The organism is Rhodococcus sp. BP22 (assembly GCF_014281965.1).
GTDB lineage: Bacteria > Actinomycetota > Actinomycetes > Mycobacteriales > Mycobacteriaceae > Rhodococcoides.
On sequence record NZ_JACFTB010000006.1, the window covers coordinates 57672 to 438363 of the forward strand.

The 380692-nt window shown below is 62.1% G+C and carries 363 protein-coding genes, 8 tRNA genes, 5 pseudogenes and 2 riboswitches (1 of these 378 running past the window's edge); of the genes and pseudogenes, 172 read left to right on the forward strand and 204 right to left on the reverse strand.

Translation table 11 applies throughout. From position 1 onward, the window contains the following. Both H2510_RS14100 and mdo read right to left on the reverse strand, forming a co-directional pair. Positions 1–7 carry the start of a MadB family AAA-type ATPase gene (locus H2510_RS14100; RefSeq protein WP_186628949.1) on the reverse strand. 1064 nt of this gene lie to the left of the window's left edge, so the window shows 7 of its 1071 coding nt (coding positions 1–7); the start codon lies at positions 5–7; its stop codon lies off the left edge, out of view. A 108-nt stretch (positions 8–115) separates the two neighbouring features. After that, entirely contained in the window at positions 116–1387 is a 1272-nt protein-coding gene (gene mdo / locus H2510_RS14105) for an NDMA-dependent methanol dehydrogenase (RefSeq protein WP_084348011.1), read from the reverse strand. A gap of 251 nt (positions 1388–1638) precedes the next feature. Between mdo and H2510_RS14110 the strand changes: the two genes are divergently transcribed. Continuing rightward, positions 1639–2694 (forward strand): ferredoxin--NADP reductase, encoded by a 1056-nt coding sequence (locus H2510_RS14110; protein ID WP_186628950.1) that lies wholly within the window; start codon positions 1639–1641, stop codon positions 2692–2694. Here H2510_RS14110 and H2510_RS14115 read toward each other — a convergent pair. From H2510_RS14115 to H2510_RS14125, 3 genes are read right to left on the reverse strand one after another with little or no spacing between them, the layout of a single operon-like run. Beyond that, the gene (locus H2510_RS14115) at positions 2691–4028 is read right to left on the reverse strand and encodes an MFS transporter (protein WP_261392949.1); all 1338 of its coding nucleotides are present in this window, start codon (positions 4026–4028) and stop codon (positions 2691–2693) included. The two genes, H2510_RS14110 and H2510_RS14115, sit on opposite strands and share 4 nt — an antisense overlap. A 58-nt stretch (positions 4029–4086) precedes the next feature. Then, positions 4087–4857 carry a glutamate racemase gene (locus H2510_RS14120; RefSeq protein WP_186628951.1) on the reverse strand — a complete coding sequence of 257 codons (771 nt, stop codon included), beginning with the start codon at positions 4855–4857 and terminating at the stop codon, positions 4087–4089. A gap of 8 nt (positions 4858–4865) precedes the next feature. Then, positions 4866–6071 carry a cystathionine gamma-synthase gene (locus H2510_RS14125; RefSeq protein WP_088944909.1) on the reverse strand — a complete coding sequence of 402 codons (1206 nt, stop codon included), beginning with the start codon at positions 6069–6071 and terminating at the stop codon, positions 4866–4868. A gap of 122 nt (positions 6072–6193) precedes the next feature. Between H2510_RS14125 and H2510_RS14130 the strand changes: the two genes are divergently transcribed. Beyond that, positions 6194–7381 carry an acyl-CoA dehydrogenase family protein gene (locus tag H2510_RS14130; protein ID WP_315901376.1) on the forward strand — a complete coding sequence of 396 codons (1188 nt, stop codon included), beginning with the start codon at positions 6194–6196 and terminating at the stop codon, positions 7379–7381. Positions 7382–7440: 59 nt separating this feature from the next. Here the strand turns inward: H2510_RS14130 and H2510_RS14135 are convergent, their stop codons facing one another. After that, positions 7441–8826: a cystathionine beta-synthase gene (locus H2510_RS14135; protein ID WP_186628953.1), complete on the reverse strand. Its 1386-nt coding sequence runs from the start codon at positions 8824–8826 to the stop codon at positions 7441–7443. Between the two features lie 108 nt (positions 8827–8934). Here H2510_RS14135 and H2510_RS14140 point away from each other — a divergent pair, with 108 nt between their 5' ends. Both H2510_RS14140 and H2510_RS14145 read left to right on the forward strand, forming a co-directional pair. Next, entirely contained in the window at positions 8935–9897 is a 963-nt protein-coding gene (locus H2510_RS14140) for an SGNH/GDSL hydrolase family protein (protein ID WP_186628954.1), read from the forward strand. A gap of 69 nt (positions 9898–9966) precedes the next feature. Further along, entirely contained in the window at positions 9967–11187 is a 1221-nt protein-coding gene (locus tag H2510_RS14145; RefSeq protein WP_186628955.1) for an acetyl-CoA C-acetyltransferase, read from the forward strand. Positions 11188–11263: 76 nt separating this feature from the next. Here the strand turns inward: H2510_RS14145 and H2510_RS14150 are convergent, their stop codons facing one another. After that, positions 11264–12112, reverse strand: a complete 849-nt coding sequence (locus H2510_RS14150; protein ID WP_186628956.1) for a Bax inhibitor-1/YccA family protein — start codon at positions 12110–12112, stop codon at positions 11264–11266. Between the two features lie 188 nt (positions 12113–12300). Here H2510_RS14150 and H2510_RS14155 point away from each other — a divergent pair, with 188 nt between their 5' ends. Next, the gene (locus H2510_RS14155) at positions 12301–12723 is read left to right on the forward strand and encodes a hypothetical protein (RefSeq protein WP_186628957.1); all 423 of its coding nucleotides are present in this window, start codon (positions 12301–12303) and stop codon (positions 12721–12723) included. A gap of 4 nt (positions 12724–12727) precedes the next feature. On the opposite strand, the gene H2510_RS14160 is transcribed toward H2510_RS14155, so the two are convergent. Further along, positions 12728–13852, reverse strand: a complete 1125-nt coding sequence (locus H2510_RS14160) for a class I SAM-dependent methyltransferase (RefSeq protein WP_186628958.1) — start codon at positions 13850–13852, stop codon at positions 12728–12730. 116 nt (positions 13853–13968) lie between these two features. On the opposite strand from H2510_RS14160, the gene H2510_RS14165 reads away from it, so the two are divergent. Further along, a complete protein-coding gene (locus H2510_RS14165) occupies positions 13969–14106 on the forward strand; it encodes a hypothetical protein (protein ID WP_168708277.1) in 138 nt (45 codons plus the stop codon). Here the strand turns inward: H2510_RS14165 and H2510_RS14170 are convergent. Together H2510_RS14170 and H2510_RS14175 are read right to left on the reverse strand one after the other, a co-directional pair. Beyond that, complete coding sequence (locus H2510_RS14170; RefSeq protein WP_186628959.1) at positions 14089–14613, reverse strand: peroxiredoxin; 525 nt, start codon at positions 14611–14613, stop codon at positions 14089–14091. The two genes, H2510_RS14165 and H2510_RS14170, sit on opposite strands and share 18 nt — an antisense overlap. Before the next feature lie 81 nt (positions 14614–14694). Further along, positions 14695–15474: a tyrosine-protein phosphatase gene (locus tag H2510_RS14175; protein WP_186628960.1), complete on the reverse strand. Its 780-nt coding sequence runs from the start codon at positions 15472–15474 to the stop codon at positions 14695–14697. Positions 15475–15558: 84 nt separating this feature from the next. Between H2510_RS14175 and H2510_RS14180 the strand changes: the two genes are divergently transcribed. Further along, complete coding sequence (locus H2510_RS14180; RefSeq protein WP_186628961.1) at positions 15559–16719, forward strand: FAD-binding oxidoreductase; 1161 nt, start codon at positions 15559–15561, stop codon at positions 16717–16719. A gap of 48 nt (positions 16720–16767) precedes the next feature. Next, positions 16768–17247: an Lrp/AsnC family transcriptional regulator gene (locus H2510_RS14185; RefSeq protein WP_186628962.1), complete on the forward strand. Its 480-nt coding sequence runs from the start codon at positions 16768–16770 to the stop codon at positions 17245–17247. A 17-nt stretch (positions 17248–17264) separates the two neighbouring features. Here H2510_RS14185 and H2510_RS14190 read toward each other — a convergent pair whose 3' ends face one another. After that, a complete protein-coding gene (locus H2510_RS14190; protein WP_186628963.1) occupies positions 17265–18965 on the reverse strand; it encodes an NAD(P)/FAD-dependent oxidoreductase in 1701 nt (566 codons plus the stop codon). After that, complete coding sequence (locus tag H2510_RS14195; RefSeq protein WP_088944919.1) at positions 18962–19774, reverse strand: carbon-nitrogen hydrolase family protein; 813 nt, start codon at positions 19772–19774, stop codon at positions 18962–18964. The genes H2510_RS14190 and H2510_RS14195 overlap by 4 nt, the downstream gene beginning before the upstream one ends. A 156-nt stretch (positions 19775–19930) precedes the next feature. On the opposite strand from H2510_RS14195, the gene speB reads away from it, so the two are divergent. The 5 genes from speB (at position 19931) to H2510_RS14220 (ending at position 24419) form a co-directional block, all read left to right on the forward strand. Continuing rightward, positions 19931–20881: an agmatinase gene (gene speB, locus H2510_RS14200; protein ID WP_088944920.1), complete on the forward strand. Its 951-nt coding sequence runs from the start codon at positions 19931–19933 to the stop codon at positions 20879–20881. Positions 20882–20910: 29 nt separating this feature from the next. After that, complete coding sequence (locus H2510_RS14205; protein ID WP_186628964.1) at positions 20911–22107, forward strand: CdaR family transcriptional regulator; 1197 nt, start codon at positions 20911–20913, stop codon at positions 22105–22107. A gap of 193 nt (positions 22108–22300) precedes the next feature. Beyond that, a complete protein-coding gene (locus H2510_RS14210; RefSeq protein WP_088944922.1) occupies positions 22301–23266 on the forward strand; it encodes a TerC family protein in 966 nt (321 codons plus the stop codon). A 114-nt stretch (positions 23267–23380) separates the two neighbouring features. Continuing rightward, on the forward strand, positions 23381–23929 hold the full coding sequence (locus H2510_RS14215) for a Dps family protein (RefSeq protein ID WP_088944923.1): 549 nt from the start codon (positions 23381–23383) through the stop codon (positions 23927–23929). 334 nt (positions 23930–24263) lie between these two features. Beyond that, a complete protein-coding gene (locus tag H2510_RS14220) occupies positions 24264–24419 on the forward strand; it encodes a DUF6131 family protein (protein WP_168708278.1) in 156 nt (51 codons plus the stop codon). Between the two features lie 87 nt (positions 24420–24506). Here the strand turns inward: H2510_RS14220 and H2510_RS14225 are convergent, their stop codons facing one another. Genes H2510_RS14225 through H2510_RS14245 form a run of 5 tightly spaced genes read right to left on the reverse strand, consistent with a single transcriptional unit; the run spans position 24507 to position 30563 of the window. Then, positions 24507–25322, reverse strand: coding sequence for a CoA ester lyase (locus H2510_RS14225; protein ID WP_186628965.1), 816 nt, complete (start codon positions 25320–25322; stop codon positions 24507–24509). Further along, the gene (locus tag H2510_RS14230) at positions 25319–25807 is read right to left on the reverse strand and encodes a MaoC family dehydratase (protein ID WP_186628966.1); all 489 of its coding nucleotides are present in this window, start codon (positions 25805–25807) and stop codon (positions 25319–25321) included. The genes H2510_RS14225 and H2510_RS14230 overlap by 4 nt, the downstream gene beginning before the upstream one ends. Continuing rightward, positions 25804–26970: an acyl-CoA dehydrogenase family protein gene (locus H2510_RS14235; RefSeq protein ID WP_186628967.1), complete on the reverse strand. Its 1167-nt coding sequence runs from the start codon at positions 26968–26970 to the stop codon at positions 25804–25806. The genes H2510_RS14230 and H2510_RS14235 overlap by 4 nt, the downstream gene beginning before the upstream one ends. Continuing rightward, the gene (locus H2510_RS14240; protein ID WP_186628968.1) at positions 26967–28979 is read right to left on the reverse strand and encodes a biotin carboxylase N-terminal domain-containing protein; all 2013 of its coding nucleotides are present in this window, start codon (positions 28977–28979) and stop codon (positions 26967–26969) included. The genes H2510_RS14235 and H2510_RS14240 overlap by 4 nt, the downstream gene beginning before the upstream one ends. A 6-nt stretch (positions 28980–28985) precedes the next feature. After that, a complete protein-coding gene (locus tag H2510_RS14245) occupies positions 28986–30563 on the reverse strand; it encodes a carboxyl transferase domain-containing protein (protein ID WP_186628969.1) in 1578 nt (525 codons plus the stop codon). Between the two features lie 110 nt (positions 30564–30673). On the opposite strand from H2510_RS14245, the gene H2510_RS14250 reads away from it, so the two are divergent. Continuing rightward, a complete protein-coding gene (locus H2510_RS14250; RefSeq protein WP_186628970.1) occupies positions 30674–31279 on the forward strand; it encodes a TetR/AcrR family transcriptional regulator in 606 nt (201 codons plus the stop codon). A gap of 61 nt (positions 31280–31340) precedes the next feature. After that, positions 31341–32537 carry a 4-hydroxybenzoate 3-monooxygenase gene (locus H2510_RS14255; RefSeq protein ID WP_186628971.1) on the forward strand — a complete coding sequence of 399 codons (1197 nt, stop codon included), beginning with the start codon at positions 31341–31343 and terminating at the stop codon, positions 32535–32537. A 96-nt stretch (positions 32538–32633) separates the two neighbouring features. Here H2510_RS14255 and H2510_RS14260 read toward each other — a convergent pair whose 3' ends face one another. Then, positions 32634–33386, reverse strand: coding sequence for an NAD-dependent deacylase (locus H2510_RS14260; protein WP_186628972.1), 753 nt, complete (start codon positions 33384–33386; stop codon positions 32634–32636). Between the two features lie 299 nt (positions 33387–33685). Between H2510_RS14260 and H2510_RS14265 the strand changes: the two genes are divergently transcribed. Beyond that, a complete protein-coding gene (locus H2510_RS14265; RefSeq protein WP_168708279.1) occupies positions 33686–33883 on the forward strand; it encodes a hypothetical protein in 198 nt (65 codons plus the stop codon). A 28-nt stretch (positions 33884–33911) separates the two neighbouring features. Next, positions 33912–35021, forward strand: coding sequence for a DICT sensory domain-containing protein (locus tag H2510_RS14270; RefSeq protein WP_186628973.1), 1110 nt, complete (start codon positions 33912–33914; stop codon positions 35019–35021). Between the two features lie 3 nt (positions 35022–35024). Here H2510_RS14270 and H2510_RS14275 read toward each other — a convergent pair whose 3' ends face one another. The 3 genes from H2510_RS14275 to H2510_RS14285 are packed head-to-tail and all read right to left on the reverse strand — an operon-like array spanning position 35025 to position 38298. Beyond that, positions 35025–36443 (reverse strand): glycosyltransferase, encoded by a 1419-nt coding sequence (locus H2510_RS14275; protein WP_315901377.1) that lies wholly within the window; start codon positions 36441–36443, stop codon positions 35025–35027. Then, on the reverse strand, positions 36356–37372 hold the full coding sequence (locus tag H2510_RS14280; protein ID WP_186628974.1) for a hypothetical protein: 1017 nt from the start codon (positions 37370–37372) through the stop codon (positions 36356–36358). The genes H2510_RS14275 and H2510_RS14280 overlap by 88 nt, the downstream gene beginning before the upstream one ends. Then, positions 37369–38298 (reverse strand): WcbI family polysaccharide biosynthesis putative acetyltransferase, encoded by a 930-nt coding sequence (locus H2510_RS14285; protein ID WP_315901378.1) that lies wholly within the window; start codon positions 38296–38298, stop codon positions 37369–37371. The genes H2510_RS14280 and H2510_RS14285 overlap by 4 nt, the downstream gene beginning before the upstream one ends. Positions 38299–38422: 124 nt before the next feature. Between H2510_RS14285 and H2510_RS14290 the strand changes: the two genes are divergently transcribed. The 8 genes from H2510_RS14290 (at position 38423) to H2510_RS14320 (ending at position 44336) form a co-directional block, all read left to right on the forward strand. Next, positions 38423–39499: a hypothetical protein gene (locus H2510_RS14290; RefSeq protein WP_315901379.1), complete on the forward strand. Its 1077-nt coding sequence runs from the start codon at positions 38423–38425 to the stop codon at positions 39497–39499. Beyond that, positions 39499–40590, forward strand: a complete 1092-nt coding sequence (locus H2510_RS14295) for a glycosyltransferase (RefSeq protein WP_397517364.1) — start codon at positions 39499–39501, stop codon at positions 40588–40590. Before H2510_RS14290 ends, H2510_RS14295 begins: the two co-directional genes overlap by 1 nt. Beyond that, the gene (locus tag H2510_RS14300; RefSeq protein WP_186628977.1) at positions 40587–41591 is read left to right on the forward strand and encodes a glycosyltransferase; all 1005 of its coding nucleotides are present in this window, start codon (positions 40587–40589) and stop codon (positions 41589–41591) included. Before H2510_RS14295 ends, H2510_RS14300 begins: the two co-directional genes overlap by 4 nt. Then, on the forward strand, positions 41588–42412 hold the full coding sequence (locus H2510_RS14305; RefSeq protein WP_186628978.1) for a glycosyltransferase family 2 protein: 825 nt from the start codon (positions 41588–41590) through the stop codon (positions 42410–42412). Before H2510_RS14300 ends, H2510_RS14305 begins: the two co-directional genes overlap by 4 nt. A 78-nt stretch (positions 42413–42490) precedes the next feature. Beyond that, positions 42491–42982 carry a GNAT family N-acetyltransferase gene (locus H2510_RS14310; protein ID WP_186628979.1) on the forward strand — a complete coding sequence of 164 codons (492 nt, stop codon included), beginning with the start codon at positions 42491–42493 and terminating at the stop codon, positions 42980–42982. 177 nt (positions 42983–43159) lie between these two features. Then, positions 43160–43282: a hypothetical protein gene (locus H2510_RS20845; RefSeq protein WP_254900665.1), complete on the forward strand. Its 123-nt coding sequence runs from the start codon at positions 43160–43162 to the stop codon at positions 43280–43282. Continuing rightward, positions 43279–43893, forward strand: coding sequence for a PRC-barrel domain-containing protein (locus H2510_RS14315; protein WP_186628980.1), 615 nt, complete (start codon positions 43279–43281; stop codon positions 43891–43893). Before H2510_RS20845 ends, H2510_RS14315 begins: the two co-directional genes overlap by 4 nt. Beyond that, positions 43893–44336 (forward strand): PRC-barrel domain-containing protein, encoded by a 444-nt coding sequence (locus tag H2510_RS14320; protein WP_186628981.1) that lies wholly within the window; start codon positions 43893–43895, stop codon positions 44334–44336. The genes H2510_RS14315 and H2510_RS14320 overlap by 1 nt, the downstream gene beginning before the upstream one ends. 57 nt (positions 44337–44393) lie before the next feature. Here H2510_RS14320 and H2510_RS14325 read toward each other — a convergent pair whose 3' ends face one another. Further along, positions 44394–44576 (reverse strand): hypothetical protein, encoded by a 183-nt coding sequence (locus H2510_RS14325; RefSeq protein ID WP_088944941.1) that lies wholly within the window; start codon positions 44574–44576, stop codon positions 44394–44396. A gap of 72 nt (positions 44577–44648) precedes the next feature. Between H2510_RS14325 and glgX the strand changes: the two genes are divergently transcribed. Next, positions 44649–46697 (forward strand): glycogen debranching protein GlgX, encoded by a 2049-nt coding sequence (gene glgX / locus H2510_RS14330; RefSeq protein WP_186628982.1) that lies wholly within the window; start codon positions 44649–44651, stop codon positions 46695–46697. Between the two features lie 10 nt (positions 46698–46707). On the opposite strand, the gene H2510_RS14335 is transcribed toward glgX, so the two are convergent. Continuing rightward, the gene (locus tag H2510_RS14335; RefSeq protein ID WP_186628983.1) at positions 46708–48459 is read right to left on the reverse strand and encodes an acyl-CoA dehydrogenase; all 1752 of its coding nucleotides are present in this window, start codon (positions 48457–48459) and stop codon (positions 46708–46710) included. A 126-nt stretch (positions 48460–48585) separates the two neighbouring features. Between H2510_RS14335 and H2510_RS14340 the strand changes: the two genes are divergently transcribed. Further along, on the forward strand, positions 48586–49182 hold the full coding sequence (locus H2510_RS14340; protein ID WP_186628984.1) for a TetR/AcrR family transcriptional regulator: 597 nt from the start codon (positions 48586–48588) through the stop codon (positions 49180–49182). A gap of 38 nt (positions 49183–49220) precedes the next feature. Here H2510_RS14340 and idi read toward each other — a convergent pair whose 3' ends face one another. From idi to H2510_RS14355, 3 genes are all read right to left on the reverse strand, one after another. Continuing rightward, entirely contained in the window at positions 49221–49835 is a 615-nt protein-coding gene (gene idi / locus H2510_RS14345; RefSeq protein ID WP_186628985.1) for an isopentenyl-diphosphate Delta-isomerase, read from the reverse strand. 300 nt (positions 49836–50135) lie between these two features. Beyond that, the gene (locus H2510_RS14350) at positions 50136–51347 is read right to left on the reverse strand and encodes a PLP-dependent aspartate aminotransferase family protein (RefSeq protein ID WP_186628986.1); all 1212 of its coding nucleotides are present in this window, start codon (positions 51345–51347) and stop codon (positions 50136–50138) included. A gap of 36 nt (positions 51348–51383) precedes the next feature. After that, on the reverse strand, positions 51384–51809 hold the full coding sequence (locus H2510_RS14355) for a nitroreductase family deazaflavin-dependent oxidoreductase (RefSeq protein WP_186629260.1): 426 nt from the start codon (positions 51807–51809) through the stop codon (positions 51384–51386). A 187-nt stretch (positions 51810–51996) separates the two neighbouring features. Between H2510_RS14355 and H2510_RS14360 the strand changes: the two genes are divergently transcribed. The 3 genes from H2510_RS14360 to H2510_RS14370 are packed head-to-tail and all read left to right on the forward strand — an operon-like array spanning position 51997 to position 54802. Next, the gene (locus H2510_RS14360; RefSeq protein WP_186628987.1) at positions 51997–52902 is read left to right on the forward strand and encodes a diiron oxygenase; all 906 of its coding nucleotides are present in this window, start codon (positions 51997–51999) and stop codon (positions 52900–52902) included. A gap of 17 nt (positions 52903–52919) precedes the next feature. Beyond that, entirely contained in the window at positions 52920–54425 is a 1506-nt protein-coding gene (locus H2510_RS14365) for an FAD-dependent oxidoreductase (RefSeq protein WP_186628988.1), read from the forward strand. Then, positions 54422–54802, forward strand: a complete 381-nt coding sequence (locus tag H2510_RS14370) for a nuclear transport factor 2 family protein (protein ID WP_088942025.1) — start codon at positions 54422–54424, stop codon at positions 54800–54802. Before H2510_RS14365 ends, H2510_RS14370 begins: the two co-directional genes overlap by 4 nt. Before the next feature lie 97 nt (positions 54803–54899). Here H2510_RS14370 and H2510_RS14375 read toward each other — a convergent pair whose 3' ends face one another. Together H2510_RS14375 and H2510_RS14380 are read right to left on the reverse strand one after the other, a co-directional pair. Beyond that, positions 54900–56312, reverse strand: coding sequence for an acyl-CoA desaturase (locus H2510_RS14375; protein WP_186628989.1), 1413 nt, complete (start codon positions 56310–56312; stop codon positions 54900–54902). A 19-nt stretch (positions 56313–56331) separates the two neighbouring features. After that, a complete protein-coding gene (locus H2510_RS14380) occupies positions 56332–57429 on the reverse strand; it encodes a ferredoxin reductase (protein WP_315901380.1) in 1098 nt (365 codons plus the stop codon). Between the two features lie 370 nt (positions 57430–57799). On the opposite strand from H2510_RS14380, the gene H2510_RS14385 reads away from it, so the two are divergent. From H2510_RS14385 to H2510_RS14410, 6 genes are all read left to right on the forward strand, one after another. Then, the gene (locus H2510_RS14385; RefSeq protein ID WP_186628990.1) at positions 57800–58753 is read left to right on the forward strand and encodes a ferritin-like domain-containing protein; all 954 of its coding nucleotides are present in this window, start codon (positions 57800–57802) and stop codon (positions 58751–58753) included. A gap of 112 nt (positions 58754–58865) precedes the next feature. Continuing rightward, positions 58866–60398, forward strand: a complete 1533-nt coding sequence (locus H2510_RS14390) for a YhjD/YihY/BrkB family envelope integrity protein (protein WP_186628991.1) — start codon at positions 58866–58868, stop codon at positions 60396–60398. Next, positions 60395–60676 carry a DUF3618 domain-containing protein gene (locus H2510_RS14395; protein ID WP_186628992.1) on the forward strand — a complete coding sequence of 94 codons (282 nt, stop codon included), beginning with the start codon at positions 60395–60397 and terminating at the stop codon, positions 60674–60676. Before H2510_RS14390 ends, H2510_RS14395 begins: the two co-directional genes overlap by 4 nt. Then, on the forward strand, positions 60673–60945 hold the full coding sequence (locus tag H2510_RS14400) for a DUF4235 domain-containing protein (protein WP_186628993.1): 273 nt from the start codon (positions 60673–60675) through the stop codon (positions 60943–60945). The genes H2510_RS14395 and H2510_RS14400 overlap by 4 nt, the downstream gene beginning before the upstream one ends. Continuing rightward, positions 60942–62144: an NAD(P)/FAD-dependent oxidoreductase gene (locus H2510_RS14405; RefSeq protein WP_186628994.1), complete on the forward strand. Its 1203-nt coding sequence runs from the start codon at positions 60942–60944 to the stop codon at positions 62142–62144. Before H2510_RS14400 ends, H2510_RS14405 begins: the two co-directional genes overlap by 4 nt. Before the next feature lie 119 nt (positions 62145–62263). After that, the gene (locus H2510_RS14410; protein WP_186628995.1) at positions 62264–62635 is read left to right on the forward strand and encodes an STAS domain-containing protein; all 372 of its coding nucleotides are present in this window, start codon (positions 62264–62266) and stop codon (positions 62633–62635) included. Here the strand turns inward: H2510_RS14410 and H2510_RS14415 are convergent. From H2510_RS14415 to H2510_RS14425, 3 genes are all read right to left on the reverse strand, one after another. Further along, positions 62587–63831 carry a SpoIIE family protein phosphatase gene (locus H2510_RS14415; protein WP_186628996.1) on the reverse strand — a complete coding sequence of 415 codons (1245 nt, stop codon included), beginning with the start codon at positions 63829–63831 and terminating at the stop codon, positions 62587–62589. The two genes, H2510_RS14410 and H2510_RS14415, sit on opposite strands and share 49 nt — an antisense overlap. Further along, positions 63828–64628: an alpha/beta fold hydrolase gene (locus H2510_RS14420; protein WP_186628997.1), complete on the reverse strand. Its 801-nt coding sequence runs from the start codon at positions 64626–64628 to the stop codon at positions 63828–63830. Before H2510_RS14420 ends, H2510_RS14415 begins: the two co-directional genes overlap by 4 nt. Positions 64629–64729: 101 nt before the next feature. After that, entirely contained in the window at positions 64730–65431 is a 702-nt protein-coding gene (locus tag H2510_RS14425; protein ID WP_186628998.1) for a GAF and ANTAR domain-containing protein, read from the reverse strand. A gap of 207 nt (positions 65432–65638) precedes the next feature. Between H2510_RS14425 and H2510_RS14430 the strand changes: the two genes are divergently transcribed. Continuing rightward, positions 65639–65782 (forward strand): hypothetical protein, encoded by a 144-nt coding sequence (locus tag H2510_RS14430; RefSeq protein ID WP_186628999.1) that lies wholly within the window; start codon positions 65639–65641, stop codon positions 65780–65782. A gap of 43 nt (positions 65783–65825) precedes the next feature. Next, a complete protein-coding gene (locus H2510_RS14435) occupies positions 65826–68189 on the forward strand; it encodes a transketolase-like TK C-terminal-containing protein (protein ID WP_186629000.1) in 2364 nt (787 codons plus the stop codon). 5 nt (positions 68190–68194) lie between these two features. Here the strand turns inward: H2510_RS14435 and thiD are convergent, their stop codons facing one another. The 6 genes from thiD to H2510_RS14465 form a co-directional block, all read right to left on the reverse strand. Next, the gene (gene thiD / locus H2510_RS14440; protein ID WP_186629001.1) at positions 68195–68986 is read right to left on the reverse strand and encodes a bifunctional hydroxymethylpyrimidine kinase/phosphomethylpyrimidine kinase; all 792 of its coding nucleotides are present in this window, start codon (positions 68984–68986) and stop codon (positions 68195–68197) included. Positions 68987–69046: 60 nt separating this feature from the next. Then, complete coding sequence (locus H2510_RS14445) at positions 69047–70351, reverse strand: DUF2254 domain-containing protein (RefSeq protein WP_186629002.1); 1305 nt, start codon at positions 70349–70351, stop codon at positions 69047–69049. A 96-nt stretch (positions 70352–70447) separates the two neighbouring features. After that, the gene (locus H2510_RS14450) at positions 70448–71089 is read right to left on the reverse strand and encodes a TrkA family potassium uptake protein (protein ID WP_186629003.1); all 642 of its coding nucleotides are present in this window, start codon (positions 71087–71089) and stop codon (positions 70448–70450) included. A gap of 16 nt (positions 71090–71105) precedes the next feature. Continuing rightward, positions 71106–72446, reverse strand: a complete 1341-nt coding sequence (locus H2510_RS14455) for a potassium transporter TrkG (RefSeq protein WP_186629262.1) — start codon at positions 72444–72446, stop codon at positions 71106–71108. 101 nt (positions 72447–72547) lie between these two features. After that, the gene (locus H2510_RS14460) at positions 72548–73711 is read right to left on the reverse strand and encodes a hypothetical protein (RefSeq protein WP_186629004.1); all 1164 of its coding nucleotides are present in this window, start codon (positions 73709–73711) and stop codon (positions 72548–72550) included. Further along, positions 73708–74652 (reverse strand): metal-dependent hydrolase, encoded by a 945-nt coding sequence (locus H2510_RS14465; RefSeq protein WP_186629005.1) that lies wholly within the window; start codon positions 74650–74652, stop codon positions 73708–73710. Before H2510_RS14465 ends, H2510_RS14460 begins: the two co-directional genes overlap by 4 nt. Before the next feature lie 201 nt (positions 74653–74853). Here H2510_RS14465 and H2510_RS14470 point away from each other — a divergent pair, with 201 nt between their 5' ends. Then, on the forward strand, positions 74854–75456 hold the full coding sequence (locus H2510_RS14470) for a TetR/AcrR family transcriptional regulator (protein ID WP_186629006.1): 603 nt from the start codon (positions 74854–74856) through the stop codon (positions 75454–75456). On the opposite strand, the gene H2510_RS14475 is transcribed toward H2510_RS14470, so the two are convergent. Further along, positions 75409–76236, reverse strand: a complete 828-nt coding sequence (locus H2510_RS14475) for a helix-turn-helix domain-containing protein (RefSeq protein ID WP_186629007.1) — start codon at positions 76234–76236, stop codon at positions 75409–75411. The genes H2510_RS14470 and H2510_RS14475 overlap by 48 nt on opposite strands. Before the next feature lie 133 nt (positions 76237–76369). Between H2510_RS14475 and H2510_RS14480 the strand changes: the two genes are divergently transcribed. Next, positions 76370–76750 carry a hypothetical protein gene (locus H2510_RS14480; protein ID WP_186629008.1) on the forward strand — a complete coding sequence of 127 codons (381 nt, stop codon included), beginning with the start codon at positions 76370–76372 and terminating at the stop codon, positions 76748–76750. Positions 76751–76849: 99 nt separating this feature from the next. On the opposite strand, the pseudogene H2510_RS20850 reads toward H2510_RS14480, so the two are convergent. Together H2510_RS20850 and H2510_RS14490 are read right to left on the reverse strand one after the other, a co-directional pair. After that, positions 76850–77115 (reverse strand): annotated as a pseudogene (locus tag H2510_RS20850) (VOC family protein); the annotation flags it as partial. A 367-nt stretch (positions 77116–77482) separates the two neighbouring features. Further along, complete coding sequence (locus H2510_RS14490; protein ID WP_315901388.1) at positions 77483–78334, reverse strand: arabinofuranosidase; 852 nt, start codon at positions 78332–78334, stop codon at positions 77483–77485. Positions 78335–79413: 1079 nt separating this feature from the next. On the opposite strand from H2510_RS14490, the gene H2510_RS14495 reads away from it, so the two are divergent. Continuing rightward, positions 79414–80211, forward strand: a complete 798-nt coding sequence (locus tag H2510_RS14495; protein ID WP_222438753.1) for an SDR family NAD(P)-dependent oxidoreductase — start codon at positions 79414–79416, stop codon at positions 80209–80211. Further along, positions 80208–80978 (forward strand): SDR family NAD(P)-dependent oxidoreductase, encoded by a 771-nt coding sequence (locus H2510_RS14500; protein ID WP_261392950.1) that lies wholly within the window; start codon positions 80208–80210, stop codon positions 80976–80978. Before H2510_RS14495 ends, H2510_RS14500 begins: the two co-directional genes overlap by 4 nt. 303 nt (positions 80979–81281) lie before the next feature. Here the strand turns inward: H2510_RS14500 and H2510_RS14505 are convergent, their stop codons facing one another. Then, positions 81282–82178: a hydroxymethylglutaryl-CoA lyase gene (locus tag H2510_RS14505; RefSeq protein WP_186629009.1), complete on the reverse strand. Its 897-nt coding sequence runs from the start codon at positions 82176–82178 to the stop codon at positions 81282–81284. A 136-nt stretch (positions 82179–82314) separates the two neighbouring features. Here H2510_RS14505 and H2510_RS14510 point away from each other — a divergent pair, with 136 nt between their 5' ends. The 5 genes from H2510_RS14510 to H2510_RS14530 are packed head-to-tail and all read left to right on the forward strand — an operon-like array spanning position 82315 to position 88845. Further along, positions 82315–82980, forward strand: a complete 666-nt coding sequence (locus H2510_RS14510) for a GntR family transcriptional regulator (protein WP_186629010.1) — start codon at positions 82315–82317, stop codon at positions 82978–82980. Further along, complete coding sequence (locus tag H2510_RS14515) at positions 82977–84182, forward strand: CaiB/BaiF CoA-transferase family protein (protein WP_186629011.1); 1206 nt, start codon at positions 82977–82979, stop codon at positions 84180–84182. Before H2510_RS14510 ends, H2510_RS14515 begins: the two co-directional genes overlap by 4 nt. 49 nt (positions 84183–84231) lie before the next feature. After that, positions 84232–86286 (forward strand): hydantoinase/oxoprolinase family protein, encoded by a 2055-nt coding sequence (locus H2510_RS14520; protein ID WP_186629012.1) that lies wholly within the window; start codon positions 84232–84234, stop codon positions 86284–86286. Positions 86287–86338: 52 nt separating this feature from the next. Then, positions 86339–88228 carry a hydantoinase B/oxoprolinase family protein gene (locus H2510_RS14525; protein ID WP_186629013.1) on the forward strand — a complete coding sequence of 630 codons (1890 nt, stop codon included), beginning with the start codon at positions 86339–86341 and terminating at the stop codon, positions 88226–88228. Then, entirely contained in the window at positions 88225–88845 is a 621-nt protein-coding gene (locus tag H2510_RS14530) for an isochorismatase family protein (protein ID WP_186629014.1), read from the forward strand. Before H2510_RS14525 ends, H2510_RS14530 begins: the two co-directional genes overlap by 4 nt. 1165 nt (positions 88846–90010) lie before the next feature. Here H2510_RS14530 and H2510_RS14535 read toward each other — a convergent pair. The 5 genes and pseudogenes from H2510_RS14535 to H2510_RS14555 form a co-directional block, all read right to left on the reverse strand. Then, a complete protein-coding gene (locus H2510_RS14535) occupies positions 90011–90460 on the reverse strand; it encodes a hypothetical protein (RefSeq protein WP_186629015.1) in 450 nt (149 codons plus the stop codon). Between the two features lie 23 nt (positions 90461–90483). Next, positions 90484–90957: a DUF732 domain-containing protein gene (locus H2510_RS14540; protein ID WP_186629016.1), complete on the reverse strand. Its 474-nt coding sequence runs from the start codon at positions 90955–90957 to the stop codon at positions 90484–90486. 258 nt (positions 90958–91215) lie between these two features. Then, a complete protein-coding gene (locus H2510_RS14545; RefSeq protein ID WP_186629017.1) occupies positions 91216–91731 on the reverse strand; it encodes a hypothetical protein in 516 nt (171 codons plus the stop codon). An 89-nt stretch (positions 91732–91820) separates the two neighbouring features. After that, positions 91821–92426 carry a GIY-YIG nuclease family protein gene (locus tag H2510_RS14550; protein WP_186629018.1) on the reverse strand — a complete coding sequence of 202 codons (606 nt, stop codon included), beginning with the start codon at positions 92424–92426 and terminating at the stop codon, positions 91821–91823. 217 nt (positions 92427–92643) lie between these two features. Then, a pseudogene (locus tag H2510_RS14555) lies at positions 92644–93794 on the reverse strand (IS3 family transposase). A gap of 235 nt (positions 93795–94029) precedes the next feature. On the opposite strand from H2510_RS14555, the gene H2510_RS14560 reads away from it, so the two are divergent. From H2510_RS14560 to H2510_RS14605, 10 genes are all read left to right on the forward strand, one after another. Beyond that, complete coding sequence (locus H2510_RS14560) at positions 94030–95067, forward strand: site-specific integrase (RefSeq protein WP_186629019.1); 1038 nt, start codon at positions 94030–94032, stop codon at positions 95065–95067. A 232-nt stretch (positions 95068–95299) separates the two neighbouring features. Then, complete coding sequence (locus H2510_RS14565; RefSeq protein ID WP_186629020.1) at positions 95300–95515, forward strand: hypothetical protein; 216 nt, start codon at positions 95300–95302, stop codon at positions 95513–95515. A 612-nt stretch (positions 95516–96127) separates the two neighbouring features. Further along, positions 96128–96877, forward strand: a complete 750-nt coding sequence (locus H2510_RS14570) for a hypothetical protein (RefSeq protein ID WP_315901382.1) — start codon at positions 96128–96130, stop codon at positions 96875–96877. Positions 96878–98249: 1372 nt separating this feature from the next. Further along, the gene (locus H2510_RS14575) at positions 98250–98813 is read left to right on the forward strand and encodes a DUF6642 family protein (RefSeq protein ID WP_315901389.1); all 564 of its coding nucleotides are present in this window, start codon (positions 98250–98252) and stop codon (positions 98811–98813) included. Positions 98814–99218: 405 nt separating this feature from the next. Next, positions 99219–100343, forward strand: a complete 1125-nt coding sequence (locus tag H2510_RS14580; protein ID WP_186629022.1) for a hypothetical protein — start codon at positions 99219–99221, stop codon at positions 100341–100343. A gap of 359 nt (positions 100344–100702) precedes the next feature. Continuing rightward, positions 100703–101500, forward strand: a complete 798-nt coding sequence (locus tag H2510_RS14585) for a DUF732 domain-containing protein (protein ID WP_186629023.1) — start codon at positions 100703–100705, stop codon at positions 101498–101500. A gap of 95 nt (positions 101501–101595) precedes the next feature. After that, positions 101596–102672 carry a PD-(D/E)XK nuclease family protein gene (locus tag H2510_RS14590; RefSeq protein ID WP_186629024.1) on the forward strand — a complete coding sequence of 359 codons (1077 nt, stop codon included), beginning with the start codon at positions 101596–101598 and terminating at the stop codon, positions 102670–102672. A 1463-nt stretch (positions 102673–104135) separates the two neighbouring features. Continuing rightward, positions 104136–104471 carry a hypothetical protein gene (locus H2510_RS14595; RefSeq protein ID WP_186629025.1) on the forward strand — a complete coding sequence of 112 codons (336 nt, stop codon included), beginning with the start codon at positions 104136–104138 and terminating at the stop codon, positions 104469–104471. 409 nt (positions 104472–104880) lie between these two features. After that, positions 104881–106644 carry an McrB family protein gene (locus H2510_RS14600; RefSeq protein WP_186629026.1) on the forward strand — a complete coding sequence of 588 codons (1764 nt, stop codon included), beginning with the start codon at positions 104881–104883 and terminating at the stop codon, positions 106642–106644. Further along, the gene (locus H2510_RS14605; RefSeq protein ID WP_186629027.1) at positions 106641–107729 is read left to right on the forward strand and encodes a 5-methylcytosine restriction system specificity protein McrC; all 1089 of its coding nucleotides are present in this window, start codon (positions 106641–106643) and stop codon (positions 107727–107729) included. The genes H2510_RS14600 and H2510_RS14605 overlap by 4 nt, the downstream gene beginning before the upstream one ends. A 526-nt stretch (positions 107730–108255) precedes the next feature. On the opposite strand, the gene H2510_RS21225 is transcribed toward H2510_RS14605, so the two are convergent. Further along, positions 108256–109023 carry a hypothetical protein gene (locus tag H2510_RS21225; RefSeq protein ID WP_222438754.1) on the reverse strand — a complete coding sequence of 256 codons (768 nt, stop codon included), beginning with the start codon at positions 109021–109023 and terminating at the stop codon, positions 108256–108258. A 7-nt stretch (positions 109024–109030) separates the two neighbouring features. Between H2510_RS21225 and H2510_RS14610 the strand changes: the two genes are divergently transcribed. Beyond that, the gene (locus H2510_RS14610; RefSeq protein ID WP_397517365.1) at positions 109031–109336 is read left to right on the forward strand and encodes a tyrosine-type recombinase/integrase; all 306 of its coding nucleotides are present in this window, start codon (positions 109031–109033) and stop codon (positions 109334–109336) included. Here the strand turns inward: H2510_RS14610 and H2510_RS14615 are convergent. The 6 genes from H2510_RS14615 to H2510_RS14640 all read right to left on the reverse strand — a co-directional run bounded on the left by H2510_RS14615 (position 109306) and on the right by H2510_RS14640 (position 113897). Continuing rightward, positions 109306–109379 (reverse strand) — tRNA-Leu (locus tag H2510_RS14615). The genes H2510_RS14610 and H2510_RS14615 overlap by 31 nt on opposite strands. A gap of 176 nt (positions 109380–109555) precedes the next feature. After that, positions 109556–110500, reverse strand: a complete 945-nt coding sequence (locus tag H2510_RS14620) for a Ppx/GppA phosphatase family protein (RefSeq protein WP_186629028.1) — start codon at positions 110498–110500, stop codon at positions 109556–109558. Next, positions 110497–111036 (reverse strand): DUF501 domain-containing protein, encoded by a 540-nt coding sequence (locus H2510_RS14625; protein ID WP_088942048.1) that lies wholly within the window; start codon positions 111034–111036, stop codon positions 110497–110499. The genes H2510_RS14620 and H2510_RS14625 overlap by 4 nt, the downstream gene beginning before the upstream one ends. Beyond that, positions 111033–111713, reverse strand: a complete 681-nt coding sequence (locus tag H2510_RS14630) for a septum formation initiator family protein (RefSeq protein WP_186629029.1) — start codon at positions 111711–111713, stop codon at positions 111033–111035. Before H2510_RS14630 ends, H2510_RS14625 begins: the two co-directional genes overlap by 4 nt. 29 nt (positions 111714–111742) lie before the next feature. Further along, a complete protein-coding gene (gene eno / locus H2510_RS14635; protein WP_186629030.1) occupies positions 111743–113029 on the reverse strand; it encodes a phosphopyruvate hydratase in 1287 nt (428 codons plus the stop codon). A 121-nt stretch (positions 113030–113150) separates the two neighbouring features. Beyond that, entirely contained in the window at positions 113151–113897 is a 747-nt protein-coding gene (locus H2510_RS14640; RefSeq protein ID WP_397517366.1) for a lytic transglycosylase domain-containing protein, read from the reverse strand. Positions 113898–114068: 171 nt separating this feature from the next. Between H2510_RS14640 and efeU the strand changes: the two genes are divergently transcribed. The 3 genes from efeU to efeB are packed head-to-tail and all read left to right on the forward strand — an operon-like array spanning position 114069 to position 117350. Further along, a complete protein-coding gene (efeU, locus tag H2510_RS14645) occupies positions 114069–114959 on the forward strand; it encodes an iron uptake transporter permease EfeU (protein WP_186629032.1) in 891 nt (296 codons plus the stop codon). Positions 114960–114964: 5 nt separating this feature from the next. Then, the gene (efeO, locus tag H2510_RS14650) at positions 114965–116104 is read left to right on the forward strand and encodes an iron uptake system protein EfeO (protein ID WP_186629033.1); all 1140 of its coding nucleotides are present in this window, start codon (positions 114965–114967) and stop codon (positions 116102–116104) included. Next, positions 116085–117350, forward strand: a complete 1266-nt coding sequence (gene efeB, locus H2510_RS14655; protein ID WP_186629034.1) for an iron uptake transporter deferrochelatase/peroxidase subunit — start codon at positions 116085–116087, stop codon at positions 117348–117350. The genes efeO and efeB overlap by 20 nt, the downstream gene beginning before the upstream one ends. A 71-nt stretch (positions 117351–117421) precedes the next feature. Here efeB and H2510_RS14660 read toward each other — a convergent pair whose 3' ends face one another. From H2510_RS14660 to H2510_RS14675, 4 genes are all read right to left on the reverse strand, one after another. After that, positions 117422–118336: a MazG family protein gene (locus H2510_RS14660; protein WP_186629035.1), complete on the reverse strand. Its 915-nt coding sequence runs from the start codon at positions 118334–118336 to the stop codon at positions 117422–117424. Beyond that, a complete protein-coding gene (gene mfd / locus H2510_RS14665) occupies positions 118336–121908 on the reverse strand; it encodes a transcription-repair coupling factor (protein WP_261392964.1) in 3573 nt (1190 codons plus the stop codon). The genes H2510_RS14660 and mfd overlap by 1 nt, the downstream gene beginning before the upstream one ends. Before the next feature lie 219 nt (positions 121909–122127). Next, positions 122128–122766 (reverse strand): ScbR family autoregulator-binding transcription factor, encoded by a 639-nt coding sequence (locus tag H2510_RS14670; RefSeq protein WP_186629037.1) that lies wholly within the window; start codon positions 122764–122766, stop codon positions 122128–122130. A 188-nt stretch (positions 122767–122954) separates the two neighbouring features. Then, positions 122955–123551, reverse strand: a complete 597-nt coding sequence (locus H2510_RS14675; protein WP_186629038.1) for a TetR/AcrR family transcriptional regulator — start codon at positions 123549–123551, stop codon at positions 122955–122957. A 226-nt stretch (positions 123552–123777) separates the two neighbouring features. Here H2510_RS14675 and H2510_RS14680 point away from each other — a divergent pair. The 4 genes from H2510_RS14680 (at position 123778) to H2510_RS14695 (ending at position 127150) form a co-directional block, all read left to right on the forward strand. After that, positions 123778–123848, forward strand: a tRNA-Gln gene (locus H2510_RS14680). 50 nt (positions 123849–123898) lie between these two features. Beyond that, positions 123899–125383, forward strand: a complete 1485-nt coding sequence (gene glmU, locus H2510_RS14685) for a bifunctional UDP-N-acetylglucosamine diphosphorylase/glucosamine-1-phosphate N-acetyltransferase GlmU (protein ID WP_186629039.1) — start codon at positions 123899–123901, stop codon at positions 125381–125383. Next, positions 125380–126363: a ribose-phosphate diphosphokinase gene (locus H2510_RS14690; protein ID WP_084347897.1), complete on the forward strand. Its 984-nt coding sequence runs from the start codon at positions 125380–125382 to the stop codon at positions 126361–126363. Before glmU ends, H2510_RS14690 begins: the two co-directional genes overlap by 4 nt. Before the next feature lie 160 nt (positions 126364–126523). Beyond that, positions 126524–127150, forward strand: a complete 627-nt coding sequence (locus tag H2510_RS14695) for a hypothetical protein (protein WP_186629040.1) — start codon at positions 126524–126526, stop codon at positions 127148–127150. Between the two features lie 99 nt (positions 127151–127249). On the opposite strand, the gene H2510_RS14700 is transcribed toward H2510_RS14695, so the two are convergent. From H2510_RS14700 to egtA, 5 genes are all read right to left on the reverse strand, one after another. Then, the gene (locus H2510_RS14700; RefSeq protein WP_186629041.1) at positions 127250–127885 is read right to left on the reverse strand and encodes a heme-binding protein; all 636 of its coding nucleotides are present in this window, start codon (positions 127883–127885) and stop codon (positions 127250–127252) included. A 95-nt stretch (positions 127886–127980) separates the two neighbouring features. Next, positions 127981–128955: an L-histidine N(alpha)-methyltransferase gene (gene egtD / locus H2510_RS14705; RefSeq protein WP_186629042.1), complete on the reverse strand. Its 975-nt coding sequence runs from the start codon at positions 128953–128955 to the stop codon at positions 127981–127983. Positions 128956–128967: 12 nt separating this feature from the next. Beyond that, positions 128968–129702, reverse strand: a complete 735-nt coding sequence (gene egtC / locus H2510_RS14710; RefSeq protein WP_186629043.1) for an ergothioneine biosynthesis protein EgtC — start codon at positions 129700–129702, stop codon at positions 128968–128970. Next, positions 129703–131037 carry an ergothioneine biosynthesis protein EgtB gene (gene egtB / locus H2510_RS14715; protein WP_186629044.1) on the reverse strand — a complete coding sequence of 445 codons (1335 nt, stop codon included), beginning with the start codon at positions 131035–131037 and terminating at the stop codon, positions 129703–129705. Beyond that, positions 131004–132266, reverse strand: a complete 1263-nt coding sequence (egtA, locus tag H2510_RS14720) for an ergothioneine biosynthesis glutamate--cysteine ligase EgtA (RefSeq protein ID WP_186629045.1) — start codon at positions 132264–132266, stop codon at positions 131004–131006. The genes egtB and egtA overlap by 34 nt, the downstream gene beginning before the upstream one ends. 179 nt (positions 132267–132445) lie before the next feature. Between egtA and H2510_RS14725 the strand changes: the two genes are divergently transcribed. The 3 genes from H2510_RS14725 (at position 132446) to pth (ending at position 135094) form a co-directional block, all read left to right on the forward strand. Then, the gene (locus tag H2510_RS14725; RefSeq protein WP_186629046.1) at positions 132446–133615 is read left to right on the forward strand and encodes an aminotransferase class V-fold PLP-dependent enzyme; all 1170 of its coding nucleotides are present in this window, start codon (positions 132446–132448) and stop codon (positions 133613–133615) included. A gap of 183 nt (positions 133616–133798) precedes the next feature. Next, positions 133799–134428: a 50S ribosomal protein L25/general stress protein Ctc gene (locus H2510_RS14730; protein ID WP_186629047.1), complete on the forward strand. Its 630-nt coding sequence runs from the start codon at positions 133799–133801 to the stop codon at positions 134426–134428. 87 nt (positions 134429–134515) lie between these two features. Then, the gene (pth, locus tag H2510_RS14735) at positions 134516–135094 is read left to right on the forward strand and encodes an aminoacyl-tRNA hydrolase (protein ID WP_186629048.1); all 579 of its coding nucleotides are present in this window, start codon (positions 134516–134518) and stop codon (positions 135092–135094) included. A gap of 90 nt (positions 135095–135184) precedes the next feature. Here pth and H2510_RS14740 read toward each other — a convergent pair whose 3' ends face one another. Continuing rightward, entirely contained in the window at positions 135185–136819 is a 1635-nt protein-coding gene (locus tag H2510_RS14740; protein ID WP_186629268.1) for a fatty acyl-AMP ligase, read from the reverse strand. A 144-nt stretch (positions 136820–136963) separates the two neighbouring features. Here H2510_RS14740 and H2510_RS14745 point away from each other — a divergent pair, with 144 nt between their 5' ends. After that, the gene (locus H2510_RS14745; protein WP_186629049.1) at positions 136964–138646 is read left to right on the forward strand and encodes a peptide chain release factor 3; all 1683 of its coding nucleotides are present in this window, start codon (positions 136964–136966) and stop codon (positions 138644–138646) included. Between the two features lie 157 nt (positions 138647–138803). Beyond that, positions 138804–139460, forward strand: coding sequence for a hypothetical protein (locus tag H2510_RS14750; RefSeq protein WP_186629050.1), 657 nt, complete (start codon positions 138804–138806; stop codon positions 139458–139460). A gap of 33 nt (positions 139461–139493) precedes the next feature. Here the strand turns inward: H2510_RS14750 and H2510_RS14755 are convergent, their stop codons facing one another. The 3 genes from H2510_RS14755 to H2510_RS14765 form a co-directional block, all read right to left on the reverse strand. Continuing rightward, positions 139494–140171 carry a DUF4166 domain-containing protein gene (locus tag H2510_RS14755; RefSeq protein ID WP_186629051.1) on the reverse strand — a complete coding sequence of 226 codons (678 nt, stop codon included), beginning with the start codon at positions 140169–140171 and terminating at the stop codon, positions 139494–139496. Positions 140172–140328: 157 nt separating this feature from the next. Beyond that, positions 140329–142125: an ABC-F family ATP-binding cassette domain-containing protein gene (locus H2510_RS14760; RefSeq protein ID WP_186629052.1), complete on the reverse strand. Its 1797-nt coding sequence runs from the start codon at positions 142123–142125 to the stop codon at positions 140329–140331. Continuing rightward, positions 142125–143060 (reverse strand): 4-(cytidine 5'-diphospho)-2-C-methyl-D-erythritol kinase, encoded by a 936-nt coding sequence (locus H2510_RS14765; protein ID WP_186629053.1) that lies wholly within the window; start codon positions 143058–143060, stop codon positions 142125–142127. Before H2510_RS14765 ends, H2510_RS14760 begins: the two co-directional genes overlap by 1 nt. Positions 143061–143175: 115 nt before the next feature. Between H2510_RS14765 and H2510_RS14770 the strand changes: the two genes are divergently transcribed. Further along, positions 143176–144159 (forward strand): YafY family protein, encoded by a 984-nt coding sequence (locus H2510_RS14770; protein ID WP_186629054.1) that lies wholly within the window; start codon positions 143176–143178, stop codon positions 144157–144159. A gap of 102 nt (positions 144160–144261) precedes the next feature. Here H2510_RS14770 and rsmA read toward each other — a convergent pair whose 3' ends face one another. The 3 genes from rsmA to H2510_RS14785 all read right to left on the reverse strand — a co-directional run bounded on the left by rsmA (position 144262) and on the right by H2510_RS14785 (position 147264). Further along, positions 144262–145137, reverse strand: a complete 876-nt coding sequence (rsmA, locus tag H2510_RS14775; protein ID WP_084347885.1) for a 16S rRNA (adenine(1518)-N(6)/adenine(1519)-N(6))-dimethyltransferase RsmA — start codon at positions 145135–145137, stop codon at positions 144262–144264. A 21-nt stretch (positions 145138–145158) separates the two neighbouring features. Continuing rightward, positions 145159–146286 carry a resuscitation-promoting factor gene (locus H2510_RS14780; protein WP_186629055.1) on the reverse strand — a complete coding sequence of 376 codons (1128 nt, stop codon included), beginning with the start codon at positions 146284–146286 and terminating at the stop codon, positions 145159–145161. A 138-nt stretch (positions 146287–146424) separates the two neighbouring features. After that, complete coding sequence (locus H2510_RS14785) at positions 146425–147264, reverse strand: TatD family hydrolase (protein ID WP_186629056.1); 840 nt, start codon at positions 147262–147264, stop codon at positions 146425–146427. A gap of 20 nt (positions 147265–147284) precedes the next feature. Here H2510_RS14785 and metG point away from each other — a divergent pair, with 20 nt between their 5' ends. Then, positions 147285–148835, forward strand: a complete 1551-nt coding sequence (metG, locus tag H2510_RS14790; RefSeq protein WP_186629057.1) for a methionine--tRNA ligase — start codon at positions 147285–147287, stop codon at positions 148833–148835. 39 nt (positions 148836–148874) lie between these two features. On the opposite strand, the gene H2510_RS14795 is transcribed toward metG, so the two are convergent. Next, the gene (locus H2510_RS14795) at positions 148875–150245 is read right to left on the reverse strand and encodes a wax ester/triacylglycerol synthase family O-acyltransferase (RefSeq protein ID WP_186629058.1); all 1371 of its coding nucleotides are present in this window, start codon (positions 150243–150245) and stop codon (positions 148875–148877) included. Between the two features lie 131 nt (positions 150246–150376). Between H2510_RS14795 and H2510_RS14800 the strand changes: the two genes are divergently transcribed. The 3 genes from H2510_RS14800 to H2510_RS14810 are packed head-to-tail and all read left to right on the forward strand — an operon-like array spanning position 150377 to position 152509. Then, positions 150377–151399, forward strand: a complete 1023-nt coding sequence (locus tag H2510_RS14800; protein ID WP_222438758.1) for an alpha/beta hydrolase — start codon at positions 150377–150379, stop codon at positions 151397–151399. 14 nt (positions 151400–151413) lie between these two features. Further along, positions 151414–151842 (forward strand): SRPBCC family protein, encoded by a 429-nt coding sequence (locus tag H2510_RS14805; RefSeq protein WP_186629059.1) that lies wholly within the window; start codon positions 151414–151416, stop codon positions 151840–151842. A 46-nt stretch (positions 151843–151888) separates the two neighbouring features. After that, complete coding sequence (locus tag H2510_RS14810; RefSeq protein ID WP_186629060.1) at positions 151889–152509, forward strand: TetR/AcrR family transcriptional regulator; 621 nt, start codon at positions 151889–151891, stop codon at positions 152507–152509. Positions 152510–152524: 15 nt separating this feature from the next. Here H2510_RS14810 and rsmI read toward each other — a convergent pair whose 3' ends face one another. Continuing rightward, positions 152525–153364, reverse strand: a complete 840-nt coding sequence (gene rsmI / locus H2510_RS14815) for a 16S rRNA (cytidine(1402)-2'-O)-methyltransferase (RefSeq protein WP_186629270.1) — start codon at positions 153362–153364, stop codon at positions 152525–152527. Positions 153365–153424: 60 nt separating this feature from the next. On the opposite strand from rsmI, the gene H2510_RS14820 reads away from it, so the two are divergent. After that, a complete protein-coding gene (locus tag H2510_RS14820) occupies positions 153425–154963 on the forward strand; it encodes a phospholipid carrier-dependent glycosyltransferase (protein WP_186629061.1) in 1539 nt (512 codons plus the stop codon). Here the strand turns inward: H2510_RS14820 and H2510_RS14825 are convergent. Genes H2510_RS14825 through H2510_RS14835 form a run of 3 tightly spaced genes read right to left on the reverse strand, consistent with a single transcriptional unit; the run spans position 154960 to position 156513 of the window. Next, positions 154960–155397, reverse strand: coding sequence for a DoxX family protein (locus H2510_RS14825; RefSeq protein WP_186629062.1), 438 nt, complete (start codon positions 155395–155397; stop codon positions 154960–154962). The genes H2510_RS14820 and H2510_RS14825 overlap by 4 nt on opposite strands. Before the next feature lie 59 nt (positions 155398–155456). Further along, complete coding sequence (locus H2510_RS14830; protein ID WP_186629063.1) at positions 155457–155816, reverse strand: GntR family transcriptional regulator; 360 nt, start codon at positions 155814–155816, stop codon at positions 155457–155459. A gap of 40 nt (positions 155817–155856) precedes the next feature. Then, entirely contained in the window at positions 155857–156513 is a 657-nt protein-coding gene (locus H2510_RS14835) for an NAD(P)H-binding protein (RefSeq protein WP_186629064.1), read from the reverse strand. A gap of 36 nt (positions 156514–156549) precedes the next feature. Between H2510_RS14835 and arsC the strand changes: the two genes are divergently transcribed. Continuing rightward, positions 156550–156897 carry an arsenate reductase (glutaredoxin) gene (gene arsC / locus H2510_RS14840; protein WP_186629065.1) on the forward strand — a complete coding sequence of 116 codons (348 nt, stop codon included), beginning with the start codon at positions 156550–156552 and terminating at the stop codon, positions 156895–156897. Positions 156898–156936: 39 nt separating this feature from the next. Here the strand turns inward: arsC and H2510_RS14845 are convergent, their stop codons facing one another. Both H2510_RS14845 and H2510_RS14850 read right to left on the reverse strand, forming a co-directional pair. Continuing rightward, positions 156937–158172 (reverse strand): arginine deiminase, encoded by a 1236-nt coding sequence (locus tag H2510_RS14845; protein WP_186629066.1) that lies wholly within the window; start codon positions 158170–158172, stop codon positions 156937–156939. 54 nt (positions 158173–158226) lie between these two features. Next, entirely contained in the window at positions 158227–159072 is an 846-nt protein-coding gene (locus H2510_RS14850; RefSeq protein WP_186629067.1) for an SDR family oxidoreductase, read from the reverse strand. A 154-nt stretch (positions 159073–159226) separates the two neighbouring features. On the opposite strand from H2510_RS14850, the gene H2510_RS14855 reads away from it, so the two are divergent. Continuing rightward, positions 159227–159826, forward strand: coding sequence for a sulfite oxidase-like oxidoreductase (locus H2510_RS14855; RefSeq protein WP_186629068.1), 600 nt, complete (start codon positions 159227–159229; stop codon positions 159824–159826). Between the two features lie 7 nt (positions 159827–159833). After that, positions 159834–160544: a ferredoxin reductase gene (locus tag H2510_RS14860; RefSeq protein WP_186629069.1), complete on the forward strand. Its 711-nt coding sequence runs from the start codon at positions 159834–159836 to the stop codon at positions 160542–160544. Between the two features lie 9 nt (positions 160545–160553). Here H2510_RS14860 and H2510_RS14865 read toward each other — a convergent pair whose 3' ends face one another. From H2510_RS14865 to H2510_RS14905, 9 genes are all read right to left on the reverse strand, one after another. Then, positions 160554–160724 carry a hypothetical protein gene (locus H2510_RS14865; RefSeq protein WP_186629070.1) on the reverse strand — a complete coding sequence of 57 codons (171 nt, stop codon included), beginning with the start codon at positions 160722–160724 and terminating at the stop codon, positions 160554–160556. Positions 160725–160779: 55 nt separating this feature from the next. After that, positions 160780–161445, reverse strand: coding sequence for a ScbR family autoregulator-binding transcription factor (locus H2510_RS14870; RefSeq protein WP_186629071.1), 666 nt, complete (start codon positions 161443–161445; stop codon positions 160780–160782). A gap of 180 nt (positions 161446–161625) precedes the next feature. Next, positions 161626–162027, reverse strand: coding sequence for a GyrI-like domain-containing protein (locus tag H2510_RS14875; RefSeq protein WP_222438759.1), 402 nt, complete (start codon positions 162025–162027; stop codon positions 161626–161628). Between the two features lie 29 nt (positions 162028–162056). Further along, complete coding sequence (locus tag H2510_RS14880; RefSeq protein ID WP_186629072.1) at positions 162057–162512, reverse strand: GyrI-like domain-containing protein; 456 nt, start codon at positions 162510–162512, stop codon at positions 162057–162059. A 272-nt stretch (positions 162513–162784) separates the two neighbouring features. Next, a tRNA-Ala gene (locus H2510_RS14885) sits at positions 162785–162857 on the reverse strand. Between the two features lie 59 nt (positions 162858–162916). Next, a complete protein-coding gene (gene glpR / locus H2510_RS14890) occupies positions 162917–163708 on the reverse strand; it encodes a gephyrin-like molybdotransferase receptor GlpR (protein WP_186629073.1) in 792 nt (263 codons plus the stop codon). A 151-nt stretch (positions 163709–163859) separates the two neighbouring features. Continuing rightward, positions 163860–164507 carry a GNAT family N-acetyltransferase gene (locus H2510_RS14895; protein ID WP_186629074.1) on the reverse strand — a complete coding sequence of 216 codons (648 nt, stop codon included), beginning with the start codon at positions 164505–164507 and terminating at the stop codon, positions 163860–163862. Between the two features lie 52 nt (positions 164508–164559). Then, the gene (gene glp / locus H2510_RS14900; protein WP_186629075.1) at positions 164560–165819 is read right to left on the reverse strand and encodes a gephyrin-like molybdotransferase Glp; all 1260 of its coding nucleotides are present in this window, start codon (positions 165817–165819) and stop codon (positions 164560–164562) included. Between the two features lie 31 nt (positions 165820–165850). After that, positions 165851–166813: a UTP--glucose-1-phosphate uridylyltransferase gene (locus H2510_RS14905; protein WP_186629076.1), complete on the reverse strand. Its 963-nt coding sequence runs from the start codon at positions 166811–166813 to the stop codon at positions 165851–165853. A 119-nt stretch (positions 166814–166932) separates the two neighbouring features. Here H2510_RS14905 and H2510_RS14910 point away from each other — a divergent pair, with 119 nt between their 5' ends. From H2510_RS14910 to H2510_RS14920, 3 genes are all read left to right on the forward strand, one after another. Continuing rightward, entirely contained in the window at positions 166933–167502 is a 570-nt protein-coding gene (locus H2510_RS14910) for a 5-formyltetrahydrofolate cyclo-ligase (RefSeq protein WP_397517370.1), read from the forward strand. 171 nt (positions 167503–167673) lie between these two features. Continuing rightward, complete coding sequence (locus H2510_RS14915; protein WP_186629078.1) at positions 167674–168015, forward strand: FmdB family zinc ribbon protein; 342 nt, start codon at positions 167674–167676, stop codon at positions 168013–168015. A 91-nt stretch (positions 168016–168106) separates the two neighbouring features. Next, the gene (locus H2510_RS14920; protein ID WP_186629079.1) at positions 168107–168769 is read left to right on the forward strand and encodes an SAF domain-containing protein; all 663 of its coding nucleotides are present in this window, start codon (positions 168107–168109) and stop codon (positions 168767–168769) included. Here the strand turns inward: H2510_RS14920 and H2510_RS14925 are convergent. The 3 genes from H2510_RS14925 to H2510_RS14935 all read right to left on the reverse strand — a co-directional run bounded on the left by H2510_RS14925 (position 168741) and on the right by H2510_RS14935 (position 170813). Then, positions 168741–169295: a hypothetical protein gene (locus tag H2510_RS14925; RefSeq protein ID WP_186629080.1), complete on the reverse strand. Its 555-nt coding sequence runs from the start codon at positions 169293–169295 to the stop codon at positions 168741–168743. The two genes, H2510_RS14920 and H2510_RS14925, sit on opposite strands and share 29 nt — an antisense overlap. 82 nt (positions 169296–169377) lie before the next feature. Beyond that, on the reverse strand, positions 169378–170103 hold the full coding sequence (locus tag H2510_RS14930; RefSeq protein ID WP_186629081.1) for an MspA family porin: 726 nt from the start codon (positions 170101–170103) through the stop codon (positions 169378–169380). 41 nt (positions 170104–170144) lie between these two features. Next, positions 170145–170813 (reverse strand): MspA family porin, encoded by a 669-nt coding sequence (locus H2510_RS14935; protein WP_186629082.1) that lies wholly within the window; start codon positions 170811–170813, stop codon positions 170145–170147. A gap of 251 nt (positions 170814–171064) precedes the next feature. On the opposite strand from H2510_RS14935, the gene mscL reads away from it, so the two are divergent. Further along, positions 171065–171541 carry a large conductance mechanosensitive channel protein MscL gene (gene mscL / locus H2510_RS14940; protein ID WP_186629083.1) on the forward strand — a complete coding sequence of 159 codons (477 nt, stop codon included), beginning with the start codon at positions 171065–171067 and terminating at the stop codon, positions 171539–171541. Positions 171542–171684: 143 nt separating this feature from the next. On the opposite strand, the gene H2510_RS14945 is transcribed toward mscL, so the two are convergent. The 9 genes from H2510_RS14945 to H2510_RS14985 form a co-directional block, all read right to left on the reverse strand. Continuing rightward, positions 171685–171999, reverse strand: a complete 315-nt coding sequence (locus H2510_RS14945) for a hypothetical protein (RefSeq protein WP_186629084.1) — start codon at positions 171997–171999, stop codon at positions 171685–171687. 105 nt (positions 172000–172104) lie between these two features. Further along, positions 172105–172539, reverse strand: coding sequence for a hypothetical protein (locus H2510_RS14950; RefSeq protein WP_186629085.1), 435 nt, complete (start codon positions 172537–172539; stop codon positions 172105–172107). Positions 172540–172701: 162 nt separating this feature from the next. Next, on the reverse strand, positions 172702–173427 hold the full coding sequence (locus H2510_RS14955; RefSeq protein ID WP_186629086.1) for an MspA family porin: 726 nt from the start codon (positions 173425–173427) through the stop codon (positions 172702–172704). Between the two features lie 552 nt (positions 173428–173979). Further along, positions 173980–174156: a hypothetical protein gene (locus H2510_RS14960; RefSeq protein ID WP_186629087.1), complete on the reverse strand. Its 177-nt coding sequence runs from the start codon at positions 174154–174156 to the stop codon at positions 173980–173982. Between the two features lie 16 nt (positions 174157–174172). Beyond that, positions 174173–174670, reverse strand: a complete 498-nt coding sequence (locus H2510_RS14965) for a molybdenum cofactor biosynthesis protein B (protein WP_186629272.1) — start codon at positions 174668–174670, stop codon at positions 174173–174175. An 89-nt stretch (positions 174671–174759) separates the two neighbouring features. Continuing rightward, positions 174760–176193 carry a S1C family serine protease gene (locus tag H2510_RS14970; protein ID WP_186629088.1) on the reverse strand — a complete coding sequence of 478 codons (1434 nt, stop codon included), beginning with the start codon at positions 176191–176193 and terminating at the stop codon, positions 174760–174762. A 158-nt stretch (positions 176194–176351) separates the two neighbouring features. After that, the gene (locus H2510_RS14975; protein WP_186629089.1) at positions 176352–177806 is read right to left on the reverse strand and encodes a HAMP domain-containing sensor histidine kinase; all 1455 of its coding nucleotides are present in this window, start codon (positions 177804–177806) and stop codon (positions 176352–176354) included. After that, positions 177806–178492 (reverse strand): response regulator transcription factor, encoded by a 687-nt coding sequence (locus H2510_RS14980; RefSeq protein ID WP_084347830.1) that lies wholly within the window; start codon positions 178490–178492, stop codon positions 177806–177808. The genes H2510_RS14975 and H2510_RS14980 overlap by 1 nt, the downstream gene beginning before the upstream one ends. A 55-nt stretch (positions 178493–178547) precedes the next feature. Further along, positions 178548–179165, reverse strand: a complete 618-nt coding sequence (locus H2510_RS14985; RefSeq protein WP_186629273.1) for a trimeric intracellular cation channel family protein — start codon at positions 179163–179165, stop codon at positions 178548–178550. Between the two features lie 86 nt (positions 179166–179251). Between H2510_RS14985 and H2510_RS14990 the strand changes: the two genes are divergently transcribed. Beyond that, positions 179252–180268, forward strand: a complete 1017-nt coding sequence (locus H2510_RS14990; protein ID WP_186629090.1) for a magnesium and cobalt transport protein CorA — start codon at positions 179252–179254, stop codon at positions 180266–180268. Positions 180269–180353: 85 nt separating this feature from the next. Here the strand turns inward: H2510_RS14990 and H2510_RS14995 are convergent, their stop codons facing one another. The 4 genes from H2510_RS14995 to H2510_RS15010 form a co-directional block, all read right to left on the reverse strand. Continuing rightward, positions 180354–181226 (reverse strand): LLM class F420-dependent oxidoreductase, encoded by an 873-nt coding sequence (locus H2510_RS14995; RefSeq protein ID WP_186629091.1) that lies wholly within the window; start codon positions 181224–181226, stop codon positions 180354–180356. Then, the gene (locus H2510_RS15000) at positions 181223–181753 is read right to left on the reverse strand and encodes a nuclear transport factor 2 family protein (protein WP_186629092.1); all 531 of its coding nucleotides are present in this window, start codon (positions 181751–181753) and stop codon (positions 181223–181225) included. Before H2510_RS15000 ends, H2510_RS14995 begins: the two co-directional genes overlap by 4 nt. 276 nt (positions 181754–182029) lie before the next feature. Continuing rightward, positions 182030–182500 (reverse strand): nuclear transport factor 2 family protein, encoded by a 471-nt coding sequence (locus H2510_RS21230; RefSeq protein WP_186629093.1) that lies wholly within the window; start codon positions 182498–182500, stop codon positions 182030–182032. Between the two features lie 37 nt (positions 182501–182537). Further along, the gene (locus H2510_RS15010) at positions 182538–183446 is read right to left on the reverse strand and encodes an NAD(P)-dependent oxidoreductase (RefSeq protein WP_186629094.1); all 909 of its coding nucleotides are present in this window, start codon (positions 183444–183446) and stop codon (positions 182538–182540) included. A gap of 512 nt (positions 183447–183958) precedes the next feature. On the opposite strand from H2510_RS15010, the gene H2510_RS15015 reads away from it, so the two are divergent. The 4 genes from H2510_RS15015 to H2510_RS15030 all read left to right on the forward strand — a co-directional run bounded on the left by H2510_RS15015 (position 183959) and on the right by H2510_RS15030 (position 185977). Then, positions 183959–184495, forward strand: a complete 537-nt coding sequence (locus H2510_RS15015) for a DUF3558 domain-containing protein (protein ID WP_186629095.1) — start codon at positions 183959–183961, stop codon at positions 184493–184495. Positions 184496–184510: 15 nt separating this feature from the next. Beyond that, entirely contained in the window at positions 184511–184888 is a 378-nt protein-coding gene (locus H2510_RS15020; RefSeq protein ID WP_186629096.1) for a hypothetical protein, read from the forward strand. 159 nt (positions 184889–185047) lie between these two features. Further along, on the forward strand, positions 185048–185584 hold the full coding sequence (locus H2510_RS15025) for a DUF3558 domain-containing protein (RefSeq protein WP_186629097.1): 537 nt from the start codon (positions 185048–185050) through the stop codon (positions 185582–185584). Between the two features lie 15 nt (positions 185585–185599). Then, complete coding sequence (locus H2510_RS15030; RefSeq protein WP_186629098.1) at positions 185600–185977, forward strand: hypothetical protein; 378 nt, start codon at positions 185600–185602, stop codon at positions 185975–185977. 21 nt (positions 185978–185998) lie between these two features. Here the strand turns inward: H2510_RS15030 and H2510_RS15035 are convergent, their stop codons facing one another. From H2510_RS15035 to mrf, 6 genes are read right to left on the reverse strand one after another with little or no spacing between them, the layout of a single operon-like run. After that, entirely contained in the window at positions 185999–186436 is a 438-nt protein-coding gene (locus H2510_RS15035; RefSeq protein ID WP_186629099.1) for a VOC family protein, read from the reverse strand. 26 nt (positions 186437–186462) lie between these two features. After that, positions 186463–187608, reverse strand: a complete 1146-nt coding sequence (locus H2510_RS15040) for a lipase family protein (protein WP_186629100.1) — start codon at positions 187606–187608, stop codon at positions 186463–186465. 40 nt (positions 187609–187648) lie between these two features. Further along, complete coding sequence (locus H2510_RS15045) at positions 187649–188713, reverse strand: VIT1/CCC1 family protein (protein WP_186629101.1); 1065 nt, start codon at positions 188711–188713, stop codon at positions 187649–187651. A gap of 19 nt (positions 188714–188732) precedes the next feature. Next, positions 188733–188900: a 50S ribosomal protein L32 gene (gene rpmF / locus H2510_RS15050; protein WP_088941828.1), complete on the reverse strand. Its 168-nt coding sequence runs from the start codon at positions 188898–188900 to the stop codon at positions 188733–188735. A gap of 3 nt (positions 188901–188903) precedes the next feature. Further along, positions 188904–189164 (reverse strand): type B 50S ribosomal protein L31, encoded by a 261-nt coding sequence (locus H2510_RS15055; protein WP_088941827.1) that lies wholly within the window; start codon positions 189162–189164, stop codon positions 188904–188906. Then, positions 189161–190453 carry a ribosome hibernation factor-recruiting GTPase MRF gene (gene mrf, locus H2510_RS15060; protein WP_186629102.1) on the reverse strand — a complete coding sequence of 431 codons (1293 nt, stop codon included), beginning with the start codon at positions 190451–190453 and terminating at the stop codon, positions 189161–189163. The genes H2510_RS15055 and mrf overlap by 4 nt, the downstream gene beginning before the upstream one ends. Before the next feature lie 76 nt (positions 190454–190529). On the opposite strand from mrf, the gene rpmB reads away from it, so the two are divergent. The 5 genes and pseudogenes from rpmB to H2510_RS15085 all read left to right on the forward strand — a co-directional run bounded on the left by rpmB (position 190530) and on the right by H2510_RS15085 (position 192819). Next, a complete protein-coding gene (gene rpmB / locus H2510_RS15065; protein ID WP_186629103.1) occupies positions 190530–190766 on the forward strand; it encodes a 50S ribosomal protein L28 in 237 nt (78 codons plus the stop codon). Then, positions 190763–190990: pseudogene (gene rpsN, locus H2510_RS15070) on the forward strand (30S ribosomal protein S14); the annotation flags it as partial. The gene rpmB and the pseudogene rpsN, both read left to right, overlap by 4 nt. A gap of 14 nt (positions 190991–191004) precedes the next feature. Next, complete coding sequence (gene rpsR / locus H2510_RS15075; protein ID WP_084347795.1) at positions 191005–191259, forward strand: 30S ribosomal protein S18; 255 nt, start codon at positions 191005–191007, stop codon at positions 191257–191259. Between the two features lie 111 nt (positions 191260–191370). Continuing rightward, the gene (locus H2510_RS15080) at positions 191371–192294 is read left to right on the forward strand and encodes an AEC family transporter (RefSeq protein WP_186629105.1); all 924 of its coding nucleotides are present in this window, start codon (positions 191371–191373) and stop codon (positions 192292–192294) included. A 57-nt stretch (positions 192295–192351) separates the two neighbouring features. Next, entirely contained in the window at positions 192352–192819 is a 468-nt protein-coding gene (locus tag H2510_RS15085; RefSeq protein WP_088941823.1) for a hypothetical protein, read from the forward strand. A 24-nt stretch (positions 192820–192843) separates the two neighbouring features. Here H2510_RS15085 and H2510_RS15090 read toward each other — a convergent pair whose 3' ends face one another. The 9 genes from H2510_RS15090 to H2510_RS15130 form a co-directional block, all read right to left on the reverse strand. Beyond that, positions 192844–194793, reverse strand: a complete 1950-nt coding sequence (locus H2510_RS15090; protein ID WP_186629106.1) for a VWA domain-containing protein — start codon at positions 194791–194793, stop codon at positions 192844–192846. Next, on the reverse strand, positions 194793–196157 hold the full coding sequence (locus H2510_RS15095; RefSeq protein ID WP_186629274.1) for a sigma 54-interacting transcriptional regulator: 1365 nt from the start codon (positions 196155–196157) through the stop codon (positions 194793–194795). Before H2510_RS15095 ends, H2510_RS15090 begins: the two co-directional genes overlap by 1 nt. A 108-nt stretch (positions 196158–196265) precedes the next feature. Next, positions 196266–197819 (reverse strand): bifunctional phosphoribosylaminoimidazolecarboxamide formyltransferase/IMP cyclohydrolase, encoded by a 1554-nt coding sequence (gene purH / locus H2510_RS15100; RefSeq protein ID WP_186629107.1) that lies wholly within the window; start codon positions 197817–197819, stop codon positions 196266–196268. Then, the gene (gene purN / locus H2510_RS15105) at positions 197816–198457 is read right to left on the reverse strand and encodes a phosphoribosylglycinamide formyltransferase (RefSeq protein WP_186629275.1); all 642 of its coding nucleotides are present in this window, start codon (positions 198455–198457) and stop codon (positions 197816–197818) included. Before purN ends, purH begins: the two co-directional genes overlap by 4 nt. Positions 198458–198494: 37 nt before the next feature. After that, positions 198495–199994, reverse strand: a complete 1500-nt coding sequence (locus tag H2510_RS15110) for a DUF6350 family protein (RefSeq protein WP_186629108.1) — start codon at positions 199992–199994, stop codon at positions 198495–198497. A gap of 56 nt (positions 199995–200050) precedes the next feature. Next, positions 200051–201190 (reverse strand): DUF5336 domain-containing protein, encoded by a 1140-nt coding sequence (locus H2510_RS15115; RefSeq protein WP_186629109.1) that lies wholly within the window; start codon positions 201188–201190, stop codon positions 200051–200053. Positions 201191–201496: 306 nt separating this feature from the next. Beyond that, the gene (sucD, locus tag H2510_RS15120) at positions 201497–202408 is read right to left on the reverse strand and encodes a succinate--CoA ligase subunit alpha (protein ID WP_084347777.1); all 912 of its coding nucleotides are present in this window, start codon (positions 202406–202408) and stop codon (positions 201497–201499) included. An 8-nt stretch (positions 202409–202416) separates the two neighbouring features. Next, positions 202417–203580, reverse strand: a complete 1164-nt coding sequence (gene sucC, locus H2510_RS15125) for an ADP-forming succinate--CoA ligase subunit beta (RefSeq protein ID WP_084347775.1) — start codon at positions 203578–203580, stop codon at positions 202417–202419. Positions 203581–203725: 145 nt separating this feature from the next. Further along, complete coding sequence (locus H2510_RS15130) at positions 203726–205564, reverse strand: hypothetical protein (RefSeq protein WP_186629110.1); 1839 nt, start codon at positions 205562–205564, stop codon at positions 203726–203728. Positions 205565–205809: 245 nt separating this feature from the next. On the opposite strand from H2510_RS15130, the gene H2510_RS15135 reads away from it, so the two are divergent. Next, entirely contained in the window at positions 205810–206835 is a 1026-nt protein-coding gene (locus H2510_RS15135) for a M23 family metallopeptidase (RefSeq protein ID WP_186629111.1), read from the forward strand. A gap of 103 nt (positions 206836–206938) precedes the next feature. Here the strand turns inward: H2510_RS15135 and pcrA are convergent, their stop codons facing one another. After that, positions 206939–209410 (reverse strand): DNA helicase PcrA, encoded by a 2472-nt coding sequence (pcrA, locus tag H2510_RS15140; protein WP_186629112.1) that lies wholly within the window; start codon positions 209408–209410, stop codon positions 206939–206941. Between the two features lie 262 nt (positions 209411–209672). On the opposite strand from pcrA, the gene H2510_RS15145 reads away from it, so the two are divergent. Continuing rightward, positions 209673–210032, forward strand: coding sequence for a chorismate mutase (locus H2510_RS15145; protein ID WP_186629276.1), 360 nt, complete (start codon positions 209673–209675; stop codon positions 210030–210032). Positions 210033–210097: 65 nt separating this feature from the next. On the opposite strand, the gene H2510_RS15150 is transcribed toward H2510_RS15145, so the two are convergent. Continuing rightward, positions 210098–211549, reverse strand: a complete 1452-nt coding sequence (locus tag H2510_RS15150) for an NAD-dependent succinate-semialdehyde dehydrogenase (RefSeq protein WP_186629113.1) — start codon at positions 211547–211549, stop codon at positions 210098–210100. 80 nt (positions 211550–211629) lie between these two features. Between H2510_RS15150 and pgi the strand changes: the two genes are divergently transcribed. Together pgi and H2510_RS15160 are read left to right on the forward strand one after the other, a co-directional pair. Further along, complete coding sequence (gene pgi, locus H2510_RS15155; RefSeq protein WP_186629114.1) at positions 211630–213279, forward strand: glucose-6-phosphate isomerase; 1650 nt, start codon at positions 211630–211632, stop codon at positions 213277–213279. 148 nt (positions 213280–213427) lie between these two features. Continuing rightward, positions 213428–214375, forward strand: coding sequence for a hypothetical protein (locus H2510_RS15160; protein ID WP_186629115.1), 948 nt, complete (start codon positions 213428–213430; stop codon positions 214373–214375). 65 nt (positions 214376–214440) lie between these two features. On the opposite strand, the gene H2510_RS15165 is transcribed toward H2510_RS15160, so the two are convergent. Both H2510_RS15165 and H2510_RS15170 read right to left on the reverse strand, forming a co-directional pair. Then, on the reverse strand, positions 214441–216072 hold the full coding sequence (locus tag H2510_RS15165; RefSeq protein WP_186629116.1) for an acyl-CoA dehydrogenase family protein: 1632 nt from the start codon (positions 216070–216072) through the stop codon (positions 214441–214443). Further along, positions 216062–216673 carry a TetR/AcrR family transcriptional regulator gene (locus H2510_RS15170; RefSeq protein WP_186629117.1) on the reverse strand — a complete coding sequence of 204 codons (612 nt, stop codon included), beginning with the start codon at positions 216671–216673 and terminating at the stop codon, positions 216062–216064. Before H2510_RS15170 ends, H2510_RS15165 begins: the two co-directional genes overlap by 11 nt. 60 nt (positions 216674–216733) lie before the next feature. Here H2510_RS15170 and H2510_RS15175 point away from each other — a divergent pair, with 60 nt between their 5' ends. Beyond that, on the forward strand, positions 216734–217498 hold the full coding sequence (locus H2510_RS15175; protein ID WP_136169786.1) for a crotonase/enoyl-CoA hydratase family protein: 765 nt from the start codon (positions 216734–216736) through the stop codon (positions 217496–217498). After that, a complete protein-coding gene (locus H2510_RS15180; protein WP_186629118.1) occupies positions 217498–218718 on the forward strand; it encodes a hypothetical protein in 1221 nt (406 codons plus the stop codon). Before H2510_RS15175 ends, H2510_RS15180 begins: the two co-directional genes overlap by 1 nt. Before the next feature lie 56 nt (positions 218719–218774). Here H2510_RS15180 and H2510_RS15185 read toward each other — a convergent pair whose 3' ends face one another. After that, complete coding sequence (locus tag H2510_RS15185; protein ID WP_186629119.1) at positions 218775–219536, reverse strand: SDR family oxidoreductase; 762 nt, start codon at positions 219534–219536, stop codon at positions 218775–218777. A 29-nt stretch (positions 219537–219565) separates the two neighbouring features. On the opposite strand from H2510_RS15185, the gene H2510_RS15190 reads away from it, so the two are divergent. Beyond that, positions 219566–221002 (forward strand): NAD(P)/FAD-dependent oxidoreductase, encoded by a 1437-nt coding sequence (locus tag H2510_RS15190; RefSeq protein WP_186629120.1) that lies wholly within the window; start codon positions 219566–219568, stop codon positions 221000–221002. Positions 221003–221005: 3 nt separating this feature from the next. Here the strand turns inward: H2510_RS15190 and H2510_RS15195 are convergent, their stop codons facing one another. The 4 genes from H2510_RS15195 to H2510_RS15210 form a co-directional block, all read right to left on the reverse strand. Further along, a complete protein-coding gene (locus H2510_RS15195) occupies positions 221006–222409 on the reverse strand; it encodes an APC family permease (RefSeq protein WP_186629121.1) in 1404 nt (467 codons plus the stop codon). Between the two features lie 79 nt (positions 222410–222488). Continuing rightward, positions 222489–223469 carry a D-glycerate dehydrogenase gene (locus H2510_RS15200; RefSeq protein WP_186629122.1) on the reverse strand — a complete coding sequence of 327 codons (981 nt, stop codon included), beginning with the start codon at positions 223467–223469 and terminating at the stop codon, positions 222489–222491. 139 nt (positions 223470–223608) lie between these two features. Then, positions 223609–224802, reverse strand: coding sequence for a CaiB/BaiF CoA-transferase family protein (locus tag H2510_RS15205; RefSeq protein WP_186629123.1), 1194 nt, complete (start codon positions 224800–224802; stop codon positions 223609–223611). 391 nt (positions 224803–225193) lie between these two features. Beyond that, a complete protein-coding gene (locus tag H2510_RS15210) occupies positions 225194–225760 on the reverse strand; it encodes a molybdenum cofactor biosysynthesis protein (protein WP_186629124.1) in 567 nt (188 codons plus the stop codon). A gap of 54 nt (positions 225761–225814) precedes the next feature. Here H2510_RS15210 and H2510_RS15215 point away from each other — a divergent pair, with 54 nt between their 5' ends. Next, entirely contained in the window at positions 225815–227368 is a 1554-nt protein-coding gene (locus tag H2510_RS15215) for a carboxylesterase/lipase family protein (protein WP_186629125.1), read from the forward strand. Here H2510_RS15215 and H2510_RS15220 read toward each other — a convergent pair. Then, positions 227361–228227, reverse strand: a complete 867-nt coding sequence (locus H2510_RS15220) for an Fpg/Nei family DNA glycosylase (RefSeq protein ID WP_186629126.1) — start codon at positions 228225–228227, stop codon at positions 227361–227363. The genes H2510_RS15215 and H2510_RS15220 overlap by 8 nt on opposite strands. Positions 228228–228256: 29 nt before the next feature. Between H2510_RS15220 and H2510_RS15225 the strand changes: the two genes are divergently transcribed. The 3 genes from H2510_RS15225 (at position 228257) to H2510_RS15235 (ending at position 229951) form a co-directional block, all read left to right on the forward strand. Beyond that, complete coding sequence (locus H2510_RS15225) at positions 228257–229057, forward strand: thymidylate synthase (protein WP_186629127.1); 801 nt, start codon at positions 228257–228259, stop codon at positions 229055–229057. Beyond that, a complete protein-coding gene (locus tag H2510_RS15230) occupies positions 229057–229563 on the forward strand; it encodes a dihydrofolate reductase (RefSeq protein ID WP_186629128.1) in 507 nt (168 codons plus the stop codon). The genes H2510_RS15225 and H2510_RS15230 overlap by 1 nt, the downstream gene beginning before the upstream one ends. Before the next feature lie 61 nt (positions 229564–229624). Then, complete coding sequence (locus tag H2510_RS15235; protein ID WP_186629129.1) at positions 229625–229951, forward strand: cupin domain-containing protein; 327 nt, start codon at positions 229625–229627, stop codon at positions 229949–229951. Here the strand turns inward: H2510_RS15235 and H2510_RS15240 are convergent. Both H2510_RS15240 and H2510_RS15245 read right to left on the reverse strand, forming a co-directional pair. Continuing rightward, complete coding sequence (locus H2510_RS15240; protein WP_186629130.1) at positions 229948–230814, reverse strand: universal stress protein; 867 nt, start codon at positions 230812–230814, stop codon at positions 229948–229950. The two genes, H2510_RS15235 and H2510_RS15240, sit on opposite strands and share 4 nt — an antisense overlap. Positions 230815–230974: 160 nt before the next feature. Next, positions 230975–231862, reverse strand: coding sequence for an acyl-ACP desaturase (locus tag H2510_RS15245; protein WP_186629278.1), 888 nt, complete (start codon positions 231860–231862; stop codon positions 230975–230977). Positions 231863–232199: 337 nt separating this feature from the next. Between H2510_RS15245 and H2510_RS15250 the strand changes: the two genes are divergently transcribed. From H2510_RS15250 to H2510_RS15265, 4 genes are all read left to right on the forward strand, one after another. Then, positions 232200–233432: a CdaR family transcriptional regulator gene (locus H2510_RS15250; protein ID WP_136169803.1), complete on the forward strand. Its 1233-nt coding sequence runs from the start codon at positions 232200–232202 to the stop codon at positions 233430–233432. A 222-nt stretch (positions 233433–233654) separates the two neighbouring features. Then, positions 233655–234353: an ABC transporter ATP-binding protein gene (locus tag H2510_RS15255; protein ID WP_186629280.1), complete on the forward strand. Its 699-nt coding sequence runs from the start codon at positions 233655–233657 to the stop codon at positions 234351–234353. After that, positions 234350–236824 (forward strand): ABC transporter permease, encoded by a 2475-nt coding sequence (locus H2510_RS15260; RefSeq protein WP_186629131.1) that lies wholly within the window; start codon positions 234350–234352, stop codon positions 236822–236824. Before H2510_RS15255 ends, H2510_RS15260 begins: the two co-directional genes overlap by 4 nt. Positions 236825–236858: 34 nt before the next feature. Then, positions 236859–236934, forward strand: a tRNA-Arg gene (locus H2510_RS15265). Positions 236935–237323: 389 nt separating this feature from the next. Here the strand turns inward: H2510_RS15265 and H2510_RS15270 are convergent. After that, a pseudogene (locus H2510_RS15270) lies at positions 237324–237754 on the reverse strand (ClpP family protease); the annotation flags it as partial. Positions 237755–238077: 323 nt separating this feature from the next. On the opposite strand from H2510_RS15270, the gene H2510_RS15275 reads away from it, so the two are divergent. Then, entirely contained in the window at positions 238078–239391 is a 1314-nt protein-coding gene (locus H2510_RS15275) for an HNH endonuclease (RefSeq protein ID WP_186629132.1), read from the forward strand. A gap of 256 nt (positions 239392–239647) precedes the next feature. Further along, on the forward strand, positions 239648–241045 hold the full coding sequence (locus H2510_RS15280) for a DEAD/DEAH box helicase (RefSeq protein WP_186629133.1): 1398 nt from the start codon (positions 239648–239650) through the stop codon (positions 241043–241045). A 65-nt stretch (positions 241046–241110) separates the two neighbouring features. Here the strand turns inward: H2510_RS15280 and H2510_RS15285 are convergent, their stop codons facing one another. Then, the gene (locus H2510_RS15285; protein WP_315901384.1) at positions 241111–241563 is read right to left on the reverse strand and encodes a GNAT family N-acetyltransferase; all 453 of its coding nucleotides are present in this window, start codon (positions 241561–241563) and stop codon (positions 241111–241113) included. A gap of 63 nt (positions 241564–241626) precedes the next feature. Here H2510_RS15285 and H2510_RS15290 point away from each other — a divergent pair, with 63 nt between their 5' ends. After that, positions 241627–243654: an ATP-binding cassette domain-containing protein gene (locus tag H2510_RS15290; RefSeq protein ID WP_315901385.1), complete on the forward strand. Its 2028-nt coding sequence runs from the start codon at positions 241627–241629 to the stop codon at positions 243652–243654. Next, positions 243651–244385 (forward strand): energy-coupling factor transporter transmembrane protein EcfT, encoded by a 735-nt coding sequence (locus H2510_RS15295; RefSeq protein ID WP_186629134.1) that lies wholly within the window; start codon positions 243651–243653, stop codon positions 244383–244385. The genes H2510_RS15290 and H2510_RS15295 overlap by 4 nt, the downstream gene beginning before the upstream one ends. 14 nt (positions 244386–244399) lie before the next feature. Here the strand turns inward: H2510_RS15295 and H2510_RS15300 are convergent, their stop codons facing one another. From H2510_RS15300 to H2510_RS15370, 15 genes are all read right to left on the reverse strand, one after another. Then, positions 244400–246049, reverse strand: a complete 1650-nt coding sequence (locus H2510_RS15300; RefSeq protein WP_186629135.1) for a VWA domain-containing protein — start codon at positions 246047–246049, stop codon at positions 244400–244402. A 98-nt stretch (positions 246050–246147) separates the two neighbouring features. Next, a complete protein-coding gene (locus H2510_RS15305; protein WP_315901392.1) occupies positions 246148–247728 on the reverse strand; it encodes a VWA domain-containing protein in 1581 nt (526 codons plus the stop codon). Between the two features lie 157 nt (positions 247729–247885). Continuing rightward, a complete protein-coding gene (locus tag H2510_RS15310; RefSeq protein ID WP_186629137.1) occupies positions 247886–248320 on the reverse strand; it encodes an SRPBCC family protein in 435 nt (144 codons plus the stop codon). Positions 248321–248400: 80 nt separating this feature from the next. Beyond that, positions 248401–250032 (reverse strand): cation acetate symporter, encoded by a 1632-nt coding sequence (locus tag H2510_RS15315; protein ID WP_186629138.1) that lies wholly within the window; start codon positions 250030–250032, stop codon positions 248401–248403. Next, entirely contained in the window at positions 250029–250328 is a 300-nt protein-coding gene (locus H2510_RS15320) for a DUF485 domain-containing protein (protein WP_084347713.1), read from the reverse strand. Before H2510_RS15320 ends, H2510_RS15315 begins: the two co-directional genes overlap by 4 nt. A gap of 208 nt (positions 250329–250536) precedes the next feature. Beyond that, a complete protein-coding gene (locus H2510_RS15325; protein WP_397517367.1) occupies positions 250537–252270 on the reverse strand; it encodes a cation acetate symporter in 1734 nt (577 codons plus the stop codon). Positions 252271–252272: 2 nt separating this feature from the next. Then, on the reverse strand, positions 252273–252638 hold the full coding sequence (locus H2510_RS15330) for a hypothetical protein (protein ID WP_186629140.1): 366 nt from the start codon (positions 252636–252638) through the stop codon (positions 252273–252275). Beyond that, the gene (locus H2510_RS15335; protein WP_186629141.1) at positions 252635–253474 is read right to left on the reverse strand and encodes a LytTR family DNA-binding domain-containing protein; all 840 of its coding nucleotides are present in this window, start codon (positions 253472–253474) and stop codon (positions 252635–252637) included. Before H2510_RS15335 ends, H2510_RS15330 begins: the two co-directional genes overlap by 4 nt. Positions 253475–253502: 28 nt before the next feature. Beyond that, positions 253503–254672, reverse strand: coding sequence for a sensor histidine kinase (locus tag H2510_RS15340; RefSeq protein ID WP_186629286.1), 1170 nt, complete (start codon positions 254670–254672; stop codon positions 253503–253505). An 11-nt stretch (positions 254673–254683) separates the two neighbouring features. Beyond that, positions 254684–255079 (reverse strand): MmcQ/YjbR family DNA-binding protein, encoded by a 396-nt coding sequence (locus H2510_RS15345; protein WP_084347703.1) that lies wholly within the window; start codon positions 255077–255079, stop codon positions 254684–254686. Positions 255080–255082: 3 nt separating this feature from the next. Continuing rightward, the gene (locus H2510_RS15350; protein ID WP_186629142.1) at positions 255083–256276 is read right to left on the reverse strand and encodes a lipase family protein; all 1194 of its coding nucleotides are present in this window, start codon (positions 256274–256276) and stop codon (positions 255083–255085) included. Next, a complete protein-coding gene (locus H2510_RS15355; RefSeq protein WP_186629143.1) occupies positions 256277–257914 on the reverse strand; it encodes a Na+/H+ antiporter in 1638 nt (545 codons plus the stop codon). Positions 257915–257948: 34 nt separating this feature from the next. Beyond that, positions 257949–258137 carry an antitoxin gene (locus H2510_RS15360; protein ID WP_186629144.1) on the reverse strand — a complete coding sequence of 63 codons (189 nt, stop codon included), beginning with the start codon at positions 258135–258137 and terminating at the stop codon, positions 257949–257951. A 34-nt stretch (positions 258138–258171) separates the two neighbouring features. Next, the gene (locus H2510_RS15365; RefSeq protein ID WP_186629145.1) at positions 258172–260592 is read right to left on the reverse strand and encodes an HAD-IC family P-type ATPase; all 2421 of its coding nucleotides are present in this window, start codon (positions 260590–260592) and stop codon (positions 258172–258174) included. Between the two features lie 22 nt (positions 260593–260614). After that, positions 260615–261715 (reverse strand): MBL fold metallo-hydrolase, encoded by a 1101-nt coding sequence (locus H2510_RS15370; RefSeq protein ID WP_186629146.1) that lies wholly within the window; start codon positions 261713–261715, stop codon positions 260615–260617. A gap of 123 nt (positions 261716–261838) precedes the next feature. On the opposite strand from H2510_RS15370, the gene htpG reads away from it, so the two are divergent. Continuing rightward, positions 261839–263776 carry a molecular chaperone HtpG gene (gene htpG / locus H2510_RS15375; RefSeq protein WP_186629147.1) on the forward strand — a complete coding sequence of 646 codons (1938 nt, stop codon included), beginning with the start codon at positions 261839–261841 and terminating at the stop codon, positions 263774–263776. 123 nt (positions 263777–263899) lie between these two features. On the opposite strand, the gene shbA is transcribed toward htpG, so the two are convergent. Beyond that, positions 263900–264475, reverse strand: a complete 576-nt coding sequence (gene shbA / locus H2510_RS15380; protein WP_186629148.1) for an RNA polymerase sigma factor ShbA — start codon at positions 264473–264475, stop codon at positions 263900–263902. Between the two features lie 229 nt (positions 264476–264704). On the opposite strand from shbA, the gene H2510_RS15385 reads away from it, so the two are divergent. Then, a complete protein-coding gene (locus H2510_RS15385; protein WP_186629149.1) occupies positions 264705–265646 on the forward strand; it encodes an alpha/beta fold hydrolase in 942 nt (313 codons plus the stop codon). Here H2510_RS15385 and H2510_RS15390 read toward each other — a convergent pair. The 4 genes from H2510_RS15390 to H2510_RS15405 all read right to left on the reverse strand — a co-directional run bounded on the left by H2510_RS15390 (position 265629) and on the right by H2510_RS15405 (position 269269). Further along, positions 265629–266249, reverse strand: coding sequence for an FHA domain-containing protein (locus H2510_RS15390; protein WP_397517368.1), 621 nt, complete (start codon positions 266247–266249; stop codon positions 265629–265631). The genes H2510_RS15385 and H2510_RS15390 overlap by 18 nt on opposite strands. An 85-nt stretch (positions 266250–266334) precedes the next feature. Continuing rightward, positions 266335–267003 carry a hypothetical protein gene (locus tag H2510_RS15395; RefSeq protein WP_186629150.1) on the reverse strand — a complete coding sequence of 223 codons (669 nt, stop codon included), beginning with the start codon at positions 267001–267003 and terminating at the stop codon, positions 266335–266337. 200 nt (positions 267004–267203) lie between these two features. Then, a complete protein-coding gene (locus H2510_RS15400; protein ID WP_186629288.1) occupies positions 267204–268502 on the reverse strand; it encodes an ammonium transporter in 1299 nt (432 codons plus the stop codon). A 35-nt stretch (positions 268503–268537) separates the two neighbouring features. Further along, positions 268538–269269 carry an enoyl-CoA hydratase gene (locus H2510_RS15405; protein WP_186629151.1) on the reverse strand — a complete coding sequence of 244 codons (732 nt, stop codon included), beginning with the start codon at positions 269267–269269 and terminating at the stop codon, positions 268538–268540. 61 nt (positions 269270–269330) lie between these two features. Between H2510_RS15405 and H2510_RS15410 the strand changes: the two genes are divergently transcribed. The 4 genes from H2510_RS15410 (at position 269331) to H2510_RS15425 (ending at position 273344) form a co-directional block, all read left to right on the forward strand. Continuing rightward, complete coding sequence (locus tag H2510_RS15410) at positions 269331–270404, forward strand: NAD(P)-binding domain-containing protein (protein ID WP_186629152.1); 1074 nt, start codon at positions 269331–269333, stop codon at positions 270402–270404. 156 nt (positions 270405–270560) lie between these two features. Beyond that, positions 270561–271382 (forward strand): mycofactocin-coupled SDR family oxidoreductase, encoded by an 822-nt coding sequence (locus H2510_RS15415; RefSeq protein WP_186629289.1) that lies wholly within the window; start codon positions 270561–270563, stop codon positions 271380–271382. 9 nt (positions 271383–271391) lie between these two features. Continuing rightward, positions 271392–272351 carry an AAA family ATPase gene (locus tag H2510_RS15420; RefSeq protein WP_397517369.1) on the forward strand — a complete coding sequence of 320 codons (960 nt, stop codon included), beginning with the start codon at positions 271392–271394 and terminating at the stop codon, positions 272349–272351. A 69-nt stretch (positions 272352–272420) separates the two neighbouring features. Beyond that, positions 272421–273344, forward strand: a complete 924-nt coding sequence (locus tag H2510_RS15425) for a VWA domain-containing protein (RefSeq protein WP_186629291.1) — start codon at positions 272421–272423, stop codon at positions 273342–273344. Between the two features lie 68 nt (positions 273345–273412). Here H2510_RS15425 and H2510_RS15430 read toward each other — a convergent pair whose 3' ends face one another. Both H2510_RS15430 and H2510_RS15435 read right to left on the reverse strand, forming a co-directional pair. Beyond that, the gene (locus H2510_RS15430; RefSeq protein ID WP_186629153.1) at positions 273413–274624 is read right to left on the reverse strand and encodes an acetyl-CoA C-acetyltransferase; all 1212 of its coding nucleotides are present in this window, start codon (positions 274622–274624) and stop codon (positions 273413–273415) included. Between the two features lie 61 nt (positions 274625–274685). Beyond that, the gene (locus H2510_RS15435; protein ID WP_222438810.1) at positions 274686–275591 is read right to left on the reverse strand and encodes an SDR family oxidoreductase; all 906 of its coding nucleotides are present in this window, start codon (positions 275589–275591) and stop codon (positions 274686–274688) included. Positions 275592–275782: 191 nt separating this feature from the next. On the opposite strand from H2510_RS15435, the gene H2510_RS15440 reads away from it, so the two are divergent. Continuing rightward, complete coding sequence (locus H2510_RS15440; RefSeq protein ID WP_186629155.1) at positions 275783–277330, forward strand: FadD3 family acyl-CoA ligase; 1548 nt, start codon at positions 275783–275785, stop codon at positions 277328–277330. A gap of 82 nt (positions 277331–277412) precedes the next feature. Here H2510_RS15440 and H2510_RS15445 read toward each other — a convergent pair whose 3' ends face one another. After that, positions 277413–278474, reverse strand: a complete 1062-nt coding sequence (locus H2510_RS15445) for a ferredoxin--NADP reductase (RefSeq protein WP_186629156.1) — start codon at positions 278472–278474, stop codon at positions 277413–277415. A 105-nt stretch (positions 278475–278579) separates the two neighbouring features. Next, complete coding sequence (locus tag H2510_RS15450; protein WP_186629157.1) at positions 278580–279341, reverse strand: SDR family NAD(P)-dependent oxidoreductase; 762 nt, start codon at positions 279339–279341, stop codon at positions 278580–278582. 125 nt (positions 279342–279466) lie between these two features. Here H2510_RS15450 and H2510_RS15455 point away from each other — a divergent pair, with 125 nt between their 5' ends. Beyond that, positions 279467–280240 carry an SDR family oxidoreductase gene (locus H2510_RS15455; RefSeq protein WP_186629158.1) on the forward strand — a complete coding sequence of 258 codons (774 nt, stop codon included), beginning with the start codon at positions 279467–279469 and terminating at the stop codon, positions 280238–280240. A gap of 10 nt (positions 280241–280250) precedes the next feature. Here the strand turns inward: H2510_RS15455 and H2510_RS15460 are convergent, their stop codons facing one another. The 7 genes from H2510_RS15460 to H2510_RS15490 are packed head-to-tail and all read right to left on the reverse strand — an operon-like array spanning position 280251 to position 287630. Further along, the gene (locus H2510_RS15460) at positions 280251–281072 is read right to left on the reverse strand and encodes a MaoC/PaaZ C-terminal domain-containing protein (protein WP_186629292.1); all 822 of its coding nucleotides are present in this window, start codon (positions 281070–281072) and stop codon (positions 280251–280253) included. 2 nt (positions 281073–281074) lie between these two features. Further along, positions 281075–282253 carry a lipid-transfer protein gene (locus tag H2510_RS15465; protein WP_186629159.1) on the reverse strand — a complete coding sequence of 393 codons (1179 nt, stop codon included), beginning with the start codon at positions 282251–282253 and terminating at the stop codon, positions 281075–281077. Beyond that, positions 282250–282684, reverse strand: coding sequence for a MaoC family dehydratase (locus tag H2510_RS15470; RefSeq protein WP_186629160.1), 435 nt, complete (start codon positions 282682–282684; stop codon positions 282250–282252). Before H2510_RS15470 ends, H2510_RS15465 begins: the two co-directional genes overlap by 4 nt. Continuing rightward, on the reverse strand, positions 282681–283793 hold the full coding sequence (locus H2510_RS15475; RefSeq protein WP_186629161.1) for an acyl-CoA dehydrogenase family protein: 1113 nt from the start codon (positions 283791–283793) through the stop codon (positions 282681–282683). Before H2510_RS15475 ends, H2510_RS15470 begins: the two co-directional genes overlap by 4 nt. Next, on the reverse strand, positions 283793–284701 hold the full coding sequence (locus H2510_RS15480) for a Zn-ribbon domain-containing OB-fold protein (RefSeq protein WP_186629162.1): 909 nt from the start codon (positions 284699–284701) through the stop codon (positions 283793–283795). Before H2510_RS15480 ends, H2510_RS15475 begins: the two co-directional genes overlap by 1 nt. Continuing rightward, entirely contained in the window at positions 284698–285864 is a 1167-nt protein-coding gene (locus tag H2510_RS15485) for an acyl-CoA dehydrogenase family protein (protein WP_136169840.1), read from the reverse strand. The genes H2510_RS15480 and H2510_RS15485 overlap by 4 nt, the downstream gene beginning before the upstream one ends. Positions 285865–285917: 53 nt before the next feature. Then, the gene (locus H2510_RS15490; RefSeq protein WP_186629163.1) at positions 285918–287630 is read right to left on the reverse strand and encodes an AMP-binding protein; all 1713 of its coding nucleotides are present in this window, start codon (positions 287628–287630) and stop codon (positions 285918–285920) included. 269 nt (positions 287631–287899) lie between these two features. Between H2510_RS15490 and H2510_RS15495 the strand changes: the two genes are divergently transcribed. Further along, on the forward strand, positions 287900–289561 hold the full coding sequence (locus H2510_RS15495; RefSeq protein WP_186629164.1) for a class I adenylate-forming enzyme family protein: 1662 nt from the start codon (positions 287900–287902) through the stop codon (positions 289559–289561). A gap of 77 nt (positions 289562–289638) precedes the next feature. Here the strand turns inward: H2510_RS15495 and H2510_RS15500 are convergent, their stop codons facing one another. The 5 genes from H2510_RS15500 to H2510_RS15520 form a co-directional block, all read right to left on the reverse strand. Further along, positions 289639–290289 carry a PaaI family thioesterase gene (locus H2510_RS15500; protein WP_186629165.1) on the reverse strand — a complete coding sequence of 217 codons (651 nt, stop codon included), beginning with the start codon at positions 290287–290289 and terminating at the stop codon, positions 289639–289641. Continuing rightward, complete coding sequence (locus H2510_RS15505) at positions 290286–291158, reverse strand: MaoC/PaaZ C-terminal domain-containing protein (RefSeq protein WP_186629166.1); 873 nt, start codon at positions 291156–291158, stop codon at positions 290286–290288. Before H2510_RS15505 ends, H2510_RS15500 begins: the two co-directional genes overlap by 4 nt. A gap of 40 nt (positions 291159–291198) precedes the next feature. Next, positions 291199–293391 (reverse strand): acyl-CoA dehydrogenase, encoded by a 2193-nt coding sequence (locus H2510_RS15510; protein WP_186629167.1) that lies wholly within the window; start codon positions 293389–293391, stop codon positions 291199–291201. Between the two features lie 36 nt (positions 293392–293427). Next, positions 293428–294603 carry a steroid 3-ketoacyl-CoA thiolase gene (locus tag H2510_RS15515; protein WP_186629168.1) on the reverse strand — a complete coding sequence of 392 codons (1176 nt, stop codon included), beginning with the start codon at positions 294601–294603 and terminating at the stop codon, positions 293428–293430. A gap of 107 nt (positions 294604–294710) precedes the next feature. Beyond that, positions 294711–295322, reverse strand: coding sequence for a TetR family transcriptional regulator (locus tag H2510_RS15520; protein WP_186629169.1), 612 nt, complete (start codon positions 295320–295322; stop codon positions 294711–294713). Between the two features lie 232 nt (positions 295323–295554). On the opposite strand from H2510_RS15520, the gene H2510_RS15525 reads away from it, so the two are divergent. Next, positions 295555–297081: an FAD-dependent oxidoreductase gene (locus H2510_RS15525; protein WP_186629170.1), complete on the forward strand. Its 1527-nt coding sequence runs from the start codon at positions 295555–295557 to the stop codon at positions 297079–297081. Here H2510_RS15525 and hsaA read toward each other — a convergent pair whose 3' ends face one another. After that, positions 297082–298248: a 3-hydroxy-9,10-secoandrosta-1,3,5(10)-triene-9,17-dione monooxygenase oxygenase subunit gene (hsaA, locus tag H2510_RS15530; RefSeq protein WP_186629171.1), complete on the reverse strand. Its 1167-nt coding sequence runs from the start codon at positions 298246–298248 to the stop codon at positions 297082–297084. A gap of 192 nt (positions 298249–298440) precedes the next feature. Between hsaA and H2510_RS15535 the strand changes: the two genes are divergently transcribed. Genes H2510_RS15535 through H2510_RS15545 form a run of 3 tightly spaced genes read left to right on the forward strand, consistent with a single transcriptional unit; the run spans position 298441 to position 300656 of the window. Continuing rightward, the gene (locus H2510_RS15535; protein ID WP_315901386.1) at positions 298441–299604 is read left to right on the forward strand and encodes a Rieske 2Fe-2S domain-containing protein; all 1164 of its coding nucleotides are present in this window, start codon (positions 298441–298443) and stop codon (positions 299602–299604) included. Beyond that, positions 299582–299842 carry a hypothetical protein gene (locus H2510_RS15540; protein WP_186629172.1) on the forward strand — a complete coding sequence of 87 codons (261 nt, stop codon included), beginning with the start codon at positions 299582–299584 and terminating at the stop codon, positions 299840–299842. Before H2510_RS15535 ends, H2510_RS15540 begins: the two co-directional genes overlap by 23 nt. Positions 299843–299864: 22 nt before the next feature. Continuing rightward, positions 299865–300656 carry an SDR family oxidoreductase gene (locus H2510_RS15545; RefSeq protein ID WP_186629173.1) on the forward strand — a complete coding sequence of 264 codons (792 nt, stop codon included), beginning with the start codon at positions 299865–299867 and terminating at the stop codon, positions 300654–300656. Positions 300657–300737: 81 nt separating this feature from the next. On the opposite strand, the gene bphC is transcribed toward H2510_RS15545, so the two are convergent. From bphC to H2510_RS15565, 4 genes are all read right to left on the reverse strand, one after another. Then, positions 300738–301679 (reverse strand): biphenyl-2,3-diol 1,2-dioxygenase, encoded by a 942-nt coding sequence (gene bphC / locus H2510_RS15550; protein ID WP_186629174.1) that lies wholly within the window; start codon positions 301677–301679, stop codon positions 300738–300740. A gap of 28 nt (positions 301680–301707) precedes the next feature. Continuing rightward, the gene (locus tag H2510_RS15555; protein WP_186629175.1) at positions 301708–302886 is read right to left on the reverse strand and encodes an acyl-CoA dehydrogenase family protein; all 1179 of its coding nucleotides are present in this window, start codon (positions 302884–302886) and stop codon (positions 301708–301710) included. Between the two features lie 108 nt (positions 302887–302994). Further along, the gene (locus H2510_RS15560; protein WP_186629176.1) at positions 302995–304710 is read right to left on the reverse strand and encodes an FAD-binding protein; all 1716 of its coding nucleotides are present in this window, start codon (positions 304708–304710) and stop codon (positions 302995–302997) included. After that, positions 304707–305585 (reverse strand): alpha/beta fold hydrolase, encoded by an 879-nt coding sequence (locus H2510_RS15565; protein WP_186629177.1) that lies wholly within the window; start codon positions 305583–305585, stop codon positions 304707–304709. Before H2510_RS15565 ends, H2510_RS15560 begins: the two co-directional genes overlap by 4 nt. A gap of 195 nt (positions 305586–305780) precedes the next feature. Between H2510_RS15565 and H2510_RS15570 the strand changes: the two genes are divergently transcribed. Beyond that, positions 305781–306317 (forward strand): flavin reductase family protein, encoded by a 537-nt coding sequence (locus tag H2510_RS15570; RefSeq protein WP_186629178.1) that lies wholly within the window; start codon positions 305781–305783, stop codon positions 306315–306317. 102 nt (positions 306318–306419) lie between these two features. Here H2510_RS15570 and H2510_RS15575 read toward each other — a convergent pair whose 3' ends face one another. Continuing rightward, positions 306420–307313 (reverse strand): IclR family transcriptional regulator, encoded by an 894-nt coding sequence (locus H2510_RS15575; protein WP_261392954.1) that lies wholly within the window; start codon positions 307311–307313, stop codon positions 306420–306422. Between the two features lie 209 nt (positions 307314–307522). Between H2510_RS15575 and H2510_RS15580 the strand changes: the two genes are divergently transcribed. From H2510_RS15580 to H2510_RS15600, 5 genes are all read left to right on the forward strand, one after another. Next, positions 307523–308416: a TIGR03619 family F420-dependent LLM class oxidoreductase gene (locus H2510_RS15580; RefSeq protein WP_186629180.1), complete on the forward strand. Its 894-nt coding sequence runs from the start codon at positions 307523–307525 to the stop codon at positions 308414–308416. Then, positions 308413–308895: a nuclear transport factor 2 family protein gene (locus H2510_RS15585; RefSeq protein WP_186629181.1), complete on the forward strand. Its 483-nt coding sequence runs from the start codon at positions 308413–308415 to the stop codon at positions 308893–308895. The genes H2510_RS15580 and H2510_RS15585 overlap by 4 nt, the downstream gene beginning before the upstream one ends. A gap of 206 nt (positions 308896–309101) precedes the next feature. Beyond that, positions 309102–310043: a 3-oxoacyl-ACP reductase gene (locus H2510_RS15590; protein WP_186629182.1), complete on the forward strand. Its 942-nt coding sequence runs from the start codon at positions 309102–309104 to the stop codon at positions 310041–310043. Continuing rightward, positions 310040–310783 carry an SDR family NAD(P)-dependent oxidoreductase gene (locus H2510_RS15595; RefSeq protein ID WP_186629183.1) on the forward strand — a complete coding sequence of 248 codons (744 nt, stop codon included), beginning with the start codon at positions 310040–310042 and terminating at the stop codon, positions 310781–310783. Before H2510_RS15590 ends, H2510_RS15595 begins: the two co-directional genes overlap by 4 nt. A 45-nt stretch (positions 310784–310828) precedes the next feature. Beyond that, positions 310829–311665, forward strand: coding sequence for a mycofactocin-coupled SDR family oxidoreductase (locus tag H2510_RS15600; protein WP_088942254.1), 837 nt, complete (start codon positions 310829–310831; stop codon positions 311663–311665). Between the two features lie 21 nt (positions 311666–311686). Here H2510_RS15600 and H2510_RS15605 read toward each other — a convergent pair whose 3' ends face one another. The 3 genes from H2510_RS15605 to H2510_RS15615 are packed head-to-tail and all read right to left on the reverse strand — an operon-like array spanning position 311687 to position 314238. Next, positions 311687–312478 (reverse strand): 2-keto-4-pentenoate hydratase, encoded by a 792-nt coding sequence (locus H2510_RS15605; RefSeq protein ID WP_186629184.1) that lies wholly within the window; start codon positions 312476–312478, stop codon positions 311687–311689. Positions 312479–312526: 48 nt separating this feature from the next. Beyond that, positions 312527–313369: a uroporphyrinogen-III synthase gene (locus H2510_RS15610; RefSeq protein WP_186629185.1), complete on the reverse strand. Its 843-nt coding sequence runs from the start codon at positions 313367–313369 to the stop codon at positions 312527–312529. A gap of 20 nt (positions 313370–313389) precedes the next feature. Next, entirely contained in the window at positions 313390–314238 is an 849-nt protein-coding gene (locus H2510_RS15615) for an aldo/keto reductase (protein WP_186629186.1), read from the reverse strand. A gap of 107 nt (positions 314239–314345) precedes the next feature. Between H2510_RS15615 and H2510_RS15620 the strand changes: the two genes are divergently transcribed. The 6 genes from H2510_RS15620 to H2510_RS15645 are packed head-to-tail and all read left to right on the forward strand — an operon-like array spanning position 314346 to position 320436. Continuing rightward, positions 314346–315980 carry an ABC-F family ATP-binding cassette domain-containing protein gene (locus tag H2510_RS15620; protein ID WP_186629187.1) on the forward strand — a complete coding sequence of 545 codons (1635 nt, stop codon included), beginning with the start codon at positions 314346–314348 and terminating at the stop codon, positions 315978–315980. Positions 315981–316018: 38 nt separating this feature from the next. Further along, positions 316019–316291, forward strand: a complete 273-nt coding sequence (locus H2510_RS15625; RefSeq protein ID WP_088942259.1) for a helix-turn-helix transcriptional regulator — start codon at positions 316019–316021, stop codon at positions 316289–316291. Further along, positions 316288–316824, forward strand: a complete 537-nt coding sequence (locus H2510_RS15630; protein WP_186629188.1) for a hypothetical protein — start codon at positions 316288–316290, stop codon at positions 316822–316824. Before H2510_RS15625 ends, H2510_RS15630 begins: the two co-directional genes overlap by 4 nt. A 12-nt stretch (positions 316825–316836) precedes the next feature. After that, positions 316837–317730, forward strand: coding sequence for an ABC transporter ATP-binding protein (locus tag H2510_RS15635; RefSeq protein ID WP_186629189.1), 894 nt, complete (start codon positions 316837–316839; stop codon positions 317728–317730). Further along, entirely contained in the window at positions 317727–318920 is a 1194-nt protein-coding gene (locus H2510_RS15640; RefSeq protein ID WP_186629190.1) for an ABC transporter permease, read from the forward strand. Before H2510_RS15635 ends, H2510_RS15640 begins: the two co-directional genes overlap by 4 nt. Before the next feature lie 10 nt (positions 318921–318930). Continuing rightward, positions 318931–320436, forward strand: coding sequence for a carboxyl transferase domain-containing protein (locus tag H2510_RS15645; protein WP_186629191.1), 1506 nt, complete (start codon positions 318931–318933; stop codon positions 320434–320436). Here the strand turns inward: H2510_RS15645 and H2510_RS15650 are convergent. Continuing rightward, entirely contained in the window at positions 320413–320778 is a 366-nt protein-coding gene (locus tag H2510_RS15650) for a hypothetical protein (RefSeq protein WP_186629192.1), read from the reverse strand. The two genes, H2510_RS15645 and H2510_RS15650, sit on opposite strands and share 24 nt — an antisense overlap. A gap of 232 nt (positions 320779–321010) precedes the next feature. On the opposite strand from H2510_RS15650, the gene H2510_RS15655 reads away from it, so the two are divergent. Both H2510_RS15655 and H2510_RS15660 read left to right on the forward strand, forming a co-directional pair. Continuing rightward, positions 321011–322867: a propionyl-CoA synthetase gene (locus H2510_RS15655; RefSeq protein ID WP_186629193.1), complete on the forward strand. Its 1857-nt coding sequence runs from the start codon at positions 321011–321013 to the stop codon at positions 322865–322867. Positions 322868–322918: 51 nt separating this feature from the next. Next, complete coding sequence (locus tag H2510_RS15660; RefSeq protein WP_186629194.1) at positions 322919–323821, forward strand: DMT family transporter; 903 nt, start codon at positions 322919–322921, stop codon at positions 323819–323821. Positions 323822–323834: 13 nt separating this feature from the next. Here the strand turns inward: H2510_RS15660 and H2510_RS15665 are convergent, their stop codons facing one another. Continuing rightward, complete coding sequence (locus H2510_RS15665) at positions 323835–325163, reverse strand: deoxyribodipyrimidine photo-lyase (RefSeq protein ID WP_186629195.1); 1329 nt, start codon at positions 325161–325163, stop codon at positions 323835–323837. A gap of 105 nt (positions 325164–325268) precedes the next feature. Between H2510_RS15665 and H2510_RS15670 the strand changes: the two genes are divergently transcribed. From H2510_RS15670 to H2510_RS15685, 4 genes are all read left to right on the forward strand, one after another. Then, positions 325269–326426, forward strand: a complete 1158-nt coding sequence (locus H2510_RS15670) for a diguanylate cyclase (RefSeq protein WP_186629196.1) — start codon at positions 325269–325271, stop codon at positions 326424–326426. A 76-nt stretch (positions 326427–326502) separates the two neighbouring features. After that, positions 326503–326709: a hypothetical protein gene (locus tag H2510_RS15675; RefSeq protein WP_186629197.1), complete on the forward strand. Its 207-nt coding sequence runs from the start codon at positions 326503–326505 to the stop codon at positions 326707–326709. 13 nt (positions 326710–326722) lie between these two features. Then, complete coding sequence (locus H2510_RS15680) at positions 326723–327427, forward strand: response regulator transcription factor (RefSeq protein WP_186629198.1); 705 nt, start codon at positions 326723–326725, stop codon at positions 327425–327427. Beyond that, positions 327424–328728 carry a sensor histidine kinase KdpD gene (locus H2510_RS15685; protein WP_186629199.1) on the forward strand — a complete coding sequence of 435 codons (1305 nt, stop codon included), beginning with the start codon at positions 327424–327426 and terminating at the stop codon, positions 328726–328728. The genes H2510_RS15680 and H2510_RS15685 overlap by 4 nt, the downstream gene beginning before the upstream one ends. Before the next feature lie 21 nt (positions 328729–328749). On the opposite strand, the gene H2510_RS15690 is transcribed toward H2510_RS15685, so the two are convergent. Next, positions 328750–329109 (reverse strand): FKBP-type peptidyl-prolyl cis-trans isomerase, encoded by a 360-nt coding sequence (locus H2510_RS15690; RefSeq protein WP_084347584.1) that lies wholly within the window; start codon positions 329107–329109, stop codon positions 328750–328752. A gap of 160 nt (positions 329110–329269) precedes the next feature. Between H2510_RS15690 and H2510_RS15695 the strand changes: the two genes are divergently transcribed. Further along, complete coding sequence (locus tag H2510_RS15695) at positions 329270–330064, forward strand: carbon-nitrogen hydrolase family protein (RefSeq protein WP_186629200.1); 795 nt, start codon at positions 329270–329272, stop codon at positions 330062–330064. A gap of 81 nt (positions 330065–330145) precedes the next feature. Here the strand turns inward: H2510_RS15695 and H2510_RS15700 are convergent, their stop codons facing one another. The 4 genes from H2510_RS15700 to pdxH all read right to left on the reverse strand — a co-directional run bounded on the left by H2510_RS15700 (position 330146) and on the right by pdxH (position 334063). After that, positions 330146–331444, reverse strand: a complete 1299-nt coding sequence (locus tag H2510_RS15700) for a citrate synthase (RefSeq protein WP_186629201.1) — start codon at positions 331442–331444, stop codon at positions 330146–330148. 71 nt (positions 331445–331515) lie between these two features. After that, positions 331516–332454: a carbohydrate kinase gene (locus tag H2510_RS15705; protein ID WP_186629202.1), complete on the reverse strand. Its 939-nt coding sequence runs from the start codon at positions 332452–332454 to the stop codon at positions 331516–331518. Further along, on the reverse strand, positions 332451–333386 hold the full coding sequence (locus H2510_RS15710; protein ID WP_186629203.1) for an aldose 1-epimerase family protein: 936 nt from the start codon (positions 333384–333386) through the stop codon (positions 332451–332453). Before H2510_RS15710 ends, H2510_RS15705 begins: the two co-directional genes overlap by 4 nt. A gap of 59 nt (positions 333387–333445) precedes the next feature. Continuing rightward, complete coding sequence (gene pdxH, locus H2510_RS15715; RefSeq protein ID WP_261392973.1) at positions 333446–334063, reverse strand: pyridoxamine 5'-phosphate oxidase; 618 nt, start codon at positions 334061–334063, stop codon at positions 333446–333448. Positions 334064–334217: 154 nt separating this feature from the next. Here pdxH and H2510_RS15720 point away from each other — a divergent pair, with 154 nt between their 5' ends. The 4 genes from H2510_RS15720 (at position 334218) to H2510_RS15735 (ending at position 338494) form a co-directional block, all read left to right on the forward strand. Further along, positions 334218–335336: a citrate synthase 2 gene (locus tag H2510_RS15720; RefSeq protein ID WP_186629205.1), complete on the forward strand. Its 1119-nt coding sequence runs from the start codon at positions 334218–334220 to the stop codon at positions 335334–335336. Between the two features lie 60 nt (positions 335337–335396). Further along, entirely contained in the window at positions 335397–336518 is a 1122-nt protein-coding gene (gene serC / locus H2510_RS15725) for a phosphoserine transaminase (protein ID WP_186629206.1), read from the forward strand. A 296-nt stretch (positions 336519–336814) separates the two neighbouring features. Then, positions 336815–337705, forward strand: a complete 891-nt coding sequence (gene sepH / locus H2510_RS15730) for a septation protein SepH (protein ID WP_186629208.1) — start codon at positions 336815–336817, stop codon at positions 337703–337705. 39 nt (positions 337706–337744) lie between these two features. Continuing rightward, positions 337745–338494 carry a DUF6928 family protein gene (locus H2510_RS15735; RefSeq protein WP_186629209.1) on the forward strand — a complete coding sequence of 250 codons (750 nt, stop codon included), beginning with the start codon at positions 337745–337747 and terminating at the stop codon, positions 338492–338494. On the opposite strand, the gene H2510_RS15740 is transcribed toward H2510_RS15735, so the two are convergent. After that, the gene (locus H2510_RS15740; RefSeq protein WP_136169888.1) at positions 338451–338720 is read right to left on the reverse strand and encodes a DUF2537 domain-containing protein; all 270 of its coding nucleotides are present in this window, start codon (positions 338718–338720) and stop codon (positions 338451–338453) included. The two genes, H2510_RS15735 and H2510_RS15740, sit on opposite strands and share 44 nt — an antisense overlap. Then, positions 338717–339520, reverse strand: coding sequence for an RNA methyltransferase (locus H2510_RS15745; RefSeq protein ID WP_186629210.1), 804 nt, complete (start codon positions 339518–339520; stop codon positions 338717–338719). The genes H2510_RS15740 and H2510_RS15745 overlap by 4 nt, the downstream gene beginning before the upstream one ends. Before the next feature lie 38 nt (positions 339521–339558). On the opposite strand from H2510_RS15745, the gene H2510_RS15750 reads away from it, so the two are divergent. After that, complete coding sequence (locus tag H2510_RS15750; protein ID WP_186629212.1) at positions 339559–340761, forward strand: GNAT family N-acetyltransferase; 1203 nt, start codon at positions 339559–339561, stop codon at positions 340759–340761. A gap of 3 nt (positions 340762–340764) precedes the next feature. On the opposite strand, the gene H2510_RS15755 is transcribed toward H2510_RS15750, so the two are convergent. Genes H2510_RS15755 through H2510_RS15765 form a run of 3 tightly spaced genes read right to left on the reverse strand, consistent with a single transcriptional unit; the run spans position 340765 to position 343989 of the window. Then, positions 340765–342006 (reverse strand): MFS transporter, encoded by a 1242-nt coding sequence (locus H2510_RS15755; RefSeq protein WP_186629295.1) that lies wholly within the window; start codon positions 342004–342006, stop codon positions 340765–340767. A gap of 50 nt (positions 342007–342056) precedes the next feature. Beyond that, the gene (locus H2510_RS15760) at positions 342057–342503 is read right to left on the reverse strand and encodes a MarR family winged helix-turn-helix transcriptional regulator (protein ID WP_186629213.1); all 447 of its coding nucleotides are present in this window, start codon (positions 342501–342503) and stop codon (positions 342057–342059) included. Between the two features lie 34 nt (positions 342504–342537). Next, a complete protein-coding gene (locus tag H2510_RS15765) occupies positions 342538–343989 on the reverse strand; it encodes an NCS2 family permease (RefSeq protein ID WP_186629215.1) in 1452 nt (483 codons plus the stop codon). An 18-nt stretch (positions 343990–344007) separates the two neighbouring features. On the opposite strand from H2510_RS15765, the gene H2510_RS15770 reads away from it, so the two are divergent. After that, a complete protein-coding gene (locus H2510_RS15770) occupies positions 344008–344256 on the forward strand; it encodes a DUF2530 domain-containing protein (protein WP_186629216.1) in 249 nt (82 codons plus the stop codon). A gap of 238 nt (positions 344257–344494) precedes the next feature. On the opposite strand, the gene H2510_RS15775 is transcribed toward H2510_RS15770, so the two are convergent. The 3 genes from H2510_RS15775 to H2510_RS15785 are packed head-to-tail and all read right to left on the reverse strand — an operon-like array spanning position 344495 to position 348580. After that, positions 344495–345031, reverse strand: coding sequence for a phosphatase PAP2 family protein (locus H2510_RS15775; RefSeq protein ID WP_315901387.1), 537 nt, complete (start codon positions 345029–345031; stop codon positions 344495–344497). After that, the gene (locus H2510_RS15780) at positions 345021–347729 is read right to left on the reverse strand and encodes a sacsin N-terminal ATP-binding-like domain-containing protein (protein ID WP_186629218.1); all 2709 of its coding nucleotides are present in this window, start codon (positions 347727–347729) and stop codon (positions 345021–345023) included. The genes H2510_RS15775 and H2510_RS15780 overlap by 11 nt, the downstream gene beginning before the upstream one ends. Then, positions 347726–348580: a DUF3027 domain-containing protein gene (locus H2510_RS15785; protein WP_186629219.1), complete on the reverse strand. Its 855-nt coding sequence runs from the start codon at positions 348578–348580 to the stop codon at positions 347726–347728. The genes H2510_RS15780 and H2510_RS15785 overlap by 4 nt, the downstream gene beginning before the upstream one ends. A gap of 32 nt (positions 348581–348612) precedes the next feature. Here H2510_RS15785 and H2510_RS15790 point away from each other — a divergent pair, with 32 nt between their 5' ends. From H2510_RS15790 to H2510_RS15800, 3 genes are read left to right on the forward strand one after another with little or no spacing between them, the layout of a single operon-like run. Continuing rightward, positions 348613–349425: a glutaminyl-peptide cyclotransferase gene (locus H2510_RS15790; RefSeq protein WP_397517371.1), complete on the forward strand. Its 813-nt coding sequence runs from the start codon at positions 348613–348615 to the stop codon at positions 349423–349425. Positions 349426–349469: 44 nt separating this feature from the next. Beyond that, on the forward strand, positions 349470–351056 hold the full coding sequence (locus H2510_RS15795; protein ID WP_186629221.1) for an MFS transporter: 1587 nt from the start codon (positions 349470–349472) through the stop codon (positions 351054–351056). Continuing rightward, positions 351057–351578 (forward strand): DUF2771 domain-containing protein, encoded by a 522-nt coding sequence (locus H2510_RS15800; protein WP_186629222.1) that lies wholly within the window; start codon positions 351057–351059, stop codon positions 351576–351578. Here the strand turns inward: H2510_RS15800 and H2510_RS15805 are convergent. Further along, entirely contained in the window at positions 351575–351988 is a 414-nt protein-coding gene (locus H2510_RS15805; RefSeq protein WP_186629298.1) for a cold-shock protein, read from the reverse strand. The genes H2510_RS15800 and H2510_RS15805 overlap by 4 nt on opposite strands. Before the next feature lie 143 nt (positions 351989–352131). Between H2510_RS15805 and H2510_RS15810 the strand changes: the two genes are divergently transcribed. From H2510_RS15810 to H2510_RS15820, 3 genes are all read left to right on the forward strand, one after another. Next, complete coding sequence (locus H2510_RS15810) at positions 352132–352350, forward strand: hypothetical protein (protein ID WP_186629224.1); 219 nt, start codon at positions 352132–352134, stop codon at positions 352348–352350. Positions 352351–352364: 14 nt separating this feature from the next. Next, on the forward strand, positions 352365–352736 hold the full coding sequence (locus H2510_RS15815) for a YccF domain-containing protein (RefSeq protein WP_186629225.1): 372 nt from the start codon (positions 352365–352367) through the stop codon (positions 352734–352736). Positions 352737–352973: 237 nt separating this feature from the next. Then, positions 352974–353200, forward strand: a riboswitch (cyclic di-AMP (ydaO/yuaA leader). 8 nt (positions 353201–353208) lie between these two features. Further along, a complete protein-coding gene (locus H2510_RS15820; protein WP_186629227.1) occupies positions 353209–353823 on the forward strand; it encodes a transglycosylase family protein in 615 nt (204 codons plus the stop codon). Positions 353824–353883: 60 nt separating this feature from the next. Here H2510_RS15820 and H2510_RS15825 read toward each other — a convergent pair whose 3' ends face one another. Further along, positions 353884–354072, reverse strand: coding sequence for a hypothetical protein (locus tag H2510_RS15825; RefSeq protein ID WP_084347541.1), 189 nt, complete (start codon positions 354070–354072; stop codon positions 353884–353886). A gap of 61 nt (positions 354073–354133) precedes the next feature. On the opposite strand from H2510_RS15825, the gene H2510_RS15830 reads away from it, so the two are divergent. The 3 genes from H2510_RS15830 to H2510_RS15840 all read left to right on the forward strand — a co-directional run bounded on the left by H2510_RS15830 (position 354134) and on the right by H2510_RS15840 (position 358854). Further along, on the forward strand, positions 354134–356404 hold the full coding sequence (locus H2510_RS15830) for a helicase-associated domain-containing protein (protein WP_186629228.1): 2271 nt from the start codon (positions 354134–354136) through the stop codon (positions 356402–356404). 103 nt (positions 356405–356507) lie between these two features. After that, positions 356508–358163 (forward strand): DNA repair helicase XPB, encoded by a 1656-nt coding sequence (locus tag H2510_RS15835; RefSeq protein ID WP_084348044.1) that lies wholly within the window; start codon positions 356508–356510, stop codon positions 358161–358163. A gap of 22 nt (positions 358164–358185) precedes the next feature. Next, complete coding sequence (locus H2510_RS15840; RefSeq protein ID WP_186629230.1) at positions 358186–358854, forward strand: DUF3239 domain-containing protein; 669 nt, start codon at positions 358186–358188, stop codon at positions 358852–358854. Positions 358855–358861: 7 nt separating this feature from the next. Here H2510_RS15840 and H2510_RS15845 read toward each other — a convergent pair whose 3' ends face one another. Next, complete coding sequence (locus tag H2510_RS15845; protein ID WP_186629231.1) at positions 358862–359848, reverse strand: LLM class F420-dependent oxidoreductase; 987 nt, start codon at positions 359846–359848, stop codon at positions 358862–358864. Positions 359849–359922: 74 nt separating this feature from the next. On the opposite strand from H2510_RS15845, the gene H2510_RS15850 reads away from it, so the two are divergent. Continuing rightward, positions 359923–360870, forward strand: a complete 948-nt coding sequence (locus H2510_RS15850) for a sigma-70 family RNA polymerase sigma factor (RefSeq protein WP_186629232.1) — start codon at positions 359923–359925, stop codon at positions 360868–360870. On the opposite strand, the gene H2510_RS15855 is transcribed toward H2510_RS15850, so the two are convergent. Then, a complete protein-coding gene (locus H2510_RS15855; RefSeq protein ID WP_186629233.1) occupies positions 360821–361399 on the reverse strand; it encodes a carboxymuconolactone decarboxylase family protein in 579 nt (192 codons plus the stop codon). The two genes, H2510_RS15850 and H2510_RS15855, sit on opposite strands and share 50 nt — an antisense overlap. Before the next feature lie 83 nt (positions 361400–361482). Between H2510_RS15855 and H2510_RS15860 the strand changes: the two genes are divergently transcribed. Next, a complete protein-coding gene (locus tag H2510_RS15860; protein WP_186629235.1) occupies positions 361483–362655 on the forward strand; it encodes a pyridoxal phosphate-dependent aminotransferase in 1173 nt (390 codons plus the stop codon). Between the two features lie 8 nt (positions 362656–362663). Then, entirely contained in the window at positions 362664–363680 is a 1017-nt protein-coding gene (locus H2510_RS15865) for an AraC family transcriptional regulator (RefSeq protein WP_186629237.1), read from the forward strand. A gap of 7 nt (positions 363681–363687) precedes the next feature. On the opposite strand, the pseudogene H2510_RS15870 reads toward H2510_RS15865, so the two are convergent. Continuing rightward, positions 363688–363978: pseudogene (locus H2510_RS15870) on the reverse strand (VOC family protein); the annotation flags it as partial. 80 nt (positions 363979–364058) lie between these two features. Between H2510_RS15870 and H2510_RS15875 the strand changes: the two are divergent. Next, positions 364059–364682 (forward strand): alpha-ketoglutarate-dependent dioxygenase AlkB, encoded by a 624-nt coding sequence (locus tag H2510_RS15875; RefSeq protein ID WP_186629238.1) that lies wholly within the window; start codon positions 364059–364061, stop codon positions 364680–364682. Here the strand turns inward: H2510_RS15875 and H2510_RS15880 are convergent. After that, entirely contained in the window at positions 364648–365760 is a 1113-nt protein-coding gene (locus H2510_RS15880; protein ID WP_186629239.1) for a 3-deoxy-7-phosphoheptulonate synthase, read from the reverse strand. The genes H2510_RS15875 and H2510_RS15880 overlap by 35 nt on opposite strands. Positions 365761–365992: 232 nt before the next feature. Further along, a riboswitch (cobalamin riboswitch) is annotated at positions 365993–366207 on the forward strand. A 124-nt stretch (positions 366208–366331) separates the two neighbouring features. Between H2510_RS15880 and metE the strand changes: the two genes are divergently transcribed. The 5 genes from metE to H2510_RS15905 all read left to right on the forward strand — a co-directional run bounded on the left by metE (position 366332) and on the right by H2510_RS15905 (position 371563). Further along, a complete protein-coding gene (metE, locus tag H2510_RS15885; protein WP_186629240.1) occupies positions 366332–368587 on the forward strand; it encodes a 5-methyltetrahydropteroyltriglutamate--homocysteine S-methyltransferase in 2256 nt (751 codons plus the stop codon). A gap of 121 nt (positions 368588–368708) precedes the next feature. Beyond that, entirely contained in the window at positions 368709–369146 is a 438-nt protein-coding gene (locus H2510_RS15890) for a MarR family winged helix-turn-helix transcriptional regulator (protein WP_186629241.1), read from the forward strand. A 2-nt stretch (positions 369147–369148) separates the two neighbouring features. Further along, complete coding sequence (locus H2510_RS15895) at positions 369149–369571, forward strand: organic hydroperoxide resistance protein (RefSeq protein WP_186629242.1); 423 nt, start codon at positions 369149–369151, stop codon at positions 369569–369571. A gap of 6 nt (positions 369572–369577) precedes the next feature. Next, a complete protein-coding gene (locus tag H2510_RS15900) occupies positions 369578–370576 on the forward strand; it encodes an NADP-dependent oxidoreductase (protein WP_397517372.1) in 999 nt (332 codons plus the stop codon). An 81-nt stretch (positions 370577–370657) separates the two neighbouring features. Further along, a complete protein-coding gene (locus tag H2510_RS15905; protein WP_186629244.1) occupies positions 370658–371563 on the forward strand; it encodes a pseudouridine synthase in 906 nt (301 codons plus the stop codon). Here the strand turns inward: H2510_RS15905 and H2510_RS15910 are convergent. Further along, complete coding sequence (locus H2510_RS15910; protein ID WP_261392976.1) at positions 371550–372563, reverse strand: hypothetical protein; 1014 nt, start codon at positions 372561–372563, stop codon at positions 371550–371552. The genes H2510_RS15905 and H2510_RS15910 overlap by 14 nt on opposite strands. A 197-nt stretch (positions 372564–372760) precedes the next feature. On the opposite strand from H2510_RS15910, the gene H2510_RS15915 reads away from it, so the two are divergent. Then, positions 372761–373342 (forward strand): helix-turn-helix domain-containing protein, encoded by a 582-nt coding sequence (locus H2510_RS15915; RefSeq protein WP_186629248.1) that lies wholly within the window; start codon positions 372761–372763, stop codon positions 373340–373342. A 101-nt stretch (positions 373343–373443) separates the two neighbouring features. After that, positions 373444–373731 (forward strand): ANTAR domain-containing protein, encoded by a 288-nt coding sequence (locus H2510_RS15920; protein ID WP_186629249.1) that lies wholly within the window; start codon positions 373444–373446, stop codon positions 373729–373731. 28 nt (positions 373732–373759) lie between these two features. Here the strand turns inward: H2510_RS15920 and H2510_RS15925 are convergent, their stop codons facing one another. The 7 genes from H2510_RS15925 to H2510_RS15955 form a co-directional block, all read right to left on the reverse strand. After that, the gene (locus H2510_RS15925) at positions 373760–374320 is read right to left on the reverse strand and encodes a DUF6584 family protein (protein ID WP_186629251.1); all 561 of its coding nucleotides are present in this window, start codon (positions 374318–374320) and stop codon (positions 373760–373762) included. Positions 374321–374377: 57 nt separating this feature from the next. Then, positions 374378–375829 (reverse strand): MFS transporter, encoded by a 1452-nt coding sequence (locus H2510_RS15930; RefSeq protein WP_186629300.1) that lies wholly within the window; start codon positions 375827–375829, stop codon positions 374378–374380. A gap of 347 nt (positions 375830–376176) precedes the next feature. Then, positions 376177–376253: transfer RNA gene (locus H2510_RS15935), tRNA-Phe, on the reverse strand. Positions 376254–376333: 80 nt separating this feature from the next. Next, positions 376334–376407 (reverse strand) — tRNA-Asp (locus H2510_RS15940). Between the two features lie 116 nt (positions 376408–376523). Continuing rightward, positions 376524–376596: transfer RNA gene (locus H2510_RS15945), tRNA-Glu, on the reverse strand. Positions 376597–376723: 127 nt separating this feature from the next. Then, positions 376724–377392, reverse strand: a complete 669-nt coding sequence (locus tag H2510_RS15950) for a TetR/AcrR family transcriptional regulator (protein ID WP_186629252.1) — start codon at positions 377390–377392, stop codon at positions 376724–376726. Between the two features lie 315 nt (positions 377393–377707). Further along, entirely contained in the window at positions 377708–378724 is a 1017-nt protein-coding gene (locus tag H2510_RS15955) for a magnesium transporter CorA family protein (protein WP_186629253.1), read from the reverse strand. 271 nt (positions 378725–378995) lie between these two features. Here H2510_RS15955 and H2510_RS15960 point away from each other — a divergent pair, with 271 nt between their 5' ends. Then, positions 378996–380270, forward strand: coding sequence for a lipase family protein (locus tag H2510_RS15960; protein ID WP_261392956.1), 1275 nt, complete (start codon positions 378996–378998; stop codon positions 380268–380270). A gap of 65 nt (positions 380271–380335) precedes the next feature. Beyond that, a tRNA-Lys gene (locus H2510_RS15965) sits at positions 380336–380408 on the forward strand. Positions 380409–380692 lie beyond the last annotated feature (284 nt).

The following is a 380692-nucleotide window of genomic DNA, read 5'->3' on the forward strand; positions in this document are numbered from 1 at the left end:
TTGTCATTGGTGTCCTTCTCGTAGGTGTGTGGCCCGAACGACCGAGTTCCTGCAGGCGTGGTCGGGTGCACGTAGGTGCACCCGACCACGCCGACAGCACGTTGGTGACTGCCGACTAGTAGGACTCGTTGATGGCGTGTGAGATGACCGGGAGCATGGACTCGACGGTGACTTCCCGAGGATTGCCCGGTGTGCACCAATCGTCCTGGACGTGCTCGGAGATCTTGAGTACCGACTTCTCGTCGCCCTTGATCACGTCGCCCTTGCCTGCGTATTTTCCGGTGTTCATCCGGTTTTTGCCGTAGGTTGCCGATCGGATGGAGCCGAAGTTGTCGGGGATACCGACATCCTTGGCGAGTCGAATCGCGGCCTCGACAGCGGCATCGGCGGCCTGAACCGTGGTCATGTTCTTGGTGTCGACGCCCATGGCTACGGCAATTTCGGCGTAGCGCTTGTAGCGAGAGGGCAGGTTGTACTCCCACACCCGCGGCAGGGCGATGGCGTTGTTCAGTCCATGCGCGCTGTCGTAGAAGGCGCTGATGGCATGCGAGATGGAGTGGATGACGCCGAGGCCGCCGGAGTTGAACGCCTGAGTCGCAATGTACTGGGCGTTCATCATGCCCTCGCGAGCCTTCAAATTGCCCGGGTCGTAGACGGCCTCGCGAAGATGCTTGGACACCAGGCCGATCGAGTAGATGGCATTGCCCAGTGAGGGCGCAAAGTCCAAACGCGACACGTACGGCTCAGCCCCGTGGGCGAGGACGTCGAATCCACAGAATGCCGTCCACTGTTGCGGGCAGGTGTAGTACAGGAGCGGATCATCGAGTGCCAGAGTCGGAGTCGACGCCTCGTCGAAGGCAAGCCACTTGTGCGGCTTGTCCATGTTGGAAGTATCGGTGATCACGTAGGCCCAGGAAGTCTCCGAACCGGTTCCGGCCGTGGTGGATACGGCGATATGCGGCGGATTCTGCTTGTTGGTGGACTTGGAGAATCCCTCGAACTCGTTGATGTTTCGGCCGTCATGAGCGACGACGACGCGGATACCCTTGGCTGCGTCGTGGCTGGAGCCGCCACCTACCGAGATGACGCTGTCGCACTTTTCCTTTTGGTACAGAGCGGCACCGTCCATGACGTTGTAGTCCTTCGGGTTGCTCTCGATCTTGTCGTAGAGAACAACCTCGACGCCCTGGTATTCGATCTTGCCGATCAGTTCCTCGATGATGCCGGATCCGCGGAGTCCGGTGGTAACGAGCAAGGCGCGCTTGAATCCGAGTTCTTTGGCCTCGACACCGAGCATGTCGTGGGCACCGACTCCCAGCTTGGCGCGGGGCAGCGGGTGGAACTCCTTGATCGGAAACTCCCAGATCTGATTGAGCTCGATTGCCATCGGTATCTCCTCGGTGTGAATTGATTGCGTGGACACCGGCTGTGATCGGCGTCTCACTGACGACAACTCTGTCCGCCCGAACGCGCTGTGTGAACAGATACCGACGCGAACCCTGCCTTCGCCGACCGTGAACTACCCGATCGGGCAGGGCGGGGTGCTGCTCGGCCGAACAGGACATGTGAAGATCGACAGAAGGGAGACGAGATTGCTAAACTAGAACACGTTACAATTGATCGAGAGGACACCACCGAATGACGACAGTCGATGTGCCCCACGGCTCCAGATCCGTACTGCTCACGGTGGCGGATGTAATCGTAGAATCGGCCGATGCCCGGTCGATCGTCTTCGATATCCCCGAAGACGCCAAGGACAAATTCGCATACAAGCCCGGGCAGTTCCTCACCCTGCGTATTCCGAGCGACCGGACCGGCTCGGTCGCCCGGTGCTATTCCTTGGCGAGCTCACCGCACCGCGACGCTCTCCCCAAGGTGACGATCAAGCGCACGGCCGACGGTTACGGATCCAACTGGGTATGCGACAACGTGAAGGCCGGCGACACCATCGAGGTGCTCCCCCCGTCGGGAAGGTTCACCCCTGCCGATCTGGACGATGACTTCCTGCTGTTCGGCGCAGGATCGGGAATCACGCCGGTGATTTCGATTCTGAAGTCCGCATTGGGAGAGGGCACCGGGAAGGTCTTCCTCTTCTACGCCAATCGCGATGGGGACTCGGTCATCTTTGCCGAAGAACTTCGGGCTCTCGCAACCGAATATCCCAGCCGGCTCGTCGTCTTGCACTGGCTCGAATCACTGCAGGGCATTCCGACGGTCGATCAACTCGCAACATTCGCAGCACCGTTCCGCGAGTACCGCGCGTTCATGTGTGGGCCCGCGCCCTTCATGGACGCGGTGCACAAGGCCCTCTCCTCGGGCGGGTTCCCCCGCGAGAACGTGCACAGCGAGGTGTTCCTCTCCCTGGCCGGGGACCCGTTCACCGACGCCCCCGAGATCGAACTGACCGACGATGACACTGCGTCCGCTGCAACCGTCGAGGTCGAACTCGACGGCGAAACTCATACCCTCTCGTGGCCACGGAAACAGACACTCGTGGACGTGATGCTGGCTGGCGGACTCGACGTCCCGTACTCCTGCAGAGAGGGCGAATGCGGATCCTGCGCATGCACCCTCTCCGCCGGCGAAGTGACGATGGACAACTGCGAAGTCCTCGACGACGATGACATAGCCGAGGGCTTGATCCTCGGCTGCCAAGCTCACCCGGTCAGCGACCACCTGAAAATCGAGTTCTAGACACCCGTCGACACTTCAGCGTCGGGAAAGTTACCGGCCCCTTCGATCGGACTGCTTCGACTCCTTTCGCGCCGTGATGTGATGCCGAATCCGACGGCCGAGATCATGGCCAGCAGGATCACGAATCCGCCGTACGCGAGGGCCGTCTGCTCCAAACCGAAGAGGTGTACCGCAAATCCTCCTACGACGGCGGGCAGGCTGAAGGCCAGGTAGCTGATGGCGAAGGTCGTGGCGAACATGCTTCCACGATCGGCTGCGGGGACGATTGCGCCGAGCGTGCGCATGGCTCCGAGAAATGCGCTGCCCCACCCTGCACCTGCGACGGCGGTGCCGATGAAGTAGAGCGCGACTATCGAGGTGCTCACTGCGACAAGGGAAATTGCCACGCCGGTTGCCAGGACGAGGGCACCGGCGATCATGACGGTGCGCGGTGTGCGATGTCGCACGAACGCGGCGGCCAGGGATCCGGAAAAGAAGAGCGCGAAGCTTTCGAGTCCGCCGATGATGTGATTGTCGATTCCGAAGACCGACCGGATGATCGACGAACCTAGGGAAAGATGAAATCCGCCCAAGGACCACGTTGCGACGAGGGCGGGAACGATCAAAAGGAATGGTGTCCTGATGTCTGCTGGTACCGCCATCCGCGGGAGCACCAAACGTGCAAGATGCCGCTTCGACTCCACTCCTCGGAGCGCGGATGTTTCGGGTAGGAACGCAAGGGCGACAGCGAGAACTACCAGCGCTCCGATGAGCATGGCGTACACGAGGACCGTCGGGGCCGGGGCGAGTTGCACCAGCAATCCGGCGCCGAGCGCGCCCGAGGCCAAACCCAGCGAGGGTGCGACGCTGTTCACGAGCGGACCAGCAGTGTTCGACGGCTGGAGATCGACCACTGCTGCATTCATCGCGCCGATTGCGGCACCCGCGGCAAGTCCTTGCACGATGCGCGCGGCGATCAGACCTGCAACGCCGTCGGCCACGATGAAGAGCAGCAGGCTGACCACGAGAAGAGCGACCGAACCCACCAGAATCGGCTTCCGCCCTACGTGATCGGACAGACCCCCGACGGTGAGCAGAGCTGCAAGCAGCGCCAACGCGTAGACCGCGAAAACCACGGTCAATGTCGTCGAGGAGAAGCCCCAGTTGCTCTGATAGATCGGGTAGAGCGGGGACGGTGCTGCCGAGGTCGCCATGGTTACGAGGTAGGTCAGACCTACGACCCAGAACGCGACACCGTGGGGCAGTCGACGCGGCATCCTGGTGCGAGGGGAAATGGCGATGTCCGACTCGACGTTGACCACGTAGGTCCCTACTTCCGCTAAAGCTACGATCATTGCTTTAACTAACGGTATACCTGCCTGGTCTCCGGTGCCGAAAGCGCGGCCCGCACGCTCACTGGTGGATCGACTGTTCGCTCAACAACCGGCCTTCGCGGTGCGCGAGCGCACTGGCTGGAAGCTCCCCTGCACGGCCGCTGAGGAATACTGTCAGCTCACTCGACCCGGCAGCGAAGTCGCCCACCGAGTCGATCCGCCGAAGTGTCTGCCGGGCAACGGCTTCTGCGCTGTCGAACAGGCGCACGTTGTCCGGCAACAGAGAAGTGATTTCGTTCGATACCAACGGATAGTGAGTACAACCGAGAACTACGGCATCGACATCTGTCGGCGTAGCAGCGACCGCAGTGCGGATCGCCGCCGAGATCGCCTCCGTCTCGCCCCGGTCGATGGAGTCCGCGAGACCGTGACACGCGACCGAGGTTACGGACCGGCCCGTCGCGAACTCCTCTATCAAGCGCGCTTGATACGCACTGGCCGTCGTTGCGGCCGTTGCCCAGATCGCGATCCGATCGCTTGCTGCCGCAGCAGGTTTGATAGCTGGGACGGTGCCGATCACCGGAATCGCGTCACCGAGGTGGCGTCGTACATGCGCCAAGGCAGTCACACTCGCGGTGTTGCATGGCAACACGATCACCTCGGCTCCCGATGACACGGCGCGATCGGCAGCATTCACCACGCGATCGATCACCCATGCATCAGGCTTCGGGCCCCATGGGGCCTCGTCGGGATCCATCAGCAGAATCAGATCGAGCTCGGGACGCAGCTCCCTCAAGCGTGCAGCCGTCGGCAGCAAACCGAGCCCCGAGTCGATCAGTCCGACTATCACTGCGTGTGTCAGCCGAGTGCCTGCTCGAGATCGCCGATGAGATCAGCAGCGTCTTCGATACCTACCGACAAGCGAACGAGATTATCGGGAACCTCGAGCAGCGACCCTGCCGTCGATGCATGAGTCATGGCTCCGGGGTGTTCGATAAGTGATTCCACACCACCGAGGGACTCCGCGAGGGTGAAGATCTCGGTGCGAGCGCAGAAGTCGAGCGCTGCCTGCTGACCGCCGCCGAGCAGCACCGAAATCATGCCGCCGAAGCGTCGCATCTGCTTTGCCGCGACGTGATGCGAAGGGTGTTCCGGCAATCCGGGATAGATGACCTGTGAGATCGCCGGGTGACTGTTCAGCATCTCGACGAGCTTCTCGGCATTGTCGCTGTGACGCTCCATTCGCAACGCGAGCGTCTTGATGCCGCGCAGGGTCAAAAATGCGTCGAACGGTCCTGGCACTCCACCGGCCCCGTTCTGCAGAAACGCGAAGGCCGCGTCGAGCTCTTCGTCATCGGTGATCAGTGCCCCGCCGACGACGTCCGAGTGTCCGCCGATGTATTTCGTCGTCGAATGCAACACGACGTCTGCACCGAGCGCAAGTGGCTGCTGCAAGTAGGGCGAGGCGAAAGTATTGTCCACGACCAGCTTCGCGTTCGAGCCGTGAGCAACTTCTGCGAGTGCCTCGATGTCGCCGATGTTGAGCAGCGGGTTGGTCGGTGTCTCCACCCACACCAGCTTGGTATTCGGACGGATCGCCTGACGAACGGCATCGACATCGGACACTGCAGCGACGGAGTACTCGATACCCCACTGGGTGAAGACCTTGTCGATCAGGCGGAAGGTGCCGCCGTAAGCATCGTTCGGGATGACGAGGTGGTCACCGGGTCGCAGGGTCGCACGAAGGAGGCAGTCCGTGGCCGCCATGCCCGACGAGAACGCTCGGCCGTAGGTGCCGGATTCGATCGCGGCAAGGTTGGCTTCGAGCGGCCGACGCGTCGGGTTTCCAGTACGGGCGTACTCGAACCCACTACGCATGCCGCCGACGCCGTCCTGAGCGAACGTCGAGCTTGCATAGATAGGCACGTTGACCGCACCGGTCAACGGGTCGGGCTCGTACCCCGCGTGCACCGCCTTGGTGGAAAACCCCTGCTTATCACCCTGGGTCGTTCCGCTAGCTCCGCTCCCGGACGTGCTGTCTGCCTTGCTGCGCTGCTCACTCATGGCTTCCAGACTAATAGGTGCAGGAAATGGGTAGCCTGCGGGAGACTCAGCCGCACGAGATTTTCGGCGGCAACACTCATTCAAGCCAGCGGAGAACACCGCCGGAAGAAACGAGGCACACCGTGGCCGACTCGACACCCCGCAGCTCGCAGAGCGTCGAAGAATTGTTCGCTCTCGACTCGCTCCTGGACTCCGAAGAACGTCAGATTCGCGAGACGGTCCGCAAGTTGGGCAACGAGCGCATCCGCCCGCACTTGGCGGAATGGTACGAGGCGGGCACTGTCCCCGCTCGTGAGCTTGCGAAGGAACTGGGCTCACTCGGCCTGCTCGGGATGCACCTGGAGGGCTACGGCTGCGCTGGTACCTCAGCGACTGCATATGGATTGGCCTGTATGGAACTCGAAGCGATGGACTCCGGGATTCGCAGCCTCGTCTCTGTGCAAGGTTCGCTGGCGATGTTCGCGATCTGGAAGTTCGGCTCCGAAGAGCAGAAGCAGCATTGGCTCCCGTCGATGGCCGAGGGGTCGAGCATCGGATGCTTCGGGTTGACCGAGGCGGACTTCGGCTCGAACCCCAGCGGCATGAGGACCAGAGCGAAAAAGGACGGTAGCGACTGGATCCTCAACGGCAGCAAGATGTGGATCACCAACGGCCCGATCGCCGATGTCGCAGTCGTCTGGGCACAGACCGATGACAAAATTCGCGGCTTCGTCGTACCGACGGACACTCCGGGCTTCACCGCGAACACCGTAAAGAACAAGTTGTCGCTTCGCGCGTCCATCACCGGTGAACTCGTACTCGAGGACGTCAGGCTTCCCCACGACGCGATGCTCCCCGAGGCCCGCGGGCTCAGCGGCCCGCTCGGGTGCCTCAACGAGGCCCGCTTCGGCATCATTTTCGGTGCCATGGGAGCGGCCCGCGATTGCATGGAATCGGCGATCGAGTATGCCCAGACACGAGAGGTGTTCGACAAGCCCCTGGCCGCCTACCAGCTGACCCAGGCAAAGCTTGCGAACATGGCCCTGGAGCTCGGCAAGGGTCAACTCCTCGCACTCCACCTCGGGCGCCTGAAGGACAAGGGCGAACTGCGCGGTGAGCAAGTATCGGTCGGCAAACTCAACAATGTGCGGGAGGCGATCAAGATCGCCCGTGAATGTCGAACAATTTTGGGCGCCAACGGAATCACGCTGGAGTACCCGGTGCTACGGCACGCCAACAACCTCGAGTCCGTCCTCACCTACGAGGGCACGTCCGAGGTACATCAATTGGTGGTGGGCCAGGCACTGACCGGGTCGAGCGCGGTCCGATAGGTGCTCGGCGCACGTGAGTGGAATTTGCGCCCGAGGCGGGAAATTCCACTCACGTGGGGCTATGCGCCCTTGCTGAGGAATCCGAGAAGATCGTGGCGGGTGATGACGCCAACCGGCTTGCCTTCTTCGACGACCATGAGGGCATCGGTCTCCCCCAGCGCCTTCGTCGCGTCGGATACGTGCTCGCCTGCTCCGATGAGCGGGAACGGCTCGCTCATATGCTTGGCTACCGGATCGGCGAGTGCCGCGCGTCCTTCGAAGACTGCGCTGAGCAGATCGCGCTCGGTGACGCTTCCTGCAACCTCTCCTGCCATGACGGGCGGCTCGGCGCCGACGACCGGCATCTGCGAGACCCCGTATTCACGGAGAATCTCGATGGCGTCTCGGACCGTCTCCGACGGATGCGTGTGCACCAGCGCCGGTAATGCACCGGACTTGCCGCGCAGGACATCGCCGACCGACGGCTCATCGGTATTACCGTCGAGACGTGAACGCAGGAATCCGTACGAGGACATCCAGTCGTCGTTGAAGATCTTTGCCAGGTAACCGCGGCCACCGTCGGGCAAGAGCACGACGACGAGCGCATCGGGGCCTTCACGCTCGGCAACCTTGATCGCAGCTACCACTGCCATGCCGCAGGATCCGCCGACCAGCAGGCCTTCTTCCCGAGCCAACCGTCGTGTCATGTCGAACGAGTCCGCATCGGATACTGCGATGATTTCGTCGGGGATCGACGGGTCGTACGCGGTCGGCCAGAAGTCCTCGCCGACGCCCTCTACGAGGTACGGACGGCCGGTACCGCCGGAGTAGACCGAACCTTCAGGGTCGACGCCGACGACCTTGACCTTGCCGCCGGACATCTCCTTGAGGTACTTGCCTGTGCCGGAGATGGTGCCGCCGGTACCGACTCCCGCAACGAAGTGGGTGATCTTGCCGTCTGTATCGGCCCAGATCTCGGGGCCGGTGGTCTCGTAGTGGCTCTGGGGGCCTGCCGGGTTGGCGTACTGATTCGGCTTCCAGGCTCCGTCGATTTCCCGCACGAGACGATCGGAGACGCTGTAGTAGCTGTTCGGATCCTCCGGCGCGACGGCAGTCGGGCAGACCACGACCTCGGCGCCGTACGCACGGAGGACGTTGCGCTTGTCCTCCCCGACCTTGTCGGGGCAGACGAAGACGCACTTGTAACCCCGCTGCTGAGCTACCAGAGCCAACCCGACACCGGTGTTACCGGAGGTGGGCTCGACGATCGTCCCACCTGGCTTCAGTTCACCTGCAGCTTCGGCGGCATCGATCATCTTGACCGCGATGCGGTCCTTGGACGAGCCACCCGGGTTGAGGTATTCGATCTTGGCTGCGACCGTCCCTGCGTTGTCGCCGACAACGGAGGACAGCTTGACCAACGGAGTGTTGCCGATGAGTTCGGTGACGTGCTGAGCAATGCGCATTCCTACATCTTCCCAGACGCCACTGCGGGCGGCTTCTCGGTACCGCCGAGGCACGTCTAGTTCGTTGCATACGATGGACGGCATGGCGCAGAAAGAAAAGGACCTCGAGTGCCTGTGAATCGATGGCAAACGGCCGCCAAAGCAGGTGCCGCAACCGTATTGGCAGGCTCCTCCGCCGGCACTGCGTCCTGGGCTGCGTACAAGGCTCTGATGTCCCAGGCAAGTTCCGCGCGAGGTGTCATCGGACGGAACGTGACCAAACCTCCCGAAGCCGACGGCATCTATACCGCGGGATCACCGACCCCGCAGCGCTGGCGGCCCGGAGTCTCGGCCGATATTCACCTGATGGTCTTCGGTGACTCCACCGCTGCAGGCGTTGGCTGCGCCGTCGCGGAGGAGGTGCCAGGAGTCCTCGTGGCCCGCGGGTTGGCCGAGGAGACGGACAAGCGAATAAGACTGAGCACCAAAGCAATTGCTGGTGCAACATCGAAAGGTCTCGAAGGTCAGGTCGACGCGATGTTCGTCGCCGGTCCTGCGCCCGACGCCGTTGTCATTCTCATCGGCGCCAACGATGTCACCAAAAAATTCTCGATCAGCGCCTCGGCGACGCGACTCGGTGACGCGGTGGGTCGCCTGACTGCGCAGGGAACTGTGGTGGTGGTCGGAACGTGCCCCGACCTCGGAGTGGTCACAGCCATTCCGCAACCGCTGCGCACCGTCGTGCGGAACTGGGGCCTCCGACTCGCTCGCGCACAGTCAGCGGCCACCTTGTCCGCCGGCGGTCACCCGGTTGCCTTGGCGGATTTACTCGCACCAGAGTTCCTTGCGGCGCCGGAGACCATGTTCTCTGCCGATCGGTTCCACCCGTCGGCGGCGGGCTACGAATTAGCGGCACGTCAGTTGCTTCCTGTCCTGGCGGCCGCGCTCGGCGAATGGCGCGGCGGACCACTACCCCAGCTGCCCGAGGTATCCGCGGCAGTAGAGTCTCGCAGGTTCGGGCCTCGGGCAACCGCGTCGATCGAAAGGTTTCTGCGCCGTCGAGGTGCCGAAATAGAGGCACAGAACGGCTAGCGATATGTTCGATGCATCCAATGCCTGCTTGCGCAATTCCCGCAGTCAGCAGCCAACAAAGGAGATTTCATGCCAGAGGCAGTAATCGTCAGTACCGCTCGTTCACCTATCGGCCGCGCGATGAAGGGATCGCTCAAGGACATTCGTTCCGATGACTTGACCGTGCAGATGGTGGCCGCAGCACTCGCCAAGGTTCCCGAGCTCGACCCGACCGACATCGATGACCTGCTCCTCGGCTGTGGCCTTCCCGGCGGAATGCAGGGCAACAACCTCGCGCGGATCGTCGCTGTTCTTCTCGGTTACGACTCGCTGCCCGGTACGACCATCACCCGCTATTGTTCTTCTTCGCTGCAGACCACTCGCATGGCCATGCACGCGATCAAGGCCGGCGAAGGAGATGTCTTCATCTCTGCAGGCGTCGAGAGTGTTTCGAGCTTCGTTCACGGCAACTCCGATTCGCTTCCGCAGAGCCACAACCCGCTCTTCGCCGATGCCGAGGCACGCACCAAGAAGACGCAGGAAGAGGGCGCAGACAGCTGGACCGATCCCCGCGAGAACGGCAACCTCCCCGACGCGTACATCGCGATGGGTCAGACCGCCGAAAACGTTGCGCTCGTCACCGGCATCAGCCGCGAGGACCAGGATCACTGGGGCGTGCGGAGCCAGAATCGTGCCGAAGAAGCCATTGCCAGCGGATTCTTCGAGCGTGAAATCACCCCGGTCACGCTGCCCGACGGCACAGTCGTCTCGACGGACGACGGCCCGCGTGCAGGGACGACCTACGAGAAGATCAGTCAGCTCAAGCCGGTCTTTCGTCCGAACGGAACCATCACCGCAGGCAATGCTTGCCCGCTCAACGATGGTGCAGCCGCACTGGTGATCATGAGTGATACGAAGGCAAAGGCACTCGGCCTGACGCCTCTCGCGCGCATCGTCTCCACGGGTGTCACCGGCACCTCGCCCGAGATCATGGGTCTCGGCCCTATCGAAGCAACCCGCAAGGCGCTCTCGATCGCCGGAATGTCGATCTCCGATATCGACCTCTTCGAGATCAACGAAGCGTTTGCGGTCCAGGTTCTCGGATCTGCGCGTGATCTCGGCATCGATCACGACAAGCTCAACATCTCCGGTGGCGCTATCGCCATCGGACACCCCTTCGGGATGACCGGTGCTCGTATCACCACGACACTGCTGAACAACCTGAAGACCCAGGACAAGACATTCGGCGTCGAGACCATGTGTGTCGGCGGCGGCATGGGAATGGCAATGGTTCTGGAACGCCTCAGCTGATCGGGATGTCCCTGGTTTCCACTCTCATGAGAAAGGCCCCGCACTCCGATGGAGTGCGGGGCCTTTCTCATGAGTATCAGTCGTTGTTGAAGTAGCTCAGCAGACGCAAGATCTCGACGTAGAGCCAGACCAAGGTGATGGTCAATCCGAGAGCTACGCCCCACGCTGCCTTCTCGGGAGCCTGCGCGCGGATCAACTGATCGGCCTGATCGAAATCGAGCAGGAAGCTGAATGCCGCAATACCGATGCAGACGAGGCTGAAGATGATGGCCACAGTGCCACCGTCGCGCAGACCCAGTCCGCCTGCGGTGAAGAAGCTCGCCACCAGGTTGCCCAGCGCCAGCACGACTACGCCGATGAGAGCGCCGACAATCATCCGCGTCAATCGCGGGGTGACCCGGATAGCGCCGGTCTTGTAGACCACCAGCATGCCGAAGAAGACGCCGAACGTGCCGAGAACCGCCTGGGCGATGAGAGTGCTACCGCCCACACCCCCGAATTCGATACTCGTGAACATGAAGGACAACGCACCCAGGAAGAAACCCTCGGCTACCGCGTAGGCCAGCACGATGGCCTTGTTGTCCATTTTGCGGCCGAACGTCGCGAACAACACGAGGCCGAGACCGACGAGTCCGCCGCCGATGACGAACGGTGCGGCCAGGTCGGTGTTGCTGTCGACGAGCAGGTACGAGATGATCGCGGTGATCGACAGCACACCGAGTGTGATGCCCGTCTTGGTGACGACATCGTCGATCGTCATCGCCCGCGAAGTGGGACCCGTCCGATACGGCTCAGGCTGCGTACCCGGCTGCCCGAACTGCTGTGTGGCCTGCGAGGCACCAGCCGTCGCAGTGCCGAAAGTGGCGTATCCGCCGCCCTCCTGCTTGGGCAGGTTGCGGAACACCGGGTTGCTGGAGGTGCGCACCGTGTCTCTTTCCCTTCGTCGTATCGAGCAGACCGCGAGGAAGTCCCCGGGCACTTATATGAAGAACGTTCCACATCCGGACAAAAGTTCCCAGTCGGACCCGATATGTTCGGACAATTCGGACTTTACCGGCCCGCACGGTGGGTCGCTCGCACAAGCGGCAAATTCAGCCGTGCAGTATGGAGTGCATGAGCATCGAAGACGGACCCGGACAGACCCTCGATCAGAGCGAAAGCTTGGACTCGGACGAACTGCGCAACGACGACGGCGACACGGTCGTGGACGCACCGGACCACTGGAGTGAAGCAGACAAGTTCGGGACCACCGCCGAAGAAGCTCTCGAAGGTGAGAGCTTGGAGGAGAAGCTGTCCGAAGAAGAACCGGACATCGCGCTGGAATCCGAGGCACGTTCGGTTGCCGAAACTCCCGACGCAGAGTTGACCGAGGAACTGGTCGACCATGTGATCCTCGAATCCGACGAGGATCCCGATATCGACTACGCGGACGGTCAGCGACAGGCCGAGATCGTCGAAGGAACCTTGATCGAGGATCGCGGGCGTAATCGCGGTCAGATCGACGGGACCCCCGAAGACGGCGGCCCCGTCACCTAGCCGATCAGGCGACGGTCGACCGAGTGACGGTGAACTTCTTGTTCTTACCCCTCACTTCGGTCGGCCCGACAGCCTTCGCGAGCGCAGCCCGATAGTTCAAGTGCCAGTTGTATACGGTCCACAACTCACCGCCGGGCCGCAGAACCCGACCGGCTGCAGCGAAGAGCTTCTCGGCCCCACCGGTGTGCACCGCCGCGCCCTCGTGAAAGGGCGGGTTGCATACGATGAGGTCTACCGAATCGTCTTCCAGCGTTGCCATGGCGTCGTCCCGAAGGACCTCCACGGCAAGGCCGTTCGCCTCGGCCGTCGCGCGGGCGGAATCGACGGCCGCCGTCGAGCGATCGGTGGCCAGCACGCGAACTCCCTTGCGCTCACGCGCGAGCATGCACGCGACAATTCCTGTGCCACAACCGAGATCGACGACAACTTGCGCATCACGCTTCATTTTTCTCTCGTGCTCGAGAAGAAAACGGGTTCCGATGTCGAGCGTTGACCCGGCGAACACAGCACCGTGGGCTACCACCGTCAAGCCGATGTCTTCCAACGTCTGAGTGACCGGGTACGTACGCGACGTCGAACGAATCGGTGTCGCCGCGGACAACACCCGCGACTTCTGCCTGCCCCGCCCCGCGCTGAACGTCTCGAAATTCTTGCGCAGGATGTCGTTCATAGCCGGGAACATGTGTTTGTCGCGACCACCGGCAAGGACCAGCACGTCGTTCGGCGCGTAGGCGGCGATGACTTCGATCACCTCGGTCAGCTCGGCGATGCTGCGGGGCAGTTGCAACAAAACGACGTCAGCAGTCTGCAGAAGGTCCTCACCCAGCGAGAAGTTGCCGTACACCTCCGACAGTCCTACCGCTGCGGCATTACGTGCCAAGGCGGCCTCACTGGTCGACGAGTCCTGATGTACTCGAATGTCGGTGGCCCCGAACTGCACAGCAGCGCCGAGCGTGAGGGCGCCGTAACGGTCACCCACAACCGCGATCTGCACGTCAGGGTTCACCTGCAACGCAGCAGGTACCGAGTCGAGCAACAGGCGATCTGTGGGGTCTACGGCGAAGAGGTTGGGTGCTTCGGTGTCGGGAAATCGCCGTAGGCCGGCGAGGACGGATTCCAATTCGTGCATCCGACCAGTGTTTCACCCCTGGAATGCATATCCAAACACGTTGAACGTCAATAATTTCGACACGTCATCAGCGAGTCCGAATGGCATTTTCGGCCGATCGGGAGCATGCTCGTCGAATGGAACAACCGAAAAAGATCGAAGCGCTGTTCAGCCACGTGGAAGACGCGTCGGATGATGCACCTGCCGAAAACAAGAAGCCTGCCGTCTACACCACACTGTTCAGCGGCGAAACCCCGTCAGGACAAATAGCGTAGATAGTCCAAGGACTTGTCAGCGTGGACATGTGAGCGTTCGCTCCTGACCACCAGCCTGACCACCTGATTCGTGTCGATCACAAATGTTGTCCGCTTGACCGACAGCAACTGACGGATCATCGAAAATCGCGCCGAGTGTGACCTACCCCGACTGATGTCCTTCCTTCGCCTCAGCCTTGCGAGTGGCCCTCCGCGACGCACTCCGAATTGCTCGGCCACCGAGCCGTCGGTATCGGCGAGCATCGGATAGTCGAACGAGCGCTGCAGCGCGAAGTGTGACTGCTTACCGGTGGTGTCGGTGCTGATTCCGACTCGCTGAGCGCCGAACGACTCGAATGCACCCCCGAGGTCTCTGAAATGACATGCTTCTGCGGTGCATACGGGACTGGTCGCAGCCGGGTAGAAGAAAAGCACCACCGGGCCGTCGACCAGCAGTTTACTCAAGCTCCGGACGTTCCCCAGATGGTCTGGGAGTCGAAAATCCGGCGCGATATCGCCAGTACGCATGACTACGAGGCTACGTGACCTCCCGGCGGGCCGGTCGAGAAGCAGTACAAAATTCAATTCGAGAGTGGCCGAAACTGCATCTCAGGCTCCGACGAGCAACGTCGATCGGAGTCTGAGGAGGTCGTCTCCGTCGATTCCGATCGCGTCGAGATATCCATCGAACGATCCGTGTACTTGCTCGACGGCCTCCAGTCCGTGCCGGTAGTACCGCTCTGTCACCCCTAGAAGAGCATCGGACAATTCGATCGGTGCACTGTCTCCGTGGGCTGCCAATGTCGCCTGCACGTGGGCACGTAAGGAACCGACAGCGGCATTGCTGCGTAGGTAGTCGGCGACGATGTGCGCGTCGTCGACTCCGGCAGCGCGAAGCACCGTCGCAATAGTCCAACCAGCCCGATCCTTGCCTGCTGCACAATGCACCAGCACCGGTCCTTCACCGGTTCCCAGCGCCGTGACGACGCTCCGTATGGCGATACGGGCGCCCTCGAGCGACGCATAGGAGGTATAGGCACGCATCATGTAATCGAGTTGGGCGTCCTCGCTCGCAGTGATTCGCGACTCATGTGGGGCCTTTTCGCCCTTGTGGTTGTCGTAGGGAACGTTGTGCACACGAATGCTGCCTGGAACGCGGTCGGTTCCGCTTCTCTCGATCTCCGTCTCACCCCGCAGGTCGAAGACCTGCTTCACGCCGAGCCGGGTCAGCTCTTCGTGTCCACGAGCATCGAGCCGAGTCAGTTCCGACGACCGGTAGAGCAACCCTCGACGCACTTCGAGGCCGTCTGCTGTCCGTGCCCCTCCGACGTCACGAAAGTTCCATGCGCCCGACAGCTGAAACTGATCGTTCGTACTCGCTTCTCGCATTGCACGACCATAACCAATGCTTCGGACCGGTCACATTCTCGCAGTCCGGGCGTGCAACTCGGTCGGGCGGTAGCGTCAGCAGGTATGGCATCGAACTCCGAGGTCCGGACCTACGACGTAATCATCATCGGGGGCGGTATCGGAGGCGGATCGATCGGCTATGAACTCGCGTCCGACCGTACGGTGTGCCTTCTCGAACAGGAGTCGACGCTCGCATTCCATACCACTGGACGTTCGGCCGCATTGTTCCTCGAAACCTACGGCAACAAGACGATTCGAGCGTTGACGAGCGCAAGCAGAGCTTTCCTTCTCGAGCCGCCGGTGCATTTCGAGAGCGAACTACTTTCTCCTCGTTCGTTCCTGCAGTTCGCTGCCCGCGGACGCGGTGCTGTCCTCGAGTCCATGTTCGAACAAGTCCGATCGCTGACACCGGACGCGCAACTCGTTTCTTCTCGTGACGCCCACGATCTGTTCCCACCGCTACGGGCCGATCACATCGATCTCGCACTCCACGAGCCTGGTTCGATGCAGATCGACGTGCATGCCCTGCACCAGGGTTTCGTCCGCGGCCTGCGCAAGCGCGGTGGTCATGTCGAGACCGACAGCGGCGTCGTGAACCTGCAACGCCGCGAAGGGATCTGGCACGTGACTTCGCGCGACGGGACAGTACGTCGGGCCGAGATCGTCGTCAATGCTGCTGGAGCCTGGGCAGATTCGGTCGCCACCCTTGCCGGAGCGCAGCGATCCGGACTACGGCCACTACGTCGAACGATCTTCATGATCGGCGGCCCGGAGAAAATGGATACGAACGCGCTCCCCACGCTCAGCGACATCGACGAATCCTTCTATATCAAGCCCGAGGGTGCTCAGCTGCTCTGCTCACCTGCCGATGAGACACCGGTGGAACCCAGCGATGCACGGCCGGACGAACTCGAAATCGCCCGCGCCCTCGACGCCATACACGAGACCACGACTCTGACCGCCCGCCACGTGCGCTCGTCCTGGGCTGGTCTTCGGAGCTTCGTCGCGGATCGGACGCCGGTAGTCGGATTCGACCCGCGGGTCGACGGTTTCTTCTGGTGTGCGGGACAAGGCGGTTACGGCATCCAGACGTGTTCCGCACTCTCGCGCGTCGGAGCTGCACTGATCAGAGGAACGGATCTGCCGTCCGACGTCGTCGATCGCGGTCTGGCCGCCGCAGATCTCGCCCCTGCTCGCGACTTCGCTGTCCCACCCGAGGCCTGAGCGCACCTTTCGGCGCGCACGTCGTGGACTCCGCATATCGTGGACTGCATGACCGATCTGGACAGAACGGATGCCCGTTTGTTGCTCGCGTTGTGCGATCGCCCACGGGCCACAGGCGTAGAACTCGCGGGAGATCTAGGAATCTCGCGGAACACCGTGCAAGCTCGGTTGACCCGCTGGGACGAGAAGGACGCCCTCACCTCCATCGATCATCGGGTGCGTCCGAGAAGTCTCGGGTACGCACTGCAGGCTTTCGTGACCACCCGTGTCGACCAGCACAAACTCGCCGAGGTCACCGATCATCTCCGCACCATCGAGGAGGTACTCGAGGTATTCGGCCTGTCGGGTGCGTCGGACATGCACATTCGAATAGCCGCGGTCGATGCCGATGATCTGTACCGAGTCGCCGGACTGATATTGAAGATTCCGGGAGTGGAACGCACCAACATGTCCATCGCCATGAGCGAACTGATTCCGTATCGAACCCGGCCCTTGCTGAATCGCGCCGCCACCACACCGCGCAGCTGACCACTTCTTCCTATTCCTCAGTCCCCCAACCGAAGTGGCCCAATATCACCGAACACATCTCCCGGGCCAGGATTTGTTTTCGCTGTTTCACCGCCGAGATGATGCACCACTCCCCACACCGCATTGAGTGCAGTCTGGATCGCACCTTCGGCCCACCCTGCGGTCCACGAAATGTCGTCTCCGGCCAAAAAGATCCCACGATGCCGCTCATCGAAATCGTCTTGCAAGAAATGCGAGAACAATCGCTCCTGATATCGATAGTGGCCGGGCAGGTTGGCTTTGAAGGCTCCCATGAAGTCCCGCTCGGTCTCCCACGACAAGGTGACGGGATCTCCGATGATGTGACTTCGGAAGTCGACGCCCGGATAGATGCCCTCCAATGAACGAAGCATGATGTTCATCCGCTCGACCGGGTCCAGCGCCAACAACTTCAGGGAATCATCCGACCAGGTGTACGAGAGGCAGATCAGACCCGGTTTGCCCTCCCCCTGATCGAGCAGATACGTCCCCCGACTCATCCGATCCGTCAGCGTCATACTGACGATGTCGCGGCCGGTGAGCGGGTCCTTGTCCTTCCAGAACGGGCGGTCCACGAGCACGAACACCTTGGTCGAACCCATGTAATGCGTCCGCTCGACGGCCGTCCAATGGTCGATGGGAAGCAGATCGTCGTCACATTCGATGTTACTGAGCAACATCCACGACTGGGCGGTCACCACTGTCGCTGGGTAGGTACGGACTCCCCCTTCGCTGTCGTGCACCACCACGGCACCGGCGACGCGTCGTAATTCGGTCACCCGCGGACTCGGCGTCCCTCCGTTCAGCGACGCGACCGTGGTGCCCGCCGGCCAGTGCGCTGAGTGTGCTGCGGGCGCCGCGGGCGCCGCGCTTGTCCAGAGTCGTTGGGGTAATTGTTGAGCGCCACCGACGATGCCGCGATGGTGGTCGTCCGCTGCGGTCACCACGACCCGAAGGATTTCCAGGATGGAGTTGGGGTAGTCGGTGTCCCACCCTCCGGTGCCGAAACCGACCTGCCCGAACAGTTCTCGCAGACGGAATGATCCGAAGTGCTCGGACTCGGCCAGAAACCCATAGAATGTCTGATCGTCCAACCGCACTACGATCTCGTTCCACAGCCGCTTGATCTCGTGGGTGTCCCGCGCTCGGATCGCCCGCTGGAGGGGAACCAGTTCGGCATACTGTTCCAGAGTCCGCTGCCAGGCTCGGGCAACCTCGCCGAACACCGAGGGCAGATCGTCGAGACTGCGCGCGTAGTAGCTGACACCCTTGAGGTCGATCACGGTGCTCGGGGTGACCTCGGCAAGCGGATTGGGGAACGGCTCGGTGTGCAGACCCATTGCATCCAGATAGTGGAACAGCGCAGTCGACGAAGGAGGAAATCGCATTGCGCCCATCTCGGCCACTACTCCGCGGTGGCCGTCGAACTTCACCGACCGCATGCGACCGCCGATCTGATCCGACTCGTAGACAATCGGTTTCAGTCCGATTCTCATCAGTTCGTACGCGGCGACCATGCCCGCGAGACCGCCACCGATCACTGCTACCTCAGTTCCGTATGCCGATTCAGGCACCGAGCCGAGTCCGTTCGGGTGGGCCAGATAATCGTCGTACGCAAACGGAAAGTCCGGACCGAACATGGTCAGCGGTAACTCGTGGTCGTCTTCGACGGTGCTGTCCGGGCTGACGGGGGTGCTCATCCGCCACTCTTCCCATCCTGGGTGTAGAGATCGTGCCTCCGGTCGCCCAAGTGGGTATTGATCTCCCTCGACTTCCCACGTACACCGGGATCGATATCGACCGTGACAAGAGCCTCCCCACGGCCGGCACGGCCGAGTTCGGTTCCGTCGGGCGCTATGGCACAGGTGAGACCGCAGTACTGCAGATCGCCCTCGATTCCGCACCGATTCACGTAGGTGACGAACAGTTGACTTTCATAGGCCCGAGTCGGCACGACATGTGTGGCGACCATGTCGAACGGGTGCATCAGCCCAGTAGGGACGATCAACCATTCGGTTCCTGCATCGGCGTGCGCACGAACGACTTCGGGGAATTCCACGTCGTAGCAGGTAAGAAGTCCGCAAATCAACCCGCCGAAGTGAAACTGCACGACCAGTTCGTCGCCTGGAACGAAGTGCCCACGATCGAGCTCACCGAACAGATGCGTCTTGCGATATCGAGCCATGGTTGACCCGTCGCTACCCACTACCTGGACCGAATCGTAGATTCCTTCCTCGCTCCGCTCCGGATACCCGTACACCACAACGAGACCGGAGCTTCGGGCGATCTCGGCGACGGCATCGAAGATCGGCCCGTCCGCCGCTTCGGCACGTGCTTCTACGAGACGTCCGACGTCGTAGCCAGTCGTAGACATCTCTGGAGTGACGAGCATCGACGCTCCTGCGTCCGCTGCGGCAGTGGCCGCGCGCGATACCGCAGCGAGGTTGGCCTCGACGTCGCCTGCCAGTTCGGGGCCTTGAAACAGCGACACTCGTACCGCGGTAGTCATCGGCTGGTCCTTTCCGCAGGTTTCGCGTCCGGCAGGCAGGCGCGCTTGTTCGATAATCGTGCGCCAACGAGGCTGGGGCGGGCAACATAGCGCTATCGACAATTATCCGACCAACGACGCTGGACGTACCTGAAGAACTACCAGAAAGCGCTTCCTATGAGCAGCGAAACGCCACCGATCGGACCGGTCGACGCGAGAAAGGTCCCGCGGTTCGCAGAGCCGACGACGTTCGCGCGACTACCCCGGCTCGACGAAGTCTCTCGAGCCGACGTCACGATCCTCGGAGTTCCGTTCGATTCGGGGGTCAGCTATCGACCGGGGGCACGCTTCGGCCCCGGTCACATTCGCGCTGCGTCGAAGTTGCTTCGGCCGTACAACCCAGCCTTGAAAGTCTCACCGTTCGCCGAACAACAGGTCGCCGATTTCGGGGATATCGGCGTCAACCCGTTCGATATCACCGAGGCGCTGAATTCGGTGGAGTCGGCGGTGACCGATCTCCGCGCCGACGGTTCTTCGGTGCTGACCCTCGGTGGCGATCACACGATCGCCCTCCCGATCCTGCGTTCGCTCGCCCGCGATCACGGACCGGTCGCCGTGCTCCATTTCGATGCTCACCTCGATACGTGGGACACCTACTTCGGCGCCCCGTACACCCACGGCACCCCGTTTCGCCGCGCGAGCGAGGAGGGGCTCATCGACCTCGAACGCTCCCAGCACATCGGCATCCGCGGACCGCTCTACACCGAGCAAGACCTCGAAGACGACGGTGTTCTCGGATTCCAGGTGATCCGGTCGGATGACTACGAGGTCGACGGGGTCGCGAGCATCGTCGAGCGGATGCGGCAGCGACTCGACGGCGGTCCGGTGTACGTCTCGGTGGACATAGATGTTCTCGATCCGGCTCATGCACCGGGAACTGGTACCCCGGAGGCTGGGGGCATGACCTCGCGAGAGCTGTTGAACACGTTGCGTGGACTCGTAGGACTGAACGTGGTGGGTGCAGACATCGTGGAGGTCGCCCCTGCCTACGATCACGCCGAGATCACCGGTATCGCAGCAGCACACGTCGCCTACGAACTGTTGTCCGTTCTGGCACTGAATCGATAGTGCCGCCCCAGGCGCATACGATGAGACCGATGCCCACCCGATCGGACGCACCTGACCCGGACGGCAAGTACCAGCAGGTTGCCGACCTCGCAGCAGCCGACGCGGGTGGCTTGTCCACCGAACTTCTCGGAGATTTCCTCGAGGTACTCACCGACGCCGTCGCTGTTGGACGTCCATTGACACGTCGACAGCTGCGAGCATTGCGGGTTCATGGTGATACTGCCGCCAAGGAAGGCGTCGCGCTACGGGCGTTGCTCGACCTGTACTTGTCCTCGGCCTGGCGCCTGTGGCGCGAGCTCCCCGCAGTGGTGGACGCCGCCAAGAACCCCAGCGCTGTCGTGACCGCCGGTGAAGTGATGTTGCATGCCGTCGACGACGCTGTGGCAGAGCTCGCGGAGGCGTATCAGCTCGCCCGTAGAGCGTTGGTGCGTGCCGAGGTGTCCGCTCGACGCGAGTTCGTCGACGATCTGCTCTCGGGCAGCGCCGACATCGCAGGAGTGCTGGGTCGCGCAGAGTCGTTCGGACTGGACTTGACCGGACCACACGCTGTCGTGGTCGTAGAGGCGATGTCCCCGTTCACCGACGATGCTTCGATGATCACCGACGTCGAGCGCGCGATCGCCGGGAGCAAAGGTGACACCGAGACGCTGGTTGCCAGCAAGGAGGGCCGTCTCGTCGTCGTGTTCGCGGCGCCCGACCATCATGCGGTGAAACTGGTGACCGAACGTGTCCGAAGCACTGTCGGTCAAGTTCACGGCACCGATGGGTGGACTCAACGTTTGGGAGTGGGACGGCCTGGTCAGAGCGCTGCCGGGGTGGCGTCCTCCTACCGAGAGGCACTGGACGCGCTCGACCTGGCCGGCAAACTCGGACTCGACACACCGGTGTTGGATGCGCGCGATTTGCTGGTATATCGAGTGTTGCTCGATGACCGACCCGCGATCACCGATCTCGTCGAGACAGTACTGACGCCCCTGCTGGCTGCGCGCGGCGGCGCCGTACCACTTCTGCGCACGTTGTTCGCCTACTTCGAATCCGGGGGTAACTCTGCGATGACGGCGAGGTCGATGCACCTCTCGGTCCGCGCGGTCACTTACCGACTGGCGCGTATTGCCGAGCTGACCGGCCACGATGTGAACCACCCGAGCGAGAGATTCGCACTGCAGACAGCAGTATTCGGAGCGAAGTTACTGGACTGGCCGAGCAGCACCGCCTCGCAGTCTTAATTGCCGAATTACGGCAACGAAAACTGGACAAACATGTCCGCGATCGCACGGTGCGTGCCGCTTTCATGACAGGCACACTTGAGTAGTCGCGGTAAACAAAGTTGCCGCAGAGAACATCGAAGCGACAAGGAGCCCGTTCCATGGCGTCCCTGATCCAGAAGCTAGCTCTATTCACCAGTAAGGACTACCGCCGATGAACGTTCCTCTCTGGGCATGGGCGGCGTTTGCCGCGGTCGTGCTCACCCTGCTGGCCATCGATTTGCTTGCGCATCGCGGTGCACACGTCATCGGCTTCAAAGAGGCCGCATGGTGGAGTGCATTGTGGGTCGGCGTCGCACTCGTCTTCGGCGGAGTCGTCTTCGCAACTCTCGGTACGACGGCAGGCGTGGAATACACGACGGCCTGGCTGCTCGAAAAGAGCTTGTCCGTGGACAACCTCTTCGTATTCGCGTTGATCTTCGGCTACTTCAAGGTTCCGAAGGAATATCAGCACCGCGTTCTGTTCTTCGGCGTCATCGGCGCATTGGTCTTCCGCGGCATCTTCCTCGCCGCAGGTGTAGCAATCGTCAGCAAGTTCACGGTCGTATTGTTCGTCTTCGCAGCAATCCTGCTCTACAGCGCGTGGAAGCTGATGAAGGACGAGGACGATTCGTACGATCCCAGCACTTCACTTGCGGTTCGTCTGTTGCGCAGGGTTATCCCGGTTCGCGACGAGTATTCCGGCACGAAGTTCTTCGTCAAGGAGGCAGGCAAGCGCATTGCCACTCCGTTGTTGGCCGTCGTGGTTGCCATCGAAGCTGCCGATCTCGTTTTCGCTGTCGACAGCGTCCCTGCAGTTCTTGCCGTCAGCGACGATCCGTTCATCATCTACTCGTCGAATGCGTTCGCGATTCTCGGACTGCGCGCGTTGTACTTCCTGCTCTCCGGCCTGTTGGACAAGTTCCACTACCTGTCCAAGGGCTTGGCGATCATCCTCGGTTTCATCGGGGTCAAATTGATCTTGCAGGCCAGCCACAAGGTCATCAGCACCTCGATCCCCGAGATTCCATCGTTGGTCAGCCTCGCAGTCATCATCGCGGTACTGGCAGGCTCGATCATCCTCAGCTTCGTGCGCCCAGCAAAGGAGGAGCCTTCCGAGCTGGCTTCCGGCGAGAAGTAACACGGGCAAGGCAAAGGGGGGTAGCCGACCGGTCCGGTCGGCTACCCCCCTTTTTTCGGATCCACCTTCTCGGAACTGTGTTTCACTCCGGTTCGTCCTGGGTAGTTGTTCGTCATGACCACATCGAACTCATACACAGTTCCCGGCATGAGCACCGACGAGGGAGCGCGCGTCGCGGCATTGCTTCAGGATCGACTGAACGCATACAACGATCTTCACCTGACCCTCAAGCACATTCACTGGAATGTCGTGGGCCCCAACTTCATCTCCGTCCACGAGATGCTCGACCCTCAGGTGGAAACCGTACGCGGATTTGCCGATGACGTCGCCGAGCGCATTGCGACACTGGGGTCCTCGGCAATGGGTACACCGGGAACCATCGTCGAGCAGCGGTCATGGGACGACTACTCGATCGGGCGCGCCACGGCTATCGAGCACCTCGGCGCACTCGATCTCGTGTACACCGGTGTCATCACCGACACGCGCAAGGCAATCGAAGAAATCGGCAAGGTAGATCCAGTCACCGAGGACCTACTGATCGGCCAGAGCGGTCAGCTCGAACTCTTCCACTGGTTCGTTCGGGCACACTTGGAGAACTCCGGTGGACAGCTTTCCACAAGCGGCGCATCGAGCGAGAAGCAAGCTGCTGCGGACGCGAGCTGAGAGAATTCATTTCGAAACTTCGATCATGTTTGAGTCGGAATAATCCGGGGTAACATCAGTTGCCCGACTCTCCACTGAGGAGCGTCGTGTCTTTCGTCCAGCCAGTGGCGAACCGCTTGCGCGGGCATCTTTCATGTGTCATAACAATGACACCCAGAAGGCTATGTCGTCGTGGGCCCGAGCGGTGTCGGCTGGAATTCGACTTTGTGAGAAGTTCGAAAGATCTACCGCCACTGTAGATTCAAGAGACATCAGGGTAAGTTCTCAGGTGGTTGGCGATCAACGCAATCATCTGATGCCGCACGCAGAATCCAATTCGAAAGAAGGAATAACAGTGATCGTCCTGGGAATCATCCTCGCACTCATCGGCTTTTTCACGTCGATCAGCATCCTCACCACGATCGGCATCATCCTGATCGTCGTCGGTGCCGTCCTCACCATCCTCGGTGCAACCGGGCGCGCTATCGGCGGACGCAAAACCTGGTATTGATCGCCAGGTAGTGCCCTTGCACTCAGACGAGGCCCCGCGCACCAGCGCGGGGCCTCGTTGGTTTCCGCAAAGCTCTTCGAGTCCCCGTCAGCGAACCAACCCTCCACTACGTAGTATCTGCTCGGCCTGTCGCAACACAGGCGCATCGACCATCTGCCCCTCGAAGCGAAATACTCCGCGCTCTTCGGCAGCGGCCGCAACCACCCGGTCAGCCCAATCGATCTCTGCCTGAGTAGGTGCAAAGGCCTCTCGAATTATCGATAACTGCGACGGATGAATAGCAACCTTCCCGTCGAATCCGACGGCCACGGCATCCTCCGACTCGGCCGTCAAGGTAGCGATGTCGCCGATATCGAGCACCACCGAATCGAGGGCGAACACACCACGCGCCTTGGCTGCAAGCAATGTCGTCGACCGAACATGTTGTGCCACATCGCGGTACGTACCGTCAGGGAATCGGCTCGACCTACCGCCCAATGCTGCGATCAGGTCCTCGGCACCCCACATCACCCCGATCGAATTACCTGCGCCGAGGCTGTCGAACACAGCGACGGCGCCTTGCGGTGATTCGACGAGTGCAATCACCTCGTACGGCGCGGCCGCATCGATCTGAGCCGAACTTTCACACTTGGGCAGCATTATTCTGCGATACGACGTCTGGGCGAGTGCTGCCATATCCAGGTCGAAGTCGGCAGTGCCGTGCGCGTTGACTCGGACGACGGTGAACTCCGGGTCGAGAGGGGTGGACAGCAACGATTGCCTGGCTTTCGGCTTGTCACCGGCAGCGACAGCGTCCTCCAGATCGAGAATTACGACGTCGGCCCTCTGCGCAGCCTTTTCGTAGCGTTCCGGTCGATCCGCCGGACAGAACAACCATCCGGGCCCCGGCGGCACCCACGTCACGACGCGTCCTCCGCGGGCCGGAGCCGGACGAGAGTCTTGCGGACCGCCGTCGCCACTACGTCGCCGTGTTGGTTGCGCCCGGTGTGAGCGAAGGTGACGATGCCCTCTCCGGGGCGAGATTTCGATTCGCGCTTATCGACGATGAGCGTCTCCGCATACAGCGTGTCCCCGTGAAACATCGGCTTCGGGAACGTCACCTCCGAAAAACCGAGGTTGGCCACGATCGTGCCCTGCGTCAACTGCGCTACCGAGAGGCCGACGACCGTCGAGAGAGTGAACATCGAGTTGACCAGTCGTACGCCGAACGTTGTGCCCTCACTGAAGGCTGCGTCGAGGTGCAGCGCCTGGGTATTCATCGTCTGCGCGGTGAAGAAGGTGTTGTCGGCCTCGGAGACCGTTCGGCCGGGCCGGTGTTCGTAGACGGTGCCGAGCTCCATCTCCTCGAACCACAGCCCGCGCTGACGGACACGCTTGTCCGTGGTCATAGACCGAGCCCCCGCGCGATGAGCATCAACTGCACCTCGGTGGTCCCCTCGCCGATCTCGAGAATTTTACTGTCCCGATAGTGCCGGGCAACGGTGTATTCGTTCATGAACCCGTATCCCCCGTGAATCTGCGTCGCGTCGCGCGCATTGTCCATGGCTGCTTCGGAGGCGACCAATTTCGCGATCGAGGCCTGCTTCTTGAATGGCTTTCCCGACAACATCAGCGCGGCCGCGTCGTAGTACGCGGTGCGCGCTGTGTGTGCTCGCACTTCCATCCGGGCAATCTTGAACGCGATGGCCTGATTTCGTCCGATCGGTCCACCGAAAGCTTCTCGTTCCTTGGAGTACTTGACGCTTTCGTCCACACACCCTTGCGCAACGCCTACCGCCAGGGCGGCTATGGCGATGCGTCCCTCGTCGAGAATGTGCAGGAAGTTGGCGTATCCGCGGCCCTGTTGGCCCAACAGATTTTCGTACGGAACCCGGACGTCGGTGAAGGACAACGGATGTGTGTCGGATGCATTCCAGCCCACTTTGTCGTACGCCTTCTCCGCCACGAATCCTGGCGTCGACGTCGGAACCAGGATCGATGAAATCTGCTTCCTTCCGGTCAACTCGTCGACACCGGTCACTGCGGTGACGGTGACCAGTTCGGTGATGTCGGTACCCGAGTTGGTGATGAACTGTTTGCTGCCGTTGATGATCCATTCGCCGCCGACGAGTTTCGCGGTGGTCCGTGTCCCCCCTGCGTCGCTGCCTGCCCCGGGTTCGGTCAACCCGAAGGCCGCGAGCGAGCTTCCACTCGTCAATTTGGGCAACCATTCCTGCTTCTGCTCGTCGTTACCGAAGCGGTAGACCGGCATCGCGCCGAGGGAGACTCCAGCCTCGAGCGTGATGGCAACACTTTGATCCACCTTCCCCAGCTCTTCGAGGGCAAGACAGAGCGCAAAGTAGTCGCCACCCATTCCGCCGTATTCCTCCGGGAACGGCAGGCCGAACAAGCCCATCTCGGCCATGCCGGCAACGACCTCGTACGGGAACGAGTGCTCGGCATCGTGTTTGGCCGATACCGGCGCCACCACCGACGTGGCGAAGTCGGCGACACTCGCGATCAGCTGCTGGTACTCGTCGGGAAGGTTTCCGGTAGCAAGGTGATCGGTCATGACTTTCCTTCTTCCACTTCGGTTCTCGGGGTCACGCGGGCGAGAAGTTGATCGACACGAACCTGCTCTCCCACTACGACGAGAAGTTCTACCGTTCCACCGATCGGTGTTGTCATTGCGTGTTCCATTTTCATTGCCTCGACAACGACGATCGCCGAGCCTGCCTCCACGGTGTCACCGCTCGATACACCTACGGCAATGACGGTTCCCGGCATCGGACTGGTCATGTCGGCATCTCCGGAGTGGCTGTCTTCACCACGGACACTGGTCTCTTCTACGGATGTGACGGCCCACGTACCGGCCGGTGAGGACACCCAGACAGTCGCGTCGTCGTCGGCAAGTCGAAAGCGCGATCGCACGCCTGCGCGCACAATGGCCACGTCACCGTCCTCGATACGAGCGAACGACATCGGTTGCAATTCTTCGTCGTCGACCGCGACCCATGCCTGCGACAAGGTGCCGCTCACATGCACATGCACGGTCCGCGTTCCCGAAGACAGTCGATAGGTCACTGGCTGGGCTCGACCGCCGATTCGCCAACCGCTCGGGACCGACCATGGTTGGGCAGGGTCCGATGCCGTCCACAGTGACGACCACAGATGGATGCCGGCTACCGCAAAAATGTCGTCCGGCGCAGGCACTGCCTCGTAGTCCTCCAACCTGCGATCGAGCAATCCGGTATCGAGCCTTCCCGCGACGACATCGCTGTCCGCCAACAGAAACCGAAGGAATTCGATATTGGTGACAACGCCCAATGCAGCGGTGTCGGCAAGCGCGCGATCGAGGGTAGCGAGCGCCGAAGCTCGATCGGGGCCGTGTGCGATCACCTTGGCCAACATCGGATCGTAGTCACTGCCGACGACGGACCCGACGGACAGGCCCGAGTCGACGCGAACTGCCGGAGTGGGTGTGGGTTCCCGAAGCGAGAGGACCGTCCCTCCGGTGGGAAGGAATCCTCGACCGGGATCCTCGGCGTAGACGCGGGCTTCGATTGCATGACCGGTCAGTGTCACCTCGTCCTGCCGAATCGCAAGCGGTTCACCGCGTGCGATTCGAACCTGCCATTCGACCAGATCCAGCCCAGTAACCATCTCCGTAACCGGATGCTCGACTTGAAGTCGGGTGTTCATCTCCATGAAGAAGAATTCTTCGGGGCGATCCGCCGAGACGATGAACTCCACGGTGCCCGCGCCCGTGTAGTCGACGCTGCGGGCGGTATCGCACGCCGCCTTCCCTATCCGTTCTCGTGTTTCCTCGTCCAGAAGCGGCGACGGCGCTTCCTCCACGACCTTCTGGTGCCTGCGCTGCAGACTGCATTCGCGCTCACCGAGGTGCACGACGTTTCCGTACTGATCGGCGAGTATCTGCACTTCGATGTGCCGAGGCCGCAGAACGAACCGTTCGAGGAACAGCGTGTCGTCACCGAACGAGGAGGCCGCTTCGCGTCGTGCACTCGCCAACGCACCGGCAAGCGCTCCCGGCTCCTCGACCAGTCGCATGCCCTTGCCGCCTCCGCCTGCCGACGGCTTGACCAGGATCGGATAGCCGATGTCCTGGGCCGCATCGAGGAGGTCCGCGTCGGAAAGTCCTGGGCGAGCGATACCGGGCACTACCGGGACACCGAACTCCGCCACTGCGTTCTTGGCCGTGATCTTGTCGCCCATCACCTCGATTGCTGCAACGGGTGGGCCCAGGAATGCCAGTCCGGCAGCCTCGCAGGCTGCAGCGAATTCGGCGTTCTCCGAGAGAAATCCGTAGCCCGGATGGACGCCCTGTGCTCCGGTGCGGTGCGCGGCTTCGACGACCTTGTCGATTGCGAGGTAGCTCTCACGTGCGGAGGCTGGGCCGAGGCGAACCGCGGTGTCTGCTTCACGGACATGCCGCGCATCCACGTCGGCGTCACTGAACACCGCAACGGATCGAATACCCATGCGCCGCAACGTTCGAATGACGCGAACCGCAATCTCGCCGCGATTGGCTACCAGCACTGTGTCGATCTGTCTCGTCATCACAACTCACATCCGAAAAACGCCGTAGGAGACCGGCCCGAGCGGCGCGTGAGCGCTCGCCGACAGAGCAAGTCCGAGAACAGTTCTGGTGTCCGCGGGATCGATGATCCCGTCGTCCCACAATCGCGCCGTCGAGTAGTAAGGGTTGCCCTGCGATTCGTATTGCTCTCGAATCGGCGCTTTGAACGTTTCCTGTTCTTCGCCGGACCATGGCTTGCCGGCCGCATCGAGTTGTTCACTGCGGACCGTGGACAGTACCGAGGCTGCCTGTTCACCGCCCATGACGGAGATGCGGGCGTTCGGCCACATCCACAGGAAGCGCGGCGAATAGGCGCGGCCACACATCGAATAGTTGCCCGCGCCGTAGGAACCGCCGATGACGACGGTGAACTTCGGGACCCGAGCGCACGCGACGGCAGTCACCATTTTGGCGCCATGCTTGGCGATGCCGCCTGCTTCGTAGTCTCGGCCGACCATGAAGCCGGCGATGTTCTGCAGGAACACGAGTGGAACACTGCGTTTGTCACACAGTTCGATGAAGTGCGCGCCCTTCATTGCCGATTCTGCGAACAGCACGCCATTGTTGGCGATGATTCCGACCGGATGACCGTGCAGATGCGCGAACCCGGTTACGAGCGTCTTGCCGTACTCGGACTTGAACTCGTCGAACTCCCCGCCGTCGACGATGCGGATGATGACCTCGCGAACGTCGTACGGAGTGCGCGAGTCGATCGGCACCACGTCGTAGAGGTCTTGCTGATCGACGGTGGCATCGCGTGCCTGCCTTATCGGCCACTGCGCCGCAGGGATCGGCCCGAGCGTGGCGACGATTCGACGCACTCGGCGCAGCGCGTCCCGGTCGTCGTCGGCAAGGTAGTCGGTCACCCCGGATACCTTCGAATGCAGGTCACCGCCCCCGAGCTCCTCGGCGGTGACAACCTCACCCGTCGCTGCCTTGACCAACGGCGGTCCCCCGAGAAAAATCGTGCCCTGGTCTCTGACGATGATCGCTTCGTCGCTCATCGCGGGAACATAGGCGCCGCCTGCCGTGCACGAGCCCATGACAGCCGCGATCTGCGCAATGCCTGCCGCGCTCATCGTCGCCTGATTGAAGAAGATCCGCCCGAAGTGCTCGCGGTCGGGAAACACCTCATCCTGCCGCGGAAGGAATGCACCGCCTGAATCGACGAGGTAGATGCAGGGCAGTCGATTCTGCGCTGCGATTTCCTGTGCGCGCAGGTGCTTCTTCACCGTGAGCGGATAGTACGTGCCGCCCTTGACGGTCGCATCGTTGGCGACGATGACGCATTCACGGCCGGACACTCTGCCGATTCCCGCGATCATTCCGGCGCCGGGGCACTCGTCGTCGTAGATTCCATCGGCTGCCAGCGCGGCGATCTCGAGAAAGGGACTGCCGGGATCGAGCAACTCGTTCACACGATCACGCGGTAGTAGCTTGCCTCTTGATATGTGTCGTTCGCGGGACTTCACGCTGCCTCCGAGTGCAGCACGGTCCAGCTTGTCGCCCAGTTCTTGAACAAGCCTCTGGTGTTCGAGCCTATTGGCTTCGATATCGATCGCCATAGTGGTGCCACTCCCTGACCGAACTTGGGTTAATCATCACTAACCGAATTTAATAGTAAACTCCAATTAACCGAGTTGTCCAGTCTCCAACCGAAGGCGGGGATTTCACCATGAGCACAGTGTCGCCGCCTGCCGAGTCGAAACCGACAATCCGCGAGCAGCGTAAGGCCGCGCGACGCATCGAGCTCCTCGATGCAGCTGCCGAACTGTTCGCCGAGCGCGGCTACGCAGCGGTACGGCTCGAGGATCTCGGCGCCGCAGTCGGCATCAGTGGACCTGCGGTGTATCGCCACTTCCCCAACAAGGAAGCAGTCCTAGTCGAGCTACTGGTGGACATTTCCGACTACCTACTGGCCGGTGGCCGACGGGTCGTGCGGAACGCCGCGGACGCATCCGGCACGATCTCCGAGCTGGTCGACTTCCACCTCGACTTCGCGCTGAGTAAGCCGGCGCTGATCCGAATTCAAGACCGCGATCTGGCGAATCTGCCGACGTCCGCACGACGCGATGTCCGGCGCAAGCAGCGCGAGTACGTCGAAGCCTGGGTCCTCGCACTGCGCGGATCCGACCCGGAACTGCACGAAGACGATGCCCGCACCAAAGCGCACGCCGTGTTCGGTCTGTTGAATTCGACCCCGCACAGCATCGGCCGAAGCATGTCTCGCAGGTCGCGTGAAGTGCTCAGAGAGATGGCGAACGCCGCGCTCGGGGCATAGTGCTTCCGCGACAATCCGAGGGCCGGCCGCATCATTGTGCAACGAGTGTGAGAATGAAATCGTGAAGACACAGGTCGGAATCATCGGGGCGGGTCCTGCCGGATTGATGCTCTCCCATCTGCTCCATCTGAAGGGCATCGAGTCGGTCGTGTTGGAGAGCCGCACACGCGAAGACGTCGAAAGCACTGTTCGTGCCGGGGTGCTCGAACAGAACACCGTCGATCTGTTGCACGACGTCGGACTCGGCGCTCGGGTTCAGGCGGAAGGTCTGCAGCATCACGGCATCGAACTTCGGTTCGCCGGCCGCGGTCACCGCATCGACTTCGACGAGCTCACCCCGGGTAGGTCCGTCACCGTCTATCCACAGCACAATGTCCTCGAAGACCTCATTGCGAGGCGTCTGACCGACGGGGGCGATATTCGTTTCGGCGTCACCGAGGTTGCCGTGCATGCGCATGACACCGATGCCCCGCGAATCAGCTTCCTCGACGAGGACGGAAACGCGCAGAGCCTGATGTGCTCACTCGTAGCCGGTTGCGACGGGTCGAGTAGCCGCACCCGCGGGCTGATCCCCGAGACCTCGGTACGCACCGACTATTTTCGACAGTATCCGTTCGCATGGTTCGGAATTCTGGCCGAAGCACCACCATCCTCGGAGGAGTTGATCTACGCCAACCATCCGCGCGGGTTCGCGTTGATCAGTACCAGAAGCCCACTCGTGCAACGACATTACTTTCAAGTCGATCCGGATGACTCGGTCGAGAGCTGGCCCGACGACCGCATCTGGTCCGAACTGCACGCCCGTGTCGACGGCGACGGCGCGGAGATCCAGGATGGCCGGATAGTGTCCAAAACGATCTTGCAGTTTCGCAGCCTCGTCTGCGAACCCATGCAGTATGGAAGCCTGTTTCTCGCGGGCGACGCTGCGCATACCGTTCCACCGACCGGCGCCAAAGGGATGAACCTCGCCATCGCTGATGTCTACGTGCTGGCGAAGGCAATGGATGAGTATTTCTCCAAGAACCAGCGCGCTGCTCTCGACGGCTACACAGCCACCGTACTTCCGCGGGTGTGGCGGACCCAGCATTTCTCGTGGTGGATGTCTTCGATGCTGCACAAGCTTCCAGAAGAGACAGGTTTCGACCACAAACGCCAGGTAGCCGAGCTCGAGATGATCATCCGTTCCGTCGCCGGCCGGACGCTCCTTGCCGAGAACTACGTCGGAATGCCACTCGAGGGCACGTTCCATCGATCGTGAGCAGCGATGGCGATTCTTGCTTGCTCACCCGAGGCCGATCATTTACGACGCTGGTGCCCGATCTCGTTCTCCTGCAGTGCCGAGCCACGCCGACACCTAGAGCGCTTGCACCAAGGCCGGTAATCCGACTGCCGCAGTGGTTCGCCAGCGGTGGTCGGCCATATCGGATATTTCTGTCTCCACGGGGTTGATCTCGACCACAGTTGCGTTGCAGCTGCGTGCCATCGCCGGCAGCCCAGCGAACGGGAAGACTGCGCCGGACGTCCCGACGACCAACACGAGATCAGCGTTTTCGACGGCGTTCACCGCTGACGTCCACTCGGACTCGGGAAGCGGTTCGCCGAACCACACTGCGCCCGGACGCATGGGTCCCCCGCACTCCGGACACGGCGGCGGTGGAACCCGCTCCGACTGCTCATCAGTCGGTTCGTATGCGGGCTCGGAGTGAACCCCACATTCGGAACAGCGTGGATCGAACAAACTACCGTGCACGTGCGATATGACCTTCGAGCCTGCGCGCTCGTGTAAGTCGTCGACGTTCTGGGTAGCGATGTCGAGATGAGAACGCTGTTGCCACGTGGTCAGTGCGATATGACCGGCATTCGGCTGCGCCCGGCGAACCAGCTCGGTGCGCCACTGGTACCAACCCCACACCAGATCGCTGTCGCGCGCCCAACCCTCCGGACTAGCCAGAGCAGCGGGTTCGAAGTTGGACCACAGTCCCGTCTGCGCATCACGGAAGGTCGGTATCCCGGATTCGGCCGACATCCCAGCGCCCGTCAGCACCGTCACCCGCGATGCACTACGCGCGAGTGTGACTATGGCGCTTGACAGCTCGACGTTGTTCATGGTGGCTAGTGTGCCATGGCATACCGACGGGGATCTGGATGGTCTCGGGAGGGATCACGGCGCCTGCTGATGCGCGTGCCCATAGGCGAAACCCGGCGACCGAGGAGATCGAGTTCGACCGAAGAAGACCGCCAATCTGGACGGTGATAGCTTTGTGTGACAACACATTACGACTTTCAATTCCAACGCCACGTTACCCGTTCGTTACTTTTGTGATTAATCTGTTACCCAATGGGTTGCAGGACGGCGACTTCCTTGCTTCATGCTTACCTCAGCACGATCTGCAACGAGGAGTGGGCATGAACTACGCAACGCTCGACGAAGATTCCCAGCGCATGACCCTGATCCCTCAGGTACATCATCGCCTTGTGCTCGGTTCCACCTTTGGAGCGATCGTGGCCGCCGCCATCGCATTGTCGGTGGGCGGACACGCCGTCACACTGATGATAGGTGCTCTCGTACTCGGCATCGTCGGTCTCCTCGCCGCCACCCTTTGATCTCCCCAGCCCCCGCGAGCGACACATCATGACACTTCACTACTCCCCCATCTGCAGACTCGACGACGACGCGATCGGCGGTGTGAAGATCGATCTGGACGAGCACACCGACGGAACAAACGAGTTCGACGATGCTCTGCACAGCGCGTCGAGCACGGTGCTCGACAGCACCGGATGGATGACGCCATTGCTGATCGGCAACGGGATAGCGTCGGATGCTTGCGGGACGTTCGTCGTGCGCGAGAGTTCGATGGTCGACAATCCGGCGAAGACCTTGCTCGCTGTCGAGAAGGCCAGAGCACGAAACAGCATAATTGCAGTCGACGACGTCGGCGGACAGCTCGCGTCCTTCGGCATACTGCCTCTGATCGAACCCGACATCATCGTTCTGGCACCCGAGATGAGCGCTTCCGATCCTGACCCGTACGTTGCCAGGGCCACGCATGTTCTCGCGGCCCAAGCCGAGCGGACCGGTGCCGTGATAGTCGCCAGTGGCGTCGATTCCGAAGCCCATCGCGTCAGAGCGCTCGAGCTGGGGGCAACCTTCGGAATCGGTCTGCTGTATCCACCCATGTCCTCACCCAAGTCGCTGTCGGAGAGCGCTTCTCGTGCAGTCCTCGCGTCGCGCACCTGGAGTACCCCCGATGCCGACTCGACGTCGCCGTTCGCCATCGCATCTGCCGGTCGTGTTGCGACCCGAAGCCGCAAGAACCTGCTCGTGGAAATGAGCACACACATCGAATGGCAGGCATCGGTGGCCGGCCCGGAGACCCTGGTGCTCGGGACTTTTCAGCACGATAGACATTTCCGAGGCAGCACGAAGGCCCGCTGGCAGGCGATGGCCGAACACAGTGCCTATACCGGCGTGTGCGGCGTCGGGATGGCCGATACGTCCGATCCCCATATCCACCGAGCACCCCTCGACCCCGCCGACGGTATGACCGAGGAATGGAATGTCGTGGTTCTGGGGGCTCACTTCTGTTGCGTATTGTCCGCGCGAGAGATGAACTTCGGAGACTTGGGAATGGATCGGGAGTTCGACTACGTCATCTCGCACGATCGCTGCACCGTGGTTCGCTGTGCCAAGGCCATTCTGCATAGATTCGACGGTCCAGCTGGGGTTTGCGAGCCGAACTGAACTTCACCAGGACAACCACGGCTCCGATTGGGCCACCTGCACACCTACGGTTGCAGCGGGGGCCCGGCGCACACCGAACAACGAGTTCATCAACTCCAGTTCACTCCGTCCGGATTCGGCGACCCAACGGCGGCTCCGATGGAGAGCTCGCGACGTCCACACCGTCACTGCTGCATCGCCAATTCCACTACCGCCATCGCCGGCGAAGTCGACTTTCACGCCGCCCGCAGCGCCTGGCCCCACCTCGGCACACAACCTCCGCAACGAGTCCTTGCCGAATATCACCCGACCGGACACCTCGACGAGAAATCGGCACCGCGCACGTATCCAGTCGTCGGGTTCACCAAGATGGACCCGCGAATCATCCAGTCCCAGTTCGTGATAGAGATTCGCGGCGTTCGCTCCTACGATCCAGACACCACAGTCCTCTGCTGCACCGACCGAAGACGCGATCGTCACCGACAACGACGCCGCGCTGTGCGAGTCCGACGCTACGATCACGACACAGTCCGGAACGCGGTATCGAAGCCCCGACCTTCTGGCCGCAGGGTCGGTGATCAACGGCGCAAGTTTCAAGGCCTCGGCATTCTTGGAGTCCGTTCGTGCCGACACGGATCGCTCAGCCCAGTCGGGGCCGTCGTGCCAAGCAAGGGCTGTGCGTTCGTAGGCGAATACGGCGCCGGCCATGAAGGCACGGTTGGCGAACTCCCAGTCCTCCCCTCCGTACTGCACGAACGACTCGTCGAAACCTCCGACGGTATCGAACAGTGAACGCCCGCAGGTCATCACCGCGCTGATCATGTACTTGTACGCGTCCCATCCTGGGTGCAGGAGATCCCCTGTCCGCTCGTAAGCGTCGACCAGCCAGGCTGGTTCGGTCACCGCGGCCGACAAATGTTTACGCCTCCCGACCACCAGCGCATCGGGGAGAATCGAGGGCAAGCGTGTTGCCGCGCGCACGTAATCGGGCGTCGGCACGGTGTCTGCATCCAGGAAGCACAGAACCGAACCGCGCGAGACGGACACCCCGAGATTCCGTGCAGCAGCCGCTCGAAAACCCCTGTCTTCCTGTCGGATGGTCACGATATTCAGCTGTGCGCCCCATCGATCGATGGGCGGCGGCTGCGAGGATCCATCGTCGGCAACTACGACTTCGAGTCGATCTGCCGGGTAGGTCTGCTCGGCCAACGCGGTCAAGACGAGGGACAACTGACTCGGTTGGTCGTAGTAGGGAATGATCACGCTGACGACGGGATATCGCGACGAGCCGTGCACACGGTCCCACTCGTTGTCGGGCACCAGCATCCGGCCATCACCGATATCTACCGTGCCGGTCACGCGGACCAACGTCGGAGTATCGCGTCGTACGCGTTCGCCACCTCGGCAGGCGACGGTGATGGAACGACGGACTGGTCCGTCCACGTATCGGCGGGGTTCTCCGTAGCAGCCGCAAGCGCCGCATCGAGTGCACCGTCGACGTTCTCGTACATGGTGAGCACTCCCGGTGACCGCCGGTTCAACTCTTCGATGTACCTGGTCCGGGGTACGAGTGGGCGCCGCCCTGCCGAGATCCAGGTATTGATCGAACCCGATGCCGAGAGGTGTCGATGATGGGCAACTGGAACCGTGACCTCCCACATACGTTGCCGAAGTTCGTCGTCGTCTACAAACCCTGTGACGAGACACTTCCGCCCCGATACTGCTGCCTCGGCATGCAATTCCTCGGCCAGATACTCGTGGCCGGGAGACGGCATTCCCAGAGCCGTGAACCCCACGGAAGCAGGCAGCGCCTGCATTGCCTGCATCGTTTCGATGTGGCCTTTACCTGGGTAGAGGAACCCGAGCACTCCGACAGTCTGCCCAACCGTCGGCGGCACTCGCTTCGGTCGCATCGGGCCGGCAATCATCAACGGTACTACCGCGACCTCGACGAGTGAGTCTGCATCGGGATGTACGAACTCGCGCAGCAACTCCGCCTCGTGTTCGCTCGACACCACCACTCCCACAACGAGATCGAGAACAGATCGATAGAATTGGACGCGGTCCGACATCGACGGTCCATCCGAGGGTTGCGGAAGATCGTGCAACGTAACCGAAACAGGCTTTCCGACTGCTGCGATCAGTTCTCGAAGATCGGTCAGCGCTTGCCGAGGGCTACTGCCGAACAGTCTGTCGGTGACATGGATGTGGACCAGAACGCACTCGAGTACGTCGGTTGCCTCTGCACTGCAGAACCGAATCAGACGGTGGTCGAGATCTTCGGCCCGCGCCGCGTCGTACACGGCAAGGCCGTACCGGACGACGCCGTGTGTTTCAGGACCGACGACCAGATGACACACAGTGCCCATCATGTCGGCAAGCCGAGGACGTCGATCAGACCGCTGTATCGGCTCAGCGCAGCGCCTACGAACTCCGGATGCTGTGCATACCAGGACATCTGCTGATCGTGAATAGTCTTCTCTTCCAGTACTTCTCCATCGACAGTCCACGAGGACCGCACCACGGCATCGAGACCGAGCGCATCGATCACCCGTCGCTCCAGCGGTGCTCGGACGACACCGAGCAGTTCGCGATCGACCGAAGACGGACCTGGCAGACCGAGCGCGTCGAGGATACGACTACCCAGCTCTATCAGGACCGCGTTGCCCGGGTGGTTGATGGTATGCGCGGCCGCGCTGCCGAGGGGGCGAAGAACATCGGAGATCGCGATGTCACAGTCGCGCCGCTCGCGTCGCTCCAGTTCGGCAACGCTCGCCTGCGCGGCATCGACAATTCCCGCCGACGAGATTTCGAGATCCCACTCGTCGAACCGCATTCGCCCGTCGCGGGCCGCCAGTACGGTCCGAAGGTCGTGATACGGCACACCAGGAGGTACCGCCGAGGGATCGCTGGGATGCCGAACGATGATCTGCCAGGGATACAGCCCGGCGTACCGAATGACCGGCCAGATGAGCCGGGTCGTGATGGATGGGGCCATGTCAGTGAGGTCTGCGGTGCCGATGGGCAGCTCTCGGTAGCCGGCCCGGACAGGTTGCGCGATCAAGATCCGAGTCTGCTGCAGGAGTCGTTCGACATGCGGAATATCAGTGGCAGTCAGCTCGTGAACGGGCGGCACACGGACGGTGCGGAATGGGCTGTTCGCCGAGGACGCCAGCACGATACGCAGCGCTTCCGCCTGGCAGTTTCCCCAGACGAGCAGCACCGGACGGGTGTCCGAAGTGTCGGCATCGACGCCGTAGAAGCTGCCGAAATGCAGGGTTCGACCGTCCGCGGTCACGCGCTGTAGTATTCGTTTGTCACGCAAATACACTCCCTCTCGAGCAGCCGGGCCGGGTTCGACACTCCCCCGTATATCCACTCTGCCGACAGAGGAACCCTTTATTTTGATCACGATCGCCTCGGTGCCCACTGACCACCGATATATCACCAATCTTGCACCGGACACCGTGGACATGGGTGAGCCGGCCTGTCTCCGACTTCCCGATCCACGGCCGGTCGACGCCGAGGAGACAGACGCCCGGTGGTGGCCTCCTCGATGGCTCGAACCTCGATGGCTGACCGAGCACATCGATACGTTCGACGTGTTCCATCTTCACTTCGGGTTCGATGCGGTCGAGCCTGCAAGGCTGACCGCAATCGTCGAGATTCTGCGCGCGCATGACAAGCCTTTCGTGCTCACCGTGCACGATCTGCACAATCCTCACTTCGCGGACAACTCCATGCACCTGGCACAACTCGACATTCTCGTGACTGCCGCGGACGACGTCATCACTCTCACTCACGCCGCCGCCGCGCAGATCACTGCACGATGGAACACCCCTGCCAGTGTGCTGCCACATCCCCATGTCGCTCCGCTCGACCTGATCGGGCAGGTGCGGGCGGGACACGAGCGCGAGTTCGTCATCGGGATTCACGCGAAGAGCCTTCGAGCAAATCTCGATCCACTGGCAGTCATGGACGTCGTAGTCTGCACCGCAGCAGAACTCGGAAACGCACGAGTGCAACTCGACATCGACGAGGAAGTGTTCGCCCACCGTGACCAGCGGGGAGCAGTCGGTGCAGCGTTGACTGCGTACAACCGATTCCGCAGCGTCGACGTTCGGGTGCATCGCCGCTTCGACGACACCGAATTGTGGCGCTATCTGCGAGAAATCGATGTGTCGGTACTGCCGTATCGATTCGGCACACACTCGGGCTGGCTCGAAGCATGCTACGACCTCGGAACCGCCGTCGTCGCCCCGGACTGCGGATACTACGGCGATCAGAAACCCTGTACTACATATGAATTCGGGATAGACCGATTCGAACCGGACACCCTTGCGCAGGCACTGCGCGATGTCCACGCTGCCCGTAGCCGGACTCCGGCCGCGTCCAGAGCCGAGCGGGAACGCGAACGCACCATGCTCTCCCGAAGACACTACGAAATCTACGAACGTGCACTGTCGCGAGGTAGCCGCATCCTGACCGAGGCCCGCTGATGCGACCATTACGCATTGCGCTGCTCGGTTCGTCGAATTTCCCTATCGCCGAACCGTTTGCCGGTGGTATGGAGGCGCACATCTGGCAACTCGCCCACACCTTGACCGAACGCGGCCACATCGTGACGCTTTTCGCCGCAGAGGGGTCTTCGGTCGAGGTCACCGGCGGGAATCTTCGCGTCGCACAACTGGAACTGAGTGCGATTTCCAAAGCCGACATCACCACACCCGCGCTGGCAGTGAGCGAGCATCACGCGTACCTGTCGGTGATGATGGATCTGGCTTCGGACCTGCGGGACTCCTTCGACATCATCCACAATCACAGCCTGCACTACATTCCTATTGCCATGTCTCCGACAGTGCAGACGCCGATGCTCACCACACTGCATACCCCCCCGTTCGCCTGGCTGGAGTCGGCCATCGCTGTGTCGGCGAGCCCTGCGTCGTCGTTCGTCGCGGTCAGTGAGCATGCCGCTCGCCAGTGGGCACCTGTGCTCGGTGAGGTTCATGTCGTCCCCAACGGCATCTCGACGCAGCGTTGGCCGGAAGGACCCGGCGGAGACTATGCCGTCTGGTCCGGCCGCATGGTGCCGGAGAAGGCGCCCCATCTTGCTATCGATGCCGCGCGGATGGCCGGAGTTCCACTTCGCCTCGCCGGACCTGTCTCGAATACCGAGTACTTTCGGGACCACATCGAGCCGCGACTCGACGACTCGGTGACCTACGTCGGCCATCTTCGTCAGCGGGAGCTCGCGACGCTCGTCGGTGCCGCCGCAGTCGCTCTGGTCACACCGGTCTGGGAGGAGCCCTACGGCCTGGTCGTCGCCGAAGCTCTGGCGTGCGGCACCCCGGTCGCCGCTTTCGACCGTGGCGGGATTCCCGAGATCCTCACCCCCGCCTGCGGCCGTCTCGCCACCGCGGATTCGGTGGAAGACCTGGCGATTGCCCTCACCGACGCCGCAGCACTCTCCCGGGGCGATGCCAGGGCCCGTGCCGAGACTGCATGCTCGGAAACTGCGATGGTGGACCACTATTCGGAGCTCTACGAGCACATGATTCGTGAGACGACGGTTCGGCAAGGTGCGTCATGATCGGCTACTACGCGCATCATCATGGATCGGGGCATGTGACTCGTGCGGCGTCGATCGCCGCTGAGCTCGAAGAACCGATGACCGTACTGTCCTCGCGCCCTCGATCTTCCGAACACGCTCACCTCGACTGGCTGACGTTGCCACTCGACGTGGACACGACAACGATGGGCGATCGGGCTTCCGATCTCGACCCGACTGCATCGGGGGTAGTGCACTGGGCACCGATCGGTGTCCGCGGGCTCACCGAGCGCATGGCGATGATCGCCGAGTGGGTCGCACGAACACGCCCACGGCTCGTCGTCGTCGACGTGTCTGTCGAGATTGCCCTGTTCGTTCGATTGCTGGGGGTTCCTGTGGTCACGGTCGCTATGCCCGGTGATCGAACGGACGAGCCACATCAGCTGGTCTATCGGATCGCAACAGCAATCATCGCCCCGTGGTCCAACAATGTGTACGACCCGGCCTCGCTTCATGCGTTTTCTGCCAAGACCATCTACGTAGGATCGATCAGCCGATTCGCCGGGCGAACGCGCCACCCTGCCACGACAACCGGACCGAATGTCTTCGTCCTCGGGGGCGCAGGCGGGACGTCATTGACGAAGAAGGATATCGACGAAGCAGCCGAACTCAACTCCGAATACACCTGGACGGCAGCGGGACTCGATGCACAAACATGGGTAGACGATGTCTGGCCGCACTTGTGTGCGGCATCGGTGGTGATCACGCATGCCGGACAGAATGCACTCGCCGACGTGGCATCTGCGGCGGTGCCTGCAGTCATCGTGCCCCAGGATCGGCCCTACGGTGAACAGGACGCCACCGCCGATGCCCTCGCCAGGGCGGGAGTAGCCGTCGTGGCGCCGTCGTGGCCTTCCCCCGATCGTTGGCGAACCTTGTTGGCTGACGCGGTACGCCTGGGGTCGTCGGGCTGGCCTCGCGTCGAAGCTTCCGGTGCCGCCTACCGCGCAGCACGACTGCTGTCCGAGACGGCCGCCGTATGAAGACATCCGTGATCACCGTCGTGTCAGGGCGGCACGAGCATCTTCGGGGACAACTACGAGGCCTCGCCCAGTCGATACTTGCACCCGAACAACACATCATCGTGGCCATCGACGACGACGAAATCGCTCGTGTAGTCGCGGACGCCGAAAGCACAGCGCAGGTGGTCGACCTCGCCGCACCCCAGGGCAGGCTTCCGATCGGGCAGGCTCGAAACGTGGGCGCCCGAGTGGCGTCGAACGGCGGAGCCGATCTTCTCGTTTTTCTCGACGTCGACTGCATTCCGTCACCCGAACTGCTTACGCGCTATCACGATTGCGCAACGCTGTCTGCGCACCGCGCAGCTTTACTCTGCGGACCGGTTACTTACTTACCGGCTCGAAGTTCGGCGTGGACGGTCGAAGAGTTGCAAGCCCACACCGACCCTCATCCGGCACGTCCGAATCCGGTTGCGGGAGTGGTCGAGACAGGCAAGAACTTCGATCTCTTCTGGTCACTGTCCTTTGCTCTGTCGACCGAAACCTGGAACCGTATCGGCGGATTTCACGACGAGTACCTCGGATACGGCGGCGAGGACACCGATTTCGCTGCTGTAGCTCGCTCGATCGGAGTCGGGTTGCGTTGGGTCGGCGGCGCACATGCTTACCACCAGCATCATCGCGTGTCGTCACCTCCGATCGAACATCTCGACGACATCGTCCGCAATGCGGCTCTGTTTCATCGCCGTTGGGGCCGATGGCCGATGGCCGGGTGGCTGGATGAGTTCGAGCGTGCGGGCCGCATCGTTCGCAGTCCCGACGGATCCATCGATCGCATTGCATGAACCGAGCCAAGACGGGGTAAGCGCTGTGTGCTGCGCACCGAACGCCGGTGCCCACACAGAATGCGAGGGTCCGTACCGATGAACCAAGTGATCGATACCGGCGCGTCGGCACCGGCCGCGCGAGCTGTGACAACCAAGCGGGAATGGGCAGCAGACCTCAGTACCCAACGGTTGTACGCGCTGCTCAAGCTGCGCGTAGAGGTGTTCGTGGTGGAACAGGCTTACTTCTATCCCGAGCTCGATGGCGAGGACTTAGGCTCGCTGACCAGGCATTTTTGGCTCGAGCGTGACGACGAAGTGCTGTGCACGTTACGACTGACGGAAGAGGGAAATGGACCCGATCGGGTGTTGCGTATAGGCCACCTGTGTACCCGACGCTCCGAACGCGGGAGAGGCCACACCACCCGTCTGCTCCAGGCTGCCTTGGCCGATGTCGGCTCGGCCAGATGCCGAATCGACTCGCCGAGCTACCTCGTGGACATCTACACCGGGCATGGATTCGTGCCATGTGGGGACGAGGTACTCGACAACGGAGTCCCCGTCATCCCATTGGTGCGAGAATCCAAGTGAATGTGGCAGTTTCGGTCGAACTACTCCCAGCGTGCGCTGCTCGACCGGGTAGATTGGACTCGTACGCGCAGTAGCAAGCTGGTGAAGTCCGCTTCCCGACGATATTGATGCAGTATCCCTGAAGGATCTGGACGCGAGAGAGTCGAGAACAACATGCAGTGGTGGGGATGGGTTATCGTGGCCCTGGTCGTGATCGTGGCGCTCGTGGCGCTCGTGCTGGCTGTTCAGGCCAAGCGCCGATCCGGCGGTGTGATCATCACCGGCCGGCCGGGCAAGACCGGAAGGTCGAGAAAGCCATGATCGAGCAGTTGATGCGGTCCAGTGAGATCGCCAAGCGTCCGGTCGTGACTTTCACCGGTGAAGACATTTCGCAGATCAAAGACATCATCTACGCACCCGACGGCGGGGCAGTCGCCGGTTTTACTCTCGCCGGTCGCGGATTGTTCTCCGGTCCCCAGAAAGAGGTGCTTCCGTGGCGATCCGTCGCGGCACTGGGTCCCGACGCAGTGATGATTCTCCGCGAGGACATGCTTTCCCCCGCAGGCGAAATGTTCCCCGCTCCAGACTCCGGCGACGACACTCCACAACCCTCGCACGAACGGCGCGGTGACATCCTAGGCTCCACCGTCCTCACCGACTCCGGTACCGAACTGGGCACCGTTATCGACGTCATCATCGAGGTCAGTGGCCGCTACGGTGGAAATTGCGAAGTAGTCGGCTACGAGATCAAGTCCTCGGAGTCGATGAAGAACAAGGGCACCACCGTGCTCATCCCTCTGCCCGACACACTCGCCGCCTCCGGGGAACATCTGATGGTGCCCGCCAGCGCCACCGACTTCGTGCGTGATGATCTCGCCGGGTTCGGTGCTGCCGTCGACGCATTCCGCGCGCAATTGGGGGGTAAGAACTGATGTTGTTCTCCGAGTCCATCGGCCGCAAAGTGGTCAGCACAACCACCGCCGACACGGTCGGGACCATTGCCGGGTTCTTTATAGATCCCCACAACCGCACCGTCGCCGGGGTTCATCTCAAGAAGGCCAAGTCCGGGAATGCGCTCGCGTGGTCGGGAATTTCCGCATTCGGAATCGATGCCGTCACCGTCGGATCCTCGGATTCGATCATCGATGCCGACGACGAGGCCTCACTCTCGGCGCTGGAAGGAAAGACCCACAACGTCGTCGGAAAGCGCGTACTCAGCACCGGTGGTGTCGAGCTCGGAAAAGTCGACGACGTCGATTTCGATCCTGAGACAGGAGCGATCACCTCGCTCATCGTCGGCGCCGAGCAGATCGAAGGACGCGCCCTTATCGGAGTGGGCTCGTACGCAGTGATCGTCGACCACCAACAGCAGTGAATCGGGGCCTCACACGTATGAGAGGCCCCGATTCATGTACGAATACGACAGGGAGTGTCAGCTGCCTTCGGTGTCGCTGACGAATGCCCACTCCCCGTCGTGGTCGACCTCGAGGCGCCAACCCAGTTCGGAGTTGTCGGCCTTCTGGTCGATGAACCAGGCGTGTGCGTCGTCCGCGCTGTCGATGTCTTTGGTTTCGACGACCTCGCCTTTGGGATCCAGAACTCTGTAATTTGCCATATCTGCATGTACCCGCGATTCGCTCGAATTCAAACGTGGTTTGTCACCCGGGGTCCGGGGTAAATCAGAGCAATGAACGACGCCAGCCCCACGATCATCAGCAGGCCGTACCCACTCGGTGCATCTCTCCTTCCAACGGGCGGGGCCGATGTGGCCGTGTACTCCGAAACCGCCGACTCCATCGCCGTCGTTGTCGTCGACGATAAGGGCACCGAAGTCTCCTCGACCACGCTCGATAGCCGAACCGGCCATGTATTCCACGGGATCGTCGAGGATCTGACAGTAGGTTCACGGTACGGACTGCGGGTAGAAGGACCATGGGATCCCGAGTCCGGTCTACGCCACAATTCGCACAAGCTCCTTCTCGACCCCTATGCGAGAGCGATCGCCGGCGGGGTCGAGTGGAACGAGTCGGTATTCGGCCACCACCACGACGAGCCCGACACTCGCAACGACGACGATTCCGCCGCGTCGATGCCGATGTCGGTGGTCACGGCGTCCGAGTTCGACTGGGGCAGCGATGCCGCACCTCGAATTCCGTTGGACCGCACAGTGGTCTACGAAGTCCACGTCAAGGGTTTCACCGCAACGCATCCCGACGTGGAGGAGTCCATCCGCGGAACCTATGCAGGGTTGGCCCATCCCGCAGCGATCGCAGAGCTTGTCGAACTGGGCGTGACTGCCGTCGAACTGCTTCCCGTCCATCAATTCGTCCAGGACTCCCACCTCCTGGAAGCGGGCCGTCGAAACTATTGGGGATACAACTCGATCGGCTTCTTCGCCCCGCACAACGAGTACAGCAGTGCCGGAGACACCGGCGGCCAGGTCGATGAATTCAAGGCCATGGTGAAAGCTCTCCACAATGCCGGAATCGAAGTGATCCTCGATGTGGTGTACAACCACACGGCCGAGGGAAACCACCTCGGACCGACGTTGTCGCTCAAGGGAATAGACAACGGATCGTACTACCGATTGGTCGAGGACGACCGAGCGTCCTACTTCGACACCACTGGAACGGGCAACAGCCTCAACGTCGGCCACCCAGCCGCGCTGGCTCTCATCATGGACTCCTTGCGTTATTGGGTTACCGAGATGCACGTCGACGGATTTCGATTCGATCTTGCGAGCACCCTGACCCGGCAGGATTCCGATCTGGACAAGCACAGCGCGTTCCTCGATCTGGTTCACCAGGATCCGACGCTGGCGCCGGTCAAGCTCATCGCTGAGCCTTGGGACACCCATGGTTATCAAGTGGGCGGATTTCCCGCTCGCTGGTCGGAATGGAACGGCCAGTTCCGCGACGACGTTCGAGACTTCTGGCGCGGTGAGCCCGGATCGTTGGGTGCCTTCGCGCAGCGCATCACCGGTAGCCCCGACGTCTACGAGGCCAGCCGTCGGCCGACATTGGCGAGTATCAACTTCATCACTGCGCACGACGGCTTCACCCTCGCCGACCTGAACAGCTACGACGACAAGCACAACGACGCCAACGGCGAAAACAACGAGGATGGCGAGTCCGACAATCGTTCGTGGGGTTGCGGAGCGGAAGGCCCGACCGAGGACGAGGGCATCCTTGCCCTACGCGCGCGGCAACAACGAAATCAACTAGCGACGTTGTTGCTGTCTGCCGGCGTGCCGATGATCCTCGGTGGCGATGAAATCGGCAGATCGCAGCAGGGGAACAACAACGCCTATTGCCAGGACAACGAGCTGTCGTGGTTCGACTGGGCGAACGCCGATCTCGATCTTCGCAACTTCACCCGCGAGCTCCTACGCATGCGTCGGGAGCATCCGGCACTGCGTCCGAAGTGGTTCCGGCACGACAGTGAGAGCAATGCCGAAAACTCTGTGGACTTCTACCGGGCGGATGGCGCCAAGCTCGGCGCGGAGGATTGGGAGGACGGCACCGCACTGTCCATGCTCGTGCGCATGACGGCGCCCGAGGACGACACCACCTTCGCCTGGCTCGTCAACTCTTCCTCCGGCCCGGTGGACTTCTCACTGCCGGAGGGGAAGTGGGCGCAGAGTCTGTCGAGTGACCCCGATCAGGCCTACGAAAGCGAAGGCCCGACAATCTTGATTCGTGAGCATTCGTTCACCCTCCTGGCAGCAGAAGACTAGAAGGCGGGACCTAGAACCACTCGGGATTCATATCCAGGGTCGTACGGTCCAGGGAAGCCAAGAGGTCGAATTGCGGGCCTGTCTTCGGTAGTTCGTAGCCGAAGAAGTACCGTGCGGCTTGACGCTTGCCGTCGTAGAAGGCACCGGTCTTGCCTTCGACGGCGGTGAGCTGCTCGAGCCACATCCAAGCAATCACCACATGCCCGACTGCTTCGAGATACACGGTCGAATTTGCCAGTGCCACAGCAGGATCACCCTTCGACCACAGCGTTGCGGTTACCTCGACCGCGCGGTTCCATGCCGCTTCCAGTTCACCGGCGAACCGCGCGGTATCGAGGCTCAGCGGCCCAGCCCGTTCGACGGTGGCCAAAATTTTGGAACCGAGGAGCGCCACCCCTGCCCCCGCCTGCATGGTTACCTTTCGGCCCAGCAGATCGAGCCCCTGGATGCCGTGCGTCCCCTCGTGAATCGGATTGAGTCGATTGTCTCGGTAGTACTGCTCGACGTCGTAGTCGCGGGTGTAGCCGTACCCGCCGTGAATCTGGATCGCCAGGCTGTTGGCCTCGAGGCACCACTGTGACGGCCAACTCTTCGCGATCGGCGTCAACACATCGAGCAGTAGCGTCGACTCCGCCTTGATGGTGTCATCGGTCGTCGAGTCCTGCTCGTCGACGAGCCTGGAGCAATAGAGACCGAGCGCAAGCGCTCCCTCCACATATGACTTCTGTGCCAACAGCATCCGCCTGACATCGGCGTGCTCGACAAGCGGCACCGCAGGAGATGACGGATCCTTGGACCCCAGCGGCCGACCCTGAGTGCGAACCTTCGCATACTCGAGCGACTTCAGGTATCCGACATAGCCCAACGCAATTGCCAGGAACCCGACCCCGATTCGGGCCTCGTTCATCATGTGGAACATGTAGGAGAGACCGCGATGCTCCTCGCCGACCAGGTAGCCGACCGACCCGTCGAAAGCGAGAAGAGTGTTGGTTGTCCCACGGTTACCCATCTTGTGGTTCAAACCGACGAGAGTCACCTCGTTGCGCTCTGCGTTCGGCAGAAGCTTGGGGACGATGAACAGCGAGATGCCCTTGACTCCCGCTCCCCCACCCGGGATTTTGGCCAACACGAGGTGGATGATGTTTTCGGTGAGTTCGTGGTCACCTGCCGAGATCCACATCTTGGTTCCGGTGATCCGGTAGCTGCCGTCGTCCTGCTTCTCGGCCCGGGTCGTGATGTCGGCGAGCGAGGAACCTGCCTGCGGCTCGGAGAGGCACATCGTGCCGAAGTACTTGCCCTCCAACATCGGACGCACATACTCGTCGATCTGCTCGGCAGTTCCGTACGTCGAGATCAGATTGGCATTGGCGACGGTCAGAAACGGGTACGACGCCGTCGACGCATTGGCCGCCTGGAAGTATGCCATCGATGCGCGAGCGACCGTCGTCGGCAGCTGCATCCCGCCGACGCTCTCATCGAACTGGCTTGCAATGAGCCCGGCAGAGGAATAGACGTCCAATGCGGCCTTCACCTCGTCGATCATCTCCACCGAGCCATCGGGACGCATGGTCGGCTCGTTCGCGTCGGACTTCTTGTTGTGCGGTTCGAAGTGCTTGTGCGCGATGTCGGCACATAGGTCCAGTACCGCGTCGAACGTCTCCTTCGAGTGTTCGGCGAACCGTGTGCGGTCCGTCAGTGATACGACGTCGAGCCACTCGTAGAGCAGAAAGTCGAGATCGCGGCGAGAGAGTACGTCGGTCATGGCATGCCTCGTGTCGGAAGTCGCGGTGGGAACTATGCAAGTGCATACTTTCTATGCGTCTGCCTATAATCGGCCCGACACCCGATCGTGTCAACCCTGTGCCTCGAGAGGAGGGATCGACCAACCATGAGTGTCGACGAGGTGAGCACCTCCAAAGCCGCCGCCCGAATCAGAAGCGCCGCCATCGAGATTTTCGCTGCCAAAGGATACGGCGCGACGTCGACGCGCGAGATCGCCGCAAGCCTCGACCTCAGTCCGGGGGCCATGTATCCGCACTACAAAACCAAAGAGTCGCTACTGTTCGACGCGAGCCTCGACGGACACCGACGTGCGCTCGCCGAAACGAAGCAGGCCGATGTCGACACCGACACGCCGCCCGCTCGACTCGCATCAACGGTCCGCGCGTACGTCCTGTTCCATGCCCGTCATCACGCATTGGCACGGGTCATCCAATACGAACTGCGTTCGCTCACGCCCGAGCACTTTCGCACGATTGCCGATGTTCGACGGGCCACCTCCAAGGTGTTCACCGACATCATCGGCGCGGGCGTGATCACCGGAGATTTTTCGATCGTCGACACCGACGCTGCCACTTTGGCGATCACCTCGCTCGGAATCGACGTCAGCCGGTGGTTTCCGAGTAAGTCGTTCTCGGACCCGGACATCCTGGCCTCGCGTTATGTGGAACTGGCGCTTCGGATGGTCGGCGCATCGCCGTCGTAGTTTCCACGGCAAGCCGACTCGTCCAGACAGCTATCGACTCACTCCGACGACAACGTCGGTTGCCATTGCTGTGGATCACGCACGACGATCGGGAGTGCGTCCGGGTCACCTGCAGGCCAACGTGCTGGAGATTCACCGAGCTCGTGCAAGCGTTCCATTTGCTCACGGCACCACGGCGATACCGCACCACCCTCGGCAACGAGCCTCGAAAACTGTTGCCAAGGAACCCAATCCGCACGAGAGACCTCTTCGGGATTCGGTTTCGGAGCGGGCCCGTCGTAGACGACGCCGAACACCGGACACAGTTCGTTCTCCACGATTCCGTTTTCCATGACGGCTCGATACCGGAAATCGGGCAGCAGCAGGCGCACGCCTCCTGCCTCGATTCCCAACTCCTGACTCAACCTGCGCAGGACCGCATCGCCCAGATTCTCCCCCGGGCCCGGATGCCCACAGCAACTGTTGGTGGTCACCCCCGGCCAGGTCGACTTATGGTGGGCACGCTCGGTAACCAGCACCTCGTCCTTGCTGTTGAATACGTAGCACGAGAACGCCAGATGCAGCGGAGTCGTCGTCGTATGCACCGTCGACTTCGCCTGCGTTCCCAATTTCCGACCGGCATCGTCGACGAGTACGACCTCCTCGGTCACCATCGGGCACTACCGGCGGATGAGGTGGGGGGCGCGCAAGCTATCCGATCCATACCCTCATGTTCCCAGACCCCGCCACAATCGAAACATTTCGGCGCCGGTCGGCGCGTTCTTCTTTAAAGCCACTATCGAGGACCACACCACACGTAGGCGAATAGTTCGATGTTTGTAATGACCGGAGGAACGGGTAGTGCGATACGCAGGCGGGGCCGTGTTGGTTCACCTCGCCGGAGCGCCCGGGCAGGTTGAGCACACAGCCTCCCGGTCGTTCTTACTCCCCCAACACCGAACGAGCCTGCGTCGTCAAGATGTCGACGGGAATGTCAGGTCCAGAGCCGCCGACAGATCGGCGATCAGATCGGCCGGATCCTCCAGCCCGACGGAGAATCGCAAGTGCCCGAAGGTCCGGAAGGCATCCGGATATCGGGCGACTCGCGCACCTTCGGTTCCTACGTGCACGATCAACGACTCGTCGTGACCGAGTGATACCGCCGAGGTGATCACTCGAAGATTCGCGACGAACGCGTTGTGGGTATCTGAGTCGGCGTCGATCGCAAAGGACATCATCGCGCCGAATCGACCATCGAACTGGCGTGCGGCGACCTGGTGCTGAGGATGCGATGCCAATCCTGGATAGGCAACGAACGCCACCCTCGGATCGTTGTCGAGAAACCTGGCGATGGTCGCGGCAGAGCTCGTCTGCTGATTCAGCCGAAGCGGCAGCGTAATCGAACCCCGACTGATCAGCCAGGCGTTGAACGGCGAGATGACGCCGCCGACATCGACCATTGCGTCATTCTTTATCCGACCGATGAGCGCACTCGATCCGATGACCGCACCACCCATTGCGTCACCGTGCCCGTTGATGTACTTGGTCAGCGAATGCACGACCAGATCTGCGCCATCGGCGAGCGGGCGGTACATCGGAGGCGGCGTGAATGTCGAGTCCACCGACAACAGGACTCCTGCTTCGTGCGCTACTCGTGCGATTGCCGCGATGTCCGTGACCTTGGTCGTCGGATTCGCGATCGCCTCGACGTGCACCAGAACGGTGTTCTCTCGCACAGCAGCCGCTACCGAGGCGACGTCCGAGCTATCGACGAACGTTGCTTCGATTCCGTACTTCTGCGGCAGTAGTTCCGAGAACAACCGGAAGGTCGCTTCGTACGTGACATCGCCGACGACCACGTGGTCACCGGAAGAGAGAAATGTGAAGAACACGGCATGCAGTGCGGCCACTCCGGATGCGAGAACGACAGCGTCCTCGCCTTTGTCGAGTGCCGCCAACTTCTCTTGCAACGCAATCTGATTTGCACCGGAGTTGCGCGTGTAGAGCGGCACATCGGTGGCCGACCAACTCAACGACGACGGATCCTCGGGTAGTGCATACGAGTTCGCCATGACAATGGGTTGCCTGATCGCTCCCGAACCACCGTCTGTTCGATTGCCCGCGTGTACCGCCTGCGTGGGGAACGCCAGTGTCGATGGGTCTTCTTTGTCTGGACGCGATGTCATACCGAGAAATCTAGCGAACAGGAGACCGCGCGTGCGCTAGCGGCGGGTGAGAACGACCACCGGGATCTCGCGGTCGGTCCACGCCTGGTAGTTCGCAAAATCTGCGTATCTCTTCACCAGCAACGGCCACAACCGCGCGCGCTCGGCGGAGTCTGCTGTGCGTGCATGCACGTCACGTCGCTCGGAGCCGATTTGTAGCCACGTGTCCGGGCTCGCCATCAGATTCGAATACCACTGCGGGTTTTTAGGCATTCCTCCCTGCGAGGCCACCACGATCACGTTGTCGCCATCGAGCAGATAGATGAGCGGAGTCGTGTATTCGGTGGCCGACTTTCGGCCTCTATGCCCTAGCAGGAGCACTGGCACCGGCTCGCGGAAGCCGCTGCCGATACGCCATTTCCCACCGATCCGGCCGCCGGTGCGCCGGTACAACCAGACCTGCGCCTTGGCGCCGTATTTCATCACCGAGGGAACGATCGGTGAGTCGAGGTGGGATGGCCGTGCAGGAGGTGTCGTCACGTCGGGCAGTCTAAGGCCGCGAGGCCGCAGCCGTCGATGATCCAGTTGAGCTCTACCCGTTTCTTGAAGTAACTGGTAATCTCCGTAACAGTTACATTGGGTACAACGTCGACGAAAGGATGCACCCGCGATGACCAGCACCGTCAGCTCGATCGAAAGTATCGGAGCAGAGGACGTCTCGGCCCGGTTGCTCGATTCCGCCGCGCAATTGTCGTACGACCCAGCCGAGGAAGTCGCCTGGGACGAACCCCTCGACCCCACCCTGTTCGGCCTCAATCCGGAATGGAGCACTCTCTACGGCACAGCGATGTGGGAGGAAATGACGCAGGAACAGCGCATCCTGCTCACCCGGCACGAGGTGTGCTCGATCATGAGCACCGGCATCTGGTTCGAGATGATCCTGCAACAGATGGTTCTTCGCGACCAGTACTGCAAGGACTCGTCCAACTCCGACTTCCAGTTCGCGTTGACCGAGATCGCCGACGAGTGCCGACACTCCATCATGTTCGCTCGTGCCTGTACGACCATGGGCATCAAGGCTTACCTACCGCGCCGTACGAGCATCGAACTCGGCCGCGGATTCAAAGCACTGGCATCTGCGGAGGCCGCTTACGGCGGAATCCTTGTGGCCGAAGAAGTTCTCGACGTGATGCAACGCGATTGGATGCGCGGCGAGAACGTCCTCCCGCTGGTGCGCACCACCAGCAAGATCCATGTAGTCGAAGAATCACGACACATGACATTTGCCCGTGCGCAGATGCGTGAACGCATCCAAGGCAAGAGCGTCGCGCGACGTAAGTCGAGTGCGTTGGTCGTTGCCATCGCCGCTCGCATCATCGTCTCGAACATGGTCAACAAAGGGGTGTACGAGGCAGCAGGCCTCGACGCAGATCGTGCAATCAAGGAAGCAAAGAACAACGCGCACCACCACGCCATGATGCGAACCAGCAGCGAACACCTGATGGCATTCCTGCTGGACTGCGGTCTGATCACCAAGCCGGCGGAGGCAATTTATCGTCGGCTGCACATGCTGTGAAGAAGGATTGACTGATTATGGCTTTCGCCATCACCCAGAACTGCTGCAACGACGCGTCCTGCCTCTCGGTCTGCCCCGTCAACTGCATTCATCCGACACCTGATGAGCCGGATTTCGGCAAGACCGAATTGCTGTACATCGACCCACGCTCCTGCATCGACTGTGGGGCATGCGCCGATGCATGTCCGGTCGACGCGATTACCCCCGTGTCGCGTCTGACACCGGAGCAGTCGATCTACGCCGATATCAATGCCGACTATTACAAGGACAAGCCGACCGATCCCGCTTGGGCACCTCCACGGTTCCCAGCCCCGGCGGTGAGCGAACTTCGAAAAATCGATGTCGCGATCATCGGGACCGGCCCGGCTGCGTGTTACACCGCGCAGGCACTCCTTCGGCTTCCGCGCAGCCGGGTGACGTTCTACGACCGCCTCGAGACAGCAGGTGGACTGGCTCGCTACGGGGTAGCGCCCGACCACCTCGGAACCCGTCGAATCAACGAGCATTTTCGCAGCATCTTCGCGCACCCCCGCGTCAGCATGAAGCTCGGAGTCGAGGTCGGAGTCGACATCGACCAGCAGACGCTGTCCGAACGCTACGACGCCGTCGTCTACGCCGTGGGTGCGGAGAACGATCGCACCCTCGACATTCCAGGCCTCGACCTGCCCGGTTCGATCAGCGCTCGCACCGTAGTCGGTTGGTACAACGGCCATCCCGACGTCGCCGCCGATGCCGTCGACCTGGCCGGCGTTCGGAGCGTCACGATCTTCGGCAACGGCAACGTGGCCCTCGATGCGGCGCGCATCCTCACCGCCGACCCGGACGATCTCGCATCCACCTCCATCTCACCCCATGCCCTCGCGGCGCTCCGACAGCACCGGGTCGAGGAAGTGGTTGTTCTCGCTCGTCGCGGTCCGGAGTTCGCCGCATTCACCCGTTCCGAGTGCAAGGCACTGATCGACCGCCCACACGTCGATGTGGTCGTAGCCGGATCGCCGGAGACCCTGACGGTGATCGACGCGCTTCCCACCTCGGCTCCGGCGTCAGCGCTGCGTGGCGCGGACGTCGTCGAACTGGGTTCACCGCATTCTTCGCCTCGAATCGTTTTCGCTTTCGGGCGGGCACCTCTCGCCGTTCACGGCGAGAACCGTGTCGAGTCGGTCCTCGTCGGCACGGGAGACGATGCACGATCGATTCCCACCGAACTGGTGCTGCTCGCGATCGGATACCGCGGAACGCCCTCTGCGGGAGTTCCTTTCGACGAGAAGTCGGGGACAATCAACAATATCGACGGCCGAGTGTCCGACCACGACGGAACACTCGTAGCCGGTTGCTACGTGGTCGGTTGGGCCAAGCGTGGCGCCACGGGTGGAATCGGCGACAACAAGGTCGACGCCGAACTGACTGTGGACGCGCTCGTCGAGGACGTCGCAGCACGCGGTCCCCGACGCACCCGCGACTGGTACCGAAGACTGTCTGCATCAGCGAAAACTCTCGAGGACGTCGTTATACTCGATCGGTGAGTACTTCTGAGATCGCGACTGTATTGGCCTGGCACGACGCACTCAACGGGAACGACGTGGACACGGTGTTGGCTCTGTCGAGTGACGATATCGAGGTGGGCTCGGCCGACGGCGCCGCGCAGGGGCTCGAGCACCTGCAGGAGTGGGTGCGCACTCCGGGGGTGACGCTCACTCCAGGTGCGATGTTCTACCGAGACGGCGTCGTTGTGGTCGAAGAATCGGCAACCAGCGATGACGAGTCGGCTGGAGCCACCATGGAGGCCGCCAGCTTCCGAGTCGTCCACGACCACGTCACGTCGATCTTCCGTCATACCGACCTCGAATCGGCTCTCTCCGCCACAGGCATGTCGGAAAGCGATCGGGTGGCCGAAAGCTGACTCGCACCAAGCACTCTCACCCCAGCACTCTCACCAGGGATCGGCCGAACCGTGCGGTACCCGTTCTACTCGATCGGGCACCGCACCGTCAGCGAGATCAGTCGTCCCCGCGCGGTGGCGGCTCGACATCCACGCCTCCGCCCCGGTGCTCGGGCCCCGCGTCAGGATGGCTCGCCGGAACACGGCTGCGCGAATTGGCGGCTTCACTTTCGTTGAACTTCCTACGCCAGGCTTCTTCGGGCCGGTAGGGCCCGGGCTTCGGCCGAACCTTGCCACCGGGCAAAGCGAGTCGGGCGATCGTGCGGTGCACCATCCCCCACTGCTGCATCAGCGGTCCACTGTTGTACGGCAGTTGGTAACGCTCGCAGATGTCCTTGATTTTCGGAGACACTTCGGAATACCTCGTACTCGGCATATCCGGGTACAGATGGTGCTCTACTTGGTAACTCAAGTTCCCGCTCATCAGATGGAACAGTGGCCCGCCATCGATGTTGGCAGCCCCGACGAGTTGGCGAACATACCAGCCGCCGCGGGTTTCGTTCTCCACTTCTTCTTCACTGAACGTGTAGGCCTGATCCGGGAAATGCCCGCAGAAGATGATGCCGTGCGACCAGACGTTGCGGATGATGTTCGCGAAGAAATTCGCGGCGAACGTTGCGACGAAAGTGCTTTCCATCCCACTGAAGCGAGCATCGAGCACATTGGATACTGCGTTGTTCTTCCCGAACCGTGTCGACTTACGCAACCGCGCAGCCACTCTCGACTTCTTGCTCTCGCGCAGATGCCCTCCGGACATCAGCTGCGCCAAGCCGAATGCGCCCGCACTGATAACCGGCCAGCCGACGTAGTCCTTGACGAATTGCCGACGTGCTTTACCTGCAATGCCCTTGAGATCGGCCAGCAGTTCCTTCGGCGACTTGTCCCCGTGTCGCAACGCATCGAGATCCAAATCGTGCAGCGCCACACCCCATTCGAAGAACGCCATGAGGAGAACGTTGTAGAAGGGCTGCGCCAGATAGACCGGATGCCACTTCTGTCGCGGGTCGATACGCATGATCTCGTACCCGAGGTCTTTGTCCTTGCCTCGAATGTTGGTGTACGTGTGGTGCACGTAGTTGTGTGAGTGCTTCCACGATTGAGCCGTCGATGCAGTGTCCCAGTCCCAGACCGAAGAGTGGATCTCTGGATCGTTCATCCAGTCCCACTGTCCGTGCATGACGTTGTGGCCGATCTCCATGTTTTCGAGGATCTTCGCAATTCCGAGGCACGCCGTGCCAGCGAGCCAAGCTGGCTTGCTCGTCGAGCCGAGCAGAAGTACCCGCCCCGCGACCAGAAGTTGGCGTTGTGCCGCGATCACCGAGGTGATGTACTTCCGATCCTTCTCCCCCAGACTCGCGTATACCTCGTCGTGAATGGCGTCGAACTCTTTGGCCAACTGTGCGATGGTCTCCTCGCTCAGGTGTGCCAGCGGATTGACCGGCTCCGTGCGAGTCGAGTGGTCGATGGTCATAAAAATCCCTCCGGAGATCTCATAGCTCGATTTCGATGTCGCCCTCGGCCGTGTTCACACAAATTCGCACGGCTTGTCCCGTTGGTTCCGATACATCCCCGTTGCGCAAGTCTCGTAAACGCCCGGACCTCAGCGTTCCGATACAGGTGTGGCAGATCCCGATGCGACATCCGAATGTCAGGTCGAGACCTGCGTCTTCACCGGCTACCAATATCGTCGTTCCGCCGTCGCACTCCACGTCCTTGTCACTGTTGACGAACCGGATAGTGCCGCCCTCGCCGTCGTCTGCATTGCCACCGATGACTGGCTGAAAGCTCTCATGATGGAACCGCCCGTAGTCCCCCTCGTCCTTCCAGTAGGACCGCAGGTCGTCCAGATGCTCTCCCGGACCGGAACAGAACGCTTCACGCTCGCGCCAGTCCGGAACGAGCTTGTCGAGCTCGGTAGCTTTCATTCGACCTTCGTCGCTGGTGATGCGCAGTTCGAACCGAAAGCCAGGATGCTTCGCTTCCAGTTCGGCGAGGGTGTCGGCGAACATCAGCTGCTCACGGCTGTGAACCGAGTGGACGACGACGACATCTTTCATGTGATCGTGGTGGTCCAGACTTCGAAGCATGCTGATGATGGGCGTGATGCCACTTCCTGCACTGATGAACACCATTTTGGCCGGTACCGGATCGGGTAGCGTGAACTCCCCTTCGACCTCGCTGAGTCGGACTATGTCACCGGCCCTGATGGTGCCGACCAGATAGGGCGACACCGTGCCTTCCGGGACAAGCTTGGGACTGACACTCACCAGGCCGTCGACCGGGTCGGGATCCGAGGTGATCGAATACGCTCGCCAGTGGTACCGGCCGTCGATGAGCACTCCCAAGCGTACGTATTGCCCCGGGGTGTGGCCGGCCCATTCGAAGCCTGGTCGGATGTAGACCGACACTGCCTCAGACCCCTCAGGGGAGACTCGCTCGACCTTGCCACGCAGCTCACGGGTGGTCCAGAGCGGATTGATCATCGAGAGATAGTCGTCCGGTCTCAGCGGATTGAACAGTAATCGGACGGCTCTCAGCATCGTCCTGCGAACTATCGAAACCTGGGGTCTGGCCCCGCGCTCTGCCACGATGTACACGTTAACCTCGGTCACGCATGTTTTGGGTTGAATTCGCGAATCGGCCGAACCGACGGCGTCACGCATCGGTCGGTATTTCATTACAGCGCAGTGGAATACACGGAATCGACCACCCTTCACCCAGACAACGACCACCCCCCTCGTCGACTTCGAAAAGGGACATTTCGACAACAGCCTGCGAACGCATACTCAGGTGAGCCCACCAGAGCGCCAAGTGATGCGCATCACTCTCGGTGTTTGTCGCAGATCACTCTCGGTGTTTGTCGCAGATATCGACGGGTAACGCACCAAGCAGTGCCATTGACTACGTGGGGGGCCACACCAGAAACGAGAGACCCACACAACCGAAAGGAAGCGCACGATGGCGACATCTACCCTGCTCGCACAGTTGCGGGCCGTTCTCCAACTGACCAACACCGAAATCCAAACAGCCCAAACTCGCACCGCGCAAGCTCGCACCGAAGCCGTACGGACAGAGCTCGAACAGAATGCGTCGAACGGCCGTGACCGCGCCGACGCCATCGAATCCGCACTTCGTGATCTCGGTGGCCTTCCTGACGTCGTCGGACCAATGGTCGGACGCACCCTCGCACTTTTCAAGACCCTCGGCGAGCAGGCCCAGCCCTTCGACGAGGCGCTTCTCGGCGACCTTGCACTCGAGCAACAGCTGCTCGGCCGCGCAAAGTACATCAAGGCTCTCGCGACAGCCGCCCACGAGCCTAAGGTGATTGCCTTGGCCGACCGTTTGATAACCGCACACAGTGCCACTGTCGAATGGCTCGAAACCGTCCTCGCCGAAGACGCACTGGGCGGCCCTGCAGCCTTGCGCCGGTCACCGCTGCAGGCTGCAGCGGGCGGCGCCGTCAAGTTGGTCAATGCTCCCGCGACGTGGTCCGCGCGCAGTCTCGATCGAGCACTCGACGCGGCCCGCGGCACACCCAGTCGGGTGAGCGAGCTACTCGGTAGAGGGGCACATGCAGGCGAAGTTGCAGCGAAGACACTCGCTGCCAGCCGTGACGCAGCCCTGGAAGCTGCCGAGGGTGTCACTCGCGACGAGGGCGCTGACGGAGTAGCCGACGCTATTCATTCGGCACGGGCAGCCGGTGGCATTCTCGAGCCCGAGGAGCTTCCCATCGTTGGCTACCAAGATCTGAATGTTTCCGAGTCCGTCTCTGCGATCAAAGAATTGGTTGATCCGTCGGACATTCGCATCGTGCTCGCCTTCGAAGAAGCACACAAGAATCGTCACGGGGTCGTATCCGCGGCCCAGACACGACTTGCTGCAATCGCCAAGGAAGTTGTCTCGACTCGCTGATCGATGATGTTTCGAACAGTGGAAGCCGGCCCGAGCTGATCAGCTCGGGCCGGCTTCCACTATTGGTGAGTCGACACGGTTTCCGGAATCGACGGACGGGTATGTCCGCATTGTGCACGTACGTAAAGATTCACCAGCCCCGGTCGAAGCCGACCCCGACGACCCTCGCAAGCCGCAGTCACCGGCAGAGCTGACCAAGCCCTCATGGCTGTTCGTCGTTCGCAAAACTGCAAGAGAGTTTTCTCGCGATCAATGTACCGACCTAGCCGCGGCGCTCACCTATTACGCTGTGCTGTCACTCTTTCCGGCGATGCTCGCTGTCGTTTCGCTACTGGGCGTGTTCGGCCAGGGCCAGGCAACGGTCGACGGAGTGCTCGAGGTCGTCGGAGATCTCGGTCCGTCCTCTGCGGTGGACACATTGCGAGGACCTATCGAGCAGTTGGTTCAAGCACCGGCTGCCGGGTTCGCTCTTGTTACTGGCCTGCTGGGTGCCCTGTGGTCGGCCTCGGGTTACGTGGGTGCATTCGGCCGCGCGATGAATCGGATGTACGAGGTCGACGAAGGTCGGCCCGTCTGGAAGCTGCGTCCGATCATGCTCTTGGTGACCTTGATTGCCCTCACCTTGCTGGCGTGCGCAGCGGTCATGCTGGCTTTGAGCGGGCCGGTCGCCAAAGCGGTAGGCGAGACCGTAGGACTCGGAGAGACCGCGTTGACGGTCTGGAACATCGCCCGCTTCCCGATCGTGCTGGTACTTGTCGTTCTCGCCGTAGCCGTTCTCTACTACGCAACCCCCAATGTCCAACAGCCGAAGTTTCGCTGGATCAGCGCAGGCGCTGCAGTCGGCATCGTCGCGTGGATTCTGGCAACGGCTGGTTTCGGGTTCTACGTCGCCAACTTCAGCAGTTACAACAAGACTTACGGGTCGCTCGCAGGCGCGATCATATTTCTATTGTGGCTGTGGATCACCAACCTCGCGTTGCTGTTCGGAGCAGAACTCGATTCCGAGTTGGAGCGAGGCCGTCAGCTACAGGCAGGAATGATCGCCGAGGAGCAGCTTCAATTGCCGCCACGCGATACGCGGGTCTCGGACAAGAACGCCGAAAAAGATGCCGACGCGATCGAACAGGGCCGCCTGTTGCGCACACAACACAATCCCGACCAGTCAGAGGACGCCGACTCTCCCCTCGGCACGAAAGGAGCAACCGTGACAGACCGACCCGACACTGGACCCGACCACCTACGGCAGGCAAATAGGAGCGAGGTTGCAGATCTGTCCACCGTCCAACTCGTCGAGCGGCTCACCCAGCAAGTCTCGACCCTGGTACGCACCGAAATCTCGGCCGGTCTGGACGAGGTGAAAACCAAAGGCACCCGCCTGGGAATCGGAATCGGGATTTCCGGCGCCGGCGCAATACTGCTGTTCCTCGGGCTTGCCACCTTCATTGCCACGGCTGTTCTCGGTCTGTCGACCGTGCTGGATCCCTGGCTCGCCGCGTTGATCATCGCGGCGGCGGTGACCCTTATCGGTGCGATTCTTGCGCTCGTCGGAGCCAAGCGCGCGAAGAATGCGCTCCCTCCCGTTCCCGAAAATACTGTCGCCAGCGTCGACAAAGACATCACCGCAATCAAGGAAGGCATCCGATGACCGGAAAACATTCGAACGAAGCCCACACTTCGAACGAGCAGGCACCCAGCGTCGACGAGCTACGTGCCGAACTCTCGGAAACGGTGGCAGCGCTCGCAGCGAAGGCCGATGTCCCGACCCGCGTCCACGACAGCGCGTCGGCCAGCGTCGAAAAGGCCAAGTCCACCGCCGAATCTAATCCGGGAATCGTCGCGGCGCTGGCAGCGGCCGCGATCGGCGCAGTGATTGCGTACGTCGTGGTCCGTCGCCGCAAGTCGAGGCGAGGAGTCCTCCGATGAGCACGGTGTCCAAGACGATGTACAAGCCGCTGTCGCTGGCGATGAGTGTGCTCGGCGGAGTCGTAGCCGGAATGGTGTTCAAACAGGTGTGGAAGCGCATCGGGGACGATGACGACAAGGCCCCGGACCCGAAGGATCTCGGACGCTCCGCGCGGGAGGTGTTGATCGCCGCAGCAGTGCATGGCGCCGTATTCGGTCTGGTGAAAGCTGCGATCGATCGCGCAGGCGCCCACGGCTACCGCGCATTGGCCCACGAAGACCCCACGTGAAAGACCACACCCCCACCTTCTTCGATGTCGTGATCGTCGGCGGTGGAAACGCTGGTATCAGCGCTGCCGCACGTCTCATCCGTAAGGGAATCACGTCCGTCGCGGTGATCGAACCCCAGCAAGTTCACACCTACCGACCACTGTTGTCCTACGTCGGTGGCGGCCAGGCCTCGTTGAGCAGCGCGCAACGCACCCAACGATCGGTGACCCCGCGCGGATGTACGTGGATCGAGGACTCGGTCATCGTCGTAGACGCTGCGGAGCGCACCGTGACCTGCGCATCGGGGAGATGCTACCGATACCGCGACCTGGTGCTGGGCCCCGGTCTGGTACCGGATCTCGACGCGTTGCCTGGCATTTACAGTGCACTCGACTCGCCTGCGGTAGCCAGCAACTACCTCGACCGTGCCGAGAAGACCTGGGCGCTGGTAGAGGCGATGCCCAGTGCCGGGCACGCAATATTCACGGTGCCCAGGGCTCCTGTCAGTTGTACCGGTACGACGCTCAAACCCTTGTTCCTCGCGGTCGCTCACTGGCAACGGACCGGCCGGTCAGACAGTATCGAGATCACTCTCGTCATCGACCGCCCCCGTCTCCTGGGGGTTCCAGAACTGGATGCTCGGCTGCTGAGCCGCTTGCGGGAACTCGGCGTCCGGATATTGACCGGTACGGCGGTCACATCACTGGAGCCGGAAGAACGCCGAATCACCGTGACAGATGTCAACGGTAACGCCGAGCAACTGCAGTACGACTTCCTTCACCTGGTGCCGCCCTTCCGAGGACCACAGTGGTTGCAATCCTCGGATCTGACCAGCAACAACGAACATGGATTGGTGGACATCGATCCGCTGACCTTCGCCCATCGCACACACCCGAGCGTGTGGGCAGTCGGAGACGGTGCAGCCGTACACACAGATCCTTCGGGTGGCGCTCTACGTCAACAGGTTTCGATATTGGTGGACAACATGCTGGCGGCTCGCGCCGGCACCGAACTGTCGTCGTACGACGGCTACACCGTCGCCCCGGTGACGGTCGACGCACACCGTCTCATTGCAGGCGAATTCGACCGAACCGGCGCGGTGGCCTCCTCACTTCCGTCATTTCTCGATCCGCTTACTCCCCGTCGAACTGCCTGGGCATTCGATCGGTACGTATTACCTCGGGTCTACTGGAATTCGATCTTGAAAGGTCGCCTCTGACCGCAATCGAGTACCGGGCGAATCACTCAGCCGTCGGTGCTCGCCGGGCAACAACGACGGCCTGGTTTAATCGACCGGTAAGCGTCCACCTTCGGACCGCTTCTGAGCGAGGAGTGCCCATGCCGGTCGACGAGACCCAGGCAGCGCAGTTCGACATTGCGCGTCACCACAACGGGTCGACGCTCGTGCTCACCGTGTCCGGCGAGCTGGACATGCGGACCTCGCCCGCCCTCGATGAGGCCATCTCCGAAGGTGCACTCACGGCACCGACCGCCCTTGTAGTGGATTTGTCCGAGGTGACATTCGTTGCCTCGGCCGCGATGACTGTGCTCACTGTTGCTCAGAACAAGCTCGGCGAAACACTGCAGTTCGCCGTGGTTGCCGACGGTCCGGCCACCAGCCGTCCGATCCGGCTGATGGGCCTGGATCAAGTCTTCTCTCTCTACGAGGATCTGGCTACCGCGCTGGCAGCAATCGACTCACCGAGCTGAGCATCGGGTCCGGCGGGCACACCGAGCGCCAGCACAGCGGCGTCGTCCTCGAGGCCCGCCCCGAAGCTGTCCAGCAGCGCGCGGATGTCATCGATGATCGCTTGGGCGGTTGACGGGGAATGTGACCGCGCGAAGTCGAGTAGTGCCCCGGTGTCGTCGTAACGTTCGCGACCGGGCCCGACGCGCGCTTCTGTCAGTCCGTCGGTGTAGAGCACGAGAGTATCTCCCGGCCGCAGGGACAGTCGGGTCGAGACGAATCTGGCATTGGGAAGAATGCCGACCAATTGGCCACCTGTCGTCTCCACGTAACTCGCACTGCCGTCTGCGCGAAGAAGTAGCGCCGGAGGATGCCCGCCGCTGGCCAACTCCACGTCGAAGCCATCGCCGACAATTGTGAGGACGCCGAATATCACAGTGCAGAACTGCGGTTCGGTTGCGTGGAATTCCTGCTCGAGTACGGTATCGAGATTGTGCAGCACCGCAATTGGGTCCCGGTCGTACACCGCCGCTGCACGGAGCGTGTATCTCGTCAACGACGTCACCGCCGCGGCACCGGCACCTTTTCCGCAGACGTCGCCGAGGAAGAACCCCCATTGGTCGGCCGCGAGCGGGAAGAGGTCGTAGAAGTCACCACCTACATCCTCCGTCGACGCGTAGTGATAGGAGGCCTGCGCATCCATTCCCGCGGGTGGAGACAACGAGGACGGCAGTAGTGATCGCTGTAATGTCTTGGCCAACAGTTCGACTCGTGCTCGACTGTCGTCTGCACGCTTACGGGCCTCGAGCAGCTCACGTTCGTAAGCCCGCCGATGGCGCGCGTCGAGAGCAGTGATCCGAATCAACACTGGTTCACCGCAATCGTCGGTCTTGACATTCGCGGTCAAGAACACCGGCAACCGGCCACCGTCCGCGGTGACAAGATCGACCGTGACGCCGTCGATGTGACCGTTCATGTGCAGAATCGGCGCGAAATGGGTCTCGTAGTGAATGCGACCGCCCGCAGTGAGCAGTCGCGTGAACGACGTTCCGATCATCGAGTCCTGTTGATGCCCAAGCCATCTGGCGATCGTCGAATTGAGCTTCGCAATGGTTCCATCCGGCCACAACGAGAGATATCCGCACGGCGCGTTCTCGTACAGATCGAGCAGGCTTTCTTCGAGTGCATCGCCAGAAGCGGGTTCCTTCGGCGCGCTCATGACCGCGCCGCAAACCCAGCTATCGCGGCGGAAGTCAGTTCGGGAGCACTGACCTGCGGGCAGTGTCCGCTGACGTCGAGTGTCTGCAACATACTGCCGGTGACGTTTTCGTGCACGTATCGGCCGACTTCGGGCGGAGCGAGGGTGTCGCGTGCGCAGTCGACCACCAGCGTCGGCACGGTCACGCGCTTCAGATCGGCGCGATTGTCCGAAAGAAACGTCGCCATCGCGAACACTTTGGCAGCCGCCGGATCCGTTCGGCAGAAGCTATCGGTCAGTTGCTTCTCGAGGTCGGGTCGATCCGGTGTACCCATGACAGTCGGAGCCATGACCGCTGACCAACCCAGATAGTTGCTGTCGAGAGAATCGAGCAACTCGTCGATGTCGGCCCTGGTGAACCCACCTCGGTAATCGCCATCGTCGATATAGCAAGGCGACGGCGTCAACAAAATCAACTTCGAGAATCGTTCGGGCGCCTCGGCGACAGCCAGTACCCCGATCATCGACGCGACCGAGTGACCGACGAACACGACATCGCGTAGATCGAGTTCCTCGACGATATCGAGTACGTCGCGGGCGTATTGTCCGAGGTCATCGTACTTGGCAGCGTCCCATGCGTCCGGGTTCGATCCGCCGGCACCCACGTGATCGAACAGAACTACCTTGAAGGAATCCACTAGGCGCTCAGTGACCGACCCCCACAAATTTTGATCGCAACCGAAGCCGTGCGCGAGCATCACTACCGGACCGTCTGCAGCTCCGACGATTCTCACATTGTTCTTCGCGCGCACGTTCACCAGCACATTCTGACACTGGGCCGCAGAGGCATCGAGCGCACCCTGGTTCTCGAACGAAGCACGGCGGCCATTACCGAAAACTCATGGCGCAATCTCGACGTTCACGGCCGCTGCGTCACTCTGCCCGCCAGTTCGGCGACGCTGGTATTCCAGTCCTGCGAAAGCCTGCTGAGTAGGTCGAACGCCTGGACCGCGTCGATGCCGTATCTTTCCATGATCATGCCCTTCGCCTGGCCGATGAGGTCGCGCGAGGCCAGCGCGGACTGCATCTGATCCTCGTGTTGAGCAGCGATCAAAGCAACGGCAGCTTGCGTGGCCAACAACAAGCCGAGTTCCTCGCTTGCAGAATCGAACCCGTTGGCCCTCTCGGAGTACAGATTGAGGGCTCCCAAATTGTCACGCCCGGTGTAGAGCTGGAATGCCAGCATCGAACGCACACCCATTCCCCCTGCCTCAGAAGCGAACTGCGGCCATCGATGTTCCGATCTCATGTCTTCCACATGGACCGTCCGCTGCTCCCACACGGCATCCAGGCATGGCCCCTGTCCACATTGCTGTTGCAGGGAGTCGAGTCGACGCGGTAACTCACCCGTCGCGGCCCTCGACTCGACCGTGCGGCGTCCGGTGACCAGCGTAATTCCAGCGTGATCAGTACCTGGGACCATCCCGACTGCCATGGTGGTGATCGAGACCAGCGTGTCTTCGATACTCGCGTAGCTCTGCTGAAGAGCACGCGCCATTTCCGACACCCCTCGACTCAGCGCTCCGTCGAGCGCCCGCCGATCAGGTGACTTCAAACTCATCGTCCCCACCCATCACCCGAACGTGCTCTGACCCGCATATCTTTCCCGACCCTACTTCGTTATCGACGCCGATCCAGCCGACTCGGCGATTGCAAGTGATCGAAGGACGCACTTCGACCGTGGAGCGAAGACGCGTGGGTGGTCGTAGTTTGGTTACGGACCATTCTGGCTACCTACACGTGAAATGCCTATCGAAAGGGACAGATCATGAGTAAGAACCAAAGCGAATCCGGCTCGACAGCCGACAATCTCGGCAAGGACAACACGATTCCGAATACCGAAGATGGAATAGCAGTCGGACACTCTTCCGAGTCCTCGTTCGAACCAGAGGAAGATACCGACGAAGATTGATTTCTGCTTGCCGTAGCGCGACCCGAAGGAGGTGAACAACGCGATGACAAGCATCGCTGCCGGAGAGAAGAATTCACCGCCGGTCACCCACGACGCGCTACACGACATCGCGGAGCAAGTGCTGTGGCTGTCCACCTCGATCATCCACCACGCCAACCGAGTCCGCCCTAATCCAACCGGCCTCAAAGTTGGTGGCCACCAAGCATCCTGCGCATCGATGGTGTCGATCATGACGTCACTGTGGTTCGAGCAACTCGAATCAGGCGACCGTGTGTCGGTCAAACCGCATGCATCCCCCGTCCTGCATGCAATAAATTACCTACTGGGGGAATTGGACGAAAAGTACCTGACGACGCTTCGGACACTCGGAGGATTGCAGTCCTACCCGTCGCGCTCGAAAGATCCTGATCCTGTCGACTACTCAACCGGGTCTGTCGGCATCGGCGCGACTGCACCGATATGGGGCGCGATGTCGCGCCGCTACATCGAGACCAGCTTCGGTGGCGCGGACAGGAGTGGCGCCGGCGGAACGACCAAAGGGTTCAGCGGACGTCAGTACTCGTTGGTCGGAGACGCCGAACTCGACGAAGGCGCAGTGTGGGAGGCCATCCTCGATCCAGGTACCGCCGACCTCGGCGAGATCGTTTGGATCGTCGATCTCAACCGCCAATCACTCGATCGCGTCGTGCCCAACATCGCCGCCCGCCGCCTGGAGAAGATGTTCGACGCTGCGGGGTGGCAGGTCGTCACCGTCGAGTTCGGCCACCTCCTCGAAGAGCTTTTCACCCGCGCCGGCGGAAGTGCATTACGCGAGCGCATCCTCGACATGCCGAACCCCGAATATCAACGCCTCCTGCGCTGCACTGCAGACCAAGTGCGCGTTCGCTTACCCGGCGACGGACCTGGGGCCGCAGACATTGCCGAACTCGTCGCGTCTCTCGATGACACCACGTTGACCGAGTCCATCCGCAACCTCGGCGGTCACGATCTCGCTGCGCTGCGCGAGGCGTACTCCCGCATAGACGACACCCGCCCGACCGTGATCATTGCGTACACCGTCAAGGGGTTCGGTCTACCGACTCAGGGCCACCCGCAGAATCACTCGTCACTGCTCACCATCGAGGAATACAACACTCTTGCGGTCTCGCTCGACACGGATCCCACCTACCCGTGGGCAAAATTCTCGGCCGACAGCCCGGCCGGGCGCATCTGTAGCGACACTGCGCGCCGCCTACACAGAGCCGCAATCCCCGCAGCGCAGCATCCCGTCATACCGACAGATATCGGACGAACGCCGAAGGGGACTGCAACCACCCAAGCTGCGCTGGGCCGAGTGTTGATCGATCTCACCCGTGAAGCACCGGAGGCCGCTGAACGCATCGTCACCGTCAGCCCCGACGTCAGCTCAACCACCAACCTCGGCGCTTGGGTCAACAAAGTCGGCGTCTGGTCCTCCGCCGAACGTCGCGACTGGTTCGACGACGATTCCGAAACGATCATGCACTGGCGCGAAAAGCCGACCGGACAGCACATGGAACTGGGCATCGCCGAAACCAATGTGGTCGGGCTGATGGGCGAACTCGGTTCCACCTGGAGCCGATGGGGACAACCGCTGTTCCCCATCGGCGTCATGTACGACCCGTTCGTCGAGAGAGCTCTCGAGCCGTGGTCGTTCGGAATCTACGCCGGCGGGCAGTCCATTCTCATCGGCACCCCGTCCGGCGTCACCCTTGCCGCGGAGGGCGGTGCACATCAATCGATCAAGACACCTTCGATTGGCCTTGAACAACCCGGATGTATCAGCTACGAGCCGGCATTCGCCATCGACGTCGAGTGGACTCTGCTCGCCAGCATCTCGCTCCTCGGCCGTCCTGACGGCACCTCGGCCTATCTGCGCCTTTCGACACGCCCGGTCGATCAAACCCTCGCCGACGTCCCTACAGACCCTGCAGCGCGCGAACGTCGTCGACGCCAGGTCATTGCAGGCGGTTATGCGTTGACCCGCCATGAGAAGGCAACAGTCACGATCGCCGCGATGGGTGCGCTGATGACCGAAGCTCTGGCCGCGGCCGAACGGCTCGATCAGATGGGAGTGTTCGCGGACGTACTGTGCATCACCAGCCCGGGCCAACTCTATCGAGCCCTCCGAGCCAGACACGGGCACAGCACGGGCGAATCGTGGATCCTCGATCGACTACTTCCTGCGGAACGAGCCACCCCGATGGTGACAGTCCTCGACGGGCATCCCCATTCGCTGGCATTCCTGGCGACCGTCAATCGTGTCGCGTCGACATCGTTGGGAGTGAGCAACTTCGGGCAGGCCGGTTCACTCGACGAGGTCTACAAATATCACCACATCGACACCGATTCCATTGTCGACGCTGCCCTCGATCTCACCGGGCACTGAACTACTCAGTCATGCCACCCGACAGCGGCGAACGGAGCATTCGTAGTGATTCGGCCGACGATGCCCGCATGTGCGAAGTCCTTGGCCGTAGACACTGCTTCGAGGACACTCGCGCCTTTGGCAAGCTCAGCGGTGATGGCGGCTGCGAAGACACACCCCGCGCCGGATACCCGCTCGTTCCCGATTTTCGGCGCCCGAAAGAAAGTGACGTCCTGCCCGTCGTAGAGCACGTCCACCGCGTCGTCACCGGGGAGGCCGGTGCCGCCTTTGACGACGACATATCGAGGCCCTAGGTCGGCAATTCTCCTTGCCGCCTCGGCTAGATCCTCGACAGTGTCGATAGCGTCCATCCCTGCCAGTGTTCGGGCTTCGAACAGGTTGGGAGTAACGACAGTGGCCAGCGGCAGTATGTCGGCACGTAATGCGGTGTCCGTATCCAGGGCAGCGCCCGGTTCCTGACCCTTGCAGATCAGAACCGGATCTACGACGACGTGACGCCAAGGCTGTCTGCTGAGGGACTTCGCGACGGTGGCAACGGTCTCCGGTGTGCCCAGCATGCCGATCTTGACGACGTCGAGGTCGTGTGCGGAGGTTGCCGCTTCGATCTGATCGGCAATGACCGAGCCTGCAATCGGAACGAATCGGTGCCCCCAACCCGACGCGGGATCGAACGAAACGATGCAGGTAATGGTCCCGACGCCATAGACACCGAGCTTTTCGAAAGTTTTCAGATCGGCTTGCAACCCGGCGCCACCCGTGGCTTCGGACCCTGCGATGACAAATGCGCGTGTCGACATGTACTTCCTTCTTTTCGTGACCGAAATCTTCACCAGCGTATTTGCTTCTACCGGAAGCGATCAACGCTGGGCTGTGATCGCCGTGGTTGCCGCGACGATGCGCGTTCGAGCTGCCTCGATGTCGATCGGATCGCTGTCACTGCCGCCGTAAGCGCGGTTCAGAGCCGCCAACTGACGCAGAACCGTTTCTCGGATGTCGGAATGCACTGCGGCAGTCCCGATGCGCTGACCCAACTCCACAGCTGCCGTCACTGCAAGCGGATTACCGAGACCGTAGTGGCGCATGGCGTCGAAAACTTGGTCGATCAGATCCGTCGCCTTCGCGCGAGTCACGGTAGCTCGATAGTTCCCCGCGCCGTCGACGCGCCCGAGCAGGGGTGTCGGCCGCGTGCTGAGCGGAACCAGTCCAACGGCAAGTTCGGCGAGCGCATTTCGGGCAGTGTATGGATCGTTGGTGCTCGGCGACATTGCCCGCACGGCCATCTCGGTCAGCTGTTGTACCGCGAACTGGATGTCTTGATTCGGGGTACGGGTGTCCCCCAAATCGAGCGCTGCCCTGACTGCATCGTCGACATCGGAATCCGCGTCGCCACTCTTGGTGGCGATCGGTTCCCCCGCGATCAGGTGGTCTCCGGGCCCGATGCGCAGTTCGATGACGCAGTCACCGCCGCGCGCCGCGGACACCAGTGCTTGCTCGTCTACGCCGACAACGAACCCCGACGATTGTGCAAGCACAACCACCGAAGGTGAAGGAAGAGAACGTGCGGCGACCGCGTTGTCGGGCGGGGTCTCCGGGTACAAAGAATCGACGACCGCGACCAACTCACCGCGAACCCGTGCGGAGAGCGTGGAGACCTGTATCGAATTCGCAATGTGGTGAATGAAATACACCAATACCGCGACGTCGAGTACTGCCAGTAGGACTGCGACATTGACGGCGATATCGGGAACAAAGGAAATCCCGTCGTTCGATTCGGAACGGATCGAACGCAACACCATCAACGCGTATAGGAACGTCGATCCGAAAATTCCGAGTACGAACTGATTCCCTCTGTCGGACATGAAATTTCGCACGAGCCGCGGACCATAGGTTGAGCTTGCGGTCGCAAGTACCGAGATGGTGATGGAAAATGATGTCGCGGCCACCGCCAGCATTGAGCCACCGATGGCACCGAGGATATCGCGGCTTCCACTGGCTCCGACCCGGTAGAGCAGAAAACCCCAAGCTCCGAAATCTTTACCGTCGAGGCGGCGGTCGAGCGTGATCAGAAGTTGCGCCAGAACAATAGCTACGATCCCAAGGAGTGCGGGAAGAAACCAGAACGATTCGCGCGCCCGGAGGAGCCGGACACGTAGAGCGCTCACCACGGACTCTCACCGGGAGAACTAGTTGTACTCATCCACGACTCCTTCGATGCACGACACCTCTGCTGGACCGGCCCACAGTATGTCGGCCCATTTTTAGAGCAATTCACTGAATCGTTCGATGTCGCGGACCTTGCCCGAGACGATGATGGTATCCCCCGCGGCGACGATCGTGTCAGCGGCAGCGTAAGTGAAACCCTCGCCAGGCCGTTTGATCGCGACCACCGTCACCTTGTGCTTGGTACGAACAGCACTGTCACCCAACACCACTCCGATGACGAACTTCGGGGGCGAGGTCTTGGCCATCGCAAATTCGTCGTCGAACTCGATGTAGTCCATCATTCGTCCACGAACGAGGTGCGCTACCCGCTTACCCATGTCGTGCTCGGGTCGCACCACGTGGTGGACACCGATCTGCGTCAAGATCTTTGCGTGCGCATTGGTGGTGGCTTTGGCCCAGATGTTGGTGACCGACAAATTGATCAGGGCCGACGCGGTGAGCAGACTCGCTTCGAGTTTCGAACCGATGGCTACCACCGCACGGTCGAACTCGTGCACCGAGAGCTGCCGAAGCGCTTCCTCGTCGGTGGTGTCGGCAACGGCTGCGTGAGTCAGGCGATCCGACATACGTTGGACAAGTGTTTCGTCGGAGTCGATTCCGAGGACTTCGGTACCTTGCGCCATGAGCTCGAGAGCCAGGGAATTACCGAATCGACCCAGCCCGAGAACGACGACCACGTTGGAGGACGGTTTCTTAACCAATGAACGGCCTTTCTTCGGGGAGAGTGTAGCGGCGCCCACGATCACGCGCCGCAAGTGCACTGACCAAGGTGATGGACCCAATTCGGCCGACGTACATGAGCAGAATCAGGATCAACTGTCCCCAGTGTGGAAGCTGGCCCGTGATCCCGGTGGACAATCCGACAGTCGCGGAAGCCGAGACGACCTCGAACAACAGCTCGTCGAGGCCGAAAGGTGTGCCCGCCAAGAGGACCACGGTCGGAATCACCACCAGTGCGATGCCGAACAATGCGACGGTCAAGGCCTGCCGCTGCACGCGTGTATTGATCTGTCGGTCGAAGGCCGTCACTGTCCGATCTCCACGTATTTCGGCGATGATGACGAACAACAGCACTGCGAACGTGGTGACCTTGATTCCGCCGGCCGTGCCACCGCTTCCCCCGCCGATGAACATCAGCACGTCGGTGACGAGCAACGTTGCCTGGTCGGCCTCCGCCCAGTCGACGCTGTTGAGGCCCGCGGATCTCGACATGACCCCTTGGAAACTGCCGACCAGCACTTTGTCTGCGACGCCGAAGGGTGCGAGGGTCCTAGACCATTCGAGTGCCAGTACCAGCGCCGGACCGACGATCAGAAGCACTCCAGTGACCGACAGTGTCAGTCGAGAATGCAGAGACCAACGACGCGTCAACTGTGAGGGGCGGCGACGAATCTGCCGAATCACCTCGAAGAGCACTGGGAAGCCCAGTCCTCCCAGCACGACGGCGACCATCAGGGGTATACAAATCCAAGGGTCGGTGGCAAAGCTGATGATATTGCCGTGGAAGAGGACGAATCCAGCATTGTTGAACGCCGATATCGAATGAAAAACGCCCAGCCACACCGCTCGCAGCGGCGGTTCGTCGTATCCCAGCCAGAAACGAAGTCCCAGACCTCCTGCTATGACGGCTTCGATGACGAAGCTGGTGCGCACGACCCCGGTAACGACACTGCGAATGTCGGTCTGTCCCGTTGCTCGCAATTCAACGGCCGTGTTGAGCCGACTCCGCAACCCGATTCGATCGGCGAGGATCAACCCCACCAACGAGGCCATGGTCATGATGCCGAGCCCGCCGAGTTGGATCAGCGCCAGAATGATGCCTTGTCCGAACCCCGACCACTGGGTCGGCGTATCCACCACGACGAGACCTGTCAGACACATCGCCGACGTCGCGGTGAACAATGCCTGCAGCGGACTTGCGCCCGATCCTGGCTGGCTGGCCCAAGGAATGCTGAGAAGACCCGTCCCGACCGCGATAGCAACCGCAAATCCAAGAGAAACGAAACGAACCGGAGTCAACTTCGCGGCGTCTATGAACCATCGACGCTTCTCAGGGGGGTCGTCGGCGGGGGGCGTCACGCACTAGAGCCTAACCACGCCGTGGTGACTATCGACCACGACGAGGCTAGGACGGTCTACTTCGCGTCGACTTGCGGCTGAGTTGCGGAGTCAGGTCCGGTGCGTAGGCCGGGCGAACTCGAGCGGGGGATCGTAAATATCGCGGCAACACAACCGATTACGACGACGAAACATCCGAGCGTGTACCAGAGACTGCCGATCGGATCGCCGTTGCCGGTGATGCCGTCGACTGCGGAGAAGAAGTCCGGCAACGCGCTCGCCCACAGCGCTGCCATAACGCCGAGGTAAACGAGGCTGTAGATACGGACGAAGTCGTTCGAATATGCCGGCTCGCGCGCTTGTCCAACTCGCAATGCGCGCCACTGGCGGATGAGGATGGGGATCGCCACGAGCGCCAAAATTACAAGCTCGGCCGCGTAAAGAATGCCCCGAACGGTATCGCTACCCATCCCGAAAACCGTCGCCGGAAGTGGCAGGACGAACGTGCCAACCGACGCCAGCAATCCGATCACCACGGTGCGCCAGATCAATTCGAGTCCGGTGAAGTGTCTGCCCTGATCGACGTGACGGCCTACGAAGAACTGGACGCACAACGCCAACGACATCGGCCACAGCGCAGCGAACACGACGACACTCGGTATCGGGACGGAATCGAACATAGGTTGGTTGATCGGGTTGGCGGTCGACCATTCCCACCACCGCAGCTGCGGGCCCAGCTGATCGAAGATCTCGTAGAACGCGTGGTGGACGAATCCGACACACACAGCACCGAGAATGACACCGTACCTGCGGAACACGCCGAGCATCCGGACGATCTCGAAGGCGAGCGTCGCCATCAGCGGATAGATCGCCACAATGTAGAGCGGGAGTCGTCCCCACAGAAATTCGACGGTGAAGAGGTTGTGCGCGAACATCGTGTCGACGTGTTCCTCGATCCCGAACGCTGCCGGGAAGTACAGCGGCGGTTCGATGATGAACAGGAAGGCCGTCGCACCGAACCACACGACCAGGTTGGTGGGGTCACCGTGACGACGTAGGCGCACGATTGCATAGACGAGCGCGAGCACCGATCCGAGCACGATCATGAGCTCGAGCACCGGCAGAGTCCAGTTCTCCAACCCGAACGGACTGCGAAGCTCGAACAGTCCGCCGGCTTCTTCGCACGAGAAACCCAGCGCAGTCGAGAGCTGATCGAAGGTGGACGTACAGAGGTCTGTCATCGGTCGGACCTCGATCCGATCGACTGATCGGACGGCGCAGCGCTATACCAGCGTGTGCAGTCGTAACCCTCGTCGTAACGCTTGAACCATGCGTCGGCAAGCGCCGGGAGCTTTTCGTGTTCGGGCTTGTGCCGGGGCATTTGACTCCGGGCGGCTCCTGCGAGGGCAGTGAACTGTTCTTTGAGGGGCAGGCCGTCGAACGCTCGCGGCATCGTCCCCTTGCTCAGGTAGGGAGCGAAGAGGGTGAGCACTTTCTGCTTGGCGCGGTGGGATGCGAACATCGACAACGAGTCGACCTGCCGATCCTTGAGCGGAACATGCTGGTTGAACCCCGCGCAGGCAATCCGAATCACCTTCATCACGTGGGCGAAAATCGACGGCGCCATCCGCACGCGATAGCCCTCGTTGCCCACGAGGGCATCGAAGATGATGAGCGCGGAACTGCGGTGCTCGACTTCCTCTACGAAGTGCCATAGGAACAGCGACGCAACACGGTCGTCGCCCGGTGCGAACAAGGTGGCTTCGTTGTCGAGCATCAGTTTGAACACCGGGGTGAACGTCGCTTCGAGGTCCGCGGTGTAGGCGAGTCGATAGTTCAACGAGGTCGCCTCGGTAAGTACGTCGTACTCACCGAGTACTGCATCGAGCGTGTTCTGCAGTCCGGGATACCGCCTGATCAGGGCCTTCACGTGCTGCCGATGAGCGGTCGAGTGATGACCTTCCTGACGCATGAACGCCATGGCCTCCTCTGCGACCACAGGGTCGGTCATCAACGGCTTGGACTGGATGATCGCTTTCACGATCATCTTTTCGAAACCGATTGCCAGGAACGACACCGCGTTCGACATGCTCGACCATGCCGGGTTCTCCGGGTTCCACACGAATGGGACGTCCGCGTCCTCGAACCCGAAATCCATCTTCCGGGGATGAAGGTCGGTCATGTACGACACCTCTCTGTTGCTGACATAGTGCGACGAACATACATCACCGCGTCGCTACGTATGTTGAGGTTGGGGGAATCCCCCGAATCCAGGTTGGGCACGAGTAACGAGGTGCCACAGTGGCGCAGTCATTCGCGATACTCTCGGGAATCCAGCAACGAACGCTGACGACCCGACGGGCGAAACGAGGACACACCAAAAGTGGCACGCAGGCGCGGGTGGGGTGGGGCACCACCTGAGAGCGACGACGACGCCGCCCGGCGGATCGTCGATACTGCCGTCGAACTCATCGGCAGCACGGAGGGTGAAGTCACCATCGCCGACGTCGCGGAGTCTCTCGGTGTCATCCGGCAAACTGTCTACCGGTACTTCCCCAGCGCCGACGCTCTCTTCCGGGCCGCTGCCATAGCGTCCGTCGGAGCCTTCCTCGATCGTCTCACCGAACACGTGCGTGGCATCGACGATCCGGCCGAAGCCGTCGTCGAAGCCGTCATGTTCGCACTCGGCGACGTACCCAGGACCCCCCATCTGGCCATCATGCTGTCGGGCGCGCACTCACACACCGAAGGCATCGCCTCGGACGAGGCCATGGCTTTCGGGATGACCATGATCAGACGCTTCGACGTCGACTGGGAACACCACGGTTACGACGAGCAAGCCCTCCGCGAACTCGTCGAACATCAACTTCGAACCATGCAGTCGTTCTTCATCTCCCCGGGAAACCCGCCCCGGAGCGAGCAAGACCTGCGTCGCTACCTAAAGCGCTGGCTGGGGCCGGTCGTCTTGCTTGTCGAACCCGCGTAGATACTCCGAGGTGACGGGGTCTGCAGGAAAGAACGACTCGATTGCGAGCTCGGACAATGTGATGTCCAGTGCGGTTCCGAAGGTGGCGATGATCGCCAGAAACGACAGATCGATATCTCCGACACGAAGTTTCAGCGGCACGTACACGGCACCTGGGTCCGTGACCACGCGATCACCATCCGATTCACCCCCCGGATAAGTGAGGAGCTCCTCGTGCAGCGCGAGCATCTCGGCGTCGGCTCGGGCATGGGCGCTGCGCAGTAGCGCAGCGAGAACCGCGGCGCGCCACTGGCCGAGGTTGGTGATGTGCGGCGCCATTCCGTCGGGATGCAGGGTGAGCCGCAGCGCGTTGAGCGGTTGATCGGCAAGCAGGGCCGGTGACACGACCTGAGTGAGGACGGCGACCGCGGCATTCGCGTCGACGATGTTCCAGGTTCGGTCCACTGCCACCGCGGGATAGGGCGAGTGTGCTTCGAGAACCTCACGCACTGCGATACGAGCCGGCTCCATCTGCGGTGAAGCCAAGTCGTTCTCGGGATACACCGGCGCGAATCCAGCGGCCAGCAGAAGCCGGTTGCGCTCGCGCAGAGGCACATCGAGGTGCACACACATCCGCAGCACCATCTCACGGCTGGGTTGGGATCGGCCGGTTTCGACGAAGCTCAGATGCCGGGTCGACACCTCGGCCTTACTAGACAGTTCGAGCTGACTCACTCGTCGATGAGATCGCCACTGCCGCAGCAGAGCGCCGAACGTGACCGGAGCAGTAGTGGTCGTCATCGGACCAGTCTGACAACGGATCGACGTAATCACCATGACCTCGTAGGTAATCGACTCCGCTCATTGCGGGAGGCACGGTTGTCGTCATGGTCGTCGGACCGGCCGTCGACCCGACATTCTTTAGGAGTAAGCCATGAACCAGATCCGCACTCTCCTTCGACTCGACGCCCTGGCTTCCGGCGGCCTCGGAGTTCTACTGATCGTTCTCGCTGGAGTACTGAAAGACCCACTGGGACTGGCCGTGACGCTGTCCGTCGTAGTCGGCCTCGGCCTGCTGGCATGGGCCGGGTTCGTCACCTGGGTCTCGGCCCATCCGACTCCCGCCCTGGTGAGGGAAGTCGTTGTCCTCAACTTGGTCTGGGTTGCCGCGAGCATCACCTTCGCCATCGGCGGCTGGGGCGGCCTCACCGGCTGGGGTGTGCTGTTCGTTCTGGCCCAGGCACTGGCCGTGGCGGCCCTGACTGCGCTCCAAGCTGCGGCCCGACGGGAATTGCGAACGCCGGTGCCGGCCTGACACCTGGAGCGCAGGCGCCAACAGGAAAACAACTTACGTGACGGCAGGCTTCACCAGGGGCCTGCCGTCACCCCCCCATCCATCCACCAAGACGGTGCGTCAGCTCTTGTTCAGCTCCTCGGCGAGCATCACGATGATGCCACTGGGGCCGCGGACGTAGGTGAGCTTGTAGACGTCCCCGTATCTCGCGACCCCGCGCAGTGGGTAGCAACCGTGCCTCGCAGCGATCCGAGGGCCGCGTCGAGATCGTCGACCGAGAAAGCGACGCGATGCATGCCGATTGCGTTCGGAAGGATGGGCTCCGTCTCGATCGCCTCGGGGTGGATGTACTCGAAAAGCTCGAGGCGACCGTCAGGCTCGTACGTTCAGTTGCAGCGGACTGTCCACCATGGACCAACTCTTCAGCCACCTGATGCCTATTGGACCGACGTTTTGCGTCCCATGGCCAATCAGATGGGAATTGTGTTTGCGCACTTGAAGTGCGCGCCGCGCTGGCGGAAAACTCCTACCCGAAACTGCGATCCCCACGCTGGTGGTCCGCGGCAAGCACGAGCCCTTCCCCATCGGCAACGGCGAGGCTCTCGCGCAGGAGATTTCCGACGCGCGATTGCTGATGCTCGAACACGCCGCGACCGCTATCCCCCGATACCGCTGTCGATGACGTTGCGGCGGTGATGCTTACGCTGTAGGGCTTGCCTCGGTCGGGCTGCTCACACTCGACTGAATCGACGTCTACTGTGCTGGCTCACTCATCACGCCCAGATGGCGCACCGTCCCGGAAAGGCCTGGAAGCTCGTGTGTAGCCGACCACGTTTTCAAGCCATCCGTGCTGTCGGAATACAGATACTTGCCTTCGGTGTATGCATCGAGATATATCCGCCAGGCACCGTTCGGCAACTCTGCCAGGGCAGGCCCCTCCAGCATTGTGCCCCAGTCTCCGGACGGGACGAAGGAATAGGGTCCCGTGGCCGACGAGGCGACCGCATGCTCGATTACCTTCTTCGTCTCGTTTTTGGTGAACGCATGATAGGTCGATCCAACCTTCACCACAGTGGTGTCGATATGGTCCGCGCCGATCCCGGCGAGCGGAACAGGCAGACTCCACAATCTGAGCGAGGGCTCGAGCGCCGTCATCATGTACGGCACGAACCCTCCGCCGGTCGACAACGAAAGGATGACATTGACGCGGTCGCCGTCTACGAACCATTCGGGCGCCCACGCTTTGGTGACGAACGGTGACAGCGATGGTCCGTCCGAAGACCCTGCCGATCCGGTGCCCGGTAGATTCACGAAACCGACACCGTCTCCTGTACCGGGCATGAAGGCGCAACAAAACGGAACCGGGTACGTCCCCATGGACGTCCAGTCGATGCGGTCAGGGCTGCGAGCGAACCCGATGTTCGCCCCGTCCGCCGTTGTGTAGGTGACGTAATACAGCCCGTCTGCGTTCTTGAAGATGCTCGGGTCACGCACAAGCCCTGACGGTGGCCGATACGCCGAATGTTGGACGAGTTGGAACGAAGTAGCGTCGCCCGACTCGTACACATCCATATCGCGGTCACTCGCGTTGCTGAACGCCACCATCGTGTATCGCGAGGCCGGCTGTGCAGCGCTGCTCCCCGGGCCTGCGACCAACGATGCTGCGAAAACAAGTAGCGCTGTAGATATCGCGGACAAACAGGTTCGTTTGGTCGAAGTCACCGGTGCAGTATCAACGGCAACTGCTGCGTTTCGCGCCGTTTTGGCCGACTCCGAGCAAGATCGTTACGGGCGGGCGGTACATGTCCGCAGAACGACCGACGCATCATTCATCGCGGGCCGCGGAGCGGTTTTTACATTCGACAAAGATGAGATTTACCGTTGCATTGTTCAACGAACTGCGGAGCGAGACCACGCAGCGGTTCGAGAAGGTCGTGGCCGGATTGCCGGTGCGCTAACCGACGACGTCACCGTAGGCGAATTCGTGGACTCGGGCGCCTCAGCCGGACTGGAACCGACACTGCACGGATTCAAGTTCATGGAAGTGAACCTCGGTGGACCCACTATTAGTTTGTTCGCAACAGTTTTCGTACATGATCGTCCAAATCGGTCCATCCTCGAACGTACAAATCTGTGACACTCTCGTGGCACCGAGCCTTATTCGCTGCGCCCGAGCGGACGGTCGTGAACCTCGGTGTACAGCTGCGCACCGACATTGACGAAGCGCCCTGTCATTTGAGGACGGTAGAGACACGCGTACGCAGCAAGTTTCGCTGCGCTACCGAAGACCGCGAGGTCGCCGGCAGTGAGAGAGAACTTCGGCTTGTCGAGAGCTTTGATCTCATGATCGAGGTCCCACAGCTGGCAGGCAAGACGGGTGACGAACTCCTCGAAATGACATTCTGCCCAGACTATTTCACTTTTGCGTTCCTACAGCGCTGTCTTGCCCATTCAGTGCGGCCCGTACAGTTGAATTCTTGACGAGGTAACGCTCATCACATACCTTCGTAGGAGCGCCTTCGAGGAAGTTCTTGCAAACGTTCTTTCGTAGATCCCACAGTTCTTACGTAGATCCCCCAGCGGAACAAGTCCAATATCCCGCAGTTCATCGGTCTGCGTTGATCACTGCCCATCCTCGGCACTTCCGACGCAGTCCAGTAACAAGGTTCGAGAAAGGATTGACGATGTCGACTTCCAATGTGCTCCGACGTGACGATGGACTGGCCGGTAAGGTCGCAGTGATCACGGGAGGTGCCAGCGGCATTGGGCAGGCGCTGGCAGTGGCATACGCACGGGCCGGCGCAGCCAGCGTCGTAGGGTACTTCCCCAGCGACCCGCACGACGTGGAAAAGACCGTTGCCGCGGTGAAAGAAGCTGGCGGCCAATGCATCGCGGTGGCAGTCGACGTCCGCGACTCCGCGGAGGTCGAGGCCTTCGCCCAGCAGGCTGTCGACAAATACGGACGCCTGGACATCGCGGTTGCCAGCGCGGGGATCCTCCGCCGCGCGGCGATCGACGAGATGGATGATTCCACCTGGAACGGCATGTTGGACGTCGATCTCACGGGAGTATTGCGGACATTTCGGTCCGCAGCAGCGCGGATGACCGAAGGCGGAGCGATGATCGCTCTATCCTCGATTGCGGGTGGAGTGTACGGCTGGGACGAGCACGCGCATTACGCGGCGGCGAAGTCGGGTCTCCTCGGATTGTGCCGATCACTGGCGGTCGAGTTGGCGCCTCGTGGAATTCGAGTCAATGCGATCATCCCAGGCCTGATCGAAACACCGCAATCATTGGACGCCGAGAACTCGTTGGGAGCGGAAGGGTTGGCCCGGGCAAGCGCCGGTATTCCGGCAGGCAGAGTCGGCAGCGCCGACGAGGTTGCCCGCGCCATCCGATTCCTGACCAGCGAAGACGCCAGCTACATCACCGGCCAGCACCTCGTCGTCGACGGCGGCCTGACGATGAGGTTGCCCGGATGAGCGGGGAGAGCATGACGCTGAGGGCATTACACGGTCGACGGGCACTGATCACGGGAGCCGGCAGCGGTATCGGCGCGAGCATCGCTGATGCGTACGCTGCCGCGGGCGCGCGACTATTCCTGGCGGACCGCGACGAAGAGTCCCTCGACATTGTCCGGGAACGCCTCGAAAGAAACGGCACCACAGTGTCGACTGTCGTTGTAGATGTCGCCGACCGTGATCGAACTCGCGCAATGGTCGAGCAGTGTGTATCTGACCTCGGAGGCGTGGACGTGCTGGTCAACTCGGCAGGTACGGTGACCGAGTCTCCGTTTGTCGAGATGGAAGTCGACATGTGGGAGCAGATGATCGCAGTCGACTTGACCAGCGTGTTCCTGTGCTGTCGGTGGGCCGCCCCGCACATGGTAAAGCAGGGTGCCGGTCGCATAATCAACATCGCCAGCCAGTTGGGAATCAAGGGCGGAGTAGGCCTTGTCCACTACTCTGCGGCCAAGGCCGGCGTCATCGGGCTGACCAAAGCCCTGGCGAGGGAAATGGCTCCACATGGTGTGCTGGTCAATGCCATCGCGCCCGGCCCCATCGAGACTCCACTGCTGGGCGGCGTCGATACTGGATGGAAAGAAGCCATGCGAGCAGCGCTGCCACTGGGCAGATTCGGCTATGTCGAGGAGGTATCTCCCACCGCAGTTCTGCTGGCGAGCGACCCAGGTGGAAACCTCTATGTCGGACAAGTACTCGGTCCCAATTCCGGTGACGTGATGCCCTGAATCTTCCGTACGGACTGCGACTGTACCCATCCAGTGGGCTGGGGAGACAACCGTGGTGAACGGCACCGACAACTGCGATACGACGGGTACATCGTTGTACCGATCACTCCATCGTCTCGTACTCGCCTATATTCCAGCTGCTGCTGGTCGAACCTACCTGGATGATCCGAGGCGACGGGTCTAAATGAACGACTCGATGACGGCTCGGACAATGTGATGTGCGGTTCCGAAGGTGACGATGATCGCCAGAAACGACAGATCGACATCTTCGAACCGCGAGATCAGGGATGCTTCTGCAGTTACTCAGGCAGAGGGGAACCAACCCGCACGGCCGAGTAGAGCGGGCACGTCTTTATCCAGGGCACTACCCAGCCAGTTGGCGGCGTCGATCAGCACTCGTCCGTCCACACCGGTGTGAACTCCGGAGCGATCGAGCGCGTAGATCAGATCCTCGGATGCAATGTTGCCTGTCGCAGCCGGCGCGAATGGACATCCACCGAACCCACCGATGCTTGCGTCCAATGCACGTGCACCAGTGTCGAGCGCAGTCAATGCGTTGGCATAACCGGTGTTTCGCGTGTTGTGGAAATGCCAACGCTGGGGAACGCCGGGAGCATTCGCAGTCGCGATCTCTGCCAATCGGCGAACCTGAGCAGGAACCCCGACTCCAATAGTGTCAGCCAAAGCGATCTCCGCGGGATCGGCCTCGGCGATCTGCGCGACGATAGTGCCCACAAAGGCAGGATCGACCTCACCGCTGAACGGGCAACCGAAGGAAGCAGCGATGGTCACCGTGCCGGGGACACCCGCCTTTCGAGCCTCACGAATTACCTCTCGTGCGGTCCTCACCGCCTCCTCCACCGAGCATCCCTGGTTGCGCTGACTGAACTCCTCGGATGCCACGACCACCACGTTGATCTCGTCGACGCTCGCTGCGAGCGCTCTGTCGAGACCTCGACGGTTCAAGACCAGCCCGATGTAGGAAACGCCGTCGGGGCGCGGAACGCCGGCCATTACCTCCTCCGCACCGGCCATCTGCGGCACTCGCTTCGGGTTGACGAAACTCACGGCCTCGATTCGACGGACACCCGCGGTCACGCTCCGACCGATCAACTCGATCTTGGCGTCCACCGACAACAGGGCCTGCTCGTTCTGCAGCCCGTCACGAGGACCTACTTCCACAAGTTCTACCGCACTCATACAAGACATCCTCTCCCCTGAACCAATTGCATGCAATAGCTATGCGAAACAAAAAATTAACCCGGATTACGAGGACAAACACCGAACCTTGGGAATAGATTGTGAACAATTAATCGACAAGCGATCGGAGCCGCCCATGACGAGGGCCGTAGACCGCGTGTACTCCCACATTCGGGACAGCATCGTGTCAGGAAAATTTGCACCCGGCTCCCGCCTCGGCGAGGTTGAGCTCGCCGAGCTGACCGCGACCAGTCGTACACCGGTCCGGGAGGCGCTACGGCAACTGGAAATGGAAGGGCTCGTCGAGGTCCTTCCGAACAAGGGTGCCCGGGTATACGAATGGACAGCCGACGATCTCGACGAGATCTACGACCTGCGCATGACTCTGGAGGCGATGGCCGCGGCGCGCGCAGCCAAGCGCATCAGCGAGAAGGACGTCGACCGCCTGAGCGAGCTCTGCGATCTTATGGAGATCGCGGCGAGAGGCGGTGCAGCGCAACAACTCGACCTGATGGCCCAGCTGAACGACGAATTTCACTCCATCGTGCGCACCGCAGCAGCGAGCACCCGACTGATGCCGATGCTCGGCGCGGTGGTCCAACTTCCTCTGGTGTTGCGCACCTTTCACCGCTTCGCACCAGCCGATCTCACCCGTAGCCACGCGCACCATCGCGATCTCGTGGCAGCGCTGCGCGCCGGCGACGAAACGTGGGCCGACTCCGTCATGCGTGCACATGTGCGCGCCGCGAAACATGTTTTGTTGCAGTCACTCGAGGCCGATGAAAGAAGGAACAGCAAATGAGCAAGACACCCGCTGGACCACTGTCCGACCTGCGCGTGGTCGAAATGGGTCAACTTCTGGCAGGCCCCTTCTGCGGACAGCTGCTCGCAGACTTCGGCGCCGAAGTGATCAAGCTGGAGCCACCAGGCACCGGTGACCCGATGCGTCAGTGGGGCCGAGAGAAGTCGCACGGCAAGTCCCTTTGGTGGCCCGTCGTCGCGCGCAACAAGAAGTCGGTCACCTGCAACCTCCGCAGCGAGGAAGGGCAAGCGCTCGCACGCAGAATCATCGCTGATGCCGACATCGTCGTCGAAAATTTCCGACCGGGCACGCTCGAGCGATGGGGGCTGGGATTCGAGGAGATGCGCAAGATCAATCCACGACTGATCATGGCCAGAGTCACCGGGTACGGCCAGAACGGGCCTTACGCCCCCCGGGCCGGCTTCGGTTCGATCGGCGAGGCCATGGGCGGAATCCGTTACGTCACAGGCAATGCGGACATGCCACCGTCACGGAGCGGCATCTCGCTCGGCGACTCACTGGCGGCCGTCTTCGCGACCATCGGCGTCCTCACCGCGGTACATCACCGTGAGCGAACCGGGCGTGGGCAGCTAGTCGACTCTGCAATCTACGAAGCGGTGCTAGCGATGATGGAGTCATTGCTCCCGGAGTACGCGATCGGCGGTTACCAGCGAGAACGTACAGGTTCCGTGCTCCCCAACATCGCTCCGAGCAACGTGTACCCCACCAAGGGCGGGGAAATGATCCTCGTCGCGGCGAACCAGGATTCAGTCTTCGGACGCCTGGCCACGGCGATGGATCGAACAGACCTGATCGACAATCCTCTGTATTGCGATCACGCTGCGCGAGGAGCGAACATGGTCGAGCTGGACGACATCATCGGGGCGTGGACGGCGACGCGAGGAACCGACGAGGTCCTCGACATCCTGCACGAGGCCGGAGTTCCCGCGGGTCGCATCTACACCGCTCGTGACATGTTCGACGATCCGCATTTCAAGGCCCGCGAGGCCATCGTCCGGTTGGCGCATCCCGACTTCGGCGAGATTCCGATGGCCGGCGTCGTACCCAAACTCAGTGACAGCCCGGGCTCCGTCAACCACCCCGGACCCGAACTGGGAGAGCACAACTCCGAAATTTACGGACGTCTGCTCGGCATCTCCGAATCGGACCGGGTTGCGCTCGCCGAGCGCGGCATCATCTGAGCTCGACCACGCCCACCACCCACGCACCGCACATCACGGGAGAACACCTATGCGCTATCGACTCGGCGTCGACGTCGGCGGGACATTCACCGACGTGTTGCTACTCGAGGAGACCACTGGAATCACCTACCGAGCCAAGACTCCGTCGACCCCTGCGGATCAGTCCGTCGGAGTACTCAACGGTATCGCCAAGGTATGTTCCGAAGCTGATATCGAGCCTTCGGAGATCAGTCAGGTCCTGCACGGCACCACGGTTGCGACCAACGCGATCCTGCAAGGGCGGGGTGCCCGCGTCGGGCTCGTCACCACCGACGGATTCCGGCAGGTTCTACAGATCGCGCGGTCCTACGTGCCTGGAGGCCTTGCGGGATGGATCATCTGGCCCAAACCTGAGCCGCTCGCAGCACTCGAGAACACCGTCGAGATCATCGGCCGCATCGGCGCGGATGGCGGTGAGATCACACCTCTCGACGAGACGCAGGCGCGCGCACAACTCCAGCGTCTGGCTGGTTCCGGCATCGAAGCGTTGACCATCTCGCTGATCAATTCGTACGCGAACGACGCACACGAGAAGCAGGTTGCGAAGTGGGCCGAAGTCGAACTCCCGGGCATCCCGATCTCCATCTCGAGCCATGTCCTGCCCGAAATGCGTGAGTATGAGCGAACACTCACCACGGTCGCCAATAGCTACGTGCAACCCGAGGTCTCGCGCTACGTACGGAACCTCGACACATCGTTGCAAAACAAGGGCATCACCGCTCCGCTGTCGATCCTGCGTAGCGACGGCGGGTTGGTGCAATCGGCGAAAGCCGCCGAAGCCCCGGTCTCCCTGTTGTTGTCGGGCCCCGCAGGCGGAGTCACGGGAGCAGTCTGGTTCGCCGAGCAGGCCGGATTCTCGAACTTCCTCACATTCGACATGGGTGGCACATCCACGGACGTTGCCTTGGTGCTCGACGGTGAACCACGCATCGGACGCGAAACCAAGGTTGGTGACCTCGCCGTTCGCGCAACCAGTGTGGACGTCCGGACCGTGGGCGCCGGCGGTGGCTCCATCGCACATGTGCCGGAGTTGACGCGCGCACTTCGCGTGGGCCCGCAGTCCGCCGGCGCCGATCCAGGACCGGCTGCGTACGGCCAGGGCGGAACGGACCCCACCGTCACCGATGCGAACGTGGTGTTGGGATATCTACCGACCGCCTTGGCCGGCGGCGAGGTCGAACTCGACGTCGAGGCAAGCCGGAAAGCAGTTGCCACCATTGCCGATGCCATCGGCCTCGGCAGCCCCGAGGAGGCAGCGTCGGGCATCGTCGATATCGTCAACGAGAACATGTTCGGCGCACTGCGACTGGTGAGTGTGCAGCAAGGATTCGATCCCCGCGAATTCGCGCTCGTCTCGTTCGGTGGCGCGGGACCACTCCACGCCAACGCCCTCGGCCGCCTCACCGGATCGTGGCCGGTGATCGTGCCTCCGTCTCCCGGAGTGTTGTGCGCATACGGTGACGCCACCACCTGTCTTCGTGACGAGAGTGCACGCACAATGATTCGGGCGTTCTCCGCCATCGACAATGACGAATTACGCACTGCCCTTGCCGAATTGGCTGAATCGGCTGCCGCACGATTGAAGACGGAGGGAGTTGCCCCGGAACAACAGACGGCAAAATACCAAGTCGACCTCCGCTATCAGGGACAGGGGTTCGAGATTCCTGTCGATCTGGACCCGGCAGCACTTCAGTCCGGTGATCTGTTGTCGACGCTGGGAATCGCCTTCGACGACGAGCACCAGCGTCTGTTCTCGTTCTTGCTCGAGAACGAACGCGAGGTGATCAACCTCCGCGTCACCGTCAGCGGGCCGCGACCCGACGTAGCATTCCAGGCACTCGAAACCGGAGACGAGGATCCGTCCGCGGCTCTGGTATCGACGAACGAGGTGTGGATGGACGGAAAATACTGCTCGGCCGGCATCTACGACCGTTCAAAGTTGCTGGCGGGCAACATCGTGACCGGCCCGGCGGTCATTACAGAGATGGACTCGACGACGTTGGTGCTCTCCGGACACGCCGCGAGGGTGCATTCAAGTGCTTGCCTGTTGATCGATCCCGTCTGATCGGCGCCGAACACCGAAACCTTCCTCGCACAACTCGATTTCAGGAGAACTGATGGCAACGATCATCGAGACCTCGGAAACACCGTTCACCACGGTTCCGGTCGACCCGATCACGCTCGACATCATCGAGAACGCCCTACGCAACGCCCGAGCCGAGATGGACGAGGTGCTCTTCCGCACCGCACTGTCGCCCGGCATCCGCGAACAGCACGACGAATTCCCCCTCATCGCCGATCCAAAAGGAAAGATGGTGGTTGGTCAGTTCGGTCTGTCCGTCCCCGACTTCCTCGACAACTACAACGGAACCGTCGGCGAGGGCGACATTCTTCTGACCTCCGACCCCTACGCCTGTGGTGCCGCTATCAGTCATGCCAACGACTGGCTCATCGTCCTGCCGATCTTCCACAGCGGTCGCGTCGTCGGGTGGTCGTCGATGTTCGGTCATATGGCCGACGTCGGTGGCAAGACCCCTTCCTCCATGCCCACCGACGCGCACACCATCTTCGAGGAGGGCGTCATCATCCCGCCCTTCAAGCTCTACAGCGAAGGGCAGCTGAACAAAACTGCGCTCGACATCATTCTCAATCAGGTCCGCAAGCCCGACTGGAACCGCGCGGACCTGAACGGTTTGGTGGCGGCGTGCACCACTGCGTCGCGGCGCATCGTCGAACTGTGCGACCGCTTCGGTGTCGACGTCTACCTGTCGGCACTCGACGCGTTGCTCGAGCGGAACTACCAGGCGATGAAGGTCCTGTTGGCGGTATTGTTCGTCGACGGTGAGACGATCGAGTTCAGCGACTTCATCTGCGACGACGGATGTGGTTACGGCCCCTACGAACTCACGATCACGTTGACGCGGCACGGCGAGAAGATCCACCTCGATTTCAGTAAGGCTGCGCCGCAGGCGGTCGGCCCGATCAACTACTTCATCAACGAGAATCTGGTCCGGATGTTCTTCGGCATCTACGTCATCACGGTCGCCGATCCACAAATTCTGTGGAACGACGGGTTCTATCCGCTGATCGACGTGACCATCCCGGAGGACTCGTTCTGGAAACCGCGCTATCCCGCTGCACTCAACGGCCGCAACCATGGAATCGGCCGCGTCTTCGATCTCTTCGGTGGACTGTTGGGCAAGAACAATCCCGAAATCCTCAATGCCGCGGGCTTCTCGTCGTCGCCGCACTTCATGTACTCCGGACATTACGACGGAGGATCACGTGACGGTGAGTGGTTCCAGCTGTACTCCATCGGATTCGGCGGCATTCCCGGTCGACCGATGGGCGACGGGCCCGACGGGCATTCGCTGTGGCCGTCGTTCGTGAACATCCCGTGCGAGTACCTCGAGTCGTACTACCCATTGCGCATCGAGCGCTGGGAGACGGTAATCGACACCGGCGGAGCAGGATTGCACCGCGGCGGCAACGGTGTCGACGTCGCCTACTACTTCGAGGAGCCGGGAACGATCGCCATTCACGACGATCGCTGGCTCACCTACCCGTGGGGTGTGAACGGGGGCAAACCCGGTGCGCGCGGAAAGAAGTGGCTTATCCGAGCGTCGGGCGAGATCGAGATACTGCCCAGCAAGATCCACGACGTGGAGGTCGCACGTGGCGACGTTCTGCACTTCGTCACCTGGGGCGGCGGCGGCTGGGGAGACCCGTTCGCTCGCGACCCCGAGTTGGTCGGTCTCGAAGTTCAGCGCGGCCTCGTCAGCACCGAAGGAGCTCGTACCGGGTACGGAATCGTCTGCGACGCAGAGGGTTCAGTGGACTCCGATGCATCGACCATCCTTCGCGAGAAGATGGTGTCCGAACGCGGCGAGATCCAAGTTTTCGACAAGGGTCCATCCATCGAGGTACTACTCGAACGGTGCGAAGAGGAGACAGGACTGCCGGCACCTCGCCCGCCGGTGAACGTGCGTAAAGCCGTGCGCGCATGAACGATGCCCTCAGTTCGTATCGGCAGTCGGGGTTCGCCGGCGACCTGGGGCCGGGGCGCAGTGCCGCAGTGCTGGTCGTCGACATCGTCCAGGCATACCTCGTCGACGGGTCGCCTCTCCGCGCGCCCGTCGAGGCTGCCGTGAGCGCCGCCGCAGCTCTGGTCGCGGCGGCGAGGGACGCCGGGGTCCCCGTCGTCTTCACACGGGTCAGCTATCAGCCCGGTGGTCTCGACGGCGGCTTGTTCATGCACAAGATTCCCGCTCTGACAGTGTTCGAGGAGGGCTCTGCACTCGGCGACTTTCCGCCCGATCCGCGGCCTCTCGAGGGTGAGACTGTGGTGACGAAGCAGTACGCGAGCGCATTCTTCGGTACCTCACTCGCCGCGACGCTCACCGCACGCGGGATCGACACGCTCTACATCTGCGGGTTGACCACCAGTGGATGCATCCGCGCGAGCGCCACCGACGCTCTGCAACATGGCTTTCGGCCGTTGGTGGTTTCCGACGCCTGCGGCGATCGCGAGATCGGAATGCACGAGTCGAACCTGCTCGATCTGCAGGCCAAGTACGCAGACGTCCTCACCCTGGCTGAGGCACAGGAGCTACTCGGACGGTAGTTGTCGGCGACGGACAGAGTCCAGGTTGATTTAGCGAAAGAAAGGCCAGATAAAGTGCCGGCGTAGCCTTTACACCCAACCACGCGGACTTTGACAACGAGTCGCATTCGCTGTGAACCGCAGATCCAGGAAGGTCTGCGGTGCACAATTGTGGATCCAAGCCGCCTCGAGTGCCCCCAGTCGGACTCGAACCGACACTTGACGGATTCATGCGTAACCACCAGCACACCCTTTTTGCCGCGTTCTCAGGCGTAAAGCCGATCGTCGGTTGCTTAGCGCCTAAGGCCGTTTGAAGCCCTGTTACAGTCGAAATAGCTTGCACACCAGTATGTGTAGATCTATCGCGAAAAGACGCGTCAGAGCTGTTCTGCGTTGCACCAGTGGCTATGCCAGCGAGCTTTGTCTGTTCGACAGTCGTGTAATCGTTTGTACTCAGCCCTTTGCCGGCCACCTTGTCGACCTTCGTGGCGTTGATCGCCCCCTGGGCAGTTGAGACCGGTTCACCGGCATCCGACGTGTTATCCACATTCCCTAGGCCAATCTGACCCTTGGTGACTTAGTGCGGGTTATCTGTTGCAGACGTGTGGATAACTAGTGCCGCCTGTGCAGAACTCGCTATGGATGCGTCCTGTGCGTCGACGTACGACCTGTCGGCCTTGGCATCAATAGCATCTTCGATGTCAGTCAGCGTCTTCGCCGTGACCCTGCCATCACCTTCCATCCTGCAGCAACCTGCATCGGCGTACTGCACTCATGGGCACGGGTGATGGTCAGTAGGTTGCCGTCGAGCTACGGAGGTAGCCAATTTCGGCATTGTCATGGGTAGGCAGCTCAACAGCGTCAGAGAACACCGTCACCGGCATGTTCGGCTGGAAGCGTGTGCCATCACCGGGCATCAGCGTAAAGCTCTCCCCCGTTGTCGAGGGGGATGTGGGATCTGGACTGTGCCGATCAAGAGATTTACGTGAGAGTCAAACGATGCCATCTATCACTAATAAAACACATTACGACTGTCGACACCAGATGCCATTCTATCGCAGCAGATCAAACTCAGTCATGAGGACAAAGCGAGCCAGAGCAAACGATATGCCCACTAGTGCGGTCTCAATTAGCGCTGCGGTGTAAACCCACCGCCTGCAATTGCAACTATCGAAAAAGATCCAATCTACCCGAACAGCCCGACCGCAACCGTAATGTAAGCAGCGCGCCGGTCCTGGTACGATTCTAGGTTTCTCGCTTTTCGTGTAGCCCCCTTTATCTGATAAAACGGGACAACAATGTACTGGACTTCCAACTCGTCCCCTGAGTTTAGACAGTCCGCGGTTACGCTCGGTTGAATATCAGGCGTCGTGGCCGCCGATACTATCTGCTTCATGTCCCCCTTTTGTCCAACTTTGATATGCAATACGTTTCGCAGCTCGAACATCGTGTCGCCGTCGGCCTTCGCGCCTGTCTCAACCATCCGCTTAGCAACGTGAGGGTGGCAATCGTCGAAGTAAGCGGCAATCGCTTGCTCTAATTCGAACGTTGCCTTGAATCTTAAAGGGCGCCCGCCCGCCTGCATGTTTAATTTCTCAGTTATTTGATCTGCAATATAAGCATCTATTGATGGCACAAACGCATGATTTTGTACAGAGTTTAGTTCAGCATGTACTCGTACTGAGGACAGTAAGCGTTGACCGCAGCACCGATTGTGTAGCTCGCTTGATCAGTCGTTAGTCCCGATCCTGTACCCGCTGCCTGGTAACGCCGAATATCGACGCCTGAATCTAGGCCATCGCAGATCCCGTGAGCGACAGTCAAGGCGTCGGCTTCCTCCCCCACAGGGACACCGCCCAGTCTGAGGTTGGTCAAGTAAACCTCGTCAGGATTGTAGTCGACACCAGGAACCATGTCTTCCGGATTCATGGGTGCAGGTGGCGCCGGCACAATATCGATCGACTCACTTGGCCACGACCTGCTGGCTGTCGGCGAATCGGACGACGCGTTGTCCTGGCCCTCACCTCCCGAGCATGCCTGAACAATCGCAAAGATGATCAAACCGATGATGCACACCACGATCAAGACCGGCTTGAAGTTCAAGTTCTCCGCGGCGTTGCTCTTGTTTGCCATTGGTTCTCCTAAATCGGTGAGTTACTATGCCGATCGCGAGAACAGTCGAAAACGTTACTTTTCTATTGTATAAACATCACGAATGTGTTATATTAATAATCCAAATATGATAGTAAACTACAACACATACATTAACCTCAGATAAACCCTTGATTCCTTATTAAGTTGTCATAAATTGCCATGAGACATTCGAGTTGTAAAGTCAATAATATTTTTCGAAATGCAATCGAGTTATTCACAGATTCTGCACTTAAATGACTAGTAATTGATATAGCTTCTGTTGCCACCGCCACGGTCTTTGCGATTGAGTATCGCAACAACTGACTTCACGTCAGGGAGCACGGTCTGGATACGTTCTCTAAGTTCGGTCTCACTTGCGATCGTCTTGCGCTCGGTAGTTTGCTCCGGATACTTGTGTCCAGAGGCGACATCGAACCATGCGTTGCTTACGTGGAATGTGCTGTCACCAAGGCTCGCCACTTTGACCCTCAACTCGCCATCGCTCAGACGCTTAGCCATCGGTTTCAGGGAAGTCGAGCATTGTTCGATGACGTCGGGCACCTCTGGATTCGAGTGGCTACCTCGTTTGATGGACTCGACGGACTTTTCCATCACCGCCTTTAGCTCTTCAATTTTAGTTCTCAACTCGTCCTCCAGCTCACGCTGACGCGCCCTCACAGGTGCTTTGTGTGCGAACCAGAGGTTATAAAGGCCTAAAAGTAGCGACGCGACTGCGACAATGCCGACCAATACCTGCGTGCCAAATGGTGTCATGGGTAGATCTTAAGTTCTCCCGTACGACGGTTCACCGTATGCCGTAACCACCGTTCATCTGATTGAATGACCGGACTACGCCGCACCTGCTACGGACGCTTGCCGGCGTTCTGTAGAACAGGCAGATCAAGAGCACCGGCCCGTTGATCTGAACGCGCCTTGGTAAGGCGGGCATGAAACGAGTTGCGAGTATTCCCCATCAGGTTGAGCGGGAGGTCGTACTGCTCGATTAAGTCGCCTTCGAGCACCCAAGGCTCGGGATGCGTCACCCACGAAACGAACGCGTGTTTGTCCATCCAGTCGTTGATCGCCCACTCCCCTTGATGGAAGTGCAGCCTCCCAGATCCAACACGTCGTAGCTTAATGTCAAGTTCCTCTGACAGCAGCGATCCAAGAGTGAAGCGCAAGGTCGAACCGTATGCATTACCCCGGTAGTGGTAGCGGATACGTTTACGAATGTTCTGCTTACTGGGGGCTTTGCCGTTCATCGGCGGCCTGCTAGGGCTTATGCCTGCGTACAGGAGCGTCAGTCCATCCCGCTTTTGGCAGTCGGATGTGTCGATGTCACTTGATGGGAGTTGATCGAACCACCAACCGTAGACACCGGGCATGGCGGGAACGGGACACGGCCTGGTCAAGACTTCAGTGCGGTTGTAGAGCTGTGCGCCGAGGTAGAGGGAGTGGTGGTCGTTCATGTGCAGATCGTGTCACGTCACTATGACAGCGGACTGCCTAGTTGAATGCTCGGGTGACTGACAAGATCCCCGAGACTGATGTAGACGACTCCCCGTCAAAGATCCCACATATCATAGTCGTCGGTTTGCTCGTGGTCGGTGCTCTGGTTGTTATGAATCACCCCGGCGTGTCCGGAGATGATGTGCCCCGTGTTTCGTGGCGCCGTCATATTTGACTTCAGGCTACGGGTTGATGTGTGAAGTGTACGTTCTCGAACTCGATCGGTGTCAGCATCCCGAGAGCGCTGTGCCTGCGTTGGCGATTGTGAAAGATCTCGAGGTACTCGAACATGGCGTTGGCCAATTCGATCCTCGTTCTCCATCGCTTCCTGTTCAAGAGTTCGGTTTGCATTCTGCCCCAGAATGATTCGATGACAGCATTGTCGTAGCAATCGCCGATCGATCCCATCGACGGGACCAGTCCCGATTCGTGCGCCCGGCGGGTGAACGCCCACGATGTGAATTGCACTCCGTGGTCGGAATGAATCAAAGTGCCGGGCGTCGGGCCCCGATTCGAAATGGCCATTCCCAGAGCATTCGTCACCAACGTCGCCGTCTGAGAACTGTCGATAGACCACCCGACGACCCGCCTCGAAAACGTATCCAAGACAACGGCGCAGTAGACCTTGCCTTCGCGCGTAGGATGCTCCGTGATGTCTGTGACCCACAGTTTGTTCGGCTCCCCGCGGGCGAACTTACGGTCCACGAGATCGCTCGCAGTCGGGGTTTGATGCTTGGAACGCGCACGCTTGTTTCCCGGAAGTCCTTTCACACCAGCAGCTCTCATCAACAATTCGACACAACCGTGTCCGACGGCAATACCGTGACCAAGGGTGAGTTCAGCATGAACTCGGCGGGCCCCGTAGGTGCCATGCGAGGCGGTATGAACCTCGGTGATCAGCTGCGTCAGCCATGCGTGACGTAGCGAGCGTTCCGAGGGTGGGCGATTGCGCCACTCGTAGAAGCCGGACTCCGACGCCTCCAGAATGCGACATGCGGTTTGTACTGGTAGTCCTTCCTTTGCCATCACCTCGATCGCTTCGAACCGCCTTTTGGGAGCACCACCGACTTCAGCAGTTCCGTGGAGCGTTTGGCAATGGCGAGCTCGGTCTCCAGTTCGGCGATACGACGACGGGCGGCGGCGAGTTCGGCGCTCTCGATCGAGCTCAGCCCAGGCTTCTGCCCGGTATCGATGAGCTCCTGGTTACGCCAGTTGTAGATCGTCTGCTCGGTTACATCGAGACCTGAGGCGACCTCGGCGACCGTGCGTCCTGACTTCAACAGATCGAGCACTTTCCGGCGGAACTCGGGTGGATAACGTCGGGGCATCGTGGACCTCTCTCGGGTGCATCAATGCCTGAAGTAAAACAAACGAACTCCGGAAAACTCGGGGTACATCAAAGTCTCCGGACTTGCCGGGGTGATTCAGGCTGTTTTCTGCGCGGCGCGACTCGGTAATTCAGGTCGATTTTCCGATAAACAACTGTCGCACTGGAGGTTTGAGATACTCCCGGATAATCTACGATAAGTCTAATTATCGAATATTCACAGTTGGGAGAATGGATTGGATTCTCACGAACTACTCCCCTGCCGAGGCGCTCCCGCCGTCGAATGGAGCAGCGACGAGTATCGGGAACTCTTCGCAGACCAGCTCAGACAGGCGACCCGTTCCACTCACACAGCGCGCGCATACGACTCGGACCTCCGCCACTTCCGAAACTGGTGTTCGCAGCGGGGCGTCGCCGAGCTGCCCGCGACGGAGCCGACGGTCATCGCATACCTGCTCTACTTCGGAGATCCTCACGGGGACAGACTCCCTCCAGTTTCGCTGCTGAAGCAGTCGACACTCGCGAGGAGGATCGCCGGGATACGCGATGCTCACCGTCGGGCCGGACAACGATGGCCGGGGGGCGGCGAGGCTGGACCGGATCTGGTTGCCGCCACTCTCACATACATTGCAGTCCAACAGAAGTCCGGGGTTGACTCACCGGTTGCACTGTCCAGAGCCAGACTCCTCGCCGTACTCGAGGCGATCCCGGACACTCACCACGGGATCAGGAACAGAGCGATGCTCCAGGTCGGCTACTACGGGGCGCTCCGCTCCTCCGAGATTGTCGGGCTGGACCTGGAGGACATCACCTTTTCTGAGGGGTCCTTCCTCGACCGTGACGAGGGGATGACAATCCAGATTCGGTCCTCGAAGACCGACCGGAAGGGCCGCGGCCAGCAGGTCTGTGTGAACTACTCCGGCGACAGAAGGAGCTGTCCTGTCCGCGCTCTGCAGCGTTGGATCCAGACACGAGGGAGCGGAGATGGGCCGCTCTTCACCAATCTGTGGGGAAACGGAGTCGGTCAGTCCAGCCGGCTGACCACTCACACTGTGACGACAATACTCAAGCAGTCACTCGCAAAAGCCGGGACTGATCCGAGTCGGTACTCCGCGCACTCACTCCGTTCTGGATTCGCAACGGCAGCAGCAGCACTCGATGTTCCCGCCCGACTGATCAAACAGCAGACCCGGCATTCCTCCTACGAGATGGTGGACAGATACATCCAATCGGGATCATCTCTGAGCCAGAACGCGACCAGGTACATGGTGTGAGCGGGGCGGAGTGCAGGCCAAGGAGTCCGCCGACACGACAGCTCCTCGTCGGTATCAGAAGAGGACGGCTCTCCACGATGAAGGCCGCATCCGACCAGACGTCATCGCGGGCGCGACCGGTCAGTCCAGTATCAAGCACCCCGTCACTACCCAAGCCAGACTCAGAACTGAAAGTGAGACAGCAGAAATGGGACAGACATCTTCATGGGACAACAGCCGAGAGTCTGCAGATTTGTACCGTAGAATCAAGAACCCAAGAACCGCAGCGGACTTCAGACTGTCCGAGCGATACACCAACCCGACGACCGACGCAGACTGGAAGATGAGGGAGAGAGCCGACGCGGAAGCACTCCGGCGTGCAGGTTTCTTCGAAAGTCAGTCCGGCCGACTCCTCATGATCGTGATCATCGCAGTCTTCCTCCTCTGGATGTACATCGCGGTGATCTGAGCGAGGAACAGGCTGCCGACTACGGAGGTGCATACCGTTTCTGGAATTGAACTCTGTTCTACCACAGTGGTTCTCAAGGTTAACCTCTCATGGATTGAGCGGGATACGAGTAGCCCCTCTTACTTCTATCTCCCTTCCTTCTCCTTGATTTATGGTTGGTGTGAGTGATGGTTAGGAGAAGATAGGCAGATAGAGGCCCACTCTGCGAACCACAGCGAGGGTCCGATAAGCCTATCCCTTATCAGATTCCGCCTCTCCTTCTATTAGTCGCTTCGCGCCCAGGAGATCGAGACGTCGCTACGCGCTGGTGGTCTGCGACGCAGGTCGGCGAGAGGGTTCTTCGAGGATGTCTGGCGCCATCGAGACTGCACGAACTTTTTCTGTGATCGATAGTCTGCGATCACAATCTTGCGAATCGCTCGAGGCGGGATATCAAATTTTGAGATAGTGAAGATGCGCAGGACGATGACCTATCGATCTTGACACGGTGACTGGACCAGGACAAAAAAGAAAGTGAGAGCTTTCAGATCAGTCGGGCAGCAGACATAGACTGGCTATCCAGCGTCCTGTCAGCCATCGCTGCTTGCCCAATCATGTTCGAGGAGTTCCATTGTGACCGAGTATCAACATGACATCTTCTTCACCGGGCTGATCCATCCTCAGGCCGGATCCTGGCACATCGACCGTCCTGTTGTGATCCAGGAGAGTGGCCGGCTGATCGAGGTGTACTTCCGTGACTCAGCATTCAACGTCCGGGTCAACTTTACTGACGGTCACCAACTGGGTCACGATGAGGAGCAGGACGGGACTTGGCTGAACCCGATCTGGTACGAGGTCGAGGCTGTGGTCCGGGCTGTGATTGACTCACTCGGCTTCGTCATCGCGGCCTCCCTTGAGATAGAAATGACGACGGGTCGGGCGGACGGCAGTGCGATCGTCGGCGGGCTGATGGCTCTGCCTGCATTCGCCAGAGTGGAGAACGGCCGGGTTGAACCGCAACTGTTCGGCAGGTATCTGGCTGCGGTACAGGGGAACGCCAATGTCCGACACGCACTCGCGGACATGCGGATGGCTCTACGTCTCACCACTGATACTGCCTTCTATTGCTACCGCGCAATCGAATGTATCCGTCATGAGTTCGTCGATCCAGAAGATGGCGCCAAGCCCGCTCCCTCGTGGGCGCGGATGCATGCGGCACTGGGAACCACGCAGTCGGAGATGGAACCACTGACCCGCCTCGCCACAGCGCGGCGCCATGGGGAAAGCCTGCCGCTTGCGCATGGCGATCGCCTTACGTGGCTCCGCTGGACTCGCTCGGTGGTCGGCCGCTACATCGAGGACTACCTGCCTAGTGCCAAATAGTTAGTGTTCGCGGTTGACCTCGGGACCGCGTACGCAGATGAAGGGACTATCTGGGTGAGCGAATGATCCAAGCGTCTCGCCACCCATGGCAAGTGTGGTCCAGCGTCCACTATTGGTGATGGTGGGGAGGCTCAGATATCAGTCTGGCAGAAAGGACGCAGCCGTATACATCAAAGTCTGCGCACCTATCGCCATCGAGTTTTACTCCGTCCGGCAAAGGTGCCCAGGAGTGTTACGCATCGGCTCGGAATTTTTCCAATCGTGACTCAACATCGACAAACAGACCGCGCACGGCCAACCGTCGGAAGTAAATTCCGAGAACAAGGCTGGCCATCCCGATGCAGTACGGTCCCAGCTGCCACCCAAATTCCAGATTCTTCCCTTTCAGAGCTTGGTATGCGGGAGCCCCCATTGCTAATAGGAAGCCGTAGACAGCACACCAATTCGCGACTGTCCGCCTTGCATTCCAATGGGTCGGCGACATGTAGTCCGGTAGCGCCAGAGTTAACATCACGGCTTGCCGGTCTACCCCGTCCCTGAGGGAAGCGTGGGCGACAGAACCTGGTTCGAGAAGTGCAAGAAGTTCGACGTCAGCCTTCAATCGCTCTCGCGCATCCCTCGCACGAAGCCTCGCCGCCGCGAAGGGAGACACGATCGCAACTATCGCAAGGATGATCGGGACGCTCGCCGCAAACCACGATGACATTGGAGGAGTGTTCCATACGCGCGGTGATTGTCACCGCGGACACCGTGCCCCAGGGGTGAGCGCTTTGGTAACGAACTCTTTCGGGGCCGACCCGACAGAACCTCTTTCGGTGACAGTGCTGACTCGATACGCTCGTCACATGGGACAGCAGCGACGCGAGGTGACTGTTGGGATCGACGACTTCGCTGACGCCTCCGAACCTTCTTGCGCTCAGTCGATTCAAGCACCGAGCTCGTTGTCTCAGATTACGGTGCACCTCGGTGGCGAGTAGTGCTATACGTCGATCAGAAGGCCACCGACTGAGACGCGATGGTCGCGCGGCGAGGAATTTGGCCCGCTACTAGCTCCGGGAACTTCACAGCGCCGACCACCAAGCTGCCTCACGGCGTGGCCTCCGAGTGGATCCTCGACGAACTTCGCGACGACCTCTAATCTGTAGGGCCTTTGCTAGTAGCCGGCGTGCCCGCTGACGCAGTTTTCGAGTAAGAAGCGCTCGTTCTCTACGAAAGTCGGATTGTTCCGTCACGTCGATCAGAAGGCGATGCAACCTCGGCGGCTCCCCGACCGAGTATCGGTTCCTGGAAGTCTCGCCGTCGGCCCAGCTTCGAGTCACATCTCGTCCCGCTGTGTCATCGTGGACGGGTGGCGAAGAGACGACTACCTGGCGTGTTCTGTATAGAGAGCGACTGGGAGGTCTCGATGGAGAGCAAGCAGAGCGTGGAGCCGACCCTGCAGGCGCTCGAACGCGGCGAGTACATCCGACTGATCAGGCGGAGTGCGAACACCGTCGGAGAGCTGGAACTGTACCTGGACCGGTGGTTTGAGAAGCGCCACCAAGACTTCTCGCTCGCCTACCTCTGCTTCCATGGCACCGCGCGGACTCTTCACTTCGAAGGTGATGAACTTTCACTCGTTGACCTCGGAACGCTGATCGGGGGACGAGCGCAGGGCAAGATCCTCCACTTTGGGTCGTGCCGGGTTATGGCCGCAACGGACGAGGAGCTCCAGACGTTCTGCCGATCGACCGGAGTCAGAGCGATCACGGGCTACACCAAGGACATCGAATGGCTGGAGTCCTCCGCATTCGAACTGCTGCTGATCCCGGACGTGATCCACGCTGTGAAACTGAAGTCCTCGTACGACCGAATGTTTCGGATCTACCCCGACCTCGCAAAGCGGCTGGGTTTCAGAATGTCTCACGCAACATGGACCTCAGAACGCGTTCGTTGACACCGTCTCGATCTGTAGGTATCTCAGCTGGCTCAATGTCAACCCGAGCGAAGACTGTCGCAATCCGCGCCTACGATCTGCTGATTGCATTTAGCTCGACCCGATTCAAATGAACGGTGGTTCGCAGTCGTGGTTTCTTCGCGGTGATCGGTGTGATCGCCTTCCTGGCCGGATTGATGGCGTTCTACGTCGGATTCCAGGAACCCGAGAAAGGCTCATCAGGAGGCGGGCGGTTCAGAGCTCAGCAACGCTGAGGCTAAAAGTGCAAGACCGGGCGTACTACCGCTCAATCATAAATACCTTGAGGGTTCACTTCGCATCTCTCGGCCCATCGAGGGTCAGCGTCAGCCATGATGCCGCAGCGCTGACGTAATCTGCGGGTCTCGAGTCGTGGATACTGAACCGGTGCGAATCATCGATTACAGCATCGAGGGCGGAACGCTCTACTACCTTGATGCTACTGAGCTTCCGGAGAAGACCCAAGAACGGATTGCGTACAGGAAGAATCGTGGCCTTCCGGTCCCAATGATTACTTCGCGTGCGACGACGCCGCAGGTCGAGAAAGCGCCAGACGCCGATATTGTAGGCATGATTGTCGCGTTCCTCGGAATGTCCGGCGTGATCGGCGGTGTGACCGGCGTAATCTTCAACGGTACCGCTGGACTTGTCCTCGGGTCTGCACTAGCAATAATCCTGGTCATTTCTGCAATCAAAGACCACCCAAACGCGCAACGTCGCCTGGCCGAACATAACCAGCGCGAGTTCACGCGTGATGACTTCAGCGCAATGCGATCCGGTACGAAGAGCCTCGACCTCCCCAGACTTCCCGACAGCGCAGGGGAGAAGACCAGCAAGAACGCACTCCAACGTCGCAGCCGCGAAGACCAGTTGCTTTACATGGTGAAACTCGCGACGATCCTCAAAAAGGCTATCGTAAACACTGAATCATGGCGGACGGCGTACCTCGACACACATCGCGGCATGTTCAGTCCGTCCGCGGACGAACGCCAATTCATCCAGCACGCGATCAAGCTGCTTCTCGCCTACCAGAAGCTAGGCGTGGCTCCAGAGGGCAGCACCACCACAGCGTTGATGGCGGGCGAAGCGTATGAGATCGCACTCCGCCCGCTCGATCTGGTGCGAGACAATCTGATCGAGCGGATTACTGCACTCGACAGCTATCACCGCCACCTGGTTGCGCTGGACCAGGAGCTCGCCAACGCGGCGACCGCGAAGCGAGCTCTGTCGATCGATGACGACCTTTTGGAGCTCTTCCAGAACACCGTCGGGGATGAGTTCGCCACTGCTCAGATCCAGCATCTGACGGAGAACGCGCAGGCGATGGCAGGGGCCGTGAATGAGCTCGTCGAGGCGTTGAACCGAGATTTGCACACGCTCGTCGCGCTCGCGCCCCGGGAGAAAACTCACGCTATCGAAACGCGTCTGCAATCGACCGAACCTGAGGCCCGACCCGAGCCAGACCTAGAGGCGATGGATGATCCGCGTTGCGACCATGAACAGGCATGGTGAACGGCACATCTGGGAAGTCCAGCCTGATGGCTACTGGGTGCTGATGGCTACTGGGTGCTGGTGGAGAGAGGTGGCAGGCACCGCGGCGATGTCTCTGGACGATCTAGTTCGCGGAGGAGCAAACCGAGTTGGAGTCGTAGGGATAGCCGATGGTCGAGTGAAGCTGCGGTCCTCGCTGTAACACGGCGATCGAATGCTCAGATAGATCAGTGGCATCCTGCCGGTTCTCAAGCAATTGGGATCGCTCCAGCTTCTGTTGAGATCGGAATATTATGACTCCCACCGCTTTAGGTCTGTCTGAGAAGAGAGCAGCCATCTGGCAGTCGACGGTGGAGAGCTACTGGCAGAGTGAGCCCCTCGTGGCTATAGCCCTCACCAAGCACGCCCAAAAAGGGCGTCTCGCACTCATTCTGACCGATCAGCGTGTGTTGATCTACTACGTCGATCCAGCCACCATGCTCCCATCTCAGACCACCTACGCGGTCATCTTGAACTCCGGGATCAGGGAGCTGAATCTCCGGAAGCGCACGCTCGCACTCAACGGCCACCAGCTCAAGTTCAAGCGTCAGGGCTCCGCGGCAACCGCCGCCTCACTTCTGTCGGATCTCTCGGGGACGTCAGTTGAACATGGCGAGCCGACGTCCATCGCCAAAGTGACAGCTAAGTTGCCGCGCGCGGCAAAGGCACGGAAGGGATTAGTCGCCGGGTTAGCCATCGCCGTTGTCGCAGTCGCCGTCACAGTGGGCTTTCTCGTTGTCGATGGGCCTGATAGCTCGACCGCAGACCTCGCCGACTCCGTTATCGAATCGACAAGCACAGCCGCAGTGACGACCACTTCACCCACACCGCCCGCTCCAGTTGAGACGCCCGCAACCAGACAGCCGTCGTCGTCGTCGAATGCGAACGCCGAATTCCTCTCCCGGGTTACAGATATCGACATCTTCATCGAAGGTTCCGACAAGCTGAAGATCGGCAGAGTGCTCTGCAGTTCGCTGGAACGGGGAGACTCAACGCGGTCAGTAGTGGTCCAGATGCAGAACGCGGAGTATCAGCCAGACGAGATCGGCAGCTACCTCGGAGCAGCGACTTCAACACTGTGCCCGTCGTTCTACTCAAGTGTCGAGAGAGACCTCAATTCATTTTTGCCGGGCAATTGAGCCCATACCCGTAGAGATACCAACTGACATCCTCAGCACATGTCTGCGAGAACACTTCGGATAGCCTCCGCTGAACCATTGAAGAAGGAGCTCAAGTGCATTCCGACAGTCTGGACCCGCTCGACGCCCTCGCTGCGCACCCGCTCTACCAGCTCTCCACAGCCGGCCAAGAGCTGTTCCACACCAACATGCTGTACTGGCTGATCAAGGAACACCCCACCGCAGCTGCTCCAGTCCTTAAGCTGTTCGGCCTGTCGACGGCACCTGAGCGTACGACTTCCGTATCGAGGGAGTGGCAACACTTCGATCTATTCGTTGACAATGGGGTCGGCCAGGTCGTCCTTGAGAACAAACTCCACGCATTTCCTGACATCGCGCAGCTCGAACGGTATCGAGCCGATCTGCCTCTGCCATACCAGTCGGGGACGGCCAAGTTTGTGCTGCTGTCGATCATCGAGCCGCTCTTCACGATGCCTGAACCGTGGACCCATATCGGTTACCAACAGCTTATCGGCCCGATCGAGGACACATCCGCTGCACTTCGGCCAGCGAGTGTCTTCGGCGCAGCTCTGCTTGACGAGTATGTGGGCCTGCTCCGACTCCTCCTTCGGTTCCGGGCCGATATCGAGTCACGCACCTCCTCAGACCAACCGGTCCTGCTCGATAAAGCAACACGGACACGGTACCAAGAAGGACGGGTACTGTCGCTCGTCGAGAAGTACAGGATCAGCGCGCTCTCCAGGATGATTCAACTCGAAGTCGGCCAGAAGGAGATCGGACTCGGGCTGACTAACACCCATGCGATTGCTGGCTATTTCGTGACCACATCGGACGGCCACGCTGTTGGATGGCAGTACCAGGCAGGGAAGCTGCGCCTCGCGATACAGCTCGACGTCGACTCCCCCGAGCAGTGGCGGGGCAAGGTCAATGAGCGCGAGGCCGCCGCGGACGCCATCGGTGCGAAGATCTTCGACAATGATGAATTACGAGCTCTCACAGTGGCTCTCACTCCGTACGGTGGCAAGCGGAACTGGTTGGTCTTCCAGCCTAACTTTCTCTACAAGTACAGCTCGGTCACCGAAAACACCACTTACAGCGAACTGGCCGAGATCTGCATTGCCCTGATTCGCTACCTCGATGGCACGGTTCCGGGAACTCAATCGGAGACCTGACGTAGGGGACAATGGGCTACCACAACCGGTTAGACCCATAGATGGAGCCCGAGAGGAAAGCTTTCACAATGCAAGGGATAAAGGTCAATTTGGGAAGGCGTCGAGCTGGAGCCAATGGATGCCCCCGCACACCTCGGACTGGCCCGAATCCCGACAGTGACTAGCCGGCACGCGGAGCCGGTCTGACTCCTGGTCGACTCGAAGGTATATACGATCGTACGCGACTAGATCAGGGGCACAATGTGTTTGGACAATCCGATGCGAGTCCGACAGTCGGCGAAGAGTTGCTGGGTCTTGCGAGATGCCGACGAACTGCGTGCCGATGACGACGGACAGCAAGCCGAGCAGTATTGGAGCATACGAATTGCTCGACCTAGCCGCAGATGTTCCCGGACAAGTGTGAACTCTTCTTCAGAGACCGGATCTCATCTCGGCGATAACGACTCTGACTCTGACTCTGACTCTAGGAGAGGCTATCTCCACGATCGGGAAGAAGATGCGGCGTGAGACTCGCACCATCACGAAAGCCCGACTCTCCGGCGACCTGATCGCTCCCCCCTCACAACGGCGGGCACCTTTACCCAAGTTTCCAGTTCGACACCGAACAGCAGTTGGTCTGCCCGGTCGCGGCGCATGCAAACCGGAAGCTGCGCGCCGGAGACGATCCGTGGGAGGCGCTGTACTGGTGGACCTCCGAATACAGAGGGGCCCAATCCGGCGTCCCGGCTGAACCGCGATGCACTCACCGAAGGCGCGATCAACCTGATGCTCGCAACGCGAACAGCGACGGGCTGACTTTCGTCAGAACCTCGATCCGGCCATTCCAGCACACTTGTCAGTGGTGAGTCGTAGTCTCAAAATTATCCACCGGGATGAGAGCGAGGCTCACCATGGGAACAGACATTTCTCCCGATCCAGCCATGATTAGGAGTCGCTGGATCTGCGCTAAACACGGAGTCCCGATCAAGTTTCTCGAAGGAAGTCTCAACTCAGCGGTGGGAGCGCTCGGAACATCACCGAATATTGCGCTGCGGGGTGCGATCATCCACGGTTTCACAGGTGCGTCACCGTTCTGCTCCCATTGTGGCGATGACCTCTACCTGATCTCAACCGGTGACTCCGTCGACTTCCTCGTGATCTGCAAGACCTGTAGAGAACCGCGCGCCGCGACCGAGCACAAGCCGGTCGGTGCGAATCCGACTGCATCCGCTGGGAACCCAGAGATGTACGACCCTCGCACCTACGCTGACTCCCACCTTCTCGACAGCCCGATCTCAGAACTGCCGATCTGGGTGGCTGGACTGACTCCGAATTGCAGCGCGCCCCACACCCTCGCAAGCTGTGACTGTCCCCATCTCCAGATACCAATCAGGACAACAAGTCAGCACGGGCTCTGCCAGCTGAGCAGTCCACAGATCCTCGCATACGCATACACGCTCCGGGACAATGTCACTCACATCTCGGTGATCAATGACCGCCACTCCACCGCATCTGAGATTTACGAGACGAAGAAGTTTGCTGGGATCGAGTATTCGCTGTCCGAGATCGTCTTCCCGGTGATCACCACCGAGCAAGTCATCAGCCGACTGATCAGCCGGCTGTGCCGGATCCGGGTGTCAGTAGAAGATCGCCGGTCGATCGTCGCCGTAATTGAGGCGATGGGACGCCGCGCAGATATTCTTCCTCACCTTGATGGCGGAAGATGGATCCGAAATGCCGTACGAGAATGTAACGCGGCGAATCCTGAGTGCGTGAGAGTTCTCTCTACATCTTTGGGCAGTGACTCAGAGCAATCGTGATAAGCAAATCCGATGACGACAGAGAAGTTGACTGCGAAACATCTCGGCGACCACCAGTCGCTTCAGAACCAGCTGAGTCGGTGTACGAGACTTCACCGCTCGACAAGACATACACGGACGAGGTCGCGGACGACAGAACCGGACACATCGCGTAGGGCCCCTGGCACAATCCTGAGGTTTATCCCGACAAAGATCTTCGTTAGACATGCCAGCTGGACGCCATTCGTGACGCCCCGAACGACGGAAGCTGCAGCGATACTCGATCGCGACTATCTCGACGCAGGTGCGGACCTCAACCGCAGAGGGACGCACTCAGTCGCGTTTCTCCCAGAATGTTCGCGGCTGGTCCTTTCGCCACGATAAAGCCGAGTTTCATGCCTGGACGCCGCTTAGTTGGCACACTGTGGTGATGACTCGAACCAGTCCCACACTCGCCAGGGCCGGATCAATCTTGGTCGAGAAGACCGCCGCTCAAATCCTCCAGCAATGTCTGATCGAGGACGGCTCTATCCTGACACCCGATCGCGGAGTGTGGACCTTGAAGAACTTGGAGGAACTCCACCGCGACTACGTCGACGCACCAGACATGTCAGCTGGAACCTTCGGTGAGAAGTTAGTCGGCCAGCTGTCGAACACCTCGGATCCCGCCCGACAACTGTTCGCCGAGCTCTATATCCTGAACGTGCTCCCCCTCGACAACTTCAAGCAGAAGACCAAGCTCGGCTATATCAACGGAGTACTCGATGGACTCCACCAACCAGTCGAACTTCCCGCGGCCATCGCTGATGCGTTCAGCGGCGGCGTCTTCAATGGCGGCAGAGCGTCCAGCAGCAGACGTTGGGCGCAACTCTCATTTCTGGTGGATTTCGCCGAGTACTTCAAGTCACGGCCTGTAGAAACCCGGAGAGAAGCGGCGAACAAGCCCGAAATGATGAGGCGACTCGTCCTCGACTCACCTGGCCACCGCGAACCCGCCCAGCGGCACGCGCTCATGTACATGTTCCACCCCGAGTACTTCCTCCCGATTGTCAGCAGCGACCAGCGACAGTTGCTCCGCGACAAGCTTGCGCCGGACTACCTTCCGAGTGGTGCGAGCGACGACCTCGACGCTGATCTTCGCGCGATCGATGACGCCGTTGTCGCCGAGAACGGCGGTGCTGTGGACTATTACAAAGAACCATGGAGAGCTCGCTGGAATCCGAAGGTGAAAAAGGACGCGAAGAGCGGCGCTACCACCGAGGGGACAGCAGAGGAAGAAATCGAAGAAGACGACGTCCCCGAGGCGAAGCCATACTCTGTCGCAGACATCGTCTCGGACGGCGCGTTCCACCCTGCAGACCGTCTCCAGCAGATCCTGAAGCGGTGGGAGAAGAAGAAGAACCTGGTTCTTCAAGGTGCGCCCGGTACTGGGAAGACGTGGCTGGCGAAGCGGCTCGCCTACGCGCTGATCGGTTCCGCCAGCCCGGAAGCGGTTCGGGCCGTCCAGTTCCACCCGAACACGTCTTACGAGGACTTCGTCCGAGGCTGGCGACCGACCGCCGGCTCCGACGGTGCTGGCCAACTAGTGCTCAACGACGGTCCGCTCCTCCGACACGCGGAACAGGCTCGGCTCCAGCCGGACATCCCACATGTGATCGTGATAGAGGAGATCAACCGAGGCAACCCCGCCCAGGCATTCGGTGGGGTGTTGACTCTGATCGAGAGCACGAAACGGAGCCCGAAAGACGCTCTCACTCTCGCTTATCCGGGTTCAGAGACAGAGCAGTACTACCTCCCAGAGAACCTGTTCATCATCGGGACTATGAACATCGCCGATCGGTCGTTGGCGCTGGTCGACTTCGCACTCCGCCGACGGTTCTGCTTCGAGACCCTCGAACCCGCCTTCACCGCGCAGTGGGCGGATCTGTTGAATAAGCGCCTCCCGAACAACCCTGATCTCGTGACCAACATCAAGACCAAGATCGGATCATTGAACGCACAGATCTCCGACGATTCAGCGCTGGGGACCGCGTTCCAGATCGGGCACAGTTTCCTCACACCTGCCGAGACGGAATCGAACGGCGTCGAATGGTTCCGAGGAGTGGTGGAGAGCGAGATCGCGCCACTCCTCGCCGAGTACTGGTTCGACAGCTCTGACACCGCAGACGCGGCGGTCTCGGCTCTCCTCGCATGATCACCGTCGGGCAGGGCAAGACGCGGATCCCCGTGAGGAGCCTCTGGCTGCTGTTGATCTATGCATCCGACATGCTCAAGGACCTCCGGAGTGACGAGCGCGAGGCACTTCTCGCAGGGGCTCGGGACGCGGACCTCGCCGATGCGATCACGGAGGTACTCGTGGGCGAGGTCGAACGTCGACTCCGCCACAACCTCACTCTGAGCTATCGGGCACGCGCCGATGACCTCACCCGGGTGAGAGGGAGGATTGACCATCTACGAACGAGCTCCGCGCGGCTGATGGAGAGAGGCCAGGTTGCTTGCCGGTTCGAGGAACTCACGGCAGACACGGTGCGAAATCAGTACGTCTGCCGGGCGTTGCGCTGGGCAAGCCGAACCGTGGTGTCGAAGCCACTCGCATCACGTTGCCGGACCGCGGCTTTCCGAATGGAACGGCTCGGAGTAACCGACCGTGCCCCGACACGATCGGAGATGTCCCGCGACCGGCTCAGCCACCACGACGCCGCAGATCGGCGAATGCTGGACGCCGCGAAACTGGTCCACGACATGGCGCTGCCCGTTCACTCTGCCGGCAACCGGCTGCTGCCGATGATCGCCGACGACAACGACCGGTTGAGGAAACTCTTCGAGAACGCTGTCCACGGATTCTTCTCCTACAGCCTGTACTCCGTCGGGTGGAGAGTGTCGAGCCCGACCCTCAAGTGGAAAGCCGCTGGGGATTCTGGCTCCCTTGATCTCCTCCAACGTATGGAGACGGACAGCGTCCTCGAACACCGCGCGACCGGTCGGCGGATCGTGGTGGAGTCTAAGTTCACTAACGCAGTCGGCCTGAACAGATCCGGAACCATCAAGATCAACCGCGACTACATGTTTCAGCTGTACGCGTATCTGATGTCGCAGACAGGCTCAGGCGATCCAGCCGCGGACAGCGCCGAAGGAGTCCTTCTATTCGCGCTCACCGAAGGACAGTCACCGGTGGAGAGCGAGGTGGAGATCCAGTCGCACCGTGTGAGAGTACTGTCCATCGATCTCTCCGGCACTCCAACCGAAATTCGTGAGCAGTGGCTGCGATGCGTGGACTGACAGAACACAATCGCGTCGACGCTGTCCCCCAATCGGAGGACTGAGTCCATGGACAAAGTGCTGGATTTAAGATTTCGCGAACAGCGGCACGCCGCGCTGGCATTACTGACCAGCTCGAAGCTGGGAGGTGGATCCGGCGGAGTGCTCGGAAATGCGGAACATCGAACCGATCCTGCAGCTTCGTGCCAGGAGCTTGGACGACCCCGGAGTCGCTGAAAGCCTGACAGACCGGTTGGCAGTTGTCGATGTCGGCCAGTGTGGTGGACGACCGGGCTGGCCGACATCGACATTCTCAGCGCCTCAGAATGATTGGAGAGCTGACAGCAAACTGCCAGTCTCCGACACAGAGCAACCCATAGCGGTAGCGCCGCAAGTCATCTTGGTTCGCCGCCATAGAGCTCGGTGGCGGTGACGACGTAGCGAACGCCATACTCACCTACAGCGTCGGCTACTCTCTGCGCTGCGCAGACCGTGCAGCCGGCTTTGCTGTATCTATAGACAGATCGTTCGGGTATCAACATTGCCCCTACCCCATGTCCTTGATTGAACGGCCGCGCGGGCTGGAGCCGGGCCGACCACCTGTCTTCTTCTTCGGCGACGGGGTCTCGGACTTTCGAGCCGCGCGCCGGGTGCCGACGACCGCCGCGACACCTTTTCGTGGACTCCTTCGAGGAGTCTCACGTTTCACTGCTGTCTTCGCCGTTGGTTTCTCAGCTGATGACATCCTCGGCGCCGCCCGGAATGAGTCTTCAGACCGCACCTTTGACTGGCCAGTCACCTGTACCACCTGCGAGTCGAACAGGTTCAGCTGGTCGTGATACAACGAGTCACACGCCACCCTCTCGATCGCCAGCCCCTCCGTTTCGATCACGTACGTATCCTCACCGCTGTCGTTCAGATATGCGTAGAGGCGTTCGGGCTCGACTGAAGCCGAGAACACCTGTTCGCAATGACATCCGTTGAACGGGCTCGGCGCGAACCGCTCCGCTTTTTCCTTGATGCTCGTCCATGACATGCCAAACTTCTGAGACTCCACACAGCCTCGGTACAGCGTCATACCCTCAGTGGGGCGTAACGATCGATGCCCATTACTGATGTAACCAGTTCTTCCGAACAGCTCGACCCAATGACGTTTCTCCATCACCATCTCGGGGAAGTCGAACATTCCCCACGCGTCGTGCAGCGCCAGCGCAAGGTCAAAAAGATCCTCAAAGCTTCCTAGCCGAAAGGGTGGGTATCTACCTCTCGGTGAGTATCGGTGGAGCTTCGACAAAGCAGCTAAGGCAATCGGCATCTCCGACTTGATCCCTCACGAACTCCGGCACACAGCGGCGTCGCTCGCGATCCAGTCCGGCGCGAATGTCAAGGTCGTCCAGCGGATGCTCGGACACAAATCCGCGACCCTGACGTTCGATCTCTACGGGCACCTCTACGCAGATGACCTCGACAGCGTCGCCGATGCACTCGACCGTGCCGGAAGAGAGTTCGTCATGCCCGCTGCGGACTCTCTGCGGACTGGGTCGGACGGAAAGAGTCACTTGAGCGAATCCCAGAACTCTGACCTGGACTTAGACGGTGCCCCCAGTCGGACTCGAACCGACACTTGACGGATTTTAAGTCCGTTGCCTCTGCCAATTGGGCTATAGGGGCCACCGCGGACGTGCAGGTCCGCGTCGATCATCTTATAAGGCAGTATCCATCCTGGAATCACCGGCGCCAGAATTACGGATTCTCTTCGCAGCTGAAGATGAAAGATGCACTACTGCAGGGTCATTCGAACGAACAGCAACACGGAAGTATCCGCACCATCGGGGAGTTCTACCTGCCTAGACCTTCACCGACAGGGCAATCCCGTCGAGAATGTCGTGTTCACTGACGATCAGTGTGCTGACAGCTCCGCGTCGCTCGAATTCCTCGGCCAAGACGCTGCAGACGATGGAACCGCCACCGATGACATCGACCCGTCCTGGGTGCATGGGGCCCAACTCGCTTCGTTCGGCACGCGTCATGTTCACCAGCCGGTCGCACACCTCGAAAAGGTCCGCGAACGGCACACGGGTGAGGTGCACCTTCTCGGCGTCGTACTCCGTGAGTCCGGAGGCGATGGCGGCAATGGTGGTCATCGTGCCCGCGACGCCGACCCAGCTCGTCGCGTTTCCGATCGACACTTCCTCGAAGGCTTCTTCCAGCTTTGCGCGCACATATTCACGGGCACTGGCGATCTCGTCTGCGGTGGGCGGATCGCTGTGCAGGAACCGCTCGGTCAGCCGGACACAGCCGATGTTCGCCGAGAACGCAGCCTTGACACCTTTGTTGTCTCCGAGCACCAGCTCGGTGGATCCACCTCCGAGGTCGACGACCAGGAAAGGTGCACCGGCAGCGTTGAGTTCACCGACGGCTCCGGCAAAGGACAGTCTGGCCTCCTCGTCGCCGGTGATGACCTCGGCGACCGAGCCTGCGACGATCGGATCGAGGATTTCGCGCGTCATCGCGAAGAAGTCCTCGCGGTTCGACGCGTCGCGTGTGGCAGAGGTGGCCACCATGCGTAGCGCCGACACACCGCTCTCACGGATAATTCCGGCGTACTCCTGCAAGGCATCTCGGGTTCGCTCGATGGCTTCGGGCGCAAACGCTCCCGTTGCGTCGACGCCTTGGCCGAGCCTCACGATGCGCATTTCACGGGCGACGTCGGTGAGGACACCGTCCTTGACGTCGGCGACGAGCAGCCGGATCGAGTTGGTTCCGCAATCGATGGCGGCAACTCTGGTCATTGTGTCTCCCCGCGAAGTTCTGCGATGGTCGGCCAGTCCGCTGGAATGGCTTTGCCGCGCATATGGTTTTCGGCGGCGAGGGCAACTGCCTCGTCGCCGAGTGGATTGAGACCTGGGCCCTTGGCGAGCGAATGCGCGATGAGAACGTGCAGGCATTTCACTCGGTCCGGCATGCCTCCGCCGGTGAAGTCTGTTCCCAACGATTCGATCTCGTTGCGTTCGGCCAAGTAGGACTCGTGGGCTCGCCGATATCCGGCTGCCAACTCCGTATCGGTCCCCAGCCTTTCGGTCATCTCACGCATGACACCTGCAGATTCTTGCCTGCTCGCCTCTGCGGTGAGCCGCGGATCGGTCAGGTAATACAGGGTCGGGAAGGGTGTGCCGTCGGGGAGTTTGGGTGCAGTTTTCACCACACCGGGCCTGCCGTCCGGGGATCGGTAGGCGATCTCGAGGACCCCGCGAGGCTCACGCCCCAGCTGGGTCGCAACCGCCTCGAGATCCTCCGGCGAGACTGCCGATTTTCCTGCACCGGTCACCCGACAGGTCCTCCTTCTAGTACCGGTGCAGGCGCAGGAACGAGTGCGGGCAGTGGTTGCTGCTCCGGTTCGTCGCTCTGCTGCGGCTGCACTGCTGATTCCCAAAGATCCCGATACCACGGGCCCTCGGATTGTTCGATCGATTTTGCTTCTGCATCGGACTTTGCCATATCACCGGGAAGCTGCACCTGATAGGGCGTCTCCCCCGGCATCACCCACCGCAGCCGACTGCGTGCCTCGGCGTCGATGCGTGCTGGTTCGTTCAGCTGCGACTTCTCACGTTCGAGATTCTTGACGTCCTCTTCGAGCCCTTTACGCTCCGCGAGGACCGAAGCGAGCTCGGTCCGCTGCGAAAAGTACGTCCGCAGCGGCATCGCGAGCGTCAACGCCAACGCACACACCACGACCGCCAAGATCACAGCGCGACCGGTGGACAGCCCGAAAAAACTCCGCTCCGGACGCGTCGACGCCTGGACGCCGACGCGTCGTGGTGCGGCCCGACCCGCCACGACGGCATCGCGTGCCTGATCGGACGGCTCCGGCGGCAGCTGACCGGCGCTGCGCGCGTCACCGCGCGCAGCGTCCGTCTGCCGGTTGCGAGGCGACGCCGAACGGCCGCGAGGCCGAGGATCACGCCCACCTGGACTTGTCCCCGGTCTACCTCGTCCTGCCGCCATGACCCACCTTCAACGCTTGCGTAAGAAAACTATCCCTCGTAATTGAACCGGGGGAAGGCCAGCTCGCCTGCGTAACGCGCCGCGTCGCCGAGAGCTTCTTCGATTCTCAGCAACTGGTTGTACTTGGCGACTCGCTCGCTTCGAGCGGGGGCGCCTGTCTTGATCTGACCACTTCCGACGGCAACTGCCAGGTCAGCGATGGTGGTGTCCTCGGTTTCGCCGCTGCGATGACTCATCATGGTCTTGTAACCGTTGCGATGGGCCAGCTCGACTGCGTCGAGGGTCTCGGTGAGGGTTCCGATCTGGTTGACCTTGACCAACAGTGCGTTGGCGGCGCCGCGAACGATGCCGTCTTCCAGCCGCTCGGGGTTGGTGACGAAGAGATCGTCGCCGACGAGCTGAACCTTGTCGCCGATGGACTCGGTGAGTGCAACCCAACCGTCCCAGTCGTTCTCGTCCAGCGGATCCTCGATGGACACAAGCGGGTACGAGTCGACGAGTTCGCCGTAGAACGCCGACAGCTGCTCGGCGGTCTTGGTGTCACGCTCGAAGGCGTAGCCGGTGCCCGCGGTGTAGAACTCGGTGGCCGCAACGTCGAGAGCCAAGCCGATATCGCGTCCCGGCACGAGGCCGGTCTTGTTGATCGCTTCGAGAATGAGGTCGAGGGCTTCTTTGGTGCCGGCGAGGTCGGGGGCGAATCCGCCCTCGTCGCCGAGCCCGGTGGACAGGCCCTTGGCCTTGAGAACAGACTTGAGCGCGTGGTAGACCTCGGCGCCCCAACGCAGGGATTCCTTGAACGTCGGTGCACCGATCGGAGCGATCATGAACTCTTGGACGTCGACGCCACTGTCCGCATGCGCGCCGCCATTGATGATGTTCATCATCGGGACGGGCAGAATGTACGCGTTCGGTCCGCCGAGGTAGCGGAACAGTTCGAGGCCCGCCGACTCTGCAGCAGCCTTCGCGACAGCGAGTGAGACACCCAGCAGCGAGTTCGCGCCGAGCCGGGATTTGTCCGGGGTGCCGTCGAGATCCAGCAGGGCCTGATCAATGGTGCGCTGCTCGATGGCGTCGAGGCCGATAACGGCCGGTGCGATCTCGTCGAGAACAGCGTTGACTGCCTTCTCTACGCCCTTGCCGCCGTAACGCTCCCCGCCGTCACGAAGCTCGACGGCCTCGTGCTCGCCGGTGGATGCACCGGAGGGAACTGCCGCACGGCAAAGTGTTCCGTCGTCCAATGCGACCTCGACCTCGACCGTGGGGTTGCCACGGGAGTCGAGGATCTCGCGAGCTCCGACCTGCTCAATGATGGCCACGAATGCTTCTCCTATAAACGGGGACCGACAACGCCGCTGTTTACGACGCCACGACCGAGTTGCGGACTGTGCCGTGTGTCAGACTAGCCGCTTCGCTCACTCACCCGCATACGACACATAGCTAGGCGCCGGCTCCTACCGAATAGGCCGCGGCAGCATCGCGGACATCACGGAGATAGACGCCCGACTGGTTGTATGCCATCAAGGCCCGCTCCCACCCTTCCGCGCTGCGCAAGTCGCCACCTCGCGCGCACAGGTAGCGGGCGGCGGTCAGGGACGCGTCGTCTAGGTTGTCCGGATTCGGGACACCGTCGCCGTTGGCGTCGACGCCCCACTTCTTCCATGTCTCCGGAATGAACTGCATCGGTCCCATGGCGCGGTCGTGGATGTCGTCGCCGTCGAGGACACCTCGGTCGGTATCCGGGATCTCGGCGATGCCGGGAGCGCCGTCGAGCGGGATTCCGCGAATGGTCGGTGCAACTGTGCCATCCTGCGCGACGGCAGAGCCTTGGTAAGTCCCGTGGCGGCTCTCGATGAATCCGATGCCGGCGAGGGTGGTCCAGGCGATCCCGCAGTCGGGCGCCGTGGCGGACATGACCGCGGCCGCATGCGCGTATGCCGCGAGCGCCGGTCCGGAGATATTCAGCGCATCCGACTGCGGGGTAGCCCACGCGAGCAACAGATCCGCCGTGCGTCCGGGCGCGTTGAAGTCGATGTCCGGAACCGGAGACCCCGGGCCGGGAGGTATGCCCTCGGGAATGACTCGCGGAGGTTCGGAGGAACCGCATGCGCTGGCCATGATCGCCACTGCCACGGCTGTGGAGAGCAAAACCGCGGCTCGGCGGGGTCGATGGTTCACACCACCCATCCTGCACATCAAAGGTAATAGAAACCTAAAGCTCTTTGTAGGGGCTCGTTTGTTGGTGTTTTTGCTCTGGCTATCGGGGTGTATGTTGCTGTAATAGTTAGTAGATGAGGGTCGCCTACCCTACGGAAGGGCAGGCGTACCAAACTTATACAATTCCAGGGAAGGTCACCCGTGTCCGTACTCGCCGCCGCCGGAACTGCGCCGTCGATCGCAACCCAGATGTTCGGCAGCGGACTGATCGGACTCCGTGAAGGGCTCGAAACCGGCATCGTCGTGATGATCCTCGTGGCCTTCCTCGTCAAAGCCGATCGCCGCGATGCACTCAAATGGGTATGGCTCGGAGTCGGCGCTGCCGTCACCATGGTCGCGGTCGTGTTCTTCGTCATTCACTACGGCACGTCGACTGTCACCGGTCTCACCGCCGAGATCATCGCCGGGCTCGCTTCCCTCGTCGCCGTCGCCATTGTCACCGCCATGGTCCTGTGGATGCGCACAGCGGCCAAGGACATCTCCGGCGAACTGAAGGGTGGAATGGAACGTGCGCTGACCGTCGGTCCGATTGCTGTTCTGACTCTGGCCTTCTTCGCGGTCGGGCGCGAAGGAATCGAAACCGCGCTGCTCATGGTCGGATACGCAGAGAACGCCAACGGCAGCCTGTGGCCGTTGCTCGGACTTCTCGTGGGCATCGTCGTCGCGGCCATCCTGACGGTGTTCCTCTACTTCGGTGCGATTCGCATCAACTTCGCGGTGTTCTTCAAATACACCGGCATCTTCCTCATCGTCGTCGCCGCGGGGATTCTCGCCTACGGCATACGCGCCCTGCAGATCGGCGGATTGATCCCCGGCGGATCTTCGGTCGCGTTCGACATCACCGCGCACTACGACGCCTCGAGCTGGTACGGCACCGTGCTCGCAGGCATCTTCAACTTCCGGCCCGAGCCGACGGTCCTGCAAGCCATCGGCTGGTTGGCATATCTCGTCATCGTCCTGTTTCTCTTCCTCCGGCCGGTTCGCGTCCCCGCGACACCAGAGCCTGTTCTCCACGCTTCCGAAAGGCACTGAAGAAAATGCGTCGTACCACCTACGCTCTGGCAGCGGTTGCGGTTCTTCCGCTGGCTCTGGCCGGTTGTACCGAAAAGTCGTCCTCCGAGACGAGTGCCGGGGACATCACGGTCACCGCGACCGACAACGGATGCGAAATCGGTGCCACCGAAGGTGCCACCGGAAACTCCACCTTCCAGATCACGAACAACGGCAGCAAGGTCACCGAGTTCTACGTCTACGGCGAAGGCGATCGAGTCATGGGTGAGGTCGAGAACATCGGCCCCGGCCTGACACGCCAGCTCATCGTCGCGCTGCCCGACCCCGGCACGTACCAAACTGCATGCAAGGCAGGCATGGTGGGCGACGGCATCCGCACAGACTTCGTCGTCAGCGGTGACGCCGTTCGTCAAGCCGACGAGGGCGGCCTGCTCGCGGAAGCCGCATCGGGCTACAAGCGCTACGTTCTCAGCCAGATCGATGCATTGCAGGAGACGACGGCGAGCTTCGTGGCAGCTGTCAAGGCCGGCGATGTCGAGGGCGCCAAGGCTCAATTCCCTATTGCGCGTAGCTATTACGAGCGCATCGAGCCCGTCGCCGAGAGCTTCCCCGACGAGCTCGACCCCCGCATCGACCTCCGCGAACCCGACGTCGAGCCGGGAGCGGAATGGACCGGCTTCCACCGCATCGAAAAGGATCTGTGGGCACAGGGGTTGCAGCCGGACACGAACGCGATGGCCGATCAGCTTCTCTCCAACATCGACGAGCTCGCCGAAAAGGTCAAGGCCGACGACTTCACCGTCGATCCGATCCAGGTCGCCGGTGGCGCCCAGGGGCTGCTCGACGAGGTCGCCAAGACCAAGATCAGCGGCGAAGAGAACTTCTTCTCGCACACCGACCTCTGGGACTTCCAAGCCAACGTCGACGGCGCGCAAGCCGCGGTTGCCGCGGTGCGTCCGATCATCGACGAGCGTGAACCAGAACTGGGAACATCGATCGACACTCGCTTCGCCGAACTCGACGCCGAACTCGCCAAGTACCGTGTCGGCGACGGCTTCGTGTTCTACGACACCGTGACCGAACCACAACGCCAAGAACTCTCGAACAAGATCGACGCGTTGTCAGCTGAAGTGAGTCAGGTGCAGGGTGTCGTCGCAGGACAGTAAGAGCACAGGGTCGGCCGGCTCCGGCTTCTCCCGACGGCGCCTTTTCGGTGCCGTCGGGGCCGGGGCCGCGCTGGTCGGTGTCGGGGCCATCGCAGGCCACGCAACAGCAACCGGTTCCGAGTCCCCGACGACCGACGTCGTCGAATTCCGTGGTGACCATCAGGCAGGCATCGTCACCCCTGCACAGGACCGCATGCACTTCGTCGCCTTCGACATCACCACCGACTCGCGCGAGGAGTTCGTCGCTCTGCTCCGCAAGTGGACGGATATGGCCGAGCGACTGACCAAGGGCGAAGAGACGTTCGAGGACGGCGCCGTCGGGGCAGGCGAGTACAAGCCGCCGTCCGACACCGGCGAAGCCCTCGGGCTCGCGGCCTCATCGCTGACATTGACCATCGGATTCGGTCCGGGGTTGTTCGATCGGTTCGGTCTAGCGGACAAGAAGCCCGCGTCGTTGGCCGACCTCCAGCATTTCCCCGCGGACAATCTCGATCCTGCGCGATCTGGCGGCGACCTGTGCATTCAGGCGTGCGCCAACGATCCTCAGGTTGCCGTCCACGCCATCCGCAACTTGGCTCGCGTCGGGTTCGGCACGGTGTCCGTCAAGTGGTCGCAACTCGGATTCGGACGCACCTCTTCGACGTCGACAAGTCAGGCGACACCTCGAAACCTGTTCGGGTTCAAAGACGGGACCGCCAACCTCAAGGCCGAGGACCCGCAGATGCTGGACGAGAACGTCTGGGTCCATCCTGCTGACGACCAGGAGTGGATGGCTGGTGGCTCGTACCTCGTTGCACGAAGAATCCGTATGCTCATCGAGTCCTGGGACCGCACGACGCTCAAAGAGCAAGAGCGAGTCATCGGGCGTAGCAAGGGAACCGGCGCGCCACTGGGCCTGACCGACGAATTCGATGCGCTCGATCTCGATTCGAAAGGTCCCGACGGACCCCTCATCGACGCCGACGCACACGTCCGGCTGGCGTCCAAAGAAGAACTCGGTGGCATCCAGATCCTGAGGCGCGGTTACAACTTCACCGACGGCTCGGACGGTTTCGGGCACCTCGACGCCGGACTGTTCTTCATCGCGTACTGCCGTGACCCGTTGACCCAGTTCGTGCCGCTGCAGCTGGCTCTGGCGCGAACGGACCTACTCAACGAGTACATCCAGCACGTCGGCTCCGCGGTGTTCGCGTGCCCACCGGGGCTCGGGGAATCGGAGTACTGGGGTTCTACGCTGTTTGCGTGATCGCTTGAATGGCGCATTCATACGATCCAATAGCTTGAATGCGCCATTCAAGCTGGGAGTGTGGGGCAAAGTTACGCCCGCAGACCCCAGTTTTCGATCCACTCGATCGCGGAGAGCTGCCCGGGGACAGCCCCTCGATCCTTGGCCGATACCTCGGCACAACGGATGCGCTCGGCGAACTCCAACACCCGACCGCGGAGCAGATCTTCCGCGCTCTCGCCCCCACTGCTGTGATCGAGGCCGATGTGCACTGTTCGCAGGTCGTCGGGCACCAGCTCGTCCGGCAGACCCGCTTTGGATGCGCGCGCAATGATCTTCTGCGTCAATGCAAGTGCGGGCTGAGCCATCGCGATGCCGTCGAGACATGACCCGCGCGCCTTCTCCGCCGCCTTGCGTTCCTCCCACGCCCGTTCCTGAGCCGCAACGTCGATGGGTCCCGTCGAGCCGTCGGTCAGGTGGGGTGTGCGGTGTGTCAGCTTCGCAACCAGACCGGCAGCGACATCGTCGACGTCGAAGCCTCCGTGCTCTGCATCCTGAGCGATCCTCGAATGAAACAAGACCTGCAGCAGGAGATCGCCCAGTTCTTCCTTCAGATCGACGAGGTTCCCACTGTAAATGGCGTCGAGCAACTCGTAGGTTTCCTCGAGGAGATAGCCGCTCAGCGAGGCATGCGTCTGTTGGGCTTCCCAACCCCCGATCGTTCGGAGTCGATCCATCAGTACGACAGCTGCGATGAGATCGTCACCGGGTAGTTTCGGGGAGGCGATGACTCGGTCACCGCGCCGGATACGTTCGAGGACATCATCATTGCGTGGGTCGGTACTGACGAGCACACCGCCGGAGTCGTCGGTACGTGCAGTTCCGGCGAACAGCCACCGGATGCCGACGGGCACTTCCTCCGTGAATTCGACGACCCCGGCGAGGAATTCGACGGCTTCTGCGGGAACTTGACTGGGCCGGGTCGGGTCGAGCAGAACTACAGTCATCACACGCCCACTGTGTGCTCCAACAGAACCGATCGAGACGGCTTACTGTCGAGCGAAAGGATCAGGTCGGCAATGAACTGCACCAATTCAACGTCACGAACCCTGGCAGCTCCGACTCCCCCACCTTCGACGCGCGGTATCGGCAGCTGTACGACGCCGGTGCTCGCGCGGTACTGCGCGTTCGGGTAAAGACGCTTGAGCCGAATCTGCTTGGAATCGGGCAGATCCATCGGCGCCAACTTGACTTGTGTGCCAGCAACATTGACGTCGGTGAGGTTGTATTCCTTCGCAATGAGCCGCAGCTTCGCGACGGAGACGAGCCTGCCGACTTCCTCGGGCAGCGGGCCGTAGCGGTCCACCAACTCCTCGATGACGGCGTTGATGGCTTCGGAATCCGCAGCAGCGGCCAACTTTCGATATGCCTCGAGGCGAAGCCGATCACTGGTGACGTAGTCCGGCGGAATGTTGGCGTCGACGGGCAGGTCGATCCGAACTTCCTTGGGGGCCTCGTCGGTGGTGATGGGCTTCCCGTCAGCGGCTGCCCGGTAGGCCTCGACAGCTTCACCGACCAATCTGACGTACAGGTCGAAACCGACACCTGCCACGTGGCCGGACTGTTCGGCGCCGAGAACGTTACCGGCACCACGAATTTCGAGGTCCTTCATCGCCACCGCCATACCGGCACCCAAATCGGAGTTCTGCGAGATGGTGGACAGACGGTCGTACGCCGTCTCGGTGAGCGGCTTCTCGGGCGGATACAGGAAGTACGCGTAACCACGTTCGCGACTACGTCCGACGCGACCACGTAGCTGGTGCAACTGCGAAAGCCCCAGCGAGTCACTGCGTTCGACGATCAGGGTGTTCGCATTCGAGATGTCGAGACCGGTTTCGATGATGGTGGTGCAGACGAGCACGTCGGTCTCGCGTTCCCAGAACCCCTGCACGGTTCGCTCGAGCGTCTCCTCGTTCATCTGGCCGTGCGCCGTGGACACCCGAGCTTCCGGTACGAGATCACGAATCTTTTTGGCTGCCTTGTCGATCGAGCTGACTCGGTTGTGCACGAAGAAGACCTGACCGTCACGGAGCAGTTCGCGTCTGATCGCCGCAGCGACCTGCTTGTCGTTGTAGGCGCCCACATAGGTGAGTACCGGGTGACGCTCTTCCGGCGGAGTCAGAATCGTCGACATCTCGCGAATGCCGGCCAGGCTCATCTCCAGCGTACGAGGAATCGGTGTCGCCGACATGGTCAGGACGTCCACGTGCGTACGCAGGGACTTGATGTGCTCTTTGTGTTCGACGCCGAATCGCTGTTCCTCGTCGACGATGACCAGCCCAAGATCTTTCCACGCCACACCGGTCTGCAGCAACCTGTGAGTACCGACGACGATATCGACCGTCCCGTCGGCGAGCCCGGCCATGACCTGCTTCGAGTCCGAACCGTGGGTGAAGCGCGAGAGCCCTTTGACCGTCACCGGAAAGGCCGCCATGCGCTCGGTGAAGGTCTGCAGATGTTGTTGTGCCAGAAGGGTGGTCGGCACGAGGATGGCAACCTGCTTACCGTCTTGAACGGCTTTGAAGGCGGCACGAACGGCGATCTCGGTCTTGCCGTAGCCGACGTCGCCGAGGATGACACGGTCCATCGGGACCGGCTTCTCCATATCGGCCTTGACGTCGGTGATGGCCGTCATCTGGTCCATCGTCTCGGTGAACGCGAAGGCGTCCTCCATTTCACGCTGCCATGGAGTATCCGGGCCGAAGGCGTGGCCCGGCGCCGCCTGACGAGCGGCATACAGCTGCACGAGCTCTCCGGCGATCTCTCGAACAGCCTTGCGCGCCTTGCGTTTCGTGTTCGACCAGTCCGAACCACCGAGCTTGCTCAGCGACGGCATTTCCCCGCCGACATAGCGGGAGAGCTGATCCAGAGAATCCATCGGCACGAACAATCGATCCCCCGGGTGCCCCCTCTTGCTGGGTGCATACTCCACGACGAGGTATTCGCGGCGAGCTCCACCGATGGTCCGCTCGACCATTTCGACGAACCGGCCGATACCGTGCTGATCGTGCACGACACTGTCACCGGCCTTCAATGCCAGCGGATCGACCTGATTTCGCCTCTTGGCCGGTAGCTTTCGGCCCTCGGCGGCGGCAACGCGGTTACCCGTCAGGTCGCTTTCGGTGACGATCACGAGCTTCGCGTCGGGCAGGATCAGTCCGGCATGGAGAGAGGCACACAGAACGCTCACCACGTCGGGCAATGGCTCGGAACCTGAATCGATTGCGACAGCGGGCACTTCGGCCTCGCCGAGACGCTCGATGATGCGCGTTGCGGTTCCCGCGCCCGCGACGGCGATGACAGCGCGGCCGCCGGTGGACACGTGCGCGCGAAGCATGGCAAAGAGTCCGGTGAGCAACTCCTCCGAACCACGGACCTCGGGGACGGTCTCGACAGCCAACTCGACCTCGGTCTCGCTGCCCGAAGCCAGTGGACTGATGGTCCACCACGGCCGCCCGAGCGCCTGCGCGGATTCGCGGATCTGGCGTAGCGAACGATAGGCGGACGCTCCGAGGTCGAGACTCGTCCCGCCCAGGCTGCTGGTGTCCACGGTCGAGGTGTCGAGCGGTGCCGCTCCACCCACGGACGCCGCCGTCCATGACGCTTCGAGGAACTCCTGACCGGTACGAACCAAATCTGTTGCACGCGTGCGGATTCGCTCTGGATCGCACAGCAGGACGTGTGCACCCTTCGGCAGTACATCGGCCAGTAGCTCGAGCTCGCCGGGTTGAAGCAGCGGAAGCAACGCTTCCATGCCATCCACCGGCACCCCGGCAGACATCTTGTCCAACATCTCCACCAGTGCCGCATCAGCCTGATTGTCACCGGCGAGCACCGCCGCACGATCACGAACATCCTGAGTGAGTATCAGTTCACGACACGGAGGTGCGATGACCGACTCGATGACGACGTCGGGCAGGGAACGCTGATCGGCAACGGAGAAAGCGCGGAGTTCGGTTACCTCGTCACCCCAGAACTCGACACGTACCGGATGATCGGCCGTCGGGGAGAAGATATCGAGGATGCCGCCACGGACGGCGAATTCGCCGCGTTTGCCGACCATGTCGACGCGCGTGTATGCCAACTCGACAAGTCGGTGGATCAGGCCGTCGAAGTCGATCTCGACGCCCACCTTCAATCCGATCGGCTCGATCTCGCCGAGCCCCGGGGCCATCGGCTGAACGAGTGACCGCACCGTGGTGACGATCACCTGGAGAGGTGGGCCATAGTCCGGGTCGTCCGGCCGCGCGAGGCGACGCAACACTTCGAGTCTGCGGCCGACGGTGTCCGCGCTGGGCGAGAGCCGCTCGTGCGGCAAGGTCTCCCACGACGGAAACTGCGCCACCGAGGCGCCGAACATTTGGCCGAGTTCAGCGGTGAGATCGTCCGCTTCACGTCCCGTCGCGGTGACGACGAGCACCTGCGTCTGCTGCGCTATCGCGGCAGCGACGAACGGGCGCGAAGAATTGGGGGCGACGAGCGTGTACTCCGCAGTCCCGACGGCCTCGCTCACGGTCATCAAAGCGGAATCTGCCAGCGCGACGCGCGCGACGCCCGACAGGTGAAGCGAAGAATCGGAAGACAACAGCAGGGCTCCTGAACGAAAGACGACACGAAGGCAGACCGGTTCGAAAGTGCACCAAGATCATGGCGAAACAAGCGAACCGGCGGTCGCGACCAATTCTATGGGAGCAGACCGACCCGGCGACGGCTGGGCAGGCCCACGGAGCCGTCGGAGCTAGTGCCGGATGACCCGTCGTGCTGCAAATTCGCGGAAGTAGTCGAGCTTGCCTGCCGTGACGAGCGAGGGAAGCAGGTAGTACCAGAGACGCTCCATGCGCGAGGGCAACTCATCGGTGGTCGCGGTAGCGACGGCAACCATGTGCACGCCGGTAAGGATCTCGAGAACGAGAGATCCGATGGTGTGTGGGTCCGCATCCGGATCGATATCGCCCTGCTTGATCGCCTTGGCTGCAAGTGCATCGAACGCGACGCTCCAGCCGGCCATGACATTGCCCTGTGTACCTCTGTAGTCACCGATCTGGTGGCTCAGACGCATCATCGCGGAGACCATCGGGTCGGTGACCGACATGTCCACGACGATGTAGGAGATGCCGATGGCAGCTTCGAGAGCCGGGATACGGCCGTCGTTGAACTGCAGGCACGCTGCGGTGAGCCTGGCGTTGCCCTCGTCGATCACAGCCCGCGCGAGTTCTTCCTTCGACCCGAAGTGGAAGTAGAGAGCACCCTTGGTGACCTGTGATTGAGAGATAATTTCGCTGAGACTCGCGTTCGCGTATCCGAGACGCAGAAACACGTTCGCTGCACCGGACAACACCGTATCGCGAGTAATCTCAGCGCGGGCCTGTCTGACCATTGGATCCGCCTTAGGAATACTGGGACTGCCATTGCGCAATGCTGCGAACGGTACCATCCAGTGGTTTTCTCGCCTCGGTCAACTTGCTAACGGTCTGAACAAATAAATCCAGCACCTGTGACGTAACTCTCAGTGCTGCAAAATTGACCCTACCCGCTCTTTCGAGCGGTAGTGCGAAAATCGACCGCTCATTTGCCGCCCAATTGCGGCGCAGCTTCCAGATTGGTCAATCCGTTCCAACATAAGTTGACAACGTGAGCCGCAACAACTTCTTTCGAAGGTTCTCGGACGTCGAGCCACCACTGCGCCGTCATCGAGACCATTCCGACCAGCGCTTGCGCATACAAGGGAGCAAACCCGGCGTCGAACCCGCGCCGCGTGAAGTCCCCGGCCAGAATGTGGCCTACCTGAGAGACGGCATCGTTCAACAACGACGAGTACTTGCCATCAGCGACGGCAGCGACCGGTGAGTCCCGAACCAAGATCCGAAAGCCGTCCGTGCGCTCCTCCACATAAGTAAGCAGAGCCAGCGCGACTCGCTCGACGCGGACTCGGGAGCGATTCTGTTCGAGCGAGGACGTGATCATCTGCAGCAGCGTCGACATCTCTCGATCCACGATCACCGCATACAGGCCCTCTTTCCCGCCGAAGTGCTCGTACACGACAGGCTTGGACACGTGTGCCCGAACTGCGATTTCTTCTACCGACGTCGCCTCGTACCCGCGCTCGGCAAAGAGGGACCTCCCGATCTCGATCAACTGCTCACGTCGCTGCGTCCCCGTCATACGAACGCGCGGTACCCGCTCGGGTTCGGACAAAATGCCTCCCACCGAAAGTCTTCGCTCGCTTGCTTGCAAGGAGCCTCGTTCGGCAAGCCTAGTGGTCAAATTTGGGCGCGGTTCGACTGGCAACTACCGTTCATGCGAGACTCGTTGCGCTCGGTGGGAGAACCGCGGCCGCAGACCTGATTCACAAAGGTCTTCGGTCTCCGGAGAAACCGCTGGTCCACGATCCGCCGTGGTGTAATGGCAGCACCTCTGATTTTGGTTCAGATAGTTCAGGTTCGAGTCCTGGCGGCGGAGCGAGAAGAATTTCTGTCGAGAAAGTAACCAGCAATTCGCAAGGAGCTCAGTTGCCGTTGCACACCGCCGTGGTCGTTCTCGCAGCGGGAGCAGGCACCCGGATGCGGTCCAAGACTCCCAAAGTCCTCCACCCCCTCGCCGGCCGCACGATGCTTGCCCACGCTCTGCATGCCGCTGCCGATCTAGGGCCCGACTACCTGGTCACCGTTGTCGGGCACGATCGTGAGCGAGTAACGGAATCGGTCGACGAGTTGAGTGTCGAGCTCGGACGCACCATCTCCACCTCCGTTCAGGACGAACAACTCGGTACCGGCCACGCAGTGCAGTGCGGCTTACGTTCACTGCCGGACGACTTCGAGGGCACCGTCCTCGTCACAGCCGCCGACGTGCCCCTGCTCGACGGCCACACCCTCAAAGCGTTGCTCGACGAGCACCTGAGCGCACCCAGACCTGCCGCGGCGACGGTCCTCACATTCGTGCCCGCCGACGCCAACGGATACGGCCGAATCGTACGTACCGACGACGGTGAGATAGCCGAAATCGTCGAGCATGCCGACGCGAGTCCGGCACAGATAAAAATCGACGAGGTCAATTCCGGGGTCTACGCGTTCGATGCCGTCGCATTGCGGACTGCACTGGGCAAATTGAGCACCCAGAATGCTCAGCACGAGCTGTACCTGACCGACGTGGTCAAGATCAGCAAGAACAGTGGCCAGGCGGTCTACGGCACTCAGCTCGCTGATCCGGACCTGGTTCTGGGTGTCAACGACCGAGTTCAGCTCGCCCGCGTCACCGCAATCTTCAATCGTCACATCATCGAGCGACATATGCGCGCGGGCGTCACCGTCGTCGATCCCGCCACTACCTGGATCGACGTCGATGTCACTCTCGGCGCGGATGTTCGCCTCGAACCCGGCGTCCAGTTGTTGGGAAGCACTCACATCGGCGAGGACTCCGTCATCGGACCCGACTCCACACTCCGCGACGTCGTCGTCGGTGAGCGCGCGTCGGTGGTACGCACCCAAGCCGATCTCGCAACCATCGGCTCCGGTGCCACTGTCGGACCGTTCGCATACTTACGTCCAGGGTCCGACATCGGTAACGGCGCCAAGGTGGGAACCTTCGTCGAAACCAAGAATTCGACAATTGGAAACCACTCGAAGGTGCCGCACCTGACCTACGTCGGCGACGCGACCATCGGTGAGTACTCCAACATCGGCGCGTCGAGTGTGTTCGTGAACTACGACGGCGTCGACAAGAACCGCACCATCGTCGGTTCGCACGTCCGGACTGGGTCGGACAACATGTTCGTCGCCCCGGTCCGAGTAGGCGACGGGGCCTACACAGGAGCTGGAACAGTGCTCCGACACGATGTACCCCCGGGGGCGCTCGCCGTCTCTGCGGGTTCCCAGCGCAACATCGAGGGCTGGGTCGAGAAGAAGCGGCCAGGAACGGCAGCGGCGGAAGCTGCAGTTCGGGCTGTGGCTGCCAAGTCGACAAACGCGCACGAATCAAAGGATGGCGAACAGCAGTGACCACCCCCAATTGGATCGACAACCAGAAGAACCTCATGCTCTTCGCGGGTCGAGCACATCCAGAGCTTGCCGAGCAGGTGGCGAAGGAGCTGGGAATCGGCCTCACCCCGCAAACGGCACGTGACTTCGCCAATGGTGAGATCTTCGTTCGCTTCGAGGAATCGGTCCGCGGATCCGACGCCTTCGTTCTGCAGAGTCACCCGTTCCCGCTCAACACCTGGCTGATGGAACAGTTGATCATGATCGACGCGCTCAAGCGCGGATCAGCCAAACGCATCACCGCAATTCTGCCGTTCTACCCGTACGCCCGCCAGGACAAGAAGCACCGCGGACGCGAGCCGATCTCCGCACGCCTGGTCGCTGACCTTCTCAAGACCGCCGGCGCCGATCGCATCATCACGGTCGACCTGCACACCGATCAGATCCAAGGCTTCTTCGACGGCCCCGTCGACCACATGCACGCGCACAGCCAGTTGGCCGAGCACATCCGAAGCAAGTACAGCCTTGAACACATCACCGTCGTCTCCCCTGACTCGGGGCGCGTTCGCGTCGCCGAGAAGTGGGCCGACAGCTTCGGCGGTGGACCGCTGGCGTTCATTCACAAGACACGCGACCCCTTGGTGCCCAACCAGGTCAAGTCGAACCGCGTCGTCGGAGACGTCGAAGGACGCACCTGCATCCTGATCGACGACATGATCGACACCGGTGGAACGATCGCCGGCGCGGTGAAGGTGCTCAAGGAAGCCGGAGCCGGTGACGTCGTCATCGCGGCCACCCACGGCGTCCTCAGCAGCCCTGCCGCCGAACGTCTCGCAGAATGCGGGGCAAAGGAAGTTGTCGTCACCAACACCCTCCCGATAAGCGAAGACAAGCGCTTCGACACGCTCACCGTGCTGTCCATCGCGCCGCTGCTTGCTCGCACCATCCGCGAGGTATTCGAAAACGGTTCGGTGACAAGCCTCTTCAACGGCGTCGCTTAGCACCCAGCACTATTTGGTTGTTCGCAGGCTCAGTTTCTTTACACCCGCTCCGCCATCTCTCCCCCACTGCATGAACTTGGTCACTAACAGGTTCGAAAACCGCAGTTCGACAGGGAGGGGTGTGCGGGGCGGGTTTCGTTGTAACCTAAGATGACTCGTCGTGATCGACGCACAAACTATGGACAGCCCGACCGCAACTTCTACCGTCCGAATCGCCCGCTGGACTCCGGGCGCGTGCGTGTGGTGTGGGAGCACCGATTCGATCGAAATGTATCGAAACGAGCCACGCTGCGGCCAATGCCGCGAACACGAAGCCATCATCGACGAGGCCAAGCACTTCATCGGAATGTATGGTTTGCGCCCCCTCGGCGGGACCCTCGCGTCCGAAGACGAGGAAGAGCGCGAGTACCGCGTCACCGCACGCGACGCACGCGAGGTTCTCAATCGCATCCGCCTCGAGAAGCTTCCCGACCCCGCTGCGGTGCGCAAAGCATTGCGTCCGAGGGCAGCTGCCGCAGTCGCCGCAGCACCGACGTCGGCATCTGCATCGGGGAAAGCAACTCCCAAGAAATCCCAGGCAGGTGTGAGCAGTGTCGACCTGATCGAACTTCAGTCACGTGGACAAAAACTCCTCGAGCAGTTGGCGAGCATCGACGAGAAGATCGCCGCACTCGACGGTAGCTCCGGATTGCCGGCCCGTGCGCGGCTCAAAGACCTCAACAGTCAGCGCACGAGCGTGATGGGCACACTGGGCGCGCTCGAGAAGGCTCGTCGCCGTACCAGCTGACTCCCTCCCCTCCGCACACGAAGCACGTGTGTTCCGAGGGGAGGGTGGTTCTGATCGGCTACGGAGTGCGCTGGCGTGCCGGTACACCTGAGTCGACGCTCAGGAACCTTCGGGCACCGACACGACAACCTCGTTACGACGCCGGAATGCCAGCGTCCAGGGCGGATCGTAGAACCAGGTCATCGGCTCATTCGACATCTCGATATTGTTGGCGTGCAACACTTCTGACAATTTTTTCATCTGCGGCGCAACGTTGCCTCGGGCGCGGCTACCGCTGAAGCGCAGCACGGCGACCGTCTCCGCCGGAACCTCGACCAACTTCACGCGGTCGTCATTGGGCGTTGGCAACGTCTCCATCGACCATGAGGACGGCATGAAGAACCGGATTACCCATGTGTCGCCGTCGGCGGTGCTCGACACCGGCGCCGTCATCGCGATCCGCTGGGAGTCAGCGGACGATTGACTGACAGGCGCTGTCATGGCGACCTTCTGTGAGCCCGTATTGCCACCGAAGATGTACCCGGCGAGGCGCCGGAACCCGTCCCGGCGTGCTTGTTCTTCATCCGCGTCAACCGTGGTCTGCGCGGCAATTCGCGGTTCATAGCGACGGATCTCCACCATGTCGGTCAACCGCCGACTGGTATGGGCAGGTTCCTCGGTGCCAACGCGAACACCGACGATGCCCAAAGCTGACTTGGCCACCTGGCCGATCGTGGACACAATTTTGTTCGACATCGTCTCGTCCGATCTTTTATCGCGTGGTACCTGCTCTCATTCCTACCAGCGCAGGCCGCGGGCGGTCGGGACGAGCGATACCGGCAGCGCGAGGATCAGCGGCCGCGACGAGCGAGGATCAACGCAAATCGCTCCTGCGGGTCAGTCCAGAACTGGTCGACGCCGAATCCGGCGTCTGCCAGTTCTGCCGTTATCCCCTCTTGACGAAATTTGGCCGAAATCTCGGTACGCAACTCCTCACCCTTGGCAAAGTTGATATCGAGGGCCAGATCCGCGATGACAATGTGCTGAGCTTCTTTCGCACGGAGGCGCATTTCGATCCACTCGTTGTCTGCATCCCACACGGCAACGTGTTCGAACTTGGAGCGATCGAAATTCGCCCCTAGCCGATCGTTGAGTACCGACAGCACGTTCACGTTGAACTCTGCCGTCACACCGGCTGCGTCGTCGTATGCCGGGATCAGAACGTCCGGGTCGATGACGAGGCCCACTCCGAGGACAAGAAATTCGTCGGCAATCAGTGCACTGGCCATGTCGGACAGGAACCCCGCACGCTCCTCGGGAGTCAAATTGCCGAGCGTGCCGCCGAGAAAGGCGATAGTTCTCCGCCCGTCGGCGGGCAGATTCTGCAAGGTGTCCGTGAAGTCGCTGACGATCCCATGGACTTCGAGCGCAGGAAATTCGCGCGAAATCTGCTCGATTGCACCGGACAGCGCCGACGGCGAGACATCCTGCGGAACGTACTTTGCAAGCGAGCCATGTTTGATTCCGGCCTCGATCAGCAATCTGGTTTTCTCCGAAGAACCGGAACCGAGTTCGACGAGGATAGCCGCGTCGGTGCGCTCGGCGATGTCTTGGGCATGTGCCTCGATGAGTGCCCGCTCGGTTCGAGTCGGGTAATACTCGGGCAACTCGGTGATCCGCTCGAACAATTCACTGCCAGTGGCGTCGTAGAACCACTTGGGCGAGAGCCACTTCGGCGACGCAGTCAGACCCTGCCTCACATCCGATCGCAAGTCCTCCAATAACCGTTCCGGCGAGATATGGACATCCAACGCACTGTCTGACACGAAAATGCTCCTTCAATCGAGGTCGGTGACATCGAGGTAACCGGGCCTGGCCACCACGAACTGGTGGTCCGCAATCGGTTCCCACGACGGATCGTCGTCCAGCGGTTCGGATGCGAGGGTGATCGCGTCTTCGCCTCGTAGCGCGGACAACGAGTGATAGACGGTCGTGGCATAGAGCGTCTGCCCGTCGGAGAGCAGAAGATTCAGCCGCGAACTCGGCGATATGGATTCGACGCGGTTCACCAGGATGCGCAACGCCTTGTCCGGTTCGTGTTCACGAAGAAGGTTCGCCAGGATGACCCACAACGCTGCCGAATCCGTCGGTGCCGGTAGACGCAGAAGGTCCGCCAAAGGGACTTGCTCGGCGAGGTCCGTCATCGCCTCCGGCCAACCGAAGACGACACCGTTGTGACTGAAAGCCCAGGTGCCGTCCGTGAACGGCGCACACGCACTGCGCTCCACCGGCATTCCGACGGTAGCCGAGCGCACCGCCGCAACGATCGCCGTCGACTGTGCGGCGACGAGGACCTCGGCGACAGCTGGGTCCGACCAGATCGGCATCGGATTTCGGTAGCTGCGCACGGTTCCTGCATCCCACCACGCCGCACCGAAGCCGTCGGCATTGATGGTGCCTCCGCCCCGCATGTCTTTGGGCGCCCACGATTGAACACGCAGGGAATTGCTACCCGCCGTCACAGCGTCGGCGACGCTGCGCTGCGGGCCGAGGTAACCGAGATGACGGCACATTCAGCGTGACTCGACATCGCGTGCGCACCGAAAGCCGGCGAAGATCTGCCTACGAATCGGGTGGTCCCAATTCCGGAACGTGCCCCGGCACGCGACCTCGTCGGTGCCGAACGAACCTCCGCGCAACACCTTGTAGTCACCGCGCAGAAAAACCTCGGAATATTCGGCATACGGAAAGGCCTCGAATCCCGGGTAGGGCTCCAGATCCGAGGAGGTCCACTCCCACATGTCACCGATGAGTTGCTGCACACCCTGCGGTGTCGCCCCCGCTGGATAAGCCCCGATGTCGGCCGGTTCCAGGTGCCGCTGACCCAAATTTGCGTGAGCTTCCGTCGGCTCTGCATCTCCCCACGGATACTTGCGGACCGAGCCGGTCGACGAGTCGAAACGCGCCGCCTTCTCCCACTCCGCCTCGGTCGGTAAGCGCTTGCCTGCCCAGCGCGCGTATGCCTCGGCCTCGAAGAAGCCGACGTGAACCACAGGCTGGCTCGGCCGAATCGGGGCCGTGACACCGAATCGGCGACGCCACCACACGCCACCTTCGTCACGCTCCCAGAACAACGGCGCTCGAAGTCCCTCGGTGATCCGGTGCGACCAACCGCGCTCACTCCACAGATCTTCTCGGTCGTAACCACCGTCTTCGATGAAGTCCACATACTGACCGTTGGTGACCGGTGCGACGTCGAGGGCAAATGTGGAAACGAACACCGGGTGCGCAGGCCGTTCGATGTCGAGCGCCCACGGATCGAAGGTGGTGCCCATCGTGAACGGGCCGCCCTCGATCGCGACCTCGCCAACCGCTTCGACGGTCGGGGCGGGAGGCGCGGGCGCCGAGAGGACCGCCGGTCCGAGCCGAAGCTGGTGCGTCGCAAGCATGGTCTCGTCGTGCTGCTGTTCGTGCTGCGCAACCATGCCGAACGCGAATGCATCTTGCTCGAGCCTGCGCCCATCGAGCGGGCTGGACGCGAGAATGTCCCATACCTTCTCCCGCACGGTGCCGACGTAGGCGCGAGCCTCATCCGGTGACAGCAGAGGCAGCGATCGGCGGCTCGAACGCGAGTGCTTGAACGCGTCGTACAGTTCGTCGATGTCCTGGCGCACCGGATCACGGCCGCCGACGTCGCGGACGAGCCACAACTCCTCCTGATTGCCGATGTGCGCGAGGTCCCACACCAGCGGGCTCATCAGTGGGGAGTGCTGCGCGGTCAGCTCTTTCTCGTCGATACTCTCGGTAAGCAGCGCACTACGTGCACGACTACGGGTGAGTACGGCCTCGACTCGATCACGAAGCTGCTCGGTTGTCACGACACCGTCTCCCTGCTCGTGAAATGGCATGCGTTGATCGAACGGGCCACTGCGTCCCCTGGTTCGGGTGACTCACCCCTGCGACATCGCTCCGAGGCCGCCGACAACGAGTCCGCGTGATCACCTCCCGCGCGTGCAGACAACTGCAGCAGCTCGACGGCGGTCTCACGCAGATCGGCATCCGCCAACCCGGACTGTGCGGCATCGATCCATCGGCCTGCAGTCCGGTGGGCGATCGCGGTTGCCGCCTCGGTGACTGCCGGGGTCGACAACAACGATTCGAACGCCGACGCCGGAACCACCCATTGCCCATCGGGTTGAGCGTCGAGGTACCGAATTTCTAGGTGTCCGCAGGCTCGAACGTGCGGAAACAGTGTGCTCAGGTGGTAATCGAGGTCGGCGGTGGTCGGCCGTCGCCCGGCCAGTGCCGCGACATCTCCTGCAAGCCAATCCGCAAACGTCGATCCGAACGGCGCCTCCCAGCTTTCCCCTTCATTGCGAATGCACAGCAATGGGACATCGAGCGCCCATCTCGCGTAGTCCGCAATGGGATCACCGGTGGCGGGAACGTCGGTGCGACTACCGTCGAGTTCGAGCCAGGTGCGCATGCGTTGCGACGCCCAGGTGCCTTCCGGTGCGCCCCGCAGACGAGGCGAGGACGCGAACGCGGCAACGAATGCGGGGCCGATGGCCTCCAACATCTCCCACCGTGCAGCAACCTCGGCACGATCGACCCCAGCGTCGACGCTGACCTGAGCTGCAGCGGTGTTGCACATCATCAGCTTTCCGAACGGGCCGATGGTGGTGAAGCGATTCTCCATTGCGCAGTAGCGCGGCAGGACCAGCACTCTGTGCGCCTCACGCTCGGTGTCTGCGGGCACCGATGCCATATAGATGCCGCCCGCTTCCATGACCGCGGTGACCACACGGGAGTCGGAATCCAACGCGTGCTGCAGTTCGGTCACCGACGCATGCGGCGAGCTGGAAAGTTCGATTTGGCCGCCCGGTTCGATAGTGACGGCACTTCCGCCCGGCAACGTCAGGGCGGGTGAATCAGGTGCGATGCTGCGCGGTGCGTAGTCCCCCAGCGCGTCGGCAAGATGTTCGAGTGACGGTCTGTCTCCGTCCTCGGCGAACGTCAACCATTCCAATTCGGCACCGATGAGCTGCGGCGGACCGAGTTTGAAGCAGACCCGCGATACATAAGCCTCGGCCGCAGGCCGAGAACTCAGCCCGAGCGACTTCTCGTTGGACGACAAAAGTGCCTCCTTGCATGACCCGCACTCGCCTGTACGAATGTGGATCGAACTACCCAGGGGACCGAACTACCCAGGGCCGTGCTGCACGAAACGCGAATGCTGTGGAATCCTGCATCGACAATAACCAGAAGTGCATCACAGCGCACCGACAACTTGTCGTAAAGGAAGGCTCACTTACGGTGATCGATCTCGAGAGAATCCGCCGGGACACCCCTGCCGCAGAGACCGCAATCTTCCTCGACAGCGCTGGGTCCTCGCTGCCTCCGACTCCCGTCGTCGAGACTGCGGTTGCGCACTTGCGTCGAGAAGCCGTCGTCGGGGGCTACCGCGCTGCCATCGAGCGCAAACACGATCTCGCCGCCGTCAAGACTTCGATCGCGACATTGATCGGCGCTCAGGCGTCGGATATTGCGTTGAGCGACAGCGCAACTCGAGCATGGAGCGACTTCTTCTATTCGATTCCGTTGACCGCGGGCGATCGAATTCTGATGTGCGAAGTGGAATATGCGAGCAACGCGATCGCAGCCCTGCAACGCGCGGCGGCGACGGGCGCGCGGGTCGAGATCGTGCCGAGTGATCCGACAGGGCAGATAGATCTCCTCGCGCTGGAAGCAATGCTCGACGAACGGGTCCGAATTGTCTCGCTCGTGCACGCTCCGACCAACGGTGGTCTGATCAATCCGGCACGCGCAGTGGCCGATCTTGCGCATCGATTCGGCGCACTCGTGTTGCTCGACGCGTGCCAATCGGTCGGTCAGATTCGCGTGGACGTCGCCGAGCTCGGAGTGGACGCTCTGAGTGCAACCGGACGAAAATGGCTGCGCGGGCCCCGTGGAACCGGATTCCTGTACCTGTGCCCAGAACTGTCCGCATCACTGGAGCCGCCGGCCCTCGACCTACACAGCGCCCAGTGGATCGGTGAGTCCGAGTACCGACTCGCCCCCGACGTCACTCGATTCGAATTCTGGGAATGCGACGTCGCAGCTCGGTTAGCGCTCGGTACCGCTGTCGACTACCTGCTCGATATCGGCATCGACAACGCAGAAGAAGCGATATCCCAGCGTGCCGAATACCTGCGGACCGCGCTACGGGGTCTCGATGGTGTTTCGGTGCACGATCTGGGCGACCGCAGGAGCGGCATCGTGTCCTTCACAGTCGACGATCTAGCGCCGACCGACGTCCGCGACTTCCTGGCAGCCAAGGGCGTCACGGTCACCGTGAGTCCGCGCAGTTCGACGCTCCTCGACATGACGCATCGGAAACTCGACGCCGTCGTACGGGCGTCACCGCACTATTTCGTCACGTTCGCGCAGCTGGACGAGATGGTCGAGGCACTCCGCACCCGCTGAGTTTCGGATGCACTCGAGGTGTCGGTAGCGCCGTGGTGTAAAGTCTTCCGGGTTGTCTCGGCGAGGGTAGAACCTACACAGGATCTACCGTGATCGACGCGGCTCGGCCCCTGGCCTTGCTCGTACGTGTCAGCCCCGACGAGTCTTATCCGCCACAAGCGATACACCAGGAGCATTCACCACATGTCGAACGAAGCTAACAACCTCAAGGCGATCGTCCGCACCGAATTCGGCAAGGGTGCAGCCCGCCGCGCACGTCGCGACGGCCTTGTTCCTGCCGTTCTGTACGGACACGGAACCGACCCGCAGCACCTTGCACTCGATTCGCGTGCATTCGCTTCCGTTCTCCGTAACCACGGCACCAACGCCGTGCTGACGCTCGACATCGACGGCGCAGAGCAGGTCGCGCTCACCAAGTACATCGTCGTGCACCCGATCCGCCGCAGCATCGAGCACGCCGACCTCCTCGTCCTCAAGAAGGGCGAGCGCGTCTCCGTAGAGGTCAACGTCCTCGTCGAGGGCGACGCCGCCGCAGGCACCCTGGTCTACACCGACTCGACCGTCATCGAAATCGACGCGGACGCACTGTCGATCCCCGAGTCGATCACGGTTTCGGTCGAGGGCCTCGAAGCCGGATCTCAGATCCTCGCAGGCGCCGTCACGCTGCCTGAGAACGTCACCCTGGTGTCCGACGCCGAAATGTTGCTCGTCAATGTCGTCGAGGCTCCGTCCGAGGAGGACCTCGAAGGCGAAGCAGCCGAGGAGACCACTCCGGAAGCAGCCGAGGACAGCTCGGAAGAGTCCGAGAGCTGATCTCAGCCCTTTTACTACCGACGCGCCGCTCCCTGCACTGGGGAGCGGCGCGTTGTTGTTTGTCACCGCAATGGAAGCATGGTCGCCGTGAATGTAGAGCCAGCCCTGATCGTCGGACTCGGGAACCCCGGACCTCAGTACGAGGCGACGCGGCACAACGTAGGTTTCATGGTCGCCGACGTGTTGGCCGCTCGAATCGGTGCCAAGTTCTCTTCTCACAAGAAGTCCAATTCCGAGGTGATTCAGGCGCGACTGAGCGATCGCCCAGTCGTGGTGGCCAAGCCGCGCACGTTCATGAACCTTTCGGGTCAACCGGTGGCCGCACTTGCACGGTTCTTTTCCGTAGATCCGGGCAACATCGTGATCGTGCACGACGAACTGGACATCGAGTTCGGATCGATTCGCCTCAAGCTCGGCGGCGGCGAGGGCGGACACAACGGCCTGCGCTCGATTTCGCAGCAGCTGGGCACCAAGGACTATCTGCGCACGCGCGTCGGGGTCGGCCGACCGCCGGGTCGAATGGATGCTGCCGCGTACGTCCTGAAGCCGTTCTCCTCAGCCGAACGCAAAGATCTCGGCGTGATCTGCGAGGAAGCTGCCGACGCGGCGGAACTACTTTTACGCGTCGGGCTCGAAGCTGCGCAGAACCAGGTTCATCCGCGCTGAAGCTTGCCGCGAAGCTAACACCGTTTTTGTCAACCTTCGCGCCCTGTTCGCATCCGAGCACGTGTGTGCGCTTTACAAAAAGGGTGCGCGCTACCCCAGCAACGCAGCCGAATTTGCCCGACGCAGCTTGCCCGAGGACGTCTTCGGAATCGACCCAGGCCCCAGGACAGCGACCGTGCGTGGCCGTACGCCTACCTCCGAGTGCACGGCATGGACCACTTCGCGTTCGATTCGCTTGACCTCCTCCGGATCCTGAAAATCGTTGGTTTCCACGGCAACTGCGAAACTTTCACGCTTGTCACCGGCGTCGAGACGGATTGCGACGGCGTTGCCCGGGCGCACTCCGCGCACCGACCCTGCGGCACGCTCGATGTCGGTCGGATAGATGTTGCGGCCGCCCATGATGATGACGTCCTTGATGCGCCCGCACACCACGACCAGACCGTCCTCGGTGAAGTAGCCGACGTCACCGGTGTCGAGCCAACCGTCCTGGTCCTGGGTTGCTACCGGGCCGTCGACGGTGATGTATCCGGGGGTCACCGCTTTACCGCGTACTTCGATGATGCCGACACCACGCGGTGTCAGTACCTGCCCTTCCTTGTCCACCACGCGCCCTTCGAGGTTCGGCACCATCTTGCCGAGCGTCGCCAGGGTCCGCACGTTGCCCTTGGTAGCCGGTACTGCCCGCCCCATCGCCTCGAGCAGGTCTGCGTCGACGACGTCGAGCACCTGTCCTTGATATGGGTCCGGGATGGACACGGCCAGAGTCGTTTCCGCCATACCGTAGACAGGGGCAAGGGCCAGCGGATCGAGTTGGTACGGCCTCCCGGCCTCGGCGAGAGCCGTCATCGTGTCCGGGTCTACCGGCTCGGCGCCGTTCCAGGCGTAGCGCAGTGAGCTCAGATCCAGATCGAAATCGTCCTCGGCTTGCCGTAGCCGTCGAGCGAGTAGTGAGTAGGCGAAATTTGGTGCCGCCGTGACAGTTCCGCGGTATTTGTCGATCAGCTTGGCCCACAGCAGTGGTGACCGCAGGAAGTCCAGTGGGGTGATACTTACGACCTCGGCCCCGACCTGCATGGGCACGGTAAGGAACCCGACCATACCCATGTCGTGGAACAGCGGCAGCCAACTGACCATGACGTCTCGGTCGACATCGAACTCGATCCGATCGATCATGGCGTACGCGTTGACGAAAAAGTTCTCGTGGGTGATCTGCACCGCTTTGGGTGACCCCGTGGACCCCGACGTCAACTGTTGGAGAGCGATGTCGGACTCCGAGGTGTCGATCGGGTCGATGGGAGCGCCTCGACGCATGTCTTCGATTTTCAACACGGTGATCCCGCGTTCCTCGAGAATCGGGGCGGCGACATCGAAAGGTGCTCCTAGAACGACTGCCTTGGAGTCGATCATCTTCACCACGGATTCGGTGTCCTGCCCCCACACGGCAAGGTCGGTTCGCGGTGTCGGCTGATGCAGCATCGTGACCGAGCCGCCACGCATCCACGCGGCCTGACAGGCGGGTGCGATGTCCACCGGCTGCCCGGCGAGGACACCGATCGCGTCGCCGTGTCCGATCCCCGCCTCGGCCAGAGCGCCCGCCATCGCGCGCGCGTCCTGGTGGATCTCACCCCAGGACTGACGGAGTGGCTGGTCAGGCTCGCCGGTCACGAGTCCGCGACGACTGGATTGTGCCGTCGCGAACATTTCTTCGGTGAACTTACTCAATGCCATCTCCTCGTCGAGCGAGCGTGGTCGCGGCAGGTGGTGTTCAGGTTATTCAATCCTCGCCCGGAGGTGAACCGTTACCGCCTTTTCGTCCGAGTACCCTGGTACGAGCCCGATGCCGCACAACGTGAGATTGAGGTTCGTTTGAGTACGCCGCCCGATTCGGTAGACGCTCCGGTCGACAAGAGCAGTACCGCCACCGAGTCGACGGCGCAGCCGAAGAACCCGCACAAGGAACTCGTCCACGAGGTCCATCGCAGGCGCACCTTCGCCGTCATCTCCCACCCCGACGCCGGTAAGTCCACGCTGACCGAGGCGCTTGCGCTGCACGCCCGAGTGATCTCGGAAGCGGGCGCCACCCATGGCAAAGCCGGTCGACGAGCCACGGTCTCGGACTGGATGGAGATGGAGAAGGCACGCGGCATCTCGGTGAGTTCGACCGCGCTGCAGTTCAATTACCAGCTCGACCGGAGCGTCGACGAGATAAACGTCATCAACCTCGTCGACACTCCCGGCCACGCCGACTTCTCCGAGGACACCTACCGGGTTCTTACCGCTGTCGATGCGGCAGTCATGCTCATCGATGCAGCCAAGGGCCTGGAACCACAGACGCTCAAGCTCTTTCAGGTGTGCCGCCAGTTCGGCATTCCGGTCATCACCGTCATCAACAAGTGGGACCGGCCGGGCCAGTCACCACTGGAACTCCTCGACGAGATCGAACAGCGCATCGGACTGACACCGACACCGCTGTACTGGCCTGTCGGCATCGCAGGAGACTTCCGTGGTCTGCTCGACGTCAGGGCAGGCAATTACATTCGGTTCACTCGCACCGCTGGTGGCGCCACTATCGCCCCCGAGGAATTGATGGATGCCGACGCTGCCGCTGCGCGCGAGGGCATCGAGTGGGACACGGCGGTCGAAGAGAGCGAACTCCTGGTTGCAAGCGGCCAGGGTCACGATCAGGAAATGTTCCTCGCCGGCCAGACGTCGCCCGTCATTTTCGGTTCGGCGATGCTCAACTTCGGGGTTCGCCAGATCTTGGACACTCTGGTGGCGCTCGCGCCGCAGCCAGGACCGAGGGAAGACATCAAGGGTGTGGCGAGGGAAGTGACCGATCCGTTCAGCGCTGTGGTGTTCAAAGTGCAGGCGGGAATGGATACAGCGCACCGGGACCGATTGGCGTTCATGCGCGTCGTGTCTGGCGTTTTCGAGCGCGGCATGGTCGTGACGCACTCGCAGACCGGTAAGCCGTTCACCACCAAGTACGCCTTGACCGTGTTCGGTCGGGAGCGGACCACGGTCGAGCACGCGTATCCCGGCGACGTCGTGGGACTCGTCAACGCCACCGCTCTCGCACCTGGGCATACCTTGTACACGGAGAAGAAGGTCGAGTACCCGCCGATTCCTTCGTTCGCGCCCGAGCACTTCGCACTGTTGCGCGTGGACAGCGCCGACAAGTACAAGAAGTTCCGTCGCGGCGTGGAGCAGTTGGACTCCGAGGGCGTTGTTCAGGTGTTGCGCAACGATATTCGCGGTGACGCTTCGCCGGTTCTCGCAGCTGTCGGTCCCATGCAGTTCGAGGTGGTCATGGCCCGAATGAAAGCTGAGTTCGGTGTCGATGCTCGTCTGGAATCGCTGGGCTATTCGCTCGCTCGTCGGACCGACACCGAGTCTGCGGTCGAGTTGGGTCGCCAGCGCGGGGTGGAGGTTTTCACGCGGACGGACGGCGTGCTGCTCGCTCTCGTCAGCGACAAGTGGCGTCTGCAGTATCTCCAGAAGGAGATGCCCGAACTGACGTTGGAGCCCCTCGTAGCTGCGGGTGAGTGACCGCAGCGGGAAAATACTCGCAATCGGACCCGCTAAACAGTCATAGTGTTACGCTTCCGAAGTCCGAACGGGCTTCGGGTACGTTTCATACTCGAGTGCGATGCTTTGCACGCCGAGACGTGGCTCGACACAGGTTCTTCACGACGCGAGGTCTTCTATGACGCAGGGTTCCAGCTATCCGCAGGCGGGAATCAAGATCGGCCAAACACCGGCCCACCGGTTGAGTACGCCGACCCCGAAATTGGCCGCGGACATCTTGCCGCCTTGGGCCGAGTCGCAGGCATCGAACAATCCGAAGACCGCCACACCTCCGGCGAAGGATCCCGCCGAGATGGCACCTACTACGTCGGCAAAGCCTGCGATCACGCATGAAGTGGAGCAGTCGGGCATGAAGCAGGAACCCGCAAGCGCCGGCCCCGAGCAGCCGTCCAAAGATTCGAACGAGGTTGAAGTGACTACTAGCGATCAGATCTCCGAGCACGGCCTGCCGACCAACGGCCGATCGAGCACCTACGCAACGAACGGCGCCAGTAGCGTGCCGTCCTCGAGCCCGGCACGCGGCGCAGCACCCGACCGCCGGACCGCGATGGGTGTTGCCTCGGTACGCATAGCGGGCCGACTCACTCAGAACGAGCTGGGCAGCCGCACCGGCGACATCCGTACGCCAGACACCTCGGTCGGCCCCGACGAGCTACTTCAGCTCCTCGGTGAGTACCTCACCTCCGGTGGACTGCAGAACCCTGAGATCCATGTCAGGTCCAATGGGCAGACCATCGTGCTCGATCTGCTCAACCCGGCCAAGGGCTACCGCTGATCTCTCACCGCAAGTGACGGCCTTTCGGCAGGGCTATTCGTGCGCTTCCAGCCGCGACGGCCGTGCATCTTCGGGGATGTCAGCGGCCGCGCACGGGCATTCCTCTGCTGTGAACCATCCTCGGTAGTGGAACAGTCGTCCCAATATCGGGCTGGTGACGTCGATCTGAATGCGATGCCGCTGCTCGCCCTCGTCCCACCACTCGCGCCCGGTCGTCAGGGCAGATGCGAACGCGGGGACACGTAGCCCGCGTATCCGTGGAGCGCCGCTCTCGAGCAGGATTCCACCATCGGCGTCCGCGCTACATCGAGTGTGTACCAGCATGTCCGAGCTGTATCCCAGATAGTCCAGCGCAACATCGTTCCCCTGGGACACAGCCGGTGTGACCATCACCGAGTTCATGCCCTGTGGCTTTCCGACGAAGGCAAACCTGCGCACGAACGACATCGTTTCCCGACCCAGATCGTCGGTGTACGCGTAGTTGGCGACGGTGAAGGGAACGTCGGTTCCTCGACCTCCGGGGAACAAACCCCGCCGGGCCCCGAGCGCCAGAACGGGCCACGGCACCAACGCCGAATGGGTCATCTCTTCCATGACGCCGACGCCGATCTGGCAAAGCCCGTCCGCCGCGGACAGTCCGAAACGCCACTGGACCTTGGGATGTAGATCCTCGAACGAATCACCCATGGCCGTGCGCACCACGGACGTCACTGGTTGGACCCCATCTCAGCGTTCGGCTGGAAGCTCGGTATGAAAAGTGTGGACACGATGTACTCGTAGGTCCTCTCGTATCCGGTGTGCGCGATCCGCCAAACCGTCCTGCTATCGAAAGTACCTACTGCCGTCGTGCCCCGCCATCATGTGCAGGTCACTCGAGCTCGGCGGCCAGCTCCATCCAACGCTCCTCGGCGACGTCCTTGTCCGCCACCACCTGCTTGAGCTCGGTATCCAATGCCACGAGCTTGCTCGGATCGGTGGCCACCTCCGCCAGTTCGGCGTGCAGCTCCGCTTCCCGCTTCGACAAACGAATGACGGACTTCTCCAGTTTGCTGAGCTCCTTACGAGCAGCCCTCTCGGATCCGGCATCACGCACAGCGGTCTTGACGACACCGCCGGTAGTCAGCGAATCCGGTGTGGCCTCAGCCGCCATCACCGCGCGCCGACGCAAGTACTCCTCGATGCCACCGGGAAGGTTGGTGAGCTTGCCATCACCGAACAGCGCCCAGGTCGAGTCACAGATCCGCTCGATGAGGTACCGGTCGTGACTGATGACCACCATGGTCCCGGCCCAGCCGTCGAGCAGGTCCTCGAGCTGTTGCAGTGTGTCGATATCGAGATCGTTGGTGGGCTCGTCGAGCAACAGCACGTTGGGCTCCGCCATCAATACCCGTGTGAGCTGCAACCGTCGACGCTCACCGCCGGACAGATCGCCGACCGGAGTGCGCTGACGGGCCGGGGTGAACCCGAGACGTTCGGCGAGCTGACCCGCCGATACCTCTTTGTCGCCCAATGTAATTCGCTCAGCTACCTCTTTGACCGCGTCGAGAACTCGCAGCTTCTTGGGCAGATCGTCCAATTCCTGCTTGAGCCAACCGATCTTGACGGTCTGACCTTGAATACGTTTGCCAGCGGCGGGTTCCAACTCCCCGGCAAGGGTGCGCAGGAGCGTGGTCTTACCGGAACCGTTGACCCCGACCAGACCCACTCGTTCACCCGGCGCGAGGCGCCAGGTGAAGTCGCGGACCAGCTCACGGCCGTCCGGAGTTTCGAGTCGCGCATCTTCCAGCTCGATGACAACCTTGCCGAGTCGACGCTGCGCGAACGACGCCAAGGCAACGGAGTCACGCGGCGCAGGCACGTCGGCGATGAGCGCTTCGGCCGCTTCGATCCGGTACTTGGGCTTCGACGTCCGGGCCGGTGCACCGCGACGCAGCCACGCCAGCTCTTTGCGCGCAAGGTTTCGGCGACGCTCCTCGGAAGCGTCGGCCTGCCTACTGCGCTCGGCACGGGCGAACACCCAGTCGTTGTAACCGCCCTCGTATGTTTCGACACCACCGCCGACGACCTCCCACGTCTTCGTCGCCACGGTGTCGAGGAACCAACGATCGTGAGTGACGACGACGAGAGCGCTCCGCCGCGACACCAGATGCGCAGCAAGCCACTGCACGCCTTCTACATCGAGATGGTTGGTCGGCTCGTCGAGCACCAACAGGTCGAGATCCTGAACCAGCGCCGCCGCCAGCGCGACTCTTCGGCGCTCACCGCCGGACAGGTTGTCGATGGAAGCGTCGAGCCCCGAGCTACCGATAGGACCGAGGTCTGCAATGCCGATGCCGGTCAGGATGTTTCGTACACGTGAGTCGCCTGCCCACTCGTGCTCGGCCATGCCGAGTGGGTCGAGAACGACCTGCCCGACGGTCGAACCCGGAGGCAGCACGCCGCGCTGGGTGACGACGGCCATCCGCAGTCCACCGACCCGGCTGACCCGCCCCGAGTCGGGCGGCTCGATACCGGCGAGAACCTCGAGCGTGGTGGTCTTACCACCACCGTTGAGGCCGACCATGCCGATGCGTTCGCCCTCCTGCACACCGAGGGACACTCCGTCGAGCAGCGGTTTGACGCCGAAAGACTTGGAGACGTTTTCGAGATTGACGAGATTGACCATCAGGAGAAACCAATCGATTCACTAGTTACCACGCGAGCGCCGGGAACCGGGCCACTCGCGACACGCACGGTGCGGCAGACACCCGCACCGGATAGTTCAGCACTGACCGACACTGCGGTATCAGCATCAGCACACAGAAAAGCGCACGTGGGACCCGACCCCGAGACGATCCCGGCCAAAGCGCCGGCGCTCACCCCTGCGCGCAAGGTGCGGCGCAATTGCGGAAGCAGCGACAGCGCGGCAGCCTGCAGATCGTTACCGAGAAGCGGCGCAAGCGCATTCGCATCGCCGATCGCGAGCGCATGCATCAGAGCCTCGGGCTCACCGACGCGCGGCGGGTTTCCCTTGGCGCGCAGCTCGTCCAACTCCGCGAACACAGCTGGGGTCTGCAGACCGCCCTTGGCCAAGGCGAGTACCCAATGAAATGTGTTGCGCGAGAGGATCGGAAGTAGCTTCTCCCCTCGGCCGGTACCCATCGCAGTTCCGCCGTGCAGAACGAACGGGACATCGCTGCCGAGCTTGGCGGCCAGATCGGTCAACTCCGCTCGGGAAAGGTCCAGATCCCACAGGGCGTTGAGCGCGACGAGCGTCGCCGCTGCGTCCGTGCTCCCCCCAGCCATACCGCCTGCCACCGGGATGCCCTTGTCGATGGTGATCTCGACGCCCGGCTCACGTCCGACGGCGTCGGCAAGAAGCACTGCCGCCTTCCACACCAGATTGCGCTCGTCGGTCGGAACCGACCGCGCATCGTCGCCGCGAACACTCACGCGTAAGGCCCGAGCCGGCACCACCGAGACTTCGTCGGCCAACGACAGCGCCTGAAACACCGTGGTGAGCTCGTGATAGCCATCCTCGCGCAGGTCACCGACCGATAGGTGCAAATTCACCTTGGACGGAGCCCTGACGACTACGGGGCTGGGGACGACTGAGAGCACGAGGGTCAACAGTAGTGGAGAAATCGTGGTACCCCACATTCGTGTGGCCGTCCTAACTCCCCGATCACCCCGACTGCGGACAGCATCGGTCCGCAATTACTGCCATTATCGGGTTATGCGGGAAACCTCGGCACGACTTCTGAAGTTGCTGTCCCTGCTCCAGACACGGCGTGACTGGGCAGGGGCCGACCTCGCGGACCGACTGAACGTCACCCCGCGCACCGTCAGACGCGATGTAGACAAGCTCCGCGAGATCGGATATCCGGTCCACGCCACCGCAGGCGTTGGCGGCGGATATCAGCTGGGTGCGGGCGCCGAAATGCCTCCCCTGCTGCTCGACGACGACGAAGCACTCGCAGTGGCATTCGGACTCCAATCCGCGGCCGGTGGCTCGGTAGCGGGAATCGGGGAGGCGTCGATGCGCGCGTTGACCAAGTTGCGCCAGGTGATGCCGTCGCGCATTCAACACCGACTCGACGCCCTGCGCATCGACGTCGTAGATCGTCCTGCCGCACGATCCGCCGTCGACGCTGCGGTGTTGTCGGCAGTTGCGGGTGTGTGCCATAGCCAAGAACGACTGCGATTCGACTACCGCAGCCACGACGGGACCGAGACCCGGCGCGAGGTGGAGCCCTACAGCCTGGTGCGGGCGGGCTCCCGGTGGTACCTACTCGGCTGGGACCTGAACCGTCAGGACTGGCGATCGTTCCGCGTCGACCGGCTCCAACCGAAGATTCCGACGGGTCCACGCTTCACCCCACGAGAATTACCCGACGGCGGGGCAGCGGCATTCGTCGCGCGGGGAATCGACCGTGCACTCGCTCAGGTGCAGGCACGGATACGGCTGCACTCACCGATCGAGACGATCGCATCGATGGTCGACGCGGAATGGGGCACTCTCGAGTCCGAAAGCGACGAGACCTGCCTCATCGCCTTGGCGGGAGATTCACTGCCCTCGATCGCTCGATGGCTGTCCGCCTTCGACACGGACTTCACGGTCCTCGATCCGCCGCAACTCGCCGACGAGTGCCGAGTGCTCGCGGAGCGACACACAATGCTCAGCCGTCGGTACCGAGCGGGTGCTGACGGGCTCGCTTGAATGAACCACTGAAGTGATCTGATCGTATGAATGGACCAATGAAGCGATTTGGACCGAAGTGATTTGGACCGAAGCGATTTGGACCGAAGCGATCCCGACAGCTCAGGCTTCGGTTGCCGCCAACCGCACGTAGGCAGCGGCGTCGAGAGTTTCACCGCGAGCAGATGGGTCGATCCCGGCCTCCCGTAACCGGCGCTCCGCGATGACGGGCGAGCCGGCCCAACCGCTGAGTGCTGCACGGAGGGTTTTGCGACGTTGCGCGAATGCGGCGTCGATGACGGCGAACACGGCACGTCGATGGGCGTCGTCCATGGACCACGGTGGCTCTGCGTACCGATCGAGCCGCACCAGCCCGGACTCCACTTTCGGCACCGGCCAAAATACCGAGCGCCCGACGGATCCTGCGCGTTTGACGGTTCCGAAGAATCCCGCCTTGACGCTGGGGATGCCGTAGATCTTGTTGCCGGGGTCTGCGGCGAGTCGATCGGCTACTTCTGCCTGGACCATCACCAAAGCGGTGCGGAGCGACGGCAGTTCCGAAAACAGGTGCAGCAGAACCGGAACCGCTACGTTGTAGGGAAGATTCGCGACGAGGGCAGCCGGCTCCCCCGGAATGTCGGCGGCCTTGATTCGTAGCGCGTCGTACTCGACGACGGTGAGACGGTCGGCCAGCGACGGTGCTCGCTCGGCCACTGTCTGCGGCAACCGCGATGCCAACTTGGGATCGATCTCGATGGCAATGACGGCGTCTGCGACGTCGAGCAGGGCCAGCGTCAGTGAGCCCAGACCGGGCCCGACCTCGAGGACGGTATCGCTGCCACAGATGTCGGCTGCGGCCGCGATGCGTCGCACCGTATTGGCGTCGTGCACGAAGTTCTGGCCGAGTTGTTTGGTAGGACGCACGTCCAACTCGGCGGCGAGAGATCGCACCTCCGCAGGCCCTAGCAGCGCCGCGGGTTCCCTCACATGTTCTTGCACTGTGAAAACTCTACGCACCTGTCATCGGTAGCCGAGGCGGGAGGTGCACGCAGGCCACGCTCCCCATCCCTGGGACTTCTGCGTCACCGAAGCGATGGCGATCTGCTCTTCGCGGCTCGCAAGGTCAGCGCGGGGCGCGTACTTGAGGCCGCCCTGGCGCTCCCAGGTGTTTTGATCGAACTGCACTCCACCGAAGAATCCGTTGCCGGTATTGATGGCCCAGTTACCTGTTGCTTCACATTGTGCGAGTGCGTCCCAAGTACTGCCGTTCTCGACGGGCGGGACCTCGGTGCCCGGCTTGGCGCCGACTCGAACTACTTTCGGTTGCGCCGGAACCTTGACGGTCTCGGTTACCTTCTCGCGGCCGACTTCCTTGCCGTTGACGGTGTTGATCGCCCAGGTGATGTCGGAGATTCCGGGTGCGCCGGGATTCTCGAGGACGGTACGGCTCATGTTCATCGTCGGGTCCTCGATGCGCTGCTCGGGTGGCGCTACATCGGCGGTCTCGGACTTGGTCTCGGTTCGATCTCGGGTGACGATGATCGACGCGCCCTCGGTGACGATCTCGTCGGGTGCAGGGACAACTGTGTCGGCTTCTTGGAGTGGCGCGCCTACCTGCTCGAGAAGTTCCCGGACGGTAGGTGCCGCCAGTGTCACCGGTGCGGCCGGAGCAGCTCCGTCGACGAGCGAGACCTGCTTGGGCAGTGCGATTTCCAGCGACGTGCCTTCCAGTGGCAGTCGCTCACCGCGCGAAGCGGAAACGTGCACGTCCTGGGCCAGATCCATCTGTGAAAGGGCTTCGTCGACCGTCAGTGCTGTGGTCCAGACCTCGCGGGGTTGGCCATCCACCGTCACGCTCAGTTCTCGAGCGCGCCGGAGGACGACCGTCTCGCCGTCGGACAGCGACGAGTCGCCGGAAGGCACTACGAGATCCTTGTCGCTCGGTTCGTATCCAGCCGCACCCAACGCACCGTTGACGTCGGACGTCATCGTGCTGAGCGTGATCATCTCGCCATCGACGTCGATTGTCACGGTTTTATGACGAGCGACGGCGGTGGCGCCCCCGACGATCAGCGTCGCCAGCAGCGCGGCGACCACCAGGTAGAAGGTCAAAGACCTGGTGGAGTTAAGGCGGGCAATACTAGACACAAGCGATTCCTGGATTCTGGAGCGTTACCTTCTGTTCGAAACGCCCGGCGGTCGGTCACGGTACGGTAACGAACTGATGGATATCTCGCAACCCCAGCACGCAACCAGTTGCAGAGTGAAGCCGTGTTGTGTCTTCCGTTATTGGCCCGACAGGAGTGAGTACACTCGTTCCGCATTGGCAGTGACGTGGGCGGCAAGATCCCCAGGGTCCTGACCCCGGATCTCCGCGAGCGCCCGGGCGGTGTACGGCAGGCAGTAGGACTCGTTCGGGGCCCCGCGGTACGGATGGGGTGTCAGAAAGGGAGCGTCGGTTTCCACCAGCAACTGCGCATCCGGGATCAGCACGGCTGCTTCCCGTAGAGCGTGAGCGTTCTTGAAACTGACGGTCCCGGACAGGCTCAGTACGTACCCCGCGTCGATGCAGGCCCTCGCCATTTCCGGCCCGGAGGAGAAGCAATGGAATATCACGGTCTCCGGGGCACCTTCGGATTTCAGGACCGCCAGCAAATCGTCGTCGGCCTCACGATTGTGAATCATCAGCGGCTTGCGCAGCCGCTTCGCCAGATCTATGTGCCAGCGAAATCCTTCGTGCTGTTCCTCGACCGTCGCGCACCCGTCGAGTTTGCCGGGCCAGTAGTAGTCCAAGCCTGTCTCCCCCACTGCGACGACCCGAGGATCGGCAGAAAGCTGCTCGATTTCGGTGCGGGTCGTCTCGTCGAGCACGTTGGCTCGCGTCGGATGTATCGCCGTGGCCGCCCACACTCGCCGGTCCCAGTGAGCTGCGTCGACAGCGAAGCGTGCGGCGGCAAGATCGTCGGCAACGGTCACCACGCGAGAAACACCTACGGACTCGGCTCGATCGAGGATGGCAGCCACGCCGGCCGCATCGACGGCACCACATGCGTCCAGGTGGGTATGGGCGTCGACGAGGTGGCCGAGCGGCTCGGGCAATGGTGGTGCGGGACGGTCTTTGCTCACGCCGATAGAGTAGGCGAACCATGACTGCGCCAGCTGATGCCTCACGGCCCTCCTTCTACGTCACAACTGCCATTGCGTACCCGAACGGCGTTCCGCACATCGGACACGCCTACGAGTACATCGCGACGGATGTGATCGCCCGATTCAAGCGACTCGACGGTTTCGACGTCATGTTTCTGACCGGAACCGACGAACACGGCCTGAAGATGCAGCAGACGGCCGTCAAAGAAGGCATCGACGTCGTCGATCTCGCTGCACGCAACTCGGATGCTTTCGAGGAGCTCGACAAGGCTCTCGGCATTTCCCACGACAGGTTCATCCGCACCACCGATGAAGACCATCACGCCGCCAGCAAGGAGCTGTGGAGGCGCATGGAGGGCAACGGCGACATCTACCTCGACGCATTCTCCGGTTGGTACTCCGTTCGCGACGAGGCCTTCTACACCGAGTCCGAGACCACGGTCGCCGACGACGGCACCCGCGTCGCCACCGAAACGAACACTCCTGTCGAGTGGACCGAGGAAGCGTCGTACTTCTTCCGACTGTCTGCGTATCAGGACAAGCTGCTCGCGCTCTACGACGCGCAGCCCGACTTCATCGCGCCGGTCTCGCGCCGCAACGAGATCGTCAACTTCGTCAAGGGCGGACTGCGAGATCTGTCGATTTCTCGGACGACGTTCGACTGGGGAATTCAAGTACCGAACGATCCCGAGCACGTGATGTACGTGTGGGTCGACGCATTGACCAACTACATCACCGGCGTCGGCTACCCGGATACCGAGTCGGAGAAGTACCGGAAGTATTGGCCCGCAGACCTTCACATCATCGGCAAGGACATCACGCGTTTCCATACCGTGTTCTGGCCTGCGTTCCTGATGTCCGCCGGTGTCGAACTACCCAAGAGGGTGTTCGTCCACGGTTTCTTGAACAACAAGGGCGAGAAGATGTCCAAGTCGGTCGGCAACGTCGTCGACCCCTTCGCATTGGTCGAGGAGTTCGGTCTCGATTCACTCCGTTTCTTCCTTTTGCGCGAGGTCTCTTTCGGCCAGGACGGGAGCTACAGCGCCGAGGCGATCGTGACGCGGATGAACGCAGACCTGTCGAACGAACTCGGCAACCTGGCACAGCGTTCGCTGACAATGGTCGCCAAGAATTGTGATGCCGTAGTACCCACGCCGGGCGAATTCACCGCCGAGGATTCCGCGATGCTGGCACGCGCAGACGAACTGCTCGAGATCTGCCGACGCGAATTCGACGTGCAGGCACTGCATTCGGCCGTCGAGGCGATCTGGTCGGTTCTCGGCGAGACCAACCGCTACTTCTCGCAGCAGGAGCCGTGGGTACTGCGCAAGACGGACCCGGCGCGCATGGCAACCGTGCTCTACGTGACGATGGAGGTGCTGCGCATCGTCGGCATTCTGGTACAGCCGATCATGCCCGACTCGGCGGCCCGGATCCTCGAATTGCTCGGCAGTCCAGCGCACGAGTTCTCCGATATCGGCACCCGAATCGTCGCAGGTACGCCTCTACCCGCCCCGTCGCCGATCTTCCCGAAGTACGAGGTCAAGTAGCGCGGGGGTGTCGGGGGCGGGGTCAGCCCCCGACATCGCCTACAGCGTCTTTTCCAACTCCTCCAGGGAGTTCTCCAGATGCGTCAGCATCCGCTGCAGATGCGGGACGCTGCGCCTGCAGCAGATGAGCCCGAAGTTCAGGGAGTCTCCGTTGCTGGCGACGGTGATGTTCAACGCCATGCCGTCGCAGACGATGGAGGCCGGGTAGATACCGTCGAGTTTGGCTCCGTTCCAATACAACTCCTCGGAGCTGCCCGGTACGTTCGAGATGATGACGTTGAACGGCGGGGGCGTGTAGTTGACGAATCCGGGTACCGGCCCGAACAGCAACGGCGCCATGGTCACTGCGCCGATTGCCAGCGATTCGAGGGTGTTGAGTTCGCGCATCATGTTCTTGCCCTTGACTGTGGAGTCCGTGATGGCGTCCAGCCTGGCGAGAGGATCGGATTCGTGGGTGCCGAGATTGCACAGAATCACCGAGATCGAGTTGCCGGGGCCTTTGTCCTCCCCTGGTTTGCGGAGGGATACCGGAACCATTGCGATCAAGGGTGAATCAGGAAGCGCGTTCTGGTCGATGAGGTAGGCCCTGAGTGCACCGGAGCACATCGCGAGCACGATGTCGTTGAGCGTCACCCCTCGGGCTTTGGCCACCTTCGTCATTCGCTCGATGGACCAGCTTTGGGCCGCGAAACGTCGAGCACCGCCGATCGGCACGTTGAACATCGTGCGGGGTGCACGCAGAGGGAGTTGCGCCCCTTCGTTTCGCATGGCGCGCAATCCGATTCGGGTTGCAGCGGGCAGAAAGTCCACGAGATCAGCAGCAATTGCACGTCCTAGGGTCAACCCGCCGGTGATTCTTTCGAGTGTGGAAGGTGTTTCACGCGTCTTCTTCTCGCGGAACAGGGACGGATCCCAGGTTGCGACACCGTTTCTGTCATCGGGATCGGTACTGAGAGCGTTGAGGGTCAACTTCAGAGCCGATACACCGTCGACGAGAGAGTGATGGACCTTGGTGTATAGCGCGATACGGCCGTCGGCGAGACCTTCGATGATGTGCACTTCCCACATCGGCCGGTACCGGTCCAGCGGAGCACTGTGATTGAGCGACAGGAACTGGAACAACTCCCTGATTCGCCCGGGAGAGGGCAGAACTGTCCTCCTGACGTGGTACTCGAAGTCGATGTCCGGCTCTCGTGACCACGCGAGGCTGCCCATCACGTTGACCGGTCGACCGGGGCGCTTGCGAAACAATTCGTGAACCTCACCGCTGGTCAACTTCTCATGGACTTCTTGTGCGAAGTCATGTGGCGGCCCTGGTGGCACGAACAATTGAAGGCTTCCGACGTGCATGGGATGCTCACGCGATTCAGCGATCAGGAACATGGATTCGGTAACGGGCATGAGCGCCATGTGGATCACCTTTGAGACTAGTTTCGATTACGGTGTGACATCGAACACGACCTTACGTTCGAGCGATATATGTCACACGCTAAGGTCCGTTAGTAGGAGTTCCAAACAACTGTCGAATCGAGGCGAGGACGATGAACACAGCGCTCACCGCAGTGCGGCAGCCACAGTCGACGCCTGACCGTGCGCCACGCAGGCATGATTTGCCTGGTGGAAGCCTGAGCTCACGAGCGCTCTCGACGGGCCTGCAGTACTCGATTCGACCGTTCTTGTCATTGTGGGCCAAGGCGCCACACCTTCCATGGCCGATGGGACTCGTCGACTACGCAGGCATGCTGTTGCCCGCAGTGAAGGGCGCGCAGTGCAACCGGATCATGCTGGCCGATTGCTACGCCGAATGGATCCGTGCCGAAGGGGTCCGAAACGACAATGTGGTGCTGTATCTGCACGGAGGAGCCTTCATCTGCTGCGGGCTCAATACTCACCGCAGGCTGACGTCGCGGATCTCGCAGTACGTCGATGCGCCCGTGCTCTCGATCGACTACCGGATGATGCCCCGTAATCCGATCGCTCATGCGGTCGAGGACGGCATCGACGGTTACCGCTTTCTTCTCGATTCGGGATACCGCCCGGATCAGATCTTCATCGCCGGCGACTCTGCCGGTGGCTACCTCGCCTTCATGGTCACCTTGGCGTTGGAGACGTTGGATCTACCGATGCCTGCCGGCATTTTCGCGATGTCACCGTTGACGGACCTGGACCCGACGAACAAGCTCAACCACGAGAACGCGTCGAAATGCTCTATTTTCCCACCCGAGGCAGTGCCTCCGCTGACTGTGCTGGCAGACAGGGTCGAAGCCCGGATCGTCGTCGAAGGAGAACAGGGGCCGAGGGTTTCACCCGTCGACGCAGACCTACGCGGGTTACCGCCGGTGCTGATTCAAGCTGGTTCCACCGAGATGATCCTTGCCGACGCAGAGTTGATGACGGAGCGGCTCGGCGCTGCGGGCGTCGACTGCGAACTCCAAGTATGGGCGGATCAGGTGCACGTGTTCCAGGTCGCAGACTTCCTACCGGAAGCGCACCGCGCGCTGCGGCGGATCGGTGATTTCGTGCGCTCGCATGGCTCGATTCCTGTCGCGGACCGCTCCGCCTGAGTTACGTTGTCCCCATGGCAGTCACAGCGAACAAAGACGTCGATATCGATGCCGATCCTGCGGCGGTGCTCGATGTCCTCGCAGATGTGGAAGGGCTCCCGTCGTGGTCGCCGGTCCACAAGAAGATCGAAGTCATCGACCGTTTCGACGACGGCCGCCCCCATCACGTCAAGATGGCGGTATCGATCCTGGGAATCAACGACGAACAGGTAGTGGAGTACACCTGGACCGATACGACTGTCAGCTGGGACCTGGTGGAGGGGTCGCAGCAGAAGGCGCAGCACGGCGAGTACACGTTGACGCCGACAGCCAAAGGCACTCGTGTGGCGTTCGAGCTGACCATAGATCCGAAGATTCCGATTCCAGGTTTTCTTATCCGTAAGGGAACCAAGACGATTCTCGAAGCAGCAACCGAAGGGCTGCGTCGGCAGGTCGTCGGTTGATCTCCGATAGGAGCGTCGCGAAGTTCGCATCTGTCAAAATCACTCCATGACTCCAACCACGCCACGCCGGTACGGCGGCATGAGCGCAGATCAACGAGCAGTCCAACGACGCGAGAGTTTGCTCGAGGCAGGATTGGACGTGTTTGCAGCTACGGGGAAAAGTGGTGCCACGATGACTGCCATCTGTAGCCGCGCCAAGCTGACGGAACGATATTTCTACGAAAGCTTCACTGGCAGAGACGATCTCCTACAGAAAGTCCTGGACGGTATCGCCGACGAAATTCGACAGGCTGGGTTGGCCGCGCTTCGGTCGAGCACCGGAACACTGGAGGACCGCGTACGAAATGCCATCTCCTCCTTCGTCACCATCCTCACCGAAGATCCGCGCAAGGGTCGAGTTGCGATGATCGAATCCGCTGCGTTCGAGCCCCTGCGCACCCACCGTCGTGCAGCTCTACGGGGCTTCGCTCAGATGGTCGCAGACGAAGCGACCCGAATGTACGGCGATCGAGCGTGGCCACCACACCAGGGAGAAATCAACGGCCTGTTGTTCGTCGGCGGCTTGGCCGAGCTGGTCACCGCATGGCTGAACGACGAAATCACCATCACTCCCGAGGAGATCGTCGATGCGGCGACCTACCAATTCACCTCCACGGCCCACCGCTGAAGGCCTGTCCGAAACTTACGACGGTGTGTCCTGCGCAGATTTACGAGAATCGAGAACTGCCTCGTACAGCTCGCGTTTACTGACGCCACCGACAGCCAACTCGGCGCATGCATCCTTGAGCCGCATGCCCGACGCGACGAGCTCTTCTACTTCACCGATCAGATCTTCCGGTTCTGCGGCGACGGGCTGCGCTCCGGCGAGCACGACGGTGATCTCGCCGCGAACCCCGTCGGCGGCCCACACTGCCAGTTCGCCGAGCGTGCCACGTTTGACTTCCTCGTAGGTCTTCGTCAGCTCCCTGCAGACCGCAGCACGTCGATCCGGGCCGAGGACTGCGACGGCGTCGTCGAGACTGGCAGCGAGCCGATGAGGCGCCTCGAAGAACACGCAGGCACGCGATTCCGTCCGTAAGGACTCGAAAAACGTTCTTCGCTGACCCTGCTTGCGCGGTGGGAACCCGTCGAAACAGAACCGTTCGACGGGTAGTCCGGACAGCGCGAGTGCGGTGGTCACCGCAGAAGGGCCCGGCAGACAGGTGACCGGAAGGTCGGCGTCGACGCAGGCGGCCACCAGCCGGTACCCCGGGTCACTCACCGATGGCATGCCCGCGTCGGTGACCAACAAGACCGACTTCTCGGCACGAACCGCGTCGAGCAGTCCGGGAAGACGCGCGGTTTCGACCTGGTCATAGAAGCTGATCACCTTGCCGGTGATGGTCACTCCGAGCGAACTCGCCAGCTGTTTGGTTCTTCGGGTGTCTTCTGCTGCGACGACGTCGGCCGTGGCCAGTGCGTCGCGCAGTCGCTGGGACGCATCACCCACATCGCCCATGGGTGTTGCGGCAAGGATCAGCATGCACCCATCATCCCCCACACCCACCTTCTCGCATTCCGCTGCGCCGCCTACGATCGGCATGTGACCCTGTCGACCGATGCGCGCCCCGTCGTCAGTCCTGGGCCCACCATTCCGGCGGCCGACTATTACCGCGACACCGATCGGCGACGCGGGTGGATCGTCACTCTCGTTCTCACGGCCATCGCCGCCATCACCCGTTTCGCGATTCTGCGTTACCCCACCGATGCCGGCACGCCGGTCTTCGACGAGAAGCATTACGCCCCGCAAGGATGGCAGGTGCTCACCGGCGGTGGGATCGAGGACAACCCTGCTTACGGGCTCGTCGTGCATCCACCCGTCGGCAAGCAATTGATCGCAGCCGGGGAAGCACTGTTCGGCTACAACGGTTGGGGTTGGCGGTTCTCGTCGGCTCTGTTCGGAACTCTGTTGGTGCTGATCGTGATTCGGATAGTTCGGCGGATGGCGCGGTCGACGCTGGTGGGCGCGATCGCCGGCGTACTCCTGATCGCCGACGGCGTCACATTCGTCTCCTCACGCGTCGGCATGCTCGACATCTTTTTGGCGTTCTTCGTCACCGCAGCTCTGGGGTGTCTGGTGGTCGATCGAGACGACGTCCGTGAACGTATGTCGAAGGTACGAAGCGAAGGACGTATCAAGGCAAGCGAATTCGGCCCGAGGCTCGGTGTCCGCTGGTGGCGTTTCGGCGCCGGAATCATGCTCGGTCTCGCCTGCGGAACCAAGTGGTCCGGGATGTACTTCATCGCGTTCTTCGGACTGTTGTGCGTCGGATTCGACGTCGCTGCCCGCCGCGCGAACGGAGTATCGCGGCCATGGATCGGTACCGCAATTCGAGACATCGGACCGTCGCTGTACGCCCTCGTCGTGGTGCCGTTGATCGTCTATTTGTGCACGTACTCAGGGTGGTTCGCCAGCGAGACCGGAGTCGACCGCCATGCCGTCGGGAATCAGATCGGTACCGGTGGGCTGTTCTCGTTCGTACCGGATGCACTGCGCTCACTGTGGTATTACAGCGGCAATGTACTGACTTTTCACGAGGGTCTCACCAATTCGGTGGGCAACCGTCACCCATGGGAATCGAAGCCGTGGACGTGGCCGATGGGCTTGCGCCCGATGCTGTACTACTTCGCCGACGGCGAGCAAGTGCAGGGCTGCTCGGCGCCCTCGTGCGTCAAAGCCATCATGCTCATCGGCACGCCGGCCATGTGGTGGCTCGCGGTGCCGATGCTCGCGTGGGGCTTGTGGATGTTCCTGGTCCGGCGAGATTGGCGGTTCGCCGCAGTCATCGTCGGGTACGCCGCAGGATTTCTGCCATGGTTCATCACGCTCGACCGGCAGATGTACTACTTCTACGCAGTCGCGATGGCACCGTTCATGGTGATGGGGTTCGCGTTGATACTCGGGCAGATCATCGGTCGCGCACGCGCGTCCGCCGAACGTAGAGGCACGGGTCTACTACTGGTGTGCCTCTACGTCGGTCTGGTGGTCGCGAACTTCATCTGGTTGTGGCCGATTCTGACCGCGATGCCGATCTCGCCGGTGCTGTGGCAGCAGCAACTCTGGCTGCCGAGTTGGCGCTAGCGTCGGCGGCGTGATTTCTTGAAGCTCGTTCGGCCTCCGGAGACCCCGTCGAGGCTGAATCGTCCGGCACCGACGGCCGCCAACAGTAGGGATCCGACTCCGAGCGCTACTACTAATTCGTAGCCACCCTCGCCGACGAAGACCCCCATGTCGTAATGGACGAACAAGAATGCACCCAGCATGTCGACGAAGAGCAGAATGCCGGCGATCGGAGTGAAGATACCGAGAACGAGTGCGACTCCGCCGATGAGTTCGACGAAGGTTGCGAAGTAGGCGGAGAGCCCTGGTAGCGGGACGCCCATTCCGTCGAAGCCTGCTTTCGTGGCGTCGAGACCGTTGGTGCTGAGTTTTTGCCAACCGTGCGCGATGAAAACGATGCCGAGCCCGATTCGGGCCATCAGCATTGCGACGTCACGGAAAATGTTCGATTTCATATCATATCCTTCGAGGCGGCAGCGAGACACGGAGACTTTGTCACGATCAGGTTGAAGCGTCAACTTGCAGCTAGTGCACTATCTACGAGATCTCGCACTCGCTCGTCGGACAAACCCAATGCCCGAAGCTCTGCCACGTACGTCATCGCTGCCCGGGCGGCATTGTCTTCGGTGGGATCACCTCCGGACGCGATAAATGTACCGAGCCGGCCGCGAGCCTCGATGACTCCCTGATGCTCGAGTTCCCGGTAGGCCTTCGCCACCGTGTGCGGCGCTATAGAAAGCTCCGCAGCCAGTCCCCGGACCGTCGGAATCTTCGTCTCTGCGATCAATTCTCCGCTTCGCACGAGATCGAGAATTCCACTGCGGAGCTGCTCGTACAGTGGGGTTTTGGATGCTGGATCGAGGTGCACTCGCATATGGATCCTTTGCTCTGGTGCCCCTGCAGAACCAGGACAGTCAGAGGGCATCTTCCAGGCGTACCCCACCAGAAGTCAACATCAGGGTCTTCCCGATTGTCGACGGAGTTTCGAGCAACGCAGCAATCACCTTTGCAACATCTCCGCGCGGCACGGTCCCTCGCTCGAGCGGCGGCTCCGACAAGGCAATATGCGCCGTGGCCTCCTCGTCGGTCAATCCACCCGGACGAAGGATGGTCCAATCGAGTTTCGTTCTGGCCTTCAAATCCTCTTCGGCCGCCGTCTTGGCAGCCATGTACGCCTTCCAGCTGTCCTCGGCGTCAGCGGCTACCGGCTCACCCGCACCGAACGAACTGATCTGCACGAATCGCTTGACTCCGGCCTTCTCCGCGGCGTCGGCCAACAGCACCGAACCTGCTCGGTCCACCGAATCCTTCCTCGCGGCCCCGCCCGATCCACCCGACCCGGCAGCGAACACTGCGGCATCGGCACCGGCAAGAACCTCTGCCACCTCGTCGACGGTCGCAGTTTCCAGATCGAGCACCACGGGGAGGGCACCCAGTGACTCCACCGCACTCGCGTGCTCGGGATTGCGAATCAATGCGACCGCGCGGTCGCCATGCGCAGTGAGCACCTGAATCAAGTGTTGCGCGATCTTTCCGTGACCTCCAGCGATAACCACTCTTAGATCCGTCATGTCAAGTCGCCTACCCGGGTGGCAGAATCAACAAACATGGCTTCTACTGCGACTATTTACCACAACCCTCGCTGCAACACCTCCAGGACTGCGTTGAAGATCATCGAAGAATCCGGGCTGGAACCGACGATCGTGAAATACCTGGACACACCGCCGACGAAGGACGGACTCCGCAAGCTTCTCGACGACGCCGGCCTTTCTGCGTCGCAAGCAATTCGCAAGCAGGAGCCGGTCTACAAAGAACTCGACTTGGCTCACGCCTCCGAGGACGAACTCATCAAGGCGATGGTCGAGCACCCCATTCTCATCGAACGGCCGATCGTGGTGACGGACCAGGGAACGGTGCTGGCGCGACCAGCGGACAAGGTCCGCGAAATTTTGTGATGCGCTGTTCCCCGTGGGCATCGATGCCGGGCCTGCCACTCATACAGGGGGCTCGAGCGAATCGCGTGCCACGGGACACGACATGCACCGCGGACCGCCACGTCCGGAGCCCAATTCCGAACCACTGATCCGCAGCACCTCGATGCCCGACGCCTCCAGCCTGGCATTTGTCTCTACGTTGCGTTCATAAGCGACGACGACACCCGGGGCAAGAGCGAGGGTGTTGTTGCCGTCGTCCCATTGCTCGCGTTCGGCGGTGACGTGGTCGAGCCCGGTATCGATGACTCGGAGCTTGCCGATTCCCATCGCGTCCGCTGCAGCCTCCAGAAACGGATCGGCACCGCGGATGGAAACGCCGGCGTCTTCTCGACGAATCGTGTACGCCGACAACGTGTTCTGAATGGCCGGATACATCACGACGGCATCGACGTCGACCATCGTGCACACGGTGTCCAGATGCATGGACGCACGCTCCTGCGCAATAGGAACGACCAGCACCGTATGTGCCAAGTCATCCTCGATCAGGCTGCGAGACAATGCTTCTGCACCGGCAGGAGTGGTGCGCTCCCCTACCCCGACGGCCACCACACCCGGGGCGAGCAACAGCACATCGCCTCCCTCGACCGGAGCCGTCCGCGATTCGTAGGCGCGCCGAATGCCGAGGAACCTGGGATGGAACGCATAGATCAGATCGGTCAACGTCGTCTCGCGTAGACGAGCAGGCAATGCCAGGGAGGTGATCGCGACGCGGTTACCGATCCAGAACGACGAGTCACGCGTGAACAGCAGATTCGGCAGCGGGTCGATGATGAAATCTGCTCCGTGGTGCATCCGACGAACCAGTGACGCATCACTGAGTTCGGGGGCACCGCTCTCCGCCTCCAGAAGCTCGTCGAACGTCATGCCTGCCATGAGGATCTGCGCCAACTCCGCTGCAGGGACCCCTCGCAGATGTGCGGAAAGATCGTGCGCCAACGCGCGGCCGAGGCGCCGCTCGTTCACCGCCGCCGAAATGCCCTGCATCCGCGCTGCTCCGCTCACCGTCATCGCCTCGGTGAGCAATGTCGCCAACAACAGCACTTCGACGTCGCGGCCTCGCAGCAGTTCCGCGAACGCGTCGTGCTCCTCCTGCGCGCGATCGACCCATGGGATGCCGTCGAACAGCAGCTGATCACTGTTGCGGGGTGTGAGACGTCGCAGTTCGTCGCCCGGGCGGTGAAGCATCACCGTACGTAACGTTCCTACCTCGGAATCAGCGCCGAGTTCTGCAGTCATCACTCAACCGTAATGCGCTGTGCGCAACCTTGGGTCATTCGCTGAACTGCCGAACTACTTCCGAAGCAGCTTGCTGAACTGATCGTTGGCCTTCTGCAGCACGAACTCGTACGGTGGTGCGAACTTGCGCGCCCACCAATAGGCGAACCGAATGTCGTTCGACGAGTACACCAGATAGCGATTCTTGACGATCCCCGCCAGGATCGCCTCGGCCACCTTCTCCGGTTCGACGGCACGCGCTTCGAACCGATGTTGCAGCTTCTGCACTCGCGGATCGTTACGGTCGACGCCCGCGATGTCCACGGTGTCGACCAGGCCTGTCTTTACTCCGCCTGGCACGACGAGACTCACCCCGATACCGTGCCGCTTCAAGTCGTATCGGAGCACCTCGGATGCGCCGCGCAAACCGTATTTGCTCGCACTGTAGGCGGCATGCCACGGCAACGGGATCAGCCCGGCGGCCGAAGAAACGTTCACCAGGTGTCCACCCCGGCCGGCTTTCACCATCGGCGGCAGGAAGTTCTCGATGACATGGATCGGCCCCATCAGATTTACATCGATCATCGACTTCCAGTGCCGATGCTCGAGATTCTCCACGGTTCCCCACGCGGCAATCCCAGCGATGTTCATTACGATGTCGAGGCTGCCGCCCTCTGCGTGGACTTCGTCTGCGAATGCCGTCACATCTTCGAACACGGAAATATCGAATGCTTTTGAGCGAGAGACTTTTCCACCTGCGGCCAGGACGGCGTCGACGGTGCCATTCAGACTTACATCGTTGATGTCGGTGAGTACGAGTTCGGCACCTGCCGCACCGGCCGCGAGTGCTGTCGCACGACCGATCCCGCTCCCCGCCCCGGTGATGAACGTCTTCTTTCCGCGTAAATCGGTGATGCCCATGTCGGTGTCTCTTCTCCCCCACTCTCGGCGACGTCCTGCTGTGCGTTCCTGACCGCACCTTACGCGTCGACCGAGTTGTCACGGGGAACACCGAGTTGTCACAGGAAACAAAATCGGAGCACACTTCCAGAGCAGACAACACGAGGAGATGACCATGGCACTGGTGTCCCGAGGATTCCACGGAAAGCGTCGCGGCAACGACGGTCGCACCCCGCCCGGCCAGTATCTGGTCGACGATTTCCCCGTCTTGTCCGTCGGTCCGACGCCCAGGGTGGACACGGACCGATGGCAATTCACCATCTCCACCGAGATGGGCTCGAAGCATCAGTGGAGTTGGCTGCAGATGCGTGCGCTGCCGGAAGAGAAGCCGACAGTAGATATTCACTGTGTCACCAAGTGGTCGAAACTCGACACTCGTTGGCGTGGCGTCTCGCTCGACACGCTTCTCGACGGTATCGAGACGCAGGCCACGCACGTCATGGCGCACAGCCACGACGGCTACACCACCAATCTTCCCCTGTCCGATCTGCGCGGCGGAAAAGCCTGGCTTGCATACACATTCGACGGCAAGCCATTGTCTCCCGAACACGGAGGACCAGCTCGACTCCTAGTGCCGCATCTGTACTTCTGGAAGTCCGCGAAATGGATCGAAAAGTTGACGCTACTCATGCGGGACGAACCAGGTTTCTGGGAGCGCAATGGCTATCACGACTACGGCGACCCCTGGCAGGAACAGCGATACCAGGGAGATTGAGCGCACCATGGAGTGGCTCGTCGCGACGCTTGTCGAGAAGATTGTCGAAACGAACACTGCCTGCACATTGATCTACAACGTCGAAGGTTGGCCCGGACACCAGCCAGGTCAGCATGTCGACGTGCGTCTCACCGCCGAGGACGGGTACAGCGCGCAACGAAGCTATTCTCTCGCCGAACCGAGCGACGGTGACCGAATTGCGCTGACGGTTCAGACCGTCGCCGACGGCGAGGTGTCGCCCTACCTGACGTCCACGCTGGAGGTCGGTGAGCAGATCGAGCTGCGCGGGCCGATCGGCGGTTGGTTCGTCTGGAACGAAGCCCGCCCATCACCGGTCCTGCTGGTTGCGGGAGGGTCCGGCATCGTGCCGCTGATGGCGATGACGCGGGCCCGCAGTCGCAGCGCGAGGAAGACTCCGTTTCGGTTGATCTATTCGGTCAGGTCTCCGGTCGACTTGATTTACGCCCAAGAGCTCCGCTCACTGCCAGCGGGCGTCGACGTCGATTATCGCTTCACCCGCGAGGCGCCCCCAGAATACGACGACCGGGTAGGCCGACTGACTGCGCAGGATCTGGCATCGGACAAGTTTCAGCCAGACTCCTCGCCGGACTGCTTTGTCTGCGGTCCTACCGGTTTCGTCGAGTCGGCTGCCGACATGCTCGTCGAATTAGGTCACGCGCCATACCGGATCCGAACGGAACGATTCGGTCCGACCTGAACCGGTGGCTCACAAGCGTCGCGACATCTCGTCGCGATACTCGTTTACCGTTTGCTCGATTCGCTCGGCGTCGGCTTCAGCTCCGCGCCGACGTGCGTCGTCGGCGCGGCTCTGCAAAGTACCGATTGCTTTTCGGAGATCGGTGTCGGACATTACGCGGTAACTCGTTGCGTGGCTCATATCACACAGTGTCCGCCGGGCGTCGACCCTTAGCAAGCCTGCTCAGACGTGAGCGCTACGCGTTAGAGAACTCCTCGGACGGCACGAAGCTCGACAGACTGCGCGCTGCGAACTCGCGGAAGTATCCGAGCTTGTTCGGCGGAACAAGTGACGGAAGCACGGTGTTCCACACCTTCTCCATGCGGGACGGTGCACTCTCGAGTGCGGACTGAGCCTCGGACACCATCAGAACACCGGCGAGCATCTCGCATACGAGGAGCGAAGCGTTTCCAGAGTCGAGGTGATCGGCGACGTCACCGTGTTCGATCGCCCGATCGAAGAGGTGCTCGAAGATGTTTCCCCAAGTGCAAAAAACACTGCCTCTTGCGGTTTCGGAGCCGTCGATCTCCATCTGCAGCCGATACATCACTCGGACCAGAGGATCGGAAGCCGCCAGCTCGAGCACAGAGTACGAAATCCCGATGACCGACTCGAGGGCAGGTGATCGACTGTCGACCAAACCTGCGCACGCAGTCGATACGCGCTCGTGACCCTCGTCGACAATGGCGCGGGCGAGCTCTTCCTTCGACGCGAAGTGGAAGTACAGGGCGCCCTTGGTGACGCCGGATTGCGCGGACACCTGGCTCAGTGTCGCGTTCGCGTGCCCGACGTCGAGAAAAAGATCCGCCGCCGCCCGAAGCGCGGCCGCGCGTGTAGCTTCCGCTCTCAGTTGCCTAACCATGATCGTTCACCCCTGCCCAGTTGCCTACCATGACACCTACGCTGTTCAGCGTGGACATCCGAGTCACAAGGAATCCGTAGTCTCGAACTCACTGAACCCGTATCTCGCAAGGTAATACTTACCACAAGTAAGTCAACAATGTGATTTACGGTGACCTAATGCGGGGAACACCTCACGAAATTAGATTACGATCGAGATAAAGAGTTCCACTTCACCGGACGGTGTAACGACTTCGATATCTTCTTTGTACGCCCGGAATAGCGCTCCGGATTCAATTGCCTCATCGACCTGGGCCCAGACATCTTCGATAGGATCGCGAAGATTACCGGTCGGTACGAACTTTGCGAATACTCCGCTCGGGACTTGCAAGAACACGTCCCCCACAGGCACATCGCTCGGCGACAAATACGGTAAACCGATCAGCGCGTTGTAGTCGCCGAACTCATCTGGAACGAAGACCGTACTGACTGCAACAGGGTCGGCCGATCTGTCTCGAATGCGTTCTCGCAGAAAGCGAAACAGCTCGCTACCGCTGGATTCGGAACCCGGAACGGCAAGTGGGGCTACCAACCCACCGAACAACTCGGCACCCCGCGCGGTCACACTGTGCGTCACGCCGATGGTCCGGGAGATGCGATCGGCAAATACAGATCGATTTTGTACGCGTGTGGATAGCACTCGTAGTCGGCAGTGAACAATCGCTTGATCTCGCCCTGATCTTCCGCATGGTCGATCTGTTTCCACAACCGCGTCATGACGTCGGGGAAATAGCCCACTGCGGAGAATTTCGCGTACTTTGCGCGCGGCACCCTGGCTACGAGATGCCCCCGCGTAACTTGACTCAAAGAAGAGCATCGATAACCGACTATTTGCGTGTTATAAGAACCGATACCGGGTGCAAAGTCTGTATAGATGGATGCGAGCGGACCTGAGATTTCTTGCTTCAGTACCGAGGACCACGCACGGTTCAGAGCGGGATCGTCCAACCTTCCCAACGCCCGCTTTGGGCTACGTACGGGAAGACCGGCAACCCAAGTTTCCTCGAGGTCGACAATCTCGAAAGTCATTCATTCTCCACATAGCTCAGCGCGCACGTTCGAGACTGCTGGGACGGGCTGACGTTTCCCGGTAGACGTCGACAACCGACTTTGATCTCATCTTGTCAGCAAGACTACCGGTCGGAGACCCCTTTTTTGACACGACGCTCACCTGTCACTCGAAGGCAGCAACGCGGACTGCGGGCCGAAGGCTCCGCAGTCCGGTGCCCAAATTGTGCCCAAAGCAAAAAAGGACCCCACCCGAGAAGCTCGGAATGGGGCCTGGCCTGCGATTTCAAGGGTGGAGCTGAGGGGAATCGAACCCCTGACCTTCTCGATGCGAACGAGACGCGCTACCAACTGCGCCACAGCCCCTGGTGCAGCGTTTCTCACTGCTGCGCAACCCTATCAAAGGGATCGGAAACCGCGGAACGTCAGGCCCCCGATGCCCGTCGGACGCCATGGCTCTCGCGCGCCGACTGCTGAAATGGCTCGTCGTAGTGATCGAGATGCTCGAACTCCGGGTCCTCGTCGTCGATTTCCAGTACCACGGCGCCGGGCCGACGCAGTCGCTGTGGTACCAGCCGGAGCTCTTCGTCGGTGCGTGATTCCACACCGAGGCGTGAGCGACCCGCTCGGGTCATCCGCCGCCGTCGGATCTCCTGCTCGATCTGGACCTGCCGACGCAGGTAGTAGAGGTATCCAGCGAGGGCTGCGACCGAAAGGGTGCATGCCCACCACAACATCGGCGTCATGATGACCGCGAGAGCGCCAGTGGCGATTACAGCGAACACCAACCCGAGTACCGCGCGCTGCCGGAAAGAGTATCGAGCGGCGCTTGCGATCGCATCAGCTTCGGCGTCGAAGCCGCCGCGTCCGCGACGGCTCGGAACGTAGGCACGTTCGACGTCGCCTGTGTCGATTTCTTCGGTTTCTGCGTGAGTGTCCATCGGGTCCTCCGCGTCGGTGCTTGGTGCGTTACGTCCGAAGACGACGCCGGCGGGTGCCGATGTGCGCTCGTCGTACTCGGGTCGCCAGTCGGGGTCGCTTGCGTGTCCGGCGGCAGGTCCCCGTTGGGGCCTCGAGGTTCCGCCGCGGTACAGGACACGGGTCGCGAGGGCGACGTCGGACGTCTGCATGATGCGTGGGCGCTTACTCATCATCATCGGCAGCAGGACGAACAACCAGATTGCGACAAGACCGATCCAGATGATCGAGTTGGGCATATCGGCGTTCTCCTCTCATGCCTGTTGGGTCCGACATCTATGACGTCTTCAGGCTATGCGGAAGTTGCTGCCGAACCTCGCCGACGCGCCGACACCAGATTACACACAGGCAACTCCAGTCACATCCGTCACGAGTGGACACGTCCGAGTTCTAAGCCCAAGCCGCCCGTCCAGTGCGCACCAAACGATCTGCGACGGTCCCCTGAACCTCGTTGGAAGTCAGCGCCACCAGGAGGTGATCGCGCCAGCGCCCATCGACGTCGAGGTAGTTCCTCAGAAGTCCTTCTTCACGGAACCCGACGTTACGTAGTACAGCCTGACTCGGAAGGTTCTCCGGTCGTACTGTCGCTTCGACACGGTGGAGTCCGAGCGGACCGAAACAATGATCGAGACCTATGGCCAACGCTGCCGTAGCAACGCCGCGACCGTTGACGTCCTTGGCCACCCAATACCCGATCCAGGCAGATTTAAGCGCACCGCGAATGATGTTGCCGACAGTCATTTGTCCACAGAATTCACCGTCGACCTCGATGGCCATCGGCAGCATGTGGCCCTTACGTGCTTCGGACTTGAGCCCAGAGCACAAAGCGGGCCATGACGAGATGTGGTGTCGCGCTTCCCACGAGCCCTCGCCTGTCGGTTCCCACGGCTCCAGGTGGTCACGATCGCGGAGCCGGAGCCGACTCCAGGCACCCGCATCCCGAAGCTTCACAGGGCGGAGAGTGACGTTGCCCCCGGCAACAGTCAGAGGTCCCAGTTTCGCCGGCCAACCTGGGTGGCTCGACCACGTGCGCGGCATCTGTCGACATTAGCGCCTTCGGCGGGGACACTGCACCATCCCCGCGGAGTCGCTACCCCCGCTGGGCGAGGAAAGCTACGTCGACTTCTTCGCCCGTTCTGATTTCGGTGACATTCGGCTCGATAACCACGAGACAGTTGGCCTCGGCGAGAGTGGCGAGCAGGTGAGAGGAGGATCCGGGGGCGCCACCGAGCGCCTGTACGAGGTACTCACCGGAGCCTTCGTCACGCATCAGCTGACCGCGCAGAAAACCTTTGCGGTCCTCGATGGAGGTGATCGGCGCGACCGTTCGCGCAGTCACGATGCGACGCATCGGCTGGCGACGTCCGAGCGCGATGCGGATCAACGGCCGAACCATGATCTCGAACACCACCAGTGCACTGACCGGGTTGGCAGGAAGCAGAAACGTCGGTACTTCGTCGCGGCCCAGTTGCCCGAAACCCTGCACCGAACCCGGATGCATCGCGACACGTTCGACTTCGAGATCACCGAGGTCCGACAGAGCCTCCCGGACACTGTCGGAGGCGCCGCCGCCGACTGCACCGGCAATGACGACGATCTCGGAGCGAATGAGTTGGCCTTCTACGACTTCACGTAACCGTTTAGGGTCACCGCTGACGATTCCGACGCGGTTGACGTCTGCGCCGGCGTCACGTGCCGCGGCCGCGAGGGCATAGGAGTTGACGTCGTAAACCTGGCCGGGCCCCGGGGTGCGATCGGTGTCGACGAGTTCTCCGCCGACGGAAATGACCGACAGGCGCGGGCGCGGATGGACCAGCACCTTGTCGCGCCCGACTGCAGCGAGCAGACCGACCTGAGCTGCGCCGATGATGGTGCCTGCCCGCACGGCAACGTCACCCGGTTGTACGTCGTCCCCGATCTTGCGGACGTATTCGCCCGAGCGCACCGGTCGATATACCTGCACGCGCGCCCGTCCCCCATCGGTCCGGTCCAGCGGGAGTACCGCGTCGGCGAGCGTCGGGAGCGGTGCACCGGTGTCCACCCGAACAGCCTGCCGCGGTTGCAACCGAATGGGTTGCCGCGAGCCGGCGGTGACCTCGCCGACCACAGGCAGCGTCAATTCGATCCGCTCGTCGTCCTCGTTGCGCAAGTCGGTTCCGGCGGATGCGACATCGACGCTGCGCACGGCGTAACCGTCGATGGCTGCTTGGTCGAAACCTGGCAGTGGACGCTCGGTGACCACTTCCTCGGCGCACAACAAGCCCTGCGCTTCCGAAATCGCTACTCGGACAGGCCGTGGAGCGACCGCCGCAGCGGTCACTCTGGTCTGCTGATCTTCAACCGAGCGCATCTGGCCCCTTCTCTATCTCTGTACTACGGGCCTATTCATACGTGGTGAGTTGCGGCGCCCAATCGTCACTCAGTCGTTCGGTCAGCCATTCACGCAACGACGGACCGTAATCATCGCGTTCGAGTGCAAAGTCAACCGCAGCGCGTAGGTATCCCCCGGGATTTCCGAGGTCGTGTCGGGAACCGCGATGTACGACGACGTGCACCGGATGACCCTCGTCGATCAACAATGCGATGGCGTCGGTGAGCTGAATCTCGCCACCAGCGCCAGGCTTGATGCGTCGCAAGGCGTCGAAAATCGCCCGATCGAGTAGATAGCGGCCTGCCGCAGCGAACAGTGACGGCGCGTCTTCACGCTTGGGCTTCTCGACCATGCCGGTGACCTTGAGGACATTCGGGTTCACCGCATCGGGGACGGTTTCGACGGAGAAGACTCCGTAGGAGGAGACGTCTTCTTCGGGTACTTCGAAGGCACACAGCACGGTGCCGCCACGCTTGGCCCGCACCCGGGACATCACGTCGAGCACGCCTCGGGGAAGAACGAGGTCGTCGGGCAGCAGGACGGCCACGGCGTCTTCGTCGTCGTCGAGTACTTCTTCGGCACATGCGACGGCATGTCCGAGCCCGAGCGGCTCGGACTGCACGACAGATTGGACATCGAGTAGCGAGGGGGCGACGCGGACCTTCGCGAGCATCTTCAACTTGCCGCTCTTCTCGAGCTTCGTCTCGAGAACGAGATCCTCGACGAAGTGCGCGACGACACCGTCCTTGCCTGGCGAGGTGACGATCACGAGACGCTCGGCGCCAGAATCGGCCGCTTCACCTGCAACGAGTTCGATTCCTGGTGTGTCGACGACCGGAAGCAGTTCCTTGGGGACGGTTTTGGTGGCAGGCAAGAAGCGTGTCCCCATGCCGGCGGCCGGAACGATCGCTGTCCGGAAGTGCCCTTGATGCCCGACACGCGTTGTCGGAGCGTCTGCTGCGGCTTCTGTCATGCTGCCCACCTTATCCATGGTCACCGCGGATCTCGCTCCGCGCCTGCCGACTGTTCCCGAGGTGCCTAAGCTCGACCCATGCTGCTAGAGACGATGCTGCTGGTAATTCTGTGAAACCGATCTCGAAGAAGGAGTGGCGCCTGCGCGTCCTCGCGTCTCGTCGGGCGTCGAGTGCGCTCACACGTGAAGACGAGTCGCTGAAACTCTGTCATGCCGCGGCCGATGCGGTGCGTGGCACGTCCGCTGTTGCCGCATATATCCCGGTGGGAAGCGAACCGGGGTCGCTCGACATGCTCGACGCGCTTCGCCTTCGATCCCCGGTCGTACTGGTCCCTGTGGCCAGGGAGCCAGGCCCGTTGCAGTGGGCAGAGTACACAGGGCGCGAGAACCTGAAGGCCGCTTCCTACGGCCTGTCCGAACCGACCGGACCGCTGCTGCCTCCCGCGCGAGTCGCTACGTGCGAAGTGGTGTTCGTGCCAGCGTTGGCCGTCGATCGGCGCGGGGTCAGATTGGGTCGGGGTGCCGGCTTCTATGATCGAACCCTCGATCTGGTGCCTCCGGGAATCCCTGTCGTCGCTGTCGTTCGCGACTCGGAGTTGGTGGACGAACTTCCCGAGGAACCGCATGATCGACGCGCTTCCCATGCCCTGACGCCTTCCGGCGGTCTCATAGCCTTGAATCGGGAATAGCTGCCTGAATGGCAGCGTTGGCAGTCATGACTGTAGAGTGCTAATGCTCTCTCCTTGTCGGAGAAGTTCCAGCAGTTTTTTCGGCACACCAGCGGTCTCGACTAGCAATGGCGAAATCTCCATGGTGACCAGTCGACCAGTTGACCAGTGGACCAGCGCGGAGGAACATCGATGCCCACCTATTCATACGCCTGCACCGAGTGCGAGAACCGGTTCGACATTGTGCAGTCGTTCAGCGAGGACTCACTGACCGTGTGCCCGCAGTGCAGCGGCAAGTTGCGGAAGCTGTTCAACTCGGTCGGAATCGTTTTCAAGGGAACCGGGTTCTACCGGACCGACAGTCGCAGCGGAGCGAGCACAGCCAGCGAAAGCGCGGGCGGATCGAAGAGCGACAAGAGCGATTCGGCACCGGTGAAGTCGGATACGAAGGCCAAGGAATCCAGCTCGAGCAGCGCGTCTTCGACGCCGAGCACCTCCTCTTCGACACCGTCGAAAGCAGCAGCAACCTCGTAGTTTTCTTAGTTGTCCACAGGCCTCGGCGTTATCCACAGCCGAGGCCTGTTTCTACGGCTTATGCAGACTGTCCGTCGTTACGGTGACTTTCATGCCACAGCGACGTTCTCGTCTCGACTCCACGATGTTGGATCGACTCCTTGTTCGGCCTGGCTGGACTCGTACCGTCCTTGTCCGCCGCGTGGCCGCCGGGGCGCTCGCCTTCCTGGCGGCTGTGCTGTTCGTCAAGGATGCCGCCGCGACAGATCGCGTACAGATTGTCGTTGCGGCCCGCGACCTGACTCCGGGGCGGCCACTCCAGCTCGAGGACATCCGAGTTGCCGGCTACGAGCCGGGAACTGTCCCTGAGGGCGCGATCACGGATGTCGACGACGCCACGGCCCACACGGTGGCGGGCCCGATCCGTGCCGGTGAGCCTCTCACCGATGTCCGACTACTCACTCCGCGGTTGGCTGGGGCAGCTCTCGGTTCCGCCGACGCCCGAATCGTGCCCGTCCGGCTGACCGACGCCGCGGTCACCGATCTCCTACGGGAGGGCGACATCGTCGACGTGCTGACTGTCCAGGCCGACGGGGACGGCGGTGAGCAGAGCGCGCGTGTATTGACGACCGATTCCGTCGTCGTACTGATTTCGGAGAAGGACGCGCGTCAGCGCAGCAGTGACCGAGTGGTGCTTGTGGCAATGTCACCTGAGGATGCGACGGCTGTGGCCGCCGCGTCCCTGGTCAGCTCACTGACCGTGACGTTTCACTGATGGTGAGCCCGTGCATGCCTTCCGACGGCGGATCCTTCATATCCGACACCGCTGTGTCGTCGACGTCTGCCGAGCGGGCATCGAGGTGACCGGAGTAGGTCGCGAAAGTGGTGAACACCAGTGCGCCGATCCGATCGGTGAAGACGATTTTGACGCCGAAGGTGTCCGAGTTGTTCTCACGGCCGTGGCTCTCGAGAAAGACATCGCTGTGCAGACTGTCCTCCGAGCGCAGAGGTCGATGCTCGATGGTGCGCTGCTCGGTCAGGCTCAGGACATAGGAGTCGAATTCCGCGAAGACTTCCCGGAGCACGCGTGAAGCCGCAGACGTCGAAAGGTTTCTCTGCGCGTCTGCCCTGTGCGCAGTGTCCTCGACGTCACCAGCTTTGGAAAACATCCACAGCAGGTCCGATTGGTCAGCGCGCGTGGCGGCCGGATCGTAGAACTCGGACAACCGGTGCCGCTTGCCCAGTACGCCTTCGATCCAGTCGCTCGAAGGCGCACAAGCAGCGACTCTGTGACGACTCATAGCGGCATCGTATCCCGCCACGAGTTTGCGCATCGACTCCTGAGACGAATCACAGAAACTCGTGAGATCTTGATCCCTCGCATCAACCGATGCTGAAAGGCTGTCCCCAGAGAGTGACCGTCGAGGTCACTGCATCGTTCTCGATGGTGACATCTACGTACGAGCGGGCCTCCGCGAAGCCTGCGCAGCCGGACACACTCAAGGTTTCGTCGGCGAAAGTGAACCCGCCTCCGTTGCCTTCGAACGAGAAGTCGTTGTCCGTTTCGGTCGCAACGGTGATGCCATCGATCTTGGCCTTGGACTCGTCGGCGACCAGCTTGACGTCGTTGAGCTGTCCCGGCGCGAGCTCCAGGTTGAGGCCTGCGCCGATCTCGTAGGTGTTGGGCTGCGTGCGGTCGATCTTCAGCGAACTCAAGTCACCCGGTGCGAGCGAAATGGTATTGCCCTGACCGAACGTGGCGCCTACCCCGCCGCCGATGCCTGCTGCGAAATCGACCTGGCACCCGACGAGGAAGCCTGGTTCGATCTTTCCGCCACCGGGGTTGGAAGTCTCGACGGTGTAGTTGCCCGTCACCCATACGTTGCGCTGTGTCGGCGTTGCGCCCATGGACGGAGAGATGAGCCCACTCTGGCCGAAGCCCTTGACGGTCACCACTGTTCCGTCGATGAGAGTCTTGCTGATCTCGTTGTCCGGCAACGGAACGAAGGTATCCGCGCTCGCTGCACCTGCCGACCAGAATCCGATTGCGACGGCTCCGACTGCCCCGAGTGCTGCGATGCGCGCAGCAACAGTTCTGCTGTTCTTCACTGTGTCTGTTCCCCTCTAGGTCCTACGAAGTTTCGAAAGTCTCAGCCGAGGCTGAACGGCTGGCCGTACAGAGTTCCCTTGTATCGGTAGTTTCCGGTGAGCTCGAGTGTTGTGTAGGACCGCGCCTGCGCAAATCCTCCGCAGTTCTGGACCGAGATCGCGACGTCCTGGTACTGGATTGCCGTAGTCGGTCCCGACACATCCTTGGATGCTATTTCGATAGCGGCGACCTCGCGGTCCTGCAGCGGAATGTCGAAGTCAGCGCCGCCACCGATCTTGTTCTCGGTCTTACCTTCTCCGCCGATCAAGAACGGGATGGGGAACAGAGTGATGATGTTGGTGTTGCCACCCTCGATTCCGGCGTCGAAATTCAACCCGAATTCGAGATCGGTCATATCGAGTTGGCAGCCGACCAAGTAGCCGGTCTTCAATGTTCCGGTCGAGCCTTCGGGGACCTCGGACAGTGCGGTGCCGGTGGCCCACGCGTTTCGGTTCAGTCCGTTGAAAGCAATTTGAGGCGCAACCTTTGCGGACTCGTCGAAGTGCGCAATCTTGTAGGGGCCGGCTACCTTCTCACCGTTGGCCAATGGGACGAAGGTTTCTGCGTTTGCTGCACCGGTGGACAGCATCCCGATACCGACGGATGCCACAGCCCCGAGTGCGACCAGCCGGCCGAACCTGCGCAGCGCGGAAAAGCGAGACTCGTTCATGGTTCCCCTCATACAACGTCAACTGAAAGACTTCGAATCCGACGGCCCCACATGAAGCGAGACGTTTCATGGCGAAGGGTACTGGACGTTCTGCCTGCCGACATGAACAAATGGAATGAAATTTTACGAGACCGTTATAGAGAGCAGAATCGAAAGACCAGCCAAGTTCCGCCCCGAGAGCCGTTCATTCCGTTACCCTTTTTTCAACAATGCTGTGCCGTCCATCGGCTCGACTGGACCCGAGGAGAATCATGCTCAAAGGATTCAAGGACTTCTTGCTCCGCGGAAATGTCGTCGATCTGGCCGTCGCGGTGGTCGTTGGGGCTGCATTCACAGCCATCGTCACCGCGTTCACGACCAACATCGTCAACCCGCTCATCGCGGCCCTCGGCGGCTCCAACGAATACGGCTGGGGTTTCCAAATCACCTCCAGCCCTGAATCATTCGTAAATGTCGGCGCTGTGATCACGGCTATCATCAACTTCATCATCATTGCCGCGGTGGTGTATTTCGTACTCATCCTGCCGGTGACCACCGCCAAGAAGCGGTTCGTCAGCAAACCCGACAAGGAGCTCAGCGACGTCGACGTCCTCGTTCAGATTCGAGACATGCTGGCCGGTGGAACCGACGTCGGCCGCAGACTCTCGACACCAGCGGATGACACCGGTGGCAGCGGCGAGGCAATAGGCGATGCCGGGGATGCCGGCGGCGGGTTGCACAGCAAGTAACACATGACGTCCAGGCCAAAGGCCCGTTTCTGCTGATCCCCTCAGTAGAAACGGGCCTTTTTCGGCGATACCAAACGCTTCTGCCGGGCTGGCATCACGCCGTAATGGACTACGCGCGGCGACGAAACAGTACTTCGAGCGCCCTACTTAGAGCATTTGACCGAGAGATAAACAGCGTACTTATCATCGTCGGAACCCTTGCCAGTCCTGTACGCGGCCCAGTCGGCGTACTGGGTTACCGCGACTTGATTGAACACCACACAGTTCGGTCCCCCACCGTTCCGTGAAATCACCTTGGGGCTGTACCCGCCGTCAGCAAGCACCCCTCTGGCCTCGGATACCGTCATTCCCACCGTCGACGCTGGGGGCACAATCGGAACGTCTGCGACGGCAACGGCACCGAAGCCGACCGCAGCACATCCGGTAAGACCGAGAACGAAAACGCCCTTCTTGAACATCGTCACTCCTCTACCCGACCCATAATGGTTAGAGTTCGAGAACGAAGGCAAGTGTAAGCTACATCACTTTGACAATCGGGTGATTTGACTGATAAGGGTCAAATTTCAGAACTTTTGCAGAGGGAACTCAGCCAAAGAAATCGTTGTGCCGCCGCTATCGCACGCGGAAGCCACAGAAGCCGAGTTGTCGACGAACGCTTGACCCGAAGCGCTGTCTGGCTCGGTCAGTTCGAGAGAGTCAGCCGGGAGTGCCGTGACGAGCGATTGAAGGGCCTCACGCACATCACCACTAGCTTGCTCTGCCAGCGGTGCAAACTTGGAGATGGTCGCGTCTTTGTCGGCTGTCCACTTGCCCACCTCGCCGGCCCCGTTCGGTCCCACAGAAGCCAGCTCGGTCAGCTCATCGTGTACCGAGGCAAACTGGGTGCACACATCAGCGTTTGCTTCCGACGCCGAATCACTTCCGGAATCGCCACTCCCACAGCCGGTTAGAGCAAGGACTGCGGCAAAGGCGACTACAGGAATCAGTATGGAGCGCATCGATTTTCAACCGTTTCTCGCGCACCTACGACCGAGGTACGGGTGCACGCGTAAGAAAGGGAACAGGAACACGCAGAACGGGCCCGCCCGGAGTAATCCGGACGGGCCCGATCAAGTTCAGCGTATCAGCGCTGAGGTGAAGCTGGAATCAACCGATCTAGATCAGTTGAAGGTCCAAGGGGCGCCGTAGGTCACAGCAACATCACCGGTGGAGCTGGTGACGGAGACGTACGGGCGAACGCGAACGTTGCCGAGGATCCCGGTTGCGGTGCCGTGCGAGTTAGCGATCTGGATGGTGCCCGAAGCGCCTTCAGCGTCACCCTCGGTGCCCTGGATGCTGCCCGAAGCGCCTTCGGCGTCGACGATGCCGGGTCCGGGTGCGATCTCGGCCTCGAACTTGGCAGTCGGAATGAGCTGAGCCTCAGCGCCGATTCCGAATTCACCGGGCAGGCTTGCTGGTGCAGTGGGCTCTCCGAGAAGGTCGAATTCGCCACCGACGCCGGCCTTCGCCGTGATGCTGGGGGTTCCCCATCCGATTTTCACCGATCCACCGAGGCTCATCGGGTAGCCGACCTGGTAGCCGATTGCCAGAGTGCCTTCGAAGTCTTCGGCGTCGGGTCCGGTGACGTTCCAGCCTGCAACGCCATTGGCGAACCACTCACGGGTGAGCGGGTTGCCGTCGAGCGGGGAAACGCTGTTGATGAAGGTGTCGGACAGCGACACCGTGATGGTGTTGCCGTTGGCGTCGACGACCGTGTTGGTGCTGTCGACTGCTGCGGAAGCGGTACCGGTGCCGAGCACCAGGCCGATAACCGAAGCGCCTGCTGCAACTGCAACGCTCATGGACTTGAACCCACGGCTACGCCGCGACTTCTGGATCTCCGTCATTTATTCCTCATCATGTTCAGTCCCAGCACAGTCGCACGGGAAGCTTGTGGCTTTCACCCTCGGTTCACGACGGCAGCATTGCCGAGAATCCCCGAGCAGAACGTTGATCCTTGGATCGCGTTCCTTGTCAGTTCCGACCCAGGAGCGTCGAACGTGTAATCCCACGTCCTCGAAGCCGGAAGCTGAGGGGAACATTAGAGGAGTTGCCGGATCGTGACAATCCCTACGAATTCCCTTAGGAGATGTCCCATTCGTGATGTGTTTCGGGCAGGTGAACGAGTTTGACAACATACTGACGAGTAACGCAGAACACATTTTTGGGCCCTGTGGCCGATCCGTTACAAACCTCACCGAGGATCGCACATGGCTTGAAGTGGGCAGACACTCAAGTAACACGGCTCACGCCGTTACCGAACGCCCCGAAAGCGGGGTTTGGAATCATCGTGATCGGAAGCGCGACACCCATTTCGGGCTGACAAAGAGTGCTAAAACCACGTAAACAACAAATGAACACGTGTTCGATGCGGCCCGGGAAACGTGTCGCAGATCACATCAAAAGTGGTGTGGCGGACGCTCCCGATCGAACCACTCGTCCGATCTCGCGTCCTCTGCGCCCGCACGCTCATCGCCCGTCGTTTCCGGAAGGACGTCCCCGAAGATACGAGCGAGCCGAGCCCGTTCTCTTCGGGCCCGGCTCTCGTCGTGATTGTCGTCGTTGTGCTCGGCCATAGCGAAGGCCTGCTACTCAGGCGTCCAGGACGGAAAGGTCTGCGATGACCTGTTTCGCCAACGGGGTCAACGTCGCCATGCCGTCACGGATCGCAGCCCTCGAGGACGCGAGATTCACCACCAATGTGCTGCCGGAAACTCCGACGAGCCCACGAGAGAGGCCTGCGTCGAGAGTGCCCGCCGAAATCCCTGACGATCGAAGAGCCTCACTGATGCCCGGGATCTCTCTATCCAAAACCTCGGCAGTGACATCAGGCGTCACATCTCGCGGCGAAACGCCGGTCCCGCCGATCGATACGACAAGATCGACGCCACCGATGACAGCGGTATTGAGAGCATTGCGCACATCGACCTCATCCGACGTCACGGCAACCACGCCGTCGACCAAGAATCCTGCTTCGGTGAGCAACTCTGTGACCAATGGTCCGGTCGAGTCCTGTTCGCTGCTGTTTGCGGTCCGATCGTCCACGATCACGACCAACGCCCGTCCAGCCAGAGGTGCCTCTATTTCCATAGTGCTTACCGTAGTAGTAGCGCGCTGTTCGGTCTCACGCTGTGCGTAAATCGTTGCAACTGTCGCCAAGAGATCGGTATCGGACAACATCAGCGGCCACCGGGGAATCCGGGAATCTGCAGCGGTGACTGCGGCTCCGATCCGGACGGCGCCTGGACGGCTGCGGTCTGCGGCTCAGCGGTTCCGAGTGTTACGTCGACGGTCTTGTCCTTGCCGCCTTCGCTGTACGTGATCTTCACCGAATCGCCGGGGGCGTGCGAGCGCACGGCCGCGATGAGCGCGTCACCACTGGAAATCACTCGATCGTCGACCTTGGTGATGACAGCACCCTTGGGGATGCCCGCCGCGGCAGCCGGCCCGCCCGCGGTCACTTCCACGACCGTCGCACCGTTCGCGTCGTCCTGCGAGGGAACCTGGACACCGATCATGGCCTGCGTCGCCTTACCGGTCTTGCTCAGCTCATCGGCTATGCGCTTGGCCTGATCGACCGGGATCGCGAAGCCGAGTCCGATCGATCCGCTCTGCGCACCGGAGGACCGACTTCCGCCGAGCGAGGCAATGGCGGTGTTGATGCCGATCAGCTGACCGTCGGTATTGACCAGTGCGCCACCCGAGTTGCCGGGGTTGATGGCGGCATCGGTCTGGATGGCATCGATCACCGAGTTCTGGTTACCGGACTCACCACTGGTCGACACCGGGCGGTTCAGCGCGGACACGATGCCCGTCGTCACAGTTCCGGCGAGCCCAAGCGGTGAACCGATTGCCACAACCTGCTGCCCGACCTGGAGGTTCGACGAAGAGCCGAGCTCGATGGGCGTCAACCCCGTCTTGCCTTCCGCCTTTATCACTGCCATGTCGGACACCGCATCCGCGCCCACGAGCTTGGCGTCTGCAATCGAACCGTCCGAGAAAGCAACGCTCAATTTGCCGTTGGCTCCTGCACCGGTCGCGACATGATTGTTGGTGAGGATGAGGCCGTCCGAAGACAGGATGACGCCGGAGCCCTCCCCTTCTGCTTGGCTGCCCTTCACCTGAATCTGCACGACGCTCGGCAGAACCTTGTTTGCCACAGCCTGTACCGAGCCGTCGGGGAAGTTGGCGGCAGGTTGCGCCGCGGTGACAGTGGAGTTGAGCGAATTGGACACGCCGCCAGTGCCGTTGGCGTTATTGGTAGCCAATGCCCCTACCGCGCCACCGATTCCACCGCCGACCAAAACCAGTGCGATAGCTCCGGCGACGAGAGTGGTTCGGCCGGGCCGGGCCTTGAGCGCAGCGGGCGCCTGGGTAGTCGCCTCGTGATGCTGTGGTGCAGCGTGTTGGTTGTAGCCGTACCCCTGCTGGGGGTACGGATTATGACCGTATGACGGGCTTCCGTACTGCCCGGTGGCCTGTTGCTGGCCATACGGAGGTTGCTGCGGAGGAAACTGCTGGGTGGAGTTCTGATCCGAGGGGCTCTGTGCAGTGGGATGCTCAGGCGCTGGACGCTCGGGGTTCTGCCCTGAGTCTGTGCGATCGTCGGTCATCAGTGAGTACTTCTTTCAGTAGAAACCTCGGTAGAGGTCGCCCGCGTTGTTATCGGTAACAATGCCGGTTACTTCTGAGAGCGTGCTGAGATGCACCTATTGATTTCCCGAGACTCTCCAGAAACAAATCCTTGGCCGTAAAGCGCCTGGCCAGAAGGTCAAATATCCGAAGCCGTAGGCACGATTTGTGGATCCACTTCACCCGGCAACACAATTCGAATCAGCGCACCCCCACGTTCGGACACCTCCACACCGATGGTGCCGCCGTGTTTGACCACAACTTGCCGAACTATCGCAAGCCCCAGCCCGGACCCGGGCATCGACCTCGACGCAGTCGATCTGTAGAAGCGATCGAACACGAGCTCGCGATCCTCCTCAGGAATACCCGGTCCCCCGTCGTCGACGGTGAGTTCCATGAGCCCGTCACCGATCTTGCGCATCACCACGCGAACCTCACCGCCCGCAGGACTCCACTTGGCAGCGTTGTCGAGAACATTGAGCACCGCTCGCGACAACCCGGCCTGATCCCCATAGACGAACCACGGCTCGAGGGTAGCGACGAAGTCGATTTCGTTGCGACGCCGTCGTACACGTTCGAGACTGCGAGCGACGGCGTCGGCAAGATCCACGCGCTCGAACACCGTCTCAGGTGTGTCTTCACGGGCGAGGTCGACGAGGTCTCCGACGAGTGTGGACAATTCTTGAATCTGCGCGACGACGTCGGTGCGCAACTCGGCCATGTCCTCGTCCGGAATCGACGGGGCGCCGGGGCGACCCGCGGCGATCAGCAACTCCATGTTCGTGCGAAGCGAGGTCAGCGGGGTACGGAGTTCGTGACCGGCATCGGCGACGAGTCGACTCTGACGGCCTCTGGATTCGGCCAAGGCGCGGAGCATCGTGTTGAAACTCTCGGTGAGACGAGCCAATTCGTCGTCGCCGGTGACAGGAATCGGCGTCAGATCATCGGTACGGGCGACGCGTTCGGCTGCTGCGGTCAATCTCGCAATCGGACGTAAACCGGTGCGGCCCACAGCCATTCCAGCGCCGGCCGCGAGCGCGACACCACCACCGCCCACGAACAACAGAACCCATGCGAGTCGATCCAATACCTCGCCGGTGGGCGAAAGCCGTTGCGCAATGACAATTGTGCTGCCGTCCTGCGTGCGCTGACTGAGCACCCGTTGCCCGTCGACAGTCCGCAATGAAAGATCACTCTTGCCCTCGGCGACAGCGACTTCCGCGGCTCCGATCGGCACCTTGGAACCCGGCGGCACATATTTGCTGAGATCGGGATAGATCAGCGCAACCGAGACGTCGGTGCTGTACAGCGTTGCACCGGCAACGTAGCGGGGGTCGAATGTGACCAGATTGCTGTTGATCAACGCATCTGCACGGGTACGAAGCTGGTTGTCGACGTCCCCGTACAACGCTCGCGACACGACGGCGTAAGCCGCAATCGCCATCACCGCCACGGCGATAGCCACCACCGACGCGGCCAACAATGTCACCCGCCAACGCAACGACACCGTCCGCGTCAACGGCATGGGAGGACGCATCGCCGACGGGTCCGACACCGCCTGCGCGGGCGGCCGACGCCCGAAGGGAGCAACCATTACGGAGGCGTCTCGCGGAGCACGTAGCCGACTCCTCGGACCGTATGAATCAGCCGAGACTCCCCCTCTGCTTCCGTTTTGCGTCGCAGATAGCCGACGTACACCTCGAGAGCGTTCCCCGACGTCGGGAAGTCGTATCCCCACACCTCTTCGAGGATTCGACTGCGCGTCAGCACTCGACGCGGGTTCATGATCAACATTTCCATGAGCGAGAACTCGGTACGCGTCAGGCTGATCGACCGCTCCCCTCGCGTCACCTCTCGGGTAACCGGATCCAGCGACAGGTCAGCGAACTCCATTGCCTCCGATTCGCCGTCGGCTTCCATCGCGGTGCGACGAAGCAGCGCACGCAGTCGAGCCAACAATTCCTCGAGCGCGAACGGCTTGGGCAGATAGTCGTCGGCTCCGGCGTCGAGACCGGCCACGCGCTCGGACACCGAATCACGGGCAGTGAGCACCAGAATCGGTAAGTCGTCGCCGACACTGCGCAGACGTCGGCACACTTCGAGCCCGTCGAGACGAGGCATCATCACGTCCAGGACGAGGGCATCCGGGCGATCGGCTGCGATCTTTTCGAGCGCATCGAGACCGTCGACAGCGATGTCGACGGTGTAACCGTTGAAGGTGAGGGATCTCCTGAGCGAGTCACGGACCGCTCGATCGTCGTCGACAACCAGAATGCGCATTCGTCTAGTTTGTCCTGAAGGACTGAGATATGTCTGAGAAGGGTCCCGATGTGTCCTACTCCTCGGCAGGAAGGCGTCGGGCAATCGGTAGATTCCACCGTCGCCACAGGGCGAGAACACGCAGCCCCGTCGCGGCAACGGTGCCGATGACCAGGCCGAGATTCTCGGACCATCCGATTGCTTCGGTCACCGCAACCGCCGCCGAACCCAGCAGTGCCGGGACGGCATACAGATCTCGCCGAAGCAGCAGCGGAACCTCGTTGACCAGGACGTCTCGAATGACGCCGCCCGCCACAGCTGTCGTCACACCGATGAGACAGGCCGCGAGAGAGCTACCCCCGCTCTCCAACGCAATCGTCGCACCCGTCGCCGCGAACAACCCCATACCGAACGCGTCGAAGAGCAGCACACCTTTCCAAACACGATCGATGACCGGATGCGCTACGAACACCAACAGCGATGTGATGAGCGCGACCGTAAGGTTGGGCCACCGATCCAGCGACGTCGGCGGGTGTATCCCGAGCAGTAGATCGCGGATGATGCCGCCACCGACTCCCGTCGTGATTCCGACGACGCACACACCGAAGAGATCGAGGCGTTTACGAACACCGATCAGAGCGCCCGACGCCGCGAACGCCGCGATTCCCACATAACCCAACACATCCACGAGCACCCGGTAAGCGTCCCATGGCCGCATCCACCACTGCTGTGGCACGCTGAGTTCATTCGAGGAGCGCCACAGGAAAGGTTGGGTTCACGTTGCCGATCGTCGACAACGCCGTGTACGTCGACGGCAAAAGGACAGCCAATCCAGCCAGTCTCGACATCACCTACGAGGTGATGCGAGAACGCAATGGGATGGCCTGGATCGGTATGTACCGCCCGGGCGTCGACGAAATAGACTCCATCGCAGACGAATTCAGCCTCCACCGCCTGGCAGTCGAGGATGCCATCGCCGCACACCAGCGTCCGAAACTCGAACGGTACGACGACCAACTATTCGTCGTACTTCGACCAGCTCGATACATCGACGAGACCGAGAAGGTCGAATTCGGCGAGCTCCACATCTTCCTGGGCCCAGACTTCGTCATCACCATCAGACACGCTGAATCACCGGACCTCAAAGTGGTGCGCGAACGACTAGAGAAGACACCCGCCCTGCTCCGCCAAGGTACCGAGGCTGTGCTCTACGCCATCCTCGACCAAGTCGTCGACGAGTACGAACCCGTGGTCGAAGGACTCCAGATCGACATCGACCAAATCGAGGACCAACTGTTCTCGAGAGACGAATCGGTGTCCCGACGCATCTACACCCTCTCCCGTGAGGTCACCGAGTTCCAACGCGCAACCGGGCCGCTGGTGACGATGATCGAGCACCTCGCAAAAGGTTCGGACAAGTATCACGTCGACATCGAACTCCAACGCAACCTGCGTGACGTGCTCGACCACTGCGTTCGGATCGCCGAACGCGTCGAAACATTCCGGTCGAACCTACAGAACGCACTCTCGGTCAATTCGACGATGGTCGCCCAGCAGCAGAACGATGAAATTCGCGCCATGACGCAAGTCAGCCTGGAACAAAACGAGCAAGTAAAGAAGATCTCGTCGTGGGGCGCCATTCTATTCGCGCCATCACTGATCGCCGCGATCTACGGAATGAACTTCGAGGTCATGCCAGAACTGAGCGTGCACATCGGATACCCGCTTGCACTGCTGGCGATGGTTCTCTGCTCGAGCGCACTGTATGTGACCTTCAAGCGACAGAAGTGGCTATAGCTCTCTTTCAGAAGCTGAAGCGCCCCACCTGCCTTATCGACCGTCGCTCGAGCCATCTGTAGCAACGACCTTTGGAGTCCGCCGCCTAGTTCAACTGGATGTCGAGGCCGGCAATCTCAGCGAATGCTTCGAGCTGCTCCAGGTAGTGGGTAAGCGATTCGTGCCGGACCGTCAGGTTGATCCGGGTCGCTCCGGCCGTCTCTGCGGTGGCGATAACCTCGGTTACCAGGCCTGGCTCGCCGGTCGGGTCCAGGGCTTTGCCCGGGGAGAAGACGACATCGAAACCCTCTGGCAGATCGTGCCGGTCGAGCATCCGCCGCATCAGTTCCGGGGTCGGTCCACGGAAGGCCTGCGGCGCCGGGGCCCAACCGTCGGCGAGGGTCACCGCTCTGCGCAAGGCGCGCTCGCTGTGTCCACCGATCCACATCGGTACCCGAGTCTGGGCGGCGTGCGGGTCGACCACCATGTCCTGGAACGAGTAGTAAGGACCGTCGTACGACACCTTTCTGCCGGACAACGCTGCCCGAAGTGCCCGGAGGGCGTCGTCGGCCCGCGGCCCGCGGTCGTCGAAGGGGACTCCGAGCATGTCGAATTCCTCTTTCAAATTCCCCACTCCGAACGCGAGGATCAGTCGCCCATCGCTGAGATGGTCGAGTGTCCCGTACCGCTTGGCGATCTCCAACGGGTGGTAGAAGGGCAAAACCAACACGTACGGCATGAACCGGAGACGGCGCGTTTGCCCCGCAAGAAACGAGAATGTCGCCAGGGGGTCGTAGAAACGTTCGCCGCGCGGGAGCCCAGGCGGTACGGCCACATGGTCACCACACGTCATGTACTCGTACCCGAGTCGATCGGCGGCCTGAGCTACCCGGACGAGCTCGGCAGTACCGGCTGCAGCCTCCCATGCGGGACGATGACCTGCCAACGCCACGATCGGCGAGCTGATTCCTACCTTCATCCCTGTGCCTCCGTTACTTGTAGCGTTCGCTGTAGTCGAAATAACGGGTCGTCCCCGTCCCTGCTTCCAGAAGGCCCCGCACCCTCTTTGGGCATCAGCCGGCCGGCGTCCGAACGGGTCCATTCCCGCACAGCCCACCGCTCGGTGATCGCCCACCGCCCGTCTCGCCAAGTGAAGTGATCGATGAATCGCACGCCGCTGGTGAAATTCACCCGGGAATCGTCGGCAGGTTCGCCCCAGTGAACCGACGTCCCATACGTCTCGCTGATCGCACTATCGCCGAGCAGTTCAACCAGATGATTGCCGAGGATGTGCATCGTGCCACCGCGCCGAGCCCTCAACTTGGGTTCGACCCACGCGATGTAATCCTCACGCGTGCCCTCGAAGCCGGTGTGGTGGTCGATGGCGTCCACGTGGTAGGCAGACCGAACGAGATCGAAATCCAACCGGTCGATCCCGCGGCAGTACCGCAACACGACATCGTGGATCTGTTGGCGATCGGACCACTCGCTACGTTGAACACTCATACTGACCGACGGTAGCGAAGACTGAACCGTCCATTACCGCGAATCCCGCTGTGTGGGAACTCACCGACAAAAAATGGGTTCCATTGGCCACCTTCGATTTTGGGCTAGGACTGGCCTCGATCCCATGTTCCGCTCGGCGCGCATGGATGTTTCGGCCGGAGATGCGTTCGATGACTGCGTTGCCCTGCCCTACAACGGATCCAGCGGAGGAAGATCCCGTGCATGGTCGTCGGCGACGGGAACCCCACTGGTAGCTTCCGCCGCTCGATACCACCCCTATCTCACTCTCTTGGGGGACCGAACGTCGATCATGTCGACGCAGATTTCGCGTCGCACAAGATACCACTTTTCGTCGAATTTTCGATAGCTATCGCTATAATGCAGATGCCAAATCAAATCGGTATGTTCAGACCCTTTTCGCAGGACATGATGCGCGACGCATTTGATTCTCCCGCTTGCATATTCGGGGCTAACACCCGGTTCGAATACCTGCCCGACCAGTTCGTGGAACGTCAACTCGAAGTCCCTCAGGCGAGACAACTCACTCTCGATACCAGCCCTTCCGGAAATCCTCGTTACCGGCGCTATATTACTGGGAAGATCAGGGACGATTAGCTCGCCATCCTCCGTAAACAGGTTTGCTACGTCGGAGAAAGATCCGCTGTCCACAAGTGAAGCGTATCGATTGACCAGGTCGGACAAAGCGATGTAATCGACTATTTCTATAGTAATTTCGATCAATCCCATTCTTCAAAAGTAAAGATCCGTATGTCTACTTCCGCAGTCAGCCTCGAGCTTTGGTGGCCGCGACCAGTTCGCTGATCACCCGTTCGACATCGCCCTGGGTGTAGCCCAGGGCCGCAGTCTCGGCGACGTCCGTCTCGTAGGAAATGGTGTGGCCGCGGCCCTGCACAATGAACGCGTCAGGCAGCAGAGGATGCTCCTCATCCCGCTCCTCGAGCTGGATCTTGCTGCCTGCGGCATCGAAGATCGTCTGAAAGTATTCGCGGAATGTCAGATTTGCATCGCCAATCAGATAGGCCTTCGATTCTCCGCTCTGGAGTGCCCCGCGTACGGCTTCCGCGAGGGACCGTGCGGACATGTAGTTGGTTCCGCCAGCGGGGGCGAAGTTGGGGATGTCCGGCAAATTACCTGCACCCCAGGCCAGAACCTTGCCTAAACCTGACATGGTGCCCCCGGGATTGGCTCCGAGTATCGACGGTGGATTGAGCGTCGTCACAGTGAAGTCCGCATCTGCGAGTGCACGAGCGCCCTCGTCGGCAAGGCACCTGGCTCGAACGTATTCGTTGGTTTCGACCAGCTTCGGGAGCACCTGGTGGTAGTAGCTGCCGATCTGGACGACGCGGCGGACGCCAGCTTCCTTGGCGAGCGCGACAAACCGGGGCACGCCGCCGCTCTGCGTCTTCTCCCAGAAGTCGACGGTGTCCACGCCCCGGGGAATGTGCCTGATGTCGCTACCGGCCGCGAAGACCACAGCCTCGAATGGGGCGAGGTCCCGCGCCGAGAAGGTGCCTGCGCTGTAGTCACCGAGCACTACTGGGAACTCGAATGCGAGGGAACCCGGCTTCGGCGCAGTGCGCGCGGCCACCGAGACATCGTTCCCCTCCTCACGCAGAACTGCGGCGATGTGAGTGCCGATCATGCCCGTGCCGCCGACAACCAACGTCTTCATTTCGCTCCCTATTTCTCGACCCGGTATTCGGGACTCCAAAACGCGATGCCACCAACAATGTCTGCCCAAGAGCCTGACTACCTCACGAAAGCAGTGTGATCTGTTCCGATGGCCCTCCTAGGTCCACCGGCTCTCTCCGTGTGTCGTCGGCAAACCACCATCGATAGCTGGTTTCCGAGAAAATAGCGCGACCCTTCCCTCTCGAACCAAGCATGACTGAGCGAGAAACATTGGCCGACTCCCGTTGAGCGGGACAGCAACTCTTGGACCGCGCTAGCATTCGCTAGAAATACGCGTCTGTTTCTTATTCCTGCCCCGCAATGCTCAAAGTCTGCGGTGACGAAATCAATTCACGCCCTCACCCAATTTTCTGCTCGGCTTGTTGTAGGAAGTGGCTGAACACCAACAGATCACGGAAGTCGAATATCACCCTGACGAACCTGCAGCGAGACGGAACCAAAATCACTGTCGGTGCGTCTAACCTATCGACGAGTCCAACGGATAGGGGTCCGATGCAGCGCCGATGGCCGGCAGTTCTGGCAGTAGCCGCTGTGTTGTGCGCCTGCGGCCAACCCGTCGACGGAGTCGCGATCGCAGGAGTACCAGGGATCGCCGAGCAATTCGATCCGTGCAGCATCCCCGACGACGCCATCGCGGCGACGGGGTTGGATCCGCAGATCCGCGACATCGGCTGGGGTAACGATGTGAGCCAGAAAGAATGGACGCGGTGTGTTTGGCAGAGCCCGGACGAGGACACCCGATATTCCTTCATTGTTCTTTTCTCGGTCCGCTACACCGTCAGCGACATCCGCCTCAACACGTCTTTCTCCGACTTTATGAATCTTACATTTGGCGCACGGGAAGGCGTACAGCACCACTACCGCAATTACACTCCCCTGGAAAGGTGTGGGATTTCTTTCGACACTATCGATGGTGTAGCAGAAGTATCGGTCAACAATGAGGGACCACAAGCTTCGGCGGTAGACCCCTGTGAGGTAGCTGTCCGCCTCGTCACCGAATTAGAGAAATATTTTCCACAACCAGCTTGAATATGAGGGGGAACTATGGCTGCCGAAACACTGATCGAATACTGGACGAATCTCGCAACTGCCGCAGACGAAGGGCAACTATTTTTGGATCCGCGTGCTGCAATGGACTGTGACAAAGCCTGCGCCGTGTACATCGAGAACCTAGTCGAAAATAGGCGGCGGGCAATGAACCTTGCCGATGTCCGAGGAATGGGCAGTTTCGAGTCAGGGATTGCACTGGCGCGAAAATTTTCACTCAAAGCTGACGGTGGCACCAACAACCTGGTAGACGTCCTCCAAAGCCACATCGACGTCGTCACTGCGATGCAAACCGTTTTCCGGAAGTTCTTCGACGCAACCGAAACTACCGACCAAGACAATGGCAGCCTCATCGGTCAGGAAGGCCCGAGGTAGAGGACAAAGATTTCTCAGTATCGAGCTTGTTGCAGGAAGTGGCTGAACACCAACAGATCACGGAAGTCGAGTATCACCCTGGCGTACCTGCAGCGAGACGGAACCAAAATCCCTGTCGGTGCGTCTAACCTATCGACTAGTCCAACGGATAGGGGTCCGATGCAGCGCCGATGGCCAGCAGTTCTGGCAGTAGCCACGATGTTGTGCGCCTGTGCCCAGCCTGTAAACGGCGTAGCTATCGCAGGATTCCCAGGGATCACCGAGCAATTCGAGCCCTGCAGTATCCCCGACTCCGCCATCGTGGCCACGGGGTTGGACTTGGAGAAGACGGAAGTCGGATGGGGCGAAGGAATCAGTGTCCGCGAGTGGACCCGCTGCACCTGGTCCGGACCTGAAAGTGACGCTTGGTACTACTTCAGCATCTTGTTTTCCTTGCAGTATTCACTCGATGATGCCCGCCGCAATCCGAACTATTTGAATATCGAGGACGTCGATATCGGTAGCCGAAAAGCTATTCAATTCCGATTCAACGGAGTGGATCAGGGTGACGGGTGTGACGCGGCCATCGATACGAACGAGGGGCTTGTTCGGCTTTCCGTCTCCACCATGGGAGGTCTGACACCACATTCCGACCCGTGTCCAATACTCCTGAGACACGCGGCCGATATAGAGAGCTACCTCCCCGCACCAGCCTGACTGCAAAGGACCATAATGGCGATCGATTCACCACTTCAGCACTGGAGCGACCTGGCAACCGCCGCCGATGCAGGGCAACTTTTTCTCGAACCAACTGCTGCCCGAGAGTGCAATCAAGCATGCGAGGAATATCTGTCCATTCTCAGGGTCCAGAAACAAAAGGCGGTTGCTCTAGGGGATGTTCGAGGAATGGGAGAATTCCCCTCAGGCATTGCACTGGCCAAGAAATTTTCATTGAAGGCCGTCGGCGGTGAAAATAATTTGGCAGACGTCCTCCAAAGCCACATCGACGTCGTGATGGCAATGCAAGCCGTGTTCCGGAAGTTCTTCGACGCAACTGCTGATGTCGATGACTCGAACGCCGCCGTAATCGGCCAAGACGGGCCCAAATAGCCGACCGACCACCCAAGCCCGTTACGACACCTCGGTCAGCCGAACGTTCCCGTTGTCGTCGATGCTCCAGCCTGGGTTGTGGCAGATTTCCCAGATCAACCCGTTGGGGTCTGCGAAGTGTCCGTGGTATCCGCCGAAATCGGCGCGGCGCGGCGACTTGATGAGCGTCGCACCGGCTTCCAACGCTGATTGGACAACTGCGTCGACCGCCTCGGGATTGTCGACATTGTGAGAGAGCGTCAGACCGCTCACCGACGCTGGGCCATCGCTGTGCCCCATGTCTTCTACGAATTTTTGGGCGTCGAACAGTCCTAGTACCAACCCGGGTGCGGTTTGGAAGAAGATGATGTCGCCCGGTACGTCCAGCAGAGGCGTCCACCCGAGCCCGTCGCAATAGAACGTGCGTGCAGCGTCGAGGTCGGGAGTTGCGAGGGTCAGGAAGTGAATTCGCTGGTCCATACCCTCAGTCTCACATCACCGAGTGCCTAACGAAAGAGCCCTGCGACGAACGGAATCGAGTCTGCCTGTGAAGCGAGCATCGCACCGCTGTGGTCGGTGGGATACGTATGCAACGTTACCGGCTGACCGTTGGCGATCATCTGCGCAACCAACGAAAGCGCTGACGGCGCAGGCACATCCGTGTCGTAGAGACCTTGAGCGATGAACACCGGTCGGTCGTAGCCGGTGAACGGAACACCCATGTAGTCGTTGATCAAACCGTAGAAGTTCGGTATCTGGTTGAGCGGACGGGAGAACAAGTCACCACTGACGACGCCGCCGAACTCTTCCTCTGCTTCGAGGACACAGAGCGTCTGAGCTCGGTCGACGGTCTCGCGTCCGAAAGGCGTCAGGTAGGAGTCGAGGTCGATCTCCGGGTGAGCCGAACGCAACCCCGCAAGGATGTACAGCAGGTACGTCGTCAAGCCTTTACTGACAGCGATGGGAAGAAATCCGGGGCCTGCGGGCAGAAGCGCAAGTTCGATGTTGGCCGGCACCCCGGTCCCGACGCCTCCCCGGTAATCGAGGTCAGGGCCGCCGAACTCGGAGGCGTAGCGCGCGGTGGTGATCGCGGCACCACCTCCCTGCGACTGCCCGACGACGACCCACTTGTTGGACAGAGACTTTTCGACAGTTCTCGAGGCCTTCACCGAATCGACGACGTTGTGCGCCTCGAGTTTGCCGTCGAGGTAGGACATGATGCCGGGGGTTCCGAGTCCGACGTAATCCGTCGCGGCGACCGCGTATCCCTGCCCGAGCCAGGTTCCGAGGTACTGCCGATCGCGCGCTGGATCGGGCGGGCCGACGAGGGACGGTGTGCAATTGTCGTCGAGACCCGATGTGCCGTGGGCCCAGGCGATGACGGGCCAGCCGCCTTCGGGAGCTTCCCCCTCGGGAACGAAGAACGCTCCGGTGCTCAGCGCGGGCGCTCCATTGGATCCGACAGTCCAATAGGTGATTCGTTTGGCATCGCCGGCGCCCGGCAACCACAGTTCCGAGGCAAGATCTTCTACCGCGACCACGGTGCCGGGTGAGGTGTTCACCTCGTCTGCACTGGCGTACGCGACCGACCCTGTGACGAGCAGGACGGCAACTGTTGTGACAGCGGCGAAGTGGCGTACGGCGGTGAGCATGGCAGGAACTCTAGCGTCAGAAAATGCAATTCCGACCGAATCAGACGCCCCCGCCGAAGAAAGTTCCGAGCAGGTAGGTCGCGCCTGCGGCTCCGTATCCGATGGCCAATTGACGTAGCGCTCGCTTGACGGGTGGTCCGCCACTGAGAAGGCCCACAACCAGCCCAGTGCAGATCAACGCAATTCCGACCAGTACCGACGCAACCACAAGTGCTGCAACGCCTTCCATTCCTACGAGGTAGGGCAACACTGGGATGACCGCGCCCGATGCGAAGAAGCAGAAGCTGGCGATGGCGGCCCCGACGCCCGTGCCGACGGATTCGTGGGCGTCGGCCGCTGGACCCAGGTCGTCGTCCCCCGTCATACTCTGCAGCACCTTCGATGCTTTCGACTCGGCCTCGTCCGAGCTCATTCCACGTGCCCGATAGACCAGTGCCAATTCGTTGGCGTCGACGTCGAGGTTGTGCAATGCATCGCGCGCTCCCAGGTCGGGTGACGAGGCTTCGAGCAGTTCCCGCTGCGAGCGCACCGAGACGTACTCCCCTGCCCCCATCGACAACGCCCCTGCCAGCAGGCCAGCGAGTCCCGTCAGCAGCACAATGTGGTTGGACACCCCGCTGCCGCTGATGCCCAGCACCAAAGCGAGGTTGCTCACCAACCCGTCGTTCGCGCCGAACACTGCTGCACGGAACGTCCCCGACAACCTGTTGCGCCCACGTGCGGCCAGAGCCCTGACCACTTCGGCATGAATCTGCTCGTCCGCGATCATCGCTCCGGTCGCGTCGCCGTCGAGTGCATACGGTGACCTGGACTCTGCCCGCTGTGCCAACGCCAGCACGAACACCGAACCGAACCGCCGCGCAAGCACCCCCAACAGCCTCGTCCGGAGATCACCCCTCAGTGGCGTCCCGACGCGATCGCCCAGCAAGGTGCGCCAATGCCGCTCGTGCCGACCCTCGGCTTCGGCCAGAGCGAGAAGGATTTCTCGCTCCTCACCGCTGCGACGTTCCGCGAGATCGCGGTAAACAGCGGCCTCTGCCAACTCGTCGGCGAGGTAGCGTCGCCACCGTTTGACGTCTTTGGCTGACGGGGCAGGTTGGACCATGGAGTCAACCTACCGGCGTCTACCTCGGATCGTAGACACCCATTGACACTGCCTTGACCAACCTGCGTGGCACCCGAAAGCTATTGCCGTCTACCCGCACGGTCACAAGGTCCGGTACCACTGCCTTCCACTGCGCCCGCCGACTGCGAGTGTTGGAGCGCGACATCTTTCGTTTCGGCACGGCCATGTTTCAGGCACCTTTCCTGGTTCGACGTCCATAACGCTTTTCGAACTTCTCGACGCGCCCCTGGGTGTCCATGATTCTCGTGGCACCGGTCCAGAACGGGTGAGATTCGCTGGTGACGTCGACAACCACGAGCGGATAGACGACGCCGTCCTCCCACTCGACATCGCGGTCAGAGGTGATGGTGGAGCGGGTGAGGAACTGCGTTCCCGTTCCCGCGTCCCGAAACACCACCGGGTGGTAGTCAGGGTGGATACTCTTCTTCATTCTGTTGCCTCTCTGTTGACATCCGAATATGGGGATTGGATTCTGTCGCAAGGATCTTCGTGACCGATTCCGAATGGGTCCGCCCACGTCATCCACTTCTCGCGCATCAGCATTTCGTCGTCGGACACCAGCGCCCACCGCAGTGTTCGATCGATCTCCGACGGATCGGCAGTGTGGACGAGTACCACGAGCGAGGTGTCGCGATCACCGAACTCCTCGTCCCACCGCAGTGCTGCCATCGCCCGTCTGGTGAAGTCGGCACGGTTCAGTTCACTGGAGTTCATCGCCGCCAGCCACTTCCCTGCACTTGCGACGCGCAAGCCCCCGCCTGCTGATTCGACCCACAGAGCCTCGTTCGGTTGCGTCGCCACCCAGGCTCGCCCACGGACACTGACGACGCCGGCGAGCAGTACGTCGACGGCCTCGTGGAGCCGCTCTGGGTGGAACGGACGTGATGCGGTGAACTCGACGAGCGAAACGCCACAGTCCTCGGTGAGTGGCGGCTGCCCTCGCAGCAGCGGTGAGTGCGCATCGGACACCGTGCCGCGTCGCGCGTCGAAAGGCACTGCGCTGAGCAGTATTTCACCGTCGACGATGGAATCGACATCGGTCCACGCAACGGGGGCGCCTGGCGCGAGCCGCGCCAGGACTGCGGCGAGCGATCCCCGATCCCAGCTTTCGACGTCGGAACCCGCCGTGACGACGAGCGCGTCCGCGTACTCGACCTGCCCGACGACCAACTGGGCAAGCGTCCGCTCATCGTCGTGACTGGCTTGTGTGCCCCGGTCGGTGAGGGAATCGTCGCCGGTCGCGTCGTCGAGCCACGTGGCCGCGTCGAGACAGTTGATGACGGCTTCGACGCGGACGTCACGCGAGGCCGGTCCGTCGACCCGACCGACGATGCCTTCGACGACGACATGACGGATCGCCCAGCACAACATCGCAGGTTCGAGAGTCGGGTCCATGGCGAGCACTATCCGATGGATGGAACTGCGGTTCGAGAGTGTGCGGAGCAGCGGCAGCAGGTCTTGGCGCAGAGTGCAGGAAACGCATCCGTGCGCGAGTTCGAGGATCGTCTCGCGCGGCGGCTCTCCCGTCGTATAGATGGTCCTGCGCACGACACCCTCGCGTACGCGGTCGAGGTCGTGGCGCACGGCGACGGTTCCCTCAGTGAGAAGTGAGGTCACCACCGCGTCCGTGGCTCCGGTCCAGCCGGACACGAGTACCACCGGTGTGCGGCGGTCCGTGGGGAGATTCACTGAAGCCCTCTCTTCGACAATGATTGTCATTGCGTCCCAAGGCACGCTACATTCGTCACGTCCAGTTGTCGAATACGATTTTCATTACCGATAGAGAGGGGCGCGTATGTCCGCGCATTGCCAAGTGACGGGGCGAAAGCCGGGATTCGGCAAGTCGGTTTCGCACTCACACGTCCGAACCAGCAGAAGGTGGGACCCCAACATCCAACGGAAGACGTACTACGCCCCCAGCCTCGGCCGGCGCGTCACGCTGACCCTGTCGACCAAGGGCATCAAGACCATCGACCGCGACGGCATCGACGCCGTCATCACCCGCATCCGCGCCCGAGGACACAAGATCTGATGGCCATCATCACCCAGCCCCCCAGCCACGATTCCGGGAGCAAGGAGGCCCGAGCGGCACTGCCGCGTTTGCCGCGGGCTTCGAGTCCGGTACGATTGCGCAATCGCGACGCTGCGGATGGACGTCCGCGCGGCTACCTGCGGAATTGCGGACTCTCACGCATCGACATGTGCGAGCCCGCGCACCGCGGGGAGCTGCATGGCGTCCATAAGTCGAGCTGGTAAGGGAAAAGGTAGAGATGGCAGTCAAGAGAGCACCGTCGAAGAAGGTCCGCGCAGAGGTTGGCCGTCGGCCCAAGAAGAACCCGTTGAACGCCGCCAAGGTCACCACGGTGGACTACAAGGACATCAACCTTCTTCGTCAGTTCATTTCCGACCGCGGCAAGATTCGTAGCCGTCGCGTCACCGGCCTCACGCCGCAGCAGCAGCGTCAGGTCGCCGTCGCAGTGAAGAACGCTCGTGAGATGGCATTGCTGCCGTTCACCAGCCGCTGATCAAAGTCTTTCCAGAAAGGCCACGCATCCTTCGGGTGCGTGGCCTTTCTCGTGAGCCACTAAAGTTAGAGGCGCCCTACTACCGATCCGAATCGAGACCCTGAAACCTTCATGTCCGGAGTTCTCGAAGGCTTCACGGTCATCTTCGTCGTCATCGCGCTGGGATACATGCTGGCGCGACTCGGGGTTCTCGGTGACCACGGCCAATTCGTCCTGAGCCGACTCGTCTTCTTCGTCGCGACGCCGGCTCTGCTGTTCGTCACGATGGCGACGTCGGATCTCGCGGTCATTCTCTCGCCGACCCTCGCAGTCGCCGGGGTGTCCGCGCTGGTGGTCGGGTCCATCTATCTGCTCATCGCCAAGCTGATGTTGAAACGGGCTACCCCGGAAGCGACGATCGGCGGCCTCGCCTCGTCGTATGTCAACGCCGCGAACCTCGGAATCCCGATCGCCGTCTACGTGCTCGGCGACGCAACTTTCGTTGCCCCACTCCTGCTCTTTCAGATCATGATCTACTCGCCGCTTGCGCTGACGATTCTCGACATCTCGACGATGGGCAAGAAGGCGTCACTGCGCAACATCCTCATCGCGCCGTTCAAGAACCCGATCGTGCTTGCCGGCGGACTCGGCCTCGCCCTGTCCATCACCGGACTCGAACTGCCCGAAGCCCTGATGCAACCCTTCGAACTCGTCGCGGGAACCGCCGTCCCCGGTGCACTGCTGGCCTTCGGCCTGTCGCTGTACGGGACCCGAGTACTCCAGAAGGGCATCAGTCCGCGGCGGGACGTAGCACTTGCCACCGGCTTGAAGATGATTCTGCAACCCGTCCTCGGCTACCTGTTGGCTCGGCTCCTCGGCGTCGAGGGACACGAGCTTTTCGCCATCACTGTCGTCTCCGCTCTCCCCACCGCACAAAACGTGTTCGTCTTCGCCAGCCGATACAACCGAGGCGTCGTCATGGCCAGGGACACAGCCTTCGTGACAACGCTTCTCTCGATCCCTGCCATCGCACTCGTCACGGCATTGTTGGCCTGAGGACAACTCTTGCGCAACCCAAAGGTTCTACTCAGCTCACGGCGCTACCTTGGAGGCATGAGGTTTCTGGCTGCGGGAGTTTTGATGTGCATCCTGCTCGTCGGCTGCGCGAGCGAGGCGTCGACGTCAGGCAGCGTCGACGTCGAAACCACGAGCAGTCCGGCCGCCACCGACCCGATGCGCTCCCCTAGTTCCCCGCCTGTTCCCGTCGAGGTCCCTGTCGGAGAGGTCGGGACGATGTTCGAATCGACACCCGAACTGATTCGCGCGGCGCCGACACCGTTCGAATCGTGGAGTCAGATCTCTCCCAACACCATCGCCATCCACTTCGTCACCGGGACGCCCGAGTGCTACGGCGCCGACGCGAAGGTCACCGAAACCGATACCGAAGTGGTGATCGCGCTCCGAACAGGCACCCGCCAGGAAGCGGCAGACAAAGCCTGCATCATGGTGGCCGTATACGGCACGATGCAGATGACATTGCACAGCCCGCTCGGAGATCGCACCGTCGTCAACGCGGCATGACAGACAAGAAAGTCCAACCAAGATTCACGGCTTCCGGCGCCGCTTCAGATAGTCGCTGACCACCGCTGCTCCGAGACCATCCAGATCCGGCGCAATGACTCGCCCACCGACCCGTTCGGCCATCCGATCGACGACACGCGCAAGCCCCGGATCGTCACCGAGACGAAAAATAGTCACCTGCGCACCGAGTTTCGCAATATTGTCCAGCTCCCGGACCGTGAGACCCAGAGTGCGCGGACTCGGCGGATAGTCGAAATACGCATTCCCGTCCGGTTCCAAATGCGCCGTGGGCTCGCCATCCGTCACGATCAGCACCACCGGTTGAGCGTTGGGATGACGGCGCAAATGCCGACCCGCCAACAGCAGGGCGTGGTGCAGGTTCGTGCCCTGATCGTAGGCGCCGTCCAAGCCTGCCAACTCCGACGCCGTCAACTTCTGCGCGTGACGCCCGAACCCGATCAACTGTAGATCGTCGCCCCGAAACCGCGTGCTCACCAGATGCTCGAGCGCCAACGCCGTGCGCTTCATCGGCACCCACCGACCGTCCATCACCATCGAGAAAGACGTATCGACGAGCAGCGCGACGGCCGCCTGCGTTCGAGTTTCGGTCTCACTGATCTCGACATCCGTGACCTGCAAGGACACCGGAAACCCCGATCCTTGGGCCGCTGTGCGCAACACCGCGTTGTTGACCGTGCGCGTGACGTCCCACGGCTCGGTATCACCGAACTCCCATGCCCTCGACGCCCCGGTCGGCTCCCCCATCGCGCCCGCCTTGCGGGTATCTCGCTCGCCACCGCGTCGGGAAATCTTGCCTGCGACATCACGGAGCGCCGACTGTCCGAGCTGACGCATCGCCTTCGGTGACAGCCGCCATTGACCGTCGGCTCCCTTGTCCATGAAACCCTGCTGCTGCAAAGCCTTTTCGAGTTCAGAGAGCATTCGCGCGTCCGCTGCAGCTTCCGGGCCGAGCTGTTTGAGGAGCGATTCCGCATCGATATCGTCCAGCGCAGCACCGTTGTACTGTTGCGACAGTTGGTTTCCCAGATTCTCCAGCTCCGCGATGTCCTGCAGCGCACCCGTGCCATCGCCGAGGCCCATACCGTTCTCACCGCGGAAGTTCTGCGATCCGTCCCAATCCTCACCGGGCCTTGCCGCCTGTAGGTTCTGATCGAGTTGGTCGAGCTGGCTCAGCAGACTCGAATCACCGAATGCCTGTTGCGCCAGCGCATCCAGTTCCGCGCGTTGCTCCGGACTGAGGGAGTTTCTCAGGCGCTGAGCTGCCGCAGCTCGCTGCGCAAGCGAATCGAGAAGCTCTTCCACGTTCTGTGGGTTCTCCGGGAAGTGCTGCCCATGCTTGTTCATGAACTCGTCGAACTGCGCGTCCGTGTCCTCGCCCTTGTTGTGCGCGTCGAGCAACTCGTTCAGGTCTTTCAGCATCTCGCTGATCGCCTGCCGATCCTCATCGGTGGCACCTTCGAGCGCCTTCTTCATGCCGGCGAAGCGTTGATCGAGCATCTCGCGACCGAGCAGATCTTTGATCTTCTCGTAGTTCTCCCGCGACTCCGGCGAGCGCCAGTCGTAGTCCGCCAGTTCCTGCACTGCCTGCGCGGTGGACGGTGACAGATCGCCGATCTGCATCTCCTTGAAGCGCGCATCGTCGTCCAGTGCGCGCGCGAGCGTCTTACGTTCTTCGAGCACCGCCTTGTCGAGGAGCTCGCGAACCTCCTGCAACGTGCCGTCCAAATTGTTCTTACGCAACATGTCTCGACGACGACGGTTGGCCTGAGCCGCGAGATCGTCGAGACCACGCATGTTCTGTGTACCGCGTCGCAACATCTCTTGCAGAGCCCTACGCGGAGATGCCCCCTCGAGGACATCGTTGCCGATCGATTCGAGTGCTTCCCTCAGATCGACCGGAGGCGCCAGCGGATCGGGTCCTCCGTGATATCGACCGTATCTGCTGGCCGACATCAGCTGTACACCGTCTGACCGTCTTCGTCGGGATCCTTGGCGATCCGGCGAGCCAGGTACAGCCCTTCGAGTGCAAGTTCGGTTGCCGCGGCCCGCTCGCCATCGGAAGAAGCATCGAGCCGTGCAGAAACCTCGTCGAGCACCTCCAGATCGGGAAGCTCTCCGAGCAACGCTTTGGCGGTGATCCGGTCACCCGTCACCACCGGCTCGCCCTGCTCGATCGCTGTCACCAAGGGGGCCAAGTTGATTCCACCGAGACGCTCACGGACGGTATCGGCCGTTGCACGACGCAGCAGATGCTCGAGCACCTCGCCCTCGCGGCCCTCTTCCCCTGACTCGAACTCGACCTTGCCGCGTAGAACCTCGATGATCGTGCCCAGATCTACCGGACGCGCTACCGCATCGGCCTCGCCGAGCACAGCAGCGCGATGGATGGCCGCAGCCGAGATGGTCTCGGCCGCCGCGATCGCGAAGCGCGCCGACACACCCGAACGCTGATCGATCGACGGCGACTCACGCAGAAGTCGGGTGAAGCGTGCCAGAACCTCGAGCAGATACGACGGGACCGTCGCTGTCAGCTCGGCCTCCTGCTCGATGACCGAAACCTCGTCGCCCAGCACTATCGGATAGTGCGTGCGGATCTCCGCGCCGAAACGGTCCTTCAGCGGCGTGATGATGCGTCCACGATTGGTGTAGTCCTCGGGGTTCGCACTTGCCACGAGCAACACGTCGAGAGGCAGCCGGAGGGTGTACCCGCGGACCTGGATGTCGCGCTCTTCCATGACGTTGAGCAGCGACACCTGGATGCGCTCGGCGAGATCGGGGAGCTCGTTGATCGCGACAATTCCGCGGTGGCTTCGTGGAACCAGCCCGAAGTGAATGGTCTCCGGATCACCGAGGCTTCGGCCCTCGGCGACCTTGACCGGGTCGACGTCGCCGACGAGGTCTGCAACTGAGGTATCGGGCGTCGCCAACTTCTCTGCATACCGCTCGCTGCGGTGGCGCCAACCGATGCCCAGTGCCTCGCCGAACTCGGCGGCCTTCCTGATACTCGCCGGGGTGATCGGCTCGTAGGGATGCTCGCCGAGTTCGGAGCCCTCGATCACAGGCGACCACTCGTCGAGCAACAGGTGCAAGGTACGCAGTAGGCGCGTCTTGCCTTGCCCCCGCTCCCCGAGCAGGACGACGTCATGGCCGGCAATGATGGCGCGCTCGAGCTGTGGCAGAACCGTCCTGTCGAAGCCGACGATTCCCGGCCACGCAGATGTCCCTTCGCGAAGGGCGTCGAGCAGATTGTCCCGGAGTTCTTCCTTGACCGAACGCTGTACGTGTCCGGATGCGCGCAGTTCGCCGACGGTGGTCATGCCAGGTTTGGTAGAGGTCACTTCACCACGTTACGAGCGTTCGCACATTTGTGCACCCCCTACCCTGATTCGGGCGTCCCGACGAGCGGGGATGCACAACTGCGAACTCTAGTGCGCGAAGTGCCGTGCACCCGTCAGATACAACGTGACACCGGCATCCTGAGCGGCGGCGATGACCTCGTTGTCGCGTACCGATCCGCCGGGCTGTACAACAGCGCGCACCCCGGCGCTCAGCAACACCTGCAACCCGTCGGGGAAAGGGAAGAAAGCATCCGAGGACGCGACCGAACCTTCGACGCGGTCGCCTGCCCGCTGGACCGCCAGATGAGCCGCATCGACGCGATTGACCTGGCCCATTCCGACGCCGACCGAAGCGCCGTCGTGCGCGAGAAGTATCGCGTTGGACTTGACTGCTCTACATGCACGCCAAGCGAATTCGAGATCCTTCAGCGTCTGTTCGTCGGCCGGCTCCCCGGCTGCGAGGGTCCAGTTGGCCGGGTTGTCACCATCGGCGTCGATCGCGTCCCGCTGCTGCAGGAGCGTGCCGCCCGAAATCGGCTTCAGCTCGATACCCTGCGGTGACGGCGGCGTAGCAAGAAGCACACGAATGTTCTTCTTACGCTGGAGAACTCCCAACGCACCATCAGCGTACGACGGCGCGACGATAACCTCGGTGAAGATCTCCGCTACCTGCTCCGCCATCTCGACGGTCACCTCGCGGTTGGCTGCGATGACGCCGCCGTATGCGCTGACCGGATCACAGGCGTGCGCTTTGCGATGGGCCTCGGCGATGTTCTCGCCCAACGCAATACCGCACGGGTTGGCATGTTTGACGATCGCGACGGTCGGCGCAGAGTGGTCGAACGCAGCCCGCCACGCGGCGTCGGCGTCGGTGAAGTTGTTGTACGACATCTCCTTACCGTGCAACTGCTTCGCCTGCGCAATGCCGTCACCCGCTGGGTCGATGTACAGCGCAGCAGCCTGGTGCGGATTCTCGCCGTACCGAAGCACTGCCGACCGGTCCCACGTGCCCCCGATCCACTCGGGGAATGTCGACTCGGGATCACTCACGAGGACACTGCTCATCCACGAAGCGACTGCGACGTCGTACGACGCAGTGTGTGCAAACGCCTGCGCCGCAAGGGCAGTGCGTTCAGCGAGAGTGAATCCGCCACCGGATACGGCAGCGAGAACATCTTCGTACCGAGCCGGATCCACAACCACAGCCACCGAGGGATGATTCTTCGCCGCAGCGCGAACCATCGACGGTCCACCGATATCGATCTGCTCGACACATTCGTCTTCGCTCGCGCCACTACGAACAGTCTCGGTGAACGGGTAAAGATTGACGACAACAAGCTCGAACGCCTCGATACCGAGCTCTTCGAGCTGCGCAAGATGCTCGGGCCGACGCGTGTCCGCCAGCACTCCGGCATGAACGCGTGGGTGCAGGGTCTTGACCCGGCCGTCGAGCGTCTCGGGGAAGCCGGTGAGATCCTCGACCTTGGTGACCGGAATCCCCGCGTCGGCGATCTTCGACGCCGTGGAACCGGTGGACACGAGGGCGACGCCTGCGTTGTGCAAACCGGTCGCGAGTTCGATCAGTCCGGTCTTGTCGTAAACACTGACCAACGCACGCCGCACTGCTTTACGTTCACTCATCGCCTAATCTGAGCCTTTCGTCCATCGGAGACAACACCTCGGGTGGCCACGGCCGCGATCACATCGACCAGCAGCCGTCGTTCCACAGTTTTGATTCGCTCGTGCAGCGACGATTCACTGTCGCCTTCGTGCACCGCCACGGCCTCTTGGGCCAAGATCGGTCCGGTATCGACACCCGAGTCGACGAGGTGCACCGTCGACCCAGTCAGCTTGACGCCGTAATCGATCGCGTCCCGAACAGCATGTGCACCGGGAAACGAAGGCAGCAGCGCCGGGTGTGTGTTGATGATGCGCCCGGCGAAAGCATCGATGAAGCTCGGGCCCAGGATCTTCATGAATCCGGCGGTGACGACGAGATCCGGCTGATGCTTCGCGACGGATTCGGTGAGTGCCACGTCCCACTGCGAGCGGTCCGCGTAATCACGAAGCCCGACACGGAAGTGGGTGATGTCAGCCGCACGTGCGTGCTCTACAGCGTCGCACTCGCGGTCGACGCCGACGGCAGTGATGAGCGCTGGGTAGGAGTCCACCGCTGCAGCTGCGATCAGCGACTGCAACAGCGAGCCGGTGCCCGAAGCAAGGACAACGACTCGTGCTCGGTGCTCACGCGAGGCAGTCAGCGCAGTTCTCCTGAGAATCGTCGTGGTTGCCCGTCGATCCGGGCCAGCACAAAGACTAGTCGCTGCGCTCTGCAGGCTTGACGGGCAGGTCCTCTGTGGACTTCACCTCGACCGGTTCTTCCACGTCCGACGTCGGTGGCGCAGCCAAGTCGACGACCTCTGCCTCGACGACGTCTGCAGCCGCCTCAGGTTCTGGCGCAATCGTGGGCACGTCGACGGCCTCGGGCACGTCGATTACCTCGGCATCCAGAGCATGTTCTTCATGGACGACGGGTGGGGTATCGGCGGGCTGTTGGGCATCGACGGACCGGGCACGAGGCGTCAGGACAGGCTGCTCGCTTGTGCGCACAGTTTTCTCGGGCAGCGAATCTTCGTGCTTCGATCCCCCACGCCACGCAGTGAGTGCGGCAGCGAGTGATCCGACCACCGCCAACCAGGCGAACGTCAACAAACCGAACGACCACGCTGTGATTTCGACGGTACCGAACGTCCCCAGGTTTCCGCCTGCCGCGAAGCCGCCCACTGTCGCGAGAATCCCTAGCGCCGCTGCACCGAGCCAAACTGAGGACATTGCGTAATGCACGTCGACGGTTCGACGTGCGCAATCGCGGCCGAGCATGACAGCAGCGGTGATCGGGACCACGAGCATCAGGAACCACGTCGTCTGCGCTGAGCCCTCCGGCAGAACCGCCAGGACGGGGAGCGGCGGAAGTGGACCGGCAGCGGTGTGAAAAAGGCTGACCGAGGCTTCGCCGACATGCGCCGCGGATCCGACCGACACCGCAGAAGTTCCGAGCACCACATTCGGTAGATAGAGGATCGAGAGCACGGTGAGCCCGAGAACGCCGACGAATCCGTTCCCGGCGTCGAGAAGCATCTCCATCGTCGACCACGACGCGACCATCGCCGCGAGCGATACAGCTGCACCGCCTGCGATCAGGACCATCGCGGCGCGCATCGTCGGCCGCACGACCTCGCCCACCCAAGTGGGTACCCACGGGGCCAAGCCGAGCGAATGCCAGCCTCCCATCACCACACCGATGGCGGCAGCGATGGCATGGACTGCGGCGACCCAAGCAAACGCGTGAAACGCATTCGGGCTCGACAGACCGATAGCGGCCGAGGCATCGGTGGCAACAGCCAGAGCAACAGCGGTGACGAGCAGTGGCCCGAGAACGGCGGCAGCGAAGATCGATCCCAATTCTCGACGCGTCGGGAACTCCTCCGACACCCGGTGGACCGCGCGGGCGACGACGACCATGAGCACAATCGTCGGAAGCAACGGAAACACTCCGAGAGCCGTTCCGGAAATACTCAACGGCACCTGATGTACGGCGAACCACATCCCGGCAATCGCGCCGAGCGTCCCGGTGAGCTCACTGTTGGCGGAGACGAGCGTGACCAGAACGAGCGAAGCAAGTATTGCTATCAAGAGGGCAGGAACCCGGAAGCCGACCCGGACCAACATTCTGGATTGCACAGGAGTCAACAGCGGTGGACGCTGCTGTGTCTGGTGCCGCGTACGCCGTCTCTCGTGATTCAGTAGAGCGCTCATCACGGATCAGGGTTTCACCATCGGGCGAGGCGATGGATCAGGCGCGCCGAAGATCCCTACTTCTCGTCGTCGTCGGCGGGAGTGGTGCCGAACGCCTGAGTGGGTTCACTGTAGGAGGGCCCACCGGTCGAGCCACTCTCTGTGGGCGTGGACGACCCTGCGGACTGCTGATCCATCGGCACTGCCTGTGTCTCGGGTGGGACTGCATGCTGGGGCGCTCCCGATCCCGCAGAACCCACCGGCGGTTGGCCGTACTGGTACTGGCTGTACGGCGAAGACTGATCGGCAGAGCCCGTCGGCCCGCTTGCACCTTGCTGCTGGGGGTCGACCGGGTAACCGAGGCTGCCGGACGGATTTTGTCCGCGCGCAGGCTGATTGGGTGCAGGCTGTCCCGAGTAGGTCGGTGGAACGTAACCACCCTGGACCGGGCCGCCATAGCTCTGCTGTGGCTGACCATAACCGTAGTTCGGTGCCTGCTGACCCGGCTGGCGGTAACCCTGAGTTGGCGAATAACCCTGGAACTGATTCTGTTGGCCGTACGAAACAGCCTTAGGTGCAGGCACTTTCAAAACATCCGCACCGAACAGAAGGCCGGCGATCGCAGCAAGGGACTGAATGAACCCGAGTACCAAGACGATGATGGCGCCAGTTCCCAGACCGATCGAGCTACCTATTCCTCCGCCCGAGTCGATATTGAAGGACTGGAATACCAGCGTCAGCCAACCTGAAACCGCCAACGCTGCTGCGATTCCGATGGTGCTCGACTGCTTGGGTAGCAATCCGACCGCTGCCACGAGACCCGAGGCCAACAGCAGCGCGATCGAAGTGGGGTCACCGTTGCCGAACTGAAAGAAGTTACTGGATACGTCGAACGCCGAGTACTGGCCGGCCAGGCCGATCAGAAAACCGATCCCGCCGAGCGCAGCGACGACCAGTGTCAGAATCCGTGGAAGCGGCAACGGCGTATTCGAAGCAGGCGACGGCGAGTACTGACCTGGTTGCGAGTACGACTGCTGCCCTGGCGTCTGCTGAGACGGACCCTGCGAAGAGGACCCCTGCGATGACGGACCCTGCGGTGACGGACCCTGTGGTGACGGACCCTGCGGGGTCGCACCGTAGGACGGGCCATGGCTACCGTATCCACCGGCTCCGTAACCGGGCGAACCTGAGTTTGGGCCCTCGGGCGGATAGGTCATGACACTCACCTCATGTTTCTACGTCGAAATCGGGTCCACGGACCACGCTAGTCTACGGACCCGGTGCGACACCTCGCCCAGCGTCGACTAGCGCAGGTGACACAGCAGCGGCGTGGCCCAAAGACGTTGCGGGGCCAGCAAATCGATCGCTTCAATGCGCCATTCATACGATCTGATGGCTCGAGTGCGCCATTCAAGCGGGCGGGCGGGGGCACGCGGGCGGGCGGGGCACGCGGGCGGGCGGGGCACGCGGGCGGCACACAAAAGGCCCGCCACCACCGGTGACGGGCCTTTCGAAGGTGAAAGCTACTTGACGGAGAGCGATTCGAGGATCTCGCGGGCGAGTGCAGCAGTCTCGGACGGCGTCTTGCCGACCTTGACGCCTGCAGCCTCGAGAGCGTCCTTCTTGCCCTGAGCCGTACCCGAGGAGCCGGAGACGATGGCGCCTGCGTGGCCCATGGTCTTGCCCTCGGGAGCGGTGAAGCCTGCGACGTAGCCGACGACGGGCTTGGTCACGTTGGCCTTGATGTAATCGGCTGCGCGCTCTTCAGCATCGCCACCGATTTCACCGATCATGACGATGATCTTGGTCTCGGGATCGTTCTCGAACGCCTCGATGGCGTCGATGTGCGTCGTACCGATGACCGGGTCTCCGCCGATGCCGATGGCCGTCGAGAAACCGAAGTCACGGAGTTCGAACATCATCTGGTAGGTCAGCGTGCCGGACTTCGAGACGAGGCCGATGGGCCCGGTGCCGGAGATGTTGGCGGGCGTGATGCCGACGAGAGCTTCACCGGGGGTGATGATGCCGGGGCAGTTCGGTCCGATGATGCGGGTCTTCTTGCCCTTCTCCACGTTGTAGGCCCACGCGTACGCGGAGTCCTGCACGGGGATGCCCTCGGTGATGACGACGAGCAGCGGGATCTCCGCGTCGATCGCTTCGACGATAGCGTCCTTGGCGAATGCCGGCGGCACGAAAGCGATGGAGACGTCCGCGCCGGTCTTCTCGATTGCCTCGGCGACGGTGCCGAAGACGGGAAGTTCGATGTCGTTGCCGTCTTTGTCGACGTGCTTGACCGTGGTTCCGGCCTTACGTGCGTTGACGCCGCCGACGACCTGGGTGCCGGCCTTGAGCATCAGAGCGGTGTGCTTGGTGCCCTCGCCGCCGGTGATGCCCTGGACGATGACCTTGTTGTCCTTGTTCAGAAAGATTGACATGGTTTCCTCTACTTCGCAGCCAGCTCGGCGGCCTTGTCGGCGCCCTCGTCCATGGTCTCGGCGAGCGTCACCAGCGGGTGCGCGGCGTCGGCGAGAATCTTGCGTCCTTCTTCGACCTTGTTGCCGTCGAGACGAACCACCAGCGGCTTGTTGGCCTCGTCACCGAGCTTCTTCAGTGCGCCGACGATGCCGTTGGCAACCGCGTCGCAGGAGGTGATGCCGCCGAAGACGTTGACGAACACGCTCTTGACCTGCTCGTCACCGAGGATGACGTCGAGGCCTGCAGCCATGACCTCGGCCGAGGCGCCGCCGCCGATGTCGAGGAAGTTGGCGGGCTTGACGCCACCGTGGGCCTCGCCTGCGTATGCAACGACGTCGAGGGTCGACATGACCAGTCCGGCACCGTTTCCGATGATGCCGACCTGTCCGTCGAGCTTGACGTAGTTGAGGTCGTTCTCCTTGGCCTTGGCCTCGAGGGGATCGGCAGCGTCCTTGTCCTCGAAGTCCGCATGGCCGGGCTGACGGAAGCTTGCGTTCTCGTCGAGCGTGACCTTGCCGTCGAGGGCGAGGATCTCATCGTCCGGGGTGCGAACCAGCGGGTTGACCTCGACCAGGAGAGCATCTTCGTTGATGAAGACCTCCCACAGCTTCTGGATGGTCACCGCTGCGGCGTCGAGCACCTCGGCGGGAAGCTTTCCCTTTTCAGCGATTTCACGAGCAAAAGCGAGGTCGACGCCCTTGACGGCATCGACGGCAATCTTGGCGAGTGCATCGGGGTTCTCTACCGCCGTCACCTCGATCTCCACGCCACCCTCGACCGAACACATCGCGAGGTAGGTGCGGTTGGTGCGGTCGAGCAGGAAGGAGATGTAGTACTCCTCGGCGATGTCGGATGCTTCTGCAACGAGAAGCTTCTTGACGACATGGCCCTTGATGTCGAGTCCGAGAATCGCTTCTGCGTTCTCGGTGGCTGCTGCGACGTCCTTGGAGTACTTGACGCCGCCGGCCTTGCCGCGGCCGCCGACCTTGACCTGCGCCTTGACCATTACTGGCTTGCCGATTTCCTTGGCAATTTCTGTTGCTCCGGCGACCGTGTCCGTGACACGACCTGCGGAGGTTGGTACGCCATGCTTGGCGAACAATTCCTTCGCCTGGTATTCGAAGAGATCCATCAGCTCACCGTCTCGTCTACGTTGACGCCCGCTCCAGGGTGTGAGCGGGTCTGAGCATCGACTTTATCCAGGTAGCCCACGGACGCATCGGGCGCATGGATGGTATGTGGTCTATCTCACCGGCAGGTGCCATGTGTCCTGCGCCTCACCGCAGACGACTACGAGCCGAAAGTAGCGCGGCCACAGCAAGAGTGAGCGCTCCGAGCGCCCCGACGATCACTCCGGACCCAATCACGGGCTCGAGCGCGCGTGTCTCGGTCAGCGGCCACCCGAGCAAATAGATGATCATCGCGATCACGCAGCCCGAGAGAAGTGCAGTGCCGCGCGCAGGCCTCGACCGTGACGCGACGACGGCGGAGACCACGATGGCCACGGCGAGAAATACCTGCCCCCAGACGTCCCATCCCCACGGAAAAATACCGAACCACGCTGCGGTCACGTCAGTGCCACGGTAGAGCGGCAGCGCCAGGCCTGCGGCAGACAACAGCCCTCCGAGCAGTGCCACTGATCCGAGCCGGACGTCGATGCGCGTGTCCGAGGTGTCGACGTCCTCACGCTCAACGCTTCCGGCGAGAAGCACACATCCGCCACACAGCACGGCGCCGATGGTGCCCAGTGCCGTCGCAACACCGCCTACGCCGAGGGCAATGCCGTCGATGTCCGTGGCCAGTACAACCGACTGCATCACACCGGACGCCCCCATCACGGCGGCAACAGTCAAGACACCGAGCGCGGGACGGACCGGTGCCGCCAATACCGAAAAGAACATCGGGATGGACGCAAGGACCAACACGAAGCCCGACACGGCGGCGACCCGCGTGGCCAGAATTATCGGATTGGGCAGCCCATCCGGAACCGAGAGGGTCGGCAAGAGTGCGCCGGTGACGATGAGGACACCTGCCGCGACGCCCACAACTCCAGCAACGACATGCCAACGACTCGTTGCCGACGTCGAGTCCACGGGCGTGACGCGTCGAACTTCGGCAGGGACGCCGCCTCGCTCCCGGAGTTTCGACACCGGGAGGAGAACAACTCCTACGACCACGAGCACGGCCGATGCGAAGACGCCGACCCATGATCCTGGCGCCGCGTCGACCCCCGGCCCACTCGACGCACCGGCCAACACCCGCGAGCCCGTGACGCCGAGCATCCCGAGTCCGGCGCCTACGGAAGCGCCCGCCGCGACAGTCGGTGAAATCGACGCCAGCGCCGCAGCCGCCACGATGAGAACGGCAAGGGCGACAATCCCCGACCCCACTGACGTCGTCAGCGGGGAATCGATCACGACGGGGACCAGCACGATGGCGTCGGAAGAGTCATAGGGCGAAGCGAACATCGATCCCGCCGCCACTGCGGCAGCGCCGACGGCAAGTACGGACAACCACCCACCTATACGGATTGCCGAGGCCCGGTTGGTCATATCCGCGTGGGTGGAATGTCCGTATCCGTCGGATAGAGAGGCTCGGCTCACCGCGATCAAGCCGAACAACCCACCCAGCGCTGCGAGTACATGAGCTGCAAGCACCAGATAAGCGCCGGTGCCCGGTTCCAGCGCAGCGGCAGTGGTGGGCCGAAACAGCTCCAATCGATTCGAGTCGATCGGATCGATCAGGAGTCCGATGTCGAGAACGGCCAGACCGGCCGACACCGCCCCGTAACCTGCCGTCACAGCGCCGGTGAGGGCAGCGCGGTGCACAATCACACCGACCAGTGCCATCACCGCCACCAGAACCACTGGGGCAAGGGCAATGAGCGCAGCGACAGTGACGCCCGCACCGATCACCTCTCCCGAAGCTGCGGATACCGAATCCTGCGTGACCACTGGCTCGAACGACAGCGCTAGGACGCCGCACAGCGCGGCAACCACGGTGGCTGACGCTGCGACAACTGCTGGAGCGAACGCGCTCTTGTCGTCGTCGCGGTCGCGCTCGATCCGTCGAGGAAGTACATCTGCGAACTGGTCGGTCGGGGATATAGGTGCCACGACAGCGACGTTATCTGCCGGTGACGATTTACATCGACTTCGCAGGCCGCGTTTCGATAACGCGCATTCGGGTAGTTGTAACCGAGCGGGGTCCGGTGCTGTGGGGACATTTCCCCTGTTCGCACTGTGAGGCACATCACATATTGGCCCAGTCTGAGCCGAAAACTTGCGCCGCCCGCGATCGTTTCGTTACCGTCTGCGGAGTCTTAAGTAACGAGCAGATCACGAAACGGAGGTCGAAGGTTTTGTCGCAGCACCGCGCGTCCTTCACCACCAGCCGATTCGTCACCCCGGCCGCTGTGACAGAGAGTGCACCTACCGTGTACTCGACCGATACCAGCTGGGGAACCGAGGCCGTCGACTTCGAGGCGCCGACCTACGACTACTTCGCCAGCAATTACGGCCCCGCCGAGAGCTACCACGATGCCGAGCTGCACAGCTCCGTCGACATCGATAGCGCCGCGGGCACCGAATCCGTTACACCGATCTTGGAAGTACCTCGCCGCGGCGGATCTCACCGCATCCCGACGCCGCCCACCGCACTCAAGGGCCGCGCAGCTGTTCTCGCTGTTGCTGCCGGGGCCATCGTCGCCGCAGGCCAGGCTGTTATCGATCACGCGCCTGCCACCCCCACTTCCGAAGAAGTTGCTCTCGCTGCAGGTTCCGCGCCGGCCGCACCCGGCATTGCCGCTACGGCAGTACCGCAGGCAGCCCAGTTCGCCGCTGACACCACGAGCACAGCAGCCTCTCAAGCTCCTCAGATTCTCAACGTCGCCAACCCGGTAGACCTGAGTCAGTTCAGCAATTTGTTGGCAAAGGGCCAGCGTTTCAGCGAAGAGCGCGCCGCACGCGAAGCCGCTGCCCGACGCCCACTGTTCGTCCTACCGGCCGTCGGAACGTACACCTCGAACTTCGGGGCCCGCTGGGGCACCCTTCACGCCGGCGTCGATATCGCCAACGCCATCGGAACGCCGATTGTCTCGGTTGCCGACGGCAAGGTCATCGATGCAGGCCCTGCTTCCGGCTTCGGCATGTGGGTTCGCGTCCAGCACGCAGATGGCACCATCACCGTGTACGGCCACGTAGACACCACCACGGTGTCGGTCGGCCAGCAGGTCATGGCGGGCGATCAAATTGCCACCATGGGCAACCGCGGTTTCTCCACCGGCCCGCACCTTCACTTCGAGGTCCACTTGCCCGGTGAGAACAAGATCGACCCGCTCCCCTGGTTGGCATCACGAGGCATCGGCCTCGGGCCCGAAAGAAGCTAGCAACACCTTCTCCGCCCACACAGCACTGTCATTGCTAGGGCACATTCCACCCGCCAGCCCACACGCCCTTTCGTGAACGTGTGTAGCCGGCGGTGGACACCTCTCAGAGCTTGGTCATCGGCACACCACCGATAAGCATCATCTTCACTCGTCCCGATGTGCCGAAGTCGACGAGAACCATCGCCGATGTTCCGCTCCCGGTCTGTTCGAGGACGGTTCCGAGACCGTACTTATCGTGGTTGACGCGGTCGCCTACGGCCAACACCAATGTGTTGTTGCGCGCACGTGCAGAACCGAAACTCGGTGTACTGGAGGCCCCACCGTGGGAACTTCCGCCCCCGAAACCGCCGCCGAATCCCCCGCCGCCGTAACCGCCCTGCCTTGTGCGCCCGCCGCCGATGGATCGTCCACCGCCGACACCTGGATCCTCACGCTTCCACTCGATCAGCTCTTGCGGAATCTCCTGCAGAAAGCGTGATTCCGGATTGTTGATCGGCTGCCCCCACGCCGAGCGCATGACCGCGCGGGTCACGTACAGCCGGTGGCGAGCCCGGGTGATTCCCACGTAGGCAAGGCGCCGTTCCTCCGACAGCTCGTTCGGGTCTCCGAGCGCCCGCATGTGCGGAAACTGCCCGTCTTCCCAACCGGTCACGAAGACGACAGGAAACTCCAATCCCTTGGCCGTGTGCAATGTCATCAACGTGACGACACCGGTACCGGAGTCTGGAATCTGATCGGTGTCGGCTACCAACGACACACGTTCGAGGAAAGCCCCGAGCGAACCAGGTTCCGGCAGCCCTTCCTCCGGATCCGCTTCACCGTCGGGCACCGTTTCGGTGACGCCCTCGGCGTCGAGTTCGGCCGCGACGGCGGCGAGATTGCGCGCCTCGGAGGTGAATTCCCTGGCCACGCTGACCAATTCGTTGAGGTTGTCGAGGCGGGCCCCATCCTGTGGGTCGCTACTTCCCTCGAGTTCCGCCCGATATCCGGTCCTGTCGAGAACTGCCTCTACGACGTCGCCGATGTCGACGACGTCATTGCCATCGCCGTCCGTCGTAGTGAGAACTGCGCGAAGTTCGTCGAGCAGCTCGAGAAACTGGCCGATGAGTTTCTGAGACCGGCTGTTCAGCAATGCGACGCGCCCGTCGGCTGCATCTCGCAATGCCCTCGTGAAGCTTATGTCTCGTTGCTCGGCGTGCACGGCGACACATGCCTCAGCCCGGTCGCCGATTCCTCGGCGTGGAGTGTTCAGGATACGACGCATGCTCACGGTGTCGTCCTCGTTGGACAGCACACGTAAGTACGCCACCATGTCGCGGACTTCCTTGCGCTCGTAGAAGCGCACACCGCCGACGACCTTGTAGGGCAATCCGAGCCGAATGAAGATTTCTTCGAGTGCTCGCGAGGAATTGTTGGTGCGATAGAAGACCGCCACCTCGTCGTACCGCACATCGTGGTTGTCCACGAGACGGTCGATCTCCGATGCGACGAACGACGCCTCGTCGTGCTCGTTGTCGGCTACGTAACCGACGATCAGTTCACCCTCGCCGGTGTCCGTCCACAGCTTCTTGTCGCGTCGGCCGGTATTGCGGGAGATGACCGAGTTGGCGGCCGAGAGAATGTTCTGCGTCGAACGGTAGTTCTGCTCGAGCAGAATCGTGCGCGCGTCGGGGTAGTCGCGCTCGAACTCAACGATGTTGCGAATAGTGGCCCCTCGGAACGCATAGATCGACTGATCCGCGTCACCCACGACGCACAGCTCACCCGGCTCGATGGTGCCCTCCAGCGCGCCGTCGGCGTCCGGAGTGCCGACCAATTCTCGGACCAGCATGTACTGGGCGTGGTTGGTGTCCTGGTACTCGTCGACGAGAACGTGCCTGAACCGTCTCCGGTAGTACTCCGCGACCTGAGGAAACGCCTGCAGCATCCCGACCGTCTCGCCGATCAAATCGTCGAAATCCATCGCATTGGCAGCGCGCAGACGCTGCTGATAGTGGCCGTACACCCGAGCGATGAGCTTGGGCAGCTCGACGGGTTCCTTCTCCGCATCCGACGCTGCATCGTCCGGGCTGATCAGCTCGTTCTTCAGATTGGAGATCGAGGTGGAGAGCAGACGCGCCGAGAACTTCTTCGTGTCGATCTGCAGATCCTTCGAGATCATCGTCAGCAGGCGACGAGAGTCGTCGGCGTCGTAGATCGAGAAGTTGGAGTTCAGCCCCGGCAGTAAGGACGCCTGGCTACGGAGTATCCGGACGCAACTCGAGTGGAACGTCGATACCCACATGTTGTTCGCTCGCGGCCCGACGAGTCCGACGACTCGCTCGCGCATCTCGGCTGCGGCCTTGTTGGTGAACGTGATGGCAAGCACCTGCCCCGGGGTGACACCGCGCTCGGCAAGCAGATATGCGATGCGGCGCGTCAGGACTGCAGTCTTGCCCGAACCCGCGCCCGCAACGATCAGAAGGGGCGACCCGGTGTGCATGACGGCCTCGCGCTGCTGTGGATTGAGACCCTCCAGCAATGCTTCGGACTTGGATTTACCGGGAACGGGTACAGCTACAAGATTCATGTTCATCGCTGTCTCAGGTTACCGGCGCCTACCGACACATAGAACTACTGCCGTCATTGTTACGAACAACCGACTTTCCACGAAGCCGTCCAAGTGGCAAACTGGATCAGTGATCGAAACTGCCGTGCGTCGGCGTCTGAACATTCGTGTCGTGAGAACGACCGAATGCGAGGGCGGCCGATAAGTGCTTGCACCCCGAGGCCCTCGCCACGAGGGCCTCGGGGTTCTTTCATGTCGGGCACCTACCCCCAGCTCGTTCGATTCAGGTATTCACCCGGATTCCGTAGACGTAACGGTGCCGGACGCGGTAACGATCCATCATGTGACACAAGGAGAAGAAATGTCATCCACGAAGACCGACTCCGAGAATGCGTTGCCCACCACCGAAGCCGAGATCGATGAGTTGAGGCAGGAAATCGATCGCCTGGACGCCGAGATCCTGGCCGCTATTCAGCGCCGGAGCGAGGTATCGCAGTTGATCGGACGTACTCGGATGGCCTCGGGTGGCCCGCGCATGGTCCACAGCCGCGAAATGAAGGTGCTCGACCGTTTCAGCAGCCTTGGCCAGGAAGGCCACACACTCGCTATGCTGCTGCTCCGCCTCGGTCGCGGACGCCTCGGCCGGTAAAGACTCCAGAAACTCGTTGTGCACGGCTTCCCGTGCACAACGAGTTCTTTCTCACGGCTTCTTTCTCAGGGAAGGGCTATGTACTTGGTCTCCAAGTACTCCTCGATCCCCTCGCTTCCACCTTCTCGCCCGAACCCAGAGGCCTTGACTCCGCCGAACGGCGCTGCCGCGTCCGAGATCACTCCGCGGTTGACTCCGACCATTCCGCTCTCGATGGCATCGGCAACTCGAAGCGCCCGATCCAGATCCTCGGTGTAGATGTAGGCGGCGAGGCCGAACTCGGTCGAATTCGCGGCGTCGATGCCTTGCTGCTCGGTATCGAAACCCACGATGGGCGCGACCGGCCCGAACACTTCTTCCGCCAGGATTCGTGCCGTCGGTGGCACGTCCGTCAGCACGGTCGCCGGATAGAAGTACCCCTCACCGCCGGATGCCTTGCCCCCGAGCGCCACCGTCGCACCTGCTGCGACCGCATCGTCGACCAGTTCCACGACCTTGCTCAGCTGGTCCGCGTTGATCAGTGGGCCCAGAGTGGTCGATGGGTCGATACCTGGCCCGAGCTTCGTATCCTTCATCCGTGCAACCAGCTTCGAGGTGAATTCCGCTCGCACACTGTTGGCCACGTGAAAGCGGTTGGCTGCGGTACAGGCTTCGCCACCGTTACGTAGTTTCGCGAGCATCGCGCCGTCGACGGCTGCGTCGACATCCGCGTCGTCGAAGACCACGAACGGTGCGTTTCCGCCCAGCTCCATCGACGTTCGGAGCAAACCCCCAGCCGATTGCTCGACCAACTTCTTGCCGACCTCGGTGGATCCGGTGAACGTCAGTTTGCGCAGTCGTGGATCCTCGAGCAGCGGTGCCGAGACTGCACTCGACTTCGACGTCGTCAGAACCGACAGAACCCCCTCGGGAAGTCCCACCTCGGCGAACAACTGTGCAAGAAAGAGCATTGTCAGCGGTGTCTCGCCGGCAGGCTTGACGATGATCGTGCATCCCGCAGCGAGAGCGGGTCCGATCTTGCGTGTGCCCATGGCGAGCGGAAAGTTCCACGGTGTGATCGCAAGGACCGGCCCCACGGGCGCCTTGCTGACCATAATTCGGCCGTTGCCTGCCGGGGCCTGGGTGTATCGGCCGCCGATACGGACAGCTTCCTCGCTGAACCAGCGAAAGAACTCGGCTCCGTACTTGATCTCGGCCCGCGACTCGGCCAACGCCTTTCCCATTTCGAGGGTCATCAGCGTCGCGACATCATCGGCGCGCTCGGTGAGTTTCTCGAACACCGCGCGCAGCAGCTCGCCGCGCTCCCTCGGCGCAGTAGCCGCCCAGGACTTCTGCGCATTCGCTGCCGCGTCGAGAGCCCGGAGTGCGTCTGCAGGGCTGGCGTCGGCCACCTTCGTGAACGGCCTGCCGGTAGCTGGATCTTTGACGTCGAAAGTCGCGCCGTTCTCGGCGTCGACCGCGTGGCCGCCGATCCACAATTTCGCTGGAATGGATTCGATGAGAGTGCTGTGGTCCATACCTCGAGTGTGCCCTCGAGCAGTCCTCGGCAAACGGGATGACGCGCGCAACCCGTCGGCGCACATTAGGGTTGGCAAATATGAGCGGCGACATCACGGGCACCGAGGCCTGGAAGAACCTGACGGCACACCACCACTCCATCGGCGACACCCATCTGCGCGATCTGTTCGCCGCCGATCCGGATCGTGGCCGCGAGTTCACCGTCGACGCCGGTGAACTACACATCGACTACAGCAAGCATCGCATCGACCGCGACACCCTCTCGCTGCTCGTCGAGCTCGCACGGACAGCCGATGTCGAAGGCCATCGCGACGCCATGTTCGCAGGCAAGCACATCAACACCTCGGAAGACCGCGCCGTACTGCACACCGCGTTGCGGCTACCCGCCGACGCAACCCTCGAGGTCGACGGCCAGAACATCGTCGCCGACGTGCACGAAGTACTGACGCGGATGGGTGAATTCACCGATCGCGTTCGCTCGGGCGAGTGGACCGGAGCCAGTGGCCAGAAAATCAGAACCGTCGTCAACATCGGTATCGGCGGCAGCGACCTCGGACCCGTCATGGTCTACCGCGCGTTGCGCCACTACGCGGACGCAGGCATCGAAGCGCGTTTCGTCTCCAACGTCGATCCTGCGGACCTGGTTGCCGCGCTCGCCGACCTCGATCCGGCGACCACGTTGTTCGTGATCGCATCGAAGACGTTCTCGACACTCGAAACCCTCACCAACGCCACCGGTGCACGACGCTGGCTGACGGCAACCCTCGGCGAGGACGCCGTCGCCAAGCACTTCGTCGCCGTCTCAACCAATGCCGAACGGGTCGCCGAGTTCGGCATCGACACCGCCAACATGTTCGGCTTCTGGGACTGGGTCGGCGGTCGGTATTCCGTCGACTCGGCAATCGGCCTCTCGGTCATGGCCGCCGTCGGCAAGGAAGCATTCGGGGAGTTCCTCGACGGATTCCACCGCATCGACGAGCATTTCCGTACGACCCCGCTCGAACAGAACGCGCCGGTACTCCTCGGACTGATCGGGCTCTGGTACACCAACTTCTTCGGCTCGGAAACCCGAGCAGTACTTCCTTATTCGAACGACCTCTCGCGCTTCCCCGCCTACCTCCAACAATTGACGATGGAATCGAACGGCAAGTCCGTCAAGGCCGACGGCACGCCCGTCACCACCTCGACCGGTGAGATCTTCTGGGGCGAGCCCGGTACCAACGGGCAGCACGCGTTCTATCAATTGCTGCACCAGGGAACACGTTTGGTGCCCGCCGACTTCATCGGATTCGCCGAGCCCACCGACGACCTCCCCACCCGCGACGGCACCGGCAGCATGCACGACCTGCTGATGAGCAACTACTTCGCACAGACCCAGGTGCTGGCATTCGGCAAGACCGCCGAGGAGATCGCCGCCGAAGGCACCGAGGCCGACGTCGTACCGCACAAGGTCATGCCCGGCAATCGGCCGACGACATCGATACTCGCCCCGAAGCTGACACCGTCCGTCGTGGGTCAGCTCATCGCCCTCTACGAGCAGCAGGTGTTCGTCGAGGGCGTCGTATGGGGCGTCGACCCCTTCGACCAGTGGGGCGTCGAACTCGGCAAAACCCAGGCGCTCGAACTGACCCCCGTCCTCACCGACGTCGACGCCCCGGCGCCGCAGAGCGATTCCTCCACCGACGCCCTCGTACGTTGGTACCGCGATCAGCGGGGTCGGGCGAAGTAGCGTCGGGTTGGGTCCGGAGGACTGGGTCCGGGCGCAATTTACTCCCCTATTTGGGATTCGAACCTCCTGCAGGGGGTTCGAATCCCTATACGGGGAGCAAATTGTCCGGAGATGAATCCAAACGGTCTCGATCCACGTCCAACTGGGTATGGACTTTGATCAACCGGGCATGTTCACCCGCGCCGACGCGCTTGCATCCGGCTATACGGACGACGATCTGCGCCGCAGTCGAGCGGACCGAACCCTGCTGTCGATTCGTCGTGGCTACTTCGTGCGATCAGCGGTGTACCGAACACTGGATTCCGCCGAGCAGCACCTCCTGCTCGCCAAGGCGTTCTTGCCGGACTCCGCAGGTGATGCGGTGCTCAGTCACGTTTCCGCCGCGGTGTTGCACGGTATGCCGGTATGGGGCATCGCTCTCGACAAAGCTTGCCTGACGATCGGACGAAGCTACGCCAGCAAGCGGGGCAGACGACGGATCCTGCACGGGACGCGTCTGCTCGACTCCGATCGCATGATCATCGACGGCGTACCGGTGACGGTTGCTGCGCGGACGGTGATCGACCTGGCAAGAACCGAGGGCGTCGAGCAGTCGGTGTGTGTCGGTGACCAGGCACTGCACAGTGGTCTGACGACCGCGTTCGAGTTGGCCGAAGCAGTCGACGACGCCGCTGGACGAACTGGGGTGGGCCGCGCGCGCCACGCTGTCGGCCTCATGTCCTCCCGCAGCGAAAGCGTCGGCGAATCGAGGAGTCGACTGCTCTTTCACAACCTCGGCTTGCCCACGCCCTTGCTGAACCAGTGGGTCTACGACGCTTCAGGGGCTTTCCTGGGCAGGGTGGACTTCCTGTTTCCCCGTGGCGTGATCGGAGAGTTCGACGGTGAGGGTAAATACGAGTCGAATCCTGTGCGAGCCGTCATCGACGAAAAGAACCGCCACAACCGTCTGCACGACCTCGGGTGGGTAGTCGTTCGGTGGGACTGGCGAGACCTATCGAAGCCTGGCGTCCTGGCCGAGCGTCTGCTTGGTGCTTTTCGCCGGGCCGAAGCCCATGGCGCGCCGATTGGTACGTACCGGTCGGATCGGCTCCCCTAGTTGGGATCCGAACCTCCTGCAGGGGGTTCGGATCCCAACTAGGGGAGTAAATTCGGCCCCTCCGCTTACACCCGAGCCAACACCGCCCGCGTATCCACTCCGGTGGGCAGTGTTCCGAATGCACCGCCCCAATCCTCACCGAGTCTGCTGGCGCAGAATGCGTCGGCGACGGCCGGGTCGCCGTGGCGGACGAGAAGCGATCCTTGGAAGACGAGTGCCATGAGTTCGACGACGCGTCGAGCGCGGTATTCGATGTCGGAGCGGTCCGACAGTTCTTTGCCGACGCGTGCAATGGCGTCGTCGAGTCGCGAGTCCGATCCGGATGCCAACGACACTTCGGTGAAATACGCTTCGACACTGTCCGGCTGCTTGGCAAGTGCGCGAAGCGAATCCAGCGCTGCGACGTTGCCCGAGCCCTCCCAGATCGACATCAGCGGCGATTCGCGAAAGAGCCGCGGCATCCCGGATTCTTCGACGTAACCGTTGCCGCCGAGGCATTCGAGAGCTTCGGCGGCATGTGAGGGTGCACGTTTGCAGACCCAATACTTGCTGACGGCCAGGGCGATTCGACGCAACTCGGCTTCACCGGCATCACCGTGTGCTGCGCGATCGGTGGCTCCGGCCAATCGCATCATGGCCACGGTTGCCGCCTCCGATTCGATCACCAAGTCCGACAGGACATTGCGCATCAGTGGCTGATCTATCAGTGGCACACCGAATGCGGAACGGTGGCGGGCGTGATGCACCGCGCGGACGGTTGCGTTACGTATTCCCGACGCCGAGCCGATGACGCAGTCGAGGCGGGTCATGTTGACCATCTCGATGATGGTCTGCACGCCGCGTCCTTCTTCGCCGACGAGCCATCCCGTCGCGCCCTGGTATTCGAGTTCGCCCGAGGCATTGGACTTGTTGCCGAGTTTGTCCTTCAACCGTTGGAGCACTATTCGATTGCGGGTTCCGTCGGGCAGTATTCGAGGGAGCAGGAAGCACGACAGTCCACCGGGTGCGTGCGCCAACGTGAGGAACATGTCGGACATCGGCGCGGAGGTGAACCATTTGTGTCCGACGATTGTGAATGTTCCGTCGGAGGACGGAGTGGCCGTGGTGGTGTTGGCTCGGACGTCGGACCCGCCTTGTTTTTCGGTCATCGACATTCCGGCGATGAGCCCCCGCTTGGTTGTGGGAACGCGAAGACCGAAATCGTAGTGGGTCGATGCGAGCAGAGGTTCGTACATGTCGGCCAGCTCTGGATTGTGGCGTAGTGCAGGCACCGCCGCGTATGTCATGGAGATCGGACACATGTGGCCTGCCTCGGCTTGACCCCAGGCATAGAACTTGGCGGCGCGGGCAACGTGGGCGCCGGAGCGATCGCACCGCCAGGGCGTCGCGTGCAGTCCGTTGGCCACTGCGACCGACATCAGGTCGTGCCAGTGCGGATGAAACTCCACTTCGTCGACGCGGTTGCCGTAGCGGTCGTGGGTGCGCAGGATGGGAGGGTTCTCGTTGGCGAGCCGACCCCATTCCTGCACTTCGACACTGCCTGCGAGATCCCCGAGTTCGCGAAGCTCGCTCAACGCCCACTCCCCTCCCTCGCGGTGGAGTCCTTCGAGGAGGGTCGCGTCGTCCGAGGTGTCGTACGGCACCAGATCGGGCACCTGGTTGAACACGGTGTGGGTGACGGGAAATTCAACGGTCAAGGCGAACTCCTAACGAGCGCAGGGCGAATGCAACGAGATCGGGTACGACGTCGGGCTCTGTCGCTGACGAACTATCCGGACCGAGTGGACCGACGAGAACTTCACCGACGGCACCGACGAGCCCCGCCGCCGCGAGTTCGGCGTTCTGCTCCGGAATGTCTCCCGCCGCGATGCCTGCAACGACTGCGCGGGCGATAGCGTCGGTGAAGCTCCTGCGGAAGACGAGCCGTTCGGCGTCGACTGCGCGATCGACGGGTTCTGCGAGCAGCGCGTAGGCCATGGTGCGGTTTTTCAAGGCGCGTCCGGCGAAGGTCTCGACGATGGCCGTGACTCGTTCGATGACAGTGCCGGTGGAACCGGCCTCCGCGACGGCGGCGACCTCCCGGCTGCATACTTCGCGAAATATTGCCACGACGAGGTCGGATTTACTGGCGAAGTGGGTGTACACGCTGCCTGCGGAGACTCCGGCCGCGGCGGCGACCGAGGCGATCGACAGGCCCTTGTAGCCCTGCGCGGAGAGCACGTCGATGGCGGACGCGAAGAGTGTGGCGCGTCCGGCGTCGAGTCTGGCTTGCACGGCCGTGGTGCGGCGATACGGCATGTGAAGGATTGAAGCACCGATTCAGTGCTTCACGCAAGACCTCTCGAGTACGGTCTAGACATGTCAGTTTCGATCGTGCGCTCCGGGCCGGTAACCACCATCGTGCTGTCACGACCGGAATCCCGCAACGCGGTGGACGGACCTACAGCCGCCCTACTCGTCGCGGCCTTCGAGGAGTTCGACGCCGACGAAGACGCAGCCGTCGCGGTGCTGTGGGGCGAGGGCGGCACGTTCTGCTCGGGAGCCGACCTCAAAGCGGTGGGCACCGAAAGATCGAATCACGCCACCGAACACGGCGATGGTCCGATGGGCCCGACGCGGATGCGGCTGTCGAAACCTGTCATCGCTGCGGTCTCCGGCTTCGCAGTCGCGGGCGGACTGGAACTCGCCCTGTGGTGCGACCTACGAATTGTGGAGCAGAACAGTACCTTCGGGGTCTTTTGCCGACGCTGGGGCGTACCACTCATCGACGGTGGGACCGTGCGATTGCCGAGGCTGATCGGTGCCTCACGCGCGATGGATCTCATCCTGACCGGCCGTGCCGTCGACGCGGAGGAAGCACTCGCGATAGGCCTGGCAAACCGAGTCGTCCCGACGGGGCGTGCACGGGCGGAAGCCGAAGCTCTCGCCGCGCAACTCAGCACACTTCCGCAGACCTGCCTTCGTCAGGATCGAATGTCACTGCTGGAGCAGGACGGTAAGAGCGAAGAAGATGCCATCGTCAACGAATTCCGACACGGGGCAATCTCCATGGCGGCCGATGCCCTCGCCGGTGCCGAGAAGTTCGCGTCGGGCGCAGGAAGGCACGGCGTACCGAACCCGTGATGTCAGCCCGACTCTCCGTCATAGACGACATCTTTCTGCGCACCCATCGAGGCTTCGGCATTCCTATCGTGCTCCAGGGAGTGTGGCGCAGCGACGACGCCGTCGATCACGTCGAACTGGCGGCAATCCACTCCAACCTCTCGTTGGGGCCACTCGGGCGCCGGGTCGTCACCCCGGCCGTGCCCGGTGCTCGACGGCGCTGGGCACCGAGCACCGACTCACTACCGCTCGAGTACGACACCACTCCCCTGGCGGCGTCGGAGGTACTCGATTGGGCAGATGCACAGGGTGAATGCGACCTCGACCCGGAAGCCGGCCCCAGCTGGCGGCTCTCGGCACGGTCGACCGACAACGGCGGCACCGTCCTGTCACTGGTGTGCTCACATGTCGTCGCCGATGCTGCGGGTCTGATCGACGCGGCAGGGATGGCTTTCACCGGAATCGTCCCGCCGGAGTCGCATGCGCACCCGATCTCCGATGTCTGCGACGCCGTCGCACTGGTCTGGCGTGTTACCAAAGCTGGCGTTCCAGCCCTCGCCGGCCTGCTGTTCAGTCGGCGTGCTCGGAGCGAACTTCGTGAGTTCGTCCGAGCTTCGTCCGGGGCGAGCCCGCACGAAGTGTCTGTCGCCACTGCGGTATTCGATATCGATGCGCGTCTGAGCAATTCGGAGTTCATCTCCGTCGTCACCGAAATCATGGTGGCGCTCGGGCAGCACGAACCGGTGTCGATCAATGTCCCGTTCCGCTCGAACACACCGGGCGCCAATGGAATCGGAATGGCCACGGTTCACATCTCACGCACCGATTCACTCGCGGAGATCAAGAACGCCTGCAAGCGTGCGTTCACCACCCCCGCAGGTGCTCCGAGCGGATTCCCTGCCGAGATGGTTCAGCTCCTGCCGGAGCGGGCTGCAGCGGCGCTCACCTCGGCGCCGGGGCACGCGGCGGCCCTGTGTTCCAACATCGGCGACCTACCCGGTTCGGTCGGTGTCATCGGCAGCCATCGCGCAAGCACCGTGGCGACGCGGGCGCTACACCCTCACTCCGGGTCGGCGCGCACCACCACGATCCTGTCCGCTTACCTCTCGACGCTGAACGGGACGTCGACGTTGTCGCTTGTCGGCACCGATCCTGCGTTGATTCCGTCCTCCGAAACTTTGGCCGATTGCGCGCATGCGGTGTTGACGCATCGGCAACTCACTGCCCGATCGTGGCGATAGAAGTGAACCGATAGAAGTGAGCACCGTCGAGCAGGTCGAGCACTACCTGCGGTAGGTCACACCAACCGGTTGGAAATTTTGTTCGGCAGGAAACGCAGAGCGATATCGATGCCCTGCCACTTGAGTCCTGGCAACGCAGCACGTCGCGATTCTTTCTCGATGGCGCCGACCATTGCGCTGACACCCTCGTCGAGAGTTGCGGTCAGAGAGGAGTTGTCGCCGGCCTTCGAGGACATGTCCGTGGCAATGAATCCGGGCAAGAGCGTCGTGACGACGATGTCCGTCTTGGCGAGTTCGGTGGCCAACGCTTCACCGAGGGCGGCGACTCCGGCCTTGCTTGCCGAGTACACGGCCTTCGCACCGGGAAGACCGCGGTCCGCGCTGATGGACGAGACGAGTACGAGATGACCGTGCTTCTGTGCACGAAAGATTTCGAGGGCTGCCTCGGCCTGCGACAAGGCACCGACGAAGTTGGTGCGTGCGGTTGCGAGGTTGGCATCCGCGCGTCCTGATCCGATTTTCGCGCCTTTACCGAGACCGGCATTGACGATGACGCGGTCGAGACCTGAAAGTTCGTCTTTCAACTCCCCGAATACGCGGACGACAGCGTCATGATCGGTCACGTCGAGTGCTCGAACGGCAACCTTGATTCCGGGGTTGGCGGCGATGAGTTCCTCACGCAGCACGTCCAGTCTGTCGACTCGGCGCGCGCACAGCGCCAGATCTCTGCCGGTGGCTGCAAACCGCCGGGCCATCTCCTCCCCGAGCCCCGAGCTGGCACCGGTGATCAGGATCTTCTTCCTCGTCTTCCCTGTCATGACCGCCGACCCTATGCCACGCTGGAGTAATGACCGAAAAGAGTACCGACGAATTCGATGTCATCGTGATCGGCGGCGGGCCCGTCGGCGAGAACGCAGCAAGTTATGCCATCGCCGGCAGCGATCGCACCGCAGTCATCGTCGAGCACGAACTCGTCGGCGGCGAATGCTCGTATTGGGCGTGCATGCCGAGCAAAGCGTTGCTGCGCTCCGGCGAGGTCTTCGACACTGCCCGAAACATGCCGGGCGTCCGAGAAGTGATCGGTGACCGATCACTCGACGTGGAGGCCGTGCTGGCGCGTCGGGAATCTTTCACTCACTCTCTCGACGATTCTTCCCAGGTCGAGTGGGCCGAATCCGCCGGGATCTCGGTCATCCGCGGGAGCGGCCGCCTCACCGGCACCAAGACGGTCGACGTCGGTGGACGGACGCTGACAGCCCGACACGCTGTGGTTCTCGCAACGGGAACTACGGCATCGATCCCGAACACCCCCGGGCTGCGTGATGCGTTGCCGTGGATATCTCGCGACGCCACCAACATGCACGAGGTTCCCGCCCGAATCGCCATCATCGGTGGCGGTGTCGTGGCGTGCGAGAGCGCTACGTGGCTACTGTCCTTCGGTGCCGAGGTGACCATGATCGTCCGCGGGTCGACTCTGCTTGCGTCCGGCGAACCGTTCGCCAGTGACCTCGTGGCAGATGCGCTTCGTGCGCGCGGCGCGAAGATTCGCTTCGATGCGGAGTTGACGAGCGTGTCGCGTCCCGATGCGCGCGGCACCGGAGTCGGCAAGATCCACGGCGGACCGGTCGAATTGACGGTCGGCGGCGAGAGAATCACCGCGGACGAGGTTCTCGTTGCGGCGGGACGACGCCCGGCAAGCGCAGACCTCGGACTCTCGACAGTCGGGATGGTCGACGGGAAGTACATCGACACCGATGACCACTTGTCAGTGGCCGGCACCGAGTGGCTGTACGCGGCGGGTGATATCAACGGCCGCGCTCCGCTGACACATATGGGCAAGTACCAAGCCAGGATTGCCGGTGATGTCATCGCTGCGCGAGCCGAAGGTAAACCGTTGCACGGCAAGAGGTTCGCTGCCACCGCTGATCACGGGCAGATACCTCAGGTGGTCTTCACTGCGCTCGAGGTCGCTTCGGTCGGGCAGACCGAGAAGCAGGCCCGCGAGGCGGGCATAGACGTCGAGATTCTGGGCGTGGACATCGCCGTCGCCGGGTCTTCGCTGCAGCAGGACGACTATTCCGGTCATGCACAGTTGGTGGTCGACAAGGCTGCTGACGTCATCGTCGGTGCAACCTTCGTAGGGGCGGGGGTGGCCGAATTGATCCATGCGGCAACCGTTGCCGTTGTCGGCAAGGTGACGCTGGACGACCTGTGGCATGCAGTCCCGTCCTACCCGACCGTCAGTGAGGTGTGGTTGCGGTTGCTCGAATCGCGCCGTGAGTAGCCGTCAGCGCAACGAGGCGGCCGCAATGCCCGCATAGGCCTCTGCGTCTCGACGCCGGATTCTAAGCGCGACGAGGACACCGGCGATCGCAGCCAGGATCAGGACAACCGGGATGGCGTTGACGACAACAGAATCGGATCCGGTCAGAGTGCTGTAATGGGTTCCAGCCAGGATCAACCCCGTCGTCAAGCCGATGAACCCGATCCCCGGAGCGATGACCGTGCGCACCATCGACCGGTCCGGACGCGTCCAGAAGAAGACCACGACCGACAAGGCGGCTGCCGCCTGTAACGCGATGATTCCCAACGTGCCGAGACCGATTGCGCCCGCTGCCACCACCAGGTACGGATCAGCGCCCACAACCGCGAATACGACAAGTACGAAGGTGCTGACAGCCGTCACCGTCACGCTGCCGATGTGCGGGCTGAAATGTACGGCATGGAACCGTCCGAGAACCTCGGGTAGTACTCGTTCACGGCCGAGCGCGAACAGGTACCGACTGGCGGCATTGTGCACCGCCAGATACGACGCGAGAACGCTGGTGCACAGCAACACTGCGGTGCCGTCGTAAAGGATCGTTCCACCGTATTCCTGGGCCAAAGCGAACAGTAGATTCCCGAGTTCGGTCTGCGCCATCGCCGGCGCGTCGAGCCCTCCGGCGGCACCGACGATGATCCAACTGGTGAGCACGTAGAACACCGCGATGGTCGAGACGGCGATATACGTCGCGCGAGGAATGCTGCGTTGTGGGTCTTTCGTCTCTTCCCCGTACAGTGCAGCGGACTCGAATCCGATGAAGCTGGAGAATGCGAACATCATCGCAATGCCGATCGATCCGGAGAATACCTGTGCCGGAGCGAAAGATTCGAGCGGGAGAGCAGCCGTACCTTTCTGCCCGAGAACAAGAACGTCGAACACCGTCAGGAACGCGAACTCGGCGACCATCAACGTACCGAGCACCTTCGCCGACAGATCGGCGTTACGAAACCCGAGACAGGCGACGATGGCGACGGCGACGGCGGTGAAGACCCACCAGGGCACGTCGAGGCCCGAATCGAGGACCACGAGGTGGGTGAAGTATCCGAATGCTGCGGCCAGTCCGCATGCGAGCGAGGTGTACGCGAGCACCGCTACGTACGCGGCTGCGACACCCGGCGGTTTACCGAGCGCAAGCCCTACGTAGGTGTAGAAGGCGCCCGTGTTGATCACTTGCTGGCTCATCGCCGCGAACCCGACCGAGAAACACAGCAGCACAATGCCGCTGACTGCGAATGCGGCAGGCAGGCCCGCACCGTTTCCTCTGATGAGCGCCAAGGGAACGTTTCCGATCATGGCAGCCATCGGTGCTGCTGCCGCGACGACAAGGAACACCACGCGGCCGGTGGTGAGTGTGCGCCGATCGTTCATGCGTCTCCGTACTTCTGTGAAAGCACCCAGGTGCTTTCCGCCACCATCGAGGTAAGAAGCTACGCCCCTTTTTCCTCGATCACATCGCGACTGGAGAATTCACCGGGTGCGGAGGTGGGGCGCCGTTGGCCATCGCCGCCGCATTCTCGGCGCAGAGCCGTGCCATCTCCGATCGCACCGATACCGTGGCACTTCCGACATGCGGTAGGAGCACTACATTGGGCAACCCGGCAAGGCCGGGTGCCAGCTTCGGTTCGTTCTCGTACACGTCGAGTCCTGCGCCACCGATGACGCCTTCACGCAGAGCCGTAACCAAGGCAGTCTCGTCGACCACGGGTCCGCGAGCAGTGTTGATCAAGATCGACGAATTCTTCATCGCTCGCAACGTCGACGCATCGACGAGGTGATGGGTGTCGGCGGTGAGCGGAACATGCAGCGACAGAAAGTCACTCGTCGTCACCAGCTCGTCCCACGATACGTGCTGGACGCGGCCGGCGAACTCTCCCAGTTCGTCTTCGGTCACCTCGCGGTCGGACGGCGGGCGTGGACAGAACTGGACCGTCATGCCGAATCCGAGGGCCCGACGGGCTGTAGCGCGTGCGATGCGGCCGAAGCCGGCGAGACCGAGCACCCGTCCGGACACGTCGGAGCCGAGCATCAGCTCGGGCTCCCATCCGGTGAATGCGCCGGATCGAACGAAGTTGTCTGCCTCGATCACACGCCTGGCCGTCGACAGCATGAGTAGTAGCGCAATGTCCGCTGTCGAATCCGTCAGTACCCCGGGTGTATTGGCGACGGTGATACCGTGCTCCGTTGCCGCTGCAACGTCGATGTTGTCGTACCCGACCGCGTAGTTGGAGATGCCGGTGATGTTCGCTGAGGCGAGTAGTTCGCGGTCGAACAGATCATGCAACTGAGACACCACGACGCTGTACTCCCCCGAGGCGCAGCGTTCGGCCAGCCCGTCGTGGTCGACGGTGAGCAGTTCCACCTCGGCGGCAGCGGCGAGAATGTCCATCCCTGGCGCTGGAATCGGCGCGGTGACCAAGATTTTTCTCATATGACCCACTCGAACGCGGGGGCATGACCGGGCAGTGCATTCTGAACCGACTTGGAATGCATGGGTGCTCCGAGATCTATCGACAGCTGTTCCGATATCCCCACCATGGCTGCCAGGGTAGCGGGAGTCAGCCTGTACATCAGAGTCCCATCTCTTCTTCGGTCCTACCGAGAAGAGTCGAGAGCACTTCTCTGGTGTGCTCGCCGAGGTCCGGACCGACCGAGCGGATCGGAATCGATTTGTCACCGATCACGGGCACGATTCCGACAAATCCCACCTCGGCCGGTTCGGCTTCACCGGTGTCCACCACGAAGTTCTGAATCATGTTGCGCGCCTTGTACTGCTCGTCGGCGACGACGTCCGCTGCAGTGTAGATCGGGCCGGACGGCACACCAGCCTCGTCGAGAATCCTCAATGCGTCCTCACGGGAATGCAGTCCGGTCCAAGCCGAGATGGCGGCGTCCAACTCCTCGCGCCTGCTCCAACGGCCGGCATTCGTGGACAGCTCCGGATCGGCGCCGAGGTCGGGGCGGTCGATCGTGGCCATGTAGCGCGCAAAGATCGCATCTCCGTTGCCCGCGATGATGATCGAATGACCGTCGTTGCAGGGGTAAGCGTTCGACGGCGCGATGCCTTCCATCCGGCCACCGACCCGCCCACGTTCGACGCCGTAGGCGAGGTAGTCGGGGATGAGCGATTCCATCATGGACAGAATCGATTCGTTGAGTGCAACGTCGATGGACCGCTCCGACAACGACAATGCAGACTTCGCATTCTGTCGCTGAAACAGCGCCATGACGCACCCGAACGCCGCGTACAGCCCGGCGATGGAGTCACCGATGGAGACTCCGACGCGGACCGGCGGTCGATCGGCGTCGCCCACAAGATTCCGGAATCCGCCGTAGGCCTCGGCGACTGCCGCAAAACCTGGACGATCGGACATCGGGCCGGTCTGCCCGAACGCCGAAATGCGGGTAATGATCAACTCGGGATTCTTCGCACTGAGCACTTCGGGCGAGAGCCCCCACCTCTCGAGCGTGCCCGGCCGAAAGTTCTCCAACACGATGTCGCATTTCTCCGCCAAGTCGATGACATCCCGACGCCCTTGCTCGGTGCGGAGATCGAGCACTATCGACTTCTTGTTCCGGTTGATCGTCCGATAGAGCATCGAGGTAGTTCCGGAGTAGAGCCGCCAGTTGCGTAGCTCGTCGCCCGTTCCAGGGCGCTCGACTTTGATGACCTCGGCCCCGAAGTCGGCCAGCATCCTGGCCGCGGTGGGTGCCGCAATGTAATTTCCGAGCTCGAGGACGCGAACACCACTGAGCGGCAACATGTTCTCCCTTTCGTACCTCGAAGTGGAAGCATCACACTTGATTGTCCAGCTGCGATAGAGTCACCGTCGAACTGCCTGATCCGCCGACGAATGAGGTATAGCACATGAAAAGACTTGCAGCCGTTGCTCTCACTGCAGCCGTCATAGGCCTTGCGGCGCCCGGAGTCGCAAGTGCGGATACCGGCAGCTCGAATACCGGCAGTTCAGAGATAGCGTCGGCGGCGACAGGGCTGTTGTCGTTCTTCGCGGAGGTATGGGCGAACTGCGGGTTTCTTGGGTTTACGAACCAATGCGGAGCCCCGGGCGAAAATGCGTACATCGGCTGAGATCGAAAGCCGAGAGCTATGAACTACTGGACCGACGCGCCCTGATCCAGGCCACAGCGCGCAACCTATCGCAGGGGTTGGGCTCGTTTCACCTGCGACGACGCCTTTGCCGCATCCAGTTCCACCGGGGAGTGCAGGGTCACCGGACCCACGCGCAGGATGCCGTCGTTCAGTGGTTCGGTCCGCAGGCCACCGCGGCCGATCAATGCTTTCCGGGCGCCGGCGATCACCATCGAATCCATCCATGAACAGGGATGCGCGGGCCTACCTCCACGGAATCGCACTGCGCCTTCACCGGAGTCGAGTTCGAATTCGATGCCACGCAGCGGATCGAGTTCGACGCCGCGGATCACCACATTGCGCCTGGCCACGGACGGATTGGGCATGTCCGCGCCCAGCACGTCACCGGCCGCCTCCCACGCCTCCGCGGCAAGAAACGTCACCGCCGCCTCGGTGTGCGCTTTCACCCCGAAGAAGCGATCTCCGCGGATGCCCTTGTTCGCGACGATCTCGACGCGGTCGACCAGCTCGGTGGACACGTCCGCCGCCGGGCCGTCCTTCGAACGACCGAAGTACGCATGGGCAGGAGATACGAGAAGTTGCACGATCTCGGCGCGGTAGTGGAAAACCATTCCCCCATTCTCCACTCCTACCCCTCGGTAACGTTACATTTGTACACTCGGTGTATGTCAGCGAATACCAGAGTGGCCACGGTGGACGGCGTCATCCAAGGCAAGCCACTGGGGGACCTTCTCAGCTGGCGCGGCATCCCGTACGCGGCACCGCCCGTCGGACCGCTGCGCCTGCGTGCGCCGCAACCGACCGTCGCGTGGGAGGGCGTTCGAGACGCGACCGACTGGGGTAACGCGTCCGTGCAGAACAAGGCTTACACCAGGCTCTCCATCAACAAGTACCAGCCGGTGAGCGAGGATTGCCTCAACCTCAATGTGCTGGCCCCCGCTGCAGCGAGCGCAAAGCCGCGGCCGGTCATGGTGTTCATTCACGGCGGCGCCTATACCCTCGGTAGCTCCGCGACGCCGTTGTACGTCGGCGGCTCGTTGGTACGACGTTCGCTACGCGAGAGCGACGGCATCCTCTATGTGTCGATCAACTACCGTCTCGGAGCCCTCGGCTACCTGGATATGACCCAGTTCTCGACGCCCGAGCGGCAGTTCGACTCGAACCTCGGATTGCGCGATCAAGTGGCGGCGCTCGAATGGGTCCAGCGCAACATCGGTCGGTTCGGCGGTGACCCCGACAACGTGACGATCTTCGGCGAATCGGCAGGCGCCAACGCCGTGACCACGCTTCTCGCGACACCAGCCGCCAAAGGGCTCTTCAGGCAGGCTATTTCGGAGAGTTCGGTACCAGGGCTCGTCGCGACGCACGAGCGCGCAACACAGTGGGCGAAGGACTTCCTCGGTTTCCTCGGCGGCGACGCCGCACATGCCGCGCAGACACTGGACTCCGCCGATGTCACAGAGTTCGGCCGTGCCGGAAACAGGCTCGCCAAGTCGGTTTTCGAACAGACCCCCGGCCTGCACCCGTTCGGTCCGGTCGTCGACGGGGACTATCTTCCTTGCAATCCGCTCGAGGCCTATGCCGACGGCACCGCACACCGAGTGCCGCTGATCATCGGCACGAACAGCCGCGAGGCGACACTGTTTCCCAAGATCCTCGATGCATTGCCGACCAACCCCGAACGCATCGACAAGCTATTCGCCCTTACCGATCCGGCGGCGAAAGCGACAGTCACCGACGCCTATCCCGGCTATCCCGACGCCGAAGCCGCGATCGACCTGGGCGGGGACTTCACCTTCTGGAAGCCTTCGCTCGAGGTTGCCGAAGCGCATTCGAAGTACGCACCGACCTACAGTTACCGCTTCGACTTCGCGCCGAGAATTATGCGGTGGCTCGGACTCGACGCGACGCACGGATTCGAGATGTTTGCAGTATTCGGTCTCAACGACACGGTGGTCGGAAAGTTGATGACGATTCCAGGAGGCCGTTCGGCCTGGGCTGCTGTCACCGAGCAAGTGCAGTCGCAGTGGCTGCACTTCGCAACGACCGGCGCACCGCGGGAGTCATGGCCCGAATACTCCGAGGACACTCGCGAAACGATGATCTTCGACGTCCGCACACGCGTGCAGCGCGATCCTCGACGCGACCGTCGGCTCGCATGGGAAGGCTACCGCGGATATGCGAGCCAGATGACCGAGCCGTTCAGCGCCGCTACTTGAGAAGTCGCGACATCCGACGGTCGGCAAGAATCCTGCCGCCCGTCTGACAGGTCGCGCAGTACTGGAACGATCGCTCGACGTAGGAGACCTCGCGGACCGGGTCGCCGCACACCGGACACGGCAAACCAGTTCGGGCATGCACAGCCATCCCGGACCGCTTCTCGCCCTTCAGTCGTGCGGCGTCCTGCCCTTCGGAGCGGGCGACGGCGTCGGCGAGCACCTCGCGCATCGACCCGTACAGCACGGACACTGCTTCGGCATCGAGTTTGCCGGCCGAGGCGAACGGAGACAGTTTCGCCACGTGCAGGATCTCGTCGGAATATGCGTTTCCGATGCCGGCGATGAGCGACTGATCCACCAGGGCAGTCTTCAGTCGCGCGGTGGTGCCGCCGAGAATCTCGGCGAACTCGGGTTCGGTCACGTCCATCGCGTCGGGACCGAGGCGGGCGATGCCCGGAACTTCGCGCGGATCGTGGACGACCCACACTGCCATCCGCTTCTTGGTGCCTGCTTCGGTCAAGTCGATCGCCGGCGTCAGGCCTTCGGGAGTGAAGAAGTGGATTCGAAGCGCAAGCGGACCTTTGCCTGGCTTCGGCGGCACGTCGCTCGGCTTGTCGGTCCAGCGCAGCCAGCCGGCACGGGAGAGATGGGTGATCAACCACAGGTCGCCTGCCTGCAATCCGAGGTGTTTGCCGAACCGGGCGGCATCGGTGACGTCACGCCCCTGCAGATCGGTGACGGGTGGATCGAATGTCTTGAGGACGCTCAGCGCGGCGATGTCGATCCGGCCGATGACGGCCCCTACCGCGTGTGCGCGCAGGAACCCGGCGAGCGCTTCCACCTCGGGCAGCTCCGGCATCGATCCAGTATGCGCCTACACTGTCGACCGTGAAGGTTCCAACGCCGTACGAGGACCTGCTCCGCCACGTTCTCGATTCTGGCACCGCCAAATCGGACCGTACCGGAACGGGTACCACGAGCATCTTCGGGCACCAGATGCGTTTCGATCTCAGCGAAGGCTTTCCGCTGATCACCACCAAACGAGTACACCTGAAGTCGATCGTCTACGAACTACTGTGGTTTCTGCGCGGCGAGTCCAATGTCGAGTGGTTGCGCGAGCACGGTGTCACCATCTGGGACGAGTGGGCGGCCCCGGACGGTGAACTCGGCCCCGTCTACGGCGTGCAGTGGCGATCGTGGCCGACGCCGTCGGGCGAGCACATCGACCAGATCTCCCAGGTGATGGAGACCCTCCGCACCAACCCGGATTCACGACGAATGATCGTCTCGGCGTGGAACGTCGGTGAGATTGCACAGATGGCGTTGCCGCCGTGCCATGCGTTCTTCCAGTTCTACGTTGCAGACGGCAAGCTGTCGTGCCAGCTGTATCAACGCAGCGCCGATCTGTTTCTGGGCGTTCCGTTCAACATTGCGAGCTATGCGTTGTTGACGCACATGGTGGCGGCGCAGGTCGGCCTCGAGGTCGGTGACTTCGTATGGACGGGCGGGGACTGCCACATCTACGACAATCACCGTGATCAGGTCGCCGAGCAGCTGACCCGCGAGCCATTCGCCTACCCGAAGCTGAGACTCGCACAACGTGATTCGATCTTCGATTACACCTTCGAAGATGTCGAGGTCGTCGGGTACGAGCACCACCCAGCCATCAAAGCGCCGGTGGCAGTCTGATGTCCTCTCGTCATATCGGCATGATCTGGGCGCAGACCACCGGTGGAACCATCGGCGACGGCGGGTCCATCCCCTGGCGAGTCCCGGAGGATCTTGCGCATTTCAAACAGATCACCGCTGATCACGCGGTAATCATGGGGCGAAAGACTTGGGATTCACTTCCGCCGAAGTTCCGTCCGCTGCCTGGACGTCGGAACGTCGTGGTCACACGCAACCCGGACTGGCAGGCGCGAGGCGCTCAGGTCGTCTCCAGCGTCGAGGCTGCGCTGAGTCTCACCGACGGCGATACCGCCTGGGTCATCGGCGGCGGTGAGATATATCGGGCGGCAATGCCGTTGGCGACGGAGTTGCAGGTCACCGAAATCGACCTCGATATCGACGGCGACACCTCGGCGCCGGAGGTCACCGGTGAGTGGTCGGCACTTACCGGACAATGGTTGATCAGCCGAAACGAAGGCATCCGATATCGCCACGTTCAGTACGGCAAGGCTTACCAAAGTACTTGATCTGCACAGTCATTCGAGCAGACCACTCTGACCGAAGCTTCTCGTGGGTCATACTGAGCGCATGGACAAGAAGTCACTCACCGCCCTTGCCCGACAACAGTTGAAACTCGCCGTCGGCACGTCCAGTGGCAGAAGTTCACAGACCGTCTACGGCGGCCATCAGCGCCATCTCCGTCAGACAGTGGTAGCTCTCGTCGCAGGTACCAAGCTTGGCGAGCACGACTTGTCCGGAGAATCGACCGTGATCGTCCTCAGCGGTCAGCTCAAGCTTGTCAGCGGCGCGAAGTCCTGGAAAGGCTCTGCCGGCGATCTCCTGGTCGTCCCGGACGCGAGACACAGCGTCGAGGCCGTCGAAGACGTCGCGTTTCTCCTGACCGTCTCCATCTAGGAGCCGCGAACCACCATCACCGGGCAGTCGGCAGTCTGGATCAACGCGTAGCTGGTGGATCCGAGCAACATGCCGGTGAATCCGCCTCGTCCACGACTGCCGACTACGATCAGCGCAGCCTGCTCGGACAACTGACTGAGCACGCGCACCGGACGATCCTGTGCGACGACGCGCCGCACCTCGACGTCTGGGTACTTCTCCTGCCAGCCCGCAAGGCTTTCCGCGAGCACGGCTTGTTCGGACGCAGAGATGACTTCCCAGTCCTGCGGTACACCTGCGCCATGCGCGAGACTGACATCGGACCAGACGTGCACCGCGATCAACGCCGAACCACGTTGCGCTGCTTCTTCGAACGCGGCAACGATCGCAAGCTGATTGATTGCCGAGCCGTCGACTCCGACCACTACCGGCCCCTGAGCCGGCGGCAGACCATCCATGGACCGCCCACGGACCACCACGACAGGGCAGGTGGAATGCGCGCTGAGCGCGACCGCCACCGATCCGAGTACCCCTGAATCCGACTCGCCGAGCCCACGCGCACCGAGGACGACGAGGTCGCTTCTGGACGACTCGTCGAGCAGAACGTCGACTGTGTTGCCCTCGCGCACTTCGACGACGATGTCGAGAGGGACACCTTCGACCGACTCACGGGCGAGAATGCGGGCGGCATCGAGTCGTGAGCCTGCTACTGCGTGCGCTGTTTCGCCAGGGTCTCGCGGCGTAGGTGAAAGATGCGGCGCGATGGCGGTGACGATGCGCAACACCGCGTTCCTTGCGACGGCAGAATGGGCGGCCCAGATCGCCGCACGGTCCGCCGATTCCGATCCGTCGATGCCCACGACAATGATTCGGGGTCTGTTCACGTGCGAACCTCCGGTAAGGATCAGATGTCGGCCCAGGATAGACGACCTGCGGTCCTGACGGGGAAACAAAAGGTGCCTCTCTCCGGTTCCATCATCGAAACCGGAGAGAGGCTACTTTTCCCACAGACCCCCCGGGGAGCTATTTCCTCGTACGTCGCCCCTACGACGCACGGAGCTTTTGGGCCTCGATCACTTCCGCCTGGTTCTCCAAGTCGTCGAGGAAGTCCGAGAGAATGGCCGTGCTTCCCGCGCCCCGGCCGAGATCGACACGGTCGAAAATTCGCCAGTGCCTCAGGATCGGCAACAACACTTCGTCGAGATGACGTCGCAGATCATAGATCCCGTTGCGTGAGACAAGCATCGCGCTGCGTTCGAAGCCTGGCATACCGGTGCCCGGCATCCGAAAGTTGAGGATGACCTCGGTGATGGCCTTCGCCATCTGGGCAGGTGCAATATCGAGCGCGGCAGACGCTGCGTCGCGAAGAAAATCCAAGTGCAGTTGCTGGTCCGCGACGATGCGGCCCAGAAGTTTCGTAGCCACCTGATCGTTGCACTCGGCCGCGGTGTTTCGATGACTGACCATAGTGGCCATGACGTCGACCGTGGCGTGAACGATCGACCGCAGCAGGTGCTGCCCTTCCATCGCGGACTCGATCCCCACGGTCATGCACTGAAAACGCGCTCGGTCCAACGCAACCGGGTCTACGCTTTGCGTCGCCACCAGGTATCGATGGATCGCCTCGGCGTGACGCTTCTTCTCACCGTTCCACTCGTACATCCACTTGGACCACGTGTTGCGAGCGGCACTCACCCCATACACTTCGCGGTGATCGAGGGCTGTACTACTGTGCGTGAGCAGCGTGGTGACCAGCGCTGCCTTGGCGGTTTCGGTCAGGGTGGATCGACGCTGACGCCAATACCTCTCGGGATCGACATACTCCGCCGGGTCCCATGTGGTCGCTGCAGCCAAGTGTCTGTGCAGATTTGCTCCGATCACGGGTTCCAACTCTCGAAGCAATACCAGTTGACTCACCGCTCCGCTGACCATCCACACCCCCTCGCTCGCATCTCGCACGTTTCTCAGCCCGATCGACAACGCTAAGCGGTCGACCACCGTGGCGCGAACCAGATTCTGATTGTTTAGGCCATGTCGCAAGCCTCGGGACATGAAGTTGAGAGCCTTCACAAACTCATTTTTTCAAACCCTGGATAACGCGTTCATAACATCCTATGATCAAGTCCGTTAGAGGCCCGGAAACAAACTTGAAGTATGGAAAAATGTTCAGATACCGTGTCTCGCTCTAAAAAATGCAAGTTTGCACTATAAAACGTGTGAGTAACTTTGTTCCCTCCAGAGCTGAAGTTCCTACCCGAAGGGCTGATCTGTGACCGTTCACAACACGAAGAGTCTCGGAATAATGGTCGCAGGTGAGCTCGCGTCCGCTCCGCTTCGCGATTTCCGTGCCGTGGCGCGCCAACTCGTCGGCCACTTCGCCGCCAACACTCCCTGCGGTTCACTGCCCGGCGAGCAGTTGCACGGCGACGTCACCGAATTCACCGTCAAATGCATCAGCATCGCGGTCCAGATGCTCGACGAACGTCGACCTCCCAACGAGAGTGATCTTGCCCAACTGCGAGCCAAGGCGAGCCAGTGGGCACGCGAGGGCGTTCCACTCGAATCAGTGCTGACCGTCTATCACGAGGGTATTCAGATCGGTTGGAATCTCGTATCCAAGCGCGCAGGCGAAGGTGACACCAGCAACCTGATCGAGGCGGCCAGGATGTTCGTACTGCTGTCCGAGAAAGTATCCATCGCGGCGTCCAAGAGCTATGTCGAGGAACTCCAAGCAGTCGCCAGCGAACATCACACAGCTGCACACACATTGGTCTCCTCACTACTCAGCGGCCACAACGCCGTCGCAATTGCGCGGCAGTCCGGCATAGAACTAGCCGAGAGCTACCTGGTACTCGCAATCTCCGTCCCCCCGCACCCGGACGAGAACGACCCGGCGATCCAGAAGACAGTGGCGGCCCGACGCAAGCTACGACGCGTACAAGCCGAATTGGCGACGATATGCGGCCGCACTCCGCTGTCGATGCTGAGCACCGAGGGCGGCACTGTGCTCATCCCCGGTGTCCACGACGAAGAATGGGTCGAAGCTCTGGTGCATCGCATCAGCACCGCCGCCGAAGTGCCCGTCACCGTGACAGCCGAGCAGGCCGCCATGACCGACATCCCCACAGCGGCCGACCAGGTCCATGAACTTCTTGCGCTCGCGCACCAACTTCACCGACCTTCGGGGCTGTACCGAATGGACGATCTGGTCCTCGAATACCAGCTCACCCGGCCTGGTCCAGGCCGCCGTCACCTTCGCCAGATCCTGGAACCACTCGATTCTTCGCCGGAGTTGCTCGAGACACTCGAGATTCACATTTCGCACGACCTCAACCGACAGCGATCTGCGCGGCAGCTACATCTACACACCAATACTGTCGACTATCGGCTCAAGCGCATCGCTCAGCTCACCGGTTTCGATCCGACCCGGCCCTCGGGCATCCGCCACCTGCAAGCTGCGCTGGTCGCACGCCGACTCGAAGCATCTCAGGGTGCTGCTTAGAAAATCCCCGCCCAGGGTAGTAACAGTGAAGGAATAGTTGCTCCAGGGTTGTGGTTGAACACTTCGACAGCGTTCGATCCATGCCCCGGGTACCAACAACATTGCCGCTTCGAGCGGCCTCTTGCCGAGAGGCGCACTGGCGGACGCTGTCACTACAGAGAACCGCCCGCACATGTGTGGGCGGTTCTCCTTTTTGGAACGGGAGCCATGAACATGGCAGCACTGTCGCTTCGCCTCGACCGCGTCGTCAAGCAGTACTCGGCCGGAGATCAACCGGTACGAGCCCTCGACGGCGTAGATCTCACGATCGAGGGTGGACAGTTCGTCTCGCTCGTCGCTCCCTCCGGCGCGGGGAAGAGCACCTTGTTGCACATGCTCGGCGCCCTCGATGTACCCGACTCGGGATCGGTCATCTTCGACGGCGTCGACATCACCCGGTTGAGCGACAACGAGCAATCGGACTTTCGACGGCACAAAGTCGGCTTCGTGTTCCAATTCTTCAATCTGCTCCCGACGATGTCGGCGTGGGAAAACGTCGCTGTCCCCAAACTTCTCGACGGAATGCCCATACGTAAGGCAAAAGCCGATGCCCTCCGGCTGCTCGACATGGTCGGCATGGCCGATCGAGCCGAGCACCGGCCCGCGCAACTGTCCGGTGGACAGATTCAACGCATCGCCATAGCCCGAGCTCTCATCATGAATCCGGCGCTGCTGATCGCCGACGAACCGACCGGCAACCTCGATTCCAAGACCTCGCAGACCGTTCTGAACATCCTCGCCGACATAGCCCACGACAGCGACGGCACCCGAGCCGTCGTCATGGCGACGCATGATCTCGAGGCCGCTCGCAATACCGACCGGGTCATCAGCATGCTCGACGGCCGGATCGACACCGACGTCCTGTCGGGTTCCGGACTGTGATCGAAACCGCTCTCAGCCGATTCCGAGTTTTCGGGCTTCGAGATCTGCGCACACATTGGGTTCGATCGCTCGTCTCAGCGGCCGTCGTCGCCGTCGCCGCAGGTCTGCTCATCGCAGTGCTCGGAACATACGGTTCGCTCACCGGATCGGTCGAACGGCTCACCGCCTCCATTGCCGGCAACGCGGACCTCGAGGTCATCGGCGTCACCGACAGTGGGTTCTCCCAGTCCGAACTCGATGTGGTTCGTGCAGTACCGGGTGTCGACGCGGCCGTTCCCATGCTCCGCAGCGACCTCGTGACCGGGAACGGGAGGATCACCGTCATCGGCGTCGACTCCTCGATCACCGCACTGGACTCCGATCTGCAATCCGCCGTCTCCGGATCGGTCACCCGATTCGCCGAACCGGGAGCCGTGCTCGTCGGACCCTCGACGGGATTACGGGAAGGCGAGAGTTTCGAGGTCGGCGGGACACCGTTGACCGTCGCCGGTGTAATCACCGGTGCAGGATCGCAACGCATCGGTGGCGGAATGTTTGTTCTCGCACCACTGAACTTGGCGCAGACACTCACCGATCGCGCGGGAAAAATCGACTCCATCTTCGTGATCGACAATTCGGATCGAGGTGTCAAGGAAGCACTGATCGACGCCGTCGACGGCCGCGTCGCGGTGATGGACCCCGACTTCCGAGCCGATCGAGCGGACGCCGCGATCAGCCTGACACGCAACGCGACGTTGATGGTCTCGCTCATCGCCTTCGTAGTCGCGGGCTTCCTCGTGTTCAACGTCATGAACATGGCAATAGCCAAACGCCGACCCACCATCTCGGTATTGCGCTCACTCGGCGGCAGGCGATCGACCATCGTCCGCGATCTCCTCGGTGAAGCAGCCCTCGTCGGACTGATCGGCGGGGCAATCGGCACTCCACTCGGAATTTTCATGGGCCGCATCGCCATCAGCAGCCTGCCGCCCTTTCTAGTACAAGAAATCGACACTCGCATCGAATACGTGCTGCCGGGCTACGCCATCCCCGTAGCGATCATCGCCTGCATCCTCGCCTGCGTCGGTGCCTCCGCGCTCGCCGCAGTTCAGGTGTACCGAATCTCGCCGGTGGAAGCACTCGCCGTCGGGGGCTCGGAGACCGACGCCGGCAGAAGAAGGTCCGTCACAGTAGGAGCGGCCGCACTCGGAGTGCTCGGCGTCGTCGGAGCCGTCGTGCTCGCGTCCACAATCGAAGGCCAACTCACCCTCGCCGCCGGCGCGCTGTTCCTGGTCGGCGTCGTCGCTCTCTGCGTCAGCGGAACCGATCTCATCGTCGACGCCGTCGCCGCACTCCCCCGCCGCTGGGGCGGCGCAGGCCGACTCGCGACGGCCACCGTCGAACGAGCACCGCGACGGATCTGGGCGACGGTGATGACCATCGTCGTCGCCGTCGGAGTCAGTGTCGGAGTGTCGGGAGCCCTGGACAATTTGACCTCCGCAGCGACGGATTCACTGTCCTCTCTCGGACGCACCGACATCTACGTTTCGCTCACCCCCAGCTCGGTGGTGCCCGCGGGCTCCACGTTGGATCCTGCAGTGGTGCAACGTGTCCGCGACACCCCGGGGGTACAGAACGTGGTAGAAGGCCAATGGGCCTACGCCACACTCGACGAACAATTCGTCTCCATCCAAGCCGTCGGCGAGGGCAGCAACGCCGTCACCCTGTCCGTCCTCGACGACGACGTTCGCGCTGCAGTGCTACGCGGTGACGGTGTCGCGATCTCCCGCACACTCGGTGAAGCACAGGACATTTCAGTGGGAAGCATCATCGAACTCCCCACCCCGACAGGCATCCGAGAAGTCGAAGTCCTGGCACTCGTCGACTACCTCAACGCCGCAGGGGGAACAATGGCCATTTCGCTGCAATCGATGCAGCAATGGTTCGACCGCCCCGGCGCGACCTACCTCGAAATAGCCGTCGACGGCGACGCCGCCACCGTGCTCGACGAACTCGACTCCACCCTGCCGCCCGAGGTCTACGTGTACTCGGGTGAGGAAGCGCTGGCAGGGGCCAGCGGGTCCATCGCACAGGCCGGGGCACTGGCCGTCGCGCTCCAATGGATCGTCGCACTCGTCGCCGCCGTCGCACTACTGAACACACTGACACTGTCCGTCCTCGAACGCCGACGCGAACTCGGCGTCCTACGCGCCATGGGCGGGCGCCGCGGCACACTCGCACGGATGGTCATAGCGGAGGCAGTCGCCGTCGGGATCGTCGGCGGCATCCTCGGCATCGGAATCGGCGCCGCCCTGCAATACCTCAGCACCCTCATCCTCGGCGCCAGCACTGGAATCTTCATCCCCTACTCCATCGGGCCGGCCGTGGTGATCTACGGACTCGTCGCACTCGCCCTCTCGCTCATCGGATCGGCACCCCCAGCCCTCCACGCTGCACGTTCGACAATCGTCGACGCGATTGCCGCCGACTGACAAGGCGAGTTGTACACTCGCACGTGCACAACTCGCCTTCGTAGCTCAGGGGATAGAGCAACCCTCTCCTAAAGGGTAGGTCGCAGGTTCGAATCCTGCCGAGGGCACCAAATCTCTTCATCCGCTCTGAACAGAATTGCGCTCACCCGTTCCGGACCAGCGCTAGGGTTCGGCCCATGGCTGAGGTCATCAGCATTCAATCGCGCCGGCCGCCGCGCACTCCGACACGGCGAAGCCGCCCAACCGGACGACGGCAATGGAACCGTTGTGGCACGAGGTGGTGGGCCGTCGACTACGCAAACGCCGACAGTCCCGTGGCGACACATTGTCCGACACCGCGACGCGCGCCGAAATTTCACCGCAGTACCTTTCCGAACTAGAACGTCGTCGGTGCGCTGGGAACGTCCATTGCCGAGATCGCCGGCCTCGCGCACCATGACCTCACCCGGGTGGCGTCAGCATGCTTCCCGCTCAGCGGTTCTTCAGAACCTGGTCGACCGATTCCGTAGTCGAGAGCTGCCGACGCAGTCAGCACCGAGTCGCGGTCGGTGTCATGCCGGAGCGTCGCTACGTCTCGGCCGGTGTGCTCGGCGAGTATTGCCCTCCGTCTCCGACCGCACACGCACCACCTCGGCGGCTGCCAGGATGAGGTCGGGGATTGGTGCCGCGACCTTGCGCTGCGGGCTGATACAAGACCACCCGACTGTGGGTCAATGCAGCTCGACGTCCCGGCGAACCTGCGGCAAGCAGGACTGCCCCCGCCGCGACCGCCTGACCGATACATGTAGTTGCAACCGGAGATCCGATGAACTGCGCGATCAGTGCATTCGCAACACCCGCATCGATGCCGGTTCCGACGTACACGATGCGTTCGCTGAGTAGGTGCGAATAGACATCGACGACTCGTTCGCCGCGTGAATCTCGTGTGATGACATTGGGATTGGTACGAACTCATCACTGCACCCCCACCCCGACCGGCATGCTCCACTTCGACTGCCAAACCGACGATGCCTGCGGAGCTTTGGTGCAACAGTTGTCGGCGGAGGTCGGAGGAGAACATTCGCGGTGTCGAGTCGGTCATGGCTCCACTATGCCCACGAGAACCGTTGCATCCCAATACCTCTGCCGAGAGAAGAGATGTTCGACGCCCATCCGCTCATAGCAGCGGGGTGTAGGTCGACAACTCCAATGGGGCTTGCGGATACGACTGGGGTTCGATATTGTCGAACATACGTTCGAGATTGGGGGATCTCATGCAGGTATCCGAGGTACTGGAGTTCGTGGCGCGACTGAACGAGCTGAAACCCGTGCCCGACGCGGCCACCGGAATCGACCTGATCACCGCACTGGAGACCGCAACCTGCGCGTGTGCAGCAGCCCAGGCAGTGGCCACCGATGCCGTCGCCGTCTCGATCAGCGAGCAACGGAAGGCGCTCGGGAAACCCAAGGCGCAGTGGCGGGCAGGCCTCGCCTCGCAGATCGGGCTCGCGCGGCGCGTGTCCCCGAACAAGGGTGCCACCTTCCTCGGATTGGCACGATCACTCGTCCACGAGATGCCACACACCCTCGACCGGTTACGCGGCGGTGAGCTCAACGAGTATCGCGCCATCCTGATCGCCAGAGAGACAGCATGTTTGACGGTCGAGGACCGGCAGGTCATCGATAGACGGCTGTGTGCGGACGGGCACATCCTGAATGGACTCGGTGACGACGCCATCGCCGCGAGGGCCCGCGCGATGGCCGCTGAACTCGATCCCGCGTCGGTAGTGAAACGCTTCGAAACGGCGTTCTCGGCGCGCCGCACCAGCACTCGACCGCAACCGGACTTCATGTGCCAATTCACCACGGTGACATCGATGGATCGCGCCGTCTGCATGTGGGCGACCCTCCGACGTGACGCCGACTCGATCGTCAATGCCGGCGGAGAGAGCCGAACCAGGGACCAGATCATGGCCGATCTGGCATACGAGCGCATCACCGGAACGGCATCAGCGGGCGCGGGCGCACCGGTGTCGGTCAACCTCGTAATCGCCGACACGACTCTTCTCGCCGACAGCACCGTCCCCGCCCACCTGCAGGGATACGGCGAAATCCCCGCAGTCATCGCCCGCAAGTTGGTAGGCAATGCGTGTGCGGACACCACACGGGTCGAGCTCCGCAGGGTGTATGCCACCCCCTCGACCGGCGCGCTCACCGCGATGGAATCGAAAGCTCGAATCTTCCCACCAGCGCTGGCCCGATTGATCGACCTGCGTGATCGAACGTGCCGAACACCGTGGTGCGACGCACCGATTCGTCACCACGACCACATCCGGTCCTACGCACGCGGGGGCGACACCAGCGCGAGCAACGGCGCAGGCCTGTGCGCCGCATGCAATCACACCAAGGAAGCAGACGGGTGGAGTGCCGAACCTCGAAAAGCACGGAAGCCCGGCGTCATCCACATCTACGACATGACCACACCGACCGGGCACGAGTACAGCTCGACAGCGCCGCCGATGCCCGTGGTCGTCAGCTACCCGTCGTTCGTCGAGCAAGAGTTGGTGATCGACCTCTCCGCGGCGTAGATGCCTGATCGGTCACTCCGGGAAGGAAACGACAGCGCCACCGGTTACACTGGTCATCGACGCGCGTAGCTGCACGTCAGACGTCGTGGAATGCTTCTACTTCCGCCCGGCCCCGGCCGCGTAGTCCATGTGCACCGCGCACAGGCTTTTCTTACGGCGATCGAAACTGCCCACCGGCAGTCTCGCCACCCCTTTGCACTTGTCGGGCGTACAGCCCGTGGTGCAACACCTTGCCCGAAAGGCGCATCACATCGTTATGACTACCTTTGCTTCACTCGGCGTTCCGAACGCGCTCGCCGAAGTTCTCTCCAGCCAGGGCAAGGTCGACGCCTTCCCTATCCAGGCTGACACACTTCCCGACACTCTCGTAGGACGCGACGTTCTCGGCCGCGGAAAGACGGGCAGTGGCAAGACACTCGCTTTCTCTATCCCCATGGTTGCTCGCCTCGCCGGACAGCTCCCAGGCAACCGCAAGCCAGGCCGCCCACGCGGACTGATCCTTGCGCCCACCCGCGAGCTGGCAACCCAGATCGCCGCCGCAATCGAACCGTTGGCAGCGGCGTACAAGCTCAGCGTCACTACCATTTTCGGTGGCGTCTCGCAGAACCGTCAGGTATCCGCCCTCAAGGGTGGCGTCGATATCGTCGTCGCATGCCCGGGTCGGCTCGAAGACCTGATGAAGCAGCGCCACGTCTCACTCGACGGCGTGCAGATCACCGTTCTCGACGAAGCCGACCACATGGCCGACCTCGGGTTCCTTCCGGTGGTGACTCGAATTCTCGCGGCTACCCCGCCGAAGGGTCAGCGTCTCCTGTTCTCGGCGACGCTCGACAACGGCGTCGACAAGCTCGTCAAGCGGTTCCTCACCGACCAGGTGACGCACTCCGTCGACGAAGTCGACTCACACGTAGAAGCCATGACGCACAGCGTCTTCGAGGTCGACGGTGTCGAAGCCAAGAAGAAGCTCGTGCAGCAACTGGCTTCGGGTACCGGACGTCGCATCCTGTTCATGCGGACCAAGCATCAGGCCCGCAAGCTCGCCAAGCAGCTCACCGAAGCTGGAATCCCGTCGGTCGACTTGCACGGCAACCTTTCTCAGGGTGCACGTGACCGCAACCTGCTCGCATTCTCCTCGGGTTCGGCGCGCGTACTCGTCGCCACCGACGTCGCCGCTCGCGGTGTGCACGTCGATGACGTCCAGCTCGTAGTGCACGTAGATCCGCCTGCCGAGCACAAGGCATACCTGCACCGCTCGGGCCGCACCGCTCGCGCGGGAAGCGCCGGAGATGTCGTCACCGTCGTTCTCCCGGAGCAGCGCAAGGACACCGCAATCCTCCTGCGCAAGGCCAACATCAAGGTGACCCCGGTCCGCGTCACGGCCGACTCACCTCAGGTGTCCGAACTCGTCGGCGAGCAGGCTCGGTATGTCGAGCCCGTACCGGTCAAGGCTGTTCAGCAGCCTCGTCAGGGCAGCCCACGCGGTAATGGGAGCTCACGCAGCAGCAACCCTCGCAGCGGCGGCGCTCCGCGTCGCAGTGGTGGTGGCGGTGGCGGCCAGGGCAGCCAAGGCGGCGCAGCACGCCAGCACGCAGCCGGCGGCGCCGGAGGACGTAGTCGTCGTCCCGCAGGGCCTGCCGCGAGCCGTACTCGCTAGATCAAACGAAGACTGTGCGCGCGCAACCGATGGTTGCGCGCGCACAGTCGTTTTCGGACTTGTTGTTACAGCGTGCGGGCGTAGCAGATCGAGGTCAGGGCCTCGACGTACGGGCCGAATGGCTCGATTCTGGTGTAACCCTCCCGCTCGTAGAACCTCACTGCGTCCAGTTGGCGCGATCCGGTCTCCAACTTGAGAGTGTGGATACCGTGAGCGCGCGCTGAGTCCTCGAGCTTGCGCAGGATGGCGACCGATACGCCGCGTCCGCGCTCGGCGGGAATGACGTACATCCGTTTGATCTCGGCCTCATTGCCCGCGAGCAACCTCAGTCCCCCGCACCCGATGCCCACCGACGAATCGTCGCGCGCGACGACGAATACCAGCATGTCCTCCCCGGACGGTGGCATCCCTGGTTCGTGGCTGCTGTTTCCGTAGCGAGCATCCAACTCCGCCCGCTGAGCGGCTCGTAATTGCGCCCCGGCCGGGGTATCCCCGTCTTCTTCTTCCACCGTGATCACTCGGGTACGCCTCTCTGGTTCCTGTTGGCGTGAGTGTAAGGACGATGCTGGCACACTGGACCGGTGACCGAAAGCCGCACCGAACACCGCACGTCGACTGCGTTGACGCCTGTCGAACTCGCGACGGCCGCCGTGATGAGCAGCTTTGCAGTCGCTCTCTCGGTGGTTGCGATGGTGGTTCCGCTGGCCACCGCGTTACAGATCGTAGCTGCTGTCCCGATGGCTGTCGTTGCGCAACGCCATCGCACTCGGGTGCTCGTCTCGGCAGCTGTAGCCGGGACTCTCGTTGCGTTCGTTGCGGCCGGGTGGTCGACGGCGATCACCGTGGCCACGGCCGCTCTTCTCGGTGGGATGGTCGGCCGGGCCAAACGTCTCGGTCATGGGCTGTTCCGAGTGCTCGTCACCTCAGCGATCGTCGGGCCCGCCATCGGTCTGGTGACGGTGGGCGTGTTGTTTCTGCTGGCGCCACTGCGTGAGCTGTTTCTGAAAACTATCGAGAACACCATCGAGGGCGTCGCCCGACTGATGTCGAGGACCGAAATCCTGATCCCGGCGGCGGACACGTTGCGCTCGGGTGTCGGTGCCGTGTTGGACAACTGGTGGTGGTGGATACTCGGCACCGCGATATTCAGCATTGTCCTCGGAGTGTTCTTCACGTGGCTGATCCTCGGAGCAATTCTCGACCGTCTCTCGACCATCCCCGTCGCTGATCACCTACCTGCCGCGGTCGACGGAGTGGTCGCACCGCTACCTGTCCGCTTGAACAACGTCGGGTTCAGCTACAACGGCTCCCGCACCGCCGCCTTGCAGGGCCTCGACCTCACCATCGATTTCGGGGAGTTCGTCGCAGTGGTCGGGCACAACGGGTCCGGCAAGTCGACGCTGACTCGAATCCTCGCGGGGCGTACACCCACCACCGGGACCGTGGACCGTCCCGGTGTCGCCGGTTTGGGGCTGGCAGGCGGAACGGCAGTGGTTCTGCAGCGGCCGGAGAGTCAGATCCTCGGCAGCCGCGTCGGCGACGACGTCGTGTGGGGTCTGCCCGCAGACGCCGAAACCGATATCGATGCGTTGCTGACCGAAGTGGGTCTGGGTGGAATGGGAGCACGCGACACCTCGACTCTGTCGGGCGGTGAAATGCAACGGTTGGCGGTCGCGGCTGCACTGGCGCGGCGCCCCGCATTACTGATCGCCGACGAAGCAACCACCATGGTCGACGCCGCAGGCCGAGCGAGCCTGGTGGCGCTGCTGGCCGATCTCCCCACTCGACACCGGATGTCCGTCGTACTAGTGACCCACCAAGAGCTGGAAACGGTTGCGGCCGATCGCGTCGTACATCTTCATGGCGGAGCGCAGGTGCAGCACAGCGCCGAGTGGATGCGTAGTGCGTTCCTCGACCCGGCGACCACCCACTTTCGTGCCGGACCACCGATCTTGACTCTCCGGGGAGTCGGGCACACCTACAACAGGCGCACACCGTGGTCGCAGTTGGCGCTCACCGGAATCGACCTGACTGTGCATGCAGGTGACGGGCTACTTGTTCTGGGCGGCAACGGATCCGGAAAGTCCACGCTCGCATGGATTCTCGCCGGACTGACCAAGCCGTCGACCGGGACCGCAGATTTCGAGGGGTCTCCGGTGTCGGACAACGTCGGTGTCGTAGGTCTGGCGTTTCAACACTCACGGCTACAACTTCAGCGCCGCACGGTCGCAGAGGACATCGCGGCTGCCGGTGGCCCAGAAGTGGGTTCCGTGCATGTCTCTCGGGCAATGGACGCGGTCGGCTTGGATCGGCTGCTCGCAGGTCGAGAGATCGATTCGCTCAGCGGCGGACAGATGCGTCGGGTCGTCATCGCTGGGCTCGTGGTGAACAAGCCTCGGGTGCTCGTCCTCGACGAACCGCTCGCCGGACTCGATCCGCCGGGCCGAACCGACATCATCGGTGTGCTCGGTCAACTACGACGTCAGGGAATCGCGATAATAGTCATTTCGCACGACATCGACGGTATCGACAGCGTGTGCGACCGAACGATCACCCTTGCCGGCGGGCGCATCACTTCCGAAACGACAACCCGCGGAGTGGCATCGTGACAACTGTTGTACTGCGCCAAGTTCCGCGACACTCGCCGATACACCGGCTCTGGGCCGGCACGAAGCTGATGTCTGTAGTAGTCATCAGCATCATGCTGCTGATCGCGCCGTCGTGGCCGGCACTGGGGATCGTCGTCGGCCTGCTGGTGGTCACGGCGATCATCGCGCGCGTGCCGCCTACTGCGATACCCCGCCCGCCGAAGTTGATCTGGGTTCTCTTCTTGATCGGCGCACTCATCAACGCGCCGTTGGGGTTCTCGGCTGTGCTGCTGTTTCTGCGGGCAATGGTCTTCGCATTCGTGTTGCTCGGGGCGTCGCTGATGATCGGCTGGACAACGTCGATGAGCGATATCGCACCCGCTGTCTCCATTCTCGGAACACCCCTGAAGAAGCTGAGATTGCCGGTCGACGAATGGGCCGCGACCGTCGCATTGTGCCTACGTTCGCTTCCGTTGTTGATCGAGGAAATGCGCGTCATGATCGCTGCCCGACGCCTGCGCCCCAAATCTGTCCTCAACAGCGTCGCGGACAATTCGATCGTCGACCTCATCACGGCAACGATGTCCATTGCCATCCGACGGGCCACGGAAATGGGTGAGGCCATCACGGCCCGCGGCGGCGCTGGACAGATAACCGCCTATCCCAGCCGACCGCACCTGCCCGACGCCATCGCCTTCACTGTCGTCGTGCTCAGCTGCGCTGCAGCCCTGGTGGTCACGTTCGCGTTCTGAGCAGAGCGGTCCGGCTATTCCCCGCCGATACGTTGGGTTCGGCTGTTGAGTGCTTTGACGAACACCTCGGGGATGTCGCGCGGGTCCTCGGCGATGTAGCTCGTACCGCCGGTAGCTGCTGAAATCTTCTGCAGGGCAACGGGGTCCGCGTCCGTCGTGATGCCGATGGTCACGATAACCACGGGCCGGACAGGATCCTGTTCTTTCTGGAGAGTAGCGATCAGGGCGTCGAGGGTCGGGCTGGTCGCGTCCTCGTTGGTTCCGTCGGTAAAGAGAATGACGCTGTTGACGTAGTTGGGGTCGTAGCCTTCCTTCACTTTCCGGAAGGCAGCAAGCGTGGTGTCGTACAGGCCTGTGCCCCCGCCGACCAGTGACGGTAGCGAGCGAATGCCGGCCAGGATCGCTTCACGTTGCGGAAGCCCGTTGACGATGTTGCTTTCGGGCCCGATGGGGACGAGTTCGCGGTAGTCCTGGCCTCCTCCACCGAGGCCGATCGAGAATGCCCACAATCCCATCTGAACTTGCTTGTTGAATAGTTCGTTACCGCCGAGACTGGCATTCACGGTCAGAGCGATGCGGGTCGAGTCCCCCGACTTGAATGCCATCGACCCGGACACGTCTTCGACCACGATGGTCCGCATGGGCAGTGCCAGCACCGACCAATCCCGCAGCGTCGACTCGATGGAAAGTGGATTCTTCAGTTCGAGTGCGGCGACCGATCCGACGCCTGTGCCGTCGGTCAACGGAATTCCACTGGCCTGCCGAAAACCTGCGTCGAGCAGCGCATCGACTGTCGTCGAGTTCGCCAACAGCGAGGCCAGGGCAGACCCTGCCTTCTTCGCGACGTCGTAGTCCGGTCCCATTGCTGCGGTCACGGCAAGCGGGTAGTCCAAAAAGTAACTACCGGTCGGCGGGACCGATGCGAGCAGAGGCGCCTGCGGGTTGACCTTGTTGTAGGCCACCACGCTCTGTTCGGTGGCGACGCTGCTACCGCCCTCGGCAGCGACCTGCACCACCAGGTCGGACGTACCATGCGGCGTATTTGCGATTCGCCCGAAGTCCTGGGCGATAGGAACGAGCGCTGCCGAGACTGCCTTCGGATCGGAGATCGCGACCTCTGATTCGGCCAACGCTCCCAGTATCGAGGCGATCGAGACGCTGCTGTTGAGTGGATCTCCGATTCGCTGCTGTGGGGTCTGCAGAACTTGGAGCCAGTTTTGTGCCGTCGGTGCTTCACCTTCGCGCGTGACCAAGACCGGCAGCGTTTTGGCGACCGAGGACTTCGCAACTTCCGGTAGTGCCCCCGTCGAGCGGAGTGTCTTGAGCAACCAAAGCGTCGAATCGGGAATCCACAGGTCGGGACGGCTACCGTCGGCACCGGCAAGCTCCGTTGCGGTATCGGTCGGCGCTTCGGCGCGAACCTCGAAATCGGTACAACCGCGGTCGAGCTCACTGGACCGGCTCAACACCTCGGTCACCACCGGCGCGATGGTCGGGTCCACGGCCAGTGATACCTGGCCCCTGGAATCGCAACCTGCGACCGTCGCGCGTACGGCCTGGACTCCGAAGTACCCGCCCACGACGACCACAACCGCGACCACCACAACCGCAGCCCATTTTGCAGCCGGAGTGCTCCGAGTTCCTGTTCCGTGACGCCCAGACATTTCCGCGCACTCCCCCATTGGTCAGCTATTTAGCAGCGACCTGCATCATGCACCAAAATGCGACCTGTGGAGACGCTTACCCCAAAAAAGCCCAAAAATCAGCGACCTGATCGACTTTTGAGAGCATTCACGAACACATTCGGAATTTCTGCTGGATTTCGAGCCAAAAAGCTTGTACCACCGGTGGCCGAAGAGATCTGTTGAAGAACTCCAGCGTCGGCGTCGTCGGTGATGCCGATGGTGACGATGATGACCGGCTTCGTCGGGTCCTGTTCCGAACGGAGTGTGGACAGCAACTCCTCGAGTCCGACGCTGCCGGGATCCTCGTTGGAACCGTCGGTCAGGATGATGACGCTGTTGATGTAGTCGGGGTCGTATCCCTCTTTGACCTTGCGGAATGCGGCAAGAGTCGTGTCGTACAGGCCGGTACCCCCGCCGACGAGACCTGGGAGGGCGGCGATCTGCTGGACAACGAGGTTACGTTGCGGGGTCCCGTTCACGTCTGCGTCGAGACGGCGAATCGGAACCAATTCCTTGTAGTCCTGGTTTCCACCGCCGAGGCCGATCGAGAATGCCCACAGCCCCATCGCCGCATTGTTCGGGAACAGCTTGCTTCCCGTTTCACTGGCTTGAACGGTCAATCCGATCCGCGTGTCCGCGCCGGCACCGTAGGCCATCGAACCGGAAACGTCCTCCATCACCAGAGTCCGCGACGGCAGGGCCAGCACTTGATACTGCCGCAACGTCGCCTCGGCGGTCTGCTGATCGGCGATGGTCAACGGCAAAATCTTTCCGACACCGCGGCCGTCGCTGAGAGGTGCGTTGCCCGGTGGACGGAAGCCCGCGTCGGACAGCGCTGCCAGTCCGGAAGAGGAGCCAAGCGCATCGGCGACGGCGAGTCCGACGGTCTTGGCGCTCTCGTGAGAGTCACCAGCGGGTTCGGTGACGGCGAGTGGGTAATTCAGGAAGAAGCTACCCGTCGGCGGTGTCGTGGCGCCGAGCTCGGTGCCGGTCGACTTCTCGTAGTCCACCAGCGTCTGTTCGGAGACGACGGAAACGCCGCCATCCGCAGACATCTCTTCGAGGCGAACAACCGGATCTGCTTCGCCTCTCGTCGAAGCCTGCGCCTGCGCGATCGGGACCAGAGCAGCGGAGACCGAGTCGACTGTGGCGGCGTCTGCACCGGCCTCGGCGAGAGCACCGAGGATCGCAGCATCAGAAATGGTATTGGTCAACGGATTTCCGATCCGGAGACTTTTGAGTTGTAGCGCGGTGAGCCAGGTGTCGAAGAACGGCACCTCGTCTCGACGGGCGGCGATCACCGCAGGCGAGCTCGCGACGGACTGGCTGGCGAGATCGACGAGCGAGCCGGTGGCCCGGACTGTCTTACCCACCCAGAGTGCCGAATCCGGTATCCACAGCGAGGGGACATCGACACCCTTGGACACGGCAGCGGATGCCTCTCCCGAGTCGGTGGCCGTCACCTCGATGTTTGCGCAACCGAGATCCTCGGCCGACGTGTCGTCGACGACGTCCTTCACGACGCTTGCGATCGCCGGGTCGGCAGCAAGGGTGTAGGTGGATGGATCCTTGCACCCGGACCCGAATGCTTTCTGCGCGGCGAAGACGCCGACGCCGACGATCACCAGGAGTACGACAGCGAGAACGCCGTACTTCACCAATCCCGTCGAGTTGGTGGCCGAACTAGCGGCACTATGTTTCGCTGGACTGTGTCTACCAGGCATTGTGAAGAACCTCTCCGTATGAGCGAGAGCCTCCGATCAGACCCCCACTGCGCGGCTCGCCGAAGCGTATCGCGGCTTTGACCTGCACGCGTTATGCGTAGAGCGACTCGAAGGTCTTCAACGAGTTCTCGATGTCCCCTTTGAGAGCTCTTGCGACAACAGAGCCGATGGGACCGAACAGGGGTGTGCCGCCGAGATCGATGTCGAGAGTCAACTGCGAACCGCCGTTTCGGGCAGCGCTCACCGATAGCACGAGAGCGATCTTGACGCCGCCTTTGCCGTTGCCCTTCAGCTTCAGCTTGTTCGGCGGGTCGTAGCTTTCGATGGTCCAGCGCACCCGATTGCGCATGCCTTTGACGCTGGCGACCGAGTCGAGAGTGGTGCCGGCGGAGAGCTCGGCGGGTAGCTCACCGCGCCACGCCTCGTGGATGGAAAGCCACTTGTCGTAGTCGGAGAGATCGGACGCATGCGTCCACGTTTGTGCCGGGTCGAGGGGGACGTCGGCGGTCACTTTGAGCTTGGCCACAGCAGGGATGGTAGCCGGACACGTCGAGACGCCCGTGTGAGGAGCACATACACGGGCGTCTCGATTGGTAAAACCCCAGGTCAGTGAGCTGAGGCCTTCTCTGCTCCGATGCCGGTCAACGAACGGACCTCCATCTCGGCCTGCTTCGCCTTACTCTCCGAATCCTTCGAAATCAACGTGCCGACGATGCCGAGGATGAACGCGAGTGGGATCGATACGATGCCCGGGTTCGACAGCGGGAACCATGCGAAATCCGATCCGGGAATCATCGAGGTCTTCGAGCCGGACACCGCAGGCGAGAAGATGATCAGGACGATGGTCGAGATCAAACCGCCGTACATGCTGAACAGTGCGCCGGTGGTGTTGAACCGACGCCAGAACAACGAGTACAGGATGGTCGGAAGGTTCGCTGCCGCTGCGACGGCGAATGCCAGTGCGACGAGGAACGCGATGTTCTGACCGTTGGCAAGAATTCCGAGGCCGATGGCGATGACACCGATGACGACGGCCGTTATGCGAGAAACCTTGACCTGCTTCTTCTCGTCGACGTTGCCCTTCTTGATGACGCTGGCATAGATGTCGTGGGCGAACGATGCCGAGGCGGTGATGGTCAGACCTGCCACGACGGCAAGGATCGTCGCGAACGCGACTGCCGAGATGACACCGAGGAGAATGACTCCGCCGAGTTCGAAGGCGAGCAGTGGTGCAGCGGAGTTCTGGCCACCTGCCGACGCGAGGATGCGGTCGGGTCCGACGATCGCGGCGGCGCCGTAACCGAGGACGAGGGTGAACAGGTAGAACGCACCGATGAGAGCGATCGCCCACACGACGCTGCGTCGAGCTTCTTTCGCGGTAGGCACCGTGTAGAAGCGCATGAGAACGTGCGGTAGACCTGCGGTGCCGAGAACCAGTGCGATACCGAGCGAGAGGAAGTTGATCTTCGACGTCGCGCTGCCGCCGTACTGCGCACCCGGCTCGATGATGTCGCGTGCGGCGACTGTGGCGTCGGCGGAACCGGACACCATGGTCTGCGCACTACCGATGAGCTCGGAGAAGTTGAGTCCGAACTTGGCCAGCACGAGAACGGTCATGAATGCGGCTCCGACGATCAGGAGCACGGCCTTGATGATCTGTACCCAGGTCGTGCCCTTCATCCCGCCGATGAGGACGTACGCGATCATCAGCACACCCACGATCGCGATGACGATCGACTGACCGGTGCGGTCGGAGATGTCGAGCAGGAGGGCGACGAGGCCGCCCGCGCCTGCCATCTGCGCCAGCAAATAGAACAGCGAGACCGTCAGCGTCGACAGTGCAGCGGCCGTACGCACCGGCCCCTGCCGCAACCGGAAGCTCAGTACGTCTGCCATCGTGAATTTGCCTGTGTTCCTGAGCAATTCGGCGACGAGCAGCAACGCGACGAGCCACGCGACGAGGAAGCCGATGGAATACAGAAAGCCGTCGTACCCGTAGACGGCGATTGCGCCTGCGATGCCGAGGAAGCTTGCGGCAGAAAGGTAGTCACCGGCAATCGCGATACCGTTCTGCGGGCCCGAGAATCCACCGCCTGCGGTGAAGAACTCCGACGCCGTGGTGTTCTTCTTGCTGGCCCGGATGACTACAACCATCGTGATGAGCACGAAGGCCACGAAGATCGAGATGTTGACTATCGGCTCGCCGACTGTCGTGTCTGCTGCTTGCGCGAGATTCATCGCTTCAACTCCTGGGAGGCTTCCATCTCGGTACGCAGGGCCAGCGCGCGCGGGTCGAGTTCACGGTTCGCGAATCTCACGTAGATGCCGGTGATCGCGAAGGTGGTGACGAACTGTCCGAGACCGAGCAACAAGCCGATGTTGATGTTTCCCCATACGAGAGTGGACATGAAGTCCGTTGCATAGGTGCTGAGCAAGACGTACACGAGGTACCAGAGGAGGAAGAACGCCGTCATCGGAAAGACGAAGCTGCGCAATCTACGTCGTAGCTCCTGAAACTCCGGACTCGCCTGCATGTCGATGAATGCCTGCGCATCCGGTGGCGGCGGTGAAGTATCCGGTCGTGTCACCTTGTCAGCTCCTCATCTAGCTCGTCACGGGCTGTGACTCACATCTGAGGAGAAACAGTAAGAGAGCCAGCTCACAAAATGACGCAGTGGCGGCGATCACACGCTCAGCTGTCGGGTTGTGCGCCGAACGGTCGTGTGGCAACGGCGAACGGGCTCACAACTCCTGCTCACGATCGCGTCCCACGCCGAGACGTTCGGGTGCATGAAGCCTGGTGAAGATTCGGCCGACGTCGGCCGGAATCGACGACGACGTCGCCTTGCTCACCACGATCATCAGAGCGAACGCGATCGGCACGCTGACCGCGGCCGGGTAGCCCAGAATCGCCGTGACCCAGCCGCCCCACAGTCGATCGGGAATGCCGAACACCGACAACGACGCGGCGCCGAGCGATAGTCCGCCGCCGCCGATCAGTCCTGACGCCGCCCCGGCCGGAGTCAGTCCGCGCCACCAGATACCGAGCACGAGCAGCGGACACAGCGTCGACGCGGCGACGGCGAAGACCAGACCCACCGTCCTGGACAGGTCGAGCGAGACCAGTCCGAGAGACAGAACCAGCGGGACCACCCCCGCGAGAATCGCAGCGATGCGGAAGTCTCGGACTCTGCCCCGCAGAACGTCGGTGCTCAGCACCCCGGCGATGCTTACCAACAGGCCCGAGGACGTGGACAGGAATGCAGCGATCGCACCGGCCGCGACGAGGGCAGCGAGCAGCTGCCCGCCCACCCCGGACAGCACCGAACCCGGCAACAACAGCACGGCCGCATCGGAAGCTCCGGTGATCAGCAGTTGTGGCACGTACAGGCGCGCGAACACTCCGAGCAGCGTGGGAAACAGGTAGAAGACGCTCAGAAGGCCGAGCACGGTGAGCGAGGTCAGCCGGGCAGCACGTCCGTCGGGGTTCGTGTAGAACCGCACCAACACGTGCGGTAGACCCAGGGTGCCGAGGAACGTCGCGAGTATCAGCGAATAGACCTGATACATCGGATGCTTTCCGCCGAGACCCCAACCGGGCGAGGCCCATTCGCGATCGATCGTCGGCGCACCTGCGACCACCGGCACCGGCGAATCTGCGTCGAGAATCAGCGATGTCCCCTCACCCAGTTCGTGTGTGCCGCCGTCGAGGGCGATCCTGCCGTCCACCGGTTTGTCGTCGACAGTGCCGTACACGGTCACCTCGATGCGCGAATCCACCTGCACAAGAACATCTGTGCTGATCTCGACGGTGGTCTCGCGGTCGACCGTCGGCGGGGCCGAACTCCCAACCACGCGATCGTCGCCGTAGAAGTGCAGTGCCAGGACGACGGCGGGGACGGCAACAGCGGTCAGCTTCAGCCAGTACTGGAACGCTTGCACGAAGGTGATCGAGCGCATGCCGCCGCCCACCACATTCGCGATGACGATGACACCGACCAACGCTGCGCCGACCCAACCGGGTACGCCGAGGAGAATGTTCAGCGTCAACCCCGCGCCTTGGAACTGTGGAACCAGATAGAGCGCACAGATGATGACGACGACGACCATCGCGAGCTTGCGAAGCCACAGTGATCCCAGCCTGAATTCGGCAAAGTCGGGAACGGTGTATGCGCCACTTCGTCGTAGCGGTGCGGCGACGAACAACAGCAGGCCGAGGTAGCCGGCGGTGAAGCCGATCGGGTACCACAGCGCGTCGGCGCCGTATTTGGCGATGAGCCCGGCGACTCCGAGGAACGAGGCGGCGGAGAGGTACTCCCCCGAGATCGCCGCGGCGTTCCAACGCGGCCCGACAGTACGTGACGCGACAAGAAAATCGGAGGTGGTGCGGGCCAATCGGACGCCGTAAATTCCGATCGCAACGGTCGCGACAGCGGCAGCCAACAACGCCGCCACCGTTACCCACGGCACTGCCACGGCTAGTCGTCCACGAGATCGGTGAACTCGTGTTCGTTGCGCTCCGCCTGGCGCACGTAGACCCATCCCACACCGAGAAGCAACGGGTAGATCAGCACGCCGAGTACCAACCACGGCAGTCGAATCCCGAACACCACGGCATCGGCGAATGCTGGAACCAACAGTCCGACGAGCGGAATCGCGAACAGTACACCCAACGCCAGTGCGGCCGATCGGATCGACAACCACAACTGCGCGCGCACGAGGCTTCTCACCATCGCGTCGCCCACTTCGGTCTGTTCCTGCACTTCGACGCGGGTGCGCACGATTCTTGCCCCACGCCGTTGCGCGAGGATTACGCGCTGCCGCGCGGGCTTCGCATCCGTCATGGGTTGGGCCAAGACTGTTTGGGCCCGGCCGGTTTGGACCATGCCTGTAACGGCCCGCGAACGAGACGGTCCTTCAGCTCCCGGGCATGTCTGCGGCTCACTGGCAGTTCGACGGCGCCAAGCTCGCCGTGTGCTCGTAGGCAGACCACCAGCCCCGATCCGACGCTTTTGATGCCCGTCACCAATGCCAAGGACACGAGGTAGGAACGGTGCACCCGCAGAAATCCGATGTCGGCCCAGCGACTTTCGAGCGTCGAGATCGGGATCCGAACGAGGTGCGACCCCCCGGTGGTGTGCAGCCTGGCATAGTCGCCTTCCGCCTCGACCCACCCGACGGACGAGCGCTGCACCAGCGTCGTGGTGCCGCCGAGCTCCACGGGAATGATCTCGTCACTCCCCGCAGACTCCTGACCGTCGGTGCGTCGACCCGCAGCGACGATCCTGCGCAACGACTCGGCGAGCCGCTCCTCGCGCAAGGGTTTGAGCAGATAGTCCACGGCACCGAGATCGAACGCAGCAACTGCACGGTTCTCGTGTGCCGTCACGAACACCACAGCAGGTGGCCGAGAGAAGTTCGCGAGAATTCCAGCGAGCTCCAAGCCATCGAGACCCGGCATGTTGATATCGAGAAATACAGCATCGACGACGGGTGAGGACGGGCCCGGTTGCTGCTGTAGCCGTCGCAAAGCCGTAGTTGCGTCCGAAGCCGTGTAGACCTGGCCGACGACATCCTGCCTGCTCAACAGGTATGCAATCTCATCGAGCGCAGGTTTCTCATCGTCGACTGCGAGCACAGTCAGACGGGGATGAGCCGGGGAGTCGGGGGTGTGAGTCATGGGCGCCGCTCATGTTGCCGGATGAAGGTCACGCTCGAATACCTGCTTTGAATTTCGGCACCCGCATGCTCACCTTCGTACCCGATCCCGGCGCGGTGTCCACGACAAGGCCGTAGTCGTTGCCGAAAGCAGCACGCAACCTGTCGTCGACGTTCGACAGCCCGACGTGAGCGTGGGTCGACCCGTCGGAGTCGGTGCTCGGAAAGCCCGCGCGCAGCAGTTCCGGATCCATCCCGACACCGTCGTCCTCGACGCTGATCAAACAGTCGGTGCCCTCGTCGGCCGCCACGATCGTGATACTGCCACCGCCGGGGTGGCCGGCGAGCCCGTGCCGTACGGCGTTCTCCACCAGCGGCTGCAGTGCGAGGAACGGCAGCGCGACGCCCAAGACCTCAGGAGCTACCTGCAGGGTCACTTGGAGCGCGTCGCCGAAGCGTGCGCGTTCGAGCGTCAGATACCTGTCGATGTTGCGCAACTCGTCGGCGAGGACGGTGAACTCTCCTGCAGTTCGGAACGAGTATCGCGTGAAGTCGGCGAACTCGAGTACCAGTTCACGTGCCCGATCCGGATCCGTTCGCACGAACGAGGCGATGGTGCCGAGCGCGTTGTAGATGAAATGTGGGCTGATCTGCGCTCGCAGTGCCCGTACCTCGGCACGATCCAACCTGGCGCGGGATGCGTCGAGTTCGGCAAGTTCGATCTGGCCACACGCATAGCGCGCGACCTCGGTGATAGCGCCGAGCATGCCGGGCCCCGGCACGTTCGTGGTGACGGCACCGAGAACACCGACCACCCCGACGTCCTCGATGAGCAAGGGCTGGGCGATCAGCGCACGTACCGCATGGTCCCCGCCGAGCGGATACGCCAGCAGCACCCGACGCTCGCCGTCGATCGCGCGTCGAGCAGCTTGGTGAAAGAGCTCCGACAGCTCGCTGTAGGGGCCGTTCCAGGTCAACAATTCGCCATCCGAATCGCTCACCCCGAGTGCGTCGGTCCCGGTCAGTGCACGTAGATGAGGGGCAGCCTCTGCTGCGGATTCCGGGCCCAGTCCCTGCCGAAGTGGCCGAGCCGCGAGTGAGGCAGTGTGCAACGTCGAATGGACTGCCCGCTCCTCCGGCGTCGTCAATGCGCGGCGTCCGCGCAGGCTGATCACGGCGATGGCGACGACTGCGAACGCCACGATCACGGCGAACCACATGAGCGCAGAGCTCACTCCGGTTGCCGCTCCGCATCGAGTTGAGTGACGAGCGTTCTCGGCGCGACGGTGCGGTACGCATCCTCGACGATATCGGCGATCTGCTCCCAGTCCTGTTCGACGTCGAGGTACACCCCGATCCAACCGCGACCGCCGACGTACGGTGGATCGTAGAATCGGCTCCCATCACGAGCGATCCAATCCTGTTGCGCGCCTGCGGGTGCTGCGGCAACGAACCCGATGCGGTCGTCGTGATGGTGGTCGGCGAACATGACGAATTGTGGTGACTTGCGGACGAACCATGCAGGCTCGCCGTGACTGACGCGTTCGGTCGCCTCCGGCAGTGCCATGCACAGTGCGCGCAACATCAGCAGTGGCTCGGCGGCCTCTGGTGTCGGTCGATCGAGCATCCTTCAGCCTTCCTGGCAGGTATCGAGTGCAGGTTGTCCCTCGAGACGACCGCTGAGCCACTCCACTGCGTCGTTCGTCGCGCCTTGATCGGAATGACCCTGGTCCGGCGATCGACGAAGCTCGACGACGTCACCCATCGAGCATGCCTGTGTGACGGCGTCCTGTGTCCATTTCGGGTCGATCAGTTGATCCTGCTCGCCGACGACGACCAACAGCGGGACAGCAGTCGGGGTTCGGGGCAGTGCTACCGAGCGCAGCCAGTCGACCATCGTGATACGTGCGGCCTCGGTAGTAGGCTTCGCGTCGCCCGGCATCAATCGCGTTGCTGCTTCGGCCTTCTGGAAACCGAGCAGGTCCGTGCATGCCGTCAGGGCCCGCCGATCTGTGACCAGGGCACCGTTGATGTAATCCGAGTCGGAAACGTCCGGCTGTTGTGAGCGGAGCCCGTCCACCAGAAATGGAACCAACAGCATTTGTGCAAGAGTGTTCGACGCGCCGAGATCGAACATGGGGGCGAGATCGAGCGCGGGCGACAGCGCAGCACTACCGACGAGTTCGAGACCGTCGCCGTAGTCCGTGCGCTCGGCAGCGGCCCACACCGCTTGTCCACCTTGCGAGTTGCCGACGGCGCCCCACCTGAATCCGGCATCGGGCACGACATTACGGGCTGCTCGGACGGCATCGATGATGTTGTGGGCAGCTGCATCGGGATCGAGATAGGGATGCTCCCCCGGCGTCCCGAGGCCTTCGTAATCGGTCACCGTGACCACCATGCCGCGTTCGAGGAACGGCGCTACCGTGCCGATGGTGCCCAACAGGTTCGGGTAGAGCGAGGGCGCGCATTCGTCCGTGACCCCGGTCGTGCCGTGTCCGACGGACACGATCGGCCAGCCACCTGCAGGCGGAGCACCTTTGGGCACGAACACCACTCCCGACACCTCGGTGCCGGTATCTCCCGTTCGCGATGTCGACCGATACACGACGCGGGTGGCGGTGGCACCGAGGACGCGGACCGCAAGATCGGTATGCCCAATCTCGATCGAGGAGACGATCGAACCGCGCTCGGCGCCGACCGGCGCAGCAGGAACGGGAGCGTGAGCGGGTGGGAGTGTCACCGCTTGGGGCTGAGCGCAGGCAGCCAGGGTCAGCACCGAGAGGGCCAGCGCCGAAAAGGCCGCCATTTTCGTCCTGCGCATCTACCTGCTCCTACGATCGATGCGAGCCTCGGCAGCAGCCTCTTCGACGTCGAGACCATCGAGGACGTCTCGAAGAACCTCGTCGTCGAGCTCGCCGGAGTCTCGCGCTTGGACAAGGGCGGCACGCTGCGCCACCAGAACGTTTCGGCGAAGCGCGTCGAACAGTGCCCCTGCAGCAGCTGCCCGTTCCTCATGGTCCTCGGTTTCGTCGGCGTCCATTCGGGCGCGAACGGATCTTCGTACTCGTTCGAGAACGGCATCGACGGATTCTGCACTCACACCCGGAAGGCCCTCGCGCGCAGCGGCTGTCATGTACTTTTCGGCCGATGCGCGGGAGATGGTCCGCGCAAGAGCCCACTGCTCGTCGTGCTGCTGCTGCTCGAGTGGGTCGGCAACGTCCAAGCGACGGATCAGATACGGAAGCGTCAGCCCTTGGATCAGCAACGTGCCGACCGCGACCACGAAGGCGACGGCTTGGATGACTCCACGCCCGGGGAACGGATCTCCTGCGTCCGTGACGAGCGGAACACCGGCCGCCGCAGCAAGTGTCACCACGCCGCGCATCCCGGCCCACGACAGGACAAGGTTTTGGCGCCATGTCAGGCCGGGCGCGTTGGAGTTCTCGGATTTGTTCTTGCGCACCATCTTTCGCACCAGTATCCGGCGACCGGTGTTGAGAAATATCCAACCTGGGCGGACCGCGATGACGAAGGCGAGAATCAAGAGCGCGTACGCGAAGATGTGCAGCACCGGCAGGCCGTCGGCTCGAACGTCCTCGATGACGAACTTCAGTTGCAAACCCATGTAGGCGAACACGAACGCCTCGAGCAGAAGATCGACAGTCGGCCACACCTGACGTTCCTGAATTCTGGTGGTCACCGCGACATCGGCCGTGACGCGGCCCAACACGAAACCAGCTGTGACGACGGCCAATACACCCGAGGCGTGTATCTCCTCGGCGGCCAGATACGCCGCAAAGGGAAGCACGAGCCCGAGGACGGTCTCGAGCGCCGAGTCCTGAATCCGAGACCGGACGAACCGCACTATGCCGGCAAGAACGAGGCCGACGAGGACACCACCGACGATCTCGTATGCGAAGAACAGGACCGGTGAATCGATGGCGATGCGTTGCCCGGTCACCGAGGCGACCGCCAGGGTGAACAGCGTCAACGCTGCGGCATCGTTGACAAGGCTTTCCCCGGTGAGAATCGCCATCATCCGGGACGGCAGCCCGAGCTTGCGTCCGACTGCGATGGCAGCCACGGCGTCGGGCGGGGCGACGACTGCCCCCAGCACGAGCGCCGCTCCGAGCGTGAATTCCGGCACCAGCCAGTTGGCGAAGTAGCCGACTGCAAAGGTCGTGACGAGAACCATCACGATCCCGAGGCGAAGAATGTGCGCAAGGTTCTTACGGAAACTGACGAACGAGAAGTTCAGTGCCGCCGAATACAGCAGCGGCGGCAGTACGACGCCGAGGATCAGATCCGGTGCGAGCGTCACATGCGGCACTCCCGGGATGAACGATGCAACGGACCCCACTGCAACCAGTACCAACGGAACCTGCAGGTCGAGACGCTTGGCGAACCCAGCGACCGCGACAGCGGCGATGACGACGAGAAGCAGGATGGGTCCGTCCACAGCTAGATTGTGCCGTCCACCGAGCGCAAATCCATTACTTGTCCGGAATGGCGTTCTTTGCGGCGTCCTGGACCTTGTCGATCTGGTCGGCGTACTTTCCGTCGGTCTTCTTGTCGACGAAATCTCCGGCTTTGTCCACGGCCTGCTCGATCTTGTCCGAATGCTCGGCGGCAGCTTTCTGCCCCTTGTCGATGAGGCCCTTCAAAGAATCTGCAAAACTCATGACCGCTCCTTTTCATTCGTGGATGGCAACAAGACTACGTCGCGCCGCCCACCGGCATGGCACCGAACAGTCGACGCTTTTCACCGTGCAGAGCGGCACTGATCCACCAGGCTGCCTCGACCGCGACGATACCCACGGCCCCGATGACGATCGCCGACGTCGTCATAGCGACATTCGACGGGTCGAGTTTGAAGAACGTGCGGCAGAACGGAATGGTGAACAGCAGTAGGTAGCCGACTACCGATCCCGTGAGCAGTACGATCTTCCACCACACGTACGGTCTTGCGACGACCGCAAGCACCCATAACGCGATCATGATCAACGTGATCAATGCTGTCGTACTGGCCTGAATGGTTTGCGCTTCGGTGGCGTCGGGGCCCTGGTAGGCGAGTAGATACGACACGAACGTTGCGACACCGACGATCACGCCAGAGGGAATCGCCAAACGCATCACGCGCGATACGAAGCCGGTTCGGGCACGCTCGTTGTTGGGGGCGAGTGAGAGAACGAAGGCCGGAATACCGATCGTGAACCAGGCCGCAATGGTTACGTGCCGCGGGAGGAACGGATACGGAATCGGTTCGAAATGGAAGATCTGCGACAACACCCCGGTTAGCCCGATGAGGAACGCCAGCAACACCGAGTAGACGGTCTTGGTCAGAAACAGGTTCGATACGCGCTCGATGTTGCCGATCACCCGGCGACCTTCGCCGACCACATACGGCAGTGTCGCGAACTTGTTGTCCAACAACACGATCTGCGCGACGGCACGAGTTGCCGCGCTACCCGAACCCATTGCTACACCGATGTCGGCATCTTTGAGTGCGAGCACGTCGTTGACTCCGTCACCGGTCATCGCGACGGTGTGCCCGCGCGACTGCAGTGCGCCGACCATCGCTCGTTTCTGATCCGGTCGAACCCGTCCGAAAGTCGTCGAATTCTCGATGGTGTCGGCCAAATCTTCCGCGTTCTCCGGCAGATCGCGTCCGTCGATCGGTGTCCCTGTCAGACCCAGCGAACTGGCGACAGCTCCGACCGAGACCGCGTTGTCACCGGAAATGACCTTGACGGCAACTGCCTGGCTTGCGAAGAATTCGAGCGTTTCGCGGGCATCGGTGCGCACTTTCTGCTCGAGAACGATCAGTGCTCGGGGCGTCACCTCCCCCGGGGCGGAGGGGTCGTCGACGGGGAGGTTGCTGCTCGCCAACAACAGGACTCGCAGACCGGCCGATCCGGCTTCCTCGGCCGCACGCGCGATATCCGATTCCGGGTCGAGCAGTACATCCGGTGCACCGAGCAGCCAATCCCCGTTGTCGCCGTAGGACAATCCGCTCCACTTCTTGGCCGAGGAGAACGGAGCTACCGCGGTCTGCTTCCAACCGGGAGCGTCGGGGTACGCCTCGGCAATGGCGAGCACGCTCGCGTTCGGCCGCCGATCGTCGTTCGCCAGCGCAGCGAGAACCTGCGGCAGGACCTCGGCATCATCTGGATTCACGACCCGCAGTTCGGCCAGCCGCATGCCGTTCTCGGTGAGCGTTCCGGTCTTGTCGGCGCACACCACATCCACGCGCGCGAGACCCTCGATCGCGGGCAGTTCCTGCACGAGACATTGCCGCCGGCCGAGTCGAACCACTCCGACGGCGAACGCGATCGAGGTCATCAGTACCAGGCCCTCTGGAACCATCGGGACCAATGCCGCGACCATGCCGTTCAGCGCAGGTCCGAGAGACTGTCCGCTCGAGAACAACTGGTTGTAGATGATCAAGGCGCCCGCCGGAATCATCAGATAGGTGATGAACTTCAAAATCTTGTCGATACCGCTACGCAGTTCGGAATGTACGAGAGTGAACTTGCTGGCCTCGTCGGCAAGCTTGGCGGCATAGGCATCGTGACCGACCTTCGTCGCCCGGTAGGCACCACTCCCCGCGACGACGAAACTCCCCGACAACACCTCACCGTCGACCTGCTTGTGAATGGTGTCGGCCTCGCCGGTCAGCAGCGATTCGTCGATCTCGAGACTGTCCGATTCGATCGCCACCCCGTCCACGACGATCTGATCACCCGAACCCAACTCGATGATGTCACCGAGCACCACCTCGTCCGGCGCGACTTCCCTGGCCTCACCATCACGCCTGACGACCGGCTTGCTCTGCCCGACGATCGCAAGCGCGTCGAGAGTTCTCTTGGCCCGAATCTCCTGGATGATGCCGATACCGCTGTTCGCGACGATCAGCAGCCCGAACATGCCGTCGATGATCGAACCCGTCGACAGCACGATGGCCAGTAGGACACCCAGAATCGCGTTGATGCGGGTGAAGACGTTGCCACGCACAATTTCCTTGACAGACCGGCTTGCGCGGGCCGGGACGTCGTTGGACTTGCCCTCGGACCGAAGTGTCGCCACTTCGGCTTCGGTGAGTCCGTTCTCACGCTGAGCGTCCGTTTCGATCGACATGGCAGTAAGACTAGGCCGTCGATCAGCCGAGCCGGGCCCACCAACGGTCGCCGGTCGACCCTCGCGCGAGATCTACTCGTTGACCAGGCATCGGTACCGAAACCTTCACACCCGACGGCTCGGCAGCCGCGGTCAATCGGACGATCGGCTCCGACCACGGATGGAACGCCAGATTGAACGTCGCCCAATGCACGGGAACCAGGACGTCGCCGCCGAGGTCTCCGTGCGCGCGCACCGCTTCCTCGGGATTCATGTGAATGTCGGCCCAGCGCGGGTCGTAGGCCCCGACCGGCAACAACGTGAGATCGAAGGGGCCGTACTTGGCACCGATCTCGGCGAATTTGGTGGTGTATCCGGTGTCGCCGCCGAAGAAGACGCGGTGCGAATCGCCGGCGAAGGCCCACGACGCCCACTGCGTCAGATCCCGCCTGAGCCCACGTCCGGAGAAGTGCCGCGCCTCGGTGCACGTGATGGTCAAACCGGCGACCTGGGTCTGCTCGTCCCAATCCAGCTCGATGATTCGGTCCTGAGGAATTCGCCACCGAAGAAGGTGAGCGCCGATCCCGATCGGTACCACGAACGGTGCATCGTGCAGGCCCGCGAGCTGCTGCACGGTCGCCTTGTCGAGATGGTCGTAATGATCGTGGGAAATGACGATCACGTCGACACGTGGCAACGCGTCGAGCGGCGCGGGGGTCGGATGCAATCGTGCGGGTCCGACGACCGTGGACGGAGATACCCGGTTGCTCCACACTGGATCGGCCAACACACGGACTCCGTCGACCTCGATGAGGACGCTCGAGTGCCCGTACCAGGTCACTGCGATATCTCCGGCATCGACGGGAGCGATCAGTGGGGCGAGCGGAACCGGACGGCTCGGCCGCCCCTGCGAACGACCGCGCAGCAGCGACCGCAGGATCGACTCGTCGCCACCGCCGGTGAAGCTCGAACTCGGTTCGGAGTTGTGGAAACGTCGGTCACGATATCGCGAGGACCCCGCGGCATACGGGGCGATCTTGGCGGTCCCGGCTCCCAGTTGCGTCGGCAAACCCCAGGCAGCCCTGGTCAGCCAGGCCGCACCGGCAGCTGCGAGGGCGATCGGCACTATCGTTTTCTTCGTCACCGCACCACAGTAGGTCAGCCGCGCTTCGCGCGAGGTGCGGCCAGCTCGCCATATGCGTGCAGACGTAGCCTTGCACTAGAATATTCGGCGACCGTTTGCCCTAGAAGGAGATCTCACTTACCCATGACCACGGAACAGCGGGAATTTCAGGCGGAGACGCGACAGCTCCTCGACTTGATGGTTCACTCCATCTACTCCAACAAGGACAGCTTTCTACGCGAGCTGATTTCCAACTCCTCCGATGCGCTCGACAAGCTGCGCCTCGAGTCGTATCAGAACAAAGATCTAGACGTCGATGTCTCCGATCTACACATCGAACTCGACATCGACAAACAAGAACGCACACTCACCATCCGCGACAACGGCATCGGCATGTCCCGCGCTGAGGTCATCGACCTCATCGGCACGCTTGCCAAGTCGGGCACCGCAGAAGTACGCAAAAAGCTCAAGGAAGCCAAGGATGCAGCAGCGTCCGAGGAGCTGATCGGGCAGTTCGGAATCGGCTTCTACTCCACGTTCATGGTCGCCGAGAAGGTGACACTGCTGACGCGTCGGGCAGGCGAGACCACGGCAACCAAGTGGGAGTCCACCGGCGAGGGCACCTACGAGATCAGTGACGTCGAGGACGCACCTCAGGGCAGCTCGGTGACTCTGCACCTCAAGCCTGCGGACGAAGAGGACCATCTCCACGACTACGCAGACGAGCGCAAGGTCAAGGAACTCGTCAAGAAGTACTCCGACTTCATCGCCTGGCCCATCCGCATCGATGTGGAGAAGCGGGTCACGAGTCCGAAAGACGAGAACGGCGAGGGTGGCGAAGAGACCGTCACGATCGAGACGGAAACCGTCAACTCCCAGAAGGCACTGTGGACCCGCTCCAAGGACGAAGTGTCCGAAGAGGAGTACAAGGAGTTCTACAAGCATGTGAGCCACGCCTGGGACGAGCCACTCGAGGTCATCCCGTTCAAGGCCGAGGGCACCTTCGAATACCAAGCGCTGCTGTTCATTCCGTCGCAGGCACCGTTCGACTTGTTCATGCGCGAGGGCAAGACCGGCGTACACCTGTACGTCAAGCGCGTCTTCATCATGGACGACTGCGAAGAGTTGATGCCCGAGTACCTGCGTTTCGTTCGCGGTGTCGTCGACGCAGCCGATCTCTCGCTCAACGTCTCCCGGGAAATTCTGCAGCAGGACAGGCAGATTCGCGCGATCCGTCGTCGCCTCACCCGTAAGGTGCTCGCGACGATCAAGGAAATGCAGGCCGAGCAGCCCGAGAAGTACAAGACCTTCTGGTCGCAGTTCGGTCGCGCGATCAAGGAAGGCCTGATCTCGGACAACGATAATCGCGAAACCCTCTTGGGCATTTCATCTTTCGCTTCCACGAACTCCGAGGACGGCGTCACGACGCTGGCCGAGTACGTCGATCGCATGAAGGACGGCCAGGAGCAGATCTACTACATGACGGGCGAGTCCCGTTCGCAGATCGAAAGCTCCCCGCACATGGAGGCCTTCAAAGCGCGCGGCCTCGAAGTGTTGTTGCTGACCGACTCGGTCGACGAAGTGTGGGTCGGAAACGTCCCGGACTTCGACGGCAAGGAGTTCCAGTCGATCTCCAAGGGCGAGGTCGACCTGGACACCGAGGAGGAGAAAAAGGAGGCCGAGGCCAAGCGCGAAGAGCAGGACAAGGACTTCGCCGACCTGCTGACGTGGATGACAGAGACTCTCGGTGACGAGGTGAAAGAGGTTCGTCTCTCTTCACGTCTGACCACTTCACCTGCCTGTGTCGTCGGCGACGAGTTCAGCTTCTCGCCGCAACTCGAGAAGATGTACAAGGCGTCGGGACAGTTCGTTCCGCCGTCCAAGCGCATCCTCGAACTCAACCCGACTCACGATCTGGTGACGGGTCTGAAGAAGGCGCGTGAAGATCGCAGCGAGGACCCGACCCTTGCAGAGACAGCCGAGTTGCTGTACGCGACCGCACTGCTCGCCGAGGGCACCGAACTCGCTGATCCCGCCAAGTTCTCCCGGTTGCTTGCCGATCGGTTGACGCGGACGGTCTAGTCGACTCGGGGCGTGCGCCTCTGACCGCGCACCCTTTTTTCTCGAGTGAACCCCCTTGTTCTCGAAAGAGCTTGGGGGTTCACTCGATAAAAACGGTGTTCACTCATCCCGGCGATACACGTTTCACGCACACAGTAGAGAAAAGTTGGTCAACTCCGACCGCAGATTGTTCAGCGCTCGGTGCTGCGCTACCCGAACCGCCCCGGCGGTCATATTCAGGGCGCGTCCTGTCTCCGGGGCCGTCATTCCCCACACGACGCGCATCAGAATGATTTTTCGATGCTGCGGCGACAGGGTATCCATCAACGCTTGCGCGTGACTCTGCAATTCGGTTTCCAGAACGCGGTCCTCGGGCGTTTCTTCGGACACCAATTCATCGGTTATCGCTTCGAGCGAGTAGGCCCGTCGAACCGTTGCTCGTCGACCCGCGTCGGCCAGTTTGTGTGACGCGATACCGAACACGAACGCCATGAAGGGCCGCCCCATGTCGCGGTACTTGGGAACGGCGGTCACCAGAGCGAGGCATACGTCCTGCACGACGTCGTCGGCCGAGACATCCAGATTGCCCAAGCGTGCAGCGCAGTACCTCTTCAGGCGCGGCTGTACCAGTTCGAGCACCCTGCCGAGCGCTGTGCGGTCTCCCGCTACCGCCAGCGCCACCTGCGCCTCGAGCAACTCTGCGACGTCGACATCGGTCATCGCCCCGTCCTCCCTGCTCACCCTGCGCCTGTATGTACTTCGATCCTGTGCGGTCGATGGTTTGGTCGATACCCACCCGAGGGTGGAAATCGTGACCCCTGGGGTGCGGACCTACCCCCTCTCAGGTGCGTTCCGAAGCCTCGAGCGCTGCGGCACAGTGACGTAGGTAACACACGTGGGGGTTCCCGCGAATCACCCTTAGAGACCATCGAAGACATCGGAGTCCCTCATGAACGAGCAGCGCAGGCGCAGCACAGTCGTCACAGACGACGGCACCACGCTGGCCGTTCACGAGAGCGGACGCCTCGATGCCGGCCTGACCGTGGTGTTCGTGCACGGTCACTGCCTACGGATGGAATCCTGGTTCGACGTCCGAGACGAACTCGAGCAGTCGTGGGGAGCAGACGTTCGGATGGTCTTCTACGACCACCGCGGTCATGGTGCGTCCGGATCCGCCGACGCCGAGTCGTACACGATTGACAATCTCGGCCGCGACCTCGGCGCAGTAGTACGAGCAGTGGTCCCGACCGGCAGATACGTGATCGTCGGTCACTCGATGGGCGGAATGACCACGATGTCCTATGCCCGTCAGCACCTCGGTGAAGTAGGCGATCGCCTGGTAGGCGTCGGATTGGTCGCCACCGCATCCTCGGGGTTGGCAGAGGAGGGCCTCGGCGTCTGCCTGGCACATCCGCTGGTCACGATGTTCCAGTCCGCGGTTCGACGCGCCCCGTCGATCATGGGGATCACCAAGCGCTTGAGCCGGGGGGTGTGCGCCCCCATCGTCCGGGCTGCCGGATGCGGATCCCGCCGCGTCAGACCACGGGTCGTCGCGCTGGCAACAGCGATGCTCAACGACACCTCCGTCGTCACGATGGCAGGATTCCTCGGTTCACTGCACGACTTCGACGAGAGGGAGAGCCTCGCCGCCCTGGCCGTCGTACCGACCTTCGTTCTGTGTGGGTCCGAGGACTTGATGACGCCCATCCGCCATTCGCATGCCATCGCAGCCCTACTGCCCGCCGCCCGAATGGTGAGCATCGAGAACGCCGGGCACATGGTGATCCTCGAACGTGCAGCAGAAGTAGCCGACGCGATCCGTACTCTCGTCATGGCAGCGGAGACCGCCGCAACCACGAGTGCTCGTGCCGCGCTACAGGTCGCGTTGTGAGATGGCACCGCTCTGCAGGGCACGTTCGGCGAGCCTGACCCGCTTCTGATTCTGCGGTAAGTCCTCGACCCCGAACTTGGCGAACAAGACCCGCAGATGAGTCTTGACGGCATCGATGCTCAAGAAGACCTCCGCTGCTATCTGCTGATTCGACGACGGGTTCGCAAACGTAGCGTTGTGTTTGTAGGGCCTGCACAACGCGACGAGTACGGCGCGTTGAGTGTCGGTCAGTGTCCTGGCCTTCGGCAGTTCCGCGGCGATGCGAGTGGCCTCGTCGCGGAGCCCGGAGTAGTCGTGGAAGGTCAGAGTCGATCCACCGACGCGGATCGTGTCCCCCTGCCGCAAACTCCGCCTACCGGTGAGCCGGTCCCCGTTCAGGTAGGTACCGTTTCTGGACAATCCGTCGTCGACGAGAGTCCAGTGCGTTCCCATCCACTCGATGGCCGCGTGAAGCCGTGAGACCTCGTGATCGGTTTCGAACGCAATGTCGGCCTGCGGGGAGCGTCCGACAGTGAGTCGGACGCGCTCGGGCGAGAGGATCACCTCGTGTCGCACGCCGTCGGACCCTTCGTACTGCAGGCGCGAATTCTCTTCGGTGCTCACCACACCTCCCGGTTCACGTGAAAAGCATACGCACGCCGAACGGCCCGCCCCCAGTATTCGGGAGCGGGCCGTTCAGGAAAGAAGTCTATTTCTTGGCGGGCGGAGCGTTGAGGAGGGTGATGAACGGGCCTGCGTTCGCCGCGAGCGCGCCGAGGCCACCGATAGCGGTTCCAGCGAGAGACGCGGTCGATCCGAGAAGCAGCGCGCCGCCGACACAGCCGGCCAAAGGTGCGAACCCGAACAGCAGGAGTGCCGGGGCAGAGACTGTTCCGGCAGCAAGCGCACCGAGGAGGCAGCCGCCGACGATACCTGTTGCAGCACCGAGGAATCCGCCGACCGAGGCGGTCAAACTCAGGTTGTCCTTGACCCCGGAGACGGCAGCAGGCAGATCCACCTGCTGCAGACCGGGAAGCTGCGTGGAGACCGGCGTCGCGGAAACCGGTGAGACGTCGGCCGTCAGAACGGCATGGTTGCCGTCGATTTCGGCGGCGACGGGATGGGAGAAGCCGTCGAATGCAAGGGCTAGCGGCACCGAATCGACCAGCGCGCCACTGGCGTCACGAACAACGAGGTGGTTGTTCTCGTTACTGAGGCTTCCTGCCGAGGTATCGACGATTACCTGATCGCCGCTCTGGCTGACGTTCCAACCCACGGGAGCCGGGGCGGGCGCCGGATCTGCGTAGGACGTTCCCATGGCGGTCGTCATCGCTGCAATGACCAACGCAGATGTTGCCGCGAATCGTGTGAGCTTCATGTCCCTCGTCTTCCGATGCTCTGGCTTCGTGCCCAGGAACTCTGGGCTCGGCGCAAAAGCTACGGGACGTATGGGGACCGGAACGCGGCCCGAGGATGTACTGATTTGTGCCAGAAAATGAACAACTCTTCACTTTTACGCTAATAAGACAGAAAGGATCTGGTGGCGCAACCCCGACGTGAGGGACTGGATGGTGTCGTTTACTTCTTGCCGAACAAACCCGGCCCATTGGATCCGCCGTGGCCGATAGCGAAGTCGTATGCCGACTCCGCATGTTCATGCTCGTCGAGACCGTCGGCCTCGTGCTGCGCATCGGCACGGACACCCATGAACCTGCGTAGTCCGAGGGCGATGAAGGCGGTGACAGTGCCGGTGTAGGACATGACTGCGATCACTGCGACGAACTGCACCCACAGTTGGTGGAACCCGCCGCCGTAGAGCAATCCGTCCACGCCCGCGGGCATCTCGGAACTGGCGAGCAGACCGATCATCAGCGTTCCGACGATCCCGCCGACCAAGTGAACGCCGACGACGTCGAGAGAATCGTCGTAGCCGAACCTGTATTTGAGTCCGATCGCCATCGCACAGAGCGCACCGGCGACGATGCCGATGCCCGCCGCACCGATTGGGGACACCGCAGTACACGAGGGAGTGATGGCAACCAGCCCCGCGACAGCGCCGGAGGCGGCGCCGAACGATGTAGCCCGTCCGTCACGAATCTTTTCCACCACCAGCCACGCTGCCATCGACATCGCACCTGCGCCGAGAGTATTGACGAGTGCTACCGCAGCCACACCGTCGGCGGCGAATGCCGACCCGGCATTGAATCCGAACCACCCGAACCACAACAGGCCCGCACCGAGCATGACGGCGGGGAGATTGTGTGGCCGCATGGCCTCTCGCGGCCATCCGCGACGATTTCCCACCACGAGGGCGAGAACCAGCCCTGCCATGCCCGCGTTGATTTCGACGGCGGTGCCTCCGGCAAAGTCGATTGCACCCAGCCTGTTCGATATCCACCCACCCGTCCGGGAGACGAGGCCGTCGATGGAGAACACCCAGTGCGCGACCGGGAAGTACACGAAGGTAGCCCAGAGGGCGGCGAACAGGACCCACGGAATGAAGCGCATACGGTCCGCGACAGCCCCGGAGATCAGCGCCACGGTAACCATCGCGAACCCGGCTTGAAACGCCGCGAATACGAGCGCAGGAATCGTGCCGACCAACGGGATCGATATCGAACCTGCTGCCGAGGTGTAGACCCCACCGAGCAAGCCGTCGAAACCGGCGAAGGTCAGCGGATTACCGATCCAGCCATCGATCACATTCTCGCCGAACACCATCGAGTATCCAAAGGCCAACCAGAGCACCCAGACGACAGCGATGGCGGACAGGCTCATCATCATCATGTTCAGAACGCTCTTCGCGCGAACCATCCCGCCGTAGAAGAACGCAAGACCGGGCGTCATCAATAGAACGAGAGCAGTGCACGCCAGCATCCATGCGGTATCGCCCGTGTCGGGCGCCCCGATGATCACCTACCGAGGAACTTCGGCGGGCGCTTCTCGTTTCGTGCACGCCGGGCTTCTTGCATGTCCTCGCTCTTCCAGGCAGCGCCGAACGCTTCCCACTGCTCGGGCTTCGGCTCGTCGTGCGCACCGTCGTCGTTGAAGACGAGCTTGAGGTGCCGCAATGCCAGCGGCGCGAGCTCGGTGATCGACTGCGCCCACTGCTGCGCGACGTCCGCTCCGCCGCGCTTGTTCGCGAGTCCGCTGTGATATGCCTGTTCTGCGTGCAGACGTTCGCCACCGAGAAGAATCGTGCGCGCGACCGAGCCGCCTGCGAGCGAGGAGAGCCGCTTGATGGTCCAGTTGTTCACCGCGATACCCAGACGGGTCGAGGGGATCTCGAAGTAGCCCCCGTCTGCGACGACCCGAAGATCGCTTGCGATGGCGAGCTGGGTGCCGGCACCGACAGCTGGACCGTTGACTGCGGCGATGACCGGGATCGGGACACTCTGGACTGTCTGCAGAAGCGTGTTCAGGGTTTCGGGGAAGTCGCTCGCGAACGCGTCACCACTGAGATCTGCGCCTGCACAGAAGCTCGAGCCCTGACCCGTGATGACGATTACCCTGGCGTCGCCGGCGACGGCGTCCTCGATTCCCTCGCGCAGGGCCACACACAGTGCAGAATTTAGCGCGTTACGGCGTTCCGGTCGCTGAAGTTCGAGTGTGACGACGTCGCCGTCACGAGTCTGTCCGATCATGACCTAGACGTTACCCAGCGGTAGCGACAGTGGTGCTGCGCGGGCTGATCTACTGGTCGATGTGATCGAAACGGATATTGCGGTGATCGGCGCGGGACAGGCCGGGCTGTCTGCCGGATACCACCTACATCGGGCAGGGCTGCAGGCCGAAGAAGACTTCGTGATGCTCGACCGGTCTCCGGCACCGGGTGGAGCATGGCAGTACCGCTGGCCGTCACTGACGCTGAGCACCGTCAACAGGGTCCACGATCTGCCAGGAATGGAGTTCGCGGACACGTTGACCGGTGAGGCCCCCGAGTCCGTCGTCGCTGCCGAGGCAGTACCCCGCTACTACCGCGCCTACGAGGACAAGTTCGACCTCCGGGTGCGACGGCCGGTCACGGTGAACGTCGTCTGCGACCGCGAACCACGCTTCCGCATCGAAGCCGGTGAGACAGTTCTGTCGGCACGAGGATTGATCAATGCCACCGGTACGTGGGAGAAACCGTTCATCCCGCACTATCGGGGTGCCGAGTTGTTCGCCGGCCGGCAACTGCATACGAAGGACTATCGAACGGCAGACGAATTCGCCGGCGAACACGTGATCGTCGTCGGTGGTGGCATCTCGGCCGTCCAGCTGCTCGACGAGATTTCTCAGGTCACCCGCACGACGTGGGTCACGCGCCGCGAACCGGAATTTCGCGAGGCGAACTTCGGACCCGAGGCTGGACGGGCCGCTGTCGCGATGGTCGAGGATCGAGTTCGACGAGGACTGCCGCCCGGCTCGGTCGTGTCCGTCACCGGATTGCTGCTCACCGATCGTCTGAAAGCAGCGCGGGATCGGGGCGCCTTGACCCGCCTACCGATGTTCTCCCACATCACCTCGCACGGGGTTCGGTGGGAGGACGGCACGAGCGTGAATGCCGATGTGATCCTGTGGGCGACCGGATTTCGCAGCGCACTCGACCACTTGGCGCCGCTACGACTACGTGGGCCCGGCGGCGGAATCGTCATGGACGGCCGTCTTGCGACCCGCGTCGCGACGAACCACCGCGTGCACCTGCTCGGGTACGGGCCGTCGGCGAGCACCATCGGCGCCAATCGGGCCGGGCGGGCCGCGGTAACCGAATTACTAGACACACTGAACAGCAGTTAGAAATTTCGAGCAATCCGCCCACTCCTGCACTCAGTGTCATATACCTTCGAGCGGGTGTCCTACACGGACATCGCGCCGCACAACGCCCTCGTCCACTTCGGCGAAGCGTTCTGCGCTCGAACTGATTTCATCGACGGACAACAAGGAAGCTCGATCATGGGAAAGCTCGACGGGAAAGTAGCCTTCATCACCGGTGCGGCACGCGGCCAAGGCCGTAGCCACGCCATCAAGCTCGCACAAGAAGGTGCCGACATCATCGCCGTCGACATCTGCGCACAGATCGATACGGTCCCCTACCCCCTGGCAACACCGGAAGATCTCGCGCAGACAGTCAAGGAAGTCGAGGCACTCGACCGGCGGATCATCGCCAAGGAAGCCGACGTCCGCGATTACGACGCGCTGAAGTCCATCGTCGACGCCGCGGTCGCCGAATTGGGTCCGATCGACATCATTCTCGCCAATGCCGGTGTCGCACCCATGGGTGCCGTCGACCCCGATCACGTCAAGACCTTCCGCGACGTCATCGAGGTCAACCTGTTCGGCGCGTGGAACACCGTCCACGTGGGTGTACCTTCCATGATCGAGAAGGGCCAGGGCGGATCCATCGTCCTGACCAGTTCCACACAAGGTCTCTCCGGTGCAGGCGGAAACGGCTCGGGTGCGGCCGACGGCTACGCGGCCAGCAAGCACGCCCTCGTCGGGCTGATGCGTACGTTCACCAATTGGCTTGCGAAGTACTCCATTCGAGTCAACAGCGTGCATCCGACAGGTGTGAACACCCCGATGGTGATCAACGAAGCCATGCAGAATTATCTTGTCGCCAACCCGGAAGCCATCGCGCTGGCGGGCAATCTCCTGCCCGTCCCGATCGTCGACTCCATCGATATCAGCAACGCCATCGCCTGGCTCGTCTCGGACGAGGCCCGCTATGTCACAGGCGTCACGCTGCCCATCGATGCCGGATTCCTGGCGAAGTAGCGAGAACTCGTGACCCAGCTCGATGGCAAAAAGCAGCTCGCTCCGTTGTCGATCGTCGAGGTTCGTCGCCGGATCGCGGCGCGCCTCGTCGGGCGAGAGCACGAACTCGATCTGCTGTTGGCTGCGGTTGCAGCCGGGCGGGACCTCCTCATCGAGGGTCCGCCCGGCACCAGCAAGAGCACTCTGCTCGGCGCCATCACCGCCGAGTGGAACATCCCGCTACTGTTCGTCGAGGGCAACGCGGACCTGACCCCCGCCCGAATCGTGGGCCACCACAACCCTGCCCGAGTTCTTCGCGAGGATTACAGCGAGGACAACTTCGTGCCTGGGCCGCTTGTCGAGGCCATGCGCACCGGTGGATTTCTGTACATCGAGGAGTTCAACCGCGCACCGGAAGACACCTTGAACACGTTGCTCACCGCAATGGCAGAGCGACGCATCGCCATCCCGCGTGTCGGCACCGTCCATGCTCTCCCGACATTCCGTTTGATCGCATCGATGAATCCCTACGACAACGTCGGCACCACACGATTGTCGACGAGCGTGCACGATCGCTTGTGCAGACTCGCCATCGGTTACCAGGACGCCGAGGCGGAACGTGGAATCGTAGGGCTACGAACCGAATCCGACTCCCCGCGCTTGATTGCAGATTCGGTGGCGATCACCCGAGCCACGCGCGAACACGAGGACATCACGCAGGGCAGCAGTGTGCGCGGCGCGATCGATCTGACCCTGATCGCGCAGCAGTTGGCATTGCTTCGCTCCGTCGAACTCCCCGCGAGCACCGACGTCGAGCCCCCTCGTGATCTACCGGCGAGCTATCAGCAGGTGATGCTCGACGCGGTCCTCCTCGCACTGTCCGGACGCATCCACGTCGACGAGACTTCCGATTCGACACCAGAAATGATTCTGCGTTCCATCTGGGAGGACCACTTCGTGCTCCGCCCCGCCGCAGCGGCACCTGGTTGAAGAGCCGTCACTGCCGACTCACCGGTCCGTAGGCCCGGAAGCCGAGGCGCCGGCGGGGCATTGAAGCCTTTGCGGCGCAAGCCGAAACAACTCACCGAGTCGCCGTCACTGTTCCGTCCCGGCGGCGGGGCGGGAACGGTGCTGATTGCCGACGGACGTCCCGGATCGGGAAAGGCTGCCGGGGAGAACAACCCGTCGGTGCCAGGGCTCACGGAGGAGACTGCCGAGGTGATCGCACTCGCAGACGCCACCACGCAAGAATCGGCGTTCGACACCGCGACCCGAGCACGCGCTCGAAAGATCGCTGCTCGCTTGGCTGTTCGACGTCCCCGTCGCGACACCCATGCCAGACGCGGGGTAGGCGAACTGACCTCGCTCCGATACCGGGGCAGCAGCGATGAGATCGACCTCGACCGCACGCTCGATGTGCTCGCTGCCACTCCGATGCCGGAGGACGAGGACATCGTGGTACGAGAACGCCTGCACACCAAGCGGTCCGTCGTTCTCGTCGTCGACATTTCCGGATCGATGAAGGGCGAACGGGTGCGGACGGCCGCGGCGACCGTGGGCGCGCTCGCAGGTGAACTGAATCGTGACAACCTTGCCGTGGTCGCATTCTGGTCCGACGCGGCCGTTCTCAAGCGTTTCGGCGACCCGATGACGCCCCTCGGAATCCTCGATACCGTCCTGCGGATTCCGGCCCGCGGTCTGACCAACGTCCAGTTCGCGCTCGACACCGCGGCCGGGCTGCTACGGACAGTGTCCTCACCGGACTCGCGAGTGCTTCTGCTCTCCGACTGCGTGCACAACGCCGGACCCGATCCACGCCCCACCGCGGCGAGGATTCCGCGCCTGGACATCCTGCTCGACACCTCGGGTGAGAACGATGTCGACCTCGGCCGCGATCTCGCTCGCCTCGGGCGCGGGCGCATCAGGGTCATCCGCACTTACCGCGACGTCGGCCCCGCGTTGAGCGCACTGTTCGAGCCTTGACCGTGTGGTGCCCGCCACCAAGTCCCCTCTGGGACAATGGAACTGGCGGACACCCCTCCGGCCGTGAATCACTTCAGGCGCTGAACCACCATCGCCATGCCCTGGCCACCGGCCGCGCACATGGTCTCGACGCCGATCTCCTTGTCGCCCCAGGAGAGAGCGTTGAGCAGCGTCGCCGTCATCCGGGCTCCGGTCATACCGAACGGGTGCCCGAGTGCAATAGCACCGCCGTGCACGTTCACCCGATCGACGTCGACTCCCAAGTCGCGGTAGCTGGGAATGACCTGTGCGGCAAAGGCTTCGTTGATCTCGAACAGGTCGACATCGCTGACGTTCAAGCCTGCCGAAGCGACGGCCCGACGGGTAGCTTCCACCGGGCTCAAGCCCATGATTTCGGGAGATATTCCGGAAACCGAGGTCGACAGGATGCGCGCGAGCGGCTCGATCCCGAGATCCTTGGCGCGCTGCTCGGACATGATGACCAGTGCCGCTGCGCCGTCGTTGACCGGGCAGCAGTTGCCTGCTGTGACTGTTCCATCCGGTCGGAAGACCGGCTTGAGCGTCGACAGCGAATCGACATCGACGCCGGCGCGGGGGCCGTCGTCGCGAGAGACCGTCTGTCCGTCCGGAGTCTGGACGGGGGTGATTTCGCGATCGAAGAATCCGGAAGCGATGGACTCCTGAGCGCGTGCCTGACTGAGCGCGGCGTACTCGTCCTGCTCACGACGGCTGATGGAACGAAGGCCTGCAACGTTTTCTGCGGTCTCGCCCATTGCGAGGTAGACATCAGGGACAAGCCCTTCCTCGCGTGGATCCGTCCACGTGCTGCCTGCCTGCGCTGCAGCGCGCTCTGCGGGTGCAGCAAACTTGCTGTTCTTGGTGTCGGGCATTCCGTCGGACTTACCCAGTCCGAAACGCGAGACCATTTCCACGCCACCGGAAATGAAGGCGTCGCCCTCGCCGGCGCGAATGGCATGGAACGCCATCCGAGTGGTCTGAAGGCTGGAGGCGCAGTACCGCTGCACCGTGGTACCGGGCACGGTGTCGAGACCGAGAAGAACGGAAATCACGCGAGCGAGACCGTAGCCCTGCTCGCCTGCGGGCTGTGCACAACCGATCATGATGTCGGTCAGTTCCCGCGGATCGAACGCCGGGATTTTGTCCAGTGCAGCATGAATGATGGTGGCGGCGAGATCATCGGCGCGAAGATCCCGCAGTGATCCCTTGCGTGCGCGCCCGATCGGTGAACGGGCGGCAGAGACGATGACAGCTTCGGGCACGTGGGGCTCCTGAAAGTGGATTGAGTCGAAATCGATGGATGAGCAAAGGCAGTGCGAGCGTTCAGGCTCCGTACACGGGTGTCGGCGGTACGGCGCCACCGATCAGCTCGTCGACGACCGGTCCGAGTTCCTGCGGATCCCAACGGGCGCCCTTGTCGATGACGGTCCCATGGCGCCAACCGTCGGCGAGAGACACTTTGCCGCCCTCGACCTCGAAGACCCTTCCGGTGACATGAGCGGAAGCTGCGCTGCCCAGCCACACGACCAAGGGAGAGACGTTCTCCGGCGCCATCGCGTCGAAGCCTTCCTCGGGCGCCGCCATGGTCTCTGCCATCGCGCCTCCCGCACCGACGGTCATGCGAGTACGCGCAGCGGGTGCGATCGCGTTGACAGTGATTCCGTACCGAGCGAACTCGGCTGCGGCCTGGATGGTGAGCGTCGCGATTCCGGCTTTGGCCGCCGCGTAGTTTCCCTGTCCGATGCTGCCCAGCAGGCCTGCACCCGAACTGGTGTTGATGATGCGCGCATCGACGGCATTGCCTGCCTTCGCCTGTGCGCGCCAATAGGTGCTGGCATGACGCATCGGTGCGAAGTGTCCTTTGAGATGCACTCGGATGACCGCATCCCACTCTTCTTCGCTCATCGTCGCGAGCATGCGGTCACGCAGAAATCCACCGTTGTTGACAAGAACGTCGAGACGTCCGAAGCCATCGAGTGCCGTGTTCACGAGCCGCTCGGCACCGTCCCAGTCAGCGATGTCGTCTCCGTTGACCACCGCTTCGCCGCCTGCGGCCCGAATGGTGTCGACGACCTGCTCAGCCGGGCTCTCCCCCGTCGGACGTCCATCTTTGCCTGGGTCGAAATCGTTGACGACAACTTTGGCGCCTTCGGCCGCGAAAGCCAAAGCGTGTGCACGCCCCAAACCGCGGCCGGCTCCGGTCACGATTACAACGCGTCCCTCGAGCATGTCATTCACGTGTATGTCTCCTTGACGTTGCTGACGTGGAAGTCGATCGGTCGAGCTGCCGACAGCTCTCATGATTGCCGTGTTAGCGTACCAAGCAAGTGCTTGGTTGTTCAATCTGCCATTCGGCAACGAAATACGCTGAGCCTCGTCGATAGGATAATCTGCCAAGCAAGCGTTAGGTTAGGAGCCGAATGATCGAAGGACCGAGCACGACACCGGCAGCGCTCACTCGCGCCGCCGAGAACCATCCCGACCGTCTCGCGATCATCGACGGCGCTTTCAGCCTGACCTTCGCCCAGCTGCACGAGCAGGTAGAAGCATTCGCTTCCTCGCTCATTGCCTCCGGGGTCGAAGCAGATGCGCGCGTAGCGATCTGGTCGCCGAACACCTACCACTGGATCGTGGCAGCGCTAGGTACCCATTGGGCAGGCGGCGTCGTCGTTCCCATCAACACCCGCTACACCGGCACCGAGGCCGCCGACATCATCGAACGGGTGCACGCCGCAGCACTCGTCGTGGTCGGTGACTTTCTCGGCACCGATCGACTCGATCGACTGCAGGAGGCCGCACCGGAGTTGCAGGTGCCCGTCATCGTGCGAATCCCACTGAGCGGCACAGATCAACCGAAGACCGGTGTCACCGACTGGGACGAATTCTTCGACATCGGTACCGCCGCGTCCCTTGCAGAGACCCACGTGCGCAGCGCAGCGGTCGACGCCGAGTCCGTCTCCGACATCTTGTTCACCTCGGGCACCACCGGTCGCAGCAAAGGCGTGCTGAGCGCGCATCGTCAACTCATGTCGGTGGCGCAGTCGTGGACCGACAACGCCGCACTCACCGCAGAAGACAACTACCTGATCATCAATCCGTTCTTTCACAGCTTCGGATACAAGGCAGGTTTCGTCGCCGCGCTACTCGCCGGGGCCACAGTGGTACCGATGGCAGTGTTCGACGTGGAGGCCGTGATGGCCATCGTGTCCGAGCAGCGGATCAGCGTTCTCCCCGGTGCGCCGACGATCTACCAGAGCATTCTCGATCATCCACGACGTGGCGACTACGACATGTCCAACCTCCGGATTGCCGTTACCGGCGCGGCCCCGGTCCCAGTGGCTCTGGTCGAACGGATGCAGACCGAACTGTCCTTCGATGCCGTCCTCACCGCCTACGGCCAGACCGAAGCGGTAGTGGCAACGATGTGTCGCATCGACGACGACCCGGTCACCGTGTCCACCTCGTCCGGACGCGCCACCGCAGGTTTCGAAATCCGGATCGGGGAACACGACGAGATCCTCTTGCGCGGTCCCAACGTGATGCTCGGCTATCTGGACGATCCCGAGGCGACGGCCAAGACCATCGACTCGGATGGATGGCTGCACACCGGCGACGTCGGAGTACTCGACGACCGCGGTTATCTCGACATCACCGACCGCCTCAAGGACATGTACATCAGCGGCGGATTCAACGTCTACCCTGCCGAGATCGAAGCAATGTTGCTGCGACTTCCCGGGGTGTACGAGGCAGCCGTGATCGGTGTACCCGACGAGCGGATGGGCGAGGTCGGCCGCGCCTATGTCGTCCTGGGGCCAGGCACCGAGCTGTCCGAGGAGGCGATCGTCTCGTTTTGCAAGGACAAGCTGGCCGGCTTCAAAGCACCCCGGTCGGTGCAGTTCACCGAAGCTCTTCCTCGGAACGCGTCGGGCAAAGTGCTGAAAAACGAGTTGCGCGAGAAGAAGTCATGACCGAATAGCAGGAGCATGAACGAAAAGGCCGGGAGGGTGGCAATTGCCACCCTCCCGGCCTTTTCGTTCGGTCCGAAAATTCTCAGAACTCGATTTTCAGCCTGTCACTCACCGGGCGTGCTTGGCAGGCGAGAATGTATCCCTCTTCGATGTCGGCAGGATCGAGTATGGACGAATTCGCCATCTCTACTTCACCGTCGAGGACACGGCAGGCGCACGAACCGCATTCGCCCTCTCGGCACGAATACGGAACGTCGAGATTCTTGGACAACATCACGTCGACGAGCGTCGCGCTACGTGGCCAGATCATCTCGTGAGACTCACCATCCATCTCGACCTCTACCGACGCAGGTGCAGGCCCGTCGGTAGCGTCGAGTGAGATCAGTTCTTCGACCACCGGTGCAAAAGGATCTCCGGTCAGTGAGACGAAAATTTCCGTGTGGATCTTGCTTCGCGACGCACCGGCGTTCGCCAGCGACTCGTGAATGGCATCCATGAACGGCTTCGGCCCACAGATGTATGCGCGCCTGTCCGTCCAATGCTGCGAGAGGGTTGCGAGTTGACCGATCGTGGGTCGACCTTGCACAGACTCCAACCAGTGGACGATGGTCAGTCGATCGTCATATTTTGCGGCCAACTCGCGTAGCTCTGCGGCGAAGATGACCGCGTTCTCGTCACGATTGGCGTAGAACAACGCAACCTTGCCCGTGCCCTGGTCGAGAAGGGATTTCAGGATCGACATCACCGGAGTGATGCCGCTGCCTGCTGCGAAGAGCGCGACGTCTTCGTCGAGGTCCACCACGGTGAACACCCCTGCCGGGGGAAGCACTTCGATGCTGTCGCCGACCGCGACGTTGTCACACAGCCAGTGCGACCCGAATCCGCCGTCGGTGCGTTTGACGGTCACCTTGAGGAGTTCGTCGGTGAAGGGCGAGCTCGCCAACGAATAGCAACGTGCTACCGACCCTTCGCGTTCACTCGGAATCCGTAGCGTCAGAAACTGACCCGGCTTGTACTTCAGTCGCTCCCGACTCTCGGCGGGTACGTCGAAGACCAACGAGCGCGCATCCGTGGTTTCCTCTATTACGGCAGCAACTGTCACCACCACCGACCGTGTACTGTGCGGCGCCTCGACCAATGTCATCGCGTTGTGCCCTTTCCGATGCGAAAAATATCCAGGCTGACTATACTGGCGCCTCTGGGCAGGTTCGACGCGTTCCCGCTGTGCGAGACTCAGCCTGAAGAGAAATCATCCCCAGCGCGACTGTCCGCCGTCGAGTGGAATCGTCGCTCCGGTGAGATAGCCGGCATCGTCGCTGACGAGGAACAGCACGGCACGGCCGATATCGGTTTCCGGGTCGCCTACCCGGCCGAGCGGAATACTCTCGACGAACTCGGCTGCCTCCTCTGGATTCTTCTGCATCCACCGTTCGAGGGCCGGGGTCTTCGCGTGCGGGGCCACGGCCAGAACGCGGATTCGGTCCTCGCCCCATTCACAGGCAGCGGACCGGGTGAGCGCGCGCATTCCTTCCTTGATCGAAGCGTATGCACCGTAGTTGCTCGCGTCCCAGCGCACCGAAGCCGCGGTCACCATATTGATGATCACGCCGCCCCCACGTGCCTTCATATGTGGATGACACAGTTGCATCAATCGCAAAGCTGCAAGTGGCCCCGATGCGAAAGATCTTTCGTACTCTTCGTCGACTATCGACAAAATCGGGCCGGGCTTGCAGTCGTTGGCATTGTTCACCAGGATGTCCACTGAACCAAGGGCACTCACGGTCTGTTCCACAGCGGCGGTGATGTCGTCTCGATCTTTCACGTTGCAGACGACAGCTTCGCTACGAACTCCGATTTCGGTCAGCATTGCGCAGGTGTCGTGCAGTTTGCTTTCGGTACGGCCGGCAACCGCAATGGCGGCACCTTCCTTCGCCAAGGCAAGTGCGATACCTTGACCGATACCTTGACCCGCACCCGTGATGAGTGCAACCTTGCCGTCGAGCTTTCCCATTTTCACTCCTGATTATCTAGAATCGAATTTTTCTTTACTGTTTGTCGTCAGACCGGAACCGAATACGTTCTCATCGAAAAATCGGTAATTCAACCGATTCCACCATCATCGAAGAAGGATTCATTGTGACTGCCCCTCGAGCTTTCGACTTCTCCCATCGCAGCATCGTCGTCACCGGCGGCACCAAAGGTATCGGCTTCGAAATCGCCACCGCGTTCTTGGCGGCCGGTGCTGACGTAATGGTCTGCGGTCGTACAGTTCCCGAGACGTTACCGAGCTTCGACGGACGCAGTGCGAAGTTCCGTGCAACGGACGTCCGCGACCCGGCCGACGCCGCCGGATTGATCGAGGATGCAGTCGCAGCCCACGGCCGACTCGACGTACTGGTGAACAACGCCGGCGGCTCACCGGACGCCGATGCTGCAACCGTCTCACCACGATTCGTCGAGAAGATCGTGGCATTGAATCTTCTCGCACCTTTCAATGTGTCGCAGGCCGCCAACGCAGTGATGCAGACGCAACCCGAAGGTGGTTCGATCGTCAACATCGGCAGCGTGTCCGCACACGATCCGCAACCCGGAACCGCTGCTTACAGTGCCGCCAAAGCCGGTCTCCTGGTGCTCACCAAGGCCCTTGCGTTGGAGTGGGCCCCGAAAGTGCGGATCAACCACATCACGACGGGTCTGATCCGCACCGACAGCGCCGCCGCGGTGTACGGCGACGATGGCGGTGCGGCTGTAGTTCGGACCCTTCCGATCGGCAGGATGGCCGTTCCCGAGGACATCGCCGGAGCGTGCTTGTTCCTCTCCAGCGAGTGGGCGTCCTACGTCAACGGTGCAGACCTCGCGGTGCACGGAGGAGGCGAATACCCCGCTCGTTACCTCGCAACCCATCCCTGACCTCGGTCGCTCATTCTCCCGAGTGGAACCGCGCACGGGCTCCGGCGATGACCGGCTGCCCGTCGCGGACCAACTCGAAGGCGGTGCCGTCGGACTCGTCCCAAGAGAGCAGGTCCGGTGAGTCCCCTGGGAACAGCGGGGCTGCGAAGCGTCCGCTCACGCTGGCGAGGTCGGCCGGATGGACACCGAGCCTGCGGGCAAGTGCAAGAGTGCTCGCCGCCAGAGTGCAGAGGCCATGCATGATCGGTCGCGGCTGACCGATGGCCTCGGCCGCAGCCGGATCGATGTGGATATGGTGACGATCGCCGGTGAGGCGGTACAGCGCAGCTTGATTCGAGCTGGTGCGGAGCACATCGGTCGAGGAAGGACTCTGCTCGGGTCGGGTCGTTTTCGCCGGTCCGCGCTCGCCACCGAAGCCACCCGATCCCGGCGCGAAAATTGCCCACGTTGCCACGAAGAACGGCGATTCGACCTTTACCTCGAATACGGCCGCCGCGCCCTTGTCCCACACCTCGCCCACCGATGCCCGCATGGTGACCGAACCACTCGTGGGCAGCGGGGCGATGACCTCCATGCTTTGCGAGCCATGAAGTGCGGTGGTGGTGTCGAAGCCCCCGCGTGAGCCCAACTCGTCGGGCGCCCATTGCGCGAGGGTCAACGCGAAGGTGGGCAGAACACGAAGGTTCTTTTCGAAGACCAGGTCCAACTCGCCGGCCTCTGCTCCCACTGCGAGCGCGTAGAGGATGGCGTCCTTCTCTTCGTAGGACACCGTCCGGGTGCCGAGATCCACGCCTTTCCACTGGTCCGGGGTCGTGGGGGTCTGCTCGGTCATACTCATTGCTCGCGTCCTAGGATCAGCCCACTGGTGGGCACGGCTGTACCGGCAGTGACCAGTACATTGTTCACTTCGTTCGGTTGGGTGGTCGACGTCCCGCGCAGTAGACGCACTGCTTCGGCGATACCGTTCACCCCGTGCAGGTAGGCCTCTCCCAGCTGACCACCGTGCGTATTCGTGGGCAGCGATCCGCCGATGTCGAGATTTCCTTCACGAATGAAATCCTTCGCCTCGCCGCGCCCACAGAAGCCCAGTTCCTCGAGCTGCGGAAGCACCAAGGGTGTGAAGTGGTCGTAGAGGATTGCGGCGGAAATATCCGCAGGCGTCAACCCGCTCTGGCCGTACAACTGCTTTGCCACCACTCCCATTTCGGGGATGCCGGTGATCTCGGGGCGGTAGTAGCTCGCCATCATGTGCTGATCTCGACCCGATCCCTGCGCAGCGCCTCGGACGATCGCCGGGGCATGCTTCAGATCCCGTGCACGCTCGGCAGAGACGATGACCAATGCCTGGCCTCCGTCGGTTTCCTGGCAGCAGTCGAGCAAGTGCAGCGGCTCGGCGATCCATCGAGAATTCTGGTGATCTTCGAGTGTGATGGGCCGGTTGTAGAACCACGCGGCGGGATTGACCGCGGCATGCGCCCGAGCCACCACGGCGACGCGGCCGAAGTCTTCACTGGTCGCGCCGTATTCGTGCATGTAACGACGGGCGAACATCGCAACCCACTGAGCTGGAGTCGACAAGCCCTGGGGGGTCAGCCACGCATATGCGGCACGATCGGCCGTACTGTCCATCGGCCGGTCATGCTGGCCCAAGCCGTAACGCGTACCGGATCTTTCGTTGAACGCGCGATAGCAGACGACGACGTCGGCGACGCCCGTGGCGACCGCCATCGCTGCCTGTTGCACGGTGGCACATGCTGCCCCGCCGCCGTACCCGATGCGTGAGAAGAACTTCAGTTCACCGAGACCGGTATTGCGAGCAACGATCGCCTCGCCGTTGGTCTCTGCAGTGAAGGTGGACAATCCGTCGACCTCGGAAGGGTCGATACCGGCATCTGCCAAAGCTGCGACGATGGCCTCGCAAGCGAGTTGAAGTTCACTGCGCCCGGAATTCTTGGAGAATTCGGTGGCACCGATTCCGACAATGGCTGCAGCACCGGATAATTGGCCACTCATCGAGCACCCGAGGATTCATACGCTACGGTCACGGTCCCTTTGACGTGGTCACCGAGACTGTTGCGGCCGCGCACCGTCACCTCGACCGTGTCGCCGTCCTTGCCGGACACCGTTCCGCTCAAATGCATATCGTCTCCAGGATAGTTGGGCGCCCCGAGCCGGACCTTTATCCTTCGCACGGTCGCAGCAGGGCCCGCCCACGCGCTGACGAACTGTCCCACCAGACCATTGGTGGTCAGTATGTTCATGAAGATGTCCTTCGACCCCCGCTCGACCGCCTGCACGGCGTCGTGGTGAACATCCTGGAAGTCGCGGGTCGCAAGCGCACCCGCCACGATCAGCGCCCGCGTGATCGGCACGATCGACTCCGGAAGCTCATCTCCCACTGCACAATCGCTCAGGCTTCGCACACTCACCGCGGGGCTACTCATGCGATGACCTCGACCCCGGTTGCCAAGAGGTCGCCGAGGCGGTTCAGGTCGGACGCCGCGCCTCCCAGTGTGGCGCCGATCTGCTTGCCCCACAGCAGGTAGCGGTGAATCGGGTAGTCGGTGTCCACGCCGATACCACCGTGTACGTGCTGCGTTCGGTGCACGACTCGCGCTCCGGCGTCGCTGGCCCACCACTTGGCGACCAACACCGACGTACCCGGGTCCTCCCCCGCCGACAGCAGCCAGGCTGCCTGCCAGAGGGTGACACGCATAGCTTCGATGTCGATGTAGCAGTCCGCGAGCTGATGCCCCACAGCTTGGAACGTGGCAAGCGGTCGGCCGAACTGAACTCGTTCGTTCAGATACGCCACCGCCTGCTTCACAGCACTCTCGGCGACACCCAACTGCACTGCAGCCAAGGCGATTTCGGCATAGGACTCGATCTTCCCGACGGCACTACCATCGGCTGCACCGAGAATATCGACGCGCGCGCCCTCGGCAGTGATATCGGCACAGAGTTCGTGCGTCGTGGATTCGTTGTCCAGGCGGCTCACACCCTCGGCAGACGGATCCAACAGGAAGAGCGCAGGGCCCGAGGGCGTTTCGGCAGAGACCACAACTCGTGCGGCGACATGTACCGACGGGACTGCAACCTTCGATCCCGTCACGCGCCAGACACCGTCGACCTCTGCGGCGGTCATGGACGGTGCACCGCTGCCGAAGGGACCGAAACCTTCGAGTCCGACCGTCAGAATTTTCGAACCATCGGTTGCGGCGGGAAGCCACTCGTTCTTCTGATTCTCGGTTCCGAACTCGCCGATGACCAACGCGCTCACCAGGTGTGGCCACAACGGGACCGGCGCAACCCGGCGCCCTTGTTCGACGAGCACGACGCAGAGTGCGGAGAAATCGAGGGCACTTCCACCGAATTCTTCACTCACCGCGATACCGAGCACACCGGTGCGGCCGAGCTCGTCCCACAGGTCCCGATCGATCCGATCCGTCGAGGCCTCCACGGCCACGATTCGGTCGGTGCTTGCGCGCGCACCGAAGACATCGGCGGCAAGTTCGCCGATCGTTCGCTGCTCTTCGCTGAAACTGAAATCCATCAGTGCTCCTGAGATGAAATAGGCCGGAAGGCAGGCAAAGTCAGATCCGAGTCGGCATCGATCCAGGTCAACTCGACGGGCATGTCGATGGTGACGTCCGCGGGCTCGATGCCGGTCATATTGGCGACCAAGCGAGTGCCCTCCTCGAGTTCGATGACAGCGACGATCAACGGATAGTCGAAGGCATCGATCTGTGGATGGTGGTTCACGACGAAGCTGTACACGTGACCGCGCCCTGACGCGTCCACGGTGTCCCAGTCGGTGGATCGGCACTGTCCACACATCGGACCGGTCGGATGCCGAAGCACACCGCAGGAGGTGCATCGCTGTATCACCAACCGGTGTTCGAGAGCGGCTGCGAACCAGAACGCATTGTCGTCGTTCAGCGCCGGACGCGGTCGCAGGGCGCGAGCAACGGCTTTCTCCGCCGGCCGGTACCGCAACGTACGCCACCGCTGCGTGCCGACGACCATGCCGTCGGTATCGCGATACGTCTTGAGCGTGGTGATGAAATGCCCGACGCCCAGCCCGGTCTTCTTCTCCTCGGAAATTGCTTCGACAACTTCCGACACCTGAAGATGGTCACCTGGACGTAGCTCTCGGAAGAACTCCATATCGGAATCGGTGGCGACCACCGAGGTGAATCCGGCGTCGTCGAGGACCGCGATCAGGTCGGTCCAGGTCGGCGAAGGGTCGACTCCGGACATCTTGTCCGTGTAGGACTTCATCGTCCACACCTGGAGCATGGCGGCGGGTGCAACCGAACCGTCGGCGTGCTTCGGATCCCCACCCCCCATGACCTCGGTCCAATGTCTGATCATCGGCGCGTTCACCGGGTCCGGTCCGAGTGTCGGTGGGACCAATACCGCGCCCTCGAATTCGCGCAGGCGCGCGCTCACCTCGATCATGCGTTCCTCTTGGCACGAACCAGGCCGAGGCCCATCGTGCCGACCATGTCGCGCAGGACTTCGTTGACCCCACCGCCGAAGGTGTTCACGACGGATTGCCTGGAGATTTGTTCGATCTGGCCGCCGAGAACTGCACCGGGAGAACCGGGCCGAAGACGCCCCACCGCACCGAGGATGCCCTGCAGTGCGCGGTAGACCTCGATGTGCGTTTCCGTGCCGTAGGTCTTGATGGCGCCCGCGTCCGCTCCGGACAAGGTGTCCTGTGCGACGGCAGCGGCCATCTTCCAGTTCATCAGCCGCATCGCCTCGAGCTTGGCGTGGGTACGGGCGAATTCGATACGTACCCAAGGAATTTCGAGTGCACCGTTGTCTTGCGCCCAGTCGAATACCTGACGCCAGAGACCGAGGGTTCGGCCGCCGAGCGCGGCGAGGCCGATCCGTTCGTGATTGAGCTGCGCCGTGATGAGCTGCCAGCCTCCGTTGATCTCGCCCACCACTTCGGCGTCCGTGATGCGAATATCGCTGTAGTACGTCGAGGTGACCATCAATCCACCGACGGTATTGATGGGCGACCAGCTGAAGCCCTCGTCGTCGGTGGGCACGATGAGAATCGAGATCCCGCGATGCTTCGGAGCATCCGGGTCCGTGCGGGCTGCGAGCCACACATAGTCGGCAGTGTTGGCGCCACTGGTGAAGATCTTGTTGCCGTTGACAACCCAGTCCTCACCGTCCCGGACTGCTTTCGTCCGCAGCGACGCGAGATCGGTGCCCGCCTCGGGCTCGGTGTAGCCGATGGCGAAGACGATCTCGCCCGCCAGAATGCCGGGCAGAAAGCGTTCCTTCTGCTCTTCGGTACCGAATTTCATCAGCGTCGGACCGACCGTGTTGACGGTGACGAACGGGAACGGCAATCCGGCCCGCTGAACCTCGTCGAAGAACACGAACTGATCCTCGGCAGAGCGTCCCTGGCCGCCGAACTCCACGGGCCAGCCGATTCCGAGCCATCCGTCTTTGCCGAGCAACCGCACTATCTCCCGAAAGTGCTCACCGCCGACACCTTGCTCTCCGGCGACGCGTCGCTTCTCCGGCGGCAGTAGCTCTGCAAAATATGTGCGTAGCTCCTGCCGGAGAGCGCTCTGTTCTGGTGTTTCCTTGAGATCCATCTCAATACTCCTCGTGCCTGACTCCGGCTGTCACTACCAATGGGTGGATCGACTCAGGCGGACAGGAACCGTCGACGCCCATAGGTGTCGAATTCCTTTTCCAACAGATCTTTGTCTTCTTCGGTCATCAACCGGTACTGAGGAGCCCCTCGACCTTCCCACCGGAAGATCAGGTCTTCGCAGCGCCAATTCTGTTGCTGCAGCTTGTTTTTGACGATTTTATTGGAACCTGTCACGGGCAGGTTCGCCGAAACTCGAAGAAAGCGCGGCGCCGATTTGGTTCCCAGATCCTCCTGCGCGGTGAGGAACGATGCGAAGTCCGCGGCGTCGAAAGCTTCGACGTCGGGCACCTCCAGCGCAGCCATCACCTGATCACCCGAACGAGGGTCGGGCACCGAGTAGACACCGGTAGCTATGACGGACGGGTACCGCCGGCAGATGCGCTCGACCATCAGCGCCGAGGTGTTCTCACCGTCGACCCGAATCCAGTCGCCCTTTCGTCCGGCGAAGTAGATGAAGCCGTCCTCGTCTATGTAGCCGAGGTCGCCCGTCCAGTACCAGCCGTGCCGTAGCCGGTCCGCGATCGCGCTCTCGTTCTTGTAGTAGCCCTCGAAGGCCGACGCGCCGGCCATATCGACCATCTCACCGATGGACTCGTCTGGGTTGAGAACCCGGCCGTACTCGTCGCACCGGGCGAGCCCTTTCTTCTCACGCGTCTCGGGGTCCACGATCGCGATGTTCTTGTGAGCGGGACGACCGAGCGCGCCCGCCGGTGCATTCGGATCCAGCGTTACCGAACCGGCGCCTTCACTCGATCCGTATCCCTCGAACAGTTCGGCTCCGAATCGCCGAACGAACTCCACCTTGTCCTCCGGGGACGCTTCGGTACCGAATCCTCGCACGAGCGTGTTGACGTGGTCGTCCTCGGATTCCGGCGTCGCCATCAGGTAGGCGAGAGCCTTCCCGACATACGTAAAGAAGGTCGCGCCGAAGAATCGCACATCGGGCAGGAATCCCGATGCGGTGAACTTGGGGGTCAAGCACACGACGGCGCCGTTGGCGAGAGCCGGGGCCCACAGCGCCATCAGTGCGTTGCCGTGGAACAACGGCATGCAGCAGTAGTCGACGTCGTCGCGCGAATGTCCGTACTTGGCCGAGTTGGTGTAGGCGAGCCTGGCAAGCCGTCCTTGGCTGCAGCGGACCGCTTTGGACGCGCCCGTCGTCCCGGAGGTGAACAGCAACAACATCAGGCTCGAACTATCGACCGACGGTGCTGCTACCGGCGCCTCCTGCATGAAACCGGCGCACCTGTCGAGGTATTCAGGCTCGTCGACAAGGACGAATCGATCCGGCGTCAGACCCAGATCCAGGCTGGAGAGCATGGTCATACCGGCAGTGTCGGTGACGATCAACTGGCAATCGACGTAGCGAATCTCGGCTTCGAGTTCCGCACCCCGCTTTGTCGGATTGATCCCGACGATCGTTCCACCGACCAGCGCCGCGCCACCGAGCCAGAACACGAATTCGGGAGTGTTCTCGAGCAGGACACCAATGTGGAACGGTCCGTCGACGCGCATCGACTCGGCAAGCGCACCGCGCGCTGCACTCTCGAGGACTACCTCGTGCCACGTCCAGTCCTGTTCGCGGGTTCGTAGTCCGTCGTGGTGATCGCCCAGTCGATCGAGAAGCATCTCCGCGATGGTCCCGCGATGCTCCGCGCCGTCCTGCACGGTGGTCTTCTTCTCGGAGGCCAAGTCCTGGGTCATGCGCACATCTCTGTCGTCGTTGTTTCGATGATGCGGCTACGCAGCGTGATCGGCACGAATGTGGTCGGCGCCGAACGGTCGACCTGCACGGTGGGCGAGTCGAGATCTATGGTCATAACTGTCCTCCAAGTCCGATTACTCCCGTAACGTATCTGCGGATGGTGACTGCCCGGGGGGGAGTCTCGCTCAGTGGCAACGACCGTCTACCACTGCGTGCTTACATGCCATCTTGTGGCGGTACACCTGCCCGAGGACGAAAGGCCCTTTCGATGACCGCTTCTACAGATCCGCAGTTCTACCTCGATCAGGTGATCACCCAGCTAACCGGACCCGGTGGGAGGTTCGAACTGGCCGAGGAATCGGTACTGGGGACTCGCATGCCCGTGATGAAGAACCGGACGCGGGGAGTGGGCGAGCTGTTGGCGGCATCGGCGAAGTGGGGTGAGAGGGACTACCTCATCACTGCGGACCGCAGATTGTCCTACGCCGAACACGCCACCGCCGTCGCAGCGTTGGCGACCGCACTGCGCGAGGACTACGGGGTGAGCAAGGGAGACCGGGTAGCGATTCTCGGCGCCAATTCGATGGAATGGGTCATTGCGTTCTGGGCCACGCAGTCGCTCGGCGCCATCACGGTCGCTTTGAACAGCTGGTGGGTTCCCCGCGAGATCGAATACGGCGTGAAGCACAGCAGACCCAGCGTGATCATCGCCGACGCCAAACGCGCCGCGACGCTGGCCGAGATGAAGCTCGACATCCCGGTACTGACAATGCACGAAGACCTACCGAAGATCATCGAGCAGTACCGCGGCGCCCCGCTCCCGGTCACCGCTGTCGACGAAGACGATCCCGCAGCCATCCTCTACACGAGCGGCACGAGCGGCAAGCCCAAGGGCGCCCTGCACTCACAGCGAAATATCCTCGCGGTGGTCGATTACCACCGATTCAGCGACGCCATCGTCGCCGCATTCAAAGGTGTCGAGTTCGATCCGTCGGTTCCGAGCGAGAAGAAGTACCTACTCACCTCGCCTTTGTTCCACATCGCCAGCCTTCACAACCTCGTGATCCCCCGCCTCGCAACCGGCAGCGCGGTCGTCATGAACGAGGGCGCCTTCGACGTCGACACCATCCTCGGCCTCGTCGAACGTGAGCGAGTGACGGACTGGGGCGCGGTCCCCACCATGGCTGCCCGTCTCGTCGAACACGGCAATCTCGACCGCTTCGATCTGAGCTCGCTGACCTCGTTCGCACTTGCCTCCGCGCCTTCGTCGATCGCATTCAAAGAACGCCTGCGCCAAGAGGTTCCGTTCGCCAAGAACTCCCTGGTGGACAGTTACGGCCTGACCGAGTGCAGCACGGCCATCGCCGTCGCTGCCGGACCGGACCTCGAGCGCCATCCCGGAACCCTGGGCCGACCCATCATCACCGTCAGCCTCGAGATCCGTGATCCGTTCGGCGAATGGCTTCCCGACGGCACCGAGGGCGAGATATGTGTACGTAGTCCCTTCGTGATGCTCGGATATTGGGAAGACGAAGCGGCAACCGACGCCGCGATCTCACCGGGACGATGGTTGCGGACTGGAGACTACGGGTTGATCGAGGACGGCAGACTTCGACTGACCGGCAGGCGTTCGGACCTGATCCTTCGCGGTGGAGAGAACGTCTATCCAGTCGAGATCGAGCAGTGCCTCGACGAACACCCTGACGTGCTCGAATGCGCGGTAATCGGAACGCCGCACACCGATCTCGGCCAAGAGGTGTCTGCGGTGGTGGTTCTTCGGCCAGGCGCTGTGCTCGAGGAAAGCGAACTACGCGAGTGGACGGCGGAGCGGTTGTCTTACTTCAAGGTACCCACCCGCTGGCGAATCACCGGAGACAGCTTGCCGCGCAACGCAACCGGGAAACTGTCGAGGCGCGACATCAGCGTGTAAGAGAGGTCACGACAACGGCGTCGCACCGGGTGGAAACCCTGTGCGACGCCGTTCGTTTTCCAGCTTGCCCACTCGGGTCAGCGTGGACGTGGCACCGTTTTGTCGATGAACAGTGCCTCGACGGATACGCATACCCGACCGTCTGCGGTCCTGATATAGCCGACCGTGTTGATCTTGCGGCCATCGACTACATCGAGCTTGGCAGTGACAGTCAGCGGCTCGAACAACGGTGTCGGGGAGTGGTAGCGAAGATTCAATTGTGCTGTCATGCCTGCTTTTCCGGCCCACGCATTGGCGACCCCCAGCGTGTGATCGAGCAGCAGTGCCGACACTCCTCCGTGCACGTGTCCCGGGGGACCCTGGTATGCGAGCGTCAAGACGACAGTGCCTTCGACCGATCCATCGGACTTGCCTTCCAGCACGAGCGGAGGGGCGATCGCATTCTCGAGACCGGTCACCGGGTCGTGCCGCGTCACACCCTCGCCGTTCCACATGTCGATCAGTCGCTCTTCCACCGCGGGCGCATGGCTCTCCAGGTGCTGGGCGACACTGATCAGCTCCTCTGTCACCCGCTCGAGGTTCGCGTTGCCGCGATCGGTACGCAGCAGAGCATCGATCACTCGGCGTGCTGCTTGGGTGGCTCGATCGACTTCGGAATCGTTGCTGACCGAGGTCAGCACCGTCCCCGAGGGGCTGGTTTCATACGTGGGGTGCGTATCGGTGCTCATGAGACTACTTCCATGGATGCGTGGGTCAGGATGGCTTGTCCGTCGCGCTCGGGAGCCCTCGTGCGGAGAATCAATCGTCCGCCCTCGTCCCAGACGGCGGTCTCCAGTACCTCGCCCGGATACAACGGCCCGGCGAAACGGACCGCGAAGTTACGAACTCGGCTCGGGTCGGAGTCCAACAGACGGTCGACCACTGTTCTGCACACGATCCCGTAGGACGCGAGGCCGTGCAAGATGGGCCGATCGAATCCGACTGCCGCGGCGAAGCTCGGGTCTATGTGCAGCGGATTGAGGTCGCCGCTGAGTCGATAGAGCGCCGCTTGATCGGGACGAGTCGAAGACTGCAGAATATGATCCGGTTCCCTATCAGGCACGGTGTCAGTGGTGTCCGGTCCGGCCTCGCCACCGAAACCGCCCTCACCACGAGCCCAAATTTGCATCACCGTCGTGAACAGTGCACGACCATCCTCATCGGTCGCAGCATGTTCGAGTTCGATCACTGCTGCCTTGCCCTTGTCCCAGATGTTCGCCACACGCGTCGTGACCTGGGCGCTGCCGGTCGACGGTATCGGTGCATGTGCGGTCAACGATTGGCCGCTGTGCAGAAGCTTGCGCAGATCTACTTCGACGCCCGGCATCTGCAGGCCTGTGCTCTTGGAGACACCCGCTGAAATGCCACCTCCAGCAACCAGAGCAAAGGTCGGCAACACGGACAGATTCTTTTCGTACACCCAGCCGAGTTGACCGGGATCGAGTGGGTTCTCTCCCGCACCGACGCCGAGGTGATAGAGGATCACATCTCGGTCGGTCCACGAGATCTCGCGCACTGTCGGCTCTGCGGCCAGCGCGGTAGCGAGGTCTATAGCCATTGGGGAATCCTTCGATCTTTCGAGTGTGGTTGTCGTACGGTCACTTACCCGGCTCGGGATCCCGCGGCAGGCCCAGCAACCGTTCGCCGATGATGTTGAGCTGAACGTTGGTGGTGCCGCCCGCTATCGACAGGCACTGGGCATTCAAGAACATGTGTTGCGCGGAACTTCTGGGCTGCTCACCGACCACAGACGAGGGTCCGGCCCACTCCATCGCCACTTCCCACACCTGTTGAATGTGCTCCACGCCGATAACTTTCGCGACCGAGGATTCCGCTCCAGGCTGGGCGCCGGTAAGTGTGCGCAGCGTGGTCCGCAGTGCGAGCAACCCACCGGACTGGGCGTCACACAGAACTTCACCGAGAACTGCCGATTGCTGGGCGTCGAGGCCGCCGGGCAATTCGGCGGCGAGACTCAACAACGCCTCACCGCCCGAACCGAGAGAAGAATCGTTCGACAAGGAGACTCGTTCGTTGGCGAGTGTCGTTCGAGCCAATTTCCATCCGGCGCCGCTCTCCCCCACCAACATTTCGTCCGGAACGAACACGTCGTCGAAGAAGACCTCGTTGAACAACGATTCGCCGGTGATCTCACGAAGAGGTCGGATGTCGAGCCCGGGACTGTTACGCATGTCGACGAGGAAGTAGGACAAGCCTTTGTGCTTCGGCACCGATGCGTCGGTGCGAGCGAGGCAGATCCCCCAGTGCGCTTCACGCGCCATGGACGTCCAGACTTTCTGGCCCTGCAGTCGCCAGCCGCCGTCCACCTTGGTCGCCTTGGTACTCAATCCGGCGAGGTCGGAGCCTGCACCGGGTTCGGAGAACAGCTGACACCAACGAATATCTCCCCGCAGGCTGGCCGGAATGAACTGCTCGACCTGCTCGGGGTTGCCGTGCTCGATGAGCGTGGGCACCACCCAGTTACCGATGATCATGTCGTACGGAACGAGAGAGAACGAGGCCAATTCCTCGGCGATCACCAGTTGTTCGACGGCGTCTGCCCCTCGACCCCACGGTGCCGGCAAATGTGGTGCTGTGTAGCCCTTTTCGGCCAACGATCGGATGCGATCGGCATCGTCGGAATCGGCAATCGCAGCAAGCTCGGATCGAACCTTCGCGCGAATCTGTTCGGCTTCTGGCGGAAGCTCCACTTCGAGTGAACGCCGGGTCCCGGCGAGCGTCGCAGCCGTTACCCGAGAACGCCAGGATGCGGTCGATCCGAGCATGAGCAGCAGGGTCTGCGCCCGCCGAAGATAGAGGTGCGCGTCGTGTTCCCAGGTGTATCCGATGCCGCCGAGGATTTGAATGCAGTCCTTGGTCAACGCGAATGCAGCATCGAGTGCAGTGGCTCCGGCTACCGCAGCAGCCAGCGACACCTCAGCTGAGGGCGCACCTGCGTCCGCTGCACGGGCGGCGTCCCACGCGCACACGCGTGCTTGCTCGCTGCGAATGAGCATGCGCGCGATGCGGTGCTTGACGCCTTGGAATTGACCGATGATGCGCCCGAACTGCTTGCGCGTTCGCGCGTAGTCGCCTGCAGTGCGCACCGCCCAGTCTGCGACGCCCGAAGCCTCGGCGGAGAACAGTATTGCCGCCAGATCCAGTACGCGTTGGGCATCGATCGAGAGGATGTCGCCGGGCGCGAGCGAGATACTGCGTGCAGTCGCAGTTGCATTGCGTCGCACGAGATCATAGCTCTCCACGGAAGTGATCTCGAGGCGCTCTCGCGGGACGACGACGAAAACCGTCTTGTTCTCTGCATCGAGCGCGGCCAGCAAGAAGAGATCACCGATCTGGCCACTGACGACGAAATCCGATGCGCCGTCGAGTACCGGCTGGTTCGCGTCGGAATTCAGACGCAACGAACCGGGGTGCAGCGATATCGCCCCGATCGTCGAGCCGTCGGCCAGGGCCGCGAGCTCCTCGCTGCGACCTGTTTCGTCGAGTACCGCGCTGAGAAGGACAGTCGAGAGGAACGGCCCAGGAACCAAGGCTCTGCCGAGTTCCTCTGCCACCACGGCAGTTTCACTCAATCCGCAACCGGCGCCGCCATCTTCTTCCTTCAGATGAAGACCCAGCACGCCGAGAGCAGCCAGCGAGCTCCAGAAAGCGGGGCGCTCCTCGGTCTCGGCATCGACTGCACTTCGCAGGACGTCGGAGGTGACGGTACGGGCTGCCCATGCGCGAACCGCGTCGGTGAGGTCCCGTTCTTGTTCGGTCAATGCCATTGTCATGAAAAGTCTCGGCTCTCTCGTCGGTGGGGTGTGCTCTTACCGGATGCGTTCGATGATCGTCGCTGTCGACTGTGCACCACCGGCACACATTGTCACCAGTGCGGTGGACTTGTCGGAACGTTCGAGCTCGTGCAACGCCGAGGTGATCAACCGAGCTCCGGTCGAACCGACGGCATGCCCGAGCGCAATGGCACCGCCGTTCACGTTCACCTTCGACATATCTGCGCCGTGAACCTGGGCCCAGGACAACACCACCGAAGCGAAGGCCTCGTTGATTTCCACGAGATCGATGTCGGCAAGCGACATCTTGGCGCGTTCGAGCACGAGCGCGGTGGACTCGATCGGACCGTCGAGGTGATAGTAGGGATCCGAGCCGATCATCGCCGAGGCGAGGATCCGTGCACGCGGGCGGACTCCGAGCTCGAGTGCCCGTGCCTCACTCATCAGCAGCACTGCGGCCGCGCCGTCGCTGATCTGCGAAGAGTTGCCGGCGGTATGAATCTGATTCGGCATCACGGGCGCAAGTCCAGCGAGGGCGGCCGCGCTCGTCTCACGCAGTCCCCCATCGCGTTCCACACGCACGCTCTCACCGGTGGGGGCGCCATCTTCGCCCAGGACTGGAACGTCGACCGCGACGATTTCGCGGTCGAAGACCCCTTCCGCCCACGCCCGGCCGGCCCGCTGCTGTGAGAGCAGGCCCAACGCGTCGGCGTCTTCCCGCGTGATTCCGCGAAGATCGGCGATGCGTTGCGCCGAGGTGAACTGGTCACCCATATCGATGGTCCAGTCCGGCGGATACGGGTTTCCGGTTTCCGGGGTGGCGGCCTGTCCGAGGAAGACCCGGCTCATGACCTCTACGCCGCAACCGATACCGGCGTCGATCTGGCCGGATGCAATGAGCCCGGCGACGATGTGTACTGCCTGTTGTGACGATCCGCATGCGCAGTCGATGGTCGTCGACGCGGTGCCGTAGGGCAGTCCGGCGTGCAGCCATGCCTGCCGAGTCACGTTGTTCGACTGTTCGCCCGCTTGGGTGACGCAACCGCCGACGACCTGACCCACGCTTGCTGCCGAGACGGAAGATCGGTCGAGAACCGCGCGCTGCGCCACGCCGAGGAGCGTGGCGGGATGCACGCCCGACAGGGCCCCTCGTCGACGTCCGATAGGCGTTCTGGCCGCCTCGACGATCACCGGGGTGTTCTGAGCAAGCATGTCGACTCCTCGAGACATTACCGCCGCGCGAAGCGACGTGGAATTTTCTGAAATGTATTCTAATTTTTACGATACTGCACTGCATTCGAGCACTACGGTTCCACTGTTCAGCGAGGCGACAGATCGACGAGAAGCAGATCGCATCCTCGGCGAATGTCGAGTTCCGCGTCGAGGAACGACACGCGCCCGTTCAGGCAGGACTGAATGACCCCGAACCACAGTTGCACGACCAAACGAAGCGCCGTCAGATCCGCCTCGGTGGGTGTTTCGATTCCTGCAGCCTCTAGGAGGATCTGACGGAACGCCCGATCGACCTTTCCCGCGTCGGGCACAGCAGTGACATTGGCCGTCGTCGTGGACTGAATCATCGCCGCCGACAGCAGCGGTTGAAGCAACAAGCCTCGGGTCGCGCGGACCAGCACCCCATATACCGCGTCGCTGGGCAGAGTTGTCGAAGAGTTTCTTTTGGTCAAGCCAGAACCCATACGATCGATCTGATCGACCATCACCGCAACGAAGAGATGCGTCTTCGACGGGAAGTACCGGTACAGCGTCCCGATGGCAACCCCCGCAGCCTTGGCTACGTCGTGCATCTGGACGCGCGCGAGTTCCTTCTCGGCACCGAGCGCTGCCGCCGCCTGAATGATGCGGACATGCCGAGCGTGCTGCTCGACCGAACTCGGCTCTGCGGCGTCGCGAACTTCGGCAATTCTCGGCACTCTCGTTCATCCCTCCCAAGACTTCTCGCGCTGGACCTACGCAACGGTAGGTTTGCTCGATTTTGACATCTTGCTTCGGATTCTTCGACATTTGCCCGCTCAGTGAGACCCGCAGCACGCAATCCCTGAAAGTACTGTTGCGTGGACCACCGCATCTTCGTGTACTCGACCCGCCCGCATGTCGAAGTACACGCATCATCACCGCGGGCACTTCGAAACGGAGAACACCACCATGCACGAGTCGATCGAGTGCGATGTCCTGGTCATCGGTTCTGGCGGCGGCGCTCTGACCGGCGCATATTGTGCCGCAGAAGCCGGTCAGGACACGCTGGTCCTCGAAAAGACACCACTACTCGGTGGCACGTCCGCCTACTCCGGCGGAGCCGTATGGCTACCCGGCACCGCCGTGCAGGACCGCGCGAACATCGGAGATTCGACGGCGAAGGCACGGGAATACCTTCGAGCTGTCGTCGGTGATTACGAGGTCGAACGGCAAGAGGCTTTCGTCTCGACGGCACCCGCCGTCGTCGATCTACTCGAGAAGAACCCGAACATCGAATTCGAATGGCGTCCGTTCCCGGACTACTTCCGCGCACCCGGCCGAATGGATTCCGGACGAGCGATCAATGCCCTCGACATCGAGCCCTCCGCCGTCGGCGATCTGCTCGAGCGCGTCCGCCCCGAACTCGATGCAGATCGTGACGGAGCGCCGCACCCCGAAGGCAAGCTCGGCGGTGGACGTGCGCTGATCTCTCGCCTGTTGTTGGCTCTGGAAAGCACGGGTAACTCTCGGGTGCTGACCGAGACGGCGTTGACCGAGTTGATCGTCGAGAACGACGCAGTAGTCGGCGCCATGGCTACCGGACCCGATGGGAAGACACTGCGCATCCTCGCTCGTCGCGGCGTCCTGCTCGCCGCCGGCGGCATCGAAAAGGATCAGCCACTGCGAGATGCAGAGTCGATGCCGGGTCTCGCACGGTGGAGCATGGCACCGCAAGGCTCGAACACAGGCGATGCAATCCAGGCTGCGGTCCGGATCGGCGCAGACACCACATTGGCCGGGCAAGCGTGGTACTGCCCCGGCGTCGCCTTGCCGGATGGGTCAGCGGCATTCATGGTCGGTGTCCGCGGTGGACTGCTCGTCGACGACGCCGGCAAGCGCTACCTCAACGAGTCGCTTCCGTACGACCAGTTCGGTCGCGCGATGATCGAGCACGGCAGCGAGCGGTCGTACCTCCTATTCGAGGCGGCCGACAGCGGACCCGTCATTCCGACCATTTCGATTCCGTCGGTGGCCGCGGACGCTCATCTCGAGGCCGGTACGTGGGTCATGGCCGACACGATCGAAGAACTGGCAGCACTGCTCGAGATTGCTCCCGAGGTTCTCCGCAACACCGTCGAGCAATTCAACGAATACGCGAGCACCGGTATCGACGAGCAGTTCCATCGCGGCGAGGATCCCTACGACAAGTTCTTCTGCCGGCCCGTTCCCGAACTGCCGAATGCGGCTTTGACACCGCTGAAGAAAGGGCCATACGTCGCCGCTCGAATTGTCTTGAGCGACCTGGGAACCAAGAGCGGCGTGCGCACCGACGTCGACGCTCGGGTACTGCGTGAGGACAACACCCCGATCGCAGGCCTCTACGCGGCTGGAAACACCAGCGCCTCGCTCAGTGGCGCGAAGTATCCAGGTCCGGGCGTGCCACTCGGTACCGCGATGGTCTTCGCCTACCGAGCAGTTCGCGCCATGCTGGCCTGATCAGACCAGATTGTCCTCTACCGGGAGGCCGAACGCGCCTTGGCCGAACAACGCCAAAGCACGTTCGGCCTCGTTGGCTACGTGGACGCTTCCGGCATGGACATCGCGCCACGCCCGTTCGATCACATTCCCACGGAACAACGAGTGGCCCCCTGCCGACTTGAACAACAGGTCCATCGCTTCCACCGCACGCTCGGTCGCTCGCACTTGATCACGTCGCGCACGCAGCCGCATCGACATCGGTAGTTCTTGGCCTTCGAGCGCCAGCTCCCACAGTTCTCGCACGTTGCGCTCCAACTGCAGAATCGCGGCATCGATCTCCGACGATGCGCGCGCAATGGCGACCTGGGCGAACTGATCGTGCACGAACTTTCCGCCACCGAGGCTCAGACGCACTCGCTCGCGCATGTTGGCCAGATAGCGTTCGTAACACCCCGCCACGATTCCGACTCCGGGTGACGCGACTGCAGTGGTGAAGATCGTGGCGAACGGAAGCCGGTACAGCGGTCCCCGGTTCACTTTCTGGCCTGGACCCCGAAGTTGCGCAGTTTCGTAGTTGCTCTTGGTCCGGTACTCGGGGACGAAGCAATCGACGATACCGATCTCGTTGCTGGCGGTGCCTCGCATTCCCATCACGTCCCATACATCTCGGATTCGGTAGTCCGAGCGCGGAACCAGGACGGTGAGGAAGTCCAGAGGGCGCCCTTCCTCGCCCACCACGATCGCACCCAACAGCGCCCACGACGCGTGGTCGCACCCGGAGGAAAAGTGCCATTCCCCGCTGAGGCGGTACCCGCCTTCGACGGGGTGCAGCCGCCCGACCGGTGCATATGCAGAGGACACGAGCGTGTCGTTGTCGCGTTCCCACACATCGCTCTGCGCTCGATCGTCGAAGAGCGCGAGATGCCACGGGTGGACCCCCAGTACGGAAGTCACCCAACCGGTGGATCCACAGGACCCCGAGATCATGCGAACCGCGTCGAAGAATCGGGCCGGATCGGATTCGGTACCGCCGTAGCGCTTGGGTTGAAGCAGCCGGAAGACCCCGGTCTTACTCAGCTCGTGGATCATCTGGTCCGACACACGTCCGGTTTCATCGACCTTGGCTGCCGCTTCGGCAATCGTCGGCAGTAGATCGCGGACCGCACTGAGTACATCGGTTGTCATACTCCGAACGATATTCCGTTTCCGCTGTCGACGAGCGGGCGCCTCACTCATCGAGAGTGAGGCACCAACCTTTCGCCGAGTCCCGTCCAGTGAGAATTCTGCAATGTCGGTGTCGGAGGTCACCTAGCGTGACCACTAATACGGCAACGACAAGCTCGCCGTTGGACTTTTGAGAGACAGGACGGGACCACTGTGACCATCCAGCAGAACACGAGCGACGAAGTACGAGAGATCGACGCCGGAGTGTCCCCAACGCGATTCGCTCGCGGTTGGCACTGCATCGGTTTGTCGGCTGACTTCAAGGACGGCAAGCCCCATTCCATCGAGGCCTTCGGGACCAAGCTCGTCGTCTTCGCCGACAGCTCGGGCAAGATCGCCGTCCTCGACGGATACTGCCGCCACATGGGTGGCGACCTCACTCAGGGAACGATCAAGGGTGACGAGGTCGCCTGCCCGTTCCACGATTGGCGTTGGGGAAGCAACGGAAAGTGCAAGAGCATTCCGTACGCGCGTCGCGTGCCCCCGCTGGCACGTACGCGTTCGTGGCACGTCCTCGACCAGGACGCCATGCTCTTCGTGTGGAACGATCCCGAGGGCAATGCCCCGCCGGCGGACGTGACCATTCCCCGCATCGAAGGCGCCCTCGACGACGGCTGGTCCGACTGGGTTTGGTACAGCACCGTGGTGGACACCAACTGCCGTGAGGTCGTCGACAACATCGTCGACATGGCGCACTTCTTCTACGTCCACTACACCTTCCCCACGAACTTCAAGAACGTGTTCGAAGGCCACGTAGCCAGTCAGTTCATGAACGGCGAGGCGCGAAAGGACATGCGTCCAGACGTGCCCGGCCAGCCCAAGATGATCGGCAACCGCTCGGATGCCACATATTTCGGGCCTTCGTTCATGATCGACGACCTCACGTACTCGTACGAGACGCACGACGTCGAGTCGGTCCTGATCAACTGCCACTACCCGGTCAACGCCAACAAGTTCGTTCTGCAGTACGGCATGATCGTCAAGAAGTCGGACACCGTCAAGGGTGATGCTGCCGACGAGATGGCCAGGAATTTCGGAACGTTCATCGCCAAGGGTTTCGAGCAGGACATCGAGATCTGGAAGAACAAGACACGTATCGACAACCCACTGCTCTGCGAAGAAGACGGACCCGTCTACCAGCTTCGCCGGTGGTACGAGCAGTTCTACGTCGACGTTGCCGACGTAACTCCGCAGATGACCGAACGATTCGAGTTCGAGTTGGACACCTCTCGTCCATCCGAGTCGTGGAAGAAGGAAGTCGAAGCCAACATCGCTCGGAAGCTGGAGGAGCAGAATGCAACCGCTTCAGTGCAGTAAGTGCAGTGCGCAGGTCCTCGTAGCGAAGAACAGCTGGGAACACACCTCGATCCAGTGGGACGAAGCAGCTCGCGCTCTCTGCCATGAGATCGACAGCGATGTTCCCGACGACGGTCGGCTCGGCGCACCCAACCGAGGCTGTCACGCACTGAACGCTTGCATTGTCGACGCTGCTGTTCGCGGCGACATCGACGTCACCGACACCGATCCGGTTCCGACGCCGATCGTCCTCGACTGACACTCTTCAGAAAGGCTCGTCCATGATCGACATCAAGCAGTACGGCCCCTGGGCAGTTATTGCAGGCGGTTCCGAAGGCGTCGGATCGGAATTTGCCGACCAATTGAGCAAGGCCGGTTTCAACCTTGTTCTCATCGCCCGCAAGCCGGGCCCGCTCGAGGAGACGGCAACTCTCGCGCGCGCAAACGGCGTCGAGGTACGGACACTGGCACTCGATCTGCTCACCGCCGATGCAATCGAGAGTATTCGCACAGCGACCGAGGACCTCGAAGTCGGCTTGCTGATCTTCAACGCAGGCGCGAACAGCTACGGGCATGAGTTCGTCACCGGCGACCTGGCCGGCTTCCAGCAAGTGATAGACCTCAACATCACTTCGCAACTGCATTTGTCGCACTACTTCGGTGCTGCGATGCGCGAGCGCGGTCGCGGCGGCATCATCCTGGTCGGCTCGATGGCCGGTTACATGGGCGCCGAACACCAGAGTGTGTACGCGGCCTCGAAGGCTTTCGGACGCATCTTCGCCGAGGGCCTGTGGCTCGAGCTGGCACCGTTCGGCGTGCACGTCGTCGACTTGGTCCTCGGGGTCACACGGACCCCAGCGATGGCGCGCGCCGGGTTGAACTTCGACATACCCGGAATGCGTGTATCCGAGCCTGCAGACGTAGCCCGTGAAGGGCTAGAACACATCACCGACGGACCTGTCTGGGTCGCCGGCGGACACTACGAGACCGCCCAGGCCCGCAGCGGCTTCCCTCGCGGAGAGATAGTCGAAAAGGCTGCGATAGGTATGCGGAAGCTCCTCAACCGAAGCTGATTCATTTCGGCAAAGGCCTCCGGATAAGCCAAAAAGCGCTGCGCATTCATATGAATGCGCAGCGCTTTTTGGTTGGACTGCTTAGTTTCCTTGGACTACGTCAGCGGGCGGAGTCGGCGCGAATGCTGCGAGCATCTCCGACCCGGACCAGTCGTGTCCCCAGTAGCTGTCGGCGGTGATTTCCTCCGAGGAGTAGTACCTCTCGTCGACGAGCTTGCCCTCGGTGCCGAATTCGAGATCCCATCCGCCTGGTGCGCGGACGTAGAACGAGACCATCTTGTCGTTGGTATGGCGACCGAGCGTGGAGGAGATGGAGAATCCCAGCTTCGCTACCCGATCGAGAGCCTGACCCACCGCATCGAGAGTGTCGACCTCGGTCATCAGATGCACCATGCCTGGATCCTGGCTGTGCGGGGCCGGGCACAATGCCAAGCTGTGATGCCGCTCGTTGACACCCATGAACCGCACTCGCCGTGCAGGTCCGGCCCCGGGGGGACCGACACGGATGGCTCCACGCGGCAGGAATCCCAACACGTCGGTATAGAACGCATATGTCTCGTCGAGTGCCGGTGTCGGCAGAACGACATGGCCGAGTCCCTGCGGACCGGTGACGAACCGTCCGCCGTGCGGGGTTACCACCGGGCTGTGATCGAGAACCGCTCCGAAGAACACCTCGACACGGGTGCCCGACGGGTCGTCGAATGCGATCACTTGCTCGGCATCGCGGTAGAGCGATTCTTCCTCGGACAGCACCTCGACAGCTCGTCCCGACTTCTCCACCGCTTCACGTACGCGCTGGAGAGCGAACTGATCACGGACCTCCCAGCCCACGGCCAGAGCCTTGTCGGTGTCACCGGGCAACACGATGAGCCTGGATCGACGCTCGTCGACGCGCAGGTAGAGGCCGTCGGCCTCCGGTCCCGATCCGACGGCCATGCCCAGCCCGTCGACTACGAGTTCGCGCCAGCGGGGCACATCCTTCGTCTGAATTCTGAGATAGCCCAGACCGCGTATTTCCGTCATCGTAAGTACCTTTCGTGGAAGAGGCTTGTCAGATCATCGAGCGATGGATGCCTTGCGGCTCACCGCCGAGCTGTGTCAGAGCCGAAGCATGGAAAATAGAACCGGGAACGTGAACAGCATGAGAAAGGCCCGCATGCGCGTCACGCCAGAACCGCTGCATCGGGAATTTCACATGGAGAGCGCCACCACCTGAACGGGAGAAAATCTCATCTACTGCCCGTACTGCTCGCCATGCTGCAGCAGTCTGCGTGCGACGGCCGATAGCTCGCATCTCGAAGGTGATCTCCTGCTTCTTCTCGGTCATGTCCCAGAAGCGATCCACGGTCTCGAGTACCGCGGCACGGGAGGCCGCGATCTCCGCGGCTGCGTCGCCGATAGCGAACAACACGTACGGATCTTCCTTGATGGCTGTTCCCGTCACTGTTACCCGATCTCGCTGCGCGTCGAGATGGCATCCGAGGGCGCCTTCGGCGATGCCAATCAGTGACGAGGTGATCCCGAGCGGGAAGATGCACGAGAACGGGAAGTTGTAGAGAGTCTGCTCTCGCCCGAACTCCTTCGCCGCCATCCCGTTCATCACTTTCTCTGCAGCCAGAGTCCGGTAATCCGGAATGTACGCATTCTTGACGATGAGGTCCTTGGATCCGGTTCCGCGCAGTCCGATCACATTCCAGCTGTCCTGGTCGATCTCGTAATCCGAGCGTGGGAGCAACACGTGCAGCATCTTCGGAGGCATCACGCGGTTGCCTTCGGCGTCACCGAGTGCCGCACCGATCATGATCCAACCGCAATGGTCGGTGCCCGAGGAAAACGACCACCGTCCGTTGAGGATGTAGCCGCCGTCGGTAGGCGTCGCGACACCCATCGGTGCGTACGGCGAGGCCATCCACATATCGGGATCTTCGCCCCACACCTCGTCCTGGGCTTTGCGATCGAAAAACGCAAGCTCCCACGGATGGACGCCGACGATTCCACTGACCCAGCCTGCGGCACCATCCATGGCGCCGATACCCATTGCCGTCTCGGCGAATTCACGAGGATGAGACTCGAAGCCGCCGTACTCTTTCGGCGCCAACATGCGGATGACTCCGGCGTCGCGCAGGCGCTTCGCCGAGGCATCGGACAAGCGCATCAGCTTGTCTCCCTCGACACCTTCTGCGCGAATCTCGTCGGCGAACTGTGAAATGTTGTCAAGAACCTGACCCATGATGATCTCGGCTTTCTACTTCGTTGCCCGGCCGATGTGCGCAGGCGGTCGTCTACTCCGTTGTACTGCATTTTTGCCACCTCGGAAGAAATGTTCCTCCGGAGCGGATCAAGCGCGCTTGGTGCGACCGTTCGAATGTGCTCGATCGATCGACGAAACCGCACCCTGTGTATCGGCAGCGTGCTCGGCTGCGATGTACCCGAAAACCATCGCGGGTCCGATTGTGGCGCCTGCCCCTGCGTACTCGTTCCCCATCACCGATGCGGAAGTATTACCGGTCGCGTAGAGGCCCTCGATTGCGGAACCGTCGGCGCGAAGAACCCTGGCATGAGCGTCGGTGCTGAGCCCGCCCTTGGTTCCAAGATCGCCGGGCTCGCAACGAACTGCGTAGAAAGGACCGCGATCGATCTCGTCGAGACACGGGTTCTTCATGGTGGGATCGCCGTAGTAGCGGTCGTAGGCGCTGTCACCCCGACCGAATTCCTCGTCCTTACCCGACCGCGCGTACCCGTTGAATCGAGTGATGGTGGCGGCGAGCGCGTCGGCAGGGACGTCGATCTTCGCAGCAAGTTCCGCGAGAGTGTCGGCCTTGTGAACGACCCCGGAGTCGTAGAAACCCTGGGGAAAAGGCATTCCCGGCAAGACCTGTGCAAACGGGTAACGCGACCGCGCTTTGGTGTCCATCACGAACCAAGCTGGAACGTGACCACCTTCGAGCTGGTCGTGAACGAAGTTCACGTAGGGAGAGGATTCGTTGGTGAACCGCTGTCCCTTGCTGTCGACGATCACCGACGGCGGGATGCAGCGCTCGGAGACCAACGGGATCACCGCGCCCATCGGATGCAGAACGGAAGGCATCCACCATGCGTCGTCCATCAATGCGACGTCGGCGCCGATGGAAAGGCCGGCAACGATTCCGTCACCGGTGTTCTCGCGAGCACCGGAACTGATGTCGGCCGTTCCGTGCTCAGGCAGGTAGCGCGAACGCATCTCCAAGTTGTGCTCGAACCCGCCGGTAGCGAGAAGGACACCTTGTCGAGCCGCGATGCGGATCGTGTCGTCGCCGCGCTGTGCCACGACTCCACGTACCACTCCGGCGTCGTCGACGATGAGCTCGGTCATCGAGGTCTGCAGCCATACCGGAACACCGGAGTCTTTGAGGACCATCCGCAGTCGCGCCACGAGAGCGCGTCCACCGGTCGCCATGTGGCGTCGACGAACGACGTTCGACGCCACCCGCCACGCCGCGACCATGGAAGCTCGACGACCCCTCCACGTACGCTTGACCATCGCGAGGTCGTGGTAGTCCTTCGAGGTGACCCAGAGTCCGAGCGGGCCCTTCATGCTGTTGGGACGCTGGAACTTCTCGTCCTCGCCGAGTGCACGGGTATCGAACGGCTGGCATTCGATGGTGCGGCCCAGTGCGCTGCCACCTTCGTTTTCGGGGTGATAGTCGGAGTAGCCCTTGACCCAGTACAGCTTCATGTGTGGGCTCTGGTCCAGCAGCTGCATCAACGCCGGTCCATTGTCGACGAACGCGTCCAGACGCTCTGCGGGGACCGTGCCTTCGGTGATGCTGTCGAGGTACGTACGAACCGACTCACGGGAGTCGACGACACCCTTGTTCACGAGCGTAGGAGCATTCGGGATCCAAATGCCGCCGCCGGATATTGCAGTGGAACCGCCGAATGTCACACCCTTTTCGATGACGAGTGTGTCGAGACCGCGATTGGCTGCCGCTACTGCGGCGGCCATACCTCCGCCGCCGCTTCCCACGATGAGGAAATCGACTGTCTCGTCGAACTGTTCCGAATCGATACTCATTTTTGGACGGCGTCCTCTCTCAGAAGAAAAGCAATAACTGCAGTCTCGAAGGCGGCTTTCTGTTCGATCATCGCCCAGTGGCCACACTTCGGGAATACATGTAGTTCGGCGTTGGGTATCAGGCGCATCGGCAACAGCGCCATGTCCATCGGACTCACGCGATCGTCTCGACCCCAGGTCAGCAGGGTAGGCGCTTGCACGCGGTGTAGCTGCGCCCAGTAAGGCGCCTCCGAAGATTTGGCAGCCGCTGCCGCAGTCGCGGCAAACGCCGCGCTGCTGTACATCTTTCGGGCGCTCGCGAGTGTCTCCGGATCGGTCGCCTGAGTCCATCGTTCCTCGATCAGTTCCTCGGTGACCACAGCCGGGTCGTACACCATCGAATGCAACCAAGAAATGAGGCGTTCCCTGGTCGGATCGTCGGTGAACTCCGTCAGCAGTTTGATGCCTTCGCCCGGTCCGGGGCTGAAGATGTTCCTTCCGATGCCACCGATGGTGACCAGCTTCGAGACTCGCTCGGGGAATTCCATCGCGAATCGCGTCGCGACTATCCCGCCCATCGAGTTGCCCAGCAAAGCAACTCTGTCGAGGCCGAGGCCGTCGAGGAATCGCGTAACTGCGTCCATGGCGGTGACCATCGGGTGTCCACCGAAGTCATCGCTGACGCCGAAGCCCGGAAACTCGACTATGTAGGTGTGGAAATGCTCGGCGAACACATCGATGTTGCCGCGAAAGTTCCGCCACCCCGTGACTCCGGGGCCCGATCCGTGCAGCAGCACCAGGGGTGGGCCGTCGCCGGCTTCGTAGTACCGAAGTACGCCGAGATCGGTGCGAAGCTCCTTTATCGAGCCTTCCTGGACACTCGAGACATTGGTCATGTGAGCACACGTTGCCACCAGCAGGCCGCTGGATCGTCCCTCATCCCGGTCAGCGAGACCACCCGATCTGCGCGAGCGGCGTCACCGACCGATTCCACTGAACGAGACGACAATTCCGGAGTATGCACGGTGCTGCCTAACCTGGAGCCCGATCGCCGAATTCCTCGGCGACACAACGAAACCGAAAGGTGCGCGATGTCGATCGAGTCGATGGAGTCCGTCCTCACCACCGTCAACACTGCACCGACGCCGCACGAGATGCGCCACGCCATGAGCCACTTCGCCAGTGGCGTCACCGTGATCACCGGTCTCTCCGATGACGGGCCGATCGGGTTCTGCTGCCAGTCGTTCGCGTCGGTCTCACTCGAACCTCCACTGATTCTGTTCTGCGCCGATCACCGTGGGCGTGCCTGGCCGAGAATCCGAGAGATCGGCCGCTTCACCGTCAACGTGCTGCGCGAGGACCAGGCGGACATGTGCTCTCGCTTCGGTTCCAGTCGAGGAACGAAGTTCGAGGGTCTGGACTGGACACGATCGGCTTGGGGAACTCCTGCCTTGCCTGACGTGTTGGCACGCGTGCATTGCGAAGTGGAGACTGTCCACCGCGCCGGTGACCACGACGTTGCCATCGGACGAGTCCTCGGCCTCGAAGCCCTCGGCGAACAGCGCCCGATGGTCTTCTACCGCGGAGCCTTCGGCCTCGCCGACGCGGCCGGCATCTCGGGCGCCTGAGCCGCGAAAGCTATGCCGAATCAGCGGACATTTCCGATGTACGAGCGTCGAGCGAGGTTCGACGCTCGTACATCAGAGGCTTGTACGTCAGAGGCTTGTACGTCAGAGCCAGTGACCGGACTGAACCGACAACAGCTGGTCCAACGTTTCGGTCGACCAGGAGTTCTCTTGCGCGTGCGGAACGAGAGAACGTCGGCGAGAGTTTTCGAGGGCGGGAAACATGGTCTTGGTGACTTCGCGGACCGCGTCGACGACGAGTGGAGCAACCCGTTCCAGTTGGACGGTTCCCGCATCTCCGGAAAGCGAAATTGCGGCCACCGGCCCTTCGACCGTTCGGACAGCAGCACCGACACACCCGATCCCGCGGACGGATTCACCCCGCTCGAAGGCCAAACCGCGCCGCTGCCGAATGCGGTTGAGTTCTCGGTGCAACGTGGTGATGTCGGAGATAGTGGTGTCGGTACTACGGTCGAGGCGTTCCCCGAGCAGACGATCCACTTCCTCCGGGTCCAACCACGCAAGCATCGCTTTTCCGCTCGCTGTCGTGTGGGCGGGTACACGTCCGCCGACCCTGGTCGGGATGGCGGTCGCGCCGCGGCCACCGAGCTTGTCGAGGTACACGCTCATGCCACCGTCGAGGACGGTGAGATGCACGACCATTCCCGTGCGCAGATGCAAGTTGTGCAAGACGGGTGCGGCAGCTGCTCTGACCTGACTGTGGTTGTTCTCGTTTCCGCCGAGGCCGATCGATCGGCGACCGAGGCAATAGCCGAAACTGGCGTGGTCCACCCAGTTCAGCCGTACCAATTGATCGAGAATTCTATACACGGTGGACCTGGGCAGCCTCGTACGGCAGGCCACCTCCTCCAACGTGAGGCGAGAAGCGCGGCCGTCGAAGGCGTCGAGGATCAAAGTCATACGTTCCACCATCGAAGGCGGTACGTCCTTTTTCTCTGTAGCACCGGGCGTCGAGCTGTCTGGACCGACCGAGTTCATCCGGTGCCTCCGCAATCGGCAGTAGTCTGCCGGTAAAATTGAAATGAATTCTTGAAATGATATCAGCTCGCCCTCGGACCGCAAATCGGGTTGCCCTCGTCGTCGGTTGAGGCCGAGTCCGGTGAACGGGAACTACCGACGCATCCGGCGGACAGAGGTACTACAGATGGAGGTATGCAACCTTCTCGTCCAACCTCGGAGCGTCACCGATGCACATTGGAATAACGTCCCCGATCGTCGTTCAACACCCGAGCAGCGTGGCGGACTGGGAGGCGAACGCAGGCATCGAGGAGCTGGTCCGCATTGCGCGCCAGGCCGACCAGCTCGGATTTCATCACCTGACCTGCAGTGAGCACGTCGCCGTACCTGTCGATATCGCCGCCGAGCGCGGGGCGACTTACTGGGATCCGCTTGCCACACTCGGTTTCCTCGCCGCGCACACCGACCGGATCAAGCTGGCCACCCAGGTTCTGGTTCTCGGTTATCACCACCCACTCGCGATTGCCAAGCGCTACGGCACACTCGACGTCGTCAGCGGCGGCCGGCTGATACTCGGTCTCGGAGTCGGCAGTCTCCAACAAGAGTTCGAACTGCTCGGCGCCGAGTTCGAGGGCCGCGGAGCTCGCGCAGACGATGCACTCGCAGCGCTACGGGCATCGCTGTCGCAATCGAATCCGGAGTATCACGGCACTCACTACGATTTCGAAAACCTCGTGGTCAAGCCCCACGCAGTCCAGACACGAGTGCCGTTGTGGATCGGCGGCCGGACGCCCCGCTCACTTCGACGAGCCCGAACCCAAGGCGACGGATGGGTTCCGTTCGGCTTGCCGCTCGGCGATCTCGAACGCATGCTGGCAAAGGGTGAGCAGCGAGCCGATTTCGAAGTGGTCTTGAGCGCAGGCGCGCCGCTCGACCCACTGGGCGACAGAGCCGCCGTCGCCGACTCACTCGAGCGCCGACGCCTGGCCGGGGCCACCATCGTGAGTGCCGCAATCCATGCAACGAGTGCCGAGCACTATTGCGATCAGCTCTCCACTCTCCGCGACATCGGCGACGAGCTGGGCGTGGAGTTCCATTCGAACCAGATCGGAGCAACACCATGACGGACACCGACCAGCTGCTACAGAACCTCCTCGATCGAGTGAATGCCCTCGAAGACACGCTCGCGATCACGAAGTTGCTGGCAGCCTATGGTCCTGCCGTCGACAGCGGCTCGGTCGAGGCAGTTGCGCGTCTGTGGACCGAGGATGGGGTGTACGACGTCGACACCGGCGAGATGAACGGCCACGCCGAAATTTCGGCCATGGTTCGCTCCCGCGCGCATCAGGACTACATCCTCGGCGGCTGCGCTCACCTGCTCGAACCCGGATATGTGCAAGTAGAAGGCCAGCAGGCCGTCGTGACGTGCAAATCGCAGTTGATCCTCCACGACGGCGACGCTTACCGAGTTGCTCGAATCTCCGCGAACCGGTGGGAGTTGTCGAAGATCGAGGGACAATGGAAGGTGACGCGACGGACGAACCGCCTGCTCGACGGACGCGCGGAAGCTCGGGAACTGCTGGCAAAGGGCGTTCGGGACTGACCACGACGGTTTCGGGCCGACCATGACGGGGCCGGGGCACTCTCCCTGTCAGGGGATTGCACCGGTCCCGTCGCTGTCTGTCTCTGATGTCGACAGCGCCGCGGCACGGGAGATTCCGAAGCGCGATCCACGGGCCGAAAGCGTGCACATTCAGGTTATATGCGCTAGAAATAGAATTAACTCTAATTTTGAAATGGAGGCATTTCGTGAGCACAGCACTCGAATTGACCGGAAGAACAGCAATCGTGACCGGCGCAGGTGCCGGACTCGGCCGTGCAGAAGCAATGGCCCTCGGGGCTGCAGGCGCCGCAGTCGTCGTCAACGACATCGGCGATAATGCGCAATCCGTCGCCGACGAAATCATCGCCGCGGGCGGACAAGCGATCGCGGTCCTCGGGGACGTCTCCGACTGGTCTTTGGGCGAACGACTCGTGCAATCGGCAAACGAGAACTTCGGTTCGATGGACATCCTGGTCAACAACGCCGGGATCATTCGCGACAAGATGATCTTCAACCTGACCGAATCGGATTGGGACGATGTCATCCGGGTGCACCTCAAAGGGCACGCGGCCACCTCACATGCCGCCGCAGTTCATTGGCGAGCACTCTCGAAGGAGGTCGGCGGCCCGATCTACGGTCGTGTCATCAACACCTCTTCGGAGGCTTTCCTCTTCGGCTCCGCCGGACAACCGAACTACTCGGCAGCCAAGGCCGGGATCGTCGCCCTCACGCTCTCGACCTCTCAGGGACTCTCGCGCTACGGCGTTCGGGCGAATGCAATCTGTCCTCGTGCGCGTACCGCGATGACCGCTCAGGCATTCGGGGAGAACACCGATCCGGAAGCGATCGAGGATCCGCTCTCCCCCGACCGGGTCGCCACTCTCGTCCACTACCTCGCCAGCGAAGCCTCGGAAGAAATCACCGGACAGGTCTTCGTCGTCTACGGCAGAATGGTCGCCCTGATGGCAGCACCCAAGGTCGAGAACACGTTCCAAACCACAGGTTCGAAATTCACCATCGATGAGCTCTCGGATAATCTGACACCGTACTTCTCCGGTCGCGGCCAATACGAGACCTACTCCGCATACAGCGTGGCAGAACTCGAGAAGACCGCACTCGCAGCCGTCGATTCGATGGTCATCCGATGAGGCTCCAAGGGAAAACGGCAATCATCACGGGCGGCGCAGGCGGCATCGGCCGCGCGATCACCACCGTCTTCGCCCGCGAAGGTGCCAATGTGTTCTTCGTCGACATCGACGAAGAAAAGGGAGCCGCACTCAGTGCCGAGCTGGGCCCGAAAGCCGAATTCCTGTGCATCGACATCTCACTTCCCGACTCGGCACAGACGATCTGCGACGCTGCAGTCACCGCCTTCGGATCCGTCGATGTGCTGGTAAACAACGCTCACGCGTCACGGCAGGCACTGCTTGTCGATACGACGAGTGAGATGTTCGATCTGTCGTTCAACACCGGCTTCTACCCCACGGTGCACCTCATGCAGGCCTGCTACCCCCACCTGAAAGCCTCCTCCGGATCGGTGATCAACTTCGCCTCCGGTTCCGGCCTGGACGGAATGCCCACTCAGGCCTCCTATGCCGCAGCAAAAGAAGCAATTCGAGGGCTCAGCCGCGTAGCCGCCAACGAGTGGGCTGTGGACGGCATCAGAGTCAACGTGCTCTGCCCCTTCGCAGCAACCGAGGGTGTGCGTGCCTGGCAGGCTGCCCACCCGGAGCGCGCTGCAGCGAGTGCCGCTAAGGTCCCGCTACAGCGAATCGGAGATCCCGAAACCGATATCGCTCCGGTGGCAGTGTTCCTCGCCTCCGAAGATTCCAAGTACATGACCGGACAGACACTGATGGCCGACGGCGGAAGCAACAAACTGCGCTGACGGTGATCGGCCACCGAGGTAGACCAACCAAGAGGAGAATTACATATGGAACGTTTCGACGGCAAAGTCGCCCTGATCACCGGCGCAGCACGAGGCCAAGGACGCTCTCACGCAATCGCTTTCGCTGAGCTAGGCGCCGACGTGGTGCTGTGCGATCGTTGCGAGGACCGCGACGTCGTGCGGTATCCGCTTGCCACACAGGAGGATCTCGACGAGACGGTCCGGCTCGTGCAGGCAACTGGACGCAAGGCGATCAGTGCCACCTTCGACACCAACGATCGACAGGCGATGAACTCCCTCGTGGAGCGCGCCGAGTCCGAACTGGGCCGCATCGACATCGCTGTCGCGAATGCCGGCGTATCTGTCGCCGCACCGGTGCAGTCGATGTCCGAGGCGCAGTGGGCAGAAACGATCGGCTCCAACCTGACCGGAGTCTTCAACACCGTCGGTGCCGTCGCACCCGGAATGATCAGTCGTGGATACGGCCGCATCATCACCATCTCGTCGATGTTGGGCCGTGCCGGAAACACCAATATGGCCGCCTACGCAGCATCGAAGTGGGGGGTCATCGGACTCAGCAAGAGTGCCGCACTGGACCTGGCACCACACGGAATCACAGTCAATACGATTGCACCCGGGAACATTTCGACTCCCATGATTCACAATGATTCCCTGTACGCGATGATGCGGCCGGACCTGGACAAGCCGACCGCAGACGACGTCGCGCCCATCTTGCAAACCCTGCATGCGCAGCCGGTGCCGTGGCTCGACGCGGAGGAGATCACCCGCGTCGTTCTGTTCTTCGCCGCAGAAGCAAGTGCACATATCAGCGGCACGGTGCTTCCGGTCGACGCCGGAAACGCCGCACGCGTCACCGGCTGACGCACACCCGAATCGGTGACGTCACGCAGTGAATACCGCTGTGACGTCGCCGATTCCGGTAATGGATGCTAAGTAGGTCGAGCCTGCGGTCACCGAGACCATCGGGCCGAGGGCACCGGATAGAACGACTTCTCCCGCACGCAGCGGTGAACCGTAGGACAAGCTGGTGTTCGCCAACCACGCAAATGCTGCCCAGGGGCTGCCGAGGCAATCGGATCCCTTGCCCGTCGAGACCTGCTCCCCATCGGCGTACAGCGTCATCTCGACCTCTTCGAGATTCGGGGCGTCACTGCGGTCCAGGGAATCTCCGAGAACGTACAGACCAGAAGAAGCGTTGTCTGCCACGGTATCGGCCAAGCTGATGTCCCAGTCGACCACTCGGCTGTCGACGATTTCGAATGCTGCGAATACCTTGCTCACGTAGTCCGGAGCGGTATCGGCGTCGATGGGGACTTCGATGTCACGGGAAACAGTGAAAGCGATCTCGGCTTCGATCCGCGGCTGCAGTAGCCGGGCGAAGTCGACCGCGTCGTCCTGCGTGCAATCCATGTCGTCGAGAAGAACACCGAAATCAGGTTGATCGACACTCATCTGCTTCTGCACAGCGGGCGAAGTCAAACCGATTTTCCGTCCCACGACAGTGCGGCCGGACGCAACAAGCGCCTCGATGTTGCGCGTCTGGACCAGGTAAGCGGCGTCCACGTCCTCGCTACCGATGAGGTCCCGGACGGGTGAACACGGGGTGGAAGTTGCAGTCGCAGTCGCAAGGCGCTCAGCAGCTTCGCTGATCGTATGAGGTTCGATCGTAGTCATGCTTGTGACGTTATGCGCAGAACTCGACAGGGCCCAGCATCTGTCCCATCAGGCGGGACGGAGCGGCAAGTCGCTCAACTCCTCGATGACGAACTTGGCGAGACTGCCCAGCCGTGCGCGGTCCGGCATCCGCGTCGGGACACCGAGTACGTCGAGGGGGGCGGAGGTGACCGGACCGACACAGATCGCGGCGACCGGGCCCTTCAGCGCCGCAAGGAACTGCTCGAGCATCCCGTTGTCCTTCGCCGTCGACAGCAGCGACGCGACGGCCGGGGCACTGGTGAAGGTGACGGCGTCGACGTCGTGATCGACGATCTTGCCCAACAAGTTCACCAGTGGGCGCTGATCCACCGGCCGGATCCAGCGGTAGACGGGAATGGGACGCACCCTCGCTCCGAGGCGGACGAGCGATTCGCTCAGATGAATCGTAGGTTCCCATTCGGTGATGGTGCCGTGCAGTTGGACTGCTATATCGACACCGGCAATACCTTCGGCTTCCAGGTGGTCGGCTACTTCCTGTGAGGCTTCGGTGGTCGGCGACCATTCCTCACGTAGCCCGACGCCGCGGATCGCGCCCCGCGCCTTAGGGCCTCGCGCAATGATGCGCGAGGCCCTGAGTGCTTCGAGAAGCTCGTCTTCGGTGTTCCACCCCTTGGCCGCGTCGAGCCACCCACGAAAACCGACGGCCGTGCTGATCACCACCATTTCCGGTGGCTGCGCGATGATGCCCGCGGTCACCTGACGCAGTTCGGAGTCGTCGAGCAGCGGCAGCACGTGAATCGCGGGTACATGCACTGTGGCCGCACCGCGACGCTCGAGCATCGCCGCGAACTCTTCTGCTCGGCGCTCGGCCGTGAGGGCGATCGTCTTGCCTGCAAGCGGAAAGGCCATGGGGCCACCCTAGTGACGAACTAGCTGCTGAACTTGTCCGGATCGGGGCCGGTACGCCCGTCGACGGTGTCGAGCGCATTGATCTGAGCAACCTCGTCGTTGGTCAGCTCGAAGCCGAACACGTCGAAGTTGCTGGCGATCCGCTTCGGGGTCACCGACTTGGGGATCACCACGTTTCCGTGTTGGATGTGCCAACGAAGTACGACCTGAGCTGGGGTTACCCCGTGTGCTTCGGCGATCGGGGCGAGTGCCGGGTCGTCCAGGACGGTCCCGGAACCCAGCGGGCTCCACGCCTCGGTAGCGATGCCCTTCTCGGTATGGAACGCGCGCAGCTCGGTCTGCACGAAGTGCGGATGAACCTCGATCTGGTTCACCGACGGGGTCTCCCCGACCTCCTCGATCAGCTTCTCGAGCGTCGGGATGGTGAAGTTCGAGACGCCGATGGAACCGACACGGCCGTCTGCCTTCAGCTTCTGGAAAGCCTTGAAGGTCTCGATGTACTTGTTGCGATCGAGCTGCTGCCAATGGATGAGGTACAGGTCCAGGTATTCGAGCCCGAGCCTGGCCATACTGGCGTCGAACGCCTTCAGCGTCGAGTCGTATCCCTGGTCGTCGTTCCACAGCTTGGTGGTGATGAACAGCTCGTCGCGGGCGATTCCGGACTCGGCGACAGCTTTACCGGTGCCGGTCTCGTTTTCGTACACCTTTGCGGTGTCGATGCTGCGGTAACCGACCTTCAGCGCCTCGGCTACTGCGGCTTGGGCACCGTCGTCCGGAACCTGCCACACACCGAATCCGAGCTGCGGAATTGCATGCCCGTCGTTGAGCACGATTGTCGGGACGGTACTGGTCTCGGAAGAAAAGGTCATACGAATGCCAACGGGTGACCGGACGAGTCTGTTCCCGAGGGTCTGTTCCCGAGGGCCGGGGATACCGGGAGTGGAGCCTGCGGAACGACCCACGGGATACTTGCAGGGTGACTGCAACCTTGCGCGTGGACGATCTTGCGGCTTTCCACGGCGATCGAACGCTTTTCTCCGGCCTTTTCCTCACCGTCACCGAGGGGGACGTCATCGGACTTGTCGGTGCCAACGGGGCCGGTAAGTCCACCTTGTTGACACTGTTGGCAGGGGTCGGAACCGCAGATTTCGAGGGCGATATCTACACTTCTCCGCCCGATGCCACCGTCGGTTATCTCGCACAGGAACCCGAGCGTGTTCCTGGTGAGAAGGTTGTCGAATTCCTCGGCCGCCGGACGGGTGTCACTCTGGCCGAGGAGTCGATGAACGCTGCGGCGGAAGCCCTCGGATCCGGCGATGGCGAGGATCTGTATACCCCGGCGCTGGAGCGATGGCTCGCGCTCGGCGGTGCCGATCTGGCCGAGCGCGCCGAGAAGGTCCTGGCGGAATTGGGTCTCGACACCGGCGGAGAGGTCTTGATGACCTCGCTCTCCGGTGGGCAGGCGGCCCGAGCCGGGTTGGCAGCGATCCTGCTGGCGCGTTACGACATCCTGCTGCTCGACGAGCCGACCAACGATCTGGACCTCGCCGGGTTGGAGCAGTTGGAACGATTCGTCGTCGACACGCGTGCGGCGATAGTCGTCGTCAGTCACGATCGTGAATTCCTCGAGCGCACGGTCACCGGCATCGTCGAGCTCGATCGAGCGCAGCACCGAATCGACGTCTACGACGGCAGCTATCAGTCGTATTTGGCCGAGCGTGAGATCGCTCGGCAGCATGCGCGCGAGAAGTACGACGAGTTCGCCGACACCAAGTCCTCGTTGGAATCTCGCGCCCAGATGCAGCGCAACTGGATGGAGTCCGGGGTTCGCAACGCTCGTCGCAAAGCGCCCGACAACGACAAGATCGCGCGTAAGACTCGTGCCGAATCGACTGAGAAGCAGGCGGCGAAGGCTCGGCAGACCCAACGCAGAATTGAGCGGCTCGAAGTCGTCGAGGAACCGCGCAAGGAGTGGGAACTGCGGATGGAGATCGCGAGCGCTCCACGTAGCGGCACCGTCGTTTCGGTGCTGAGCGGTGCTGTGGTTACTCGGCCGGCGTTCACTTTCGGACCGGTTACGACGCAGATCGAGTGGGGTGATCGCATTCTGATCACCGGCGAGAACGGGTCGGGTAAGACGACGTTGCTGTCGGTGTTGCTGGGCAAGCTGGTGCCGGACGAGGGCACCGCATCACTGGGTTCGGGTGTCGCAATCGGCGAAATCGACCAGGCACGTGAGCTTTTCACTGGCGCAGCGACGGTGTCGGACTCGTTGAGCGCCGCAGTTCCTGAGTGGCCCGACGCCGAAGTTCGCACTCTGTTGGCGAAATTCGGTCTCCGTGGAGACGACGCACTGAGGCCCGCAGGATCATTGTCTCCGGGTGAACGAACCCGTGCCGCCCTGGCCTTGTTGCAGGCGCGAGGGGTCAATCTCCTGGTACTCGACGAGCCGACGAACCATTTGGACCTCCCGGCGATCGAGCAACTCGAGCGGGCGATGGAGAACTTCGAAGGAACATTGCTGCTGGTCACGCATGATCGACGGATGCTCTCCACGGTGCGCAGTACGCGACGCTGGGTGATGTCCGACGGAAAGTTGTCAGAAATGTAGGGTTGACGAATCGTTGGGTTTACACAACACTTTGATACATGAGCCCCATAAAGCGTGGGAACACGCTCCCGATTTACAACCGGGTGGGAGTTCTGCGGGCAGAACGAAAGATGAGCCGCGCGCAACTTGCCGAACTCGTCGAAGTGAACCCTCAGACTGTGGGCGCCCTCGAACGTGGTGACCACTACCCGAGTCTCGATCTCGCATTGCGAATTTGCGACGTCTTCCACCTACCCGTGGAAGCAGTGTTCTCGCGAGAAGAGTTCGGACCGCTCTCCGCAGAGTTGTATCGAAGGGAGAAGAACCCATGACCACACCCGACGCCACGGACATCCTGACCCGCTACCAGACATTTCGAACCAGACGCTTTCTCGAGAACGATGCCAAGACGCGCAACTGGCTCCCGACGTGGCGCACCCAGCGTCGTCGACGCGTCCTCGGAGTTGCCGTCGTTGCCGTCCTCTTCACGCTACTGGTGATCTCGATCCTTTCCCTGTTCTGGCAGTACGCCCCCATCGCCTGGCTGCCGGCCACGGCGGCGTTCCTCGTCCTGTGGACGATGCTGCAGACGGTGTCCGGCCGACACAGTGACGCTCCTGTGGGCGCACTCGATGAGTGGGAAGTCCAGCAGCGCAACGAAGCTCGATCGATCGGGCTGACGGTGACCCAGAGCCTGGTGCTGGTGGCGGTCATGGCGTCGATCTTCCTCTCGACCTGGATCGAGAACGATCGTCTCGCCTACGCCGGAGCACTCTGGACGCTGACCGCATTGCTGGCCGGAATCTGCTCTCCCGCTTTGATTCTTGCGTGGATAACCCCCGACCCCGATCCAGAAGACCTCTGACCGAAAGGGACCATGAGTACCCTCACGATCGACTCCATCTCCAAACGATACGGCGACACGATCGCCCTCGACGCGCTGAGCTTCGACGTCCGCCCTGGTGAACTGTTCGGCTTCGTGGGCAGTAACGGTGCCGGTAAAACCACCACCATGCGCATCGCGCTCGGCGTACTGTCCGCCGACTCCGGACAGGTCCTGCTCGGCGGAAAGCCCGTAGACCTCGAAGTGCGCCGCACCATCGGTTACATGCCCGAGGAACGTGGGCTCTATCCCAAGATGAAGGTCGGCCCGCAGCTGGCGTATCTGGCTGAGCTGCATGGCCTCTCGTCCTCCGCTGCCAAGGATGCGGTACAGCGCTGGACCGAGCGACTCGGAATATCGTCACGACTCGGCGATACCGTCGACGCACTGAGCCTGGGCAATCAACAACGCGTGCAGCTCGCCGCGGCCCTTGTACACGACCCCGCTGTTCTCGTTCTCGACGAACCGTTCTCCGGATTGGATCCAGTAGCCGTCGACGTCATGAGCGAGGTGTTACGCGAGAAAGCCGCTGCAGGAGTGCCCGTCATATTCTCGAGCCACCAACTGGACCTGGTGCAGCGACTGTGCGATCGGGTCGGCATCATCGCCGCCGGCTCGATGCGGGCTGTCGGCACCGTCGACGAACTCCGCGGATCCGGCGACGCACAGTTGCAGGTGCATGCGCCCGGTGCCACCGAAGGATGGGCCGAAGGCATTGCCGGAGTCACGACTCTGAGTCACCGCGACGGACACTTCGTGCTCAGCCTGAAGCAAGGCGCCTCCGATCAGGACGTCCTGCATGCCGCATTGGCCACCGGCCCGGTACACGAATTCTCCGTCCACAAACCATCGCTCAGTGATCTGTTTCGAGAGGCGGTAGTGGCATGAGTGAAAAACTGACCTCGACCCGAGCTGTACGTCTGATTGCCAAGCGCGAGTTCGCAGTACAGGTAATGAAGAAGAGCTTCGTCATCAGCAACATCATCATCCTCGCCGCCATCGTCGGCGGTATCATCGCCTTCTCCATCTTCTCCGGCGGTGACGACGACCGCGACGTCGTCGGCGTCGTCGGCGATCAGTCGATAGCGTCGGTACTGCAGGCCACCGGAGATGCCGTCGGCAATCCAGTCGAGGTCCGCCAACTCTCCGACGCCGCTGCCGCACGCAGTGGCGTCGAATCGGGCGAGGTTGCCGTGGCACTGGTGCCCGAGAATGCAGGGGCCTACACCGCGATCACCGATTCCGAACTGACCGGAACACTGCGGGCCATCATCGAAAGCAGCGTCCAGACGCAGGCGACCGATACCGCGCTCGAAGCGCAGGGTGCCGATCGCGCCGCGTTGGCTGCCGCCACCACCGCGGCGACCGTCACCGTCGACGCCATCGATCCGCCCGATCCCGAAGCAGGACAACGCACTGCACTGGCTCTGTCCGCAGTGTTCATCCTCTACGCGCAGATCATCGGCTTCGGCATGTACGTCGCGATGGGCGTCGTCGAGGAGAAGTCCTCGCGTGTCGTCGAACTGCTCCTGTCGACCGTTCGTCCACTACAACTGCTGTGGGGCAAGATAATCGGCATCGGCGCCGTCGGAATCCTTCAACTGGCCATGTACGGAGTCGCGGGAGTCGGCACCGGCCTCGCCACCGGAGTTCTGACCGTCACCGGTGCCGCGATCAGCGTGTTCGCCGGTACGCTCGGCTGGTTCATCCTCGGCTTCGCCTTCTTCGCAGTGCTCTATGCAGCGGGCGGGTCCATGGTCTCGCGGCAGGAGGACGTCAACTCCACGACCATGCCTCTGCTACTGCTGATCATGGCAATGTTCTTCTCCGCCTTCTATTCCGTCGGCGATCCGGAGAGCACCCTGAGCAGTGTGCTCAGTTGGATCCCACCGTTCTCCGCAGTCATGATGCCGCTACGCATCGCCGCCGGAGTCGCGCCGATCTACCAAATTGTCGGAACCGCGCTGATCATGCTCGCGACCACCGCGGCCCTCGCCGTCGTCGCCGCGAAGATCTACCAGCGTTCCATCCTGCGCATCGGCAAGACCGTTACGTGGAAGGAAGCGTTCGCTCGCTAAGCTTCCCACCATGAGCACACGAACGTCCGCCGCCGAGATACTCGATGCAGTTCTCGACGGCGGATCGTTCGTCTCCTGGGACACCACTCCGCTCGACGTCTCCCCCGGCCCCGCCTACGCGGCCGATCTCGAGGCAGCCCGAGACAAGACTGGCGTCGACGAATCGGTCCTGACCGGCTCCGGCACGGTCGACGGCCGTCGGGTAGCGGTCATCGCGTGCGAGTTCGGCTTCCTGGCAGGGTCCATCGGTGTGGCCGCTGCCGAACGAATCGTCGTTGCAATCGAACGTGCCACCGCCGAAAAGCTGCCACTGATCGCGTCGCCGACGTCCGGTGGCACCCGGATGCAGGAGGGCACTCTCGCCTTCGTGCAGATGGTCAAGATCGCAGCCGCTGTCACGATGCACAAGCAGGCGGGATTGCCGTATCTGGTCTATCTGCGAAACCCGACGACCGGTGGAGTATTCGCATCGTGGGGTTCGTTGGCGCATGTGACGGTCGCCGAACCCGGCGCGCTCATCGGATTTCTCGGTCCACGCGTCTACCAGGCGCTCTACGACAAGCCGTTCCCCGAGGGCGTCCAGACGGCGGAGAACCTGTATCGACACGGAGTCATCGACGGCGTGGTGCCGGTGGCGAATCTGCGCCATCTGCTCGTGCGGATCCTCCGCGTCGTCGCAGGTGATGCCGCACCGGTGCTCACACTCGAACCTGCACCCCTCGTCGCAGACATCGAAGGGCGCACAGCCTGGCAGTCGGTGATCTCCTCCCGCCGACCCGACCGCCCCGGAGTTCGCGAATTACTGGAACATGCAGCCACCGAACAGGTCCCACTGAGCGGCACCGGTCAAGGCGAATCCGACGCCACGATTCTGTTGTCGCTCTGCCGATTTCGAGGAATCTCGTGTGTCGTCTTCGGCAACGATCGCAGCAGCCACAGTGTCACCGCCACGATGGGCCCGGGTGCGCTCCGCGAAGCTAGACGCGGCATGCGGCTCGCCGAAGAACTCTCGATTCCGCTGATTCTGGTGATCGACACGTTCGGCGCAGCGCTGTCGAAGGAGGCGGAGGAGGGTGGCCTTGCGCCCGAGATCGCCCGCTGCATATCCGATCTCGTCACCCTCGACACGCCCACGGTTTCGGTACTTCTTGGTCAAGGCACTGGCGGCGGCGCCCTGGCGTTGCTACCCGCGGACCGCACACTGTGTGCGGAGAACGCCTGGCTCGCGCCACTGCCACCGGAAGGTGCAAGTGCCATCGTGCACCGCGACACCAGCCATGCCGCCGACATGGCCGAGTCGCAGGGCATCCGATCCGTCGACCTCCTCCGAGAGGGAATCGTCGACGCCATCGTCCCCGAAAGTCCCGATGCGGCCGCAGAACCGATCGACTTCTCGCTGCGCGTCGCCGGGGCCATCGCGCGCGAACTACAGGACCTGAGTCACCAGGATCCGGGCGCGCGGCTGACCACTCGACTGAGCCGCTATCGGACCCTAGGACTTCGGGACCAGCGCTAGAACGTCACCTGCCCGAACGTCGGACGGTAGTTCGATCTTGGTGTCGCCGACGGCGAAGAACTCACGCCCCGCCACCGAATGCCTGCCGGCGATCTCGGCGTCGGCCACGTCGTCGATCGTGCCGTCGATCCGTACGATGCCTGCGATGACCGAGCGGACCCTCGTCACCAGAACGCCATCGAACATCGCCGGCGTGCCCATGCAGTCGGCGACGTCCTCCGCTGCCGTCCCGTCGAACGTCAAGCGACCGAGGTGGTAACGCGTCGCCACCGGCCACATGGCCGGGTCGAATCGGGGACGTGATGCACCGGAAAGCGAAGGAAGAAGTTCGAAGAGGGTCACGTCCTTCAGTCTTTCCTCGCCAGGCCGCCCGGTCGAGGTACTTGACGGAAATCTAACGTCGGCGGCACCGACTACGACGCCGCCCTGACGGCCGGGGGCGAATTGGCGCTGCTGTGTGCACACCATCGGCCCGATTCGACGGGATTCCGGCGATCCTGGTCGATAGTGTGCAATTTTCGGCGGCCACCGGAGAAGTACCCACATGCAACCGACGCCCAACTAGGGTTGCCACATGAGCGGCGAATACCGGACAGCATTCGACAACAGCATCGACCGACGCGAGGAATTCTGGCTCGACGCCGCGCAGGCCGTCGACTGGGACAGTGCACCGACGACGGCGTTCGACGGTGAGCAATGGTTCGCCGACGGCACCCTCAACACCTGCTACAACGCACTCGACCGTCACGTTCACGCAGGCCACGGCGACCGGGCCGCGCTGATCTACGACTCCGCGATGATCGGTGTGCAGCGCACCTACAGCTATGCCGAACTACTCGGCGAAGTATCACGGTTCGCCGGCGTCCTACTAGCGCACGGCGTGCAGGTCGGCGATCGTGTCGTGATCTACATGCCGATGATCCCCGAGGCCGTGGTCGCGATGCTGGCGTGCGCACGTATCGGCGCCGTGCACTCGGTTGTCTTCGGCGGGTTCGCTGCCAAGGAGCTTGCCGCACGCATCGACGACGCGGAGCCCACCCTGCTGGTGACGGCGAGCGGCGGCTTCGAACCGGCCCGCGTCATCGAGTACCTCCCCCTCATCGCCAAGGCACTCGACATGTCCACGGCCGCAACGCCGAAGGTCATCGTCAAAGCTCGCGACGGGATACCGACCGAACACAGCTGGCTCGACTGGGACACCGAGATCGCCGGCGCCACCGCCGCCGATCCGATCCCGGTGCAGGCGACCGATCCGCTGTACATCCTCTACACCTCCGGCACCACCGGAAAACCGAAAGGCGTCGTCCGCGACAACGGTGGGCACGCCGTCGCCTTGACGTGGTCGATGAGCAACATCTACGACGTCGGGGCAGGCCAGGTCATGTGGACGGCCTCCGATGTCGGCTGGGTCGTCGGACACTCCTACATCGTCTACGGTCCTCTCTTCGCCGGCGCGACGACAGTTATGTACGAGGGCAAACCTGTCGGGACGCCGGATGCCGGGGCGTTCTGGCGTGTCGTTGCCGACCATGGTGTTCGGGCGCTCTTCACCGCACCCACGGCCCTGCGGGCGATTCGCAAGGTGGACCCGCAGGCAGCGGAGTTGAGCAAGTACGACATCTCTTCGCTGAAGATGTTGTTCGTCGCGGGTGAGCGACTCGACCCGGACACCTACGAATGGGCCTGCCGCATCCTGAACATTCCGGTCGTGGACCATTGGTGGCAGACCGAGACCGGGTGGCCGATCTGCGCCAATCTGCTCGGCTTGGAACCACTTCCGATCAAGTCAGGCTCGCCGACAGTGCCGGTGCCCGGCTTTCGTGTCGGCATTCTCGATGCCGTCGGCAACCCCGTCTCGGCGGGCGAGGAAGGCAATATCGTCATCGAACTGCCATTGCCACCGGGTACCCTGGTCGGGTTGTGGAACGACGAATCACGTTTCCGCCGTTCCTATCTCGAAACATTTCCGGGGTACTACCTGACAGGCGACTCCGGGTACATCGATTCCGACGGGTACGTCTACGTGCTCGGCCGCAGTGACGACGTCATCAACGTGGCCGGACATCGGTTGTCGACAGGCTCGATGGAGGCCGTCCTCGCAGGTCATCCGGCTGTCGCCGAGTGCGCGGTCATCGGCATTCACGACGACCTCAAAGGCCAACGCCCGAGCGGTTACGTAGTCCTCAAAGCAGGCGAGCAGATCACCGAGGACCAACTCCGCACCGAACTGGTAGCCATGGTGCGAGAGCAGATCGGGGCGCTCGCCACCTTCCGCGACGTCACCATCGTCGGCGCGCTCCCGAAGACACGGTCGGGAAAGATACTGCGTAAGACGATGCGTCAGATCGTCGCCGGGGACGAGTACGGCGTTCCCTCGACCATCGAGGATCCGGCGGTACTGGATGCACTGGAGAAGCTCCTCCGACATTGACGGCGAGGTTCGCGCACCCCAGATCGGCTCGGGCACAGTAGCGTCCTCGTCATGAGCAAGCTCGGTGCCTCACCGAAAGCAGACTGGCTCGCCGTCGCTGCCGTGATCACCACGGTGGTGGCATGGGCGTCGGCGTTCGTGGCGATCCGAGGTGTCGGGACCTCCTTCGGCGCCGGGCCACTCGCACTGGGGCGGTTGCTGATCGGGAGCACGGTGTTGGGGTCGATTCTGCTGCTTCAGGGCAAGTGGGTCCGGCCGAACCGAACTCAGTGGCTACAGATCCTCAGCGTCGGGGTGTTCTGGTTCGCGATCTACAACGTCGCACTCAACGCAGCCGAGCAACGCGTCGATGCCGGGACCACGTCGATGCTCATTCAGATCGGCCCGATTCTGGTTGCACTGTTCGCAGGCTTGCTCCTCGGCGAGGGCTTTCCCCGATGGCTCGTCATCGGTGCGGCCATTGCGTTCGCCGGCGCCGTCATGGTCGGGGTCACTACCGCTCTCACCACGAGTGATACGACGAAGACCGACGCCGGGTTCTTCGGCATCGCATTGTGCCTGGTGTCAGCAGTGACGTATGCGATCGGTGTACTGAGCCAGAAGCCGGTACTGCGTTCCGTGCCTGGCCTGCAGGTGACGTGGATGGCATGCGCGATCGGAACTCTGTGCACACTCCCCTTCGCGCCGGCTCTGATCGGCGACCTCGCCGATGCATCGGGAGCCGCTGTCGGTGGTCTGCTCTATCTCGGGTTGGTACCGACGGCATTGGCCTTCAGTACCTGGGCGTATGCGCTGACACGCATGGACGCAGGCCGCCTCGGCGTCACCACGTACGCGGTACCACCGATCACCATCACGTTGGCGTGGCTTTTGCTCGGCGAGATTCCGCACTACCTCGCAGTGGTTGGTGGGGCAATCTGCCTCGTCGGGGTCGGTGTCTCGCGTCGACGCTAGAGCGCCTCGATTGCTAGAGCGCCTTGAACCGCGCGATGGCCACCTCACGTTCATGCTTGTGGTCGACGATCGGTTCCGGGTAAGCCGCTGGGCGTCCGAACTTCAAGGTGTGCACTGCTTTTCCTTCTTCCCCGCGCAGTTCGGGCACCCAACGTCGCACGTAGTCTCCGGTCGGATCGAACTTCTCGCCTTGAGTGATCGGATTGAACACCCGAAAGTACGGCGAGGCATCGGTGCCCGATCCTGCGGTCCACTGCCACCCGTGCTGGTTGCTGGCAAGATCGCCGTCGACCAAGGTGTTCATGAAGTAGCGCGCACCTCGCCACCACGGAAGATGAAGGTCCTTGACGAGGAACGACGCGACGATCATCCGTACGCGATTGTGCATCCACTTCTCCGCATTCAACTGCCGCATACCGGCATCGACGATCGGAAATCCGGTACGCCCCTCGCACCACGCCGCGAACACCTCGTCCGCCTGCTTTCCGGAATCGAGTTCGATATTGTCGAACTTCTTCACATAGTTCTCACGCGCACTGTCAGGTCGCTGAAACAGTATGTCCGCATAGAAATCTCGCCACGCGATCTGCCGTCGATACGCGGCCGAGCCCTCACTGCGTAGCGCGCCCAGATCTTTCAACATGGTCCGCGGATGGATGTTGCCGTACTTGAGGTAGACCGACATTCGGCTCGTCGCATCGAGGTCAGGGCGGTTGCGCTCGTCGTCGTACCCCGCCACTCGGTCGAGGAACTCACTCCACTGGGTACATGCGGCCTTCTCCCCGGCAGCGACGTCCGAGCCGTCCTCTTCGGTAGGAATCTGCACCCGCCGCGGACCGGACACGTCGGCGGGGTCGATCCAGTCGAGCGTCGATGCCGAAGTATCGGCAGGTCCCCGCCAGCCGTGGTCCAGCCATTGCCGAAAATACGGAGTGAAGACCTTGTACGGCTCGCCGTCGCTCTTGACGATCCGCCCTGGAGCCACGGCATACGGCGATCCCGTCGCCACCAATGGCACCTGCTTACCGACGCGTTCGTCCCGCTCACGTCCGTAGGGACCGTAGTCGGCACTGACATGGACGCACTCGGCGTCGATCGCCCGGGCGACGTTCGGCACCACGGTCTCGGGATCGCCGTGGACGACGAGCAGTCGGCCGCCCATCTGCTCGTCGAGAGCTGCCAGGCTGCGGAACAGAAAGTCGCGACGCGGCCCGCCGGAGGCTTTCAACAACCGATCGTCCAAGACGAAGAGCCCGAGAACCGGATCGCCCGACTCCGCCGCGGCCGTGATGGTCGGCAGGTCGCCCAGTCGAAGATCACGGCGGAACCACACGAGTGTCATAAGTTCAGTCTTACCCATCCCCACTACGCACAATCCTGGATAGTGGAAGTATCTTCAAGTAACCGACCACCCGGTTCGTTGGGTGAGAATGGACTTTCGATCTTCATGCCAGTGAGACGCACCCCTGCCACCCCGATCGCACGGGTACGTGCCGAGTCGGTTCGGATCTGGAAGACGGCTCACCGATACGACATGTTCACCGACTACCTTGTCGACCGCGGCCTCATGCGAAGCACCCGGGTCGCGGTGGTCGTCACGTTGCTCGTCCTCGGCATGCAACCCCTACTGTTCCGGTTAGGGGAAAGTGCGTCCAAGGAACCGCATCTACTGGCGATGGCAATCGTCATCATCGTCGTCGACACCGGATGGGCCGTTCTGCTCTGGCGGGCGCAGCCCTGGCTCGATGTTCGGCTGTCTCTGTCCTTCATCACCACCAGCTGTATCTTCCTGGGCGAGGCAGCGCTCACGATGCCTGGCCCGCTCCTCGGGTTGATGGCCTGCTCTTCGTACGCAGCCATGCTCGGCTACGTCGTGTTCTTTCACGGTTTCCGCGTCTTCGCACTCACCATGGCCTCGGCCGTCGCGATGGTGACGATCATCTCGGTCCGAGAGATCACCGACGGCACTCCGCCCATTCAAGTGATCGCGATCGCCACCGGCGTCCTGGCCGTGATCAGCACGGTACCGGTCATGACTCTGATGTTGTTGGGCATTCTGACCGTCGACGCCGAGGCCTCCGAATTCGATTCGTTGACCGGCACGCTCAACCGACGCGGCCTTCATCGCGAGATCCGACGGCCGGGATCGGCGGACGGCACGATTTTCGTCGTCTATCTTCTCGACTTGGACGGGTTCAAATCGGTGAACGACACCCACGGCCACCAAACCGGCGACGCCGTACTGGTGGCGGTGTCGAGGGCCTTGAGCGAGGCGATTCCCCAGGCCGCGCTCGCCCGTGTGGGCGGCGAGGAGTTCGTAGTAGTAGAACGTCGAGTCGCGGGCCAATCAATGGATTTGGCTCACCAGGCCGAACTCCTGCGGAGAGTCGTGCGGACCAGCTCGCAACCACCGGTGACTGCGAGCGTCGGGATATCGCTATCGGCACCGATGCCGAGCACGCTCGCAACCGACCCGACACTGTTGTTGGATCGGCTCATTTCCAATGCGGACGAGGCGATGTATACAGCCAAGAATGCGGGAGGCGACCGAACCCACGTAGGCGATGTCGTCGACGTCACAGACCTCGGCGAACGATTCTCATAGAACTCCCACTCGACGTTCACAGTGGCCGTAAGAATGCCTCCTACCTTGGGAAATACCCCAAGAGAGGAACTCTCACATGAGAACTACACCGAAATTCCCCGGCGCACAGTCCTTGGTCAACAGCACCTGCACCTTCGAGAAGTACTACCAGGCCCTGTACGCGCAGGCGCCCGCCGTGGCATGGTCGCTCGACACCGACCTCAGCCGCCGAAGCGCGCTCGAGGAGTTCTTCGCGAAAACGCCCGAAGAACGCCAGTTGACCGTCGACAGCTGGGCAGCCTAGGCACAATGGGGCAGTGCCCGAATCTGCGACAGTGCTAGTAGTCGACGACGACGACGACGTCCTGTCCTCACTCCAACGAGGACTTCAGCTCTCCGGATTCACGGTGATCACCGCCGCCGACGGCGCGGCAGCCCTGACCGTGGTCTCGAGTCGATCGCCGGACGTCGTCGTCCTGGACATCAACATGCCGATTCTCGACGGCGCGAGTGTCGTGAAGGCCTTGCGTGCGATGGGCAACGACGTACCGATCTGCGTGTTGAGCGCGCGTGCGTCGGTCGACGATCGAATCTCCGGTCTCGAATCCGGCGCCGACGACTATCTGACCAAACCTTTCGTCCTTGCCGAACTCGTCGCCCGGATCAACGCCATGTTGCGAAGACGAGCCAGTGCACCCCCGCCCGCCCCGGCGTCGACGTCGGAGATCTCGATCGGTGAGCTGTCCGTCGATCTGCCCGGCTACCGCGCGCACAGTGGCGGCCGCGAACTCGACCTCACCAAAAGGGAATTCGAATTGCTGGCCATCCTTGCCCGCAACAAAGGCGTCGTGCTCACGCGCGAGCGGTTGCTCGAACTCGTGTGGGGCTACGACTTCGTGGCCGACACCAATGTGGTCGACGTCTTCGTCGGATACCTGCGTCGCAAGCTGGAAATCGGGGGCGCGCCTCGGGTGCTGCACACGGTCCGCGGCGTCGGATTCGTTCTCCGGGTCCCCTCATGAGGTTCTCGTTGCGAGCGCGCGTCGCCGCAGCAACGGCACTGGGCGCCACCCTCGTCGTCGCAGCTCTCGCAGTGGTGACCTCGGTTGCCATCTCACGCAACAACGTCAATCAGCTCGACGAGCGGTTGACGACGGCATCTCAGGCACTCGTTCCCAATGCTGCTGTGCTCGAGACATTCCTCGATCAACTGTCCGCGGCGTTCGCCGTGACGATCCGAACCGGCGACACCGTCCGCGCCTCGACACCCATCCAACTTCCCGATCTAGGCGAAGGCTCGGCCACCGTCGATGTGAACGGTCAACGGTTTCGGGTCTACACGACCAAAACTGTGTCCCTGGTGGATATCTCGATCGCTATCGGGGTACCGGCCATCGAAGCACAGCAGGTCACCGACGAGCAGCAGAAGCAGGTCATCTTCGTCGGCCTCGGCGCGATCGCCGTCTCGACCGGACTCGGATGGCTGTTCGGCGGACGCGCGGTCCGCCCGCTGGTCGAACTGACCCGCCAGGTCAGCGCCCAGCCGCCGATGCCACCCGACACGAAGACCGGGGTACGCGAAGCCGACGAACTCGCCGTCGCCATCGGCGGAATGCTCCAACGCGTCAACGACGCCCAGGACCGCACCAACGCCGCGCTGTCCACGGCCCGCGACTTCGCCGCAGTATCCGCGCACGAACTACGCACTCCGCTGACAGCAATGCGCACCGACATCGAGGTACTCAGCACACTCGATCTCGGACCTGCTCAGCGACAGGAGATTCTGAACGACCTCGAGCGCACCCAGGGGCGAGTGGAAACAACACTCACTGCGCTCGAACGACTGGCGTCTGGCGAGTTGTCCAGCGACAGCGACCGGGTCCAGAGCGATGTGGTGGAGATCTGCGACATCGCCGCTCAAGACGCTATGCGGCAGTATCCGGGATTGGCGGTGCACATCGAGTCCGAACCGTCGGTGTCGATGCGCGCTCTCCCCACCGGACTTCGGCTGGCAATGGGCAATGCACTGACGAACGCAGTTCGCCACGGCGGCGCCGACGCGGTGACCATCACGATCGAACGGGACGGCACCCGCGTCACCGTCATCGTCGACGACAACGGAACGGGCCTGCCGGAAGACGAGCGGAGTTCGGTCTTCGAACGCTTCTACCGCGGCGCCTCCGCAGCGAAGGGTGGTTCCGGACTCGGCCTGGCGCTCGTCGAGCAACAGGCCGAGCTGCACGGTGGCCGCGCTTACTTCACCGACAGCCATCTGGGAGGCGCCAGGTTGGTTCTCGAACTCGAAGACCAGACCCTGGCGTGAACGTCGACGGGCCCGTTAGGCCTATTTGACGTCGAGCAGGTCGATCACGAACACGAGGGTCTTGCCGGAGAGGCGGTGGCCTGCGCCTGCGGGACCGTATGCGAGCTCGGGTGGGATGGTCAGCTGACGTCGGCCGCCGACCTTCATGCCGGGGATTCCGTCCTGCCAGCCCTGGATCAGGCCGCGCAGCGGGAACTGAATCGACTCTCCACGACTCCACGAGGAGTCGAACTCTTCACCGGAGTCGAACTCGACGCCGATGTAGTGAACTTCCACATCGCCGCCTGCAACAGCCTCGGCACCGTCACCTTCGACCAGGTCCACCACGACCAGATCGGTGGGGGGAGGTCCAGCCTGAAACTCGATCACTGGTTTCGTCATTCGCTCGACTTTACGTTGTGCAGGTCAGCGGATCGGAGCAGGTATGAGATTTGATCTATTCCCGCAGGTCAGCGCATTGACTGCGGATAACGCTAAGCCAACAACGCGATTGCATACCATTGCGAACAGCACTCGAGAAACGAGAATCAGGAGATTGAAGATGAGCAGAACGATCCGGATCAGCCTCGCGCAAGTCACCAGCGGTACCGAACCGGCCGACAATCTGAAGATCATCGAGACACACACCCGTGCCGCTGCCGCAGCCGGATCATCACTCGTCGTGTTTCCCGAGGCGATGATGCGATGCTTCTCGGGTCCGATTCGAGGCGTCGCCGAACCCCTCGACGGCCCGTGGGCCGACGCGGTCCGCGAGATCGCGCAGCGGATCGGTATCACCGTCGTGGCAGGCATGTTCACCCCGGCCGACAACGGCAGAGTCGGCAACACCCTACTGATCACCGGCCCCACCACCGAAGCGCACTACGACAAGATCCACCTGTTCGACGCCTTCGGTTTCGCCGAATCCGACACCGTCGCACCTGGGTCGGATCCACTGGTTCTCACCATCGACGACGTCACCGTCGGTTTTGCCACTTGTTACGACCTGCGGTTCCCTGCGCTGTTCCAGCGGCTCGGAGATCTGGGTGCGGAACTGATCGTCGTACCTGCATCCTGGGGCTCCGGTCCCGGCAAGGTCGAACAGTGGTCACTGCTGGCACGAGCACGGGCGCTCGACTCCACGGCCTTCGTCGCCGCCTGTGATCAGGCCGAACCCGACAACGCTGGGGGTACTGCCCCACTGGGCGTCGGCCACAGCGTCGTCAGCTCCCCGACCGGGGAAATTCTCGGAGAACTCGACGCCACACCTGGCCTACTCACCGTCGATATCGATGCCGCACTCGTAGCACCGATCCGCGCGAAGCTGCCGGTGCTGGCGAACCGTCGGCAGTTCTAACCCTCGATACTTGCCCTCGACGGATACGACGAAAGCCGCCGACTCCTTTCGGAGGCGGCGGCTTTCGCGAAGATTCTTCTACTAGCGGGAACCGAGGTCCTTGTAGTCCCGCTCGGTGTAACCGGTGTAGATCTGACGCGGACGCCCGATCTTGGTGGTCGGGTCCTCGTGCATTTCGCGCCAGTGCGCAATCCAGCCGGGGAGCCGGCCCATGGCGAACAACACCGTGAACATGCGCGGCGGGAAGCCCATCGCGCGGTAGATCAGTCCGGTGTAGAAGTCCACGTTCGGGTAGAGCTTGCGCTCGACGAAGTAATCGTCGGTCAATGCGGTCTCTTCCAACTTGAGCGCGATGTCGAGGAGTTCGTCTCCGTTGCCCAGCTTCGAGAGAATCGTGTGTGCAGTTTCCTTGACCAGCGTCGCGCGCGGATCGAAGCTCTTGTAGACGCGATGCCCGAAGCCCATGAGCTTCACGCCGTCTTCCTTGTTCTTGACGCGATTGACGAAGTCGGTTGCGTCGCCGCCCTCGGCTTTGATCTTGTCGAGCATCTCGAGGACCGCCTGGTTGGCGCCGCCGTGCAGCGGGCCCCACAGTGCGTTGATGCCACCGGAGATGGACGTGAACAGGTTTGCATCCGAGGAACCGACGAGACGAACCGTCGACGTCGAACAGTTCTGCTCGTGATCGGCATGCAGGATGAGAAGCATGTCGAGCGCCTTGACGATTTCGGGATCGACCTCGTATGGCTCGGCCGGGAAGCCGAACGTCATACGCAGGAAGTTCTCGACGAGGCTCTTCGAGTTGTCCGGGTACAGGAACGGCTGACCGACAGACTTCTTGTAGGCGTACGCCGCGATGGTCGGCAGCTTGGCCAGCAAGCGGATGGTCGACAACTCCACCTGCTCGGGGTCGTCGGGATCCAGCGAATCCTGGTAGTACGCCGACAGTGCGTTGACGGCACTCGACAACACCGGCATCGGGTGCGCGTTGCGCGGGAAACCGTCGAAGAACCGCTTGAGGTCCTCGTGCAGCAGCGTGTGTCGACGGATCTTGTCGGTGAAGGTCTCGAGCTGATCATCCGTGGGCAGCTCGCCGTAGATCAGCAGGTAGCTGACCTCGATGAACGAAGACTTACCGGCAAGCTGTTCGATCGGGTACCCGCGATAACGCAGGATTCCCTTGTCACCATCGATGTAGGTGATGGCCGACTTCGTCGACGCAGTGTTGACGAAACCACCGTCGAGCGTCGTGTAGCCGGTGTCAGCCAGCAACTTTCCCAGTTCGATACCGTCATTGCCTTCACTTGCCTTGGCAATGGACATGACGTGTTCGCCACCGGGATAGGTGAGGGTGGCTTTTGCTTCATTCTCAGCGGGCACGAATGGTCCCTCTCGAACTCTGGTAACGGACATGTACTTAGATCGGACACAATCTTCAGTCGATAGAGAAACTAGTCTCTCGGCGCCTCGGACGCCCACGGAGGGTCCGCACCTGGACGCGAAACCGTGATGGCTGCGGCCCGTGCGGCGAATCTCAATGCTCGCATCCACTCTTCCTTGATCAACTCACTCAGTGCGCCAGATGTGAGAATATTCTCCTCTTCGAAGAAGTGGAGTAGCGCGCCGTGGATGGTGTCACCTGCGCCGATGGTGTCGACGACATCCACCGATACGCCGGGCACGCTAATTTCTCCACTCGCGGTGAACACCGATACGCCGTCACCGCCGCGAGTCATCACCACCGCGGTCACGCCGCTCGCGAGCCAGTCGTCGACCGAAGTACCCTCCGGGCCCAATCCCAGCCAGTGGGAATCGTCTTCCGAGACCTTCAATATGTCGACGGCGGGCAACCACGTCTTGAACCTCGCCCGGAAACCATCGGCGGTGATGTCCCCGCTCGGACTGTCGATGGCCGCAGGCCTGATGTTCGGATCGAGCATCGTCAATTTCCCGGCGGCGTGCGCCCGATGAAGCAATGCGGCGTACACCGACGCGCCTGGTTCGTACAGCAGCGACAACGTGCCGAAAGACAGTGCGGTGATGTCTTCGGGGAGTTGGCCAGGATCCGTCACGAGACGGTCGGCCGTGCCGTCGGCATAGAACGAGTACTGCGCGCTCCCGTCGTCGGCGAGTGTCGTCATCGCCAACGTGGTGGGTTCCGCACCTCGCTGCACCCAGGAGGTGTCGACACCGGCATCGCGCAGGCTGCCGATGATCTGCTCACCGAACGGATCCGTCGACACCCGAGACAGGAAGGCGACCGAGGAACCGAGCCGACCGAGAGTCACCGCGACATTGAACGGTCCCCCGCCGAGCTTCGGCGACAACAACGGGCCCTCGTGCACGGGTACGAGGTCGACGAGAGCTTCGCCACAGACAAGAATCGTCACGCTGACCGGTGCCCCATTCCCCACGTCCCGGACCAGGACTGTCCCGGTTGCAGAACCAGTAGATCGATCTCGGAGTTCAACGCGTCGGGCGGGCATGTCATCGGCTCGATAGCCAACGCCCGACCCCGATCCGGATATGCCTGATCGTGCGCAGGATCTGCCGTGAAGACCTGCACCCAATCGAATTCACGGTCGGTCCACAGCACCGTCGCGGTCCCGTCCGGTGCCCGAAGAATGTGCTGGGCATGGCCGTCGACGTCTGGCAGTTCGGCGCTGAAGGGAGTATCCAGCCAGACGCCCTTCAACGACTTCGGCGTTCGGAAGTCGTATTCCGTACCCGCAGTCTCGACGGATGGCCCGTTGGGCAGCATGCGCTTCGGGTCGAGCTGCAATCTGGTGCCAGCCGAGAACTCGAGGGTGCATTCGTCCAACGGAACATCCCCTACTCGAACGAAAGTGTGAAAACCCATTCCGAACGGTGCAGCGGTACTTCCGACGTTCTCTGCGGTGGCCGTCACGACCAATCCGTCGGGTGTCAGCTCGTGCGCCACGGTCAGCGTCAACGGATACGGCCAACCCTTCTGCTCACCGATGTCCACCGTCTGTACGACGCGGGCGTCCGTCCGATCGACGACGGTCCACTCGACGCGTCGCACGAATCCGTGACTGGCGTTGTTACGGATAGGTTCGGTGATCTCGAGCTGATGCTCGATGCCACCGAAGGTAAATTTGCCGTCGGCGACTCGGTTGGGCCAGGGCGCGAGGACCAGCCCAGCCGACAGCGGCGGTTTCTTCCCCGCTGCAAACGTCTCGGTCAGCGGCGAGCCCTCGAACTCGAGCATGCGCAGGCCTGCACCCGTGGAGACGATCTCGGCTCGGTACTTCCCACTGACCAACCGGTAGGTCTCGCTGGCGCTTCGTTCGTCAGGCATGGGTGTCATTGTCCACGCTGGGAGTCCTCTCGGGGGTCTCTATAGCGAATGAAGGCAGGTCACGGCTGTAGTCGCTCGACTACCGACGTCGCGACCGTGAAGCGAATTCGGTTGTGCAAACGGTTTGTTCGACCCTGCCAGAACTCGACGGTATCGGGCAGGACCCGAAACCCACCCCAGTGCGGAGGAACGGGCACCACCTGACCGTCGAACTTTCGGTCCACATCCTCGAGCGCCTGCTCGAGCTCTGCCCTCGAACCCACCGGGCGCGACTGTTGCGATGCCCACGCACCCAGCTGCGATCCCCGCGGCCGTGATGCGAAGTACTCGGCCGTGTCCTCGGCGGACACCCGCTCGACCGCGCCCCGAATGGTCAGCTGACGCCCGATACCGATCCACGGGAACGTCACGGACGCATAAGGCGTGTGGGTAAGTTGTCTGCCTTTGTCGGAGTCGTAATTGGTGTAGAAAACGACGCCGTCCACGTCGAGGCCCTTGCAGAGGACCGTGCGCGTGGACGGATGTCCCGCGGCATCGACGGTCGCGAGGACCAGAGCGTTCGGTTCGGGAATGTCGGCCTCGATGGCCTCGGTCAACCACTCCTGTGCCACCGGCAGCCAACCGCTGCGCAGTCGGCCGACGTCGAGGTCGGTGTCCGTGCCGTAGTCGACACGCAAATCGGCGAGGTGTGGTTTTGGGTTCGGCACGAACCCAGACGCTACTCCCGAGTACGACCGGCTAAAGTTCTCCCTGAAGAGAAAGCCCGGACGCGGCCCGGACCGGGCACTACGGCTGGAGCCGGGCATTACGGTTACGAGGAGAGTCCAGGCAATGGCTGTTCAACAGGTCCCCGAAGATTTCGTCAGTGGCCTCGAGGGCGTCGTCGCCTTCACCACCGACATCGCCGAACCGGACAAAGACGGCGGCGCATTGCGTTATCGCGGCGTCGACATCGAAGACCTCGTATCCAAGCGTGTGACGTTCGGCAACGTGTGGGCACTGCTCGTCGACGGAAAATTCGGCTCCGGGCTGCCGCCCGCCGAGCCGTTTCCGCTCCCGGTCCACACCGGTGACGTCCGCGTCGACGTCCAGGCGGGTCTTGCGATGCTCGCACCGATCTGGGGCTACGAGCCGCTACTCGACATCGACGACGCCACCGCCCGCGACCAGCTCGCCCGCGCGTCCGTGATGGCACTGTCCTACGTCGCACAGTCCGCTCGCGGAATCCACCAGCCTGCTGTGCCGCAGAAGCAGATCGATCAGTGCGAAACCGTCACCGCCCGCTTCATGACTCGCTGGAAGGGTGACCCGGACCCGGCACACACCGAGGCCATCGACGCCTACTGGGTCTCCGCGGCCGAGCACGGTATGAATGCTTCGACGTTCACCGCGAGAGTCATCGCCTCCACCGGAGCCGACGTCGCCGCGGCACTGTCCGGAGCGATCGGCGCCATGTCCGGCCCGTTGCACGGTGGCGCACCGGCCCGAGTACTGCCGATGATCGAAGAGGTCGAGAAGTCCGACGATCCCCGCGGACTCGTCAAGGGAATCCTCGACCGCAAAGAAAAACTCATGGGCTTCGGGCACCGTGTCTACCGCGCCGAGGATCCTCGCGCCCGGGTGCTGCGCGCGACCGCAAAGCGACTCGGTGCACCCCGCTACGAGGCCGCTGCCGCGCTCGAGCAGGCCGCGCTCACCGAACTGCGTGAACGTCGCCCCGACCGCGCGATCGAAACCAACGTCGAGTTCTGGGCCGCTGTGATCCTCGACTTCGCCGAGGTTCCACCGCACATGATGCCCGCGATGTTCACCTGTGGCCGCACCGCCGGCTGGTGCGCGCACATCATGGAACAGAAGCGACTCGGAAAGCTCGTACGCCCGGCAGCCATCTATACCGGACCTGCGCCCCGCACCCCCGAATCCGTCGACGGGTGGGGCCAGATCGCCTGAGTACGGGTCCGACTACCCTGTAGGTGCCATATCCCCCACGACGCTAGGATGCGCTACTCAATGGCCGAATTGCCGATCATTCCCACCGAACTCCTGCCCGCCGACGGACGGTTCGGTTGCGGACCCTCCAAGGTTCGCCCTGAGCAGCTGCAGTCCTTGGTCGACGTCGGCGCATCCGTCTTCGGCACCAGCCACCGCCAGAAACCCGTCAAGGACGTCGTCGCGCGGGTGCGCAGTGGCCTGCGAGACCTGTTCACGCTGCCCGACGGCTACGAGGTCGTTCTCGGCAACGGTGGCACCACCGCATTCTGGGATGCCGCGGCCTTCGGACTCATCCGCGAGAAGTCCCTGCACCTCACCAACGGCGAATTCAGCTCGAAGTTCGCCTCGGTCGCCAAGAACAACCCGTTCATCGGCGATCCGATCGTCGTCAAGGCAGAACCAGGCAGTGCTCCCGAGCCCACCTCGGATCCGTCGGTCGACCTGATCGGTTGGGCGCACAACGAGACATCGACGGGCGTCGCGATCCCGGTGAGCCGGCCTGCCGGTTCCGAGAACGCACTCATCGCAATCGATGCGACGTCGGGTGCGGGCGGTCTGCCGGTCGACGTTGCCGACTCCGATGTCTACTACTTCGCTCCGCAGAAGTGCTTCGCTGCCGACGGTGGCCTGTGGGTTGCATTGATGAGCCCGGCTGCACTCGAGCGCGTCAGTGAAATCCAGACTTCGGGCCGCTGGGTTCCGGACTTCCTGTCGTTGCCGATCGCGATCGACAACAGCAGCAAGGACCAGACCTACAACACCCCCGCGGTGGCGACGCTCCTCATGTTCGCCAATCAGATCGAGTGGCTCAACAGCCAGGGTGGCCTGGACTGGGCGACGAAGCGCACAGCGGACTCGTCCTCGCGCCTGTACGACTGGGCCGAGAAGAGCGACTTCGCTACTCCATTCGTGTCGAACCCGGCACACCGAAGCCAGGTCGTGGGCACCATCGACTTCGACGAGAAGGTCGACGCTGCTCAGGTAGCCAAGGTTCTTCGCGCCAACGGCGTCGTCGACACCGAGCCTTACCGCAAGCTCGGACGCAACCAGTTGCGCGTCGGGATGTTCCCGGCCATCGAACCGGACGACGTCACGGCACTGACCAAGAGCATCGATTGGGTCGTTTCCACACTGAGTTAGCAGAACGCTCACAGCTCGGGCGCTGCCGACGAGGTTGACACTTGCAGATACGTTCGCAAGCGCAATGACCTCGGAGGGAGCGCCCGATGTGCGTTTCGGCGAAAGTCGATAACCAAGGGCGCCAACACCTTTGACGCTGCCATCACCGAACAACCACAGCAGGACACCGCAATGACTACGCTCATGATTCACGAGCATGGGTGATGCTGGACGCGTGTCGGATACACACCGTCGATCACGATTGGATTACTGTCGAGCAGGACGATATCGCGAGTCGGCGCGATGAGGAGGTCAAGGTGCGAGATCTACGTGTGGTCGGTCTCGAACCCGACGGTCAGCACGTCATTTGCGCAGATCCAACCACCGGCGACAAATTCCGGCTTCCAGCCGACGAAAAGCTCCGCGCGGCCTCCCGCGGCGACATCGCTCGACTAGGACAGATTGAGATCCAAATGGACAGTGTGCTCAGGCCCAGGGAGATCCAGGCTCGTATCCGCGGCGGGGCCACCGTCGAACAGGTTGCAAACGAATCGGGAATGGCATTGAGCCGGGTCGAGGTCTTCGCCCATCCGGTACTTCTCGAACGGTCCCAGGCATCCAGCATGGCGCAAGCGGGTCACCCTCTTCGTCACGACGGGCCTGCCGTCCAGACGTTGGCCGAGATCGTCGCGCTTGCGTTCCGCGCTCGCGGCCACCATCTCGGCGAAGCAACGTGGGATGCGTGGCGCGACGAGGACAACAAGTGGGTAGCTCAGCTGAAGTGGCAGGCGGGCCGAACGACCAACAAGGCGCATTGGCAATACCTTCCCGACGGCCACGGTGGCACCATCACCGCACTCGACGATGCGGCAGCGGAGCTGATCGACCCGGACTTCGGGCGGCAGCTGCGAGGACTCGCTCCGGTGCGATCGCTCGCAATCGAAGAAGAGACTTCCGAGGAATCCTTCGACGAGTACTACGGCACCACAGCAGACAGTGAGATCGAGACCTCTGCACCAGAGAACCCCGCGGCGGAGATCGCTTCACCGGAGAGCACCCCACCAGAGGTCGTCGAGCCCCCGGTGCCCGCTGTAGCCGAGACGAAGCGGCACGAGCCTCCTACGCCGAAGAAGGACAAGAAGGGCAAGCCCGCAATGCCTTCGTGGGAGGACGTCCTGCTGGGTGTCCGCAGTAGCGGCCACAATTGATCATGATGGGCTGACGTTCGATCGGAAAGGGTGCCAGGAGTGGGGGCCAAAGCATCGACTGTCTGGTACATAGATACCCCTGACCCGATCGCAGTCTTGAGATCCTCTACAACTTCGGACTGGGATACTGCGTCAGCGCTGGCCGGGCGCCTGTTCCCCGATCGCGTAGCCGTACCGAGCCAACTCTCCCCGGTGTCGGCCGTCGCAGGTGTCGGCCCCGACGAGATCTACATTGGGGCGTACCCGGGCGTCACCGTGGTCTGTTCGGCCGAATTGACCGTCGCCACTCCGTCGACTTTGCCCGAGCCCTGGATTCACCCTTTGGCAGCCGAGCGCACGTATCTCGTGATGACGGACCCGGAGACGGCGTGGGGTGCTTTCGCATATTGGGAACGCGGCACCCTGCGACGTTCGTTCAGCGCGACTCCGATCTATATCTACGAGGACTCCGGTCTGCCACTGGTGTGGGAACGACGCTTCTGGGCCGGAGAGCACCCATTGGTCTATCCGCCCGGCGTCTTGCCGGACCCACTCTCGCTTCCGTTCCACCCACAGGAATTTGCCGAAGCAGCCAACTCCGAATGGCTCGGCTATCGCTATACCGGCGCGCCACGCGGCGACGAGTTCGATCCGATCTCGTTGCAGGTGTGTGGTTTCACCATGCATGCGCCCGGTCAGGAACCCCGACGGGTCGAACAGGCCCCACCCGAAGCGACCCCACCCGAGCCGATGCCGGATCGCTCGATCATGCGGTGGTTGAAACGGAAATCCCCAGAACCACGAAGCTGAGGACGGCACCGACACAGGTTCCGTACACCAGCCATCGCCACAGCGGTGTGCGCCGAAAGCGCAGCACGGTCGGCGCAGCTCCACCGACGACGATCAAGTTGATCCCCACCGCCAGGAATACGTTGACGGCTGCGAGCTCGAGGCCGAACGCTGTCAGCGCGGCTCCGACGAGGACAGCTGCGAAGAGCGCGACCGGAATGCCGGTATAGGCGACGTGCTCGGTCACTGCACGCGTACCCGTTCGTAGAACGCCATCGCAGCCGCGGTGGCCACATTGAGCGAGTCGGTACCCGGCGCCATCGGAATTCGTGCGCGAACGTCGGTAGCGCGCATGGCATGTTCGGTCAGCCCCGGTCCCTCGGCGCCGAGCAGCAATGCGACCTTCTCCCCCGTCATCGCCTCGGCAAGAGAAATCGCCGACGGATTCGGCGTCAACGAGATGGTCTGAAAGCCGCTGTCACGGAGAATGTTCAAGCCCCGCGGCCAGTCTGGAACGCGCGCGAACGGAACCCGAAGTACGTGACCCATGGACACTCGTACGACACGACGATAGAGAGGGTCGGCGCATGCCGCCCCGAAAAGTACGGCGTCCACGCCGAGGCTTGCGGCGTTACGGAACATTGCGCCGAGATTCTCGTGATCGTTGACACCCTCGAGCACGACGACAGTCCTGGCATCGCGAACGACGTCGGCCATGTCGAGTCCCGGGGACCGACGCGCCACGGAGAGCACGCCACGGTTCAGGTGAAATCCGACGACGTCGGCCATCACCTCGGCACTGGTCCGATAGAACGGAACGTCCACCCCGTCGAGGCGTGAACCCAGCTCCACGAGCCTGCGGTCGACGCCGAGCAGGCTGATCGTCGGGAACCGCGAGGTCAACAACCGCTCGGTCACCAAAACGCCCTCGGCAATCACCAGCCCCTTCCCGTCGGGGAGGTCCGGTCTACGGTCGGAGGAATTGAGGTCGCGAAAGTCGTCTAGTCGCGGATCGGCAGAGTCGTCGATGTCGATTACGTTTACCACGTGTCCATCTTGGCATCTGTATGGAAAGGTCGAGTGCGATGAATACCGAGGGCACGATCACTGTCAGGACTGCAACCGACGACGACTGGGATGCCGTGGCGCTTCTGGATGCGCATGCATTCGGTGAACACCAGAATGCCGAGGATCTTGCCGAGACGCAGATTCTCACCAGTTCGCGTCACGTCGTAATGGCGTGGGATGGAAGCACGCCCGTCGGGGTGGCGATGCACTTCCCCATGTCCGTGACGGTCCCGGGAGGCGCTCAGGTGGAGGCGTCGGGCGTGTCCTGGGTTTCGGTTGCACCGACACATCGCCGACGCGGAATCCTCCGGCGCATGTTCACCGAACAGCATCGCAATCTCGACGCGGCAGGCGCCCCACTGTCGCTGCTGACGGCGAGCGAGGCCACGATCTACCGACGCTTCGGCTACGGGCCCGCCACCGAGGAACACCGAGTGGTTCTCGATCGCCGCTTCGCCCAGTTCCATCCGGACGTACCCGCAGTGACCGACGTCCGGTTGGTCGAGTCCACCGAGGCGTCGGCTCTGCTTCCCGAGATCTACCATCGCTGGCAGCGCAAGACGGCAGGCGCACAACCGAAGCCGCCGATCCGCTGGGAGCGCTTCTTCGCCGACCGCGAAAACGGTCGAGAAGGATTGACCGCGCTCTTCTTCATGGTTCACCCGGACGGTTACGTCGCCTACCGCCGAAACATGTCCGGCGACACCAAGGTCGTCGTTCAGGAGTTCATCGCCGTCACTGACGACGCCTACGCCCAGATGTGGCAGGTGCTCGTCGGGATCGATCTCGTCGACACCATCGAAGTCAGTCAGGCCCCGGACGAGCCGTTGCCGTTCCTGCTGACGAACAACCGCCTACCGAAGATCACCGGCCACCACGACGCGCTGTGGAGCCGTGTCATGAATGTCGAAGCTGCCCTCGAAGCCCGTACCTACGCCGTCGACGCGCAGTTCGTGCTCGACGTAGAGGATCCGTTCCTCGAGGCCGGCGGAACCTTCGACGTCACGATCAGTGCCGGAAGAGCCACCGTCACTCGAACCGATGCTCCCGCCGACGCGTCGATGAAGCTCGACGTGCTGAGCAGTCTGTACTTCGGCACTCACCGTGCCAGTAGATTCGCGGCCTCGAATCGCCTGTGGAGCCGGGATTCGGACGCGTTGCACACCGTGGATCTCGCGTTCTCGACCGACCGTGCGTCGGTCATGGGCTGGGGGTTCTAGACCTCACGTGGCGGCGACTCTCGTTCGCCGCCACGGATCGATCCGAAGGCGCAGATTGTTGTGCTTCATCAGGTAGACGGCCGCCCCGACGCCCGAGATCAGCGACACGGCGCCGCCGAACAGCAATGGAGCTCTCGGGTCGAGGACGTCGGCGAGCCAGCCCAGCATCGGGCTACCGACCGGTGTGCCGCCGAGGAAACACAGCATGTAGATGCCCATGACCCGTCCCCGCATCTCCGACGGCACCGACATCTGCAGAATGTTCATCGCCGAGGTGGTGAAGGTCAGAGTCAACGCTCCGGCCGGAACGAGCAGGATTGCAACGAGTGTGTAGTTCGGCATCAGTCCGACGAGTATTTCGAACACCCCGAAAGCGATGACGGCTCCGATGAACAACCGCAGGCGGGGCGTGCCGGATCGGCGGGCCGCAAGGGTCGCGCCTCCGAGCGTTCCGACGGCCAAAGCCGTCGACAGTAACCCGTATGCGTCGGCGCCGCTGCCGAAGGTGTTGCGAGCCAACACTGCCAGGCTGAGCGGAAAGTTCAATCCGAACGTCGACACCATGAACACCGTTGCCAGGAGAACGCGCAGATCGTCTCGGCCCCACACATAGCGGAACCCTTCCCGCACCTGGCCTTTCGCGCGTGCGGCTCGTTCGACGTGGAAGAGGTCGGCAGATCGCATCGCGACCAGAGCGCCGAATACCGCCGCGAACGACGCAGCGTTGATCAGGAACACCCACCCGGTACCGATGAACGTGATGAGTACCCCCGACAGGGCCGGTCCGATGATGCGTGCCATGTTGAAGGTCATGGAGTTCAACGCAATTGCGTTTGCCAGCGTCTCTTTGCCTACCATCTCGATGGTGAAGGACTGGCGCACCGGCGCGTCGATGGCGGAGGAACAGCCGAGAACGAACGCGATGACGTACACGTGCCACAGTTCGACGAGATTGCCGACGTCGAGGAGACCGAGCACGAGCCCGCAGACCGCCGCGAAAGCCTGGGTGATCATCAGCAGTGTTCGTTTGTCGTACCGATCTGCGAGCACCCCGCCCCACACCGACAGCAACAGTGTCGGTCCGAACTGCAGGGCCATCACAATGCCGACAGCGACGCCGTTGCCGCCAGACAGTGTCAGCACGAGCCAGTCCTGCGCCACCCTCTGCATCCACGTTCCGACCAGAGAAACTATCTGCCCGGACGCCCACAACCTGTAGTTGCGGGTTCGCAATGCAGCGAACATCGGGGAAGCAGCGGGCACTCCACAAATACTAACCTCAGGTAACGAACTACCTAATCGGAGTCGTTGACCAGCGCGCCGATGATGTCGACTGCATCGCGGAGAACTACGAGTTGAGTCTCGTTCAAGCCTGCCAACTGAGAGGTCATCCACGCCTCACGAGCACTGGCCTCGTCGGCGATCAGCGTGTTACCGGACGGGGACAGCGACACGATCACCTGTCGACCGTCGGTGGGATGCGGAGTACGAACCACGAGGCCGAGCTCCGCCAGCGACGCGATCACGCGTGTCATCGATGGTGGCTGCACTCGTTCACGGGCCGCGAGTGCCCCCGGCGTCATGTCACCCTCGCGGCTCAACGTCGCAAGAGCCGACAGCTGAGTCAGCGACACTTGCGAGTCGACACGTCTCCCCCTCAGGTGGCGAGTCAATCGCACCACGGCCAGTGATAGATCGCTTGCCAACTCACGGTTGTCTTTTACGCTGTTTCCCGACGTCACAGCGCAGAGACTACGCCCTGGTACGCGTTATGGCCTACGTAACCGCGTCAGTGATCGGTCCGACGACGAAATATAGAACGAACATCAAGGCTACGACCCAAAGCAGGGGATGAACCGTCTTCGCCTTGCCGCGCCCCACTGCGAGCACAACCCAGGTGATGAACCCGACTCCGATACCGTTCGCGATCGAGTACGTGAACGGCATGACCACGATGGTCAGGAACGCGGGCAGCGCGAATTCGAACTTGGAGAAGTCGATTTCGCGAACCTGTCCAATCATCAAGGCGCCGACGATGACCAGCGCTGGAGAGGCAGCCTCGATGGGGACGATGGCAGTGAGTGGGGTCAGGAACATGGCGGCCAGGAAGAGTAGACCGGTCACGACGTTGGCCAGACCGGTTCGCGCACCCTCGGCGATACCGGAGGCCGATTCGACGAACACCGTGTTCGACGACGCCGACGCGCCACCGCCTACGATCGCGCCGGTTCCCTCGATGACGAGCGCTTTGCCGATTCCGGGGAGCTGATCCTTGTCATCCATCAACTCGCCTTCCTTGCCGAGCCCGGTCATCGTTCCCATCGCGTCGAAGAAGTTCGCCAGAACGAGAGTGAACACCAGCAGGCTCGCTGCGAGGACACCGATGCGAGTGAACGCGCCGAAAAGATCCACGTCGCCGACCAAAGAAAGGTTCGGTGTCTGGATGAGCTGATCGGGCAGGATCGGAACGCTCAGATTCCAGCCTTTCGGATCTACTCCGTTCGACGGCCCGATATCGGTGAAGGCTTCGACGACGGCTGCGAGCACTGTGGTCACGACGATGCCGATCAGCAGCCCTCCTCGTACCTTCCGCACCACGAGAACGCCCATCAACAGCAGCCCGAACACGAAAATTGCTGTCGGCCACGAGGCGATGGAGCCGTCGATACCGAGGCCGACCGGGACCGAGGTGCCGGCGGCGTCGGGGATGCGTCGTACGAAACCGGCGTCGACGAGTCCGATGAAGGCGATGAACGTCCCGATACCTGCCGCGATGGCCGCTTTCAATTCGGACGGAATGGCGTTGAACACCGCTGTACGAAAGCCCGTCAGCGCGAGCAACACGATGATGATGCCGTCGATGACGACGAGCCCCATGGCCTCCGGCCACGTCACCTGTGGAGCGATGGTGACGGCGAGAAGCGTGTTGATCCCGAGTCCGGCGGCGATACCGAAGGGATAGTTGGCAACGATGCCGAACAAGATGCTCATGAACCCGGCGACGAGCGCAGTCACCGCAGCGACCTGGGCGACGGGCAGGATATTGCCGAGCACATCGGTCTTGGCCGCGGCGTCGTCCGCCGAGAAGCTGCCGAGGATCAGCGGATTGAGGACAACGATGTACGCCATCGCCACAAAGGTGACGACGCCGCCGCGCACTTCCGAACCGACCGTCGATCCACGTTCGGTGATTTTGAAGTAGTTGTCCAGGATTTTGGGCGACGCCATGGGAGTAACCTACATTTCGTGGATAGTAAGCCGGAAACCCCCGCGCTGAGCGTACGGCTCACAGATCCCGCGCCCGTCATCGCGGTCGGTATTCTCGCCTGGATTGTTGCTACCGTAGTTGTGCTCGTCAGTGGCGATCGGTGGGCGGATGCGCTGCCGACCTGCTGGACCGGCGTCGCCGTCGGTGTGGTCGGCTTCACACTGTTCCTCATGCAGAGAGCTGCCGCTCGTCGCGGCAGCAGGACCGCTCAACGCGGCCTCACGTAACCGCAGTCACGCATGGCGGTCTGACGTGCGGAAACTCACCCTTATTAGGGTTGAGTAACACAGGGTTTACGGGGAGTATGGGTTATGTCAGTTGATTCATCCCATGAATTACCCGAAGGTCAGGTTATGAAGCTCGTCTCGCAGTACCGCAATCGTCGTAGCCACGCTCGCTCACTCCGCGCTCTCTATGCGCGCGCACATGCTGTCAGCAGCCCTTCGATGCGTGATGAACTCCTTGTCATCGCACAGCGGAGCGACTTCGCGCGTTGAGCGCATAGATCCACAGCAACCCCCACGCGATACCGAAGCACCATCCCGCCAGGACGTCCGTCGCCCAATGCGCGCCGAGATAGATCCGCGAGAAGCCGATCGCCAGGGATGCAAACGCTGGTATCGCGAGAACCACCGGATTTCTGAGCCATAACGCGGTCGACCGCAGCAACACCGCGGTCACCGTCGTGGCCAGGATCGCCGACATCATCGCGTGCCCCGAAGGAAACGAGTGCGTCGAGATCTCGACGAGCCTTTCCGGTATCGGCGGACGCTCGCGCCCGAAGATCAGCTTGAGAAGGGCCATCACTCCCCAGCCGGTGAGCATGGCGCCTGCAATCATGACTGCTTCCGGTCGACGACCTGCCCGCAGCAGGACTGCGCATCCGGTGATCGAGAAGAGAAACATCGCGATCGTATTTCCGAGCGTGGTGATAATCCAGAAGAGTGTGGTCAGCCACGCAACCCGATGCTCGACCATCCACGCCAATACGTCACCGTCCACGGGGTCTCTCCCAACTCTGCGCGCAATGCGTCGTTCCGTCCTCGGTCACCCACCAGGCGAGGTGATGCTCACCCTCGACCGCCCCGGAGAGTCTCACAACAAGTTCACGGTGCACGACAACCTGTCCGACCGGCAACTCCACACCCATTTCTGCGCATGCGAGTACCGCTCCTGGCTCGCGGTCCCACGAACTCACCCGGCCGATTCCCAACACTTCTGCGGAGATCGATTCCGACGCGGTGCGCACGTCCAGGATCGACGCCAACGACGACGCGGTATCCATGGACGACAGGATCGCGACGTCGGCGGGGACCGTGGCCACACACCATGGACGGTCGAGCACGATCGCGTCGGCAGGATCGACGAGACTGCCGGAAACTGCACGCACTTTCGTCGGCGCATCCAACTCGTCGAGTTCCACTCGCCCCGAAGTGACAGCGTCTGCGACGAGTCGATGAGCTCGCGTGATGACCGCAGGAGTCGGCGATCGCGAAGGATCGGCCAATCTCGAGAGAATCAGGCCGGTGAACCACGCGCTATCGCACGAACTGGGGGCAAGAGCCGCCGCCACATCGTCGGCATTCGGGTGATCGAGTGGGTCGAGCAGACCGGCGAACGTGAAGTCCGAGGGCGCTCGATAGCTTCCCAGCCGCTCGCCGTCGATCCGGGCGTGCGTACGCAGCCACCACGCCGTGTAGCCGTCCCGCGCCTGTACCGCTGCTCGGGTTGACGGGTCGGACATCAATTGAGTCAACGCATCCGGCCACCGCTGCTCATCGACCAGATCGAGGTCGCGTACGGCAGTGAGCACCGCCGGGTCCTCCGCCAACGAAGCCCACCACGAGTCCTCGTCGTCCAGATCATGATCCGGACCGGTCGGGAGGTCATCGGTCACGGTGCCGAATCCCCAGCCCACTCCGACCGCGCGAAGCGCTGCAGGCCCGTAGCGCGCAACGACGGAATCCGCGACAAGCCCGAAAGGTGAGTCCTCGACCAACAGTCCTGCAAGTGGGGCGTCGGGCAACAGCAATTCATCGGCGGCACGAAGCTCCCCATCGGAGTCCTCGAGCGGCAGCGAACCTATCCAGGAAGGGAGCTCCCCCGCAGACGAGGAGAGCGCCAGCACCGAAGTCACGGTATCGACGACGGCGTCGGTATCGTCCCAATCGAGGTCCTCGAGTAACGCTTCGAGCGCCGAATCGGACAGCAGATCGGTTGCGGTTGCCTCCGCCGCGCCCAACCTCGACAACAGTGGGCTCACCGCGTCCGGATGCACCAACCGGGCCCAATGCACCGACCCGACCCCACTGACGCCCGCTCCGAGAACGGCAGTACGGGGACCGGTAATCGTCCGGCCGTCCGACAGCGGAACCGGCAGCGCTGCAAGCTCTTCCGCGGCCACGCCGTCGGTGACCAGCGGGGTGAGCGCGTCGTACAGTCGCCCCCACCAACGAGGTTCACGGTCGATACCCGTCAGCATCTCGGCGAGTCTTGCGAGGCCGATTCGGTGTACGTCGACCGCAGCGAGTGCGCCTGCGTGCCGCGGACCCGAGAGCGCAGCCCCGACCAAAGAAGGGAACACATCGGCTAGAAGCTCACCGAGCTCTTCGGTGAGTCCTGGCAGCACCATGGCCCGCGAGGGGATCAGATTCTCGCCGGTCACCGAGGGAAGCCAACGGGCAGAGACGGATTCCCGAAGAATCTGCTCACGCAAGATCCCGTCGACCTCGCTGCGCGGAAAGCCTGGAACCGGAACCAATCGAGTTCTGAACCGGGCAGGAAAGGCAGCGATCATCTCCCCATACCCCTCCGCGACGCGCTGCAGGTGCGCACCGGGAAGAACGCGTCGACGGTCCGGCTGCATCTGCACGTCCGCGACGACGAGCACAGGCAGTGACAACTCCTCGTCCGAACGAGTGGGCGCACGAAGGACATCCGATGCCACCACTGTCGGCACCCCATCGGCGACAGGGACTAGCCATCTGGCGTGAGCGGTGCGGAACTGCCACCACTCGAGGTCGCCGACCTTCACCGACTCGAGACCCTCCCCCTCGATCGTGCGATCGAACCGATCCTCGCCGATCTCGATCGAGACAAGCGATTCCAATTCGAGTAACAAGTCGATCGCTTCGGCGCGCATGGCGTCGAGCAGCCCGGCCACCTCGACGTCCCGCAGGATGATCTCCGACGAAAACCCTACTGCTGGAGGTTCTTCGGCAGGCCAGACAAGTCGCAACACGGGAACCCCGGCGTCGGGTACATCCAGGCCCGCATCGGTGAGGACACTACGGGTCCTGGCGCCACTGAAGCGCACTCCACCTGCAGTGGAACGAAATTCGATCTCGTCGCTGACCGAGCGGACCGCAGTGAAACCCACCCCGAAGCGTCCGACACCGGATGTCTTCGCCGACACCCGCAAGGCCGTGAGCGCGTGGACTCCGTCGCGATCGAGTGGTGCACCGGTATTGGCAACGTGCAGGTCGCGACCGGACACCCAGACCCGCACCTGTCCGGCGACTCCCGCACGGGCTGCCGCATCGGCAGCATTCTGCGCGAGTTCGGTCAGCAGACGGTCGCGATAACCCCCGCGAACCAGGTCCGCTTCGGTGGCAGCGTCTTCGCGCAACCGGGTAGGCGAATCCGTCCAGGCAGACAGAGTCGAGGCTCGCAACGCCTCGGTGTCGTACGGATCTCTCAACTGTCCGATTGCGCATCCATCAGTGGCTCGGACGCATGGTCCGACACGGAGACGTTCTCGGGCTCCGGAGCAGTGACAGTCGGCGCTTGCGCGGTGACATCGAGGGCCGCGTCGTCGAACGGATCGTAGGCGGGCGACCCGGCGCCGGTGGGAAGCTCGGTATCGGAATGCGCACCGCAGCCGTACTGGACGTGCACCACATGGCCGTCGGCCGCGTACTCGTTGCCGCAGACGCCGAACGCCGCCGACAACGACCCAGCGAGCGGGAGATAGAACCCGCACAGTCCGCATGTCGACGGTGCAGCTTTCGCCATCTCGCTGTCCGGACCGAACTCGCCGTCGTGCCAGCGCTCGGCCGCGTCGAGACGTCCTTCACGGCTGGGGACCTGCGGACGGCCCAGACCGAGTTCGTACGCGACGTCGTCGACCTGGGGGTCACCGGTGGCGACGTACCCGGGGACGAGACGCGGATCGTGTGCTCGCGGTGGGAGCCGATCACCCGGCCCCAGATCGCCTGGGCGGATGCGCTCGTCCCACGGCAGCCAGGTCGGCGGCACCAGGGCATCGGGGCCCGGCAGCAGGACGAGTTCGCTGATGGTGGCACTGTCGGCGTCGGCGGGGGCTGCGACGACCACGGCCCATTGCCATCCGCGATAGCCGGGTAGGTCGGCGATGAAGCGATGTGTCGCCGCACTGTCGTCCTCGGCGGTGACACCGAGATAATCGCCGACGCCGCCTTCACCCAGGTCGATCAGAGCACGGCGCGCCAACTCGGCGGCATCCGCTAGGACAGGACGAATCTGGTCGAGCTCTGGGAAAGATGCGAAACTCACAGGTTCATTTTGCCGCATCACTTCCGGAGTGCCCAGTTCGGGCTGCCATGATGGGGCAGATGATCGCCTCGCTCCGCCGCGTTCTCGGCGTCCTCGCGGTGCCGATTCTGCTTGTCGGGTGCTCGGCGGAACCCGAGGTCAGCGCAGATTCTTCGGTATTGAGGTCGACCGTCACCGTGGTCAGGACCCTCGAGCACGACCGTTCCGCGTTCACCCAGGGCCTGGAGATCGACGACGGCGAGCTCTACGAGGGCACCGGCCGCAAGGGTTCGTCGTACGTGCGCGTGTCGTCGTTGAACACCGGCAAAGAACTGCGGCGGGTGGATCTTCCTGCCGAATACTTCGGCGAGGGCCTGACCGTCGCGGGCGACACCGTGTGGCAGATCACCTGGCAGAACGGAATCGCGTTCGCCCGAGACAAGACCACTCTGGCCGGCGCGCGCGAGGTCGGCTACGACGGTGAAGGCTGGGGTCTTTGCGCGGCAGCGGACGCTCTGGTGATGAGCGACGGGTCGTCGATGCTGACCTTCCGTGATGCGGACACGTTCGAGGCCACCGGCACCGTCGAAGTAACGCTCGACGGAACGCCGCTCGAATCGTTGAACGAACTCGAATGCGCCGAAGACGGATCGGTCTACGCCAACATCTGGCGCACGTTCGATATTGCGAAGATCGACCCTGCCACTGGGACGGTGTCGGAGATCATCGATGCCGAACCGTTGTGGAACTCGATGACCGAGCGCGAGCGCGACGGCGCCGACGTGCTCAACGGGATCGCCCAAATACCCGGCACCGACCGCTTTCTGGTGACGGGAAAGCTGTGGCCGAGCATGTTCGAGGTGGAGTTCACACCCGTGGAGTGAGTCGGTGTACTCACACCCTCCGGTTTTAGGACAGAATTGACGACGTGACAGACCCTCGAGACTCCGACACCCCGCCGGGAGAGGACCACCCGGGGTTCGAGAACTATCCGCCGGCTCCGCGCGCCGCCAGCCGCAGAACCCCGCTGCCTCCTCTTCACCCGTCGACTACCCCGCCGGGTGATCGTCCGCGTGGACCGAAGCCGCCGCCCATGCCCCGCAAGTTGACCGTCACTCGCGTCGCTGCGATGCGCAGCCGCGAGCTCACCAACAAGGGCATCGCGACTTTCCATCGAGCCGCGAAAGCAGACGGTGCCGACAAGTCCGGACTCACCGCGCTGACGTACGCGACGATGGCCAATTTCGCCTCCGACGCCGCCACGGCTGTCGCGTTGGCCAACACACTCTTCTTCTCCGCCGCGACCGGTGAGGACAAGACGAAGGTTGCGCTGTATCTCGTCATCACCATCGCTCCGTTCGCTTTGATAGCGCCGCTGATCGGACCGATGCTCGATCGGCTGCAGCATGGTCGACGGCTCGCTCTCGCCGGTTCGTTCCTGCTACGGACCGTTCTGGCCGTCGTGCTGGTGTTCAACTTCGACAGCTGGATTCTCTATCCGGCTGCGCTCGGCATGCTGGTGTTCAGTAAATCCTTTGCAGTACTCAAGAGCGCCGTGACGCCGCGTGTACTTCCACCCGAGATCGACCTCGTTCGTGTCAATTCTCGCCTGACAGTGTTCGGCCTGATCGGCGGAACAATTGTCGCCGGCGGCATCGCGGGCGCTATCGCCTGGCTCTCCGGATCGCCGGGTGCACTGTGGTTCGTAGCTGCCGTCACCGTACTGGGCGCCTACCTCAGCATGCGGATCCCGTCGTGGGTCGAAGTGACCGAAGGCGAAGTTCCAGCCACCTTGCGATACCACGGTGACGACGCCGAGACAGAGGTGATGCACCGTGCAAAGCCTGGGACCACACCACCGAAGAACCGCCGCCAACCGCTGGGCAAAGCCGTCATCGTCGGCCTGTGGGGCAACGGAACCGTACGCATTCTCACCGGATTTCTGACGCTGTACATAGCCTTCGTCGCCAAAGCTCAGACCGAGCACGAACCGATCAAGCAGGCCGCGATGCTCGGACTGGTCGGTGCATGCGCAGCAATCGGCAACTTCTCCGGCAACGCCGCAGGCGCTCGGATCAAGCTCGGCCGCCCGTCCATCGTGATCATCCGATGTACGTTCGCCGTCACCGTCGTTGCGATCGTCGCGGCCGTCACCGACAGCCTGCTGACCGCCGCATTGGCCGCGCTGGTCGCCTCCTGTGCGAGTGCCCTGGCCAAGGTCTCGCTCGATGCATCTCTGCAATCCGATCTCCCACCCGAATCCATTGCGTCCGGATTCGGGCGTTCGGAGACCGTCCTTCAGCTGTGCTGGGTACTCGGCGGAACGTTGGGCGTGCTGTTGCCCACCGAGTACTGGCTCGGCTTCACGGTCGTCTCGGTCTTGCTTACGATCGGCCTGGTGCAGACCATCCTCACCTACCGAGGCAAAACACTGCTCCCCGGACTCGGCGGAAACCGACCCGAGCACGCCGAGCAGCGCAGTCCCGACTATTCACCCCAAGAGAACGTGAGTTAAGTGAATCTTGCACCGAAGACCAAGAAGCTACTGGCGATCGGCGCTGCCGGACTGATCGTCGTCGGCGTGGCGTTCGTCGTCGTCCTCGCACAACTCGTCTCCAACGCTCCAGCGCACCGACCGACCATCACGGCATTCGCAGACGGGAAAGCCGTCACCGTCGAGCCGTACCTGTACTGCCCCGTCGAGGCGCCACTGTGTGAGAACGATGGATCGAGCGCGAGCGTGCCGGTTCGGGAGGGCTACCCGCTGCAGCTGTCTTTGCCATCCGAGATCACCTCGGCGCCGTGGATTCTCGCAGCTGTGTACTCCGACGAAGCCGGGGCCGACGTCGTCGAAACCGACTCGCTTTACCTGCCCGATCAGAAACTGGGTCTGACCGTGCCACCCGTCGACGCCGACGGGCGAGCACTGCTGGGCGTCGAAATCAGGTTGCCCTCCGGCATCATCGACACCGACACCCAGCAGGAAGAGATCATCAGCCACGCGATCTGGTCGATCGCGACGACACCGAACGGTTAGCTGTCGAGCTCGCGCGCGACGGCCCTGACCACTTCGGAGATCTTCTGCGCGGTCTTGCGATCGGGGTACTTACCCTTACGCAGTTCAGGCTGGATCGTTGCCTCGAGGAGCGTGATCATGTCCTCGACCATCCCGTGCAGCTCGTCGGGCGTGTGCTTACGCTCGACGGGCTCACGACGATTGGCGGTGTTCTGACGCACGGAGGGAGCCGGCTCGAGAACTTTCAGGCTCAGCGCCTGAGGCCCACGGCGTCCTGCGGCCATACCGAACTCGACGCGCTGACCTGCTTTGAGGCCTTCGACACCCGCTGGCAGCGCCGAAGAGCGGACGTAGACGTCCTCTCCTTCTTCTTGCGAGAGGAAGCCGAATCCCTTGTCGACGTCGTACCACTTCACCTTGCCGGTAGGCACTGCGCTCACCCGTCCATTTGTCTCGTTAAATAGCCTGTTTTGCACAAATTTCGCGCCCAACAGCGGTGTTGGACGCGAATGACCCAGCATAGCGCGGAGGAGTGCTCGGCAGCACGCCGGTTTATCGGGCTACCGTTACCGACGTGGCTGATCAAACACCCGGAAACGGCACGACCCTTCTTCGTATCTCGCTGGCGATATTTGCGATCGGGTTGGTCGCGATAGTCGCCATCTTCGCGGTGCCTGCGCTTTCCGGCGACGACCCCCCGCTGTGGCTTTATCTGACCGCAATGATCTTCTCGCCCCTGGGCTTCGTGCTGGCGATAGTGTTTGCATTGCTGTCCGGCCGACGGGCGAGATAAACAGGGGGCACCACATGCGAGTCGTTCTCAACATCATCTGGTTGATCTTCGGCGGACTATGGCTGGCTATCGGCTATTTCGCGGCGGGCATCATCTGCTGCATCCTCATCATCACGATCCCGTTCGGTATTGCGTCGTTCCGCATCGGTGTCTACGCGCTGTGGCCGTTCGGCAAGACGATCGTCGACAGGCCGACATCGGGGGTCGCGTCGATAATCGGCAACGTCATCTGGCTCATCGTTGCCGGCATCTGGCTCGCCATAGCGCATGTGGTGTCGGCGATTGCGATGGCGATCACGATCATCGGAATTCCACTCGCCATCGCGAACCTCAAAATGGTCCCAATCTCACTCATGCCGCTCGGCAAGGACATCGTCGACTCCTGACACTCCAGCACCATTCCCGGATGGGTGTGACTTCTATCACATAACGGCCGGGTAACGGATGCGCAACTTCACGGGGTTCACTCGACGGCAACGCCGCTAGCTGCGCATTCGGCGGATGACGAAAACTGTGTTGGGCCGCACACCCGGACGACCCGAAAAAGCAAGAGTTACCAAATAGTGACACTCCGCGGGAATTTCAGTACCGTCGTCCACGGCTGAGAAACTTCGGCTGAATCCGGACCCGCAGCGCCAAACCTCGTCCCGCGGGAACGGACCCCCACAAGAACACCCAGGGGACGAGGACGGGGGACCCACACGTCCTCTCGGATAACCGGAAATTCACTACCTCGGCAGAGAATTTCCTTGGGGTGAAGCCCACGCACTTCCACTTGGAAGCGCTGGGCCGGGCTACCTCTCAGCCCGAACCCGACAGCTGACCTCGCAGGCGCCAGTGGAGAGGATTTCAACTCGTATGAGCGGACGTCATCGCAAGCCGACCACCACCGGCCGGACCGTAGCCAAGGTCGCCGTCACCGGCGCCATCATGGGCACAGCAGGCATGGCCTTCACCGGCACCGCCAGTGCAGCCCCCGATTCCGATTGGGACCGCCTCGCACAGTGCGAAGCAGGTGGTAACTGGGGCATCAACACCGGAAACGGATTCCAGGGTGGCCTGCAGTTCTCGCCGAGCACCTGGAGTTCACATGGCGGCGGGCAGTACGCCGCCACCGCGAACCAGGCCAGCCGCGAAGAGCAGATTGTCGTCGCCGAGAAGGTTCTCGCCTCGCAGGGTTGGGGCGCATGGCCCTCCTGCTCGTCGAGCCTGGGCCTGAGCAGTTCGCCCAGCGAACGCAGCGCGCCTGCATCCCCACAGTCCGCTCCCGAGGCCCCCAAGCTCCCCGACCTCACGAGCATCCCCACGATCGACGGCAGCGCCGAGGTAATCGACGGCATCACCAGCGCCGTTCAGACCGTCACGAACGATCCGGCGATCTCTTCGTTCATTCAGAACGCGACACAGGGCATCCAGCTCGACCCGCAGGTCGTCAATTTCTACCAGGCAAACAAGGCATTCCTGCCTCAGTAGAAACTCCACACCATAAAAAAGGGCCCCCGATCACTCGGGGGCCCTTTTTTATGGTCGGATTTAACGGTTGATGACGGTCACTGGATGGGCGTACAGCAGTTGGTCCACGGGCAACGGAAACTCGGTTTCCTCGCCGAACGGCGACAAGCTTCCCGAGCGCGAGGACGCCAATTCACTGACCGCATGGTCGCCGCGAGCGGTTTCCGGCCAGCCTGGATCTACGTAGGGCTTCTTCGACTTGTTCACCATGGGACCATTTTGACACCTGCGCTGCACCCAAAGCCAGTCCAGGTCTCTAATCTGGTAGTCGATGACCGATACTGCAGTGCCTCCAGACCTCGCAGCGTGGCTTTCTTCACGGACCGATAACGAGCTCGTCAGCATCCTCACGCTGCGACCCGACCTCACCGTGCCACCGCCGACGACCATCGGCGTACTCGCCGGACGGGCCGAACAGCGTGCCTCGATCCTGCGCTGCGCTGACGCACTCGACACGTTGGCGCTGACGATTCTGGAGATCCTTGCGCTCGAGGGTGCCCACGAAATGCCGGTCGACCGCGAGCGACTCGATGCTGCTGTCGGCAAGCGAGCCACCACCAAGGCCGTCGACAAAGCCCTCGGATTCCTGCGAGAACGGGCACTCGTCTGGGGAACGGACTCGATTCGGATGCCGCCGGCGGCGCGGGATGCGGTTCCGTGGCGAATAGGACGAATACTCGACCCGACCGACGACCTCACCCCCGAGCGGATCACCGAGGCGCTCGCTCGAATCGGGGAAGGTGAACGCACTCTGCTCATGACACTGGCCCGGTCATCACCGACAGGGCGCACCAGGGATGCTGCACCGGGCACGTCCGAGGACCGTCCCGTTCAGAAGCTACTGCGCGCCGGGCTGCTGATCTGGCTCGACGAACAGACGGTCGAACTCCCCCAGCAGGTCGGACAGGCCCTACGCGGCGAGCCGATTTTCGATCCGACGTCGCTGACGCCGCCGAAACGTGCCAGCACCAAATACCCCCTCACCGACGTCAATGCTGCCGCAGCGGGTGAGGCCCTGGAACTGATTCGGCATTGTGCCCTGATCATCGAAGCACTGTCGATCACGCCTGCCCCCGCGCTCAAAGCCGGTGGCCTGGGCGTACGTGAAGTCAAGCGCATCACCAAGGCAACCGGGCTCGACGAACACCGCGTCAGCCTGCTGTTGGAAGTGCTGGCGGCTGCATCGCTCATCACCAGCGGAACCCCCGATCCTCTGCCACCCAACGACTCGGGCGAGGACTACTGGGGTCCGACCCCAGCCGTCGAACCGTGGACCACCGCAACTCCGGCATCCCGATGGCATACCCTCGCGGCGGCATGGCTGGATCTACAGCGTGCGCCCTGGCTGATCGGGATGCGTGACCCCAACGACAAGCCGGTGGCCGCGTTGTCCGAGGAGGTGCGCTCCCCTGCTGCTCCACGCGACCGTCGAACGATTCTCGAGTTCCTCGCCGAACTGGGCCCGGGCAATGCCATCGCCGAAGGCGAGGTCTCGCGCGGCCTCGCCTGGCGTCGACCACGTGCCATGTCGCGATACGCGCTTCGGCCGGTATCGAAGATGATCGGCGAGGCGACGGCGATGGGCATCGTCGCCCGCGGGGCGCTGTCGACGCCGGGTAAGGCGCTCCTGCACGGCGGCGACGCCGAGGCCGCAATGCGTGGTGCGCTGCCCGAACCGATCGATTACGTCCTGATTCAGGCCGACCTCACGCTCGTCGCGCCCGGTCCCCTCGAGCCCGATCTCGAGCATCGGATCGAACTCGTCGCCGATGTCGAATCCGCAGGGGCTGCGACGGTCTACCGGATCACCGAGAACTCTCTTCGCCGGGCGCTCGACGTCGGTATGAGTGCGGCCGAGCTGCACGCATTGTTCGCCGCGCACTCCCGTACGCCGGTCCCCCAGGGATTGACCTACCTGATCGACGACGTCGCCCGCCGTCACGGCCGACTACGTGCGGGGGTCGCCGCGTCGTTCGTGCGATGTGAAGATCCGGCTCTGCTTGCCGAGGTCCTTACCTCTGCTGCTGCCGAACAGCTCGCGCTACGCGCTCTCGCACCGACGGTCGCGATCTCTCAGGCGCCGCTCAACGAAGTCATGAGAGCGCTCGACGCAGCAGGTTTTGCACCTGCAGGCGAAGATGCCAACGGCATCATTCTCGATCTGCGCTCACGCGGCGCACGAATTCCGCTGCACAGAGTTCGCTCTGCTTTCAGGCAGCCTGCCATCGCCACCGACGAGCAGCTCACCCGCCTCGTCTCGGAACTGCGAGCCGGCGATCGTGCATCTCGCGCGGGCGGGCGCCCGGTCCTTGCCGACGGGACGCGCGCCACCGGATCGGCGACGATGGCATTGCTACACACTGCACTGAAGGCTCGGCGAAGTGTGTCGATCGGGTATGTCGATGCGCAGGGGGTCGCATCGCAACGCATCGTCGATCCGGTCAATGTCGGGGGCGGCCAACTCGACGCGTATGTTTCGGCCACCGGTGAGGTCCGCCGGTTCACCTTGCACCGCATCACCTCGGTCGCACTGATCGACTAGGCGCCGAGCGCGGAGCATCACATGGCGCCGAGGGCGCTATATCAGGACAATGGAGAAGTTGCGCACTTTCTTCCATGCAACGCGAAGTTCTCTAGGAGGAACTGTGACCGACGGCCCCCTGATCGTCCAGTCCGACAAAACCCTGTTGCTCGAAGTCGATCACGAGCTCGCAGGTGCCGCTCGCGCCGCCATTGCTCCGTTCGCCGAACTCGAACGTGCTCCCGAACATATTCACACGTATCGGATCACTCCGCTTGCTCTGTGGAACGCGCGAGCCGCGGGCCATGATGCCGAACAGGTCGTCGACGCGCTCGTCAACTTCTCGCGTTACGCCGTTCCGCAGCCTTTGCTCGTCGACATCGTCGACACGATGGCGCGTTACGGTCGGTTGCAGTTGGTGAAGAGTCCTGTCCACGGACTTTCACTGATCAGCCTGGATCGCGCCGTGTTGACCGAGGTCATGCGGCACAAGAAGATCGCTCCGATGCTCGGTGCGATGGTCGACGAGGACACGGTTCTCGTCCATCCGAGCGAGCGTGGCCACCTCAAACAGCTGCTGCTGAAGATTGGCTGGCCCGCGGAGGACTTGGCCGGTTACGTCGACGGCGAGGCGCATCCCATCGAACTCGACACCGAGGGCGGTAAGTGGACGCTGCGCGATTATCAGGCGATGGCCGCCGATTCTTTCTGGGCGGGCGGCTCCGGCGTCGTAGTACTTCCGTGTGGTGCGGGTAAGACGATGGTGGGCGCCGCCGCGATGGCCAAAGCCAAGGCGACGACGCTCATTCTCGTCACCAATACCGTCGCCGGTCGCCAGTGGAAGCGTGAGCTGATCGCTCGCACTTCGCTGACCGAGGAAGAGATCGGTGAGTACTCCGGCGAGCGCAAAGAGATTCGTCCTGTGACGATCGCCACGTACCAGGTGATCACGCGTCGAACCAAGGGTGAGTACAAACACCTCGAACTGTTCGATTCCCGTGACTGGGGATTGGTGATCTACGACGAGGTCCACCTGCTACCCGCGCCGGTGTTCCGGATGACGGCGGATCTGCAATCACGTCGCCGTCTCGGCTTGACCGCAACGCTGGTGCGCGAGGACGGCCGCGAGGGCGATGTCTTCTCGCTCATCGGGCCGAAGAGGTACGACGCCCCGTGGAAGGACATCGAAGCGCAAGGGTGGATTGCGCCAGCCGAGTGCATCGAGGTCCGGGTGACGTTGACCGACGCCGAGCGCATGGCGTACGCGGTTGCCGAGCCCGAGGAACGGTACAAACTCTGTTCGACGGCCCACACCAAGGTGGCGGTCGTGAAGTCGATCCTCGCCAGGCACGAAGGTGCGCCGACCCTGGTGATCGGCGCCTACCTGGATCAGTTGAACGAGCTCGGCGAGGCACTGAACGCGCCGGTGATTCAAGGTTCGACGAAGAACAAGGAACGTGAGGTGCTGTTCGATGCCTTCCGAAAGGGCGAGATCCCGACCCTCGTGGTGAGCAAGGTCGCGAACTTCTCCATCGACCTACCGGAAGCATCTGTGGCAGTGCAGGTTTCCGGCACTTTCGGCTCACGCCAGGAGGAAGCACAGCGACTCGGACGTCTGCTGCGTCCGAAGCACGACGGCGGTCAGGCGCACTTCTACTCCGTCGTTTCACGGGACACGCTCGACGCCGAATATGCAGCACACCGGCAACGGTTTCTGGCAGAGCAGGGTTATGCGTACCGAATCACCGACGCAGACGACTTGCTCGGTCCTGCCATCTGATATTCGTGCTACTAATGAGCATGTGCGCCGTTTCCAGTTCCCTGTCGATGTAGCCCATGCCGCGTCGGTGAACGAGACGATGGCAGATGTTCGCAGGCTCAGAGTGTCTGCGATCGTCACGGCCGTCGTGTTGATCGCCGTCGCAGCATGGTTCTTCTGGATGGCTCATCCGTGGTCGTACATTCTGGGTGCGGTGTTTCTCATCGCTGCAGCGACCTCGCTGTGGGTCACGGTGTGGGCACCGCGAAAGGTGGGCGCAGTCGAGGACCTCTACGCGAAGGGTCAGCTGATTCCGGCTGTCATCGCCGAGACCCGTCCGCGCGGGGTCACCATTCTCGCTCTGCTCGACATCGCGAAGCCCGACGCCCAGACACGGCACTATGTGCTCGTGACCAGGAGCATCCGCGCCCTACCCGGCCATGAATTGGTCGAAGGGGAACTGGTTCCGTCGATCGCGGTGCTTGCCGACCGGACGACGAACACCACCGGCGACACCTGGCAGATGGTCTCCCCCATGCCCATTGCCTGGGGAACCACCGACGCGTCCGTCATCGAGCGAGCCACGGCGGCGATCACCGAACCCGAGTGGTCCTTACTGCTCGCGAACATCGGCCTGTCCGAGAAGGTGCGCGCGGCCGATAATCAGCAGCTTTTGGTCGATCCACACGACCTGCCCGAAGACCTTCGGTAAGTCGGACTCATGCGAGCGCTGGGATGACTTCACGCTCGAACAGTTCGATCCCGGAGCGATCGTAGGCAGCTTCGGGGAAGTAGAAGATGCCGTAGGACAGCCCCTTCGCCTTCAGTGCAGTCAGGTTCTCGACTATCTGTGCGGGCGTTCCGACGGCGGGCACATTGCGGAAATTTTCGAGAGCGGCTGCAGCTTTTTCTGCGCCGACATACTTTCCGAGCCGATCTTCGAGTTGCGTCAACCGATCCGCCACCTCCTTCTCGGTGGAACCGATAGCGACGTTGTAGTTCGCCGAACGGACGATCGAGTCGAAGTCGCGGCCCAACGCCGTGCAATGGCCTTCGAGCACGTCGGACTTGTGCGAGAACGCCTCCAGGCTGCCGTCGAAGTTCGTGTAATCGGCGTACTTCGCCGCGATCTTCAGGGTTACCTTTTCACCGCCGCCCGCGATCCATATCGGAATTCCACCGCTCTGCAACGGCTTCGGCCACACCCGCGCTTCGTCGACCCGGTAATACTTGCCATCCAGTGTCGCCGATCCGGTGGTCCAGGCCTGCCGAAGAATCTGGACGCCCTCGTCGAGACGGCCCAAACGTTCACGAGGCGGCGGGAATCCGTAACCGTATGCGCGCCACTCCTGCTCGTACCAACCGGCACCGATCCCCATCTCGACGCGACCTCCCGAGATCAGATCGACGGTGGCGGCGACCTTGGCCAGGTACGCAGGGTTGCGATAGGACATCGCAGTGCACATCTGGCCGAGCCGGATACGTGAGGTCGACGCAGCGATCGCGGACATGAGCGTCCACGCTTCGTGCGTGGCTTCCTCGGTGGGTTCGGGGACGGTGTGGAAGTGGTCGTACACCCACAACGATTCCCATGGTCCGGCGTCGGCTGCCGTAGCCAGATCGCGCATGACTCCCCACTGTGCGGAGGGTTCGATGCCGACCAGATCCAGTCGCCAGCCTTGAGGGATGAACAATCCGAATCGCATGCAATCGAGACTACCGTCGGCAGCTGCGGCAAAATCGGCTCACGCTCGCATGCTCGGCCTACACTTTTCTGATCATGAGCACTGATTCGCTCGCGGAGCACTTTCAGTCCCATCGCACCCATCTGTTGGCAGTCGGCTACCGGGTGACGGGCAGTGTCGCCGACGCCGAGGATGCGGTACAGGAAAGTTGGATCCGGCTCGCGTCGGCCGACGCCGAGTCCATCGAGGATCTTCGAGCCTGGCTCACCACGGTTGTGGCAAGGATCTGTCTGGACCGGCTGAAATCGGCGGCTGCGAGGCGGGAAACGTATGTTGGACAATGGCTTCCAGAGCCCATTGTCACCGCACGCGACGCCCGGGCCGGGACTACGTTGTCGGCCGATCCGCTCCAGATCGTCGTTCGCACCGAGGACACCAGGCTCGCCGCGCTGGTCGTCCTGGACTCGCTCACTCCCCCGCAGCGCGTCGCGTTCGTATTGCACGACGGCTTTTCCGTCCCCTTCGACGACGTCGCTTCCATTCTCGACGTGAGCACTGCTTCGGCTCGGCAACTGGCCTCGCGCGCACGCAAGCAGGTCGACTCAACACCTGCGCCCGTACCGGATGCCGAGCACGACGCGGCCGTGACTGCGTTGATGGCAGCGATGGCGACCGGTGACGTCGGCCGGGTCGCGCAGGCTTTGCACCCGCAATGCCGAATGATCGGAGACAGCGGCGGCACCACCCGCACGGCGTCGCAGGTGGTTCGCGGCCCCGACAAGTGCGCCCGATTCTTCCTCGGACTGGTGGCGATGTACGGCGAGAACACGCTCGGCTCGCTGGAACCGGCCTCGGTGAACGGCCAGCTCGGATACGTCTCGGCGGGTCTCGTCGGAGCACGAAGCTTCCCGGCTCGGGCCGGTGGGTTCACGGTGCGTGACGGATCGGTCTGGGCGTCCTACGATTTCGCCAATCCGGCCAAGCTTCGAGGCGTCACGGTGCCGCTGGACTTTCCCAGGGAACCCGGCACGCATCCGAGCTGAACCCCTGTTCGGTGATTCCGAGAGCCGAATTGATCCGGGCACGCATGTTCTCCAGGCCGATCTGATAGGTCAACTCGACGACGCCGGCGCGGCCGAACCGGTTTTCCAGGTCCGCGACCTGAGCGTCCGTCACTGCACTGGGGTCGGCTGTCATCACGTCGGCGTATGTGATCGCGGCTCGCTCGTCGTCGGTGTATTTCGGTGACGTCGTATAGTCGCCTATTTCTTGCAGCCGCTCGATATCGAGACCGTCGAGGCGTTGGGTCATCTTGCCGAAATCGACGCACCACGTGCAGCCGAGGGTCCACGCCACTCGGAAGACCGCGAGTTCACGGACACTCACCGGGAGCCGAGTCGAGGCTTTGTCTGCTGCGAGTTCCTGCGTCAGCGAAGCGAAGAACAACTTCGGATGGTGCGCGAACACGGCGAAGGGCTCAGGAACCTCACCGACCATCTTGGACGCGGCCCAATACGCCATTCGGACCAGTACGGGAGCGTCGGCCGGGGCTACCGGCGGGATTCTCGACATGTCGTTCTCCTTCTCGGGTGATGAGGTTCTTACCTCCTGGACGAGGCGCACCTACCGAATGTGACACCAGCTACGCTGCATGAATGCCCGCGGAGCACCGAAGCCGAACTGTCGAGCGTCTACGCCCCTTCGCGTCGACGATCTTCGCGGAGATGACAGCACTCGCCGTGGCCAGCGACGCGGTCAATCTAGGTCAAGGATTTCCCGACACCGACGGGCCGGCGTCCATGCTCGCGGCCGCTCGAGACGCTATCGCCGGCGGCCTGAATCAATACGCGCCAGGGTCGGGTATGCCGGTCCTTCGCGAGGCCATCGCCGCCGATCGCTCTCGCCGCTACGGCATCGATTACGACCCGTCCTGCGAGGTTCTCGTCACCGTCGGTGCAACCGAAGGTATCGCTGCAACGATCCTCGGGCTCGTCGAGCCCGGCGAAGAGGTCTTGCTGATCGAGCCCTTCTACGACTCGTATGCTGCTGCGATCGCGTTGGCGGGCGCCCGTCGGTCCACGGTCCCCCTCGTCGCCGACGGAACCGGTTTCGCCGTGGACCTCGATGCGCTCGAACGTGCGATCGGGGTGAACACCAGACTTCTCGTGGTCAATTCCCCACACAATCCGACCGGGATGGTGTTGACGCGTGACGAGCTGGTCCGGATCGCCGAGATCGCGTGCGAGCACGATGTGCTCGTCCTGACCGACGAGGTCTACGAACGCCTGGTCTTCGAGAATTCCGAGCATGTACCGATTGCATCGTTGCCCGGCATGTTCGAGCGAACCGTCACCGTCTCCAGTGCCGCAAAGACCTTCAACGCGACCGGTTGGAAGACTGGCTGGGCATTGGGCCCAGCCGAACTCATCGATGCCGTGCGCTCGGCCAAGCAGTTTTTGACGTTCGTCGGAGGAACCCCGTTCCAGCCTGCAGTAGCGCACGCACTCACCCATGAAGGCGCCTGGGTGGACCAACTCCGAGACTCACTGCACGCCAAACGGAACGTACTCTCCGCCGCGCTGACCAAAGCTGGTCTGGAGGTGAAGTCCAGTAGCGGAACATATTTCGTCTGTGCCGACGTGGCACCGCTCGCTGAGACCGACGCCCTGGAATTCTGTCGCACACTGCCCGCCAGAATCGGCGTAGCGGCGGTCCCCGTCACTGCGTTCGTCGATCATGCCGAGCCGTGGAAAACTTTGGTGCGCTTCGCCTTCTGCAAAAAAGACGACGTGCTGGCCGAAGCGTCCGACAGACTGCTGAGACTCTGACAACCACCATGACCGCCAGAACCATCCCCGTCGCTTTCGTCGTCAATGCCACTGCTCTCGCGGCGAGCAGCGGCGTCGATCTGTCGTATCCACTGTCCATCGCGGGGATCGGGCCGGAAACGTTGAAGGATCCGCGCGCACGACTCACCGCCGAACAGGTCACGCTGTTCACTCAGTCCGCATGGCAGATCACCGGTGACGAGCTGTTCGGATTAGCCTCGACGCCCATGCGACGCGGCAGTTTTCGCGTCATCTGCCAGACCCTCATACACAGTCCCGACCTCGCGTCGGCGTTGAACCGGATGACGGAAACCACGCGAGTGCTCTCGGGACTTCCACCGATGACGATCACTCGCGGTGAGAGCACAACGCGATTGACGATGCCGCCGGTGGACAACACTCATCTACCGGAGCAGGCCAGGGAGCGGGCCGGCCAATTGCTGACCGACTTTCGAATGTTGCTGGTACATCGCTTCGCCGCGTGGCTTATCGGTGGTCGGGTGAAGCTGCACTCGGTCGAACTGCCCTACGACATGCCAGACCCAGAAACCGCCAAGCTGTACGACCGAATGTTCGGCACCCGAGTGGCATTCGGCGCATCGATAGCAGTCCTCGAGTTCGACAATGCTGCGATGCGAGCGCCGATCGTGCAAACCGAGGCAAGCCTGACCGACTATTTGCGTGAGTCACCGAACTTGTTGTTCACTGCGCGCGACTATGACAGCACCGCATCATCACAAGTGCGGCGAGCACTCGAACTGGGGCTTCAGGGCCGCAGTCCATGTACCGACGAGATCGCCGCCAAGCTGACGGTCAGCACCGCGCACCTTCGCCGACTGTTGCGACAGGAGGGCACGTCGGTGAACCAGATTCGCGAGGAAGTACTACGCGACGCCGCCATCTCGGGGTTGAGTCGCGGGGATTCCGTCGACGACCTTTCTCATCAGCTCGGATTCTCGGAGCCGTCGGCCTTCCGACGGGCGTTCAAGCGGTGGACCGGGCAGACGCCGGGCGCGTATCGGTGAAGTACCTCTAACACAGGCAGAACTCGTTGCCCTCCGGGTCGGTCATCGTGATCCACGTGCTCGGACCGAGCTGACCGCGATAGGCGATCGATGCTCCGGCTTCGACGAGGCTTTGCGCTACCGCCTCGCGGTCGTCTCCGACCCTGATGTCGAAATGCAGCCGGTTCTTCACTGTTTTCGATTCCGGAACCCACTGGAACAACACGCGGGGCGGCGAAGAGCGTTCGGGGTCGACGATTGCCGCGCCGATCTTCCAGACGAGCCGACCTCGGAAGGTGAGCGTGTCGTCCTCGCTCGCACACGCGAGGACACGAGGGTGACACTGTTCGGTGGATCGACCGTTGGAACGTACGTTCGAATAGCGCTAAGATTTCGGTCATGAGCGTGGAACTGCAGGGGTCGCTGTTCACCGACGCCGACGAGGACTTCGGTCCACTCGGGTCCTCGATTACCCGGCGAACGCTCACGAACGGCGCATGGGTCGATGTCCGCCCCGGATGGGCGAGCACGACGGACTTGTTCGATCGACTCGTCACCGACGTCGACTGGCGTGCCGAGCGACGCCAGATGTACGACCGCGTGGTCGACGTGCCGCGCTTGGTGCGCTTCTACTCCGAACATGAGAGCTGGCCCGAGGCACGGTTACTCGAGGCCAAGTCGGCACTCGATGCGCACTATCGGGAAGAACTGGGCGAGCCCTTCGCCACCGCCGGATTGTGTTATTACCGGGATGGCTCCGACAGCGTCGCCTGGCACGGAGACAACCTCGGCCGCAGCGCCACCGAGGACACGATGGTTGCCATCGTGTCACTCGGTGCCACCCGCCAATTGATGTTGCGGCCACGCGGCGGTGGCGCATCGTTGAAGTTCACGCTCGGCCACGGCGATCTGATCGTCATGGGCGGTTCGTGCCAACGCACGTGGGAGCACGCCGTGCCCAAAAGCACCCGCGCCACCGGCCCTCGCGTCAGCGTGCAGTTCCGCCCGCGCGGCGTTCGGTGACTGCGGTTGCGAGTGCGTCGAGCTGTGCCGCAGTGGTGTCCCAGTCCAGGCACGCGTCGGTGATCGACTGACCGTAGGTCAATTCGTTCGCATGACCGAGGGTCAGATCCTGCCGGCCGGCTTCGATGAAGCTCTCCAACATGAGACCGACAATCCCCTGCTCGCCTGCTGCGACCCGTGCCGACACGTCCGTCACGACATCGACCTGCTTGTTGTGGTCCTTTCGGCTGTTGCCGTGGCTCGCGTCGATCACCACTCGCTCGGGAAGATTCGACTTCCTGAGCCGCGCGATGGTGTCGGCGACGGTCTCCGCGTCGTAGTTCGGACCGTCGGTGCCGCCGCGCAGGATCACATGGCAGTCGGGATTCCCGACGGTTCTGATCAACGCGGAATGACCGTCGAGATCCGTTCCGGGGAAGACATGGCTCGACGCCGCCGCCCGCGTTCCGTCGACGGCGACCTGAACATCGCCCTCGGTCGAATTCTTGATTCCGACGGGCATCGACAACGCGCTGCACAGTTGCCGGTGCACCTGGCTGGCGGCGGTTCTTGCACCGATGGCGCCGTAGCTGACCAGGTCCGCAATGTACTGAGGGGTGATGGGATCGAGGAATTCACATCCGACCGGAAGACCGAGGCTCGAGATGTCGACGAGCAACTGGCGGCCCACACGGAGGCCTTCGTTGATGTCGAAACTGCCGTCGAGATGCGGGTCGTTGATCAGGCCTTTCCAGCCGAGAGTGGTCCGCGGCTTTTCGAAGTACACACGCATGACGATGTGCAGGCGATCATCGAGTTCGGCCGCCTTCGCGGCCAATCTCCGGGCGTAATCCATCGCCGCGGTGGTGTCGTGCACCGAGCATGGTCCGACGACGACGATCAGCCGGTCGTCACGTCCGTCGAGGATGTCGACGACGCCGTCGCGACCGCGTCGCACCACGGCCGCAACGGCGTCGTCTGCCGCGTGCTCACGGCGAACGGTTCGCGGAGACAGAAGCGGACTGATACTGATCGTCCGTCGATCATCCAAAGCAGAATCGTTCAGAGCTGGGTCGATGGTGTTGATGTCGATGGTCATGAAGGAAGATCCTGTTCCCAGACCGACTCGTTCACGGTGATCCACGCGCACTGCGAGCCGGTCTGATTCCGGCTCGTGGGGTGGGGTGTCAGCGCATGGCGTCGCTGGCTGACCCACCCGGGGCCGGCCTGCTAAACCAAAAATACGTGCGCGTCATGGTTTCGAGAGTAGCAGCCCCTTCTCCGGAGGTGGCCGAGCGCCTATGCTCGTGCATGCAGTCGGTTCGCCCGCGGCCAAGAGGAGCCCCGAAGTCCGCAACGGCGACGCAAGAGGGAACCCGGTGAGAATCCGGGATTGTCCCGCAGCGGTATGCAGGAACGACCGCCGTCTATCAAGCACTGGAGAAGCCTCTCTGGGAAGCGACGGCCACTAGGAGCGATCTCGAGATCTCGTAAGAAGATCGCGCGCCTGCGAGTCCGAATACCTGCCTTCTGTGCTGCGCACGCCGTGCGTAGCGGTTCACCGCCCCGTGGAGTGGGCGAGTAGACCTGAAGTCTCGTCTTGGGCTCAGGCGTACTCGCGCGCACGGTGGTGTTCCACCCATCACGCCATGTATCTGGAGACACACGAAGTGACATTCGAATTCACCGCAACGGTTCTCGGTTCACCCCGAATCGGCCCGAAGCGCGAACTGAAGAAGGCTGTCGAGTCCTACTGGGCCGGAAAGATCGATGCCGCCGCGCTAGGCGCTGTCGCCAAGCACCTACGCGAGAACGACTGGCTTTCGCTGAAGACCGCGGGGCTCGACTCCGTGCCGATCAACACGTTCTCGTACTACGACCAGGTGCTCGACACCGCGGTCCTCCTCGGCGCGCTGCCCGAACGGGTAAGCGCCATCGAGGACGATCTCGATCGGTATTTCGCCGCCGCCCGTGGCAACGACACCGTGCAGCCCTTGGAAATGACCAAGTGGTTCGACACCAACTATCACTACCTCGTACCCGAGATTGCACCGAGCACAACGTTCACACTCCACCCGGAAAAGATTCTCGGCGAGCTGAACGAGGCGCTCGCACTGGACATTCCGGCCCGACCGGTGATAGTCGGTCCAGTCACATTTCTACTGCTCTCGAAATCTGTCGGCGGTGACGCTCCGCTGCTGGACCGTCTCGACGAAATCCTCCCGCTGTACGCGGATCTGTTGACACAGCTGTCCGACGCGGGTGCCGAATGGGTCCAGATCGACGAGCCTGCTCTCGTCGCGGATCGAACCGAAGCCGAACTCGCCGCTGCCGGACGCGCCTACGACTATCTCAGCGCCGTCGAGAGACGGCCGGCAATACTGCTGGCGTCGTACTTCGGGTACCTCGGTGACGCGCTGCCCGTACTCGCCTCGACCGGTATCGAGGGATTGTCGGTCGATCTCACCGCCCCGGGGACCGTCGAGCAGGTCGCTGCGGTGCCCGCTTTGGCGAGCAAGCTTCTCGTGGCAGGCATAGTCGACGGCCGCAATGTCTGGCGGACCGATCTGGACCGCGCTCTGGCCACGCTGGCGAGTTTGTTGGGCAGTGCTGGCGCGCTCGCCGTGTCGAGTTCCTGCTCGCTACTTCATGTTCCGTACACGCTCGACGCCGAGACGCAGATCGTGGATCCACTGCGGTCGTGGCTGGCATTCGGCGCAGAAAAGGTCGAGGAGGTGACCGTGCTCGCACGCGCACTCCGCGAGGGAACAGATTCTGTTGCAACCGAACTCACTGCTGCACGGGTCGCGGCGGAATCCCGTCGCACCGACCCCCGAGTGCACGACAATGCAGTTCGCACGCGACTCGAGGATGGTGTGAGAGTCGATCGCAGTCCCGCCGCCGAGCGTCGGGTGGCCCAAGCGGCTCGACTCGACCTCCCACCGCTCCCTACTACGACCATCGGTTCTTACCCGCAAACAACCCAGATCCGTCTCACCAGGGCCGAATTACGCAAGGGCGAGATCGACGACGCCGAGTACGTGCGTCGCATGCAAGCGGAGATCGCCGATGTCGTTGCACTGCAGGAGAAATTGGGCCTCGACGTTCTCGTACACGGCGAGCCGGAGCGCAACGACATGGTGCAGTACTTCGCGGAGCAGTTGAACGGCTTCGCGGCCACGGCCAACGGCTGGGTTCAGTCCTACGGTTCACGTTGCGTGCGTCCGCCGATCCTGTTCGGTGATGTGAGCCGGACCGGCGCAATGACCGTCGACTGGATCGCCTTTGCTCAGTCACTGACGGACAAGCCGGTCAAGGGCATGCTGACCGGCCCTGTGACGATCCTCGCGTGGTCGTTCGTTCGCGACGATCAACCGCTGGCCGACACCGCAGATCAGGTCGCACTGGCCATCCGCGACGAGACCGTCGACCTGCAATCGGCGGGAATTGCAATCATCCAGGTGGACGAACCTGCACTACGCGAACTACTTCCGTTGCGCGCCGAGGACAAGAAGGCATACCTGGAATGGGCTGTGCGTGCATTCAAGCTGTCGACGTCAGGGGTAGCGGATTCCACGCAGATCCACACGCACCTGTGCTACTCGGAGTTCGGCGAGGTGATCGATGCGATCGTCGCACTCGACGCCGATGTGACGTCGATCGAGGCCGCCCGCTCCCACATGGAAGTCCTCGACGATCTCAATGACGTCGGATTCGATCTCGGTGTAGGTCCGGGTGTGTACGACATCCATTCACCGCGGGTTCCGAGCGTTCAGGAGATCACTGCCTCTTTGCAGGCTGCACTGAAGGCCGTTCCAGCAGAGCGCCTGTGGGTCAATCCGGATTGCGGGCTGAAGACCAGAGGTAACGCCGAGGTCGAATCCTCGCTGCGCAATCTCGTAGAGGCCGCAGCTCTGGCACGCTAGTTCCGAACCCTGACTGCGCACTGTCTGGCTGGACCGGCGGGATTCCGTCGAAACTGCGAGATAGTGTGCAGTCGGTCGATATAGGTTGCGAACAACTTAAACGTGCGCTACCTTTGTGCACGTGACCAACGAACTCGCACTCGATCGCCAGGTGTGCTTTGCGTTGTACTCGGCATCGCGAGCCACCACTGCCGCCTACCGTCCCATCCTCGACAAACTCGGGATCACCTACCCGCAGTACCTGGTACTCCTGGTGCTGTGGGAAAAGGACGGGCGCGGCGTCCGTGACATCTGCACCGCCCTCGATCTCGACACCGGGACATTGTCCCCGCTGCTCAAACGGCTCGAAGGCCTCGGTTTCATCGAACGTCGACGCCTCACTTCGGACGAGCGACGAGTCGAGATCCACCTGACGGAAGCGGGCAGCGCGCTACGCAGCGAGGCAGCCGGCATACCGATGCAGCTCGCCGCGCAGACGGGCATGAGCGTCGACGAACTCACCAACCTCAAGAACGTGCTGGCCGCACTGGCCGAAGCACTCCACCAAGAAAAGGGATGACTGTGGCTACCATTTACACCGCTGAAGCATTGGCAACCGGCGAAGGCCGCAACGGCCGCGCTCGCAGCTCGGACGGTCGCCTCGACCTCGAACTTGCGATCCCCGAGGCCATGGGCGGCAACGGCCAGGGCACCAACCCCGAGCAACTGTTCGCTGCAGGTTACGCAGCCTGCTTCCACTCCGCCCTGCAGATGGTCGCCCGTCAGAGCAAGGCAGATGTGACGGACTCCGCTGTCGGTGCACAGGTCGGTATCGGCCCCAACGACGCAGGCGGATTCCAGCTCGAGGTGACGCTCGAGGTGACGCTACCGAATCTCCCCCACGACGAGGCTCAGGCACTAGCCGACCAAGCACACCTGGTCTGCCCATATTCCAACGCGACCCGCGGTAATATCGATGTGACCGTCACGGTCACCGAAGACTAGGAGATCCTGTTGCGCGCCAAGGAAATTCATCTCGCTTCACGTCCACACGGTGAGCCGACGCCGGAAAACTTCCGCACCGTCGAGATCGACCTTCCCGAACTTCAGGATGGTCAGATACTCGTCCGCAATATCGTCATGTCCGTCGACCCCTACATGCGCGGCCGGATGAACGACGTCAAGTCGTACGTTCCGCCGTTCCAGGTCGATGCACCGCTCGACGGCGGTGCCGTGGGCGAGGTAGTCGAAACCCGCAGTGACGCTTTCGCAGTCGGCGACGCCGTGCTGCACGGGAAGGGATGGCGGGACACTGCTGTCCTCGACGGTAGATCTGCCATGAAAGTCGACCTCGACAAGGGGTCCCCTTCTGCCTACCTCGGGGCTCTCGGCCTGACCGGGCTCACCGCCTATGTCGGGCTCACCGCGGTGGCACAGTTCAAGCCCGGCGACGTGGTGTTCGTCTCGGGTGCTGCGGGTGCCGTCGGTTCGCTGGTCGGCCAGATCGCCAAGGCAATGGGCGCGTCTCGCGTCATCGGTAGCGCAGGGTCCAAGGCCAAGGTTGCTCGGCTACTCGAGCTGGGCTTCGATGCCGCATTCGACTACCACGACGGTTCGGTGACGAAGCAACTCGCCGAGGCCGCTCCGGACGGAATCGATGTGTACTTCGACAACGTCGGCGGCGACCACCTCGAAGCTGCCATCGCGTCGATGAACAAGAACGGCCGAATTGCACTGTGCGGAGCAATCTCTCAGTACAACTCGACCGAAGCCACTCCTGCGCCTCGAAACTTGGCTCTGGCCATCGGCAAAGAACTGATGTTGAAGGGCTTCATCGCCGGCTCCTACCAGCATCTCGCCGGTGAGTTCAGCGAGAAGATGGCGACCTGGCTCGCCGACAACGTCATCGAGTGGGACGAAACCGTCGTCGAGGGTATCGACAACGCGCCGCAGGCATTCATCGGACTGCTCCGTGGCGAGAACACCGGAAAGATGATCGTCTCCATCTAGAACGCCCGAGGACAACTCTGCCGTCGCGTCTTCGATACAGCGCACGCGTTGCACCGACAGATCCGACGTTAGAGTTGTTCCATGGCCTCCGCACCGCTTCCCCTGCGTGACGGCCTCGGTCCCACCCGGATTCGAATGCCGGATACCGAGACCTTCCCCACCGTCGTGGACTATCTCGTCGATCGTTTCCCCCACGATGAGAGACGTCTGCGAGAAAAAGTCGCCGCACGGGAAGTGGTGGATGCGGCAGGAGTGCCCCTCGACCCGAGCTCACCGCTCGTTCCGCGCAGCGATATCTATCTCTATCGCGATCCACCGCTCGAACCCGTTGTGCCGTTTCCGATCGATATCCTCCACCACGACCGAGACCTGCTGGTCATCGACAAGCCGCACTTTCTGGCGACGATGCCCCGTGGGGCGTACATCGCCAGGTCCGCGCTCGTTCTACTGCGCCGAGAGCTGGGTCTATCCGACCTGAGCCCCGCCCATCGCCTCGACCGCCTGACCGCGGGAGTGCTGATCTTCACCGTCCGTCCCGAAGTTCGCCGTGCCTATCAGGAATTGTTCGCACAGCGGGTCGTGACGAAGGTCTACCACGCGGTGGCACGATTCGATCCGAAGCTCGAACTTCCGCGAACGCTGCGTAGCCGAATGATCAAGGTGCGCGGCGTACTTCGCGCCGAAGAAGTCCCTGGTGAACCGAATGCCGAAACGCACGTCGAGCTCACCGACCACGATCGCCATCACGGTCTCTACACTCTGCGACCCACCACCGGACGCACACACCAACTGCGCCTTCACATGAACTCGCTGGGAGTGCCGATTCTGGGTGACAACTTCTACCCCGACTTCTACGACGTCGCCGGTGACGACTATTCGAATCCGCTGCAGCTGCTGGCTCGATCGATCGAGTTCCGAGATCCGTTCACCGAGAAGATCCGAACTTTCGCCAGTACTCGCACACTCGAACTCCCTAGCGGGGCATAGAGAGAACATCTCCGTGTGCGGCATTCTCCTCGGCGATCTCCGCCGTCCGAACGCTGATTCGATGTGAAAACACAGCCAGCGCCAGCAATCCGATCGCGACGCTCGCCAACGCGCCGAATCCTTCCTGGGCAAAATCGACCAACGCGTTCAACAGCGTGAAGATCAAAGCCGCGATGCGAAGCATGTGCAGTGGCCACAATTTTCCTCGACGGAGCCGAATCGCCGACGGCAATGCAAGCGCAAAGGTCAGCACGGAGGACACGAACAGAATTCCGCTCGCTACCCCCATACCCTCGACCTCGATATTCATGTCACGGGTATCGAGATGGAGATTCCCGAGAACCAACTCGACGATCCCGAAGACCACACCCAGGAACGACACGAGGGTCATGCCCCACGCAAAAACGGACACCCATCGAGGGCTCTTGAAGAACTTCGGGATCAACCGAGGCGCGAACTGCTTGGCGTCGTACAGGCGTGCCGATCCGGTCCTGCAGTTCTCGAGCAGCAGTCGGAGCCCGGCGATGGTCGCGGCGTCCTCGCCCTCCGCCTCGGCCCGGTCGACCATCCGCAGAGCCCAAGCACGCCGGTGGTCCGGCAATCCGTGTGCGACGCCATGCGCGGCTATCAGTGCCGCATTGGCCAGCGTCTCCTGATGCGACGGACGTCGAATGTCGCGCACGATTCGATTACCCACGAGGACGACGACGACGAGCACATACATGATTTCCGAGGACGGGCCGTAGAAGTAGTCGTTGTCCTTCGTGACGAATTTGCCGACCTCGTCGAGGAACAGGCCGAATCCGATTCCGCCGATCAGGACGGCAATTGCGCGGACCGCGAACCCGATGAACATCCACCCGATCAACAGGGCGAACATCATCAGCGCGCCGCCGTACAACGCATGTGCGATGTGAAGGGTCTTACCGCCGACCTGTGGGTAGTTGGTCACCTCCAGATAAAGGCGGGTGAGCAGAATCGTCGCGATGGCGATGATCATGAAAGCCTCGGCCGTCGTCGAACCGTATGCGTCCCGCACGACACGCGAGCGGCGTAGAGGTACTTGCTGCGACGTAACGTCGGTGGTCACATCCACAGTATGTAGGTCGAGAGCACACTCGATCGCTACTTCGGCGATCGACTCACCCCGCGCGCCACCGTTTGACAAATCCGTTTGCTGAAACTGCAATAAGGGACATGGCCAGCCCTGAGGCGAACATCGACGACGTCATCGCAGCTGTGGGTCCCCGTTTGAAGCGACTACGCGGCGAACGTGGCACCACACTCGCCGCACTCGCCGAGACGACGGGAATCTCACTCAGCACACTCTCCCGACTCGAATCCGGCGACCGGAAACCGAGCCTGGAGCTACTCCTCCCGATCGCCCGGGCACACCAGATTCCCTTGGACGAACTCGTCAGCGCACCGCCCGTAGAGGATCCGCGGGTGCGCTCGGCGCCGATCCGACGCGAACATGTGACGATCCACCCCCTCACCCGACGACCCGGTGGGATGCAGGCGTACAAGCTCGTCGTCGATCCCGTGCGCACCGACCCTGATCCTCGCGTTCACGAGGGCTACGAATGGCTCTACGTTCTCAACGGCAGATTGAGATTAATTCTCGGCGAACACGACATCGTCATGAAGCCGGGCGAGGCCGCGGAATTCGATACGCGCGTGCCACATTGGTTCGGTGCGATCGACGATCGGCCAGTGGAAATACTCAGTCTCTTCGGCCCCCAGGGTGAACGTATCCACATTAGAGCCAGCCCGTCGTAAGACTTGAAGCTTGTCCGTGTGTACCCGTCGACTGGGTGTGGGAGAGTGGGCGCGTCTGCGCAATGGGCAGCAGAACCGAGCCAACTAATAAGGAACCGTTCATGATCGATAGAAGTCCCGACACAACGACGTCTCGGGGACCAGCTTCACGCACCGATCTCGACATCGCGACGGGTGTCCTCGTCGGCGTTCGCGGCGGAAGTGTCGCGCAGGCAGTGGAGGATCTGTTGGCGACAGCCCGAGACAATCGCGTCAGCCTGTTCGAACTGTCCCGCACGGTGATCACCATCGCCGAGGGCAGGGACGGCGGTGAACCGGAAACACGTCGGGTCGCTTTGGCCCGATGGGGAACTGCTCTCGCCACTCAGGAAGAACTGATCGGAAGCTAGCAACTGCGGCGAAGGCATGAAGAAGCGGTCAGCCGAACACGAGGGCCAGAATCACCGAAGCCGACGTCGCAGCAATTGCCAAGATGATCAACGATGCCACCACTCGCTGCCGAATCGGTCGACTTCGGTCGCGGTAGGCGCCGCTCGGGCCGGGCAGATCGTCGTCGAGAAAGTCGTCGGAATCGACGCCCACCTCGTCGAAGTAGACCGTGTCGCGAGGTGGAACCCACTGTTGGCCGTTCGCACGGATGGCCGAGGTCAAACGTTCGAGTCGAGCCTGCGCTGGGGCCGGGTAGTACTCGGACGGTGCGTTTATCGGTAGGCCTCGTGCCAGCGAGATCGGCGACCGGTAGCGCGCTTCCAACGCTGCGAACGCAGCTGATGCGGTGGGATCGCCGTCTGCTTTCGAGGTCAGAAACCAGGCGGCACCCGCTGCTGCGCGTTCGCCCATCAACAGATGGGTGTAGGCCAGTAGTTCCAGAATCGGCTGGGACGCGGGAGTCGTACGAAGAGCCGCATACAGTCGATCCCGAGCGTGCGCATTGTCCCCACGCGCAAGATCGCGCTGGGCTTCCTCGATCACATCCACAGGCCAAGCCTAGCGAGTTCGAGCCGGCGGGCACATCAGAGACTTGCTCGACAACATTCAGGCCTCGGCGTAGACCGTGCCTGGCCGCAGCATCAGTGCGAGAGCGATGGTAGCCGCGGTGCCGATGAGGATTACCACAACGACCATGTTCAATCCACCGACCGTAGGTGCGATACTCCCCGCGATGGCGGACGATGCCAAGATTGCCGTCGCGATCGATGTGCCGATCCCCTGCCCGGCAGTTCGAACAACCGAATTCAAACCGGTTGCTTCGCTGGTGTTTTCGACCGGAACCGACTCGACGACGAGGTTCGGGAGCGCAGTGTAAGCGAACGATGTCGCGATGGACACGGTGACGACCATCGCGAACATCCCGAGCTTGGCGTCGTTGAACGCGTAGAGCAGCACCGCCGACACCGCATACATCAGTCCACCGATGAGCAGCGAAACGCGAGAACCCACCGTTCGCGAGAGACGCCCGCTCAACGGAGTGAAAGCGAAGCCCAGCAACGCACCCGCAAGTGTCAGGGCCCCGGCAGCGCTGGGTGACATGCCGAGGCCGAAAGATCCACTGGACGGCGACTGCAGAACGATGGGGACGATCAAGTTGCTGATTCCGAAGGGACCGACCGCGAGGGTCAGCGTCGCGAGCATCGTCAACGCGAGCTTGCGATCGGTGAGCAGACGCACGTTCGCGATCGGATCGGTCACTCGAAGCTCCCACAGAACCCACAGCGCGAGAATGACCACACCGCCCACAAGCAGGCCGAGGGTCTTTCCATCGGTCCAACCCCATGAACTGCCCTTGGTGATACCCAGCAGGATTCCTGCGATGGCGGGCGCGAATGCGATGGTGCCGATCCAGTCGAGCTTCTGGTTGGTCCCGACGGGGGGAAGCCACGGAAGCACGAACGCCACGAGCAGCAGCATGCACGTCGCATATACAGCCGCGACGATGAAGATCAGGTGCCAGCTCGCGTAGTCGATCATCATGCCGGCGATGAAGGCCGATCCAGCGCCTGCAGCCACGGCAGTACCCGAGATGACCGCGATCGCAACCGGAACCTTCACGTTGGGCAGGTGCGCACGTGCCAGTCCGATGCACAGCGGGAGAATCGCACCTGCAACGCCTTGGATGGCGCGGCCACCGATGATCGCGCCCACACTGTCGCCGATGGCGCTGAACAACGAGCCGAACGTGGCGATAGCCAGAACGATGATCAAAACCCGCTCACGCCCGTACATATCACCGAGACGTCCACACACCGCGGCGGAGGCAGCGGCGACCAGGAGGAATGCTGTCACCGCCCAGCCGACCGTTGCGGCGTCACTGTCGAAGTCCTTGATAATCGTCGGGATCGCAGCAAACACCATCGATGTTTCGAACGCGCTGATGACCTCGATCAAACTGAGAACGAGGATGATCACCGCAGCCGAACGCTTTCTCGTGTAGCGGGCGGTCTGCGGCGCCGTCTTCTCAGGAGCCGCTGGACCTGGAATCGTCGTCATCGACGTCCCCCAAGTGCGAGTAGTGAAATAGAAGAGGTCATCGCGCACGGGCGGCTTCGATCCTCGAACTCGAATCGAGTTGACTTGTCGTGCAGCATTTTTGGTCCTTGACTGCTCAGGAGGCGGCACATTCCCGCTCGGTAGAGCCAAAAAGTAGCAGTGGCCGACGGCACGATGGGATGAATTCTCACTGGGTGAAAGTCTGGAGGTTTCGGCGCCGGATTTCCGATCCGTTCGCCCCTCGACAATCGCGAGCCTCCACCTGACTATTGGACAGGCCTGAACAGTGAATAGAACCAAAAAAAGCCCCACTCGGGTGAACCGAATGAGGCTGGGTACTGAAACTGTGGTGGCCAGGGCCGGGATCGAACCGGCGACCTTCCGCTTTTCAGGCGGACGCTCGTACCAACTGAGCTACCTGGCCGGGCGGCACCGGTGACAATGCCTTGTACTGAACTGTGCAATTCGTACTGATCGTGTAATTCGGTGTCAACACCGAACTTGCGACCCTGACGGGACTCGAACCCGCGACCTCCGCCGTGACAGGGCGGCGCGCTAACCAACTGCGCTACAGGGCCTTGCGTCGAACTCAACTAGCGCAAACTTTAGCAGGTGATCAACCCGCTTCGAACCGCGCCAGCCTGCAAGAGACTGCTGTACTGCACACCGGATTGTCAATTCCGGCGATCGAACGTACCCCCTACGGGATTCGAACCCGCGCTACCGCCTTGAAAGGGCGGCGTCCTAGGCCGCTAGACGAAGGGGGCCCGCCGAACTGCTCGAACTTGCAGCTACTCGGACTACGAGCTTCCACAATCTCGAACTGCTCTGACGTTACCCTCAACGGCATTCCGTTGGGAGCTTGGATAGCTTAGGGCACTTCTTCCGAAAAACTCAAACCGGCAGGTCAGAGGCGCTTTTTGCGGCCCCTAGCTCCAGGGGTGGCCATCCGACACGTTGCCAGGTGTCCAACCACTGAGGTGTTGCCATCGCATAAAGGAGCACTTCGAGGGACTCTTGGAACAGCGCGCGCAGCTCGGTGCTGTCCGACACGAGATCAGCCATGAATCGCTGACCCGCAAGTGACGCGCTCAGCACCCTGGTGAATTTGTCAGGGCCGAACTCCGGCTTCAAGTCGCCCATCTCCTGGGCCCTGCGTGCCAATTCGTTTCCAGCCAGACCCCACGCTCGCCCACTCCCGGATTTGACCTCGCTGTAGAACTCCGGTTCTACGATCAGCCGAAACTCGGCTCGAACTATCACGTCGGTCTGAAATCCGAGAGCGATGTCGTCGATGATGCCGCGGATGACTTCGAAGGGATGCAGCGTCGAGCCCTGCCACTTCTCGGTGATAGCGGTGTACCTCTCCAACGCAGCAACGAGCACTGCCCGGGCCAGATCTTCCTTCGATTGGAAGTGGAAGTACATCGCACCCTTGGTGGCATTGGAGCCCTCGAGGATCGCATTGACGGACGCAGCCGCGTATCCACGTCGAGCGAACTCCGTCGCCGCAGCCTCGACGATCGCCGCTCTGGTCCTGCGTGCGCGCTCTTGTTGTGCCATTACTTTTCGTGCCTCCGAAAAAAAGCGCTCTGCGTGTCAGCAGTCCATACCGCTGATCGAGCGTACGTCACCATGTCCTCGACAAAGCTGTTCATTGCCCCAAAAATGCCTGAGAAACCCAGAAAACAGACAAATCGACGACGAAAAACAAACAATCCGAGTGGTACGCTTCACCCGGCTCGAGTGCGCTGCAGGGGGTGCGCACTCGAGCCACTAGCTCACGCAGGGCAGGGTGCGCTCACCGCGTAGCGCATACTTTACAAATAATACCCCACTGTAAGGCCCCGGAGCGGTCAGTCGACTTGCCAACGGCCATCAGAGCCAATCGCGGCGTTTGAAACTCCACCACAATCCTGTCGCCAGTCCGATCAGCAGCACAGTACTCAGCCAGAAGCCGAGAGCGCGGTCGTAACCAGGAAACGGAATGTTCTGACCGAAGTATCCCGTCACCCCGGTAGGTATGGCGATGATCGCCGCCCACGCCGTAAGCTTCTTCATGACCTCGTTCAACGAATTACCCTGCATTGCAAGACCTGTCGACAAAATGATCTCGATCGAATCCCGAAGGCCGTCGACCCTCTCCGTCAGCCGAAGCGAATGGTCGTACAAGTCTTGGTAATAGGGGGTGACTTCATTGTCGATTGGATGTCGGTTCGGCCTGAGCAAGCCCGCGCATACCTCGGCCATGGGCAGAACCACTCTGGAGGCAGCTACTACCGATCGGCGAATTACGAAGTTGCGCAACTGAATATCGCGAACCGACAACCCCTCGTCGATCAAGGCGTCCTCGATCGACTGCACATCCTCGTCCAGCGAATCCACGACAGTGAAGTACCCGTCCACGACGGTGTCGAGAAACGACCACACCAGGTACCCCACCCCGTGGGCGATCATCGCAGACTCCTCGTCCCAGCCGTCGAGCATGGAATCCAGAGCAAACGCCTCATTCGAACGAATCGTGATGAGGGCATTGCTCGTGACGAACATTCCGATCTCGGTTTCCTGAATCGAATCCTCGGCATCGAGCCGAAGTGACCGCGTATGAACAAGATAGTGGTCACCGAATCGAACGAACCGTGGCCGCCGTCCGTGGGACAGCGCCCCCTCCAGGGCCAGCGGATGGAGCTCGCGACCGCCCAGGATCTCTGCGACCCGAGACAGGTCGACAGTCGTCGGCGCCAAGAGGTCGAACCACAGAACAGCGTCAGGGTCCGCGCTCCATTTACGAAGCGCTTCCTCGTTCGGGTCCGTCACTTCCAACGCGCCGTCCCGGTAGATGCGACCACGCGTGGCGCAGCCGATCGCACCGTGATCTTCGGTACTACGAATCACATTCGACTCCCTCTATCTACCCGACATCTGTCGGTGACTCCATGATGCACCCGTGATCACGCGCGGGCCTTCATCTGGTCGAGTCCCAACATGATTCACCGCTGAAGGCTTTCGGCTCAACGCTTTTCGGGTGGACGTCTCCGAGGAGCTACCCACCCGCCTTCCGGTCTCGAAAAGAATCGGATAACAATCCGAACTCGACCCGGCGCCGCTCACCCGCACCATCGAAATCGAACATAGTGTGATCCAGAGCACACAAAGCTGGTCATGGATGACGAATTCGGGTGACAGCATGGTTGTCAAAGAACTCTTATGTCGTTCGGCAGGAATAGTTCTCGCAGCAGCTCTGATCGCTGCATCTCCGTCGTCGGTCAGCGCCGACCCCGTGACGGACTTCGTCACGCCGAAGCAAGATCCCGCATCTGCCGCGGCCACTCCGCTCTCGGACCCATGGTTCGACGCGCCTGCCGGATACGAGAATTCGAGCCCTGGAACAATCCTAGGCACCCGTCCGGTGAACGTCGGCCCACTGATCACACCGGTGACCTCCACCCAGATCCTCTTTCGATCCACCGATTCCAAGGATCGACCCGTCGCGGCAGCCACCACCGTCATCGTGCCCACCGCCCCGTGGACCGGAAACGGCAGTCGACCTGTCGTCGCCTACAACATGGCAATAGATTCGCTGGGCAACACCTGCGCGCCGTCATGGACACTCCCCCGGGGCATCGCACCAGAAATCGTTGCAGTGCAACTCTTTCTGGCCAAGAACTATGCGGTGGTGGTCACCGACCACCAAGGCCCCCGGCAGGCATATGCCGCCGGACGGATGGCCGGACACGCAGTCCTCGATGCCTTGCGAGCGATGGTCGCTCTACCGCAGTTGGGGCTCGACAAGGAATCCCCGATCGCCGTAACCGGTTATTCCGGGGGTGCAATCGCATCCGGCTGGGCCGCGCAACTCGCACCGTCCTACGCCCCGGAAGTGAACATCGTCGGTACCGCGTTCGGCGGTGCGCCGATCGACTACCGCATCCTGCTCGGATCGATGAACGGAACCAACGCAGCATCGACCTTGTTTCTCTCCGCAGCACTCGGCGTCGCCCGCGAATATCCGGAAATGTTCCAACTCATGAACGCGAACGGACTTCGGCTCGCGCAGATAGCGAAGGACATGTGCGTCTATCTACTCGCCCCAGGCGGGCTGGTGGCACCGATACCCGTCCAAGCACTCTCGGACATACCGAACGTGGATCGCACTCCGATCGCAGAGGAGATCATCGCTCAGACGCGGATGGGCGGTGACCTCGCGCCGACGGCCCCGGTGTTCATCTATCAAGGGCAGCAGGAATTCTGGATCCCCAGAGAAGGCGCCGAGACCTTGTACGACGAATGGTGCGCCAACGGATCCGACGTCCGGTTGGAGGAATACCTCGGAGAACACATGACAGTCGCGGTGTCGGGCTTGCCTGGTTCCCACGCGTGGATCGACGAGCGGCTCGCCGGAATCCCCGCACCCAAAGGTTGCAGCAGCTTCGGCAAATAGATGCTCGGCACTCTTTGGGGGTACCTGCCTGCCGACTGGGAACACCCATTACACTTTCGATCCGCGCCCCTATAGCTCAGTTGGTAGAGCTACGGACTTTTAATCCGCAGGTCGTAGGTTCGAGTCCTACTGGGGGCACCGAAGATGTCCACGCGGTGGCGGATGCCGCCCACCGCGTGTTCGGTCCCGGACGCCCGTTTCTCCACCACCGGCGGCCCGCAGCGTCCGAATACATCGAAAGTACACTTGGTAACAGTTCGGCTACGGGGAACGAACTGTCAATGGGGAATGAACTGCTACGGGGGCGTCAACGCCTTGGTTCCCGGCCGACTACTGTGCGCCACGCAACTCGAGAGCGTTCACAGCGAAGTTACGGTGCCGTAGGCTAGGTCCGGATATCGGCAATGTATGGAGGCAATGTA

Excerpts from the sequence above, each read along its gene's own strand:
- mdo (WP_084348011.1), bottom strand. The coding sequence starts at position 1,387 with ATGGCAATCGAGCTCAATCAGATCTGGGAGTTTCCGATCAAGGAGTTC.
- H2510_RS14110 (WP_186628950.1), top strand. The coding sequence starts at position 1,639 with ATGACGACAGTCGATGTGCCCCACGGCTCCAGATCCGTACTGCTCACG.
- H2510_RS14115 (WP_261392949.1), bottom strand. The coding sequence starts at position 4,028 with ATGATCGTAGCTTTAGCGGAAGTAGGGACCTACGTGGTCAACGTCGAG.
- H2510_RS14125 (WP_088944909.1), bottom strand. The coding sequence starts at position 6,071 with ATGAGTGAGCAGCGCAGCAAGGCAGACAGCACGTCCGGGAGCGGAGCT.
- H2510_RS14135 (WP_186628953.1), bottom strand. The coding sequence starts at position 8,826 with ATGCGCATTGCTCAGCACGTCACCGAACTCATCGGCAACACTCCGTTG.
- H2510_RS14145 (WP_186628955.1), top strand. The coding sequence starts at position 9,967 with ATGCCAGAGGCAGTAATCGTCAGTACCGCTCGTTCACCTATCGGCCGC.
- H2510_RS14155 (WP_186628957.1), top strand. The coding sequence starts at position 12,301 with ATGAGCATCGAAGACGGACCCGGACAGACCCTCGATCAGAGCGAAAGC.
- H2510_RS14160 (WP_186628958.1), bottom strand. The coding sequence starts at position 13,852 with ATGCACGAATTGGAATCCGTCCTCGCCGGCCTACGGCGATTTCCCGAC.
- H2510_RS14165 (WP_168708277.1), top strand. The coding sequence starts at position 13,969 with ATGGAACAACCGAAAAAGATCGAAGCGCTGTTCAGCCACGTGGAAGAC.
- H2510_RS14170 (WP_186628959.1), bottom strand. The coding sequence starts at position 14,613 with ATGCGTACTGGCGATATCGCGCCGGATTTTCGACTCCCAGACCATCTG.
- H2510_RS14175 (WP_186628960.1), bottom strand. The coding sequence starts at position 15,474 with ATGCGAGAAGCGAGTACGAACGATCAGTTTCAGCTGTCGGGCGCATGG.
- H2510_RS14180 (WP_186628961.1), top strand. The coding sequence starts at position 15,559 with ATGGCATCGAACTCCGAGGTCCGGACCTACGACGTAATCATCATCGGG.
- H2510_RS14185 (WP_186628962.1), top strand. The coding sequence starts at position 16,768 with ATGACCGATCTGGACAGAACGGATGCCCGTTTGTTGCTCGCGTTGTGC.
- H2510_RS14190 (WP_186628963.1), bottom strand. The coding sequence starts at position 18,965 with ATGAGCACCCCCGTCAGCCCGGACAGCACCGTCGAAGACGACCACGAG.
- H2510_RS14195 (WP_088944919.1), bottom strand. The coding sequence starts at position 19,774 with ATGACTACCGCGGTACGAGTGTCGCTGTTTCAAGGCCCCGAACTGGCA.
- speB (WP_088944920.1), top strand. The coding sequence starts at position 19,931 with ATGAGCAGCGAAACGCCACCGATCGGACCGGTCGACGCGAGAAAGGTC.
- H2510_RS14205 (WP_186628964.1), top strand. The coding sequence starts at position 20,911 with ATGCCCACCCGATCGGACGCACCTGACCCGGACGGCAAGTACCAGCAG.
- H2510_RS14210 (WP_088944922.1), top strand. The coding sequence starts at position 22,301 with ATGAACGTTCCTCTCTGGGCATGGGCGGCGTTTGCCGCGGTCGTGCTC.
- H2510_RS14215 (WP_088944923.1), top strand. The coding sequence starts at position 23,381 with ATGACCACATCGAACTCATACACAGTTCCCGGCATGAGCACCGACGAG.
- H2510_RS14230 (WP_186628966.1), bottom strand. The coding sequence starts at position 25,807 with ATGACCACGGACAAGCGTGTCCGTCAGCGCGGGCTGTGGTTCGAGGAG.
- H2510_RS14235 (WP_186628967.1), bottom strand. The coding sequence starts at position 26,970 with ATGACCGATCACCTTGCTACCGGAAACCTTCCCGACGAGTACCAGCAG.
- H2510_RS14240 (WP_186628968.1), bottom strand. The coding sequence starts at position 28,979 with ATGACGAGACAGATCGACACAGTGCTGGTAGCCAATCGCGGCGAGATT.
- H2510_RS14245 (WP_186628969.1), bottom strand. The coding sequence starts at position 30,563 with ATGGCGATCGATATCGAAGCCAATAGGCTCGAACACCAGAGGCTTGTT.
- H2510_RS14250 (WP_186628970.1), top strand. The coding sequence starts at position 30,674 with ATGAGCACAGTGTCGCCGCCTGCCGAGTCGAAACCGACAATCCGCGAG.
- H2510_RS14260 (WP_186628972.1), bottom strand. The coding sequence starts at position 33,386 with ATGAACAACGTCGAGCTGTCAAGCGCCATAGTCACACTCGCGCGTAGT.
- H2510_RS14265 (WP_168708279.1), top strand. The coding sequence starts at position 33,686 with ATGAACTACGCAACGCTCGACGAAGATTCCCAGCGCATGACCCTGATC.
- H2510_RS14270 (WP_186628973.1), top strand. The coding sequence starts at position 33,912 with ATGACACTTCACTACTCCCCCATCTGCAGACTCGACGACGACGCGATC.
- H2510_RS14280 (WP_186628974.1), bottom strand. The coding sequence starts at position 37,372 with ATGATGGGCACTGTGTGTCATCTGGTCGTCGGTCCTGAAACACACGGC.
- H2510_RS14295 (WP_397517364.1), top strand. The coding sequence starts at position 39,499 with ATGCGACCATTACGCATTGCGCTGCTCGGTTCGTCGAATTTCCCTATC.
- H2510_RS14300 (WP_186628977.1), top strand. The coding sequence starts at position 40,587 with ATGATCGGCTACTACGCGCATCATCATGGATCGGGGCATGTGACTCGT.
- H2510_RS14305 (WP_186628978.1), top strand. The coding sequence starts at position 41,588 with ATGAAGACATCCGTGATCACCGTCGTGTCAGGGCGGCACGAGCATCTT.
- H2510_RS14310 (WP_186628979.1), top strand. The coding sequence starts at position 42,491 with ATGAACCAAGTGATCGATACCGGCGCGTCGGCACCGGCCGCGCGAGCT.
- H2510_RS14315 (WP_186628980.1), top strand. The coding sequence starts at position 43,279 with ATGATCGAGCAGTTGATGCGGTCCAGTGAGATCGCCAAGCGTCCGGTC.
- H2510_RS14320 (WP_186628981.1), top strand. The coding sequence starts at position 43,893 with ATGTTGTTCTCCGAGTCCATCGGCCGCAAAGTGGTCAGCACAACCACC.
- H2510_RS14325 (WP_088944941.1), bottom strand. The coding sequence starts at position 44,576 with ATGGCAAATTACAGAGTTCTGGATCCCAAAGGCGAGGTCGTCGAAACC.
- glgX (WP_186628982.1), top strand. The coding sequence starts at position 44,649 with ATGAACGACGCCAGCCCCACGATCATCAGCAGGCCGTACCCACTCGGT.
- H2510_RS14335 (WP_186628983.1), bottom strand. The coding sequence starts at position 48,459 with ATGACCGACGTACTCTCTCGCCGCGATCTCGACTTTCTGCTCTACGAG.
- H2510_RS14340 (WP_186628984.1), top strand. The coding sequence starts at position 48,586 with ATGAGTGTCGACGAGGTGAGCACCTCCAAAGCCGCCGCCCGAATCAGA.
- idi (WP_186628985.1), bottom strand. The coding sequence starts at position 49,835 with ATGGTGACCGAGGAGGTCGTACTCGTCGACGATGCCGGTCGGAAATTG.
- H2510_RS14350 (WP_186628986.1), bottom strand. The coding sequence starts at position 51,347 with ATGACATCGCGTCCAGACAAAGAAGACCCATCGACACTGGCGTTCCCC.
- H2510_RS14355 (WP_186629260.1), bottom strand. The coding sequence starts at position 51,809 with ATGAAATACGGCGCCAAGGCGCAGGTCTGGTTGTACCGGCGCACCGGC.
- H2510_RS14360 (WP_186628987.1), top strand. The coding sequence starts at position 51,997 with ATGACCAGCACCGTCAGCTCGATCGAAAGTATCGGAGCAGAGGACGTC.
- H2510_RS14365 (WP_186628988.1), top strand. The coding sequence starts at position 52,920 with ATGGCTTTCGCCATCACCCAGAACTGCTGCAACGACGCGTCCTGCCTC.
- H2510_RS14375 (WP_186628989.1), bottom strand. The coding sequence starts at position 56,312 with ATGACCATCGACCACTCGACTCGCACGGAGCCGGTCAATCCGCTGGCA.
- H2510_RS14385 (WP_186628990.1), top strand. The coding sequence starts at position 57,800 with ATGGCGACATCTACCCTGCTCGCACAGTTGCGGGCCGTTCTCCAACTG.
- H2510_RS14395 (WP_186628992.1), top strand. The coding sequence starts at position 60,395 with ATGACCGGAAAACATTCGAACGAAGCCCACACTTCGAACGAGCAGGCA.
- H2510_RS14400 (WP_186628993.1), top strand. The coding sequence starts at position 60,673 with ATGAGCACGGTGTCCAAGACGATGTACAAGCCGCTGTCGCTGGCGATG.
- H2510_RS14410 (WP_186628995.1), top strand. The coding sequence starts at position 62,264 with ATGCCGGTCGACGAGACCCAGGCAGCGCAGTTCGACATTGCGCGTCAC.
- H2510_RS14415 (WP_186628996.1), bottom strand. The coding sequence starts at position 63,831 with ATGAGCGCGCCGAAGGAACCCGCTTCTGGCGATGCACTCGAAGAAAGC.
- H2510_RS14425 (WP_186628998.1), bottom strand. The coding sequence starts at position 65,431 with ATGAGTTTGAAGTCACCTGATCGGCGGGCGCTCGACGGAGCGCTGAGT.
- H2510_RS14430 (WP_186628999.1), top strand. The coding sequence starts at position 65,639 with ATGAGTAAGAACCAAAGCGAATCCGGCTCGACAGCCGACAATCTCGGC.
- H2510_RS14435 (WP_186629000.1), top strand. The coding sequence starts at position 65,826 with ATGACAAGCATCGCTGCCGGAGAGAAGAATTCACCGCCGGTCACCCAC.
- thiD (WP_186629001.1), bottom strand. The coding sequence starts at position 68,986 with ATGTCGACACGCGCATTTGTCATCGCAGGGTCCGAAGCCACGGGTGGC.
- H2510_RS14460 (WP_186629004.1), bottom strand. The coding sequence starts at position 73,711 with ATGACAGACCTCTGTACGTCCACCTTCGATCAGCTCTCGACTGCGCTG.
- H2510_RS14465 (WP_186629005.1), bottom strand. The coding sequence starts at position 74,652 with ATGACCGACCTTCATCCCCGGAAGATGGATTTCGGGTTCGAGGACGCG.
- H2510_RS14475 (WP_186629007.1), bottom strand. The coding sequence starts at position 76,236 with ATGACGACCACTACTGCTCCGGTCACGTTCGGCGCTCTGCTGCGGCAG.
- H2510_RS14480 (WP_186629008.1), top strand. The coding sequence starts at position 76,370 with ATGAACCAGATCCGCACTCTCCTTCGACTCGACGCCCTGGCTTCCGGC.
- H2510_RS14490 (WP_315901388.1), bottom strand. The coding sequence starts at position 78,334 with ATGGTGGCGTTCAGCAACGCGAGTGACCGCGATATGGATGTGTACGAG.
- H2510_RS14495 (WP_222438753.1), top strand. The coding sequence starts at position 79,414 with ATGTCGACTTCCAATGTGCTCCGACGTGACGATGGACTGGCCGGTAAG.
- H2510_RS14500 (WP_261392950.1), top strand. The coding sequence starts at position 80,208 with ATGAGCGGGGAGAGCATGACGCTGAGGGCATTACACGGTCGACGGGCA.
- H2510_RS14505 (WP_186629009.1), bottom strand. The coding sequence starts at position 82,178 with ATGAGTGCGGTAGAACTTGTGGAAGTAGGTCCTCGTGACGGGCTGCAG.
- H2510_RS14510 (WP_186629010.1), top strand. The coding sequence starts at position 82,315 with ATGACGAGGGCCGTAGACCGCGTGTACTCCCACATTCGGGACAGCATC.
- H2510_RS14515 (WP_186629011.1), top strand. The coding sequence starts at position 82,977 with ATGAGCAAGACACCCGCTGGACCACTGTCCGACCTGCGCGTGGTCGAA.
- H2510_RS14520 (WP_186629012.1), top strand. The coding sequence starts at position 84,232 with ATGCGCTATCGACTCGGCGTCGACGTCGGCGGGACATTCACCGACGTG.
- H2510_RS14525 (WP_186629013.1), top strand. The coding sequence starts at position 86,339 with ATGGCAACGATCATCGAGACCTCGGAAACACCGTTCACCACGGTTCCG.
- H2510_RS14530 (WP_186629014.1), top strand. The coding sequence starts at position 88,225 with ATGAACGATGCCCTCAGTTCGTATCGGCAGTCGGGGTTCGCCGGCGAC.
- H2510_RS14540 (WP_186629016.1), bottom strand. The coding sequence starts at position 90,957 with ATGGCAAACAAGAGCAACGCCGCGGAGAACTTGAACTTCAAGCCGGTC.
- H2510_RS14545 (WP_186629017.1), bottom strand. The coding sequence starts at position 91,731 with ATGACACCATTTGGCACGCAGGTATTGGTCGGCATTGTCGCAGTCGCG.
- H2510_RS14550 (WP_186629018.1), bottom strand. The coding sequence starts at position 92,426 with ATGAACGACCACCACTCCCTCTACCTCGGCGCACAGCTCTACAACCGC.
- H2510_RS14600 (WP_186629026.1), top strand. The coding sequence starts at position 104,881 with ATGACTCGAACCAGTCCCACACTCGCCAGGGCCGGATCAATCTTGGTC.
- H2510_RS14605 (WP_186629027.1), top strand. The coding sequence starts at position 106,641 with ATGATCACCGTCGGGCAGGGCAAGACGCGGATCCCCGTGAGGAGCCTC.
- H2510_RS21225 (WP_222438754.1), bottom strand. The coding sequence starts at position 109,023 with ATGCCGATTGCCTTAGCTGCTTTGTCGAAGCTCCACCGATACTCACCG.
- H2510_RS14620 (WP_186629028.1), bottom strand. The coding sequence starts at position 110,500 with ATGACCAGAGTTGCCGCCATCGATTGCGGAACCAACTCGATCCGGCTG.
- H2510_RS14630 (WP_186629029.1), bottom strand. The coding sequence starts at position 111,713 with ATGGCGGCAGGACGAGGTAGACCGGGGACAAGTCCAGGTGGGCGTGAT.
- H2510_RS14640 (WP_397517366.1), bottom strand. The coding sequence starts at position 113,897 with ATGGGTGGTGTGAACCATCGACCCCGCCGAGCCGCGGTTTTGCTCTCC.
- efeO (WP_186629033.1), top strand. The coding sequence starts at position 114,965 with ATGCGTCGTACCACCTACGCTCTGGCAGCGGTTGCGGTTCTTCCGCTG.
- H2510_RS14660 (WP_186629035.1), bottom strand. The coding sequence starts at position 118,336 with ATGACTGTAGTTCTGCTCGACCCGACCCGGCCCAGTCAAGTTCCCGCA.
- mfd (WP_261392964.1), bottom strand. The coding sequence starts at position 121,908 with ATGACCGTGAGCGAGGCCGTCGGGACTGCGGAGTACACGCTCGTCGCC.
- H2510_RS14670 (WP_186629037.1), bottom strand. The coding sequence starts at position 122,766 with ATGGTCAGACAGGCCCGCGCTGAGATTACTCGCGATACGGTGTTGTCC.
- H2510_RS14675 (WP_186629038.1), bottom strand. The coding sequence starts at position 123,551 with ATGACGGGGACGCAGCGACGTGAGCAGTTGATCGAGATCGGGAGGTCC.
- H2510_RS14700 (WP_186629041.1), bottom strand. The coding sequence starts at position 127,885 with ATGTCGAACAAAATTGTGTCCACGATCGGCCAGGTGGCCAAGTCAGCT.
- egtC (WP_186629043.1), bottom strand. The coding sequence starts at position 129,702 with ATGTGCCGTCATCTCGGTTACCTCGGCCCGCAGCGCAGCGTCGCCGAC.
- egtB (WP_186629044.1), bottom strand. The coding sequence starts at position 131,037 with ATGCCATTTCACGAGCAGGGAGACGGTGTCGTGACAACCGAGCAGCTT.
- H2510_RS14730 (WP_186629047.1), top strand. The coding sequence starts at position 133,799 with ATGTCGAACGAAGCTAACAACCTCAAGGCGATCGTCCGCACCGAATTC.
- H2510_RS14750 (WP_186629050.1), top strand. The coding sequence starts at position 138,804 with ATGACGCAGGGTTCCAGCTATCCGCAGGCGGGAATCAAGATCGGCCAA.
- H2510_RS14760 (WP_186629052.1), bottom strand. The coding sequence starts at position 142,125 with ATGGTCAATCTCGTCAATCTCGAAAACGTCTCCAAGTCTTTCGGCGTC.
- H2510_RS14770 (WP_186629054.1), top strand. The coding sequence starts at position 143,176 with ATGCGGGAAACCTCGGCACGACTTCTGAAGTTGCTGTCCCTGCTCCAG.
- metG (WP_186629057.1), top strand. The coding sequence starts at position 147,285 with ATGACTGCGCCAGCTGATGCCTCACGGCCCTCCTTCTACGTCACAACT.
- H2510_RS14795 (WP_186629058.1), bottom strand. The coding sequence starts at position 150,245 with ATGGCGCTCATGCCCGTTACCGAATCCATGTTCCTGATCGCTGAATCG.
- H2510_RS14800 (WP_222438758.1), top strand. The coding sequence starts at position 150,377 with ATGAACACAGCGCTCACCGCAGTGCGGCAGCCACAGTCGACGCCTGAC.
- H2510_RS14805 (WP_186629059.1), top strand. The coding sequence starts at position 151,414 with ATGGCAGTCACAGCGAACAAAGACGTCGATATCGATGCCGATCCTGCG.
- H2510_RS14810 (WP_186629060.1), top strand. The coding sequence starts at position 151,889 with ATGACTCCAACCACGCCACGCCGGTACGGCGGCATGAGCGCAGATCAA.
- rsmI (WP_186629270.1), bottom strand. The coding sequence starts at position 153,364 with ATGCTGATCCTTGCCGCAACACCCATGGGCGATGTGGGTGATGCGTCC.
- H2510_RS14825 (WP_186629062.1), bottom strand. The coding sequence starts at position 155,397 with ATGAAATCGAACATTTTCCGTGACGTCGCAATGCTGATGGCCCGAATC.
- H2510_RS14830 (WP_186629063.1), bottom strand. The coding sequence starts at position 155,816 with ATGCGAGTGCACCTCGATCCAGCATCCAAAACCCCACTGTACGAGCAG.
- H2510_RS14835 (WP_186629064.1), bottom strand. The coding sequence starts at position 156,513 with ATGACGGATCTAAGAGTGGTTATCGCTGGAGGTCACGGAAAGATCGCG.
- arsC (WP_186629065.1), top strand. The coding sequence starts at position 156,550 with ATGGCTTCTACTGCGACTATTTACCACAACCCTCGCTGCAACACCTCC.
- H2510_RS14845 (WP_186629066.1), bottom strand. The coding sequence starts at position 158,172 with ATGACTGCAGAACTCGGCGCTGATTCCGAGGTAGGAACGTTACGTACG.
- H2510_RS14850 (WP_186629067.1), bottom strand. The coding sequence starts at position 159,072 with ATGGGCATCACCGATTTACGCGGAAAGAAGACGTTCATCACCGGGGCG.
- H2510_RS14855 (WP_186629068.1), top strand. The coding sequence starts at position 159,227 with ATGGCACTGGTGTCCCGAGGATTCCACGGAAAGCGTCGCGGCAACGAC.
- H2510_RS14860 (WP_186629069.1), top strand. The coding sequence starts at position 159,834 with ATGGAGTGGCTCGTCGCGACGCTTGTCGAGAAGATTGTCGAAACGAAC.
- H2510_RS14865 (WP_186629070.1), bottom strand. The coding sequence starts at position 160,724 with ATGAGCCACGCAACGAGTTACCGCGTAATGTCCGACACCGATCTCCGA.
- H2510_RS14870 (WP_186629071.1), bottom strand. The coding sequence starts at position 161,445 with ATGGTTAGGCAACTGAGAGCGGAAGCTACACGCGCGGCCGCGCTTCGG.
- H2510_RS14880 (WP_186629072.1), bottom strand. The coding sequence starts at position 162,512 with ATGACTTTCGAGATTGTCGACCTCGAGGAAACTTGGGTTGCCGGTCTT.
- glpR (WP_186629073.1), bottom strand. The coding sequence starts at position 163,708 with ATGCCCAACTCGATCATCTGGATCGGTCTTGTCGCAATCTGGTTGTTC.
- H2510_RS14895 (WP_186629074.1), bottom strand. The coding sequence starts at position 164,507 with ATGCCGCGCACGTGGTCGAGCCACCCAGGTTGGCCGGCGAAACTGGGA.
- glp (WP_186629075.1), bottom strand. The coding sequence starts at position 165,819 with ATGCGCTCGGTTGAAGATCAGCAGACCAGAGTGACCGCTGCGGCGGTC.
- H2510_RS14905 (WP_186629076.1), bottom strand. The coding sequence starts at position 166,813 with ATGACAGAAGCCGCAGCAGACGCTCCGACAACGCGTGTCGGGCATCAA.
- H2510_RS14915 (WP_186629078.1), top strand. The coding sequence starts at position 167,674 with ATGCCCACCTATTCATACGCCTGCACCGAGTGCGAGAACCGGTTCGAC.
- H2510_RS14920 (WP_186629079.1), top strand. The coding sequence starts at position 168,107 with ATGCCACAGCGACGTTCTCGTCTCGACTCCACGATGTTGGATCGACTC.
- H2510_RS14925 (WP_186629080.1), bottom strand. The coding sequence starts at position 169,295 with ATGAGTCGTCACAGAGTCGCTGCTTGTGCGCCTTCGAGCGACTGGATC.
- H2510_RS14935 (WP_186629082.1), bottom strand. The coding sequence starts at position 170,813 with ATGAACGAGTCTCGCTTTTCCGCGCTGCGCAGGTTCGGCCGGCTGGTC.
- mscL (WP_186629083.1), top strand. The coding sequence starts at position 171,065 with ATGCTCAAAGGATTCAAGGACTTCTTGCTCCGCGGAAATGTCGTCGAT.
- H2510_RS14945 (WP_186629084.1), bottom strand. The coding sequence starts at position 171,999 with ATGTTCAAGAAGGGCGTTTTCGTTCTCGGTCTTACCGGATGTGCTGCG.
- H2510_RS14950 (WP_186629085.1), bottom strand. The coding sequence starts at position 172,539 with ATGCGCTCCATACTGATTCCTGTAGTCGCCTTTGCCGCAGTCCTTGCT.
- H2510_RS14955 (WP_186629086.1), bottom strand. The coding sequence starts at position 173,427 with ATGACGGAGATCCAGAAGTCGCGGCGTAGCCGTGGGTTCAAGTCCATG.
- H2510_RS14960 (WP_186629087.1), bottom strand. The coding sequence starts at position 174,156 with ATGGCCGAGCACAACGACGACAATCACGACGAGAGCCGGGCCCGAAGA.
- H2510_RS14965 (WP_186629272.1), bottom strand. The coding sequence starts at position 174,670 with ATGGAAATAGAGGCACCTCTGGCTGGACGGGCGTTGGTCGTGATCGTG.
- H2510_RS14970 (WP_186629088.1), bottom strand. The coding sequence starts at position 176,193 with ATGACCGACGATCGCACAGACTCAGGGCAGAACCCCGAGCGTCCAGCG.
- H2510_RS14975 (WP_186629089.1), bottom strand. The coding sequence starts at position 177,806 with ATGGTTGCTCCCTTCGGGCGTCGGCCGCCCGCGCAGGCGGTGTCGGAC.
- H2510_RS14980 (WP_084347830.1), bottom strand. The coding sequence starts at position 178,492 with ATGCGCATTCTGGTTGTCGACGACGATCGAGCGGTCCGTGACTCGCTC.
- H2510_RS14995 (WP_186629091.1), bottom strand. The coding sequence starts at position 181,226 with ATGAAGGTAGGAATCAGCTCGCCGATCGTGGCGTTGGCAGGTCATCGT.
- H2510_RS15000 (WP_186629092.1), bottom strand. The coding sequence starts at position 181,753 with ATGAGTGTTCAACGTAGCGAGTGGTCCGATCGCCAACAGATCCACGAT.
- H2510_RS21230 (WP_186629093.1), bottom strand. The coding sequence starts at position 182,500 with ATGGGATTGATCGAAATTACTATAGAAATAGTCGATTACATCGCTTTG.
- H2510_RS15010 (WP_186629094.1), bottom strand. The coding sequence starts at position 183,446 with ATGAAGACGTTGGTTGTCGGCGGCACGGGCATGATCGGCACTCACATC.
- H2510_RS15015 (WP_186629095.1), top strand. The coding sequence starts at position 183,959 with ATGCAGCGCCGATGGCCGGCAGTTCTGGCAGTAGCCGCTGTGTTGTGC.
- H2510_RS15020 (WP_186629096.1), top strand. The coding sequence starts at position 184,511 with ATGGCTGCCGAAACACTGATCGAATACTGGACGAATCTCGCAACTGCC.
- H2510_RS15025 (WP_186629097.1), top strand. The coding sequence starts at position 185,048 with ATGCAGCGCCGATGGCCAGCAGTTCTGGCAGTAGCCACGATGTTGTGC.
- H2510_RS15030 (WP_186629098.1), top strand. The coding sequence starts at position 185,600 with ATGGCGATCGATTCACCACTTCAGCACTGGAGCGACCTGGCAACCGCC.
- H2510_RS15035 (WP_186629099.1), bottom strand. The coding sequence starts at position 186,436 with ATGGACCAGCGAATTCACTTCCTGACCCTCGCAACTCCCGACCTCGAC.
- H2510_RS15040 (WP_186629100.1), bottom strand. The coding sequence starts at position 187,608 with ATGCTCACCGCCGTACGCCACTTCGCCGCTGTCACAACAGTTGCCGTC.
- H2510_RS15045 (WP_186629101.1), bottom strand. The coding sequence starts at position 188,713 with ATGGTCCAACCTGCCCCGTCAGCCAAAGACGTCAAACGGTGGCGACGC.
- rpmF (WP_088941828.1), bottom strand. The coding sequence starts at position 188,900 with ATGGCCGTGCCGAAACGAAAGATGTCGCGCTCCAACACTCGCAGTCGG.
- H2510_RS15055 (WP_088941827.1), bottom strand. The coding sequence starts at position 189,164 with ATGAAGAAGAGTATCCACCCTGACTACCACCCGGTGGTGTTTCGGGAC.
- mrf (WP_186629102.1), bottom strand. The coding sequence starts at position 190,453 with ATGACAATCATTGTCGAAGAGAGGGCTTCAGTGAATCTCCCCACGGAC.
- rpmB (WP_186629103.1), top strand. The coding sequence starts at position 190,530 with ATGTCCGCGCATTGCCAAGTGACGGGGCGAAAGCCGGGATTCGGCAAG.
- rpsR (WP_084347795.1), top strand. The coding sequence starts at position 191,005 with ATGGCAGTCAAGAGAGCACCGTCGAAGAAGGTCCGCGCAGAGGTTGGC.
- H2510_RS15080 (WP_186629105.1), top strand. The coding sequence starts at position 191,371 with ATGTCCGGAGTTCTCGAAGGCTTCACGGTCATCTTCGTCGTCATCGCG.
- H2510_RS15085 (WP_088941823.1), top strand. The coding sequence starts at position 192,352 with ATGAGGTTTCTGGCTGCGGGAGTTTTGATGTGCATCCTGCTCGTCGGC.
- H2510_RS15090 (WP_186629106.1), bottom strand. The coding sequence starts at position 194,793 with ATGTCGGCCAGCAGATACGGTCGATATCACGGAGGACCCGATCCGCTG.
- H2510_RS15095 (WP_186629274.1), bottom strand. The coding sequence starts at position 196,157 with ATGACCACCGTCGGCGAACTGCGCGCATCCGGACACGTACAGCGTTCG.
- purH (WP_186629107.1), bottom strand. The coding sequence starts at position 197,819 with ATGAGTGAACGTAAAGCAGTGCGGCGTGCGTTGGTCAGTGTTTACGAC.
- H2510_RS15110 (WP_186629108.1), bottom strand. The coding sequence starts at position 199,994 with ATGAGCGCTCTACTGAATCACGAGAGACGGCGTACGCGGCACCAGACA.
- H2510_RS15115 (WP_186629109.1), bottom strand. The coding sequence starts at position 201,190 with ATGACCTATCCGCCCGAGGGCCCAAACTCAGGTTCGCCCGGTTACGGA.
- sucD (WP_084347777.1), bottom strand. The coding sequence starts at position 202,408 with ATGTCAATCTTTCTGAACAAGGACAACAAGGTCATCGTCCAGGGCATC.
- sucC (WP_084347775.1), bottom strand. The coding sequence starts at position 203,580 with ATGGATCTCTTCGAATACCAGGCGAAGGAATTGTTCGCCAAGCATGGC.
- pcrA (WP_186629112.1), bottom strand. The coding sequence starts at position 209,410 with ATGAACATGAATCTTGTAGCTGTACCCGTTCCCGGTAAATCCAAGTCC.
- H2510_RS15150 (WP_186629113.1), bottom strand. The coding sequence starts at position 211,549 with ATGGACCACAGCACTCTCATCGAATCCATTCCAGCGAAATTGTGGATC.
- pgi (WP_186629114.1), top strand. The coding sequence starts at position 211,630 with ATGAGCGGCGACATCACGGGCACCGAGGCCTGGAAGAACCTGACGGCA.
- H2510_RS15160 (WP_186629115.1), top strand. The coding sequence starts at position 213,428 with ATGGACTTTGATCAACCGGGCATGTTCACCCGCGCCGACGCGCTTGCA.
- H2510_RS15170 (WP_186629117.1), bottom strand. The coding sequence starts at position 216,673 with ATGCCGTATCGCCGCACCACGGCCGTGCAAGCCAGACTCGACGCCGGA.
- H2510_RS15175 (WP_136169786.1), top strand. The coding sequence starts at position 216,734 with ATGTCAGTTTCGATCGTGCGCTCCGGGCCGGTAACCACCATCGTGCTG.
- H2510_RS15180 (WP_186629118.1), top strand. The coding sequence starts at position 217,498 with ATGTCAGCCCGACTCTCCGTCATAGACGACATCTTTCTGCGCACCCAT.
- H2510_RS15185 (WP_186629119.1), bottom strand. The coding sequence starts at position 219,536 with ATGACAGGGAAGACGAGGAAGAAGATCCTGATCACCGGTGCCAGCTCG.
- H2510_RS15190 (WP_186629120.1), top strand. The coding sequence starts at position 219,566 with ATGACCGAAAAGAGTACCGACGAATTCGATGTCATCGTGATCGGCGGC.
- H2510_RS15195 (WP_186629121.1), bottom strand. The coding sequence starts at position 222,409 with ATGAACGATCGGCGCACACTCACCACCGGCCGCGTGGTGTTCCTTGTC.
- H2510_RS15200 (WP_186629122.1), bottom strand. The coding sequence starts at position 223,469 with ATGAGAAAAATCTTGGTCACCGCGCCGATTCCAGCGCCAGGGATGGAC.
- H2510_RS15205 (WP_186629123.1), bottom strand. The coding sequence starts at position 224,802 with ATGTTGCCGCTCAGTGGTGTTCGCGTCCTCGAGCTCGGAAATTACATT.
- H2510_RS15210 (WP_186629124.1), bottom strand. The coding sequence starts at position 225,760 with ATGGTTTTCCACTACCGCGCCGAGATCGTGCAACTTCTCGTATCTCCT.
- H2510_RS15215 (WP_186629125.1), top strand. The coding sequence starts at position 225,815 with ATGTCAGCGAATACCAGAGTGGCCACGGTGGACGGCGTCATCCAAGGC.
- H2510_RS15220 (WP_186629126.1), bottom strand. The coding sequence starts at position 228,227 with ATGCCGGAGCTGCCCGAGGTGGAAGCGCTCGCCGGGTTCCTGCGCGCA.
- H2510_RS15230 (WP_186629128.1), top strand. The coding sequence starts at position 229,057 with ATGTCCTCTCGTCATATCGGCATGATCTGGGCGCAGACCACCGGTGGA.
- H2510_RS15235 (WP_186629129.1), top strand. The coding sequence starts at position 229,625 with ATGGACAAGAAGTCACTCACCGCCCTTGCCCGACAACAGTTGAAACTC.
- H2510_RS15245 (WP_186629278.1), bottom strand. The coding sequence starts at position 231,862 with ATGGTCAGCGGAGCGGTGAGTCAACTGGTATTGCTTCGAGAGTTGGAA.
- H2510_RS15275 (WP_186629132.1), top strand. The coding sequence starts at position 238,078 with ATGCAGGTATCCGAGGTACTGGAGTTCGTGGCGCGACTGAACGAGCTG.
- H2510_RS15280 (WP_186629133.1), top strand. The coding sequence starts at position 239,648 with ATGACTACCTTTGCTTCACTCGGCGTTCCGAACGCGCTCGCCGAAGTT.
- H2510_RS15300 (WP_186629135.1), bottom strand. The coding sequence starts at position 246,049 with ATGTCTGGGCGTCACGGAACAGGAACTCGGAGCACTCCGGCTGCAAAA.
- H2510_RS15315 (WP_186629138.1), bottom strand. The coding sequence starts at position 250,032 with ATGAATCTCGCGCAAGCAGCAGACACGACAGTCGGCGAGCCGATAGTC.
- H2510_RS15320 (WP_084347713.1), bottom strand. The coding sequence starts at position 250,328 with ATGCAGGCGAGTCCGGAGTTTCAGGAGCTACGACGTAGATTGCGCAGC.
- H2510_RS15330 (WP_186629140.1), bottom strand. The coding sequence starts at position 252,638 with ATGACGGATGCGAAGCCCGCGCGGCAGCGCGTAATCCTCGCGCAACGG.
- H2510_RS15335 (WP_186629141.1), bottom strand. The coding sequence starts at position 253,474 with ATGACTCACACCCCCGACTCCCCGGCTCATCCCCGTCTGACTGTGCTC.
- H2510_RS15340 (WP_186629286.1), bottom strand. The coding sequence starts at position 254,672 with ATGTGGTTCGCCGTGATCGTGGCGTTCGCAGTCGTCGCCATCGCCGTG.
- H2510_RS15345 (WP_084347703.1), bottom strand. The coding sequence starts at position 255,079 with ATGCTCGATCGACCGACACCAGAGGCCGCCGAGCCACTGCTGATGTTG.
- H2510_RS15350 (WP_186629142.1), bottom strand. The coding sequence starts at position 256,276 with ATGCGCAGGACGAAAATGGCGGCCTTTTCGGCGCTGGCCCTCTCGGTG.
- H2510_RS15360 (WP_186629144.1), bottom strand. The coding sequence starts at position 258,137 with ATGAGTTTTGCAGATTCTTTGAAGGGCCTCATCGACAAGGGGCAGAAA.
- H2510_RS15365 (WP_186629145.1), bottom strand. The coding sequence starts at position 260,592 with ATGTCGATCGAAACGGACGCTCAGCGTGAGAACGGACTCACCGAAGCC.
- htpG (WP_186629147.1), top strand. The coding sequence starts at position 261,839 with ATGACCACGGAACAGCGGGAATTTCAGGCGGAGACGCGACAGCTCCTC.
- shbA (WP_186629148.1), bottom strand. The coding sequence starts at position 264,475 with ATGACCGATGTCGACGTCGCAGAGTTGCTCGAGGCGCAGGTGGCGCTG.
- H2510_RS15385 (WP_186629149.1), top strand. The coding sequence starts at position 264,705 with ATGAACGAGCAGCGCAGGCGCAGCACAGTCGTCACAGACGACGGCACC.
- H2510_RS15395 (WP_186629150.1), bottom strand. The coding sequence starts at position 267,003 with ATGAAGCTCACACGATTCGCGGCAACATCTGCGTTGGTCATTGCAGCG.
- H2510_RS15400 (WP_186629288.1), bottom strand. The coding sequence starts at position 268,502 with ATGCTGGCGTGCACTGCTCTCGTTCTATTGATGACGCCCGGTCTTGCG.
- H2510_RS15405 (WP_186629151.1), bottom strand. The coding sequence starts at position 269,269 with ATGATCGGACAGACTCGTGACGGCGACGTCGTCACACTCGAACTTCAG.
- H2510_RS15415 (WP_186629289.1), top strand. The coding sequence starts at position 270,561 with ATGGGAAAGCTCGACGGGAAAGTAGCCTTCATCACCGGTGCGGCACGC.
- H2510_RS15435 (WP_222438810.1), bottom strand. The coding sequence starts at position 275,591 with ATGCTCGAGGGACGCGTTGTAATCGTGACCGGAGCCGGCCGCGGTTTG.
- H2510_RS15440 (WP_186629155.1), top strand. The coding sequence starts at position 275,783 with ATGATCGAAGGACCGAGCACGACACCGGCAGCGCTCACTCGCGCCGCC.
- H2510_RS15445 (WP_186629156.1), bottom strand. The coding sequence starts at position 278,474 with ATGACATTGGTCGAGGCGCCGCACAGTACACGGTCGGTGGTGGTGACA.
- H2510_RS15450 (WP_186629157.1), bottom strand. The coding sequence starts at position 279,341 with ATGGGAAAGCTCGACGGCAAGGTTGCACTCATCACGGGTGCGGGTCAA.
- H2510_RS15460 (WP_186629292.1), bottom strand. The coding sequence starts at position 281,072 with ATGACCGAGCAGACCCCCACGACCCCGGACCAGTGGAAAGGCGTGGAT.
- H2510_RS15465 (WP_186629159.1), bottom strand. The coding sequence starts at position 282,253 with ATGAGTGGCCAATTATCCGGTGCTGCAGCCATTGTCGGAATCGGTGCC.
- H2510_RS15470 (WP_186629160.1), bottom strand. The coding sequence starts at position 282,684 with ATGAGTAGCCCCGCGGTGAGTGTGCGAAGCCTGAGCGATTGTGCAGTG.
- H2510_RS15475 (WP_186629161.1), bottom strand. The coding sequence starts at position 283,793 with ATGGATTTCAGTTTCAGCGAAGAGCAGCGAACGATCGGCGAACTTGCC.
- H2510_RS15480 (WP_186629162.1), bottom strand. The coding sequence starts at position 284,701 with ATGATCGAGGTGAGCGCGCGCCTGCGCGAATTCGAGGGCGCGGTATTG.
- H2510_RS15485 (WP_136169840.1), bottom strand. The coding sequence starts at position 285,864 with ATGGATCTCAAGGAAACACCAGAACAGAGCGCTCTCCGGCAGGAGCTA.
- H2510_RS15490 (WP_186629163.1), bottom strand. The coding sequence starts at position 287,630 with ATGACCCAGGACTTGGCCTCCGAGAAGAAGACCACCGTGCAGGACGGC.
- H2510_RS15495 (WP_186629164.1), top strand. The coding sequence starts at position 287,900 with ATGACCGCTTCTACAGATCCGCAGTTCTACCTCGATCAGGTGATCACC.
- H2510_RS15500 (WP_186629165.1), bottom strand. The coding sequence starts at position 290,289 with ATGAGCACCGATACGCACCCCACGTATGAAACCAGCCCCTCGGGGACG.
- H2510_RS15505 (WP_186629166.1), bottom strand. The coding sequence starts at position 291,158 with ATGGCTATAGACCTCGCTACCGCGCTGGCCGCAGAGCCGACAGTGCGC.
- H2510_RS15510 (WP_186629167.1), bottom strand. The coding sequence starts at position 293,391 with ATGACAATGGCATTGACCGAACAAGAACGGGACCTCACCGACGCGGTT.
- H2510_RS15515 (WP_186629168.1), bottom strand. The coding sequence starts at position 294,603 with ATGCTTGCTCAGAACACCCCGGTGATCGTCGAGGCGGCCAGAACGCCT.
- H2510_RS15525 (WP_186629170.1), top strand. The coding sequence starts at position 295,555 with ATGCACGAGTCGATCGAGTGCGATGTCCTGGTCATCGGTTCTGGCGGC.
- hsaA (WP_186629171.1), bottom strand. The coding sequence starts at position 298,248 with ATGACAACCGATGTACTCAGTGCGGTCCGCGATCTACTGCCGACGATT.
- H2510_RS15540 (WP_186629172.1), top strand. The coding sequence starts at position 299,582 with ATGCAACCGCTTCAGTGCAGTAAGTGCAGTGCGCAGGTCCTCGTAGCG.
- H2510_RS15545 (WP_186629173.1), top strand. The coding sequence starts at position 299,865 with ATGATCGACATCAAGCAGTACGGCCCCTGGGCAGTTATTGCAGGCGGT.
- bphC (WP_186629174.1), bottom strand. The coding sequence starts at position 301,679 with ATGACGGAAATACGCGGTCTGGGCTATCTCAGAATTCAGACGAAGGAT.
- H2510_RS15555 (WP_186629175.1), bottom strand. The coding sequence starts at position 302,886 with ATGGGTCAGGTTCTTGACAACATTTCACAGTTCGCCGACGAGATTCGC.
- H2510_RS15560 (WP_186629176.1), bottom strand. The coding sequence starts at position 304,710 with ATGAGTATCGATTCGGAACAGTTCGACGAGACAGTCGATTTCCTCATC.
- H2510_RS15565 (WP_186629177.1), bottom strand. The coding sequence starts at position 305,585 with ATGACCAATGTCTCGAGTGTCCAGGAAGGCTCGATAAAGGAGCTTCGC.
- H2510_RS15570 (WP_186629178.1), top strand. The coding sequence starts at position 305,781 with ATGTCGATCGAGTCGATGGAGTCCGTCCTCACCACCGTCAACACTGCA.
- H2510_RS15575 (WP_261392954.1), bottom strand. The coding sequence starts at position 307,313 with ATGAACTCGGTCGGTCCAGACAGCTCGACGCCCGGTGCTACAGAGAAA.
- H2510_RS15580 (WP_186629180.1), top strand. The coding sequence starts at position 307,523 with ATGCACATTGGAATAACGTCCCCGATCGTCGTTCAACACCCGAGCAGC.
- H2510_RS15585 (WP_186629181.1), top strand. The coding sequence starts at position 308,413 with ATGACGGACACCGACCAGCTGCTACAGAACCTCCTCGATCGAGTGAAT.
- H2510_RS15595 (WP_186629183.1), top strand. The coding sequence starts at position 310,040 with ATGAGGCTCCAAGGGAAAACGGCAATCATCACGGGCGGCGCAGGCGGC.
- H2510_RS15600 (WP_088942254.1), top strand. The coding sequence starts at position 310,829 with ATGGAACGTTTCGACGGCAAAGTCGCCCTGATCACCGGCGCAGCACGA.
- H2510_RS15605 (WP_186629184.1), bottom strand. The coding sequence starts at position 312,478 with ATGACTACGATCGAACCTCATACGATCAGCGAAGCTGCTGAGCGCCTT.
- H2510_RS15610 (WP_186629185.1), bottom strand. The coding sequence starts at position 313,369 with ATGGCCTTTCCGCTTGCAGGCAAGACGATCGCCCTCACGGCCGAGCGC.
- H2510_RS15615 (WP_186629186.1), bottom strand. The coding sequence starts at position 314,238 with ATGACCTTTTCTTCCGAGACCAGTACCGTCCCGACAATCGTGCTCAAC.
- H2510_RS15625 (WP_088942259.1), top strand. The coding sequence starts at position 316,019 with ATGAGCCCCATAAAGCGTGGGAACACGCTCCCGATTTACAACCGGGTG.
- H2510_RS15630 (WP_186629188.1), top strand. The coding sequence starts at position 316,288 with ATGACCACACCCGACGCCACGGACATCCTGACCCGCTACCAGACATTT.
- H2510_RS15635 (WP_186629189.1), top strand. The coding sequence starts at position 316,837 with ATGAGTACCCTCACGATCGACTCCATCTCCAAACGATACGGCGACACG.
- H2510_RS15640 (WP_186629190.1), top strand. The coding sequence starts at position 317,727 with ATGAGTGAAAAACTGACCTCGACCCGAGCTGTACGTCTGATTGCCAAG.
- H2510_RS15645 (WP_186629191.1), top strand. The coding sequence starts at position 318,931 with ATGAGCACACGAACGTCCGCCGCCGAGATACTCGATGCAGTTCTCGAC.
- H2510_RS15655 (WP_186629193.1), top strand. The coding sequence starts at position 321,011 with ATGAGCGGCGAATACCGGACAGCATTCGACAACAGCATCGACCGACGC.
- H2510_RS15660 (WP_186629194.1), top strand. The coding sequence starts at position 322,919 with ATGAGCAAGCTCGGTGCCTCACCGAAAGCAGACTGGCTCGCCGTCGCT.
- H2510_RS15665 (WP_186629195.1), bottom strand. The coding sequence starts at position 325,163 with ATGACACTCGTGTGGTTCCGCCGTGATCTTCGACTGGGCGACCTGCCG.
- H2510_RS15670 (WP_186629196.1), top strand. The coding sequence starts at position 325,269 with ATGCCAGTGAGACGCACCCCTGCCACCCCGATCGCACGGGTACGTGCC.
- H2510_RS15675 (WP_186629197.1), top strand. The coding sequence starts at position 326,503 with ATGAGAACTACACCGAAATTCCCCGGCGCACAGTCCTTGGTCAACAGC.
- H2510_RS15685 (WP_186629199.1), top strand. The coding sequence starts at position 327,424 with ATGAGGTTCTCGTTGCGAGCGCGCGTCGCCGCAGCAACGGCACTGGGC.
- H2510_RS15690 (WP_084347584.1), bottom strand. The coding sequence starts at position 329,109 with ATGACGAAACCAGTGATCGAGTTTCAGGCTGGACCTCCCCCCACCGAT.
- H2510_RS15695 (WP_186629200.1), top strand. The coding sequence starts at position 329,270 with ATGAGCAGAACGATCCGGATCAGCCTCGCGCAAGTCACCAGCGGTACC.
- H2510_RS15710 (WP_186629203.1), bottom strand. The coding sequence starts at position 333,386 with ATGCCTGACGAACGAAGCGCCAGCGAGACCTACCGGTTGGTCAGTGGG.
- H2510_RS15720 (WP_186629205.1), top strand. The coding sequence starts at position 334,218 with ATGGCTGTTCAACAGGTCCCCGAAGATTTCGTCAGTGGCCTCGAGGGC.
- serC (WP_186629206.1), top strand. The coding sequence starts at position 335,397 with ATGGCCGAATTGCCGATCATTCCCACCGAACTCCTGCCCGCCGACGGA.
- H2510_RS15750 (WP_186629212.1), top strand. The coding sequence starts at position 339,559 with ATGAATACCGAGGGCACGATCACTGTCAGGACTGCAACCGACGACGAC.
- H2510_RS15755 (WP_186629295.1), bottom strand. The coding sequence starts at position 342,006 with ATGTTCGCTGCATTGCGAACCCGCAACTACAGGTTGTGGGCGTCCGGG.
- H2510_RS15765 (WP_186629215.1), bottom strand. The coding sequence starts at position 343,989 with ATGGCGTCGCCCAAAATCCTGGACAACTACTTCAAAATCACCGAACGT.
- H2510_RS15785 (WP_186629219.1), bottom strand. The coding sequence starts at position 348,580 with ATGCGGCAAAATGAACCTGTGAGTTTCGCATCTTTCCCAGAGCTCGAC.
- H2510_RS15790 (WP_397517371.1), top strand. The coding sequence starts at position 348,613 with ATGGGGCAGATGATCGCCTCGCTCCGCCGCGTTCTCGGCGTCCTCGCG.
- H2510_RS15815 (WP_186629225.1), top strand. The coding sequence starts at position 352,365 with ATGCGAGTCGTTCTCAACATCATCTGGTTGATCTTCGGCGGACTATGG.
- H2510_RS15820 (WP_186629227.1), top strand. The coding sequence starts at position 353,209 with ATGAGCGGACGTCATCGCAAGCCGACCACCACCGGCCGGACCGTAGCC.
- H2510_RS15825 (WP_084347541.1), bottom strand. The coding sequence starts at position 354,072 with ATGGTGAACAAGTCGAAGAAGCCCTACGTAGATCCAGGCTGGCCGGAA.
- H2510_RS15830 (WP_186629228.1), top strand. The coding sequence starts at position 354,134 with ATGACCGATACTGCAGTGCCTCCAGACCTCGCAGCGTGGCTTTCTTCA.
- H2510_RS15845 (WP_186629231.1), bottom strand. The coding sequence starts at position 359,848 with ATGCGATTCGGATTGTTCATCCCTCAAGGCTGGCGACTGGATCTGGTC.
- H2510_RS15850 (WP_186629232.1), top strand. The coding sequence starts at position 359,923 with ATGAGCACTGATTCGCTCGCGGAGCACTTTCAGTCCCATCGCACCCAT.
- H2510_RS15855 (WP_186629233.1), bottom strand. The coding sequence starts at position 361,399 with ATGTCGAGAATCCCGCCGGTAGCCCCGGCCGACGCTCCCGTACTGGTC.
- H2510_RS15860 (WP_186629235.1), top strand. The coding sequence starts at position 361,483 with ATGCCCGCGGAGCACCGAAGCCGAACTGTCGAGCGTCTACGCCCCTTC.
- H2510_RS15865 (WP_186629237.1), top strand. The coding sequence starts at position 362,664 with ATGACCGCCAGAACCATCCCCGTCGCTTTCGTCGTCAATGCCACTGCT.
- H2510_RS15875 (WP_186629238.1), top strand. The coding sequence starts at position 364,059 with ATGAGCGTGGAACTGCAGGGGTCGCTGTTCACCGACGCCGACGAGGAC.
- H2510_RS15880 (WP_186629239.1), bottom strand. The coding sequence starts at position 365,760 with ATGACCATCGACATCAACACCATCGACCCAGCTCTGAACGATTCTGCT.
- H2510_RS15905 (WP_186629244.1), top strand. The coding sequence starts at position 370,658 with ATGGCCTCCGCACCGCTTCCCCTGCGTGACGGCCTCGGTCCCACCCGG.
- H2510_RS15910 (WP_261392976.1), bottom strand. The coding sequence starts at position 372,563 with ATGATCATCGCCATCGCGACGATTCTGCTCACCCGCCTTTATCTGGAG.
- H2510_RS15915 (WP_186629248.1), top strand. The coding sequence starts at position 372,761 with ATGGCCAGCCCTGAGGCGAACATCGACGACGTCATCGCAGCTGTGGGT.
- H2510_RS15920 (WP_186629249.1), top strand. The coding sequence starts at position 373,444 with ATGATCGATAGAAGTCCCGACACAACGACGTCTCGGGGACCAGCTTCA.
- H2510_RS15930 (WP_186629300.1), bottom strand. The coding sequence starts at position 375,829 with ATGACGACGATTCCAGGTCCAGCGGCTCCTGAGAAGACGGCGCCGCAG.
- H2510_RS15950 (WP_186629252.1), bottom strand. The coding sequence starts at position 377,392 with ATGGCACAACAAGAGCGCGCACGCAGGACCAGAGCGGCGATCGTCGAG.
- H2510_RS15960 (WP_261392956.1), top strand. The coding sequence starts at position 378,996 with ATGACGAATTCGGGTGACAGCATGGTTGTCAAAGAACTCTTATGTCGT.